The following is a 448264-nucleotide window of genomic DNA, read 5'->3' as shown; positions in this document are numbered from 1 at the left end:
GCCCGGCTCTCGTCGAAATAATCGGCTGAACCCACGCGGGCGAGCACGTCCCCGCTCTCATTGTCGACCATGATGATGCCGACGGAGATGTTCGGCCCGAGCGCAAGGGCGCGGTCGCGCGCCAGAGGCTCCAGCACTTTCTGCAAGTTCGCGTCCAGCGTCAGCTTGATGACCGGCGTGTCCTTGACCGTCGAGAGCGCGGTGTCGGAAGCGTGCGGCGCCAGGATCGGCATCGGTTTGCGCAGTTTTGGCACGGGCACGGTCTTGGCCTGCCTTGCGTCGTCGTCGCTGACCACTTGCTCCTCGACCATGCGGTCGAGCACGCGGTCGCGCGCCTTGCGCGCGGCTTCGGGATGGCGGTCGAGCCGGCGCGTTTCCGGCGATTGCGGCAGCGCGACCAGCAGTGCGGCCTCGGCCAGTGACAGGCGCTTCGGCTCCTTGCCGAGATAGCCGATCGAGGCGGCGCGGATGCCTTCGAGATTGCCGCCATAAGGCGCCAGCGCGAGATAGAGATCGAGAATCTGCTCCTTGTTCATGCTGCGCTCGATTTCGAGCGCGCGCACCATCTGCCGCAGTTTTGCATAGAGCGAGCGCTGCCGCCGCGGCTCCATCAGGCGGGCAAGCTGCATGCTGATCGTCGAGCCGCCCGAGACGATGTGGCCGCGCGTCGCAAGCTGCAAGGCGGCACGCCCCAGCGCCAGCGGGTCGATGCCGTCATGGGCGTAGAAGCGCTGGTCTTCGTAGGCCAGCAGCAGTTTCAGATAGGTCGGGTCGACGTTGGAACTGGCATCGACCGGCAGGCGCCAGCGGCCATCCGCCATCGCATAGGCACGCAGCAGCTTGCCGTTGCGATCGACGATGGTGGTCGAGACTTTCCGGGCCTCGTCAAGCGGCAGCGGACCGAGCGAGTAGACCCAGCCGACGAGGCCGAGGATGGTGAGGATGAAGGTGAGTGCAAGGGCTGAGAGAAGGGGATGGCCCCGGCCCCGCGCTCGACTGCCGTCGTTCCGGGATGGTCCGGAGGACCAGACCCGGAACCTCGAGATTCTCAGGCGCGCAATTGCGCGCCGTAGTTCGGCTCTTCGAGCCGCCCCGGAATGACGAGAGCTGTTATCACCGTGGCTCATCTCACTCACTTCGCCGCCCGCACCTCGACGTTGCCGGTGCCGGTGCGGCCGTAGCGCGAGGGATTGTACATGTCCTCGACATAGGCCTGCGGCAGCACGTATTTGCCCGGCGAGACGGCGCGCACGATATAGGCGACCGTGAAGACCGACTTGGAGTCCGAGGCACGGTCGACTGCCGCGGTGAAGCGGTCGTCGCGGAACTCGGCGTCTTCAGGCTCCTCGCCGTCCTCGATCCAGTCCAGCGTGCCGCTGTCGCCTGACGACACCAGCTTCGGGTTGTCGATCTCGAGGCCCGCGGGCAGATAGTCGGACACCATGATGTGGCCGTACTCGGGCTTGGCCTCGGTGATCTTCAGCACCACCGCGAAGCGCTGGTTCTGCTTGACCTTGCTGATGTCTGCCGGCTTGCCGTCGAGCGTGAAGTAATTGCGCTCGATCTTGAAGCCGTTCGACGCCGCCGGCTCCGGCGTCACCGGCGAGCCCGACACCGAGACCACGGCCTGCACCGGCGCATCGCCGGTGTTGGTGATCTTCAGCGGCTTGCCCTCCAGCGTCACAGCCTTGTAACTGCGATAGAGCGCGGTCTTGACCGGCTGGCCGTCCACTTCCATGGACAGGTTCTCCTTGGCGAGCGCACGTGCGGCGAGCACCAGCCACGCATTCTCCTGCGTGGAGGTGTAGGGCGTCAGCCCGCGCGCGGTCTCGACCCGCGACACCGCCTGCGTCAGCGTCGCCTTCGGCGCGTTGCCTTCGCTGGCAAGCGACACCAAAGCTGCGGCATCGCGGAGCTGCGAGCCGTAGTCGGTGCGTCCGAACTCCAGCACGGGCTTCGGCGCGAGGCTGTCGAGGGCGGCGCCATAGACCCGTTCGGCGCGGTTGCGGTCGCCGACCAGCGCCAGCGCCGCCGCGAGCTGCGACTTCGCGATCGGCGTTGCCAGGTTGGCAAGCTTGGTATCGGCGAGATAGCGGAGATCACCGATGGGCGCCGCGCCGTTGCGCGCGAGCACGTAGAGGCCGTAGGCGAGATCGCGGCCACCGTCCTTCTCCGGCTCGTTGCCGTTGACGACGGAGTTGCGGATGCGGTCGAGCGCGTTCTTGAACAGCACGTCCGGCACCACAAATCCCTTCTCGCGGGCGCGGGTCAGGAAGTCCGTGACATAGGCGTCCAGCCAGGCATCGTCGCCGCCCGCCGACCACAGGCCGAACGAGCCATTGGAGCCCTGACGAGCCAGAAGCCGCTCGATCGCGTCGCGGATGCGCTGGTCGACCTCGGTGTCCATCGCCAGATGCGCGCCGGCCGCGAGGTCGTTGACATAAAGCAACGGCATCGCGCGGCTCGTGATCTGCTCCGAGCAGCCATAGGGATAGCGGTCGAGCGCCTTGAGGATCGTCGCCGCGTCGAGCGCGGTCGACAGGCTCGCCGAGACCGAGACGCTGCCGGTGCCCGGCACGAGATCGGAGAACATGTCCGAGGTCAGCGTCAGGCTCTCACCCTTGGCCAGGGTGCGGATCGAGCGACGCGCCAGCACCTGCGTCGCGGCCTTGACTTCGAACGCATAGTGGCGCGCCAGCGTCGGGCCGTTCGGCCCCTTGATGTCGACGTCGAGCGTCGCCTGCCCCGCGGCGGTTGCGTCGACCGCGAGCGAGAACGAGTTGCGCTGCTTGGCGGCGAGCTTGACCGTGGTCGCGGGATTGCCGGTCATCTTCACCGGACCGCCCGTCTTCACGTTGATGACGTAGTCGCCGGCCTGGCCCTCCACATTGTCGATCTCGAGATTGACCGTGCCGTGGTCGCCATTGAGCAGGAAGCGCGGCAGGGTCGTGGTCAGCACCACGGGGTCGCGGATCACGACATCGGTGTTGGCGCGGCCGAGCTTGGTCGCAGTCCACGCCACCGCCATCACGCGCGCGGTGCCGGCGAACTCCGGAATGTCGAAGCTCACTTCGGCGGTGCCGTCAGCGGCGACGGTGACAATGCCCGAATACAGGGCCAGCGGCTTTTGCGCGGGCGGCGAGCCCTGGAGTTCGCCAGCGCCGGCGTCGCCGCCGGACTTGATCTGGCCGCGCGTGCCGGACATGCCGTCGATCAGCTGTCCATAGAGATCGCGGATCTCGGCACTCAGGCGGCGCTGGCCGAGATAGTAATCGTCCGGAGCCGGCGGCTTGTAATTGGTGAGGTTGAGGATGCCGACGTCGACCGCGGCGATGACGATCTTGGCGTCCTCGCCGGGATTGAGCCCGTCGAGCTTGACCGGGATCTTCAACGTCGCGTTCGGCCGGATCAACGCTGGCGGCGACAGCTTCACCTGCAGCGTGCGGGTCTGCTTGTCGATGCCGAACCATTTCAGCCCGATCGCCCGGCCCGGCATGCGCTGGGCAGCGGCATCGAGCGGACGGCGCAGCGTCGCCACGACGTAGGCACCGGTGCCCCAATCCTTGCCGATCGGGAGCTTAACCTGGGCGGTGCCTTCCTTGACGTCGATGGTCTGCGTCGTCAGCAGGCGATCGCCGAGCACGTTGATGGTCAGCTTGCCGGCGCTGCGGACATTGACCGACACCGTCATGGTGTCGCCTGAGGAATATTGCGGCTTGTCGATCGAGGTCTCCAGCAGGTCCGGCGTGTCGGCGCTGCCGTCGGAGTACCAGCCGACGTCGAACTGCACTGAGGTCACCGGGCCATCGGCCTCGTTCGACTTCACATCGAGCCGGTAGCGGCCGGGCTGGGGCGCGAGCGAAAGCCGCGTCGGCTTGTCGGCCGCAACAGTCACGTCACCGTCGGCGACGCGCGAGGTCGACTTGACCGGCTCGTACTCCCAGTAATTGTTCTGGCGATACCATTGATAGCGCGACTCCATCTCCAGGAGCTCGTAACGCAGGCCGTCGCGGCGCAGCCTCTCACCCTCGGGCGAGACGAACACGACATCGAACTCGGCCTTGTCGCCCTGGGCCACGTTCTTGTCGCCGAACAGCGGCTTGACGCCGATCTGCGCCGCGGTGGGCGCGACCGGCAGCACGATCTTGCGCTCGACGGCGCGGCCGCCGGTCTCGACCATGCGGACGAAGATCTGCGCCTCCTGCGGACGGGTCGAGGCCGGCTGCTTGTCCAGCGTCACCGGGAAAGTCGCAACGCCATTGGCGTCGGCTTCCGGCAGATTCTCCAGCGGCGTGCGCTCGTTCGAGGTGGTCTCCTCGTCGGCGACGCCGAACTGGTAGCCGGCAAAGCCCGGGCGCTCGCTCGCGGGCGCGACCAGCATGTCGCCTTCGAGCGCAAGACCCGAGGCCGGCGCGCCATAAAGGAAATGGCCGTCCGCCTTAAGCTCTACTGGAGCGTTAGCCTTGATCAGCTTGTCCTTGGCGGACAAGTCGAATTCGATCCTGTCGGGGACGTAATCCTCGACCATGAAGGTGGTCTCGCCGACCGAGGAGCCCTTCGGATCGGTGAAGGCACGCACCCGCCAGGTCCCGGTCGGCACAGCCGAATTGAGCGTCACGGCCAGTGTGCGGCCGCCGGCGCCCTGATCGGACAGCACGGCCCGGCGGAATTCGACGCCATCGGGGCGCTCGATCACCAGCGTCAGCGGCCCGCCGGAGACGGCGTTGCCCTGCCCGTCGCGCAAGAGCGCGGTGAGATAGACGGTCTCGCTGGAACGGTAGACGCCGCGCTCGGCATAAACGAAGGCGTCGGCGCCGGCAGGCACCGCGCGGCCGGAGACGCCGCGGTCGGACAGGTCGAAGGCGGAGGACTTCAGGCTGAGGAAGGCATAATCGGCCTTCTCGCCGGTCACGGTGAGCATCGCCGGCGACAGGCCGCCCTCGCCCCGGGCAAGGCCGGCTTCGAACAGCACGTGGCCGCTCTCGTCGGTCTTGCGGGTGGCCAGGATCTCGTTGTTGCGGGCAACCAGGCGCACCTCGGCCTTGCCGACCGGATCGGTCGAGGCCAGCGAGTTGACGAACACGTGGATACCGTCATTGCCGGAATAGGCCGACACGCCGAGATCGGAGACGATGAACCATTGCGTTGCGAGCTGGTACTCGTCGTCCGAGCCCGGCCCCTTGGCGGCGGCCGTCATCACATAGACGCCCGGCTGGAGCTCGCCGAGGGCCTGATCGACCGGGAATGCCGTGGTGACGTCCTGGTTCAGCGTCATCGCGGTCGCGAGCTCGCCGGTCCAAACCTTGACGCCGCGCTCGTCGCCGAGATCGCTGAGCTGATATTTCGACAGCGTCTTCTGGAAGTCGCTGTCGACCACCGTGTTGATCAGGTTGCGGTCACCGATCCGGAACACGTTGATGTTGACCGCGGGCGTGTTGACGCTAACAACGGGAATGCCGCGCTGGCCGGTCCTCGGGAGCACATAGGCCCGGCTGGTGAAGCGCACGAAGGGTTTGCGGTCGCGCACATAGACGTTGAACTCGGCCGATTTCGGCAGGCCTTCCTTCACGGTGGACGGCAGGCCGGCGCGCAAATTGATGTTGTAGCGCTCGCCGTGCTTCAGCCCGTCGACGCAGAGCTGCTTGCCTTCGGCCGACAGCGCCGGCTTGTCCTGGCCCGCCAGCGCCAGGAACGGCGCGAAGTCGGTGCGTTTTGCCAGCTCCTCCGAGAACTGGAAGCAGGCGCGCGGGCTCGCCGAATCCGAGTCCACGGTGTAGTCGAGCAGCCGGAAGCCGTGCTCATCGCGCATTTTCTCATACTGGCCGCGGACGTCGGCGACCTCGCGCATGTCGAGCGACAGCCGCAGCGCGTCCAGCGCCGGCCGCCACAATTTCCGTTCCGCCAGCGACTTGCCGAGCACGGCAAGCGCGTCGGCCTCCTCGCCCGGGTTGCCGGCCCGCTGGTAGGCAATGTAGGCCGCGGTCGAGGCGCGCTCCAGCAGGAAGGTCTGCTCGCTCGAGCTTTTCGGCGAGATCTGGAAGATCACCTTGGCGAGCCGCAGCCAATTGCCGGTATCCTCCGGCGTGGTGGCCGCGATCTGGCCGAGCACCGAGAGCCCCGTGCGGTAATCATTACGCCGGAAAGCGGCGTCGGCATCCGTCTTCAGCGTCGCATTGGTCTTGGCGACCGGCCCCGCTTCGCTCTTGATCTGCGCCTCCAGCTTGATCGCGGAATCGGCGAGATCGTCGCGCTTGAACGCTTTGTCAGCGGCTTGTGCCGCGCTAAGGCCGAGCGCCAGCGCGGCGCAGAGTGTGACGGCGCGAACAAGACCGATCATGAGGGACTCCCGGAAATCGCGGACAGCCGCCCGCAGGCGGCATGAAATGCGCGGAATGGTGACAGACTCAAGGCGATGGAACCAAAGGTGCAAATCGTCGCATTCGCCATGACAAGGCAAGCCCAGAGGAGACCGATCAAGATATTGTCGCGCACGCCGTCCTGATGGCGCAGCAATACCAGATCCGTCGACCGGCGGCCGTATCCCGGAAGCTCTTCAGCGTTACCGGCGATGTGATCCATCTCCAGTCCGCTGCCGCTCAACCCGGCACCCTGACACGCCACCGTTCCGCTTTGTCGCGGCATTGAGGAAAAGGGTTCGGTTCAGGCTTGGCGAAAGACGATATTTTTCATAATGGCATGGTAGATGAACAGCCAGCCCCCAACCGGGGCGGCTCCAGACGGTCCCGTAGCTCAACTGGATAGAGTAGCGGATTTCTACTCCGCGGGTTGCAGGTTCGAGTCCTGCCGGGATCGCCAATCTCATTTACCACTCAACCGCCCTTCACGAACGCGTGGGTCCGCTCGCCGCGGCCTTTGAACCACACAGATCAGCCCTATCTAAGCGCCGGGCGCAGTGCGCCCGATAAGGATTTTAATGCCGCCTTCCGAGTGGACAAGAATGGCTATCGCATCTGCGGTGGCGATCGTCGCGATGTCGTATTTGGCAATCGACGCAGGCGTGGTGAACACCAGCGTGGTCACGAAGCCGATCGAGGTGGCTCAAGCATCTATCATTGGCGGCGCGATGGGCCAGCATCACCTCGCCTTCGCCGTTCAGGAATGGGCGCGTCCCAGCCGCGACAACAACGAAAAGCCGCACCTGGAGCATTGCCTGGCGGTCGATTGATTGAGTCGCCCTCCTCGCCCTATCGCCAAATACTCAAGCTTCACCGCCCGCGCACTGATGGGCGTGCCACCACCGCGCAATCGCCGCGGTGAGATCGTCCCACATGTCCGTCGGCAAATCCGGGACCGTCACCCGGACGCTGTACAGATCCGTGGTCGCGTCGTGAAACCACTCGGTCGCGGCGAAGTCGAAACCGAAGCTGCCGGCGTGGCGGATCGGGAAGCCTTCTGCGCGCAGCTCGTTGCTCATGTCCTCGGCCGCCTGCCGCGCGCTCCCCTCGTCGAGGGGACGCTTGCCCCGGAGGGTGACGTAGAGACCGTGGGTGAAATGGAGTTCGGCCGATAGTGCCGGGAGCTGCGCAGCAAAATATCGAGCCATGCTTCGGCTGTTGCGCAAGATCGCCGCTACGCGCCGCTTCGTGAGGGCCAAGTAGGCCGCGCTGCCCACGAAGGGCGGGAAATGCGCCGGCAACGCCGCTCCGCCGAGAAGGCGCACCGCGTTGCGGGTCTCGGACGCGAGACGTGTGCATTCAGGGCGTCCTGCCCGCTGGGGCTCATCGTGCACGAAGACGGCCGAGCCGAGCCGGCCATATTCCGCCCCGAGCGAATCGAGCTTGTTGTGGCTTCGCACCAGCACCAGCGGAATTCCGTATCGCTGGGCCCATTTCAGGACCCGCCTGATCCGGCCCGAACGGCCGGCGAAGCAGGTCGTATCGAAAACCAGGAGATCGAGACCCGAGCCGTCACTTCGCAGCGCGGCCTCGAAAGCGCCCGCGAGGGAGCAGGAATCCAACAGAAGAATTCGCGGCGAATTCCCCGAAGTAAACGCACCGCCCAGCGGCAGGCCTAAAACCACGGGCCGCAAATGAGGAACAAAGCCCCGGATCAACTCCAGCGTCTCACCATAGGAGCCTGGAAGCACCAGGATATCAGCCTTCTCGACGATGTGCGCGGACGCCAGCAGCACGGCGGAGATTGCGGCCATGCCTGAGGCAGTATAGATCGCCGTGCTCGCGCAGCCGCAGTCGAACTCATAGAATGAAGGCCCGCGCACCGTAAGGTCGGCTCGCTGATAGTCGTAACTGAACTCGAAGGGCCCGTTGACGCGATCGGCCGTATGCGACCAGGCTGTCTCGGTCGCCTTCCAGTCGTGCAGCTCCTGCTCCGCCCTCAGCGCCGCGGTGATCTGGAATTTGGACCTGACGATATCGTCGACGGAACGCGGACGCGCCAAATCGAGCCGATGTCTCAGGCAGTCGTTCAACAGCCTGAGCTCCTCATGCTTCCGTTCCAGATAGGCCTGAATGCTCTCCATGCGCGTCTTGGCAGATCCGATCGGAGGTCAACGTGCGGAAAGCGCCTTGGGTCCAACGCCCGTCTGCTGCAACGAACAGCGGTGTCGGCAGTTGAGACCTATGCAAGGAGGACAACATGGCTGACATCAGAGAGCACATGAAAATCATCGGCAAGGACGGCGCACACGTCGGCACCGTCGATCGCGTCGAGGGCAACCGGATCAAGTTGACGCGCAAGGACAGCCCGGAAGGTCACAAGGACCATCATCACTACATCGACACCAAATATGTCGGTGCCGTCGAAGGCGATGTCGTCAAGCTTTCAGTGAATGCCGACGCCGTCCCGAAGACGGAAGCCGCCTAGACACTGAGCCCCTTCGGGGGCTTTTTGTTTGTTCACGATCCGACTCTGCTTCGTTCGCAAGGCACGAATCGCGATCACAAAATCAGGTGCGGAGCGTTCGTTAACGACTGGTTGCGTCCAGGTCGATCATGCGCTCACGAGCACGGGCCGCAGCCGATAGGCATCGATCGCAGCGTTCGACAGCAGCAGTCTGCGCCGCTCTCCTCGCAGCATCATGCGGTCGATTCTGTTCAGGATGAAGCGCGCTGCTTCCCTGTGCTCACCTGTGAGCAGGCCGGATCGATCGAGATATTTCCAGGCAATCTGGAAAGACTGTGCGCGTAATTCGGGGTCGGTCATAGCCGGCCAACGTCCGCAAGGAACGAGTGTTCCTATTTTAAGCGCAAGCGAACCGCGGCCCAATAAAATGCGAAGGCGGCGTGGAACGAGATCACGACCGGTACGTTGGAATGCACGAAATCAAGTGGTGCCGACCTCCCAGCCCCGGTCGGCTTTGAAGGGCCCCGTGCTTGTCCCCCGAGCACGGGGCCTTCTCATGCAGATCAACGGGCCGACCGACCTCGGCCTGTGATCGTCAAATTTCCCCGAGAAATGCCCTCAGTCCGCCCGCTCGTCGCGCCGATCTCGGGCGAGCTCGTGCCAGGCCAAGGCCAGCTGGATCAAGCGTTGCCGATCGACGCCTTCCGATGCCGCAGCCCGCTTCATCGCGGCCTCGGCTTCAAGCTGTGGGTCGTACTTGGTACACATGAGGTCGACTCTAGCCGGCCATCTGGACAAGCGCGTGGCAATTTCGTCCGTATGATTGCGGGGTAACGTCACGGTTTCCCGGCTGGGCGAGCGCCCGGGCACCCTCACCTCACCGTGTGCATGCGCTGATTGCGAAGCCATGAAGATGGGCTTCATTCGGACGATCTGTGAATGGCGTCACAGTCTCGGCCCTGCACCTCGGCTAAACATGGTCTCGACGCTTTCAGGAGCGCGAGGACATCGATGGTGGTTTCCGTCATGACACAAGACGCAGCAGCCTCAGCCAACGTCCCGACGCGACGACACAGGAGCGACCTGGTCGGCGTCGCCTATCTCGGCACCATCGGCATCGTGATGCTGGCCTGGATCGCCGGCCTGGTCTGGGGCGCGATTGCGTTCTTCAACTGGCTCGTGTCTTGACGCGAGGGTGATCCATCCCCCTGCAAGGCTCGCCGCCGGAATCGTGCGCTAGAACAGGCAGTGCAGCACCTGCCCAAGCTTGATCCCGCCGCAAACGATCATGGCCCAAAGCGCCAAGCTGATCTGGATTGCATCCAGCATGTCCGACGTCCCCGCGAATCATCCCGACATTTTTGTTTTGAGACTTGCGTGAGGCGGCAACGAGCGCCAGCGCCAATTTGATGCAATTACCGGCGCGCAAGAAAAAGGCGGGCCGGGGCCCGCCTCTGGTTCAATCGGCTTGGGAAACTCAGTAGCAGGCGCGGGGATCGGCCTGCACATACTGGCCGCTCGGATAGCGGTAGTAGCAAGTGCCCTGCGCCCAGTAGTAACCGGGCTGGGATGCGGCGGTGGCGCCCGCGATGGCTCCGGTTGCGCCGCCGAGAACCGCGCCGGCGGCAGCTCCTGTTGCATTGCCCGAGATCAGTCCGCCGAGCACGCCGCCGACGATGGCGCCGCCAAGCGCGCTCGCGCCAGGATCAGCCGGCGGCGGAGGCGGAGGTGGCGGCGCATAGGCCACCGGCGGCGGCGCTGGAGCGTAGGCCACCGGCACGTCGTCGTAATACTCCTCCGAGATGTAGGCGGGCGGACCCGCCATTCGCTGCGGATAATAATACCAGACACCGCCAACGTCCCACCACCAACCGGAGCGGCCGTTGTGGACTTCGTGGCGCCAGCGCCCGCCATCCCAGGCGCGACTGCCACGATAGGTGTGTCCGCCCCAGTCGCGCGTCGGCGCGGGACCGCGGGCGACATACCGTCCGGGCGGCGGGCCGCCAGCGCCGTGCGGACCAGGACCCGCATGGGGCTGGCCACCGGGCGGCGGCGCGGGCCGGGCCGCCTGCTGCGGCGGGGGGCCCTTGCGCATGTTCTGATTGTTCGGGGGCGGTGCCCCTGCGGCCGGGCCGGCCGCAGGCTGGCCGGCGTCCCTTGGGGGCCTCGCGTCCTGGGCCTGCGCCGACAGCGCGAGCAGCGACATGGCCGAAACCAAGGGAGTAATGATCTTTATGCGGCTGGACGCACTCATGCGTGCTTAACCCCCTGCTCTCTCGATTGCCGTGGTGCCTAGCGCGATAGACGATTCGCCTCGCGTCGGGCTTGATGCCGGCTGACATAGCTGACCTGCTTTGGTCGGCGAAGTCCCGTTACAAATGGTTAAGATCAGGGCATTTTTTCGGCCCAAGCGGCCCGCTGGACCGCTTCTAGCGGGCCGGCTCGATCACGTTGCAGTTGCTGCGCCCGGACATCAGGCAGTCCTGCATCTTGCTGGCCGCGGTGAGGTCCCGGGCGAGCCACCAGCCGATACCGAGGATCATGATCGCGATGATCAAGCCGGCGATCGCGCCGCGGCGGTTGTCACCGGAAGGAGGTTTCTGCTGGGATTTCGGCTTCTCGCCCGATTCGGGCTGGGATGTGGGCATGGCTACCTGGTCGCGCGGGCAAGCCGGCTTATCACCTCTGCGACGTCCCGTCACATCCCAGGTCAGCCACCTCAGCCTCGTGTCGCCCGGATCGCATCCTTGCGGGAGGTTTCGACGGCCGGGATCGCCGGGACACGCGGGGCGCAGGTCGTGAGAACGAAGGCGGTCTGGGTGCATTCCCAGCCGGCTCCCAGGACGGCACTCTCGATCGGCTGCGGACGACTGAGCAGCAGCATGGCACCGGCAACGGCTACCAGGACGAAGGCAACTACGAGCGCCTTCAGGCTTAGTCTTGAGATCGGCATACCCGTGCTCCGTATCGGGCGGACGCTAGGCCCCGCCCTCGTGGTCCCTATATGAGGGACATCACAATTCGGCAGTTTTTCCGGGCTACGAGAGATCGTCGTTGGGGGCGATTTTTCGTTGACCTGATCGGCTGCGATTATGGGTGGCTTCGCGACGCGCACCGATGTACACGCTTCTGCGTCGCGTGGCGCCCGCTATGCCCAGCCGACGTACCAACACGCAGTGATGTAGGGCTGAAAGTGAGGAAGACAAGGTTCGTTCGATGAGTGGATTCAGGGAACCAGGCTTCTCCGACCGACAAAAGGCGGCGCAGGAAGCACGCAAAAATCTTTTGAACAAGTTCAAGTCGCAGCCGGGTCACGACGATCCGGCGGTCGCCGCACGACGCGCCGAGCGCGAGGCACTCGCGGCCAAGCGCGCCGAGACAAAGGCAGCGCGCGAAGCCGAAAAGGCCGAGCAGAAGCGCGTCGCGGAGGAAGCGGCAGCCGCGGAGGCTGCGCGGATCGCCCGCGAGGCGGAAGAAGCGGTCGCCAAGCTGGCTGAAGTCGAGGCCGAGCAGAAGGCCAAGCGCGACGCCCGCTACGCCGCCCGCAAGGCCAAGCGCAAGTAACGATCACACCTCACGTTCAATTGAATTGAACTGATACCTTGCTTCCGGGGCGGTCCACACGACCGCCCCAGGAAGTTCGAGACCGCGCGTCTGCGTGTCGCAAACGCTGCAGCGCCGGTCGAAGATCAGTTCTTCTTCATCATTCCGTCGTCTTTCTTCATCCCGTCCTTCGACATGTGGTCCTTCTTCATGCCGTCGTCCTTGGACATGGTGTCCTTCTTCATCATGCCGTCCTTGGACATCGTATCCTTCTTCATCATCCCGTCATCCTTGCCCATCTTGTCCTGAGCAAAGGCTGCCGGCGCAAACGCGAGGCCAAGCGAGAGAGCGGCAGCCGAGACGCCGAGCACGATACGGGTGCGAATGGTCATGGATCATCTTCCCTTCGAGGTGGTGTTTGTCAGCGACGGACGCCGCTATTCAATTTCGACGGATGGACGACCCGCCTTGTTACGCCGCCGGCGATAAATTTTGGCGATCCGCTGCGATCCGTCGTTCGGACGAGCGGGGGCCTGCAGCGGGGAGCGGAAGTGTGCAGCGCAGCACGTCCGGCACTTGCCGCGGCATTCGGTCTCGAACTATCAGATGAGAGATCATCGGGTGAAAGACCGGCTAGGATGGACCTACGCGCCGGTCTCGGAAACCCAGACCAATCACGCCAAACAAGAACCGTTAAGAACCGCCCAAGGGATCAGATCATGTTCACGCGCCGCCATCTGCTCGCGACCGCTGTCGCCACACCCGCCATTCTCCGCTTCGGCACCGGCACCGCACAGGCCGCCACCACGCTGAAGATCTCGCACCAGTTTCCGGGGGGCACCATCGACAAGGGTGATTTCCGCGATCGGCTCTGCCGCATGTTCGCCGCCGAAGTTGCCAAGCGCAGCAATGGCGACATCGCCGCCGAAATCTATCCGAACTCCTCGCTGATCAAGACCAACGCGCAGTTCTCCGCGATGCGCAAGGGCGCGCTCGACATCTCGCTCTATCCGATGCCCTATGCCGGCGGCGAGCTGCCCGAGACCAATATCGGCCTGATGCCCGGCCTTGTGACCACCTACGACCAGGGCCTGCGCTGGAAGAAGGAGCCGGTCGGCAAGGCGCTGACCGATTTCCTCGCCGATAAGGGCATCATCCTGCTCACCTGGGTCTGGCAGGCCGGCGGCGTCGCCAGCCGCTCCAAGCCGATCGTGGCGCCAGAAGATGCCAAGGGCCTGAAGGTGCGCGGCGGCTCGCGCGAGATGGACATGGTGCTGCAGACCGCCGGCGCCTCGGTGCTGTCGGTGCCGTCGAACGAAATCTACGCGGCGATGCAGACCGGCGCCTGCGATGCCGGCATCACCTCTTCGACCAGCCTGATCTCGTTCCGTCTGGAAGAGGTCGCCAAATCCCTGACCTCGGGTGCGGGCGCCTCGTACTGGTTCATGCTCGAGCCGCTGATGATGTCCAAGGCGATCTTCGACAAGCTGCCGAAGAACCAGCAGGACATCCTGCTCACGGTGGGCACCGAGCTCGAAGCCTTCGGCCGCAAGGGCGCTCAGGACGACGACGTCGAGGTCGCCAAGGTCTACGAGAAGGCAGGCGCGAAGGTCTCGGCGCTCGACGCTGCGACCGTCGGCAAGTGGCGTGACATCGCGCGCGACACGGCGTGGAAGGATTACAGCGCCAAGACCGCGACCGCGGCAAACCTGCTCAAGCTCGCCACCGACGTTGCGGCATGAGCCACGGTCCGCTTCCGGATCGTGATGGCCCGGCAAACGCTGTCGCGGGCACAGGCCCTGCGGCAGCGATTGATCGCGGCCTTGCCGTCCTCAACACCATCATCGTGGTGTTCGCAGCGGTCGCTCTGGTCGCCGCTTGCATGATCCTGAGCTACAGCGTGCTCAGCCGCGCGCTGTTCAAGGCCGCCAATTACTGGCAGGACGAGGCCGCCGTGTTCCTGCTGGTCGGAGCGACCTTCATGACGGCGGCCTATGTGCAGCAGAACCGCGGCCATATCGGCATCGAGGCCTTCGTCGGCCTGCTGTCGCCGCTGGCGAACAAGATCCGGCTTTGGCTGGTCGACGCCGCCACGTTCCTGTTCTGCGCCTTCTTCACCTGGAAATCCTGGACACTGGCCCATGAAGCCTATGTCGACGGCCAGGTCTCCAACTCGATGTGGTCGCCGCCGCTCGCGATCCCCTATTCGCTGATGGCACTTGGCATGAGCCTGCTCTGCATCCAGATCCTCGTGCAGCTTGCGCTGCCCTTCACCGGAGCCAAGCGTCCATGAGCGTGTTCGGTATCGGCGTTGCCTACGGCGTTGCGACGTTGATGATAATGTTCTCGGGCATGCCGATCGCGTTCGCGCTCGGCGCGGTCGCGGTCGTGTTCATGGCCATCTACATGCCCTCGGCCTCTCTCGATACGGTGACGCAGAACGTCTACGAGGAAATGGCCTCGATCACGCTGCTGTCGATCCCGCTCTTCATCCTGAAGGGCGCCGCGATCGGCAAGTCGCGCGCGGGCCAGGATCTCTATTCGGCGCTGCATGCCTGGCTGCATCGCGTGCCCGGCGGCCTCGGCGTTGCCAACGTGTTCGCCTGCGCGCTGTTCGCGGCAATGGCAGGGTCCTCGCCCGCGACCTGCTCGGCGATCGGTTCGGCCGGCATCCCCGAGATGCGCAAGCGCGGCTATTCCGGCGGCTTCGCCGCAGGGATCATCGCCGCCGGCGGCACGCTCGGCATCCTGCTGCCGCCCTCGATCACCATGATCCTGTTCGCGGTCGCTGCGGAAAAGTCGCTCGGGCGGCTGTTCCTCGCCGGCATCGGCCCCGGCCTGCTGCTGGTCTCGCTGTTCGGCGCCTACGCCGTGATCCGCTTCCGCCAGGAATATGCGGCGGCCGAAGCGATCTACAAGAACGGCGGACCGGAAGCCGCGATCCTCGCCCGCGACGAGTACACGCTGGCCGAACGCTTCAGCGTGCTGCCGCGCGTCATCCCCTTCGTGCTGCTGCTGACCGGCGTCATGATCGCGCTCTATGGCGGCTACGCCACGCCGTCGGAAACCGCCGGCCTCGGCGGTCTTCTCGCTCTGGCGCTGATCGCGGCGATCTACAGCGTCTGGCGGCCGAGCGATCTCGCCCCGATCATGAAATCGACGATCCGGGAATCGACCATGCTGATGATGATCATCGGCATGTCGCTGCTCTATTCCTACGTGATGAGCTATCTGCACATCTCGCAATCGGTCGCCGAATCCATCGTCGCGATGCACCTGCCGCGCTGGGAGCTCTTGTTCGCGATCCTCGTCATGGTGGTCGTGCTCGGCTTCTTCCTGCCGCCGGTTTCGATCATCCTGATGACCGCCCCGATCATCCTGCCGCCGCTCCGCGCCGCGAACTTCGACATCATCTGGTTCGGCGTGGTCATGACCATCGTGATGGAGATGGGGCTGATCCATCCGCCGGTCGGCCTCAACATCTTCGTCATCCGCAACGTCGCGCCCGACATCCCCTTGCGCGAGGTGATCTGGGGTACCCTGCCCTTCGTGCTGCTGATGATGCTCGCGGTGCTGCTGCTGTGTTTCTTTCCGGCGATTTCGACCGGGCTGCCGGACCTGGTGATGGGGCCGGACGGAAGCAGGTAGAGGCAATCGCAACTGCCGTAGGGTGGGTTAGACCTGCGGTCGCGCAAAGCGCGGTCCGCAGGGCGTAACCCACCTCTTTTTCCGCGGAGGCACACAGTGGTGGATTACGCCTTCGGCTAACCCACCCTACGAGCTGAAATCGTAAGGCGGGCAAAGCTTCCGTAGGGTGGGCAAAGGCGCGCAGCGCCGTGCCCACCATCTTTTTATGATCAGCGAAAGGTGGTGGGCACGCTCCGCTTTGCCCACCCTACGAGAGCGGCGATTATGGCACGCTCTTCCGCCGCCCCTTCGGCGCGTTCGCCACCACCTGCAACAGATCCTTGCGCACGGCTTCGATGTGCCGCTCCAGGAAGCGGCAGGCCTCGTCAACCTTCTGCGCGCGGCAGAGCGCGATCAGATGGGCGTGCTCCTTTTCCGCCGTCCCCATCGCCTTGGTGTTGGAGAGCTGGAGGCGGGTGTAGCGGTCGCTGGTCTGGAGCAGCGACAGCACGATTGCGCGGGTGCGCGGCTGCGGGGCGTGCACGTAGAGCGCCATGTGGAAGTCGGCGTTGAGCTGCCCCCATTCACTGACATTGCGCGCCTTGATCGCCTTCTCGAAGCTTTTGTGAATCTCGTCGAGCCCCTCGAAATCCTCTGTCGTGAAACGCGGCGCCGACTGCGCCAGCAATCGCGGCTCCAGGATACGGCGGAGGTCGAAGACATCGTTGATTTCGTCCAGCGACAGCTCCGAGACGATGGCGCCCCTCTGCGGAACGATGCGCACGAGGCCTTCCGCCTCCAACTGAAACAGCGCTTCGCGAACGGGGATCCGGCTGACGCCATAGGCCTCACCGAGCGCATCCTGGCGCAGTTGCGATCCGGCCGGATAGCTACCGTCTAGGATCGCCTGGCGGAGCTGATCGACAATCGCCGCCGACAAGGTGCGATGCTTCAGAGGCTGTTTCATCTGACCTTCTGTTGTCCTTCCCGACTCGTTCGGCCGACGCGGTCCCTGTCTTGCATGTCGAGGTGCCCGGCAAAAGCCGAGCCGCCGCAAAAGAAGTGCCCGGCAAAAGCGGCGCCCTGCCGCCGAATTGATCGCAATCTCTGTTTGACTCCCAAAATGTATAAATTATACATTTGGCAATCGCACGACAAATCTTCGGGGTTGGGGCCTCTTCATGATCGAGCAGACGATGCCGACCACGCGCGCGCTCAGCGTCCGACGTACGATCGTCCGGATGTCGAGCGCCCTGCTCGCCTTCGAGCGCCTGGCGCTGATGGGTCTGATGTATCTGCTCACCGGTCTGATCCTGGTGAACGTCGTCACCCGCTACTCGCGTTTCCCGATCTACTGGATCGATGAATCCGCGGTGTATTGCGTGGTCTGGCTGACCTTCATCGGTGCTTCCGCGATGACGCGGCTGCGGCTCGACTTCGCTGTGACTATGTTGACGGAGCGTCTTTCGCCGCAGCACCAGAAGATCGCCAAGATGATCTCGACCGGCCTCGTCGTCGTGTTCGGCGTCGCCCTGATCGTGACCTGCGTGCTCTGGATGGACCCGGTTGGGCTGGCACGCGTCGGCTTCGACGGGCGCAAGCTCGCGGCTGAGACCTTCAACTTCCTCTACACCGAGCATACCCAGACGCTGAACTGGCCGACCTGGGTGATGTACCTGACGCTGCCGATCTTCGCGGTGTCGATGACCATTCATGGTCTCGCCAATCTCTTGGAAGATATCGGGCTGGTCCCGCGCACGCCACTGACGGGCTTTCAGCTCTCCGAGCTGGACGGGGTGAACTGATGATCACATCAGCGGCCTTCATGGCGTTCATGCTGGTCGGCGTGCCGATCGGGCTTTGCCTGTGCCTCGCCGGCCTCGTCTACATCGCCGCATCCGGCAATCCCGTGCTGTTCCAGTCCTATCCGCTCCAGCTCTTCGGCGGCGTCGACAGCTACGGCCTGATCGCCATCCCGCTCTTCATCCTGATCGGCGAGATCATGAATGGCGGCGGCATCACCCGGCGCATCGTCGACATGGCGATGGCCTTCGTCGGCTCGCTCAAGGGAGGGCTCGCCTACGTCAACATCCTCGCCAACATGTTCATCTCCTCGATCCTGGGATCAGCGACCGCGCAGGTGGCGATCATGGCCCAGATCATGGTCCCGGAGATGGAGAAGAAGGGCTACGACAAGACCTTTGCGGCCGGCCTCACCGCCTATGGCGGCATGCTCGGCCCGATCATCCCGCCCTCGGTGATGTTCGTGGTTTACAGCGTCCTGGCGCAGGTCTCGGTCAGCGACATGCTGATCGCCGGGATCGTGCCGGGCGTGATCCTCACGGTCATGTTCTGCCTCGTCATCGCGCTGATGGGATACATCTACAACTATCCGCGCGCGGACTATCAGACGCCGCGCCAGCGCGTCATGGCCATCCTGCGGACGTCTCCGACGCTGCTGATCCCGATCGTCATCGTCGGCACCATTCTCGGCGGCCTCGCCAACGCGACCGAATCCGCAGCCGTCGGTGCCGTCGCAGCCGCACTGGTCGGAAAGTTCTGGACCAAGGAGTTCGAGTTCTCCCAGCTGCCGCAGATGATGCTGCGTAGCGCCATCTATTCGGCGATCGTGCTGTTCCTGGTCGCGGCCGCGGCGGTGTTCTCCTGGGTCCTGATCTTCGGCAAGGTGCCGCAGGAGACGGCCGCCTGGATCCAGACCGCCGCCAAGGACCCCGTCAGCTTCATGCTGATCTGCAACGTGATCCTGCTGGTGATCGGCACTGTCATCGACGGCATTCCCGGCCTGATCATGACGGTGCCGATCCTGCTGCCGGTCGCCACCGAGGTCTATCACATCGATCCCAGGCATTTTGGCGTGGTGGTGGTGATCAATCTGGTGCTTGGCCTGCTGTCGCCGCCGGTCGGGCTCTGCTTCTTCGTCGCGGCCGCCGTCACCGGCGCCAAGCCCGGCAAGATGTTCATGGTGACGCTGCCGTTCTTCGTCATCTCCTGCGTCCTCCTCGTGCTGCTCTCGCTCTATCCGTCGCTCTCGCTGATCCTCGTCAAATAGGCCCACCTAGAAGGAAGCCCGACCATGCCGCTCTCACGCCGCCGCTTTCTCGCCGCCAGTGCCGCCGCATCGGTGTTCGCGCCGTCGCTGGCGCTCGCCCAGGCCAAGGAATTCCGCCTCGGCCTGATCACGCCGAACGGCCATTCCTGGAACAAGGCCGCGCTCAAATTCGGCGACGATCTCAAGGCGGCATCCAATGGTCGCCTGACATTGACCGTGTTCCACTCCGGCCAGCTCGGCAATGAGACCGCGATGATGCAGCAATTGCAGTCCGGCGCGCTCGACATGGGCTTCATCCAGGCCGCCGAGCTCGGCTCGCGCGTGCCGCACATCGCCGCGATCAACGCGCCCTACATCGTCCGTTCGACGCCGTCGGTCGCGAAATTCGTGCGGCATCCGGCGGCGGTGAAACTGTTCGACGTGCTGCCGCAGGAGACCGGCACGATCGGGCTCGGCTGGGGCATCACCGGCATGCGCGCGGTGTTCTCCTCAAAGGACCTGAACACGCTGGCCGACATCAAGGGCATGAAGCTGCGCATCAACCCGACGCCGGTCTATCGCGATTTCTATTCCTCGCTGGGTGCTGCGCCTACCCCGATCCCGACGCCGCAGGTGTTCGACGCGATGGCCAACGGCCAGGTCGACGGCCTCGAGGCCGATCTCGAATTCTCCTGGAACCAGCGCTTCGACAAGGTGTCGAAGGTGATCCTCCAGATGAATGCCGTCTTCATGCCGATGGCGGCCGTCGTCTCCGGCCGGGTCTGGCAGTCACTGCCGCCCGCCGACCGCGAGCTGATCACCAAGCTGGTGAAGTCGACGCTGGACGCACAGATCGACGAGCTTGCCGGCAACGAGCCGGCGTTGATCGAGAATTTCAAGAAGGCACCGATCCCGATCCGCCAGGTCGACGCCAAGGATACCGAGGCCGTCATTGCCGAATTCGACAAGATCTGGCTGCCCAAGGCCCCCGTCCTCGCCGAGCTGCGCAAGGTCGGCGCGACGCTCTAATTCCATTCGCCATCGTCTTAACAACAACCAGCGGCCCCAGCCCCCGCCGGCAATACACTTGGAGTGAACTCATGACCCGCCACGTTTCCTGGGAAGGCGTCTTCCCTGCCGTTACCACGCAATTCAATGACGACCTGTCGCTCAATATCGACGCAACTGCCAAGGTGATGGACGGGTTGATCCGCGATGGCGTCTCCGGCCTGATCGTCTGCGGCTCCGTCGGCGAGAACACGTCGCTTGAGCGCAAGGAGAAGGTCGCGATCATGGAAACCGCGAAGTCGGTCGCGGCCGGCCGCGTGCCCGTGCTGTGCGGCATCGCGGAATTCACCACCGCCTTCGCAGTCGAGACGGCCAGGGAAGCCGCGCGTGTCGGCATCGACGGCGTGATGGTGATGCCAGCCCTGGTCTATTCGTCCAAGCCGCACGAGACCGCCGCGCATTTCCGCGCCGTCGCCACCGCGACCGACCTGCCGGTGATGCTCTACAACAATCCGCCGATCTACAAGAACGACGTCACCCCCGACATCCTGGCCTCGCTGGCGGACGTCGAGACGGTCGTCTGCTTCAAGGATTCCTCCGGCGACACGCGGCGCTTCATCGACACCCGCAACATGGTCGGCGACCGCTTCGTGCTGTTCGCGGGGCTCGACGACGTCATCGTCGAGAGCGTCGCGATGGGCGCCGTGGGTTGGGTCTCGGGTATGTCGAACGCCTTCCCGCGCGAGGGCGAGACGCTGTTCCGTCTGGCCAAGGCGGGGCGCTTCGCCGAGGCGATGCCGCTCTACGAATGGTTCATGCCGCTGTTGCATCTCGACGCGCGGCCGGACCTCGTCCAGTGCATCAAGCTGTGCGAGCACATTATGGGCCGCGGCACCGCGCTGACCCGCCCGCCGCGCCTGGCGCTGCTACCGCAGGAGAAGGCTGAGGTCGAGGCCATGATGGCCAAGGCGCTCAAGAACCGGCCGCGTCTGCCGGACGTGGGGCTGAAGGCGGCTTAAGCAGGTCTCGTAGGGTGGGCAAAGCGAAAGCGTGCCCACCACCTGTCTCGATCATCGAAAGATGGTGGGCACGGCGCTACGCGCCTTTGCCCACCCTACGAAGCTGAAGTCGCGGCCCGCTTCTTCTTCGCGTTCAGCGCGGACGCCACCCGGCTCACGGGCGGCTTGCCGAGCAGGCCGCTCATCTCGTTCGTGGCCGCCAGCAGCTTCTCCATGTCGATGCCGGTCCTGACGCCCATGCCTTCGAGCATGTAGACGACGTCCTCGGTCGCGACATTGCCGGTCGCGCCCGGTGCATAGGGGCAGCCGCCGAGGCCGCCCGCGGCGGCATCGATGACGTGGACGCCCTCCTCCATCCCAGCATAGAGATTGGCGAGCGCCTGGCCGTAGGTGTCGTGGAAATGCATTGCCAGCTTGCCGGTTGGGATATTGGCGGCAACCGCGCGCAGCATCTCCTTGGCCTTGGCAGGCGTGCCGACGCCGATGGTATCGCCGAGCGAGATCTCGTAGCAGCCGAGTTCGAACAGCGTGTTCGCGAGATCGGCGACCGCCTTTGGCTTGATCTCGCCGTCGAACGGGCAGCCCAGCACGCAGGAGATATAGCCGCGCACCTTGACGCCATCGGCCTTGGCGCGCGCCAGCACCGGCTTGAACCGCTCGATGGACTCCGCGACCGTGCAATTGATATTGGCGCGGGAAAAGCCTTCGGAGGCCGCAGCGAACACCGAGACCACTTTCGCGCCGGCGGCGCGCGCGGCGTCATAGCCCTTCTCGTTCGGCACCAGCACGTGGAATTCGGCGCCCGTCACATGGGCAACGCCGCGCAGCACGGCATCCGAGCTCGCCATTTGCGGGATCGCCTTGGGCGAGACGAAGGCGCCGACCTCGACCGTATCGAGACCGGCCGCGACCAGCGCCTCGACAAAGGCGATGCGGGCCTCGACGCCGACCGGAACCTTCTCGTTCTGGAGCCCGTCGCGCGGCCCCATTTCGACGATGCGGACCTGGTCGCTCATGTCACTCTCCCGCAGGCTCGACCACGGCGAGCTCGACGCCCTCCTGCACGATGTCGCCGACCTTGCACTTGATGGATTTCAGCACGCCGGCATAGGGCGCGCGCAGCGTCTGCTCCATCTTCATCACTTCGAGCGTCAGGATCGGCGCGCCCTTCTCGAGCGTCGCGCCCTCCTCGGCCAATACCGCGACGACCGTTCCCGGCAGCGGCGCAGCGATCTTGTCCTCTCCGGCATGCTCCTCGGTCTCGCCGCCGAACGGATCGACCAAATGCAGATCGAAGCGCCCGTTGCGCGTGCGCAAGTAGAGCTCATGGCCGTCGATCACGGCTGCGACCTGCGATTTGACGCCGTCCAGCGTCAGATCGAAGCCGCCGTCCTTCGGCGCAATCGCAAACGCCAGCTCGCGGTCGCCGATCACCAGCGTCGACGGCCCGCTGCCGTAGTTCAGCGCGATCTTCTGCTCGGCTCCGTGGCCGACGCGGAAGGCAAAGCTGCGCTGGCGGCGGCCGACCGGCTGCCAGCCAAACGTCTGCCAGGGTGAATTCGCCTCCCCTTGCGCGACTTGCCGCTCATCGTTGACGATCGCTGCCACTGCCGCGCACAGCTCGAGCTCTCCGGGCGCCGGCGCGGCCTGTGTCAGAACCGCCAGCTCGCGCTCGATGAAGCCGGTGTCGATCGCATTGGTCCGCACTTTTGGATGCGTCATCAGCGCCGACAGGAAGGGGATGTTGGTGACGATGCCGCGAACGTCGGACTCTTCCAGCCCGCGATTGAGCCGCTCGATCGCGACATCCCGCGTCGGCGCCCAGGCGATCATCTTTGCGAGCATCGCGTCGTAATAGGGCGATACGCTATCACCTTCGCGATAGCCGGCATCGATACGCAAGCCACCAGTCTCCTCCGGCAACCGCCAGGTCGAGATCCTGCCGACCGACGGCATGAAGTTCTTGGTTGGGTTTTCCGCGTAGACGCGCGCCTCGACGGCGTGGCCGTTGAGCTTGATCTCGTCCTGCTTCAACGGCAGCGCCTCGCCGAAGGCGACGCGCAACTGCCATTCGACGAGGTCGATTCCGGTGATCAACTCGGTCACGGGATGCTCGACCTGGAGACGGGTGTTCATCTCGATGAAGAACACGTCCTTGCCGTCCGAGACGAATTCGATCGTGCCGGCGCCGACATAATTCACTGCGCCCGCAGCCTTTCGCGCGGCAGCGCAGACCGCCTCGCGCTGGGCAGGATTGAGCGTCGGCGACGGCGCCTCCTCGATCACTTTCTGGTGCCGGCGCTGCAACGTGCATTCGCGCTCGAACAGCGAGAGCAGATTGCCGTGGCTGTCGCCGATGATCTGCACTTCGATGTGGCGGGGATTGTCGACATATTTTTCGATCAGCATACGGTCATCGCCGAACGCGGCTTTTGCTTCCCGCTTGGCGCTGACGATCGCGGGCCCAAGTTCGTCCGCCGAGCGCACGATCCGCATACCGCGGCCGCCGCCGCCCGCGGACGCCTTCACCAGGATCGGGAAACCGACCTTCTCGGCGGCCTTCGCCAGCGTTGCATCGTTCTGCGCGTCGCCGTGATAGCCGGGCACCAGCGGCACGCCGGCCTCCTCCATCAGCGCCTTGGAGCCGGACTTCGAGCCCATCGCCGTCATCATCCCGGCGGTCGGGCCGACGAAGACGAGGCCGGCCTCAAGGCAGGCGTGCGCGAACTCCGCATTCTCCGACAGGAAGCCGTAGCCGGGGTGCACGGCTTCCGCGCCGGTCTTGCGCGCAGCCTCGATCAGCCGCTCGACATTGAGATAGCTGTCGCGGGCGCGCGCGGGCCCGAGCAGCACGGCCTCATCCGCGAGCGCGACATGCATCGCGTCGCGGTCGGCCTCGGAATAGACCGCGACCGTGCGCAGGCCCATGGCGCGGGCGGTGCGGATGACGCGGCAGGCGATCTCGCCGCGGTTGGCGATCAGGAGCGTGCGAAAACGCCGGTAGAGCTTTGAGCGGTCCATCGCATCACATCCTGAACAGGCCGAATTTCGTCGGTTCGATCGGCGCATTCGACGCCGCCGAGAGCCCAAGGCCGAGCACCAGCCGCGTGTCGGCGGGATCGATCACGCCGTCGTCCCACAGCCGGGCGGTCGCGTAATAGGGATGCCCCTGGCTTTCATATTGCGCACGGATGGGTTCGCGGAATTTATCTTCCTCTTGCTTCGACCAGCTGTCGCCCTTGGCCTCGATATTGTCGCGCCGAACTTGGCTCAGCACCATCGAGGCCTGCTCGCCGCCCATCACCGAGATGCGTGCGTTCGGCCACATCCAGAGGAAGCGCGGCGAGTAGGCGCGGCCGCACATGCCGTAATTGCCGGCGCCATAGGAGCCGCCGATCACGACGGTGAATTTCGGCACCGAGGCGGTCGCGACCGCCGTCACCAGCTTGGCGCCGTCGCGCGCGATGCCGCCGGCCTCGTATTTCTTGCCGACCATGAAGCCGGTGATGTTCTGCAGGAACACCAGGGGGATGCCGCGCTGGCAGCACAGCTCGATGAAGTGCGCGCCCTTCAGCGAGCTCTCGCTGAACAGGATGCCGTTGTTGGCGATGATGCCGACCGGGTAGCCCCAGATATGGGCAAACCCGCACACCAGCGTCGTGCCGTAGAGTTTTTTGAACTCGTCGAACTCCGAGCCATCCACCACACGCGCGATAATATCGCGCACGTCGAACGGCTTGCGACCGTCGACGGGCACCACGCCGTAGATCTCTTCCGCGGCGAACAGCGGATCACGCGGAGGATGCATGTTGAGGTTCGGCCGCGCCGAGGGCTTCAGCGTGCCGACGATGCGCCGCGCAATGCCGATCGCATGGGCATCGTTCTGGGCGTAATGGTCGGTCACGCCCGACTGCCTTGAATGCACGTCGGCGCCGCCGAGCTCCTCCGCGCTCACCACCTCGCCGGTCGCGGCCTTCACCAGCGGCGGGCCGCCGAGGAAGATGGTGCCCTGGTTACGCACGATGATGCTCTCGTCCGACATCGCGGGCACATAGGCGCCGCCGGCGGTGCAGGAACCCATCACGATCGCGATCTGCGGAATGCCATGGGAGGACATCTGCGCCTGGTTGTAGAAGATGCGGCCGAAATGGCGCTCGTCCGGAAAGATCTCGTCCTGCAGCGGCAGGAAGGCGCCGCCGGAATCGACCATGTAGACACAGGGCAGATTGTTCTGCCGCGCGACGTCCTGCGCGCGCAGATGCTTCTTCACCGTCATCGGATAATAGGTGCCGCCCTTGATGGTGGCGTCATTGGCAACGATCACACATTCGCGGCCCGCGATGCGCCCCACCCCGGTGACGACGCTCGCCGAATGCACGTCGCCGCCATAGAGGCCATAGGCCGCGAGCGGCGACAGCTCCAGGAACGAGGTGCCGGGATCGACCAGCAGGTCGACGCGTTGCCGTGCCAGCATCTTGCCGCGCGCGGTGTGGCGGCTGCGCGAGACCTCGCCGCCGCCACCGGCGACCTGACTGAGCTTTTCGCGCAAGTCCGCGACGAGGGCGCGCATGGCCTCGGAATTGCGCGCAAAGTCTGATGAAGACGGATCGATGCTGGAATGGAGCGGCATGATGATTCCAATGAGGTGAAAGTTTTAAGCCGTCTCGGCCATCAGCTCGCGGCCGATCAGCATGCGGCGGACCTCCGAGGTGCCGGCCCCGATCTCGTAGAGTTTTGCGTCGCGCCAGAGACGCCCCACAGGGAATTCACTGGTGTAGCCGACGCCGCCGAGCGCCTGGATCGCCTCGCCGGCCATCCACGTTGCCTTCTCCGCGGAATAAAGGATCGCAGCAGCCGCATCCTTGCGCAAGCTGCGCGCATGGTCGGCGCGGTCGCAAGCGCGGCCGACCGCATAGACATAGGCGCGCGTCGCCTGCCAGGTCGAATACATGTCGGCGAGCTTGCCTTGCATCAGCTGAAATTCGCCGATCGGCTGACCGAACTGCTTGCGCTCGTGCATGTAGGGCACCACCGCGTCCATGCAGGCCGCCATGATGCCGAGCGGGCCGCCAGAGAGCACCGCGCGCTCATAGTCGAGGCCGGACATCAGCACCTTGACGCCCTCGCCGACCTTGCCCATCACGTTCTCCTCCGGCACCTCGCATTCGTCGAAGAACAAGGGATAGGTGTTGGAGCCGCGCATGCCGAGCTTGTCGAGATGCTGGCCGTGGGTAAACCCCTTGAAGCCCTTCTCGACGAGGAAAGCCGTCATGCCGCGCGGGCCTGCCTCCGGATCGGTCTTGGCGTAGACGACCAGCACGTCGGCGTCGCCGCCATTGGTGATCCACATCTTCGAGCCGTTGAGCACGTAGCGGTCGCCGCGCTTGTCGGCGCGCAGTTTCATCGAGACGACGTCAGAACCCGCGCCGGGCTCGGACATCGCGAGCGCGCCGACATATTCGCCGGAAATCAGCTTCGGCAAATAGCGTTGGCGTTGCGCGTCGTTGCCGTTGCGACGGATCTGGTTGACGCAGAGGTTGGAATGGGCGCCATAGGACAGCCCGACCGCGGCCGAGCCGCGCGAAATCTCCTCCATGGCGACGATATGGGCGAGATAGCCCATGCTCGAGCCGCCATATTGCTCCGGCGCGGTCATGCCGAGCAGGCCGAGGTCGCCAAAGCGCTTCCAAAGGTCGGCCGGGAACAGATTAGCCTTCTCGATGTCGGCCGCGCGCGGGGTGATCTCCGCCTCCACGAAGGCGCGAAGCGTGTCGCGCAGCATGCCGACGTCTTCGCCCAGATCGAAATCGATGCTCGGGATGTTCAAGGCGATTCCTCCGTATTTTGGCCTCCGAACCTAGCGGTATCGAGGGCCGCTTGCGGTCTAAAAGGTTGCATTTTCCGCCAAACTTGGCGAGGATTTTCCTTGGGAGTTCCGATGCCTTTTCAAGCCGCAACCGCGGTTCCGCGCCGCGCCGTCACCCCCGCCGCCTTTGTCCGCGGCGTGGTTGCCGCCTACGCAAGATACGGCCGAGATCCGGCCGAGGCGCTCAGCCGGGGTCAGGTAGCGCCAGACCTTGTCAATTCTCCGGATGGGCGGGTCACGGCCGCCCAGTTCGAGGCTTTGGCAGGCCACGCCATGCGTGAGCTCGACGACGAGGCGCTGGGCTGGTTCTCACGGCGCCTGCCCTTCGGCACCTACGGCATGCTGTGCCGCGCCTCGATCACGGCGCCGACGCTCGAGATCGCGCTCAAGCGCTGGTGCCGGCATCACCGCCTGCTCACCGAGGACGTGCTGCTCAATCTCGCGGTTGGCGAAGAGACCGCTGTGGTGTCCATCGGGGCGCTGCGCGATCTCGGGCCGTTGCGCGAATTCTGCCTCGTCACCCTGCTCCGCTACGTGCTCGGCTTCTCCTGTTGGGCGGTGGATTCCGCGATTGCGCTGCGCGCGGCAGAATTCCCGTACTCCGAGCCCAGCCATGTCTCGGTCTATCCGACCATCTTTTGCCGGAACATCCGCTTTGATGCGGACTGTGCCCGCATCGTCTTCGACAAGCATTATCTGTCGCTGCCGCTCACGCGCAGCGCAGCCGATCTCGACAACATGCTCAAGGGCGCGCTCAGGCTGACCGTGCTGCCCTATCGGCGCGACCGGCTGCTGGTCGAGCGTGTCCGCCGCGTGCTCCGCAATGCGCGCGGACGTAGCCTCGGGGCCGAGGACGTCGCGAGCGAGCTTGCGCTCTCCACCCGCACCATGCATCGGCGGCTGCGCGAGGAAGCAACCTCGCTGCGCGATCTCAAGGAAGAGGCAAAGTTCGAACTGGCAAAACAGGAGCTGATGCGTGGCCGCACCCCGATCAAACGCATCGCCGAGATCGCCGGATTCCGCAACGAGAAGAGCTTTTCGCGCGCTTTCCGCAGCTGGACCGGCGCAAGCCCGCGCGAATTTCGCGGCCGCTATCGGTGAGGCGCGCAGGCCTCACGCCACCGTCTCGACGTCCGAACCGGTCAGCGCCTTGATGGCGTCTTCGAGCGCCTTGGCGTTGTCGGTCAATTGCTGCTCGGATAGCTTCATCATCTGTGCGACGCGCGCGCAGCTTCGCGACAGGAATTCGATGTTGAGCAGCCGCATGGCCTTGATGATCGTGCGATAACGTTGGACATCCGAACCGACAAGGCCGGGCCGAATGACGGTTTTTCCATCGGTCGACAGCCCCAGCGATTTGTACATCTCGCGTTCCAGGATCGGCCAATCGTCCAGCAGACGCGACATCTTCTCGCTTTCGACGTCGTCGAATGCCGCCAGAAAGTCTTCCGTACTGATATTGCCGCGTGTCCGCGATTCAACCGTCAGATCCTCGATCACGCGTGGGATCTGCTGGATCCGGCGCTCGCGCTCGTCGGACGATAGCGCGTCGGCGGAGAATTTCTGGATGATCTCGGACCTGAACCGGTATCCCATGCGGATGGCGGTCAATAGCGAGAGCAGCTTGCTCGACAATCCGGTCAGCGGCCCGCCGACCTCCTCGATCGCCAGGAATTCGCAGCGATAATCGCCATCACCCTGGACACGAGCTCGGTGCAGCAAGGTCCGGTAGCGCCGGCCGCCGCGCCCGATCAGCACGGCCTGCGGCGCAATGAACTCGTTCTCGCGCGCCGCAAGCAGTATCTGCGCGGTTTCCTCGAGCCATTTGTAGACGAAGTTCTGCCTTCCAGTTTCCGTATTTGCCAGCTTCTGGACCTTGCACCAGGGCACGGACTGCGCCTGGATGGTGAAGAGATCGCCGAGCACATTGTCGTCGCCGGTGAACTGGGCTGCAGGTGGAATCTGCCCATGGGCGAGTTCGGCGTCGGTCGCCACGAAATGCACGCGCGGATAGCCGTCGAATTCGCGAATCTCGCCGAACAGACCGCTATCCAGCTTGCCGACCAGCCCGCGCAACTCGTTGGCATCGACGTCGATGGCGTTCCTCTCGAAAATGCCGATCAACTCCCTGATGAGTTGATCCTTGCTCGTCAGCATCTGCAAGTGGCTGAGCGGACCCGGCGGGTTCACGTTCGGGCGGATCAGGCAGAAGATCCGGCGGTCGGTGGCTGCCGGTTTTGCGGCGGCAAAATATCCGGCTTCATAAAAGCACCAGGACCAGTCCTCATAGGGCGCGCCGTAGAGCAGAAACAGGCTTTGCGCTGTGCGAAGATGATGCTCGATAGAAGACCGCCATTCATTGCCGCGCGGGATGTCCTCCGAAATGAAGACATCGATTTGTCCATGCGAAGCGGTTTCAATGACCTTCTTCATCGCACGGGCTGTCCGGCCGTATTCAGACCGGTGACTGATGAAAATCGGGTTGGGAGCCATGACGCGCTTCCCCTGGGTACAATCCGGCCCATCTACAATTCGGGCGATCTCTGGGAAGCATGGACCCGTGCAGATTGCTGCTCTGTGAAGGAGTTCACACGGCCGCATCTAATTTTGCGGCCGACGTACTTACCCTTCGGCCGTGCCAGGGGCTGAGGCTTGCGCTGAGACGTGCACGCGATCTCGCGCGCCTCTCATGAATTTACGGCCCCCGAGATAAAAACCTCGGAGGCCGCAAACCCTCAAAACCGGTTTCGAATTCGGGCGTCAGTTGGAGTTGGTCTGCGCGCCGGGTCGAAGCTTGGGGCGCGACTGCGAGTGCTTCGGCTGATAAGCGAGAGAATCGTTGGTGCTCTTCGCGCCGCTCTGCGAACACACGCCGCCGATACCACCGGCCGCAGCGCGGCAGGTTTCCATCGTCGGATAGCCGCAACGATGAGCGGCCTGGGCGCCGTTGGTGATGCAGTATTCTTCCGCCTGCGCGGCCGGCGCGGTCATCATGAGAAACGCGGAGGCGAACAGCGTCGCAGCGGATGCGACGAACGTCTTCGAGGTCGAGGTCATCTTGTCTTTTCCTGCTTCAGGGTCCCACAAAAGAGTCCTCGGCATGCGACGCAGGCTGAGGGTCCACACCTTGCATCTAGGCGGCGCACTGATCCCGGCAATCACGGTCCAGCGCATTGCAGGACTTCGCAAATCACATGTCACAGTTATGTGAGTTACTAAGCTTTTATGACGGTCTACTACTTTTATGAGCCGGCACGCCGGGAGCGTGTGTCCCCTAACCCGCCGACGCGGCTGCCGCGACGTCCTGCAACGGCAGCGGGATATCCTTGGCAACCCCCAACACAGGGAAACTGCGAACGTTCTTCACATCAGGCATTGCCGCGAAATGCAGCAGCTGCCGGTGCATGCTCTCGACGCTCGGCGCCACGCATTTGAGGAGATAGTCGGTGTCGCCTGAAATCCGCCAGCACTGCTGGATGCGCGGGATCGCGGCGATCGAGCTCTCGAACGCCTCCAGCACCGGCTGGGCCTGGCTGCCGAGCTGGATCGAGACGAACGACACCACCTCATAGCCGAGCCGCCGCTCGTCGATGACCGCGCGCACCGCCCGGATCACGCCGCGGCTGAACAGCGATTTCAGCCGACGCAGGCAGTTGGGCGCGGACACGCCGACCCGCAGCGCCAGTTCGTTGTTGCGCACCCGTCCGTCCTGCTGCAGCTCGGATAATATCTTCAGATCGACGCTGTCGAGCTGGTCCCGCCCCGCCATACCCCACCTCGTTTTGGTCGTGTCACGCGGGGCAGCGAAGCATGGGGCGGAATGGGTGCCAAGGGCTTACGCGAGCAGCGGCTCCATCGTCATGGCCGGGCCCGGGCGTGACGGTTCACCAAGTCCTCGGCAGGTGGCCTAGCCGCCTGTCCCCCTCAATGCGTCCAGGGCTCGCCGCGGCGGAACGAGAAATTATCGGCATAGGCGACCGGGCGGCGGATCGAATCCTGCGGCTCGATCACCTGGTAGGCGATGCCCTTGCGCTCGCAATAGGCGATCGCCTCCTCCTTGGAGTGGAAGCGCAGCGTGATCTGCTGCTTCATGTCACCTGACGAAGTCCAGCCCATCAGCGGCTCGACCGAGCGCGGCTGCTCCGGCTCGTAGTCGAGCTGCCATTCCCTGGTCTTGGAGCGTCCGGATTGCATCGCGTTCTTGGCAGGTTTGAAAATCCGTGCGGTCATTGGCGGTCCGGCCTCTTCGTCTTTATCGTTCGATTTCGATGCGTCACGGTAGCAGTTGGTGGAAACCTCAGGGATAGTATAGAGACACCGATTGGGAACTGATCGGTGATTCCGGGGCCCCGGCCTCCTCGCCAACGGTATAGTCATTATGCTGCACCGTGACAATTGCGTACCCGCCTTCCGCGCTGGGGTCCCGCCCAGCCGCGCTGCCTCGCCGACATCAGTGTAACCGTCCCCTCCGAGAGCTCCCGTCGCATGTCCTTCCTGAACATCAATGCCACGCTCCCTGACAAAGGCCGTGACCTCAGGCTCGACCTGTTTCGCGGGGTCGCGAATTGGGCGATCTTCCTCGACCACATTCCCGACAACGTCGTGAACTGGATCACGACGCGCAATTACGGCTTTTCCGACGCCGCGGACCTGTTCGTCTTCATCTCCGGCTACACCGCCTCCTTCGTCTATGCGCGGATGATGCTGGACCGCGGCTTCCTCGTGGGCGCCACCAGGCTCACCAAGCGCGTCTGGCAGCTCTATGTCGCCCATATCATCCTGTTCGTGATCTATATCGCCTCGATCAGCTATCTGGCGCTGCGCTTCGGCGATTCCGAGATGATCAACGAGTTCAACGTCGCCGGCCTCGTCGACAACGCCACCGAGACGCTTCGCCAGGGCCTGTTCCTCCGCTTCAAGCCGCTCAATCTCGACGTGCTGCCGCTCTACATCGTGCTGATGGGGCTGTTCCCGCCGGTACTGTGGTTCATGCTGCGCAAGCCCGACCTCACGATGGTGCTGTCGATCGTGCTATGGCTGGTCGCGCGTCACTTCGGCTGGAATCTGAACGCCTATCCGGCCGGCCAGTGGTACTTCAACCCCTATTGCTGGCAGGTGCTGTTCGTGTTCGGCGCCTGGTGCGCGATGGGCGGCGCGCGCCGCTCGATGACGCTGATCAACGCGCCGGTCACGCTCTACCTCTGCCTCGGCTATCTCCTGTTCGCGCTGGTCATGACCATGGCCGGCCGCTTCCCCGCTTTCGGCGGCATGTTCCCGGAGTGGCTGTTCTCGGCCTTCAACCCGAACGACAAGACCAACCTCGCGCCCTATCGCTTCATCCACTTCGTCGTGATCGTGATCCTCGTGATCCGCTTCGTGCCGAAGGAATGGCCGGGGCTCGAATGGAAGGTGTTCGATCCCTTGATCGTCTGCGGCCAGCAGTCGCTCGCCGTGTTCTGCGTCGGCGTGTTCCTGTCGTTCGTCGGGCATTTCGAGCTCTCGATGAGCTCGGGCTCGCTGCTCGCGCAGATCTTCGTCAGCGTCGCCGGCATCGCGATCATGACGACGGTGGCCTATTACATCTCGTGGTCGAAGAAGCAGGACAAGCCGCTGAAGCCGCCGCCGCCCAAGCCGGCAGCAACCGCGGCGAAGGCGGCCTGAGCCGGCAACGCTGCCGTTCTACGCTGAAGCGCGATGTTGGCTCATTCCAGGCCCATCGCGCGTCAGGCCGCCTCCTCGCCGTCGAACTCGGTGAATTTCCTGTAGATCCAATCGCGGCCGTCATGACGCCGCCAGACCTTGCCGACCACGAGCTGCCCGTTGATCGAGCGGCGGGGCACGATCACGGTCCAGAGGTGCCAGATCTCGCTCCAGCTCGATTGCGGATCGGCGGTTTTGAAGTTGCGATCGAAAGACATGGCGCAGAACTCACAGGATACGCGCGCTGCGACGAACCGTGACCTTGTGTGAGCTCGAATTGCAGGCAGCCCATCGCAGGCCAATACCGATTTGATAACGATCGCCAAAGCGGCCGCAACAACCGCTTGTCCTTAACCTAACCGGTCAACCTTACCTCTCGTGGCTTCGGACCGGAATCGGTTGAAAGAGAGCGTCGATTTTTTTAGAGTGTTTCGTGATTTGAGATGGTCGCGCCGGGCGCGTGGCAATTTGATTGAGCGGACGTCAGATTTTGTAATTGAATTTCGAGACGATTCGTCGGGACGACCAAAATGAATTTGCACTATGCACGTCTGCGCCTGGCGCTGCGAATGGCAGCGGTCGCAAAGTCGCCGGCGCAAGAGCCGCCGCAAGCCGCCAACGACAACCAGATGATCTGGCCCTTCGTCCCGTTTCCGCCAGGCTGGCACGCCTCGGGTTGATCGGCCGGATCTGACGAAAATGGCGTCCGAAAAGCGCAACGCCGCGCAAGCGGAATATCATCGCTTGGCGGCGTCCGTTTAGACATTGGGCGCTGAAATCCCCAACACACATATGTCTATGGCGACAGCCAAAGGTTCGATGCGGCGTCGGCAATTCTGCCCCGGTCCGAGGCGCGCCGCGATCGGATCAGGGGCCGGCGCTTGCGCTTGACGCAGCCTGGGCATCGGACTTGGAGCGTGCGTTGCGCGCTCGTCGAGGTCTGGACGCTCGGTCATGCCGATGCGGGCAGAATTCTATTCTCGCGCCCTTCGCCGGACAGCAACCAATCACTGCGCGCCGCGTTGCAGCTTTTTCCCGTCTATCAGGGCATCCGAGGTGTCCGCGATCCGCGCGCGCCCGCCTGCCCTCATGTCCATGTGAGCTGGAGCGTGGCCGGTGAATTTTCGCGAACGAGCCGAAACCAATGAACAGCAGGCGGCAGGGCAAGCGTGCCACGTCGATACGCCTGAGAAACTCGCCGAGACGCCGGAGCCCGGAAGCTCTCTGCTCGCATTCTGTGGGCTCGGCCTTGCGGGGATAGCGATGCTGGCCTGGATCGGCGCCCTCGCCTGGTTCGCCTGGCGCCTGGTCAATTGGCTCTTATTCTGAACGCAGCGGCGGGAAGCTAGAAGCTCAAGCTGGCGGGCATCTGGCTCGAGAATCCCCCGGAGGGAGGTCGGGACTGGTCGGGGCAGCTGGATTCGAACCAACGACCTGCAGTACCCAAAACTGCCGCGCTACCAGGCTGCGCTATACCCCGAATGTCCGGCGAGCCCCGTCGATACACGCTTCCAAAGGCGCCAGCAAGCTTACAAACTCGCGCCAGCAAGGCTGGCAACGCCCTCGCCTGCCTGCCCTATTTGCTGCCGAACAGCGGGTGGCCGACGCGGTCGCCGGGGCGGATGCCGTATTTCTGCGCCGTTCCCGCCACCACCTCCAGCACGGCCCGGGCGGGTCCCCGGGACGAGATGATTTTCGTCGACATCGGCTCGGTGTTCTCGGCGATGCGCAGGATGCGGCCGTTGGCGCCGATGAAGATCATGTCGAGCGAGACATAGGTGTTCTTCATCCACATCGAGATTTCCTGCTCGGGATTGAAGTCGAACAGCATGCCTTTGCCGTCGGCCAATTCCTTGCGGTACATCAGGCCGGTCTGCTTCTCCTCCTCGGTCGTCGCCATTTCCACCGAGAACACCTGCACGCCGTTCTTGGTGACGATCTCCAGCGGCTGGAAGCTGGCGGCGCCCGCGGGCACGCTGGCGACTGCACAGCCGGCGATGACGAGGATGGCGGCAAGCCAGCCCTTCAGAGCGGACCAGACAGCGTTCCGATCAAGATTCATGGGGGACACTCGAGGCGTGGGACGGGAACCAGTCCTTACGCGGCGATCGCCTGAAAAGCCAGAGGCGCGCCGGCCTGCCGGCGCGCCCCTGCTCACGATTGCGGGACTCGTAATAGCGCCCTAGTCGCCGTTAGTGCGACTGCAATCCCGGCGATCCGGTCTCGGGATGGATCTCGGCCGCCATCATGCCCTTGGAGCCGGGCCCGAAGCGGACCAGGACATACTGGCCGGGCCTGAGCTCGGTCATGCCGAAGCGGCGCAGCGTCTCCATGTGCACAAAGATGTCGGGCGTACCCTCGCCGCACGTCAGGAAGCCGAAGCCGCGCAGCCGGTTGAACCATTTGACCTGGGCCCGTTCCAGTCCGCTGGTCGCGGTGACCGTGACATGGGTGCGCGGCGGAAGCATCTGCGCCGGATGGATCGCGGTCGACTCGTCCATCGAGACCACGCGGAACGCCTGGTAACCCTTCGCGCGCTGAATGCACTCGACGACGATGCGGGCGCCCTCATAGGCGGTCTGGAAGCCGTCGCGCCTAAGCACGGTAACGTGCAGGAGCACGTCCGGCCAGCCGTTGTCGGGAACGATGAAGCCGTAGCCTTTGGAGGCGTCGAACCATTTGATGACGCCATGGACTTCGACGAGATTGGCGCTGGCCTCACCCAACCCGCTGAAGGGACTGAGCGCGCTGTCGCGACCGGCGCTGCCGTGTTCGCCCGGCGCGATCCGCCCGGACGATACTCCCTGCCCGGGAACTCCGAGCTTCTTGGACTCAAATCCGTCCGACGACCCCATAACCCCGGACCCCACACTGTCATGCGACCCGCCTCAGCAGCGGTGTCGAATCACGCGTCTTTCGAGAACCTTCTCAACTGGACGCGACGCGAATCTTTCGACTCAAAAGATAACACTCCCGGTTGCGAGGCATAGACAAAAAAGAGATTCGCCGGAACCTATGAACAGCTTGCACCGCCGCGAATCAAACTGATGCCTCAATTGCCGGCAAAGGGCCCGAGCGTTTCGCCGATGTCGTGGTGGATGACGAGATCGGCGATGTCGTCCTGTTCGGTCGGCTCGCGATTGATGATCACCAGACGTGCGCCGGCGTTCTTCGCCATCATCGGAAAGCCCGCCGCCGGCCACACCACGAGCGAGGAACCGATCGCGATGAAGAGGTCGCAGGCGCGCGACAACGCGGTCGCGCGCTGCATTTCCTCGTCCGGCATCATCTGGCCGAAGGAGATCGTGGCGGTCTTCACCGGCTCGTAGCAGGCGGTGCAGTTGGGCGCGGCGCCGTCGTCGTCGAAGCGGCGCTTCACCCAGTCGAGCGGATAGGCCTGTCCGCATCCGATGCAACGCGCATAAGTAGTGTTGCCGTGAAGTTCAACCACGTGCTCGCCGGCGAAGCCGGAGGCCTGGTGCAGATTGTCGATGTTCTGGGTGATGACGGCGGGAACCTTGCCCGCGCGGTAGAGCGAGGCCAGCGCGCGATGGCCGCGGCCGGGCTTCGCCGCCACAAAGACCTCCTCCATCGCAAAACGGCGACGCCAGGATTCGTCTCGCGCCTCCTGGTTCGCGACGAATTCGTCGAACGGGATCGGACGGTTGCGCGTCCAAATTCCGCCGGGCGAACGGAAGTCGGGAATGCCGCACTCAGTCGAGATGCCGGCGCCGGTGAAGGGCACGATGGTCCTGGCCTCGGCGATCATGTCGCCGAGCCGTTCAACGCCGCTCTGAAGATCCGATGCAATCAATCGCGGCCTCCCGATTCGTTTTTGCCCTGGCAGCAACATGCGCAAGCGGCAAGATTGTTGACGCTCTTATCAAGCGCTAACGCGATGCGCTCGGCAATTTTTTCCGGCCTTCGCATATCACAATCCTGCAATGCCTCGTCCCCATTGACGCCCCATTCAGGAGGATCAATGGGTGTGTGAATGCGACTCAACACGATGCGGCGGCAGTGCTTGAGCTCAGTAGTAAAAACCGAGGGGATGGCTATGACCGAAGACGAAGAACGCAAAGCCCGTGAGCGCGACGAGATCGCCGCCCGTGTTGCCGCCTTCCGTGCCACGCAGGAAAAATTCAAGCGTGAGCGCGAGGAGTATTTCGTGTCGACGCTAGAGAACGCCCGCAAGGTCGAACGGCCCTCGCTTTGGCCGTAAGATACGTCTGATCGATGCGCATGAAAAAAGCCCGGAGCATGGCTCCGGGCTTTTCGCTTGCCACTTACCAATGGCGCCAATGGTGATGGTGCCGGTAGTAGGGTCCGCCGCCGTAATAGGCGTAGGGGCCAGACCCGTAATAGTAGCTGGGGCTGTCATAATAGCCGTAGCGGGGACCGTAATAGCCGTATGGGTGCGACGCTGCGACCGCGCCCGCGGTGATCGCGCCGGCGGCGAGGCCGAATGCGAGGCCCGGGCCGATACCGCCGCGCCCGCGCGCCTCGGCAGGCGCCGGGGCTGCAACCGCGCTCACGCCGACGGCTGCGACGGTGGCCAGAACTGCGAGTGTCTTCTTCATGCTCTCCTCCTTCGCGTCTTGCGGAGATAACGAGAAGCGCCTGCGATGGTTGCGCGCAGGATGCGGAACCGGTCGCCGCAAAATAAAGTCGATGGAGTCCGGAACGAAATCGCAGGTCGCGCATTGTCGCTTCAAGTGCGGGAGCCTCCGCCATCCGGGTAGAGGCAACAGCACGAAGCCCCGTCAGCATCTCCGCGATGCTGGCGGGGTTTTCAGTTTCACGGAGAGCAGATGGCAGCACAAGACGATTGCTGCCAGCGGGGCGAACGATGGAGGAAGGTTTGCCCTTATCTGCTTTGCTGGCCCGTATCCGCAAGATGGTTCCCAGATCCGACGATCAGCACTACGACGAGATCGTCCGCAGCTTCGGGGTCGGCGCGCTGCGCTCGCCGCCGACGCCGATGAGTGACCGCGAGCTGGCGCGGGCCATCGCCGAGTTCCTGAAAGAGCAGCCGTCGAGCGAATCCGTTGCCACCCTCGGGCGCCGGCTCGACCCCTCCTCTCCGGTCTAGTTTCTTCGCGAGGAGCAGGGAACCAGGATTGCGCGCGGACGTTGAGTCCTTTCTCACGCAGAGCGGAGAGGCCGACATGCCCGCGTGGCTCGAAGTCTTGCTCAACCTGTCCGGCTATGCCGGCTTCGTGGCGCTTGCCTCGCGCGGCACCGCGGGCCCGCAGGCGCCAGCCGACGATCGCGTCTACAGCGACGAGCGCTAATCGACGTGCGCCGCTCTAGCTGGCGTGCCCCGCATTAATTGGCGTGCGCCGCATTAGTGGGCGTGCGCCGCTTGGCCCGCCGTGCGCACCAGCCGGTCGGCCTTGACCGCAACGCGCGTGTCATCGACCTGCGGCCGCAGCGAGAAGCTGACCACCACGAAAGCGAGACAGAACAGCGTGCCGACGATGGCGACACGCCGGTAGGTGTGCCGGTCGCCTTGGTAAAAGGACGGCTCTGAAAAGGGCGTCATGATAAAATTGCTCTTGGCAAAGTCGTTTCTTGCTTCTCTTTGCCAGACACCTATCCCAAGCAGCGGCAAGCGCAACGCGATTGGGCTTTTAACCTAACCGAATAGGGTTATCGCTTTCGCGCAAAATGATCGTTAGGAGTTTGCGGAACGCGTCCAGTCACGGGCGAGCTGCTTTCCGTATCGCGCAAGGCCCAAGGATGCGATGGGCCCGCGGCTTGCCGACCGGCTTTGTTCCAGCTTCGACACCGTTTCGTTCTCAAGGAACGAATCGGAATCGAAGAAATCGGCGCGGAGCAGTTCTTAACAAACGTGCGGATGACGCGCGCGGCGATCCGATCAGGACTTATCAGGAGACGACGCATCAGGAGACGTCGATCCCGGCGGCACCTGCGGCACCGAGGGCTTGCCTTTGCGCAAACGCGGGTGCCGATCGCACCAGAACACTTTGGCGATCTCGGCGAGAAACCAGCAGGCATCCATGTCGCTCTCCATCGCCGCCCCACTCATGACGGAAGAGACATGGGGGACTGTGCGTCGCCTCACGCTGTATCGTTCTGACACGCGCGGCCGCATTGCCGCCGGCAGGTGCAACACGTTCTGCATCCGACTCCATTTCGTTCTCGAAGAACGAATCGGAGTCGGAAAAATCGGCGCGGAGTGATTCCTAACGATGGATGAAGGCGCGCGACGCAACGTCTTCAGCGGTCGTCGGCACGATCTTCGGCGACAGGAATTTCGAGACGACCGCGAACACGATGACGATCTCGCGGCAAGGTTCGCATCGAAAGCTCTTGGCGCAGATCGCAATCATCGGCTTGGCGCATCGCGGGCATGTCATGCAGGCCGAACGCTGATGGCACATGTTCGTTCCCAAGACATCAGCGGCGAATGTTTGCGGGCGATCCGGGAAACTGCCGAAGCAAGCTTCAGGTGGGTCGTGTCGTCCCCGCCCCTCGCTGCGTAAGCCGCGATCAGGCCGCGCGCTTCGTTTTGCCCTGCTGCGAGAAGCATTCCAGGATCTGGATGCGGAGCTCTTCCGCGGCCGGCCCCTCGAGCTTCCTGAGCTCGTTCCAGAGCCTGATCACTTCACGCTGCTTTTCGACGGTCATGAGTCACCTCCAAGCGATTGACCTAAGGCGGCTCACTAGAACAAAATGAGAACAAAAAGTCCAGCCCTCGCTGGGGGTTTTCCCTGGGCATTCGCGGTGAACCTTTTCGGCGCCGTGCGGACCCATGGGAGCTGGGGATTTCAGCGCCCAGTCATATGGCAGCGCCGCGGTGCACGAACATATTCGTCATCGCGGCGCTGTTGCTTTTTGGATTTTCAACTTTAAGTTAGACGTACGGCTGGCGGCCAGGCGCTGAAATCCCAACGCCGTCAGCCAGAAGAGCCCCGTGCGAAAGCGCGGGGTTTTTCTTTTGAGGCCGTCGCTGACTGCCAGAGGCGCCGATGATCTGCGAGTTCTGTGAGAACGAGATCCCGATCGGACTTTCGGCCTGCCCGGCTTGCGGGAGACCGCAGAGCGCGCCCGGTCAGGCCGACAGGCGCTCTCTGTAATTTGTCCTGATCGTCGTGGTGATGTTCGACATCGCCGTCGCCGAGCATCACCTTGTCTTTAGCCGTTGATCGTTGCGCCGGTTCATGAAAAAGCCCGTCGCAACGACCTCGGCAGCGCCCTAGACGGAATCCTTGGCCACCTTCAGCGGCGAGGCCTTGACCGACTTGCTCGCTGGCTTGGCCGCAAACTGCATCGGCTCCTTGGTGAAGGGATTGACGCCCATGCGGGCTTCGGTCGCCGGCTTGTTCACGACCGACATCTTGACGAAACCGGGAATGACGAACTCGCCGGACTCGTTGAGCTCCTTGTAGCCGACGGTGGCCATGTACTCGATTACCGACTTCACGTCGTTCTTCGACAGCTGCGTGCCCTCGGCAATTGCATCAATCAATTGAGTCTTCGTCATCTTCGCCATGTCTGAATTCCTTTTGTGCGCGCGAGCAACTCTGCTGTGGACGCGGCTTGAAGCGCGGGGACGCGCTGCTGATTTCATGCCAGAGGTCATGAAGTGACGGGGCTTAGAACCCATCGAGGCCGAAAACGCAAGCAGGGCTTCTCCGGGGTTCCCTGCTTCCTGTGCAAGATGCCGCAGGGTTATCTCTGTCCTGTTTGAACCATTCGGCGGCTGGCGCGTCTTATCATTGAAGTCCCCAAGCTTCACCCCACCAGAAGGCCCCGCTTCCCCCAGGCGGGGTTTTCGCTTTTGGGGGCATGGCAGAATGCCCCGGCTGATATAAGGGTCTGAAGTTGTCTCGTGGGGTGCTCATGAAGGTCGCTATCGTCGTCGCAGGCTTGATCGTCATTGTCGTGGCAGCCCTCGTCGCGATCCAGCCGAGCTTCCTGAAGCCTGCGTCCCTCGCCCTCGTGAAAAAGTCCGACATCTTCGGCTTCTCGCCCGGGATGACGTTCGACGAGACCAGCAAGCTCGTCAGTCAACGCCACTATCTTTGCCGCCAGAGCCGCAGCTCACATACCCTCGAATGCGACATCAACGGCGCCAAGGTCACAGTCGACAGCGACGAGGCCGACGCCAGGCACCCGATCCGGCGCGTCAATGCGACGCTGAACAATCCGGGGTCGCAGGACACTGCCGTCAAATCGATCTCCGACCAGTTCAACGCGCAAGCCATCAAGGACCGGGAGGGATGGACATGGATCGTCGGCCGCGGGCTCAAGCTGAGCTATGACGGCCTCGCCTTGAACCTGGTGGACGAGGCTGCGGGGGCCCGGCTGCGCAACGAGGACGCAAAGCGCTAGAGCATGGTCCGGACCCGGAGGGCCGCGTTAGCGCAAAGTGCGCGGTGGTTTTCCGAAAAGATCATGCTTAAACAACAACCTAAAGCGCGATGGCGATTCATCCTAATCGCATCGCGCTTTAGAGCGTGAAGGTCACCTCGGCGTGAAACTTGTGGCTCGGCTTGCCTTGTTGACACTTCAGTAACCCAACGCCGCCAAGCTCACTTCAGTATCGTTGCGTTGGAGTATCCTGACAGTGCTGGATTTTAACGAGCTGCGTGAACTTGCGGCTGATGTTCGTGTGTTTGTCGACGTCGCCGAGGACAAGGCCGAAGCGCTCAGAGCCGTCATCGCGGCCTATGATGTGGTCCTGGCGATCTTCCCCACTGACGAGGGCATGGGCCTTCACGTCATCAAGGGCAGCCAGATCCTGGACACGATTGCAAAATCACGGAGCCATGCGATTTACAGCCACACGGCCATCGCGGTCCCCGACCTGCAACACGCCCAAGCGCTCAAGCTGCTGACAGCCCCGGTCGAACAACGAATTGCGGCCTAGCTGCAAGCAGCGAAGGTGTCGGCCTCGGCTGTCGTCCCCTGGGGCTGCCGAGGTCTATCAGCGCAACCGGTTCAAGACCTGGAGCGGGATCCATGATCCCAGCACCATGAGAAGCGCAACGGCCGCGACCACGACATACTTCAGGGGATGCTGCGACGAGGCGAGCGAGCCTTCGAGGCGAAGGTACGGGAGCAGGATGTCCATCGCCATTCCGACCAGGGCAATCGCAACCAGAGCGCCAAAAGCGCTGGCAAAAACATTGACGACCCATCCGATCGCCCCGCGCCTGTTCGACCAGGCCTCGTAAATCGCGACCGCCAACATCACGACAACAAAGACCAGCATGAAGGTCATTGAGCCGCCGACGCTCGACGTCGGGCCGAAGGCCTCCAGCAGCAGCATCGCCGCCACGGCAAGCAATGTGATCGTCTTCACGACGCTCCCTCGTCAATGCTCCAGCAAAAAGACCGCAGAGCCGATCAGGATACAGCCGAGGCCGACGACAGCCGTCGCGATTTCGACGGCGTTTTCCAGGCCGAAGAACCTGACGACGGCGCTCGATGCGGCAGGCAGGCGGACATCCACGATGGCGCTGAGCAGGGCTTGAAGCATAACGATTGGTCGCGCCGTCGTCGGCAGGGTTCAACCGCCACGACCCGCGCGTTAAGTAGCTCCCGCTAGGGAATGTCTCCCACTTTCCGGCTGTCACCGATCGAGACCGGCTTGTTCAGGAAATACTCACGGTTGCCGGTCGCGGCTTCCGCGTACTGGTCGATGGCCACGATGATGGCCTGGACGTGGGCGTAGCACCACCCTTCCCGCGTTGCCTTGCGGCGAACGTCCTCGAGTGCGGCGAGGAAGGGCGATAGCTCTCTTTCGTCGTCGAACCATCGCCTGCTCACCATGTCCTCCCACCGAGCACCCTGCCCTTGGCCGCGCGCGGCTGCGCCACCTTCAGCGCGTCGCGCTGTGCGCATAGATCTTCGACCTTCGCCTCCATCCGCGACAGCAGCGCTTCGGCCGAGGCCGTCCCGAGACCCGCCCGCTGCAGCTGCAGGATGTCCTTCCTCTGCCTGCCCATCTGGATGCGCATCCGTTCGATCTCCCGCCTGACAGTGTCCAGGTCCGGCATGTTCCGCCTCGCGATTTGAATATGGCACCAAGAGAACAAAAACGGAACGAAGAGTCGAGTCCGACGTTGGACGGAAAAGGAAAAGGAGACATGCTATGGCGGACAACACCCAGAAGGACCCAAAAGACTGGGTTTCCGGCGATGATCCGATGACGGGAGCCCAGGAATCCTATCTCAAGACCCTCGCCGAGCAGGCGCACGAGAGCCCGCCGGGGGACGAGCTGACGAAGGCCGAGGCCTCCGAGCTGATCGACAAGATGCGGCAAAAGGCCGGGCTGGAGGAGTGAGCCGTAGAATTGCGGAAACCTGGTGCCGTGTGTATGCAAACGAAATTGGGAATCGAAAATGCCTTATTTCGTTTGCGCCCGCGATGGAGCGGGGCAGATCATTTTGAAGAGAGACACCAGGGAAGCGGCCGAGAAGAAGGCCGCCGAGCTCCGCGACATGGGCTATTTCGAAGTCGAGATCATCGCAAAGGGTGTCGAGAAGGCGGCGTAAGGAACGGCGCGCTGTCGGCCGAGTTGGCCCATGCATGACCAAGGAATCGCTGCAGCACCAGGCCGACCGTGCCGAAGCCCTCGCCGCCCAGACGGCGGACGGCGAAATCAGAGAAGCGCTGTTGAAAGCTGCGCAGGAATATCGGGCTCAGCTCGAGAACGGCGACGAGGACGCCGACCCGGAGTGAGGCCAGGCTTCTTGCATCAGAGCGCCGTTCGGACTCGGCGCAGCGCCCTTAGGAACAAGTCCAGCCGATCGGAATTTCACCGATTAAGCAGTGCCGGCATTCTCCCCCTTGCGTGCCGGCACTGACAGCCCCGTGGCGCCGCCGCTTGCGGGGCTGTCCTTTAGGAGGCCGTCATGAGTGACCGCACAGGCAACGAACCCGCACCGCTCGTGCTTTTCGGCGTGGCCATTCTCCCGGTCGTCGCGGTGCTGGCGTGGTTCGCGTTCTGATTTAGCCGACGATATTCCGAAGCGTACTTCGGCTCGGGAGGTAAGGGGCTGGCTCTGCGGCCTCGACGATCCACATTGGCGTACAGCGTGAATTGATGCACCGTCACCGTAATTCAACACGAGCAAGACGGGCCATGGCTTCATCATGGCCAAGAAGCCGTGCGACATGAATTTAGTGCACTGTCACCGTAATTCCGAGGAACGCCGCGCGGCTTGTTTGGCAGCATCGGCTTGATGGCAGCCCATTCGTCATCGGCGAGTTCGTAGCGCATGATTCGAATTTCCAAGTATGGGAGTTTGAATCATGGGCGTCCGGCCAAACGCAACGCTCTTGGCTGACCAAGCTCGGGCGCTTTCGGGAAGAAGCGGACGTCAACCAGCCAACATCCTCCGCTCAATCCGTCGGAAATGACCCAAAGCGGACTTGGAATCTTGCAGATCGACACTGCTTTGGGGGCACAGTGTGACTAATGTCACAGTACCGACGCTTGCGTTTCGGCAGCCTCCGCATACCCTGCGCACATATTCTCCGGGGCTACCATGGGCGCTTTTCGCTGGTCTTTATTGTCTCTTTTCATTTGGTTGACCTGTGGATCGGCTCATGCCGAGCGTCGCGTCGCTCTCGTCATTGGCAACTCTGCCTATAAGAGCGTGCCCCGTCTTTCCAACCCCATGAACGATGCGGCACTGGTCGGCGGCATGTTCAAGAAGGCAGGCTTCGACAGCGTCGAAATCAAGCTAGATGTGAGCGCCGCCGAAATGCGCAGATCGTTGCGCGACTTCGCCAACAGGACGCGCGATGCCGAGGTCGCGGTGGTGTATTACGCCGGGCATGGCATCGAGTTGGATGGCAATAATTATTTGATCCCCACAGATGCGACACTCGAAACGGACGGCGATGTCCTTGACGAAACTGTTGCGCTGGACCGTGCGCTATTCGCAGTCGAGCCCGCCAAGCAACTTCGCCTTATCATTCTCGACGCCTGCCGAGACAACCCCTTCGCTAAGACGATGAAGCGAACCGTCGCCGCGCGCGCCATCGGACGCGGCCTTGCTAAGGTGGAGCCGACCAGCCCTAACACGATGATCGCGTTCGCCGCGAAGGCAGGCTCTACTGCCTCGGACGGCGATTCTAAGAATAGCCCGTTTGCCGCCGCCCTCGTCGAGCGGCTGCCCACACCCGGCCTCGACCTGCGCAAGGCGTTTGGCTTCGTGCGCGACGACGTCTTGAAGAGCACTGGCTACAAGCAGGAGCCGTATGTTTACGGCTCGCTTGGTGGCGATGATGTCCCGCTCATCCCGACCAAGCCGGTTGCGGTTGGACCGCAGCCGAACCCGCAGGATTCGGTTCGACGCGACTATGAGCTGGCGTTGCAGATAGCCACGCGAGAGGTCTGGACGGCTTTCCTCGCGCAATACCCCGATGGTTTTTACGCCAGTCTCGCCAAGGGGCAGTTGAGCAGGATCACGGCAGAGGAAGCTCGCTCAGCAGCCGCAGAAAAAGCCCGACAGGCTGAGGATGAGAAGGCCCGTCTTGTGGCCGAGCGAGCCAAGAAGGCGGAACAGGACAAGGCCGCAGCCGCTGCCAAGGCAGCCGAGGATGCGCGGCTCGCTGCCGAGAAGGCGAAGCAGATCGAGGAAGCAAAAGCAGCGGCAGCCGAACAGCGGCGCAAGGATGCCGAAGCTGCCGTGGCAAAAGCTATGGCCGACAAGCAGGTCGCCGAGAAGGCTCAGGCAGATAGGATCGCCAAGGACAAGATGGCCGCCGAACTCAACGCCCAACAGGCGGCGGAAAAGAAGGGGCAAGCGGAGGGGGAACAGAAGGTCGCCGCGGTCACTCCGGCTGCTGCACAACCCAGCGCGTCTCCGCGGGAGACGGCAAAACTGCTTCAGTCAGAACTACGCCGGGTGGGATGTCTGGCAACGGCCGCCGACGGTGATTGGAACGCGTCTTCTCAGCGCTCGCTGACATTGTTCAACAAGTACGCCGGGACCAAGTTCGACGCCAAGCTTGCCAGCTTCGATGCGATCGACGCGATCAAGGCGAAGCCGGGCCGCGTCTGTCCGCTGGTTTGCGACCGCGGCTTCAAGGCCGACGGCGACGGCTGCGTGAAGATCACCTGTCGCGCCGGCTACCGCGTCAATGACGACAATGAATGCGAGAAGGTGCAGGAGAAAAAGCCCGTCTCGACGCGGGATGAATCGAAGGGGCGTGACGAACAGCGTAAGCAGGGCGAGTCAACACCGACACGGCCGCAAGCCAATGGCCAGATGTTCTGCAACGGAGCTGGGTGCAGGCCGGTGCGACCCGGCTGCAAGCTGGTTCCCGGTGGCGGGGGTCTACCTTCCGGCGATGGCAGATCCAAAGCGATGATGGAGGTCTGCGGGTGACGCTTTTTTGCGAACACTCAAGCCCGTCTTGAAACCGCAGGTCGCCTTCTGGCCCGTAGCTGACCGTGGCTCAGCGCGCAGCGAGGTCTGCTTCCTGAAGGTAACCCGAACAGGGCCGGCAAGCTGCTTAGAGCCGCCTTTGACCCGAAGGCGACAACCATCTCCGCTTCCGATGTGCTAGATTGAGCCCCGGTCAAATGCTCCTGGGACGACCCCATGAAGCGGCGCGAGTTCATCACGCTGATTGCTGGCGCTGCGGCATCGCCGCTCGGAGCCCACGCGCAGCGGGCCGGCCGGCGGCACCGCGTTGCGGTATTAGGACCTTTACCGCCCAGCTTCTTCGATGGGCTGGCTAGAGCCGGCTATGTCAGAGGCAGCAACCTTGAGATCGAGAGTCGTGGCGAAAGCGCGGCTGCCGTATCTTATGCCAGTGTGGCCGTTGAATTGACCCAGACAAGCCCGAGCGTGCTAGTGGCGGTCGGGGCCGAAGCAGGGCGCGCAGCACAGAAGGCAACGCAGCGCATTCCAATTGTGGTGATCGCGGACGACTTGCTTGGCAGCAAGCTTGTTGCCTCAATGCCGCATCCTGAAGGCAACACGACTGGCGTTGCCATCTTTGCTTTCCAGCTCGACGCGAAGCGATTGGAGTTACTGCATGAAGCACTGCCGGGTTCCCGTCGAATAGCTGCTCTCGCCGACCGCCTCCCGATACCAAACATGAGCGATCTCGAAAGCGCCGCCAAGAGGCTCGGCGTCGAAATCATTCCGTTCGCCGCACGATCCGAGGAAGATCTAATCCGTGTGATTGACGCCATGAAGGTCGAAGAGGTCGAGGCGATCAACGTGCTGGCCTCGCCGATATTGGCATCGAAGTTCCAGTACCTGATCCGCGATCGGCTGGCCTTCCATCGCCTGCCCGCCATTCTGCAATGGCCGGAGCAGGCGGAAGATGGCGGACTAATGGGATACGGTCCTCGGCTCAGCGCGGTCTTCGATCAATGCGCGCGGCAGGTCGCAAGACTATTACGAGGCGCAAAGGTGGCCGAGTTGCCTGTTGAGCAGCCAACAAAGTTCGAACTGGTCATCAATCTCAAGACAGCCAAAATGCTCGGCGTCGAAATGCCGCCCGTGTTACTCTCTCGTGCCGACAGGACGATCGAGTGAGTTTTCGATTTCTGCTCCTGGCCCTTCGCGTCATTTGCTGCGGTCGCATAAAGTGGTCGGGGTTGGCGCGAAGCGGACATCACCGACGATTTATGAGTACGCGTGCTAGTTCGCATCGCCGCCCGCCAACGCCGATCGGTATTGGGCCTCCTCACCCACGCATGCTCCGCCCTCTGCCCCTGCTCCCCAATTCCTGCTATCTCTCCCTCCGCCGGCCCCGCCGACCCAAACCCCGTCCATCCAGGGAGCAACAACCATGCGATACCTCCACACCATGCTGCGCGTGCGCAATCTCGATGTCGCGCTGAAGTTTTACCAGGATGCGCTGGGCTTGAAGGAGGTGCGGCGGATCGAGAACGACAAGGGGCGGTTCACGCTCGTCTTCCTCTGCTCGGCGGACGATCTCGACGCACTGAAGAAGCAGCCCTCGAGCCGCGGTGCGCCGCTGGTCGAGCTCACCTGGAATTGGGACGAGGAGAAATACGGCGAGGATCGCTTCTTCGGCCATCTCGCCTATGAGGTCGACGACATCTACGCCACTTGCGAGAAGCTGCAGAAGGCCGGCGTCACCATCAACCGTCCGCCGCGCGACGGCAACATGGCCTTCGTTCGCTCGCCGGATTTGCACTCGGTCGAGCTCTTGCAGAAGGGCGATCCGAAGCCGCCGCAGGAGCCCTGGACGTCGATGCCGAATACCGGCCACTGGTAGGCTTGCGCCGCTGGAACAAGCCCTCGCTGCCCGCGTTCACTCCACGACAATGCAATTGGAGGAGGACGCGATGGGACGAGGACTGTTGCTGTGGATGCTTGGCGTGCCGATCCCCGTGATCATTCTGTTGTGGCTGTTCTTCGGCCGCTGAGCGACGGGATCAATTTGCCGAGTTGTTTGCAATGAAAGCTCCGCCGCGTGCGGAGCTTTTTGCATGAGAGGCGCGCCGCAATCGCGCATCGCGCGTTTCAGGAAATTCCGCTATCACCCGCGCCGGTGGATTGTAGCCCGGATGAAGCGCAGCGTAATCCGGGACTGCCGCAGTCGAAGCACCCCGGATTGCGCTGCGCTCCATCCGGGCTACGGCACCGAAGAACGCCGCGGGAGACGCCTGATGCCTGACACCAAGCTGACGATCTGGGGCCGCGCCAATTCGGTCAACGTGCAGAAGGTGCTGTGGTGCCTGACCGAGCTCGCTTTACCCTATGAGCGCATCGACGCCGGCATGAGTTACGGCCGGACGCGCGAGGCCGACTATCTCGCGATGAACCCGAATGCGCGGATCCCGACGCTGGTCGAGGGCGACTTCGTGCTGTGGGAATCCAATTCGATCCTGCGCTATCTCTGCCGCGCGCATGGTCGCGGCACGCCGATCTATCCGGAGGCACCGAAGAGCCGCAGTTCGGTCGATCGCTGGCTCGACTGGACGCTGTCGACGGTGCAGCCGGTCGACCGTCCGGTGTTCTGGGGCATCGTGCGCACGGCGCCCGCCGAGCGCGACATGATCCAGGTGCAGCGCGATGCCGATGCCGCCGCCGAGGTCTGGGCCGTCGCCGACCGCCTGCTCTCCTCGCGCCGCTTCGTCGAGGGCGATGCGTTCACCCTCGCCGACATCGCGCTCGGCTGCTATGCGCGGCGCTGGCTCGGTGTCGAGGGCATCTCCCGGCCAGCGCAGCCGCATTTGACGCGCTGGCTCGCCGAGCTCGGCAAGCGGCCTGGATTTGCGCAGTTCGTCGCGCCGCCGATGTCGTGAGCAATCCGCGCGATCAATCGGCCACATCGTTCGACGATGACATGATGCCCCTGTTTTGCCCGACGCACCAACTTTATTTCTCTAAATCCTAAGTGCGGGAATGCTGAGGGTTTGCCGTGGCTTGGCTACTGTGCATGGGGTTGTTTTCGCGTTTTCGTTTTGGGCTTAGCGCCAGCCGCGCTCGACCAGCAGCACGCAGACGATCAGCACCAGCGTCACCACCGCGGTCGCCAGCCGCGCCGTCCAGCTCAGGCCGCGGCCGACCCACCACAGCAGCGCGCAATACATCAAGACGGGAACGATGAGGTCGAGGCGCAGCAGATCCGCCGGCATGGCCTTTAGCGCCTCACGGTGGTGTCGATGCTGATCGAGCCGCCGATCTTCACGCAGGTCCCGGTGCCCTCGACCATGACGAAGCGCGGACCGTAAGTCGCGCAGGAGCCGGCGCGTGCCTTGCCGGCCGCGCCCTTCAGCGGAACGGTCGCGCCCGCCTGAGGCCGCTCGGCAGGCGGCAGACGCAGGGTCTCCGCGGCGGCGGCGGATGTGGTCAGCAGCGGGATCAGGATGAGGAGCGGCCTGCGCATGTCGGCGTTCTAGCCCGGACCGGCGCTGCGCGCCATCGGGGTGGCCGCGGCCGCGATCAGATGAACTTGATGCCGGCCGATTTGCCGCGGCGCCAGACCACCTGACAGCTCCGCCCCGTACGCGCATCGCGCGCGAAGGCGAGCCGGATCACGCCCGGGAGCTGGCTGGCGTCTTCGTCCAGCGTGATCTTGGCACCCGAATCGGAGATGTCCTGGACCAGGCAGTGCCGCGCGGCGAAGCCGCCGTCGAGCGTGATCCAGGCGTGCTGCGACAGCAGCTTGCGGGCTGCGCGCTTTTTCGGCGGAGGCATTGGTGAAAGATCTCCCACTCCAGCGCTAATCAGGGAACCCTAAGAAACCGTTGAAATCGCCTCCGAATGTTCTCGGGGCCGGCGCTATCCACCGGAGCCAAAAGACCGGTCCGAACGGCTTGCCGGGAGCCAGAAAGGCCACTATACGTTCGCCGCTGCAAGCCGCCGGGCCCTGTTCGGCCGGCCAGCGGTCATGCCGGGAAACGGCCGGGCCCTGTGTTTGCTCCCTTCGTCTATCGGTTAGGACGCCACCCTTTCACGGTGGAGAGAGCGGTTCGATTCCGCTAGGGAGCGCCAGTGCGCACGCGACACCTGTCGCCTTTCCTCCCCAATTGCCACGATTTCCGCCGCAGCGGCATGAACCTTCCCGCCGCTCGCCACCGACCAATGTCAGTTGGAACCGGTCGAGCCCCATGGCGCAGCGTCACCCCGAGATTGAAGGTTCGTCCGGTGCGTCCGCAATGACACCCGACCTTCCGGCTTGGCTGGGCCATCCCCGCCAGCATTCACCGGACCGACGCGCCAAAATGATGGAGCACCTGGCACGCGCCCGATCGCTGCCGCAGCGTCAGGTCGATTCTGCGCAGGGCAAAAGCACCCAAGATATTCTCGGCGATGTCGTCGGCTACGCCATCGTGTTCGGTATTCTCGCCCTGCTCTTCCAGTCGCGCATTCCGCTCTATCTCGGCGCGTTCGTGGTCCTGACCGACGGCGAGCGCATTGAAGGCGCGTTGGCAAGGATCGGTATCCGCTTCGAGCCCGAAACGGTCGGCCCTGACATCGTCACGCGCTCCGCATTCTGGTTCGGATGGTTCGCGTTGCTCGCCGTCCTGAAAGGCGCCGTCCCCGTCTGGCTCGCATCGTCGATGCCTCCGACGGAGTCTTGGTCCTTCCTCGCCGGCATCGCCCTTCTGCTCGCCATGGTCGAAGCACTCTCGGTGCTCGCGATGCGGCGCGCCTTGCCGGCCCTGGGATTGGCGATCACCCCGAACGGCCTGATATGGACGACGGTCCAGCTCGCCATGGCCGTTGGCGCGCTGGCTTTGCTGGTGCTGTCAGGATTTCTTAGCCGCCGTGCGGAGCGGTACTAACGCACTCTCCTGACGATCTTGTGAGAACGCCCGCAGCATAACGGGTCCTTATGCCGCGCTTTCCGCAGCGCTGCGCTGATGCGCATTTACCGGAAATTTACCCCTGCTCGTGAGCGACGGTATCATTTGCTTAGAATTTGATTGCTACCGTGGAATTACGGAAACGATCCCAAACCACGATTGGCGCGCATGTCCGTCACAGAGTTCCTCCGGCAACGAGCAGTGGAAGTCACCGTGGCCGGCAGCTACTCGCTGCCGCGTTGGTACGATTGCGAGGGCAAGCTGCGCACCTTCGCCTGCCGGACCAAGCGCGTCTCGCCGTTCCGCATGATCGTGGACGTGCCCGTTGTCGGCAAGGTCGGCGAGCGCGTGACCTCCTACTTCCAGGATTTCGGCGAATTCCAGTGCACCATCAGCGCGACGCTGAAGGCGGGCTTCCTGATGGAGCTCGACATGACGCGGGCGCGGCGCGCCTGGATGTCGGAAAAGCTGACCTGGCTGGAGAAGAAGCAGAGGGACGACAGCGTCCAGGAGCTGCGGCGTGACGCGCGTTTCGTTCCGCAGGTCTCCCATACCTTCCTGACGCTCGCCGACGGCAGCATCCATCCCTGCTTCATCATCGACGTCTCCACGGCCGGCGTCGCGATATCCTGCGAGTACGACCCGCCGGTGGGAACTCCGCTTGCGGTCGGTGCCTGCGTCGGGCGGGTCATCCGCAAATTCGACAACGGCTTCGCGGTCAAATTCGCCGAAAAGCAGTCGCGGGATGACCTGGTCCGCCTCGTCGTGCGCTCGCCCCTGCAGCAGTCGGCCTGAGCCGGACCGGTCAATTTTAACTCTTCTTTAACTAAATACTGGAGGTGGAGTCCCTCGCGCGATAGGGTGTGATCCAGCACGTCCGCAATCATTGCGGGCCCCCCATATCGGAAGTCCTGGAATGTCCATCGCTGACGCCGAGCTCGTCCCGGCTGATCCCCCGCAGAACGCGTCCACCGCCACCAAGCCGCAGCTTCCACCCGGCGTCGTCACCGAGGGACCGCTCGTGCAAGCCAAGCTGCGCGAGAGCTATCTCCTGCTCGGCATCCTCTATGTCGGCGCGGTCGCCGGCATCATCTGGGCTGTCACGCAAGGTCTCGGCAAGGTCGAACTGTTCACGTTCGTCTGGATGTTCGCGCTGACCACGTTCGGCATCGGCGCAGGCATGCACCGCCTGTTCGTCCATCGCAGCTTCCGCACCGGCCCGATCATGCGGGTCTTCTTCTGCGCCATCGCCCAGATGGCGATCCAGGGCTCGATCGCCAAATGGGTCGCCAACCACCGCCGCCACCATCTTTACGCCGATGACGTCGGCGATCCCCACAGCCCGCAATTCGACGGCTTCGGCAATCGCTATGTCAGCGCGCTCAAGGGCTTCTTGCACGCCCAAGGCAGCTGGGTGTTCGACCAGGCGACCACCGACAACGAATACTACGCCAAGGACATCCTCGCCGATCCCATCGCGATGTTCTTCGTGCGCACGCGCTGGGTCTGGTACGGGATGTCGGCGGTCTTCATCCCCGGTGTGATCGGCTACACTTTCGGCGGCGTGCACACCATGATCGGCTGCGTGCTGTTCTCCGGCCTGCTCCGCGCTTATCTGCTGATCCTCACCAGCCAGCTCACCGGCTCGGTCTGCCACGCCTATGGCTATCGCCGCTTCGAGGTCGACGATGCCTCGACCAACGAGTTCGTGACCACGATCCTCACCTTCGGCGAGGGTCTGCACAACAACCATCACCGCTTCCCGCGGGACGCCTACATCTCGCACGCCTGGTGGGAGATCGATCTCAACGGCCTGATCATCCTGAGCCTGGAGAAGATCGGCCTCGTTCACGACGTCTTCCACGCCTCGCACCGTCAGCTGGAGCGGGCAGCCGAAGCAGAGGCGGCCTCGACGGCGCGCTGAACCGGCAGGCGGCGGCCAGCCTCCGGCCGTCCCGCCTCCGCATCGCCGCCCTATCGCGGCCCCATTGCGGGATCAGCCTTTGACAGTCCGTGCCTCACGCCGGACGTCGGACTTGCGATCGGGGGACCGGATGGCAGTCAACAAGATCACTTGGGACAGGGTCGGCCGGGTCACCGAGCCAGGACGCTACATGTACACGTTCGGCTGGCTCACCATCACCGCCGGCGACCTGGAAATCTGGAAGCTGTACCCCCAGGCCGCGTTCACGCTGCTGGCGCAACCGGGCGGGTTGGACGCGTCCCTTGGCGAAGAATTCCATCTCGGCGCCTTCGACGTCGCCCCGGGCGCGCCGCCGCCGTTCACCACCCATTGAGTCCCGGCTCCGAACTCGTCTGCCGGAATAGGTGCGCAGTGAATCGAAGAAACCTGCGCATTTCCTTGATCTGGCTTGCCAATCGCGCCCGGCATCAATCCCGCAGGCGTTGCCATGGATGACGAACAAGTTCTGTCATGCAATTGATTGCGCTTGTATTCTACATCTCCACGGACGATGGCAGATGAACGAAAGCTGTCGCGCTCGTTAAGCGAGCGGACAGCGAGCGCATGACACATGGTCGCATCGGCAATTGTAGATTAGCGGACCAAGGGAACCTATTTTCGGCGCCGATGTATCTGATTGAAGCGTTGCCCACCGTCATCGGAACTGCAGCCATCGCCCCGGCGCTGCTGATGCTGTGGCTTGTCATCGCCGCTGAAGAGCGCCCAGGCCCGCCCGCTCAGGTCTGGACCGCGTTCCTGCTCGGTGCCGCCAGCATCTCGCTGCTCGGCCTCGCCCGCGCTCCCTTCGCCAAGATGGTCGCAGCCCCCGACGACCCCTGGGCGGCGCTCGCCATGCATTCGATCTTCGGCGTCGCGTTGCCTGAGGAAGCCGTCAAGGTGATCGCCATCGTGATGGTCTCCTCGACCAAGCGACGAACTTTTGCCAACCCCATGGACACCGTGGTCTATGGCGCCGCGGTCGGCCTCGGCTTCGCCGCTTACGAGAACCTGGCCTATCTGGTTCAGCACGCCGAGATGTGGCGTTCGCTGGCCGCGCTGCGCAGCGTGCTGACGGTGCCGTTCCACGGCGCGCTCGGCATCATCGCGGGCGCTTATCTGACCATCGCGCGCGCCGGCACGGCGCTGGGCGCGAACCGCCACCATCGCGACTGGGCCCGGCTCTCCAGCCGCCTCTTGATCTTCGCAGGCCCGCTCGCGCTGCATTCGGCGTTCGATTTCCCCCTGCTCACCCTCCAGCGCATGCCGGACCTCGACCCCAGCTTGCGGATGTGGCTGGGGGCTGCGAGCCTCTTGATCGGCTTCAGCTCGATCGCCTTCGCCATCCGCCTGGTCCGGCGTGTCGCCCGCCACCACGCACCCCGGACCGACGTTGCGCGGGAGCGGCTCAGCCAGCTTCGCCGGATGTGGGCGCTGCTGCTTGCCGGCGGCGGCGTCGGCTTTCTCGGGCTCGCCTTCGTGCTGACCTCGATCCATCACTGGCTCATCAACCCCGAACGCAATCTGACGCTGGCCCTGATTCCGATCGGCTTCGTCTCGATCCTGCTCGGCCTTGCGCTTCTGATTGTCACAACGGCAATCTACATTCTCGGCCGCAACCGCATCCGCACCAGCGCGGAAGGTTTTTCCTCGGCGCCCGGCAGCGGTTGATCCACCGCATGGCAAGCGCGCCATGAGCGGACTAGATAGGACGCACTCCTCTCGTTTCAGGAGCTAGACGATGACATCGCCCGAGGATTTTTCACGGCTGCAATCCGTCATGAGTCAGGCGGTCAAGGCGCATTGGAAGGCTTTCCTGTTCGAAGGCATCCTGCTCGCCGTTCTCGGCGTCGCGGCGCTGATCCTGCCGCCGCTCGCAAGCCTTGCGATCGCGATCTTTCTCGGCTGGATGTTCCTGATCGGCGGTATTGGCGGGCTGATCGTCACCTATTGGGCGCGCAGCACGCCAGGCTTCTGGTGGTCGCTGGTCTCGGCCGCGCTCGCCGTGCTCGCCGGCCTGCTGCTGCTGGCCCGGCCGATGCAGGCCGTGCTGACGCTGACCATCGTGCTTGGCGCCTACTTCCTCGCGGAGGGCGTCGCCACCATCATGTACGCGCTGGAGCACCGCCGCGAGTTGAGCAGCCGCTGGTCCTGGCTCCTGATCTCGGGCCTCGTCGATATCGCGATCTCGTTCATGGTGATCACGGGGCTGCCGAGCTCGGCCGAATGGGCCATCGGCGTTCTCGTCGGTATCAACCTGCTGTTCGGCGGCGCCAGCCTGATCGGCATGGCGCTGGCGGCGCGCAACAGCAACACCTGAGGCGCCTCGTTGCCTGCCGCGCCGATTGGGGGGTGACAAGGCGCCATTGGCGCGCTATATGGCCAGCCATGATCACCGTCGCCACCAGCTATTTTTGGTACTTTAGCTACGACAGCTCGCTGGCGGCAGAAGGATCGCGCTCAATCTGAAACATTGCAGCAAACGTCCGAACAAGCCGCCAGACCTGGCGGCTTTTTTATTGGCCGGCAGGTTCTCAAAACGACAGGAGCCCGCCGTGCTGAGCACGACCGACGATCTTCGCATCCGTGAACTGAAAGAACTGAACACCCCGGAAGAGGTGATGCGGGAGGTTCCGCGCACGCTCACCGCCACCCGTGTGGTGATGGCCGCGCGCAACGCCGTCCATGCCATCCTCGCCGGCCAGGACGACCGCCTGCTAGTCGTGGTCGGCCCCTGTTCGGTGCATGACCCCAGGGCCGCGCTCGAATATGCCGAGCGCCTCGCGAGCTTGCGCGAAGACCTCGCCGATCAGCTCGAGATCGTGATGCGGGTCTATTTCGAGAAGCCCCGCACCACGGTCGGCTGGAAGGGCCTGATCAACGATCCCGATCTCGACGGCAGCTTCGACATCAACAAGGGCCTGCGGCTGGCGCGCAACGTTCTGTCGGCGGTGAACAATCTCGGTCTGCCCGCCGGCACGGAATTCCTCGACATGACGACGCCGCAATACATCGCCGACCTCGTGTCCTGGGCCGCGATCGGCGCGCGCACGACCGAGAGCCAGATCCATCGCGAGCTGGCTTCCGGGCTGTCGTGTCCGGTCGGCTTCAAGAACGGCACCGACGGCAATGTGCGGATCGCAGCGGACGCCGTGAAGTCGGCCTCGCATCCGCATCATTTCATGGCGGTGACGAAACTGGGCCGCTCGGCGATCGCCTCGACTGCCGGCAACGAGGATTGCCACATCATCCTGCGTGGCGGCAGCAAGCCGAACTATGACGCGGCAAGCATTGCGGCGGCCTGCAACGATTTGGCGAAATCCGGCGTCGCGCCGCTGGTGATGGTGGATGCGAGCCACGCCAATTCGAGCAAGAAGCCAGAGAACCAGCCGCTGGTGATGGCCGACATCGCCGGTCAGATCTCCCGCGGCGAAAACCGCATCATGGGCGTGATGATCGAGAGCAATCTCGTCGCCGGCCGCCAGGACGTGGTGCCGGGCAAGCCGCTCGCCTACGGCCAGAGCATCACCGACGGCTGTATCGACTGGCCGGCAACGGCGACCGTGCTCGAGCAGCTGGCCGACGCGGTCGAGGTCCGCCGCAACACAAGCCGCGCCGGACTGCACGAGCGCTCCGCCTAAAGCGTGGCGAGCGAAGCTTCGGATGCTTGCGCGTTTTCACCTCTCCCCAGCGGGGAGAGGTGAAAAGCCTCAGCAGCCGCGACAAATGCTCTTGATCTTGCGATCGAGCTCCGCGTCTTCCTTGTTCACGGGGCTATTCGGATTGCTCAGATTCTTCTCGCTGGGCACGTCGGCCGCGCGGGGCTGGCGGTGACCCACCGGTGCCGGCAACACCGAGCCAGAGGACGCTCCGCCGGATGTCGACCCCTTGGAGCCGCCGGTCTGTGCCACCGCCGCGCCGCCGAGCAAGACCACGAGCGATGCTGCCACCATGATCTTCTTCATGTCCGCTTCTCCATTCTCAAGCCAGCGCGCGCCCCCCAATCACCGCTCAGGTCTCGGGCGGATAGAGATGAACGTCGCCGCAATAGTCCACGATACGATAGCGCGTTTCGGCTCCCACTTCACCCGCATCGGGTGCGGTATTTTGCGGCGCCAGTACGTAGCTCGGCCCCACCGGCGACTTGCCGGCGCCGCCGGGAATGTCGATGACATAGTCCGGCTGACACAGTCCTGACACCCGCCCGCGCAACTGCCGCATCAAGTCCTGCCCCTCCGCCAGCGTCGTCCGCAGGTGCGCTGTGCCCGGCGCGAGATCGCCGTGATGCAGATAGTAGGGCTTGATCCGGCATTCGACGAAAGCTCGCATCAAATCCGACAGAGCGGCGATGTTGTCATTGACCCCGCGCAAAAGCACGGACTGGCTCACCAGCGGAATTCCGGAATCGACAAGCCGCGCGCAGGCGGCGCGCGCCGGCCCCGTCAGCTCGCGCGCGTGGTTGGCATGCACGGCCACCCAGGTGCTCGCCCCCTCGACCTTGAGCGCCGCAACCATCTCGTCGCTGATGCGCGCGGGATCGGCTACGGGCACGCGGGTGTGAAGGCGGATGATCTTGACGTGATCGATGGCCGCCAGATCGGCCATGATCTCGCTCATCCGGCGCGGCGACAGCATCAGCGGATCGCCGCCGGTCAGGATCACTTCCCAGATTTCGCGATGCGAACGGATGTAATCAATCGCCGCACGATAGGCGCTATCCGACAGCGCGTTATCCTTGCCGGGCCCTACCATCTCGCGGCGGAAGCAGAATCGGCAATAGACCGCGCAGACTTGAACGAGCTTGAACAGGACGCGGTCGGGATAGCGGTGCACGATCCCGGGAACCGGCGAATGCGGGTGATCGCCGATCGGATCGGCATTTTCGCCCGGCTGCATCTCCAATTCGTTTGCACTCGGAACGAATTGCCGCGCGATGGGATCATCCGGATCGGACGTATCGATCAGCTCGACCAGCGCCGGCGTGATGGCCACCGCATAGCGCGCGGCAACGCGTTCGAGCGTCGACAGCGCTGCTGCGGGCGCCAAACCTTCGGCGACGAGCTCGGCCGGCTCGCGCAGCGTGCGTGCAAGGTTCGTCTTCGTCATGTCTCACTTGACGTTTCATTTGCAGGCGGCGTCCACACCACCTGATCAATTCGCAATGCGCCGCTCGCCAGCATCACCAGCCGGTCGAAGCCGAGTGCAACACCGCTCGCCTCCGGCATTGCGGCCACCGCGGCCAGAAAGTCCTCATCCAGCGGATAGGCTTCGCCGTAGCGACGCTGCTTCTCCGCCATCGATGCCGTGAAGCGGTTGCGCTGCTCCTCGGCATCGGTCAGTTCCCCAAAGCCGTTGGCGAGCTCGACGCCGCACGCGTAGACCTCGAAGCGCTCGGCAACCCTGGGATCGTCAGCCTTCACCCGTGCCAGTGCCGCCTCTGGAGATGGGTATTCGAACAAAATGGTCAAACGCCCCTGCCCCAGATGCGGCTCGACATGCTCGACCAGAACCTTGCTGAAGATGTCCGACCAGGTGTCGTCCTCGGCCACACGGATCTTGCTGGCCGCCGCTTGGGCGAGCGCGGCACGGTTACCCTCGTTGCCCGAGATTGTCGACAGCAGGTCGATGCCGGCGAACCGCTCGAAGGCGCCCGCGACCGTCAGCAGTTCCGGCTCAGCGAAGGGATCGGCGGTCCGGCCACGGAAGGAGAAGGTCCCGATCCCGGTCGCTTTTGCCGCACGGGCGATCACGACAACGCAATCGGCTATGATGGCGTCATAGGGGGCGCCTGCCCGATACCATTCCAGCATGGTGAATTCGGGCAGATGCAGGTCGCCGCGCTCGCGGTCTCGGAACACCCGGGCGAGCTCGAAAATCCGCGTCTCGCCCGCAGCCAGCAGCTTCTTGCAGGCGAATTCCGGGGAGGTCCGGAGGTAACGGCTGGCACGGTTGCCGTCCGGCCGCATGATCTCGGTCCTGGGGGCATGCAGATGGGTCTCATTGCCCGGGGAGACCTGAAGGACGGAGGTTTCGACCTCCACGAACCCCTGCTCGGCGAAAAAGCCCCGTAGAGCCCCGGTAATGGCTCCCCTGGCCTGGAGGAACGGCCGACGGTCGAGGTGCCGCCCGGGCAACCAGAACGGAGAGATGGGCTTGTCCCCAACCATCAACCGGCCGCTCCCGCCCTGAGCAAAATGCTGGCATCCAACGGCAAAATCAGTATGTTGCGGCCCGAAACGGGCGCCGAGGTCCGATTTGAGGCCCCAACTCCCCCATCGATTTGACCACGTCCTGGCCCAAGCCGGGCCAAGCAAGCAGGAAATATAGCTTTGAGAGTCATCGCCAGTTCTATTCGCAAGGGCAACGTGATCGAGCAAGACGGCAAGCTTTACGTCGTCGTGAGTGCCGAGAACATCCATCCCGGCAAGGGCACCCCGGTCAGCCAGATCGAAATGCGCCGAATCTCGGACGGGGTAAAGATCTCCGAACGGTACAAGACCACCGACCAGGTCGAAAAGGCCACCATCGAAGAGCGCAACTACACCTTCCTGTATGAAGATGGCGACGGCTTCCACTTCATGAACCCCGAGACCTACGACCAGGTCCAGGTCTCCAAGGACGTCGTCGGCGACGCGGCCTCCTATCTTCAACCGGACATGACCGTCAAGCTGTCGACGCATGACGTCAACGTGGTGTCGCTGGCGCTGCCGCAGCGCGTGACGCTGGAAGTGGTCGAGACTGAGCCCGTGACCAAGGGTCAGACCGCCTCCTCGTCCTACAAGCCGGCGGTGCTCTCGAACGGCATCCGCACCACCGTGCCGCCGCACATCGCCGTCGGTACCCGCATCGTCGTGATGACCGAAGACGGCTCCTACTCCGAGCGCGCCAAGGACTAACCGAAGGGATCAGAGCAGCAGGTGCCGCCGGGGGGCGAGACAGTGGTTGGGAAGGGTTTCCGCTTCGTCTCGCTGCTTCTGGCGTCGCTTTCGTTCCTCATTGCCGCACCGCTCGCCGCGGACGAATTCCGCAGCCCCTCGCTCACGGCCCTGCGCGTCGACTGGCGCGCAGCGCTCGACCAGCTCCGCGCCGAGATCAACAGCCGCCCCCGGGTCGCCGACGATTTCATCTTCGCACCTCGCCGTTCGGTGCCACGCTACGATCCGCGCGCGACGCCCGCACTGGTGCAGCTCAACGCGGTCTCGTCGCGATTCTTCACCGGCATCACCCGCAGTCCCGTGCCGGTGCTGCTGCCGTTCGACGCCGTCGCTTACCTCGAGGCACAGCGCAACGGCGCGCCGGCGACGCTCGCGCTGTCGCGCTACCAGGCGGATTTCAATCCCGTCGACATGTTCGATGCCGGCCCCGCCGGCTATAGCGCGACCTTCTCGTTCGAGCCCGGCGCTGGTGACGGCATGCCGGGCCGCGTGTTCACGAGGCCGGTCGAAGTCCAGATCACGGGATCGGCGCTGGTCTATGACATCGCCGATCCCGCCGGCGGCAAGGGCGAGCCAGTCAAGCCGCTCGCGACGACCTATCCGGATCTGCGCAGATTCATCCGGGAAGGCTATGTACGCTACGCATTCAGCCGTTTCGGCGCCGCCTATGTCGTGTCGATCCAGTGCCTCGACAGCGTCGCAAAGCCGCGGCGGCTCGCCTGCAAGGAAGCCTATCCCGTCGCCGAGCGCTTCCTGAAGGCCCTGCGTGTCGCCGGCGGCCAGCGCATGCGGCCATTGACGGACATTGCCTCCAACATCCTCGATCGTCCGGCGGAGCGTTCACCGGACTTCAGCTATCGGCCGAGCGGCGACATCATCCCGAACACCGGCTACCGCAAGCAGGGCGGCCATCCTGACGTGATGGCGTATGCGCAGATCCGATTCCCGCTCGAGAAGGCGCCTGCGTTCGTGCGCTCGCAGTCCTACGGCAAGCGCGACAAGAGCGAAGGTCCAACCGCATATCCCTGGCGCGACAATTTCTGCGAGTCGCGCAGTTTCGAGGTCTGGCAATGCGGCGGAGGCTTTGGACATCAGGGCGAGGACATCCGCGCCGCTGACTGCCCCGCGCCCGGCGAAGGCCGCGAGCCCTGCGATCCCAAGCAACGCGGCGTCGTCGCCGTGCGTGACGCGATCGTGATCCGCGGAGCCAAGGACCAGGCCGCGACGCTTCAAGTCAACAGCCGCACCGAGCACATCCGCTTCCGCTACATGCACATGAATCCGCAGGCGCTGAACGCCGACGGCGTGGTCAATGGCCGCATTGTCACCGAGGGCGAGAAGATCGGTGTGATCTCGAACTATCTCGACCATCCGGCCGGGACATCAATGCACCTGCATTTCGACGTGCAGGTGTTCACACGCGACGGCTGGATCTGGGTCAGCCCCTACGTCACCCTGGTCTCCGCCTATGAACGCCTGATCCGCGCTCGCGGGCGCGAGGTCGGCCCGGAGATCGCTGTCACGGCGCAGCCCGTGGCACACGCGCTGCCGGAAGACGTTATCAAGCCGGACCTGCGCGAGGGATCGAGCGGCGAGGACAATTGACGGCCTGCCCGCTCCAAGGTTGGTCGATGCAAGAGCTGATGTCGCGCACACTGCAGGCTCGAACAAGCAAGGGACACGGTTGATGAGCCTCGGACTGATCGGTCTTCTCGACGATATCGCGGCGATTGCAAAGGTGGCGGCAGCCTCGCTCGACGATGTGGCGAGCCAGGCTGCCAAAGCAGGCACAAAGGCGGCTGGCGTGGTCATCGATGATGCGGCCGTCACGCCGAACTACGTCATCGGTTTTGCCTCGAAACGCGAACTGCCGATCGTCGGTAAGATTGCGATCGGATCGCTGCGCAATAAATTGCTGATCCTGCTCCCCATTGCCCTGCTGCTTGGATATTTCCTTCCCGCCGCGGTCACGCCGCTGCTCATGCTGGGCGGAGCCTTTCTTTGCTACGAGGGTGCCGAGAAGGTGCTCGAAGCCGTGATGCCGCATCATGCGCACCACCACGAAGCTCAGCTCCATCCGATCGCGTTGAATGCCCGGTCGGTCGAAGACGAGAAGGTCGCGAGCGCCATCAAGACCGATTTCATCCTGTCGGCGGAGATCATGGCGATCACGCTGGCGGCTCTCCCGGCGGGCAGCATCTGGACTCAGGCACTGGTGCTGGCGCTGGTTGGCATCTTTATCACTGTCGGAGTCTACGGCGTGGTGGCCCTGATCGTGAAAGCGGACGATGTTGGCATGGCCCTCGCGCGCTATGACAACGCCTCGATCATTGGCGGCGCGATCCGCTTGCTCGGACGCGCGCTCGTCCGCGGTATGCCCGTCTTCCTGGCGGTGCTGAGCACCATCGGAACCGCCGCCATGATCTGGGTCGGCGGCGGCATCATCCTGCATGGCATCGAAAAATACGGCCCACCCGTGGTCGGCCGCACGGTCCATGCCGCAACCGAGGCCGCTGCACATGCCCTTCCATCCATTGCCGGCATCATCGAATGGTCGGTCGAGGCGGCCATCTCAGGCGTGCTTGGGCTGCTTATCGGTGCACTTGCGATTCCGCTCGTGCAATACGGTCTCTCTCCGGCATGGAAACGGTTGAGGCGATCGTAGCTGGCCTGAAGGCAACCGGCCGTGTAGCCCGGATGGAGCGAAGCGCAATCCGGGTATTCTCGCACGGAGGCAGCGCTCCCGGATTTCGCTTCGCTCCATCCGGGCTACCGATTATTCAAGCAGGGTCGTGAGCTGCGCGCCCTCATCCGCCACGAACACCGCGATCAACTCTGCCGGCTCGGTCGCGCTGGCATTGGCGGAGACCAGATGCGTCGAGCCCGGCGGCTCGAAGAAGGACTGGCCGACGCCAAACGTCTCGACCGGACCGCCGCCGAGCTGCGACCGGATCTCGCCCTTGGTGATGTAGGCGGTGACGGATCCTGAGTGACGATGCGGACGCGAAAATCCGCCCGGGCCGTAGAACACACGCACGATGGTGACGCGCTTGCCCGGCACGTTTGGCAATGCGTAGGAGCCGATCGGCTCGACCTTGTCGAGCGGCGAACTCTCGGCCGCCGTGGCGCACAGCGGCGCCAGTGCACCTGACACACTGTCGATCGTCACCGGCAGCACCTTGCCGATCGCAAGCGCGCAGGCGAGCCCTGCGACGACCGCGAATGCCGTCGAACGTGACACCGGACGCTGCACGGCAGAATAACTTATTGCTGTCATCGTGACCCCCTCTTGTGCCGATCAGGATGCGGCAGCGTTCGCGGCCACCGGCCGCGCCGCCGGCGTCCAGCGAAACGCAGCACCAAAACGGTTCCAGACGTTGATCGAGGCGACCGCTGAGGTCAAGTACATCAACTCGGTCTCTGAAAACTCGCGGTCAGCTTCGGCGTAGTCCTCGTCGCTGACGCCGTCGGGCAGCAAGGTCAGCGCCTCCGCCCAGGCCAGCGCCGCGCGCTCGCGCGCGGAAAAGACCGGCGCCTCGCGCCAGACCGCGACCAGATGGAGCTTGTCGGCGGGAACGCCGATCCGTTCCGACAGCAGGACGTGATGCTGCACGCAGAAGGCGCAGCCGTTGATCTGCGAGGCGCGCAGCTTGACGAGCTCGATGAGCTGCTTGTCGAGGCCGGCCTTGGTTGCAAGCTGACCGAGCGCCAGAACCAAATCATAGACGTCGGGCGCGATCTTCTTGAAATCCTCGTATTCGCTGCGGGCGTGTGACATTGCGATTCACCTCGTCTTATTGTATGAATGCTTACATCTTATAAGAGCTCTTATATGTCACGCAAGTCCACAGCCGCCACAAGACCCAATAGCGCGTACAAGGCGCCCGCACCTGCCGACGAACTCGCCGTGCGGGTTCCCGCGCCGGGAGAAGGCAAGCGCGGCGAGCAAGGCTATCTCGGCTATCTCCTGCGCCAGGCCCATGCGGCGGTCCGCCTGACGATGGAACGAACGCTCGCCGATCTCGGCGTGACGTCGCCGCAATTTGCGGTGCTGACCATGCTCAATGCCTATCCGGGCCTGTCCGGCGCCGACGTCGCCCGCCTCACCTTCCTGACGCCCCAGACCGTCGGCGTCATCATCCGCAATCTCGAACGTGACGGCGCGATTCTGATGAGGCCGCATCCCGTCCACGGCCGCATCCAGCAATGGACGCTGACGCCGCGCGGTGCGACGCTGCTGAAGGCCTGCAGGGAGCGTGTGGTCGCGCTGGAGAAGCGGCTGGCGAAAGGCTTGGACAGCAAGAACGAAACGGCCATCCGGCGGTGGCTAGCTGGCATCGCAGCTGATCTGCAGGAGGACTAAGCGGGCTTCGACGCAGGCAAAGCCTAGTCGCCGCCTCCTCCGTCCCCGCCGCCGTCGCAAATGCCGAAATCGGGGAGGTCGCCACCGTCGCCGCCCTGAATGCCGCGTCCAAAGTTCTCGGCGAGGATCATCAGGATCACGACGAGCAGTCCGGCGATGAACGGCCAGGGGTTGGTATGGATGATGTCGAACAGCTCCCGCATGCGCGCATTCTGCGCAGACGAAAGCGAACCGACCGTAAAGTGACACGCTTTAAAATCGGGATATCGGCCGAACGGCGACCTAGCCGCCCTTCAAAACTTTCTTAACCTCGCCGTCGGGCCAGCTCTCGCCCGCCGCGATCACCCGCACGCGGCTGAGGTCCGTGTCATTCACCAGCACATGCGAACTCACCCGGTCGCCGCTCGGCTCCAGGTGCAGATCGGTTTCGGGCTTCCAGCTCAATGTGGTCGCAAGATCGCCTGGAAATATCTGCCATTGCGATCCGTCGTCCAGCTCGACGACATGGCTTTCCGCATGTGCGTATATCTTCATTCCACCCCGAATCTCGATGAGCAGCAGAATGGGCCCCGGCGCTCCGGCCGGGGCCGTGCTGCATCAGTCGTTGTCGTGATGAATCACGGTCTTTTCGCGATTGCCGAATTCATCTTCCTTCTTGATCACCGTGGTGCGGTCGGCGGGCTCGCGCTCCTTAATGACGGTGGTACGGTCGCGATCGCGGTCTCGCTCGCGATATTCATGGGACTGACCAACCGTCACGCCCGCCCCGACCGGGCCGACGTGAACGCCGACCTCGTCCGCGAACGCAGGCGCTGCGATGGCCGTGACCATGGCGGCGGCAAACAGATATTTCCTCATCTTGTCCTCCTCAGTATCGTGCGGAGGGAATGCAAGACTGCGACCTTTTGTTCCGGGGAAAGGCCTGTTCCGAGCGTTCCAGGAACCGGCTCACACAGGCCATGTTTCGGGCTAGAATGTGTCTATGAAACACGCTGATTCCTCGCTCCATCCGACCCGCCGCGCCCTGCTTCAATCCACACTCGGTGCGGCGGCTGTGCTCGCACTTCCGACACGCGTCCTCGCCGCACCTCCAGGCTTTGACGAATGGCGCGAGGGTTTTCGCGCGCGCGCGATGGCGAAGGGCATTTCTGCGGCGACCTGGCAGCGCGCGATGGCGCGTGTCGAGCCGGACATGAGCGTGTTCAAGCAGATGCGCAGCCAGCCGGAATTCCACGAACAGGTCTGGCAATACATCAACCGCCGCGTGTCCGACTGGCGCATCATCAACGGCAAGATCGCCCTGAAGAACAACGAGGCGCTGCTCGCGCGCATCGAGCGCGATTTCGGCGTCGAGCGCGGCACGCTGCTGGCGCTGTGGGGCGTCGAGTCCGCCTATGGCGATCCCCTGGTGCAGCAGAACCACATGACGCCGGTGTTTCCCTCGCTCGCCGCGCTCGCCTGGAATGAGCCGCGCCGCAAGGCCTATTGGGAGACCGAGCTGATCAACGCGCTGCGCATCGTCGACAAGGGCTGGAGCACGCCGGAGCAGATGCAGGGCTCCTGGGCCGGGGCCATGGGGCACTCGCAATGGATGCCGGAAGTCTGGCTCAATGTCGGCATCGACTATGACGGCGACGGCAAGGTCTCGCCGTTCGGCAAGCCCGACGACGCGCTGGGCTCGACCGCAAAATATCTCGTCAATCGCGGCAAATGGCATCGCGGCGAGCATTGGGGCTATGAGGTGCGCGCGGCCGGCAATATGAGCGGCAGCCGAACCTATGCGGCATGGCAGGCGGCCGGCGTCACCCGCGCCGACGGCCAACCGTTCCCGCAACCGAATGCATCCGCGCAGATGTGGACGCCGGTCGCGGGCGGACCGACCTTCTTGTTGGGACCGAACTTCTACTCGGTGAAGAGCTACAATCCCTCGATGAACTATGCGCTGGCGATCTGCCATCTCGGCGACCGCTGCCTCGGGGCGCCGCCTTTCATTCAACCCTTCCCCGGCTCGGAGCGCGCACTGACGCTCGCCGAGGTGCAGGAGATGCAGACGCGGCTGACCAAGGCCGGCTTCGACACCGGCGGCACCGATGGCCGCGTCGGCAACGACACCATGAAGGCGATCAAGGATTTCCAGCAGCGCGCCGGCATCACGCCGGCGGACGGCTATGGCGGGCTCAAGGTGCTGGCCAAGCTGCGGCAGGGGTCGTAGCGCGACGTCCTCTCCGCCGTCATTCCGGGGCGCGCCACTTGGCGCGAACCCGGAATCCATTTCACCGCGTCGGTTGCTGCACCATGGATTCCGGGCTCGCGCTCCGCGCGCCCCGGAATGACACGTCAATGCCGGTACTGCGGCTCCTCCGCATCGAGCTGCCGCCGGATCGCTGCGAGATGCAACCGCGCGGATTCGGAATCGCCCTCGCGCATCTGCCTGTAGGTCTCAGCCGCAATCGCGGGATCGACAGGCAGCACCTTTCGTCCCGTCGACATCGCCAGCACCTGCACCTCGGCGGCGCGTTCGAGGTAATAGAGATCGTCCCAGGCCTCCGCGATGGTCGGTGCCAGCACCATCACGCCGTGATGCTTCATGAAGACGATGTCGGCATTCCCGACGGCGGCCGCGATGCGCGCGCCTTCCTGGTTGTCGAGCGCAAGGCCGTTGTAGTCGCGATCGACCGCGGTGCGGCCATAGAACTTCAGCGCGGTCTGGCCGGCCCAGATCAAGGGATCGCCTTCGGTCATCGACAGCGCCGTGGCATAGGGCATGTGGGTGTGGAAGGCGACTTTCGCGCGCGGCAGGCGCTTGTGCATCTCGGCGTGGATGTAGAACGCGGTCGCCTCGGGCACGCCCTCGCCGTCGAGCACGTTGCCGTGGAAGTCGCAGATCAACAGCTTGGACGCGGTCAGCTCGCGAAAGGCGTAGCCGTAGGGGTTGACGAGGAACAGGTCGTCATGGCCCGGCACGACGGCCGAGAAGTGGTTGCAGATGCCTTCCTCGAAGCCATTGCGCGCCGCCATGCGGAAACAGGCCGCCAAATCCTCGCGCGCCGTGCGGATCGCATCGGTCGCCAGGTCCGGCCGGTTCGAGCGGAACGGCGCTGATGCGGGTGAGGAAGCGTGAAGGCTGTGCGCCATGCGAAGGACACCTCTGTCGGTCGAGAGCTGCCCGCGTTGTACAGGGGCTGCGCCTGCGCGTCAGCCCCTGCGCGTGCCGCCCTGCCCTGCGCGGCTCACGCCCGCCGCGGCACGCCGCCCGAGTTCATGCCACCGTCGATGACGAGCTCGCTGCCGGTGACGTAGCGCGAGGCATCGGAGGCCAGATACAGCACGCCGGAGGCGATCTCCGCGGCCTGGCCGGCGCGGCCGAGCGGCGTGACGATCTTCGCCCGCTCCTCCGGATCGATCGGCGCGTTCTGGCCGGCGCCAGTCGCGCCGGTCGGGATCTTGCCCCAGATCGGCGTATCGATGATGCCGGGATGAACCGAGTTGACGCGGATGCCGTCGCTCGCCGCCGCACATTCCATCGCGATCGACTTGGCGAACAGCCGCACGCCGCCCTTGGTCGCCGAATAGGCCGACAGCCCGGGCGAACCGCGCAGGCCCGCCAGCGACGACATCATGACGATCGAGCCCCCGCCATGCTTGCGCATCAAGGGCAGGCAATGCTTGACCGAGAGAAAGACGCCGTCCAGGTTGATCGCGTTCTGCTTGCGCCAATCAGAGAGTGTCATGTCGACGATCGAAGGCACGGCAATGCCGATTCCGGCGTTGGAGACCATGATGTCGAGCCGGTCGTAGCGCCTGGCCACTTCGGTGACGATCTCGATCCAGCGCTCCTCGCTGGTGACGTCCTGCTCCAGGAAGATCGCCTTGCCGCCGGCCTTCGTGATGCGCTTGGCGAGCTCAGGGCCGCGCAGCTCGTCGATGTCGGTGATGACGACGGTGGCGCCCTCGCGCGCGAACAGCTCGACGATGGCTTCACCGATACCCGAGGCCCCGCCCGTCACCAGCGCGACCTTGCCCTCAACCTGCCCTGCCATGTTCACTCCCTTTTTTGTTGTTTGAAGCAGTGGCTATCTAATCACGGATGGCCCCTGGTCCGGTAGCGCGACGTCGATGACGCGGAATTGCACGCGTTCGGTGCCTTGGTAGCGATCGACCGAGAGCGAGCCGGCGACATGCAGTTGCTGGCCGCGATTGGCGAGCAGCGCGTTCCCGAGCTTCTGGCCGACCGAGCGGAACGCGATGCCGTTGACGATGGCGCCGTCGCCTGACTTGAAACGCAGACGCAGATGCGCCTGGCCAACCTCGTCGGCAAAGACGAGCTGATGCGCCGGCAGCGCCAGCACGGCTTCCGGATTGCCGCTGCCGAACGGACCGGCACGGTTGAGCGTTGCCGCAAGATCGGTCGTCACCGCGCGCGCGGAGACCGCGCCATCGATATAGAGCTCGTTGACGTGGCGCGCCTCGGCGACGTCCTGCGCCAGTGCGTTTTCGAGATAGGCGCGGAATTCGGCGAGCTTCTCTTTCCGTAGCGTCACACCCGCGGCCATCGCGTGGCCGCCGCCCTTGAGCAAAATGCCGTCGGCCACCGCCTGCCGCACCGCCTTGCCGAGATCGACCCCGGCAATCGAACGGCCCGAGCCGGTGCCGATGCCGCCGGGCTCCAGAGCTATGGCGAAAGCCGGCCGCGAGAACTTCTCCTTCAGGCGGGAGGCAACGAGGCCGACGACGCCGGGGTGCCAGCCTTCGGACGCCGTCACGATGACGCCGAGCTTGTCTTCCAGCCCGATCGAGGCGAGCGCCTCGGCTTCGGCTTGCGCTTCCGCGGCCTGCTCGATGACGCGTCGCTCGCTGTTGAGGCGGTCGAGTTCGGCGGCAATCCGTGCGGCCTCGACGCCGTCGCCTTCCAGCAGCAGCCGCACGCCGAGATCGGCGCGGCCGATGCGGCCGCCGGCATTGATGCGAGGACCCAGCATGAAGCCGAGATGCCACGCCTCGGGCGGGCCGTTGAGCCGCGCCACATCCATCAGCGCGGTATGACCGACATGATCGCGGCGCCGCATCGCGATCAGCCCCTTGGCGACAAAGGCGCGGTTGAGGCCGATCAGCGGCGCCACATCCGCAACCGTGCCGAGCGCGACGTGATGCAGCATACCGAGTAGATCCGGCTCGGGCATCTCCGCGTTCCAGAAACCGCGCTGGCGCAGCTCGCGGTTGACCGCGACCAGTGTCACCAGCACGAGGCCGACGGCGGCGAGATGGCCAAGGCCGGAGAGATCGTCGAGCCGGTTCGGATTGACCAGCGCGTCGACCTCCGGCAGCTCCGTGCCGGCCTGGTGATGATCGATCACGACCACGGACATGCCGAGCCGCCTCGCTTCAGCCAGCGGCTCCATGCTGGTGGTGCCGCAATCGACCGTGACGAGCAGCGTGGCGCCCTTGGCCGCGAGCCCGCGAACCGCTTCGACGTTCGGGCCATAACCCTCAAAGATGCGATCGGGAATGTGGATCAGCGGATCGAGCCCGCAATGGCGCAGATGCCAGGCCAGCAGCGCCGCCGAGGTGGCGCCGTCGACGTCGTAGTCGCCAAAGATCGCGACCTTCTCTCCCTTCACGGCGGCATCCGCGATCCGCTTGGCGGCGGCCTCCATCTCCGTCACCGTGAACGGGTCCGGCAGAAGCTTGCGGATGGTCGGATCGAGGAAGTCCTCGACAGCGTCGATATCGACCCCGCGCCCCGCCAGCACCCGCGCCAGCAACTCCGGGAGCTGGTGGCGCTGCACGATGGCAAGCGCCTTGGCCGCCCCGCGCGCGTCGAGCCGGTCGCGCCAGAGCTTGTCGGTGAGCGAGCGCGCGACGCCCAGGAACGCCTGGGGCGCTTCGACGGGCAAGGCGGTGACAGGCGGCGTCATGATTCGAGAGCGATCTTTGGGAACTCGGAACCCCGGACGAACACGCAGAGCGTCCGGTCACTGGCGGATTGGCCGGGAATCCGCCGAACTTTGCAACGGCAGCGGCCCACAAAGCGGTGGATGGCTGCCCAACAGAGCGGAGTGACTATCATTTGGGCACCCGGCGGAACAGCAAATTAAGCAGGCGTTAGGCGGAATCTTCGAAAAAGACTTGTATTCGATCTGTAATTTGATGTTCCGGGTTCGTTGCAGATCAGACCTCATTGCCAAGGGAAATCCCCGATGTCTGCTGCGCTGGGTCTGAAAGCCAAGCCGATCGCCACCGAACCCGCTGACGATGATTCCGACATCTCCGCGCTGATCAACCGCCTGACCGCGGAGGTCAACCAGATCGCAGTCGACAAGACCAAGTCGATCCAGCAGATCACCAACCAGATGAAGATGCTGGCGCTGAACGCACTGATCGAGAGCTCGCGCGCCGGCGCGCAAGGCGCGGGCTTTGCAGTGGTCGCCCAGGAGGTGCGCGGCGTCGGCCAGCAGGTCGAAACCATCGCACGCGAGCTCGAGACACAGTTGACGAAGCGCACCGGCGATCTTGTCGCCTCGATCGAGCGCATGAGCCAGCGCTCGCGCGGCGAGCGCATGATGGATCTGTCGCTGAACGCGATCGAGCTGATCGACCGCAACCTCTACGAACGCACCTGCGACGTGCGCTGGTGGGCGACCGATTCCGCCGTGGTCGATTGCGCGGCCTCCCCCAACGCAGCGGCCGTCTCGCATGCCTCGCAGCGCCTGGGCGTGATCCTCGGGGCCTACACGGTCTATCTCGACCTCTGGCTTTGCGACCTCGACGGCAACGTCATCGCCAACGGCCGCGCCGACCGCTTCCGCGCCGTCGGCCAGAACGTTGCCCACACCAAATGGTTTCGCGAGGCGCGCAGCCTGCGCTCCGGTGACGATTATGTCGCCGGCGATGTCGAGAACCAGCCGCTGCTCGGCAACGCGCAGGTCGCGACCTATTGCGCCAGCGTCCGTGCCGGCGGCCAGGCGAGCGGCGCCCCGATCGGCGTGCTCGCCATCCATTTCGACTGGGAGCCGCAGGCCCGCGCCATCGTCCAGGGCGTGCGCATCGGCGACAGCGACCGGGCCCGCGTGCTGCTGGTCGATTCGAATTTGCGCGTCCTCGCGGCGTCCGACGGCCAGGGCATCCTCAGCGAGCGCATCTCGATCTCGCTGAACGGCCAGCGCTCAGGCTTCTATCACGACCGCAACGGTTCGCTGGTCGCCTTCCATGCGACGCCGGGTTACGAGACCTATCGGGGCCTGGGCTGGTACGGCGTGATCATCTGCGGGGCGTGAGGCCAGAAGCGGCCGACCCGCAAAAAAATCGGACGGGGGTAGCCTGCCCAATCAAAAAACTGAAAAACAACCCCATGCACAGTAGCCTGAGTGTTGTTTTGCTTGATGTTTTTTGCGCCCACCAAATCGCTTTGACTCGTCGGGCGCGGGGCTTCTGTCCCGCGTCTTTGCGTTTAGGACCACGGCGGCTCTTCGCTCGCCACGGTTGCCTCGTGGTGGATCGTTACGACACCCACCGAACGCAACCCGGTCAGCAATACAGATCTTACAGAGGCAGGATCAAATCCAATATCCTTGGCGTTTGGTGGATGTGCCTCGCTGTCCTTCAATCGGAGCGCCAAGTGCAATTTTGCTACCCAACTAGGTAGCACAGCAGGGCGGCCCCCTTCGGGACCGGGGCGCAGGCAGAGCTAGCAGGATCGCGGTCGACTCACGATCGTTGCGACCGTTGATTCAAGGGGCGGCGAGCCAGCGGTGGTTGAACGTTCCGCGTGACGCACCAACAGTCGTGAACTACGATACAGCAGGGGCTTGCTTGATCTGTTGGAGAGCAACCATGGCCTACGCGATCATTCATCACTTCCCCGGCGGCACGAAAGATCAGTACGAGAAGTCGATTGCCGCCGTGCATCCGAGTTCGGGCGCCCTTCCGGCGGGCCAGATCTTCCACACGGCCGGGCCCTCGCCCGGTGGTTGGACCGTGATCGCGGTGCACGACACGAAGGAAAGCTGGGAACGGTTCCGCGAACAGATCCTCATGCCGCGCTTGACGCAAGGCATCGAGGGGGGATTGGCCGGGCCGCCGCAGGAAACCGCATTCGAGACGCACACATTCAGCAGGTAGCGTGCATCGTCGCCAATCGGGCGGACAATCCGCACCAAGCGGCCTCTAGCCTTTGCGCGGCAGACCGAGCCGTGGCCTCATCCACTGACGGCTTGCGATTACCTTTCGCGCGGCAGGCTCGACGGGAGCAGGGTCGGTCTTGGCCCCGAGCTGAACAACGCAGCAACCGCCGCAATGTCGGCTGCCTGCGACTGACCGGACATCGTACGATGATTGCGATGACCGCCGCTTTTGACCCGTTGCGAACTATACGGTCGCGAGCCTTTCAAAGAGTTCCAGTTGCACTGTCCGTTTGACCCGCAAATACATGGTGATAGTGTTTGTCATTCGCCTCTGTCCGGAAGGACACAATGGGATGGTTTGACCGACTGTTCGGAAGGACGTCGGCGCCTGCTACCCGACTTTTTGCGAGATTTAGGCGGAAATCGCGGGCACCGACTGATCCTGATCTTCTGAAGATTGCCAAAGACCGAAGAGGGCATGTCTCGCGGAGAGCCGTGAGAGATGAATATAATCGGCTGCTGTTGGAGAAGTACGCGCACGATAAGTCTTGATGTCTAATCCGATCCAGTTGTGCCACGACGGGCAATGCTGGCGCTCGGTTAGTGTGGACAAAATTACGCGCTGACCGGGCGCGAGGACGGACACCCAGGCGGACCGGCGTTCCCGAAGTGCCCTGCGCGAGCGTCGTCATCACGCGGTACCCGTCTCGCGCGACCGTAGGCAACGTCCCCGAACGGTCCCTCTCATGAATGTCGCCTCGAAATCTCCGGAGCATTTTTTGGCAAGTCAGGCTCGTTACAGGCAAGAGTCCGCCCCATTGCTCGGTTAGGATGCGCGTCGCATCACGTTAATCGACCAGGAGCGCGAGCGGGAATGGTCCTGACCATCCCACGCTCGCACAATGCCCAGGAGACATGCCATGAAGATCGTCGTGATCGGCGGAACAGGGTTGATCGGGTCCAAGCTCGTGGCGAGGCTCAAACAGCAAGGCCACGAGGCTGTGGCAGCCTCACCGAAATCAGGCGTGAATGCCATAACCGGGGAAGGCCTCGCTGCGGCATTGGCGGGCGCGGATGTTGTCGTCGATGTCGCCAACGCGCCGTCCTGGGAGCCCGCCGCCGTGCTCGAATTCTTCGAGCGTTCGAGCAGGAATCTGGTGGCAACAGAGGCTGCTGCCGCCGTGAAGCATCACGTGGCCCTGTCAATTGTCGGGACCGACCGATCGCCCGACAACGCCTATTTTCGTGCCAAGCTCGCCCAGGAGACGATCATCAAGTCCTCCTCGGTCCCCTACTCGATCGTGCGCGCTACCCAGTTCTTCGAATTCCTCGGCGCTATTGCCGAAATGGGTGCGATCGACGGCAAGATCGTCGTTCCCTCGGCATTGTTTCAACCGATCGCTGCCGCCGACGTCGCTGCCCGCCTCGCGGAGGTCGCAACGGGCAAGCCGCTCGACGGCACGATCGACATCGCCGGTCCCGAGAAGGCTCCGTTCAACGAATTCATCGCACGCCGCCTGAAGGCATCCGGCGACACCCGTCCGGTGGTCGGAGACCCGAAGGCGCCGTATTACGGCGGTCCCATTGACGACACATCGCTGAACCCGCTCGGCGAGGCGCGGCTCGGGACGACGCCGCTCGCAACATGGCTCGCGAGCCTCTGAGACCTGCAATCACGAAAACCAACGCAGTAAAGGAGCTCCCATGCGCAGATTGCTGATCGCCACAGCGGTTTATGCCGCCTCATTGCTGACGGCCCATGCAGCCGAACCGGCGGCGTCATTGGCGAAAGTCACTGTCGTGTTCGACCAGGCACTGCCCAACGTTCCCGGCAAGAGCATGAAGGGCGTGCTGGTCGAGTATGGGCCCGGAGGCTCCTCACCCGCCCACATCCACGCCCCCTCCGCCTTCATCTATGCGACGGTCCTGGAAGGCGCGATCCGCAGCCAGGTCAATGATGGCCCCGCCAAGGTCTTTCACAAGGGAGAGAACTTCTCCGAACGGCCGGGTGATCGCCATGCCGTCAGCGCCAATGCCAGTGACACCGAGCCGGCGAAGCTGCTGGCCGTCTTCGTGGTGGACACGACCGACAAGGAGCTGACGACGCCGATCGCGAAGTAGCGTTCACCCAGGGCGCTTTCCGGTCGCCGCCATCTCTGCCGCCAGCAGCAGCGCGGCGCGGCTGGCGCCGATCGATGCGACGCCCCGTCCTGCGATGTCGTAGGCGGTGCCGTGCGCGGGCGTGCAGATCGGGAATGGAAAGCCGCCGAGCAAGGTCACGCCGCGATCGAAGCCCATCAGCTTCATCGCGATCTGGCCCTGGTCGTGATACATCGTCAGCACCGCATCGAAGGCGCCGCCCTTGGCGCGCAGAAACACAGTATCGGCGGGAAACGGCCCCTCCGCGGCGATGCCTTCGCGCTGCGCGGCCGCGACCACGGGCGCGATGATATCGATCTCCTCGCGGCCGAAATTGCCGCCGTCGCCGGCATGCGGATTGAGACCAGCAACCGCAATGCGTGGCCGCGCGAAGCCGGCCTTGCGCATGCAGGAATCGGTCAGCTCGAGCGCGCGATGGATGCGTTCGCTGGACAGTTTTGCGGCGACGTCCTTCAGCGGGATGTGGGACGTCACGCGTGCGTTCCAGAGCCGATCCAGCACATTGAATTCGCTGGCCGGAGTTTTGAGGCCGACCACCTCCGCGGAGAACGCGATCTCGTCGTCGTATTCGGCGCGGGCAAGGCGCATCGCCTGCTTGTTGAAGGGGGTGAAGCAGACGGCGTCGACACGTCCGTCGCGGCCCAGCTCAAGTGCGTGCTTGTAATTGGCCAGGGCGAACTTCCCGCCGGCAAGGGTCGCAGATTTCGGTTCGACCTGTTTGGGATCGAGATGGCCGAGATCGAGAAACAGCGCATCGCCTCGCGCCCCGCGAAGATCAACCCCCTGCTCCACTGTCGTCAGCTCCGGCCTGACGCCGGCAACGCGCGCGCCGTCGTCGAAGATGCGGCGGTCACCGATGACAACGAGCCGACTTTGGGCGCGGATGTCGTCCTGCACCGCGAGCTTCGCCGTCAGCTCCGGGCTGATGCCGGCGGGATCTCCCATTGCCAATGCAATCAGCGGCTTTGCGGTCATATGATCACCTTCTCCTGGGCGGTCGTTTCGGTTGCGGGGGATGTGGGCTTGCGCCGGATCCGCGCGAGCTGCAACACGAGCGGAAGCAGCAGAAGCGCAATGCCGGCGACGATCAGGCACGTCACCAGCTTGTTTGCAAAGAAGATACCGAGTGATCCCCTGGACATCAGCATCGACTGCCGGAACGCATCCTCGGCCTTGTCGCCGATCACGATCGCGAGCACGAGCGGCGCAAGTGGATAGAACAGCTTCTTGAAGAGATAGCCGACGATGCCGAAGCCCAGCATCATCACGACGTCAAGATAGGAGTTCGACACCGAATAGGCGCCGACGACGCAGATGATCACGATCAGCGGCGCGATCACCACGAAAGGTATCCGCATCAAGGCGGCGAAGACCGGAACGGTCAGCAGCACCAGCGCGACGGCAACGATATTGCCGACATACATCGAGGCGATCAGGCCCCAGACGAAGTCCTTCTGGTCGACGAACAGCATGGGCCCGGGATTGAGACCCCAGATCATCAGCCCGCCCATCATGACGGCCGCGGTCGCCGAGCCGGGAATACCGAGCGAGAGCATCGGCAGCAGCGCGCTGGTGCCAGCGGCATGATCGGCGGTCTCCGGCGAGATGATGCCTTCGACCTCCCCTGTGCCGAAATACCGACCGCGACGCGAGAAGCGGCGGGCGATGCCGTAACTCATGAAGGAGGCCGCGGTCGGGCCACCCGGCGTGATCCCCATCCAGCATCCGATCGCAGCGCTCCGCAGCAGCGCAATGCCATGCCGCGGCAGGCGGCCGACCGCGCGGAACACCTCGGACCAGTCGATCTTCGAGGAAACCGCGCGAGCATGAAACTCCTCTTCGACGGCAACCAGCAGCTCGCCGATACCGAACAGGCCCATCACCGCAACGACGAAGTTCACGCCCTTGACCAGTTCGTCGACCCCCATCGTGAGCCGGACGCTGCCGGACACCGTGTCGATGCCGATCGCTGCGATCGCAAAGCCGATCGCCAGCGCTACGATTGTCTTGATCGGGGCCGCGCCGCCCATGCCGACGAAGCTCGCAAAGGCCAGGAAATAGACCGCGAAATATTCAGCCGGCCCGAAGGCGAGCGCGACCTGCGCCACCCACGATGCGAGGAAGGTGATCAGGATGACGCCGATCAGCGCACCGAACGCGGCCGAGCCGAAGGCAGTGGCGAGCGCCGTGGTCGGCCGGCCGTCGCGCGCCATCGGATAGCCGTCGAAGGTGGTGGCGACCGAGGACGGCTCGCCCGGGATGTTGAACAGGATCGAGGTGACCGAGCCGCCGAACAGTGCGCCCCAATACATGCTGGAGAGCAGGATGATGGCAGACACCGGCTGCATGCCGAAGGTCAGCGGCAGCAGCAGCGAGACGCCGTTCGGCGCGCCAAGCCCCGGCAGCACGCCGACCAGAATGCCGAGCAGCACGCCAACCACCATGAGGACGAGGTGCGGCATGGTGACCGCGATGGTGAAGCCGTGCCAGAGCTCCGAGAGATTCTCCATCGGCCTCTCCGTCAGAACCCGAGCGCCGCAGCAAGCGCGCCGTGCGGCAGGCTCACCTGGAACATGCGCTCGAATACGACATAGAGCGCGAGCGCGGTCGCTGCCGCCATGGCCAGCGCGCGCGGCACGGATTGGTGCCGGGGAATCGCCAGCACCGCGAAGACATAGAGAGTCGAAGCGACGTACATGCCGGCCAGCGGGATAGCGGCGACGAAGATCGCAGCCGGCACGAACAGGCCGGCAAGCCGGCGCAACTCGATGGACGTGATGGCGATGGGGACGTTTGCCAGAGCCGCCACCGGCAGCGCGCCCCGCACCAGGTTGTAGAGACTTCCGAGCACGATGATGATGCCGGTCAGGAACGGAAACGTGCCGGCTTCCACGCCCGCGCTGGACCAGCCGATGCCGTTGTCGAGGCTCTGGACCACCACGACGACACCGAAGCTTCCGGTGAGGACAGCGGTCGCAAGTTCAAGGGCGCGGCGTGAGATCATCGGGGGCTCCGGTCGGGCTGCAAACAACGGCCAGCTATTGAGCACGTGTCCCTTCCAAGCATTCGGTGTCGTCCCGGCGAAGGCCGGGACCCATAACCCCAGGGAGGAATTTGACGAAGACTGGACGTTGAGCTCACTCCGGTACGACGATTGTGATCAATAGAGAAATCACGCGGTATGGGTCCCGGCCTTCGCCGGGACGACAGCGGAGTTTGTGGCCCGGTCCAGCCCAACGGGCCACCGCAGCTACATCGCAACCTCACTTCACCAGCCAGCCCTGCTCGCCCGCGACCTGCTTGACGTGCTCGAGGTCCTGCTTGATGAACTTGTCGAACTCGGCGCCGGTCAGGAACGTGTCGACCTGGGAGGTCTTCTCGATGTAGTCCTTCCATTCCGGCGTCGCCTGCACCTTCTTCATGAGGTCGACATAGAACGCGGCCTGGTCCGGCGTGACCTTGCCGGGCAGCCACACCGTACGCGGCTGCTCATATTGCTTGATGTCGAGCCCTTGCTCGACGCAGGTCGGGACGTCGCTCCAGCCTTCGCTTGCGGTGACCTTGGGCCCTTGCGGCAACCGTTTCGGACTGAAGACACAGAGCGGGCGCTGCGTGCCGCCGCGCCATTGCCCGAGGCTTTCGCTGGGGTTGTTGACGTGGGAATCGAGATGTCCGCCGGCGAGCTGCACGGCGGTCTCCGCGCCGCTCTTGAACGGGATATAGGTCAGCTTGACCTTGCCGGCTTTCTCGATCATCCGCGTCAGCACCTCGTCGGTGTCCTTTGACTGGGCGCCGCCCATCTTGAACTCGCCCGATGCGGCCGCCTTGAGATAATCGCCCGCCGACTTGAAGGGAGCGTCTTGCTTGACCCAGAGCAGGAACTCGTCCTGCGCCATCGCGGCGATCGGGGTGAGATCGGTGTAGTTGAAGGCGACCTTGGAGACGAGCGGCTGCTGCCAGGCGTTCGACGTCCCAAAGATCACCTTGTAGGGATCGCCGGCCGAGGCCTTGCCGTAGACGTAGCCTTCCGCACCACTGCCGCCACCCTTGTTGACAACGACGATCGGCTGCTCCGTCAGCTTGTGCTTGGTGATGATGTTCTGCACCGCGCGGGCGAGATTGTCGGTGCCGCCGCCTGGTCCGGCGGTCGCCACGAACTCGATCGGCTTTTGTGGTTGCCAGGCGGCGAGCGCCGGCATCGTGCCGGTGAGCACGGTCACGGCTGCGGAGAGCAGAAATGTTGACGTCCGACCCATGATTTCCTCCAGCTGATTTTTTGTCTTTTGTTATTTGTCTTTGGTTTTGTCGTATCCACGTCCGGTCAGGCGACGCGTTCCTCGCGTCTTCCCGAGGCCAGGACGATTGCGCCTTCTTTTGCGAGCGCTTCGATTTGCTTCTGGTCGAACCCGTGCTCGGCCAGCACCTCTCTTGTGTGCTCACCATAGACCGGTGCGCCCGACAGCACTTTGCCTGGGGTCTCCGAAAACTTCACGGGAAGCCCGATCGTCTTGACGGGACCAAGCGTGGAATGCTCGACCTCGACGACCATCTCACGCGCCAGCGTCTGCGGATCGTTCAGGGCTTCCAGCATGTCATGCACGGGGCCGCACGGCACGCCCTTCTCGTCCAATGCGGCGAGCCAATGTGCCCGCGATTTGGTGCGGAAGCGTTCGCTCAAAACCGCTTCGAGCTCCTTCAGGTTGGCCATGCGGTCGGCGCCGTTCACAAAGCGCGGATCGGCGGCGAGCTCGCTGGCGCCGAGCGCCTCCAGCATCAACAGCCAGTGCTTTTTGTTGGCGCCGCCGACCACGAGCCAGCCGTCCGAGGCCTCAAAGGCCTGATACGGCGCGTTGAGCGGATGCGCCGAGCCCATCGCGCGTGGCGCGGTGCCGGCAGCGAGCGCGATGGTCGATTGCCAATAGGTCTGCACCAGGGCGGCCTCATAAAGCGAGGTCTCGACCCATTGCCCTTCGCCGGTCTTGAGACGATGCGTAAAGGCGGCAAGGATGCCCATGCTCGCGAGCAGACCGGCGGTGATGTCCGACAGCGGCGGGCCGCATTTGACGGGCGGACCGTCGGGACGCTCGCCGGTAAAGCTCATGATGCCGCTCATGGCCTGCGCGACGAGGTCAAAACCGCGACGATGCTTGTAGGGGCCGGTGCGGCCAAACCCCGACAGCGAGCAGTAGATCAGCGCCGGGAATTCGGCGTGCAGCGCCTCATAGCCGAAGCCGAGGCGCTCCATGGCGCCGGGCGCGAAATTCTCGACCAGCACGTCGGCACCCGCGATCAGGCGACGCAGCACCTCTTTGCCGCCTTCGGTCTTCAGGTCCAGCACGATGCCGCGCTTGTTGCGGTTCATCATCAGGAAGGACGCCGCCTCGTCGCCGATCTTCGGGGGGACCGAATGGCGGGTGTCGTCGCCGTTCGGCGACTTCTCGATCTTGATGACGTCGGCGCCCATGTCGGCGAGCATCAAGGTGCAGGTCGGCCCGGCCATGACATGGGTGAGATCGATGACCTTGAGGCCGGCGAGCGGCCCGGAACGGCGGGAGGTGGATTGCGATCGATCGCTTTGCATCGGGGCGTCCTATTGGCCGCGCCATTGCGGCGCGCGCTTGTTGAGGAAAGCATCGAGCCCTTCGCGAAAATCCTGACTCGTGTAGCACATCAGAATGAGGTCCTCGCCCTCGTCCCGCGTCAGCCGCCTTTGCAGGCGGCCCACGGCCTGCTTGGTCGCATTCAGCGTCAGCGGCGCATGGCTGGCAACGAGGCGGGCCACCTCCTCAGTGCGCCAGTCGAGGGCCTGGAGATCCTCGACGACCTCGCCGAGCAGCCCCACGCTTACGGCCTCCGCGGCATCGACGAGGCGCGCGGTGAAGATGAGATCCTTGACGCGGGCAGCGCCGATGAGCGCGGTGAGACGGCTGACATTGGACATCGACAGGCAGTTGCCGAGCGTGCGGGCGATGGGAAACCCGATTTTCGCGCTTTTCGTGCCGATGCGCAGGTCGCAGGAAGCGGCAATGCCCGCCCCGCCTCCGGTGCAGAATCCGTTGATCGCCGCGATCGTCGGCACCCGGCACTGTTCGAGCGTGGTCAGCACGCGATCGATCCGGTTCTCGTAATCGATCGCGTCCTGCGGCGTCCTGAATTCGCGGAACTGGTTGATGTCGGTGCCCGAGGCGAACGCCTTGTCGCCGGCCCCGCGCAGCACCAACACCTTGATGGCGTGGTCGCGGTTGGCTTCCTCGCAGATCGCCGCGAGCCGCTCGTACATGGCGAAGGTGAAGGCGTTACGGGCCTGCGGGCGGTTGAAGGTGATCCGCCCGATGCCGTCCTTGCATTCAAAAAGGAGGTCTTCTGCCTCGACTTGCAGGTCCATTTCCTCGGCATCCTCCTGTTTTTTACATTTTTGAATGCAAAATATGAGATTTTCAAGCTGGAACTTGAAAATATCCGCTTATAAGTTCATTTTTGAATGCAAACTGAGTTCAGACCCATGCTTCATGAAGACGTCGTCGGACGCATCCGCGCCATCCTGCTTGACGGCGAAATCCCGCCGGGCGCCCGAATTCCCGAGCGTGAGCTGTGCGAGCGGCTCGAGATTTCGCGCACGCCGCTGCGCGAAGCGCTCAAGGTGCTGGCTGCGGAAGGTCTCGTGCAGCTGCTGCCGCATCGCGGCTCACGCGCGGCAAAACTGACTGACAAGGACATGCGCGACCTGTTCGAGGTCTGCCAGGGCCTGGAGGCCCTCGCCGGCGAGCTCGCTTGCGAGCGCATCACGGACGCCGCGATCGACGCGATCGCGGCCGCGCATGCGGAGATGGTGCAACATTATAGCGAGGGCGACCTGATCCAGTATTATCGCGGCAACCGCGCCATTCACGAAGCCATCGTCAACGCAGCCGGAAATCCCGTGCTCGCGGGGTTGTACACTTCCGTGACCGCACGCATCCGGCGGGCGCGCTACGTGACGCCGATGACGCCGCAGCGCTGGGCGCTCGCCGTCATGGAGCATGAGGCAATCTTGAACGCGCTTCAGCGGCGCGACGGCGCCGGCCTCTCGCATATCCTGCGCGCGCATCTCCGGCACAAGCGCGAAGAGGTGCTGCAGGCGGGCTTTGCCGAGACGGAAGGGAACGACCTCACGCTGAGAATTGCGTAAGGCGCAATTTGTGTCGCCTTGGCTGGCGGAGAGCGTGTCCACGCGTGGCTTTCCCGCACCCCAGCTCGTTCCCGCTCCGCGTGAATCTGCGCACTAATTCCACTTGCTAGCTTGTCGCGGCCGGCGCAGCATACTTTTCTGCCGACCTGCGGCCGCGTGGCCGATCGGGCCGGTCCCAACGCGCGAACAATTGCGCAAGAGAAAAGACAAAGCGGAGGAAACGCATGACAATTGATGTCTCTCGTCGGTCCCTGCTCGCACTTGGGGCGGGCCTTGGTGCTAGCCTTGGCGCCAGTGCCATGCTCGGCAGCAGCGCGTTGGCGCGGGCTCCCAAGCTCGGCACCCAGACGCCCTACTGGCACCGCTTCGTTCTCGGCGATGCCGAGGTGACCGTCGTATCCGACGGACCGTTGCCGCTCGGCGATCCCTCCGGGACCTTCACCGGCGTTCCCAAGGAAGAGGTCAAGAAGATGCTGGCCGAGAATTTCCTGTCGCCGGACAATGTCGTGCTCGAGCAGAATTCGCCGATCGTCAATACCGGCGACAAGCTCATCCTGTTCGATACCGGCATGGGCTCATCGAAGATGTTTGGCGCCACCACCGGGCGACAACAGAAGAGCATGACCGAGGCCGGCATCAAGCCGGGGGACATCGACGCCGTGGTCTGCTCGCATGCCCATATCGACCATATCGGGGGCATCGTGGATGAAGGCGGCAAGCCGCTGTTTCCCAACGCGCAGATCTACATCTCCCAGACCGACTTTGACTTTTGGACCGACGAAGGCAAGCTCGGCAGCCCGGTCAAGGACTTCGTCGTCCACGCTCGCAAGAACCTGCTCCCGGTCCGCGACCGCATCGTGTTCTTCAAGGACGGCCAGGAATTTCTTCCGGGCGTGCAGGCGTTGGCGGCGCCCGGCCACACCGTCGGCCACACCATCTTCACGGTTTCGTCGGCGGGCAAATCCTTCGCCTTCCTCGGCGACCTCTCGCACCATTCGGTGCTGTTGCTGGAGCGGCCGCGGATGGAGTTCTCCTACGACACGGATCCGAAGCAGGCGGCCGAGTCGCGCGTCAAGCTCCTGACGATGCTCGCGGCAAACAAGATCCCGGTGATGTCCTATCACTTCGCCTGGCCGGGCTACGGCCACGTCGCCAAGGCGGGCGACGGCTTCCGCTACTATCCCGAACCGATGCAGATGACATTGTAGCTCGCAAGGTGGCCGACCAAGGCAGGTCGGCCCAATCGCTCGCCTCACACCAGGTCCGGACAGCGCGGCTGTCCGGACCTTTTGCTTGCAACCGGCTCCGCGTAGCTTCGCGCCGATATATCGGTAATATCGATAATAACGGCCGATATTATTCGTTTGTCAAAACCATTCTCCTGCGTAGCTTGAGGACGCGATCACCCGCAGCCGGATGGCTGCGCCCAGAAGGGCGACGCGCCAGGAGGATTTTCGATGACGACCACGCTCGATGCATCGGGGCTGCCCTCACGCTCCCTGCTGTCGTTCCTCGATCGCGAGCACACGGTTGCAAGGCCCGGTTACAGCAGGTGGATGGTGCCGCCCGCGGCGCTCTGCGTGCATCTGTGTATCGGGCAGGCGTACGCTTTCAGCGTCTTCAACCTGCCGATGACCAAGCTGATCGGCATCACTCAATCAGCCCCGGGTGACTGGAAGCTCACGGAACTCGGCTGGATCTTCTCCATCGCGATGGTCTTCCTGGGATTGTCGGCTGCAGTGTTCGGACGCTGGGTCGAGGAAGGCGGTCCGCGGCGGGCGATGTTCACCGCCGGCGTCGCCTGGGCGAGCGCCTTCCTGATCTCGGCGCTCGGCGTCCATCTCCACAGTCTCTGGATCATCTATTTTGGCTACGGCGTGATCGGAGGCTGCGCGCTCGGCATCGGCTACATTTCGCCGGTCTCGACGCTGATGAAATGGTTTCCCGATCGGCCGGGCATGGCGACCGGCATGGCGATCATGGGCTTCGGCGGCGGCGCCCTGATCGCCTCCCCCTTCTCCGTCTGGCTGATGAGTAAGTTCGCCAGCACGACCGACGTCGGCGTCTTCGGCGCCTTCATCACGCTAGGCTGCGTCTACTTCGTCTTCATGATGGTCGGCTCCGCTATCGTCCGCGTGCCGGCGCCGGGCTGGAAGCCGGAAGGCTACGTGCCGCCGGCAACCGCCACCAAGCTGATGACGAAGAACGACGTGTTCGTCTATCAGGCGATCAAGACGCCGCAGTTCTGGCTGATCTGGCTCGTGTTGTTCTGCAACACCACCGCAGGCATCGGCGTACTCGGCCAGGCTTCGGCGATGAGCCAGGAGATGTTCCCGGGACACATCACCGCGGTCGCGGCCGCCGGTCTCGTCGGGCTGATGAGTCTTTTCAACATGGGCGGACGCTTCAGCTGGGCTTCATTGTCCGACTTCGTCGGACGCAAGAACACCTATTTCGTCTACATGGTGCTCGGCTTCGCGCTTTACGTGACCGTGCCTTACGCCGGCGCAAGCGGCAATGTCGTGCTGTTCGTGCTGTGCTTCCTGATCATCGTCAGCATGTATGGCGGCGGCTTTTCCACGGTGCCGGCCTATCTGCGCGACATGTTCGGCACGCGTTATGTCGGGGCCATCCACGGCATCCTGCTCACGGCATGGTCGATGGCCGGCATCGCCGGGCCGGTGCTCATCAACTACATCCGCGAATACAACGTCACCCATGGCGTGCCGAAGGCTCAGGCCTACAACACCACCATGTACATCATGGCCGGACTGCTCGTGGTCGGCTTTCTCGCCAATCTCTGCGTCCGCGCCGTCGACAAGCGCCATCACATGACAGACGACGACAAGGTTCTCGAACCGGCGCGCGCTTGAGGCGCGGCGAGCAAAAAGGAGCAACCATGACGACGACATCGCGAAGCGAGGCATCGTTCTCCCAGCTGCTGCCGAACTGGGTCGCCTCTCGGCTGTCCCAGACCATGGCGGCGATCAAGCCGGCATATCGCGCCAGCGAGATCGCGGCGGCGGTCGCGGCCAACAACAATCCCTCGGGGGCATGATACTATGCAGAACGCTCAGACGGCGAGGACCACACCGCTGCAATTGGCGCTGGCCTGGAGCTTTGCGGGCGTCCCCCTGCTCGCAGGCGTCATCCAGACCCTGCTCAACGCCATGAAGCTGTTTCAATAGGCAAGATCCGATGCGCCCCACGGACAGGCACCCAACGCTGCTCGGCAACGCGCGGCGGTTGAGCAGCGACAGACGCGGGTAGCTTCGAACAGGCCGTCAGCGACGCTTGCGTGTGGCATGCGCCGGCGTTTCCATCATGCGGCGGGTCTGCTCGGCGGCGAGGTCGCGCATGATCGCGATCGCGCTCTGCACGTGATCATCGGGCTGGTCGACTGAGCGGACGACATAGGCCGGCATCGAGAATTTCGGCGCCCCCGCCACCAGATGCAGGCGCCGAGCCTTGAGCAGCGGCTCGACGATACGGTACGCGAAGTAGCCGGAGCCGCCATTGGCGAGCACGTGCTCAAGGCCGAGCCAGCCGATGTTTGCCGTCAGCGCGGACCCCGCGAAATTGGGAAAGACGGCGCTGTGGCGAGCATAGAATTCCGGCCCCCAGTCGACATAGACGTAACCATCCTGCGGCTCCGGATCGCTTTTGGGGTTGGTCGAGACCAGCACAAGCTGCTCCTCGATCAGCAGCTCGACCTTGAGGCCCGGGCGGCTTTGCGGCGTGTACATCACGCCGATGTCGATGCGGCCTTCGACCAGCCCCTGCATCAACTCCGGCTCCAGCGCGCTTTCCGCGCGGATGGAGATATGCGGATTGACCTCCTGCATGCGCGGCACCCAGAGCAGCAGAAATTCCTCCCACAAACCGATACGGCCGCCGACGACGAGCGCGCCGCTAAATCCCCTGGGGATTCCAACGTCGTGTCGGGCCTGCTCGACGGTGCGAACAAGTGTCGAAGCGTGACGCTGAAACTGACGGCCCGCCGCCGTCAGCGCCGCGCCGGCCTTGTTGCGAACGAACAGCGTGCAGCCGAGCAGCTCTTCGAGCGAGTGAATCCGCGTGCTGACTGTGGACTGGCTGACGTGAAGGCGCGCGGCGGCCGTGATGAAATTGCCCGTCGCGACCACGGTCAGGAATGTACGCGCGAGCTCGGTGTCCACCGCAGTCCCCACAAATCGAAATTATCGATATGAAAGGCGGTCTCTTCAGGGATGTCAAATTGGAAAGGGCGCCAGACCGGCTCGATCCCGGATCTGAGCCGTCAAACGCGCGAGCGGCCCTCGAGGTCGTGCAACAGCCTCTTGGCATCCGCACGATCGCCGCGCTCTGGTTGACCCGCGAAGAGCTGCAATTCCTGCTGCAGCAGCGTACGTGCGCGGTCCGTCTGGCCTCTGGCGGCGAGCAGGCTCGCCAGCCCTTCGGCGGCACGCAAGCCAAACCCTCGCTGGCCACGCCGGTGGGCGAGCGCCAGGGCCAGCTCGAAATTCTGCTCCGCGAGCATGGTGTCGTTGATTTGCGCATGCGAAGCAAACCGCCCTTCGATACGTAGGCACTCGACCTCGTACCAGTAATTGCCGCCCCGCCCAAAGACGTTGCGCGCCTGATCGAGGCAACGTCGGGCGTCCGCCAGCCTGTCGACGCGGAGATAGGCCTCTGCCAGCCAGCAAAGGTAGGTGGGCAGCCAATAGACGAGGTGCGCCGTCTGCAGGAAATCACGCTGCTTCTCGAGCACATCGATGCCTTCCGCGAGGCGGCCGCTTTCGAGGTCGGCCCAACCGAGAAATGTCCGGGCCACCGAGACCCAGAGCGGCAGTTCCCGTCTGATCGCTCCATCGAGCGTGCGTTGCGCGAGCGCCCGGACGGTCTGCACGTCCCGCTCCAGCGTGTGGAGCATGCATGCATGCGCGTAGGCATAACCGAGGGTATGGGCATGCGCCAATTGCTGCGCATGGCCGAGTGCCTCCTGGCCGTGCGCGACAGCCTCGCTCACTCGGCCGACCAGCCAGCAGCAAATGCACAGGTTGGACAGGCTCGTGATCTGCACGTCGGTGCCGTAGATAACGGCCGTCGCGCGGTCGGCGGCAGCATCGTAGAGCTTGGCCGCTCGATCGAGATGGACGCACGCCTGCTCGGTCTCCCCGTCGAGCAACGACGTGCCGAGCAACCGATGGCCGACCATCCGGTCGGCCCTCGTTCCCTTTTGCTCGGCGAGCGTCAGGAAGTCGCGCGCCAGCGTGCCCGCCTCCCGGACGTTGCTTGCCACGCGCAGGTAAGACCATCTGGCGTACAGCGCCGGAAAGATGCGCGGATCGTTATCGAGGGCGCGGCAGAGCTCGATCGCACGGCTGCTCACATCGGCGACCGCGTCGGCGCCAAATCCCTGGACCGCGATCGTCGGTCCGATCAGCGCGATCTGGGCGTTCAGCTCCAGATTGTCCCGTTCAAGCCCTGCTGGAAGCCTCCTGATCTCCTCCAGCGCCATGTTGAGTTCGGCAATCGCCTCCAGATTTGCCGAACGTTCTGCTGCCTGCTGGGCCGCTTTAAGCCACATCTGTGCCGCTCGGGAGGTGCGTCCGGCCTCGGACAGATGCTGCGCGAGATAGCCGGGTTCGGTGGTGGCAACCTCCGGCAGATGGAGCTCGATCTCCTCAGCCACGCGGTCGTGAAGCTCCCGCCTTTGGCGTTTGAGAAGCGAATAATAGGCGACGTCCCGGACCAGGGCATGCTTGAAGGAGTAGACCTTTTCATCGTCATCGCGCTCAAGCCCGATCAGTCCAGACGCTCGCAGTCGCTCGAGGGCGGGATCGAGGGCGTCGTGAAGCTCGCCGGCAACGGCGGCAAGAAGCCGATGCGAAAAGCTTCGGCCAATCACTGAGGCGAGCTGCGCGACCGCCTTTGCATTGCCGAGCCGTTCCAGACGCAGCATGAGGGAATCGTAGAGCGCCGACGGCACCTCTGAAGGTCCGCTCGCGCCAGCCCTTCTGACGCCGGGATCGACCTGTCCGGTCTCGAGAGCAGCCGCCGCCAGCTCTTCCACGAACAGCGGCACACCGTCCGATCGCGCGACAATCTGCTGGAGCAACTGGCTTGGCAGTTGCTTGTCGCGTACGACCGATCCTGCGAGATCGCGGCAGTGCTCGTCGTCGAGACGTTGAAGCACGATGCGCAGGATCATCGGCGACACGTTACCGATGACTGACGCCCGGCTGGTGACCACCAGCAGGTTCCGCGTGCCACCGATCTGGCCGGCAATGCGCTCGACAATCTCGATCGTCGACGGATCGGTCCAGTGAAAATCCTCGACCAGGATCAGGCTGGCCTCGCCGCGCGTCAGCGAGATCAACAGCCGCACCGCCGCATCGCGCGTCTTCCGACGCTGCTCATGCGCGTCGGGAATTGTTGTCGGACCTGACGCCGCCGGCACCGGTAAACCGAGCATCTGACCGATCAGTGTCAACTGCTCCTCGTCGCCGCCGGACGTCGCGGCCATGAAATCACGCAGACGCGCCAAGTTCACCTCGGCGTCGTCATCCCTGCCAATGCCGATGCGCTGCTCAAGCGCTCTGATGATCGGGTATAGCGGCGTGTTCTGATGCGGGCCGGAGGCCTGGATCGCCAGGATCAGGTCGTCCGGCAAAGCCGCCCTTTCGATCAGCTCCAGTGCCAGGCGCGATTTGCCGATGCCGGGCTCCCCGGTGATCTCCACCGTACGCCCCTGCCCGGTCTTCGCCAGCTCCCAGGCCTGCAGCAACTGGCCCAATTCGGTGACCCTGTCGACGAGGCGCGAGGCATTGCGATGGCGGGCGCGGTGGCCGACGCCGTCTTCCGACGTCTCGCCTGCGACGAGAAAGACCTCGACCTTCCGCGACAGGCCCTTGAGCGAACGCATGCCTAGGGGTTGCAAGGCGAATTTGCCTCGCAGCAGGCGCTTTGTCTCACCACTGATCACGAGCGAGTCGGGCTCGCCCATTTCCAGCAGCCGGAATGCGATGTTGGGTGTATCGCCGACGATCTCGGTCGCATCGTGCACGTGACCCGGCCCCGCCCTGCCGATCACCGCTACTCCCGTATGCACGCCGATCCGAACGCGAAGCGGTTCCCGGATCGCCGCGATCGCGCGCTCGCTCAACTCCCGAATTGCCCGCAACAACAGCAGACCGCAGCGTACCGCGCTCTCGGCCTCGTTTTCCGATGCGAGGGGATAACCGAACTCGGCGCGAATGCCGTCGCCGATGTAATTGACGACACTGCCGCCGGCGTTCGCGATGCACTGCGAGCTGATCGCCTGAAATTCCAACAATATCTCGCGCAAGTCCTCGGTGTCGCAGCGCTCGGAGAGGCCCGTTGAATCAACGACGTCACAGAACAAGACCGTCAGCTGACGGCGTTCGGTTGCTCTGTCGTGAGGATCGTCCATCACCCACTCCGGAATTACGACATTTCGGCGCTTTCGAGCTGTCGCCCTACCTTTTCCCGGGGGCGACAAGAGTGCGCCATTCTTCCCAAACAAGTCCACAACGCTTCCGGCGACCATCCGTCAGCCGCACTGTCTCGATCCCGCCGGGCGCAGCTTCAGCCCAGACCGGGCTTGTCGGCACGTCCACTCCCGTCCTCGGCTTCGCGCCGATCCTCACGGGCTGAGCAAATCCGCAAAGAACGGATTCAGCATGCGCCCGTGCGGATCCTGGCGTCTGACTTGCTCAGAGAACTCCGTCCATCTCGCCCCATACGCCGCCGTGACATGGTGCTTTGTGATGAACGGACTCTGGTTCAGCAGAGGAATGCCATTCCTCTTGGACGCAAACTCGTTGAACTCCTTCAAAAACCCGTCCCACGCCGGCCTGTCCGTATAGGCGTGAATGGGATCGACTGAAAAAACATCACCGTCATGCGAGTAGGACAGCAACGAATGCTCGTCCTTCCGGATGAAATAAGAACCAAGCGCCATGTTGCAGCGGAAGTCGTGCTCTTTAAAATACTTCTCGCTGAAGTCCACATAATCGCGCAGCACGTTCAGCCACTCACCGCGCGGAAATGTCCAGAATGTGAATGCATAACGCGCCGATGGCGCCGTCTCGCTGTAGTCGATCGTCTTGTCGGGATTGTACAAGGTCGCGCCGCCGACCAGGTGCAGGAACGACATCAACAGCTTGCTGCCAACGAACCAGGCGTCGAGCGACACATCCCTGAGAGGCTTGGTCGGGATGTTGCTGTCGATGAACCTGCCGACGCGGGCTTCCGTATAATTCCAGAGGGTGCGGCGGCTGGCGGCGAACAGCGATCCCAACGGTCCAACCCGGTCGGCGGGATGTCGTGTCTGAAAGTGCGCCTTTCGACCGACCGTCCAGCAGATCAGACCTCGCGACGCATCGATGATCCCATCTACTTCCTTCTCGGTCAGCTCTGCGATCGGGCGCGGCAAATAGCTGAAGTGGATCGCCTCCAGCCGCGTGATCCGAAACGTCACTTCGTAGATGACGCCGGACAAGCCGTAACTCGAGCGCATGAAGTACATCAGTTGCGGGTCTTTGTCCTGCGACGCTTCCGCCATCTCGCCGCTGGGCGTCACCCATTTGATCGCCGTGATGTACGAGCCGACCTGCCCAAACTCGCCACCATCCAGTCCGTCCTTGGTGTGGCAACAGGCGGCCGCCCCCAGCGTCATGTTCCCGATCTCGATATTGGTCAGAAACTGGAGGTTCATCGCCCGCAACGCCCGAGATGCGACAATGAACTGGAGGCCCGCTTCGGCCGTGAACGTCATGCCATGTGGGTCGATCTTGAGGATGCGGCTCATCGCGGACATGTCGATGATCGTGCCGTCCGAGGACGCGCAAGGCGTCAAGGAATGATAGCTGCCCATGGCCCGGACAGGGCTTGGGTAGCGCTCGGTATCCCTGAGGATCGATTGTATCTCCTCGACGGATCGCGGCGACACCAGTTGCGCGGGAGAGCTTGTGATCCCGCCATCATAATTGCGAACCATACTGCCCATCTGCGTCACCCCCTCGGCGGCGAAACACGCAACTTAAGATGGCTCTTCTGTCCTGCCGACGCCGGTGTCGGCCAGGTCTTCACGAGGTTGAAGCGCCTTGCCGCGCAGCTTCGCCCCGCTCGCAAATTCAGCCGGGCCGCCTGACGCAGCCTGGGCTGCATGGCATCCTATCCGAGCAAACATTCAACCGACAGGGGAAATTGTACGACGGGGCGACCGCAGCTTCCAGCACGTCGCGTTGGCAAGCGGGGCATTTTGGTGCTATTGAACAGCATTTATAGTTGCAATCCCAATTGATTTCACGCGGTTGTTTGGGAGCGTCAATGTCCCGCGAAAACGATGGTTTTGTCTTCCATCGTGGCCTGCTCCAGGCGGTCCTGGATGTCGTCTTTCGGGTCATCAACTTCTTCGTCAGATGGGACCATCTGCCGACCCTGCTCGGATCCGCCAATCTTTCGGTCTTCCGCGAAAGGTTGCGGGAGCACAACCTCCACCATACTGGTTACGGCGCGAGGCCGCCTGGCTGGAGCACCGGTAATGAGCGGTGGCGCTCCGCCGATGGCTCGTTCAACAGCCTCGACCATCCGCGCATGGGCATGGCGGGCGCCCGGTTCGGACGCAATTTCCCGCTGCCGGAATGCGCGCCGGACAGCGTAGACAACCTGCTCGAACCCAGCCCGCGCATGATTTCGATGGAATTGCTGGCGCGCGACACCTTCATTCCCGCGACCAGCCTCAATCTGTTGGCCGCCGCCTGGATCCAGTTCGAAACGCATAATTGGTTCAGTCATGGGGTTCCCGAGCCGGAAAACGAGTTCAAGATCCCGCTGAAGCCGGGCGATACCTGGCCCGAAGACGAACGGGTCGACGGCTGCATGAAGATTCGCCGGACTGTCCCCGACCGAACGCCGCGTGAACCATGGCTCGGCGCGACCCCGACATTCCGCAATCTCAACTCGCACTGGTGGGACGCCGGACAGATCTACGGCAGCGATCGCGACAGACAGATGCAGATCCGTTCCAAGGCCGACGGAAAGATCGAGGTCGGCAGCGATGGAATGCTTCCCGCCGATCCAGCTCATCCGGGCGCCGATCTCACCGGATTCAACGACAATTGGTGGGTCGGGCTCAGTCTGCTCCACAATCTCTTCGCACGTGAGCACAATGTCATCTGCGATGGCCTGAAGACACGGTATCCGACCTGGAAGGACGAGGAACTATTCCAGCGCGCACGCCTGATCAACGCGGCCCTGATCGCCAAGATCCACACCATCGAATGGACGCCGGGCATCCTCGGCCATCCTGCGCTGGACTTCAGCATGCGCGCCAACTGGTCGGGGATACCGTGCCGGGTGCTGCAAGCAGTGCTCGGCAAGAACAGCGAAGCCGCCTATGGCATCATCCGCTCCCCGACGGATCAGCATAGCGCGCCCTACGCGATGACCGAGGAATTCACTGCGGTCTATCGCCTGCACCCGCTGATCCCTGATGACATGGATGTGCGACGGATCGGCGCCGCGGGGGTTGAACACTGCAAGCTGGTCGATATGCAGGGACGCGCCTCCCGCAAGTTCATGGAGACGCACGGCTTTGTCGACCTGCTGTACTCGTTCGGCACGGCACATCCCGGCGCCATTCGCCTGCACAATTACCCCAACTTCCTCCGCCAGTTCGAAAAGGACGGCCAACCGCTGCTCGACATGGCCGCCATCGATATCATGCGCGACCGCGAGCGCGGCGTGCCGCGCTACAACCGGTTCCGCGAGCTGGTTGGCAAGAAGCGGGTCAAGACATTCGAGGAGATCACCAGCATTCCCGGCGCGGCAAAGAAGATGCGCGCGATCTACAAGGGCGACGTCGACCGCGTCGATCTGATGGTCGGGCTGTTGGCCGAGGATCTGCCGGACGGTTTTGGCTTCAGCGATACCGCCTTCCGCATCTTCATCCTGATGGCATCGCGGCGCCTCAAGAGCGACCGCTTCTTCACAGACGACTACCGGGCGGAAATCTACACCGATTTCGGTCTGGACTGGATCCAGAACAACGGAATGAAATCAGTGCTGCTGCGGCATGTGCCGCAACTCGGCCCGGCGCTCGAGGGCGTCGACAACGCCTTTGCCCCCTGGAACGTGCTGCGAGGCTCGGCGTGGCCCTCATCATGACCATTCCGGGCCTTGTCCGCCTCGCCCTCGTCCGCAAGCCGGACGAACTCCTCCGCGTCAACGATGCGGCTACGGTCACTCGCTCGCTGTCCGGCCGCGGAGGCCTGTTCAATCGCTCGGTCGCGGCAAAGCTCGCGGTTTTCCGCGGCCCCGATGGCGACATCTGGCCGGCATTTCGCGACCGGCACGATCCGCTGCGCGCTGCGCATCAGGCCTCGCTCGAATCCGCTCTTTCGAAGATCGATGCGCTGTTGCAACAGATCGCGCCGGAGATCGCCGAGCTCGGCGATTACGTCGGCGGCCGGCGCGCGCATCGCAGCAAGGGCGTCGTTGTACAGCAGGCCGTAGGCCGGCTATTCTTCCCTGACTATGTCGCGAGCGAGGAGTCCTACGCCGCCGCGCGCACGTTGCAGGCTTGGTTGTCGGCCTGGCCGCTGCGTGCAGCATGGCTCAGGCACAGCGGGGCGCTGAAGGCCGCGCTCGATCGAATCCAGGCTGCCTCGCGCGGCGACATTGCTTGCGCGCACGCGACTGCGCTCGCAATGGACAACATCGTGAAATCGATCGAGCTGATGCGCGAGCTGGCGCTCCACGGCGACAATCTGGCGAAGATCGAGCCGAAGGACGCGTCGCTTCGCACCCTGCGCGCGCCGGCGCGCGTGGTCCGCGAGGCGCGCGACGGAGACTTCATCGGTCTGATCCGGCTGCGGTCGCGGACGCTGGTCCTGCTGGCGGTCGAAAATGCCCGGCAGCAACGCGCCTCCGACCCGGGCTTCGCATTCTTTGCCGGTGCCTGGAATCAGTGTCCGGCGCACAGCCTTGTCCCGGCCTTGCTCAGCAATGTCTGGCAGGCGGCCAGGACGCGCGCGACAGCAGGCGCTTGAAGAACGCCGCGCAACGTCGTCGGCAATCGCCTCAAAGCGGAATGGAATTAGCAGGCGAGCTTATCCGCGATCCCGCCAAAGTCCTTCGCGACGATATCCCAGTTGCCGGTCGCCTCGAAATCGACCTTCTGGAGCGGTCCGTACTCTGTCGGCCGCGCCACGAAGGCGGTCTTCAGCCCGTTCTTCTGCGCAGCCGCGAGATCGCCGTTGTGGGCGGCGACCATCATCACCTCTTCCGGCTCGAGGCAGAGCAGCCGCGCGGCGCCGAGATAGGTCTCGGGATCGGGCTTGTAATGCTCGAACAGCTCGGCCGACAGGATCAGATCCCACGGCAGCCCGGCGAACTTCGCCATGTTGGTGAGCAGCGCGACGTTGCCGTTCGAGAGCGGCGAGATCACGAACTTCGCCTTCAGCCGCGTGAGGCCGGCGACGCTGTCGGGCCAGGCGTGCAGGCGGTGCCAGCCTTTGGTGAGATAATCGAGATCGGTTTCGGTGAGACCCTTGATCGAGAATTGATCGACCAGCTCTTCCAGCGAGCGGCGGTGCAGATCGTCGAGCATGACATAGCCGCGCTCGGGATGTTTGCGCACGTCGTCCATCGAGGCCATGTACATGCCGCGCCAGCCGTCGACCAAAGCGGTCCAGTCGGCGCTGATGCCGCGCTGTTTGCCCCACCACATGAAGTCTGTGATCAGGCTGGTGCGCCAGTCCACGACCGTGCCGAACACGTCGAAGACCAGGGCTTTGACGGGGGAGAGATCGGACATGCGCGCTTCCTCTGTTATTCTTGTTGTCATTCCGGGGCACGCAAAGCGCGAGCCCGGAATCCAGAGTTTGTTGCGCGAGATTCCGGGTTCGCCGGGCCGCGCCTTGCGCGGTCCCGTCGCCCCGGAATGACGGCGAGCGTCAGTCCAAATGGAACTTGGCCAGCTCGCGGTGCTCGGCCTTGATGTAGCGCACGGTGCCGGTGACGGAGCGCATCACCACCGTCTCGGTCTCGATCACGCCGTCCTTGCGGAATTTGACGCCCGAGAGCAGCGAGCCTGTGGTGACGCCGGTGGCGGCGAACAGGCAGTCGCCGCGCGCCATGTCCTCGATGCCGTAGATCATCTTGGGATCGTTGACGCCCATCTTGGCGGCGCGCTCGCGCTTCTCGTCGGAATCGAGGATGAGGCGGCACTGCATCTGGCCGCCGATGCAGCGCAGCGCCACAGCCGCGAGCACGCCCTCCGGCGCGCCGCCGGTGCCGAGATACATGTCGACGCCGGTATTATCAGGGTCGGCGCAATGGATCACGCCGGCAACGTCGCCGTCGGTGATCAGGCGCACGGCGGCGCCGGTCGAGCGCACGCTCTCGATGATGCTGGCATGGCGCGGACGATCGAGCACGAGAACCGTGATGCCGTCGGGCTGGACGCCCTTGGCCTTGGCGAGGCGGCGGACGTTGTCGGCCGGCGTCGCATCGAGATCGACGACGCCCTTGTCGTAACCCGGGCCGATCGCGAGCTTCTGCATGTAGACGTCGGGCGCGTGCAGCAGCGTGCCGCCGTCGGCCATCGCCATCGTGGCAATCGAGCCCGGCATGTTCTTGGCGCACAGCGTGGTGCCTTCGAGCGGATCGACCGCAATGTCGACCTGCGGGCCGGCATTCAGGCCAACCTTCTCGCCGATGAAGAGCATCGGCGCCTCGTCGCGCTCGCCCTCGCCGATCACGATGGTGCCCTCGATCGGGAGCTTGTTGAGCTCGCGGCGCATCGCATCCACCGCAGCCTGGTCGGCCGCCTTCTCGTTGCCGTGCCCGCGCAGCCGCGCCGACGACACCGCCGCCCGCTCCGTCACGCGCACGATCTCCAGCGTGAGAATGCGCTCGAGCAAGGCGTGCGGGGGGACTTCAATATGGGTCGACATCGGCTAACTCCTTCGAAACAGTTTTGGACAGGATTCCTTGCCCGCATTAACTCGTAACGCCCACGGTTCGTTCGACGAGCCGCCTCAGTTCTTCTCGATCCGGATCACCTGCGGCCGTCCGCTGATCACCTTGTCCTTCTGCACGGCAGCGAGCGCGCGGCGCACCGCATCCTCATGCGTCGCGTAGGTGATCAGGATGACGGGCACGGGGACCGCCTTTCCGTTGTCAGGCGCGGCGCCGCCATTGGGATGACGCTGCACGATCGACTCGATCGAAATCTTCTGCTCTGCAAGCCGCGTCGCGATCGCAGCCGCGGTGCCGGGGAAATCACGCGCCAGAAGGCGGATGTAATAGCCGCCCTCGTGCCGCTCCATCGGCGCCTTCTTGGTGTCGCGCAGTTGCGAAATGGGCCGGCCGAACGGATTGGCGCGGATACCGCGCGCGACATCGGCGATATCGGCGACGACGGCAGATGCGGTCGCAGCGCCGCCGGCACCGGGGCCGACCAGCGTGATCGGGGGGATGCCCTCTCCGTCGATCGTGACTGCATTGGTGACACCCATCACCTGCGCGATCGAGGAGGATTTTGGAACCATGGTCGGATGCACGCGCTGCTCGATACCCTTGGCGGTGCGCACCGCAACGCCGAGCAGCTTGACGCGGTAACCGAGATCGGCGGCCGCGCGCAGATCTTCCGGCGCGATGGACGAGATACCTTCGACATACACCGCGCTTTGGGCAACTTTCGTGCCGAAAGCGAGGCTGGCGAGAATGGCGAGTTTTTGCGCGGTATCGTGGCCGTCGACGTCGAAGGATGGATCGGCCTCGGCGTAGCCAAGGCGCTGCGCATCCTTCAGGCATTCGGCGAAGGACAGGCCCTCCTGCTCCATCCGGGTCAGGATGTAATTGCAGGTGCCATTGAGGATGCCGTAGACCCGGTTGATGCCAGTTCCGGCAAGACCCTCGCGTAACGTTTTGATGACAGGGATGGCGGCACCGACCGCTGCCTCGAAATTCAGCGCGCTGCCGTGCTTTTCAGCGGCTTTTGCCAGCTTGAGACCGTGCTTAGCGAGCAAAGCCTTGTTGGCGGTGACGACGGACTTGCCGGCGCTAAGCGCGGCATCGACCGCCGACAGCGCGGGATCGCCTGAGCCGCCCATCAGCTCGACGAAGCAGTCGACTTCGGGATGGGTGGCGAGGGCAAGCGGATCCTTCACCCATTCGACGCCGCGCAGATCGACGCCACGCTTCTTGGCCTTCGAGCGCGCGGTGACGGCAACGACACGGATGCCGCGGCCGCTGCGGCCCGCGAGCACGCGGGCCTGCGTTTCAATCAAACGGACCACTTCGGCGCCCACGGTGCCGAGCCCCGCTATGCCCACTTTCAGGGGTGCAACCATGATGTCTTAGAAAACCTGCCGAAGAGAACTTAACGCCGATTGGCGAGCGGAACGACGTTGTGCAACGTTTCGATGCCGCTTTCAAGGAAGCGTCGCACGCCGCGCGCGGCCTGCCTGATCCGTTGCTCGTTTTCCACCATGGCGATGCGGACATATCCTTCACCATGCTCGCCGAAGCCGACGCCGGGCGACACCGCGACGCCGGATTTCTCGACCATCAGGGTCGCGAACTGCATGCTGCCGACGCTGCGGAAGGCTTCCGGCAGCGGCACCCAGGCGAACATCGAGGCCTCCGGCGGCGGAATCTCCCAGCCGGCGCGGCCGAACGATTCAACCAGCGCATCGCGGCGCTTGCGGTAGGTGTCGCGCATCTCCTTGACGCAATCATCGGGGCCGTTCAGCGCTGCGGTCGCCGCGACCTGAACCGGCGTGAAGGCGCCGTAATCGAGGTAGGATTTGACGCGGGCGAGCGCCGCGATCACCCGCTCGTTGCCGACCGCGAAGCCCATGCGCCAGCCGGCCATCGAATAGGTCTTCGACATCGAGGTGAACTCGACGGTGACATCGATCGCACCGGGCACCTGAAGTACCGAGGGCGGCGGGTTGTTCTCGTCGAAATAGACCTCGGCATAAGCGAGATCGGACAGGATCAGGATCTCGTGCTTCTTCGCGAACGCGACGAGGTCCTTGTAGAAATCGAGGCTCGCGACATAGGCGGTGGGGTTCGACGGATAGCAGACCACGAGCGCGAGCGGCTTCGGGATCGAATGCACGATCGCCCGCTCCACCGCCTCGAAGAACTGCGGCGTCGGCTCGGAGGGCACCGAGCGGATGACGCCGCCCGCCATCAAAAAGCCGAAGGCGTGAATCGGGTAGCTCGGGTTCGGACAGAGGATGACGTCGCCGGGAGCCGTGATCGCCTGCGCCACATTGGCAAAGCCCTCTTTCGAGCCGAGCGTCGCCACGATCTGGGTGTCGGGGTTGAGCTTCACGCCGAAGCGGCGGGCGTAGTAGCCGGCTTGAGCCTTGCGCAGGCCGTTGATCCCGCGGGACGCCGAGTAGCGGTCGGTGCGCGGCTTGCCCAGCGTCTCCTTCAGCTTCTCCAGCACATGCGCCGGGGCCGGCAGGTCCGGATTGCCCATGCCGAGGTCGATGATGTCGGCGCCAGCATTCCGCGCGGCCGCCTTAGCCCGGTTGACCTGCTCGAACACGTAAGGCGGAAGGCGGCGGATGCGGTAAAATTCTTCCATGGCTCTCTGGGCTCCGGGCAACCGGTCAGGACAGAATCGGCAGGACGGACGACGATTCGGAAAGGCGCTCAGGATCGTCGTGAAAACTGCTCAAAATCAAATGCTTAGAGCAACCATCGACAACGAAGACTGAAGTCGTTCGCCCTGACTCTCGGCTGAACCGGGATCTTTTAGCACGGCAAGGCGGGGGCGCCAGCGATTACCTTGCTGCGCCTCATTTCGCGTCCTTGCCGGCAGCGGCCTGGCGATCGCGCGCGGCGGCGAGCTCGGCCTCGATCTTGGCGCGCTGCTCCAGCGGGATGGTCGCCTGATCGCGATCCGGCGGCAGGTCGTGCACCGGCAGGTAGGTGCCGGGCTCCCTGGGATGAGCCTGCGCGTCCGCAGGCGTCATGTCCGCGAGCTGGCTCGAGCAGCCGCCCATGGCGAGCGCCGCAATCAGCAGCGCGCTGCGGATCGGCAGCGTCTTTTGCAGGTCCCATAACGCCAACACTTGGGAAATCCCCTACTCGTCCCAAAGCACGGCCCCGGGCAACCTTACCCAAGACCGCGCCCAAGCTCAAACCATTGCTGCCCGAATGGCGAGAGCGAGAAAACAGCCGTTGCCCACCAAGCCGAGCGGTGCGGCCCGAATGTGACAGAACCAAGAAGATTTGTCGCAGTGCAACACATCTTCGAGAGTGTTTAACGCCAAACATGCGAGCTTCGCGGTGACGAATACGGAATGAGTCGTTACTGTTCTGCTCATGAGCATGGCCACGACCGATACGCCCAAACCCGAGACGAAGTTCGATGCGGAAGCCTTCGCGATGAATGTCGCGCGGGCGATGGAGAGCGGCGGCAAGGCGCTGGCCGCTTACCTCAAGCCGCGCGAGAGCGGCGAGGTGCAGGATCGCCCGCCAGCCGAGCTTGCGGAGGTCGTCAAGACCTTCACGTCGGTCGCCGAATACTGGCTGTCGGATACGTCCCGCTCGTCCGATCTGCAGACCAAGCTCGCCAAGGATTATCTCGACCTCTGGGGTTCGGCGGTGCGCCGTATGGCCGGCCAGGACGCCCCGCCCGCGATCGCGCCCCACCCGCGCGACAAGCGCTTTGCCGACCCGGAATGGAAATCGAATCAGTTCTTCGATTTCGTCATGCAGCTCTATCTGCTCACGACCAAATGGGCGCAGGAGCTGGTGCGCGATGCCGAAGGGCTCGATCCGCAGACGCGCCGCAAGGCCGAGTTCTACGTCCAGCAGGTCACCAATGCGCTGTCGCCGTCGAACTTCGTGCTGACGAATCCGGAGGTGCTGCGCGAGACGGTGGCGAGCAGCGGCGAAAACCTCGCGCGCGGCCTGACGATGCTTGCCGAGGACATTGCGGCCGGCAAGGGCATGCTGAAGATCCGCCAGTCCAATCCGGACAACCTCGTCGTCGGCGTCAACATGGCGACGACGCCGGGCAAGGTGATCTACCAGAACGAGACGATGCAGCTGATCCAGTATTCGCCGACCACGGAGACGGTGCTGCGCACCCCGCTCCTGATCGTGCCACCCTGGATCAACAAGTTCTACATCCTCGATCTTAAGCCGGAGAAGTCCTACATCAAGTGGTGCGTCGACCAGGGCATCACCGTGTTCGTGATCTCATGGGTCAATCCCGATAAGCGGCTCGGCAACAAGAGCTGGGAAGACTACATGAAGGAAGGCCTGCTCGCGGCGATGGACGTGATCGAGAAGGTCACCGGCGAGATGAAGGTGCACGCCGCCGGCTATTGCGTCGGCGGCACGATGCTGGCGACCACGCTGGCCTGGCTCGCCGAGAAGCGCCGCCAGCGCGTGGCGTCCGCGACGTTCTTTGCCGCCCAGGTCGACTTCACCCATGCCGGCGATCTCCTCGTGTTCGTCGACGAGGAGCAGATCGCAGCCCTCGAACAGGACATGAAGACGGCCGGCGTTCTTGAAGGCTCGAAGATGGCGATGGCCTTCAACATGTTGCGCTCAAACGATCTGATCTGGTCCTACGTCGTCAGCAACTATCTGAAGGGCCAGCAGCCGAGCGCGTTCGACTTGTTGCACTGGAATTCCGATGCAACGCGCATGACCGCGTCGAACCATTCCTATTATTTGCGCAACTGCTATCTGGAGAACCGGCTCTCCACCGGCACGATGGTGCTCGACAACACGCTGCTCGATCTCTCCAAGGTCAAGGTGCCGGTCTACAACCTCGCCACCCGCGAGGACCACATCGCGCCGGCGGAATCAGTGCTGTACGGCTCGCAGTTCTTCGGCGGCCCGGTGAAATATGTGCTGTCGGGCTCGGGCCACATCGCCGGCGTGGTCAATCCGCCGGCCTCGAACAAGTATCAGTACTGGACCAACGACAACATCAAGGACGTCAACGTCGCACAGTGGATGAAGGGCGCCGTGGAGCACAAGGGCTCGTGGTGGCCGGACTGGCGCGAATGGTTGCGCGGGATCGATCCGGAGGAAGTCCCGGCGCGCAGCGTCGGCAGCGACGCCCTGCCCCCGATCGAGGACGCGCCCGGCAGCTATGTCAGGGTCCGCGCATAGCGGAATCTTCCGCGCTTTTGTATAGACTCGCGCTCAACGCAGCGACGACAGAGGGGATCGAACCATGACGCGCGAATTGTTCTGGCTGACACTGACGGTGATCCTGACCGGGATCCTCTGGATTCCCTATATGGTCAACCGCTGTCAGGTTCGCGGCCTCGGCAGCGTAATGGCCAACCCCACTCGAAACGACAAGGCACAGGCTGAGTGGGCGACGCGGCTGATGTTCGCGCACGACAACGCGGTCGAGAACCTCGTGATCTTCGCGCCGCTGGTGTTGATCCTCAACGCGATCGATTATTCCACCAAATGGACCGTGCTCGCCTGCGCCGTCTATTTCTGGTCGCGCGTCGCGCATCTGATCGTCTACGCGCTGGGAATCCCGGTGTTCCGCACCCTCGCCTTCACCGCCGGCTTCCTCGCCCAGGCCGTGCTGGCACTGGCGATCTTCAAGGTGCTTTGATTTCGTGTCCCGGACGCGCGAAGCGCGAGCCGGGACCCAGAAGGCTGCAATTAAAACAAGCAAGAACGGGCCCCGGCTCTGCAGCGCATCACTGAAGAAGTGCCGCGCTGCGTCCGGGGCACGAGGCTGCCTTACTCCTCCGGCAATCCAAGCATCAGCCGCATGTTCTGCACGGCTGCGCCCGAGGCGCCCTTGCCGAGATTGTCGAGCCGCGCGACCAGCACGGCCTGCTGATATTTGTCGCTGGCGAAGACGTAGAGCTCGAGCATGTTGGTCTCGTTGAGGGCCTCCGGCTCGATCCGGCCGCCCTTTGACGCCTCGTTCTGGAGCGGCAACACCGAGACGTACTTTGAGCCGGCGTAGCGCTTGGCGAGCGCGGCCTGAAGGTCCGCTCCGCTCGGCTTGCCCGGCAGCGTGTCGAGCTGGAGCGGCACCGAGACCAGCATGCCCTGCCGATAGTTGCCGACCGAGGGAATGAAGATCGGCCGCCGCGTCAGGTTCGAATAGAGCTGCATCTCCGGCAGATGCTTGTGCTCGAAGCCGAGGCCGTAGAGCTCGAAGGACGGCGCGCTGCCGTCCTCGAAGCTCGCGATCATCGACTTGCCGCCGCCTGAATAGCCGCTCACCGCGTTGACGGTGACGGGATAATCGGGCGGCAACAGGCCGGCATCGACGATCGGCCGGAGCAGCGCGATCGCGCCGGTCGGATAGCAGCCGGGATTGGAGACCTTGCTGGCGGCCTTGATCTTGCTGGCCTGGTCCGGCGTCAGTTCGGGAAAGCCATAGGCCCAATCGGGCGCGACCCGATAGGCGGTGGAGGCATCCAGCACTTTCGGGCCTGAGGCGCCCATGCTGTCGACGAGCGCGACCGTCTCCTTGGCGGCATCGTCCGGCAGGCAGAGGATCACGAGATCCACCTCCTCCATCAGCGCCTTCTTGGCGGCGGGATCCTTGCGTTTGTCATCGGCGATCGTCTTCACAACGACGTCGTTCTGGAGCTTCAGCCGCTCGTTGATGCCGAGCCCGGTGGTGCCGGAGCCGCCATCGACAAAGACGGTTGCCGGTTTTTTCGCCGCGCCGGTGATCGGGGCTTTCGTGGTCTCAGCGAGGCTCATGACGCGCTCCTTTCGAGCTTGTTCGTGTCGTGTTCAAAAACTTGCGGCCTTGCCTGCCGCATCAATTGTGAGATCTGCCTGGCGTCGGCATCGCCGCCGCTGAGCGCGTTCGAGATCGCCGCATAGTCGGCGTCGGACTTGTGCTGGTTGAGCTTGAAGCTGCCTTCGACCTCTTCAACATTCATCACCAGACCCACGATCGCCTTCTTCATCGCTTCGAGCCGGCCCGCTGTCATCTTGCCCGACGTCCACGGCTTCTTCGGCAGCAGCCAGTGCTCGAACTTGTCGCTGAGCGTGTCGATCTGCACCGACAGCTCGTCATCCGACAACAGCCGCACCGGCCCGCTCAGATGCACCGACTGGTAGAGCCAAGTCGGCACCTGGTCCGGCGAGACGTACCAGTCCGGCGATACATAGGCATCGGGGCCGTTGACCGCGAGCAGCCAAGACGCATCGCCGCCCGCAAGCTTTAGCAGCGGATTGTGACGGGCGACATGAAACGCGGCCTGCGGCGTCCCATCGGCGGCGTAGGTCAGATAGAACGGCAGCGGGGAAGCGACCGGCTTCTTTCCGTCGAAAGCGCACATGGTGCCGAAGCCGCGTTCTTCGGCGAACTTCAGGCTTGCGGCGCGGTCCTGCTTGAAAAAGGGTGGCGTGTACATCGTGGTCTCCTGCTGGGCCTCCTTGGGGGCCGCCGGATCAGATCGCGCTGACAGGAGAGAGAATGCCGCGGATCGGATCCAGCGGCAAAGACGATGATCTCAAACGCGATCGACCGCCCAAACCGCAAGACTGCGGCGGCGGCGACGGGCGAACAGGATGGTCGCGGCGTTGATCATGGTGCGCGGCTATAGGGCCAGATGCGGTTCCCGTCAAGGTTTGGAGTCAGATCACCCGCCAGATCCATTCCATGATCTTGGCGAGCACATCGCCGAACAGCAGCAGCACGGCCGACCAGACCAGGGCCGAGATGAAATTGGCGGCCTGGAAACTCCAATAAGGCATCTCGAAGATGCCGGCCGCGAGCGGCACCGAGGCGCGCAGGGGACCGAAGAACCGGCCGATGAAGATGCTGGGCACGCCCCAGCTCCGCACAAAGGCCTCGCCTCTGGGCAGGAGCTCCGGATAGCGCGAGAGCGGCCACATCTGGGCGACTTTCTCCTTGTAGCGGAAGCCGAACCAGTAAGAGACCCAATCGCCCAGCGCCGCACCGAGGCCGCCGGCGATCCAGACCGGAAAGAAGCTGATGCCACTCGCTCCGATCAGCGCACCGATTCCCACCAGCGCGCCCCAGGCCGGGATCAGCAGCGAGATGAAGGCGAGCGATTCTCCGAAGGCGAGCAGGAACACGATCGGAGCCGCCCAGGCCTGGTGAACGCGCACAAAGTCGGCCAGGGCGTGCGCATACTGCTCCATCAAAAATAGCCTTCCCGCCCCGTCTCAAGGTGCTGCTGGATGAAAAAGACTGGTAAGCCAAGGACTTGTGTGACATCAAGTCACAAAACCCGGCTCCGCGCAGACCGGCAGGTCAAATTGCCGGGAATTGGAGGGGCTGCGGCGTAAAATCGCCGGGATTGGCCCTCAATCACACCGCCCGGCCCGCCCTGCGATAACCTTTCCAAGTCAGAAGTGGCATAGTCGGCCCAATCGATTCGCCGCTTATGCGGCCCTCAAAACGCATCAAGATATATGTCCAAGCAGTTGAAACCCAAAGCAAAAGACGACTTTTTCGGCGGTGACGAGCCGAAACCCCGCGCCGCCAAGGCGGCCCCGCGCGCGACCGGCGGAGAAGCCGACTACACCGCGGCCGACATCGAGGTGCTCGAAGGCCTGGAACCGGTGCGACGCCGGCCCGGCATGTATATCGGCGGCACCGATGAGAAGGCGTTGCATCATCTGTTCGCCGAAGTCATCGACAACTCGATGGACGAGGCGCTGGCCGGACACGCGACTTTCATCGGAGTCGAGCTCAGCGCAGACGGGTTCCTCACCGTCACCGACAACGGCCGCGGCATCCCGATCGATCCGCATCCGAAGTTCCCGAAGAAGTCGGCGCTCGAAGTCATCATGTGCACGCTGCATTCGGGCGGCAAGTTCGACTCCAAGGTTTACGAGACGTCAGGCGGTCTGCATGGCGTCGGCATCTCCGTGGTGAACGCGCTGTCCTCGCGTCTCGAGGTCGAGGTCGCGCGCGGCCAGAAGCTGCACCGCATGATTTTCGAGCGCGGCCATCCCAAGGGGAAGCTCGAGGACCTCGGCAAGGTCAACAACCGCCGCGGCACGCGCGTGCGCTTCAAGCCCGACACCGACATCTTCGGCGCCAAGGCTGCGTTCAAGCCGCAGCGCCTGTTCAAGATGACGCGCTCGAAGGCGTATCTGTTCGGCGGCGTCGAGATCCGCTGGAACTGCGCGCCCGACCTGCTCAAGGGCATCGAGGATGTACCGGCCGAAGCGACGTTCCACTTCCCCGGCGGCCTCAAGGACTATCTGGCGGCTGCGATCCACGCCGACACGCTGGTGCATCCCGACATCTTCTCCGGCAAGTCGGGTCGCAACGGCGCGCATGGCGCCTGCGAATGGGCGGTGGCCTGGACCGCGGATGCGGACGGCTTCCTCTCCTCCTATACCAACACCGTGCCGACGCCGGATGGCGGCACGCACGAATCCGGCTTGCGCAGCGCGCTGCTGCGCGGGTTGAAGGATCACGCCGAGCGCGTCGGCCAGGGCAAGCGCGCAGCCTCCATCACCTCCGAAGATGTGATGGTGGGCGCAGCCGTGATGCTCTCGGTGTTCGTGCGCGAGCCCGAATTCCAGGGCCAGACCAAGGATCGTCTCGCCACCGCCGAAGCGCAGCGCATCGTCGAGCAGGCGATGAAAGACCCGTTCGACCATTGGCTGTCGGGCAATCCGAACATGGCCAACAGGCTGCTCGACTTCGTGATCGACCGTGCCGAGGAGCGGCTGCGCCGCCGCCAGGAAAAGGAAACCGCGCGCAAGACCGCGGGCAAGAAGCTGCGCCTGCCCGGCAAGCTCGCCGACTGCACCGACGCGGGCACCGAAGGCTCAGAGCTGTTCATCGTCGAGGGCGACTCGGCCGGCGGCAGCGCCAAGCAGGCGCGCGACCGCAAGACGCAAGCGGTGCTGCCGCTGCGCGGAAAAATCCTCAACGTCGCTTCCGCCGGCAAGGACAAGCTGACGGCCAACGCCCAACTCTCCGACCTCGTGCAGGCGATCGGCTGCGGCCAGCTCTTGCACTACCGCGAAGAGGATCTGCGCTATCAGCGCATCATCATCATGACCGACGCCGACGTCGACGGCGCCCACATCGCTTCGCTCCTGATCACCTTCTTCTACCGGCAGATGCCGCGGCTGATCGACGAGGGCCACCTCTTCCTCGCGGTGCCGCCGCTCTACAAGCTGACCCACGGCTCGAAGTCGGTCTACGCGCGCGACGACAAGCACAAGGAGGCGCTGCTCAAGAGCGAGTTCAACGCCAATGCCAAGGTCGAGGTGAACCGCTTCAAAGGCCTCGGCGAGATGATGCCGGCGCAGCTCAAGGAGACCACCATGGATCCGAGCAAGCGCACGCTGCTCAAGGTGGTGCTGCTCGCCGACGATCGCGACACCACCGCCGATTCGGTGGAGCGCCTGATGGGAACCAAGGCCGAGGCGCGCTTCGCCTTCATCTCGGACAAGGCCGAGTTTGCCAGCGAAGAGTTGCTGGACGTCTGAGCCTTCCGGGCCGTCCACTGCGCTCAAGAGCCTCGGCGAGAAGCCGGGGCTCTTTTGTTTTGTGGGGGTCCCTTGTCGATGACGTCTGCACCCGCGGTCCGCACGGCTTTGAGCGATTCCCGGCGCCGTCACCGCGACTCGGCCAGCGACTCACGGCGCCGAGGCTGAGGCGGGATTGCATCCATTTCGGACAAAGCCGAATTTCCTAACGAAATCTTACTCGAATTCGAAATTTCAAAATCTGAACAAGCCACTGATTTTACGTAGTTATTTCCAATTTCGGGGACTGCGGCCCAAATGCCCGCTCAGCGGCGTTTTCCGGCGACTGTGCCTAGCCGGCAACAGCATTTCGGCGGGAAACGTCTATAGTCCGGGTCATCAGATGAAACGAACTTCAGCGCGCTCGCGCCTACTACGACAGACCAAGGTTGGGGATTTTGACATGAAAAAGACTTTGCTCGCTCTGACCGCTGTTGCGGCGATGACCGGTTCGGCCTCGGCCGCTGACCTTGGTGCCCGTCCCTACGTGAAGGCTCCGATGCCGGCGCCCGTCGCCAACTGGACGGGCTTCTATGTCTTCGGCGGTGGCGGCGGCGGCCTCTCCAATGCCGACCAGCATGTCCAGACCACTGTCGGCGCGGTTCCGCTGACCATCGACCAGCGTCAGGGCGGCTCCGGTTGGTTCGGCACCGTCGGCGCCGGTTACGACTGGCAGTTCAGCGGCACCTGGGTCGCCGGCGTGTTCGCTGACGGCCAGTTCGGCAGCATCCGCGCCACCATCCAGGATCCGACCATCGGCATCACCGGCAACCAGAAGCTGGAAACCTCCTGGGCCGCGGGCGTGCGCCTCGGCTGGCTGGTCGCCCCGAACGTTCTCTCCTACGTCAACGGCGGTTACTCGGGCGCCCACTTCGGCCAGACCAACTTCACGACGCTGGGCGGCACTCCCGCTGGCATCCATCTCAACAGCTACAACCGCAACGGCTGGTTCGTCGGTGGCGGTGTCGAGAACAGCCTGAACATCTTCGGCATCTCTTCGCCCGGCTGGTTCATGAAGACCGAGTATCGTTCGGCCTTCTACAACGCCAAGACTCAGGACGAACTGTTCGACGTCGGTAACGTTGCGGTTGGCAACAGCATCCGCGCCAACAGCTGGAACCAGACGATCTCGACCTCGCTGGTCTACCGCTTCAACTGGACCGGTCCGGTCGTCGCGAAGTACTGATCTGATCTCACGATCAAACGTCAAAGCCCCGGCATCGTCCGGGGCTTTTTCGTTGTGAGCGCGCCGGCAGCCAGTGCTCGCCTCCAACGACGGCACGCTGCGGTGAGCTGAGCTTCGATCACCCCACCGCATCGGTGATAGCCCTGCCCTGCGCATCGCGACGTGTGCCGGGCGTCGCCGCTGCCGGCGCCGCCATTGTAACCGAAGCAAAGCTGCGGTTACTGTGCGCCCCAAGCTTTCGAGACCGCAGCATCGTTGATGCCGCGAGTCGCGACGGAAGCGGACCGATAGGGGAATGCATGCGCAGATTTCTGCTTGTGGCAGGCCTGTTCGCCCTCGCCGTCGGGCTGCTCTGGATCGGACAGGGCACGGGCACCGTCCCCTGGCCGCGATCGAGCTTCATGGTCAACCAGCTGCAATGGGCCGGCTATGGCGCCGCCATGGCCGGCTTCGGGCTGGTGCTGATCTGGCAGAGCAACCAATAAAAGAAACCAGGGAATACAAGCATGACATCCAGCCGGTTCGATCTCCGCGGCAAGGTCGCGGTCGTAACAGGAGGCAATGGCGGCATCGGGCTCGGCATGGCGCGCGGCCTTGCCGACGCCGGCGCCGACATCGCCGTGGTCGGACGCAACGAGGCGAAGTCCAACGCAGCCACCGAAGATCTCAGGCAGCGCGGCATCAAGGCGATCGCGGTTGCGACCGACGTCACCGACAAGGCCGCAATCGAAGCCATGATCGCGCGCGTGGTCAAGGATCTCGGCCGCATCGACATCCTCGTCAACAATGCCGGCATGAGCATCCGCAAGCCGCCGCACGAGCTCGAGCTCGACGAGTGGAACAAGGTGATCGACACCAACCTCACCAGCGCCTTCCTGTGCTCGAAGCTCGCCTATCCTGCCTTGAAGGCGTCAGGCAACGGCAAGGTGATCAACATCGGCTCGATGATGTCGATCTTCGGTGCGAGCTTCGCCACCGCCTATGCGGCGAGCAAGGGCGGAATCGTGCAGTACACGCGTGCCTGCGCCAACGCCTGGGCGCCTGACAACATCCAGGTCAACGCGATCCTGCCGGGCTGGATCGATACCGACCTCACCCGGGGCGCGCGGCAGCAGGTCTCGGGATTGCACGAGCGGGTGCTGGCGCGCACGCCTGCGGGGCGCTGGGGCGACGTCGATGACTTCGCCGGCATCGCGGTGTTCCTCGCATCGTCCGCGTCGAACTTCGTCACGGGCACCGCAATCCCCATCGATGGCGGCTTCTCGGTGATGGCCTGAGGCCGGACGGCACCACGCAAAAAGAAGCCCCGGTCGAAGCCGGGGCTTTTGAATTTTGGCAGTGCTTTTCTTGATCGTTGGTCGCGTTGCGGTCGACGTGCTCAGTAGCGGGCGATGGTCGGCGCGTCGAACTTGTAGCTCGCGCGCACAACGGCCCACTGGATATCGCGCGGCTTGGCGTCGAAGGTGTAGTTGGTCGTGGTGCCGCCGAGCTGATAGGTCTGGCTGCCGAAAGCAGCGTAGTTGTACTCGAGGCCGACGATCCAGTTGCGGGTGACGCCGTATTCCCAGCCGGCGCCGACGGTCCAGCCGTTGGCCCAGTGGGTCTGACCGCCCGAACCTGCCGTGCCGACGGTGTCGCTGACCGAGAGACGGTTGTTCACGCCGGCATAGCCGCCCTTGATGTAGAAGAGGTTGTTCTGCACGGCAAAGCCGGCGCGGCCGACGACCGTTGCCAGAACGTTGGCACGCCAGGAGAACACGTCATCACCGGCGCCAAACACGGTGTTCGTGAACGAGCCCTTGTTGTTGAGGCCGGAGATCGTGCCTTCCATGCCGAACACGTAATTGTTGGCCTGCCAGTTGTAGCCGATCTGGGCACCGCCCATGATGCCCGAGTTGCGCTGACGGAAACCTTCTCCCGGAGAGAGATCGCCGAAGCCGCCGCTGTTGCCGTTGTTGATGAACTGCTCGTTGGTCCATGCGCCGCCGATGTGGCCGCCGACGTAGAAGCCGGTCCAGTTGAACAGCGGCTCGGCGTAAGCTGGCGCCTTCGTGTAGCGCGCGCCGAGATCGGCGGCGGTGGCCGCGCCCGTCGAAACAAGAGCGGTCGTGCAGGCGAAGGCGGCAATCAATTTGTTACGCATGGTACACCCCGTGTCCTTTGATGGGCGCACGGTCACAGACGGGTGTTACTAAAATTCGAATCAACAAAGTTAACGCAGCGCAGGGGCGCGCGCCGGTCCGCAAATCCGTGGGTGCTGTTGCACGCTCGCAACGTCGCACGCGCGATTTAACGCGGCGTTATCCCTACCGACTCCCAGCGCTACGATGGCGCCGCGGCTTTCGACTGCACATGCTCGGGCCGCACGCCGAGCGCAAGCAGGCGCGCCGGAATGCCCTGGAGCCACGGCAGCGCGGTGATGAGGCGCACGATCAGCGGCACTTTGAGCGGCCGATCGCCGCCTTTCAAGGCGCCACTGATGATCTTGTTCTGCACGATCACCTGCATCCGCTGCGTCATCTTCACCGGGAACTCGCGGCGACGCCTGACAGCATCGAGATCCATCTCGGACGGACAGCCGTGCTGCATCTTGTCGGCCAGCAGATTGGCGGTCGCGACCGCATCCTGCACGGCGAGATTGACGCCGACGCCGCCGACCGGCGACATCGCATGCGCGGCGTCGCCGATGCACAGCAAGCCCGGCTGCGTCCAGCGCGCCAAGCGGTTGATCGCGACGGTGAGCAGCCTGACGTCGTCGAAGCTCTTCACGTCGGCGATGCCGGACCTGAGGATCGGTGCCATGCGCACGACGTCGTCGAGCAGCGCCTGCAATCCCCTCGCCCTCACCGCGTCGTATTGTCCCTTGGCAATGAGATAGGCGCATTGCCAATAGTCGCCGCGGTCGAAGGTGACCATCATCTTGCCGGGCTCGACGCGCGCGAACACGTGTTCGGTTTCGTCGGGTTTGCGGCCGGCGCGGAACCAGAGCACGTCCATCGGCGCGCCGATCTCCTCGACGGCGAGGCCCGCGCGCTCGCGCACCGTCGAATGCCGGCCGTCGCAAGCGATGGTGAGATCGGCCTCGATGTCGAGGATGCCGTCAGGTGTTTTCGCCCGCACGCCGGCGATCGTCTCGCCGCGGCGGATCAGATCGACCGCCTCCGTGCTCATCATCACCTCGAGCGAGGCAAAGCGCCGGCCGGCCTCGCGCAGGAAATTCAGGAAGTCCCATTGCGGCATGAAGGCGATGAAAGGATATTTGGTGTGGAGCCGGCTGAGATCGGCAATGCGCACCGGCGTGCCGCCGAACAGGCCGTCCATCTTCTGCAAGCGCTGATGCGGCAGCTTCAGGAATCCGTCGATCAGGCCGAGTTCGTCCATCACCTGAAGCGTCGAGGGATGCACGGTATCGCCGCGGAAATCGCGGAAGAAATCAGCATGCTTCTCCAGCACCACGACCTCGATGCCGGCCCGTCCCAAGAGATACCCGAGCATCATGCCGGCCGGTCCGCCGCCGACAATGCAGCAGCGGACTTTCTTGGTTTTGTTCGATTGCTGGTCGGATGTCATTGCAGCCGCGATCCGAGTATCGATCAAGACGTGGCGGGCAATGTAACGCCGATTCCGGGTGATCGGCGTCTGAATTTGGATGCGGGATGTCGAACGCTGCCCGGCAGCTCAGATCACGCCGGCCCGTCTGCGACGAGAGACGCGCCCGCGTGGGCGTCCGCGTCAGGACCGCCGGTTGCCACATGCGAGGCAGCAGATAGGCCCGCACGGCGCGGGCCTATCTGGACGGGAACTGGACTATTTCTGATCCTCATTGCTGGTCCCGCTGCCCGGGCTGCCGATCGGCAACCCGTTGGGCGCATGGCCGGCACCAGCGTTCCGCGCAGCTTGCGCCGCTGTTGGCGACGTGCCGTTCGCAGTCGGCGGCTGAACGTTCGGATTGCTCTGGCTCCTGTTGGCGTTGGCCCCGGTGGTGGTGCCATGCGTCCCCATCCCTGAAGGAGCCGACGGCCCCGAATTGGCGCTGCTGGGTGATGTGCCCATTCCGGCACCTGAGCTGGCCGCAGATCCCGCACCGCCGGTACCCGTCCCTGCAGCGGCGCCGGCACTGGCACCGCCACCCGCGCCACCGCCGCCTCCGCCGCCAGCACCGCCGCCTCCCTGAGCATAAGCGAACGTCGAAAGCGCAGCGCAGGCGAAGGCTACAAGGATGGACTTGCGGATCATGGATCGTCTCCCTGGTTTGGTGGACAATCCAGGGACCCGAGGAGTTGTTCCTTTGTGCGGGCTTGCCGAACTTCTTTCGCTTCAGTCGCAGGATGCCGAAGCCGTCAGCTTTCGTCGCTCTGCCAAAAGCTCAGTGATGGTTGGACGACGAGCGCAAATCCTGCAAGGGCTTGGCTCCAAGGTGAATTTAACATGCCTCTTGAAGAACAGTTCCGTCAGTCCACTCCCACGGGGGCGCGACGCAACCGACAAGGAGCCATCATCAATTATTGCTGCGGTTCGCGCTGCGGAAACTCTTGATCTCCGAGACGCTGCCGTCGCGATAAGTCAGCTCCACCGAGACGGATTGCGTAGCGGGAGCGAGCTTCATGTAGAGCGGCATGCCGGCGGTGATCGCGCTGGGGTCGCGCATGTCGCACGGCGGCATCTTCAGCACCTGGTTGGGCACGGCGGTATCGATGCCGATCCGCACCTCGCGGATGGCGCAGCGATAGGACACGAGGTGCGTGTAGTAGACGAGCAGCCCGTTGAACTCGCGGAACGACAGCCAGCTCGTCGCAGTCATGTCGAGGATCTTGCGCTGGTCGCGGATCAGCGCGGCCTCGGGGTCGAACCTGATTGGGAACGGCCCCTGCATGTCGCCGGACTGATCGACATAGCGGACCTCGATGGTGCCCGCCTGTGCATCCGACGGCAACTCGATCGACGGGTTCGGCATGCGCTTGCGCGTGCGCGGATCGAGCGTGTCGATGAACCCGGTCTCGCGGAAATCGCCCTTGCCGGCCATGCGCCAGGAAATGCCGAGCGCCGGGTCAGCGAAGGAGAACACCACGCTCCAGCCGCCATTGTGCCGCGAGAAGCTCGCGATCGGCGCGTTGGTGGCCTCCTCCTTCGGCAGCTGCGGCACCGACACCGGCGGCAGCGCTGCGAGCTTCTGCGGCGGCGGGTCGTCCGAACGCGCGACGGCATCCTTGGCAAGGCCGCTGAGGAACACGTCGTCGACCATCTGGTCGAAATAGACAGGCACCTGCCTGTGCCTCACGGTATCGGCCATCTCGCTGACGGCCCGGCGCGTGCGCTGCGCGACCTGCACGAGATTCTCGCCGGGCTTGAGCAGCTCCTTGGCGAAGGTGCGCGTGAACACCGAATTGGGATTGGCGTCGTCGTTGGACAGACGATCGAGCGCGGTCTGGCGGGGACCTGCCGAAAACACCGAGAACACGCCTTCAGGCAATTGCGTCATCGGCGCAAGTCCGCCGGCGCCAGCGACCGCACGGGTGCCCTTGCGCTCGAACGGGTTGTTGCGGCAGGCGTCGAACACCAGGATCGACGTTCGCGCCTTCTTGTTCTGAAGGCGCTCGACGATGCGGTCGGCCAGGATGGAGGCGTCGCGCACCAGCTCTTCCTGCCCTTCGGTCGCCGACGGCACGTCGGTGGGCAGCAAATAGTTCTGACCCGCGATCTCGAAACCGTGGCCGGCGTAGAAGAAGAACGCGGTATCGCCGGGCTCGATCGCCTTGTCGAAGGCGAGCAAGGTCTCGGAGAATTGCTGCCGGCTCTGGTTCTCTGCGACCATCACGGAGAAACCGAGCTGCTTCAGCGTATCTCCCATGGTGCGGGCGTCGTTGACCGCCTTGAGCAGCTTCGGGACATTCCTGTAGTCGTTGTTGCCGACGACGAGCGCGACGCGCTTCTCGGCATAGGCGGGAAGAGCGAAGCCGCTCAGGCCCGCCACCAGGCCAAGGGCCGCCAGAATTCTGAAAAGCCGACGCGTCATCGCAAATTTCCCGTTGCAGAACGGCCGCAGGCCGCTTCCTTCGAACAGCAGTTCATTGGACCCCCTGCCGCTGTGTGATAGTCGGCCCAGGCGTAACGGCGGTTCAAGGGACCTGGGCTTTGGTTCCACGATCTGGCTATGGCAGATTCCCGCGGAATCTGCTCTTTCTAGGGCAATTGCGCTGCAAGCGGGGGCTGCCGTGTATTGGTGTACCGACGAGGTCGAGCCGAATGACCGCTTCGACTATTGGCGCGAGGTGCGCTCCAAGGGATTGTTCGGCGTCACCGCCGAGCTCGAGCGCGAACAGCGCGCGGACTTCTTCGGCGAATTCTCGCTGCGCCAGCTGGGCGGCGCCGGCCTTGTCGAGCTGAAGGCCTCACCCTACACGGTGGAGCGCAGCACGACCGACATAGCCTACGCGCCGGGCGACGCCATCTGCGTCTATCAGCAGCTCGGCAGCGGCGGCTGGTTCGGCGGTATGCGCGGAAGCGACTTCGCGATCGCCAACGGCAGTTTCGCCACCAGCCATACCGACCTGCCCTATCGCACCGCGCCGCTGGGCGCCGGGGGCTTCCACCTTCGCATCCTGAAGATCCCGCTCAGCAGCATCCCGGCGCAGGACAAGCGCATGCGCGAGCTTTCGCCTCGGACGTTCGGCGATCCGACCCTGGCGCCGCTGCTCGGGGCCTGCTTTGCCGAGCTCGGTGAAGCCTCCGCGGATCAGGGTGCCTCCGGTACGACCTCCCTCGTCCAGGCTTTGGCCCATCTGGCGCTGATCGAGCGCGGCATCGTCAGGCCCGGCAGCCGGCGCGGGCAGGCGGCGCTGCGGACCGCGCGCCTCGCGCAGGCCCGGCGCCTGATCGCGGGACACCTGCAAAATCCGGATCTGGCGCCGACGATGGTGGCTGATGAGCTCGGCGTGTCCGTGCGCCACCTGCACATGCTGTTCGAGACCGCGGAGAAGAGCTTCTCGCAGACCGTGACGGACGAACGCCTGAAACAGAGCCGCCGCCTGATGCGCGAGGCCCCCGAGCGGCTGATCGCCGACGTCGCGGCCGCCTGCGGCTTCGAGAGCCTGGCGACCTACTACCGGGTCTTCAACGCCGCCTACGGCATGGCCCCCGGTGACTTCCGGGCCCAGGGCTCGGATGGGCGTTAGCCGCCATATTGGTGGCTCCGGCCGGAGCGCGGAGCCGGGTGAAAAACCCCAGTCGCGCCCGCTATTTGGTAAAAACCTCAGGCTTTTTAGGGCCTTCCCGTGCCCGCTCCATTGACTTTGGCCGATTCCCGCCTATGTTCCGGGGCGACGCGGCTCAGATCGAAGAGCGATTCCTGAGCCTTGCGCTTTGTCCGCGTGAGTCAGCACCCCCAGCTTCTTTGAGAGCGCGCCGTTTCGGGGTGGAACGCGACAGCCTTATCACCCTCGATTCCGAACGGCGGTTTCGACCAGAGGCTCAATGTCCTTTTCAAATCTCGGACTGTCCGAAAAAGTCCTCGCCGCAGTGGCGGCCACCGGTTACACCACCCCCACCCCCATTCAGGAACAGGCGATCCCCCACGTCCTCGCACGCAAGGACGTGCTCGGCATCGCCCAGACCGGCACCGGCAAGACCGCGGCCTTCGTGCTGCCGATGCTCACCATCCTCGAAAAAGGGCGCGCCCGAGCCCGTATGCCGCGCACGCTGATCCTCGAGCCGACCCGCGAGCTCGCGGCCCAGGTCAAGGAGAACTTCGACCGTTACGGCGCCGGCCAGAAACTCAACGTCGCGCTCCTGATCGGCGGCGTCTCCTTCGGAGACCAGGATGCCAAGCTGACGCGCGGCGTCGACGTGCTGATCGCCACCCCCGGCCGCCTGCTCGACCACACCGAGCGCGGCGGTTTGCTCCTCACCGGCGTCGAGCTGCTCGTCATCGACGAAGCCGATCGCATGCTGGACATGGGTTTCATTCCGGACATCGAGCGTGTCTGCAAGCTCGTCCCGTTCACGCGACAGACCCTGTTCTTCACCGCGACCATGCCGCCGGAGATCCGGCGCATCACCGAAGCCTTCCTGCACAATCCGCAGAAGGTCGAGGTGTCCAAGCCCGCGACCACCGCCGTGACCGTCACGCAGGTCCAGGTGCCCGCCGGGCGCGAGGCGCACGAGAAGCGCGACCTGCTACGCCGCCTGCTGCGCGAAGCCAAGGATCTCAAGAACGCGATCATCTTCTGTAATCGCAAGCGTGAAGTGGCGATCGTTCACAAATCGCTTCAGAAGCACGGGTTCAGCGTCGGCGCCCTGCACGGCGACATGGACCAGTCGGCCCGCACGGCCGCACTCGAGCAATTCCGCAAGGGTGAGCTGCCGTTGCTCGTGGCCTCCGACGTCGCCGCCCGCGGCCTCGACATTCCCGAGGTCAGCCACGTCTTCAATTTCGACGTTCCCCATCACGCCGACGATTACGTTCACCGCATCGGCCGCACCGGCCGCGCCGGGCGCACCGGCACTGCGATCTCGATCGTGACGCCGCTCGACCAGAAGTCGATGGTGGCAATCGAGAAGCTGATCGGCCAGAGCATTCCGCGCGCCGAGGGCGATTTTGAAATCCACACCGAAGCCTCCGATTCGACCGAGCGTCCGCGCGAGTCGCGTGGCCGCGAACGCTCACGCGGCGGGCGCGGCAAGCCGCAGCGCGGCCGCGACCGTGAGCGCAGCCACGAGCCGCGTGGCGAGGCAAGACATACTTCCGAGGCAAGACAAGCTTCCGAGGCCGGACATGCGTCCGAAGCCAAGAGTCCTTCGGACGCAAGACAGCCCGCTGAAGCAAGGCATCGTTCCAGCGACAAGCGCAGAGCGGAGCCGCGTCACGACGCGCGCCAGCCGGCCAATACGGCGCATGTGCCGTCGATCGGCCGTCCCGAGCCCCGCCGCCAACGCGAGGCCGACACCGAGCCGGGCGATCACTCGCATCTGCCGGCGTTTCTACTGCGGCCGGTTCGCTCCCCCGCCGGGGCCTGAAGCGCGGCGCGCTCCAGGTTTCGGTTGAGCAAACCCGCCGCACAATTTTTTAGATGCATGCGTGAACGTATATTTACGGGGTGTTCACGATCGTCCGTTAGCCTACGAACATAATTTAAGCATTGCTGCGGTCGACGGCGCATCGACCGCTGTGGGGTATGTTCCGTGGTCAAGGTTCTCGACGAACACGAACGCACAATGGCGTTCGCCGAGGTAGCGCTCGGTCAGATCCGATCGCTGCGACAGACGGCAATTCCCCGCAATTACGAGATCTGGTACGTCTACGCCACCGGCTACAATGCGCCGCTCAATAAGATCGTCAACGAGACGCTGGCGCGCAGCGGCAAGCTGACTGAAGCCGATCTCGAGCAGATCTACGAGACCTATCTCTCCCACATCAAGACCACCGACCGCATCGACAAGGTCGGCGCGCGCGTCATCGGCGAGATCGACGACGTGATGAAGGTCTTGAGCGATGCGCTCGGCATGACCGGCTCCTACGATGCAAGCTTGTCGGGCGCCACCGAAAAACTCTCGTCGGCCAAGAGCCGCGATCAGATCAAGTCGATCGTCGAAACGCTGCTGCGTTCGACCAGCGAGATGCGTGAGACCAACAAGGCGCTGGAAGACCGGCTGACGCTGTCGAAGAACGAGATCAGCAATCTCCAGCAGAGCCTGGAGGCGATCCGCGCGGAGAGCCTGACCGACCCGCTCACCGGACTTGGCAACCGCAAATATTTCGATCGCATGATCGATATGGCCGTGCAGAGCGCACTCGCTTCGGGCGAGCCGCTGTCGCTGCTGCTGTTCGACATCGATCACTTCAAATCTTTCAACGATTCCTACGGCCATCTGACCGGCGACCAGGTGCTGCGGCTCGTCGGCCTTTCGCTGAAGCAGACCATCAAGGGCCAGGATATCACCGCACGCTATGGCGGCGAGGAATTCGCGGTCGTGCTGCCCAACACCGCGCTGCGTCAGGCCCTCACGGTGGCCGACCACATCCGCCGCGCGGTGATGGCGAAGGAATTGAAGAAGAAGTCCACCGGCGAGATCCTCGGCCGCGTCACCATCTCCGTCGGCGTCTCCATGCTCAAGCAGGGCGACGACACCGATGCGCTGATCGAGCGTGCGGATGCCTGCCTCTATGCCGCCAAGCGTAACGGCCGCAACCGCGTGATCTGCGAAGCCGATCCGGAATACGCGGTCGAGACCCACAGCCGGGTGGCGTAGGCTTCCGCGAGCTGCCGTAGGGTGGGCAAAGCGAAGCGTGCCCACTACCTGTCTCGATCATGGAAAGACCGTGGGCACGGCGCTACGCGCCTTTGCCCACCCTACGGCACCGCCCGCTTGACATTCTTCGGCGGCAAGCAACATCCTCCTCGCCGCCTGAGCATTGAGGACTTGTCGTCTTGCCGAACCCCCACGATTTCCATACGCCGCAACCGTCCTACACCAGGGACGAACTGCTGAGATCGAGCGAAGGCGGCTATTTCGGTCCGGGCAATGCGCAATTGCCGGCACCGCCGATGCTGATGATGGATCGCATCACGGAAATCAGCGTGGACGGCGGCACGTTCGGCAAGGGCCATATCGTCGGCGAGCTCGACATCGCACCCAGCCACTGGTTCTTCGATTGCCACTATCGCGGCGACGCGATGATGCCGCCAACGCTGGGGCTCGACGCCATGTGGCAGATGATCGGCTATTGGCTCGGCTGGTCGGGCTCGCCCGGCAAGGGCCGCGCCATCGGCGTCGGCGAAGTCGAGTGCACCGGCGAGATCACACCAAACGCCCGGCGCGTTCGCTACGAGGTCGCCATGCGCATGGTCCGCCGCGGCAAGCTGGTGCTCGGCATCGCCGACGGCCGCGTGCTTGCCGACGGCGTCTGTGTCTTCTCGGCCAAGGACATGAGAGTGGGCCTGACCAAGGCTGCGGATTGAGGTCCCGTAGGGTGGGCAAAGGCGCGCAGCGACGTGCCCACGATCTCTTTCCACAACATCCTAACCGTGGGCACGCTTCGCTTTGCCCACCCTACGCACCGTCTTCTTGACCGCCTTCTTCGCCGCCTTCTTGGCAGCAGGCTTCTTTGGCGTGGTTTTCTTCTTCGCCACTTGCTTCCGCTTCCGCGGCGTCTTCACCTTGGCACGCTGCGCGGCGGCGAGCGCCGCCCTCGCCCATTGCACCAATTCCTCGGAATCGTCGAACAGGCGCGCCGGCAGCTCCCAGTAGGAGTTGACCGTCACGGTCTTGGCACGGGTCGAATACTGGAACGGCTTTGAGCCTTCGGCTTCAAAGTCCGGGATGGTCACCACGTCGGCGCGGAAGAACAGGCCGGCGCGCAAGGCCAGCGCGAAGTTGATGCCATCGGCGGAGATGCCGTAGCCGGAGAACATCTTGCGGATGGTGACGGGGCCGAAATCGGCGAACAGGTCAGTCAGGAATTCGCGGTCCATGCGGGCGTCCCTAAGCGAGAAGGCCACCCTAGCACGCCGTCATTGCGAGCGAAGCGAAGCAATCCAGACTGCCTCAGCAGAGACAGTCTGGATTGCTTCGTCGCAAGGGCTCCTCGCAATGACCGGGAAACTACCCGTCGATCTTCGCCGGGCGCAGCTCGACCGACTCGCCGCAGCCGCAGGCGGAGATCTGGTTCGGGTTGTTGAAGACGAACTGAGCCTGCATCTTGTCGGCCTTGTAGTCCATCTCGGTGCCGAGCAGGAACAGAACGGCCTTGGGGTCGACCAGGATCTTGACGCCCTTATCCTCGACGACCTCGTCGGTCGGGCGAACGTCATGAGCGTATTCGACCGTGTAGGACTGGCCGGCGCAGCCGCCGTTCTTCACGCCGACGCGCAGGCCGACGATCTCGGAGTCCGCACGCTGGGTCAGCTCGGTGATGCGCTGGGCAGCAGCGTCCGTCAGCCGCATCACCTGCGGGCGGGGCCGCCGGGGCTTTGGTGTCGAAGCTGGTGTTGCCTGGGTCATCTTGTTTATCTGGTCCGTTGCGGAGCAAATTCAATGCTGAGTTTACGTCACCACATGTTGAGGACGAGGCGCGCCTCGTCGCTCATGCGCTCGGGCGACCACGGCGGCTCCCAGACGACCTTGACGTCGACCACGCCGACGCCGGGGACGCTGGCGACCGCGTTCTCGACCATGGTCGGCAGCTCGCCGGCGGCTGGGCAGTTCGGCGTCGTCAGCGTCATCTGAACGTCGACGGAGCGGTCGTCCTTGATCTCGACCTTGTAGATCAGGCCGAGTTCGTAGATGTCGGCCGGAATTTCCGGGTCGAACACGGTCTTGAGGCCCGCGATGATCTCGGTGGTCAGCCGCTCGGTCTCCTCCGGCGGCAGCGCCGAATGGGTTTCCATCGGACTAGCTTTGATTTCGGCCGTGTCACTCATGCGAACAAATCCCGCGCCTTCAAAAGCGCCTGTGCCAGATGATCGACTTCTTCCCGCGTATTATACATGCCGAACGAGGCCCGGCAGGTGGCCGTGACGTTGAACCACTCTAAAAGCGGCATCACGCAATGGGTGCCGGCGCGCACCGCGATGCCCTGGCGGTCGATCACGGTAGCGACATCGTGGGCGTGCGCGCCCTTGAGCTCAAAGGAGATCACCGGGCCCTTGCCCCGCGCCGTTCCGATCAACCGCAGCGAATTGATCTCGCGCAGCCGTTCCTGGGCATAGGTGGTGAGATCGTGCTCGTGGGCGGCGATGCGCTCCTTGCCGATCGAATTGACGTAGTCGATGGCGGCACCAAGGCCCACCGCCTCGACGATCGCGGGCGTGCCCGCCTCGAATTTGTGCGGGGGATCGCCATAGGTGACGATGTCGCGCGAGACCTCGCGGATCATCTCGCCGCCGCCGTTGAAGGGGCGCATCGCGACAAGATGGTCATACTTGGCCCAGAGCACGCCGATGCCGGTCGGGCCATAAACCTTGTGACCGGTGAAGACGTAGAAGTCGCAGCCGAGGTCCTGGACGTCGACCGGCAGATGCACCGCGCCCTGGCTGCCGTCGACCAGCACGGGAATGCCGCGTGCATGGGCGATCTTCACGACGTCCTTCACCGGCACGATGGTGCCGAGCGCGTTCGACATCTGCGTAATCGCGACCAGCTTGGTCTTGGCTGTCAACAGCTTCTCGAACTCGTCGATGAGGAAATTGCCCTCGTCGTCGACCGGCGCCCATTTGATCACAGCCCCCTGGCGCTCCCTCAGGAAATGCCAGGGCACGATGTTGGAGTGGTGCTCCATGATCGAAATGACGATCTCGTCGCCTTCTCCGATATTCGGGCCACCCCACGAAGACGCGACCAGATTGATCGCCTCCGTCGCGTTGCGGGTGAAGATCACCTCTTCCGTCCGGGGCGCATTGATGAACTGCGCCACCTTGGCGCGGCCGCCCTCATAGGCTTCAGTCGCAGCGTTAGCGAGGTAGTGCAGGCCGCGATGCACGTTGGCGTATTCGCTACTGTAGGCCTGCGTCATGCGATCGAGCACGGCACTCGGCTTCTGCGCAGAGGCGGCGTTGTCGAGATAGACCAGATTCTTGCCGTAGACCTGCATGGCGAGCGCCGGGAAATCCTGGCGCACGCGCGCGACATCGTAGGCGCCGTTCTTGACAGCGGGATGCGTGCTCATTGGCGCCGCTCCAGCCAACGCTCAGCAATGCCGATCACGTGCTCGCGCAAGCCGTCATCGGCAATCTGTTCGATCGCCTCGCCGACGAAGGCCTGGATCAGCAGCGCCTGGGCCTGCTTCTCCGGCAGGCCGCGCGCCTTCAGATAGAACAGTAGGCTGTCGTCGAGCGCGCCGGCGGTGGCGCCGTGGCCGCAGGAGACGTCGTCGGCGAAGATCTCGAGCTCCGGCTTGTTGTCGGCCTCGGCTTCGTCCGAGAGCAGCAGCGCACGGGTCATCATCTTGCCGTCGGTCTTCTGCGCGTCGGGACGGACGATGATGCGGCCCTGGAACACCGAATGGGCGCGGTCGTCGATCACGGCGCGGAAGACTTCGCGGCTGACGCAGTTCGGTACGGCGTGGTCGACCACCAGCGTGGTGTCGCCATGCTCGGTCTTCTGCAACAGGTTCACGCCGTTGGCGGAGAGCTCGCTACCCTCACCCGCCAGCGTGATGAAGCCCTGGAGGCGGCTGACCGCAGCGCCGGTGGTCATGTTGAAGAAGTTGAATTTTACGTTCGCGCCGATGGTGACGAAGTGCGACGACACGTTCACCGCGTCGGGCGCGTCATCCATCAGGCGGATATGAGCAACGTCGGCGTCGTCGCCGACCGAGACAAGGATGGCGTCATTGACCTGGTAGGCCTTGGCATCCGCCGAGACGAAAGTCTCAACGATGGTGACGCGAGCGCCGTTCCCGATCGTGACCTGCGAGCGGGTGAAGGACGACGCCGATGCGGCGGTCGCGATGTGAATGATCTGGATCGGCGCGGACAGCTTGGCGCCGTCGGCGATCGACAACACGACGCCGTCGGTCGCCATCGCCGCGTTCAGCGCGATCACGGCATCGGTGGACGCAGTCCTCAGCAGACCGGCATCCTTCTCCAGCGTCTCGCGCAGCGTCTTGAAGCCCGCCTCGGCGACAAGCGCCTTCACGTCGGACAGATCCGCTGCGAGCACGCCATCGACCAGCACCAGCTTGTGGGCACCGTCGATCGCATGCGCCTTCACCGCATCCGCAGCGCGTTTCAGCGCGGCCGCATCGGGCGCGGCTGCCAGCGGCAGCACCTCGCCGACCAATGCGCGCAGGTCAGTGTATTTCCATTCCTCGATCCGGCGGTGCGGCAGGCCGAGACGCTCATAGGTCTCGAACGCCTCGCGGCGCACTGCCGTGACCGCGGACGAACCCGGCAGCCGGCCCTCGGCGCTGGTGAAGAGATCGCTCACCGCGCGGCCCTTTCCGGTCTTTGCCACAGCAACGTTCATCGCAAAATTCCTTACGCGGCATCCTCGAACTGGGCGTAGCCGGACGCTTCCAGCTCCAGCGCCAGTTCCTTGCCGCCGCTCTTCACGACACGGCCCTTCGACATCACGTGCACGACGTCGGGCACGATGTAGTTCAGGAGCCGCTGATAATGGGTGATCACGACCATCGCGCGCTTGGGCGAGTGCAGCGCGTTGACGCCGTCGGCCGCAATGCGCAGCGCGTCGATGTCGAGGCCGGAATCCATCTCGTCCAGGATGCACAGGCTCGGCTCGAACAGCGCCATCTGCAGCACCTCGTTGCGCTTCTTCTCACCGCCGGAGAAGCCGACATTGACGCCGCGCTTGAGCATGTCCTGCGGAATGTTCAGCGACTTCGAGACCTCGCGAACCTTCCTGAGGAAGTCCGGGGTGGAGAACTCATCCTCGCCGCGCGCCTTGCGCTGGGCGTTCAGTGCCGTGCGCAGAAAATTCATGGTGGCGACGCCGGGAATCTCGACCGGGTACTGGAACGCCAGGAAAACGCCCTTGGCGGCGCGCATATCGGGCGACATCTCCAGGAGGTCCTCGCCCCGAAACAGGATTTGGCCGTCGGTGACCTCATAGCCGGGCTTGCCGGCGATGACGTGGGAGAGCGTCGACTTGCCGGAGCCGTTCGGCCCCATGATGGCGTGGATCTCGCCTTCGTTCACGGTCAGCGTCAGCCCGTGGAGGATCTCACGCTCCTCGACACGAACCTTCAGGTCTTTCACTTCAAGCAAAGCCATGATGTTTTTCCATCTATCCCCTCACCCTGAGGAGCGCCGGAGGCGCGTCTCGAAGGGCGAGGCCAACAATCTTTCCGGTAGCCATCCTTCGAGACGGCCGCTTGTGCGGCCTCCTCAGGATGAGGCCGAAGCTAGCCAACCGACCCTTCAAGCGAGATCGAGATCAGCTTCTGCGCTTCCACGGCGAACTCCATCGGGAGCTGCTGAAGCACGTCCTTGACGAAGCCGTTGACGACGAGGCCGACGGCCTCTTCCTGCGAAAGCCCGCGCTGGACGCAGTAAAACAGCACGTCCTCGGAGATTTTCGAGGTCGTGGCCTCGTGCTCGAACGTCGCCGACGAGTTCTTGGCTTCGATATACGGCACGGTGTGCGCGCCGCATTTGTCGCCGATCAGCAGGGAGTCGCAGGCGGTGAAGTTGCGCGCGCCGGTCGCCTTGCGATGCGCCGTCACGAGCCCGCGATAGGTGTTCTGCGATTTGCCGGCGGCAATGCCCTTGGAGATGATGCGGCTCGACGTGTTCTTGCCGAGATGGATCATCTTGGTGCCCGAATCGACCTGCTGGAAGCCGTTCGAGATCGCAATCGAGTAGAACTCGCCACGCGAATTATCACCGCGCAGGATGCAGCTCGGGTACTTCCAGGTGATCGCCGAACCGGTTTCGACCTGCGTCCAGGAGATCTTGGAGTTGTTGCCGCGGCAGTCGCCACGCTTGGTGACGAAATTGTAGATGCCGCCCTTGCCTTCCGAATTGCCGGGATACCAGTTCTGCACCGTCGAATATTTGATCTCGGCGTCGTCATGCGCGACGAGTTCGACCACGGCGGCATGCAGCTGGTTCTCGTCACGCTGCGGCGCGGTGCAGCCCTCGAGATAGGAGACGTAGGAGCCCTTGTCCGCGATGATCAGCGTGCGCTCGAACTGGCCGGTGTTGCGCTCGTTGATGCGGAAATAGGTCGACAGCTCCATCGGGCAGCGCACGCCGGGCGGCACATAGACGAACGAGCCGTCGGAGAACACCGCCGAGTTCAGCGTCGCATAGAAATTGTCCGAGGTCGGAACCACCGATCCCAGATATTTCTGCACCAGCTCGGGATGCTCGCGGATCGCCTCCGAGATCGGCATGAAGATCACGCCGGCCTTCTTCAGCTCCGCCTTGAACGTGGTTGCCACCGAGACCGAATCGAACACCGCGTCGACCGCGATCTTGCGCCGGGCCGGGTCTTCCTCGCCGGGCTTTGGCTCGACGCCCTCGAGCATGGCGACTTCCCGCAGGGGGATGCCGAGCTTTTCGTAGGTCTTCAGGATCTCCGGATCGATCTCGTCGAGCGAGGTGACCGTCTTCTTCGGCTTCGGCGCCGCGTAATAATAGAGGTCCTGGAAGTCGATCTTGGGATAGTCGACGCGCGCCCAGGTCGGCTCAACCATGGTCAGCCAACGCCGATAGGCCTCAAGCCGCCACTGGAGCATCCAGGCGGGTTCGTTCTTCTTCTGCGAGATGAACTTTACGATCTCTTCCGACAACCCCTTGGGGGCCTTCTCGGAGTCGATCAGGGTCTCAAACCCATAACGATACTGGTCGACGTCGATGCGCTTCACGCGCTCGACCGTCTCTTGTACGGCTGGCATTCCATCCTCCGCTCGCGGTTTCAAGGACCGCGGTGGATCAAACTCGAACGAGTATTACGATGTTTCTGTGCGGAAAGCACGGGCTTAGAACCGTTCAAGCCGTGTTTCATCGCTTAGTGCTTAAGTAGGCTATTACCGAGCTTTCGCCAAGCCTCTAACGCCCTGTTGATGTCATCTGGTTCCGTGGACCAGCCCAGACTGAGACGCACCGCTCCCTGGGACACCACCGGGTCAAAGCCCATGGCGGAAAGAACGTGGGACGGCTGGACCTTGCCCGAAGAACAGGCCGAACCAGAGGAAACTGCGACGCCTTCGAGGTCGAAGCCAATCACGGCGGTCTCGGCCTTGAGGGCGGGCGCGGTGAACAGGACGGTATTTGGCAACCGCTCAACCTCCTCCGAAAAGATCGTTGCGTCTGCAATTTCTCGGATGCCATTTTCCAAACGATTTCTGAGGGTTGCCATGTGCTCCGCATCCTCCCGCAGAGTCTGAAGCGCGGCCTTCACTGCCGCACCAAAGCCGGCAATGCCGGCCACATTCTCGGTTCCGGCGCGACGGTTGAGCTCCTGTCCTCCGCCCCGCAGTACCGGCTCCAGTCCAACGATTCCCTCTGCCACCACCAGGGCGCCGATCCCCTTGGGGCCGCCGATCTTGTGCGCAGAAAAAGTAGCAAGATCGGTGCCTACGTCCCTGATGTCGAACGGGATTTTGCCAAGTGCCTGGATCGCATCGACGTGTAGCAGGCCGCCAGCCTCGTGGACGATTCCTGCGACATCGGCGACCGGTTGGAGCGCGCCCGTCTCGTTGTTGGCGGCCATGACCGAAACCAGCGCCGGCGGGCCGTTATTGAGCTGGGCCTTCAGATGCTCGAGGTCCACCACGCCGGAGCGCGTGACCTGGACCAGACCGATCGTGGCACCCGGGAACCGGCCACCTGCCAGCACCGAGGCGTGCTCAACCGCCGAGACCAGCAGCCGCTCAACTGGGCCGCCGGACGGTCCACGCAGCCCCGGTGACAGGGCCAGCGCATTGGCCTCGGTTCCGGTCGAGGTGAAGACCACGTTCCGCGGCACCGCGCCGACTGCCATGGCAAGTTCGGCGCGGGCCTCCTCGACCAATCGCCGCGCCTCGCGCCCCTCGGCATGCACCGACGACGGATTGCCGACCAGATCAAAGGCCGCAGCCATCGCCGCCCGCGCCTCGGGGCGCAGCGGCGTGGTCGCGTTCCAGTCGAGATAGACACGGGTCGGCATCTCGCCCTCTTAGCACCTTTTGTCATCCGGCCAATCGGACGGCCGCGCGCATCAGGCCGGCTGGTGCTGCTCCATCCTGGCGACCGGCCGCGGCACCGCCCGCAATCCGAACAGCGGCCGCAGCCAGGCGATGCGCCGGACGAGTTCATAGGTAGCGACACATGTGAGTGCCGTTCCAATGATGACAATGGCGGCTTCGATCCCAGCCGGGAGCCCGCTGTCATGCAATTGATGCGCGATCACGATGATCGCGGTCTGATGCATGATGTAGTACGGGAAGATCGCGTCAGTCAGATAGCGGCGCACGGGGCTGTCGGCTGTGAAGTAGCGTCGCGCAAAGCCCAGCACGGCGGCGATCGCGAGCCATTGATAGCAACCATAGGCCAGGGACGCGAACCACTTCAGCCCGGGCGACGGCACGAACAGACCGGCGCGAACCAGGATGAAGGCAGAGAAGCAGGCGGCTGCAGCCACCAGTGCCGCCCAGCGATGGCGCTCGACATCGCGCCAGATCCCCTCCTGCTTCGCCAGCAGGAAGCCGAACAAGAAGGCCGTCGCGTGGTCGGCGTGGTTGTACCAGTCGCCGAACAGCGCATGCGTCGACGGGAAAGCCGGGAACAGCACCAGACGCCAGGCCGCAAACAGCAGGCAGGGCACGATCAGGAGCCATGGTCCGGCGAGCACCAGCTTCCGACCAGCCCAGTCGGCGCCAGCCGGCCATAGCGCGAGCACGCCGATCAAGGCCATTGTGTAGACCCACAGATAGACCACGAACCAGAGATGGTTCCAGGTCGGCAGCACGATGCATGGGTTCGGACAGAATTGCGCACCGAAGGCAAAGTAGTGCCTGGCGTAGAAATCGAAAAAGCCCGCGGGATAGCCGAGGCTTTCCACGATCTGGAGATAGGATTGCGGCGGCACGATCACGAGCATGCCGAAGATCAGCGGAATCAGCAGCCGCGCCGACCGTGCGCCGGCAAGCGAGGCCAGACTGGACTTGCCGAGCATGAAGCGGGTGGCAATCCCCGACACCAGGAACAGCAGCGACAGCCGCCAGGGGTTGAGGAAAAGCATCACGGGTTCAAGCCAGGTCAGCCGGTGCACGCTCTTGATGTGAAATCCCCAGGACACGTAGAGCATGCCGACGTGGTAGAAGATCAGCAGCCCGAAGGCTAAAATCCGCACCCAGTCCAGATCGATACGTCTTTCCGGGTTTTGGAATTGCTGTGGTGTTGTCATGGTTTTCTGCTCCTCGACGGGACGACAAATGCGGTTTTCGGGCCATGGCTGACACCGAAAATGCCCCGCCCACGGAGCGCGTCGAGCCGGTTTGGGATCAGAATCGGAGCCGAGGGGATGAGCCGCCGGCGGTTGGGACGAGTCGCGGGTCCCTGGGGATCAGCGGCGGCGACCGGACGATGTTCGTTGCGATTTCGGCCGTCGCGCTCGCGATCGGAATCGTCAATGCGTTTTCGGGCGCTCAGGACGCCGCCTGGCGCGGCGACAGCTACGACGTCGGCCGGCGGCTGTTCTGGGAGATGTCGAGCATCGCCGTCATCCTGCTGCTGCTGCCGATCCTGGTGCTGGCGGTCCGCCGCATGCGCCGAACACCCGGCCTCGCCGCGCGGGCAGGAATCGGGGCGATCGCCCTGCTCGGCTTCTCCGCCCTCCACATCACCGGCATGGTCTGGGTGCGGAAGCTCGTGTTCTGGCTGGCTGGAAGCGCCTACGACTTCCATTTCTCGCTCGCGACGGTCCTGTACGAATTTCGCAAGGACGCAGTGGCCGTTGTCCTGATCGCCGGCACGCTCTGGCTGTTCGAAAGCCGGCGTGAGCTGAGGAGGGCCGCGGTCGCTGCCTCGGCACCGCCCGCCCCGCAACGGTCGTCATCCCCCGAATTGATCTGGCTGCGCGACGGTACGAGCCGCATTCGCGTGGTGTCGCGCGACATAATCTGGGTCGCTTCCGCCGGCAACTACATCGAATACAGCCTCGCCGATGGCACCCAGCACCTGATTCGGGGCACGCTGGCAGCGGCAGAAAGGGAGCTGGCGCGCTTTTCCATCGTTCGCGTTCATCGGACCAAGCTTGCCAATCTCGACCGGGTGCGCGGCGTGGACTTGAAAGCTTCAGGAGATTTCGAGCTCGCCTTCGACAACGGGCAGACGCTCGGAGGCAGCCGGCGTTACCGGCCGGCGGTCGCCTCGCTCGGAGGCCGAACCGCCCCGGTGGGAATCGCCCCAGCCGATCGGCCGGAGATCCATAAACAGTCGTGATTCCAATCGGTTGATCGGTACGCTACGGCGGAGAGCCGGCCCTGCCATCTCCCGATTGAACCCAGGCAACATCCCCATAACCCGCGGCAGGTCGGGCATGACGCTGCGATGACTGGCTAAGCTCTTGAGCCCATTGAGAGATGTCGAAGAAGCTTGCTTTTTGACCCTTGCCTCGTGTTAGAAGGCGCGCGTCAGTTCACCCGCGCGCCACTCGCGCATCATCCGAGGGCGCGCCTCTCCAACCTCCATTCGTGCTTTTGTCGGCGGCAACGCTGATGGAGCCACGGTCGGGTTGATTGCGCAGGGATCACCTCCAAGGGACTCAATCAGAGACATCCATGCCTGAAGTTATTTTCACTGGCCCTGCCGGCCGCCTCGAAGGCCGCTATCACCCGGCCAAGCAGAAGAACGCGCCGATCGCGATGATCCTGCATCCGCATCCGCAGTTCCACGGCACGATGAACCATCAGATCGTGTACCAGTGCTACTACGCGTTTGCGCATCGCGGCTTCTCGGTGCTGCGCTTCAACTTCCGCGGCGTCGGTCGCAGCCAGGGCTCGTTCGACCATGGCACCGGCGAATTGTCGGATGCGGCGGCCGCGCTTGACTGGGCGCAGACCATCAATCCCGAAGCGCGCGCCTGCTGGGTCGCCGGCTTCTCCTTCGGCGCCTGGATCGGCATGCAGCTCTTGATGCGCCGTCCCGAGGTCGAAGGCTTCATCTCGATCGCACCGCCGGCCAATCTCTACGACTTCTCCTTCCTCGCGCCCTGCCCGTCGTCAGGCCTGATCGTGCACGGCGAGAAGGATGCGGTGGTGCCGCCCAAGGACGTCAACACGCTGGTCGAAAAGCTGAAGACGCAAAAGGGCATCGTGATCGACCAGCAGGTCATCCCCGGCGCCAACCATTTCTTCGACGCCAAACTCGAGCCGCTGATGGAAACCATCACGGCCTATCTCGACATGCGCCTCGCCAACGTGCGCTGAGAGACTTGTAGCGCTGGGATCTTGTAGCCCGGATGGAGCGCAGCGAAATCCGGGAAGCCTGTTGCTGCAGAAGCACCGCCCCGGATTGCGCTGCGCTCCATCCGGGCTACGCGTATCGCTCAAGCCAGTTTCAGCGCGACGATCCCCATCAAGACGAGCGCGATGCCCGCAAGCTTCATCGCGCTCAAGGTCTCGCCGAACAGTAGGACGCCCATGACGAATGTGCCGGCCGCGCCGATGCCGGTCCACACCGAATAGGCGACGCCGACCTCGAGCACCTTCAGCGCCCGCCCCAGCAGGAAGACGAAGGCAGCGAGCAGCACCAGCGAGACGATGCTCCAGCCCACACGCGTGTAACCTTCCGCGTATTTCATCGAGATCGCCCAGCCGACGTCGAGCGCGCCGGCGATCACGAGCATCAGCCAGGCCACCGACGGCGACATCGGAATGCGCTCAGGCCGCGAGCTTGAGCAGATGCGCGTCGTGACGAACAAGGAAGGCGCGCAACAGTTGCGGATAGTCCGCGCCGACCGCGCTGCGCACGCTCGGGCGCTTCGCAAGCTCGGCGCGCCACGCCCGCACCTTCGGCACATCGCGGAAAATGCCGTGCTCGGTCAGTTCGTCGAACAGGTCGAAATAGCGGAAGACGGGCGCGAAGACCGCATCAACCAGGCTGAACGCATCGCCGGCGAAGAACGAACCTGTGCCGAGCGCAGCTTCGACACGCGCGAACTTTGCGACGAGTGCCTGGCGCTTGCTTTCGAAGATCGCGGCATCCGTAGTCGTCTCCAGGCCCCAGAGATCGCCGAGGATCGCCGAGCCGAACTCCATCCAGGCGCGGTGCTCGGCACGCTTCAGCGAGTCAGCCGGATGCAGCTTCGCGCCACCTTGCGTCTCCTCGATGTATTCGCAGATCACGTTGCTCTCGAACAGCGCGACCTCGCCCTTGTCGGTCGTCACCACCAGCACCGGCACCTTGCCGAGCGGCGAGAGCTTCAAGAACCAGTCGGGCTTGGCAGCGAGATCGATATCGATCCGCTCGAACGGGACGCCCTTTTCCTTGAGCGCGATCACGGCGCGCTGCACGTAGGGACAAAGCTTGTGGCTGATCAGTTTGAGGGTGGCGGTCATGGCGGCGATCCCGGCGTTAAATGCAATTGCATCCATATAGATGCATTTGCATGAACACGTCAAGATCGATACATCTGCATTGACCGCCTCTGATTTTCACGGCCTTGCGATTACCCCGCCCGTCATCGGCATCGGCACGCCGGTGGTCGCCGGATAGGACAGCGGCAGACCCTTCAGCCCGCGCGCCGCAAGGAAGCCGAAGGCCTGGGCCTCAATAGCGTCGGAGGCCCAGCCGAGCGTCTCGGCGGCCTCGACTGTGGCCGATCCCACCCGCTCCCGCAGCATCCGCAGCATGGTGAGGTTGCGGGCGCCGCCGCCGCAAACGATCCAGCTCCGCGGCCGCCGTGGCAACAATGGGATGATGCGCGCGATCGCCGCCGCGGTGAAGGCGGTCAGGGTCGCAGCGCCATCGGCCGGCGCGACGTCGCCGAGCTTGAGCGCAGCGAAGTCGTTGCGGTCGAGCGATTTCGGCGGGGGCGCGGCGAAGAACGGCAGCTCCAGCGCCCGCGCGATCCAGGCCTCATCGACCTTCCCGAGCGCTGCGAACTTTCCTTCCGCATCGAACGCCTGGTTCATGGTGCGGTACATGAAATCGTCGAGCAGCGCGTTGCCGGGGCCGGTGTCGCAGGCGATCAGCGTATCGTTGCCGTCGATATAGGTGATGTTGGAAACGCCGCCGATATTGACCACGACGATCGGCCCTTCGCGGTCCAGCGAATGGGCGAGCGCGCGGTGGTAGACCGGCACGAGGGGCGCGCCCTGCCCGCCCGCCTCGACGTCGGCGGCGCGGAAATCATGCATCACCGGGATATGGATCGCCCTGGCCAGCGCCGGCGCGTCGCCGATCTGCACCGTCAGCCGCTTCTCGGGGCGGTGCAGCACGGTCTGGCCGTGGAAGCCGACGATGTCGACATCCTCCGGCTTCATCCGGTTCTGGGCGAGGAAGGCGGCTACTGCCTCGGCATGCGCCTGTGTCACGGCGCGCTCGGCCTCGGCCAGCACTCCAGGCCGGGCATCGCGTTGTGGCAGTTGCACAGCCTCGGCGAGCGCCTGGCGCAGCAGATTGCGCTCAGCGGAGCTATAGGGCCGATAACCGGTTGGCCCGAACGCCTTCACCTGCTTCCCGTCGGTCTCGATCAGCGCGACATCCACCCCGTCCAGCGAGGTGCCGCTCATCAAACCGAGTGCCGTCAACATCATGGATCAGCGTCCTCAACAGACCCCCTCCGGCATGCCGATCTTGTGCCAGAGGGACACATCTTATAATGCCACAGCGCCAAGTGGCGGGCAGCAAGCGAGTTCCCTCAGAAGACCTTTAAATTGCTCCCAAAACAGTAAACCAAGAATTGTCAGGCGCGCCGACAGATGACTGCATTTAAATCGGATTTCCTCAACACCCTGCAGGAACGTGGTTTCATCCACCAGTGCTCCGATTTCGAGGGGCTGGACGCACTCGCCGCCAAGGGCGAGGCGACCGCCTATGTCGGCTACGATTGCACCGCCCGCTCGCTGCACATCGGCAATTACCTGACCATGATGATGCTGCACTGGCTCCAGGAGTCCGGCAACAAGCCGATCACGCTGATGGGCGGCGGCACTACCATGGTGGGTGATCCCTCCGGCAAGGACGAGACGCGCGCGATGCGCACCGTCACCGAGATCGAGGCCAACAAGGAATCGATCCGCGGCGTGTTCGCAAAGGTGCTGCGCTACGGCGAAGGCAAGAGCGACGCGGTCATGCTCGACAATGCGGAGTGGCTGACCAAGCTGAACTGGATCGAGATGCTGCGCGACGTCGGCCGCCATTTCTCGGTCAATCGCATGCTGACCATGGACTCCGTGCGGCTGCGCCTCGAGCGCGAGCAGGAGATGAGCTTCATCGAGTTCAACTACATGGTCTGCCAGGCCTACGACTTCGTCGAGCTCGCCAAGCGCACCGGCTGCAAATTGCAGATGGGCGGCTCGGACCAATGGGGCAACATCATCATGGGCGTCGATCTCGGCCGTCGCATGGGCACCCACCAGCTGTTCGCGCTGACGACGCCGCTGCTGACGACCGCATCGGGTGCCAAGATGGGCAAGACCGCGCAAGGCGCGGTGTGGCTCAATGCCGACCAGTTCTCGCCGTATGATTTCTGGCAGTATTGGCGCAACACCGAGGACGCCGACGTCGGCAAATTCCTGAAGCTGTTCACGACGCTGCCGATCGCTGAGATCAAGAAGCTCGAGGGGCTCGGCGGCTCGGAGATCAACGAGGCCAAGAAGGTGCTCGCCACCGAAGCGACGGCGCTGCTGCATGGCCGCGATGCCGCCAACGAAGCAGCCGAGACCGCGCGTCGCACCTTCGAGGAAGGCGCGCTCGCCGAGAGCCTGCCTACGGTGGAAATTCCGCGCGGCGAACTCGATGCCGGCCTCGGCGTGCTCAACGCTTTCGTCAAGGCCGGCCTCGTCGCCTCGAACGGCGAAGCACGCCGCCAGATCAAGGGCGGTGGCCTGCGCGTCAACGACCAACCCGTCACTGACGAGAAGCTGGCGCTGTCAGCGGCCAACCTGACGCCGGAGGGCGTGATCAAGCTCTCCTTCGGCAAGAAGAAGCACGTCCTGATCAGACCTGCATAGGCGTATGAGCTTTTCGCTGCTTGTCAGGGTGCGCCGAAGCGCGCTCCCTGACCAGCAATGGATCAGAACACGCCCGATAGGGAAACGAGCAAGGACGGCGTCACGACGACGCCGCAAGGTGCCGTGCGCGTCGCGCTCACCGTGCTTGCGCTCTGCTTCACGCTGGCCGTGCTCGGCCGCGGGCTCGGCGACAGTTTTACGGTGTTCCTGAAGCCGATCTCGGAGAGCTTCGGCTGGGACCGCGCGCAGATCGTCTCGGTCTATTCCCTCACTTGGCTCGCGAGCGGTCTCACCGCGCCCTTCGTCGGTCGTCTGTTCGACCATTCCGGACCGCGCATCGTCTATGCGCTCGGGCTGCTACTGCTCGGCGCGGCTTTCCTGATCGCGGCCCACGCCCAGCATCTCTGGCAGTTCCAACTCTCGATCGGCCTCTGCGTCGGCATCGGCGTCGCCTTCATCGGCATCGTGCCGAACTCGATCCTGCTCGGCCGCTGGTTCGGGCGCCGTCTGCCGACCGCAATGTCAGTGGTGTATTCGGCAATGGGCGGCGGCGTGCTGGCGTTGCTGCCGGCATCGCAGCTCTTGATCGACCACATCGGCTGGCGCGACACCTATCAGCTGTTCGGCTTCGCCGCGCTGGGACTGCTGGTGCCGCTGCTGCTCCTGCCTTGGCGGATGTTTTCGGCGGGCTCGCCGCACGTGACCAAGAAGACCGATCCCGACTTCGTCGACAATGGCTGGACGCTGGTGAGCGCCATGCGCCACCACGCCTTCTGGGCGCTGTTCTCGACCTTCTTCTTCACCGCCGTCGGCATGTATGCGATCGCTGCCCAGATCGTGGCCTATCTGATCGACGCCGGCTTCCCGCCGCTCCAGGCGGCGACCGCCTGGGGTTTTTCCGGCGTCGTGCTGGTGTTCGGCATGCTCGGGGTCTCCGCGCTCGACGGACTGATCGGGCGGCGGCCATCGGTGCTGCTCAGCTACGCGATCTCGATCGTCGGCATCGTCCTGCTCTGGCTGCTTCAGTATTATCCGAACGTCTTCCTGCTCGCCGGTTTCGTCGTCTGCTTCGGCAGCATGATGGGCTCGCGCGGTCCACTGATTACCGCCACCGCAATGAAGATATTCCGCGGGAAACGCGTCGGTACGATCTTCGGCACCATCTCGATCGGGAGCGGGTTGGGGTCGGCCTTCGGCTCATGGAGCGGCGGCCTTATCCACGACTTCACCCACGGTTACGATCTGCTGCTCATCTTCGCACTTGCGAGCGTGATCCTCGGAATGATTCCATTCCTGATCGTCCCCGCCTTGCGGGAGTAAGTCTCCCCGACGTAACCTGCATCCCTCGATGTCACCGGGGAATTACGGACGGCATGCGGGGAGCGGCGCGCGAAAAATTCCAAGGCAACCGGCGTGAACGGACGAACTGCGGTGTTTTGTCCGTCATGACAAAATTGTCAGCGCAAATTGACGCGGAGCCGCTTGCGGGGTCGAACTGAATACGGTCCAAGTCGCGCATTGGATGGAGGGCACAAACCAATGGACTTTAACTATCTCACTCGCTTTCAACCGGTTCTCTTGAGCCTGTTTCGTTTCATCACGGGGTTGCTGCTGTTTCAGTACGGCGTCGCCAAGATCTTCAAGTTTCCGGTGCTTCCTTACTTCGCCAACATCCCGCCGCTGATCTGGACGGCCGGCGCGCTCGAACTCGTACTCGGTGCGCTGCTGATGCTCGGCCTGTTCACCCGTCTCAGCGCTTTCATCCTCGCGGGTGAAATGGCCTTCGCCTACTTCATGGGCCACATGTTCAAGGGCGAAACGCCGGTGTTCCTGCCGCTCCTCAATGGCGGCACCGCGGCGATCCTGTTCTGCTTCGCCTGCCTCTATCTGTCGGCAGCCGGCGGCGGCTCGGTCAGTGCCGATGCGGCGATGGGTAAGAAATAGGCGCGTACGCGCCGCGCTGATGCGCCCCTGATTGACCCGCCAAGCGGGACGGCACCGGCAGACCCGGTGCCGTCTCAGCGCGCCCCCAGCACGTTCCAGATCAGGACGAGGGCCGCGACGAGCAGCACGGACATGATGATGCGGTGAGCGAATCGGTTCACTGCCACTCCGGCCGCGCTCGATCACCACCAACTTCCGACATCATTTTTCTCCGCGACCTGACCCGCCACGCGCGGCGAGGCGCGTCGGCCTGCATGTTGCGCACGCAGGTGCAGACGCCGCGCGTGGCAGCACGTCGCACGCGTCCATTCATGATTGGTAAGAACTTCATGCTACCGACGCGAGCAATAACAACCATTTCCCATCGAGGCTGCGATGAAGCTGCTGAGTCACCTCAAGATCCGCACCAAGCTTGCCAGCATGGTGTGTCTCGCCGCGCTCACGGTTGCGGCCATCATCGGGGTATCGGCCGCGCTCAGCAAGAGCCGCATGATGGAGGATCGGGTCCAGCAGATGCGGACCGCCGTCGAGCTGCTCTACAACTACGCGCAATCGCTTCAGGATGAGGTTGCCGCCGGCAAGCTGACGCTGGCCGATGCCAAGGCCCAGTTCCATCGGCGCGGCCGCCGCATGAACTTCAATGGCAACCAGGGCTACCCGGTGGTTTACAATCAGGACGGCTCCCTGGTCGTGAACGGCGCCAATCAGCAGCTCGAAGGCAAGATCACGGGGGCCAAGGACTCCAACGGCGTGCTGATCGCGGACGCCATAATCAAGGCCGGCAGCGAGACCGCGCAGGGCGGCGTGGCCTCCTATCTCTATCCCCGTCCCGGCCAGACCGAACCTGTCCGCAAGACCATATTCGCGCGCAAATTCGCGCCCTGGAACGCGACTATCAGCTACGGCCTCTACGTCGACGACATCGACGCCGACGTCCGCGCACTGACGCTTGAGCTCGGCGCGATCGGCATCGGCCTGATGCTGCTGATGGCGGCGCTATCCTGGCTGATCGCACGCGACGTGCTCGGCGCGCTCGAGCGTCAGAAGAACCGCATGCAGGAGATTTCCGAAGGCGCCATCGACAAGCCGGTCGAGGAAACCGGCCGCGGCGACGAGATCGGCCGCATGGCCGAGACTCTCGAAGTGCTGCGTCAGACGGCTTTGACGGCGCGCTCGCTGGAGGCCGAACAGGTCGCCACCAAGTCGCGGACCGAGCAGGAGAAGCGCGACGCCCTGATCTCCCTCGCCGACCGCTTCGACGCCTCCGTCGGCCAGCTCGTCGGCCTGATGGCCTCCGGCTCCGGCGAGCTCGAGACCACCGCCAAGTCCATGTCCTCGACCGCCGAAGGTACCAACCGCCGTGCCGCATTGGTCGGCTCGGCCGCCACCGAAGCCAGCCAGCGCGTCCAGACCGTCGCGGCCGCCGCCGAGGAGCTCTCCTCCTCCATCACCGAGATCAGCCGCCAGGTCGCCCAGTCAGCCGAAGTCACCGGACGCGCGGTCGACAGCGCGCGCCGCACCGACACCATCGTGCGGGCGCTCTCGGACGGCGCCCAGCAGATCGAACACGTCGCCGAGCTGATTTCCAACATCGCCGCCCAGACCAATCTGCTCGCGCTCAATGCCACCATCGAGGCCGCGCGTGCCGGCGAAGCCGGCCGCGGCTTTGCGGTCGTCGCTTCCGAGGTGAAGTCGCTCGCGAGCCAGACCGCGGAAGCCACCCGCGAGATCGGCGACAAGATCGCCCAGATCCAGGGCGCGACCAAGGAGGCAGTGGACGCGATCGGCGGCATCACCGCCACCATCGAGGAGGTCAGCCGCATCGCGACCTCGATCGGTGCGGCCATCGAAGAACAAGGCGCCGCCACCGCCGAGATCGCCCGCAGCGTCTCGCAGACCGCGGAGGCGACCAGGGAAGTCACCACCAATATCGGCGGCGTCTCCACCGCCGCCAACGAGACCGGCAACGCTGCCGGCATGGTGCTCGCGGCGGCCTCGAATCTGTCCAAGCAGGCCGAGCAGCTCTCGGGCGAAGTCGGGACGTTCCTCGCAGGCGTGCGCGCGGCGTAGGCTGCTCGTTCACCTCTCCCGCTTGCGGGCGAGGTCGGCGCAAAGCGCCGGGTGAGGGTTCTCTCCCCGTTGGGCGTCTCTCTGCGGAAACACCCTCTCCCCGACCCTCTCCCGCAAGGGGGCGAGGGAGCGCACCTTCTTCGTGGACACAATCAGATCTGATTGCCTGCAGGCTTTAACGAAGCCGTCCCGCGCTTACCGCCGCGCGAGACTACAACCGCTGGACAGCTGGCGCGTCGAGCCGGTCGAGCCGTCATTGGACTGCGAGGGGAATTCCTCGAACGGCGAGTTCTGCTTGCCGGTGTTGAACTCGAAGATCTTGCGGAACAGGCCGGGCGCCATCGCCGAGATCGGATTGACGCGCATCACGGGCGCCGCTGGCGTGCCGACCACCTCATAGGTCACGCCAATCAACCCTTCATTGTTGCCGCCGCCGAGGAAGATGCCGAACAGCGGAATCTGGCCGAAGATGTTGTTGACGCCATACATCGGCACGAAGGTGCCGCTCATGCAGACCTGATTGCCGGGATAGTCGATTGATCCCTCGATGGTGGCGCCGATCATCGGGCCCTTGACCACGCCATCGCGGATCGTGAGCGCGCCGTTCTGCCGGGTGAACTCGGCGCGGAGCGCGCTGAAGGAGACGCCGTTTCCGGTACCGTTGGGCGCGCCGGCGGCGACGCGTTCGAGCTGAGCCTCGCCCTTCACCGTGAAGTCACGGACATTGATGAGGCCCTCGCGCGACGTGTTCGGCTCCGACGTCGGCGGCTCCATCGCCACCACCATCTGGCCGCCGACCGCCTTGGTGTAGGTGTCGGTGAAGCGCAGCAGCGCGCCGGCATCGTTGGTCTGGAGGTAGATCACCTCGCGGCTGCCCTGCGCACGCCCGCCGCGCAGATCGGCCGCCACTGGCGTATCGCGGCCGATCTTGCCGCTCAGGGTAAAGGCCTTGATGGCGCCGCTGCGCTTCGACATCTTGGCATCGACGCTGCGCATCGCCTCACCATTGAAACCGGCGACGGCACCTAGCTTCACGTCGATGTCGAAGTCGACGTTCTTCATCTTGTTCTTGGAATCGTCCTTGGAATTGCCCGAAATCGCCGACTTCAGGAAGCCGCGGCCATCGAACACGTCGCCGCGCATGGTGCCCCTGATGACGCCGTCCTGACCACGCTCGGCCTTCAATGAGGTCTTGTCGCCGTCGGACGGCGAATAGGTCGGGAAGTTCACGTTCATCAGCTCGCCATTCGCGTCGACCTCGAGCGAGCCCTTGATCGAGGCGCCGCCACCTTCGATGACGATGTCCTCAAGCCGCGTCGATTGCGCCGTCGGCACGACCTTGAAGCTGGCCTTGCCTGATTTGCCCGGCAGCTTGAGCCAGCCCGGCAGGATATTGTCGAGCTTGACCGACGTCAGGTCGGCCTCGACGCCGAGCTTCGTCGTCTGGTCGGGACCGCCGGCGATCTTGCCCGACAGCTTGATCGGCAACGATCCGCTGACGGCGGGGCCGAGATCGAACCCCAATCGCGCCCGGCTTGCGTCGTCCAGCGTCGCCTGCAGTCTGACGTCAGCATCGCCTTCCGTCGGCTTGCGGTAGTCCAGCGAGGCCGCCTGGCCGTTGATCTTGACGTCGCCCTTGACCTGATAGCCTTGGTTGTTCGCGACGATCTTGAGATTGTTGGCCTCCAGCTTCTGGTTCATCACCAGCTTGTCGGCTGAGAAGCCGTTGAGGTCGGCCGTCACGGCATAGGTGGTGTCAGACTTGGTCAGCTCGCCCTTGACCGGCAGGCCGAGCTGGATGTTCGCCGTGAAGGTCCCCTTGCTGGTGTTGGGGTCGACGACGGTCGACGACAGATCGCTCAGGCGATCATTGGAGAGCATTTCGGCCGCTGCTGGCACCGGTCCCTCGACGCGAAACTTCGTTCGCGATGGCGAGGGCTTCGGGGCCATGTCCGGGACCTCGAAGGTGAAGTCGGAAATCGTGACCTTGCGGCCGGCGGGCGTATCGGCAATGCCCTGGCTGATATTCACGGTCGCGGTGCGGCCGGTCACGCGCGCCTTCAAATCGGCATCGTGCACGACAGGCATGCCGTCCACGGGACGGACCGCGACGCCGCTCGCCACGATGTTGACCGAAAGGCCGTCGTCGGGAATGGGCGGGCCCTTGCGCGGAAGGTTCTTCGTCGGCGAGTTGACGCCGATCTCGATGCGCTGAAGCGTACCGCGCTCGATCCGCTCGATCACCCATTCGCGCAACTCGGGAACGACCAGCGTCGGCCACATCCGCTTCAGCGCAGAGGCCGACATCGGCGTTCCCGCAAAGCCCAGCGTCAGCCGCGGCTCGCCGGAATAATCGATGGCACCGGTGCCTGCGACGCCGATCTCGCCATTGCTGATGTCGGCTTGCGTGAGCAGGAAGCGCTTGTGGTCGGTGTCGAAACGGAAGCCGATTGCGATGCGGTTGAAGACGAGCGGCGGCTCGTTGTCGATGCCGCCGAGCAGGATCGAACCGCCGCTGAAGCCGAGCTGCCAGTCATTGACGGTGCCGTTGGGCGGCTCGAGATGGGCCAGCAGCGTCAGGCGGTTCGCGCCCGACAATATCTTGAACGGTGCGACCAGCACCCGGCGATTGGCGTCCCACTCGACGTTGATCTCGGCCTGGTCGATCGCCATCGGATAATCTGGCGTGTCGGTGTCGATGATATGGCCCGCGCCGACCGCGATCTTGCCGCGGAAGAATGTCGGCACACCATCGCGGCCGAGCTCGCCCTTGAGCTCGCCCGTCAGCGGCAGGTCGGCCGTATAGGTGAGGTCCTTGACCCGCAGTGCCAGCAGAATGTTGGAGGTCGAGACCTTGTCGGCCTTGATGTCGACCGAGCGCACGCCGTTCTCGGCCGGCCCGATCGTGGCGCGCAGCATCCACGGGCGCGCGCCCTCCTCGCCCAGGCTCAGCGTGACGCCACCGCGGCTCGGGCGGCGCAGGCTGAGCGTGATGTTCTCAAACGACCATTTGCTGCCGCGCTGCTGATCGTCGACGATCAGATTGCCGTTCTTCAAACCGATCTCGTTGAGGTTCTGGCCGTCGAGACCGGTCATGCTCAGACTGTCGAGCCAGTCGAGGCCCTGAAGGATGCCGCTCTGTGCGGTCGCCTGAGGCGCGGCCTGAGATGGATCCTGGGTGGCGGGCTGTGTGGCGAATGGCGGCGGCGGGACGCCGTTGCGCGGGAAGGTCGGCGGCAGGCCCGCGTCCTTCTTCGAGGCGACGCCGGTTGCCAGCGGCTTTGCGGTGTCGCCAGCGGATACGGTGACAGTGCCGTCGGGCGCGATGCGGATCGCGAGCTCGGCATCGACGAGATTGAGGCTTTCCGCACGCAGATGCCCCATCAGCAGGCCCGCACCCGACAGCTTCACCTCGGCCTTCGGCGCGCTGGCGACGACGGCGTGATCGCGGTCGCGGACGATGATGTCCCGGATACGGACGGCGATGCGGATCCGGCCGGCCCGCTCGATCTGGGTGCCTCCGATCTCAACCGTGTTGCCGTGACCGATATTGTCCTCGATCGCTGCCGCCAGCCACGGCGTTGCGATGTCGAGATTGATGGGACCGGCCCCGAGCCGCCACCACAGCGCACCGAAACAGCCGACGAAGATGACGGCGAGAGTCCCGACGACAAGGACGAAACGCTTCAGCCAGCGATCGGCGGCCAGCCAGCGGCGCAACGCCCCAAACCCGTCACCGAAGCGGTGAAGGCCCGAATTGGAACGCGACAGCAGCCGGCGCGCGCGATGGCCCGCGGCCGCCTCCTGATCCGGATCCCAATCGGCGTCGTCCCATTCCTGCGGCTGTTGCTCACCGCCGCGCCGATCGAAGTCCCGATTGTAATCCTGGGGCGACTTATTCCTTGCCATTGCCTCTCGATACAGGCGCCCGTCATTGAATTGAGCGCCGCCGGGACCGCAGCCGTCCACGGGACGCGAAGCCCCCCGCGCCGGCACTGCAGCCATACCTCGAATATTCCTGCTGTTCGTCATTTCGCCCCGGGAGCGCGTTCAACGAGCAGTGGGGTAGTGCGTGGAATTCCTTGTAACCATACTCCGGCGTCATCAGACTTGCCCAGCCGAGGGCGCGATTCCGGTACGCCGGACGAGAGCTGCAATACCGCTTCGGTTGACCCGCCGAAAGCGTCGAAAGGAAGGCGTATGTCTAAGAAATCCCAAACGAAATCGTCCAAAAGGCCCTCCGGCAGTCCGACGGCTAAAAAGAAGACCCTGAAAACGCGGGCATCGAGTCAAACAAGGTCCGCGAAAACGCAGCGGACACCGGCAAGCAAATCAACCGCGAGCTTAGCAAAAGCAGGATCACACAAGACCGCGTCGAAACAGTTAAATTCCTCCAAATCAGCGCCCGCGAGCTCGAAGTCCGGCCTGGCCGAGGGCCACAAGGCCCCCGCCTTCCGGCTGCTCCGCGACGGCGGCGACGTCGTCACATTGGCCGACTATGCCGGCCAAAAGCTGGTCCTGTTCTTCTACCCCCGCGCCGACACGCCCGGCTGCACCCGGGAGGCGATCGACTTCACCCGCCTGGCCAGCGCCTTCGCGGCAGCCGGCACCGCCGTACTCGGGATCTCAGCCGATCCGTTAAAGGCCCAGGAGAAGTTTCGCGACAAGCACAGTCTCGGTGTTGCGCTCCTTTCGGACGAGCAACATGAGATGCTGGAAGCCTATGGCGCCTGGGGCGAAAAGTCTATGTATGGCAAGACCTTCCTAGGAATTCTTCGCACCACAATACTGGTCGGGGCCGATGGCAAAGTGGCCAAGATCTGGCGCAATGTGCGGGTTGACGGTCATGCCGACGCGGTGCTGGAAGCGGCAAGAAGTCTTTAACCAGTCCTTTAAATTCGCGCGTTCCCATTTCCGGAAAATTAACCATGACCGGCCCAGATTGCTGCGGCAATTAGGCCGTACGGACTCATCCGACCGGCGCGGGAGTGCCGATGTCGAAAAGTTCTGCCCAATTCTCGCAATACCCCCAACATCATCCTCACGACCACGGACGGGCCTTTCAACGCCGGCCGGCCGTCGCGGCAGCCGCAGCGATCCCCCTTCCCGCAGCCGACGACGCCTACACCATCGTCCACGCCGGCAAGCAGGTCCGCTTCGGGCCCGTGGTGTTCTGGATCGTGGTCGGAACGGTGGTGCTCCTCGGTCTATGGTCGGCGGCGACCGCCACTTATTTTGCTTTCCGTGACGACGTCCTGACCCGGCTGATCGCCCGCCAAGCCGAGATGCAGTACGCCTATGAGGACCGCATCGCCGAGCTTCGCGCCAAGGTCGACCGCACCACCAGCCGCCAGCTGCTCGACCAGGAACAGTTCGACCAGAAGCTCGACCAGATCATGAAGCGGCAGACGGCGCTGGAGTCCCGGGCCACGGCGCTCGGGGCCATGCCCGACGTGACCGGCTCTATTCCCCGCGCGACCCCGCAACGTGGCGATTCGAGCCAGATCGCGCCGAAGCCTTCGCCGATCAGCGACACCGTGATCTTCGTCGCGCCGCCGGACCGTGAGGCGCGCCTCGAATCGCGCGCGCCGGCCGTCGCGGCAGCGCCGACCAACCAGTTCGCCAAGAACCAGGGCTTCGACAATGTCCTGGTCCGGCTCACGACCTCGCTCGACCAGGTCGAGCGTCGCCAGATGGCGACGCTCAGCGCCGTCGAGGAAGGCATGGATTCACGCATGCGCCGGATGCGCGGCGTGGTTAGTGATCTCGGCCTGAATCTCGCCAATCTCGAAGCCGCCGTGCCACGCACCGCAATGGGCGGGCCGTTCGTGCCTGTCAAACTGACGGCCAATGCCGGACCGTTCGAGAAACAGCTCAACCGCATCAACATCACGCGTGCGGAGATGGATCGTCTCAACCGCACGCTGGCGCTGGTTCCCTATCGCAAGCCCGTGATCGGTGAGGTCGAGTTCACCTCCGGCTTTGGCGTCCGCAGCGATCCATTTCTCGGACGGCCCGCGATGCATACCGGGCTCGACTTCCGCGCTGCCAGCGGCGATCCGGTTCGCGTCACCGCCTATGGCAAGGTCGTTTCCGCCGGCTGGTCCGGCGGCTACGGCCGCATGGTCGAGGTCGACCACGGCAATGGGCTTTCGACCCGCTATGGCCATCTCTCCGAGATCAACGTCAAGGTCGGCGAGATCGTGAAGATCGGCCAAGTCGTCGGTCTGGTGGGGTCGACCGGTCGCTCCACCGGTCCGCATCTGCACTACGAGACCCGCATCGAGGGCGAAGCGGTCGATCCGCAGAAGTTCTTGCGCGCCGGCGTGCGCCTCAGCGCGGGCTAGCGCTGGCTCACAGCTGGCGAGTTACTGGCTGCGCTCGTGGCCGACCTCCCCGGTGATGACGTCGCCGAACAGCTCCCAGGCTTGCCCGTTGAAACGCATCAGCTGCATCTGCTCGATCGGGAAATAATCGTCCGGCGAGGTGTTGACCATGATGCCGGGTAGCATCAGGTCAGTGTGAAAATCCTTCAGGTTTGCCGCTTGCTTCATGACGTTCTCACGGGTGAGATTGTCGCCGCACTGTTTCAACACCTGTGCCATCGCCTCGGCCTGCACGTAGCCATAGACGTTGTTGGAATTGGCCTTGTCGCCATCAGGGTAATACTTGTCCATGAACGCGCGCCAGCTCACCACGGCCGGATCCTTGTCCCAGGTCGGATCGGTCGGGTCTTTCAGATAAACCGTCGAGATGATGTCTTTGGAATAGTCGAGCCCCGCGGGCTTGAGCACCGAGGCGACCGAGGTCGCGGTGTTGGCCAGGAAGAATTTCGGCTTCCAGCCGAGCTCGCCGACCTTCCGGATCGCCTGCGCCGATCCCTTCGGCGCGGCCCATGAAAAGAAGATGTCGGCGCCGGAATCGTGAAGTGCAACGATCTGCGAGTCGATCGAGGGATCGCTGACCTCGTAGGATTTGTCGGCGATGATCATGTTCGCCTTGTCGCCGAGCCCGTCCTTCAGACCCTTGAACTGGTCCTTGCCGGCGTCGTCGTTCTGCCAGAACACCGCGATCTTGCTGTTGGGGAAATGAGCGCGGATGTACTTTGCGTAGATTCTCCCCTCGCTCTGGTAGTTGGGCTGGAAGCCCATGGTCCACGGGAAATTCTTGGGGTCACCGAACTTGGTGCCGCCGGACGCGACGAAGAGCTGCGGCACCTTCTTGGCGTTCATGTATTTCATGATCGCGGAGTTCGAGGGCGTGCCGAGCGGCTGGAAGATCAGCAGCACCTCGTCGCTCTCGATCAGCTTGCGCGCCTGCTCGATCGCCTTCGGCGGCGAATAGGCGTCGTCATAGCTGATGAAATTGATCTTGCGGCCGTTGATGCCGCCCTGATCATTGATCATTCTGAAATAGGCGGCCTCGGTCTTGCCGATTACACCATAGGACGACGCCGGCCCGCTATAGGGCATGATGTTGCCGATCTTGATTTCGGTGTCGCTGGCGCCGGGGTCGTATTTCTTTTGCGCCAAAGCGTGTGTCGTGACGAGCACGCCGGCAGCAAGCATGGCAAGGGCAGCAAGGTTTTTGCGACGACTTGGCATCGTTCTCTCCCCAATGTTTTTCTAGTCTTGTTTTGCAGAGAGTGTCGCAAGGCGGCTTGCCGCTGGCAAGCGGTTCGATTTTCCGCGAAGTGAAACGCGCAGGTCCTGGGAACCTAGGTGCCGCGTCGCTGCAGGCTCATTGCGCGCCCGTCAATCACGAGCAACGCGCTGCCGATGACGATGGCGCCCGCGATCTCCCGCATCGAGATCGGCTCGCCCAGCAGCAACCATCCCAACAGAATGGCGGTGATGGGAATGAGCAGCGTGACCAGCACGACGTTGCTCGCACCTGAGCGCCGCAGGATCTGAAAGAAGACGATGTAGGCGAGCGCCGTCGAGAGGCCGGCGAGGCCAAGCACCGCAAGCCAGGTTGTGAGGCTCGGCATCGGCAGACCCCAAGGCTGCTCCACAGCACTGGCAACGAGCGCCATCATCACTGTGGACGCCATCAGCTGAAACGTTGCCGTGCCGCGCGGGGCCGAGTCCTTCAGCAATCGCCGGGCCGCCAGTGCCGCAACGCCATAGCTCAATGCGCCGCCCAGGCAGAGCAGGATTCCGAGCCCTTGCCCGGTCCTGGTCTCGATGCCCCATCCGCGCAGAATGATCACGCCGAGGAGCCCAAGCGCCACACCGGCCACGCGGCGTACCTGCAAAGCCTCCTCGCCCGCCGCCGCCATCACGAGAACCGTGAACAGCGGCGTGGTCGCGTTCAGGATCGAGGCCAGCCCGCTCGGAATGAACGTCTGGCCGATCACGATCAGCGAGAACGGGATGACATTGTTGAGCAGCCCAATCACAACGAATGGCGTCCAACCTGAGATGCTCTTGGGGAGGCCGAGCCCCTGCACGCGCAGGAGCGGCACCAGAATGGCCGCGCCAAGTGCGACGCGCAGAAACACCAGCGTCAGCGGCGGCAATTCCCGCAAAGCGGCGCCATTGAAGAAGAACGAGCCGCCCCAGAGGATCGAGAGCACCGCGAGCAGCGACCAGTCGCGCGCGTCGATCCTGTTGTCGCTTGGGGGCATGGGTCTCTCACATCGGCGGCCGAGCCCCCTCGCCTAGGACAACGCGGCGAACATTGCCACCCGATTTCCGATGAAACACCGGTTTACGAAACCGATGCCGGCAATGAACGGTGCGATCGATTTGTCCCACGCGATGCTGGCCGGCTAAGGCGTGTAACTCATAAACCCGATCAGCCCGCGCGGAGGCGGCGCCTTGTCGGTTCAGTTTTCAATAGCGGACATGGGAGGTCGCCCCGGCTGGTCGGCTAAGGGCCAAAAGGCGACATCACGGGAGCAAGTCTTCGTTGGGTTCATTCAGGCAGACCCGCCTCAATGAATGCCTCTACCATTTTCTTTCTAAGTTCAGCTTGCCGTACTCCATTCCATTCCCATTCATTGATCGTTGAACGCCGCCACTGGGAAGAAAGACGCACGCACTCCGCGACGAGCTTTCGAGCATCTTCCACTCTTCCGGCGGACACGTAACAGAAAACCGCGACGAGCCATCCTGACAAATAGTCGGGAGGAAATGCTCGTATAGATTTGTCCGCCCACGCCGCTGCTTTTTCGTATCGACCAGCGTTGCAATACCCGAAAGCAAGCCCAATCATTGTATTGAAGGTGAATGGATCGCGCGGACTAAGGCGCATGGCTTGTTCAAAGTCAGCAATAGCCGCGTCACCTTGGCCATCCCACACTCGCAAGAACCCTCTCGAACTGTACGCTCCAGCTAAATTGGGATTGGATTGGATGGCTCGATCAACCATTTCAATGCCAGCGTCATAGTCCGCGCAGCAAAAGAAAAGAGCGAAGCCGATGACATATAGAGCGAAAGCATCATCCGTGCCCAGTTCCTTTACACGTTGAGCAAGTTGCAGGAGTTGAGCATTGTCTTGGGCGTCGTCTCTGGGCCACTTGAATGCGCGTCGCCATGCTATACAAGCAGCCGCGCCTCCGAAGGCGGGCGCAAATGTCGGGTCAAGTGTCATCGAGTTGTTGAAATGACCAATAGCGGCGTCATTTTTTTCATGGCTGATTGGGAAATGTACTCGAGGTAACCCACGATAGTATTCAGTTATGGCATCAAGGTTTCCAGTGGATTTCCGACTTGCGCGCTCCATCTCAGAGCGGTCGAGTTCCGGGGCGATGGCTCCAACCACCTGCAAGGTAATTTTGTCCTGCAGATCGAAAATGTCGTCCAGTGCCCCGTCAAACCGATCTGCCCAAACGTGTGCTCCATTGGCCACATCGATTAATTGCCCAGTAATCCTCAACCGCGCTCCCGCTTTGCGGACGCTGCCTTCGAGGACATAACGCGCTCCCAGCTCTCGTCCGACCTGTTTGATGTCGACAGCCCCTCCTTTGTAAGTGAAGGACGAATTCCGGGCGATGACGAAGAGCGAGCCGAAGCGCGATAAGGCGGTGATAATGTCTTCGACCAGTCCGTCTGCGAAGTATTCCTGTTCAGCATCCCCGCTCATGTTCTGGAAGGGCAATACTGCGATGGAAGGTTTGTCAGGCAGTGAAAGAGCCTGGTCCGCCTCGACCAAAGGTTTTGTCGATGGAAGCACATCTGCTTTCTTATCGATCCTCAATCGCCAAGCCCGCATTGGCTCAGCAATGTTCTTGAGGGTTTGCGGCCCGAGGTCGTCGCAGGAAACCTCGACCTTGCCCCGGACCTGCCTATAGGCGTCGTCGGATATACAAACCCCGCCCGGCTCGGCGATGCTTTCGAGACGCGCAGCGATATTGACGCCGTCGCCAAAGATGTCGTTTTCATCAATGATGATGTCCCCGACGTGAATGCCGATCCGGACCTCAATTCTTTGTCCCTGCGGGAAAGGGGCGCTGTGGGCGGCCATGCTGCGCTGGACTTCGATGGCACCGCGCACCGCATCAACGGCGCTTGCAAACTCAACCAACATGCCGTCGCCCGTCGTCTTGACGATGCGGCCCCGGTGGGCGGCAATGGTGGGGTCAACAACGGCCTTTCTCACCGCCTTGAGCCGGGCCAGCGTGCCTTCCTCGTCGGCACCCATGAGGCGGCTATACCCTGCGACATCCGCCGCCAGCACCGCTGCCAACCGCCGTTCCACCCGTTCGGTCAAATGATGCCCCTTAGGTCGGCCATTTCATCCGAAGGATCAAAGCACGCGGTCTGTTTCCGGGCTAGGGCGGACTTCCGCAATGGGTCACAAGCCGCCGAACACCTTCAAGGTCGGAGACTTCCGCTTTGCGTTGCTAAGCTGAAGTTATGAGCACACGCCCTAGGACGGCTTCTTCGGCCGCGACACCAGCTCGATCATCCTGCCTTCATCATCGTCCGGCATCGCAGCCTTCGCCTGCGCGTAAGACTCGACCGCGGCACGCGAGACCAGCGGCTTGTCCGCCAGCAGGCTCTCCGCGAGCTTCACCGCATAGGCGGCATCCTTGTGCCGCAGCGCCGCCGTGAAGGTCGCGCCGGAAAATTCGCGGGCAACCATGCGCTTGGAGTGACGCTGCACCTGGGGGCTGGCGGCGACGCCCGCCTGGATCGATTCCAGCACAAGATTCATGTCGAGCCCGGCCTGCTCGGCGATGGCGAGGCCTTCGGCAAGCCCAGCGATCTGGATCGCGCCCATGAGATTGTTGATGAGCTTGTAGACCGTGCCGGAGCCGACCGCGCCGAAATGGCGGATGGTCGAGCCGATTGGTTCGAGATAGGGCCGCGCGCGCTCGAGATCGGCCGCGTCGGCGCCGGCCAAGAGCGTCAACTTCCCGGCTGCGGCCGCGTCTGGCAATCCGGTTACGGGACAGTCGATGTAGATCAGCCCGCGCGCGTTGAGCTCGCGGCCCATCTCGCGAGCGTGGTCGTAAGAGACGGTCGAGCATTCGATCGCGATGGTGCCTGATTTCGCGGTCTTGGCTGCGCCCTTCGGCCCGAGCCAGACTGCGCGGGAGGCTTCGTCATCGGCCACCATGGTCACGACGGCGTCGGCATCGATCGCGGCATCCTCAGGCGAGGTCGCCCAGTGCGCGCCGCGCGCGATCAGGTCGTCAGCCTTGGCCTTGCTGCGATTCCACAGCGTCACCGTGAAGCCGGCATCGAGATAGCGGCCGGCCATACCGTGGCCCATCCGTCCAAGCCCGATGAAGGCGATGCGGGACATGATCAGTCCACGTCCTCGATGTCGGCACCCGGGGTACCGAAGGCGCGTTGCGCCAAGGTCGCGGCCATGAAGTCGTCGAGCTCGCCGTTGAGAACGCCCGACGTGTCGGAGGTCTGCACGCCCGTGCGTAGATCTTTCACCATCTGGTAGGGCTGCAGCACGTAGGAGCGGATCTGGTGGCCCCAGCCGATATCGGTCTTGGCGGCCTGGTCGGCGGCGGCCTTCTCCTCGCGCTTCTTCAGCTCGATTTCGTAGAGGCGTGCGCGCAGCATGTCCCAGGCCTGGGCCCGGTTCTTGTGCTGGGAGCGGCCGGCCTGGCAGACCACGGCAACGCCGGTCGGGATGTGCGTCAGGCGCACCGCGGATTCGGTCTTGTTGACGTGCTGGCCGCCGGCACCGCCCGAGCGCATGGTATCGACGCGGACGTCGGATTCCTTGATGTCGATCTTGATGCTGTCGTCGATGACGGGAAAAACCTGCACGCTCGAAAACGAGGTGTGCCGCCGTGCGTTGGAATCGAACGGCGAGATGCGGACGAGGCGGTGCACGCCAGCTTCGGTCTTCAGCCAGCCATAGGCGTTGTGGCCCGAGACCTGGATGGTCGCGGACTTGATGCCGGCCTCTTCGCCCTCGGACTCTTCCAGGAACTCGACCTTGAAGCCGTGCGTCTCGGCCCAGCGCGTGTACATGCGCAGCAGCATCTGCGCCCAGTCCTGGCTCTCGGTGCCGCCGGCGCCGGCATGGACTTCGAGATAGGAATCGAAACGGTCGGCCTCGCCCGACAGCAGCGCTTCGAGCTCGCGCCGCGCGACTTCCTTCTTGAGGTTCTTCAGTGCAGCTTCAGCTTCCTTGACGACGCCCTCATCGCCCTCGGCTTCGCCGAGCTCGATCATGCCGATATCGTCTTCGAGCTCCTGCTCGACCTTGCCGATGCCGCCAAGCGAATCCTCCAGCGAGGTCCGCTCCTGCATCAGCTTCTGGGCCTTCTGGGGATCGTTCCAGAGGTTGGGATCTTCTGCGAGCTTGTTCAGCTCAGCGAGGCGCGCCGTCGATTTCTCGACGTCAAAGATGCCTCCTCAGCAGCCCGACTGACTGCTTGATCTCTTCTACCAACCGTTCGATTTCGGCGCGCATGTCGTTCTCGTGTCTCGCGGAATCCCGCGTGCAATTCGAGATGGGGATGTAGCGGCGGCGGCTGCAAAGCGCAACCGCCGGAACCGCGATCGTCTGTGTTATCCGGCCCTAGTACAGCCCGCCGGTGCCGGGCCGCATGAAGAAGCCGGAATCCGGCTGCTGCTGCTGCGAGGCCGGCATCCGCCCGTCGGCGTCGGCAACGCCGATGACCGAATAATTGTCCGGCGGCGCCGTGCCCGGCTTGAAGGCTTCAAGGATGGTCCCGCCGGTTTCGCCGGGACCTGCGCGCATGCCGGTCTTGGAGACGACGCGCACGAGCTTGATGCCGGCAGGCACCTTGAACGGAACCGCGGGCTTGTCGGCGAGCGCGAGCTTGAGGAAATCGCGCGCGATGGGAGCCGCCAGATGGCCGCCGGTTGCGGCATTGCCCTTACCCAGCGGCCGCGGCTTGTCGTAGCCCATATAGATGGCGACGGCGACGTCAGGCGAGAAGCCGACGAACCAGGCGTCCTTGGCCTCGTTGGTGGTACCGGTCTTGCCGGCGACGGGCTTGCCGACTTCCTTGATGACCGTGGCCGTACCGGCCTGCACCACGCCTTCCATCAGCTCGGTGATCTGATAGGCGGTCATGGAATCCAGCACCTGCTCGCGGCGGTCGATGAGCTGCGGCTCAGGCTGGCTCTTCCAGCCGCCCGGCGCGTCGCAGCCGCGGCATTCGCGCTGGTCGTGCTTGAAGATGGTGTGGCCGTAACGGTCCTGGATACGGTCGATCAGCGTCGGCTTCACCCGGCGGCCGCCATTGGCGAGCATCGAGTACGCCGTGACCATGCGCATCGCCGTCGTCTCGCCGGCGCCCAGCGCGTAGGAGAGATAGTTCGGCAGCTCGTCATAGACGCCAAAGCGGCGGGCATATTCGCCGATCAAGGGCATGCCGATATCCTGCGCGAGGCGCACCGTCACCGTGTTGAGGGACTGCCGCAGCGCGTTGCGCAGCGTCACCGGTCCCTGGAACTTACCCGAGGAGAAGTTCTCCGGCCGCCACACGCCTGCGCCCTGCCCCTGGTCGATTTCGATGGGTGCGTCGAGCACGACGGTCGAGGGCGTATAGCCGTTGTCGAGTGCGGCCGAATAGACGATCGGCTTGAACGACGACCCCGGCTGCCGGTAGGCCTGCGTGGCGCGGTTGAACTGGCTCTGGTCGAACGAGAAGCCGCCGACCATCGCGAGCACGCGACCGGTCCACGGATCCATCGCCACCATGGCGCCGGACACTTCGGGGATCTGGCGCAGCCGGTACTGGCCTTCGACCGGCTGACCGTCCTTGTAGAGCGGATCGGCATAAATGACGTCGCCGGGCTGGAGCACCTGCGACACCGCCGTCGGCGTCTTGCCTTTGGTTCCTCCCTGCACGGCCCGCGCCCAGCGCACGCCATCGACCGTGATGATGCCGGTCTCGCGCTGCTTGCTCACGGCGCCGCCAAGCTCGCGGCTCGGTTGGAAGCCGATGCGCGCCGACTGGTCACTGGTCTCCAACACCACCGCCATGCGCCATGGCGAGATGTCGGACAGCGATTTGATCTCGGCGAGCTTCACGCCCCAATCACCCGAAATATCGAGCTTGCTCATGGCGCCGCGATAGCCCTGCTGCTCGTCATAGTTCACGAGGCCCGAGACCATGGCCTTGCGCGCCATGACCTGGATCTTCGGATCGAGCGTGGTGCGGACGGAGAGACCGCCCTCGTACAGCTTCTTCTCACCATAGCGCTCGAAGATGTCGCGACGGACTTCCTCGGCAAAATATTCGCCCGCGAAGGTATGGGCTCCGTTGGAACGGCTGGTGACGGCGAGCGGCTCCTTGCGCGCCTTGTCGGCGTCGGCCTGCTTGATCCAGCCGTTCTCGACCAGACGGTCGATCACGTAATTGCGGCGCTCGACGGCGCGGTCGCGGTTGCGAACCGGATGCAGCGTCGCCGGCATCTTCGGCAGCGCGGCCAGGTAAGACGCTTCCGCAACCGTCAGCTCGTTCACCGACTTGTCGAAATAGACCAGCGAAGCGGCTGCGATGCCGTAGGCGCCGAGACCGAGGTAGATTTCGTTCAGATACAGCTCGAGGATCTTGTCCTTCGAGTAGGTCTTCTCGATCCGCATCGCCAGCAAGGCTTCCTTGATCTTGCGGGCGAAGGAGACCTCGTTGGTCAGCAGGAAGTTCTTCGCGACCTGCTGGGTGATCGTGGAAGCGCCCTGCGGGCGGCGGTTGGAGCCGTAGTTCTGGATGTAGACAACGCCGGCGCGCGCCATGCCGGTGTAGTCGATGCCGCCATGCTCGTAGAAATTCTTGTCTTCGGCCGCCAGGAACGCGTTGATCACGAGCTTGGGCACGGCCTGGATCGGCAAATACAGCCGCCGCTCCTTGGCGTATTCGCCGAGCAGCGAACCGTCGACCGCGTGCACGCGGGTCATCACCGGCGGCTCGTAATCCTGAAGCTGAGAGTAGTCCGGCAAGTCCTTGGAGAAATGCCAGATCAGGCCTGCCACGGCCCCGACACCGACAAGGAACACCACCGTTCCCGCGGCGAACAGGAAGCCCATGAACCGCACCAGCAAGCGCATTATGTGTTTATCCGTTCAAACTCTGGATCAGCCCAGTATCAGCCCCTTGGCGCCCCAAACAGGCGCCAAATTCACGTCGCGAATTCACCGGCTTACGCAATACCATCAATGCCGGACTTAAGACGCTTGCCGAACGGGGTTCTCGCCGATTCCGGAACCCCCTGCGGCATTTTTATAAAGCGCCCGCTGTGGCCAAACTAGGGCTTTTGCGACGGGACGGAAAAACCCTTTCAGTTTGAAGACCCCCAGGGTCGCCCAATTGGGCGATCCCCGGGTCGTCAATTTGACGATCCCGAGGTCGTCAATTTGACGATCCCCGGGTCGTCAATTTGACGATCCCGCCGTGGCCAACCGCTTGGTCAAAAACCCGTCGATGGCCTGCGCCATCGAGCCCACAGCGCGGGACCGCCAGCCCTCGGAGACCAGATGCTCGAGGTCGCCCTTGTTGGAGACATAACCGATCTCGACCAGCACCGAGGGCACGTCGGGCGCCTTCAGGACCCGGAAGCCGGCCGACTTAAGCGGATGCTTGTGCATCCGCACCGTCGATTTCATTTCACCCATCAAAAGGCGAGCGAAACGGTTTGAAAAGGTGCGGGTTTCTCGCTGCGTGAGGTCGATCAGGATGTCGGCGACGTCGGTCGGCTCCTCCGCCAGGTTGAAGCCGGCGATCGCATCTGCCCGGTTTTCCGCATCCGCCAGCCGCTGGGCCTCGGCGTCGGACGCTTTGTCGGACAGCGTATAGATGGTCGCGCCCTGCGCATCGCCCTCGGCACGAGGCAGCGCATCGGCATGAATCGAGACGAACAAGGCGGCTTTGAGATTGCGAGCGATCTTGGTCCGGTCATTGAGGGGAATGAAGGTGTCGTCGTCCCGCGTCAGGACCACACGGTATTTACCGGCCTTCTCCAGCTTGTCGCGCAGCGCCAGCCCAAAGGCCAGTACCAGGTTCTTCTCGCTCTCGCCGCTCGACTGCGTGCCATTGTCGATGCCGCCATGGCCGGGATCGATCACGACCACCGGGCGGCCGTCGGCCTTCTGCTGCGCCGTTTCCGGGGCTGTCGTCGCGGGAGCCGGCGCAGGCTTCGCCTCGGCGATGGTGGACCGTAGCTCGGGACGATTTTCGGACGCGAGCGACTGCGCGAAGGCGGCCCGGTCAACCTCTTCCAGCTCCAGCACAAGCCGGGCCGGCTGGCCGTTGGCCGCCTCCACCACGTAGGACTTGGCGATCCTGGCCGGTCCCGTCAGGTCGAACACGATTCGCGAGCCGCCGGGCATGACGAGCCCGTAGCGGAACGCCTTGACCAGTCCACGCCCCCCGGCCCCTGTGCCCGCCGGCAGCTGAAAATTGACCTGCGGCACGTCAACGACGACCCGGTACGGGTCGGCCAGCGTGACGGCACGGAAGGTTATGGCCTGATCGATGTCGAGAATGAAGCGAGTCTGCTTGCCGTCGCCGGCCAGCCGGGCGGCCGAGGCAACCGGGAAATTCGCTACCGCAACAGCGGGTTGCGGCTGGCTTTCCGCCGCCCTTAGGCGCGAGGAATCAGCACATGGCAATGCTGCAGCGCACAGCAGCGCGCATCCCAGCAGAATCCGTCGATTTGTGCGGCTCGCCACCGATTCCGTGCCTCCGAGCAGCCCTTTTAACGCAATAGAACCACAGGGTTAATCCACCCTTAATGACAGAAACGCGAAACTCGCTGACTGTGACCGCCATGCGACGCTCCCTTGCACGTATGGCTCATTCCTCGTATGTACGGAATGCTGACGGCCGATATTTCCGGTTGTGTCGCATTCAGCCTCCCGGTGCATCGCCGGAACTCTCAAGGTTTGAGAATTCCAGCGTTTTCCGTTTCCCTCTAAGACCAGCGCGGTGCGCGGCAGCGAGGTGGAACGGGTCAAGCGCCGGCGGCGGACGGTCCTAGGTTACCACTCGCGTGACCGGGACAGTTCTGACAGCGACGTAACCCATTACCCGGTCCCTTGATCCCCAAGGGAGCGGTTCGTGATCCCCAAGGCGAGCGCGCTCGCGCCATGCCTGGCCAGCAGCAACTGATTGAAGGGCGGCCTCACCGCCCAATGTTTCATACGGGCCGACGCTTGATGCGCCAGACTGTGCCGACGAATTCTGAAGGACCATTCGCGACGCTGCGGAGTGAAAATCCCGCACGCCGCCTTGGTCCTGAAGCTTCCGGTCCGGCAAGGCGCGAGAGACGGCGTTTCGGCCTTCCCCTCACCCCCGAATCAGGTGGACCGTCGCGTCACCCGGCAGCGCTGATCGCGCCCACGGTGAATCGCGCCCGCCGCCGCCAAGAGTTAAGACATGCCCAACAAGATGTTGATCGATGCCACCCACCCGGAGGAGACCCGGGTCGTCGTGGTCCGCGGCAATCGCGTCGAAGAGTTTGATTTCGAGACCGCGCAACGCAAGCAACTGCGCGGGAATATCTACCTCGCCAAGGTCACAAGGGTCGAACCCTCGCTCCAGGCCGCCTTCGTCGAATATGGCGGCAACCGCCACGGCTTCCTCGCCTTCAGCGAAATCCATCCCGATTACTACCAGATTCCGGTCGCGGATCGGCAGGCGCTGATCGAGGCCGAGGAACAGGCCCATCGCGAGGCCGAGGAGGAGAGCGAGAACCGCTCCCACGGCCGCCGCCGTTCGCGCCACCGCAATTCGCGCCGCCGTGGTCATGGCGAACGCGTCCGCAGCGACATCGTCGAAGGCGCCGATCCCGCGGCCCAGCCGGTCCAGGGCGAGGCCCTGCCCGAAGGCGCTTTGCACGAGGGTGAGCACCTGCACGCCGGCGCGGAGCATCACGGCGAGCACGAAGGCCACGATCATCACGATCATGACCACGAAGGACATGATCACCAAGGACATGATCACCAAGGACATGGGCACGACGACCATCATCATGCCCAAGGTGACGATCATCACGCCCACGATCATGACGACCATGGTCATCACGGCGAGCACGATCATCACGACCACGATCATGCCGACGAGACGCCCGCGCCTGTCGCAGCAATCGGCGCCGAGCCCGTGGTCGCCACCGGGGTTGTTGCCGAGCCGGAAGAGGTTGCCTCCGAAGCACACGCAGAGGATCTCGCCGAGGCCGTGACATCAGCCGCTGAACCGGCCGACGCCGTGTACGCCGCCGGCGAGAGCGCCGAGGCTTCCCATCACGAAGCCGAAGCGGCTGCCGGAGACGACGACGCCGAGGAAGACGAAGACGACGAGGAAGCCGAAGAGGAAGTCGTCGAATCCGTCGGCGGCGACGACGTGCTGGAGGAAGTGCCGGAGCGCACCTTCCGGCCGCGCCGCCAGTACAAGATCCAGGAAGTCATCAAGCGCCGCCAGGTGATGCTGGTGCAGGTCGTCAAGGAAGAGCGCGGCAACAAGGGCGCGGCGCTGACGACCTACCTGTCGCTCGCCGGCCGCTACGCCGTGTTGATGCCGAATACCGCACGCGGCGGCGGCATCAGCCGCAAGATCACCAGCGCCCAGGACCGCTCCCGCCTGAAGGAAGTGGTGCAGGATCTCGACGTGCCCGAGGGCATGGGCATCATCCTGCGTACCGCCGGCGCCGCCCGCACCAAGCCCGAGATCAAGCGCGACTTCGAATATCTGATCCGGATGTGGGAGACGGTGCGCGACCTCACGCTGAACTCGCAAGCCCCGACCCTCGTCTACGAGGAAGGCTCGCTGATCAAGCGCTCGCTGCGCGACCTCTACAACAAGGAGATCGACGAGATCTCGGTGGCGGGTGAATCCGGCTACCGTGAAGCGCGCGACTTCATGAAGATGCTGATGCCCGCCAATGTCAGCGCCGTGAAGCAGTATCGCGACGGCCAGCCGCTGTTCTCGCGCATGGGCGTCGAGAGTCAGCTGGACGCGATGTTCTCGCCGACCGTGCAACTGCGCTCCGGCGGCTACATCGTGATCAACCAGACCGAGGCGCTGGTCTCGATCGACGTCAACTCCGGACGATCGACGCGCGAGCACCATATCGAGGACACCGCGCTCAAGACCAATCTGGAGGCGGCCGAAGAGGTCGCCCGCCAGCTTCGCTTGCGCGACCTCGCCGGCCTGATCGTCATCGACTTCATCGACATGGACGAGAAGCGCAACAACCGCGCGGTCGAACGCAAGCTGTCCGATTGCCTCAGGCAGGATCGCGCGCGCATCCAGGTCGGCCGCATCTCCCATTTCGGCCTGCTCGAGATGTCGCGCCAGCGCATCCGCGCCAGCGTGCTCGAGAGCTCGACCGATCCGTGCCCGCATTGCGGCGGCACCGGCCATGTCCGCTCGGTGTCCTCGGTGGCGCTCCAGTTGCTGCGCGGCCTCGAAGAGATCCTGATGAAGGGCGCGACCCACAATCTCGTGGTCCGCACCCGCACCGACGTCGCGCTCTATGTGCTCAACCACAAGCGCGGCCATCTGCGTGATCTCGAGAACGGCTTCAAGGTCACCCTCTCGGTGATCGCAGATCCCAGCGTCAGCGGGCCGCAGGCCTATCTCATCGATCGCGGCGAGCAGGTGCATACGCTGGAGGCCGCCAAGGCGCTGCTCGTGGCGCAGGCCGCCGCGAGCCCGCCGCCCCTGGCCGAAGAAGCTTACGACGACGAGGAGTTCGATCCGGAAACCGAATCCGAGGTCGAGACCGAGGAGACCGAAGGCCTCGCCGAGGAGCAGGCCGCAGGTGACGCCGCCTCCGAGCAGGACGGCCAGCGCCGCAAGCGCCGCCGTCGCCGCCGCGGCCGCGGTGGCCCGCGCGACGGCGAATTGCGCGAGGATGGCCCTGCCACCCTTCCCGAGGCGGCTGTTGCGGCCGGCGAAGGCGAGGACGATGCCGAGGCCGAGCAGGACGGCGAGGAAGGCGAGGAACAAGCAGCCCGTGGTGAGCAGCAGGGCAGCGGCGACCGCCGGCGCCGGCGTGGTCGCCGCGGCGGACGCCGCCGTCGCGGTGGCGCCGAAGAAGGTCTCGCCGGCTCCATCGGCGACGAGCTCGGCACCAATCAGCCATCGGAAGCTGCCGACGCGGTTGCCGATTTCGACGGCTTCGGCAGCGAGCCCGCGCCCTCGATCGTGCAAGCCGAGCACAGCGCTGAGCCGCAAGTCTCGCAGCCTGAGCCACGCGCCGAGGTGCAGACCGAGGCGCCGGCCCAGCCTGAGCCCTTTGCCGCGGAGGAAGAGCCTGCCGACGACAAGGCCGCACGGCGCCGCTCCACGGTCCGCGAAAAGGTGAGCTTCCTGTCGAGCAGCCCGAGCGAGCCGGCAACGCCGGTTGCGCAAGCGGCCGAGCCGGTCGCCGCGCCGACGCCGGCAGCTGAACCGGCGCCGGAAGCGGCAAGCGAAACGCCGGCCGCGCCGCGTCGCGCCGGCTGGTGGTCCCGCCGCTTCGGCGGCGGCGAATAAGAGGATCATCCAGATGAAACCGCCCGGCCAAACCGGGCGGTTTTGATTTGGCGAGGTAGGTTCCAATGCAGAGCGCAATCGTTCTCGGCGGTGGCATGATCGGCGTGAGTGCGGCGCTGCACCTGCAGCAGCGCGGCTGGACCGTCACGCTCGTTGATCGCAGGGAGCCGGGCCGCGAGACCAGCTATGGCAACGCCGGAATGATCCAGGCCGAAGCGGTCCGCCCCTATCCGATGCCGCGCGACCTTGCGACACTGCTGAAGATCGCGACCGGCCGCACCAACGATGTGCGCTACAGCCTGTCGTCGCTTCACCGCCATGTCGAGCCCCTGCTCCGCTACTGGTGGCACTCGGCGCCGAAGCGGCATCGCGAGGCGATCGAGGCCTGGGCACGGCTGATCGCCTACGCGACCGCAGAGCACGACATCCTCATTCGTGAAGCCCATGCCGACAATCTGATCCGCCGCGCCGGCTATCGCATGCTGCATCGCGATGCCGCTTCATTCGACCTCGCGATCAAGACGGCGGAGGAAGATCAACGCGAATTCGGCGTGAATTTTCGCGTGCTCTCCGGCAGCGAGCTTGCCAAGGCCGAGCCGATCCTGCGCGACGATCTTCCCGGCGCGATCCATTGGCTCGACACCTGGACGGTGTCCGATCCAGGGGCGCTCGTCACGGCGTATGCCGAGCTGTTCGAGCGCCTCGGCGGCACCATCGTTCTCGGGAACGCGCAGAGCCTGCGCCAGACCGCGACCGGCTGGTCCGTCGATACGGACCAGGGACGCCTCGACGCTCCCCACGCCGTCGTGACGCTCGGGCCGTGGTCGCCCGATCTGCTGCACAAGTTCGGCTATCGCATTCCGCTGGTCCGCAAGCGCGGCTACCACATGCACTACAGCGGCGGCGCCTCGCTCGACCTGCCTCTCGTCGACAAGGGCGGCGGCTACGCCATGGGGCCGATGGCCAAGGGCATCCGCATCACCACAGGAGCCGAGCTGACGAGCCCGAACGCGCTCGCAACGCCCGTGCAGCTCGCCAGCGCGGAAGGCTCCGCACGCGAGCTGATCGACCTCGGCAAGCGCGTCGAGCCCGATCCGTGGTTCGGCACCCGTCCCTGCACGCCCGACATGCTGCCGGTGCTCGGGCAAGCGCCGCGTCATCCCGGCCTCTGGATGAATTTCGGCCACGGCCACCAGGGCTTTACCCTGGGACCGGCGACCGGACGTCTGCTCGCCGAGATCATGAGCGGCGAGACGCCGGCGATTGATCCCGCGCCGTATCGGCCGGAGCGGTTCTAGTCCCAAAAGAAAAGGGCTGATCGAGGATTTCGACCAGCCCTTTTCGCTCCAAGCCCGAGGGCGCGATCAGTCCGTCGTGATCGCCGTCTCCATGTCGGTCGGATCGATCTGCTTGGAAAGGTTGGCGTTGAGCTTGTCGCGGTCGAGTTCACCCTCCCACCAGGCAACGACCACGCAGGCGACGCCGTTGCCGCACAGATTGGTCAGCGCGCGGCACTCGCTCATGAACTTGTCGATGCCGAGCACGATCGCCATGCCAGGCACGAGGCGCGGATCGACCACGGCCAGCGTCGCCGCCAGCGTGATGAAGCCCGCGCCGGTGATGCCGGAAGCGCCTTTCGACGTCAGCATCGCCACGACCAGGATCGTGGCCTGCTGGCTGAAGGAGAGATCGTAGCCGAGCGCCTGCGCGATAAAGAGCGTCGCCAGCGTCATGTAGATGTTGGTGCCGTCGAGATTGAACGAGTAACCCGTGGGCACCACGAGGCCGACCACCGACTTGGAGCAGCCGAGCCGCTCCAGCTTTTCCATCAGGGACGGCAACGCGCTTTCCGAGGACGAGGTGCCGAGCACGATCAGCAATTCGTCCTTGATGTAGGCCAGGAACTTGAAGATCGAGAACCCTGCCAGACGTGCGATGATGCCGAGCACGACGAAAACGAACAACGCCGCGGTGACATAGAACGTGGCGATCAGCCCGACCAAATTGAGGATCGCGCCGGTGCCGAACTTGCCGATCGTATAGGCCATCGCACCAAACGCGCCGATCGGCGCTGCACGCATCACGATGGAGATGACGCCGAACACGGCATGAGCGGCGTCGTCGATGAAGCTGCGGATGGTGTGGCCGCGCTCGCCGAGGCTCATGACCGCGAAGCCGAACAGCACCGAGAACAGCAGCACCTGCAGGATCTCGCCTTGTGCGAACGCGCCGACGACGGTGTCCGGAATGATGTGCAGCACGAAGTCGACGGACTTCTGACCGGCGGCCTGCTTGGCGTAGTTTGCAACGGCCGCCTCGTTGGCCGCGCCACTGCCGAAGCCCGCGCCCGGCTTCACCAGATTGCCGATGACGAGACCGATCACCAGCGCGAAGGTCGAGACGACCTCGAAATAGACCAGCGCCTTGACGCCGATGCGGCCGACTTTTTTGGCATCCTGGATATGGGCGATGCCGGAAACGACGGTGCAGAAGATGATCGGGGCGATCACCATCTTGATCAGCTTGATGAAGCCGTCGCCCATCGCCTTGATCCATTCGTTGGTGGCGAGCGAGGGCCAGAGCCAGCCGACGATGGCGCCGAGCACGATGGCGATCAGCACCTGAACGTAGAGAACCTTGTACCACGGCTTGGCGACGGGCGGCGCGACCGGCGCCCCCGCCATCGTTGTCGTCGTCATCGTTTCACTCCCCCTCAAAACGCTGGGCCAGCCAAGATCAACTTGGCCGGCCCTGTCAATCGGAACCGTTCGCTTTTGCCGGTTTACCTTCGGCGCTCGATCAGCCTGCGCGCGGCTGGCATCAACGTCGCGCCAAGCGCGTTCTTGACCAGCGAAGCCGCAACGAACGGCACGATGCCGACCTGCCAGGATTTCGCAACACCCAACCCGAGGCCGAACGCCAGCCAGCCGAAGCCGGCGGCCAGAATGACGATATGGCCTACAGCCATTGCTGCAAACAAAAGCGGCATGCTGCGATCCCAGCCGCGCTCGGCGAGCCAGCCGGTCACGAATGCGGCCGCAATGAAACCGAAAAGATATCCCGCGGTCGGGCCGAGCAGCGGTGCAATGCCACCCACCGGCCCGGCAAATACCGGCGCGCCAAGCGCGCCTTCGGCGAGGTAGGCGATCATGGTTGCGCTGCCAAGACGCCAGCCGTAGGCCGCGCCGATCATCAGCACCACCAGCGTCTGCAACGTCATGGGGACATAGGGCAGCGGCAGGCTGACCTTCGCTGATAGCGCCATCAATGCGGTGCCGAGCGCGATCAGCACGACCGCGCGCACTGCGCCAACGGTTTCGCCCGGCCGGGTCGGCCACATCAATGCGGCGAGAGAAAAATGCGGCGCAGCAACGGTCGGGGCAGATCGGTCAGACAAGATGAACTCCGGAGGTGGTCGAAAACTGGCGGCTATTTAAGCCAGTGAGCGATCCGGTCAACTGCCTCGCGCATCTCCCCGGGCGAGCGCGCATAGGAAAGACGAATGAACGAGCGGCCGTGAACGGGATCGAAATCAAGGCCGGGCGTGGCCGCGACGCGTGCCTGCTCCAGCATCTGCTTGGCGAACTCGAAACTGTCGGAGGTGAAGTCCGAGACGTCGGCATAGAGATAAAATGCACCATCGGCCGGCAGGAACTTGCTGAGGCCAGCTTTCGGCAATCCCTCGATCAAAATCCGCCGGTTCTCCTGATAGCCGTGCTTGATCGCCTCCATCTCGGCCGCACCGTCGAAGGCGGCTTCAGCGGCAATCTGCGAGAGCGACGGCACCGAGATCGACAGATTCTGCTGCAGCCGCTCGATCGGCCGCACCAGGATTTCAGGCACGACCATCCAGCCGACGCGCCAGCCCGTCATGCAAAAATACTTCGAGAACGAGTTGATCACGAGTGCGTGCTCGGAGAGTGCTGCGGCGGTGACGGCCGGAAACGCATAGTCGAGCCCGTGATAGATCTCGTCCGAGATGAAGCGGATGCCCGCGTCTTCGGCGGCCGCAATCAGACCAGCGAGCGCTTCGCGGGACATCATTGTCCCCGTCGGATTGGCGGGGCTGCCGACCAGCACGCCCTTCAACGGCGCCTTGCGATGGGCCGCAAGCAATGCCTCGCCCGTGAGCGCATGGCGCGTCTCGTTGGTGGTCTCGATCAGCACCGGCTCGCAACCGAGCGCGGTGAGGATATGACGATAAGGCGGATAACCCGGCACCGTCACGGCAACGCGGTCGCCCGGCTCGAACATCGACAGGAAAGCCAAAATGAACCCACCGGAGGATCCGGTGGTCACCACGATCCGCTCGGGGCTGACGTTACAGCCATAGGCATCGCGATAATGCCGTGCGATGCGCTCGCGCAGACTGGGGATGCCGAGCGCGGAGGTATAATCGATCCGCCCGGCCTCGAGCGCCGCATGGGCGGCCGCAATCGCGGTTTTGGGGGCGCCGGCCGCGGGCTGGCCGACCTCCATGTGGATGACATGGCCGCCAGCAGCCTCGATTCGGGCCGCCGCGGCCATGACGTCCATCACCATGAACGGGGGAACATCGCTCCGGCGGGAGGGCGCGAGCCACTGCCCCAACCGGTTCCTCAAGGTCGTATCGTGCATCGATTTCTGCTATTCGCTGGCGAACCGGTCCGTCCGGTCCGGGAAACGGGGCGCTTGCGCCCCAGACTGGCCGCATTGTACGGGTCATAAGGGGAACGGCCCGCAAGGGCATATCGCGTATCCGGTCCGCCGCCAATCGCCAAAACCAATCACGAAACTGCTTGATCAAGACCGTTTGACCCAGACCGCCTGATGTTGCTCCAAATCGCATTGCGCAAGAAGGCCTCCGCCCTCACCGCCCTCGTCATGGCTGCGGCGATCGCGCTGACGCCGTTCTCGGCCGCGCACGCGCAAGCCAAGGGGCCGCCGGTCCTGCGCGACACCGAGACCGAGCAGCTGCTGCGCGAATACACGCGCCCGATCCTGCGCGCCGCGGGCCTGGAGAAACAGAACATCCAGATGGTGATCCTGAACGACAACTCGTTCAACGCGTTCGTCGCCGACGGCCGCCGCATCTTCGTCAATTACGGCGCGATCCTTCAATCGGAAACGCCGAACCAGATCATCGGCGTGCTCGCGCACGAGACCGGGCATCTGGCCGGCGGGCACCTGTCCAAGCTGCGCGAGCAGCTCGCCGCCGCCCAGACCCAGATGATCATCGCGATGCTGCTCGGCGCCGGCGCGATCGCCGCGGGCAGCACCCAGCGCAGCAGCGCCGGCAACAACGGGCTCGCCAATGCCGGCGCCGCCGCGATCTCCGCTCCGCAGGAGGTGATCCGCCGCACGCTGCTGTCCTATCAGCGCCAGCAGGAGGAGAACGCCGACCGCGCCGGCGTGAAATTCCTGACCGCGACCCAGCAATCGCCGAAGGGCATGTACGAGACCTTCAAGCGCTTCACAGGCGAGAGCTTGTTCGCCGCGCGCGGCGCTGATCCCTATCTCCAGTCGCATCCGATGCCGGCCGAGCGCGTCGCAGCGCTCCAGGAGTTCGCAAGCTCGAGCCCCTTCTGGAACAAGAAGGACGATCCTGCGCTCCAGCTCCGCCACGACATGGTGCGCGCCAAGATCTCCGCTTTCATGGAGCGGCCGGAAACCGTGTACCGCCGCTATCCCCAAACCAACGACAGCATGCCGGCGCGCTATGCCCGCGCCATCAGCACCTATCTGCACGGGGACCTCCGAAGCGCGCTCACCCAGATCGACGCGCTGATCCAGGTCCAGCCGAACAACCCGTACTTCTACGAGGTGCGCGGCCAGGCCCTGCTTGAAAGCGGCAAGCCAGCCGAGGCGATCCCGGCCCTGCGCAAGGCGGCGCAGCTCTCGAACAATTCGCCCCTCATCGAGATGTTACTTGGGCAGGCTCTGGTTGGAACCGATAATAAGGCCTACACCGACGACGCTGTTCGGATTCTCCGCGCCGCGGTAGCGCGAGAGCCCGAGGCGGCGCTCGGCTATACCCAGCTCGCGATGGCCTATGGCCGGAAGGGCGAATATGCCGAGGCAGATCTCGCCTCGGCGCAGGCCGCTTATCTGCGCGGCGACAACAAGACCGCCCGCGAGCTAGCCACGCGCGCGAAAACCCGTTTCGCCGTCGGCACGCCCGGATGGGTCAAGGCCGACGACATCGTGGCGGCGAAGCCGCCGCGCAATTGAACATCGTGGCGGCCAAGCCGCCACGTGATGAAATGCCTAAAACGACGCCCGACACCGCGACGTCACGACGCCGAGCTTGAGTCCGCCGGGACGTTTCTCGAAACTGCTTTGGATAAGAGGATTTGCCTATGCCTTCGCTGCGCCTGCTTGCTTCTGCGTTGTTTGCGCTCGCCCTGTTCGGCGCAGCCGCGCCCGCGTCGGCCGACAGTTTCTCCGGTAGCCAGCGCACCGACATCGAGGCCATCATCAAGAACTATCTCGTGAGCCACCCCGAGGTGCTCGAGGAGGCCATGGCCGAGCTGAGCAAGCGTCAGGCCGCGGCCGAGACGCAGAAGCATGAGGCCAGCATCGCGCAAAATGCGGACGCGATCTTCAATTCGCCGCGCCAGGTCGTGCTCGGCAACAAGGACGGCGACGTCACCTTCGTCGAGTTTTTCGACTACAATTGCGGCTACTGCAAGCGCGCGATGGACGACATGCTTACGCTCATGAAGAGCGATCCAAAGCTGAAGGTCGTGCTGAAGGAGTTTCCGGTGCTGAGCCAGGGCTCGGTGGAAGCGGCCCAGGTCGCGGTCGCCGTGCGCATGCAGGATCCCTCCGGCAAGAAATATCTCGACTTCCACCAGAAGCTGCTCACCGGCCGCGGTGCCGCCGACAAGGCACGCGCACTTCAAGCAGCCAAGGAAGCCGGCCTCGACACCGCGAAGATCGAGAAGGACATCGCCAGCCCCGAGGTGCGCGCCACCATCGAGGAGAACTTCAAGCTCGCCGAAGCGATGGGCATGAACGGCACGCCGAGCTACGTCATCGGCAAGCAGATCGTGATCGGCGCCGTCGGCGTCGAAGGCCTGAAGGAAAAGATCGGCATCGCCCGCTGCGGCAAGGCAACTTGCTGAACACGTTTTACGATACTGAAAATACGAAAAGGCCGGCTGAAAAGCCGGCCTTTTTTCTTACACGGAACATTGGCGTCTTCGTGCAAAGTCATTCATCTGGCATTCAACAAACAAATGCCGCGGAACAGGCGAAGTTCCGGAACAACTGAAATCTCCTTTCGTTGTCGGCGCGGGCAATGACGCAAGAACCACGTGAGGAGAATTTCGATGTTGAACCGCTTTATGATCTCGGTTGCCGCAATCGCGCTCGTCGCGGGCACGGGACTGGCAAACGCACAGAACAGCATGGGCCGCGACAGCGGCGGTGGCGCCGGCGGCGCGCAGATGCAGCACTCGCAGCCTTCGGGTGGTGCCGCCGAACGCGGTGGATCGACGGGCCGCGACTCCGTGAGCCACGACAAGGGTACCGTCGGCCAGGCCGGCGGCTCCAGCACGATGAAGTCCGATCGCGCTTCCGAAGACAAGTCAGGCGCGATGAAGGATGAGCGTTCCTCTGGTGGCGCGATGAACAAGAACGCGGCCGAGGACAAGGCTGGTGCGACCAAGGGCCAGCGCACCGACGAACGCGCGCAGGGTCAGATGGACAAGTCCCACCAGGACAAGTCCAAGAGCATGAGCCAGGACACCAGCAAGTCCGGCTCAAAGGACCAGAAGGACATGAAGGCTGAGGGCAGCAAGAGCGGCACCTCGACCAACAACGCCGAGAACCAGAAGGGCACCGGCACGAGCACCAACCAGAACGCTCAGGGCCAGACTGGTACCAGCACCAACCAGAACGCGCAGGGCCAGAGCTCCACGTCGACCACGGTTGGCCAGGCCGGCGCAGGTGCGAAGCTCTCGACCGAGCAGCGGACCCAGATTACGTCCGTGATCCGCGAGGAGCGCGTGGCCCCGGTGACCAACGTGAACTTCTCGATCTCGGTTGGCACCCGCGTGCCGCGTGAGGGCATTACCCTTCACGCCCTGCCGTCCCGAGTCGTGACGATCTATCCGGAGTGGCGGGCGTACAAGTACGTCCTGGTCAAGGAAGAGATCGTGATCATCAATCCGGACACCTACGAGATCGTAGCCGTCCTGAACGTCTAAGGCTGCGATACCGGCAAGCTCTGGGGCGGGCAGCAATGCCCGCCCCTTTGCGGTTGGCCGGCAGCCATGGCTCAGACTGGTTAACAAGCAATTTCCGTAGCTTGCGCACAGGTTTTTGCACCTGGGATGAGGCACCTTAAGTCCCCTTGAAGGTCCTTCAAGGCTTCCCCTAGGACGCTTTGTTACCTATAACCCCGCCACGCCGAAGCACCTCTTTGCGGGATTGGAATGGCCGAACCAGCAATCGACACGATCCTCGTCCTGAACGGGCCGAACCTCAACATGTTGGGGACGCGCGAGCCGGAAAAGTATGGCCACGCCACGCTGGCCGACGTCGAGGCGCTGTGCCGGGAGACGGCGGCGACGTTCGGTCTCAAGGCCGATTGCCGGCAGTCCAACCGCGAGGGCGAGCTGATCGATTTCATCCACGAGGCGCATGCGCGCAAGATGAAGGGCATCATCGTCAATGCCGGCGGCTATTCGCACACCTCGATCGCGTTGCACGACGCGCTGCTCGCGGTGCAGATCCCGACCGTCGAAGTGCATGTGACCAACATCCATGCCCGCGAGAGCTTTCGTCACCACTCCTACACCGCGCGCGCGGCCTTCGCCTCGCTTTGCGGTTTCGGCATCGAGGGCTACCGCCTCGCCATCCAGGGCCTTGCCGCCAAGCTTGCCATCAAGCCCAAAGCCTGAAGCTCCCTCATCAAACAGAACATTCGGATCAAAGAACATGGCGCGCCAGCCAGACGACAAAGCAGCCGCAAAGTTTTCCAGCGAGGATTCCGCGCTCGTCCGCGAGCTCGCATTGCTGCTCGATGAGACCAGTCTCACCGAGATCGAGATCGAACGTGCCGGCCTGCGCCTGCGCGTCGCCCGCAACATCAGCGTTGCTGCGACCATGCCTGTGCCGATGGCAGCTGCTGCCGCCGCCCTGCCGGTAGCCTCCGCCGCGCCTGCCGCCGCCGGGCCCGATTTGTCGAAGCATCCCGGCGCGGTCAGCTCGCCGATGGTCGGCACCGCCTATTGGGCGCCTGAGCCGGGCGCCAAGCCGTTCATCGAGGTCGGCAGCAAGGTCTCGGTCGGACAGACGTTGCTGATCATCGAAGCGATGAAGACCATGAACCAGATCCCCTCGCCGCGCGCCGGCACGGTGACGCAGATCCTGGTCGAGGACGGCCAGCCGGTCGAGTACGGCGAGCCGCTGGTCATCATCGAGTGAGGGAGTGGCGAATAGCGAGTAGCGAATAGTTACTCCTGCCTGTTTCGCCATTCGCTATTGCCCATTCGCCCCCTGAGGCACCATGTTCGACAAGATCCTCATAGCCAATCGCGGCGAGATCGCCCTTCGCATCCTCAGGGCCTGCAAGGAGCTCGGGATCGCGACCGTCGCCGTGCACTCCACCGCCGACGCCGACGCCATGCATGTGCGCCTGTCGGACGAGAGCGTCTGCATCGGGCCGCCGGCATCCAAGGACAGCTATCTCAACGTTCCCGCGCTACTCGCGGCCTGCGAGATCACCGGCGCCGATGCCGTGCATCCCGGTTACGGATTCCTGTCTGAAAATGCCCGCTTCGCGGAAATCCTGTCCGAGCACAATCTCCATTTCATCGGTCCCAAGGCCGAGCACATCCGCCTGATGGGCGACAAGATCGAGGCGAAGAAGACCGCCAAGCGCCTGGGCATCCCCGTGGTGCCGGGCTCCGACGGCGCGGTCGGCCCCGACGACGACGCGATGTCAATCGCGAGACAGATCGGCTTTCCCGTGCTGGTGAAGGCTGCGGCCGGTGGCGGCGGCCGCGGCATGAAGGTCGCGCACAGCGAGGCCGACCTCCAGGTGGCGCTGTCGACGGCGGCCAACGAGGCCAAATCCGCCTTTGGCGATGCCTCCGTCTACCTCGAAAAATACCTCCAGAAGCCGCGCCATATCGAGATCCAGATCCTCGGCGACGGCCGCGGCGGCGCGATCCATCTCGGCGAACGCGACTGCTCGCTGCAACGCCGCCACCAGAAGGTCTGGGAAGAAGGCCCCTCGCCCGTCCTTGCCGCCGCCGCGCGCGCCAAGATTGGCGAAACATGCGCCAAAGCCATGCGCGAGATGAAATATCTCGGCGTCGGAACCATCGAGTTCCTGTTCGAGGACGGCGAGTTCTACTTCATCGAGATGAACACCCGCATCCAGGTCGAGCATCCCGTCACCGAGAGCATTACCGACATCGACCTCGTGCTGGAGCAGATCCGCATCGCCGCCGGCGGCGACCTGCCGGCCCGGCAGGAAGAGGTCCAGGTCATCGGCCATGCGATCGAGTGCCGCATCAACGCCGAGCATCCCCAGACCTTTCGTCCCTCGCCCGGCCGCATCCTGCAATACCATCCGCCCGGCGGGCTGGGCGTCCGGATCGATTCCGCCGTCTACCAGGGCTACACGATCCCGCCCTATTACGATTCCCTGGTCGGCAAGCTGATCGTGCATGGCAAGACCCGCGCCGAATGCCTGATGCGGCTGCGCCGGGCGCTCGACGAGATGGTGGTCGAAGGCATCGAGACCACGCTGCCGCTGTTCCGCGCGCTGGTGCGCGAAGACGACATCATCAACGGCGACTATCACATCCACTGGCTGGAACAGTACCTGGCCGGCAAGGCGGAACCCGCGCCGAGATAATCTGCCTCCCTTGGTGGAACCCTTTGGCCTCAATCGCGTTCTGGACGCTGGGGCCAGTTCCAAGGGGGCGTTTTGAACTCCACTGAATGTAGACCGGTGAACCGTCGTGAGGGCTGATGCCCAACGACGGCGCGCGCTCTGGCAGATCCTGCTATTCTCAGCGGGCCTTTTGGTGCTGACCGTGATCAGCGCCGGCTCCGTCTACCTCGTCAACAAGGCTCGGGAAGACAGCAAATGGGTGATTCATACCATCGAGGTCGAGAACCAGATCAACGCCCTGCTGCTCGAGATCCGGCGCGCAGAAAGCGGCGCCCGTGGCTTCTTGCTGACGCAGGGGGCAAATTTCCGCGACGACCATGAAAAGGCCGTGGCCGCCATCATCCCCGCCCTCGACAAGCTCACGCGCCTGAGCGGCGACAATCCAGGGCAACGCGAGAAGATCGAAAAGCTGAGCGCCGCCCTCGAAACCCGCCTCGGCCAATTCGCGCAGGAGATGACCTTCATCCAGCAGGGCGAACCAGACAAGGCCGTGGCGCTGGTCCGCGAGGCTGCGGCACAGGACACCACGACAAAGATCACCGCCGCAGCGAACGCGATGATCCAGGAGGAGGAGCGCCTGTTCCGCCTCCGAACCGCCAACTCCGACCGCAGCCAGACCCTCGCCGCCTCGATGACGGGCATCGGCTCCGGCCTCGTCGTGGTTCTGGCGCTGATCTCGATCTGGCTGGTGCGGCGCTCGGCAGTCGCCCGCGACGAGGCCGAGAACCGTCTGCGCGAGGCCTACGCCAACCTTGAGTCCGTCGTCGACGAGCGCACCGCGGACCTGCGCGAAGCCAACGACGAGATCCAGCGCTTTGCCTATATCGTCAGCCACGACCTGCGCTCGCCGCTCGTCAACATCATGGGCTTCACCAGCGAGCTCGATGAACTCGGCAACGACATCTTTCGCCGCATCGGCGGCCTCGCCCACGTCCCTGCGGACGGACCTCCATTGGCGCCCGCAGGGCCCGGCGAGATCGCGCTCGAGGGCGCCGACAAGCAACTCTCGGAGGATTTTTCCGAAGCGCTCGGCTTCATCAAGTCGTCGATCGCCAAGATGGACCGGCTGATCTCGGCGATCCTCAACCTCACCCGCGAGGGCCGGCGCGAATTCCAGCCCGTGAAGATCGACACAAGCGAGCTGATCGAGGCCATCGTGTCGACGCTGGCGCATCAGGCGGCTGAAGCGCAGGCCGAGATCCACCTCGAGCCCCTACCAAATGTCGTGAGCGACCGGCTCGCGCTCGAGCAGATCTTCTCCAACCTGATCGACAATGCGATCAAATATCTGAAGCGCGGAGTGCCCGGAGAGATCAGAATTCGCGGGCGGACCAAGCTCGGTTACGCTATCTTCGAGATCAGCGACAATGGTCGCGGCATCGACGCTAGGGATCATCAGCGGATCTTCGACCTGTTCCGCCGCGCGGGAACCCAGGACAAGCCCGGGCAGGGCATCGGACTTGCGCATGTGCGTGCACTTGTGCGTCGCCTCGGCGGCACCATGTCGGTATCATCGGAACTGAATGCGGGCAGCACCTTCACCATCACGCTGCCGATCGCCTGGAACGTAAGCAACCGGAACGCAGATCGATGACCCAGCCTGTCACCATCATCATGATCGAGGACGACGAGGGCCATGCCCGCCTGATCGAGCGCAACATCCGCCGCTCCGGCGTCAACAACGAGATCGTCTCTTTCAAGAACGGCACGGACGCGATGACGCACCTGTTCGGCGCCGACGGCTCCGGGCTCGTGCAGAAGGGCAATGCGCTGCTGATCCTGCTCGACCTCAACCTGCCCGACATGACCGGGATCGACATCCTGAGGCAGATCAAGGAAAACAAATATCTGAAGGCTTCGCCCGTGGTGGTGCTGACCACCACCGACGATTCCCAGGAAATCAAGCGCTGCTACGAGCTCGGCTGCAACGTCTACATCACCAAGCCCGTCAACTACGAGAATTTCGCCAATGCCATCCGGCAGCTCGGCCTGTTCTTCTCGGTCATCCAGGTTCCGCCCGCCGCTCCATGAATCAGCGCACACCAACACTGCTCTACATCGATGACGACGGTGCGCTGGCGCGCCTGGTCGATCGCGGCCTGACGCGGCGCGGCTACAGGGTCGTCCATGCCGCGAGCGGCGAGGAAGGCCTGGAGCGCATCCGCCGCGCGAGCGCCGAAGGCGGCATCGACGTGGTCGCGCTCGACCAGTATATGCCCGGCCTCGACGGGCTGGAGACGCTGGAGCAGATCATGGCGATCCCGGGGGCGCCACCGGTGGTGTTCGTCACGGCCTCGCAGGATTCCAACATCGCGGTCACCGCGCTGAAGGCTGGCGCGGCCGACTATCTCGTCAAGGACATCACGGGCGATTTCATCCCCCTGCTCCACGTCGCAACCGAGGGCGCGCTGCGCCAGGCCGAATTGCAGAAGGCGCGCGAGGAGGCCGAAGCCGAGATCCATGCCTCGCGTGACCGCTACGCAGCCCTTGCTGCCGAACGCGAGCTGCTGCTGCGCGAGGTCAATCACCGCGTCGGCAACTCGCTGCAGATCATCGCTTCGCTTCTGCACCTTCAGGCAAGCTCCGCCGCGCAGGACGAGGTCAAGGCGGCACTGACCAATGCGATGGGCCGCGTCGCCGCGGTCGCGCAGGTGCACCGGCGTCTCTACACCTCGCAGGATCTGAAGAGCGTGGTCCTGAACCAATATCTGGACTCGCTGCTCGAGGATCTGCGCCGCTCGGCCGAAGGCAACCGGATGTCGCGCCTGACGCTGAAGGCCGAGCCGATCGAAATCGATCCCGACCGCGCGGTCGCCGTCGGCATCATTGTCAACGAGCTGGTGATGAACGCGGTGAAATATGCCTATCCCGACGGCGCCGGCCCGATCCATGTCGAGCTGAACTCGAAAGGCGACGATCTCCTGCTGTCGATCACCGACGACGGCGTAGGCGACAACGTCAAGGCCGATCCGCGCTCCACCGGCATGGGCCAGCGCATCGTCGCGGCCATGGCCTCCAAGCTCGACGCCTCGGTCGAGCGCGATCCCGCGCATTCCGGAACCCGGATCATTCTGAAGTTCGGTCGCGCGCCCGCAAGCCCCCGCAAGACCAGCACCGCCGCCGCGAGTTGAGCTCGCGCCCTGCTGCGCACCCCATCGCAACCGCATCGCGATCCTGCTATGATTGCGAACCATGACTTCGCGCGACTCCGCTCCGTCTGAAATCACACCGGCCGTGCTGCTGCGCGCCTATGCCTGCGGCATCTTCCCGATGGCGGAAAGCGCTGACGATCCGACCCTGTTCTGGGTCGAGCCGGAGTTGCGCGGCGTCATCCCCCTCGATGGATTTCGCGTCGCCTCGCGGCTCGCGCGCACCGTGCGTTCGGATGTATTTCGCGTGACCGTCAACACCGCGTTCAAGGCGACCATCGCCGGCTGTGCCGCGCCGCAGGCCGGACGCGAGGACACCTGGATCAACAAGCGCATCCGTGACCTCTATGGCGGCCTGTACGAACTCGGGCATTGCCACAGCGTCGAGGCCTGGCAGGGCGAGGATCTCGTCGGCGGCCTGTACGGCGTAAGCCTGGGACGAGCCTTCTTCGGCGAGAGCATGTTCCACACCGCGCGCGATGCCTCGAAGGTCGCGCTGGTGCACCTCGTCGCGCGGCTCATCCATGGCGGCTTCGAGCTGCTCGATACCCAATATGTCACGGAACACCTGAAGAGCTTCGGCGCGGCCGAGATCTCGAGGCGGCGCTACACCGCACTGCTCGACAAGGCGCTCGCCGGCGAGCCCGGCGATTTCCTCAGGGTCTCGCCCGGTGAGGCAATCCCGGGCGCACGCGCGCTCGAGATCGTCGCCTCGCGGCAATAATGGACAGCTGGGTTAGCGGCCGAACGAGGGGGATTTGGCCTAGCGGCCAAACCCGGGGATGCCGAACAGACCTGGCCGCTGCTCCGGCGGCGGGGGCGGCGGCGGTGCCGGTTGCTGCTGCTGGATCGGCGGCAAGGGCTGCGGCGGACGCTGCTGGACCTGCTTCGGCGCGGCCTTCCTCTGCGCGGGCGGCGGTGGCGCAGGCTTGGTCGCGGGGTCTGGCGCGGCGGTCGCAATGGTCTGCTGCGGCTCTTTGCAGTCGGTGAGCCAGATGTCGTAGATCGGATGCTCGACGCCGTGCAGGCCGGGGCTTGCCGCGTACATCCAGCCCGAAAAGATGCGCTTCACCTCGCCCTGCAAGGTAATCTCGTCGACCTCGACAAAGGCGTCGGTGTTGGTGGCCTCCGTCGCCGGCCGCGTGTAGCAGGCGTCGGTCTTGACGCGCAGCGCGCCGAACTGGACCGTCTCGCCGATCTCCTCGTCGAAATTGATGATGCGCCCGGTGATCTTGTCGAGACCGGAGAAGGTCGCCTTCTTGTTCACGATCTTCTGGGCCGGCGGTTCGGTGACGACCTCGTCGCCCGGCTGCAGGCTCGCCGGGGTCTGCGGCACGGCGCCCGGAGCGCCCTTCTGCTGCGGCTGGCGCTGACCCGGGGCTCCCGGCGGACCGGGCGGCGCAATCGCCGCGGAGGGCGGCTGGTTCGGCGGCGCGACGGCGGAGCCCGGTGGCGGCGCCAGCGGCTGGGTCTCGACCGGCCCGGGCATCACATTCCCCTGCCGGCCCGGCGGCGGCGGCATCGGGCGCGACGGCAGCACACGGCCCTGCGGCGGCAGCTCCGGCACCTCTTCGTCGTCGTCGGGGATCTGCTGCGGTTGCGGCTGGCCACGCGGAATGTTGCCGGGCGGCCGCAGCGGCGGCGGATCGGAAAAGATCGTGCCGATCTGCGCCTGAGCCGGCGTCGCAACCGTCAGTGCGGTGGCGGCCAAAAGCGCCGCAAGACCTGTCAGGGTAATGGTTCGAAACATCTCGCGCGGCTTCAACAGCGAATCGGGCTTGTTGGACATTCTACAGGGGATACCGCCGCTCGCAGGCCCTCCGGTTAACACGGCGAATACGGCGGGGGAAGGGCGGCAACCCTGCCCTTCCCGGCCCCGTCTGGCCAGACCGGCTCGCGAATGGGATAGTCGATCACCCCTCCCCAGGGGGTGCGAGGCGGGCAGCGCCTTCCGAAAACGACATCCAACCCTGACCGGAACCCCCGAGACCGCCCGCCATGCCCGTTGTGCTCGATCCCGATGCCGCCGCCGTCTACAGGGCCTTCCAGAACGCCGGCCGCCCCGCCTACGAGACCCTGACCGCAGCGGAGGCGCGCGCCTATTATGCGCAGGCGCGCTTTGCCACCAACCCCGAGCCGCCGGCGCTCGCCCGCGTCGCAGAGCTTGCGATTCCGGCGCCGCACGGCGCCATCCCCGCCCGCCTCTACGTTCCCCAGGAGCCGCGCCGATATGATGGCCTGTCGCCGGCACTGGTGTTCTTCCATGGCGGCGGCTGGGTGATCGGCGATCTCGACTCGCACGACGTCGTCTGCCGTCAGCTCGCAGTCGAAGGCGCGCTGATCGTGATCTCGGTCGATTACCGCCTCGCACCCGAGCACAAATTTCCCGCCGCCATTGAGGACGCCATCGCCGCGACCACATGGGTCGCAGCCAACGCGCGCGAGCTCGGCATCGACGCCTCGCGCCTGTCGATCGGCGGCGACAGCGCCGGCGGCAATCTCGCCGCGGTCGTGGCGCTGGCCGCGCGCGACGGCAATGGCCCTGCGCTTGCGGGCCAGGTGCTGATCTATCCAGCCACCGATTTCGCCATGACCCATGGCTCCCACAGCGAGCCCGAGACCAGCGTGTTGCTGACGCATTCGGTGATCCGCTGGTTCCGCGACCACTACCTCAATGGCGCCGCCGACATCCATGACTGGCGCGCTTCGCCGGCGCGTGCGCAAAACCTTGCCGGACTGCCGCCTGCCTATGTGTTGACCGCCGGCGCCGATCCCCTGCGCGACGAAGGCGACGAATATGCCGAGCGGCTCAGCCAAGCCGGCGTGCCCGTGACCACCAAGCACTATCCCGGCCAGTTCCACGGCTTCTTCACGATGGGAAAATTGTTGCGAGAGGCCAATGTCGCCGTGCGCGAGATCGGCGCGTGGCTGAAGGGATTGGGCTGAAGCGCCTTTCCGCATGGCTTCTCCGCTCCAATCCATCGTCGCCCTCCCGCTGCGCGCACTGAGCTGGCTCGGCAGCCAAGGCACACGCGGAGTAGCCGCTGTCGTGTTCATCGCGGCCGCGGTGCCACCGCTCGGCGCATTGCTGCGTCCCTATCTCACCGAGGCAATCCTCTGCCTGCTCTGCATCTCGTTCATGCGGGTCGATCTGGCCGCCCTCTACGGCCATCTGCGCCGACCGGCGCTGGTTGCAACTGCCACGGCCTGGACCACGATCGGCGTGCCGCTGATCGTCGGTCTGATCGCACACGCAACCGGGCTCACGGCTCGCGCGCCCGGGCTTTCGCTCGCACTGATGCTGCAGAGCATGGCCTCACCGATGATGGCCTCCCCGGCCCTCGCCGCGCTGATGGGTCTCGATGCCACGCTCGTGCTGATCACGCTGGTGACCTCGACCGCGCTGGTGCCCTTCACGGCATCGATGTTCGCGGGCATCTTCCTCGGCGACATGCTGAGCATCACACCGCTGACGCTGGGCCTGAAACTGCTTGGCATCCTTGCAGCATCGCTGCTGGCTGCCACAGTCATCCGATGGATGTTCGGCGCCGAGGGGATCCAGCGTCACAAGACGCCGATCGACGGTCTCAACATCGTCATCCTCTTCATCTTCGCGGCCGCGATCATGGGCGACGTCGTGAGCGACCTCCTTGCACAGCCGATATTCACCATCGCCCTCGCAGCTCTGTCCTTCGCGATCTACTTCACGCTGCTCGCGATCACCACATTGCTGTTCCGCCGCATCGGCACCGAGCGTGCGCTGGCGCTCGGGCTGATGGTGTCACAGCGCAATCTCGGCCTGATGCTGGCGGCAACGGCCGGCGCATTGCCGCCCACCACCTGGCTGTATTTCGCGATGACGCAATTTCCAATTCATCTTGCGCCCTACTTGCTGATGCCGATCGCGCGGCACTTGACGCTGCGCGGAGGTGTCGAGCGGGGCGACGGCAATAGCACTAGCTAGGCGTGCATGAAGCCCAAGTCCTGCCGCCGTTGATCTACATCAAGGTCAAACCTCAACTGGCACTCAGGTTGGCTCAGCCGAGGCTTGGGCGATACCAGTCACGTTCGCAAGTGCAATGAGGAGGATCACCATGCATCAGCGAAAGGGTCTTTCGATCAGATCAGCGACAGTTCCCGGGATTGCAGCCAGCATTCTGTTGGGGCTTGCCGGAGCCACTCTCGCTCCGGCACCCGCCGAGGCGGTTATCTACTGCACTTATGTTGGCTATCCGACAGGTTGCGTCGCAAGGGCCGGCGTCGTACTTAGGCCTCGTCCGGTGGCGCGTGCTGCTGTCCGTCACAACGCCGGAGGCAATTTAAATGGGGGCGTCAATCGCGTTGGAGTGCGGCGGTAAAGGACTTGATTTACGGCCTACGAGCCTCGGCGCGGAGGCCACTTTCGTGACCTAAGTCGCTCCGGCGGATGTCGCCTCCTGGGCTCAAGCCGGACATTGGCTTGTGCTTCATCCGCATCCGCTCTTGCGCGGACCTCGCGATGCGGCGCCCTACCCCGCCCGGGCCGCGCGCCGCAGCGCCTGCGGTGGCTGGCCGAAGGCGCGGATGAAGGCGCGCCGCATGCGCTCGGGATCACGGAAGCCCGTGGCTTCCGCGACCAGCTCGATCCCCTCGCGCGAGGACTGCACGCGCTCGCGAGCGACTTCGAGCCGGAGCCGCTCGATCGCCTTGGAGGGCGTCGTGCCGGTCTCGGCGGCGAAGGCGCGGGCAAAATGCCGCGCGCTCATGCCGGCGCGATCGGCGAGGTCCTCCACCGTCAGCGGCGCGTCGAGATTTTCGCGTGCCCAAGACAACAGCGCGCCGAAGCGGCCGTTCGGCGTCTTAAACTCCAGCAGCGAGGAAAACTGCGACTGGCCGCCGCTGCGGCGATGATACAGCACGAGGTGGCGCGCGGCCTGTTGCGCGATCTCCTCGCCCTGATCCTCGTTGACCATCGCCAGCGCCAGATCGATGCCCGCGGTGATGCCGGCCGAGGTCCAGACATTGCCGTCGCGGGTGAAAATCTGGTCCGGTTCGAACTTCACCTTCGGATAGCGCGCGACGAAATCGCGCGTCCGCCCCCAATGCGTGGTGGCGCGGCGGCCGTCGAGCAGACCCGCCTCGGCGAGCACATAGGCGCCCGAGCAGACGCTCGCGACGCGTACGCCGCGCCGCGCCAGCCGCTGCACGAAGGCGCGCGTGACTTCGCAGCGCGCGGCATCCGCAACGCCCGCGCCGCCCGCGACCACGAGCGTCGTGATCGCATTCGCCGACTTGAAATCACGCGCCATCATCTCGACGCCCGATGAGCTGCGCACCGGCCCGGCATTCAGCGCCAGCACGCGGAGCGCAAGCGGCTTGCCGGCGCAGCGTGCCGCGACCTCGAACACCGAGATCGGGCCGGCCGCGTCGAGCAGCTGGAAATCCGGGAAGATCAGGATGCCGATCATAGGCCATGTCCGAAATAGAGGGAATTATGCCATTTCAGACACAAAGGCATCATGCAAATCTTCGCGCGTCAAGCTCATCTTTGGAGGACCTGCCGATGTCGTCACCGCTCCAGATCGGAATCCTGGTGTTTCCGCGCGTCACCCAGCTCGACTTCACGGGTCCCTTGCAGGTGTTTTCCATGGTGCCCGGCGCAAAGCTGCACTTGATCTGGAAGCGGATCGAGCCCGTGCCGAGCGATTCCGTGCTCATGCTGACGCCGACCACGACGTTCGTGGATTGCCCGCAGCTCGACGTGATCTGCGTGCCCGGCGGCGGCGGCACCAACGACCTGCTTAACGATGAGGAGGTGCTCGCCTTTCTGCGCAAGCAGGCCGAGGGCGCAAAATACGTGACCTCCGTCTGCACGGGATCGCTGGCGCTCGGCGCCGCCGGCCTGCTCAAGGGCTACCGCGCCGCGACCCATTGGAGCGCGATGGAGATGCTCGGCCAGTTCGGCGCCACGCCGACCAGGACGCGCGTCTGCGTCGACCGCAACCGCATCACCGGCGGCGGTGTCACCGCGGGAATCGATTTCGCGCTGACGCTGGTGTCGATCATGATCGATCGCACCATGGCGGAAGCAATCCAGCTCCAGATGGAATACAATCCCGCCCCGCCGTTCAATTCGGGCTCGCCCGACACTGCGCCGGCGGAAGTGCTGGCTCTGCTCAGGGAGCGCGGTGCGCAGAACCAGGCGCGGCGGCTTGAAGCGGTCAAGCGTGCGGCCGAGCGGGTAATGTAGCGCGCGCCGAATGATCTCGTGTCCCGGACGCGGTGCGGCGCGCAGTGACGCTCCGCAGAGCCGGAACCCAGGAAGCTACACGGTCCCTGCAAGTTGGGGCCCCGGCTCTGCAGGCACCGTCGAAGAGACGCTGCGCTGCGTCCGGGGCACGAACCGAGTCTGGTCGCACAACTGCATCAGCATCGTCATTTCGAGCGCAGCGAAGCAATCCAGAGTCTTTCCGCGGCAAAAGGTCTGGATTGCTTCGCTGCGCTCGCAATGACGGAGTATGAGGCAGCGGCATGCGTTTCTCTCGTGTCCCGGACGCGCTGCAGCGTGCAACGCTGCTGCGCAGAGCCGGGACCCAGAAAGCCACACGGTCCGTTGCGGCATGGGCCCCGGCTCTGCAGCGCACCGTCGAACAGACGCTGCGCTGCGTCCGGGGCACGAGACCTTCGTGCTGATCCCTCAAAGAAAAAGGCCGCTCGGTTTCCCAAGCGGCCTTTCCTGTCTTACGACGGCTGCACATTTCATCGGGCGATTTCGGAGCTTCCAGATCGGGGGCCTATCTCCCGATCGAGTCCTGGTCGGCGGCCGCTGCATTTCGGGACAGTCGCGAACTGTTGCCCGAACCGAACGCGATGGTCTCCCATCTCCGTAAGATGGGATTATTGAGCCGCATCGCCCGCGTTGGCGCAACGACCGTGCAACCGCCGTCCCCGCTGTTCCCATTGTCCACAGCAAGGTGCGGCGGATGCGCATGCATCCAATTTGACGATGAAGATCGCGGAGGCCGAAAGACTAGCCAGGCGTCCAGGGCTGATAGTCGCCGGTCGCCTTCGGCCGCTTGCCGCTGGCAAGGGTCGAGCCGGATGGACGATAGGCCTTTGCCGTGCCGGTGAGATTGGGCAGGTGCGGCTTTTCCCACTCGCGTGGCTGGTAGTTGGCCTCGGTCGGCGGCACATCGACGACATGATGGATCCAACCGTGCCAGGACGGCGGGATCCGGCTCGCTTCGGCATAGCCGTTGTAGACCACCCAGCGCCGCTCGAAGCCGAGGGTCGGATCGACCGCCCCGCCGCGGGTGCGATAGTAGAGATTGCCCTGCTCATCCTGGCCGACCAGCTCCCCGTACCGCTTGGTCCAGAGTTGGGTGCCAAAAGTCTGGCCATTCCACCAGGTGAAGAACTTGAGGAAGAATTGTTTCATGCGGCAAGGGCCCTGCTTCGTCGGGCCCTGATGCCATCCGGGCGGCGAAATGTCCAGTTCGGCGGGGGCCGCGGTACTCGTCCCCAAATGCGCGGCCGCAACACAAAGGCTGCCGCAAATCGGACGCGATCCGTTCATGCCGGGTACAGGGATCGCGAGCGAGGCTTCTGGTCACACGCAAACCGGCGTGATCCCAGGAACCCCAGCCCTTTCATAGGGTTTGCTTCCGGGAAAGGAGTTTGACCATGAACAGTCTGAAAGTTTTGAGCGCCGCCGCAGCGCTGGCGCTCGTTTTACCCATGACCTCCCCGAGCTTCGCACAGGGGCCCGGCGGCGGCGGCCGTGGGGGCGGTGGTGGTGCCCACATCGGCGGCGGTGGTGGCGGCGCTCACATCGGCGGTGGCGGCGGCGGCGCTCATTTCGGTGGTGGCGGTGGCGCGCGCATGGGCGGCGGCGGCTTCAGTGGCGGCGGAGCACGGATGGGCGGCGGCCCCGCGTTCCACGGAGGTGGCGGCAACTTCGCGGCCGGCCCAGCGGTACGTCCGAGCGGCGGCACGTCCTTCACCGGTGGCGTCAGCCGCAACTTTGCAGGCGGCACCTGGCAAGGCCGCAGCGGCAACTGGAACGGCGGTGGCTGGCATCACCATCATCGTCGCGGCGGATTCTGGCCCGGCTTCGCGGCGGGGGCAGCGATCGGCGGCCTCGGCTCGTACGCCTATTACGGCGGCAGCTATTACGATGATCCCTACTACTATGGCAGCTACTATGATGAGCCGACAGTGGCGGTGGTCCCCGATGGCGGCGGCGATGCAGCCTATTGCGCGCAGCGCTACAGATCCTATGACCCCGCTTCGGGCACCTATCTCGGTTATGACGGCCAGCGGCATCCCTGCCCGTAAGGCGGCCTGAACGATCGATGCGACACCTCGCAAGGGCGGCGCCGGTGATGGCCGGCGCCGCCCTTCGAGCGCGATGGTGACGCGCGGACTTATCCAAGAGCTTGGAAAAAGCAGCGACGATGTCTTGAACGGCCTCTTGCCGTTCGGATTCGTCGTGCCTTGCCCCTTCGAGTTTGATTCAACCTCATCGAATCTGCTCGCAACTCGCGTGTCGCGCGCTGTCGCCCGTGCGCAGACGGCCTGAGCGGGCTCAGCCCCGTGGAACCCGCTTCATCCTATGCACCGCACCGTGCATATCTACCCTGATCCAATCCAAAATTGACCCGGTGCGCGATTCACCTGTATCACCGTCGTGGGGACTTCGATTGCTGGGAAGTGTCATGCCGCGTGTTCTCGTGGTTGATGACGATCCGATGGTCGGCGCGACCATCGAGGTCCTCCTCCAACGTCAGGGCTTCGACGTCACGCTGGCCGACGGTGGCGAAACAGGACTGGCTGCGCTGGAAGCGCAGGCCTTTGAGGTGATGCTGGTTGACATCTTCATGCCGCATATGCGCGGCTTCGAGTCCATCCGCATCTTCCATGAGCGCGCGCCGGCTACTCCGCTGATCGCGATGTCCGGCTACGCCTTCGCCTCATCCGCCTCGCCCTCTCCCGATTTCCTCCGCATGGCGCTGGAGCTCGGCGCAACGCGCTGCCTGCGCAAGCCGTTCACGCCCGAAGCGTTGCTGACCACGATCCGGGAATGCCTCACGGGCGAGAGCGCGCAGCCGAAGGACAAGAAAGAAGTCCCTTGATTCCAACGCAGCGCGTCATTCTCGGTGCTGGACTTGCCATCCTCCTGATCATCACCGCAGCCTCGATCGCCCTCGACGTCAAGTCGCGGTCCGACGCGGCGTGGATCAATCATACCGTCCAGGTGCAGAAGAAGATCTCCGATCTGCGCGTGCTGCTGCGCCGCTCCGAGAGTGCCGCGCGCGGCTTTGAACTGTACCGCAGTTCGGCCTTCAGCAGCGAATTCGAATCCGTCCACGCCCAGATCGCGCCGGCCCTCGCCGACCTCAAGCGCGGCGTGCGCGACAACCCCGATCAGGTCGCGCTCCTCGAGGGCACCGAGCCGCTGGCGCTGCGCCGGGTCGAGATCGCCGCGACCGCGATGCGCCTGCGCGCCGCGAACGACGAGGCCGGCATTGCCGCGCTCAACGGCAAGGCCGAGGGCCGCGGCCTTATGGACACGGTGATGGGCAATCTCGACCATCTGAGCGCGGAGGAAGAACGCCTGCTCGCAGCGCGCTCCCAGGATTCGCGTCGCACCGGCGTCGTGCTGCTCGGCATCGACGTCGCCGGCGCCGTGCTGATCCTGTTGCTGGTCGCGCTGGTGATGCGCGAGAGCCAGCGCGCGACGGTGCAGCTCCAGAGCACGCTGACCGAGACCACGGCCGCCAAGGAGGCACTTGCCGCGGCGGTGGCCGAACGCACGGAGCACCTGGTCACCGCGCATGACGAGCTGCGCCTGTCGGTCAACGTGCTGCAAAGTACGTTTCACAGCATGGCGGAGGCGGTGCTGGTCATCGACGCCGACGGCAATGTCCTGCTGTCCAATCCGGCCGCGGAGCGCATGCTGTTGCATCGCACCGGCATGAACCTGCGCAATCTGCGCGCGCTGTCGGACGTGTTTCAGGGCGACGGCGTCACGCCGATGAAGGCCGACGAGCTGCCCTCGGTGCGCGTGCTGCGCGGCGAGAAGTTTGAGAATCTGGAGATGATCGTCCGCCCGCACAGCGGCAATCCTCCCCGCCACCTCATGATCAGCGGCCGGCCGATGCTGGACGGACAAGGCAACATCTCCGGCGCGGTGCTGGTCTATCACGACGCGACCATGTCGCGCGAGACTGAGCGACAGCTGTACCAGTCGCAGAAGCTGGATGCGATCGGCAAGCTGACCGGCGGCGTCGCGCACGACTTCAACAACATGCTGACCGTGATCTCCGGCAACACCGAGACGCTGGTAGCGAGCCTGAAACAGCAGCCCGAGCTCCAGCGCGCGGCGCGGCTGATCGACGATGCCGCCGAGCGTTGCGCCGAGCTGATCCAGCATCTGCTCGCCTTTGCGCGCCGGCAGCCGCTGCAGCCGCGCAACGTCGAGATCAACGCTGCGATCGCGGACATCGCAAAACTCCTGCGCCCCACCCTCGGCGAGCAGATCCAGATCGAGACCGTGCTGGAACCGGGGCCGATGACCGCCCACATCGATCCGTCCCGGCTCACCAATGCCGTGCTCAACATGGCGATCAACGCGCGCGACGCCATGCCGAACGGCGGCAAGCTGCTGCTGGAGACTCACCGCGCCGTGCTGGACGAGGCCTATGCGCAGGCCAATGCCGACGTTGTGGCCGGTCCCTACGTCATGCTCGCCGTCAGCGACACCGGCACCGGCATGTCCGTGGAGACTCAGCAAAAGGCGTTCGAGCCCTTCTTCACCACCAAGGAGGTCGGCAAGGGAAGCGGCCTCGGCCTCTCCATGGTCTACGGCTTCGTCAAGCAGTCCGGCGGTCACATCAAGATCTACAGCGAAGAAGGCCACGGCACCACGATCAAGCTCTATCTGCCGCCGGGCGAAGGCACGACGGATGTCGCCGCTGCCCTCGCGCCGCAGGCCGAAGGCGGCGCCGAGACCATCTTCGTCGTCGAAGACGACAATCTCGTGCGCAACTTCGTCACCGCACAGCTCCAGAGCCTGGGCTACAGGACGGTGGCCGCGCCCGACGGCAAGGCCGCGCTCGAATTGATCGACGCCGGCGAGCCGTTTGATCTGCTGTTCACCGACGTCGTCATCCCCGGCGGCATGAGCGGGCGCGACCTCGCCGAAGAGGTGGCCAAGCGCCGGCCCGGCGTGAAGGTGCTCTACACCTCCGGCTACACCGACAACGCCATCGTCCACCACGGCAAGCTCGACGATGGCGTGATGTTGCTGACAAAGCCCTACCGCCGCAACCAGCTCGCGGAGATGATCAGGAAGGCGCTGGGCGGGGTGAGCTAACATCGTAGGATGGGTAGAGCGCAGCGAAACCCATCGTCTCGCCGCGCGGCCAGAATTGATGGGTTTCGCTGCGCTCTACCCATCCTACGGACGACACGTTGCCACGCTCACCGCGTCGCCAGCACCACGGCCGCGAGCGTAAAGACCAGCGCCGCGATCTGCCCCGGGCCCAGCGGCTCATGCAGCGCGATCGCGGAGGCGACGACGCCGATCACGGGCACCGCCATGGTGCCGATCGCAGCGACGGAGGCCGGCAGGCGGGCCAATGCTGCGAACCAGCTGACATAGGCGATGCAGAACTGCACCACCGTCGAATAGACCAGCAGCCACCAGCCGAGCGGCGTCACGTTTGACAGATGCGTGGTCTCGACTAAGAGGCCGATGATCGAGATCGGCAGGCAGCCGATCCCGATCTGCCAGGCCGCGGCTGTGATCGGCGGCAGATGGATCGGGTACCGCTTCGAGAATACCGTGCCGATGGCAAAGCCGAGCGCGCCGCACAGCGCCATGATGATTCCGGGCGCTTTCTCGACGCTGGCGGTGACGCCGTTGCCGCCCATGATCGAGGCGAGCCCGACAAAGGCCATCACCAGCCCCAGCGTGCGGAGCAGCGTCGGCCGCTCGCCCAGCACCGGCCAGGCGATGATCGAGGCCCAGACCGGCATCGTGTAGGCGATCAGCGCCGCCTCGCTCGCCGGCAGCCAGAGCAGCGCCAGGCCCATCAGCACCATCCAGCCGGTGACGTTGAGGACGGCAGCGGTGATGAGGCGCGGCCAGATGCCCGGCTCCACCTTGAGGCTCTGCCGGCGCATGACCGCCAGGCCTGCGAGCAGCAGCGCGCCCAGCACCCCGGTGACGCCACGGAGCGTCAGCGGCGGCAGCTCGGAGAGCAGGAATTTCGTCACCGGCCAATTGAAGCCCCAGCCGATCGAGGTGATGGCGAGGAACATCAGGCCGGCCGGGGCGATGCGCGGTCGCGCATCCCGGCGGGTCGAATCAAGCATGAGGGCAGTCCGGCAAAATCGAGCGCCAGCTTGGCGCGGATTCGCGGCCCAAACCACCACCGCGGCGGACATGCCTGCCCTCGGCTTCCGTAGGGCTACGTGAGTCCTGCTGACGCAACCCCATTGCCCAAAAATATACCTGCCCTGTGAACAGCGGGATGAAGCATCCGCATCACCACGGGATGCAAATTTTTTCGGTTGGGAATCCCTGAGGACTCACTGATACTTGGCTCCACAACAGGCGCGGGCTTACCCCCTGTTATCCCCCGCAATCCACCATATTTAGTATTTGATTCAGGAACTCGCACTAGTTCTTGACGGGCGCAACGGAGAGTCCTAGCTTTCGGTCCGTTCGGCGCGAGTGAGTTTGCGTCCCGCCGGCACTCCCCCAAAGGGTCTCGCAAATCGACACTCCGCCCGCCAGCCAAAGGCAGCGGATGAGGGCTTGTCTGCCCTCGGATAGCGGACTTTTCGGGCGCCAGAACGGGCCGGCAACAGGCTCGCATGGCAATTGTTGAAGTGACTGTGGGGCGTTGAACGCATGTCGGGCCCATCCCCTTGGGGGCGGATGTGTCTGGACATGCCGGCGGATGATCGATGCACGCATCGAAGAATCGCGTCGGGAGAACAAGGGCCGGGTCCACCGGCTGAACTGCGATGCCCAAGGCCGAACGGCCAAAAGGACTCGCGAAACGAAATGTCGACCCGGCACGCCTTCAACGAGGGGCGGGACCGGTCAAAGAAAAGGACGGGGCAAGACCATGCGGATTGAGCGGCGCCACACCACCCAGGGACAGTCACCTTACGCGGGAATCGATTTCCGCCTGACCACGTCGGAGATTCGCAATCCCGACGGCTCGGTCGTGTTCAAAATGGACGGCGTCGAGGTCCCGACCGAGTGGTCGCAGGTTGCCTCCGACGTGCTCGCCCAGAAATATTTCCGCAAAGCGGGCGTTGCCGCGCGCCTGAAGAAGGTCGAGGAGGAATCCGTCCCCTCCTTCCTGTGGCGCTCCGTGCCCGACACTGACGCCCTCGCCGCGCTGCCCGAGAAGGAGCGCTATGTCAGCGAACTCAGCGCAAAGCAGGTGTTCGACCGCCTCGCCGGCTGCTGGACCTATTGGGGCTGGAAGGGCGGCTACTTCACCTCGGACGAAGACGCCCAGGCCTTCTACGACGAGCTCCGCTACATGCTCGCCATGCAGATGGTCGCGCCGAACTCGCCGCAATGGTTCAACACCGGCCTGCACTGGGCCTACGGCATCGACGGTCCCGGCCAGGGCCATTATTACGTCGACCCCTTCACCGGCAAGCTGACCAAGTCCAAGTCGGCCTACGAGCATCCGCAGCCGCACGCCTGCTTCATCCAGGGCGTCGGTGACGATCTCGTCAACGAGGGCGGCATCATGGACCTCTGGGTCCGCGAAGCCCGCCTGTTCAAATACGGCTCCGGCACCGGCTCCAACTTCTCGCGCCTGCGCGGCGAAGGCGAAAAGCTTTCCGGCGGCGGCCGCTCGAGCGGCCTGATGAGCTTCCTCAAGATCGGCGACCGCGCCGCCGGCGCGATCAAGTCGGGCGGCACCACGCGCCGCGCCGCCAAGATGGTCGTCGTCGACGTCGATCACCCCGACATCGAGACCTATATCGACTGGAAGGTGAAGGAGGAGCAGAAGGTCGCCGCCCTCGTCACGGGATCCAAGATCAACCAGAAGCACCTCAAGCTGGTGCTGAAGGCCTGCGTCAACTGCGAAGGCTCGGGCGACGATTGCTTCGACCCCGAGAAGAACCCTGCCCTGCGCCGCGAGATCAAGCTCGCGCGCCGCAGCCTCGTGCCCGACAATTACATCAAGCGCGTCATCCAGTTCGCCAAGCAGGGCTACAAGGATATCCAGTTCGAGACCTACGACACCGACTGGGATAGCGAAGCCTACCTCACCGTCTCCGGGCAAAACTCCAACAACTCGGTCTCGCTGAAGGACGACTTCCTGCGCGCCGTGGAAACCGACGGCGACTGGAATCTCAACGCCCGCACCTCCAAGAAGGTGACGAAGACGCTGAAGGCGCGCGATCTCTGGGAAAAGATCGGCTACGCCGCCTGGGCGTCGGCCGACCCGGGCCTGCACTTCAACACCACCATGAACGACTGGCACACCTGCAAGGCGTCCGGTGACATCCGCGCCTCCAATCCGTGCTCGGAATACATGTTCCTGGACGACACGGCGTGCAACCTGGCGTCCGCAAACCTGCTGACGTTCTACAACACCGAGACCAAGCGCTTCGACGTCGAGGGCTACGAGCACCTCTGCCAGCTCTGGACCATCGTGCTCGAAATCTCGGTGATGATGGCGCAGTTCCCGTCGAAGGCGATCGCCGAGCTCTCCTACGAGTTCCGCACGCTCGGCCTCGGCTACGCCAATATCGGCGGCCTCTTGATGACCATGGGCCTGCCCTATGACAGCAAGGAAGGCCGCGCGCTCTGCGGCGCGCTGACCGCCGTGATGACCGGCATCACCTACAAGACCTCGGCGGAGATCGCCGCCGAGCTCGGCACCTTCCCCGGCTACAAGAAGAACGCCCAGCACATGCTGCGCGTGATCCGCAACCACCGCCGCGCCGCCCACGGCGAAGCGTCCGGCTACGAGGCGCTCAGCGTCAACCCGGTGCCGATGGACCTCGTCTCCTGCCCGCAAGCTGACCTCGTCAGCCACGCGCAGGCGGCCTGGGATGCGGCGCTCGAGCTCGGCGAGAAGCACGGCTATCGCAACGCCCAGACCACGGTGATCGCGCCGACCGGCACGATCGGCCTTGTCATGGATTGCGACACCACCGGCATCGAGCCCGACTTCGCGCTGGTGAAGTTCAAGAAGCTCGCCGGCGGCGGCTACTTCAAGATCATCAACCGCGCGGTCCCCGCAGCGCTGCGCGCGCTCGGCTATCGCGAGAGCGAGATCGCGGAGATCGAAGCCTACGCCGTCGGCCACGGCTCGCTCTCCAACGCGCCCGGCATCAACGCCTCGACCCTCAGGGCCAAGGGCTTCACCGATGAAGCCATCGCCAAGGTCGAGAAGGCGCTGCCGACCGCCTTCGACATCAAGTTCGCCTTCAACAAGTGGACCTTTGGCGAAGACTTCATCCGCGATCAGCTCGGCATCGGTGCCGAAGCCATTGCGGCTCCGGGCTTCGACCTGCTCCAGGCCGTCGGCTTCACCAAGCGCGAGATCGAGGCGGCCAACGTCCACATCTGCGGCGCGATGACGGTGGAAGGTGCCCCGCACCTCAAGGCCGAGCACTATCCGGTGTTCGACTGCGCTAACCCTTGCGGCAAGATCGGCAAGCGCTATCTGTCGGTCGAGAGCCACATCCGCATGATGGCGGCGGCGCAGCCCTTCATCTCGGGTGCGATCTCCAAGACCATCAACATGCCGAACGACGCCACGGTGGAGGACTGCAAGTCCGCCTACATGCTGTCGTGGAAGCTCGCATTGAAAGCCAACGCGCTCTATCGCGATGGCTCCAAGCTCTCCCAGCCGCTCAACTCTCAGCTCATCAGCGATGACGAGGACGAGGACGACGCGGTCGAGTCACTCTACGAGAAGCCGATGGCGGCGCGTGCCGCCCAGGTCTCGGAGAAGATCGTCGAGAAGCTGGTCGAGCGCATCATCGTGATGCGCGAGCGCGAGAAGATGCCTGACCGACGCAAGGGCTACACCCAGAAGGCGGTCGTCGGCGGCCACAAGGTGTACTTGCGCACCGGCGAATATGACGACGGCCGTCTCGGCGAGATCTTCATCGACATGCACAAGGAAGGCGCGGCGCTCCGCTCCTTCATCAACAACTTCGCCATCGCGGTGTCGCTGGGCCTGCAATACGGCGTGCCGCTGGACGAATATGTCGACGCCTTCACCTTCACCCGCTTCGAGCCGGCGGGTCCCGTGCAGGGCAACGACAGCATCAAGTACGCGACCTCGATCCTCGACTACGTCTTCCGCGAGCTCGCGGTGAGCTACATGTCGCGCTTCGACCTCGCCCATGTCGATCCGACCGAGTCGAACTTCGACGCGCTCGGCAAGGGCGTCGAGGAAGGCAAGGAGCCGGACGGCGACGCGGGCCACCACGCCTCCAAGCTGGTGTCGCGCGGCCTCACCCGCTCGCGGACCGACAACCTCGTCGTGATGCGCGGCGGCAGCGCCGCGGTCACCCAAGGCAACGACAGCGCGCCCTCCGGCGGCAGCAAGGTCACGGCCCTGGCGCACGGTGCGTCAGCCCGCGTCAGCGATGCCCTCGAAGGCGCCGTTGCCCTGAAGCAGGAAGTCCAGCACGACCTCTCGCCGACGGAAAAGCTGGAGCAGCTCCAGTGGAGCAAGGCCGGCAGCGCCGCAACGGTCGCCGTCCCCAGCAAGGCCGAGCGCCGCGCCGAGGCGAAGGCCAAGGGCTACGAGGGCGAGATGTGCTCGGAGTGCGGCAACTTCACGCTGGTGCGGAATGGGACCTGCATGAAGTGCGATACTTGCGGCAGCACGACGGGGTGTAGCTAAGCCCATTGACCGGACCGAACACTCCAACTGTATCGCCGAGGCCGCTCGTATTTGAGCGGCCTCTTGCGTTGTGCGACGAAAGCAAGGCTGAGCAATTCATTACGGGAGGAATACTATGGCTCCCGCCTAACGCGCGCGAAGAGGCTCGGAACGCGCTATTCCGACTGAAAGATGCTCGCGATGTCCCAACGGATGCAAAGATTCATTGCCGCATCCTGTTTAGCGGCGATGCGCGTCGCCGCTCGCCATTCCTGCATTTTTCGCCGGCAGACGTTCACACCTTCGTGGAAGAATGCGTGAACTTGATGCTTACGTTTGTCTTTTGGATATGGCTGACATTTGTGCCGACGCAACTGCGCAAGCAATTCTCGCCGCTCATGGCAAGCTTAACAAGAAGGCCGCGCGATTTTTGGATCTAGTGAAAGGCATGAATATCCGGACGTCGGAGTTTTGTTATCAGCAAAGAAGCGTCGGCCCATTGGAACGAAGCGGCACCTTATCGTCGGGCGAACAGGAGAAGAAGTCATGAAGTTTAGACTTCTCTATGAAGGTCCAATCGCACCACGACAGCGAGCAAGCCTTTCCGACATTCACGCGATCCGGCTAGCTCTAGCTCCCCAACTTCGCGAGCTTTGGCGGCACTCTCCTTTGCGAACCGAAGCAGAGAAGATGCTGCAGGAAGAATACGACATCCCTACAAGCAAGATCGGCATCCTTGAAACGCGCGGCACAACAGTCTTTGCACCCCTTGTTTCGAACCGCCTGGATCTTCTCTGCGAGCTTGAGATCACGTTCTTGCGACGGCAAGCACCAGGTCAACTGATCGGCGATGGTGGGGACATTGATAACCGCATCAAGACTTTCCTTGACGCCTTAGCAATGCCGCCGCCTTCACAACAGAGGCATTTCGAAAACGCAAGTTCGAGTGATCCCATTCATTGCTTGCTCCGAGACGACTCTCTAGTCACCAAACTATCGGTTGAAACCGATCGCCTTTTGAGACCCGTCGAAGGAGAACACGATTTGGTGGCAATTATCGGCACCAAGGTTACTGCGAGCCGTCTGACGTTCACAAACATGGGTCTCGTCAACTAGCTCGTAGGATGGGTAGAGCCCTTGCGAAACCCATCATTCCGCGACGGCTATTGATGGGTTTCGCTTCGCTCTACCCATCCTACGAGCTCTATCGCCGTAGTCGCAGATTGGCTCCCACTTCGATGCTCGTCGATACCCTGCCGCCAAAATTGCCTTTGTGGCTGCGTCCTTCCCTCCTAAACTCCAGACCTCACCGGCATGGGTTCCGACGGACCCGGTAGAAGCGGAGTCGAGTTATGCCCAAACCGGAAAGCTTCCCGATCGAGAAGATCTTCGTTCCCACGAAGCAGAAGAAAGCCATCAAGCCCGAGAGCGTCGCGGAGATCGCGGAAAGTATTCTGGACATCGGACAACAGGCTCCCATTTCCATTCGGCTGGACGGAGACCGCCTCGTTCTGGTCGAGGGACTGCATCGGCTCGAAGCGTGCAAGGCGCTCGGCGAGACGACCATTCTCGGTGTCCTGGTCCCGGCCGAGCTTGCTCAACACAAGCCGCAGCTCGCCGAGCGACCCGAAGTCGAGGCAGAGCGCATCAAGATGGCGCGATTGAAACAGCTGCGCCTGGAGAAGGAAGCCGCAGAGGCATCGACGGCTGCCTTGAAGGGCGCTGGCGCAACGGAAGCGTCGCGCGCCCGTCCGGCGAAAGGCGTGCGCGACAATGCGAAGGCGTCAGCGGGCCGGACTGTGAAATCGGCGCCGAAAACATTGTCGGACTGGATCACGCAGCAAAAGGGCAGCGGCGGCCGCTATTGATTGCCGGCGCGTTGCCAAAGAAGCAGCTCGTAGGATGGGTAGAGCCCTTGCGAAACCCATCATTCCGCGACGGCTATTGATGGGTTTCGCTTCGCTCTACCCATCCTACGAGCTACTCGGTTGATGCGACTGCTGGAGCTGCCGCGATCGCAAGGATCAAGGCCCGGTAGCCGCAGTGCCCAGACCGCGGCTACCTCTCCTCATCCATCAACCCGCTCGTCTCACGCCGCCTTCGCCTGCTCCGGCGATGCCGTCTCCATCGCGCGCATGTAGAGGTCGAGGAGGCTTTCGCGCTCGTCGCGCTCGTTCTTGTCTTCCTTGCGCAGCTTGATGATCTCCTTGAGGATTTTCACGTCGAAGCCGTCGCCCTTGGCTTCCGCGAAAACTTCCTTCTTCTGTTCGCTCAACTCCTGCATTTCGCTGTCGAGGTTCTCGATCCGCTCGACGAAGGAACGGATCTTGCCGCCGGGAATGGTGATGTCGGACATGGTGCCTCCTCGCTGACTGAGGTCGCGAAAATGACCGCAAAGAAATGACCAATGTGTTAACCTCGCCGCTCGCGCATTGCCCTGTGGAAAACGCCGAGGGAGCCGTTCCATGGCCGAGCTTCGCTTCGATGACGGTGCCGCCTATGAGCAGATGATGGGCGTCTGGAGCCGTTCGGTCGGCGAAGTCTTTCTCGACTGGCTGAAGCCGGCACGGGGGCTGCGCTGGATCGATGTCGGCTGCGGCAGCGGCGCCTTCACCGAGCTCATCGTTGCGCGCTGCGCCCCCAGCGACGTGCTGGGCATCGATCCCTCGGACGGACAGCTCGCCTTTGCCCGCGCGCGTCCCGGTGCGCGCGGCGCTGTGTTTCAGACTGGCGATGCCATGGCACTGCCATTTCCAGCGGCAAGTTTCGATGTCGCGGTGATGGCATTGGTTCTCGTGTTCGTGCCGGATGCAGCGAAAAGTGTCGCGGAATTGGCGCGGGTCGTTCGTCCCTGCGGCCTCGTTGCGACCTACATGTGGGACATGCTGGACGGCGGATTTCCGCTCGATCCGATCCTCAACGAGATGCGCGCGATGGGACTGACGCCGACGCGACCGCCGCATATGGAAGTCTCCACCCTTGCGGCACTCGAGGATTTCTGGAGCGCGGCCGGGCTGCTAGAGATCGAGACCCGCGAGATCACGGTGCAGCGGACGTTTGCCGATTTCGACGAGTTCTGGAACGTGGAGACCAAGGCCCCCTCCACCGCGCCCGTGATCGCGGTCATGCCGGCGGCCGATGTGGCCGCGCTCATGCGGCGCGTGCGGGCGCGTCTTCCCGCTGATGCGGACGGCCGCATCACCTACAGCGCCCGCGCGCACGCGATCAGCGGACGCAAGCCGGGCTGAGGATGTGGCGAAGATCTCGTAGGATGGGTAGAGCCCTTGCGAAACCCATCATTCCGCGACGACTATTGATGGGTTTCGCTTCGCTCTACCCATCCTACGACTGTCACCGTAACTCTACGCGCTGTTGTATCCGTCAGCACCCGAAGCTCAGTACCCTGACTTGCTCGAGCCGGTGGTTGACTTCGTGCTCGCGCCGGTGGTTTGGCCTGGAGCGTAATTCGACGCGCCGGGGCCGGCCTTCTTCGAGGCCTTCGCGTGGTGCATCTTGTGTCCAGGAGCGTAGCCGGAAGCGCCCGGCTGGCCTTTCTTGGAACCTGTTTGCTGCATCTCCTGACCTGGCGCCTTGCTCGATACGCCCTGAGCAAACACGGCCGGTGCTGTCGCCACGACAACAGCAGCAGAGAGCGCGATGATCGTTGTTTTCATGATGTCCTCCTCCCAAAAGCTCCCGCACTTGCAACGAATGGACGCAACGCCCGTTCCTCTGAATGCAAGGGTGAGCCAACGGTCGGCCCGGAGGATGAGGCTAGAGCGGCACGTCCACCGTTGCTCGGCGAGCGAAGGCGAAAGCGATACCCATCGATTGCTGCGGCGAAAGTGAAGGGTTTCGCAAAGGCCCAACCCATCCGGCCTCGCTTGATGGTGCGGAACTTATTCGACCTCCATGGCTTTGAAATGCACTGCCTCCGTTACGGATGGGCAGTGACAAGTTGAGAGGCGAAAATGTTCCTGACGGGACTTGGCGCGCTGCTCATCTTCGGCGGACTCCTGTACATGCTGCGCGCCACGATTTGGCGGGGCCCCCTTAGCGGTCGGGCTTCATCTCGACAGGTTCGCGGCACGCTGGAACCGCCTCGCCGGGGCCTGGGATTCCTTGGGATCGCATCGAACTGGCCGGGAATAGTTCTGATGGCCGCCGGCGTCGTGCTGATGGCGTCGGGCGCGAGCTTTTAAGCCCTGAATTACGCCAGTGCTGTCACCGCAACGAGGGCGACGATTGAACAGCGTAGCCCGGATGGAGCGAAGCGAAATCCGGGGTTTTGCCCCAAGCTGCGCTGGTCCCCAATTGCGCGGAGCCTGTCATCGGGCGGCGCTTCGCGCCGACCCGGTGGCTCCATCCGGGCTACAGGCAGCGCCCTCCGCCCTGCTACCGGTCCGCCATAATTTTACCTCTGCACATGCGTTGTGTCTGATAGCGGCGAGACCTATCCTTCCTGATCGGACTGCCTCCCATTGACGCCCGACCGGATGGAGAGCGCATCGGTGCCTGACACGAACGACCCCAAACCTGATACCAGCAAGCCCGATGCCCCCAAGCCGGAGGAGACGCGCGCCGAGGGCGGGTTGGCGCGGGCCTACGACCGGATCAAGAGCGCGGAGCAAGACCTGGCGCGGTTGGACCGACTGGTTTCCGGAATGGAACGCGATAGCGAGGGACAGCGGGCCTCACGCACAAGCGCCACCCCGACGGCAGCCGCCACTCCGGGAGACGGGCCGCCGAAGCCGGATGCCAAGGTTCCGAGCCCCAACGTTCCCAATACCGGGGTTCGCGATCCAGGCCTGAGGAACGATCCGGCCATGATGCGCGCCTTGGTCATTCTCGTGCTGGCGATCGGCCTGCTCGGTGCCGCTGTCGCTTCGCAATATCGCGATGAGGCCCAATCGATCGGCCAGTCGATCATGGCGCGATGGGCTCCGCCAGCCGCGAGCACGCCCCCGCAGGCGTCCGCGGTGGAAAACCAGGTGCAGCCGCCGGTCGTACTGCTGGCTGCGGCGGATGAGGCGAGCCCGTTGCCCGCGCCGCCAGTGCCCAAGGAAGCGGACAGCGCGCCGAATTCCGGTGCCATGGCGCCTGAGAAGTCGTCATCCGAGTTGGCGCAATCGCTCAAGGCCATCACCAGCGAGCTTGCGAACATCAACGACAAGCTCGAGCAACTGAAGAGCCGCAACGAGCAGACCCTGCGCGAGCAGGCCGACACCATTCGACAGCTCAAGGGGGCGCAGGAGAAGGATGCGGCGGACAATTCGCGCCTTGCCGCCCAGGTCCAGGCGCTGCAAACGCAACTGAGCGCGTCATCGGCGTCATCCGCCTCCGCAGCCGCCAAGCCCGTCGTGCGCAGCGTGGTGAACAACGATGCGGCTACGCGTGCCCGGGCGCACGTACCAGACGCCACGCCCCGGCGGCCCAGGCCGCCCCCGCGAGGCCGCTGGATGCCGCCGCCCTATATGGCGGACCCTTATTACGGCGATCCGGATTGGTGAGTTCGCAAGGCGCGGACTTGTTTCTCGCACGCGCGAGCGGATGACGGCGGTTAGCAAACGAGCGTAGCCGGACGAGCGACGTGTCCGCCGTCGCTCGAAGAGCGAAGGCGGAAGCGACATCCGGGGGGAATGCTTCGGCAGCAAAGCCCCTCAGATATCGCTCCGCTCATCCGGGCTATCAACCCAGCTACGCTCTACGCTCGCTCACCGTATCTCGCTCATCGTCACGTTGGCCGCGATCCCTGTCAGCTCGGGCTCTTGCGGCGCAAGCTCCTCATCGGAAGATGGGCCAACCGAGACTTCAGCCATTCTGCGTTTGACCTGTTCGCAGGTCTTGCGCACATCTTCGGTGAACAGCGCGCATTCTTCGATGCGCTTGAAGATCTTCCGTCCCTCTTCACGATACCCCGCCGCCGTTTCTCGCATGAAGGCGATCGCATCATGAACCTGGGCCGTCAGCGCCTCGCATTTTTGCGCCGCGTCAATCAACTCGGTCCCCATGGCCTCGATCTCTTTTGCAGCGGACTCATAGTCGCGAACGACCGCTTCTGCGCTGAGCGCACCGACGCGCGACACGCCCGCAGTGTGCTCGACATAATCAGGCAGATTAAATGAAGTAATGGAGCTCCCCGACCGGATCGACGTGATGTCCGCTTCAAGTTGGACCAAATTCACTCCGTCCCGTCTGTGCAATTGTTCGACACTTGCCATGACTGATCCTCCGATACGCGCCCAGAACCCCAAACAGCATTGGGTTTATTACGGGGATAAGTGTCGATCTACCTCGATGTATTCTTGACAGTCTCCACTTTGCCATTTTTTCCTAATCGCCAACTCCGCACGCAGAGATAACGAGCCATCGAACTTCAACTTGTCCGCGCACCGGTGGAGGACCTCACCACCAATACGGCCAGCGCCATCCTTCATAGCGCACGTATGACGGCACCAACGGCGGGCCGTAGGGATCGACCCGGTCATCCTCCGGGCGATAACGATAGCGTGGAACGATGTTATAATCCCACGGCGTCGGTCTCAGCACGGGTGCAGTTACGATGAGCCGCTCTTGCGGTGCGCGAACGACTACGGCTTTCCGCGTGCGGGCTTCGGCGCCTGATGTTGCCAGGCTGCACAGCACGAGGGCGGTTCCGAGTGCACAGGCGACGGTCATTTTTGTCATGCTTTGGTCTCCTTCGCGCGAAGAGTGCAAAAGGACGCGAGGCAAGGCAAGCGAATTTCGCGCGACTTTGCGGGGATGACCGCTAACGGCTTTGGTTGCCTCTCCATCGTCATTGCGAGAGCAGCGAAGCAATCCACAAATGTTTTCCGCGGCGGCAGCCTGGATTGCTTCGCTGCGCTCGCAATGACGGAGAGAGCGTAGCCCGGATGGAGCGCAGCGAAATCCGGGACCAGTGTGCCTTGTAACATCCCGGATTGCGCTTCGCTCCATCCGGGCTACGAAGGCTGCGAAACCTAAGCCGCATCGACGTCCTCTGGCACAGGCCCCGCAACGAGCCCGTCGAGACCGACCATCAGCAAATCGGCGATGTGCATCAGCTGGTACAGCGGAATGTCCGCCTCGCCCTTCTCGGCCAGTGCCACGAAGGCCGGCGTGACACCGATGCGCTCGGCGAGCTGGCCTTGCGTGTAGCCGCGGCTCTCGCGCGCGGCTTTGACGCGTGCGCCGATCCCGAGCCGGTGCCGGGCCTGCTCGTCCGCGGTCATCATGGCGGCCTGCTCGTCCACGCTCGCATAGCCGTCCACGAACGCGCTGCCGATCAGCCTCTCCTTGCGCCAGGCGACGCGGCAGCCCTTGCGCAGGCCGCTTGTGAAGATCAGCGTGAACTCTTCGGCAACCCATGCCGAGCTGTTGAGAGCCAGGCGCGCGCCGCTGCCGGAGACATCGCGGATCGTGCAGGGCACGCTGACGATGCTGCCGCTGCCGTTGTCGAACTCGACGATGCCGGTGCGCAGCGTGTGATGCCTGACGGCGGCGCGATGATCGCTCATGACAGCTCCCAAAAGCTTGCGGCGGCGTCGAACCGCGTGGCCGGCGCAGCCGCAATCGAGGCGAGACTATCGCAGAATTTTTTCCGCAACTCCTAAGCTTGCAGCGGTTTGGTCGCGACCGGACGCCATGGTAAAGGAATCCCTCCCGAGCGGCGCGTTGCGCCTTCCTGCTTGCCGATCACTCCCGCGCGCGGCGGAGGGCCTGCTCCAGCTTCATCCGCTGCTTGTCCCAGCGGGCCTGCTCGGCCTCGGCCCGTTCGTCGAGCGCGGCGCGCTCGGCTTCGATCTCCTCCGCCTTGGCGTCGTGCTGCCGCCTTGCCTTGTCCAGCGCCGCCTCGGCGGCGGCGACCGCCTTGTCCCGGCGTGCACGCACCTTGGCGCGGGCGGCCTCCTCCTTGCGGCGCTCGGCTTCGCGCCGCCGCTCCTCCTTCTCGAACGCAGCGGCAGCCTTGCGCGCGGCCTGACCGTCGGTCTTGCGGGATGATGTCTTTGCGGTCTTGGCCGGACGCTGCTTCGGTGTCGGCTTGTTTTTGGGTTTGCGTTTGGGCTTGGCGTCGTCATCGGCAAGATCGGTGGGCAGTTCGGCGCTCTCCGTGAAGGCGCCGTCGGATCCGACGGGCCGCCTGAGCACGATGCCCGGCTTCGCCATGGTTGCCGCGACGATGTCAGGGTCGTCAGTCTCCTTCGCCGCGCCCTGATGAAACAGGTTGGAGCTGGCGCCCCAGGCCTCAAGCGCGGCCTTCATCGAGGGCGCGGCGATCGCCTGGTCGTAGAAGCCCAGCGATGTCTGGTAGGTCTTCAGTTTCTTTGGCATGTCGCGCCGTTAGCGTAGATCGTAGCCCGGATGAGCGAAGCGATATCCGGGACTCATCCCGAAGTATATCCCGGATGTAGCTTCGCTCATCCGGGCTACCAACTACGAATTTTCCACCAGCGCATCATACCCCTGCTCGCTGAACGCCAGCAGACAAAACCCGTGCCCGAATGGATCGGCCAGCATCGCGATCCGGCCATACGGTGCATCGCACGCCGGCACTTCCAGGATCGCGCCGGCGCGCAGCGCACGTTCGACGGCAGCATCGACATCATCGACGACGACGTCGATATGCACGGGCGTCCAGTGCCGCTCGTAGCGGCGGCGATCGCTGCCGGCGCCGACCGTGCCGGCCTGCCTGGTCAGGAGATAGACCGGCGCGGGCCAGCCGAGCAGCTCGACGAAATCGGTGCCGAAGCGGCGGCCGATCGTGAGGCCGAAGGCTTCGGTGTAGAAGCTCGTAGCTTGCGCGACGTCGGGGACGTCGATGTTGAGAAGGAAGGTCATGCCGGCCTCGCGGCGGAGTTGCGCGGCGAACGTAGCCCGGATGGAGCGCAGGCGTAATCCGGGATGATGCCGCACGCTCGGCGAGATCTCGCTGACTCCATGCGGGCTACGCAGGACTCTCCTCCTTATCGGACAAGCGCCAGCATGACATCATGCCGGTGCTTTGCCCGACGGGTCAATCAATATTCGGTGTTACCGAAATGTCGAACGTTATCAAAGATGTGCCTACTGTGCATGGGGTTGTTTTCCAGATTCGATATCCGGCGGGCTGACTTGCCTCTCAGGCCGATTCACCGTGATCCTCGTTCTGTTTCGGTGATATCGCACCGGCAGGCGATGACGGCGCGCGCCGTCGGCAGCTTTCCCTTGCTTTCCTGTTCCCCGTCCTTACGGTCGCGCCGCCAACCAAGCGTCGAGACGAGAAAAGAATTAGACGAGACTTGCCATGACCGACACGATGAAGTGCCCCGCCTGCAACTCCGAGCACGCCTATCAGGATCGCGGTCTCTGGGTCTGCCCGGAATGCGGCCATGAATGGAGCGGTACGGCGGAGGCGGCCGCGGATGCGTCGCAGGACGCCGGCGTGCGCGATGCCAACGGCAACGTGCTCGCTGACGGCGACAGCGTCATCGTGATCAAGGATCTCAAGATCAAGGGCTCCTCCTCGGTCGTGAAAGGCGGCACCAAGGTGCGCAACATCCGCCTCCAGGACGCCAGCGACGGACACAACATCGCCTGCAAGATCGACGGCATTGGCGCGATGAACTTGAAGTCGGAGTTCGTGAAGAAGGCGTAGCTCGCGCTAGCTTTGCCGCTGCGCCAGATAAAACCCGCACAGCACCGTCGCGAGGCCCGCGGTCTGCAAGAGCGTCGGCGGCTCGCCGAGCAGCAGCCAGCCGGTGAGCAGCGTCAGCGCGGGCACGCAAGCCGGAAACACCGCGGCGCGGGCAACGCCAAGGCGCTGGACCGAGACGGCGAACAGATAGAGCGCCGCGGGGCCGGCGAGCACGCCCTGCGCCAGCGCCTGGATGGCGTTCTCGGTGATGCCGATCGCCGCAACATGGGCGAGGCCGACGGTCGCGACGTAGACCGGCAGCAGCAGCAGCGACAGCACGTTGATGACCAGCGCGGCCGAGACGGCGGAGACGCGCCAGTGCCGCAGAGCTGCGCCGAAGCCGGCGAACATCAATCCCGTCAGCACGAAGATCAGATCGCCCAGCACGCCGTCGGCACCGATATGGCCGATCGATTCCGCGCCGATCACGCCGAGACCGCCGACGATGACGATCGCGCCGGCAAGGCGCGAGACGGAGATATGTTCCTTCAACACGACCGCCGCGAGCAGCAGGCCGCCGAGCGTCGCGCAGGAGGGCTGGATCACGCTGCCATGGCCGAGCGGAACGAACAGGAAGCCGGTGTAGGAGATCAGCGACATCACGGGGCCGCCGAGCACCATCAGCACGAGGCCCCTGCTCCAGCCGATGCCGCAGAGATCGCCGATGCCGGCGCGCAGCACCAGCGGCAGGAACGCGATTCCCGACCAGACATAGCGATGCACCAGCAGATCGACGGGCGTGAAGCCGACCTTGAGCCCATGCCGCGTGCCGGCAAAGCCGAGCGCCCAGAACAGCGCCGCGGCAAGGCCGCAGACCACGCCGAGCAGTGCCGGCGCCGAATCGTTGTTCCGAGAAAGAGCGTCAGCGCCGCTCGTCCGCTGATCCATGGGATCAAGCCTTATGTCAGCGCGCCCATCGGCTCAACCCACGCGGCTGCAGAGCTGGCACGCGGCGCGTTCGCGTAGCCGGATGGAGCGCAGCGCAATCCCGGATGTTGCCACGAGGGACACCGCTCCCGGATTGCGCTGCGCTCCACCCGGGCTACAAGAGGGCCTGCTCATCACCCTTCCTCGCCAAACACCATCCGCCATCCCTTGCGCGTATCCATGTATTCCCGCACCTGCCTGATCCGGTCGCCCGCCACCGTGAACACGAAGCAGTAATCGTTCTCGTACGGCTTGCCGCCGGGCAATGTCGCGCGCATCCGCTCCTCCACGATCACGACATCGCCGTCGGCATAGACGCCGCGGAACGCGATATCGACGTTGGAGAACATCTTGTGCATCTCCTGGGCTATGAAGCGCGCGATTTCGTGCGGTCCCGTCATGTGGTCGGTGTGATCGAGCGCGACGGCGGTGGCATTGCCCTTCGGCGCGATCCATTCGGCATCGTCGGTGAACAGTGCGGCGATGCGCATCGCATCGCGCGACGAAAAGGTCTTCCACGCATTCAGGACAATATCTTTCGGACTGGACACGATGCGCTCCCCGGCTTGCATTGAGGGCCGCCTTCTAGGCCGCGATGCGTCTAGCGGGCTCGCCACAATCGGACTCGGTCATCCCGCAGCCCTTCCGGCCCCGCCGTCATGCGCTATGATCCGGCCATGCTTAGCTTCGATGTCTGCAACGCCGCGCGCCTGCGCCGGGATCCCTGCTATGACGGCCGCTTCTTCACGGCCGTGAAGACCACCGGCATCTATTGCCGCCCGGTCTGTCCGGCCAAGCAGCCGCTGACGCGCAACGTCGCCTATTATCCGACGGCGGCGGCGGCCGAGGCCGACGGCTTCCGGCCATGCCTGCGCTGCCGTCCCGAGACTGCGCCGTTCTGCCCGGCCTGGAACGGCACGCGCTCCACGGTGGCGCGGGCCATGAAGCTGATCGATGACGGCGCGCTCGACGAAGGCTCGGTGGTCGACCTCGCGATGCGGCTCGGCATCTCCTCGCGCCATCTGGCACGCCTGTTCGAACGCCACGTCGGCGCCACGCCTCAGCAGCTCGCCAGGACGCTTCGCGTCCAGCGCGCCAAGCGTCTGATCGATGCCGGCGACGACAGCATGACCGAGATCGCATTTCAGGCCGGCTTCGGCAGCCTGCGCAGGTTCAACGCCGCCTTCGCCGAGCTCTACGGCCGCTCGCCGTCAAGCCTGCGCGCGGTGCGCACGCGGAGGGCTTAGAAAAATCCCGGGCTGAGATCGAGGCCGTATGTCTGGCTGAGCACGAACACGAACAGCGCGGCGGCGACGAACAGCGCGGCGTGCTTGAGAATGAACGCACGCGGCGAAGCGGTGGCAACAACGGCTTTCTGCGCAACGGGCATGACGGCCTCCATTATGATTTCAAAAATTGGCCGCGACGATGCGGCCGCCGCATCAAGCAACGCGACGTGCAAAGCAACTGTTAAAAGGATCACGCCCGTTATGAACGGGGATACATAACCGGCACATTCACGCGAACTTGTTTCGCGGCCGGATTCTCAATCAAGGCATCGGTGTCGTGCCGAGACATTGCACGATGCGCGCTGGCGCGAAATGCGCACGAGGCAGTTTCAACAATCCATGCCCGCGCGACATACACAAGCAGCGTCGACGTCGAAGACGTCAGGTGAGGCAGTGGATCCCGCCTCTCCGCGGAACCCACCTGCCGTCACGCGACGTCAGATCAGCGGGCAGAGCCCGTGGTGACGTCGGCGGTCTTCACCTTGCGCGGGCTGAGCACCTTCGCCTGGTGGGCCGAGGCAACCGTGGTCGGCGCAGCAGCCTTCTGCTCGACATGCGCGGCACCGAGGACGCGGACCTGCAAGGGCGAGACCGGAAATCCATTGGCCTCGTAAGTCGGCAGCTCGGCGGCGAAAGCCGCGGTGCTGCCCGCGATCGTCAGGATGGCGGCGGCGATCGACAGAGTCTTCTTGTTCATTGGTAGTGCTCCTGAGTGGAAGTGTCGGAGCATATTTAGGTGCGTTTTGCTGCGTTGCGACATGCTTTGCTGCATTGCAACGGCGCGTGCGGTGCATGGCGATATGTTTAATAGGTACAAGGCGTTGGCCGAATCACGGTCGGCCGCGACATGACGGTTTTATGGACAGTGCTCAGCCACCGAGCACGTTGCCCCAGCCATCGAAAAGATAGGCCTTCCAGGCCACGGCTCCGTCATCGCGCGTGCGGCTGGCCCGCCTGTAATCGTCGGCCTGATCTGCGGTCCAGGTGATGATCGTGTCCGTAAGGCGATCGTGCAGGATGGCCGGTTCGGTGGGATCGAAGGCGTCCATGGGACGGAGTGAGGAATGCGTCATGGGCGACCAAACGCGCCCGCCGCAACAAAGTTGCGCGCAATGCGCGGGCAAATTTTCGCCCGGGAATCGCAATGGAACCTGCGTTGCAGCTCAGCAACACCTTCCCGAAAAGCCGGTTTTCACCGATTTGCGCCATTGCGCCGCCACACCGTCCCCCGAACAATCGACGCGCTGCGTGCCTTTCCGTGCAAGACGTTTTCGTCAGACTGTTTGCATCATCGCTGTCCGGACAAGACGGGTTTCGGGCAGAACCGTTTGGAGGCAGGGATCATGAACGATCGGCGGTCTCTTTTGGTGGCGGTCACGTGCCCCTCGGCGGTGCTCGCCGGCTGGCTGGCGCTTTCCCTCTCCGCCTATGCCCCCGCCCTCATCGAGAACAGCGGCGCCAATGCGGCTGCCGTCTCGCGCGCGAAGGATCTCAGCCGGCTGGACCTCGCCGACGTGCCGCACGCTGCGGCGATCGAGGACGGCATCGCCTTGACCGCCGACATCGCGGCCGCCGTCGCCGCGGCACCGGCCCTGACGATCACTGAAGCGGTGCCCGAGACGCCCGCCCCCGCCGTCAAGCTCGCCGCGGCCGATCCGGCGTTAATACCGCCGACGGAGGCCCCAGCCGCGCCGCAGAGAGCGCCTGAACCAGAGCCCGTCGTCAGCGAGGCTACGCCGGCCGCTGCGCCGGAGCCCGTGAAACTGGCATCTGCCGATCCCACCGAAATCGTAACGACGGACGCTCTGTCCCCCGCGGCGATCGCCGGCGGCCCCGTTACGCCTGCGAGCAAGGCATCACCTCCGGCCGACACCGTCGCCGTGCTCGACGAATGCTTCGTCATGGATGCCTGCATCGATCGCTATCTCTGGACGCTCTATCAGCGCACCGCAAAGGAGGACTCGATCAAGGTCCAGGAGCGCCGCGCCGTCACCGTCAAGCGCAAGGGCAAGACAGTCACGGTGATGCGCAGCTTCACGAAGCTGGTCGATCAGGATTTCGGCTGGAAGGATCCGAAGGCGGCCGAGCACGCCGGCATGCCGATGATGGATTATGTCATCGGCGGCATGGACAAGAGCTTCAAGCGAAAGCTGTTTCGCACGCTGCTCGCCGCGGAAGCCGCCGGCCTCTCGCCCGGAATCACCAGTGCGTTCCGCGACGACTATCGCCAGTCGATCGCGAGCGGCCTGAAGGCCGCCTCCGACCGTTCCTATCATGGCGGCAGCACGCGCGGCGGCTACGGCCATGGCATGGCGGCCGATATCGTCAGCACCCAGGGGAATAACCGCGCGCAGCGCTGGGTCTCGACTGAAATCCTGTGGAAGTGGGTCGACGCCAACGGCAAGGCATACGGCATCGGCCGGCCCTATCTCGGCCGCGATCCGCCGCATGTCGGCCCCGTCGACGGCCAGGAGTACATTTCGCGCCGGGGCACGGGCGACGGAAAGCAAGTCGCCAGCGTGAAGTCCAAGAGGGTGGTGCGCGCGGCGGCCCACGCAAAACCACCAAAGGCCCAGGCCGCACGCGAGCAGAGGGGTACCGCGAAGCCGCAGAAATCGGCGCAATCGACCGGCAAGCGCGCGACCTGAGACTGTTACGTCGCGCGGCCCGGCAGCGGTACCAACCGCATCTCGGCCGTGCCGGCATCCTGCGTGCGCCCCAGCACCGCAAAAATCGTCTCGACCGCAAGCCGCACCGCGGTCTCGATCGCTTGGCCCTTGGCCAGGTGGGCCGCGATCAGACCAGTGAGGAGATCACCGGTGCCGTAGGGGCGGATGGGCAGGCGCGTCGTCGCGAAGCGCGACAACTGACCGTCGGCGCACAGGATCGTCTCCACCTGCCCCGCCGCCGTATCGGTGAGCGTACAACCGGTGGCGACGACGTCGATGCTGCCGGTCGCCGCCAGCGCCGCACACGCGGCCTGCAGGCCCTGCGCATCTGCGATCGTGAGGCCTGAGAGCAACTCAAGCTCGAACTGGTTCGGCGTCGTGAGGTTTGCTGCCGGCAGCAGCCGGTGCCGGACCACGTCCAAAATGCCGTCGGCGACGTAGACGCGGCCGTCATCGCCGATCACGGGATCGCAGAGATAGACGAGCTTCGCATTCCGCGTGAGAGCCCGCTCGACGAAATCGGCGATCACGGCGGCATTGCCCGGCGAGCCGAGATAGCCGGTCACGAGCACGGCCGCCTCGTCGACGAGCCCACGCTCTTCCACACCTTTCAGGAGATCGGCGACGAGCTCGGTCTCCAGCACCCGCCCGCGCAGGCTCGGATAGCGCGGATGGTTGGACAGCAGCGTCGTCGGTACCGCCGCAACGTTCACGCCCTCCGCCTGCATGGCATAGGCGGCTGCGCTGTTGCCGACATGGCCGTGGACCACCTGGCTTTGAATGGAGATGACGAGCATGAAAGAGGTCCGTAGGGGCTATTGTCGAGCGACGCAAGCACGGCAATCGTAGCCCGGATGGCATCCGGCGAAATCTGAAAAATTACCGGCTCCGCAACAGTTGACCAGCAATGTCATCACGCGGCGGCTTCATGCCGTATTCCGCCAACGTCGCAGGCCCGTCACTCACATGTGATACCTGCTGCCCAGCCAAAGCCAAGCGCCGCATGCTAAACATACCGCGCGGTATCTTTCTTCGCCCCGGGCTGACCATGACCTCCGCCTTCAATGCCTACGCAGCGCTCGCCCTCGCCATCATCTTCGAGGTCACGGCATCGGCCTTCCTGCAGCAATCCGCGCAGTTCACCCGCCCGTGGCCGACGCTGGCCATGGTGCTGTTTTATGTCGCCTCGTTCTACGCGCTGTCGGTCGCGATCCGCGTCATCCCCTTGAGCATCGCCTATGCGATCTGGGGCGGGGTCGGCATCATCCTGACCGCCACCGTCTCCTTCGTGCTGTTTCGTCAGATGCTGGACGCCGCGGCCTTCGTCGGAATCGCGCTGATCGTATCAGGGGTCGTGATCATCAACCTGTTCTCGCAGACCACGGCGCATTGATGCCGGAAAACCGCTACACCCGCGCCAAGCAGCCCGAGCAGGTTCGGCGCGCCCTGCTCGACCAGGCCGCTGCAATCGCCATGGACCACGGCGTCGCCGGTGTCACGGTGCAGGCGGTCGCAGCGGCGGCCGGCGTCACCAAGGGCGGGCTGTTTCACCACTTTGGCAGCAAGCAGGCGCTGATCGAGGGCCTGTTTGCCGACCTCCTGGCCCGCGTCGATGCCGAAATCGACGCCGCAGTTGAAGCCGATCCGAAGCCACGCGGCAGCTTCACGCGGGCCTATGTGAATGCGGTGTTCACGGGCAAGGCGTTTGGCTTTGCGACCCCATGGGCGGCATTGAGCATGGTCGTCGTCACCGATCCGCCGCTGCGCCGGCTCTGGAACGACTGGATCAAGGCGCGCCTGAAGCGTCATCGCACGACCGACGGCGCGCCCGATCTGCAAATGGTGCGTCTGGCCGCCGACGGCGCCTGGCTCTCCTATGTCACGACGGGACAGACGCGCATGAGCGCCGAGCTGCGCGCCGTGCACGCACGGCTGCTCACGCAGACCTATCGGCGCGGTTAGCGGAGCAAGCTACTGGCTCTGCACCGGCTTGGACGGACGCGGCGCGGATCGCGCGGGCTTCTTGGCGGACTTGGCCGCGGCGCGCGGCGGCGGCTCGTCGACCGATTCCAGATAGGCGGCAAGCATCTTGGCCGAGTCCGAGCTGGTCGCGTAATGGTCCTTCAGGAACCAGGACAACGTCAGGCTGAAGCGGCCCTTGGCGAGGCCGCGCGGACTGCGATGGCAGCTCGCACAGCCGTCAGCGAAGAGCTTGGCGGGTGACTTGCCGGCATCGAGATTTTGCGCGGCTGCAACCGTCACCGTCAGAACGATGGCGGCGGCTGCAAAAGTCATCACGGGCACGATCCGGTCGCGCCCCGGCCGAAACAGTGATGTCAAATGTCGCCCCCTCGCCCCGTCCTGAGGTCACGCCGCTGACAGCTGATCGAATTCGGGCGGTGCGTAGGCCTTGCCGTCCTGATCGGTGATGACGACCCGCCACCCCTCGCTCGCCCACACCTTCGCCTTCGCCACGATGAGCAGCCGGCTCTCGCGAGCGAAACTGTACTTCTCGTTGTCGCGTTCTGCGACCATTTTGTAGGCCAATTCGCATCCCCTTGCGTCGCCCTGCACCCAGCCTCCTCGTGGCAGCGGGCTTTGGCGGCAATTCGCCGGGAGCGTGGCAATTTGATGCCATCCGCAAAGCATAGCGCTGGCGGCCGGCAACGGCGTGCCCCACGGGAATGCGATTTCCATCCGTCGCAGGCTTGCCCCGCCTGCGACGGCATAGGGCCGACTGGATTCGTGCTGGGTCCGCCGCCGGGACGGCCCGTCACATCGGCAACGGAACCTATCGCCCCATGCCCGAGCTCCGCTAGTGCACGCGGATGATGTGGGGGCGACCGAGATCAATCAGCCCCTGCACGGCCGAGAGGCGATCGTCGAGGGCTGCGATGGTGAGCAGCAGGTTGTTGCGGCGCTCGTCGAGCATACCCATCTCGGCGCCGGTGAGCTTCGTGCTCGTCCGTTCCTTTTGGATCCCTTTGAGGGATTCCCGTAATCCGGCAATCAGGCCGGTCAGTTGTTTGGCCTCTTTCGTCATCGAACGCTTCGCGACATTTTGGCGGCGCGACTCCGCCTGGCTCTGTCTCATGTCATCCTCCCGTGCCCCGCTGCCCCGAGTGGATGCTTACAGCTTTGGGTAGACATGTTACGATCGATGAAATCTGTCCGCGAAAAACCGACTTAAATTGTCGCGACCTCGAGCTTGGCAAAGAAAAGCCCGGCACGAGGGCCGGGCTTTCCTGGCTACGCTAGTGCTTCTGATGGCCGCCGCCGGGGCCGCCGGCCGGTGCACCGCCGCCACGGGGCGCGGCGTTGATGTGGGAAGCGCCGCCGCCGGGGTGCGGCACTGCAGGTGCCGCCGCGCGCGGCGCCGGCATCTGCGCCCGGGCATTCATCGGCGAACCGTGGCTGACATTCGGCCGAGCGACGTGGGGCATCGCAGGTCGAGCCGCAGGCGCGGCCGACACGCGCGGCGCCTCATTCGCACGCGTCATCGGCTGCGCGCGCACGGCGGCGCGGCTCGCAGCATGGTCGTGCATCATGCGCCCTTGGGCCTCGCGCGGGCTACGGGTCTGCACGGCAGTGCGCTCATTCGCGATGCGCTCGCTGCGGCCGGCGCGAGTCCGGTCGGCCGCAATCGCAGCATCGCGCTTGGTGATGGCAGCGTCCGGCCGCGCCGTCCTGAGATCACGTCCGGAGATCGCCGCCCCACCCTTGCCGCGCACGCCACTGCGTTCGAGTGCGATCGCCGCGTCGCGCGTTGCTGCGCGACCGATCCGGGCCGCGCGCGGATCAATCGTCATCCGCGTCGCGACGCTCTGATGCGAGCTCCAGTAATTATTCCAATAGGCGTGGCGTCGATACCAGGAACGTCCGCCATAGTGGTGCGATAGAGATATTCGAGATATTGCGACGACACCCAGCCGCGATCGTCTGAGAAGCTGACGTCGCACCAGGCATTGCCGCGCAGGCAGCCATGGATGTTGACGCGGGCGCCCTCGGGGATGCGATCAACCAGCGGAAAACCCGTACCCGGCCCGGCGCGCAAGCCGGTCGAGACGGTGACGATGCCCGGCGCGGCCAATGCGGCCGTTGGCGCGAGCAGCAATGCGGCAAGTAAAACGGTCTTGAATTTCATGGCGTGTTCCTCCTCTTTCGAGTCGGAACGCGCAATCGGAACAGGCGTTCCGTGTGCGGAGATCTCATCCGCCGAAAGAATGAAACGCACGCTACGCGCGGTTCAATATTCATCCGCCGTTCATCGAGCGGCGCGCAAGCGACGCTCCCGAACCGTCATTTGAGCCGCAACATGAACGCGTCGAAATACGATGCTAGCCCGGCGAAATCATCGAGCGGCACCACGGTCGCAACATACTGATCGGGCCGCACCACGACCATGCAGCCGGCTGTCCGATCGATACCGCGCATTGCGAAAACGTCGTGGCCGCTCTTGAGGTCCGGACAGAACATCTTTTCGTAGTCGCACAAACCAAAGCGCCCCTTGCGCGGGAGCAGCAGTGGCGGCATCGCCTCGATGGCGAGATCGCGATGGCCCTGCTGGAACACCGCGCGCAGATCGATCACGCTGTCGATGTCGGCGCCGTCAGGCGTATATCGCCGGACCGGCGACTCCCTGACCTCGGCGAGGAAATTGCACAGCGCGCGAATGGCCGAGCCTGCGGCGACAGGATCTTCGGCGGGCGAAAACGCATAGATGCGGAAACGGCCGTCGGCCTGCGCGGCATGACCGAGATGGACCGGCTTTGCATCGGCAAGCCGGATCACCGGGGCGGAATGGAAGCGCTTGCCGATGATGAGGCCTTGCGCGAGGTGCTGATGCGACGCCGCACCGGTGAGAAGCGACGGGCTGTAATGCGTGGCCGTGCCGGCGGTGTAGCGGCCGTGCCTGACGAAATAGTCCTGCGTCTTGACGGCATCGGCGCCGCCGGTCTTGGCGGCGGAGGCGAGAATTCCCGCCCATTCGCGATCGAAATCGATCAGCTCCTTGGCGACCGCCTGGCGCTCCGCGGAATAGGAATGCAACAGCTGTGGGACGCATTGCTTGCGCAGCACCGCGGCGAGCTTCCAGCCAAGATTGAATGCGTCCTGCATCGAGACATTCATGCCCTGCCCCGCCTTCGGGCTGTGGGTATGGCAGGCATCGCCGGCGATGAACATGCGCGGCAGGCGGCTGGCGACCTCGCCCTCCGGCACGTCGTCGAACTTGTCGGTTAGGCGCTGGCCGATCTCGTAGACCGACCACCAGGCGATCTCTTTCACCTCGAGCGTATGCGGCTTCAGGATCCGTTGTGCTTTCGCGATCACTTCGTCGGCGGTGATGTTGCGGTTCGCGACGCGTTCGCCGGCCTCGAGCTTGGCGAGCTCGACATAGATGCGAACCATGTAACCGCCTTCCCGAGGAATGATCAGCAGGCTGCCGTCCTTCGCCGACTGAATCAACGACTTGAAGCGAATGTCCGGAAAATCGGTCACGGCCAGCACGTCCATCACGCCCCAGGCGTGGTTGGCGGAATCGCCGTGCAGCTCGCGGCCGATCGACTTGCGCACCGTGCTGCGGGCGCCATCGCAGCCAACGACATAACACGCCCTGATCGTCTCCATCTTTCCTTCGTTCCCGGCATCGACGCGTTCGAGCCGCACCGTCACGGCATGTTGGTCGTCACCCGCGGACTGATCGACCGCGAGGTCGATCAGGCGGCGGCTGTAATGGGGCTCCAGCTTGGCCGGCGCTTTGCGCATGACGTCGAGAAAGCCGTCGTGGATGCGCGCCTGGTTGAGGATGACGTGCGGGAATTCGGACAGCCCGTCCTCGACGTCCTGCACGCGGCCACTCCGGATGATGGTCTCGGGCGAGCGTTCGTCCGGCTTCCAGAACGTCGTCTCGTTGACCCAATAGGCCTCCTTCAGCACGCGCTCGCTGAAGCCATAGGCGTGAAACATCTCCATGGTCCGGCAGGCGATGCCGTCGGCCTGCCCGACCAGTAGCCGATCCGGCTTTTGCTCGACGATGCAGGTCTTGATGTCGGGGAATTGCGCAAGCTGGGCGGCGAGCGTGAGGCCCGCAGGGCCACAGCCGACGATAAGGACATCGACCTCGGCGGGCACGGCGCCCGCTGCGCCAGAGGCCTGAACGCGCTCGGCAGGATCGGCAATCTCGGGATCGCCCGGCTGAAATCCATTCAGATGGAATTGCATGAACCTCTCCCGTCAACGCTCTGTTTTGATATTGCTCAGTATGCTGACGATCAGTATACTTGTCAACGATCCGCACCGCCCTTGTCCAAACGGAGAATTCGGTGAAAGACAACAACGACATGCCCGGGCATCTGGCGCGCCGGTTCCAGCAGATCGCGGTCGCCGTGTTTCTGGCCGAAGTCGAAGATGCCGGCTTCGACCTGACGCCGGTGCAATATGCCGCGCTCGCGACCATCAAGGCCAATCCGGGGCTCGACCAGGTGACGCTCGCAGGATTGATCGCCTATGACCGCACCACCATCACCGGCGTGATTGATCGCCTGGTGCAGAAGAAGCTGGTCGAGCGCCGCGCCTCCAGCCGCGACCGCCGCGCCCGCGAGCTCGAGGTTACCGACGAGGGCCGGCGCACGCTGCGGAAGATCACGCCGGCCGTGGAATCGGCGCAGCGCATCATGCTGCGTGGCCTCAGCGCGAAGGAGAGCGAGGAATTGATGCGGCTGCTGCGCAAGACGATTGCGGCCGGCAACGATCTGAGCCGCGCGCCGCTCCGCGACATGCAGACATGATCCGGTATTTTTGTACGCAATTGTCGCAGCCCTCCGAAACCAGGAACTAACCTTCGGCTGTTAGGGTCGGCAACATTCTGCGCTTAACGCGCGATTAACTTTGCGGTTTGGGGGGTTCGGATGTTGAGGTTCCTCGTTGTGGCCGCGGCCCTCGCGCTCTCGACCGGACATGCGCTCGCAAACGGCCATGGCGGCGGCGATGCCCCTCCTCCGCCCAAGCCCGAGGCAACGACCGCACCGGCGAAGGTGGTCATTACCAAGCAGGGTCCCAAGCTCGTCGATCTCAAGGGCATGACGCTCTATTATTACGAGCGCGATACCACCGGCAAATCGTCGAACTGCAACGGCAAGTGCACCGAGAGCTGGGTGCCATTGCCCGCAACGACCGACGCCAGGGCCATCGGCGACTTCACCGTGATCAGCCGCGACGACGGCAGCAGGATGTGGGCATACCGCTACCGCCCGCTCTACACCTCGGCCGCCGACAAGACGCCGGGCGATGCCAACGGCAACGCGACGACGCTGCAATGGCGAATCGCTCGGCCTGAGAATTAGGACGAGAGGGGCCCGCGCGCGAGGACTAGCGCGCTGGCGTAAACTTGGCTCACCCGCGCCAGCGCGAGCCGGTCTCGGCCTGCGCGTTCTGTCCGGGCGGCAGCACCACGACCATCGAATTGAGCTTCACCCGGTCGTACAGATCGATCACGTCCTCGTTGCGCATGCGGATGCACCCTGACGAGATCGCTTGCCCAATATATTCCGGCTGGTTGGTGCCGTGGATGCGGTAGAGCGTGTCCTTGTTGCCGGCATAGAGATAGATGCCGCGCGCGCCCAACGGATTGGCGGGACCGCCGGGAACGCGCGCCGGATACGGTCCAAGCCGCGCCTGGATATCTGCCGTCGGAACCCAGTCCGGCCATTCCGCCAAGCGGCCGACCCGCGCGACGCCGGAGAACGCCATGGCTTCCTCGCCGACCGCAACGCCGTAGCGGATCGCCTTGCCTTCCGGCAGCACGTAATAGAGGTAGCGCGCGTCGGTATCGACGAGGATGGTGCCCGGCTGCTCCTTGCGGTGGTAGTCGACGACGTGACGGAGATATTGCTCCGGCACGTTCGCCTGCGCGTAAGGCGTATGCGCGAGCAACTGCCGGTCGCGCGGCGTCATGCTCGCGTCGGTCGACGGCGAAAGCGTTGCCTGCATGCAGCCGCCCAGCGGCAGCAAGGCAACAACGAACAAAGCGATTAAAGATCTTGGCACCGCCGGCCCCCGATAGCGGATAGCAGCGCCCCCAGCCTCCCCAGATGCTGCCAAAATCGTGCTGAAAACAAGGCAGCGCGGAACACGTGCGCGTGTTCGACAAAGTGGGTTCCATCACCACAAACGGCGAAGGGAGGGTCGCATCATCTCCATCCCCTCGCCTTGCTTTGGTCAAACCCGGCTGGACTCGTGCGTCATCGGCCGGGCTCGTCAGTTTGGGGGGCTCGCCTCAACAGATCGGCTCGCGCCAATGCGGACGACCAGGACTTAACACCCGGGTTTCAAACATCTGGGCTTCAAAGGAGCTGCGATGCTCGCGACGCTGAACCCTAAGCAAATCGTCGATGAGATCGTGAAGGACACGGTCAAGGACAACGATCCGCACGACGCGATTCAGATTTCGCCCGACATCGTGCTGGCCTCGCGCCCCGTCAGCGTTGCGCCGGCGCTCGCGCCTGACGTCACGACGCGTCCGGAACCGAAATTTGCGCCGGAGCCCAAATTCTCGCTAGAGCGCAAAATCTCTCTGGAGCCCAGGTTCAGTCCTGTCTCGGAGCCGCCGGCGGCGCCCCCACCCTCTGTCGATACGGCCATACGTGTCGCAGCGAGCGATGGCAGTGGCCCGCGGAAGCGATCTGCCGTGGGCAGGTGGCTGCGCGGTGCATTCGTCACGTTCCTGTTTGCGGGAGGAAGCGCAGCCGCCGCCGTGGCCTGGGAGAAGCACGGCGATACCGCCAAACAGATGCTCGCCGAATGGACCCCGGTCGTGGTGTCGCTGCTGCCGTCCACATCCTTGACCGCCACGTCGCAGACCGCGCCGGTCGCCGCCGCGCAGGCCGCAGCGCCCGTGGAGCAAGCTGCCCCGCCTGCGGCACAAGCGGCGGTCGATCCAACGGCCGATCAACCTGTAGCGCCGCCTGCGACCCAGGTTGCAGCCGCCGCGCCTGCGGCAACATCGTCGTCCGATGCAGCACAGGCGGTGCAATCGATGACGCGCGACCTCGCCGCGATGACGCAGCAGATCGAGCAGCTCAAGGCCAACATCGCCGAGTTGAAGGCCGGACAGGAGCAGATGGCGCGCGAGATGGCGAAGCCGCCCGCGCCGAAACCGACAGCTGAGGTCAAGCCTGTCGATCCGCGCGCACGCACTGCTGCGGCCCCGCCACGCGCTCCGTCACCGCCACCGGTTCGCAAACCGAAACCGGTCGTGTCGCACACTTACATGCCGGCTTATTCGCCTGCGCCGCTCGCACCTCCGCCGCCGCCGTCGCAGGCTACCGCGATGCCGCCGCCACAGGCCGCACCTGTCACCACGACTCAAGCCGTTGCCGATGACGACGGACCAATCGTGCGTCCGCCGATGCCGTTGCGCTAGCACCAGACCTCGCAACAACGCGGTGCGCTGCGACGACGTCGCGTACGCTGTCCGAGTCGGTGTCACGCGTTGAGTCCGGGCAATTACGGAAAGCGACGCGCAGGTCATCTTGCGCTCAAGAGAAAAGGCCGTCGGGATCTATGCCGGCGGCCTTCTCTTGCAGCTGCCGGTTCCCGGAGCCCGGTTCTGCTGCAATTCCATGCCCTCATGATCATGCCGACATATTTAATTAAATGTTAATGCTCCCACATGCTGCACATCATTTCTGCGCCATAAGCACAGAGATTGCGCGGCCGTTCATGTGCCAGGTATCGACTCAGTGGTACCATCCGACATGCGCTGAGACTTCCACTGAGGCTCAGCTCCTCACATCGGGGAATTCGGATGCCGTACTACTCTTTCGATCTTGTGGTTGGTGAAGAGTTCAGGAATCAGGGCGGAATCATTCTCGAAGACATCGAGGTCGCCTCGGATCGCGCCGATCAACTGGCGACCGAGCTGTCGCAGGTCAAGCCGGAGCTGCAACAGAAAGGCTGCGCGGTGCGCGTCACCGATCGCGACGACAACGAGCTCTATCGGACACCGCTTGATCCGGTGCCGGCCTGGCGACGCTGACTATTCGTCAAAGGACGGCGGTTCGAACCAGTTCGTCAGCGACAATCCACCGTCGACGACGAAGGTCGCACCGGTGACGTAACCGGACAGCTTGTTCGACAGCACCGTGAGCGCCATCGGTGCGAGGTCGTTGGCCTCGCCGAGACGCCCGAGCGGAATGTGTCGCGCCAGCGCAGGATCCGCAACGAACCCGCCGGCCGCGATCGCGCCGGGCACCAGCGCGTTGACGCGGATGCCATAGCGGCCAAACGATTTGGCCAGCTCCTTCACCAGCATCGCCATCCCCGCCTTCGCCGTCGAATAGTGCGGCAGGTTGCGCGGCGTGCCCGCATGCAGCGAGGTGAGAAACAGGAACGAGCCCGGCCGCTTCGCTGCGATCAGCCGCTTTGCGAGCTCGCGCGCCAGGTGAAAGCCGGCATCGAGATTGACGGCATGCATCTGCTGCCAGATGGTGCGATCGACCGCGAGCACATGATCGGCCTCCCGCCGCGGCGGCGATGCACTGTGGACCAAATGCGTGATCTCGCCCAATGCTGCGTCCGCGGCGGCAAGCAGTGCGTCGCAGGCATCCAGCTCGGCGAGATCGCCGACCCAGGGCACCGCCAGTTCAGGCTTCGCGCTGGCGCTGATCGCGGCGGTCACCCGCTCGGCGTTCACGTCGGCGAACACGGTCCGGACGCCCTCGCCGACCAGGGCCTGCGCGATCGCGCGGCCGATGCCGTTGCCCGCGCCGGTGACGAGTGCCGTGTCACGGGCAGGATCGAACGGCGTGCTGAACAGGCTCATGTCGCTCTCCGCGGCCGGATTTCGGGCGACGATAGCGCACCGCAGTGGGAAGCTACAAATTCGCCTCGGCACCATTGCCGAGCGGCCTGCTGGACGCTAGCCTCTCAAAAAATGGAGGAGACACCTAAGGATGCGCTACGGTTTGCTGATCGCTGGCCTGTTGCTGATCGCCGCTCCGGCCCAGGCCGATGACCACCCACGTTCGACCTACGTCACGCTGGTCTTGCAGGCCTTCGCCGCCAAGGTCGAATGTCCAGGCACGGACGTCGCCTACCAGGACCTGGTGCAGAAGGCGGAGCAGATGCACCTGCCCCAAGGCACCACCGAGAAAGTCCGCAAGGCGATTGCCTGGATGCACACCGGCGGCAAGATGGGCGAGAAGCAGGACGACGATTTGATGGCCGAGGTCGCGGTGGCCACCCAGGCGACCGATCTCAACCAGCGCCGCCTCGGCATGCCCAATTGGTGCGAGGCCCAGAAGACCAACCTCGCCGGCCTGATCCGCGCCAAGGGCGGTTAGCCGGCAGCTTTCGCGGCGTTAAGCACGCCGCGACGGAACCTGCGTTTGGCCAAAAATCGTCACATTCCTCGCCAGCATGCGGGCTTCTTCGCACAGGAGAAGCCCAAATGCGGATGACGCATCTCATTGTCGCCGGCGTGCTCGCGGTGAGCGCAGCGCTGGTCGCCCCGGCACAGGCAAAGAATTCCGACGCCCAAAAGGCCGAAGACAAAACGACCACGTCGTCTTCGTGCAGCGCCTATCAGCAGGCGCCGGACGGATCGTGGGAACAGCTCCCGTGCAAGGAGACAGGCGAGCGCGGTCAGCCGCAAACGCAGCATCGATCCCGGTCACCGGGGCCGGACCGCGAGGAACGCTGAAGGGCTTCCTATCCGGCGGTCAACTCTGGTGAGGCCCACGTATGATCTTCATGGCGTCGGCGATGTGACGCCACTCCCTGGCCTCATCGCCCTCGCCGCGGCCCTCGCAGGCCTGGGCCTGCTCGGCGGCCTTCGCGATCGCAGCAAAACCGTGCCGTTCGAGCATCTGCCGTGCAACGGTATGAATCTGGACCTCGGACATCATGGGCGCTCTCCGTCTGACGAAGCCGCGGGGCCTGGCTCGGCTCTCCGCGGTCTTCGACAACGATTTCGCCGCAAGTACCGTTCCGCCCGTCGTCGATCACGTCGGCAAGCCCGGGAACGTGAGTGTCACGAACGACAAAGGCGGCCCGCTATGCCCAGCGGACCGCCTTCTCACCCACCCCAAATGGGTCGTCGTCAGTCGCGTCCTACGCGACCGCCGCCTTCTTGCGCTCGATATCGTTGGGCACCTCGATATCGACCTCCAGGGTCGACACCTCGTCGCCGCGCTCGAGCCGCACGATGACCTTGGTCGGATCCAGCGTCACATGCTTGGACACGACCGCGAGGATCTCCTCACGCAGCACACCGAGCAGATCGGGCTGGCCGCGCATGCCGCGTTCATGGGCGAGCAGGATCTGCAACCGTTCGCGCGCGACGGGTGCGGAGGCCTTCTTGCCGCGGAGAAGCCGAAGCAGACCCATGCTCATGCAGCCCTCCGTCGCAGCAGACGATCCATGAAGCGCTTGCGCTCGGCCGGCACCTGCATCGGCACGGTGTCGCCGCACAGCCGGCGGGCCGCGTCGATATAGGCCCGCGCCGGTGCGCCGTCCGCGTTCGACAGCGTCACCGGCGTGCCGACATTGGAGGCCTTCAACACGTCCTGGCTCTCGGGGATGATGCCGAGCAGGGGCGTGGCAAGGATCTCGAGGATATCGTCGATGGTCAGCATCTCGCCGCGCGCGGCGCGCGAGGCATCGTAGCGGGTGATGAGGATGTGCTTCTCGACCCGCTCGCCCTTCTCGGCCCGCACCGTCTTGGAATCGAGCATGCCGATGATGCGGTCGGAATCACGCACTGAGGAGACTTCGGGATTGGTGACGATCACCGCCTCGTCGGCGAAGCGCATCGCCATAGAGGCGCCGCGCTCGATGCCGGCCGGGCTGTCGCAGATCACCCAATCGAAGCGGCCGCGCAGATCGTCGATGACCTTGCCGACGCCCTCTTCCGTCAACGCGTCCTTGTCGCGGGTTTGCGAGGCCGGCAGCAGCCAGAGATTCTCCAGCCGCTTGTCGCGGATCAGCGCCTGCGGCAGCTTTGCGACGCCCTGCACCACGTTGATGAGGTCGAACACGACGCGGCGTTCGGCGCCCATGACGAGGTCGAGGTTGCGCAGGCCGACGTCGAAATCGACGACGACGACCTTGTCGCCACGCTGCGCCAGCGCAGCCCCCAGCGCGGCGGTCGTCGTGGTCTTGCCGACCCCGCCCTTGCCTGATGTCACGACCAGTACCTTACTCATCTGAAATGTCTCCTTTGCTGGTCAGTTCAGTGCTGTAATTCGCATGGTATTCCCCTGCAGCCAGGCCTGCGCCGGCTTGCCGCGCAAGGCGGCGTCGATGTCGTCCGCAGTCTGGTAAAAGCCATCGATCGCAAGCAGTTCGGCCTCGATCTTCTGGCAATAGATGCGTGCGCTGGTGTGACCGTTCACGCCCGCCATGGCGCGGCCACGCAGCGCGCCGTAGATGTGGATGGAGCCGCCGGCAACGACCTCCGCACCGGAGCCGACCGAGCCCAGAATGGTGACGTCGCCTTCCGGGAAGATCACGGTCTGACCCGAGCGCACGGGGCTATCGAGCAGCAGCGAGGTCGGTTTTGCCTCGGTCTTCGCCTCGGACTTCTTGGGCGCGCTCGGCTCGACCACGCAGCTCCGCCCGCCCGAGAGCAGCGGCGGCATGGACGGCGTCAGCCGATCCTCCTCCACGCCCTCGATGCCGAGCACGCGGATGTTGCGGTCCTGCAGGCTGGTGAGCAAATGGCCGATGCCGGACTGGCTCAGATCGACCGAGGACAGGTCGATCACCACGGGCCGGCCGGCAAAGAAGCCCGGCGAGCGGGCGATGGTGGCGTCGATCTCGTGCAGCCAGTCCTGGACCGGAACCGTCGGCGTGAACACGAAGGCCACGTATGAGCGCCCGCGCAGGCGCACCATTTGGCGTTGAGATTTGACTGCAGCCTCCATAGCGGCCGACTCGTTCCCTGTTATTGAATGGTTAACGATGCGGCTGATATGGTTAACGGCCGGTTAATTTCTCCATGGGGTTACGTGGGGAGGGATGGGTTGGCTGGGCTGGCAAACAGGCTCTAGCGGCGGGCACCGCCCCCGCCCCGTCATCCTGAGGCGCGAGGCATGGGACGCAAAGCGTCCCATGGGGAGCCTCGAAGGATGCACGGCCCCGATGCAGCCGGGCCGTCGCCCTTCGAGGGCCGCTGAAGAAGCGGCCACCCCGAGCGACAACGGCTTTGCCGTTGCGCGGAGGGTGACGGGAGATAGAGTAGCGCTCGCCACCCCCAAACCGTCATTGCGAAGAGCCCTCGCGACGAAGCAATCCAGACTGCCTCCGTAGAAGCAGTCTGGATTGCTTCGCTACGCTCGCAATGACGGAGTATGCGGAGGCAGATCTGCCCGCGGCCCGTAGCCCGGATGGAGCGCAGCGCAATCCGGGAAACCTATCGCCGCAGATGCACCGTCCCGGATTACGCTTCGCTCCATCCGGGCTACAGATGCCCTACTTCTTCACCTTGCTCGCATCCATCTTGATATCAGGATCCAGCATCTTCGTCGTGAACGCTGTCGAGACGTCAAACGGTTTCTCCATGCCGAGATAGGTCTGCACCAGATCGTAATCCTTCTTCATCCGCTCGCCGTCGATCCAGCCGAGACCCTTGGTGGTGGTGAACTCGTCCGTCATCAGGAACTTGATGCGCTCCCATTGGCGCTCCTGGTTCTCCTTGTCGAGACCGGAGACCTGGTCGAGCAGCGCCTTCAGGCACGGCGTGGCGTCGGCGACGCACGCCGCAAAGGCCTTCTGCGTGACGCGTACGAAGTCTTCGACGACCTTCGGATTCTTCTGCAAGTAAGCGCCGTTGACGATCAGCGAATTGCCGTAAGGATTGAGGCCGATGTCCTTCCAGTTGACGTAGCCGAGGTCGGGCCCGAACTCGATCACCTTCAGATCGTGCTCGTTGTAGAAGTCGCTGATGATGTCGACGGTGTGGCTCTTCAGTGCCGCGATCTTCGCGGTCGGTCCGACATTGACGAAGCCGACGGAGTCGGGCGCAAGCCCCGCGGCCTTGGCGAAGGCCGGCCACATCACGCGCGAGGCATCGCCGGGCGGATTGCCGATCTTGTGGCCGGCAAAATCCTTCACCCCGTTCACGCCGTGGCTCTTCAGCCAGTAGAAGGTCTGGCCGGTATTGGCATAGACGCTCATCACGGCAACCGTGTCGGCGCCCTTGCTCTTGGCCACCAGCATGGTGGCGAGATCGGCAACGCCGAACGGCGAGCCGCCGGAGCCGACCTTGGCGGCGGAGACGCCGGAGCCCTTGCCGGTCTCGATCGTCAGGTCGATGCCGGCCTTCTCGTACCAGCCCTGCGCCTTGGCGTAATAATAGGGCGAGTGATCGGCGGTCGGCGTCCAGTTGAGGATCAGATTCACCGCCTCGCCTGCGCTCGCTGGCGCCGCCGGCACACCGAGCATCAGGGTCAAGACCAGGGCCGAGCCCGCCGCCTGCAAACGCTTCATCGCATCCCTCCTCATGCCAGCGACCCGGCTTGTCGCTCTCCGCTTGTGAGGATACCAATGCAACAAGCCCGCCTTCAACTTGTCAACTGTTTGGTTGGAAATGCCCGCAAAACGATCTGGCGACACCGTGCCACAGCGCCGCGATCCCGTCGCCACCCGCAAGAAGCTGCTGACCGCGGCGCGCCTGGAATTCGCCCGCCACGGCTTTGCCGGCGCCCGCGTCGACGAGATTGCCGAGCGCGCCGGCGTCAACAAGCAGCTCGTCTACCACTATTTCGGCGACAAGGACGCGCTCTACCTCGCCGTGCTCGAATGGGTCTATGAGGACATCCGCGAGCAGGAGCGGAAGCTCAATCTCGAAGGTCTACCGCCGGAGAAGGCGATCCGCAGGCTGATCGAAGCCTCGTTCGACCATCTGGCCGCAAACCCTGATTTCATCGTGCTTTTGAACGACGAGAACCGCGGCGGCGCCCGCCACGTCCGCGGCTCGACCCGGCTGGAGGCGATGCATTCCCCGCTGGTCAAGAGCGTCTCCCACATCCTCAACGAGGGGGTGCGCGCGGGCGCGTTCCGCAAGGGGATCGATCCGGTCCAACTCTATATCTCCATTGCAGGCCTCAGCTATTTCTTCTTCTCCAACACCCCGACGCTGTCGGCGATCTTCGGCAAGGACCTGTCGAGCCGCGCCCAGCGCCGCGCCCGCCGCCGGCACGTCGCCGATCTGGTGCTGCAGTCGCTCCGGCCCTAATCAACCAATTGGTTGAAACTTGCTCCGAGGGCGGTTAGGCTTGCGACTTGCGGCATCGCCGCCGCGCCAACAGGGAGCAATCGGTGGCAGGAGACAGCGCACGCGCTTCGCGTAGCTTTGCGATCATCCTGATCGTGCACCTCGCCGTGCTCGTGCTCTGGCAGATCGCGGTCGATGCCTTCCACGTGCCGAAATTCATCCTGCCCTCCCCGCTGGCGACGATCCAGACGCTGGGCACCGCGAGCTATGCCTGGGGCAGCAACACGCTGGTGACAGCGCTCGAGATCCTCGGCGGCTTCGCGCTCGGCGCCTTCGTCGGCGTCGCGCTCGCTGTAATCTTCAGCTGGGCGCCGCTGCTCAGCCTCGTGCTGCTGCCGCTGTTCGTGACGCTGAACATGATCCCGAAGGTCGCGCTTGGCCCGCTCTTCATCGTCTGGTTCTCCTACGGCATCGTGCCGAATATCCTGATCGCCTTCAGCATCTGCTTCTTTCCGATCCTGCTCACCACCGCGCGGGGCTTGCGCGAGGTCGAACCTGACCTGCTTGATCTCGTCAAATCGCTGCGCGGCTCGCGCTGGACGCTGTTCCGCAAGATCCAGCTGCCGGGATCGCTGCCTTACATCTTCTCCGGCATGAAGGTCGGCGCCATCCTGGCGGTCGCCGGCGCCATCGTCGGCGAGTTCATCGCCTCCGAGCGCGGGCTCGGCTACCTCATGATCCAGGTGCAGTCTTCGCTCGACACGCCCGCGATGGTGATGGCGGTCGTGCTGCTCACGCTGCTGGGCGTCGCTCTCTACGGCCTTGTGCTCGCCCTCGAACGCATGTTCGTGGTCGGCGACGCAAGACAGACCTGACAACGACAGACCTGACAACGGCAGACCCAAGGACCAAATCCATGCTGCTCACCCGCCAGACCCTGCCGAAGACCATCCCCGATATCGCTGCGCTCGACGAGCTCTTGTGCCGGCCGACCCAGGCCCTGATCGACGACCTCGCCAAGGTCGAGGGCGACATCTTGATCCTCGGCGTCGCCGGCAAGATGGGCCCGACGCTGGCAGGGCTAGCGAAGGCCGCCGCGCCGGATCGCCGGATCATCGGCGTGGCCCGCTTCAGCGACGCCGGCGTGAAGGACTGGCTGCACGCGCACGGGGTCGAAACGATCAACTGCGACCTGATGGACGAGCGCGCGATCCAATCGCTGCCGAAAGCGCCGAACCTCGTCTTCATGGCCGGTAGAAAATTCGGCGCCGAGGGCGATCTGTCGCTGACCTGGGCGATGAATGCGCACGTGCCCGCCCTGGTGGCCCAGGCCTTCCCGTCCTCGCGCATCGTGGCGTTCTCGACCGGCTGCATCTATCCCTTTGTCCCTGTCGACGGCAAAGGCTCGACCGAGGACATGGCGCCGAATCCGCCCGGCGAGTACGCGCAATCCTGCGTCGGTCGCGAGCGGATGTTCGAGCATTTCTCGCATAAGTTCGGAACGCCGGGGCGGCTGTTCCGCCTCAATTACGCGATCGATATGCGCTATGGCGTGCTGCACGATATCGCCACAAAAGTGCTCACGGGCACGCCGATCGACGTCAGCCTGGGCCATGTCAATTTCATCTGGCAGGGCGATGCGTCCGCGCAGGCGCTGCGCTGCCTCGCCCATTGCACCACCCCGACCTCGCCGATCAATGTCAGCGGCCACGAGATTTTGGCGGTCCGCGATCTCGCCGAAAAATTCGGCACGAGGTTTGGCCGCGCCCCAGTGCTGACCGGCAAGGAGGAGCCGACGGCGTGGCTGACCGACACGTCAAAGGCGGTCGAGCTGTTCGACCTGCCGGTCGTCGATACCGAGCAGCTGATCGCCTGGACCGCGGATTGGGTCTCGCGCGCGATGCCGAGCCTCGGCAAGCCCACCAAATACGAGGTGCGCGATGGCCGCTACTGACGCCCCGCCCATCCTGAAGCTCGGCATCGACGACGCGCTGGCCGGGCTGGTGCTGTCGACTGAGGCGCAATGGAACCAGACCGAGGACGATTGGCGCGTCTTCCTGCATGAAGGCGTGGTATTCGGCATTCGTGACGGTGCGCGACTGGTCGCGACCGCAGCCCTGCTGCCCTATTCCGGCAACAACGCCTGGATCAGCATGGTGCTGGTATCAGGCAAGCATCGCCGCCGTGGCTTGGCAACGCGTCTCGTCGATGCCTGCCTGCAGACGGCGCGTCAGAACGGCCTGACGAGCTGGCTCGACGCCACGCCTGACGGCGCTGCCGTCTACGGGCCATTGGGATTCACGCCGACGCTGCAATTGCGCCGCCTGAAGCTGGTAAAGCCTGCGCGAGCCGAAGCGCCGCCAACATCATCCGCAACGCTCGATGCGCTTCGTATGCGGGACCGGCGGGCCACAGGTTTCGACCGGACCGCCCTCCTCTCCGCCTTCGCACAGCGCTACGGCTCGCGCATCGTCGCCGCGAACGGCGCCATCGCGCTGGTTCGCGACGGCAGAACCGCCCGCCATATCGGCCCGCTGTTTGCCGACGACGCCGCAGCAGCTCTAGCCTTGGTTGACGCGATCGTGCGCTCCGAGACCAGTCCGCTCCTGCTCGATGCCGTCGCCTCGCAAGGCGCATTCCTGGATGGATTGACCTCAGCGGGCTGGACTGTCGAACGCCCGTTCCAGCGCATGCGGTTCGGGCCCGCCACCGTCACGGGTGAGGAAATGCCATTCGCCGTCGCCGGCCCCGAATTCGGATAGGACATCATGCACCGCAGCCAGATCAACAGCGATATCCGCAAGCTGATCGCCGACGGCACCGTGCTGCCGGCGCATCCGCTGGCGCTCACCGCCGAGCGCCAGCTCGACAAGACGCATCAGCGCGCGCTAACGCGATATTACATCGACGCCGGTTCAGGCGGCCTTGCCGTCGGCGTGCACACCACGCAGTTCGCGATCCGCGATGTCGGTCTCTACCGCCCCGTGCTCGAGCTCGCCGCCGAGACAGCAGCACACTGGACCAAGCGTCCGCTGGCAATGGTCGCAGGACTTGCAGGTCCAACCGGCCAGGCAACCGCAGAAGCCCGTACCGCGCGCGACGTCGGCTATCACGCCGGGCTGCTCAGCCTCGCCGCGATGAAGAGCGCGTCCGAGGACGAGATCATTGCCCACTGCACGGCGGTCGCCGCCGAAATCCCGCTGATCGGCTTCTATCTTCAGCCGGCCGTCGGCGGCGTCGTCCTGTCGAGCCGCTTCTGGCAGCGCTTTGCCTCGATCGACAATGTCATTGCGATCAAGATCGCGCCGTTCAACCGTTATCGGACCCTCGACGTGCTGCGCGGTGTCGCGGCGGCCGGCGCGCTCGACCGCGTCGCGCTCTACACCGGCAATGACGATCACATCCTGCTCGACCTGATGCTGCCCTTCGATCTGCGCGAGAACGGCATCACGACCCGCACCTACTTCAGGGGCGGCCTGCTCGGTCATTGGTCGGTGTGGACCGCGAGTGCGATCAAGCAGTTCGAGCGCTGCAAGGCGGCTCGGCACAAGGACAGCGTGCCGGCGGACCTGCTGGCGCTCGATGCCCGCGTCACCGACTGCAACAGCGCCTTCTTCGACGTCGCCAATAATTTCCATGGCTGCATCGCCGGCTGCCACGAGGTGCTGCGGCGCCAAGGTCTGATGCAGGGCCTGTGGTGCCTCGATCCGAACGAGGGCCTCAGCCCCGGCCAGAAGGAGGAGATCAATCGCGTCACTCGCGAGCACGCCGACCTCAGCGACGATGCCTTTGTCGCCGCGAATTTGAACAAATGGCTGGCATGAATTCCGAGCCCTTCATCAGCCTGCAAGGCGTCCGCAAGGTCTATCGCAGCGGCGGCGCCGAATTCCTGGCGGTGTCCGACGTCACCATGGACGTGCGGGAAGGTGAGTTGGTCTCGCTGGTCGGCCCGTCCGGTTGCGGCAAGACGACGGTGATGAAGATCTTGGCCGGCCTGCATGATGCCGACGGCGGTACTGTGAAGATCGGCAGTGCCAACAGCCCGTTCGACCCGACCCGCGACATCGGCATGGTGTTCCAGCAGGCACTCCTGCTGAAATGGCGCACCATCCTGGACAACGTGCTCTTGCCGGCCGAAATCGTCGGCCTGCCGATGAAGGCCGCGCGCGAGCGGGCGCGCGACCTGCTCAACCTGGTCGGGCTCGCCGGCTACGAGCAGAAATATCCGCAGCAGCTCTCCGGCGGCATGCAGCAGCGCACCGCGATCGCGCGTGCCTTCATCCACGACCCCAAGCTGATCCTGATGGACGAGCCGTTCGGCGCGCTGGACGCGCTGACGCGCGAGCAGATGAATCTGGAGATGCTGCGGATCTGGCGCGAGAGCGGCAAGACCATCATCTTCGTCACCCACTCGATCCAGGAAGCCGTGTTCCTGTCCTCGCATTGCGCCGTGCTGACGGCGGGCCCGGCGAAGATGGCCGATTATTTCCCGATCGACCTGCCCTTCCCGCGCGACCTGCCGCTGAAGACCACGGATGCGTTCGGTGCCTATGCAAGGCGGATCTACGCGAAGCTGGGGTTAGGCGCGGCGTAATTCGCCGCGGGAAAATTCTCGTAGGGTGGGCAAAGCGCAGCGTGCCCACCATTGCCAATGAAGCAAGTCATGGTGGGCACGGCGCAAGTGCGCCTTTGCCCACCCTACGAGTGTTGCATGCTCAGCTCTTGTTGCGCATCTTGCTGAGCAGGTAGTTGTCGTAAAAATTCTCCGCGATCTGCGTATAGAACAGCAACTCCTTCATATACGCGTCGTGGCTGGCCTTGGTCCGCTTGAACAGCTCGCTCTTGGCGGCGAGCTCGTTCAGATGCTCCTGGGTCGCGTTGTAGCAGGCCTCCAGCACCGGCTGCGGGAACGCCCTCAGCTCCGCGCCGTTGGCGAGCAGCCGCTTCAGCGCTGCCGGATTCACGCTGTCGTATTTCTCGAGCATCCAGGCGCCGGCCGCCGCGCCCGCCTGGTTGACGATCGCCTGGTACTGCTTGGGCAGCGAGGCCCATTTCTCGTCGTTGACGATCATGTGCAGCATGGCGCCGCCTTCCCACCAGCCGGGGAAGTAGTAGTACTTGGCGACCTTCTGGAAGCCGAGCTTCTCGTCGTCATAGGGACCAACGAACTCGACCGCATCGATCGTGCCCTTCTCCAGCGCCGGATATATGTCGCCGCCCGCGATCTGCTGCGGGACGACCCCGAGCCTTGCCAGCACATGGCCGCCCATGCCGGCGATGCGGAATTTGAGGCCCTTGAGGTCGTCGACTGTCTTGATCTCCTTGCGGAACCAGCCGCCCATCTGGGTGCCGGAATTGCCGCACAGGATCGCGTGCGCCTTGAACGGTTTGAGCGCCTCATTGGTGAGGTCGGCGCCACCGCCGAAGTGCCACCACGATTCCTGATGGCGATGGTTCATGCCGAAGGGCGCGCCGGTGGCATAGGCCAGCGCAGGCTCCTTGCCGATGTAGAAATAGAGCGGGGTCTGCGCCATCTCCACCGAGGAGGTGCTGACGGCATCGAGCGCCTGCAAGCCCGGAACGATCTCGCCGGCGCCAAAGGTCTGGATCTGGAATTTGTTGTCGGTGGCCTCGGCAATATATTTCGCGAAGGTCTGCGCCGTGCCGTAGATGGTGTCGAGCGACTTCGGGAAGCTCGAGGTCAGGCGCCATTTGATCTCGGGCGCGCTCTGCGCGATCGCAGGTGCAGCAACCAGCGTCGTCGCGCCGGCGACCACGCCGCCCCTCAGGAATGTACGGCGTTTCATGATGGGGGTTCTCCCTTGATGTCAGCTTCGAAACGGACGGCTCTGTAAACCGGCTTGGCCACGGACTTGGCTGACCGTTTGCCTGTTCCTGGTGCGGAGTTCAAGCTGCGAGAACGCATGGCGCCGCAGCCATCGGCCGCCAAAACGGCGCACCGAACCAAGGGCTTGCCGAAAGCGCCTCAGGTCTCCTGGAGAAAGACCGCGAGCGCCCGCTGTAATTCCTTGAACGCGCGCGCTCCGATCTTGCCCGCAAGCATCTTCTCGCTCTCGGCAATCGCCGGGCGCAAGCGGCCCAGCAGCGTCCCCCCGGCCGGCGTCAGATACAGCACATAGTAACGGCGGTTGATCGCGGAGGCCGAACGCTCCACCAGGCCCCGCCGCTCCAGATGATCCACCAGCCGCCCGAGCCCGGCCCGCTCGATCGACAGGGATTGCGCAATGGCGAGCTGATTGACGCCCGGATTGGCCTCGATCACTGACAGCACGGAGAACTGCGCCGGGCTGATGTCGAAGGCGGCGAGCCGCCGGCTGACATCCTTGAAGACCCAGAGCTGGGCCCGCCGGATGCGATAACCGACCGAACGGGACAGATCGTCGGAGGCGAGCAGCTTCGGCCGGGCGGGCTTTGCAGCCGCTGCAGCGCGCGGAGCGGACCGCTGCGGCTTTCCAACAGGCGCCCTGCGCGGCGCGCCCTTGGACGATCGCTTCCTGACGCCCGTCTTCTTCGGCTCCATCGACGATGATCTTTCACGCAGCGGCATCCGTCCCGGCCATCCGGGATTCGCATGTCGAGCCTATCGCAGCCGGGCCCGATCGAGAAGCCGGGCGGAGATCGCGCGCCTCGCGAGTACAGCTTCTACGACAGGTTGCGCAGCGCACTCGCGCGCCGCGTCATGTTGACACGGCAACATCGCCCGCCCTAGGATCGTGAACGCCCGCCGCAATACGAGCGGGGCCAAAGGGGGATGACGTCGTGCTTCCATCACAGATGGGCGCCGAGCTGCGTGCGCTCATGCATCGCGGTGCGGCCGACCGTGCAGCACGCATCAACGCGTTGCGTGTGCCACATCGCACGGCCGCGCCCGGCGACCGCACCGTCATCCCTGCGCCGGCTACGATATTGCCAACGACACCGACTGAACGAACACGCGCTCATGGGGGCACGCTCGTTCGACCATCATTAATGAAACTGGGAGGGACTGACATGAAACGCCTATTTCTCGCATCGACCATCATGGCCGGCTGTGCCGTTTTCGGCACGCAGGCTATTGCGCACGGATTTCCGCCGAGTGGCGTCGCGCCGCGCGCGTCCTGCACAGCGCTCACCGGGGTCACGCTGCCGAACACGCAGATCCTGAGCGCGACGCAAAAATCCGGCTATTGCAACGTGATCGGCATCATCAACAAGCGCGTCTCCGCGCAGGATCCCAACCATTTCACCTACGGCATCGGCTTCGCGCTCAACCTGCCCAACACCTGGCATGGCCGTTTCGAGATGATGGGCGGCGGCGGCACCGACGGCAGCCTCAATGCCGATCCGCAAGGCGCCGCCGGCACCGAGCTCGGCCAGGGCTGGGCTGTCGCGGCCAATGACGGCGGCCACGAAGACAGCGCCAACAATGTTGTGGGCGGACATCAGGATGACGATGTCAATGCCGGCGGCTCAGCGCATTTCGCGATCGACGCGCAAGCACGCAGGGACTACGGCTACAACGGCATCGAGAAGACCGCGACGATCTCCAAGCAGATCATCTCCTATTTCTACGGCCTCGACACCGTCTATTCCTACATCATGGGCTGCTCGAACGGCGGCCGTGACGCCATGATGGCGTCGCAGCGCTTCCCCTGGCTGTTCGACGGCGTCATCTCGCAAAATCCCGGCTTCAACCTGCCGCAGGCGGGCCTTGCGGAGGCCTGGAACGAGCAGGTGCTCGGCACGCTCGCAACCAGCACGGACGTCAACGGGCAGCCGTTCATTCCCGACACGTTTCCTGTGCAGGATCTTCAGGTGGCCTCAGCCGCGATCCTGAGTGCCTGCGACGCCCTCGATGGTCTGGTCGACGGCATCATCGACAATTATCACGCCTGCACCGCGAAGAAGGTGTATCCGGCTCTTGCCTCTTACACCTGCGGCACCGGCTCGCACGGCAGCACCCCGCATGGCGGCACCTGCCTCACCCCCGCGCAAGTGAACGCGCTCAAGAAGATCTATGCCGGGCCGGTCAACTCGAAGGGCCAACGGCTCTATTCGAACTGGTTCTGGGATGCCGGCATCTGGACGCCGCCGACCGCGCCGGGCGCGGGCTGGCAGTTGTGGAACGTCGTCACCGCCCCGGTGCCTGGTGTCAACACCGCGATCAACCTGACGCTCGGCGCAGGCGCAATCCCGATGATCTTCCAGACGCCGCCGGTCGTCACGCCCGTCAACGGGCCGAACGGCCAGGAAGCCTTCGTGTTCAAATTCAACTTCGACACCGACGCGCCGAAGATCTTCACCAAGACGGCGGCCTATCCCGAAAGCAGCATGGACTTCATGGCCGCGACCTCGAGCGATCTACGTCCGTTCAGGGCACGCGGCGGCAAGCTGATCATCTCCTCCTCCGTCAATGACGGCATCTTCTCCGGCGCCGCGATCGCCCGCTGGTATCGCGGCATGGACCGGCGCATGGGAGGACGCGCCGAGGATTTCGCGCGGCTGTTCATGGTGCCGAACATGGCCCATTGCGGGGGCGGCGCGGCCACGGCGAACTTCGCCGGCAACGAGCTCAAGGCCATCACCGACTGGGTCGAGAAAGGCATCGCGCCGGAGCGCATCGTCGCAGCCAATACCAACGCGACCTCGCCCTATCCGGCCGGCGGGCTGTTCGATCCGCGCATTGCCCAGAACTTCCCTGCCAGCGGCACGCGGCCGCTCTGCGTCTATCCGAAGATTGCCGCCTACAAGGGCAGCGGCCTGACAAACGACGCCGGCAACTTCGCCTGCATCGACGCCGGCTTCAGGCCCGGCAGGGATCATGACTATCACGACGACGACGACGACGGGCACGGCAACCACGGGCACTGATCGTCGTAATACCCGCGCTCGTAACCCGGACGCAGCGCATCGCTTCTTCAGCGGTGCGCTGCGGTGCTGGGCTCATGCTTTTCGCAATGTGGAGCCCGCGGGGCTGCGAAGGCAGCGCGTCAGAGCAGCTTCGCGCTGACGAACAGCGCGCGAACGGCGTTGGTCGCCTGCACCGCCAGCATCGCGTTACCGGCGGCGCCTTCAAGGGCCGCGACGGCGTCCTCATGCAGGGAGCGGAATTCCATCCACTCGACCGACTTGAAGTTGGTGAGGAATTGATAGGCCTGGCCGACAGTCGCGATCGCCAGCGTGTCACCGTTCAACTTGATCTTGAACGTCGTACGGAGCGGGGTCTCGGAATTTGTTGGATCACTCATGGGCTGCTTCTGGACGATGACGGCTTAACGAAGGGGAAACGGCAGCCCCGCCGCAGCAGGCGAATATCAGGAGTCGGTGCTCGCGCGCTGCGAGGCGGTCGCCGATCCGCTCAGGCTCGGCACCACGACAAGACGGTTGAACTCGCCATTGTCGTAAGCTTTGAGGAAACGATCATAGTCCTTGATCGAAACGCAGCCGTTGGAATCGCCGCGCGGCCCGAGCATGTAGTTGTGCGTGAGCAGACCGACACGGCCAAGCGCGCTGGTGCCTTCGACCGGGGTCATACGCAGCGCACGGACGCCGTGAAACAGCTTTTCGCGCGGCTTCAGATCATAGGTCGCCGGCGGCGTCGCGCCGACCATCCGCCGATCGACATGGTCGGGATCGTCCATCAGCGCGCCCAGCCCTGAATGGGCCTCCAGCGCCACGCCACTCGGCAGGTAAAGCGCCTTGGCCTTGATGTCATAGACCGCCGTCCGCGAATCGTAGCCGAGGGCGCCGAGATCCGGTGCCCTGCCGAGCAGGCCATCGCCGGGCGTCAGCGAGGCCAGCCTGATCTTGTCGGTGAATCTTTCGAAGAAGCTGCGGTTGTCGACCCTGGGACTGGTGTCGGCATAGGCCTGGCTCGAGGCGACTTGGGAGGCGAAATCGGCCTGGACCGGGCGCGAGCGCGGCATCGGAATGGCGTCGGCGCGCTGTGAGGGTCTCGCCTCCTCGGTCACGGACCGGTCGTCGTCGGTCAGGGTCGAACGCCAGTCGTCGCCCTGCAGCTTCTGGGCGAGCATCGCCTTGGCGTCGCGAAGCTTGAGCTGGACCGCATTCAGGGCGGAACGCTCCAGTGTCCGCAGGCCGAGGTCCCGGGCCGGCGGATTGCCGGACGCCGAAGCGAAACGATCTTCGAAGGACGGCGTATTGCTCGGCGGCAGCGCGGCGGAGACCAGCGGGCTCGAAGCGCCCAGATTCGAATCCCCGATGTCCGCGACCCAGGCGGCGGCGCCCAGCGCCAACGCGACGGCAGCCAGAGACAGCAAAACGCGCTCGGCCCGCCCGATACGGCGGCGCGACAACAGCCTCTCGGCGTGTCCTGCGTCGGAAACCATCAGATCCCCAAATCGACCCCCGGGGGGCCCAACCCCCACCCGGAGACTCTATACCAGCTACCACATTGGGAGCCAAAAGTTAGGCATAATCGCGGCCGGCAAGGGTCCGACTGGGCATCCCGAGGTATCCAATGACCGATCCTTTCGATCTAGACCGGTTTGTCCGGGCCCAGAACCCGGTCTTTCGCGACGTCCAGGGGGAGCTGACCCGAGGGCGGAAGCAGAGCCACTGGATGTGGTTCGTCTTCCCGCAAATCGCAGGCCTCGGCTTCAGCGCCATGTCGCAGCGCTACGCCATCGGCTCCCGCGCGGAGGCCCGGGCCTATCTCGCCCACCCGGTCCTCGGTCCGCGTTTGGTCGAATGCACCCGCCTCGTGCTCGCCGTCGAGGGGCGAACCATCAACGCCATCCTCGGGGCGCCCGATGACACCAAATTCCGCTCGTCGATGACGCTGTTCGGCGCGGTGTCCGATGAGCCCGTTTTCGGCGAGGCGCTCGCCCGCTATTTCGCAGGCGAGCGCGACGCCGCCACGCTGGAGATCCTGTCGAAGCCGGGCTAGTTCAACGCCCCTGGAAGACGGCCGCACGACGCTCGATGAAGGATTGAATGCCCTCCTTCGCGTCCGCGCTGCCGAGCACGCGGGCGCGAATCTCGGGGATGTAGGCGATCGCCGCCGCCTCGCCGCCTTCGACGTACTTGGCCGCCGCCTCCTTGGTGACCTGGATGCCGAGCGGCGCATTGCGCGCGATGATGGCGGCGAGCGCCATCGCACGCGCGACCTGCTCGCCCGCCGGCACGACCTCCTGGACGAGGCCGATCGCATGAGCGCGCTCGGCCGAAACCTCGTCGCACAGGAACAGATGGTACATCGCATCGCCCCAGCCGGCACGCGACAGGAAACGGAAATGCGCGCCGCCAAGCGGCGCAATGCCGCGCCTGGATTCCATCTGGCAGAAGCGTGAATCCGCTGCGGCCACCACGATATCACCGGCAAGCATCAGCTCGATGCCAACGGTGAAAACGATGCCCTGCACGGCGGTGATAACAGGCTTGCGACAGCGCTTGGCAAGGCCGAACGGATCGACATTGCCTTCCCTGATGTTGCGCTTCTCCGCTGAAGGCCCGAAGAATTTCGGCATGTCGAGACCGGCGGTGAAATCCCTGCCCTCGGCGCAGATCACGCCGACGCGGCAGGCCTCGTTGTCGTGCAGTTCGGTCAGCGCATCGGACAATTGCTCCATCATCACCGGCGTGAACGCGTTCTTCTTCGCGGCATTGTCGATGATGATCTTGAGAACGTGGCCGTGCACCTCGGTGCGAATTTGCCCCTCGCTCATGCGCTTCTCCCGTGATCGGTCGTTGGTGTTGGTGGCATGTCAGGCCGGCGGGTGAATCGCCGCGCGGATCGCCTTGATCCGCTCCGGCGTGAACACGCCGGTCTCGAGCAGTTGGAGGATCGAGAGCACGCCGCCCCGCGATCCCCAGCTTCCCTCGTCGATGATCTCGAAATTGACCCACCAGGTCGGCGCCGGCGTCTGCATTCCGCAGGCCTCCGCGAGCCGGGCGAGCACGTTGCGGATCACCTCGGCGCGCACCTCTGCCGGCCAGGCCGCGTTCATCACCGCAATCCTGACGGTGATGATGTCGCGCGGAGTGTCCTGATCGGACAGGAGCTGGCCGCCGATCGCCATGCAGTCGGCCGACAGTTCGCGGAAATGGACCTGAAAGCCCATTCGCGCAGCCGGCACGTGCTGGCCGATCTCGGGCTCGAGCACGGCGTCCGTCAGGGCTTCCGCGAGGCAGCGGCGCTGCGTCAGGCTGAGCCGGCCCGCGGGCGCAGTCACGGTGATGATGGTCAAAGGCCGCTTCCTCCAGAATTATGACATACGTCATATTTCAGTCTCTCTTGCTTATGTCAAGCGTCATAGTCTAGATCGGGGACACCAACCATGGGACCGCCGATGACCTCCAGCACGCGCGACAAGATGATCGCCGGCGCCGCCGATCTGATGAGCCGGCGGGGCGTCAATGCCACCAGCATGCGCGACGTCGTTCGCCACACCGCGACGCCGCGCGGCTCGATCGGTCACCACTTTCCGGACGGCAAGCGGCAATTGATCGCCGAAGCCGTGACCTTCGCCGGCAAGGAGGTGTCCACTCCCCTGGAGAAAGCCATGAACGACCGCGGCGTGATCGGCGGCTTGCGGGCCTTTGTTGCGTCCTGGCGCCGCCGGCTGGAGGCGACCGGCTTCGAGGCTGGATGCCCGGTGCTCGCCGTCGCCGTCGATCGCTATGTCGGCGAGGCCTCCGACAAGGATGATGAGGCGGCGCACCAGCATCTGCTCGACCTAGCTAACGGCGTGTTCGTCGAGTGGAAGCTGATCATGCGCGCGGCCTTGCTGCGTGAAGGGCTGGCTGCGGAACGCGCGGAGCGGCTTGCAACGCTCGTCGTCGCCGCGATCGAGGGCACGGTCGCGATGTGCCGGGCAAACCGCAGCGCGGACGCGCTCGATCTGGTTCAAGAAGAACTGGAGACTGTGCTGTCCGACGCCCTCGCCCACGCAGCCGGATAAATGGGCGCCGGTCGATCGCAGCGGGACCAGCGGCAGAGAGCGTAAACCCCGGATTAACATCGCCTGCCTATCTTCCGTGCAAATTAAGTCTCCTCCCGCGCCAATTGCCGGACAGATCATGAAAATCGGTACGCTCCTGACCTCCGCCATCGTCTCGCTCTCGACCGTGGGCGGCGGCCTCGCCGTCTACGTCGCCGTGACGAAGTACCAGACGATGGAGCGGATCACGGAAGCGGAGGGTCGGCTCGCGATCGTTCGCGCCGCCAGCGACATCCCGCGCCACCTCAATCCGGAGCGCGGCTTTTCCACCAACATCCTCTATGGCCCGGCCACCATCGACCCGGCGCAGCTCGCCGGACAGGACAAGCTGCGGAAACAGACCGACGGCGCCCGCGACAAGATGAACGCACTGCGCAAGCAGTTGCCCGGCTCCCTCGACGACGGCAACACCATCGGCGGCAACATCGACGGCATCAATTCGAAATTCACGGCGTTGCGCGAGGCCATCGACAAGGCGCTCGCAGGGCCCGCCGAGGCGCGCAAGGACGCCGCCAAGAAGATCGTCGCCGACAACGCCGTGCTCAACAGCGGCGTGACCGCACTGCTCAACGAGCAGGTCCGCCGCATGGCGATCCTGAACGGTGACGCCTACCGGCAGGCCAGCCACGCCAACACGGCGATGACGTTGCGCGACGTCGGAGGTTTCAATTCCAGCCTGCACAAGAACCTCGTCGGCGGCAACAAGCCGGCGACCGACGCCGAGAAGGCCGACATCGGCCGCTCGCAGGGCCGCAACGACCAGCTCGTGATGGCGCTGCTGGAATTGCGCGGCAATCCGGCAACTCCGGCGAACGTCGCCACAGCGCTGGAGAAATTCAATTCGATCTATGTCGAGGAGTTCGGCCGCGAGCTCAAGCTCGTCAAGGACGGAGCGATCAGCGGCAAGTACGAACACGACATGGAGACCTATTACGCCGCCACGCAGCGCGGCCTCAGCACCATCATCGAGGTCCGCGACGCCTTCTATGACAACGCCGAACAGATCCTCGCCGGCGCCTCTTCGGCCGCGCGCACCAGCTTCAGCATCGCGCTTGCAGGCCTCGCCGCCGTGTTGATCGCGAGCGTCGGCCTCATCGTGATGGTTCGCCGCCGCGTCTGCGCTCCAATCGTCAACCTGACGACGCGGATGTCGCGGCTCGCCGAGGGCGAGGTTGCGGACAGCATCCCCGGCGCCGAGCGCTCCGACGAGATCGGGGCGATGGCTGCGGCCGTTCAGGTCTTCAAGGACAACATGATTCGGGCCGACCGGCTCGCGGCCGAGAAGCAGGCCGAGAACGACGGCAAGATGCGCCGCGCACAGGCGCTCGACGAGCTCACCCGCGCGTTCGAGGCCAAGGTCACCGAGCTCGTCGGCGGCCTGTCGCGCGCCTCCTCGACCATGGAAAGCACCGCGCAGTCGATGAGCTCGACGGCGGCCCAGACCAACAGCCAGGCCGCGGTCGTCGCCGCCGCCTCCGAGCAGACCTCGACCAATGTGCAGACCGTCGCCAGCGCCACCGAAGAGCTGACCTCCTCGATCTCGGAGATCGGCCGTCAGGTCGCACAAAGCACGGAGATCGCCGCCCGCGCCGTCGACAACGCCCGCCGCACCGGCGACACCGCACGCACGCTCGCCGAGGGCGCGCAGAAGATCGGCGACGTCGTCACGCTGATCCAGAGCATCGCCGAGCAGACCAACCTGCTCGCCCTGAACGCGACCATCGAGGCCGCCCGCGCCGGCGATGCCGGCCGCGGCTTTGCCGTGGTTGCTTCCGAAGTGAAGTCGCTGGCGGGCCAGACCGCCAAGGCCACCACCGAAATCTCCGAGCAGATCACGGCGATCCAGACCGCGAGCGACGAGACCGTGGCCGCGATCCGCAACGTCGCCGACGTCATCGGCGAGATCGACCAGATCGGCACCGCGATTGCCGCGGCGATCGAGGAACAGGGCTCGGCCACCAAGGAGATCGCCCGCAGCGTCCAGGAGGCCGCCCGCGGCACCCAGGAGGTCAACACCAACATCTCCGGCGTGCAGCGTGCCGCCGACGATACGGGAGCCGCCGCCAGGGAAGTGCAGGTCGCCGCCGAGCAGCTCTCGACCCAGTCGCGCGATCTCGCCGGACAGTTCGACCGCTTCCTCGGCGAGGTCAGGGCGGCCTGAACGCAACTTCGTAGCCCGGATGGAGCGCAGCGTAATCCGGGATTTCTGACGTCATCGGCACCGCCCCGGATCGCGCTGCGCTCCATCCGGGCTACGGGACCATCAATACGGCGGCGCCTTGCGCGCCCGCTGCGCCTTGCTGGCCTCAATCCACCATTGCAGATCATCCGCAAAGCGCGGGAACGAGCGTTCCAGTGCCTTGCCGCCCTCGCCGATCGGCTCGCCGTCCTCGGACAGGGTCTGCGCGATCGGGCCGACGCCGATGGTGCTCGACACCACCACCATGCCCATCTCCGACAGCGTGCCGTGCCAGGCGGTCGCGGCGCGCGCGCCCGAGAGCCGGCCGGCCGAATAGCTCACGATCGCGGCCGGCCGCCAGAACCACTCTTCGAGGAAGTGATCGGTGAGATTCTTCAGGCCGGGCTGGATGCCCCAATTGTATTCGCCGGTGACGAAGACAAAGCCGTCGGCGCCGCGGATCTGCTCGGCCAGCTTCTCCAGGGCCTCAGGCGCCGAGCCTTTGGGATATTCCTTGTACATGCGGTCGAGCATCGGCAGGCCGATCGCCTTGGCGTCGACGAACTCAACGTCCTCGCCGCGGCCGCGCAGCCGATTGATGACGAAATTCGCAAGGCGGATGCCCATGCGGTCGGAACGGTAGGAACCGTAGAAGACGAGAATGCGATTGCTCATGGCCGGACGGTAGCAGAAACCGGCGTCCGCCGCCCTCGATTTGTCGAGCTATCGCCCGCGTCTGCGGCCCAGCGTTCGCGACGGCGTCTCGCCGAACTTCTAAATCTCAAAATTGAAACTATCGGATTTAAGGCTCAATTAAAAATTAACGGATTTAAGGCGGAATAATGATCGTTGTATAACCACATTTTTTCAACTCAGGCTCCTGCCATGATGGCAAATTCGCCTGCTGATATTCTGGTCGAGTTGGAAGACGCAGTCGCGACGTGTCCGCTGGACCGCTGCGCTCGCATCCTCTCCGGCATTTTGCAGCTGCTCACCAGCAGCCGCGACCGGCCTCAGGAATTGCTTGCCGGTGTGGTCGATGGCGTCCTGCTGCGGTTGGCAGGACGGGTCGAAGCCGGTGCGTTGATTGAAATCGGCGCGGCGATTGCCGAACTCACGGTCGCTCCGCCGCAGACCTTGCGGCGTCTTGCATCGCACAACGATCCGGGCGTGGCGTGCCCAATCCTACTCAAATCTCAAGCGCTGCAGTCGATCGATCTTGAAACGATCGCGATGTCGAGCGGCGAACCGCAACAACTCGCGATTGCTGCCCGCAAGTGCGTCGAGCCGCCGCTGGCCGAGGCGCTGATCAGGGGCGGCGGCCGCACCGTCCACCTTGCGCTCATCGGCAATCCAGGCGCGCGGTTCTCCGACGCCGCCTACGTTGCCCTTGCTGAGAAGTGCCTGACGGATGACGAGCTCACGAAGGCGCTGGCGCTCCGGCCGGACACGCCCGACACCGTCATGCGAAAGTTGCTGTCGGCCTCGCCGGCTCCAAAATCCGGCATAGTGCGGTTTCAAGCCGCAGCGGCCGCGCCGATTGTCCCCAAGCTGCCCTGCGCGGCCGCCTATGCAAGCGCGCGGCCGGAGATCGTCGCGCTCAACCGCAGCGGCAAGCTCAACGATTCCACGGTGAACCGCTTCGCGATCCGCGGCGAGACCGCCAATCTGGTCACTGCGTTATCGGTGCTTTCGGGCGCTCCCATCGAGATCGTCGAGCACATCATCACCGACGACGATTACGAGGGTCTCGTCATGGCCTGCCGTGCCTCGCGGCTGAATTGGCAGACCACGTTGGCCATCCTGAGCAACCGCTGTGGCACCAGGCTTTCTTTTGCCGAGCGCGAACGCGCGCAGCACATTTTCGAGACACTCCTTCTGTCGACCAGCCAATGGACGGTGCGATGGGGGGAAATTGCCGCAAATACCAAGGAGAGCAGTCGGGGAAATCGCGGCGCAAACACCGGAGGTAGCCGATGAAGTTCGACGGTCGCAAAGCGTCTCGCGTGAAAATGGATCACAGGCAGCCGGTCAATCTGATGGGTTCGGACGGCACTTGGCGACGCAGTTGCGTCCTGCTGGACGTGTCGCAAAGCGGTGCCAAGATCGAAGTGGAGGGCACGCTCGACGTGCTCCAGGCCAAGGAGTTCTTCATGCTACTCTCGTCAACGGGCCTCGCCTACCGGCGCTGCGAACTGGTCTGGATCGACGGCACCATGGCCGGCATCCACTTCATCACTGCTGACTGCAAGAAGAAGGCCGCAAGCGCACCAGCGCCAACGGAGAAAGCCCTTCAGAGCAAGTAGGTTCGAACATTCACTATTTTGGATCCCGACAGTCGTAAGGTCGATGTCAGACCGTGCAGCACGCGCGAACCATATCCGGCCCCGTCAATGGTGTCGGCAGTGACGGCGGCACCCGAGAGACAGGGATGGTTCGCCCCTTCCTGCATGTGCTGGCCGACACGTCCGACAAGCTCGCAGGTATCTGCTCGATCCTCCAGGAGAAATTCACTGTTGCAGGCGAGCGACTCGATGCCGATTCCAAGCTGTCGCAGACGCCCGCCGCCATCGTCATCCGCGCGGAGCTGCGCGACGTCGATAATATCACCGCCATCAAGAAGCGGGCCGACAAGCTGGCGAGGGTCAGGAAGCGCATTTTCTTGCTCGAGCACACCTCCCACGTCTGCATTTCGCAGGCCTACGCGCTCGGGGCGACGCTGGTCCTTCCCAGCACGGTGAGCCGGACCAAGCTGCTGGCGGCACTGACCGATCCGGCCGACGGGACTTCTGCTTCGTCAGGCGACACGCCACAACCGGACAACGCCGTCGAGACCGCCGCGACCGCCATCGCATCGATGTTCACGGCCGTCACACTCGGTCAAAGCCTCGATGTCGAAGGCACCAGGAAAGCCGGTCGCCAGATTGCCGATCGTATCACCCAGCATGGCCTGACGGAGTGGCTGATGACGGTGCGGCGCCACCACGAAGGAACCTATCAGCATTGCCTGCTCGTGACAGGCGTTGCCATCGACTTCGGACTGAGCCTCGGCGTCGGCAGGGCCGACCTGGAGCGTCTCTACTCGGCTGCCATGTTCCACGACATCGGCAAGGCGCAAATTCCGCTCGCCATCCTCGACAAGACGGGCCGCCTTGATGCCGAGGAACGCGCGCTGATCGAAACGCATCCGGCGGCCGGCTACGAATTTCTCAAGGGGCATGACGGGATCTCATCGGAGATACTCGACGCCGTTCGCCATCATCACGAGTACCTCGACGGGAGCGGCTATCCCGATGCGCTCTGCGGCGAGAGCATTGGCGACATCGTGCGGATTCTGACGATCTCGGACATTTTCGCGGCGCTGATCGAGCATCGGCATTACAAGCCGACCATGCCGCGCGCTGAGGCCTACGACGTTCTGTGCGGGATGAAAGGGAAGCTGGAAAAGGCGCTGGTCGACTCATTCAAGCAGGTCGCGCTCACGCGGTGAGCGCGGCAGACCCGTCTCGAACGCGGCCTAATGCGTCGCGCGATAACTCGCGCGGCGCGGGATGGACCGGCAGGCCAGTCCGTCGGCCAACACCTTCATGTCCTCATGCCGGCCGCTGCGAATCAGCCGGCCGAACTCTTCGGGTGTGAAAGGAAGACTTGGATCATCGTCGATCGGGTGCCGCATTCGCGGACCGAAGAACCGCCGTACCAGGCTAGCCAGCCGCCGCATGTCAATTCCCTCGCGCCAGCAACAAACCTCACAGTCTGCATATTGTTCCTCCCGCACCTTTGAGATTGCAAGAGGCCGCCGAGGACTCCGCACCAAAAAAAATTGCTAGAGAATAATCTCCTCTTCGTCGTGCTAATCGGCAAAACCCACGTAACGCACGAACTCTCCATTGTGCTCGCGGTCCGAGCGAACGGCGTTCGCAGCAAAGCCGTCGTCGGGGTAGCCCATCGCGACGCAGGTCATGATGACCTCGTCCTCCGGAATCTTCGCGACTTCACGCACGATGTCGGAGCGCATGATGCCCTGACCGTTGATGACCGAGCCGAGGCGCGATCCCACGCTGCGAGCACGATGCCGTAACAGAGCGCACCGAGATCGAAATGGCAGACCGCGCCGGGATCGAGCACGCGGTCGTGGGTCAAGACCAGCGAGACCGGCGCGTCGAACTGGCGGAAGCCACGCAGCACTCAATCCTGCCGCATCGGCTTGTCGTCGCGCGCGATCCCCATCGCGCCGAACAGTTTTTTGGCGACGTCGACCTGCCGCGTGCGGTGCACGCCCTGGTACTCGCCGTGACTGATGATGTCGCGCTTGACCTTGGCTCCGCCGACCATCTCCTCCATGTTGCGGCGGCGGACCTCTTCGAGCGGCGTGCCGGTCAGCACGTGGACATGCCAGGGCTGGGTGTTCATCGACGATGGCGCGCGTTTTGGCGCTCTCGATGATCGCCTCGATCACCGCGCGCGGCACCGGCTCGTTCTTGAAGCCACGCACGCTGCGGCGCGACTGAACCAGCGTTTCGAATTCCACTCGTGAAACCTCCTGCCCGTTCATCCGGCGTTGCGGCACACTGCCCGTTGCCGATGCGGCGGGCAAAATCTATGCTAACCCGCAAGCAAGACCAAGAACCCTGGAGGAGCCGCCATGGCCGCGCCACTTGACCCTGTCATCGCCCAGATCATTCCGCTCATGCCGATGCGCGATCCCACGGTCATGACGCCACAGAGCGCCCGCGATTCCTTGCGCCAACTGGCTGCCTCGCGCGCCGCCATCCCGCCACCGCCTGTCGATAGCGTCCAGGACATCAAGGTGAAAGGCGGCGCCAGCCCGCTCGACGCACGTGTCTACCGCGTCGGCACCACGCCCGCGCCGACCGTGGTGTTCTTCCATGGCGGCGGCTGGGTCGCGGGCGACCTCGAGACCCACGACCGGCAGGGGCGCAACCTCGCGATCGAGACCGGCGCGGTCGTCGTCTCCGTCGATTATCGCCGCCCGCCTGAAACGCGCTTTCCCGGCGCGTTCGAGGACGCCTTCGCGGCTGTGAGCGACATCTTCACCCGCGTCGCGGAATTTGGCGGCGACGCAAAACGCTTCGGCGTTGCCGGCGATAGCGCCGGCGGCAATCTCGCGGCGACCACCGCAATCGCCTGCCGCGACGCCGGCATCAAGCTCGCCGCGCAACTGCTGGTCTATCCCGTGACCGACGTCCTCGGCGGCTATGCCGATGCGCGCGAGAACGCGCGCTATCCCTCGCGTGACGAGAATGCCGAGGGCTACTTCCTGACGCGTGCGACGATGGAATGGTTTTTCGGCCATTATCTCGCCGATCCGAGCCACGCTGCGGACTGGCGCGTCTCGCCGCTGCGCGCGGGATCTCTCGCAGGTGTCGCACCCGCAATTGTGACCACCGCCTGGTTCGATCCCCTGCGCGATGAAGGCGCGGCCTATGCACGGGCGCTCGAGGCCGCCGGGGTGCGCGTGAAGCACCATGAGGGCCCCGGCCTGATCCACGGCTATTTCGGCATGGGCGATGCCTCAGACGTCGCGCGCGCCGAGGCGCAGCGCGCGCGGGCCGACTTCAAAGCGCTGCTGATGCGTGGCGCATAGGGCTTGCCACGAGGTGGGTCATCCGTAGCCCGGATGGAGCGCAGCGAAATCCGGGATTCCTGCCACGTGGGCGGTCGAGCGATGCGGTGGTCTGGCCCCGGATTACGCGGCGCTCCATCCGGGCTACAGGACTCACTCAACGCTGCGCGCCGGCGTGTCCCCAGGTTTCGTTCCAATCCTGACCGGCGGCGTCGACGACGCGGCCGTCGGCTTCAAAGAACTTGTTCGGCACCTGGAAGATCGCCAGGATCAGGGCCCCGTCCGGACACCAGGCGGCGTGCCGGCTGCCGGCCTCGCGCCAGATGAATTCGCCGGCCTTGCAGGCGATCCCCTTGGCCGGCCCCTCCTTGTCGACGAGCGCGCCTTCGATGACGTAGCTCTGCTCGATGCCGACATGCTCGTGGTCGGGGAGCACCGATCCCGGCGCAAAGCGCATCAAGGCGGTCATCAGACCCGTGCGGCGGTCGAATAGCAGCGTCTTGGCCTCGCATCCCGGAAAGCGCGTTGTCTGCCATTCCATCTCTTGAGGCCGAACCAGGTGAGAGTGCTGGTCGGCGGCTTCCTGGTGTTTCGGGATCACGGCGTCCATCACGATGCTCCGTCCAGCTAAGCTGGCCAAGCCTAGCAGGCTGGCCCACCGCCGTCAGCGAGCACTGCAACAGGCTGCAGGCCGACCGAACTCCCACTGCAAAAATCGCCGGGCGGACCGGACGACAGGCCATCATCCTGCTTGATTGCGCCACGATTCCCGGTTCCAATCCATCCGCCATTTCTGGTTTAGGGAGACACCCATGATGAAGCGGATTTTCCTGGCTGCGATCGTCGCCACCTTTGCGGCGGGCTCGGCCTTCGCGCAAGAAACCTGCGAGAGCAAGGCCGTCGGCAAGGACGGCAAGCCGCTGGCCGGCGCCGCCAAGACCTCGTTCCTGAAGAAGTGCAAGGCCGACGCCTGCACGCCCAAGGCCGTCAGCGCCGACGGTAAGCCGCTCGCCGGCGCCGCCAAGAACAGTTTTATGAAGAAGTGCGAAGTCGGCGCGTAAGGCGCTGCTTCCTTAGCGAACAATCGCTCCACGAACTCGTCATGCCCGGGCTTGTCCCGGGCATCCACGTTCTTCGCACTGCGCGAAAGATCGTGGACCGGGACAGGCCGGCCATGACGGAGGGAGTTAGTCCCTCTTGAACCGATAGTCGAACGCCCCGCCGAGTGGCTTGATCCATCCCACCGTCGGCGCCGGAAAATGCACCGGCAGGATCAGCGTGTCGGTGTGCGCCACGGACGCGAAGAATTTTCGCCGCGAGACCGCCGACTGCTTCGGATCCCAATCGGGCCTCGCCGACCAATCCGGCTCGCGGCACTGGATCTGGTGATGCATGAGATCACCCGCGACCACCGCGCGCTGGCCTTTCGAAAAGATGTTCACGCAGCAATGACAGGGCGAATGCCCAGGCGTCGGCGTCAGCGTGACGGTGTCGTCGAGCGCGTAGTCGTCGTCGACCAGCAGCGCCTGCCCCGCTTCCACGATAGGCAGACAATTGTCGCGAAACACGGTGCCGGGCGGATTGCTCCCCTTGGCGTGCTCGGCCTCCCAGGCCGCGTACTCGCCCTTGTGGAAGACGTATTTTGCGTTCGGAAACGTCGGCACCCAGCGGCCGTCGCGCAAGGTCGTGTTCCAGCCGGTGTGGTCGATATGAAGATGCGTGCAGAACACGTAGTCGATCTGCTCGAACGAGATGCCGAGCGCGAACAATTCGTTGCGCCAGCGCTCCTTGCCGGGGAAATCGAACGGCGGCGGATGGCCCTTGTCCTCGCCGGTGCAAGTGTCGACCAAAATAGTGTAGCGCGGCGTGCGCACCACGAAGGTCTGATAGGTGATCACCATCATGCCGCGCGCGGCGTCGAACACCTCCGGCTCCATCGTCGGCAGATGGCGAGCGAACACGGCCTCGTCATAGGCCGGGAAGAAATCCTGCGGCCGGCGCCACGGCCCCTCCCGCTCGATCACCGCATCGATGGTGATGTCGCCGATCCGCAGTTGTTTCATGGTGATCGCTCCTTTTATGCGAAAGCGTAGCGACCACGTCAGGCGTATTCAAGTGCGGGAACCGATTGCAAATCTCTCGATCTGGTTGTAGGCCCGGATGGAGCGAAGCGTAATCCGGCAACCGACTATTTACTCGCACGATCGCCCGCGCGGCACGAACCCGGATTACGCTGCGCTCCATCCGGGCTACCGCCCACCATTACGACCGCAACCCCGGCGCCTCCTGCCCGGTCCGCGCGACATATTCGGTGTAGCCGCCGCCGAACTGGTGGATGCCCTCCGGCGTCAGCTCCAGCACGCGGTTCGACAGCGTCGCCAAAAAATGCCGGTCATGCGAGACGAACAACATGGTGCCCTCGAAATCCGACAGCGCCGTGATCAGCATTTCCTTGGTGGCGAGATCGAGATGGTTGGTCGGCTCGTCCAGCACCAGGAAGTTCGGCGGGTCGAATAGCATCTTGGCCATCACCAGCCGCGCCTTCTCGCCGCCCGACAGCACCCGGCAGCGCTTCTCGACGTCGTCGCCGGAGAAGCCGAAGCAGCCGGCAAGCGCGCGCAAGGATCCCTGCCCCGCCGTCGGAAACTGATCCTCCAGCGACTGGAACACGGTGCGCTCGCCGTCGAGCAAATCCATGGCGTGCTGGGCGAAATAACCCAACTTGACGCTGCCGCCGACCGCCACCGTGCCCTCATCAGGCTCGCTCGCGCCCGCGACGAGCTTGAGTAGCGTCGACTTGCCGGCGCCGTTGACGCCCATCACGCACCAGCGCTCCCTCCGACGGATCATGAAATCGAGTCCGTCATAGATGCGCTTTGAGCCGTAGCCCTTGTGCACGTTCTTGAGTGCCACAACGTCCTCGCCCGAGCGCGGCGCCGGCGGAAAGTCGAATGCCACGCTCTGGCGCCGGCGCGGCGGCTCGACGCGCTCGATCTTGTCGAGCTTCTTGACCCGGCTCTGCACCTGAGCTGCGTGAGAGGCGCGCGCCTTGAAGCGCTCGATGAACTTGATCTCCTTGGCGAGCATGGCCTGCTGGCGCTCGAACTGGGCCTGCTGCTGCTTCTCGTTCTGCGCGCGCTGCTGCTCGTAGAATTCGTAGTCGCCGGTGTAGGTGGTGAGCGAGCCGGAATCGATCTCGATCACCTTGGAGATCACGCGGTTGATGAACTCGCGGTCATGCGAGGTCATCAGCAGCGTGCCTTCGTAGTCGTGCAGGAATTTTTCCAGCCAGATCAGGCTTTCGAGGTCGAGATGGTTGCTCGGCTCGTCGAGCAGCATGACGTCGGGGCGCATCAGGAGAATGCGGGCCAGTGCCACGCGCATCTTCCAGCCGCCGGAGAGTTTTCCGACGTCGCCGTCCATCATCTCCTGGCTGAAGCCGAGACCGGACAGCGCTTCGCGCGCGCGGCCGTCCAGTGCGTAGCCGTCGAGCTCCTCGAAGCGGTGCTGCACCTCGCCGTAACGGGTGATGATCTCGTCCATCTGGTCGGCCTTGTCAGGATCGGCCATGGCAGCCTCGAGCTCACGCAGCTCGGCCGCGACCTCGCTGACGGGACCTGCGCCGTTCATCACCTCGGCAACGGCGCTGTGGCCGCTCATCTCGCCGACGTCCTGGTTGAAATAGCCGATGGTGATGCCGCGGTCGGTCGAGACCTGGCCCTCGTCGGGCAGTTCCTCTCCGGCGATCATCCGGAACAATGTGGTCTTGCCCGCACCGTTCGGACCGACGAGGCCGATCTTCTCGCCCTTATTTAGGGCGGCGGAAGCTTCGATGAACAGGATCTGGTGGCCGGCTTGCTTGCTGACGTTGTCGAGGCGGATCATGAGGTCTTTTTTGGGGATTTTTGCGTTGCAGCGTCATAGGCCATGCCGCCCCCAAGGGGAAGCCCGGCGGGGTACGGAATTCCGCCATTGTCGTCTGCACGGAGCCGCGTGGCCCGCCGTGGTCGGCGCCGGAGCCATCAGGCACCGAAGGCCGCAAGACCTGCCGAGGCGGCTTGCGCATCCTGGGTCGACTGCATGCCCGAGACTCCGATCGCCCCGACCACCCTGCCGTCGCGCAGAATCGGAAGCCCGCCCTCCAGAGGCATCAGGTTGGTCATGCCAAGCAGCCGCCAGTGAAGGCCGCCATCCGCCAGCGCAGATTCGAATGCCCCGGTCGGCCGCCTGAAGTCGACGGCCGTCTTCGCCTTCTGCTGCGCCACGAGCACACTGCCATGCTGCGCCTGATCGAGGCGATACAACAGGACGAGATGGCCGCCGCTGTCAGTGACGGCGATCACCATGGGCCAGCCGTGACGTTCCGCCTCGGCACGCGCCGCATCGGCCACGCGCGTCGCCTCATCAAGCGTGATCGGATCGCCGTAGAGAGGGGTCAAGGCCGCCAGAGCGGCTTTTGCCGCGCGATTGTCTGGGTTCGTCATGGAATGGTCCTCCTCATTGCGAGCCCATTCACAACACATCTCACTTGTGATGATAATAACCGCAAATGTGGATAGATTATCTCACTTATTGGGAGATCCTCGCTGGCCTCGCTTGCTGATTACGCGGTATTTCTGGCCGTCATTGACGAGGGCAGCCTGACGGCCGCGGCAACGCGCCTTGGCCGATCGCTGCAGTCGGTCAGCCGTTCGCTTGCGCGACTTGAAGGCGATCTTGGCATGGAGCTGGTCTCGCGAACGACGCGGCGCCTGCATCCGACGCAAGCGGGTCTCGAATTTGCCGGCCGCATCCGCTTCGCGCTCACGACCATCGACGCTGCGCGTGAAGACCTGCTTGCCAGCGACCGGCGGCTTGCCGGTACCATCCGCGTGGGCACGTCGAGCCTGTTCGGCCCCGAATACGTGACTCCCATCCTGAGTCAATTCCTCACGCGGAATCCGGAGATCGACCTCGAACTTGTGCTGTCCGATGAGCGTGTCGATCTCGTCGCCGAGAAGCTCGATTTTGCCGTCCGCATCGGCAACCTGCCGGACTCGAATTTGCGGATTCGGCAGCTCGGTGGACTGAGTTGGGCCGTGTTCGCTTCACCGGCCTATCTCACCGCTCATGGACGTCCCGAGAATCCGCGAGACCTTTCCGACCACGAGTGCGTGTTGCGCGCGAGCGACGACGACCGATGGGCCTTCGGTGACAAGAGGCGGCGCGTCGAAGTTCATGGACGGTTTCGGTCGGAAAGTGCAGCAGCGCGCAACGCTGCCGTAGCCTCCGGCCTCGGCATCGGGCTCGCTCCGCTCTGGCAGGTTCGCAGGCTCATCGATCAGGGGATGGTCGAGCAAATCCTTGTCGGCCACGAGCCGCCGCCTATCCCGCTACAGATTGTCTGGCCCAAGCGAGGAGCGGGCGCGATGCCTCGACGGGTACGCGCCGCCATCGAATTCCTCGTCGCACGGCTGTCCGCCCTGCGGATATGACCTCCTGCAGCGACGCCCGCCCCTGCGTCCTCTGGGCTGACCAAGAGTCTTTTCGTCGCTTCGGTCGGAGCGTTCGGCCCGCTCTGCGAAAAACACCTCGGCGTGAGGCCGCGCGCCTCGCAGGACACGACATTACGCACCAAGGCGCGATGATAACATTGCGGCGAAACCGCACAGCGGTGCGCAACGCGAAGTATCGCGCGTGCCGCCATTCGTTGTTCCACTGTGGACGACCCGAACTATAACCATCTCCGGTCAAAACTGCGGCTCACATTCACGTCAAGCCGGCGCGTGGCCCTTCCGATCGAAGCGACAGGATGTCGCCGGCAGCAGAGCGGTTGCCTCGGGAGTGGTTCCAGGCAGGATAGCGGCTTCTCACTCAGCCACCACAACACCGCCAATCTAGCGGTGGAGATATCTATCTGCCTCGGCTAAGCAATCGGGCCAGCGAAACACATCCTCCACTTTGCAGTTTGGGCAGCGAACGCGATGTTCCTCCTTGCCGTTCTCATCCTTCCTTTCGTCGGAAGTTTTATTGCGGCTCTCTTGCGGGTCAATGCGCGCAACGCCGAGGCGTGGCTCGCCGGAGGCGTCGCACTTGCTGCATTTGTCCTCACAGCCACGGCTTATCCTGGCGTGACGAATGGCGGCGTCATCGGATGGCGAACGGAGTGGGTTGCCGAGCTCGGACTCGCGTTTGTGCTGAGACTTGACGGCTTCGCATGGGCCTTCGCCATGCTGGTCACCGGAATCGGCTTTCTGGTGGTGCTGTATGCCCGCTATTACATGTCGCCCAGCGATCCCGTTCCGCGCTTCTTTTCCCTCCTGCTCGCGTTCATGGGGGCCATGCTGGGGATCGTGCTTTCCGGCAACCTGCTGCAGCTGGTGTTCTTCTGGGAGCTGACCAGCTTGTTTTCGTTTTTGCTGATCAGCTACTGGCATCATAATTCGGCTGCAAGGGACGGCGCGCGAATGGCGCTGGTGATCACCTCGACGGGTGGACTTTGCCTGTTCGCCGGCGTGCTGCTCATCGGTCACATCGTCGGCAGTTATGACCTGGACAAGGTGTTGGCTTCCGGAGACGTGATCCGCGCGCATGCGCTTTATGTCCCCGCACTCGTGCTGATCCTGCTCGGAGCTCTGACCAAGAGCGCCCAGTTTCCGTTTCATTTCTGGCTGCCGCACGCGATGGCGGCTCCAACGCCCGTATCCGCATATCTCCATTCGGCAACCATGGTGAAGGCCGGGGTATTCCTTTTGGTCAGGCTCTGGCCGGCTCTCGGTGGAACGAACGAGTGGTTGTGGCTGGTAGGATCGGCGGGCTTGATCACATTTCTCCTGGGCGCGTTTCTCGCCGTGTTCCAACAGGATTTGAAGGGGCTCCTGGCTTACTCGACGATCAGCCATCTCGGCTTGATCACGCTCCTGACCGGGCTCGATACGCCGTTTGGGCAGATCGCGGCCATCTTCCACATCATGAACCATGCCACCTTCAAGGCGTCGCTGTTCATGGCCGCGGGCATCATCGATCACGAAACCGGCACGCGCGACATTCGCCGCTTGAGCGGTCTATGGGCATTCATGCCGATCACGGCGACCTTGGCGATGGTCGCCGCCGGCTCGATGGCGGGCGTGCCGTTGCTGAACGGATTCCTTTCCAAAGAAATGTTTTTCGCCGAAACCATCGAGATCCATGACAACTCGCTCGTCGATCGAGCGCTTCCCTATATCGTCACCGCCGCGAGCACTTTCAGCGTTGCATATTCGTTGCGGTTCATTCGCGACGTGTTCTTCGGCCCCGCTCCGGTCGGCCTTCCACGCACGCCTCACGAGCCCCCGCTCCTGATGCGATTTCCGGCCGAGCTTCTCGTGCTCGCATGTGTCGTCGTCGGTATCGCCCCCTCGTTAACCGTTGCACCCCTTCTCGATACTGCAGCTCAAGCCGTTCTCGGCTCCAAGATGCCGGAATACAGTCTGAGGATATGGCACGGCTTTACCCCCGAGCTGCTGATGAGCATCCTCGCAATGGTCGGTGGGGTGGCCGTCTATGCGATGCTGCGCTCCTACCTGCTCACCCACGAGGGACCACCCTTGCTCAGCCGCTTCAGCGGCAAGCGGGTTTTTGACTGGATGATGGTGGCATTGTCCTGGCGCCTCGCACGATGGCTTGCGAGCAATCTCGGGACGAGACATCTCCAGCCACAGTTGCGGGTCCTGGCTGGCACAGCGTTCCTCGCTGCCCTGCTACCCCTCTATTCACGCGGCATCATGCTGGCGAACCCTCTGGGCCCCGAATTCGACCTCGTCTTTGGATTGCTTTGGGCGGTCGGCGCCGCTTGCGCTATCGGCGCTGCGGTCCAGGCGAAATTCCATCGCGTCGTCGCGCTGATACTACTCGGGACCGCCGGTCTCGTGACCTGCGTCAGCTTCGTGTGGCTGTCCGCTCCCGATGTTGCGCTGACGCAGATCGTCGTCGAGACGGTCACGACGGTCCTCCTCTTGCTCGGCTTGCGATGGTTGCCGAAACGCGTTTCGCCAGCCAACTCCAAGGCATCCGGCAGGATTCGATGGCATCGCGTCCGTGACTTTGTCATCGCGCTCCTCGTCGGGATCGGGCTGGCCACGCTCGCGCTGGCGGCCATGCAGCTCCCGGATACCGACAGCATCTCGCGATACTTCGTCGAAAACGCGTATTCGAAAGGTGGCGGAACCAACGTGGTCAACGTCATCCTGGTGGACTTTCGCGGATTCGATACGTTGGGTGAGATCACGGTGCTTGCGGTCGTTGCACTGACCGTCTACGCGCTCTTGCGCCGCTTCCGTCCGGCGCCCGAGAGCATTCCCATCCCCGAACAGCAGCATGCTCAGGATACCCACGACGAAGCGCATCCAGATCGGCAGAAGGGCGACACCAAGAGAGACACGACGGCCACTGCCGCGCTGATGATGGGGCTGCTGTTTCCGGTGATCGGCGTCGTGGCGATCTTCCTGCTGTTGCGCGGGCATGACCTTCCCGGCGGAGGCTTCGTGGCCGGCGTCGCAATGGCGACCGCGTTCATCCTGCAGTACATGGCTCGCGGGACGACATGGGTGGAAGCCCGGCTCCACGTCCTGCCGGTGCGTTGGATGGGCTTCGGGCTCCTGCTGGCAGGGTCTACGGGAGCCGCCGCCTGCGTTGTCCAATACCCCTTCCTGACCTCCTACTTTGCCTATGCCGAGTTGCCTCTGGTCGGCCGCGTTCCTATGGCCAGCGCCTTCCTCTTCGACGTCGGCGTGTTCTCGCTCGTGGTCGGCGCCACGGTGCTGATGCTCATCGCGATCGCGCATCAATCGTTGCGCCGTTATGGAGCTCCACTCCAGACCGGCCAACGCCTGGCCGGTGAGCGATCTAGGGAGGAACTGGTCTGATGGAGATCGTGCTGGCGGTTGGTATCGGTACACTTGCGGCGTCCGGCGTGTGGCTCATTCTCAGGCCGCGCACGTTTCAGGTCATCATCGGACTGTCGCTGCTCTCTTACGCCGTCAATCTCTTCATCGTGGCCATGGGACGCGTGCGGACCGGAGCTCCGGTGCTCATCGCAAAGGAGATCGGAGATGCCGCCAAGCATGCTGATCCGCTCCCGCAGGCGCTCGTCCTGACTGCGATCGTCATCAGCTTTGCGACCACCGCGCTGTTCCTGGTGGTCCTCCTCGCATCGCGCGGCCTGGCACGGACCGATCATGTGGACGGTCAGGAGCCGGAAGCGTGAGCGGCGCTGCGGGTCTGATCATCGCGCCAATCATCCTGCCGCTGCTGGCAGGTGCCGGCATGCTGCTGCTCAACGGAGATAGGCACCGGGCCATCGTGGCCAGCCTCAACATCGCCGGAACCGTTGCACTCGTTTGCATCGCGGTGATCTTGCTCGGAATGTCCGATGCTGGAACCAGTATCGTCTATCGTTTGGGCAATTGGCCTGCTCCCTTCGGAATAGTCCTCGTTCTCGATCGGCTGTCCGCTCTCATGCTGCTCCTGACCAACGTCCTGGCGTTGGCCTCGGCTGTGTTCTCTCTTGCCCGTTGGCACCGAGCGGGTGCGCATTTCCATTCCTTGTTTCAGTTCCTGCTGATGGGCCTCAACGGCGCCTTTCTCACGGGCGATCTCTTCAACCTGTTCGTGTTCTTCGAACTATTGCTGGCAGCATCGTATGGCCTTCTGCTGCACGGCTCCGGCCTTGCAAGGGTGAAGGCGGGGCTGCATTACATCGTCGTGAACCTGGCGGCCTCGCTGCTGTTTCTGATCGGGGTCAGCCTGATCTACGGCGTCACCGGGACGCTCAACATGGCAGATCTTGCGGCGCGGATGCCGCAGATCGCTGCGGAGAGCCGCGGCCTGCTCGAAGCCGGTGCCGGCGTGCTGGCCGTCGCCTTCCTGCTCAAGGCCGGAATATGGCCCCTGAGCTTCTGGCTGCCGACGGCCTACGCAGCCGCCAGTCCGCCGGTGGCGTCGATCTTCGCGATCATGACGAAGGTCGGCGTGTACATCGTGCTCCGACTATCGCTGTTGCTTTTCGGCGAGGGCACCGGCGCATCGGCCGGCTTCGGCAGCGACTGGTTATTGTGGGGTGGATTGGCGACGATCGTATTCGGAGCGATCGGCACATTGGCGTCGCAGGACACCGCCCGGCTCGGCGGCTTTTCGGTGCTCGTATCCTCCGGAACCTTGCTCGCCGCGACGGGGATGGGACAAGTCGGCGTCACCAGTGGCGCGCTTTTCTACCTCGTCAGCTCGACGCTCGGCATCAGCGCGTTTTTCCTTCTCGTCGAACTCATCGAGCGAGGCCGCGAACCTGGAGCGGACGTGATCGCCGTCACCCGGGAAGCCTATGGAGAAGACGACGAGATTGAGGAAGCGGAAGAGGATGTCGGCATCGCTATCGTGGCAACGATGGGATTGCTCGGCGTCGCTTTCATCGGCTGCGCGCTGGTCATCGCCGGGCTGCCGCCGCTGTCCGGGTTCATCGCCAAATTCGCGCTGCTCGCTGCGGCTCTCAACCCGGCAGACGCGCATCGGAGCGGTGCCGTTCCCGGCAGCGGATGGGCGCTTCTCGTGGTGCTGATCCTGTCCGGTTTCGCGACGTTGATTGCGATGGCACGCGCGGGAATCCGCACCTTCTGGGCCTCGCCCGATCGCACCGTGCCGCGCGTGCGCGTGATCGAGATGGCGCCGGTCATGTTCCTGCTGATCATTTGCGCGGTACAAACGGTCATGGCCGGTCCCGTGATCCGTTTCATGCAGGCCACGGCGCAATCCCTGCACGCGCCGGCCGGCTACGTCGGCGACGTCCTGGAGACCGACGCCCAAGGTAGCCGAAAGGCGGACGGCAAATGACACGCTTCCTACCGTTTCCAATCGTAAGCTTCTGCCTGCTCGCACTATGGCTGCTGCTCAATCAGGCAGTTACGTTCGGACACATTCTCCTCGGCTGTGTCATCGCACTCGTCGGCGGCCGGATTCTCACCGTGCTGGAGTTACCGGACACGCGCCTCAGACGACCCGGCCTCATGCTGCGACTGTTGGGACTGGTGGCGGTCGACATCATCCGGTCAAATCTTGCGGTTGGGCAGATCGTTCTCGGTTTCGGACGGCGAGACCGAAGGTCGGGGTTCGTGAACATTCCTCTCGACATGCGCAATCCGTACGGGCTGGCCTGGTTGGCTTGCATCATTACATCGACCCCCGGCACGCTGTGGGTGAACTTCGATGCTCAAAAAGGTTCGTTGATGATCCATGTTCTGGACCTCGTCGATGAAGGCGAGTGGGTCCGCACCATCAAGGAGCGTTACGAACGCCATCTGCTGGAGATATTCGAATGAGCCAGCTCGTGCTGTTCTACTCGCTCGTTGCCGCGCAGGTTCTCCTGGCACTGGCTATCGGCTGCGGGGCTTTCCGCATCTTTCGCGGACCACGGGCACAGGACCGCGTCCTGGGCTTCGACACATTGTCCGTGAACGCGATGTTGCTGCTTCTGACGTTCGGGATCCGATCCGGCGAAACGCTCTATTTCGAGGCGGCTCTCGCCATGGCAATTTTCGGATTCGTTGGCACGGTCGCGCTGGCCAAGTTCCTGCTCCGCGGCGAGGTGATCGAATGAACGGCATCGAACAATTGCCGCCCTGGGCTGCTGCCCTCACGGCGGTTCTCCTTCTACTCGGCGCCTCCGTCACATTGATCGGTTCGCTCGGTCTTCTGCGGCTCAATACATTCTACGAACGGGTCCATGCGCCAACGCTAGGGACGACGCTCGGCACTGTCTTCATTGCAGTCGCTTCAATGCTCTACTTCTCGGTCCTGCAGAGCAGACCGGTGTTGCATGAAATCCTGATTGTGGGGTTTGGCGTCGTGACCACGCCTATTGCGCTGACGGTGCTGGTGGGTGCAGCCCGTTTTCGCGACACTGCCGAACGGAGTGCGCGGGTCGGCGAACCAGAGAACAATTAGGACGAGGCAGCGGCCTCACTCGCAAGCCACGCGCTGATTCCAGACAGCTCTGCAGATCGGCCAAGGCCGGCTAAATGTCGCATTTGATCTCGAGCCGCGCATGCCTACATCTAGTGCGTTGATGATGCTGGGCTTGCGCGCGAATTCGCCGCAGCTTTCAGCGGTGCGGGATGCGCTGAGGCGATTCCAAACAGAGGCAATGATGACCGAGCTGCTTCAAAACCGAACTTGTGGGAACCGGCTGCTGATCGGCCGGTAACCCGGGCGATTCCACATCGCCCGGGCGCGGCACCTCAAGGGTTCTGAACCAAGCCGGGAGTTCCTCATGTCGGTATTTTTAGCGCTGTTCGTCCTGACCGCCTGGATCATGGTCATCTGGATTTTTGATCCCGACGGATTCCGCGCGGCATTTGCGCGCCGCCCACCACCGATTCCTCGTGATGAAAACAGGTGACGTCGGGAGGTGCTTTGTCATCTTGCATCGCCGCGTCCACCGTTGCTTTCGATCGCCACACGATAGCCCGCGCATATCTCGCGGCGGGTCCGCGCGTTTCATAAGCCGCTCCTAAACCAATCGAGTTGCCACCGTTGGTAGCGCTTTCCCGCCATCGCTGGCCAATATGAGGTCCTGACATGAACATCGTCGCTGCGACGGATTTCTCGACGCGCTCACATCGCGCTCTTCGGCAGGCTGGCCTTCTGGCTCGCGCCCAGCATGCTGAGCTGCACCTTGTCCACGTCGTTGATGATGATCGGCCAGCTGATCTGGTCCACATGGAAGAGCGCGAGGCACATCGGGTGCTGATCGAGCAGATCAGCGCCGTGTCGGAGCTGCGTGATGTCAGCTGTTATCCGACCGTGATCAAGGGCCATCCTGTCGACGGAATATCGCGCGCGGCCGCAGCAGCCGGCGCGCATCTCATCGTGATGGGGGCTCACCGCAAGCAGTTTCTGCGCGATATCGTCAAAGGCACCACCATCGAACGGGTCATTCGCGGAGGAAGATATCCCGTGCTGATGGTGAACAATGAGGCGCAGCGGCGCTATGAACGGGTTCTGGTGCCGGTCGACATGTCCAAAACGTCGGCCGACGCAATTCGCGTCGCTCTATCTTCCGGGCTCCTGGAAGATGACGGAGCAACGCTTCTCCACGCCTTCTCCCCCATGGGCAAGACGCGCTTGATCAGCTCTGGTGCGAGCACCGCCGTCATCAGCGGATATGTCGAGGGCGAGCGTCACAGAGCGATGGAGGAACTGACCAATTTTCTCGTGACCAATGGGTTCGACACGCGACGATGGTCGCTTCGCATCGACGAAGGCGGACCCATGCAGGTCATAACCCGTGCCGTCGAGGAGAAGCGGCCTGACCTGCTCGTGATGGGGACGCACAGCCGATCCGGATTGCTTCGGGCACTGATCGGCAGCGTCACGGAAGAAGTCCTGCGGTCCTTGAATGTGGACGTCCTGGTCGTTCCTCCCGCCGAACTCAGGGGAGCGGAATCGAACGATCGTTCCCGCATAGAAGGTCCGACGCACACCTGAGGCCTGCGCTCACGGGTGGGACCACGAGTCCTCCCGTGTCCATCAGGATCACCGGCGATCGCTTCGGGCCCGTCCCCGCAGATGCCGGCCCGCGCGGTCGCAGGCCGCGCGTGCAGTAGCACGGCCCGCGATCCGCCCGGACTGTCTGGCAGCCTTAGCGCCGTCCCTCGATACTGCGGACGGTCGAACTCCGGGCCGCTTGTTTGGTTGGACCGCGAGTGATTTTCGGTGGATCGCTGGCGGGAAAGGTTTGCTGTAATTGCCGATCCAGTTCCTCGTCGAGCTCTCGCTTTTCACGCTGCTCCGGTGTTTCGTATTGCTTCGGCATTGATCAATCTCCGCGTTTAGCGCTTGGGTGACCGGCCGTCTGCCGCCAGAGAACTCCGGCTCCAAAGGCCTTAGGTGACGCTAGAAAGCGAGCGGAATTGAGGATTTTGCTTCGGGCCGGGCACTTTGCTGACATTGGTCGAGGCGAAGCGTGAGGCCTGCTTCATGTCAGGAGACTCTAGCTCCGCCCTTATTTGTATCCGCCCTACGCCCGCCGCATCAGCTTGAGCGAGGCCGCCAGCCGCAGGCTGCGCTTGCCGGCGAGCGCGATGCCTTCGAGCTCGCCGCTATCCGCGGTGCAGGCTCCGGAGAATCCGATCCCGACCTCGAAGCCGCCGAAGACCGGGTTTTCACCTTTCGCCGGCGTGTGCTCCTGGTTCAGCATCTCGCCCTTCCAGCGGCCGTCTGCCGAGGAATAGGAGCCGAGATAGTAGAAGAACGCATCGCCCCCGAGGATGCGTCCGTCGATCAGCAGCATCACGCCAGAGAGGCCGGCCTCGACACCATCAAGCGCGCGCAGACTCATCCCGTAGAGCCCGTTGGCGATGCCACCCTGCCCGATCGTGCCGCGCGGCGGCAGCGCCCCATCATCGAGCCGCGTGAGATTGGCCCAGAAATTGGCGCCCGGCATCGTGTTCGCACTGCCCTGAAGACGGATCTCGTTCCCGATCAGCCGGCCGCGTGCCCCGATCGAGGCGACGTCCGCCCCCATCAGCGGCTTGTAGTTGGGATCGTGGTTATGCCGTTCGGTAATCACCTCGGCGACGATCTCGCCGCCCTGCTCGGCATAGGTGCCAAGATGCGCGAAGCCCGAATTGCCGCCCAGCATCTTGCCGTCATGCAGGCACATGATGCTGCGCCCGAACGCATCGTTGACGCCGTATTCAACCTTGTAGAGTCCGTCGAGCAACGCCATGAACCCGCAAAATCGGAAAAGAATCGCGGGCTACCTAGCATTGCCGCCGCAGCTCGGCCATCCGGCTTTTCCGCGCAGGGGCCTTGCGGGACCCCCGCTGCCACGATGCCATCATGCCCTTGTTTTGCCCGACGGGTCAACCATCCATTTCGCTTAATCCGCAAGCAGCGATTTCAAGGGCTTGGCTACTGTGCTTGGGGTTGTTTTCGCATTTATTGTTTGCCGCAAGCTCATCAGGCGTCAGTGACGCTTGAAATACTGCACCTCGCGCTCGTGCTTCTCGGCTGCCGCACGGCTCCTGAAGGTCCCGAGGTTGCGACGCTTGCCGGTTTTCGGATTCACCTTGCGTGAGTAAAGGCGGTATTCGCCCGACGCCAGTTTGCGGATCATGTCCGTGCTCCCATGTGTCTGGACGTCAACGGCGTACGCGCGAGCCGGGTTCCGTCAAATCCTGGCTCTGCTCACTGGCTCTGGTCAGAAGCACAGCGTGGTGACGAGCTTGCCCTGCTTGTCCTTGATCGCGTAGGGGCAGCGCAGCCGCTCCAGCGCCTTCTTGGCATCCTCGTCGCCGAGCGCGGCGGCGCGCTCGTAATAGGCTTTCGCGGCGTCCTTGTCCTTCGGCCCGCCGCGGCCTTCCTGCGCGAAGGCTCCCATCCGCTCCAGCGCGCCGGGATGGTTTTGCGCGGCCGCCTTCTCGAACAGCACACGCGCCGCCACGTCGTCCTTCGCACCGCCTGCGCCTTCGGAGAGCATCAGGCCGAGCTGGTACTGCGCTTCCGCGTTGGTCTCGGCAGCCTTGCCGAGCAGCGCGCGTGCCTGCGCGGGATCGGCCGGGGCAGCACCACCTGCGCCGCCGAGCGCAGCGAGGTTGCTGACGCCGCGGGGATTGCCTGATTGCGCCGCCTTCTCGAACAGTTTGCGCGCCTGTGCTTCGTCCTTGGCGATACCGGAGCCGGTGCCATAGGCGACACCGAGCTCGACCATGGCCGCGCTCGATCCCTTGTCGGCCGCCTTGCGCCAGGCAGCGATCGCCTCCGCCGTCTGCCGGTTGGCCGCATAGGCGCGGCCGAGCGCGAACATCGCACGGCGCGAGGACGGCGCGGCCTGTTTGCAGAATTTGATCGCGGTCGCAACGTCGGCGGATGCGATCTCGCTGACGCCCCTCACGTCGGCCGGTTTGTCGGGATCGCTGGGATCGGCCGCCACGCGATCGCACAGAACGAGATCGGCCGATTGCGCATGTGCAGTCAGGGGCGCGGCGAGTGCAACGAGGATGGCAACCAGACAAGTCCGCATGGACATGACGCTGCGTCTCCGTTCCGGCAAATTCAAGGCTCCAGTCCCGATTGACGCAGGACGGGCACGACTTCCGGCGATGCCAGATAGCGCAGCAGGCGGTCGGCTGCGTCGGCATGTTTTGCGTTCGCCATGCGGCCGGCGGAGAACACCGCCGGCGTCTGCAATTCGTGCGGGATCGGTCCCACCAGCTCGATGCCTTCGACCTGCTTCAGCTCGCTGATCTGCTGCACGGCGAGATCGGCCTCGCCGCTGACGAGGCGCTGCGCCGTAAAGCCTTGCTCGACGATCGTGGCCTTGGCGTTGATCTCGGCTGCGATCCCCGTCCGTACGATCAACTGGGCGAAGTAGACGCCGCTCGCGCCAAGCCGCGAATAGGCGACGGACCGCGCCGCAAGCAGCGTCTTGCGCAACGCTGCTTCGCTGCCGATGTCGGGGTGCGCCTGCCCTGCCCGTACGGCAATGCCGACATAGGAGCGTGCCAGATCGGCCGCACCGCCCGCGAGCACGCGGCCCTCTGCGATCACCTCGTCCAGCCCCTCGCGCGTGAGGATCACGAGATCGGCGGCCTCGCCGTCGCGCAAGCGCTTCAGAAGGGCCAGGGTCGGCGCGAAGTCGGCATCGACATGGATGCCTGTTTCAGCCTCGAAGTCGGAGGACAGGCTGCGCATCGCGCCCATCAAGCCGAGCGTCGAAAGCATGCGAATGTTTTCCATGAGCGAATCCCGTCCCGATCAGGCGCGGTGCATCAGCTTGAGTGCGGCGGTCAGGCGCAGGCTGCGCTTGCCGGCGAGTGCGGTCGCCTCCAGCACCGCCTCTTCCGCATCGTAGCTGCCGGAGAAGCCGATGCCGACTTCGTGGCCGCCGAAAATCGGATCGTCCTTGGCGGGCGTGTGCTCCTGGTTGAGGATCTGGCCCTTCCAGCGGCCCTTCGCGGCGGTGTAGCTGCCGAGATAATAGAACGCGGCATCGCCGCCGAGGATGCGGCCATGGTTGAGCAGCATCACGCCGGTGAGACCGCCGTCGAGACCGTCGAGCATCCGCAGATGGATGGAGTAGAGACCATCGGCGATGCCGGCTTCGCCGACGCCACCGGCGATCGGCCCCTCGTCCTCCGTGATCGGCGTCATCACCGACTGGAACGGAATGCCCGGCAGCTCCTTCAGTTCGCCCTTGAAGCGATAGAGGTCGCCATCGGCCCAGCCCTTGGCGAGCAGGGTGGCATCATCGGTGCCCGCCATGGCGCGGTAGTTCGGATCGGGGTTATGGCGGACGGTGCTGATCACGACGTCGACGCCACTGTCAGTCTTCTCGTAGGTGCCGATATGGGCGAAGGCCGAATTGCCGCCGAGCATCCTGCCGTTGCCGGCATGCATCACGCTCCGGCCGACGGCGTCGCCGAGCTGAAATCTCACCTTGTAGAAGCCTTCAAACACCAGCCGTGTCCCCGGCCCCGCGCGCATCCAGTCTCATTCTATCCCGCATTCAGAAGCAATGGACAACTTTCGCGCGCCAGAGCTCGGCGGGCACGAGAACGGCCGTCATCCAAATGCAAAAATCCGCCGGAGCCTTGCAGCTCCGGCGGATTGAGACCAACCCGGGCCAGCCCCCCAGCCCGGGCCGGGAGGATCTTATGCCGCGGCCTTCTTGTCGGCCGGCACGGACGCGATCGTCTTCAGGATCTGCGAAGCGATCTGGTATGGGTCGCCCTGCGAGTTCGGACGGCGGTCTTCCAGATAGCCCTTGTAGCCGTTGTTGACGAAGGAGTGCGGAACGCGGATCGAGGCGCCGCGATCAGCCACGCCGTAGCTGAACTTGTTCCACGGCGCGGTCTCGTGCTTGCCGGTCAGACGCTTGTCGTTGTCCGGGCCGTAGACGGCGATGTGGTCCATCAGGTTCTTGTCGAAGGCGGCCATCAGCGCCTCGAAATACTCCTTGCCGCCGACCGAGCGCATGTACTCGGTGGAGAAGTTGGCGTGCATGCCGGAGCCGTTCCAGTCGGTGTCGCCGAGCGGCTTGCAGTGGAATTCGATGTCGATGCCGTACTTCTCGGTGAGGCGCAGCATCAAATAGCGAGCCATCCACATCTGGTCGGCAGCGGTCTTGGAGCCCTTGCCGAAGATCTGGAATTCCCACTGGCCTTTGGCGACTTCCGCGTTGATGCCTTCATGGTTGATGCCGGCAGCCAGGCAGAGGTCGAGATGCTCTTCGACGATCTTGCGAGCGACGTCGCCGACGTTCGAGTAGCCGACGCCGGTGTAGTACGGACCCTGCGGAGCGGGGTAGCCCGAGGACGGAAAGCCGAGCGGACGGCCGTCCTTGTAGAAGAAGTATTCCTGCTCGAAGCCGAACCAGGCGCCGGCATCGTCGAGAATGGTGGCGCGCTTGTTGGAGGCGTGCGGGGTCTTGCCGTCGGGCATCATGACTTCGCACATCACGAGCACGCCATTGGTGCGCGCGGCGTCCGGGAAGACGGCGACCGGCTTCAGCACGCAATCGGAGCTGTGGCCTTCGGCCTGCTGGGTGGAGGAGCCATCGAAGCCCCAAAGCGGAAGCTGCTCGAGCGTCGGGAACGACGCGAATTCCTTGATCTGAGTTTTGCCGCGCAAATTCGGTGTCGGCGTATATCCGTCGAGCCAGATGTACTCGAGCTTATACTTGGTCATTGAGCCTCTCTGTAGATGATGCGAAAGGTTGGGGGCCCTGGGGCCCCCGAACGTTTTGTACCCGGCCACCATCGGCCGGCCCTTTACAAGCATTTTACGTGCCAAAAGGCCGCAGTGCGGGAGGTTTTCCACCGCGGCCGAGGTCGCCTTGCCGTGAGCAGACCGCCTCCTGCGATATGCGTCATAGCCGCGCACCTTCGCGTGTAGCTGCAGCGCAAAAACCCCGCGGAAATCGCCCGATTCTGAAGCAGACGACGCCGGACTCGAAGCTGCCGATGAAAGGCGCATCAACGTCCAGCAATTTTCGCAAAGACGACCGCCCCTGCCCCGCAACCTTTGCAATGGCCCAGGCATTAGTCACCAACAGCTTGCCTTAGGGGATGCAGACATCCGCCTGCCCACAAATTAGGCGGCAACTGATTTCCTTTTCAGCACTTTCCAATTCTGGGTGCGCGGCCGATATGGGGACTCCGGTAACCACAATCGAACGAGTCGGGCGCACCATGGAGGCTAAGGCGCTTCGACCAAGGAGAATCGCAATGATGAACAATGGTCTGAGTCATGGATCGGCAACGATCTACCAATTTCCGGTCGGGGGCCGCGCAGCTCTCGCCGGACGCCGCAATGGCGAGACTCGCCTTCCTGCCGATCACGCGCCGCTTCCCGCGAACGCCTCGATCTGCAGCGACAGCTGGTACCACCAGGACGCGGTCGACGAAGCCAAGCCGAAATGGGATCGCTGATGCCCGCGCTTGGTTTGAAACCGCCGCGCTCGCGCAAGCGCCCGTCGGCAGTTCAAAAAGGGTCGAAACAACAATGTTTCGGCCCTTTTTGATTCTCGCATGAATGACGCCGTTCAGATCACCGCGCAGGTCGCCGCCGGCCGCTTCAGATGCTTGACCGTGGTGGTCCCGGTCTTGCCGATGGTCAGCGTGATACCCGCCCCCGAATAGCGTATGCCGGAGACCGTCAGCCGCTTGGCGAGCGTGACCGGCTCGCCGTCGATCTGAAGAAAAGCGCGCTTGTCGTAATGATAGAATCCAACGATGAACTGCGTCCCGTCGCTGCAGCGATAGGTCTGGAACGTCTGCGCTGCAGCCTGCCGCGCGCCGGAAATTCCAGCTGCCAGCATGGTGACCCCCAAAAGAATGGCCTTGTGCCGGACCATGATCGCCCCCTGTAATAGACTTCAAGGACGCCGCCTCGTGCGTCCAATGGAACCATAACCGAAGCCGATCCCATGTCAGACTCCCCCGCCCGCCACCTCGCCTTGCAAGGCGCCAGCAATTTCCGCGATCTCGGCGGCTATCCGACGTCCGATGGCCGCACCACGCGCTGGCGGCACATCTTCCGCTCCAACCATCTCGGCCAGCTCACCGCCGCCGATGTCGAGATCGTCCGCGCGCTGGGCGTGCGAAGCGCGTTCGATTTCCGTGGGGTCGAGGAGCGCGCCGCCGGCGTCTGCGTCGTGAACGAGATCACGGTGCATTCGCTGCCGATCGAGCCGAGCGTCGTCGCTGCGTTGCGCGCCGAACTCGCGAGGGGCACGCTGACCGCGCCGGTCGCCCTCGAGCTCATGCGCGAGTCCTATCGCAACTATGTCCGCCACCACACGGACAGCTTTCGCAGCCTGTTCGGCCATCTCCTCGAAGATTGCGCGCCGCTGGTCATTCACTGCACCGCCGGCAAGGACCGCACCGGCTTTGCCAGCGCGCTGATCCTGCATGCGCTCGGCGTGCCCGATGACGTCATCGCCGAGGACTACCTGCTCACCAACCAACACTACAAGCGCGATGCGACGGCCGCCATCGACCTGCCGGACGACGTGCGCAATGCCATCGGCAGCGTCGAGGCTTCCTATCTCGCCGCTGCGTTCGAAGCCGTCGGCGAGGAATACGGTGATCTGGAAGCCTACTTGCGCGATGGGCTCAAGCTCGGCACAGCAGAGCGGACCGCACTGAAGGCGCGCTATCTGCAATCATAGGCCGCCGCGCTGGGAGAACGATGATGCACGACAAGGTCCTGATCGTGACAGGCGCGCGCGGCGCGCTCGGCAAGGTGGTTGCGGACCTCGCACGATCGCGCGGGGCGCGCGTGGCCAGCATCGATCATGCGCCTTCACAGGGCGCCGCGACGCCAGACCGCATCGAGATCGGAGGCGTCGACCTGTCCGATGCAATCCAGGCGAAGACAGCGGTCGATGCGGCGGCCAAGCATTTCGGCCGGCTCGATGCGCTGGTCAACATCGCCGGCGGCTTCGCGTTCGAGACCGTCGGCGACGGCGACATCAAGACCTGGCAGCGCATGTACACGCTCAATGTCCTGACCGCGCTCAACACCTCGCGCGCGGCGCTGCCGCACCTGGCCGCGTCCAAAGCCGGCCGCATCGTCAATATCGGCGCCACGGGCGCGCTCCAGGCCGGCAGCGGCATGGGGCCTTATGCGGCCTCGAAGGCAGGCGTGCATCGTCTCACCGAGGCGCTCGCCAGCGAGTGGAAGGGCAAGGTCACGGTGAACGCGGTGCTGCCGTCGATCATCGACACCAAGGCCAACCGCACCGACATGCCGAAAGCGGACTTCTCCAAATGGGTGACGCCGCAGGAACTCGCCGAGGTCATCCTGTTCCTCGCGAGCGAGGCCGCAAGCGGCGTCACCGGCGCGCTGATCCCGGTCGGCGGGCGGGTTTAGGTCCAGCTTCGCACACCTTTCCAAACCGCCCTGCATTGCTATATTTGAACGATGACAACGGAAGATATTGAGCGAGCGATCGAGCGACTCACGCCTGACGAATTGGCGCGGTTTCGTGCGTGGTTCGAGCAGTTCGACGCTGATCGCTTTGATCAGGCATTGGAGCACGGCGTCAATGCGGGCAAGCTCGATGCCCTTGCCGAGGAGGCGCTGAACGAATATCGCGCCGGCCAAACGCGCGACCTGTGAAGCACACCGCATCGACGAAATTCTGGAAGGCCTATGAGGCGCTCCCCGTCAATGTTCGACGGCTGGCCGATGCCAACTTCAAGCTCTTGAAGAGCGACTCCACGCATCCCTCGCTTCAGTTCAAACGGGTCGGACGATATTGGTCCGCTAGAGTTGGGCTTCGCTATCGTGCTTTGGCGGTTGAATCTGACGGAGCCTATGTCTGGTTCTGGATCGGCTCGCACGCAGATTACGACCGTCTCGTAAGCTGAGATCCGTCAATCCGGCACCAACAGCCGCAGATTGCCTTTGAAACGGATGCTCTGCTTGCCGGCGAGCGCCATGCCTTCGCCATAGGCGGTCTCGTCGGTGTAGGTGCCGCTGAAGCCGATGGTGACGATTTTGCGGCCCCACACCGGGCGCTCGTCGAACGAGGGCGAGTGCTCCTCATTGGTCAGCTCGCCCTTCCACTTGCCGTCAGCTGAGGTGTAGCTGCCGTAGGCGAAGAAGAATGAATCGCCGCCCCGCATGGTGCCGTCGCGCAGCACCATGACGCCCTGATTGCCGCCCTGGACAGCATCCAGCATCTGGATGCGAATGTGATAAAGCCCGTTCCTGATCGTCATCTTCATCGAGCGCCCGACTATCCCGCTCGCAAGATAACCGCACCACAGGTTCCCGATCAAATGGCGCAGAGTACCAAATCCGATCCGGGCTAGACTGCTCGCGACTGATTCTCCGACCGGACGCTCCCTTGGAAACCGCACTCTACCTGCCCGTCAAACGCTTCCTCGAAGAGCTCGGCTTCACCGTGAAGGGCGAGATCGGCGGCTGCGATCTCGTGGGCCTCAGCGCCGGCGATCCGCCGGTGGTGGTGATCGGCGAACTCAAGCTCGCCTTCAATCTCGAGCTGATCCTGCAGGCGGTCGACCGCGCGCCGGCCGGCGACGAGGTCTGGATCGCGGCAAAGATGTCGATCCGCGGCAAGGGACGCGAGAGCGACGCGCGCTATCGCAATCTCTGCCGCCGCCTCGGCTTCGGCATGCTCGGCGTCACCGATCGCGGCCAGGTCGAGGTGCTGGTAAAGCCGCCGACGGCGGCGCCGCGCCGCGAGCCGAAGGTCCGTTCGCGCCTCGTCGCTGAGCATCAGCGCCGCCAGGGCGATCCCGTGCTGGGCGGCAGTACCCGCGCGCCGATCATGACGGCCTATCGGCAACAGGCGCTGGCCTGCGCCTCGGCGCTCGCTGACGGGCCGCGGCGCGTGCGCGAATTGCGCGAACATTGTCCTGATGCCGGCAAGATCTTGCTTAACAATGTGTATGGCTGGTTTGAACGGGCGGACCGGGGAATTTACGGGCTCACCGAGGCCGGACACGCCGCCCTGAAGCGCTGGCCGCAACCACGGATTGCGATCGATGTCGGTGTCGCGTCACTACCCTGACACCCGACCGGTGCATAGCTGAGATGCCACACCAATTTCATATTGCAATGCAACATCTGTGGCACTAGGTATCCCGGCATCAGAACGAGGCCGCTATGAGCGCAGACTGGAATACCAAATATGGCACGCGGCGCGTCCGCCATGATCCGCCCACTCTGGACGAGGCGATCTTCGCCGCCATCGGCATCACCGACGATCATGAGCAGCAGGCCGAGATCGCCGCAGCCCTGATGGGGATGCCGCTCGATGTCGTGCAGGCCGAGGTGAAGAAGCAGGCGCGCACGAACAGCCGCATCACTGCGACGCGCGTGATCGCCGGTGAACAGGGTGCACAGCGCTCCGTCGTGGTCGAACGCCGCGTCGTCCGCCGTTTCGGCAACGACAAGCGCACCGGCACCTGAACCCCCGGTTCTCCACCCAATACAAAAGCGGACCGGTTTTGCCGGTCCGCTTTTTTGATTCCGGTCCTGCTTTTTTAGGTCAGGCGGCGCGATTGCCGTACATGCTGGAGATGATCTTCCAGCAGGTCGAGTTGAAGCTGAGAAGAGCGCGCCCGGCCGTAAAGGGCGAAGCCGCGAGATCGGCGAGCTCGGCCTCAGGTGTCTTGGCGAGATCAATGGTGCCGGTCGATTCGCCGTGACGGAAAGCCAGATGCGCGCCGAACTTCCTTGCGAGCGCCCGCATCGCCTGGTTCTCGGCGCCCGTGGTGATGCGCAGGCGCTTATAGCCTTTCCAGCGCGCCTCCGCGATCAGGCGGCGGAACAGCACGGTGCCGACGCCTTGGCGGCGTGCAGAGGCTTCCACGCTGAAGGCGACTTCAGGGAGAGAATCGTCTTCCTCCGGATGCAGTTCGGCCGCACCGCGGACAACGCCGTCAACGATGTAAGCGACGATCACAGTGCCATCCTCGGCACAGCGCGCGGCGTATCGCTCGATGAAGCTGTCGTCGAGAAAACCGTTGAAGCGATCGTGCCGGCTTTCGGCATCGAGTCTCAGCAGGTGATCGCGTAGAAGCGGCAATTCTTCCAGCTGGCTCAGGGTCCGCACATAGCCCGGAACGGACGGCATGCGGGTAGTGTCTTCAAGTGCCACGTCAAAACTCCTCTTGGTGTCCCTCGAGGAGGCGTTCGAATCCCTAGGTCCCCAATATTGTGCGTCGCAACATACTTTTCAAGCCGGGAACCTGCCCAAGTTTCGGGCATGAGGAACGACGAATCGTTAATGAGATCAAGGCCCCGTATTCATCCGAGGACCAGTTGGGTCTGGGTCACCACCGCGACCAGCTTGCCGTCTTCGGTTTCCAGCCGGGTGGTCCAGACCTGGGTCCGCCGGCCCCGGTGAACCGGGGTCGCAGTGGCAATGACGGTGGTTCCCTCCTTCGCCCCACCGATGAAATTGGTCTTGCTTTCCAGCGTGGTCGTTCCCTTGGCGTCGTCAGGCAGGTTGATCACGGTCGCGGCCGCGCCAACGGAATCGGCCAGCGCCATTACGGCCCCGCCATGGATGGTGTGGTGAAGCGTGCAGAGATCGGACCGGACAGTCATCCGCGCCACCACGCGGTCCTTCTCGGCCTCGACGAACTCGACGCCCTTGAGCTCGGCGAACGGCATCTTCATCGCTTTAAGTTTCTCGAGCGGCGTCATCAGATGTCCTCCCAATCCATTGTTGTGTCAGCGTGAATGGCTTCGCGTAGCAAGGCAATGACGTTCGAGGTAATGGCCGTGCAGACATCGGCTCTCGTATTTGCGCATATGCTTGTCCCATGCGCCATTTCCCGCCCCGCCGCATCGTATGCCTGACCGAAGAGACGGTTGAAACGCTCTATCTGCTCGGCGAGCAGGACCGCATCGTCGGCGTCTCCGGCTACGCCGTCCGCCCGCCGCAGGTGCGCCGGGAGAAGCCGCGGGTGTCGGCGTTCGTCTCCGCGGACATCCCGAAGATCCTGGCGCTGGAACCGGAGCTGGTGCTGGCCTTCTCGGACCTGCAGGCCGGCATCGCCGCCGACCTCGTCCGCGCCGGCATCGACGTCCACGTCTTCAACCAGCGCGACGTCGCCGGGATTCTCGCAATGATCCGGACTCTGGGCGCGCTGGTCGGTGTGTCCGCACGCGCGGAGGAACTCGCGCGAGGTTTCGAAAGGCGCCTTGCCGCGACCGCCGCAATGCCCCGCCCCTCGCCGCCACCAAAGGTCTATTTCGAGGAATGGGACGATCCGTTGATCTCGGGCATCGGCTGGGTCTCCGAGCTGATCGAGATCGCCGGCGGTGCAGATGTGTTTCCGGAGTTGCGCCATCGGCAGGCCGCGAAGGATCGCATCGTCTCGGTTGAGGCGGTGCGCGGGGCTGCGCCCGACGTGATCCTCGCATCATGGTGCGGCAAGAAGGTCGTGCCTGCCCGCATCAAGCAGCGCGATGGCTGGAATGAGATTCCGGCTGTGCGCGACGACCGCATCGTCGAGATCAAGTCACCAATCATACTGCAGCCGGGACCGGCGGCCCTGACGAATGGGCTTGATGCGATCGTGACGGCGTTGTGGGACCAGCGCCCCTGATCTCTCCGCCGTCATTGCGAGCGAAGCGAAGCAAATCAGAATCCCTCGGTGCAGGGATTATGGATTGCTTCGTCGCAAGAGCTCCTCGCAATGACGCCGTTAGAGACTGCCTCCCTCACGTCACCGCGTTTACGACCTGATATTCCGGTCGTCGCCACACCTCGCCTGAAATCACCTCCTCGATGATCTCCGCCGCCCGCACGATCTCGCTCTCGCCGATATACAGCGGCGTGATGCCGAACCGCATGATGTCAGGCGCGCGGAAATCGCCGATGACGCCACGCCCGATCAGGGCTTGCATCGCGGCATAGCCGCCGTCGAAGGCGAAGGAGACTTGCGAGCCACGGCGATCATGCGCGCGCGGGGTGACCAGCTTCAAAGACGGGCAGCGGCGTTCGACTTCGGCGATCAGCAAGTCACCGAGCGCCAGCGAGCGGGCGTGGACCTCCGCGATATCGACGCGGTCCCAGATGTCGAGCGAGGCCTCCAGCGCTGCCATCGCCAGCACCGGCGGCGTGCCGACGCGCATGCGCTCGACGCCGCCCGCGGCCGCATAGGCAAGCTCGAATGCGAAGGGTTTTGCGTGACCCATCCATCCCGACAGCGCAGCGCGCGCGCTGTCGGCGTGGCGCCGTGCGACGTAGAGGAAGGCCGGCGCGCCAGGGCCGGCATTGATGTATTTGTAGGTGCATCCCGCCGCGAAATCGGCGCCGCTTCCGGCGAGATCGACCGGCAACGCGCCGGCGGAATGCGCGAGATCCCAGACAGTGACAATACCGAGCGCATGCGCTTTCGCAGTCAGATGCGCCATGTCATGGCGGCGGCCGGTGCGGTAGTCGACCTCGGTGATGTAGAGCACCGCGACCTCCTCCGACAGCGCGGATTCGATCTCCTCCGGCGCAACCAGACGCAATTGATGGCCGCGCCCGAGCGTGGCGATCAGGCCTTCGGCCATGTAGAGGTCGGTCGGAAAGTTGCCGGTGTCCGACAGGACGATCTTGCGCGACGCATTCATGTCGAGCGCGGCGGCAAGAGCCTGATAGACCTTGAGCGACAGCGTGTCCCCGACCATCACCGAGCCGGCTTCCGCGCCGATCAGTCGCGCGATGCGATCGCCGACATGGCGCGGCTGGGCGTACCAGCCCGCGGTGTTCCAGGCGCGGATCAGCTCAACGCCCCACTCCGTCGTGATGACGCGGTTGACGCGCTCGGCAACGCCGGATGGCAGCGCGCCAAGCGAGTTGCCGTCGAGATAGATCACGCCATCCGGCAAGTCGAACAGAGCTTTTGTGTCGTCATAGACGCGGTATTTGGTCATGGCCACTTCTACAGGATCGTTCGCACGCGCCAGAGTTCGGGGAACAACTCCACCTCCAGCATGCGTTTGAGATAGCTGACACCACCGGTGCCGCCGGTACCGCGCTTGAAGCCGATGACACGCTCGACCGTGGTCACGTGGTTGAAGCGCCAGCGGCGGAAATAATCCTCGAAGTCGACCAGTTTCTCGGCAAGCTCGTAGAGCATCCAATGCGTCTCCGGCGCCTCGTAGACGACGCGCCAGGCCTGCAGCACGCCTTCGTTGAAGCTGTGGGTCTCGCGAACATCGCGAGCCAGCACCGCGGCCGGCATCTTGAGCCCGTTGCGGTCGGCGAGCCGCAGCACCTCGTCATAGAGGCTGGGTGTCGCGAGTTCGGCTTCGAGCAGCTTCGTCGTCTCCACATCGTGCTCGTGCGGCTTGAGCATGGCGTGATTGCGGTTGCCGAGCAGGAATTCGATCAGCCGGTATTGACGCGACTGAAAGCCCGAGGACTGTCCGAGCTGAGAGCGGAAGCGCGTATACTCGCTGGGCGTCATGGTGCGCAGCACGTCCCAGGCGTTGTTGAGCTGTTCGAAGATCCGCGACATCCGCGCCAGCATCTTCATTGCAGGCTGCACCTCGTCGCTGGCGATGGCGCGGCGCGCGGCGCTGAGTTCGTGGATGGCAAGGCGCATCCACAGCTCCGTGGTCTGATGCTGGATGATGAACAGCATCTCGTCATGCGCTTCGGAGAGCGGATGCTGCGCGCCGAGGATCGCATCCAGCGCCAGGTAGTCGCCGTAGGACATCCGCCGGGCGAAATCGGTCTCGGCGCCTTCGTTTGCAGGATCGTAATCGCTGGACGTCATGGGCAGGCCCTTTCGAACGATCTTCCCCTGGCTTTGCTCAGTCGAGGCCGATCAGGCGCGCGGTGATCGGCGACGACGGATCCTTCAGTCCGTCGATCACGGTAAAATGGTTCAGTCCGGGATCGACGACGAGGCGGGTCTGCACGTCAAAGCTGGTCCAGATATTGGCAATCAGATCGGACTGGCGGATGAATTCGGGCCGCTCGCCGCCACCGACCCAGGCTGTCACCGGCGAATGCCCGCGCGGCAGGTGCAGCGCCGCGCTTTCCAGCGTCGCCTCTTCCATCGTCATGCCGAGCGTCTCGTTCATGCGGGTCTTCAGCAGCGGACGCAGATCGTGCAGGCCGCTGATCGAGAGCGTGCCGGCGATACGGTTGAAGACGGCAGGCTCGAGCCGGCTGTCGTCGCACAGCATGCGCGTGACGAGATGGCCACCGGCGGAATGGCCGGCAAGCCGGATCGGACCGGAGACGAGCGAGGCCGCCTCGGCGATCGCACCAGTGATCTCGGCGGTGATGTCGGAGATGCGTGCGGCCGGCGTCAGCGTGTAGCTCGGCAACGCCACCGTCCAGCCATGGTGCCGCGCACCTTCGGCGAGATCGGTCCATGTCGACTTGTCGAACCGCATCCAGTAGCCGCCATGCACGAAGACGACGAGACCCTTGCTGTCGCCGTCGGGCAGGATCAGGTCGAGCTTCTGACGCTCGCCGGCGCCATAGGCGATGTCGGCGCGAAAGTTCCTCAGCCCGGCCCGGTAGGCCGCCGCCCGCTCCGCCCATTGCGCCGGCATCTTGTCAGAGCCGGGGATATGGGCCGAATTGGCATAAGCATCATCCCAATCGCGCATTATCACTCCCGAGGACTCGCGAACCGGCCGCCAGTCTGCCACCGGTCACTGCCGCATCCTAGTCTTTATTTTAAGCTTAAAGGATTTAGGGGACAGATAGCTGAGCGCTCCAGCCAAGGTGCCGTAGGGTGGGCAAAGCGGAGCGTGCCCACGCACTGGCTATGTCGCATAAGACTCGTGGGCACGGCGCAAGGGCGCCTTTGCCCACCCTACGAGATCGGCGACCGCAGCTATGCCTTTTCCACCCCGCACCATTCCGCGATGAACAGCGCCATCGCCTTGGTCGTCTTCTTCAGCGACTCCAGCTCGACAAATTCGTTGAAGCCGTGCATCTCGCCGCCGCTGGCGCCGAAGCACAGGCTCGGGATGCCCTCGTTGAGGCCATAGAAGCGGGTGTCGGTGAGCGCGGTGAAGACGAGGTCCTCGACCGCGCCGCCATAGACCTTGCCGAACGCTTTGCCGAACGCAGCCTCCGGCGCGGCGGCGTCGGTCAGTTCATAGCCTTCCGACAGGAAGCCCGACCATTCGACCTCCGGCGGATTGTTGGCGAGAAAGCGATGGTTGCGCGCGGCGGCCGCGACGCAAGCCAGAATTTCCTTCTGGTGATCGGCAATCGACCAGCCCGGCAACACGGCGATGCGGCAATCGACATCGCACCAGGCCGGCACGCTGGAAGCCCAGTCGCCGCCCTTGATGATGCCGGGGTTGAAGTTGATGGGATGGTTGAGCGTCTTGAAGTGCCTGTCAGCCTTGGCGCGCTCGTTCCATTCGATCTCCAGCTTCTGCAGCGCCTGGATCAAATGATAGGCGGCCATGATGGCGTTTGCGCCGGAGCCGGCGAACGCCACGTGCGTCGGATGCCCCTTCACGCGCAGGCGAAACCAGATCACGCCGACTTGCGAGCGCACCATTTTGCCGCCGGTGGGTTCCGGAATGAAGCAGGCATCCGCACGATAGCCGCGCTGAAGCGTCGAGAGCGCGCCGACGCCTGTGCTCTCCTCCTCGATCACCGACTGGAAGTGGATCCGTGCCGTCGGCCTGAAACCCGCGGCCTTGATCGCATCCAGCGCATAGAGCGCGCCGATGGTGCCGGACTTCATGTCGCAGGCGCCACGGCCGAACATCTTGCCGTCCTTGATGACGGGCGAGAACGGCGGCGTGTCCCACAATTCCAGCGGGCCAGCGGGCACCACGTCGCAGTGGCCCTGCAGGATCAGCGATTTGCCGCTGTTCGTTTGCGGACGGTAGGTGCCCACCACCGAACGTGCCTTGGAGAAATCATGCTCTATCGGGCCGAAGCCGCGCAGATCCTTGAGATCATCGACATCGATGTGCCAGTCGTCGACCTCATAGCCACGCTCGCGCAGGAGGTCGCCGATCATGTCCTGACACGGCCCCTCCGCCCCGCGGGTCGAAGGGATCGCGACGAAATCGCGTGTGGTGGCAAGCTGGGCTTCGAAGCCGGCATCGACGGCGTCGAGAATCCTCTGCTGCGTATCGGCATTCATCAGGCAACTCCAGGCATTCCAATGGTCCCAAGGAGTGCGCAAACTAACCGATTTCAGCCGTTCGGGTACTCCACTAAATAAGCATCCCGCAATGCATCTTCGAGCAGCCGGCCCTCGGAATAGCCCTTCAACGTCGCAGGGCGCGTGACGCCGTCGAGCAGGCGCGGGCAAGGTTCCGGCGCGCCGATCACGGTGCGCACCGGGATGCGTTCGGCATAAATCGGCAACGCATAGTCCTCGTCGTCGTCAGCAACACCCTTGGCGCGTATCTTGGCCGAGGCTTCCTCGATTTCCATCGCGATGAAAGACGTCGCCTTGATCTCCTGCGTGTTGCTGGCCCGAAGGCTCGCGGTGCGATCCGGGAAGAAGCGGTCGACCATCGCGATCACCGCGCGCTCCTTCTCGCTGGGATCGGCAACGAGATAGGCGGTGCCGAATGCCATCACCGCACGGTAGTCGGCGGAATGGTTGAAGCCGCAGCGCGCCAGCACAAGGCTGTCGAGATGGGCGACCGTGAGACACACGCGCTCCCCCTTGGTCTGGCTGCGCAACATCCGGCTTGCGCTCGAGCCGTGCCAGTAGAGCCTGGTGCCCTCGCGCCAGAAGAAGGTCGGCGTGCAATAGGGCTGGCCGTCGATCACGTAGGAGACATGGCAGAGCATCGAGGAATCCAGGATGCGATGAACCGTGTCGTGATCGTAGAAGCCGCGATCGTGCCGGCGCTTCACCTGGCTGCGCGCGGAGGGCGGATAGGAATTGGTGGTCTCGGTCTGGCTCACGGCCGCTCCTGATCGGATTGGAAAGATCCGGAGTAGTTGTAGCGGCGCATTTGGTCTGCGATAGTTCCAATTCCATGCAAAAAATTCCGACCAATTCTCTCCCCTCCCCGGCCAAGACCGAGCTGTCGCTCGATCTCACCGGCCCGCACGTCACGGCCGGCGCTTCAGCCGCGCATCGGCTCTATCAGGCGCTGTGTGAGATGATCGTCTCCGGCCTCGTCAAGCCTGGCGAGCCGCTGCCGCCGTCACGCACGCTGGCGAAGCAAACGGGCTTTCGGCGCAACGCCGTCGTCACCGCCTATGAGCGCCTGATCGCCGACGGCTTTGCCGAAGCCACCGTCGGCTCCGGCACCTTCGTCGCCGCGCGCATCCCTGCGCGCGCGGCCGAACCGAACAAGCCGAAGGTCATCGTCGAAACGCCCGGTCAAGGCGCGTTCGCGCTCGGCTGCACGCATATCGACGAGCGCGCGGTGCAGCGCTTCCGCGCCTTCGTCGGCCGCCGCATGCGCGCCTTCGGCGCCGAGCACCTTCACTATGGCGATCCGCGCGGCAGCCGCGAGCTGCGCGCGGCGATCGCCGAACATCTGTTGTCGGCGCGCGGGCTGCGCTGCGATCCCGATCAGATCATGCTGACGTCGGGCGCTTTGCACGCGCTGCGCATCGTGCTGAGCGCGATCCTCAAAGCGGGCGACCAGGTCTGGTGCGAGGACCCCGGCTACCCTGCCGCGCGCAAGACCTTTGCACATTGCGGCTATCGCGCCGTGCCCGTTCCCGTCGACGAGCACGGCATGCGCATCGCCAAGGGCCGCGCCGCGGCGCCGTCCGCGCGTGCGGCCTATGTCACGCCGTCGCATCAGTTTCCGCTGGGCGTGCAGATGTCGATGCCGCGGCGGCTCGAGCTTCTGGACTGGGCCAGGCAGGCCGGAGCCTTCATCCTGGAGGACGATTACGACAGCGAGTTTCGCTATGATGGCGCGCCTTTGATGTCGCTCGCCGGCATCGACCGTCTCCAGCGCGTGATTTACCTCGGCACGTTTGCCAAGACGCTGTTTCCAGGCCTGCGTATCGGCTATTGCGCCCTGCCCGAGCGCCTGATCGCGGACGTGACGGCTGCGCGCGCGGCGCTCGACCGCTTTCCGGGCACGTTGATGGAAGGCGCGGTGGCCGACATGCTCAACTCGGGCGCGTTCGCCGCAAACCTTAAGCGCGTGCGAAAACTCTATCGCGAGGCGCGCGATGTGCTGGCCGAAACGCTGGAAGCCGCATCCGATGGCGCGCTATCCGTGCCGGTGCCGTCACAAGGCCTGCATCTCGTCGCCCGGTTCGATCCCTCGGTCGACCTGTCGGTGGCCGCGCAAGCCAAGCAGGCGGGCGGCGCGGAGGGCTGGCTATTGGCCGACACCTATTCGCGCACGCGCCCTCTGCCCGGCTTCGTGCTGGGATTTTCCGGCCACGCAGTTCCACAACTCGTAGCCTCTGCCGAACGGCTCGCGCGGGAATCGCGGTCAGCCTTGCGCGCGAAAAGCAAACCGGTTCGGCGGGCATAAGCAAGCTTGGCTATTAGAATCGCTCGCCGCTCCCTACATTGCGTCATCGATTCCGGGAGCCTTCATGATGTCACTCCGCCACGCGACCTGCCTCTCGCTCCTGATCTCCATCGCGCTTGCCGCTGCGGCGCATGCCGCCACGGTCGGACGCGAGCAGGACATCGTGGATCTGAAGCTCGGCCAGCGCGTGCTGGTGGACGACGGAACCTGCCCTGCCGGACAGGTCAAGGAAGTGCGCGGCGCAAAGATGACCGACAAGGGCGTCTCGCGCACGAGCTCCTGCGTGCCGCGGCAGGGGCCGAAAACAAAATGATGGCCTGAGAACCTACTTCGCCGGATCGAACATGCATTGCAGGGTTGGCTTGGCGATCTTGGTAAAGGTCGGGCCGATCTCGCCCTGCTTGGAAGCCGGAACCCAGTCGGTCTCGATGGTGGGCACGCCGGTCTCGCTGATGCCGCGCAACAGCGCTTCGCGCAGGTCGCGATCCTCGACGGCGGCCGCGGCGTGATCGTGCAGGCAGCCGCAGACTGCCTCCGGGTGCTCCCAGCGGCCGATCATGCGCGGCGCGCACTGGCGCACGAACTCGCTGCGGGGATTCGGTAACCTGGTGGGCGCGCGCACCTGCGCCTGAGCGGCATTGATCGTCAGAACAGAGACGAACGCAGCGGCGCAAAATCGAACGATCATGACGGCCTTTATCGGCTGAATTTTCTTGTTGTCGATCAGAAGCGCGCGGCAACCACGATCGGCTGCGACGTGGTGACGGTGACCGGCGAGCCGCTGTACTGGAAGGTGCCGACGCCGGGCAGATTGCCGTCCGGCGAGCCCGCCAACGAGGAGCCGGCAACCACGAAAGCGAAAGCAAGGATGAAGCTGAGCGCGCGCATGGTCTTGTCTCCGAATTCGGTGGCCGGCGGTGCGCCGTTCGTCGTTGTGAAGCTGATAACCATGGGCGGTTTCGCCCGTGATGCGCCAAAAGCCGAAAATGGTTTCATCTCCGTGAGAATTGTTTCGTCCGGTCCGAGACGACGACACAATTCTCTGAAAACGCCAACCATTTCAGTGAGGTCTCGCCAGAGCTCAAGGTGGCCTGCCAAGTTCCCACTCCGGTGTGCGAACACACTCGACGCAGCCGCCGTCATGCTCCCGCCGCACCCGCTTCACACGCATTTTACGTTTTCCTGCGAATGCAGCGGCAAACGAAGGCTGGTCCTGTCGAACCGGGCGCGCGTCGGCTGCGACCCAAGCCATCGAAACCTGGACGCCCGGATCACCGGGCGCGCTCACTTGAGGGATGGCCATTATGGTGGCGCAAGATCGCGCAACGCCGCGCGAGGCGGACCAACCGACGGACGGCGGAGATCAACGACCCAGTCGCGTCGCCTCAGCCGGCGCGATGTCGCTGCAGTCCGGCCGCGGCTTTGAGGCCGCGCCACAAGCCTTCGTGCGGCTGACCGGCTCGCATCTTGTCAAACCGCAGGCCAGTCGCGTCATTGTCCCTGAGTAAACGCAAGCGCATCACTGTGTAAACGCAAGCGGTCAGTGTGTGAAGAACTCGTCGCACTTCTGGACGTTTGCGTCCGCCGGTCCCCAAGGCATGATCGGCACGGTCGAGGTCGAGTTCTTCGGCGAGCCCTCGATTATCCTGTCCGAATAGACCATGTAGACCAGCACGTTGCGCTTGGTGTCGCAGCCGCGCACGATCTGCATCTTCTTGAAGAACAGCGACCGGCGTTGGCGGAACATGTCGTCGCCCTGCTCCATCTTGGTCTTGAACTTGATCGGGCCGACCTGGCGGCAGGCCAGCGAAATGTCCGACACCTCCTCGGCAAGGCCGAGCCAGCCCTTGAAACCGCCCTTTTCCGGCACCGTGAAATGACAGGCGACGCCCTCGACTTCGGGATCGTCGAGGCCATAGGTCGCGAGCTTGTCGTTCGGGCTCATCCATTTGAACACGGTGGAGCGGCGGAAGATCAGATCGGGCTCGTCGGCAGCTTGGACGGACGCCGCCGGCACGGCCAGGGCCAGGAGGAATAAGGCGAGACCTTTCAAGCGGATGCCGGCAAGACCAGGGAAACGAGATGACATGAAGTTCTCCGGTAACAAGTCCCCGCAATGTAGGAACGCGTCAGCCCGACAGGAAGACGACAGGCGGGCAGAGGCGGCCGCCGTTTACCGCTCTGTGAGGCTTTTTTGCTACGTCTTGGACAAAAGTCGCTGATAGCAGAACCGCCCTGGTGGTGAACGCGTATCCCCTTTGCGAGACTAACGTTTGATTGGAATATGGATTCGAGGATGAACAGCGTGAACGGGTCGGGTTTTTCTGCCAAGCCGGCGCGGCTGTGGCGGGTCGCCATTTTGACGGCGGCGGGCGCGATCGGCGCGACCAGCCAGGCAAACGCAGCATTTTATTATTGGACGGATTATTCCGACGGATCCTATTACGCCCGGCAAAACCGGCATCCCGAGATACCGCGCCAGAAGCCGCAGAAGCGCGACGGCAAGAAAGAGGTTGTCGCCGAAAAGCAAGTCGGCGCAAAGCCACAAGGGCCGCTGGTCATCGTCGTCTCGATCGACCGGCAGAAGGTGACGGTCTACGACACCAACGGCGTGTTTGCGGAATCTCCGGTGTCCACGGGCATGAAGGGCCATTCGACGCCGATGGGTGTGTTCAGCGTCATCCAGAAGCACAAATTCCACCATTCCAACATCTACAGCGGCGCGCCGATGCCGTACATGCAGCGGATCACCTGGTCCGGCGTCGCCATGCATGCCGGCGCGTTGCCGGGCTATCCGGCCTCGCATGGCTGCATCCGCATGCCGATGGCGTTCGCGGTGAAGATGTGGAATTGGACCAGGATGGGCGCGCGCGTCATCGTCGCGCCCGGCGAGATGACGCCGCACAGCTTCTCCCATCCCCTGCTCGCCTCGGTGCGCGTGCCGCCACAGCCTGCCGCGAGCCTCGAGCCGCAGAGCAATGTCGGCGACAAGGCCGACAAGGGCGCCGCGCAGACCAAAGCCGCCGAAACCGCGTCGGTCGAGACCAAGCCCACCGAGACCAAGACGGCCAGCGCCGACAGCATGCTCGAGCTGCGCGCCTCCGTCGGCCATACCGTGATGTCGGATGTGACCACGGGCACTGCGCCAGCCCACGAGGAAGCCGCCGCCCCGGCCGACAAGGCCAAGACGGCCGAGGCAATTGACGCGGCCAAGCCGCCGTCGGAAGACAAGCCGGCTAACGAGGACAAGCCTGCCGGCAAGGCCGAGCCGGTCAAGACGGAAGCAGCGGACTCCGCAAAGACGATCGATGCACCGGCACCTGCGCTCGCCGCCTCGCCCGACGCGAAGAAGGACGAAGGCCGCGTTGCTGATCCGGCGCCGGTCGCAAAGCCGGAAGCGCCCAAGCGGACCGGCCAGATCGCCGTCTTCATCAGCCGCAAGGATTCCAAGCTCTACGTGCGGCAGAATTTTGCGCCGCTGTTCGAGGTGCCGGTCACGATCGCCACCAGCGACCGGCCGCTCGGCACCCATATCTTCACCGCCGAACTCGACAAGACCGATACCAATGCACTGCGTTGGTCGGTGGTGTCGCTGCCCGTCTCCGCCCGTTCCGCGGCACGCGAGGACGACGGCCGGCTCACGCGCCGCGAACGCGGCGCTGCCGTGATCCCCGTCGCCGCCAAGCCCGTGACTTCCAAGCCCGTGGTCACGCCGGACAGCCCGGCTGCGGCCCTCGACCGTATCTCGATCCCTGCCGACACCATGGCGAAGATCAACGAGATGCTGACGTCAGGCGGCTCCATCATCATCTCCGACCAGGGCATCAACCAGGGCGAGACCGGCGAAGGCACCGACTTCATCGTCCGCCTGTACTAGTCTGTCGCCGCGCCGGATAACGCGGTGTTGACGAGGCGGATCGCGCGGGCGGAGTAACATGCGCCCGGATCATTTCGGGGGATGCCGTCATGATGAACCGCAGGACCGTTCTCACCATGGCCCTGGCCGGCACGCTGATGCCGGTCACGCGTGCATTCGCCGATGGCGGCATGAGCCGGATCTCGGCCTATGCCTTCTCCTTCCCCGCTTTGTCCGGCGACGAGATCCGCCTGGCCGCTTTCACCGGCAAGCCGCTGCTGGTGGTCAACACCGCCTCGCTCTGTGGCTACACGCCGCAATATGCCGGCCTGCAGGAGATCTGGACCGAGTTTCGCGCCCGCGGGCTCACCGTGATCGGCGTTCCCTCGAATGATTTCGGCGGCCAGGAGCCCGGCGGCAGCAGCGAGATCACGCAGACCGCGCACCACCAATATGGTGTTACCTTCCCGGTCGCGGCCAAGGCCGTCGTGATCGGGGCAAAGGCGCATCCATTCTACAAATGGGCGGCAGAGGCGCGACCGCGGGAAGTTCCGCGCTGGAACTTCCACAAATACCTGATCGGCCGCGATGGCTATATCGCCGATGTCTTTCCGTCCGCGGTCGAACCGGCCGACACGCGAATCAAGACCGCCGTCGCCAGGGTGCTGGCCGACAGTTGACGCAAGTTGCGCCCGATCCGGTTGGGCACAATTCTGGCGGGATGCCAAACAGCCGTTGCAATGGCGATAGCCCACCATCTAGGCTAGGATCGTTTGGGGCAGGATGATTTCTGCCGGAGGCGAAAAGCCGCGGCGGAACAACGGGATCAATCTCGAGGACAACACCATGCGCGTGGCGGCAGGACTGATTTTGGCAAGCGCGATATCCCTGGCCATGACCGGCGCGGCATGGTCGCAGACTCCGGCCGCAAAGCCCGCAGCCGCGACGCAAGCCGTCCCGGCAGCAACGCCGGCTGCGGCAACGCCCGCCCCGGCTCCGGCTGCCGCTCCCGCGGCAGCCGCCGCGCCAGCGGGTTTCGTCAATCCGCCCCCGCCCAAGCAAGCGCCGCAACCGGCCCGCGCGGCCTGCAACACGCCGGGCGCGCTCGGTGTCGCCCGCACCGTCGAGATCGACACCACCGGTGGCCCCGGCTTCGGCTTCGAGCATTTCAAGGACCTCGACTTCCTGCGCGACAAGGAGGTGGTGCTGACCTTCGACGACGGCCCCTGGCCCAAGAACACGCCCGCGGTGCTGAAGGCGCTCGCCGACGAATGCACCACCGGCATCTTCTTCTCGATCGGCAAGCACGCGACCTACGAGCCGGAAATCCTCAAGCAGGTCTATGCGGCCGGCCACACCGTGGGCACCCACACCTGGTCGCACGCCAATCTCAACAACAAGAAACTTACCGAAGCGCAGCGCAAGGAAGAGATCGAGAAGGGCCTGTCCGCGGTGAAGTGGGCGCTCGGCGGCATCTCGCCCTCGCCGTTCTTCCGCTTCCCGGCGCTCCAGCATCCGCCGGAGATGGTCACCTATCTCGGCAACCGCAACACCGCGATCTTCTCCTGCGATATCGACTCCTTCGACTTCAAGGCCTCGAAACCCGAGAAGGTGGTCGAGACCGTGATGAAGAAGCTCGACACCAAGGGCAAGGGCATCATCCTGATGCACGACTTCCAGAAGCACACCGCGGAGGCCCTGCCCGAGCTGCTCAAGCGCCTGAAGGCCGGCGGCTACAAGGTGGTGGCGATGCGCGCCAAATTCCCGGCATCGACGCTGCCCGAGTACGACCAGGAGCTGCTCAAGGACGCCAAGCTGCCGACGGTGAGCCAGCGCCCGGTCAACTCGGTGGTGACGACCGTTTCCGAATAGACGGCCATTGTCTTTCCGGATCGAAGGCTACGTCATCGTCTCAGCGGACGGCATGCTCGCCGACGCGGGTCACGTCATGCCCGACAGCCTGAAGTTCGAGGGCGACAAGCTGTTCTTCGAGCAGGCGCTCGATCGCGCCGCGGTGATCGTGCACGGCCGCAACTCGCATGAACAGCAGCCGAACTCGCCGAAGCGCAAGCGGCTGATCCTGACCCGCAAGATCAAGGCTCTCACCGTCGATCCGGAGATGCCGAACGCGACGCTGTGGAATCCGGAACACGCGAGCTTCGAAGATGCCTGCGACTTTGCGGACGTCGCCTCCGGCATGGTCGCCATCATCGGCGGCCCCTCCGTGTTCGACATATTCATGGGCCGTTACGACACGTTCTGGCTGTCGGAAGCTCCGCACGTGCGCCTGCCCGGCGGCGAAGGCTGTTTCGTCGGCGTGCCCCAGCGGACGCCGCACGAGGTGCTGGCGTCCCACGGGATGCAGCCGGCCGCGCCGTATCTGCTCGACGCGGCGCATGACGTCACGGTCACACCTTGGCGTAGGGCGTAGGCGCTATACGTCCCCGTAGGCGGCCTCGGCCGGGCGCGTGGTGCGGCCGTATCCCATGAGCATGAACAATGCGCCGATGATCGAGAGATTCTTGAGCGCGTCGACCACCATCTTTGCATTCTCGGGCGGCGCCTGGTTCCAGAAGTCGTCGAACAGCACGGTCGCGACCGCGACATAGATGATCAGCAGCATCGCGAAGAACCGCGCGCCGAAATTCAGCGCGATCATCAGCCCCGCGACGATCTCGAGGCCGCCGACGGCGATCGCCAGCAGCTGAGGCGTGGTCATTGCGGTCGCGGTCTCGACCTGCTTGGCGTAAGGCGCAATCACCTCAGGCACCACGACCTTGGTGGCGATGAAGTCGGCCGTCGCCTGGATAGCAAAGAGCTTGGTCGCGCCGGTGTAGATGAACAGCACGGCGAACAGGATCCGCCCGAAAGTCACGAACGCTGGCATGATCGGCCTCTTGGCAAGCTCAGAGCGCGGGGATGCTCGGCAGGATTATGAAGAGTCGTGCGCCGGTTTACAAACGGGGAAATGGAGAACTGAAAGGAATTCAAAACACGTCACACGTGCGGTGCCCCTTCTCCCCTTGTCGGAGAAGGTGGCGCGAAGCGCCGGATGAGGGGTATCTATCCGCCAATCCAATTGTGAGAGGTGCTCGCGGAGAGAAACCCCTCACCCGTCTCGCCGCTTCGCGGCGAGCCACCCTCTCCACAAGGGGAGAGGGCAAGAGCGACGCCCTTACGTGAACAACGTCGGCTGCTGCCGCGAGGCGCGCTCCTGGGCTTCCACCACGGCGACCGCCGTCATGTTGAGGATGCCGCGCGCGGTGACCGACGGCGTCAAGATATGCGCCGGGCGCGCCGGGCCGACCAGGATCGGACCGACGGGAAGCGCGTCCGCCAGCGACTTGATCATCTGATAGGCGACGTTGGCGGTGTCGAGGGTCGGCATGATCAGGATGTTGGCCTCGCCCTCCAGCTGGGAGTGCGGCAGCACCATCTTCCGCGCAGCAGCGGAGAGCGCGGTGTCGCCCTGCATCTCGCCGTCGGCCTCGATCTCCGGATGCTTGTCCTTCAACAATTGCGTCGCCCGCCGCATCTTGCGTGAGGAGTCGGTGTCATAGCTGCCGAAATCCGAGTGCGAGACGAAGGCGATCTTCGGCTTGATGTTGAAGCGCTGGACGTGGACCGCGGCGAGCGATGCGATCTCGGCGAGCTCCTCCGCGCTCGGATTGGGACGAACCTGCGTGTCGGCGATGAAGAAGGCGCCCTTGCTGGTGATCAGCAGCGCCAGCGCCGCGTAGTCGCTAATCCCAGGCGAGAAGCCGACGATCTCGCGCACATGGCGCAGATGGCTCATATAGCGGCCCTCGACGCCGCAAAGCATGGCGTCCGCCTCCCCGCGCGTGACCGCGAGCGCAGCGATCACCGTGTTGTTGGTGCGCACCACGGTGCGCGCCGCATCCGGCGTCACGCCGCGACGCCCGGCGACCTCGACATAGGACTGCACGTAGGAGCGGTAGCGCGGATCGTCCTCGGGATTGACGAGATCGAAATCCTTGCCGATGCGGATCGAGAGACCGAAGCGCTTGATGCGCGCCTCCACGACCGAAGGACGGCCGACCAGGATCGGCCGCGCCAGGTTCTCCTCCAGCACGACCTGCGTCGCCCGCAGCACGCGCTCGTCCTCGCCTTCGGCGTAGATCACGCGCACCGGCTGGGTCTTGGCCTTGGCGAACATCGGCTTCATGACGAGGCCGGAGCGGAAGGCGAAGCGCTCGAGCAGTGCGGTGTATTCGTCGAAATTGGTGATGGGCCGCGTTGCTACGCCCGACTCCATCGCCGCCTTCGCCACCGCCGGCGCGATGCGCAGAATCAACCTGGGATCAAAGGGGCTCGGGATCAGCGAACCCGGGCCGAAGCCTTGCGTCTCGCCGGTGTCGAAGCCTTGTGCAACCGCATCCGACGGCGCCTCGCGCGCGAGCTGGGCGATGGCCTCGACGGCTGCGTGCTTCATCTCCTCGTTGATGGCGCTGGCGCCGACGTCGAGCGCACCGCGGAAGATGAATGGAAAGCACAGGACGTTGTTGACCTGGTTCGGATAGTCGGAGCGCCCGGTGCAGATCATGGCATCGGGGCGCACCTTGCGCGCCTCCTCCGGCATGATCTCCGGGGTCGGGTTCGCGAGCGCCATGATCAAGGGCTTGTCGCCCATCGCCTTGGCCATCTCCGGCTTGAGCACGCCCGGCGCCGAAAGGCCGATGAAGATGTCGGCGCCGCCGATGACGTCGCCGAGTGTACGCTTGTCGGTCTTCTGCGCGTAGACCGCCTTCCAGCGGTCCATCGTGGTGTTGCGCCCCTCATGCACGAGCCCGTCGATGTCGCAGACCCAGATGTTCTTGCGCTGCGCGCCCATCGACACCAGGAGATTGAGAGTCGCGATCGCCGCGGCCCCTGCCCCCGACGCCACGATCTTGACGTCCGACAGCTTCTTACCGTTGAGCCTGAGGCCATTGGTGATGGCGGCGGCGACGATGATGGCGGTGCCATGCTGGTCGTCATGGAAGACCGGGATCTTCATGCGCTCCTTCAGCTGCGCCTCGATCTCGAAGCATTCCGGTCCGCGGATGTCTTCCAGATTGATGCCGCCGAAGGTCGGCTCGAGCGCGGCCACGGTCTCGACCACGCGGTCGATGGTATCGGCGGCGATCTCGATGTCGAACACGTCGATGCCGGCGAATTTCTTGAACAGGACGGCCTTGCCCTCCATCACCGGCTTGGACGCCAGCGGGCCGATATTGCCGAGGCCGAGCACCGCGGTACCGTTCGAGACCACGGCGACCAGATTGGCGCGGGTGGTCAGCGTGGCGGCTTCCGCCGGGTTCTTAGCGATCTCGGTGCAGGCCGCGGCAACACCCGGCGAATAGGCCAGCGCGAGGTCGCGCTGGTTGGCAAGCGGCTTGCTAGCCTGGATCTCGAGCTTCCCTGGGCGCGGCAGACGGTGATAGGCGAGTGCCGCCTGGTGGAGATCATCAGAATAGGACGACATGCGGTGTCTCGCCTCGCGTTACCGGCCTCAAAATGCACGATCCGGAGCGGCTGTCCAAGCCGACCGTATTTCCGGGTCATGGAAACGGGATGAAGCACGCCGGGTGCCCCGGTGGCAACATCCGATTGCGCGCCCATCAACAGGACGCGCGGTCAAACGCTTGAAAACCATAGCTTTCTCTGGACCGCGCGGCGTTTCGCGAATATGGCAGGTTGCGCGGTGCAAAAGAGCAATCGGAGTCATGGCATGAAGCGAATCCTGATCGGCCTGGTCGCACTCCTCGTGCTCGGCGCGGGCGGATGGTTCGGCTTCAACTTCTATGTCCAGCATCGCGCCACCGCCGAGGTCGAGGCCGCGTTCGAACGGATCCGTTCGAGCGGCGGCAAGGCGAGCCATGGCAAGGTCGGGTTCGAGCTCGCGACCCGAACGCTGACGATCGAGGATATCGCGATCGCTCCCGGCGAGCAGCCGCAGGCGCAGATCAAGATCGCCGGCATCAAGGGCACCGGCGTTCGCCTGATCGACGACAACAGTTTCTCGGCCGACAGCATCGACGTCGCGGGTTTCGAAGTCGCGCTGGACCAGGTCGGCGCCGCGAAACTGAAGGCGTCCTACAAGATCCCGCAACTCACCTTGCGTGACTATGCCGGCCCCGTTCACGCCGGCAATGCGCCGACGGGCGGCTCCCTGATCGAGATTTACCGCTATGTGCTCGATCAATACGCCAGCATCACGGCATCGTCCGTCACGGCTCCGACGCTGACGATGACCTTCGATACGAGCCGCAGCGCCGCCGGCAGCGGCGAGGTCGCCTATTCCGGCCTGGCGATCCAGAATCTCAAGCGCGGCAAGATCGATGCAATGAAGGCGGACCGCGCTGTCTTCACCATCAACGTTCCGCAACCGGGCAAGCAGGACAAGCTGACCGGCGACCTCTCCAACATCGTCGTCAACGATTTCGACGCCACCGCGATCGCCGCGGCGCTCGATCCGCAGAAGAGCGACGACGACAGCTACCATCGCGTCTACCGGCAGATCTCGGCGGGCCCCTATGTGCTCAAATCGACCCAGGGCATGCGGATGGACATCGACGGGATCACCTTCGAGGACATCGCGGTACAGCCGTCAAAATTCCGGCCGGCCGAGATCGTTGCGCTCATGCCGACGGACCGGTCGGTGGTCCCGACCGCCGCGCAATCGCGCGAGATGATGGAGAAGCTCGCCGGATTCTATGAAGGCTTTCGCATCGGCAAGATCGAGATCGGCAAGACATCCATGGGCACGCCGCAAGGGACGGCCAGGATCAATGCCGTCAAATACCGGGAGGGCGAGTTCGCGGTCGAAGGCGTCGATACGCCGTCGCCGCAAGGGCAGTTCAAGATGGAGCGTTTCGCGCTGAAATCGTTCAGCGCGGCAAACCTGATGCGCTGGGCGACAGGGCTCAGCAGCCACGGGCAGCCGCCCTCGCCCGATCAGATGCTGGGCCTGTTCCGCGTGCTCGAAGGCGCCGAGGTCAAGGGCGTGGTGGCGCCCTACAAGACCACGCGGCAGTTCGTCACCATCGACACGCTCAGCCTGAACTGGGGTCAGTTGGTCGGATCAATCCCGAGCAAGGCCAATCTGGTCGTGAAGATGGTCACGCCCACCGATCCCGCCAATCCGGCGCAGCGGCCGCTGATCATGGCGGGCGTCGACAAGCTCGCGATCAACCTCGATCTCGGCGCCGCCTGGACGGAATCGTCGGGCGCGTTTGCGCTCGCGCCCGCCACGATCGACCTCGGCAATCTCGCCAGGGCGCAGGCCCGCTTCGCGCTCGCCAACGTTCCGCGCGGCGTGTTCACGACCGATCCGGTGCAGGCCATGAGCGATGCCGGGAAGATCGAGACCGGCGCGATCGAGCTCTCGCTGCGCGACAGCGGCGCCGTCGATCTCGTCGTGGCGCAGTTCTCGCGCATGCAGAGTGTCAGCCGCGATGCCGCGCGCAGCGCCATCGTCGAGATGATCCGGGCGCAGGGCGAGAAGCTCGCGGCATCCAATCTCGATGTCAGGGCTGCGGTCGATGCGCTCGCCGGCTTCGTCGCGACGTCAGGGCAGACGCTGACCATCAAGCTGACCCCGCTCGGCAAGGTGCCGGTAGTTCAGCTCATGGATGTCCTGAACAGCGAGCCGGTCGCCGCACTGGCGCAGTTCAGGATCGAGGCGTCGACGGGATTGTAGATCGGGCTGGTGATCTGGTGTCCCGGACGCGGCGCGGCATGAAATGACGCGACGCAGAGCCGGGACCCAGAAAGCCTGATGTTCACCGAGACGTGGGCCCCGGCTCTGCAGCGCACCGCTTAAGTAGCGCTGCGCTGCGTCCGGAGCACGAGACCGAAACCGCCACACTCACTTCTGCGGCAGGTTGACCCGCACATGCAGCTCGCGGAGCTGCTTCGTGGTGGCGTCCGAGGGCGCGCCCATCAAGAGGTCCATGGCCTGCTGGTTCATCGGGAACAACGAGATCTCGCGCAGATTGTTGGTGCCGCACAAGAGCATCACAATACGGTCGACACCCGCGGCCATGCCGCCATGCGGCGGTGCGCCGTACTGGAAGGCGCGGTACATGCCGCCGAAGCGGTCGACCACTTCCTGCTCGCCGTAACCTGCGATCTCGAACGCCTTCACCATCGCTTCCGGCACGTGGTTGCGGATGCCGCCCGAGGCGATCTCGTAGCCGTTGCAGGTGATGTCGTACTGGAACGCCTTGATGGTCAGCGGATCCTGGCCCTTCAGCGCGTCGAGGCCGCCCTGCGGCATCGAGAACGGGTTGTGCGAGAAATCGACCTTCTTGTCGTCCTCGTTGTACTCGTACATCGGGAAGTCGACGATCCAGGCGAGCTCGAACCGTTCCTTGTCGGTGAGGTTCAACTCCTCGCCGACCTTGTTGCGGGCAAGGCCAGAGAATTTCCAGAACTTGTCGGGATCGCCGGCGACGAAGAAGGCGGCATCGCCCGCCTTCAACCCCAACTGTGCACGGATAGCCTCTGTGCGATCCGGACCAATGTTGTTGGCAAGCGGCCCTGCACCTTGGAGGGTCTTAATGGCCTCAATGACCTTACCTTCCTTGGCCAAGGCAGTAGCCTTGTCGGCGATGGCCCTTTCGTCTGCCTTTGACACGTCCAGAGTGTCTTCGCCCCCGCGCCACATGATGTAGCCGAGGCCGGGCTGGCCCTCTCCTTGCGCCCACGAGTTCATGCGATCGCAGAACGCACGGCTGCCGCCGCCCGCGGCCGGGATCGCCCAGACCTGGTTCTTGGGATCTTCGAGCATGCGCGCGAACACCTTGAAGCCGGAGCCGCGGAAATGCTCGGAGACGTCCTGCATCTCGATGGGGTTGCGCAAGTCGGGCTTGTCGCTGCCGTATTTGCGCAAGGCTTCCGCGAACGGAATCCGCCGCCAGCCCTTCGTCACCGGCTTGCCTTTGGCGAACTCCTCGAACACGCCGGTGATGACAGGCTCCATCGCCGCGAAGACGTCATCCTGCGTGACAAAACTCATCTCGACGTCGAGCTGGTAGAACTCGCCGGGCAGACGGTCGGCACGCGGGTCCTCGTCGCGGAAGCAGGGCGCGATCTGGAAATAGCGGTCGAAGCCCGACATCATCAGCAACTGCTTGTACTGCTGCGGCGCCTGCGGCAACGCGTAGAACTTGCCAGGATGAATGCGCGAGGGCACCAGGAAGTCGCGCGCACCTTCCGGCGAGGACGCGGTCAGGATCGGCGTGTTGAACTCGAAGAAGCCCTGTCCCTCCATGCGCCGACGCATCGACTTGATGATCTCGACGCGCGTCATGATGTTCTGATGCAGCTTTTCGCGGCGCAGATCCAGGAAGCGGTACTTCAGGCGGATGTCTTCAGGATATTCCTGGTCGCCGAACACGGGCAGCGGCAGGTCGCCGGCCGGGCCCAGCACCTCGATCTCGCTGACATAGATCTCGATCTTGCCGGTCGGCAGATCGTCATTGTCGGTGCCTTCGGGGCGGCGGCGGGCCTTACCGTCCATCCGCACCACGAATTCGGAGCGCAGCTTTTCGGCCAGCGAGAACGCCGGCGAATCCGGGTCGACCACGCACTGGGTCAGGCCGTAATGGTCGCGCAGGTCGATGAACAGCACGCCGCCATGGTCGCGGACGCGATGGACCCAGCCTGACAGGCGGACCGTCTCGCCGATGTTGCTCTCGCGGAGCGCGCCGCATGTATGTGACCGGTAGCGATGCATGGTCGTCCCAAAATCAATGTCGGATGAAGCGAATCGAACCGCCTGTCCTGGCCGGTCCGAGATTGCGGCAGGGTTTACCCGACGAGGCCGGGGGCGGCAACCAAGGGAACGGTCTGTTTTGGGCCTGAAGCGCCCATTTTTGGCCTATTGAGCCCCAAGCCTTTGCCATCGGGCGTTCCAGCCCTATCTTGAGGCCATGACGGTACATTTCCCCTTCCAGAACTCCTATTCGGCGCTGCCGGACAGCTTCTTTGCCCGCGTCGCGCCGACCCCGGTCGCGGCCCCCCGGCTGATCAAGTTGAACCGGCCGCTGGCGGCCCAGCTCGGGCTCGATCCCGATGTGCTGGAGACCCCGGAAGGCGCCGCGATCCTGGCCGGCAAGACGGTTCCCGACGGCGCCGACCCCATCGCCATGGCTTATGCCGGCCACCAGTTCGGGCAGTTCGTCCCGCAGCTTGGCGATGGCCGCGCCATCCTGCTCGGCGAGGTCATCGATCGGGACGGCGTCCGCCGCGACATCCAGCTCAAGGGATCTGGCCCCACTCCGTTCTCCCGCCGCGGCGACGGCCGCGCCGCGCTCGGGCCGGTCTTGCGCGAATACATCGTCAGCGAGGCGATGTTCGCGCTGGGCATCCCGACCACGCGCTCGCTCGCCGCCGTCGTCACCGGCGAGCACGTCATCCGCGAGACCGCCCTTCCCGGCGCGGTGCTGACCCGCGTCGCCTCGAGCCATATCCGCGTCGGCACTTTCCAGTTCTTCGCCGTCCGCCGCGATACCGAGGCGCTCCGCCGGCTCGCCGATCATGTCATCGCCCGTCATTATCCTGAGCTGCGTGACGTGGAGCGGCCCTATCACGCGCTGCTTGCCGGCGTCGTCGCGCGCCAGGCCGAGCTCGTCGCACGCTGGCTCCTGGTCGGCTTCATCCACGGCGTGATGAACACCGACAACAGCTCGATCTCGGGCGAGACCATCGATTACGGCCCCTGCGCCTTCATGGACGCCTACAATCCCGCGCAGGTGTTTTCCTCGATCGACGAGATGGGCCGCTACGCCTACGCCAACCAGCCGCGCATCGCTTTGTGGAATCTGACGCGGCTTGCCGAATGTCTGCTGCCGCTGTTCGGAGGCGAGCAGGAGAAGGCGGTCGCCGAAGCCCAGGACATTCTCGGCGCCTTCTCGGACGCGTTCAGCAATGCCTATCAAGCTGGCCTGCGCCAGAAGGTCGGCCTGTTCACGGAGCGTGACGGCGACGAGGCCCTGATCCAGGACCTGCTCGATGCCATGGCCAAGAACCAGGCCGACTTCACCCTCACCTTCCGCAAGCTCGGCGATGCCGCGGGCGATGACGCGGCCGACGTGCGCGCCCAGTTCATGGAGCCCGCGGCGTTCGACGAATGGGCCGGCCGTTGGCGCGCGCGCATCGCGCTGGAGCAGCAAGGCGCCGCCGAACGGCAAGCGGCCATGAACGCCGTCAATCCCATGTACATCCCGCGCAACCACCGCGTCGAAGCTGTGATCCAGGCTGCCGTCAACGACGACAATTACGCGCCGTTCGAGGAACTGGTGAAGGTGCTTGCAAAGCCGTATGTGGACCAGCCGGAGCATGCCGCCTACGCCGATCCGCCGCTGCCGGACCAGCGCGTGCTGCAGACGTTCTGCGGGACGTGAGGCATAAACTCGGTGCGTAGGGTGGATTAGCCGCAGGCGTAATCCACCACTTCTCTCGACACGCAGAAAGTAAAAAGGTGGATTACGCTTCGCTAATCTACCCTACGGACTGCCCGCAATCATCACGCCGGTTCTCCGAACTCGCCAACGACCTTCGTGTCACCGCCCCAATCCTCGGGAAACAATCCCGCGCGCACATCGCGGTGAAACGACGAGTACGGCCAGTCGCATACTCTCGACACGTGCCCGTGCTTGATGGGATCGTAGTAGCAATACTCGACATGGCGCGCGTAGTCGGTCTCATTGCGAATGAGGTGCTCCCAGAACCGGCGCTGCCAGATGCCGCGCTCGTTCCGCGCCGCACGGACAGCGCTCAACCGCTCGTTCGCTGGCAGTGCCTTGGCGAAGCGAGTCTTGATCAGCCGCCAGCGAACCGAGAAATCGGAGTCGCCCGGCGGTAATTGCCAAATCGCGTGCAAATGATCCGGCATAACCACAAACGCATCGATGATGAACGGATGGCTCCGGCGCGTTGCAGCGACCGCCTCCCTCAAGATCCGATCTGATCGGTCAAAAGAGTTTTCCGCCGATCAAGCAGGTTCACCGTGAAGAACCAGCATCCTCCGGTGACGAATGCGCGGCGATAATCGGACATGAACCATCAGTAACACAACTTGAGGTTAGTCACAGTGGTGGATTACGCTTCGCTAATCCACCCTACGAACCCGGCTTTTGTGGACGCGGGAACCGCTGTCATCAAACTGAAACACACGCGCTCTAACCGCGTGTCAGGGTCGTCTTGCCGGAGGCGTCCATCCTCCAACGGTCCCGACACAGCGCGCCATGCCCTTCAAATTCATCCACATCACCGACACGCATCTCGCGAACCCGGGACTGAAGCTGTACGGCCTCGACCCGCGGGCCCGGCTGGATGCTGCGATTGCCGACATCAACCAGCATCAGTCCGATGCCGCCTTCGCGGTGGTGACCGGCGACCTCACCCATTGGGGCGAGCCGGAATCCTACGCCAATTTCGCCGACGCCATGGCGGCGCTGAAGATCCCATACATCGCCATGGTCGGAAATCACGATCGCCGCGTCACCTGCCTCGACGCACTCAAGGCCGCGCCGCGCGATGCTAACGGTTTCGTGCAGGGCACACGCACCACCGAGCACGGCCTGTTCGTCTTCCTGGACACGCTGGACGAAAGCAGCCACGCCGGCGAGATGTGCGCCAAGCGCCTCGGCTGGCTCGCAAGCACGCTCGCGGCCGCGCCGGCCGACATGCCGTTCGTCGTCTTCATGCACCATCCGCCCTTCCCGGTCGGCGTCCACGCGATGGACGAAATCGGGCTGAAGCAGAGCGCTGAATTCGCCGAGGTGATTGCGCCCTATCGTTCCCGCATCAGGCACCTCTTCTTCGGCCATGTGCACCGGCCGATCTTCGGCAGCTACGGCAAGATCCCGTTCTCGACGCTGCGCGGCACCAACCACCAGGTCTGGTTCGAGCTCGACGCCGCCGCCACCGAACATCTCGCCAGCCACGAGCCGCCGGCCTATGGCGTGGTGTTGATCGACGACGAGAACCTCGTCGTGCACAGCCACGACTTCCTCGACCAGAGTCTGCGCTTCCCCTTCGAGCCTCCGGCGGGAATGGACGGCCGCGACTATGCGCTCAAGTTCCCGGCGCGGTGAAATGAGCCTCGCTGAACCCGCGGCTCTCCCGGTCGCGACCTCGGCGGCACCGCGCCTGGATGTCCTGAAGCGCCTTACCACCCGCTTCAAAGCCTCGCTGCCGGCCTATTTGCTGCTGCTGCCCTCGCTGATCTTCCTCGCGCTGTTCACCTATGGCGCGATGGGACGCGTGCTCGTCGACGCGCTCTATCAGCGCGCCACGCCCAAAGCGCCCGTCCGCTTTGTCGGTCTGGACAATGTCAGCGCCGTGCTGGCCGATCCCGCATTCACCGGCGCCGTCGTCAACAACCTCATCTACGCCGTCGGCACCGCCGTCCCGAGCATCGCCCTGGCGCTGTTGTTCGCCCTGGCGCTGTCGCGCACCAACGCCGTCAGCAGCGCGCTGCGCGCAGCGCTGTTCCTGCCAGTGTTGATCCCGATGGTCGCGGCCTCCGCGCTGTTCATGTTCGTGTTCCTGCCCAATGTCGGCCTGCTCGACTACTACATCGGCCGGTTGCTCCCGGTGCTGCCGAACTGGCTGGGCGACCCCGACATCGCGCTTTATGCGATCATGGTCATTACGATCTGGAAGAACGCCGGCTATTACATGCTGTTCTTCCTCGCCGGCCTCCAGGCCGTGCCCGAGGACGTGATGGAGGCCGCCCATCTCGACGGCGCCGGGCCTTACATGCGCCTGCGCCACATCATCCTGCCGGAGCTGAAGCCCACCTTCCTGTTCGTCATCGTGATTGCCACGCTCAACGCGGTGACGCAGGTCGACCACGTCTTCGTCATGACCCAGGGCGGGCCGTCGAATTCGACAAATCTGGTGCTGTTCTACATCTACCAGCAAGCGGTCGAGCATTACGACGTCGGCAAGGCCTCGGCGGCGACGCTGCTGACACTCGCCGCGCTGATGAGCCTCACCGCGCTCTCGTTCCGCACGATGGCGAACCGCGAGGGCGGATCATGATGCTGATCGACAGGCTCTACAAGGACGCCCCGCTCGCCACGAGAGGCGAAATCACGCCCAAGCTCGGCTTTCTGCTGACCTTGCTGCTCGCGATCGTCTGGCTCATCCCCTTTCTGTGGATGGTCGTGGCGACGCTGCGCCCGGCTTCCGACGGCATCAACGCCATGGCCGAACTGATGCCGAGCATGAAGCCGACGCTCGACAACGTCAGGGATGCCTGGGAGATCGGCGATTTCCCGCGCTATACGATCAACACCACGATCATCTGCGCCGGCATTTTGCTGGTGCAATTCGTCACCATCACGCTGGCAGGCTTTGCCTTTGCGCGCCTGAACTTCGCCGGCAAGACGCTGATCTTCTATCTGTTCCTGATGCAGCTGATGCTGGTGCCGGTGCTGCTGATCGTCCCGAACCTGTCGCTGGTGGCGCAGCTCGGCCTCTACGACACGCTTACCGGCGTGATGATGCCGTTCTTCGCCTCGGCCTTCGGCACCTTCCTGATGCGCCAGGCTTTTGAGGCCATTCCGACCGAGCTGGAAGACGCCGCCCTGATCGACGGCGCGAGCCTCATCCAGCGCATCCGCCACATCTACGTGCCGCTGTCGATGCCGAGCTTCTCGGCCTTCGCCATCATCTCCGTCACCAACCACTGGAACGACTTCCTGTGGCCGCTGATGGTGATCAATTCGCCGGACAAGCGGCCGCTCACGGTCGGCCTCTCCGTCTTCACCAAGACCGCCGAAGGCACGCAGGCCTGGGGCACCATCGCCGCCGGCACGTTGATGGTGATCGCGCCGCTGCTCGTCACGTTCCTGATCTTCCAGAAGCGCTTCATCAGCTCTTTCGTCACCTCAGGCATCAAATAGGAGATTTTCCGATGCTGTTTTCCCGCAGGCTCATGCTCGGCTTGCCATGGCAGGCACACTGGCAGGCGCCCTCGCCTTTCCGGCTCTCGCCGGCGAGGGCCCGACCGAGATCGATTTGTTCTTCCCCGTCCCCGTCGATGGCAAGCTCGCCCGCGACATGGGCTCCCTGATCAAGGAGTTCAACGAGACCCACCCGGACGTCAAGGCGACCGCTGTGTACACCGGGTCCTATGACGACACTCTGATCAAGACGCGCGCCGCGATCAAGGCCGGCAAGCCGCCGTCCGCCGTGATCATGTCCGCCAACTTCCTGCTCGACATGCAGATCGAGAACGAGCTCACCAATCTCGACGGGCTGATCAAGGCCGACGGCACCACCAAGGAGCAATTCCTCGGTCAGTTCTTCCCGGCCCTGCAAGGCAACGCGGTGATCAACCGCTCGGTGTACGGCGTGCCGTTCCACAATTCGACACCACTGCTCTACATCAATGCCGACAAGGCCAAGGAAGCCGGCCTCGACCCGAACAAGCCGCCGCAGACCTGGGCCGAGCTCACCGACTGGGCCAAGAAGCTCACCAAGCGCGAGGGCGACAAGGTGACCCAATGGGGCATCGCGATCCCCTGCGCCTATGATTATTGCGGCTGGATGATGGAAACGCTCACCATGAGCAATGGCGGGCGCTACTACAACGAGGAGTTCGGCGGCGAGGTCTATTACGACACGCCTTCGATGTTAGGAGCGCTCACCTGGTGGAACGACCTCGTCTACAAGCACAAGGTCCACGCACCCGGTGCGACGCCCGGTCCGGCCGTGAGCACGTCCTTCATCTCCGGCAATGCCGCGATGATGATGCTGTCCACGGGCTCGCTCACTTACGTGCGCGACAACGCCAAGTTCGCCTACAAGGTCGCCTTCATCCCGCGCAACGTCCGCAACGCCGTGCCGATCGGCGGCGCCTCGCTGATCGTTCCGGCAGGGCTGGAGGCTGACAAGCAAAAGGCCGCCTGGACGCTGATCAAGTGGATGACCTCGCCCGAGAAGAGCGGCTGGTGGAGCCGCGCCACCGGCTATTTCGCACCCAACATGGCCGCGTACAAGACGCCTGACATGGTCGACTTCCTGAACAAGAACCCGGACGCCAAGACCGCCGTCGAACAGCTCGACGTCGCAAAGCCGTGGTTTGCGACCTACAAGACCGTGCCGGTGCGCAAGAACCTCGAGGACGAGGTGATGCTGGTCCTCAACGGCAAGAAGCAACCGAAGGAAGCCCTCGCCGCCGCCCAGAAGGCCGCGGACGAGACGCTGAAGCCGTACAATGCGGAGACCTCGCTGAAGCTGCCGTAGCGAAGTCTTGTAGGGTGGATTAGCTTGCGGCTGCGCAAAGCGCAGTCGCGGGCGTAATCCACCAACTTCCCGACGCGGCGAACGCCCAGTGGCGGATTACGCCTTCGGCTAATCCACCCTACGGCACTGCGGCAATTCCGAGATCTTGTAGGGTGGGCAAAGGCGCAACGCGCCGTGCCCACATCCTTTCGCGATAAGCCGCAAATCGTGGGCACGCTTCGCTTTTCCCACCCTACGAAGTGACGGCACCGAGCCCGGCCCCCGTTAACCCGCCGTCCACCATCCGGCCCGGCCCGGCCGCCGGTAACCATTGGAATTAACAGACCCTCAACGCACCCCCGACAAATCTATCAATGTTTCTGGAGATTTCGCCGTGGATCTGTTGGTTTTCGAGTTCCTGGGATTGGCATTGGTCGCCATGTGCGTGGTCGTGGTGGCGCTGCCCTGCGCCCGCAAATCCTCGCACCGGGTCCGCTACGAATAGGAATTTCGTCGGAAAAAGCGATTCCGGCCCAAATGCAAGGCTCGAATTCGCATCGAGCCCCTTGACATCACAGCACTTTCGGCAGAACGGCTGATATCAAGTGTCATGGGCCGTTCATGGATTTGATTACCACCACCGCTGACCTCGCGGCTGCCTGCAGCCGGCTGGCCAAGCACCCCGTCATTACCGTCGATACCGAGTTCCTGCGCGAGACCACCTACTACCCGCTGCTGTGCGTGGTGCAGATGGCCAGCGCCGAGGAAGCGGTCGTCATCGACACCCTGGCCGAGGGGATCGACCTCAAGCCGTTCTTCGAGCTGATGGCCAACGAGAGCGTGCTGAAGGTCTTTCACGCCGCCCGCCAGGACATCGAGATCATCTGGCACCAGGCCAATATCATCCCGCATCCGGTGTTCGACACCCAGGTTGCCGCGATGGTGCTCGGTTACGGCGACAGCATCGCCTACGACGCGCTGGTCGAGAAGGTCGCCGGCCACCGCCCGGACAAGACCCACCGCTTCACCGACTGGTCGCGCCGGCCGCTGACCAAGGAGCAGATGCACTACGCGGTGTCCGACGTCACCCACCTGCGCGACGTATTCGCCGCGCTCGATGCGGACCTCAAGAAGCGCCGCCGCAGCGAATGGGTGTCCATCGAGATGGAGGTCCTCACCTCCCCCAGGACCTACGACTTCCACCCCGAGCGCGCCTGGGAACGGCTGAAGACGCGGGTGCGCAAGCCGAAGGATCTCGCGGTGCTGATGGAGGTCGCGGCCTGGCGCGAGCAGGAAGCCCAGAGCCGAGACGTGCCGCGCGGCCGGGTGCTGCGCGACGAGGCGATCACCGACATCGCGACCCACGCGCCGACCACGCTGGAAAAGCTCGCCCATCTGCGCTCTGTGCCGAAGGGTTTTGAAAAGTCCAAATGGGGCGCGGACATCGTAGCCGCAGTCGAGCGCGGGCTGGCGCGGGATTTTGCGACGCTGCCGAAGCTGGAGAAGCCGCGCAACAACAACAACGGCGCGGCGATCGTCGAGCTCCTGAAGGTGCTGCTGCGCATGACCGCCGAGCGCCACGCGGTCGCCAGCAAGGTGATCGCCACTGTCGACGATCTCGAGGAGATCGCAGCCGACGACGAGGCGGACGTCCCCGCCCTGCGCGGCTGGCGCCGCGAGCTGTTCGGCGATGCCGCGCTGAAGCTGAAGCGCGGCGAGCTGGCGCTGGCGATCGAGAAAGGCCGCGTGATCGGGGTTCAGCGGGCGTAGGCTCAGCCAACGCGGAGCGCCGGGTCGTCATCCTGAGGTGCGAGGCGCGCGGTGCAGAGCACCGTGCGCGGAGCCTCGAAGGATGAACGCCCCGCTGCGGCAGCCGGGCCGTTGCCCTTCGAGGCTCGCCGAAGAGGCGAGCACCTCCAGCGACAACCGCTTCGCCGTTGCGCGGGGGTGACGGTGATGGATTGGAGCTCGCTGCTCCCACATCGTCATTGCGAGGAGCTCTTGCGACGAAGCAATCCAGAGCCTTTCCGCGGAGGCAGTCTGGATTGCTTCGCCACGCTCGCAATGACGACGAGAGAGCCTCAAGCCGGCGTCAGCTTGGCCACTTCCGCCTTCATATCCTCCAGCACACCGGCGATCGCGGCGACCAGATCGTCGATCTGGGCCTTGGTGACGATCAGCGGCGGGCAGATGGCGATGGCGTCCAGCATGTTGCGCGAGATCACGCCGCGCTCCTGGAGCATGCGGCTGGCGATGCCGCCGACCGCACCGGGCGTCGCGGCTGCGGTCTTGCGGCCCTTGTCGAGCACGAGCTCGATCGCCGCGATCATGCCGACGCCGCGAACCTCGCCGACCAGCGGATGGCTGGTGAGCTCGCGCAAGCGGCCCTGCATGTAGCCGCCGAGCTCGGCGGCATGCGCGACCAGGCCGCGCTCTTCGATGATCTTGAGGTTTTCCAGCGCAATCGCCGAGCCGACCGGATGGCCGCCCGCGGTGAAGCCGTGGCCGAGCACGCCGATCTTGTTGCTCTCGTCAGCGATCGGCTCGAACATGCGGTCGTTCATGATGATCGCCGAGAATGGGAAATAGCTCGAGGTGATCTGCTTGGAGACCACGAGCACGTCGGGCTTGATGCCATAGGTCTCGCAACCGAACATCTTGCCGGTGCGGCCGAAGCCGCAGATCACCTCGTCCGCGACGAAGAGGATGTCGTACTTGTTCAGGACCTTCTGGATCTTGTCCCAATAGGTCGCCGGCGGCACGATGACGCCGCCCGCGCCCATCACCGGCTCGCCGAAGAACGCCGCGATCGTATCGGGCCCTTCCCTCTGGATCAGGGCGTCGAGCTCCTCCGCCCGGCGCGTCGCGAACGCCTCCTCGCTCTCGCCGGGGGCGCCGTCCTTGTAGAAATGCGGCGAGCCCGTGTGCAGGATGTTCGGCAGCGGCAGATCGAACGAGCGATGGTTGTTCGGCAGGCCCGTGAGACTGGCCGAGGCAATGGTGACGCCATGATAGGCGCGCATCCGGCTGATCACCTTCTTGCGCTGTGGCTGGCCGAGCGCGTTGGAGCGATAGGCGATCAGCTTCAACACGGTGTCGTTGGCTTCCGAGCCGGAATTGGTGAAGAACACCTTGCTCATTGGCACAGGCGCGAGCGCCACCAGCTTCTCGGCAAGGTCGATCGAGGGCCCGTGCGATTTGGCGGAGAAGGTGTGATAGAACGGCAGCGCCAGCATCTGCTTGTGCGCGGCCTCGACCAGCCGCTTCTCGTTGAAACCGAGCCCGACGCTCCACAGGCCCGCCATCGCCTCGAAATAGCGCTTGCCCGACGCATCGAAGACATAAGGACCATCACCGCGCTCGATCACCAGCGGACCGGCCTGCTGATGCGTGCGCGCGTTGGTATAGGGATGGAGCTGATAGGCCACATCCCGGGCCTCTTGCGAATTGGGCAGCATGGACATTTGCGAAGATCCTTGAAAGCGTCACGTCGCAGGCAGAGCCGGCGTCATCACTCGATGATCAACTACCTTGGCTATTGCGACAGCGCGAAGCTTGCAACGCCAATTCGTCGGCAGCAAGCGCTCAGCAGCGTTGCACAAAGCCGCATGTCGGGATTTGGGCAGCTCTCACGCCGCGTCGTCGTCATGCCCGTCATCGGCACCGGCAGCGGCTTCCCTCACCTCCACCAACGCTATCGAGAGCAGATAGACCGTCGTTGGCAGACCCAGCCTGCGCGCCGTCTCGGTGGCATGCGACAGATCGCTCGCCAGCTCCTTGAGCTCGTCTCCCCGTGACAATCTCTCACCCCGTCCGCCGGTCACGGCCGCCTACACCGCAACGGCGCCGCTGGTTCTGATCAGTTCGGCGCTGGACTGGATTGTAGCAAAGTTCCCGATGACATTCACTACCGCATGCTTGTAGGCGGCGGCATCGCTCGTACCTGGCTGCCGGCAAGCCACGGCATCAGCGACCACCTGGTAGCGATGGCTGCGGTGAAACCCGTCCACGGCAGTGGCCAGAATGGTCTCGTCCAGGGAAAAACCGATCAGAATGCAGCGTCTGGCGCGGATATTAGACATGTAGTCCACAAACCGCGACGAGCTGTAGGCGGACGGCAGCGGGTGCTCGAACGTCATCTCTCCCGGCCGCGGCTTGGTTTGCGCGATCCAATCGGTCAGCCTGGATGCCGGATTGAACCAGGCGGCCTGCGCGATGCGCTTCAGATGCATCACCGGCCACAGATTGCCGCGCCACAGCGTCAGCAGTTCCAGGCAACGCGCCGTGGTGGCGTCGCCGTCTAGGATGACGTGGCGGCGCCCGGGGGTCAGGTACTCGACCTGAAGATCCGCGCAGACCAGGATCGGCGGATCATCGTGGATAGAAGCCAGCATCGTGTTGCGCAGAGCTGCACCAATTTCAGCGGTCGGCGAGCGCGAGGTCCCGCAGCGGTGAGGACACCGCCCGCCCCGCCGAGGCGTCGAGCACGCCCGGCCGGTCCCAATCGCCCTCGGGACGGATGATCACATAGGGATCGCTGTCGAGCGTGATGGCGTCCGGGCCCGGCTCGATCTCCAGCAGCATTTCCGTGTAGGAAAAATCCGAGAAGGTGATCTTGCGATTGTGACCGAGCGGCTTGGCGCCGAAATGGGCCCAGAAATCAACCAGCCTGTCCTGCGCCTGACCGTAGATCTTGCGAAAGCCCTTGCGCTTCACGTAGTCGACGCTGGCCTGCACCAGCTTGAACGAGACGCGCGAGCGCCGGTATTGGTGACGCACCGCGAGCCGCTCCACCTTGGCGAAATCGCCGAAGAAGCGCACCCGCAGGCAGCCCGCAGGCTCGTTGCCGACGAAGCCGATGAAGTGTGCGGCGACCATGTCGTTGCCGTCGAACTCCTCCTCGAACGGACAATCCTGTTCGGCGAGATAGACCGCGGAGCGGATGGCCGTGACCAGCATGAGATCGCTGGGATCGCGCGCGAGGCGGATGGTGATGTCGCGGGAACAGGGCTTGGCGACAGGAATCCTAGTACCGTGCATCTGCAAAACTCCTTGCTTGGATGATCGCGCCAGGCATGCGCATCGGCTGCCGATGCCAGGGCCGCTCGTAGCACCAGAGATCGGGCTGGAAGCTCGGGACCGGCGCAAAGCCGGTGGCCTTCATGATGTCGCGTCCGGCCACCGTTGACGGCTGCGCATAGCAATCCGCGTTGCGAAACCTTAGCTGTCGCAGATGCGCCGCAGCCTTGCCGAGACCGGCGATACCGCGCCCCGTCGCCGCGATCGCCCAGATGTAGATGGCGGCGACGTCTTCCTTTGCGGAAGCGAGATAGTGCGTCTCGGGCGAGGTGAGACAGATCTCGTCGAGCAGCAGAGCATCGTGCCCGCGGTCATTGAGAAACAGGAAGGCCATGCCGCCGACGAGACGGCCCTTCCGGCTGAACGTCAGGATGCTCTGGGGATCGAACGTGAAGTATCGCGCAAGGTCGGCTGTCCCGATCCGCACGCCCGGCACCAGCCGGTGCGCCATCTGCGCAAGTGCGGCAATTTCGGAAAATTGCGCGCAATGGACATCGACATCCGGGCTCAGCGGCAAGGCATCGAAATCATGCCTTGCGGCAAACGAGCCCCTTTCCATACCCATATCTCGCCTCTATCGTTCAAGGCTTTCGTGCCTCGCTATGCCAATGAGCTTAGCGGCTGGAGATCAGGAGTATGCAGCAGTTATTGCACCGGGGTGCTGCGATGATGCAGCACCGTGAAGAAGCCCTGGGCGCGTCCTGGGACGATTTGAAATTGTTTTTAGCTTGCGCAAAATTTAAAAGTTTTCGCAATGCCGCCGAGGAGCTCGGGCTCACCGCCACCACGCTGATGCGCCGGATCGATCGGCTCGAAGAGAGCATCGGCTGCAAGCTGTTCCTGCGCGATCAGAGCGGGCTCACGCTCAGCGACGAAGGCACCGCGATGATCGCCGACGTCGCGCATATGGAGCGTCACGCCTTCAACGTCTTCCGCCGCGCCTCGCGATCGTCGAACGACACCTCGGGGACCGTGCGCGTCGCGGTGACGGAAGGCCCGGGCAATTTCTGGATCCTGCCGCGACTGATCGACTTCCAGAAGACCTACCGCAGGATCACCGTCGACTTGCGCTGCGCGATGGAGCAAGCTGACGTCGCGCGGCTTGAATCGGACATCGCAATCCAGCTCGAGCCGCCGACCAATCCCGATCTGATCGTCGCCAAGCTCGGCCGCCTGCACATCTATCCCTTCGTCTCCAAGGAGTACGAAAACCTCTACGGTGTGCCGACGACCCTCGCCGAGCTGAACAACCACCGCATCATCAAGCAGAGCGCGCCGCAGGTCGACGACGGCGCCTACGCCCGCGTGCTCGGGCTGAAGTCGCTCGAGGGCATCGTCGGGATCAAGACCAATTCCTCGGTCGGCGTGCTCTATGCCGTCGAGCGCGGTGCCGGCATCGGCTTCCTGCCGACGGTCTCGATCGCGCTCGGCGCGCCTCTCGTTGCCGTCGATCTCGGCGTCAGCCACCATGCCGATCTCTGGCTCACCTATCACAAGGAATTCCGAACCTCCGAGCGCCACAAGATCGTGGTCGACTGGCTGAAGAAGATCTTCGATCCCAAGTCCTATCCCTGCTTCCGCGACGAGTTCATCCATCCGAACGCGCTGGTGCCGATGATGACCGCCGCGCGCGAGGGGTTTGGATTGACGGGATATGTCGCGGCGACGCCGGCGTAAGCTTCAGCTCACCACCGGTACTCGAAGCCGACCGTGCCCTGGTGCGACGTCAGCTCGTTGCGGAACTTGCCGTCGTAATTGACGTAGAGCCGCGCCACACCGGTCAGGCTCAGCGAAGCCGAGGCGCCGGCATCCGCGCCGTAGCGGCTCTCGCCGATGCCGGGAACGACGATGCTCTGAGGTCCCAGGCTGACCTGGATCGAGCCAAGGTCCTGGTGGAAATTGTCGACGAACTTGCCGTAAGCGGACAGATCCAGGATCTTCTGGTCGATGACGAAGTAACGGCCGATCTCGGCCCCGATCATCACGCGCGCGCGTGAGAGCGCGGTCGAGCCGACATTGAGCGGTTCGAGGCCGCCGGCCTCCTGGAACGCCGCGCTGGTGGCCCGCACATATTCCAGCGCACCCTTGGGCACGATGCGCATCTGGTCCTTGGTCCAGTAATAGCTGATCTCGGTCAGCGCGCCGTCGACCGCGGCGCGATAGCTCGCGCTCGCAAGGCCAAGGCCGGTGTCGCGGCTGGAACGGACCTTGCCGAAACCGTGCACCACCGCGAAGGCCCAGGTCCACGGGCCCTTGTCGACCGAGCCGTTGAAGCCGATTTGCGTCAGGTCGAGCGTTGCCGACTGCAGCGCCAGCGGCACGTCGACGTCGGTGTGGCTCTGGTCGACGGAGAAGCCGAGATTGACGCCAGGGGCCACCCGCGCGCCAAAGCCGGCAACGCCGCCAACCGTCTTGCGCCTGTCGCCGACGAAGTCACCTTGCGCGTCGGTGCGGACCGAGATGCCGTAGCCCTCGAACCAGGTGCGGTTACGCGGATCTTCTGTGCTCGCCGACGCCCCGCCGCCGCCGGGATTGGTCCGGAACGCCCGGTTGACGCCGCCGGATGCCTGGTTGCCGAGCCGCTCCAGGAAATTGGAGCCGAGATTGAGCGCGCTGCTGCCGGTCGACTGGTCGTAGTTGGTCGACGTCGGCGACGGGACTGGGGTCGGTGACGGCGTGGGCGTCGGGATCGGCGTGGGCGTCGGGCTTTGCGCGAAGACTGGCGATGCGGCCGACATCGTCGCGACGATCGCAAACGCCATGCCGATCGCTGCCACGGCCCTACAGACGCGGTCGAGCCCGATCGTCTGCCGTGTTTCGGAGGGCTGCGAGGTGCAGCGCATGACGACTAATCCCAAAGCGGAGGGCGCCCCGCAAAAATGCAACACGAGCGGCTCGCGCATGCGGCGATTTGTGCCGAACTGCCACGGAGGGTCAACCGGTTGGCTCGTTGTCACCGAGCCTATTGCCCTCGATTGTGGTTCCGCGGCCACAGGTCGCAAATAGCAGACGATGGTACCCGCCCCCCATCTTGAAATTCGCGCGCTGCTTGCTAACGGGCGATTTTCATGTTGCAATGTTGGCCACAATCGGAATTGGCCGCGCTGTGCGTTTCGCGACGATGAGACTCGAACAGACTACCGGAAGCCCGTTTGTGGCGTGGCACGCGAAAAGCGGCCGCGTCTTTTTTATATCTAGTGGAGGAGACTAGCGATGCCGCAAAAGGGCACCGTCAAATGGTTCAACCCGACCAAGGGCTATGGGTTCATCAAGCCGAACGGCAGCGATAAGGACGTGTTCGTCCACATCTCCGCCGTCGAGCGTGCAGGACTCTCCACCCTCAACGAGAACCAGGTGGTTGAATACGACCTCGTGGAGAACCGCGGCAAAGCATCCGCGGAGAACCTCAAGGTCTCCTGATTTCTCTCAAAGCTGAATCGCGAGAGATCATGACGTTGCCCCCGGCTCTGCCGGGGGATTTTATTTGGGGCAGTGAAACGAGGGCTCGCCTGTTGCGCGGAGGGTCGTTGGACGGCGCGCGTCGGCGACATATTCCGTCATTGCGAGCGAAGCGAGCAATCCAGAATCTCTCCGCGGAACGATTCTGGATTGCTTCGTCGCAAGAGCTCCTCGCAATGACGGGGAGGCTTCAGCCCACCAGCGGCGCGACCAGAAAATTCTCCGACGCAGAGCTGCCCGCCGTCTTGCAGACGTCACCCTCGATCCGGACCTTGCCCGTCGCGAGCAGCCGCAGCGCTTCGGGATAGATGCGATGCTCGACCTCGAGGATGCGCTCGGACAGCGTATCGCCCGTGTCGTGATCGCTGACGGGAACCGCGCCCTGCATCACGATTGGACCGGCGTCAGTCTCGGGGATCACGAAGTGTACCGTCGCGCCGGACAGTTTGACGCCGGCGCGCAGGGCTTGGCCGTGCGGGTCGAGGCCGGGGAAGGACGGCAGCAGCGAGGGATGGATGTTGAGCATCCGCCCGTACCAGGCTTTTGTGAACTCGGCCGTGAACAGGCGCATGAAGCCGCCCAGACAAATCAGCTCGATACCGTGCTGGTCGAGCGCCGCCTGCAGCACCTTTTCGAAGCCGGCGCGGTCCTTGCCGAACGGCTTGCTCTCGATCACCAGCGTGTTGACGCCGCTCGCTTTGGCCCGCTCCAGGCCGAGCGCATCGGCCTTGTTCGAGATGACGAGCGAGATCTCGGCCGGGAAATCGGCTGCGGTTGCGGCCTTGATCAGCGCGGCCATGTTGGAGCCGCGGCCGGAGATCAGGATGGCGACGCGGCGCTTCATCATAGCGCCAGTCATTACAGTGCCATGTCGAGGTGACCGTTATAGACGACGCGGTGCTCGCCCTCGGCCGGAATCACGGTACCGAGCTGCGCCACCGTCTCACCGGCGTCGGTGAAGACCTCGATCACCTTGTCGACCTTGTCGGGCTCGACGATCGCGATCATGCCGATGCCGCAATTGAACGTGCGCAGCATTTCCAGCTCGGCGATGCCGGCCTGAGCGGCGAGCCATTTGAACACCGGCAGCACCGGCAGGCGCGCAAGGTCGATGCCGACGCCGAGAGTCTTCGGCAGCACGCGCGGAATGTTGTCGGTGAAGCCGCCGCCGGTGATGTGGGCGAGCCCCTTCACCGCGCCTGTCTCGCGGATCGCGCGCAGGCAGGATTTGACGTAGAGCTTCGTCGGCGTCAGCAGCGCGCCGCCGAGCGTCATCACGGGCGCGAACGGCGCCTGTGCCTCGAAGCCGAGCCCGGATTGCTCCACGATCTTGCGCACCAGCGAGAAGCCGTTGGAATGCACGCCCGACGAGGCGAGACCAATCACGGCATCGCCTGCGGCGATATCCTTGCGCGGCAGCAGCGTACCCCGCTCCGCCGCACCGACGGCAAAGCCGCCGAGGTCGTAATCGCCGTCCTTGTAGAGTCCCGGCATCTCGGCGGTCTCGCCGCCGATCAGGGCGCAGCCGGATTCGCGGCAGCCCTCCGCGACGCCCGCGACGATCGCGGCCGTGGCCTCGGGGTCGAGCTTGCCGCAGGCGAAATAGTCCAGGAAGAACAGCGGCTCGGCGCCCTGCACCACGAGGTCGTTGACGCTCATGGCGACGAGGTCGATGCCGATCCCGCCGTGCAGCCCGGTCTCGATCGCGATCTTGACCTTGGTGCCGACGCCGTCGGTGGCGGCCACCAGGACGGGGTCCTTGAATCCGGCCGCCTTGAGGTCGAACAGGCCGCCGAATCCGCCGATCTCGGCGTCGGCGCCGGGCCGTGCGGTGGCGCGCACCATCGGCTTGATCAGGTCGACCAGGCGGTTGCCCGCATCGATATCGACGCCTGAATCGGCGTAAGTGAGGCCGTTTTTGCGGTCGGTCATGCCCGATTTCCAGTGGGTTTGCGGCTGGTTACGTCGAATTCCGGGGACGCGCAATGGCTCGCATGGCGCCCCTCCGTATACTATGTAGAGATATCAACCGGTTCAGCCTCCAAAGGGCCGAATTCGAGGTCAGGCCGGGTGCCGGGAAGCGCTTTCGTGAGTATTCCGAACATCATTACCTTGGGCCGCATCATGCTGGTCCCGATCATCGTCTGGGCCATCGTGTCGAGCCAAATGGAGGTGGCGTTCGCCGTCTTCCTGATCGCCGGTATCAGCGATGCCGTGGACGGCTTCCTGGCCAAGCGCTTCAACATGACGAGCGAGCTCGGCGCCCTGCTCGATCCGCTCGCGGACAAGGCGCTGCTGGTCTCGATCTACATGGCGCTGGGCATCTGGGGCGCGATTCCGCGCTGGATCGTGATCCTGGTGGTGTCGCGCGACATCATGATCGTCGCCGCCGTGATCGTATCCTGGCTGTTCGACCGGCCGGTCGAGATGAAGCCCTCGAAGGTGTCCAAGCTCAACACCGTTGCACAGGTGTCGTTCGCCGCCTTGGTGCTGGCGGCGCTTGCCTTCGGCTTCAAGCCGGCTCCTTATGATATCATCCTGATGGGTCTCGTGACGGTCTTCACGCTCTCCTCGGTGTCACTCTATCTGGTCGAGTGGCTGCGGCACATGAGCACGATCGAGGCCAAATGAGAGCGGATGCGGCCCGCAAAAGGCCAACTCCCGCTCGATTAAGTCGAATCCTTATCCAGCAAGCCGGCACGCCGGCATGGAGCAAAGCAAGCGTGGCAGGCCGCGTCCATCCCCGACAATTGGCGTTTTCGCTTCCGCATGCGGAGAGCCTCAGCCGGGACAACTTTCTTGAAGGCCCTGCCAACGCGGCCGGTCTCGGCCTGATCGACAGCTGGCCGGAATGGCCGAACCGGATCATGTGGCTCGCCGGTCCGGAGGGAAGCGGCAAGAGCCATCTCGCCGCGATCTGGGCCGAGGTATCAGGTGCCCGCTCAACCTCGGCCAATGCACTGACTGCCACAGCCGTTCCGGGCGCGCTCGCCACCGGCGCGCTGGTCGTCGAGGATCTCAAGGTGGGGGAATTCGACGAACGCGCCCTCTTCCACCTGATGAATCTCGCCCGCGAGGACGGCGCCTACGTCCTCTTCACCGGACGTGAGGTGCCGGTCTCGCTGGAGATCGAGCTCCGCGACCTGCGCTCGCGTTTGCGCGCCGTGCCCGTGGTCGCGTTGTTGCCGCCCGACGACCAGCTCTTCCGCGGCCTGATCGTCAAATTCTGCGCCGACCGCCAGCTCGCCGTGGACGAGAGCGTGGTCGGCTACCTCGCCACCCGCCTGGAGCGGTCCTCGGCCGCCGCCCGCCAGGCCGTCGAACTGCTCGACAGCGAGGCCCTCCGGCTCGGCCGCCCTGTCACAAGGGCGCTGGCCGCCGAGCTCTTGCGGGACGCCTGATCGGCCTGCGCGGCCGCCCCCACGCCAGACCCGCTTGACGCGGCGGAGCGGCGGAACATCAATGTCATCGAAACGTCATCGCTCTAACACATGCTCCCGCCGGTTTTGCGCGTAAGTCGCAAATTGGGGCGAACTGGATGGACCGACTTCTGATGGATTCTGCGCAAGCTGTTGAAGTTAAAGAGAAAGCCCCCGAGGCCGAAGGCCTGCCGGCGATCGCATCGAGCCCCGAACGATTCATCAACCGCGAGCTTTCCTGGCTGCATTTCAACCGCCGCGTCCTGGAGGAATCGGTCAATCCGAGCCACCCCATGCTCGAACGCGTGCGATTCCTGTCGATTTCAGCGAATAACCTCGACGAATTCTTCATGGTCCGCGTCGCCGGCATCAAGGCCCAGGTGCGCGAGGGGATTGCCGAGCGCAGCCCCGACGGCCTGACGCCGTCCGAGCAGCTCGCGCTGATCAACCGCACCGTCTCGCAGCTTGCCTCCGACCAGCAGGCGATCTGGCGCGATCTGCGCGGCACGCTGGCCGACGTCGGCATCGTCCTGGTCGACGGCAAGGACGTCACCAAGGCGGAACGAACTTGGATCGAGGATTACTTCCTCAACAACGTGTTCCCGCTGCTGACGCCGCTCGCGATCGACCCGGCTCACCCCTTCCCGTTCATTCCGAGCCTCGGCTTCACGATCGCGCTCCAGCTCACGCGCGCCGCCGACGGCAAGCAGATGAACGCGCTGATCCGCATGCCCGGCAAGATCGACCGCTTCATCCGCCTGCCGACCGAGGGCAAGGCCGTCCGGCTGATCTCGCTGGAGCAGGCGACCGGCCTGTTCATCAATCGCCTGTTCCCCGGCTACAATCTCCACGGCCAGGGCGCCTTCCGCATCATCCGCGACTCCGAGCTCGAAATCGAGGAAGAGGCCGAAGACCTCGTCCGCCTGTTCGAGACTGCGCTGAAGCGCCGCCGCCGCGGGTCGGTGATCCGGCTCGAGATCGACGGAAAGATGCCGGAAGAGCTGCGCAACTTCGTGCAGCATGCGCTCTCGGCCGCCGACGACGAGGTGTTCCTGGTCGACGGTGTGCTCGCCATGAACGAGCTCTCGCAGCTCACCCGCCTCGACCGGCCCGATCTCGAATTCACCCCTTACGTGCCGCGCCATCCCGAGCGCGTGCGCGAGCATGGCGGCGACATCTTTGCCGCGATCCGGCAGAAGGACCTCGTCGTCCATCACCCCTACGAATCCTTCGACGTGGTGGTGCAGTTCCTGCAGCAGGCGACGCGCGACCCCGATGTCGTCGCCATCAAGCAGACGCTCTACCGCACCTCCAGCAACTCGCCGATCGTGCGCGCGCTCGTGGAAGCCGCCGAAGCCGGCAAATCCGTCACGGCGTTGATTGAGCTGAAGGCGCGCTTCGACGAGGAAGCCAACATCCGCTGGGCGCGCGACCTCGAACGCGCCGGCGTGCAGGTCGTCTACGGCTTCCTCGAACTGAAGACGCACGCAAAACTCTCGATGGTGGTGCGCCGCGAGGGCGGCAGCCTCACCACCTACGTCCACACCGGCACCGGCAATTATCACCCGGTCACCGCGCGCATCTACACCGACCTCTCCTACTTCACCTCCGATCCGACCATCGGCCGCGATGCCGCGCGCGTGTTCAATTTCATCACCGGCTATGCCGCGCCGAGCGATCTGGAAAAGATGGCGGTGTCGCCGCTGACCTTGCGCAAGCGCATCATCGAGCACATCCAGGGCGAGACCGCGCATGCACGGCACGGCCGGCCCGGTGCGGTCTGGATGAAGATGAACGCGCTGGTCGACCCCGACATCATCGACGCGCTCTACGAGGCCTCACAGGCCGGCGTGCAGGTCGAGCTCGTGGTGCGCGGCATCTGTTGCCTGCGTCCCGGCATTCCCGGCCTGTCCGAGAACATCCGCGTCAAGTCGATCATCGGACGCTTCCTGGAACACGGCCGAATCTACTGCTTCGGCATGGGTCAGGGCCTGCCGAGCGCCAAAGCGGCTGTGTATATCTCCTCGGCCGACATGATGCCGCGCAACCTCGACCGCCGCGTCGAGGTGCTGTGTCCGCTGCAAAATCCGACGGTGCATCAGCAGGTTCTCGAACAGATCATGGTCGCCAACCTGAAGGACAATGAGCAGAGCTGGCAATTGTTGCCGGACGGGTCCTCAACGCGTATGAAGACCGCGAAGGGCGAGGAGCCTTTCAATGTCCACAACTACTTCATGACAAATCCGAGTCTGTCTGGCCGTGGAAAGTCGCTCAAGGAATCCTCGCCGCGTCGTCTCACGCGCCGGAACGAACGCCATCAATCCTGATCAGGGATTTCCGACGTGAAGCGGCCGCGCAAGCGCGGCTCGAGCGTCGCAGTCATTGACATCGGTTCCAACTCGGTCCGTCTCGTCGTCTACGAGGGGCTGACGCGGAGCCTCATTCCGATCTTCAACGAGAAGACGCTGTGCGGCCTCGGGCGCGAGGTGCAGAGCACCGGCCTGCTCGCGCCCGACGCCGTCGACAAGGCGCTGACCTCGCTGAAGCGATTCCGCGCCTTGTGCCGCGTGATGCAGGTCGGACGCGTGTTCGCGATCGCGACCGCCGCCTGCCGCGACGCCTCCAACGGCCCCGATTTCATCGCCAAGGCCGAGCGCATCTGCGCCGTCAAGATCGAGATCCTGTCGGGTCCGCGCGAGGCGCGGCTGTCGGCACTTGGTGTGATCTCGGGCATCCATCACCCCGACGGCATCGTCGGCGATCTCGGCGGCGGCTCGCTCGAATTGATCGACGTGCGCAAGAACAGCGTGCGCAGCGGCGTGACGCTGCCGCTCGGCGGACTCGCGCTCCAGGATCTCGCACACAAATCGCTCAAGCGCGCCGATCGCATCGTGCGCGAGGCGCTCGACGAGGTGCCGCAGCTCACCGCGGGCCGCGGCCGCACTTTCTACGCGGTCGGCGGCACCTGGCGCGCGCTCGCGCGCATTCACATCATCCAGAGCGGCTATCCGCTCCAGGTGATGCACGGCTATTCGATTTCCGCGGCTGAGGCGCTCGATTTCTCGCGCCGTCTCCGGCGCCTTGCGGCCGCAGACATGCTCGCCGATATCGAGAGCGTTGCGGACGCGCGCCGCCCGCTCCTCACCTATGCGGCGCTGGTGCTCGAGCACATCATCCTCGTGGCGAAGCCGAAGACCATCGTGTTCTCGACCTTCGGCGTGCGCGAGGGCCTGCTGCACGAGAAGCTGCCGGAGGCGGAACGCAACAAGGACGGCCTGATCTGCGCTGCCGAAGAGCTGAATCAGTTGCTGTCACGCTCGGCCAAGCACGCCCGCGAGCTGATCGCCTGGACCGACCGCCTCGCGCGCGTCGTGAAGCTGCGTGAGACCGATGAGGACCGCCGGCTGCGCCACACCGCGTGCCTGCTGTCCGACATCGGCTGGCGCGTGCATCCCGATCATCGCGGCGAGCAAACACTGAGCCTCGTCGTCAACGGCAATTTCGGCGCGATCACCCACACCGAGCGCGCCTTCGTCGGGCTGTCGGTGTTCTATCGCTATGCGGGCCTGAGCGAGGAAAACCAGCCGCCGGTCACCATGCAGGAACTGCTGACGCCGGCGCAGCTCGAACGCGCGCGCCTCCTGGGCGCTGCGTTCCGCGTCGCGCATCTGATCTCAGCGGCGCGGCCGGGCGTCCTGCCAGCCACGCATTTCCGCAGCCTGGGACGCAAACTGATGCTGGTGTTCGAGCACCGCCTCGGCGATCTCGTCGCCGACCGCGTCGGCAGCCGTTTTCGCGCGCTCGCCCGGCTGGTCAGCCGCGCCGGCTCGATCGTGAGGCGGTAGCATCGGCTGAAGAAGCGCTCACCTCTCCAGCGAGGAGAGGTGACGTGTGCATCCCTCGGAAACGCCTACTCCGCCGACGCCCTGGCGTGCCGCTCGGACGATTCCAGTGCGGCGGCGCTCAGGCTGCGCCGGCGCCAGATGGTGCCGACGACCAGCACGACGACCACGCCGAGGATCGCGCAGAGATATTCGCCGCCGGCGCCGCCATGGCCGAATTGCGGCGGGATGCGCAAGGCACCGAGCATCGAGTCGAGCGAAGCACCGAACGGGCCCTCGAAGAGCGTGTGCAGCCTCGGCGCGACGCCTGGGTCGGTCGCGATCACCTCGCCCGCGATCCAGCCGAGCAGCGCAGCACCAGCCCAGACCAGGACCGGCAGCTTTTCGAGCAGCGCCATGATCAGCGCCGCACCGGCGACGATCAGCGGCACGCTGATGGCAAGGCCGAGGATCAAGAGCGGCACGCTGCCATTGGCCGCGGCGGCAACCGCGATGACGTTGTCGAGACTCATGACGATGTCGGCGACCACGACGATCTGGATGGCCTGCCATAGATGCGAGGCGGACTCGACGTCGTCCTCGTTTTCGTTTTCCGGCACCAGGAGCTTGGCCGCAATCACGATCAGCGCGAGACCGCCGACGAGCTTGAGATACGGCAGCTCCATCAGGGTCGCGACGATGCCGGTGAAGATGATCCGCAGCATCACCGCTGCGCCGGCACCGAAGATCATGCCCCACAGCCGGTGCCGCGGCGACAGGCCGCGGCAGGCGAGCGCGATCACCAGCGCGTTGTCGCCGGAGAGCAGGATGTTGATCCAGATGATCTTGCCGACCGCGATCCAGAAGGTCGGTTCGGCCATCTCGTTGCGAAACTGGGTGAAGAACGCCCCGATCGTAGCGGGATCGAAGATCTGCCAGAGCCAGTTCACAATACGTCCTTTCGCCCGTGTCGGCCTAAACTATCAGCTGATGGATCAGCCGACGATCTCGTTGCCCGAGAAGAACTGCGCGATCTCGATCGCGGCGGTCTCCGGCGCATCCGAGCCGTGCGCGGAATTCTCACCGATCGACTTGGCGTAGAGCTTGCGGATGGTGCCGTCGGCGGCCTTGGACGGATCGGTCGCGCCCATCGCATCGCGGTACTTGGCGATGGCGTTCTCGCCTTCCAGCACCTGGACCACGACCGGGCCCGAGGTCATGAACTCGACGAGCTCGCCGAAGAACGGCCGCGCCTTGTGAACGGCATAGAAGGTCTCGGCCTGTTCCTTGGTCATGCGGATGCGCTTCTGCGCGACGATGCGCAGGCCGGCCTTTTCGATCACGGCGTTGACGGCGCCGGTCAGGTTACGCGCGGTCGCGTCGGGCTTGATGATCGAGAAAGTGCGTTCGATGGCCATAATCTTGTCCTTGGGAAGAAAGCGGTGGTTGTCGAGTTGCGGGGCTTATATCGGCGCCTTTGCGATCCGGCAAGCGACCGCCGGGATGACGTCACAGGCGCTTCGCCGCAGGACCAGGGCCGGCGATTGCAGCGTGGATTACGACAATTTCACCCAGATGAACCCATTCTGAAGCCCCCATTCAGGCTTTGGTTCAGTCCGCAGGCTTAAGCTCCTTCCATCGAAACCAAAGCCTGGCCATCAGGCGGACCGTTTCGGCGGCCTTCCCATCGACGCGGATTGCCCCCGCGCCGGCAGTTCTCAGGAGATCACCATGTTGAGGAAACTTTCGCTTGCCGCTGTCGCTGCGGTTGCGCTGGGCGCCGCGCTGGCGCCGACCTCGGCTTCCGCCCATTGGCACGGTGGCGGCTGGCACGGCGGCGGCGGTGGCTGGCACCACGGCCGCGGCTGGGGCGGACCGCGCTTCTATGCCGGCGGCCCCGTCTCCTACGGTTATGGCGGCTGCTATGTGCGCCGGCTGGTCCCGACCCCCTGGGGACCCCGCTGGCGGATGATCAACCGCTGCTACTGAGCCCGACAGCACCTTACCAAAAGACCAAAAGGTATCTGCCCCCCACAGGTACCTTCCAAGAGGAGCCCCGGCGATCCCCCCGCCGGGGCTCCGCATTTTGAGCGGATATGGCGGCATTCATACAATTTTGACGAGAATGCCGATGATCCCCCGGAAAGGGCGAAACCATTTTGGGGGGCAATGACTTGGTACCGTGACTTTACTTTAAACACACGGAACCGCGCGATGGCTGGGCCTTTTGCCGATGACAGCGAACAGATCGACCGGCGCACCAGCCGCTCGATTTGCGATGCCGTGGGCGAACGGCTCCAGCAGAGCCTGCGGCCCGAGCCCCGGCTCCCCACACATCTCGAGCAGCTCCTCAATGAGCTGCAGCGGCGCGACCGCGACCCGCACTGAGCAGAAAAACGGGTTGCGTTTGACCCCGCCTGCGGTGACAAGGCCGCATGCTGTCCATTACCGACGTCTCCATCCGCCTCGCCGGACGCCTTCTGATTGACCAGAGTTCCGTGCAGATCACGCCCGGATCGCGCGTCGGCATGGTCGGGCGCAACGGCACCGGCAAGTCGACCCTGTTCAAGGTGATCCGCGGCGAGCTCGCGGCCGAGCACGGCTCGGTGACCCTGCCGCCGCGCTGGCGCGTCGGCAGCCTGGCGCAGGAAGCCCCGAACGGACCCGAAAGCCTGATCTCGGTCGTGCTCAAGGCGGACCTCGAACGCGACGCGCTGCTCACCGAAGCCGAGAGCGCGACCGATCCGCACCGGATCGCCGAGATCCAGACCCGCCTCGTCGACATCGACGCGCATTCGGCGCCGAGCCGTGCCGCCGCGATCCTCTCCGGCCTCGGCTTCTCCGCTGCCGACCAGCTCCGCCCCTGCGCCGAATTCTCCGGCGGCTGGCGCATGCGCGTCGCGCTCGCCGCGACGCTGTTCGCGGCCCCCGACTTGCTGCTGCTCGACGAGCCCACCAACTATCTCGACCTCGAGGGCACGCTGTGGCTGGAGGATCACCTCGCGCATTATCCGCGCACGGTGATCGTGATCAGCCACGACCGCGACCTGCTGGAGAGCTCGGTCGACCAGATCCTGCATCTGGAGCGCGGCAAGCTCACGCTCTACAAGGGCACCTATTCCTCGTTCGAGGAGCAGCGCGCCGCCCGCGAGCTGCTCGACGCCAAGCAGGTCAAGCGCCAGGAAGCCGAACGCGCCCGCCTGCAAGCCTTCGTCGACCGCTTCAAGGCCAAGGCCTCGAAAGCGCGGCAGGCTCAGTCTCGCGTCAAGATGCTGGAGCGGCTGAAGCCGATCACGGCGCTGGTCACCGAGGATGTGCGCGAGATCAGCTTCCCGGCGCCGGAGAAGATCCTGTCGCCGCCGATCATCGCGGTCGACAACGCCGCGGTCGGCTACGATCCGGCCAGCCCCGTGCTCAATCGCGTCACCCTGCGCATCGACAATGACGACCGCATTGCGCTGCTCGGCGCCAACGGCAACGGCAAGTCGACCCTCGTCAAACTGCTCGCTGGACGGCTTGCGCCTTTCTCGGGAAGAGTGACCCGCGCGGACAAGCTGTCGATCGCCTATTTCGCGCAGCACCAGCTCGACGAGCTCAACGAGGACGCCTCCGCCTACGACCATGTCCGCAAGCTGATGGGCGAGGCGCCCGAGGCAAAAGTGCGGGCGCGCGCCGGCGCGATCGGCTTCTCCGGCAAGGCGGCCGACACCAAGGTCGGCAAATTGTCGGGCGGCGAGAAGGCGCGGCTGCTGCTGGGCTTGGCCACGTTCTTCGGCCCCAACATGATCATCCTGGACGAGCCGACCAACCATCTCGACATCGACAGCCGCGCCGCGCTCGCGGAGGCCATCAACGAATTTCCCGGCGCCGTCATCATGGTCTCGCACGACCGCTATCTGATCGAGGCCTGCGCGGACCGGCTCTGGATCGTCGCCGACCGCACCGTCACCAATTACGACGGCGACCTCGACGAATACCGCCGCCTGGTGCTGTCCGCGCGCAACGGCGAGCCCGCCCCGCGCGAGCGCAGCGCGGCCAGCGAGAAGCCGCAGCGCGCAAGGTCGGACAATCGCGGCTCGCTGAAGAAGCGCATCGCCGATGCCGAAGCCGAGATCGCCCGCCTCAGCGAGATCATCACCAAGATCGACACCGCCCTCGCCTTGCCCGACATTTTTACGCGCGATCCCAAGCAGGCCGCGCAGCTGTCAAAGGCGCGCGCGAATGCAGCGGACGCATTGGCGCGCGCGGAGGAGCATTGGCTCGAGGCGAGCGCGCAGTTTGATGAGGCGGCGGGGTAGCGCCGCGCCATCAAAACCTCCAAAGCAACCCAACGCACAGCCGATGCCCAGTCTGCGGCCGGCGTCAGGCCGCGAGGAGCGCATGATGCTGGCGCAGGTGTTTCCGGAAGCGCTCGGCATAGTCTTTGACCACCGCGTCCCTGACGCTGGGACGCACCGCCAGCGCCGCCCGCCAGGCCGAGACGCGTGGAAGGTCGGCAAAGATCGCCCGCGACACCGCGGGATCGATGATGGCGAAATAGCGGAAGAGCGGGGCATAGACCGCATCGACCATGCCGAAGGTGGAGCCGGCGAAATACGGTCCCGTGCCAAGTTCCATCTCAAGTCGCTGGAGTCGCTCGCGGAACGCTGCCCCCTTGGCGTCCGCGATCGACGGGTCGGTGGCGTTGAGGAACTGCCAGGCATCGGCGAGGGTCGGAGTGGCGAACTCGATCCACCCGCGCTGCCGGGCGCGCAGCAGCGCATCGTCGGGATACATCGATGCGCCGCCCTGCGTTTCCTCGATATACTCGCAGATCACCATGCTTTCGAAGAGGATCGCGTCCTCCCCGTCGGCCTGACGCACCTTGAGCACCGGGACCTTGCCGGTCGGGGACAGCGCCAGGAACCAGCCGGGCTTGGCCGAGAGGTCGACGTTGATCCGCTCGAACGGAACGCCCTTTTCCAGCAGGACGATCGCGGCGCGTTGGACGAACGGGCAGAGCGGATGGCTGATGAGCGTCAGGCTGGGGTCGGGCATGATGGCCTCTCGATTCCAGATGAAGGAGCGACCCGAGGATCAGATCGCCTGACCACCCGAGATGTCGAAGGTGGTGCCGTTCGCCCAACCCATGTCGTCGGACAGGATGGCCGCGACCGCGCCGCCGATGTCGTCGGGCTGGCCGACACGGCCGAGCGCGATTGTCTGCGCGACAAAGGTGTTCACGTTCGCATCGTCGCGGACCACGCCGCCCAAGAAGTCGGTCGCGATGGCCCCCGGCGCGATCGCATTCACGCGGATCTGCCGCGCGCCGAGCTCGACCGCCATGAACTTGGTCAGCACCTGGATCGCCGCCTTCGCCGCCGCGTAGAGGCCATATCCCGCCATCGTGACGCGCACGAAGCCCGACGAGACATTGAGGATGCGCCCGCCGTCCGCGATCAGCGGCAGCAACTTCTGCGTCAGGAAGACCGGCCCGCGCAGGTGCGTGCCGATCAGCGAGTCGAACTGTTCCTCGGTTGCGTCGGCGAAGAGCGCGTACAGACCGTGGCCGGCGTTGTTGACAAGGAAGTCGAACCGCTCGCGGCCGAACTCTGTCTTCAGCATGTCGGCGACCGTCGCGGCAAACGCCGGGAAGCTCGCGGTATCGCTGACGTCAAGCGCGATCATCGCCGCCTTGCCCCCCAGTGCCTCGATCTCCTGGCGCAGCGTATCGGCCTCTGCCGCGCCGCTGCGATAGGTGCCGATGATGGCGACGCCGCGCCGGGCGAGGTGAAGCGCCATGTTGCGGCCGAGGCCGCGGCTGGCGCCGGTGACGAGTGCGATCTGCTTGGGCATGGTCTGTCCTTCGTGGAATGGTTTTGCCGGAAGGCGACACCGCTGCGGCGACGTTCCGATGCCAACCAGATAGGCCGCGCGGGCCGCGCGCCGCCCCGCCCAATGCTCTCAATCTATTGCCCGATTGTCTCAAGGTCTTTGCTCGTTCGAAAAACGATGCCATAGAAGGCTCATGACCGAGCATCTCCAGCCGCATCTCGACATCGCCCTGCGCCACGCGCGATCGGGGGTGACCGTTACGCCGATCCCGCGACTGGAGATCGGCGTAGGGCAAACGACCACCGGCACGTCGCCGTGCCTGTACCGCTCGATGATCTGCTTCATCCTGCAGGGGTCGAAGGATGTGGCGATCCACGACAATCTGCTGCGCTACGACTCCGCACAATATCTCGTCAGCGCGCTGGATTTGCCGCTGAGCGGCCAGATTCATGATACCGATGACGGCCGGCCCTATGTCGCGGTGTCGCTCGTCCTCGACCCCGCATTGCTGGCCGAGGTCGCGTCCACCATGCCGCCGGTGCGCGATGCCGATGCGCCCGGCAGCGGGATAGCAATCAACCCGATGACGCCACCGCTGCGCGACACGCTGCTGCGCCTGCTGGCGTTGCTCAACACGCCGGGCGACATTCCGGTTCTGGCCCCGATGGCGGAACGGGAATTGCTCTATCGTCTCCTGCAAGGACCGCAGGGGCGCCTGCTGCGCCATATCGCCCGGCCCGAGGGGGCGCTCGGCCGAATCCGGCGTGCGGTCGAATGGATTCGCGACCACCCCAACACGCGGCTGCGGATCGAGGCCCTGTGCAAGGCAAGTGGCATGAGCCGCGCCAGTCTGCACCGCCATTTCGTGGCACTGACCGGGCTAAGCCCGATCCAGTATCAGAAGCAGCTTCGATTGCAGGAGGCGCGACAACTGCTGCTCTCCGGTGACCGAACCGCGTCAGATGTAGCCTTCGCAGTAGGTTACGAAAGCGCCTCGCAATTCAGTCGCGAATATCTTCGGCAGTTCGGCGCGCCGCCGGTCCGAGACGTTCGTCAAATCAGGCGCGCAATTGGCAGCTTGTCAGTGAATTGATCGAGCATTTCCTCAATCCCGCTTCGCTCAGCAATGTCGCGCCCGAAAGACGGGTCAGACCGGACGCCTCTGGCTTCAGTCCGCGTATTGCCCGGCTGCCTTGATGATCGGCGCCCAGCGATCGATTTCACTCGTCAGCATCGCGCCCAGCGCCTCGGGCGTCGCCTTGTCCTGCGGGACCGGCTCGGTGTTGATGTCGTTGAAGCGGGCGATCAGCGTCGGATCCTTCAGCGCCGTCTGGAGCGCCGCGGTCAGCTTCTGAACGACGGCCGGCGGCGTGCCCTTCGGCGCATAGATGCCGTGCCAGACTCCCAGTTCGAACCCCTTGAGGCCCGCTTCGTCGGCCGTCGGCAGATCGGGAAGACTCTTGAGCCGTTCTTTTGTGGTGATCGCATAGGCCTTGACCTGCTTGGCCGTGATCGGGCCGGTGGTGTTCGTCGCCTGGTCGCAGGTAAGATCGATCTGCTTGCCGAGCAGATCGTTCATGATCGGGCCGTTGCCCTTGTAAGGCACCGTCGTGAGCTGCTTCTGGATCGCGGTCATGAACAGCATGCCGCAGAGATGCGATGCCGCACCTAGCCCGGCATTGGCGTAGGTCAGCTTGTCGCCTTGCTGCTGGGCGTAGGCGACCAGGTCCTTGAGCGTGTCGGCCGGAAAATCCGGACGCGCGATGATGGTCATCGGCGCGTTGGTGACGAGCCCGATCGGCGCAAAGGCCGTCTTCGTGTCATAGCTGAGATTGCGGTACAGCGTCGCGGCGGTCGAGATGCCGACATGATGGATCAGCAGCGTGTAGCCATCGCCCTGGGCGCGCGCGGCGCGGGTCGTGCCGATGGTGCCGCCGGCGCCGGTCGCGTTCTCGACGATGACCTGCTGCCCCAGGGATTTCGCCATGCCGGCCGCGGTCAGCCGCGCGATGGTGTCGGTCGGCCCGCCCGCGGCGAACGGCACCAGCATGGTGATGGTTCTCGTCGGATAGTCCTGGGCGAGCGCCGCGCCAAGCGGCAGAAGCAGAGCCGAGACGAGGGCAATGACGAACCGCATAGTTTCCTCCGGATTGTTGTTGGTGCCATCAAAGCGCATTCCGGAGCGTGGGACCATCATGAAATGCTCCGGGCCATGGAAGAGTTTGAACGAGGCCCCCCGGGCATTGAGCTTCGTCCAGCCGGGCTCAAGGCGGACTTGTTGATCAGGAATCAACAGGCAGCTCTGTTGTAGACTTGGTCAAAGCCAGAACTATCTCGCTGGTATAGGCGCGGACACCGGGAGCGACCTTCAACATACGTCGCGCAAATTCTTGGTAGTGCGCGACGTCACGACTGCGGACGAGCAGGATGTAGTCGATATCGCCCGCGATCAGCATGCATTGGATCACGCGCGGAGAAGCCATCATTCGCGCTTCGAACGTGTGCATCATCGCCTCGGTTGGCCCGTCAAGCTTGAGGCGAACGACGGTTAGCAATGGATATCCCAATGCTTCAGCAGACAGCAGTGAGATTGTGCGTTCGATAATCCCCGCGCTGCGCAGGCGGCGCACGCGCTTCAGGCACGCCGGAGGCGACAGTCCGACGTCATCTGCCAATACTTGGTTTGCAATCAAACCATCTTGCTGCAAAGACCGCAGAATTCGCCGATCGATCTCATCGAGCGCAAGGTCCTGGCCCGCGCCTGACTTTGCTTTCTGAAAGCCTTTCGGCATTTTTGCAGCTTTAGATTTCTTCATATGGACTGATTTAGGCTCGATAGCCTCCAAAATCACGCAAAAAAAGAAATCTCGGACATCAAGCAGTACGCTAATTTCGCCTCATGAATTCGCAGGCAATCAGATTGGCAAGATCGACGCCGCTCGGCCTTTCTGTGCAAGGTATCGCCTGGATGCTGTTGCTCGCTGTAATGTGGGGCCTTTCGATTCCCATTACGAAGTACGGTCTACAATCCGTTCCTCCGCTGACGCTCACCGCCATGCGGTTCGCCATTGCGGTGCTGCTGCTCTTCCTCTGCACGATCGGTAAGCCGGGGCTCGCCTTGAAGGCGCTTCCTCGCGCGGCTGCCCTCGGCGTCTTGGGAATCGGCGTCGGCCAGGTCGCCCAGGCATTTGGTATCCAGGGCACGACCGCCTCCGTCGGCACCATCATTTCAGCCACGATTCCGATCTTCGTCGTCGTGTTTGCTGCCCTCGGGCTCGGGCAGCGTGTCACAAGCCGCCAACAACTTGGCCTATTGGCCGCTTTTGCCGGCATTGGTCTGGTTGCGCTTGGACGTGGTCAGGCAACCGGTGCGGTGGCTGCATCCGGCCTGGTAGGCGCCTTTTGGATGCTGCTCTCGGCCGTCGCAATTGCTTTCTACTACGTCTGGAGCGTCGAACTTACCCGCGAGTACGAGACCGCCGCTGTAGCGGCTTGGAGCACGCTGTTCGGGTTCCTTGCGTTGATTCCATGGTGTGCCTGGGAGCTATCGCATAGCGAGCTACATCTTACAGCGGGGGTCTTTGCCGCGGCCGCTTATCTCGGAGTGGCAGTGAGCGTCGCGGGGCTATTCCTTTGGTTGTACATTCTTAGAACGGTTTCTGCCCCTGTCGCGGCCAGCGTTCAGTATCTTCAGCCCGTGTTCGGCATCGCCGCAGCGGCCGTAATGTTCGGTGACACGCTGGGACTCGTTTTCGGCGCCGGCGTCGTCTTGATACTTGTCGGTCTCGCTCTCGCAGTGGCCACCGGGCGCAAAGCCGAGGAAGCAGTGCCGAACGAATGAGCTTGATCCTACTGAAAGTGGTGTTGCCGCCCCTTCTCATTCTATCCGCCTCGTTAGCCGGACGCCGGTGGGGCGATGCAGTTGGCGGCTGGTTGGTCGGTCTGCCGCTGACCTCCGGCCCGGTGTCTGCTTTCCTTGCGGTTCAGTACGGCGCGGAATTCGCTGCAAGCGCCACTGATGGATCGCTGGTTGGCACCGCCGCGCAAGGTTGTTTCAGCCTTGGTTATGTTCTGCTGGCCCGACAAGGCTGGACAATAGCGTTGCTGGGTGGAACGATGGCCTATGCAACAGCCGGTTTTCTATTCCAACTGCTGCCACTATCGCATTGGGGAGTCTTCGTCCTTGCCCTGCTGACGCTCAGCGCGTCAGCACATCTTCTTCCCCACCGTACGCTCGTGCGCAGCATCATGGCCGCTCCATGGTGGGACCTGCCGGGGCGCATGCTGATAGCGACAGTCATCGTCGTGACCCTGACCGCAGCCGCCACATTGGTCGGCGCAAAAACAGCCGGTATCCTGGCCAGCTTTCCCGTGTTCGGCGCCGTACTGGCGGTCTTTGCGCACCGCATGAGCGGGGCCTCAGCCGCGACGCAAGTGCTGCGCGGAATGGTACTGGCCCTTTACGGCTTCGCAACGTTCTTTTTCGTTCTCGGACTTTGCCTGACAAGCCTCGGCGTCATTACCGCCTTCTTTGCAGCGATTGCCAGTACGCTCCTGGTACAGTTGGGTGCGCTCCGCTTCATTCAGCGCGGCCAGATGCTGAAGACTGCATGACCATCATTGGGTCTGATCAGGGCGTCGCCTTAGCCCTGTTGCCGGCTAGAAATCGCTTGCCCGCGCTTCTTCGATGAGATCGAGAAGATCTGGCCGGGAACACTACGTTCCGGGCCGAGGGGTCAGCTCGTCCGAAGATGCAATGACGGCACGGCCTGAGCCGTCCCGCGCTCGCGACCTACGCCTGCTTCTTCTTCGCCTTCGGCTTCGCCGCCTTCGGCACCGGCTGCGGATCGGGGTTGCCCTCGATCGAGGACAGGCGGCCGGAGGTGAAGCTGTAGATGCCCGCGCGCGGGCCGGTGGTCCAGGTCACCACGGCGACGCGCCGGCCGGCAGCATCGTTGGAGAGATTGACATTCGAGGGCGCGCCGATGCCGCGCACCACGTCGCATTCGGTGTGGCCGAGCGCGACCGTGCCGCCCATCGGCGCCGGTGCGGTCGACGATGCATTGGCATCGGCCGGCCCGGGAGGCGGCGCCATGCCGGGACAGGCGCCGTCGGCGCTGACGAGATCCTCAGCTCCCACCGGCTTGTCGGGGGTCAGCGGCGGCGACTCGATCGAGATGTTCTTGATGAAGAGACGGCCGGGCTTCTGGAACCATTCGGCGTCCTTCGACAACAGATCGGTCCCGCCCGAACAGCCCGCGATCAGCGGTGCTACGGCAGCCAACGCAACTATGAGCGACCTGGGAAGCTTTTGATGTCGCACGATAAACCAAATTCCCCGCGTGAAGGACCAGCCCTAAGCGATTGTCCCAACATCACTTTGCGGCACGAAGGTGACAAAAGCCAGCATCGCCCGAAAAGTGCAAATTATCATTAATTGCGATCGACGCTAATTCCGACGCTGCCACCGGCCCCGCTCGTCGGCCTGCCAATAGGTGACATCAAATCCGCGCGCCTTGCAATCCGTCCAGGTGCTGCGGGCGAGCGCGAGCGCATCCGGATCGTCGCCGTTGAACAGCAGCACCATGCGCGCATAGCCCTGCGCGTCCTGTGGCAACGCGGCGTTGTCGACCAGGAAGCGGACATGGGCGCCGTTGGGATTGCCCTCCTCGATCGCCAGCACGATCGGCTGATCGGCGGCATCGTTCACGCGCCATGTCGCGTGCGGCAGGAAGGAATCGTCGCGATAGGTCCATAAGTGCGCGTCGAGCGCATCGGCCCGCTCTTCCGAGGTCGACTGCACCACGACGCGCCAGCCCCGCTCGAGCGATTTCTCGAGAAGCGGCGGCAACACGTTCTCTACCGTCATGTTTTGCAGATGATAGAACAGGACTTCAGTCATCTCGGGTCATTTGCGCTCGTAATGGTCGGCGACCAGACGGTCGAGCAGACGGACACCATAGCCGCTGCCCCAGCTCTGGTTGATGTCGGTCTTCGGCGCGCCCATGGCGGTGCCGGCGATGTCGAGATGGGCCCAGGGCGTGCCGTCGACGAAACGCTGCAGGAACTGCGCCGCGGTGATCGAGCCGCCATGACGGCCGCCGGTGTTCTTCATGTCGGCGAACTGGGAATCGATGAGCTTGTCGTATTCGGGACCGAGCGGCATGCGCCAGACCTTGTCCCCACTCTCCATGCCGGCCGCCAGCAGGCGTTCGGCAAGCTCGTCATTGTTGGAGAACATGCCGGCATGCTCGGTGCCAAGCGCGACCACGATCGCGCCGGTCAGCGTCGCCAGATCCACCATGAATTTCGGCTTCACCTTCTTGGCGACGTACCAGAGCACGTCGGCCAGCACGAGGCGGCCTTCGGCGTCGGTGTTGATGATCTCGATGGTCTGGCCCGACATCGAGGTGACGATATCGCCCGGCCGCTGCGCATTGCCGTCGGGCATGTTCTCGACGAGGCCGATGGCGCCGACCACATTGGCCTTGGCCTTGCGCGCCGCCAGCGCGTGCATCAGCCCGACGACGCAGGCCGCTCCCCCCATGTCGCCCTTCATGTCCTCCATGCTGCCGGCCGGCTTGATCGAAATGCCGCCGGTGTCGAAGCAGACGCCCTTGCCGACGAAGCTGACAGGCGCCTCGCCTTTCCTGCCGCCGTCCCAGCGCATGATCACGGTACGGCTCGGCCGCGCCGAGCCCTGGCCGACGCCGAGCAGCGCGCCCATGCCGAGCTTCTGCATCGCCTTGACGTCGAGCACCTCGACCTTGACGCCGAGCTTGCGGAGCTGACTGGCGCGGCGCGCGAATTCTTCCGGGAAGAGCACGTTCGGCGGCTCGTTGACGAGGTCGCGCGCGATGACCACGCCGTCGACGACGTGGCCGGCCGCGGTAAACGCCTTCTTCGCAACACTGGCATCGCCGACCGCAAGCGAGATTTCGGCGCGCGAGCCGCCCTCCTCGCCATCCTTCTTCTTGGTCTTGTAACGGTCGAACTTGTAGGCGCGTAAGCGAAGGCCCGAGGCGATCGCAACCGCCTGCTCGCTCGTCATGGCGCCATCGGGCAGCTCCGCCATAATTGTCATGGTGGTCGTCCCGGCGGCCAGCTTGCTCGCCGCCACACCGCCGAATTTGAGGAAATCGTTCGCCTTCAGGCCGGCTGCCTTGCCGGCGCCGATCACGAGCAGACGGGTGGCTTTCACCCCTTCCGGCGCCAGGATGTCCAGCGCGGCCCCGCTTTTACCTTTAAAGGCGGCGGCGGTGGCCGCGCGCTTCACGAGTTCGACAGCGCCGCCCAGCGCCTTGGCCGTCGCCGGACCGACCTTCAGGCTGTCGTCGCAGAACACGACCAGGATGCCACGGGCGGCAGCAGACAATGGGACGAAGCCGACCTTGATGGCATCGGACATAGGTAACTCCTTCAAAAATCTTGGTCTTTTTGCCGTTCACGACCCCGACCGTGGCCCGACCTGAACGACGATTCACTGTGCCTTCCGCACTATGGGCCAGCGGCCCGGCAGATGCCAAGCACCCCCGTGGCCTCAAGGCCACAACGAGCGAAATATTAACCATATATTGAGGGTGCCACGGGGCAGCCATTTTGTTGACGGATCAAAGGGATGGTAGTGAGAGAGTGAGCTGGCGGAAGAGGCGCTGGCCAACCTTGGGGATCCCCTGATCGGGGATTGGTTGGACAGCGGAATTTCGGCCGACATGGGGCCTTGGTGGGATTCGTGCGGTAGCGCATGGGGTCGATCGATAAGTATATCTTCCGCACGACGCTGGCGTCGTTTGCGCTGGTCCTGGTCAGCCTCACCGGCGTGATCTGGATTACGCAGGCGTTGCGCGGCATCGACCTGATGACGAGCCAGGGTCAGACCATCCTCACCTTCCTCGGCATCACCAGCCTGGTCGTGCCGGCCCTGGTCCTGATCATCTCGCCGATCGCGCTGATGATCGCGATCTCGCACACGCTGAACAAGCTCGCGACCGATTCCGAGATCATCGTGATGAATGCCGCCGGCTTCTCGCCGTTCCGGCTGTTCTTTCCGTTCTTCTACGCCACCTGTGTGGTGGCGCTGCTGGTTGCCTTCATCGCCGCCTATCTCGCCCCCGACGGCATGCGCCGGATCAAGCAGTGGGATGCCGAGATCACCGCGGACGTGCTCACCAACATCCTGCAGCCCGGCCGCTTCGCCCGGCTCGACGAGAACCTCACGATCCGGATTCGCGAACGCCAGCCCGGCGGCATCCTTGCCGGCATCTTCATCGACGACCGCCGCGACCCGAACGAGCGCGTCTCGATCGTCGCCGAACGCGGCGAGGTCGTGAAGAACGAGACCGGCTCGTTCCTGGTGCTGGAAACAGGCAATCTCCAGCGCTTCGAGGCAGGCAAGCGCGATCCGGCGCTGGTGGCTTTCGGCCGCTACGGCTTCGACATGTCGAAATTCTCCAAGGGCCGCGACGTCACCCTCGGCATTCGCGAGCTCTATCTCTGGGAGCTGCTCTCGCCGTCCGAGAACGATCCCGTCTACAAGCAGATCCCCGGGCAGTTCCGCTCGGCCCTGCATGACAGCCTGCTCGCGCCGATCTATCCCTTCGCCTTTGCGGTGCTGACTTTCGCGTTCCTCGGAGCGCCGCGCACCACCCGCCAGAGCCGTAACTTCTCGATCGGCTCATCGATCATCGCGGTGTTCGGCCTGCGCATGGCGGGCTTTGCCTGCTCGGTGATGGCGGTGAAGTCGCCGGGCCCGGTGCTGCTGCAATACGCGATGGTTTTCGGCGCCATCGGCGTCGGGCTGTGGATGATCATCGGCGGCGTCGTCGTCGAGCCGCCCCCTGGCCTGATGGACGCCATCAACAGGTCGAACGCGCGCATCGCGCGGCTGTTCGGACGCCCGGCCACCGCATGAGCATGCTCACCAACACACTCGGGCGCTATTTCGCCGGCCGCTTCGTGGTTGCCGCGCTCGGCGTGTTCGCGAGCATTTTCCTGCTGCTGGTGCTGGTCGACTACATCGAGATGGTGCGCAAGACCTCAGGGCTGGCATCGGCCTCGGCGCTCATGGTGGCCCAGACCTCGCTGTTCCGGGTGCCGCAGCTTTTGGAGAAGCTGACGCCGTTCTGCATGCTGGTCGGCGCCATGACCTGCTATCTCGCCCTCTCCCGCCGGCTCGAGCTCGTGGTGGCGCGCGCCGCCGGCATCTCCGCATGGCAGTTCATCTCGCCGGCGCTCGGCAGCGCGCTCCTGATCGGGGTGATCGCCACCGTCGCCTACAATCCGATGTCAGCCAATTTGCGCGAAGCTTCCAAGCGCATGGAGGCCGAGCTGTTCGGCTCGGCGCCCGGCGGCGGCATCCAGGACGCCTCCGGCTTCTGGCTCAATCAGGTGACCAGCGACGGCCAGACCATCATCAATGCGGCGCGCAGCGAGCAGCAGGGCGTCCGGCTCACGGGGCTCACGCTGTTCCGGTTCGACCCGGAGCAGCACTTCAAGGAGCGGGTCGAGGCGCGCGAGGCAACGCTCGAGGCCGGCCGCTGGCTGTTCAAGGGCGTCCGCCGTTTCTCACTGGACTCCCCGCCGATCGACCAGGCCAGCCTGGAGATTCCGACGACCCTGACCGAGGCACAGGTCCGCAACAGCTTTTCCACCCCCGAGACTGTGTCCTTTTGGCAACTACCGAGCTACATCCGCTCTTCCGAGAGCTCAGGCTTCGCGACAGCGGGATACCGACTCCAGTATCAGAAGCTTCTGGCGCAGCCATTTTTGCTGGCTGCCATGGTGATGCTCGCGGCCTCCGTGTCGTTGCGCTTCTTCCGGATGGGCGGCGTGCAAAAGATGGTTTTGAGTGGCGTGGGCGCAGGCTTTCTGCTCTACGTTCTGTCGAAAGTGACTGAAGACTTGAGCAAGGCTGAGTTGATGCATCCGATCGCTGCGGCGTGGTTGCCTGCGGTGGTAGGCGGCCTCACCGGCTTTTTGGCCTTGTTGTATCAGGAGGACGGTTAGTGACTGCCGTCCATGGAGGGCTCGTGTCTCGTTTGACGCGTCGCACCGTAGTGCGCGCGAACGGGAGCGGCTTGTCCATCCGCAGGCTGCTGCTCGCCGTCGTCACTGCTGCCTCGCTCGGCGGGCTGATCAATGTCGCCGCCGTGGCCCCCGCCTCCGCCCAGAGCTTCACCTACAATCCGCTGCCGCCGCGTCCGAAGCCGCCCAAGGCTCCCAACGACAACCAGATGCTGGTGCAGGCGACCGAGGTCGATTACGACTACAACAATTCGCGCGTCTCGGCGGTCGGTAACGTCCAGCTGTTCTACAACGGCACCAGCGTCGAAGCCGACAGGGTCATCTACGACCAGAAGACCAAGCGGCTGCATGCCGAAGGCAACATCCGCATGACGGATGCCGACGGCAAGATCACCTATGCCGAGATCATGGATCTCTCCGACGATTACCGCGACGGTTTCGTCGATTCGCTGCGCGTGGATACCGCCGACCAGACCCGCATGGCGGCGAGCCGCGCCGACCGCTCCAGCGGCAACTACACCGTGTTCGAGAACGGCGTCTACACGGCCTGCGCGCCGTGTAAGGACGACCCGAAGAAGCCGCCGCTGTGGCAGGTCAAGGGTGCGCGCATCATCCACGACCAGCAGGAGAAGATGCTGTATTTCGAGACGGCACAGATCGAGTTCTTCGGCGTGCCGCTCGCCTACATGCCCTATTTCTCGACGCCCGACCCGACCGTGAAGCGCAAGAGCGGCTTCCTGATGCCGGGCTACTTTCCGGGCACGACGAACACCGGCTTCGGCGCCGAAGTTCCCTATTATTGGGCGATCGCGCCCGACATGGACGCAACCTTCACCCCCCGCTTCATGTCGCGGCAGGGCGTGATGCTGCAGGGTGAATTCCGGCAGCGCCTGATCGACGGCGCCTACCAGATCCGCGCCTACGGCATCGACCAGCTCGATCCCGGCGCCTTTGCGGGGCAGCCCGGCGACCGCCAGTTCCGCGGCGCCGTCGACACCAAGGGTCAGTTCGCGCTGAACGACAAATGGGTCTGGGGTTGGGACGGCGTCCTGATGTCCGACTACTATTTCTTCTCGGACTACCGGCTTTACCAGTACCGCGATCCGCTCGGCTCGTTCCTGCTGCTGCCGACGGAGGCGCTGTCGCAGCTCTATCTGACCGGCGTCGGCAACCGCAGCTTCTTCGACGCGCGCACGATGTACTGGCTGAGCTATTCGGGTAACCAGAGCCAGGTGCCGATCGTCTATCCGGTGATCGACTATTCCAACGTGCTCAACTATCCGGTCTTCGGCGGCGAGTTCAGCTACAAGACCAATTTCGTGAACATGTCGCGTGACCAGGCGGTGTTCGATCCGATCACCACGGTCGCCAACACCAGCAGCCTGTGCACGACGGCGTCGGCCGATCCGCTGGCCCGCACGCCGTCGCAGTGCCTGCTGCGCGGCTTCCCCGGCTCCTATACCCGCCTGACGGCTGAAGCGCAGTGGCGCAAATCGTTCACCGATCCGCTCGGCCAGATCTGGACGCCGTTCGCCAGCCTGCGCGCCGACGCGATCAACTCCTCGGTCTCCAACCAGCCGGGCGTGTCGAACTATCTTCCCGTCGGCGACACCCAGGCGTTCCGCCTGATGCCGACCGTGGGCCTGGAATACCGCTATCCCTTCATCAACGTTCAGCCCTGGGGATCGACCACCGTCGAGCCGATCGCGCAGATCATCATCCGGCCGAACGAGACCTATGCCGGCAAGCTCCCGAACGAGGACGCCCAGAGCATGGTGTTCGACGCCTCGAATCTGTTCAGCGTCGACAAGTTCTCCGGCTACGACCGCGTCGAGGGCGGCGGCCGCGCCAATGTCGGCGTGCAGTCCACCACGCAGTTCGACAAGGGCGGCGCGGTCAAGGTGCTGTTCGGCCAGTCCTACCAGCTGTTCGGCATGAACTCCTTCGCGGTCCAGGACACGATCAATACTGGCCTCGATTCCGGCCTGGACAAGCCGCGTTCCGATTATGTCGCGAGCGCCAGCTACTCGCCGAACAGCACCTACACGTTCAGCGTCCGCTCCCGCATGGATGAGCAGACCTGGAACGTGCAGCGCTTCGAGGCGGAGGGCCGCGCCAATTTCAATCGCTGGGCGGTCGCCGTGCTGTACGGCAATTACGCGGCCCAGCCGGAACTCGGCTATCTGACCCGCCGCGAGGGCATCCTGACCTCGGGCTCGATCAAGATCGCCACCAACTGGGTGGTGTCGGGTTCGGCGCGGTGGGACCTCGAGGCCAACAAGATCAACCAGTATGTGCTCGGTGCCGGCTATGTCGACGATTGCTTCGTGCTGGCGGCGAACTACGTAACTTCGTATAGCTATTCTGCGGGCACCGCGCCGCCCGTACTGAGCCATGCGTTCATGTTCCAGATCGGCCTGCGCACGCTGGCGACCTCGTCGACGACCAGCAGTTCCGCCGGCCTCCAGTGAACGGTTTGAAGTGCCGGCCGCGCTTGCTCCCATCACAGGCTCGACGCGGTTGACATGCGAGCGACAATCATGACGACCCCATTGCCCGTCTTCCGCCTCCTGCTCGCCATCAGTGCCGGGCTGATCCTGACCGGACTGCCCTCGCCGTCGCGCGCGCAGAACATCGTCGTCATGGTCAACGGCGATCCGATCACCGATTTCGACATCGATCAGCGCGCCAAGCTCGACCAGCTGACGTCGCAGAAGACCCCGCCCCGGCAGGAGGTCATCAACGAGCTGATCGACGACAAGGTGAAGCTCAAGGAAGGCAAGAAATTCGGGGTCGATCCCGGCGTCTCCGACGTCAACCAGTCCTACGAGGGCATGGCGCAGCGCATGCGCATCTCGCCGGAGCAGCTCACCAAGTCGCTCGAATCCAAAGGCGTCCGCCCCGAAACGCTGAAGGGCCGCATGAAGGCCGAGATGGTCTGGACCAGCCTGGTGCGCGGCCGCTTCAAGGAGAAGCTGCTCGTCGGCGAGCGCGACGTCGCGCAGGCCGTGCAGGCCCAGACCGGCGACAAGCTTCAGATCGAAGGCACCGAATACAAGATGCAGCCGATCGTGCTGATCGTGCCGCGCGGCTCGTCCGCGGCGTTCCTGGAAACACGCAAGAAGGAAGCCGAGACCTATCGCTCGCGCGTCGGAAGCTGCGAGGAAGCCAATTCGCTGTTCCGCTCGACGCCGAACGCCACCATCCGCGACACCGTCACCAAGACCACCGCTGAGCTGCCTGAGCCGCTGCGCAAGGTGCTCGACGATACGCCGATCGGCCATTTGACCGCGCCCGAGATGACCAAGAACGGCATCGAGATGGTGGTGCTGTGCGCGCGCAAGCCGACCATGATCGACACGCCGAAGAAGCGCGAGGTCCGCGAGAAGATGTATCAGGAGAAGTACGAGAAGACCCAGAAGGCCTATCTCGACGACCTCCGCAAGGCGGCGATGATCGAATATCGCAACCGCTGATGGCCCATCGCGCAGCAAAGCCGCTTCCCCTTGCCCTGACCCTGGGAGAGCCCGCCGGCATCGGTCCCGACATCACGATCGCAGCCTGGCTGAGGCGCCGCGAGCTGAACCTGCCCGCCTTCTACCTGCGCGGCGACGAGGCGCTGATCGCGCAGCGCGCCAAAGCGCTCGGCGCCGATATCAGCATCGCCGCGGTAAGCCCCGGTGAGGCCGAGGCCGCCTTCACTGACGCCCTCCCCGTGGTCGCCACCGGCGAGCGCGCGACCGCCGAGCCCGGCAAGCCCGACGCATCGAGCGCATCGGCCGCGCTCGCCTCGATCCGCCAGGCGGTTGCGGATGTCCGCGAGCGCCGCGCCGGCGCCGTCGTCACCAATCCGATCGCCAAGAGCGTGCTCTACCGCGCAGGCTTCCGTCATCCCGGCCACACCGAATACCTGGCCGAACTCGCAGCAGAGGACGGCCGGGTGCCGCAGCCGGTGATGATGCTGTGGTCGCCGCAGCTCGCCGTGGTGCCCGTGACCATCCACGTCTCGATGCGCGAGGCGCTGGCCCAGCTCACCAGTGAGCTGATCGTCTCGACCGTTCGCATTGTCGCGACCGAACTGAAATCCCGCTTCGGCATCGCGCGGCCGCGCATCGCGGTTTCCGGCCTCAATCCGCATGCCGGCGAGGACGGCTCGCTCGGGCATGAGGAGCAGACCATCATCGCGCCGGCGCTGAAAACGCTGCGTGGCGACGGCATCGCGGCAAGAGGCCCGCTACCCGCCGACACCATGTTCCACGAGGCCGCGCGCAGCACCTATGATTGCGCCGTCTGCATGTATCACGACCAGGCGCTGATCCCGATCAAGACCGTCGCCTTCGACGACGCGGTCAACGTCACGCTTGGCCTGCCCTTGATCCGCACCTCGCCCGATCACGGCACCGCCTTCGACATCGCCGGCACCGGCAAGGCCAATCCGGCCAGCCTGATCGCAGCCTTGAGGCTCGCAAGCCGCATGGCGGCTACGACCACCTGATGAGCGCGATCGACGACCTCCCGCCGCTGCGCGAGGTCATTCGCCAGCACGCGCTGTCGGCGCGCAAATCGCTCGGCCAGAACTTTCTGCTCGACCTCAATCTCACCGCCCGCATCGCCCGTGCGGCCGCTCCGCTGGAAGACTCCACCATCGTCGAGATCGGCCCCGGCCCGGGCGGGCTGACGCGGGCGCTGCTCGCGCTCGGCGCAAAGCGCGTCATCGCCATCGAGCACGACGAGCGCGCGATTCCGGCGCTTCAGGATATCTCCGCGCGCTACCCTGACAGGCTCGAGATCGTGCATGGCGATGCCATGACCTTCGATCCGCGTCCGCTGCTCGATGGCGAACAAGCGAAGATCGTCGCCAACCTGCCCTACAACATCGCGACCCAGCTTCTGATCAACTGGCTGACGACCGAGCCCTGGCCGCCCTGGTACGATCTGATGGTCCTGATGTTTCAGCGCGAGGTCGGCGAGCGCATCGTCGCGCGCGAGGACGAGGAGGCCTATGGCCGGCTCGGCGTGCTCGCCAACTGGCGCTGCGAGACCAAGATCCTGTTCGACATCGCGCCGTCCGCCTTCGTGCCGCCGCCGAAGGTCACCTCCTCCGTCGTGCGCCTCAAGCCGCGCGCAGAACCGCTGCCTTGCGATCGCAAAATGCTGGAGCAGGTCGCCGCCGCCGCCTTCGGCCAGCGCCGCAAGATGCTGCGCCAAAGCCTGAAATCGCTCGGCGTCGATCCGGCGCGGCTTGCACAAGCCGCCGGCGTCGAGGCGACGCGGCGCGCAGAGACCATTCCCATATCAGGCTTTGTTGCCATGGCCTGTGAATTGGCCAATATACGGACCGAAACAGAGCGATAATTTCGGAGGAAGAAATATGGCGCTGATGCGCAGGCAGTCCCTGGTCAAGTTCGATGCGCCCTTGTGCGAGACCATCGTCGATACGCCGAAGCCGCAAGGACGCGAGGTGCTGGTGCGCATCGAGCGCTGCGGCCTTTGCCATTCCGACCTCCACATCCAGGACGGCTATGCCGATCTCGGCGGCGGCAAGAAGCTCGACACCACGCGCGGCATGACGCTGCCCTTCACGCTCGGCCACGAGATCGCCGGCGTGGTCGACGAAGTCGGCCCGGACGTCGCCGCCGGCCTGGTCGGCACGAAGAAGGCCGTCTTTCCCTGGATCGGCTGCGGCCAGTGCCGCGATTGCGCCAATGGCGACGAGAATCTGTGCGTGAAGCAGCGCTTCCTCGGCGTTTCCATCGACGGCGGATTCGCCACCCACGTGCTGGTGCCCGACGCAAAATACCTGCTCGACTACGATCCCCTGCCCGTCAACCAGGCCGCGACGCTGATGTGCTCCGGCGTCACCGCCTATGGCGCGCTCAAGCGCCTGGTCGACCGTCCGCGCCAGCGCAACATCTTGCTGATCGGCCTCGGCGGCGTCGGCATGATGGGCCTGTCGTTCGCGCAGGCGATGTTCAAGCAGCCGATCACGGTCGCCGACCTTTCGCCGGCCGCGCGCGACACCGCGCTGAAGAACGGTGCCACAGTCGCCTATGACCCGTCCGAGCCCGACGTGATCAAGCGCATCCTGAAGGAGACCGAGGGCGGCTTCGACGAGATCGTCGATTTCGCCGGCAATGAGAAGTCGATGGCGTTTGCGGTCGCCGTCGCCGCGCGCGGCGGCAAGATCGTGGTCTCCGGCCTGATGGGCGGCCAGTTCACGCTGCCGATGGTGCAATGGGTCTACAAGCGCATGACCATCGAGGGTTTCATGGTCGGCACGCTGGCAGAGGCCCAGGAGCTGATGGCGCTGGCCCGCGCCGGCAAGATCAAGCTGACGCCGATGCGCGAGGAGCCGATGGGCGATGTCCAGAAATGGATCGACGAGCTTCGCGCCGGCAAGGTCGTCGGCCGCATCGTGCTGAAGAACTGACCCTTCGCGTGCTGCGGGCTCGGCGCAAGTCGCGCCCGCTGCACGGAACGCCTTCGGCCCCGCTGCGTTGGCAGCGCATGTCCATTCGTTGCACCGTCGAAAGCGCATTCTTCATCGCCTGGAGCTGCCTGGAGCAGAGCGGCGAGCTCGGCTCGCCGGACGAGAGCGCCAACGTCATTCTCGACGCGATCGAAGCCCAGCTCAGGACCGGCGAACGCCGGCAGCTGATGCTCGCCAACAGGGCGATCGACGCCTACCGCGCGCATGCGGCGCAACACCGATCCTCGGGGGACCGCGAAGCCCGCTTCGGGTGATGATCATCGCCGCTCTTTCGACCCGCCAGGCCGGCGGTCTCACGTAGGCGGCGGCGACTGCCGTTTCTGGTGCAGATAGGCCGGGTTGAAATCGCCGAGCCGCTGCAAGTCGCGCCATTTCAGCACGATCAGCTCGCCCTCACGCAAATCCATGGCTCCGCTGCGCCTGAGCTCGCCCAGTGTCCGGTTCACCGTCGCGATCGCCATGCCCAGCGTCTCGCCGAGCTGCGCCAGACTGATCGGTATGCGGCAACGATTGCCGCGGACGAGCTGCGCCGCGCGAGCACGGTAGAACAGCTCGCAGAACAGGTGTGCCATGCGCGCCTGCATCGGCCGGGCGCTGTTGTTTGTGATCGCCTCGCGAAAGATCGCGGCATCGAGCAGCGTCTCGCGCCAGACCGCCAGCCCAAAGCTTGGCCGCCGCCGGAACGCAATGAACAATTCGCGATGCGGGATAAAGGCGACGGAGGCCGCCCCTAGCGCGCTCAATCCGTGGTCCATCTGGTCGATGAACAGGCCCTGCGCATCCGGCAGGTCGCCGGTGAGATGGAACGCCAGATATTGCCGCCCACCGCCGCCCAGCAGATGGTAACGCGCGACCATGCCGGTGACGACCAGCACCGAATGTTCGGGTTCGTCGCCCTGACGGATGAAATCCTGGTTGGGCTCCAAATCGCGCAGCGTGAAGGTGAGCGCCCGGATTTCCGCAAGATCCTCCTCTGCGAGCGCTGTGTGCTCGCAAAGGTTCCGGATCAGCACGTCGTGGGCTTTTTCCATGGGGCCGCCAAAAATGGCGCCGGTTCTATCAAATGATCCGTCCGGCTTGGGTTCAGCGGACTAGAACGCTGGTCGGAAGCACAGGTTGCTAACCGGTTTGCGACCGTGCCGAGGCGCATCCACCCCCGTCACCCCCCGACTGCGAACGAGCCGCCCCTTTATGAGCCCTACGACGATCCTGGAGCGCATCCGCAGCCTGTTCAGGTCGGATACGAGCGAGCACCTCGACAGCATCAGCGATGCCTTGGTCGCGGGCACGCTGAAGGAGCCGGTCCGGCCGATGTCCGATCAGGAACTCGCCCGCGCCATCCGCGAGTTCCGCTCGGCGCCGGTTTCCGACGGGTCGCTTGCAAAGCTCTCGCGGCGCTTCGTCGAGGCGTCAGTGCCGCACGACGGCTGAAGCAGCAAGCGAGGCTCATGCCGCATCCGAAGTTCATCGCGCGTCTGCAGGCCATCGAAAGCCTGTCCGAGGACGAACGCCGGCAGGTCGCCGCCCTGCCCTCCACGCTGCGCCAGGTCGCCGACGGCGAGATCGTGCTGCGCCAGGGCGAGGCCGCCTCGCGCTGCGTCTTCGTCGTGAGCGGCTTCCTCTACCAGGCCCGCATCGTCGGCGACCGCAGCCAGATCCTCGCGTTCCACGTTCCCGGCGACATGCCCTGCCTGCACACGCTGCTGGTCTCGCCGATGGATGCGGACCTCGTCGGCCTCGGACCGACCATCGTCGGCACTGTCGCGCACAGCCCGCTCCGGCAGCTTCTCGACGGCTCCCACCACCTGACACGCGCGTTCTGGCGTGAGACGCTGATCGATGCGGCCATCTCGCGGCAATGGATCGCCCGCCTCGGCGCGCAGGCGGCCTTGCCCAAGGTCGCGCACCTCATCTGCGAGCTCGCCGCAAGGCTGGACGTCGTCGGCCTCCTCAACGACGGCTGCTTCCAGATGCCGATGACGCAGCGGCACGTTGCCGATGCCTGCGGACTGTCGATCGTCCACGTCAACCGCACCATCCAGGAACTGAGGCATCGTGGATTGATCGCCTGGGAGGGCAGCGAGATCGAGCTGCTGCGACCCGAGGAGCTGCGCGAGCTTGCCGATTTCAGGCCCGACTATCTGACGTGAGCGCGAATGCAAGGTCGCGGCGCTCGATCGGCTACTTCTTCTTGTCGCCTGTCCTGCGTTGTCCGGACACGCCTTTGGTTTCAGGCTGGTTTGCCCGATTGGCATTCGTCCCTGTGGTGTCCATCGTCCCTCGCTCCGTGGCACCGTTGGTGTTTTCCGGCCTGTCCATGCCCGTCTGCGGAGCCGGGCCCGTATTCTGGGCAATGACCGGGCCGGACATGGCTGCAAATGCGACCGCGGCAATGAGCGCTTTCATGGGCATCTCCCTCGTCCAATGAAAGACGTTGCCGCAGGCGAGTTGTTCCCGGTGTTCCGCCCTCGCGCGCGACTGCGGCGAACATAGCCTCACGATCGCGGTCGCACCGTCCGCCATGATCTGAGCAGCGGGCCGCTCGGTCCGGCGACCGGATCCGTCTTCGGCTTGCGGACCTTGGCGATACGCTTGACGGCGTCGGGACGCTCTCGCGTGTCGGTGCACTCGTCGTAGGTCCCGTCCTGCGGGTACGCGCCGACGACGAGAAACTCCCGGCTGGACTCGATGAGGCGGTGTCCCGTGCCTGCGGGAAGGACCAGAACATCGCCGGCCTTCACACTCAGGATCCGTCCCTTGATCCCGCCGCACTCGATTCTGGCCGTGCCGCGTGCCACGCCCATCACTTCGTGAATTTGCGAATGATAATGAACGAAGTCGTACACGGTGTCGCGCCACGACCGACCCCAGCCATTCGCATCGAACAGCGTGTCGATGATGACATCAGGGGGAAAACGCCGGTTCTTCAGGTTCACCGCGGCGCGATAGAGCAGCACTGGAAATTTCGGATTGTTCGGAATGATACCGTCGTCGCGAAAATGCAATTCTGCCGGTTTACGGGCCCGCACAAGCGCACGCAAAGTCGCCGCATCTGGATGGTGCTCCACCAGCTTCTTGGCGAAATTCTTGACCTGATCCTTGATCGGCATGGCGTCTCCTCAGCCGCAATTTCAACGACGGCGGAGGCGAGAAGTTTCCAGGGCGGAACGGGGATGAAAGCGACCGGTCTGAAACGCTCCCCTCCTCGTCGTTCATCCACAGTGCCCGCGAACGGTCCTTGGCGCCGCTCTGCGACCCGTGGCAAAACCGCAAGATCGGTCGAGCACGTCATGCCCGCGTGCGCTTTAGCTGGTGCTGCCACGGAGAACGGAACGATGACGGCGGCGCTTCAAAATTACCATGCCCGGATGCTGCGGGTGCTGGATCACATCGACCGGCATCTCGACGAGGATCTGGACCTGGACACGCTGAGCGGCGTCGCGGCCTATTCGAAATATCATTTCCACCGGCAGTTCACGGCGACCTTCGGGTTGTCCGTGCATCGCTATATCCAGCTCGCCCGCATGAAGCGCGCTTCGTACCGGTTGGCCTATAGCGAGGCCGAAAGCGTCACCGATATCGCGATGGATGCCGGTTACGACGCACCGGACGCCTTCGCCCGCGCCTTTCGGCAACGGCTCGGGCAATCGCCGTCGTCGTTCCGGAAGTCTCCCGACTGGGAGCCGTGGCTTGCGGCCTTCGGGCCTCTCGACAATGCCAGGAGCAAGCTCATGCAGAAGACCTTTACCAGCGACGACGTGACGATCCGCGATGTGCCGACGACGGCGATGGCGATCATGGAGCATCGGGGCGACCCGGCGACGCTTCCCGCCACCATCCAGCGCTTCATCGCCTGGCGCAAAGCCGCCGGCCTGCACCCCAGCATAAGTCCGACCTTCAATGTCTGGCGGTCCGAGCGGCGGCCAGCCTCGCCTGCCGATTATAGCGTGGACCTCTGTGTCGGAACCAACCAGCCGATCGAGCCGAACGGCGATGCGATCAAAGCCGGCGAGATTCCCGGCGGACGATGTGCGGTGCTGCGCGTCGTCGGCAACACCGACAATCTGGAGCCCGCCGCGCTCTACCTCTATCGCGACTGGCTTCCCGCCAGCGGCGAGGAAGCACGCGACTTCCCGATCTATTGCCAGCGACTGAGCTTCGTCCCTGAAGTCGGTGAGCACGAGGCGACCGCGGATTTGTTCCTGCCGCTGAAATAGCGGCCTTGGGCGGCGGGCTTGCGAGGCCACATCGATGTCATCCGCGAAGTGGCGGCTCGCCGTATCACGCGGCTGCCTCCACTCTGTCATTGCGAGGAGCCCTTGCGACGAAGCAATCCAGACTGCCGCTTCGGAGAGATTCTGGATTGCTTCGCTGCGCTCGCAATGACGATGTGGCGAGAGAGCATTCCAAAAATGACCCCGAGAGGTCGAGGCAACCGCCCGCGAGGCGTCGGGCAACACAGCGAAACACCTCGTCAACCCCTGCCAGCAAAAATATTCCACTTTCCCGAATTTCGGATTTATGGCATATACCCGCCATCCCGGCCCTTGCCAAAGGGGCGCTTCGCGATCGTCACGAGATGCGGGCCGGGCTTGCGGTGGACGCGGTAGCGCCGGCGCGACATGCTTGATGACAGGGCGGGCAACCGTGAGGCATCAGGCGGCGCGATACGACCCGGCGCGGTCACAGCGGTTTCGTTGATGCCGGGGGCGAGCACACGCAAGCCTCCAGGCATTTCGGCGGGAGCGTCCGCGGACGGAGAAGTCGTGTGGTCCTGACGCCCGGGGTCTGTGCGTCAAGTCTCAGCGGTGATGTGGCGGCCCGACCGGGCACGCGCATCGATCATCCGCAAGGCGACGGGGGCAATAGTGCATCGCTCCCCGAGGAGAGCACGAAGGACACCGTTAAAACCATCCGTGCAGGGAAGGCCGGGCGACCGGCATCACCTGTGATCCACACCGTGTGCATCTTCGTCGCGCACGGATCTCGGGTGCCGCCGGCGCCCGGCCTTCCCTGCGCCCTTTGGCCTTCATCGGGCGCCGAACGACAGCAAGCCTCGGGCGAAACGCGCCGCGAGATTGCGAAGGCGTGTCTGCAGCTACACACTCGGTGTCATCGCCCGCGAAAGCGGGTGATCCAGTATTCCAGAGGCCGCGGTGATTGAATCGGGAGGCCGCGGCGTACTGGATTCCCCGCTTTCGCGGGGAATGACTGCATCACTTGGAGAAACAAGATGCCCCCCTTGCTCCGTCATTGCGAGCGCAGCGAAGCAATCCAGAATCGTTCCGCGGAGGGATTCTGGATTGCTTCGTTCGCAAGGGCTCCTCGCAATGACAACGTCGAAAGAGGGAGCGCCACACTCGCGCTCTCGTGCCCCGGACGCAGCGCAGCGCTTCTTTAGCGGTGCGCTGCAGAGCCGGGGCCCATGCCGCAACGGAGTCCACAGCGCTGGGTCCCGGCACTGCGCAGCAGCATCAGAACGCCGCAGCGCGTCCGGGATATGAGGGTGAGTTACGCCCCGCCTCCCCCTCTCACCGCTTTTCGCCCGGCTGCGGGGCTGTTAGACTGGCGCCATTGTTTCGAGGAATTTTGATGCGCGCGAGGATTTTCAATCGCGTTTTGGGGCTGGCAGCGCTGGCGCTGCTCGTCGTCATTGCGGAGCCGGCGTCGGCAGAGAAACGCATCGCGCTCGTGGTCGGCAACTCCGCCTACAAGAACATCACGCCGCTCGACAACCCCTCCAAGGATGCGCGCCTGATGGCGGAGACGCTCAGTGCGCTCGGCTTCACGCTGGTCGGCGGACGCGCCCAACTCGATCTCGACAAGGGCGCGATGGACATCGCCGTGCAGAGCTTCGGCCAGCAGGTCCAGGGCGCCGACGTCGCGCTGTTCTACTATGCCGGCCACGGCGTCCAGGTCGCCGGCTCCAACTACCTCGTGCCTGTTAGCGCCAATCCGACGCGCGAGGCCGACGTCGATTTCCAGATGACCGACATCAATCTCGTGCTGCGCCAGATGCAGGGCTCCGGCACCCGCCTCAATCTCGTCATCCTGGATGCCTGCCGCAACAACCCGTTCGGCTCACGCGGCTTGCGATCATCGGATGGCGGCCTTGCGCAGATGCGCGCGCCGGAGGGCACGCTGATCTCCTATGCGACCCAGCCCGGCAATGTCGCGCAGGACGGCAGCGACGGTCATAGTCCGTATACGAAGGCGCTGGCGACGACGATCCGGGTCGCGGGCCTCGATGTGTTCCAGACCTTCAATCAGGTCGGCCTCGCGGTGAAGCGCGCCACCGCGGGCGCGCAGCAGCCATGGGTGTCGTCCTCGCCGATCGACGGTACCTTTTACTTCGTGCCGCCGACGCAAACTGCGCCGCCGCCGGTCGTGGCGATGCAGTCCGATCCCCTGCCAGGGGAGCGTCTGCGCGCCGATCCCGACCGCGTGCCCTTGCGCGATGCCGCGCTGCTCAGTGAGCTCAGCGAACGGCTCTACGAGCTCAATTTCGATCCTGATACCCCCGACGGCCTCACTCGCGCGATCACAAAACTCCAGCAGCGGATTTCGATGGCGCCGAATGGGGAGCCGACCGAGGGCTTGCTGCTGCGCATGCGCAAGATGGAGGATCTCAAGCCCTGGGGCTCGATCGTCTATGGGCCCGACAACAGCAAATGGGGCATCTCGTGGAATCACGCCTCGCGGCGCGCGGCGGTGGCGGATGCGCGCGGCAATTGTGCCGGCACCAAATGCCCGATCGAGCTCTCCTTCTACGGCAGAAGCTGCGGCGCCTTCGCGATCTCAGACAAATCCTGGTCGCTGGTCCAGCGCGAGGGCGTGCAGCGCGCCAGGGATGCCGCGCTTGACGAATGCGGCAAGGCTGGCAAAGCTTGCCGCATTATCGGATCCGTCTGTGCGGACGGATCCGGCCGCTGATGCCTTTTTCATTTTGGATTGTGACCATGCCCAACGCCGCCGTGCGCGCGACTGGCCTCGCCTTCGTCCTGAGCCTCGCCTTCTCCCTCCCTTCCGCCTTGGCCCAGTCCGGCAGCTCCGGCGGCTCGATCGGAAATGACGAGAAATCGCTGTCCGGCTCGCGTTCGGATCGGTCGGCCGAGCCGGCCCCGTCCGCCCGCCGGAGCAAGTCGGCCGATGAGCCGCGCTCGTCGTCGCGAAGAAGCGGCGGAGGTGGTGGTGGTGGTGGCGGCGGAGGGTTTGACGGCGCCTGGATCGTCACCAGCGTCGGCTGCGGCGGCTCGACGAGCGGCGCTGTTGTGGTCACCTCGGGCAGAGTCATCGGCGAGGGCGTGAGCGGAACCGTCAGCCCGAGCGGCTCGGTCAGCACGCGGGGCCAGGGCCAGGGCGTGGCCTTCACCGGCGCGGGCCGCCTCGCCGGCCGCAGCGGCTCCGGAACATGGCGGCGCTCCGACGGCTGCGGCGGAACCTGGACTTCAGCCAAGCAATAACGCCGGCAAAACGCCCAGCTTCGCCGCGGAACCAACGCCGCGCAGGCCCGATTCAAGCCACATCCTCTCCGGATTTGCGGCTCATTGCCACCCAAGTCTTTGATGACAAAGGGGTGGTTAAGAGTTGCGTCATGCGTAACCGGGAGACCAGGATGGGCAACCGCACCGCAAAATTCGTATCCGCGCTGGTCGGCAGCGTCATTGCCGGCCTGCCACTGGCCGCCGTGTCGCAGAACGCGCCGAACACACCGAGCACGGCCAACGCGGCCGCCGACTGCCTCGCATCGCCGAAGGGCGCCGCGCCGCAGGGGCAGCATTGGTACTATCGCCTCGAACGCACGACCAAGCGGCAGTGCTGGTATCTGCGCGCCGCCGGCGACAAAGCCTCCCAGACCGCGCAGGCGACGCCCGACGCGCAAGATACCGATTCAACCGCACCGCAATCCGCGCAGAACGCGCGTGCCGAATACGTTGCGTCGCAGACCGGAGCCGTGCCCGCCACGCCGAACACGGCCGCGCCCGCGCCGGCCGCAGCGGGTGCCCCGCGCGTCGCGCCACAGCAACAGCCGACGGCTCCCGTCGCCGACACCGCGCAGCAGCCTGCCGTCACCACGCGCTGGCCCGACGCCGCCACGCCGGCCGTCTCTCCCGCACCTCAGCCGCAGCCTGCGCCCGCCGCAGCCGCCGCGCCGCCCAGCGCGAAGCCGGCAAAGCCTCCCGCTCCGACGGCTCCGGCCGCGGTGGACGGCAGCGCCGACAAGCCGACCGGCTCGCTGCAGATGCTGCTGCTCGTGATCGGCGGCGCACTGGCGCTCGCCGGCATCCTCGCCAGCCTCATCTACCGCTTCGCCGGCGGACGCGTCCGCGCCCAGTCCGCCGACCGCCGCGGGCATTGGGACGATTGGGCGCCGCAGGACCATGACCCAAGCCGTGCGCCCTGGCTCGGTGCGACGCCGGCCGTCACGCCGCGCGCGCAGCCGGGCCCGGTCGACTTCGACGAAGCACGACCGCCGCAGACCGCGCAGCTCGCTGCATTCACCAGGGAGATCGGCAGGATCGCGGCCCAATCCGCCTCCATTCGCAACGCCGCCTCGGAGCTCGACAAGGCCGACATCTTCAACGCAGAGTTCGAGATCGAGGCATCGCCCCCGCAGTTCGCGGCCAAGGACGTCGCCAAGGACGTCGCCAAGCACGCCGATGACGAAAAGCCTGCTGCTCAAGGCGAAGCCAATCGCGATCAAGACGTGCAGGTCGAGGAAGCCGTCGACGTCGACGTGATCACCGCGATGCTGGAACGGCTGGCGAAGCAAGGGCCGCGGCTGCCGCAGCCTAGCCCTGAAGCTGACCTTGCAGACCTCGTACGAAGCCAACGAGCCCAGTCCGCCGCTCGCGCTTGAGGCGCTCGGCCTTCAGGATCGACTGCACCTCGGCGAAGGCCTCGTCGACGTCGTGGTTGATCACGATGTAGTCGTACTCGGCCCAGTGGCTCATCTCGTGGCTAGCGCGGCTCATGCGCTTGCGGATGACCTCGTCGGAATCCTGCGCGCGTGAGTGCAGGCGCTTTTCGAGATCGGCGACCGAGGGCGGCAGGATGAAGACGCTGACGACGTCGGCGCGCGCCTTTTCACGCAATTGCTGCGTGCCCTGCCAGTCGATGTCGAACAGCACGTCCTGTCCGGACGACAGCGCGGCTTCGACCGGCGCACGCGGCGTGCCGTAGCTGTTGTCGAACACGGTGGCCCATTCCAGCAGCTCGTCGGCCTTCACCATCGCGTCGAACTTGGCCTTGTCGAGGAACAAATAGTCCTTGCCGTTGACCTCGCCCGGCCGCATCGACCGCGTGGTCGCGGAGACCGACATTTTCAGGCCGGGCATGCGGTCGATCAGGAGGCGCGACAGCGTCGTCTTGCCCGCGCCCGAGGGCGAGGACAGCACGAACATCAATCCGCGCCGCTCGACACCGTCAGTTCCGTGACCGCCACTCGTCATCGATCACTCCAGATTCTGGACCTGCTCGCGGAACTGCTCGACCACGTTCTTCATGGCGAGCCCGGTATTGGTCAGCTCGATGTCGTTCGACTTCGAGCAGCAGGTGTTGACCTCGCGGTGAAATTCCTGCGCCAGGAAGTCGAGCTTGCGGCCGATCGGGCCGCCCTTGCCGATCAGCTCGCGCGCCTGCGCGATGTGCGAGGCGATGCGGTCGAGCTCCTCGCGGATGTCGGCCCTGGTGGCGATCAGGATCGCCTCCTGCATCAGGCGGTCGGAATCGAAACGGTCCGAGCTGTCGAGCAGGCTCGCGATCTGCTCGGCGAGCCTGGCCTTGATCGCCTCCGGCTTGCGGCCGGGCGAAGCTTCCGCCTTTTTCGCCAGCTGTTCGACCTCGTCCACCCGCTGGATCAGGATCTGTCCCAGCGAAGTGCCCTCGCGCTTGCGCATCGCGACGAGCTCGTCGAGGGCCTTGTCGAAGGCCTCGGCGGCAGCGGCACGGGCCGCCTTGTCCTCCTCCTCGTCGCCCTCGGGCTCGGCGACCTCGACGACGCCCTTGATGGCGAGCAGGCCGTCGATGCTCGGGGCCACCGCATCGACCTTGCCGGCGATCACCGAGGCTGCTTTCAGGACGGCGTTGAGCACGTCCTCGTTGACGCGAACCGTGGCGGCGGCATTGGCGCGCTTGACGGTGAGATTGGCGTAGACGGTGCCGCGCGACAAAAGCTCAGCGGCGCGCTTTTTGGCGTGGGCCTCGAGCTCGTCGAACCCCTGTGGCAGCCGCACCCGGAGGTCAAAGCCCTTGGCGTTGACCGACTTCAATTCCCATTCGAACGTGTACGGCCCGCTAGCGCCGTGGCTTCGGGCAAAGCCGGTCATGGACGACAGCGCCATCAGGTCAAATTCTCCAGGAACACAGGATTCGCGAGGCATCAAGCCACGCGAATCTTAAGACTATTTTGCAGGAAAGTGGAATCCGCAAAGTCCCGCAAGCAGGTCTGCAACGCGCCTAGCGCTGGACCACTGGCGGCGAAGGTTGCACCGCGCCCTGCCGCGCCGGCGCGGGATTGGCTGGGTTGGCAGGCCGTGACGGTTGCTTTTTCTGCTGGTTGGGCCGGGCCGGCGTCGTCGCTGTCGGCGTATCGGCAGGCCCGGGCGCGGCGGCAGCGGGCGGCGGCGCATCCTCGGCCGGCTCCACCGTGTCATTCTGGATCTGCTTTTCCATCGCGCGCAGCTTGGCGACGTTCTTCTGATGCGCGTCGTAAGTCTCGGTGAAGGCATGCCCGCCGGTGCCGTCGGCGACGAAATAGAGGTCGCGGGTGCGGGCTGGATTGGCGGCGGCCTCCAGCGAAGCGCGACCCGGATTGGAGATCGGGCCCGGCGGCAGGCCCTCGATCACATAGGTATTGTACGGCGAAGGCTGCGTGATCTCGCTGCGCTTGATCGGCCGGCCCAGCGTGCCCTTGCCGCCGACGAGACCATAGATGATGGTGGGATCGGACTGCAGCTTGATGCGCTGCTTCAGGCGGTTGACGAACACCGCGGCAACGCGGCTGCGCTCGTCGGGCTTGCCGGTCTCTTTTTCGACGATCGAGGCGAGCGTCACCAGCTGCTCCGGCGTCTTGACCGGAATGTCCTGATTGCGGCGCTCCCAGATCTCGGCGAGCACGCGCTTGTGCGCCTGCTGCATGCGCTGGACCACCTGATCGCGCGGGGTGCCGCGCGGGAACTTGTAGGTCTCCGGGAGCAGCGTGCCCTCGCGCGGCAACTCGCGGACGCTGCCGGTGAAGATGTCGTTGTCGGACAGGCGCGCCACGATCTGCTCGGAGGTCAGGCCCTCCGGAATCGTGACCGCATGCTGCACCACCTTGCCCTCGACGATGGTGGCGATGACGTCGCGCAAGGATGCGTTCTTCTGGAACGAATACTCACCCGGCTTGAGGTCCGAGCTCGCCTTCAAGGCGGCGACGCTGGCGATGAACACCCAGGGATTGATGTCGGTGACGCCTTCCCGGTTCAGCGTCTCGGCGATGTCACGCTTGCCTGCGCGCTGCGGGATGTTGACGATCTTGTCGTCCTTCAGCGGTCCGGGCGCCTCGAGCACCTGCCGGCCGTAATAATACACGCCGCCGGCGCCGAGCATGGCAATCAGCAGAAGGGTGATGATGGCGTTGCCGACGACCACGAAAGGATTGCGCGCACGCTCCGATCGCCTCGGCGGCGGCGGGAGTTGGTCGGGCTCGAGCGCTGCCCGCGGACTCCGGGGCGAAATGGGCGGCCTTTCACTCATCGAAACAACCTGAATCCTGCCGGTTCAATCGCGACCTGACAATCGCTTGCCCTGCCAAACGCACGCGCCCACTTCTATGACTATCGCCGAATACGGCAAAACGGTGGATTTGTCTCAAACGCAAACTAACTGGTCAAACGCCGGACGATCACCGACGCATTGGTACCGCCAAAACCAAACGAGTTCGACAGGGCGACATTGACCTCACGCTTCTTCGCCGTATGCGGCACGAGATCAATCGCAGTCTCCACCGACGGATTGTCGAGGTTGATCGTCGGCGGCACGACATTATCGCGAATCGCGAGAATGGCGAAGATCGCTTCGATCGCACCGGCGGCGCCGAGGAGATGCCCTGTCGACGACTTGGTCGAGGACATCGCAACCCTGGAGGCGGCATTGCCGAGCAGACGCTCGACCGCACCGAGCTCGATCTCGTCGCCGAGTGGCGTCGAGGTGCCGTGCGCGTTGATGTAGTCGAGATCGGACGCCGTGAGGCCTGCGCGCTTGAGCGCCGCCGACATGCTGCGGAAGCCGCCATCGCCATCGGGCGACGGCGAGGTGATGTGGTAGGCATCGCCCGACAGGCCGTAGCCGATCACCTCGGCATAGATCTTCGCGCCACGGCGCCTGGCATGCTCGAGCTCTTCCAGCACCAGGACGCCGGCGCCCTCGCCCATCACGAAGCCATCACGGTCCTTGTCGTAGGGCCGAGAGGCCTTTTCCGGGGTCTCGTTGAAACCGGTCGAGAGCGCGCGCGCGGCGTTGAAGCCGGCAATGCCGATCCGGCTGATCGGCGACTCGGCGCCGCCTGCGACCATGACGTCGGCATCGCCCAGCGCGATCAGGCGCGCGGCATCGCCGACGGCGTGTGCGCCGGTCGAGCAGGCCGTGACCACCGAATGGTTCGGCCCCTTCAGCCCATGCGCGATCGAGACGTAGCCGGAGGCGAGATTGATCAGGCGGCCCGGAATGAAGAACGGCGACACCCGGCGCGGTCCGCGCTCCTTCAAGAGGATCGCGGTGTCAGCGATGCCGCTGAGGCCGCCGATGCCGGATCCGATCATGGTTCCGGTCGCGCACTTGTCCTCTTCGGTTTCGGGGTGCCAGTTGGCGTCGTCGAGCGCCTGGCCGGCCGCGGCCATGCCGAAGATGATGAAGTCGTCGACCTTGCGCTGGTCCTTCGGCTCCATCCACTTGTCGGGATTGAAGGTGTCGTTGGTGCCGTCGCCGCGCACGACGGTGCAGGCGTATTTTGTCTGAAGATCGGAGACATCGAAGCTCTCGATCCGGCGCGCGCCGCTTTCGCCGTTGAGGATGCGTTTCCAGGTCGGTTCGACGCCGCAGCCGAGCGGCGACACCATGCCGAGACCAGTGACGACAACCCGCCTCATATCCGAAAACTCCGCATCGAAAGACTCACGGCCAATAACAAGAAACCGGCTGACCGCTGGGAAGCGGCCCGTCCGGTTTCAATGTTGTCCCCGCGAAAATGAAGAGCCTTAGCTCTTCGCGTTCTTCTCGAGAAACTTCGTGGCGTCGCCGACGGTAAGAATCGTTTCCGCAGCGTCGTCCGGAATCTCGCAACCGAATTCCTCTTCGAACGCCATCACCAGTTCGACGGTGTCCAGACTGTCGGCGCCGAGGTCGTCGATGAAGCTCGCGGCGTCGACAACCTTCTCGGGCTCAACACCAAGGTGTTCGACCACGATCTTCTTAACCCGTTCGCCAATGTCACTCATTGCTTAACCTCGTGTTGTTCCCTGTAGACCCGACCCCCCGGGACGATACGAGCCGTCGTGGTCGTGTTACTTGCCTTCGCTTACGAACTTTAGATTGGCCCCATCCTAACCGATACAGGGCCCGGCGAACGACGGCCAAGGCTCCGCATCGCCAATATACAGGGTTTCAAAAACCTGCAATGGCGTTCTTTGCCCATCCGTTGAGCGTCCGGTTATCATACTTCAATTGCCTTGACTACAAGCCTCATTTCGCTCCGGAAACGGCCGTTTGCCGCATCCCGCACCGCCGCTGTGGGCAGTGCGGGACGAAGCATCAGATCATGGCCATGCCGCCATTGACATGGATGGTTTGCCCGGTGACGTACGCCGCTTCGTTCGAACTCAGGTAGACGGCGGCCGCTGCGATGTCCTCGGGCGTGCCCAGGCGGTTGGCCGGAACCTTGGTGAGAATCGTTTCGCGCTGCTTGTCGTTGAGCGCGTCGGTCATTGGCGTCTTGATGAAGCCGGGTGCGATGCAGTTCGCAGTGACGCCGCGCTTGGCGTATTCGGCACCCAGCGTCTTGATCATGCCGATCAGGCCGGCTTTCGACGCCGTGTAGTTGCCTTGCCCGGGATTGCCGGTGACGCCGACCACCGAGGTGATGGCGATGATGCGGCCGAAGCGCTTGCGCATCATCAATTTGGTGGCGGCGCGTGCCAGGCGGAAGGTCGCGGTCAGATTGACGTTGATGACCTCCTCCCAATCCTCGTCACGCAGCTGCACGAAGAGATTGTCGCGGGTGATGCCGGCGTTGGCGACGAGGATGTCGACCTGGCCCATCGCCGCTTCCGCAGCCGGCACCAGCGCCTCGACCTCGTCGGCCTTGGAGAGATTGCAGGGCAACACGTGAGCGCGCTCGCCGAGCTTGCCGGCAAGCTCATCCAGCACCTCCTTGCGCGTTCCTGAAATCGCGACGGTGGCGCCCTGGGCGTGCAGCGCCTGCGCAATCGCGCCGCCGATGCCGCCGGTCGCGCCGGTGACGAGCGCCTTTTTGCCAGTCAGATCGAACATCGGTAACAAACTCCTCTAGGCCTGCTTCGCAGCGGCCAATGCATCCTTGGCGGCGGCAATATCGTTGGGACCGCCGACCGCGACGCCGACGGCACCGTCCGCAATGCGCTTGACGAGACCCGTCAGGACCTTGCCGGCGCCGATCTCGAAGAAACGGGTAACGCCCTGCCCTGCCATATAGGCAACCGACTCGCGCCAGCGCACGGTGCCGGTGACCTGCTCGACCAGGCGACGGCGGATCTCGTCGGGATCGGTGATGGCGCTCGCCAGCACGTTCGACACCAGCGGCGCGGCCGGCGCCTTGATCGTGACCTTCGACAGCGCCTCCGCCATGGCATCCGCGGCCGGCTGCATCAGTCTGCAATGGAACGGGGCGGACACGGGCAGCAGCATCGCGCGCTTGGCGCCCTTGGTCTTAGCGATCTCGACGGCGCGATCGACCGCGGCCTTGTCGCCTGAGACGACCACCTGTCCGCCGCCATTGTCGTTGGCGGCTTGGCAGACCTGCCCCTGGGCCGCTTCATTGGCGACCTCCATGGCGGCCTCATAGTCGAGACCAAGCAGCGCGGCCATCGCGCCCGCGCCCACCGGGACCGCCTTTTGCATTGCGAGACCGCGGATGCGAAGCAGACGGGCGGTATCCGAAATCGTCAGGCTGCCGGCCGCAGCCAGCGCCGAATATTCGCCGAGCGAGTGGCCGGCGACGAAGGCCGCGTCTCGTCCCACGGAAAATCCAGCCTCAGCCTCCAGAACGCGCAGGGTGGCGACAGACACCGCCATCAGGGCCGGCTGGGCGTTTTCGGTGAGCTGGAGGGTTTCGGCCGGACCATCCCAGATGGTCGTCGTCAGCTTCTCCCCAAGCGCGGCATCGACCTCGTCGAACACGGCGCGCGCCGCCGGAAAGGCCTCGGCCAGGGCCTTGCCCATGCCGACCGCCTGGGAACCCTGCCCCGGAAATGTGAATGCTGCCGTCATCGGCGCTCCCCTGGATCGCTCGAGCAGTTGTCTTCGAGAACCCGGCAGCCAACTACGTCCGGCCCGAGCCTTGGTTCCCGATCATGCTCCAAAGGGGGCCGTAGACACTGTCCGGGGCCGGAATGTCAAGCCAAGATGGCAGCTTCGGCAAGCATTCAACCGGAGATGCCGCTTGCTAGAATCCGCCGGCCGTCTGGTTGGCGTCGACCTCCGCCCCTGCCTGCGCGCGGCGCGCGCTATTGACCAGTTGCCCCGGACGGTCATCGCGGTTCGGCTTCGCAGTCGCAAGCCGCAGCACCGCGGCGTAGCCCGGCTGCACCTCCATGCGGCCCGCGTGCCGGCTCGCGCTCAGCAGGCGATGGACCTTCGGCAGATTGTAGCAGGGCACGTAGAACAAGAGATGATGCTCGAGGTGGTAGTTCACGTAGTAAGGCGCGATGAACAGCCGCTCCAGAAAATTGGCGCGGGTGGTGCGGGTGTTGCGCAAGGGATCGCTGCTGTCGGGCACCACGGCGTGCTCGGCGATGTTGCGGATCCGGGTGATGACCATCATCCAGGTCAGCAGCGGCACCAGCCATAGCAGCGGATAGGCCCACCACACGCCGGCGGCCGCAAGCGCGGCGAACATCACGGCATTGACGATGCATTGCGGACCCAGCTTGTCCCGGAAATGCGCCAGGCGCTGGCGCCACGGCCAGTCCTTCGAGCCGAGCGCGTTGAGCAGCTGCGCCTTGCGCTGCTGGTAGCCGGTCTGTCCGGTGATGTCGCGAATGAACTTGCGGCGGTAGCTCAGCTTCGTAATCGGAAACGGCGCCGACAGCACGAGATCGGGATCGTCCTCCTGCTGCGTGCGCGCATGGTGCTGAAGGTGGTAACGCCGGTAGCTGCGCGTCTCCGCGAACAGCGGATAAGCACAAAACCACTGGCTCAGCGTCAGATTGGTTTTTTCATCGGCGGACAGGCAGCCATGGGCACCGTCATGCATCAGGATCGAAAGGCCCAGCTGGCGCGAGCCGATGATGGCAACGGCCAGGATATAGGTGATCGGATTGGGCCACCACGCGACCAAGGCGATCGCGCCAATGATTAGCGCCCAGGCATGGGCGATCAACGCGACGCCCTTCCACGTCACGCGCTCGCGCACGTCGGCGAGTTGATCGTCGGTCAGGAAATCGCGGGCACGCATGCGTAGCGCGGTCATGGCCTAACCCTCCTCATTCGAATTGTTTGATGCCTCGCCGTCCTCGACGAGACGCAGGCGCGCGGCATCGCCCGTGGATTTCGCCTGCTCGCCGAGCACGCGAAGCATCTCGGCGCAGAGCGCCTCGGGCGAGCGGCCCATCGCATAGCCTTCGAGAATGACGCCGATGGCGACGGCCCAGAACCGCCGCGAGCTTTCGTCGGGCGCGCGCAGCGAGCGCCAGCCGTGCCGCGCCACCTGGCTCGCATAGGCGCGCGCGCCTTCGCCGTGCAGACGCTCGATCGTGCGCTCGACGAGCGGTGCAAGATCCTGGCGACGCCGCGTCAATGTCAGCGCTTCGGCGAAGAAGGCGACTGAATCGCTCGCCGTCACCGTCTGTGCCAGCGCCTGCGTGTAGTCCCACGGCGTGCGCGCCTTCAAGGCCGCCCGCTCGGTGGCACGCGCCAGATACAGCAGCTCGCGGCAGGCGCATTCGACGAACAGCGCCTCCTTGGTGCGGAAGTAATAGGTGATCTGGCTCGGGAACGCGTCCGCGGCGGCGGCGATGTCGGTGATCGCCGTGCCAGACAGCCCCCGCTCCCGAAATAGCGGGCTCGCAGCATCCAGCAGCAGCGAGCGCATCTTGCGACCGGCCGATCGTGTGGCTCGCGCGGCGTGCTTGGGGTCGCCTGCCGACGCCTCAAACGGAGCCTGGACCGATCACCCGTCATCAGCACCTCCCGACCAGTTATTTGTATGACATACAAACAAATAGGTCAAGCTGGTACGGGAGGACGGGCTCGGCCGCCCCATACCGGCATCGTCGGGCCGAAAACGGGGCGCTCCAACCTTGCCAAGTCAGCCAAAATCCGTATAAGGCGCGCATCCGCAGACCCCGGCCGGGAGCTGAACGGACGGTCTCAGCAAATCATTCGTGATTTTGGTGTGGCAGGGCCAGTCGGCCCGTCGTCCCGTGTTTCCGCCTTCTGAGCTTAATCCCAGAGTCCTTTCCGAAGGCCTCTTAAGGGCTTGACGCCGGGCGATGCGCCAACATGAGGAAAGGACCACCATGGCTCTTTATGAGCATGTTTTTCTCGCGCGTCAGGACGCGAGCACGCAGCAGGTCGAAGAGCTGACTGCGCAGATGACCGGCATCGTCGAGGGTCTCGGCGGCAAGGTCACCAAGACCGAGAATTGGGGCGTGCGCTCCCTCACCTACCGCATGAACAAGAACCGCAAGGCGCACTTCGTGCTGCTCAACATCGACGCGCCGTCCGCGGCGATCGCCGAGATCGAGCGCCAGGAGCGCATCAGCGAAGACGTGATCCGCTATCTCAGCGTCCGCGTCGAGGAGCTCGAGGAAGGCCCGTCCGCGATGATGCGCAAGGCCGACCGTGATCGCGAGCGTGACGATCGTGGCGGCGGCTTCCGCGGCGAGCGTGAAGGTGGCTTCCGTGGCGACCGCGAGGGCGGTTTCCGTGGTGGCGATCGCGACGGTGGTGGCTTCCGCGGCGACCGCGGCCCGCGCCGTCCGCGCGAAGAAGCTGAAACCACGACGACGGATGGGGAGTAAGAACAATGGCTGAAGCTGGTGCACGCCGCCCGTTTTTCCGTCGTCGCAAGAGCTGCCCGTTCACGGGCGCCAATGCTCCGAAGATCGACTACAAGGACTCCAAGCTGCTGATGCGTTACGTCTCCGAGCGCGGCAAGATCGTGCCGAGCCGCATCACGGCGGTGTCCGCGAAGAAGCAGCGTGAGCTCGCCCGCGCCATCAAGCGCGCGCGGTTCCTGGGCCTGTTGCCCTACGTCATTCGCTAACACGACCAATTCGACCGGCGGCCCTTGAGCCGCCGGTCGCGACTTTTTCGAACTCATAAGGCTTCCGGGTCGTCCGGTTGCCGATGGTTGGGGCGAGATGCCTCTAACCGCTCGAAGGGAGCGGGACAGCTGATGATGGCCTTTGTGCTGATAGCCCTGATCGCCGGCGCTGCGTCGGCCCTGATGTTCGCCTCGATCATTTCGGGCGCGCTGATCTCGCTCGTCCTGTTCTATCTTGCACCGCTGCCGCTGATGGTCGCCGCGATCGGCTGGGGACCGCTATGCGCGAGCCTCGGCGGCATCGCTGCTGCGATCGGCCTCGGCGCCCTGTTCGGCCTGCCCTATTGCATCGCCTTCGCCGTCACCGTCGCGCTGCCGGCGTGGTGGCTCGGCCATCTCGTCCTGCTCAGCCGGCCGACGGAACATGACGCGCCAGGCCCCGCCACCGAACCGCCCGCCGAGGCTCCGCTGGAATGGTATCCGGTCGGCCGCATCCTGTTGTGGCTCGCCGGCTTCGCCACGCTGACCACGATCGCAGCCCTGCTCACGCTCGGGACCGACGCCGAGACCATCCTCGGCACGCTGCGGCGCGGCCTGATGCGCCTCCTCCGGGCCACCGACCCGCAAAGCTCCGGCGAAGCCGGTCAGCTCGTCGACGCGCTGGTGCGCATCGCACCGGCCGGGGCCACCATCATCGCGATGATGACGCTGACCCTCAACCTCTGGCTCAGCGCCAAGATCACCGCGACGTCGGGCCGGCTGCGGCGTCCGTGGCCGGACATGATGACGGCGGAGCTGCCGCCGATGACGCTGGTCGCGCTCTGCATCGCGCTCGCCTTCTGCTTCACCGGCGGGCTGCTCGCGATCGTCGCGCAGATCACCGCGGCCGCGCTGATGATGGGTTATGCGCTGACCGGCTTTGCCGTGCTGCATACGCTCACCCTGGCGCTGAAGAGCCGCACGTTCTGGCTCGGCTCCACCTACGCCGTCGTGGTCGTGTTCGGATGGCCTGTGATCGCGATGGTGATCCTCGGCCTTGCGGATGCCGTGTTCGGCTTCCGCGAGCGTTTCCTGCGCAGCCGGCAGCCGCCGCCACTGCCGACCCCTTAAGTCAACCACCGGAACTGAAACCTACAAACCACTTCAAAAGGAGAACGAATATGGAAGTCATTTTGCTGGAACGCGTCAACAAGCTCGGCCAGATGGGCGAAGTCGTGAAGGTTCGCGACGGCTATGCCCGCAATTTCCTGCTCAAGCGCGGCAAGGCATTGCGCGCCACCGCCGACAACCGTTCCAAGTATGACGGCATGAAGGCCGAGCTCGAGGCCCGCAACCTCCAGGCCAAGGGCGAGGCGTCCAAGGTCGCCGAGAAGATCGAAGGCAAGAACATCATCGTGATCCGCCAGGCCTCCGAAGCCGGCCAGCTGTTCGGCTCGGTCACGGTGCGCGACATCGTCATGGCGTTCGAGGCCGACGGCGTCCACCTCGACCGTCCGCAGGTGCAGCTCGACGCGCCGATCAAGACCATCGGCAAGCACACGGTCACGGTTGCCGTTCACCCCGAGGTCGAAGTCGAGATCACCGTCACGGTCGCGCGCAGCCAGGACGAGGCCGAGCGCATCAACCGCGGCGAGGACATCTCGACCCGCAACGAGGACCGCGACGCGGCCGCCGAGGCGATCGCCGCTGCCGGCGAGTTCTTCGATCCGGAAGCCGAGCACGACGAAGCCGAGCCGGCGCCGGCCGCGGAAGAGAAGTAAGCCTCGCATTCGCGCGAGACAGCGAAGCCCGGCTGCCTCAGGCGGCCGGGCTTTTCGTTTTCACGGCGACGTCCTCGCTCAACATCGCGATCGAGGCCAGCGCCGTTGCCGTGTGCTTCTCGACACCGTCGCTGACGCAGAACACGTCGGCCGCAACCACCGATACCTGACGGCCCGGCTTGATCACCCTGGCACGGCAGATCAGTTTCTCGCCGACCGCAGGCGACAACAGATTGAGCTTGTATTCCGCCGTCAGCGCCGGCTGGCCGCGCGAGGTGGCGGCTGCGATCGTGGTGGCGTTGTCGACCAGGAAGGCGGTCACGCCGCCGTGGAAGAAGCCGTGCTGCTGCAGCAACTCCGGCCGGCGATCCACGGCAATCGTGCAGGTGCCGCGCGACAATTCCGAGAGCTCGGCGCCGACCAGGTTCATGAAGCCCTGCCGACCGACATTGGCTTGGATGTGCTCGGCAAGGGCTGCGAATTCGGGATCTGCTTCGGCGCGCATGCAGTCTCTCCTTATTGCTTGTTGATGCGATCGGGTGGCCGTAGCGCACGGATGGCGCAGGCGATCAGCGTGTCGGCCTCGCTGCGCGGATCGGTGCGGTCGCGTCCCGACAGGAAGGCGCGGCAGAAAATCTGAGCCGGGCCGATCAGCTGGCTGACGAACATCACCGGTTTCATCCGCAAGAGTTCGCCGCTTGCAACCAGTGGCGCACGCCAGCGCTCGATACCCTCGGCAAGGCGCGCATTCTGCGCGCGCTGGGCGTCGCGCAAATCCTCGCCCCACTCGCTCCGGGAAATCTCGAAGAGATAGCGCGCCTCGCGCCGGCTGGTCACGACCCAGTCGAGATGCGCCCAGATCAGGCGATCGATGCCCTGCTCTGCATCGGGCACCGGATCGAGCGCCGCGAGCACCGCGGCGTGATAGTGCTGCAAGACCTCCAGGAACAGCGCACCGGCGAGCTCTTTCTTCGAGCCGAAGGCATGAAAGAAACTGCCATTGGAGGCGCGCGCCCGGGTGCGGATCGCGGCGACTGTCGCAGCCTCGAAGCCGACGCGGTCGAACACGATCAGCCCGGCTGCCAACAGGTCGTCTCGCACGCTCGCCGTCATCGACACCTCCTAGAGCACAACTCTAGAGTAATACTCTAATCGTGGTCGCACAAGGCGGGGGCCGCGATGAACGCGGCCCCCGCTGATCGATCAAAAAATAGCTGGCTTAGCGCGAGATCGGCGGTGCCGGCGGACCGGACGACCCAGCTGGCGCTGCGGGCGGGGCCGCAGCGGTCGCGGGCGGCGCCGGCTCCTGTGGTTTGGCCGCCGGTTCGGAGCTGGCCGCAGGCGCAGCCGGCTTCGGAGCAGCCTCCTCCGCCGGCGTGGGAGCGGCCGGCTCGGCAGACTTCGCGGCGGCTGGGGCCGCCGGTGTCACCGGCGGGACCGGATCGGACCGCAGTGCCGGAGCTTCGCTGCCGCGGGGCTCGACCTTGGCGCTGTCCGGCTTGGCCTCAACCGGCTTCTCGGGCGCCTTGCCGCTGTCGGGCTTGGCCTCATCGCGGCCGGACTCGACCTTGGCCGCGTCGGGCTTTGGCTCGCTCTTCTTCTCTTCAGTGGCTGGCGCGGCGGCGTCGACCTTCGGCGCCTCCTCGGTCCCGGGCTTGCCGCGGCGCTTGCCTTTGCGACCCTCGGGCGATGCCTGTCCCTCGGGCTTGGCGCCGTCCTTCGCTCCGTCCTCGGCCGGCCGCGCTGCACGCTTCTGGCGCGCGCCCTCGGCCGCGGGAGCAGCCTCGCCGTCCGGCCTGGCGGCGTCCTGGGCGCGCGGGCGGCGGCCCTGATGCTCGCCCGCCTGTCCCGGAGCGGTGTTCGCTTCCTTCTCCCTGGCGCCGTCCTTCTTGTCCTTGCCGTCCTTGGCCTGGTAGCGCGTGTCGGTGGCCCCGTTGGAGACGAGATAGGAGGCGAGGATCCCAGCCATGTCCGAGCTCGTGGTGTAGTGCTGGCGCAGGAAGCCCGGCAGCGAACCCGGCGCAACGGACTTCAGAAGTCCGCGCGGGCTCTTGTGGCAGACATTGCAGGTCTGCGTGAAAAGCTGAGACGGGGACTTGCCGGCCTCGAGGTTGGTCGCCTGCGCAAAAACGGTATCGGCCGCGCCGAAGCCGATCAGAAGCAATACCGTCGCGAGGCTGAGCGCTCGGCTCGACATTCCCATCATCTCCATGAATTCCGAGGGGTGCAGCCGGCCTCCGGCGCGGCGGCGGGTCACCTTTTATCCGATTGAGCCGCGAATGGAAGCAGCCACCACGCGCAAGGATGTGATTAAGCGCTTTTCGAATATCGGCTGTGAACTCAGCGCAATAGCGCAACAGCCCCACCCTCCCCAGATTGAATGCAAACGCATAGGAACCGCTGCGGCGCCTGGGCGTCAGATATGAAGGCCAGGTTGTCGCATCTTTCGGGTTCGCTCGAGAGGAAATGTCGATGGACCGTTTATTGCGCAGATTCCTGTCTCAATTCATCCGCCGCGGGTCGATGACGGTGACCGGCGCAAGCGGGGTGAAATTCGCCGTCGGCGACGGGTCTGGCGTTCCGGTCGCGGTGCGCTTCGTTACCGCGGACGCCGAGCGGAAGATCCTCGTCAATCCCGAGCTCGGGCTTGGCGAGGCCTATATGGACGGCGAGTTCGTGGTCGAGCGCGGCACCATGGCTGATGCCCTCGCGATCCTGCTCGATCAACCCGACCTGTTGCCGCAATGGGCAAAACCCTGGTGGCATCTGCGCTATCTGACGCGGCATCTCAAGCAGTTCAATCCGCGCTCGCGCTCCCGCGACAACGTCGCGCATCACTACGATCTCGACGCCCGGCTCTATTCGCTCTTCCTGGACGCCGACAAGCAGTACAGCTGCGCCTATTTCGAGACGCCCAAGAGCACGCTCGACGACGCCCAGCTCGCGAAGAAACGGCACATTGCCGCCAAGCTGCTCATCAAGCCCGGCCAGCGCGTGCTCGACATCGGCTCGGGCTGGGGCGGGCTCGGGCTCTATCTCGCCGAGATGGCCCGCGCCGACGTCACCGGCATCACGCTCTCGACCGAACAATTGCAGATCGCCAATGCACGCGCCTCCGAAAAGGGCTTGACCGGCTCGGCCAGATTTCTGCTGCAAGACTATCGCGACATCGCCGGCCCGTTCGACCGCATCGTCTCGGTCGGCATGTTCGAGCATGTCGGTGCCCGCTTCTACGACACCTACTTCCAGCGCTGCGCGGAGCTCCTGAGCGAGGACGGCGTCATGCTGCTGCATTCGATCGGCCGTTCGCAGGGCCCGGACTCGACCAATCCCTGGATCGCCAAATACATCTTCCCCGGCGGCTACATCCCCGCTTTGTCGGAGGTGCTGCCGGCGATCGAGCGCGCGGGCCTGCTGGTCTGCGACATCGAGATCCTGCGCCTGCACTATGCCGCGACGCTGAAAGCCTGGCGGGAACGTTTCATGGCGCGACGCGAGGAGGCCGTGGAGCTCTACGACGAGCGTTTCGCCTTGATGTGGGAATTTTATCTCGCGGCCTGCGAGATGACGTTCCGCAAGCAGAACATGATGAACTTCCAGATCCAGCTCACCCGCCGCCAGGGCGTGGTGCCGGCGACCCGCGACTACATGCCGCGTGAGGAAGCCCGGCTGCGGGCTCGCGAAGGCACGATCAGGCCGAGACTGAAAATGGCTGGTGAATAGGTCCTAGTGACGCAGGGTCGAAATCTGGGAGGACCGGAAAAGCGCCGTTAACGCCAATTGCGCCCGCAGTTCGACCAGGATTTCGGGGGCGACAGGCTCGCGACGCACTTCGGGCCGCTCGGCGTGCTCCATGGCCGCGATCAACCCCGACAGCCAAAGCCGGCTAGCTACCTCGCTTCGCCCAATCTGGTGCTGCCGTTCTGGCCGCATCGCTTGCCTCGTTCCCTATTGGTGGACCGCGGGAGACAATTCCCTGCCCGTCCACCTGTTCCGGTCATACCCCCGAAAGAATCCGGGAAGATGTGATCCACTTCACATAAGTCTGGTCGGCCCTGGCTTAGACCGTCGCCATGAGCAAAGAGACCCAAACCTCATTCGACGTGCAGGACGACCTCCGCACCCATTACGCCCTGATCGTTACCGGCGTCGGGGCAGCTCTGGTTGCGCTGGTCTACCTTCTGCTGGTTTGAACCCGAGCCGAAAGCTCCCAGTGTGCGTCAATTCGCGCGCTCTCGGGTACGTCTGCGCGCCAATCCATTAGGTTCATTGTTTCAGGATTTTTCCATGGCACGGTCGCGGCTGCTTCCGGGCCGACCGGTTCCGCGAAAATCCGTCAAGCGCGGCGCGTGCTGCGACTGCTAATCATCCACCACTTTAACTGAGCGGTTGATAGCGGTCAGCTTTAGCTTTCGCTTTGCACCGAGGCGGCGCTTTATCCCGGCCCCGCGTCCGCCCAAGAAAATTGCTAAGCACGTCTGACCATGGTCCTGACTGATTCGAACGTTCTCAAACTCGCGCCCGACGCAGGAACTCCCGCGTATCGGAGCGCTCCGCACAATATCGAAGCGGAACAGAGCCTTCTGGGCGCGATCCTGGTCAACAACGACGCCTTCTACCGCGTCTCCGACTTCCTGGAGGCGAAGCATTTCTTCGAGCCGCTGCACCAGACGATCTTCGAGACCGCCGGCAGCCTGATCCGGATGGGCAAGATCGCGACGCCCGTCACGCTGAAGACGTTCCTACCCGCCGATACCGATGTCGGCGGCATGACCATCGGGCAATATCTTGCACGGCTCGCCGCCGAGGCGACCACCATCATCAACGCCCAGGACTACGGCCGCACGGTCTACGACCTGTCGCTGAGGCGCGACCTGATCGGCATCGGCGAGGACATGGTCAATGTCGCCTATGACGCACCGGTCGATTTCCAGCCGCGGGCGCAGATCGAGGACGCCGAGCGCAAGCTTTACGAGCTCGCCGAATCCGGCCGCTATGACGGTGGCTTCCAGAAATTCTCGCAGGCACTGGCGGTCGCGGTCGATCTCGCGGCAAAAGCGTTCCAGCGCGACGGCAAGCTGTCCGGCATCTCGACGGGCATGCGCGACCTCGACACCAAGATGGGTGGCCTGCAGCACTCCGACCTCATCATCGTCGCGGGCCGTCCCGGCATGGGCAAGACCTCGCTGGCGACCAACATCGCCTACAATGTCGCCCAGGCCTATGTGCCGGAGCTCCAGGCCGACGGCACCACGAAGGCCGCCAATGGCGGCGTGATCGGCTTCTTCTCCTGCGAAATGTCGGCCGACCAGCTCGCCACGCGTATCGTGGCCGAGCGCACCGGTGTTCCCTCCTCCCACATCCGCCGCGGCGGCATCTCGGAGGCCGATTTCGAGAAGATCCGGGAGGTCTCGATCGAGCTGCAGTCGCTGCCCTTCTACGTGGACGCCACCGGCGGCCTGTCGATCGCGCAGCTGATGGCGCGGGCGCGCCGGCTGAAGCGCCAGAAGGGCCTCGACCTGCTCGTGATCGACTACATCCAGCTGCTCTCGGGCTCGGGCAAGCGCAGCGATAATCGTGTGCAGGAAATCACCGAGATCACGACCAGCCTGAAGGCGCTGGCCAAGGAGCTCAACGTTCCCGTCATCGCGCTGTCGCAGCTCTCGCGTCAGGTCGAATCGCGTGACGACAAGCGGCCGCAGCTCTCGGATCTGCGTGAATCCGGATCGATCGAGCAGGACGCCGACGTCGTGCTGTTCGTCTACCGCGAGGAATATTACCTCGCCATGAAGGAGCCGCGCCCCGGCACGCCCGAGCACGAGAAGTGGCAGCTCGACATGAGTCTTGCGCACGGAAAAGCCGAGGTCATCATCGGCAAGCAGCGCCACGGACCGACCGGCACCGTCGATTTGGCGTTCGAGGCCTCGGTCACGCGGTTCGGCGACCTCGCGCCTGACAGTCAGGTTCCGGCTCGCAGCGGGAACGACTACTGAGTTCCTTGAACCAGAACGGCCTCTTGCGTAAAACGGCGCCATGACAATGGCGTCCGACCCGAAAACCATCTCGCAATCCGGCCTTCTCTCCGCGGAGGCCAACCAGGCTGCCGCGCTCGCAGCCTTCGGCGGCGTGCTGACAGTCGATCTCGACGCCATCATCGCCAATTGGCGCAAGCTCGAGAAGACGGCGGTGCCGGCCGAATGCTCGGCGGTGATCAAGGCCGACGCCTATGGCTGCGGCGCCGCCGAGGTCGCGCGTGCGCTGAGCAAGGCCGGCTGCAAGACCTTTTTCGTCGCCACCATCGAGGAGGCGCGCAAGGTGCGCGCGGCCGTCCCGGAGCCAACGATCTATGTGCTCGGCGGCTATTTCCAGAACACCGGCGAGCACTACGCCAAGATCAATTGCCGTCCGGTGATCGGCGACCTCAACGAGCTCGCCGAGTGGGACGTGTTCTGCCGTCGCACCGGCTGGAACGGCGGCGCGGCGGTTCACATCGACACCGGCATGAACCGGCTCGGCCTCACGCTCTCCGAAGCGCAGGCCATCATCCCCCGCATCAACGCCGGCGATCACGGCATCACGCTGGTCATGAGCCATCTGGTCTCGGCCGAGCAGCTCAACAGCCCGGTGAACGCCAAGCAGCTCGCTTCCTTCCGCGCTATCGCCAGCGAATTCTCCGGCGTGCCGGCGGCGCTCGCCAATTCCTCCGGCATCTTCCTCGGCGCGCCGTTCCAGTTCGACCTGGTACGGCCGGGGGCTGCGCTCTACGGCGTCAACCCGACGCCGGAGGCCGACAATCCGATGCAGCCGGTGGTCGATCTCAAGGCGCGCATCGTGCAGATCCGCACCATCGAGCGCGGCGAGAGCGTCGGCTATGGCGGCACCTGGACCGCGCGGCGGCCGACGAAACTGGCGATCATCGCAGCCGGCTATGCCGACGGCTATTTCCGCGCCGCCAGCTCCAATGACGGCACCCGCGGCGCCGAGGTCATCGTCGCCGGCAGGCGCTGCCCGGTCGCGGGCCGCGTCTCGATGGATCTCATCGCGATCGACATCACCGATCTACCGCCGAATGCGGCCCGGCGCGGCCATATGGTGACGCTGCTCGGCGAAGGCATCACCGTCGACGAGCTCGCGCATCATTTCGGCACCATCGGCTACGAGGTGCTGACCAGCCTCGGCCACCGCTATGCCCGGCTCTACAAGGGCGGCAATGTGGAGGAGCCGTTGGTCAAGCCGGCAGCCGCGACCGGAGCCGAGCAGCCTCCCTCACCGCCGCCGGTCGAGCAGCCGGCGGCCCCGCCGCCGCTGCCGGGCTAGTCCCGACTCTCTTGCCCCGGACGCAGCGCAATGCGCCGCGCTTCGCGGCGTAGGGCGCTGCGGCTTGTCCGGGACACGAGGCTGGGCGGCTTATTTCTTCTTCCTGCTGTCCAGCGCCGTCTTGCAGGTCGCGCTGAGCTGGTCGCGCTTGTCGTTGAGGCAGGCAATGATCTTGCCGCCGCCCGGCGCGATGCCGGCGCAGAATTTGTCGTAGTCTGCCTTGCACGCACCGCGCGGGTCGGACGATTGTGCCGACGCGAGCCCGGAGAACGCGACAGCGACGACGATAGCGGCAAAGTTCAACTTGGACATTGTATCTCCGGGTACGGAAGGCAGGAGCCGGTAGCTCTACATGAAGATCGCGACATTCAACATCAACAACATCAACCGCCGCCTGCCCAATCTCTTGGCATGGCTGCGCGCGGCGAAGCCCGATGTCGTCGCGCTTCAGGAATTGAAGGCAAGTGATGGCGAATTTCCGGCAGCCGCGATCGAAAAGGCCGGCTATGGCGCGGTGTGGTGTGGACAGAAGACCTGGAACGGGGTCGCCATCCTCGCCCGCAAGGCCGAGCCCGTTCTCACCCGCGACCGCTTGCCTGGACGGGCCGGCGATCACGAAGCCCGCTACATCGAGGCCGCCGTGCGCGGCGTCATCGTGACCAGCATCTATCTGCCCAACGGCAATCCGCAGCCGGGACCGAAATTCGACTACAAGCTCGATTGGTTCGCGCGGCTCAGGCGCCACGCGAAGAGCTTCATCAAGCAGGATCTGCCAGTGGTGCTCGCCGGTGACTACAACGTCGCGCCGACGCCGATCGACATCTATCCGACGCGCTCATGGGACAAGGATGCGCTGATCCAGCCGAAGAGCCGCGCGGCCTTTGCCTCACTGGTCGAACAAGGCTGGTGCGATGCGATCCGCGAGCTGCATCCGGCGCAGCGCATCTACACCTTCTGGGACTACAAGCGAAACCGCTGGCCGCGCGATGCGGGCCTGCGGCTCGATCATCTCCTGCTCAGCCCTGCCCTTGCCCCGCGCCTCGTCAAGGCCGGTGTCGACAGACACGCTCGCGGCGAAGAAGGTGCCAGCGATCACGCGCCGGCGTGGGTGGTGTTGAAATAAACGTGGTGCCGTAGGGTGGATTAGCCGAACGCGTAATCCTCCACTTCTCTTTCCGCGATGACCAAAGTTGGTGGATTACGCTGCGCTAATCCACCCTACGAGATCGCGCCGGATCACCGCCCGTAATACTCCTGCACCGTATCCCACGCCGCATTCTGCAGCAGCTGCGTCGTCCCTGCGTCCAACCCGATGATGGCGTAGGCATTGTCGACCGGCGAACGGCCCGTCAGCGCGGCGAACGTCACGCATGCCGCGAGATACGTGCCCGCCGGACTCGGATGTCGCTTGTCCGGCGCGTAGAGATTGAGCTCCGGCTGGAGCTTGCGCACGCGCGCGAAGGCAAGGCCCGCTGGAATGACCAGCGCATCATTGGCGTTGCCGGCGACCGTATAAGCTTCGGCCAGTTGCTCCGTCATCTCTGGCTTGTCGGCATAGGCCCAGGACATAAAAAACACCGGCCGCATGCCGTGGGCGCCGACGATCTCGCTGTCTTTTTTGGCGAAGGTCGTGAACGCGTCCTTCAATTGCGGATGGATCGGACATTGGCTGCAATCCATCATCACGACGGCGTCGTACTGCCGGCCAGGCTTGTTGAAGATGACGTTGTTCTGCTCGTCGAAGGAATAGGCGCCGAGGCCGCCCGGCCGCAGCAGATTGTCCATGTCGTGCCAATCGAGGCCGGAGCCACCGATGGTCACCATGGTGTTGCGATACACCGCCTTGTTGGCGGGATCGGCAGCCCGCTCCATGAAGGTGAGATGCCCGGGCATGCCGTTGTTGAAGTAAAAGAAGCTGTTGCCGACGAACAGCGCGGCCTTGGGGAAATCCGGTCCGAGCGAAGTCACCTTCGGCTTCGTCTGCGCCTGGACATTGAAGCACGCCGCAACGGCCAGACACATTGCAAGCATCACTCGCGCAAAGAGACGCATCATGGCATCCTCCCCCTTTTCCAGGGCAGGAACCAAATCAGCTTTTCAAAATAGCCTCAAGAGCGCGAACGTGCAGCAGACATGCGCCTGGCTCACCACAGATTCCTGCCGTCGATGACGGTGACCGGAACGGCCTCCAGATCGAAATCGTCGAACAGGCGCGCATTCACGGCGACCTTGGGATTGTCGAAGTCGGGCTTGCCGGTCGACCAGTCCGGCGATTCCGAATAGGTGCCGCAGCCGCAATTCGCGCAGAAATGATGTTTGACGGTGCGGCTGCCCCAGAGATAGGTCGCGACGTTGTCCGCGGGCGACAGCAGGCGGAACTGCGCCGGCGTGTAATAGGCCCACAGCGCGCCGCGCTTGCCGCAGAGCGTACAGGTGCAGCGCGTCACGCTGGAAGGCGCCTCCGTCACCTCGAACACCGTCTCACCGCAATGACAGCTTGCCTCGATCGGCATGACCTACTCCCCGTTTGTCAGGGGATGGTCGTAGCCGGCCCCTGCTGCCAACATGCTGTCAGTAGCGGTGAGCATCGACAAGAATCGTGAAAACAACCCCATGCACAGTAGGCGCCCCCTGTTCGATCAATGACTTACAGGTCCCCCGAACTTCCGATCCTCATGGAAGAGGTTCGCCGCCCTCGGGAGCAGCGAGAGCCTTCAGGTCGCCCCTTCATCGGGAATGTTGAGAACGGTGCCACAGGCCTTGCAATGCACGGCGTCGGCATCGTGCCTCTGGAGCCCGCATGTGGGACACGGAAATCGCACCTTGTTGGGGCTGAGGAGTGCGCGGGCGAGATTGAAGAACAATGTGACGCCGAAAATCATGATCACGACGGTGATGAGACGACCAAGCGTGCCCGGCAAGGTGATGTCACCAAACCCGGTCGTCGTCAGTGCCGTAACGGTGAAATACAGGGCGTCGGCGTAGTTATGGATCTGATCGTTGCGAAACTTCTGGGTCTCGTAAACGATCCCGGTCATGACGAATATGAAAACGGCGAGGTTCGTGACGGCGAAGATGACCTCTTCGTTGCGACGAAAGAACGGAGAATCGATGCGGAGCCTCACCAGCATCTGATAGTCGCGAAGCAGCCCCAACGTTCGCAGGATCCGGAGAAAGCCGCCCGCCTCGCCGGCTAGCGGTGCCAGGAAGGACACGATCGCAACCATGTCGGCCCACGTTGCGGGTTGAGTAAATTTTCGAAACGGATGCCGATCGACGAGGAGCCGTGCCGAGAAATCAGCAAGCAACGTTACGCCGAACAAGACATCGAGCGTCTCAACGATCTCGCTGGGCTGCAGGAAGGATGTGGCGATGATGAACAGCACCGTCACGATATCGAAGGCGAGCAGAGCGTAGCGGAAGCGGACGCCGCTCGGCGTTGCGCCCTCGTAAAGGCGGCGGACGTTGCTTCTGAGAGACGTGAGGGTCACTGAATCATGATCGCGGTTTGCATGGATGATTGCAACTCGGACAGCGCGCAAGATCGGACCAAGTCCTGTCACCCTCTGGCTGAAATGGGAACGCAGAACACGACGCGGCGTTCAGCTATCTTTTGAGGGCTAAATGCTCAAAAGCTGGCCGCGCAATATCGCGCGCACCAAACATGGAAGATCGGCGTCGTGTCGAGAATGAACGTCTTCGGCGAATAAATGCTGCCGAGATCGATTTGGAGATTCGAGCTCGCCAACCAGTTTGCCGCGAGCGCCTCGATGCCGCCGCCGACAACTCAGTCGCGATCATGCCGATAGCTCCTCGCAGAGCTGAGCGGAGGTGCGGACTGGTGATGTCGGTCGATGCGGCCATAGTGCACCGCCACCGGTGGTCCAGGGCGGGACCTGCGGCGTAGCCAACCCACGCCTTGAGAACCAAGCAACCGCAATTTTCCGACCGGGTTGACAGCGTAGCCTCTTGACCTGTGTAGCTTGGTAAGCATACTGGTCTGACCAAGATCAGACCAAAGAGACAGGGATGGAACTCAGGCGGTCCACCGACGGCGAAAAAGGGTTCGAGAAGGTGTTCGCCTTCCTGCGCGAGCGCCTGCTTGCAGGCTCGCTGAAGCCCGGCGACCGCCTGATCTCGGAACGCGAGCTCGCTACCCTGCTCGGCGTCAGCCGGCCGATCGTGCGCGAGGCATTGCGCGCCCTCACCGTGCTCGGGATCGTCGAGATCCGCGACCGCATCGGCACCGTGGTGACGCGGCCCGACGTCTCGGTGCTGAACGACTTCTTCACCTTCGCGCTGGCCCAGCAGGCGGACATGCTCGACGACGTCATGCAGGCGCGCGTCGCGATCGAATGCCAGGCGATCCGGCTCGCCTGCGAGCGCGCCAACATTGCCGATTTCGAACGGCTGCAGCGCGCGCTGGCGAAGATCGGGGAGACGATCGACGAGGCAGATGCGGGCGGCATGGCCGACTTCGACTTCCATCGCGCCATCGTGGTCGCCTCGCATTCGGAGACGCTGACGGTCCTGCACGGTTCGTTGGCGGGCCTGTTGACTCATTCGCACCGCAGCCGCCGCGAGCTGGTGCAGGCCTTCCCGTCGATGAAGACCTATCTGATCGACGATCACCGGCGCATCTTCGAAGCGGTCGTTGCGCGCGATCCGGAGCGCGCGGATGCGACGCTACGCAAGCATTTTGCCATCGGCGACGAATACCGCAGACGCGCCGTCGTCGGCGACATCGACAAGTCCAGCGCCTCGGGCTGATCGCAGACCGCCAATCGATCAAGAAGCCGATCAAACAAGAAACGGACTGATGACATGGGACGGAACGACAAGGGCAATGTCGGCTTCATCGGCATCGGCACGATGGGCCGGGAGATGGTGCGCAATCTGCTGGTGGCCGGCCACGCGGTCCGCGTCTTCGATCTAGACGAAGCCGCCCTGGCCGACAGCATCAAGGAAGGCGCGACGCGCGCCGAGAGTCCCGCCGATGCCGCGCAAAGCGCCGATATCGTCATCACCATGCTGCCCGACACGCCCCATGTCGAGGCGACCATTTACGGTGAGCACGGCCTGCTGAAATCCCCGCCTCCCGGCAAGCTCATCGTCGACATGAGCACGATCTCGCCGGTTGCCGTTCGCCGCATCCATGCCGATCTGCAAAAAGCCGGTGTCGGCTTCATCGACGCGCCGGTCTCCGGCGGCCCCGTCGGCGCCAAGAACGCTGCGCTCTCGATCATGGCCGGCGGCGATGCCGACGCCTTTGCCCAGGCCGAGCCGTTCTTCCGTGCGATGGGCACGACCATCACGCATGTCGGCGCGTCCGGCGCCGGCCAGACCGTCAAGCTCTGCAATCAGCTGATCTGCCGCATCAACATCCAGGCGATCTGCGAAGCGCTCGCGCTCGGCCGTGCCTCGGGCCTCGATCTCGATCTGCTGCGCCGCGTGCTGCTCGGTGGCTCCGCCGCCTCCTGGATGCTCGACAAGCTCGGTCCCGCGATGATCGCGGGCGACGTCTCGGCCGGCTTCCGCATCGATCTGCAGCTCAAGGACCTCCGCCTCGTGCAGGAGCACGCGCAGGCGCTGAGCGTGCCGCTCCCCGGCACCGCGCTTGTCACCAGCCAATATGTCGATGCGCGCGCACATGGCGAAGGCAGCAACGGCAACCAGGCCCTGTTCCGCGTGTACGACCGCATGACTAACCAGGTAACCGGCTGAGCCGACGGCAATGAGCCTCCAACTTGACTTTCCCGCGGTGCTGGAGCGCTGGCCGAATTTCCTGGCCGGCGCCGTCCTCACGCTGGAGCTTGCGGCCTTCGCGACGGTGCTCGGCGCCCTGCTCGGCACGCTCGCGGCGGTCGGGCGCGGCACACACAATTCGCTGATCGCGGGCGCCTGCAAGGTCTATGTCGAGACCATCCGCAACACGCCGCTGCTGGTGCAGATCTTCCTGGTCTATTTCGGTCTCGCCAGCCTCGGCTTGAAATTCTCCGCCTTCGCCGTGGCGGTGGCCGCGCTGACGATCAATGTCGGCGCCTACACCGCCGAGATCATGCGCGCGGGTTTCGAGGCGATCCCGCGCGGGCAGATCGAGGCGGCCGAAGGGCTGGCGCTGTCACGCCTGCAGATCTACTGGCACATCATCCTGCTGCCCGCGATCGAGATGGTCTATCCGGCGCTGACCAGCCAGTTCGTGCTGCTGATGCTGGCCTCCTCGGTCTGCTCGCAGATTTCGGCCGAGGAGCTCACCGCGGTTGCCAACTACATCCAGTCGGACACTTATCGGGCGTTCGAGACCTACATCATCGTCGCGGTGCTCTACGTCATCCTGTCGCTGGTGATGCGCGCCGGATTCTGGGGCCTCGGCCTCGTGCTGTTCCCGCGCCGGCGCCGGCTCGGCACGCCGTTGTGAGATGAGCATGGGCGGACATCTCAACATCAACCATCTGATGTTTTTGGGCCAGGGCGCGCTGTGGACGATCGGGCTGTCGATGATTGCGCTGATCGGCGGCGGCATCGTCGGCTTCGTGATCGCACTGGCGCGGATCTCGCCGCTCAAATCCGTGCGGATCGCCAGCGCCGTCTATGTCCAGCTCATCCAGGGCACGCCGCTGCTCGTCATCCTGTTTCTCGGCTATTTCGGCCTTGCCGCGATCGGGCTCAAGGTCTCGCCGCTCGCTGCCGCCGGCGCCTCACTGACGCTCTATGTCGCCGCCTATCTCGGCGAGATCTGGCGCGGCTGCATCCAGTCGGTGCCGAAGCCGCAATGGGAGGCCGCCGAAGGCCTCGCGCTGAGCCGGACGCAGCGCATGACGAAGGTGATCCTGCCGCAGGCGATCCGCATCGCGACGCCGCCGACCGTCGGCTTCATGGTGCAGATCATCAAGAACACCTCGCTGGCCTCCGTCGTCGGCTTCGTCGAGCTGATGCGCTCCGGCCAGATCGTCAACAACTCGCTGTTCGAGCCATTCGCCATCTACGCCATCATCGCCGTGACCTATTTCGCCATGTGCTATCCGCTGTCGCTGTTCAGTCAAAGACTGGAACGGCGGATGGGGCGTGGCAGATCCAACCTGGCGCCAGCCTGACATGCAGCAAAACCCCTCCTCCTCCGAACCGATCGTGTTGCTCCGCGACGTGCAGAAGAGCTTCGGCGCGCTCCGTGTGCTCGACGGCGTCTCGTTTGCCGTCGAACGCGGCGAGGTACTGGCGCTGATCGGCCGCTCCGGTTCCGGCAAGAGCACGGCACTGCGCTGCATCGACCGCTTCGAGAAGGTCGACGGCGGCGAGATCGTCGTCTGCGGGCACCGCGTCGACCGGCCCGATGTCGACCTGCGCGCGCTGCGCCAGGATGTCGGCATCGTGTTCCAGAGCTACAATCTGTTTCCGCACCTCACGATCGAGCAGAACATCACGCTGGCCCCCTGCGCCGTGAAGGGCATCTCCGGCTCGCAGGCCAGGGATCTCGCGCGAAAAGTGCTGGCGCAGGTCGGGCTCGAGGAGAAGCTGCATGCCTATCCCGAACAGCTCTCCGGCGGCCAGCAGCAGCGCGCCGCGATCGCCCGCTCGCTGGCGATGCAGCCGAAAGTGATGCTGTTCGACGAGGTCACGTCCGCGCTCGATCCCGAACTCACCGGCGAAGTGCTGAAGGTGATCGAGCAATTGGCGGCCGATGGAATGACCATGGTGATGGTCACCCACGAGATGGGCTTTGCCAGGGGCATCGCCGACCGGATCGTCTTCATGCACCGCGGCAAGGTCCACGAGACCGGGCCTGCTTCGATCCTGACGTCGCCGACGACGCCAGAGCTCACCCAATTCGTGGGTACTGGAAACTTAAAATCATAACAGGAGAGGAGAACTAGGGATGACCAACAAGACATTGCTGAGGACAGCGGCCGCACTGTGCTGCTTCCTCATGACGGCCGCCACGCCGGCATCGGCCGACCTGCTCGACGACATCATGAAAGCGAAGAAGATCCGCATTTCGACCGACCTCGCCATCCCGCCCTCCGGCATGATGGACAGCACCATGAAAGCCACCGGGTCCGACGTCGAAGTGGCGCAGCTGCTCGCCAAGGACTGGGGGCTCGAGCTGGAATTCATCCAGACCACCGGCGCGACTCGCATCCCGAACGTCCTCACCGGCAAGGCCGACATCATCATTTCGACCCTTTCGGTGACGCCGGACCGCGCCAAGGTGATCGACTTCACCAAGCGCTACGCAACACTGCAATCCGATGTCGGCTGCCTGAAATCATCGACCGTCAAGGACTGGCCCGACTTGAAGGACAAGTCGATCGGCGTCTCTCGCGGCACCACGCAGGACACCACCCTCTCCAACATGAAGGACAAGGACCTCAAGATCGCTCGTTACGACGACGATGCCACGATGGTGACCGCGGCCGTGTCCGGTCAGGTCGACTGTGTCGCCTCGTCCGCGACGATCATCAACCAGATCGGCGTGAAGAACCCCTCGCGCGTGTTCGAATCCAGGATTCCGCTGGCGACGTTCGACCTCGCCATTGGTCTCAAGAAAGGCGAGCAGCGCCTGATGGATAAGCTCAACGCCTGGATCACCGAGAACGTCAAAAACGGCAAGCTCAACGCAATCTACAAGAAATTCCACGGGGTCGAGCTGCCGCCCGACATGCGTAGCTGAACCAAAGAGCCGTGACAGCCGCACGGGCTGTCACGGTCAATGCAAGATCAAGAAGGACACCACATGCGTCTCGTCATCGGATCCGACCACGCCGGCTGGCCGCTCAAGCAGACCGTCATCGATCACATCCGCAAGCTCGGCCACGACATCATCGACGTAGGCTCCTATGACGACAGGCCGGTGGATTTCCCCGACATCGCGCGGGCCGTCGCGCAGAAGGTCACCTCGGGCGAAGCCGCACGCGGCATCATGGTGTGCGGCACCGGCGTCGGCGCCTCGATCGCCGCCAACAAGATGAAGGGCATCCGCGCCGCGGTCTGCCACGACGTCCATTCCGCCCATCAGAGCGTCGAGCATGACGACGTCAACGTCATGTGCATCGGCGCGCAGATCGTCGGCGCCTGGCTCGCGGTGGATCTGGTCTCGTCCTACCTCTCCGCCGAATTTTCCACGGACGAGGATTTCCGCCGCCGCGTCGAGAAGCTGCGCGTCATGGACGAACAAGGCTGACGGGCTCTCCATGATCCTGGTGTTCGGGTCGCTCAACCTCGATCTGGTCGCAGAGGTCCCGATCATTCCGGGTCCTGGCCGGACGGTGCTCGCGCCGTCCTACCAGACGCATTTCGGCGGCAAGGGCGCCAATCAGGCCGTCGCCGCCGCGCGGATCGCGGGACCTAAACGCGTGCGCATGGTGGGCCGCGTCGGCCGGGACGGATTTGGCGACAGCGCGATCGAGAACCTCCGAGCCAATGGCGTCGACGCCGATCTCGTCATCAGGACCGACGAGCCGACCGGCTGTGCGTTCATTACGGTCGATCAAGCCGGAGAGAACGCAATCACGGTGGCGAGCGGAGCCAACATGACTGCGAGCGCCGGAGATCTTGCTGCCGAGCTGCTCCATTCCGGCATCGTGCTGGTGCTTCAGATGGAAGTGCCCTTTGCGCAGGCGCTGGAAGCTGCGCGCAGAGCCGCATCGGCCTCCGGCACCGTGATCTGGAATCTCGCGCCCGTGCCGGACAAGATGACCCGGGAGATGGTGACGGCGCTTCTCGCCGTCACCGATTATCTCCTGGTCAACGAGCACGAGGCGCTCGACGCGGCCGCCGCCATCGGCCTCGCTTTCGCCGACTACGAAGCTGCAGCCGCCGGGCTTGCCAGAGCCGGCAACCTCACCTGCATTGTCACTGCCGGTGCGCAAGGCGCGCTGGCCGTGACGGCCGACGGGACCCGCCAGCGCGCCCCCGCTCCGCGCATCACGCCGGTGGATACGACCGGCGCCGGCGATACCTTTGTCGGCGCGTTTGCGGCCATGCTCGGCGAAGGCATGTCGCTGCAACGCGCGCTCGAGGTGAGCTGCGAAGCCGCCGCCTTGAAATGCCTCAAAGCCGGCGCCCAGACCGGCATGCCGATGCGCAGTGCGATAGGTTCCCTCGCCTAGCACGGATCGCCCGCAACGCTGGCCACGGCTAAACTCTCCCGATTCGTGGAGACTGCCTTGGCCTTCCTCTTCGTCCTCACCGTCGGCCTCATCGCCGGCACCATCTCAGGCATCGTCGGCACGGGATCGTCGATCATGCTGATGCCGGTGCTGGTCTATGCCTATGGGCCGAAGGAGGCCGTGCCGATCATGGCGGTGGCCTCCGTCATGGCGAATTTTTCACGGATCCTGGCCTGGTGGCGCGAGGTCGACTGGCGGGCCTGCGCCGCCTATTCGGTAACCGGCATTCCAGCCGCAGCGCTCGGCGCGCGCACGCTGCTGGCGCTGCCCTCGCGCGCCGTCGATCTCGCCATCGGCCTTTTCCTGATCGCGATGGTGCCGGTGCGGCACTTCCTGGCGCGGCACGACCTCAAGGCCAATCTCTGGCACCTCGCCATCGGCGGCGCCATCATCGGCTATCTCACCGGCATCGTGGTCTCGACCGGCCCGCTCAGCGTGCCGCTGTTCCTGTTCTATGGGCTCAGCAAGGGCGCCTTCCTCGCCACCGAAGCGGCCTCGTCGTTGGGGCTTTATCTCAGCAAGTCGGTGACGTTCGAACGCTTCGGGGCGCTGACCGCCGATGTCGCCCTGAAGGGATTGATCGCGGGTTCATCGCTGATGGTTGGCGCCTTCGTCGCCAAGCGCTTCGTGCTGCACCTGAAGCCGGAGATGTTCCGCCTGTTGATGGACGGCATCATGCTGGCGGCCGGCGTGACGATGCTGTTGAACGCATTCTGACTGCCGCCTCCGAGACATACCGCCGAGCAAAGGACCTGCATGCGCAACGTTCCCATGATCGCCGCCGCCGGAATCGTCCTCTTCGCAACATCGCCAGCGTTGGCCGCGGAGCCGTTCGACGGCTTGTGGGCCTCGACGAAAAAGGATTGCCGCGACAACGACGGCCCGGACAGCAAGACGATGATCGACCTGGACAACGTGATCAAGGGCAAGCCAGCCCCGCTGGTCGATCGCTACGAAAACCACTGCCGCATCGACCGCAAGACGCCGGCCGGTAACGGCCTCGTGCTGTCCGCCACCTGCTTCGAGTTCTGGGACGATTACACCAAGGGTGTGAACGGCAGTAAGGTCACGATCAAGCTGGCGCCGGGCGCGAACGGCACGATCAAGATCGACGGGAAATCCTACCTGCTTTGCAAGCGCAAGGACGAGTTGCCGAGAGCGCGGTAGCGAGGAACGCTTCGCACCCCCATCTCGGATCGTGCTAAGCACCTACACAGGGCAACGACTCAACACATCCATGGCCAAGAACACCCTCTCCTTCGTCTGCCAGAATTGCGGCGCGGCCTATAACCGCTGGCAGGGCAAGTGCGAGTCCTGCGGCGAGTGGAATACGCTTGCCGAGGAGGACACCAGCGGCAGCGTGCCGGTGTCGATCCGTTCCAGGCGCAAGGGGCGAACGTTCGCGCTGGAGAGCCTGGCCGGAAAGAGCCCGGACGCGCCGCGCCTGTCCTCGGGAATGAGCGAGCTCGACCGCGTCACCGGCGGCGGCTTCGTCCGCGGCTCGGTGCTGCTGGTCGGCGGCGATCCCGGCATCGGCAAATCGACGCTGCTGACGCAGGCGACCAGCCTGCTGGCGCGCGCCGGCCACCGCGTCGTCTACATCTCCGGCGAAGAGGCGGTCGCGCAGGTGCGCCTGCGCGCCGAACGTCTCGGGCTGTCGGACGCACCGGTGCAGCTCGCGGCCGAGACCTCTGTCGAGGACATCGTCTCGACGCTGTCGGAGGGCGCGGTGCCCCGGCTGATCGTGATCGATTCGATCCAGACCATGTGGACCGACACGGTGGAATCGGCGCCCGGCACGGTGACGCAGGTGCGCGCCTCGGCGCAGGCACTGATCCGTTTCGCCAAGAAGACGGGCGCGGCCATCATCCTGGTCGGCCACGTCACCAAGGACGGCCAGATCGCCGGTCCCCGCGTCGTCGAGCACATGGTCGACGCGGTGATGTCGTTCGAGGGCGAAGGTTCGCAGCAATTCCGCATCCTGCGCGCCGTGAAGAACCGGTTCGGCCCGACCGACGAGATCGGCGTGTTCGAGATGACGGGCCTGGGCCTGCGCGAAGTCACCAACCCCTCGGAACTGTTCCTGTCCGAGCGCGATCTCGGCACGCCAGGCACCGCAGTCTTTGCGGGTATCGAGGGCACCCGGCCCGTTCTGGTCGAATTGCAGGCGCTGGTGGCCCCGACCTCGCTCGGCACGCCGCGGCGAGCGGTGGTCGGCTGGGATCCAAGCCGGCTGTCGATGGTGCTGGCGGTGCTGGAGGCCCATTGCGGGGTCAAGCTGTCCGGCCACGACGTCTATCTGAACGTCGCCGGCGGCCTGCGCATCCACGAGCCGGCGGCGGATCTGGCCGCCGCGGCGGCGCTGGTGTCCTCTCTGGTTAACGCGCAGTTGCCCACGGATGCGGTCTATTTCGGCGAGATCTCGCTGTCCGGCGTGGTGCGGCCGGTGGCACAGACCCCGGCCCGGCTGAAGGAAGCCGCGAAACTCGGCTTTCAGCGTGCTGTGCTGCCCGAATCGGCCCGCGGTGAGACCGGCGGCGATGCCGGATTGACGCTGAACGCGGTCAACAGCCTGACGACATTGGTGGCCGAGATCGCCGCCCGTGGCTCCCGCCGGGGCGAATCGAACGCGCCGGCAGAGAAAAATGCCACACCGGCAAGATTCCGCCGTGGAGAGGGTTAGGTGGAGGTGACGCCGGAGGCCCCCGCCGCTATACAGCCGTCACAAAAGCAGCGTGGGATTGCGTGGTTGCGGCCTTGCCGGGAACGCCGTCTGCCCCTCTTTTAGGGCAGCGGCCAAACACCGATTCGCTAGAGCACCTTTGAAGTACGAGCGGACCAGACCAGCCGATGCCAGTTACCATCCTCGACCTGATCCTGCTCGGTGTGATGCTAATTTCGGGCCTGCTTGCCTTGGTCCGCGGCTTCATGCGCGAAATCCTGTCGATCGCAGCCTGGGGCGCCGCGGCGATCGTGACGCTGTACTCGTTCTCGAAGCTGCTGCCGACCGCAAAGACCTACTTCAATAACGACACCGTCGCGACCGTGGTCGTGATCGCCGGCGTATTTGTCGGCACCCTGGTCGTGGTCTCCGTGATTACGGTCCGGATCTCCGACATGATCCTGGATTCGCGCATCGGCGCGCTGGATCGAACCCTGGGTTTCCTGTTTGGCCTCGCTCGCGGCCTTTTGATCGTCGTGGTAGCTTACCAGTTCTTCATCTGGCTGGTTCCCGACAAGCAGCAGCCGGATTGGGTCCGCGGCGCAAAGTCCCGAACTGTGCTTGATTCGACGGGAGATTGGCTGAAGTCGCTCTTGCCGGATGACCCCGAGAACACCATCTTGAAGAGATTCAAGAAAAACAAACCAGATGATGATCAAGCTGATTCCGAGCAGCAGCCCTCGGGCAGTGGCGACGGATACAGTAAACCTGCTCGTGACAGTTTGAAGAAACTGATCGAGAAACCTGCGGCGCGTTGATTGCCCCTAAAAGAGAGGCGTGGACGAGATGCGACACCCTGACCAGGACGCCCAACTTGATCTCGATCCAAACGCCGGTCCAGGCCCGGCCGCGCTAGAGGTTCAGGACGATCTGGAAGGGGATACGCTGCGCGAGGAATGCGGCGTCTTCGGCATCTACGGTCACCCCGACGCCGCCGCCATCACCGCGCTCGGCCTGCACGCCCTTCAGCACCGCGGCCAGGAAGCCGCGGGCATCGTCTCCTACGACGGCAGCCGTTTTCACTCAGAACGCCGGCTCGGCCTCGTCGGCGACACCTTCTCCCGCCGCGAGGTGATCGACCGCCTGCCCGGCAACATGGCCGTCGGCCATGTCCGCTACTCCACCACGGGCGCCACCATCCTGCGCAACGTGCAGCCGCTGTTCGCCGAGCTCAATGCCGGCGGCCTTGCGGTCGCCCATAACGGCAACCTCACCAACGGCCTGACGCTGCGCCGCGAGCTCGTGCGCCACGGCGCGATGATGCAGTCGACCACCGACACCGAAGTGATCCTGCACCTGGTTGCGCGTTCCCGGCGCGGCCGCTTCATCGAACGCTATGTCGACGCGCTGCGCGAGATCGAAGGCGCCTATGCGCTGGTCTCGCTGACCAACAAGAAGCTGGTCGGCGCGCGCGATCCGCGCGGCATCCGTCCGCTGGTGCTCGGCGAGCTCGACGGCTGCCCGATCCTGACGTCCGAGACCTGCGCGCTCGACATCATCGGCGCGCGCTTCGTCCGTGACATCGAGCCGGGTGAAGTCATCGTGTTCGACGAGAACGGCCAGGACATCCACAAGCCGTTTCCGCCGATGGCGCCGCGTCCCTGCATCTTCGAATACATCTATTTCGCCCGTCCGGATTCCGTCGTGCACGGCCGCTCGGTCTACGAGGTCCGCAAGGCCTTCGGTGCGCAGCTCGCGCGCGAGAGCCACGTGCCGATCGACGTCGTGGTGCCGGTGCCGGATTCGGGCGTGCCCGCCGCGGTCGGCTACAGCCAGCATTCCGGCGTGCCGTTCGAGCTCGGCATCATCCGCAACCACTATGTCGGCCGCACCTTCATCCAGCCGACGCAGGCGATCCGCGAATCCGGCGTGCGCATGAAGCATTCGGCCAACCGCGCCGCGATCGAAGGCAAGCGCATCATCCTGATCGACGACTCGCTGGTGCGCGGCACCACCTCGAAGAAGATCGTGCGCATGATGCGCGATGCCGGCGCCAAGGAAGTGCACTTCCGCCTCGCCTCGCCGCCGATCCTCTATCCCGACTATTACGGCATCGACCTGCCCGACCGCGGCGGCCTCCTGGCCGCGACGCATTCGCTGGAGGAAATGCGCGAGATCATCGGCGCCGACTCGCTCGCCTTCCTGTCGATCGACGGCATGTACCGCGCCATGGGCGAGCCCGGCCGCGACCCCGCCAACCCAAAGTTCTCGGATCATTGTTTTACCGGTGCATATCCGACCCACCTCACCGACCAGACCCAGACCGAGCAGCAGCCGCGGCAATTGTCGCTGCTGGCCGAGGCGAGCTGACGGCGCGAGCGTGGTCGTTGTCGCCAATCTCAGGCAGCTGACATGCAGCGACACGCCATCGCTGGAAGGATTTCAGCGTGACGGGCCGTTCGGAATCTACATTTCTGCAAGGGTCGGCCCGGCTGGCGGGCCGGGCGAGGAATCTTTCGGATTCACTTTGTGCACACCGGAGTGGTTCGCGGAGAACATGAAAGACACTCATGTCCCGGGAAGACACTTCCTGTTCGTCAAGGAATACGACTACCCTGCGCTTGAGCGATACGTGCGTGGCTATTGCCAACGATGCATGGGCAACAGCTGGAAAGAGGTGGCCGAAAAGGTTGGCCTCCTCGGCTCTTGGGAATTAGAGAACTACCAGCCCTGACCCCGGTATGCGGTCGGATTTTGTCTCGACCGGGCTTGTCCCGGCCATCCACGCCTGTAAAACCCCGCCATGACAAAGCCCCTCGCTGACCGCATCGCTCTCGTCACCGGCGCCTCGCGCGGCATCGGCTATGCCACCGCACTCGCTTTGGCGAAGGCCGGGGCGCATATCGTGGCGGTGGCGCGCACGCAGGGCGGGCTGGAAGAGCTCGACGACGAGATCCGCAAACTTGGCGGCAGCGCCACGCTGGTGCCGCTCAATCTTACCGATTCCGACGGCATCGCGCGTCTCGGTGCCGGCCTGCACGAGCGCTACGGCAAGCTCGACATCCTCGTCGGCAATGCCGGCGTGCTCGGCCCCTCCTCGCCGATCGGTCATATCGAGCTGAAGAGCTTCAACGACGTGATGGCGATCAACGTGTCCGCGAACTTCCAGCTGATCCGCTGCATGGAGCCGCTGCTGAAGCAGTCCGACGCCGGCCGTGCCGTGTTCATCACCTCGGGCGCCGCCAACAAGGCCACCGCCTATGTCAGCCCCTACGCGGCGTCCAAGGCCGCGCTGGAGACGCTGGCGCGCGCCTGGGCGCAGGAGACCGCGAACACGAAGCTGCGCGTCAATCTGTTCAACCCCGGCCCGGTCCGCACCCGCATGCGCGCCACGCTGATGCCGGGCGAAGACCCGGCGACGCTCGATACGCCCGAGCAGGTCGCCGAATTGATCGTGCCGATGTGCGCGCCCGATTGGACCGAGACCGGCAAGTTCTACGATTACAAGACGCGCAACCTGATGAGCTTCCGTTCGCCGGCCTGATTGACTTGACTGCCTCCCCGCGATTGACTGCCCGCGCTTAGGCGGCAGCAAGCCGTGAAGCCAAAAAAGGGAGGTTGCCATGGCTTCATGGCATCGCGCAGATCTTGCACGTGCGCTCGCAAATGTCTCTCACGCCGTCTCCATTCTGATCGCAGCCATCGCGTTTGTGCTTCCTGGCACCGCGACCGCGGGTGACGTGCCGACCTTCGCGGTCGATCCCGCCTGGCCAAAGCCGCTGCCCAACAACTGGATCCTCGGCCAGGTCGGCGGCATCACCGTCGACTGGCAGGGCCACATCTGGGTGATCCATCGCCCGCGCTCGCTCACCGACGACGAGAAAGGCGCAAGCCTCACCCCGCCACGCTCGAAATGCTGCGTGTCGGCGCCGCCCGTGCTCGAATTCGACGTCGACGGCAATCTCCTGCGGTCCTGGGGCGGTCCAGGCCAGGGCTACGAATGGGTCGGCCGCGAGCACGGCATCGAGGTCGACGAGCGCGGCTTCGTCTGGGTCGGCGGCAATGCCGACAACGACAACGCGATCCTGAAATTCACGCTCGACGGCAAGTTCGTCGCCCAGATCGGCAAGATTGCGCCGAGCCTCGGCAGCAACGACACGACGCAGCTCGGCAAGCCCGCCGAAACCGCGATCGACAAGGGGGCGAATGAAATCTACGTCGCCGACGGCTATGGCAACCGCCGCGTCATCGTGTTCGATGCGACCACGCTCGCCTACAAGCGGCACTGGGGCGCCTACGGCAACAAGCCCGACGACGCCAAGCAGGCGCCTTACGACCCCAAGGCGCAGGTCGCACAGCAATTCGGCAATCCCGTCCACTGCGTCAAGCTCGCCAATGACGGTCTCGTCTATGTCTGCGACCGCATCAACAACCGCATCCAGGTATTCAGGAAGGACGGCAGCTTCGTGAAGGAGTTCTTCTTCGAGAAGAACACGCTCGGCAACGGCGCGGTGTGGGACATCGCGATCTGGCCCGATCCGAAGCAGACCTATCTGCTCAGCGCCGACGGCGAGAACAACGAGATCAGGGTCATCAAGCGCGAGGACGGCAGCGTGGTCGGCAGCTTCGGGCACAGCGGCCGCAACGCTGGTCAGTTCCACTGGGTGCACGCCATGGCGATTGACGCCAAGGGTAATGTCTATACCGCCGAGGTCGACACCGGAAAGCGCATCCAGAAATTCAAGCTGACATCGGACGCGCTCAAATAGCGTCTTGACGCATTTTGTCCAAAAATTAACCGAGCGATGACGCTACGACGCAGCGTCATCCGGCTTTAGGCGCATTGCCGCCGGCCGTGGGACAGGCTAGAGCCATCAGCCGGAACAAGGCTCCGCAAGAAAGCCGTCCGCATATTTGACAATGGAGGAAACCTTTCATGACGACGACGTTCGCACGCCGCTCCGCGGCCCTTCTGGCCTGTGCCGCTTTCGGTTTTGCCACATCCGCCTTTGCCCAGGACAAGACCGTCAAGATCGGCGTGCTCAACGACATGTCGAGCCTCTATGCCGACATCGGCGGCCCGAACTCCGTGGTCGCAATCAAGATGGCGGTCGAGGATTCCGGCCTGCTCAAGAAGGGCTGGAAGATCGACGTGCTCAGCGGCGATCACCAGAACAAGCCCGACGTCGGCGTCAACATCGCCCGGCAGTGGATCGACAACGATAAGGTCGATGCGATCGCGGACACGCCGAGCTCCGGCGTCGCGCTGGCAGTCAGCAACCTCGTCAAGGAAAAGAATGCGGTGCTGCTCAATTCGGGCGCGGCCACCGCGGACCTCACCGGCAAGGCCTGCACGCCGAACACGGTCTCCTATACCTACGACACCTACATGCTCGCCAACGGCACCGGCAAGGCGCTGACCAAGGCGGGCGGCGACAGCTGGTTCTTCCTCACCGCCGACTATGCGTTCGGTCACGCGCTGGAACGCGATACCAGCGCCGTCGTCACCGCCAATGGCGGCAAGGTGCTCGGCGGCGTCAAGCACCCGCTCAACACGGCGGACTTCTCGTCCTTCCTGCTCCAGGCGCAATCGTCGAAGTCCAAGATCATCGGCCTCGCCAATGCGGGCGGCGACACCACCAACGCCATCAAGCAGGCGGCCGAGTTCGGCATCGTCCAGGGCGGCCAGAAGCTCGCCGCGCTGCTGCTGTTCATCAACGATGTGCATTCGCTGGGCTTGAAGACCGCGCAGGGCCTGACCTTCACCGAATCCTTCTACTGGGACCTGAACGACAAGACCCGCGAATGGTCCAAGCGCTTCTCGGCGCTGGCCAGCAAGAACGCGATGCCGTCGATGACCCAGGCCGGCAATTACGCGATGGTGCTGCACTATCTGAAGGCGATGGAAGCGCTCGGCGGCAATCCCCATGACGGCGCCAAGGTCGTCGCCAAGATGAAGGAGCTGCCGACCGACGATCCGCTGTTCGGCAACGGCCCGCTGCGCCAGGACGGCCGCCGTCTCATCCCGGCTTACCTGTTCGAGGTGAAGAAGCCCGAGGAGTCGAAGGGACCGTGGGACTATTACAAGCAGATCGCCACGATCTCAGCGGAAGACGCCGCTAAGCCGCTCAAGGACAGCGATTGCCCGCTGGTGAAGAAGTGACCGCATAGAAACGTAGGGTGGGTTAGCCCTGCGGCCGCGCGACGCGCAGTCCGCAGGGCGTAACCCACCACTTCTCTCGCGTCACGCAAGATGGCGGATTACGCTTTCGCTAATCCGCCCTACGGTTCTGAAGGCTTGGCTCAGCCGTAGGGTGGGCAAAGCGAAGCGTGCCCACGATCCCTTTGAATGCGGAACGAGATGGTGGGCACGGCACAATGGCGCCTTTGCCCACCTTACGAAACTACGAGACCGTTCTTGTCCCGCCCAGCGTCCGCACCGCGATCGCCACGCAGACCACCATCAACGCCGCCGCGAGCAGGAACGGCGCGCCGGGCAGATGCAGCGGCGCGCTGGCGCCGATGAAATAGGAAAAGGTCAGCGTGAACAGGAACGGGCCGACGAGCTGCGAGACGCTCTGCACGCTCGCGGTCGCGCCCTGCAGCTGACCCTGCTGATCGGGCGCAACCAGCCGCGTCATCAGCGCTTGCGACGCCGCACCCGAGATGCCCCACAGCGCCAAAATGGGAATTCCGATCCAGGATAGCGGTCCGGTCGGCGCCGCGCCGAGGACCACGAAGCCGAGCGCGCCACAGCACAGGCCCAGCAGCAGCGCGTTCCGCTCGCCGAGCACGCGCACGATCGGGCCGATGGCGAGCCCCTGCACCACCATGGCGCAGATGCCGACCATGGCGAGCGTCAACCCCACCGTCTTGGAATCCCAGCCGTAGCGATAGGTCGCATAGAGCACGAAGGTCGAGGGCAGCACGACATGCGCAACCTGTGCGATGAAGTTGACGACCGACAAGGCGGAGAGCACCGCATTGGATCGCAACAGACGCAGCGCCCCGATCGGACTGGCGCTTCGCCAGCGGAACGGCGCGCGCTTGTCGGGCGCGAGCGATTCGGGCAGGACGAAGAGCCCGTAAAGCGCATTGGCGAAGCTGAGGGCTGCCGAGGCCCAGAACGGCAAGCGCGGATCGATGTCGCCGAGCAGGCCGCCGAGCGCCGGCCCCAGGATGAAGCCCGCACCGAAAGCCGCGCCAATCCTGCCGAAGACCGCCGCGCGCCGCTCCGGCGGTGTGATATCCGAGATGTAGGCGAAGGCGGTCGAGATGCTCGCCGAGGTGATGCCCGAGATCACCCGGCCGATGAACAGCCAGACCAGCGACGGCGCCAGCGCCATCAGCACGTAGTCGGCCGCGAGCCCAAAATTCGACAATAGCACCACCGGCCGCCGCCCGAAGCGGTCCGACAACGCGCCGAGCAGCGGCGAGAACACGAACTGCATCAGCGCCCAGGCGGTGCCGAACAAGCCGAAGATGCGGGCCGCATGCGCGGTGTCGTTGTCGACGAAGCTCTCGATCAGCTTAGGCAGGATCGGCATGATCACGCCGAGCGCGAGCATGTCCAGCAGGATGGTGACGAAGATGAAGGCCACCGCGCCGCGCCGGACCGGCGGCGCGCCTTGCGCTGTCGCCTGGCCGGCCTCGTTGCTCACGACGGCCGCTTGCGCTTGTGTGCGAAGGGATTGGCCTTCTCGCGCAAGGTGATGCGCACCGGCGTGCCCGGCAACTCGAACGTCTCGCGCATGGAATTGATCAGGTAGCGCAAATAGGACTGCGGCACCGCGTCCGCGCGCGAGCAGAACAGAACGAAGCTCGGCGGGCGCGCCTTGGTCTGCGTGATGTAGTTCAGCTTCAGTCGGCGGCCGGACACGGCGGGCGGCGGATTGGCCTGCACCGCCTGCTCAAACCAGCGGTTCAGCGCCGAGGTCGATACACGCCTGTTCCAGAGCGCATAGGCATCCTGGATCGCCTGCATCAGGCGATCGATGCCCTCGCCCATCAGGCCGGAGACCGCCACGATCGGCACGCCCTTGACCTGCGGCAGCAAGTGATCGGCATCGCGGCGCAGGCCCGAGATCGCGCCGCCACCCTTGCTCTCCATCAGGTCCCATTTGTTGACGGCGAGCACGACAGCTCGCCCCTCGCGCTCGATCAAATCGGCGATGCGAAGATCCTGCTCCTCGAAGCGGTTCTGCGCATCCATCATCATCACGACGACTTCGGCAAAACGCACCGCGCGCAGTGCGTCCGCGACCGAGAGCTTTTCCAGCTTCTCCTCGATGCGCGAGCGCCGTCGCAGGCCTGCGGTGTCGAACACGCGAAAATCGCGGCCCTTCCAGTTGATCTCGACCGCGATGGAATCGCGCGTGGTGCCGGCCTCCGGGCTCGTCAGCAGGCGCTCCTCGCCGAGCAGATGGTTGATCAGCGTCGACTTGCCGGCATTGGGCCGGCCGACGATGGCGACCCGGATCGGACGCGTCGCGGCCTCTTCCTCCGAGAGCGGCGCGTCGTCCTCGCTCTCGTCTTCGTCGACGGGCTCCGGCATCAGCTTGGCGAGTTCATCGTAGAGCTCGCCCATGCCCTCGCCGTGTTCGGCCGAGATCTGAATGGGATCGCCGAGGCCGAGCGCAAACGCCTCCATCGCGCCGGCATCGCCGTGCTTGCCCTCGCTCTTGTTGGCGACCAGCAGCACCGGCTTGTTGGCCTTGCGGGCAAAATCGGCGAAGGCGCGATCGGTCGGCGTGAGGCCGACGCGGGCATCGATGACGAAGAACAGCGCGTCCGCCTGCGCGATCGCGGCCTCGGTCTGCTCCTGCATGCGCGCGGTCAGCGAGCCCTTAGCGCCCTCGTCGAGGCCGGCGGTGTCGATGATGGTGAATTCGAGATCGCCGAGCCTGGCCTCGCCCTCGCGGCGATCGCGGGTGACGCCCGGCAGGTCATCGACGAGCGCGAGCTTCTGTCCGACCAGGCGGTTGAACAGCGTCGATTTGCCGACATTGGGCCGGCCGATGATGGCGATCGTGAAGGACATCGGTCATTCGTGCGCTGCCGGGGCGGCGCCTGTCAATGTAATGGAAAAATTAGCGCGAGAAGCTGCCGCTCGGCAGCGGCGCCGGGAAACCACCCTGCGACTGCTGCTGAGTGGTCTGTGTCGGTTGCGCCTGCTGGACCGGCTGATCCGGTGGCGGCGCAGTGGTGCGCTTGCGGACGATCTTGTGCTTGGGCGGCGGAGCGGCCGTGGCCGGCGCCGCCTCCGGCTGGGCCTCGCCGTCAACTTCACCCGCAGGCGCCTCAGCCGGCGCAACAGCTGCGGCGGCCGGCTGCCTCGTGTGCTTCGCCTTGGCTCCCTTCGCCGGCTTGGCCGGCTCGGTCGGCGGCTCCGCGGGCAAAGCCGCGACCGCAGGCGCATTCGGATCGGGCTGCTGATGCGCCCCCTTGTACAGATCCTTCGGGACGCCCTGCTCGAGCCCCGGCACGCCTTCCGGGAACACCGGCTTGCGGTCGCCCGGCAGCTTCTTCTTGGTGTCGAGGAAGTCGAGCATGTCGCTTGGATCAAAGCTGGAGCAGCCGCCCAGGACGCCGGTGAAGGCGATCAGGACGGCGGCTGCGATCAAGCGTGGCGTGCGGCGCATCTTGTGTCTCGTTACGTCAGAGGGCCGTCGTCAGCTCTTGGCGACGGGCGGCAGCAGGGCCTGGAGAGCCTCGGCGCGCGAGCGCAGGCCGGGCGGCGTTTCGCCGTCTTCACCAATCGCGTCGAGCCATTTGCGGGCCGCGGTCATGTCGTTGTTGCGCCAGGCGGACAGCGCCAGCATCTCGCGGGCGCTGTGGCGGAACGTCGACTTGGGCGCGGCGGATGACTCCAGCCGCTGCTGCAGGTCGGCATAGCTGGCGCTGTCGAGCAGCAGGCCGGCGGCGCGGATCTTCGCCAGATCCTGCCACTCACCGCCCACGCCGCGGTCGGCAGCAAGTTCGTCATACATCTTGGCGGCGGCCTTGGGATCGCGGTTAGCGGCCTCGGCGGCGGCGCGCAGCCGCGCCAGGGTGCGATAGCCCGACGGCGCCTTGGCGGCGAGCTCGGTGAAGGCAGCCTCCGCCTCCGCATGCTTATCCTGCTCGGACAGCTCGGCGGCCTTCTCGAAGGCGGCACCGGCTTCGGCGGCCTTCCTGGCCTCCAAATACTTATAACCCTGCCAGCCAGCGGCGGCGGCCACGACCAGCACCATCAGGGCGATGAAGACAATCGAATATTTGTCCCACAGCTTCTTGAACTGTTCGCGACGTACTTCCTCGTCGACTTCGTCAAATAATTCAGACACTTATGCTAATCCCATGCCCATCCGGGTGCGCGCGCCGAAGCGCCCGCGTCAGGAATCCCGTCCCCGCGTGGCGGCGAGGTACCCTAACGATATGGCGCTGGCAAGGCAAAGCGAGCCCGATCAAGGCGTTAACTACCCGGGAGAGCCCGGGATGGCCTGCCCGGTTCAGGCTTCCAGGAGCTCCCGCAGTTGCCGTTTCAGCACCTTGCCGTTGGCATTGCGCGGAAGTGGGTCCGCCGTGATCGCCATGGTCTCGGGAACCTTGTAGTCGGACAGGCGCTCCGCGCACCAGGCACGCAGTGCCTCGCCGGCGACGGGCGCGCGCGTCACCACCACGGCGTGAACGCGCTCGCCGAGCACCGGGCAGGCCTTGGCGATGATCGCGCTCTCGACCACGGCGGGGTGGCCGGCCAACACGGATTCGACCTCGGCCGAATAGATTTTCAGGCCGCCGCGGTTGATCATGTCCTTCTGCCGGTCGAACACACGGACGAACCCTTCCGCATCGACCGAACCGAGATCGCCGGAGTGCCAGAAGCCGGCGGTAAAGCTCTCGGCGGTCGCCTTCGGATTATTCCAATAGCCCCTGATGACGGAGGCGCTCTGGATCCAGAGTTCGCCGATCTCGCCGCGAGGCAGTTCGCGCCCGTCCGGATCCACCGCCACGATGCGCGCGCCAGGGCACGGCAGGCCGACGCTGTCGATATGGCTCTCGGTCACCTCACCCGGCATGATCGTCGAGGGTGACGTCGTCTCGGTCGCGCCGTAGCAGTTCATCAGCTTCAGGCCGGGAATCTTCGCCTTGAGCTTCTCGATGGTCGCAACCGGCATCGGCGCGCCGCCAAAACCGCCGACGCGCCAGCTCGACAGATCGTAGCTGTCGAAGTCAGGCTGAAGCAGACAGAGATTGTACATCGCCGGCACCATCACCGTGTAGGTGACGCGCTCGCGCGCGGCGAGCTTGAGGTAATCGGCCGCCTTGAACTCGGGCATGATGATCAGCGCGCCACAGCTGCGGATCATGGTCGTGATGTTGGCGACGACACCGGTGACATGGCCGAGCGGCACGGCCGCGATCGAGCGGTCCGCTGCCGTCAATTGCAGGCAGGACACGAACACCATCGAGGAATGGACGATGTTGCAATGGGCGAGCATCGCGCCCTTCGGCTTGCCTGTTGTCCCCGAGGTGTAGAGGATCATCGCGGTGTCCTCTTCGCTCACCTCGACCGGCGCCAAGGCTGGCGGGTTGTCGGCGAGCACGGCGAAGCGCGAGCGAGCCGGATCGTCGTCGATGGCGATGCGGTGGATCAGATCGGGCACGTCCTGCGCACCGGGCAGCCGCTCGGCAAGCGCAGCTTCGTGGATCAGGATCTTGGCGCCGCAATCGGCGAGGACATAGGCAATCTCCGGCTTCTGCTGGCGCGTGCTGAGCAGCACGGTCACCAGCCCCTCATGCGCGGCGGCAAACAGGAGCAGCGGAAATTCGATGCGGTTGCCGAGCAGGATGGCGACACGATCCCCCCGCTGTAATCCCAGCTTGCGAAACCCCGCCGCGATCCGCGTCGCCTGCTCCACCACCTGCCGCCAGCTCAGCCGGACATCGCCTGCGATCAGCGCCTCGCCATCGCCGTTGCGGGCGCAGGCGTCCGCAATCATCGCCCACAGGTTCGCCGGCCGGTCGCAAAAGGCCGGCACCATCCGATCGCCAAAGCGCGCCTCGAGCCGCAGCGGCGGAATCTGAGATTGCGACCAGTCCATCGGAACGTCCTCGGCTTGTCGTTTTGTCACCTTCCGCGCACGGATAGCCGGATCACGTCTTGTGCTGACCGGCTAACCGCCGATGACGGGAACGCCGATCACGACCGGATGGAACGCGAAGGCCAGCGCGAGATAGGCGACGACGCCGACCGCGACCGCGATCAGATCGTTGCTGACGCCGCCGACTGGAATCGGCGGGCCGCCGGCGTCGGTGCGATGCTTCAGCGAGATGCGATCATACACCGCCCAGCCCAGGAACGAGCCGAACAGGATGATGGAGCCGAGATCGCCGTTGGCCAAAAGATGCGCCGCCGCCCACAGCTTGACGCCGGCCAGCATCGGATGTTTCAGCGTCGCATAGATGCGGCCGCGCAAATAAGAGGCGACCACCAGGATCACCGCGGGCAGCATCAGCGCGACCGTGATGTGCTTCATCGCTTTCGGCGGATACCAGACATCGATCCAGCCGGAGCTGCGGTAATGGGCGAAGCCCCAAATGATCAGCGCGAGCCCCGCGAACGAGACCAGGGTGTAGAGGATCTTGTAGGTTCCCTCGCCCAGCCTCGCGATGGCCTGCGCGCGCGCCTTACGCTTCGTCGTGAAAATATGGGCCGCGAAGAACAGCACCAGCCCCAGGATCATCACCACCAGACCCATGACATCCCCTTGCGTCAGACCGTACTCCATCAGCTATCATCTTCACCCCGCGAAACGCAATGCATCAGTCCTTCTCGGCCAGCTTTCCGCTTCGCGCTTCGATCCAGTCTCGTCCCATCGAGATGCTCAACTTCACCAGAGGCGCGGCAATTGTGGAGAAGAGCAGCTTGATCAGATACTGGCCAATGATTGTCGGCATGACGACGCCGGTACCGTAGAATGCGATCGACACAAATATGACGGTGTCCAGCAGCTGAGCCAACATCAGGCTGAGCCATGCCGACAGCACCACGGACCTCTTGCCGAATGCCGTCCGGCGCAACCGGAGAAAGAACGACAGGTCGAAGTGCTGGCTCACCATGTAGGCGATCCAGCCTCCGATCCAGATTCGAACGGACGAGCTGACGACCGTTTCGAAATCCTGCTGGTGGTGCCAGCCTGGAGCTGGCGGGAGATAGGCGGCAAACTCGAAATAGACGGCAGACAAGGCCATGCTGAGCAAGCCCAGATTGATCACCCGCCTGGAATACTCCCTGCCGAACAGCTCAGCGATCGTGTCGACAATGATGAATGTCAGCAGATAGCTGAAGACCGTCGCACTGGCGTCCAGGCCAAAAGGCAGCGCGAACAGTTTCGAGCCGGCGACCGTGCTGGTGATCAGCAGCGACGAATGGAGTGTGAGCAGAAAGAGGAAATAGCTGGTCCTGGCGTCCATCGAATAACGGCCCCGGGGCAATCTGGCGTTGATAGGTCAAAGCTACGGGCCAGGACCCCGAAAGACAACTTCTTGTTGAATTCGGCGACCGGCGGAATATGATCTCGACATTGCAGATAGATCGGACAGTTCATTATGGCCGACAAAATCAGTTTTGATCCGAGAATACTGGATTTTCTTCGAGCCTCCCATGGCCGTTCGCAGGAGGCGATCATCGTCGAATTCCTGCAAACCGCAATCGCGATCAGCCCGGCTGCCGATGCGGGATCGGTCCTGATCGACCACCCCAAAATGGAGAGGCTGGTCCTCTTCAACGAGGACGACTTCCTGTTCGACAAGGAATTGCTGGATCCTCAAGCGCGGGCCCGCTTCCCACCGACGTTGGGCTACCGCGGCACCATCGCCGGCAATTGCTTCCGCACGGGCACGCCGACCGTCTTTTCACGCGCGCAAGGCGGCGAGTTCTACGGCGACAGCCCTATCCAGAACATGGTCTGCTTTCCGATCAAACTAGGAAAAGGCCGCGAACCGTTTGGTGTCGCTTGCTTCCATAACAATATCCAGGAAAAGGTGTTCTCCTCGGAGGATATGCGCGTTCTGGAAGCCTATACCGACATTCTTGCGCTGGCCCTGCATACGCCGCACCCGGAGCTTCAGCTCGATCGTAACGTCTTCATCGTGCATGGACGGGACGAAAGGAGCCGGCAGAAACTGGAATCGATCTTGCGCGACAACAGGGTCAATCCGAAGGTGCTGCTGCGAGAAGACAAGAATGCAGCGACGATCCTGTCGGCGCTGGAGGAACTGATCCGAACGTGCAAGGCAGGCTTCATCCTTGCCACGCCCGACGACGTGGGACGCTTGGGAAAAGCCAACGATGAACTCACGGCGCGCGCGCGCGAGAATGTCATCTTCGAGATGGGGCTACTCTTCGCCAAATTCCGCGCGTTCGACCGAGTGGCCATCCTGCTGAAGAAACCACTGAAGCTGCCATCGGATCTCCACGGGGTCACCTATGAGGAGTTCGATCAGATCGAAGACATCGAAGCCACGATCGTACGCAAGCTAAGCAACTGGAAATTGCTGAATTGAGAAGACACCTCTCACGGTGATCGAACCGCTCGGGCTGAACGCGATAGCGGGTCAGTTCGGGGATTGCCTGTTGTCGACATAGCGGATCGCAATGGGCCGGCCCGCCAGCGCGCCGGCAAGGCCGCTGGTGAACTTCAGCGGCAGACATGCGTTCAACGATGCATTGATGGCGTCGAGATAGGTCGTGCGGGTCTCGGAGGGCACGCCCGCGGTCGCGTATGTGAGGCGCGGCGGGCCGATCAGGCCGCCCGCCTTGTTGAAGCTGAAGCGCACCGACATCTGCATGCCCGCGCGAGCCTTGTCAGATGGCGGCGACCAGCAGCTGCGCAGCTCGGCGAAGAGATCGCCGATCGTGTCGAGATCGTGACCTGGCTTGCGGTATTTGGCGCGGTCGGCATCGGACGGCACGCTCTCGATCGTAAGCTGGAGGTTTTGGCCGTAGGGATAGTCGATCTCGGGAATGCAGGGGCCGGGCTCGAGCGGGCTGCAATAAGACGGCGTACAGGGCCGGCCGTCGAGCACGCTGCACGGCTCGTGCGAGAATGGGATCGGATTGATCTGGCGGGGTCGCGTGTCGGCGGTAGCGATTGATACCGCCAGCAGGAGAAGGATGAGAATGCCGCGCCACATGATGCGAGCTCGCAAGGTCATCAGTTGATGTTGGCGTTGCCTCCAACGACATCAAGCCTACCGCGGTTCACGGGCTCGCGCTTGGGGCACACTGTCGTCGTCCGGCTTGACCGGGCGACCCAGTATTCCAGAGACGACAGTGGTTGAGCCGAGAGGCCGCGGCGTACTGGATGCCCCGGTCAAGCGGGGCATGACGGCGTTGGTGTGGCTGCGAGCGAGGAAAACGTATCCGCTAGCCGAGGACGCCCATCCTACCCCTTCTTCTTGACGTCCTTGACGTTGGTGAACTCGATGCCCTCGGCGCGCTCCTTGGTGTAGCCGAGATAGAACTCGTTCCTCGCCAGGTACACGGGATCGCCGTCGACGTCGTCGGCGATGCTGGACGTGTTGGCTGCGAGGAAGGTATCGAGCTTCTTGCGGTCCTCCGAGGAGACCCAGCGCGCCAGCTGGAATTCGCTGACCTCGAACTCGACCGGCAGCGAATATTCCGCCTCGAGCCGCGCCTTCAGCACGTCGAGCTGCAGCGCGCCGACCACACCGACCAGCGCCGGCGCACCGTCGCGCGGACGGAACACCTGCACGACGCCCTCTTCCGACATCTGCTGCAGCGCTTCCTTCAGCTTCTTCGCCTTCATCGCGTCGGTGAGGCGCACGCGGCGGACGATTTCCGGCGCGAAGCTTGGCACGCCGACGAAGTTGAAATCCTCGCCCTCGGTCAGCGTGTCGCCGATGCGCAGCGTGCCGTGATTGGGAATGCCGACGACGTCGCCGGCAAAGGCCTCGTCCGCGACCGAGCGGTCCTGCGCGAAGAAGAATTGCGGACTCGACAGCGGCATGCTCTTGCCGGTGCGCACGAGCTTGGCCTTCATGCCGCGGCTGAGCTTGCCCGAGCAGAGGCGCGCGAACGCGATGCGGTCGCGATGGTTCGGATCCATGTTGGCCTGGATCTTGAACACGAAGGCGCTCATGCGCGGATCGGTGGCCTCGACCTTGCGCTGGTCGCTGTCCTGCGCGCGCGGCTCGGGCGCGAACTTGCCGAGACCTTCAAGGAGGTCGCCGACGCCGAAATTGCGCAGCGCGCTGCCGAAATAGACCGGCGTCAGATGGCCTTCGCGGAACGCGTCGAGCTCGAACGGTTTTGACGCTTCGGTGACGAGCTCGAGCTCGTCCTTGACCGCGGATGCGTCGAGATTGGCGTTGAGCTTGGCAAGCTCGGCGATCTCGATCTGCTGCGCCGCGCCGGTCTTGGCGCCGCCGCCTTCGAGCAGACGCACGCCGCCATTGATGACGTCATAGGTGCCGAGAAAGTCGCGACCGCGGCCGACCGGCCAGGTCATCGGCGTGGTGTCGAGCGCCAGCGTCTTCTCGATCTCGTCGAGCAGCTCGAACACATCGCGGCTCTCGCGGTCCATCTTGTTGATGAAGGTGATGATCGGAATATCCCGAAGGCGACACACCTCGAACAGCTTTCGGGTGCGCGCCTCGATGCCCTTGGCGGCGTCGATCACCATCACGGCGGAATCGACCGCCGTGAGCGTACGATAGGTGTCTTCCGAAAAGTCCTCGTGGCCCGGCGTGTCCAGGAGGTTGAACACGAGCCCTTCGAACTCGAAGGTCATCACCGAGGTCACGACCGAGATGCCGCGCTCGCGCTCGATCTTCATCCAGTCCGACCGCGTGTTGCGCCGCTCGCCCTTGGCCTTGACCTGGCCGGCGAGATTGATGGCGCCGCCGAACAGCAGCAGCTTCTCGGTCAGCGTGGTCTTGCCGGCGTCCGGATGCGAGATGATCGCAAAGGTGCGCCGCCGCGCCACTTCAGCGGCAAGCGGGGAACGGGCCGGCGATTCGGCGGTGGTGGTGGCGATGTCGGACATGGCGGGAGCGTGTGGCAGGGAAACTGGGCCTGATCAAGCCTCATTTGGTGATTGCGGATCCCCCCGGCCAGCCCCATATCGCCCATGGGAGGGACGGCCCTCCCGCTCATCGCCTATAGCCGCGGGGACGACCCTGCCTTGAATGGAGGGTCGTCATGGCCTGGAGCATCCTGTTCGTCGCCGGTCTTCTCGAGATTATCTGGGCGATCGGCCTGAAATATACCGAAGGCTTTACCAGGCTTGTTCCGTCCGTCGTCACGCTCGCGGCCATGGCCGGCAGCATCATCCTGCTCGGACTTGCTCTCAAGTCGCTCCCTGTCGGAACCGCTTATGCAGTCTGGACCGGCATTGGCGCCGTCGGCACCGCGACGCTGGGCATCGTCCTGCTCGGCGAGCCGGCCACGGCCCTCCGCCTTGCCAGCATCGCCCTGATCGTCGCCGGGATTGTCGGGCTGAAGCTCGTTACTTGACGAAGATCTTGACCGCCCACCAGGTCAGCGCCGCGACGATCGCCGAGGCCGGGATCGTGATCACCCAGGCGTAGACGATCGAGCTTGCGACGTTCCAGCGGACCGCCGAGACGCGGCGCGCGGCGCCGACGCCGACGATGGCACCGGTGATGGTGTGGGTGGTCGAGACGGGAACCCCGAGATAGGTCGCCATGAACAGGGTCGCGGCGCCTCCGGTCTCGGCGCAAAAGCCCTGCATCGGCGTCAATTTCGTGATGCGCAGGCCCATGGTGCGGACGATGCGCCAGCCACCCATCAGCGTGCCCAGCGCCATCGCCGCCTGGCAGGACAGCACCACCCAGAACGGCACCGAGAACTCGCTGCCGAGATGGCCCTGCGAGTACAGCAGCACCGCGATGATGCCCATGGTCTTCTGCGCGTCGTTGCCGCCATGGCCGAGCGAATAGAGCGAGGCGGAGGCAAATTGCAGAATACGGAAGGCGCGGTCGACCGCGAATGGCGTCGAGCGCACCGAGGCCCAGGACACGATCGCCACCAGAACCATCGCGAGCAAAAAGCCGACCAGCGGCGACAACACGATCGCCAGCACCGTCTTGGTCAATCCGCTCCATACCGCGGCCGAGATCCCCGCCTTGGCCATGCCGCCGCCGAGGAGGCCGCCGATTAGTGCGTGCGACGACGAGGACGGGATGCCGAGCGCCCACGTCACGAGGTTCCAGACGATGGCGCCGACGAGCGCCGCGAAAATCACCTGGGCATCGACGATCGCGGGATCGATGATGCCGGTGCCGATGGTCTGGGCGACGTGCAGCCCGAACACCATGAAGGCGACGAAATTGAAGAACGCGGCCCAGAATACCGCGAATTGCGGCCGCAGCACGCGGGTCGAGACGATGGTCGCGATCGAATTGGCGGCGTCATGCAGGCCGTTCAGGAAGTCGAACAGCAGCGCGACGGCGATCAAGCCGACCAAGACGGGAAGACCCAACGCGGCATCCACGGCGCGGCCCCTGCCCTAAACCTGCTCGATGACGATGCTGTTGATCTCGTTCGCGACGTCGTCGAAGCGATCGGCCACCTTCTCGAGATGGTCGTAGATCTCCGCGCCGACGATGAAGTCCATCGCGTTGCCGTCGCGGTGCTTGAGGAACAGCTCCTTCAGCCCGATGTCGTGGAGATCGTCGACCCGGCCTTCGAGCTTGCCCAGTTCCTCCGTGATGGCGGTCAGCATGGCCACATTCGGGCCGATCGATTGCATCAGCGGCAGCGCACGGCCGACCAGATTGGCGCAGTCGATCAGAAGCCCGCCGATCTCGCGCATCGGCGGCTCGAAGCTGCGGACCTCGAACAGCATCACGGCCTTGGCCGTCTGCTGCATCTGGTCGATGGCGTCGTCCAGCGACGTGATCAGGTTCTTGATGTCGCCGCGGTCGAACGGGGTGATGAAGGTGCGGCGCACCGCCGTCAGCACCTCACGGGTGATATTGTCGGCGTCGTTCTCGAATTGGTTGACGCGCTGGCAATAGACCGGCGTCTCCTCGCCCCCGTTCAGCATGCCCTGAAGCGCGATCGAACCCTGGATCACGGTCTGGGCATGCCGGTCGAACAGGTCGAAGAACCGTTCTTCCTTGGGCAGGAAAGCGCGAAACCATCGCATCATGGGGATAGGCTACCGGTTGGAAATGGCCCGGCCCGAGGGGCCGTCATGAAACTGTCATAGACCATTTTCGATCCGCGCGCGTGTCATCTCACGCCCGCGGAGCCGGATCATCCACCGGATTGTCGCACCAATGGAATTGGTGCGATATCAATCATTTAGAGGGATCGGCGGAAGTAATGGGCGATTTCGCCGATGACGCCGCGGCGGAAGGTGAGCACGCAGACCACGAAGATCGAGCCCTGGATCACCGTCACCCACTGGCCGAAGCCGGCGAGATATTGCTGCATGGCGATGATCACGAAGGCGCCGACCACGGGGCCGGAGACGGTGCCGAGGCCACCGACCAGCGTCATCAGCACGACTTCGCCTGACATCGACCAATGGACGTCGGTGAGCGAGGCGTTCTGCGCCACGAACACCTTCAGCGCACCGGCAAAACCGGCCAGCGTTCCCGACAGCACGAAGGCAAGGAACTTGTACTGGTCGGTCCGGTAGCCAAGCGAGATGGCCCGCGGCTCGTTCTCGCGGATCGCCTTCAGCACCTCGCCGAAAGGCGAGTTGATGATGCGGAAGATCAGCAGGAAGCCGGCGAGGAACCCGACCAGCACGACGTAATAGAGCACCGTCGGCTTGGACAGATCTAAGATGCCGAACATATGTCCCTGCGGGATGCCCTGGATGCCGTCCTCACCATGGGTAAACGGGGCCTGGAGGTAGATGAAGTACAGCAGCTGTGACAGCGCCAGCGTGATCATCGAGAAATAGATGCCCTGGCGACGGATCGAGATAAAGCCGGTGATGATCGAGAGCACGAAAGCCGCGGCGATGCCGACGAGGATGCCGAGTTCGGGCGGCAACGCCCACACTTTCAGCGCATGCGCGCTGCAATAGCCGGCGGTCCCCAGGAACATCGCATGGCCGAATGACAACAGGCCGCCATAGCCGACCAGCAGATTGAAGGCGCAGGCGAGCAGCGCGAAGCACAGCGCCTGCATCACGAAGAACGGGTAGACTCCCGTGAATGGCACCGACGCCAGCAGCAGCGCCATCAGTGTGAACGCGATCAGCTCGTCGCGCATGGCGCGAGGCGTCACCCGCAGCGTGTCGTCCGTCAGGGTTGTCATATCAGGCCGCCCTTCCCGTCAATCCCGTTGGCTTCACCAAGAGTACTAACACCATCAACACGAACACGACGGTGTTGGAGGCCTCGGGGTAGAAATACTTGGTCAGACCCTCGATCACACCGAGCGCGAAGCCGGTGATGATGGAGCCCATGATCGATCCCATGCCGCCGATCACGACCACCGCGAACACGACGATGATGAGATCCGCGCCCATCAGCGGCCGTACCTGGTTGATCGGCGCCGAGAGCACGCCCGCGAGCGCCGCAAGGCCGACGCCGAGGCCGTAAGTGAGCGTGATCATGCGCGGCACGTTGATGCCGAAGGCGCGCACCAGCGTCGGATTTTCGGTGGCGGCGCGCAGGTAAGCGCCGAGCTGCGTCTTCTCGATCAGGAACCAGGTGGCGAGACAAACCACCAGCGAGAACACGACCACCCAGCCGCGATAGACGGGTAAGAACATGAAGCCGAGATTCATGCCGCCCTTGAGCTGGTCCGGAATGGCGTAAGGCAGGCCGGACGAGCCGAAATAGTTCTGAAACACGCCCTGCACGATCAGCGCGATGCCGAAGGTCAGGAGCAGGCCGTAGAGGTGATCGAGCCCGGTCAGCCATTGCAGCATGGTCCGTTCCAGGATCATGCCGAAGATGCCGACGATGATGGGCGCCAGCAACAGCGCCCACCAATAGTTGATGCCACCGAGGTTGAGGAGGAAATAGGCGACGAAGGCGCCCATCATGTAGACCGCGCCATGGGCGAAATTGATGATGTTGAGCATGCCGAAGATCACGGCAAGCCCGAGACTGAGCAGCGCGTAGAACGAGCCGTTGATCAGTCCCACCAGTAACTGTGCGTAGAGAGCCTGCATCGGGATTAGCTTCCGCCACCAAAATGAAAGCCCGCCGGCGGCACGACCGCGCGGCGGGCCACGAGAGTTACTTCTTCACCAGCGGACAGACGCTCTCGGAGAGCGGCCGGAACGCCTGGTCCGCGGGGACGGTGCCCACCAGCTTGTAGTAGTCCCACGGCCCCTTCGACTCCGAGGGCTTCTTGACCTCGAACAGGTAGGCCGGGTGAATCTTGCGGCCATCGACCCGGATGCTGCCCTGACCGAACAGCTGATCGTCGGTCGGCATCGACTTCATCTTCTCGACCGCCTTGGCGCCGTCATGCGGATTGCCGCCCATCGCCTCCAGCGCCTTGAAGTAATGGATCAGCCCCGAATAGACACCGGCCTGCACCATCGAAGGCATCGCCTTGTTTTTCATGCGCTCGGAAAAGCGCTTGGCAAAGGCGCGCGTTCCGTCGTTGAGATCCCAGTAGAAGGTCTCGGTGAAATTGAGCCCTTGCGCCACGTTGAGGCCGAGCGAATGAACGTCGGTAATGAACAAGAGCAGTCCGGCAAGCTTCTGCCCGCCGGCAACGATGCCGAACTCGGCGGCCTGCTTGATCGAATTGGTGGTATCGCCGCCGGCATTCGCAAGTCCGACGATCTTCGCCTTCGATGCCTGCGCCTGCAAAAGGAACGAGGAGAAGTCCGACGAATTGAGCGGGTGCTTGACGCTGCCGAGCACCTTGCCGCCCGCCTTTTGCACCACCGCCGTGGTATCGCGCTCCAGCGCCGCGCCGAACGCATAGTCGGCCGTGAGGAAGTACCAGGTATCGCCGCCGGCCTTCACCAGCGCCTGACCGGTGCTGTTGGCCAGCATGTAGGTGTCATAGACCCAATGGATGGTATTCGGCGAACATTGGGCGTTCGTCAGATCCGAGGTCGCCGCACCCGTGTCGATCAGGATCGAATTCTTCTCCTTGACGACATTGTTGACCGCGAGTGCGACACCTGAGTTCAGCACGTCCATGAAGATGTCGACCTTGTCGACGTCGATCCATTGGCGCGCGATGGTGGTGGCGATATCGGGCTTGTTCTGATGGTCGGCCGAGATCAAGTCTATCTTCCAGCCCTTGGCGGCAAGCCCGGAATCCTCGATCGCCATCTGAGCGGCCAAGGTGGAGCCCACACCACCGAGGTCGGAATAAAGACCGGAATTATCAGTCAGCACGCCGATCTTGACGGTCTTGTCCTGTGCCGACGCGCCGCTCGCGACGAATCCCAACGCCATGCTGAGAAGAAGTGCAGAAAAACCCTGTTTCATAATTCCCTCCGGGAAATCCACTATTGAATGCGTCGAGGCGTCAGACGCCGAGATAGGTATGCAGCTTGTCCATGTTCGCGGACAGTTCCGAATTTGCAAAACCGTCGATCACCTTGCCGTGCTCGACGATGTAATAGCGGTCGGCCACGGTCGATGCGAACCGGAAGTTCTGCTCGACCAGGAGGATGGTGAAACCCTCCTTCTTGAGCCGCGCGATGGTGTGGCCGATCTGCTGAATGATGACGGGCGCAAGGCCCTCGGTCGGCTCGTCCAGCATCAGGAAACTGGCGCCCGTCCGCAGGATGCGCGCGATCGCCAGCATCTGCTGCTCACCGCCGGACAGCTTGGTGCCCTGGCTGTTGAGCCGCTCTTTCAGGTTCGGGAACAGGTCGAAGATCTGATCGAGCGGCAGTCCACCTTCACGGACCACCGGGGGCAGCATCAGATTCTCCCGCACGTCGAGACTGGAGAATATCCCCCGTTCTTCCGGGCAGAACGCAATGCCCATGCGCGCGATCTTGTCGGAAGTCGCTCGGATGATGTCCTGGTTGTTGAACTTCACCGAGCCGGTACGCTTGCCGATGATTCCCATGATCGACTTCAGCGTGGTCGTCTTGCCGGCGCCGTTGCGCCCGAGCAGGGTGACGACCTCGCCCGCGTTCACGTCGAAATTGATCCCGTGCAGGATGTGGGACTCGCCGTACCAGGCTTCGAGGTTGCGGACCTGAAGGATGTTTCCGCCGGTCGCAGCCTTGGCCGGAGCCTCCGCAATCGCAGTGTCAGGCATGACCGGCTCCCAGATAGGCTTCCTTGACGCGCTCGTCCTTGGTGAGCTCGCTGTAATGGCCTTGCGCGAGCACCTGCCCGCGCGTCAGCACGGTGATGATGTCGGAGAGGTTGGCCACGACGCTCAGATTATGCTCGACCATCAGGATGGTATATTTCGCGGAGATCCGCTTGATCAGCGCCGCGATCTTGTCGATGTCCTCGTGGCCCATGCCGGCCATCGGCTCGTCCAGCAACATCATCTCCGGGTCGAGCGCGAGCGTGGTTGCGATCTCCAGTGCACGCTTGCGCCCATAGGGCATCTCGACCGCAGGCGTGTTGGCAAACTCGTTGAGGCCGACATCGTTCAACAATTCGCGCGCGCGATCGTTGAAGCGGTTGAGCACCGACTTGGAGCGCCAGAAGTCGAACGAAGAGCCGTGCTGGCGCTGAAGCGCGACGCGGACGTTCTCCAGCGCAGTGAGATGCGGAAACACCGCCGAAATCTGGAACGAACGAACCAGCCCCAGGCGCGCCACGTCGGCGGGCGCCATCGCGGTGATGTCCTGGCCCTTGTACAGGATCTTCCCGGCCGACGGTTTCAGGAACTTGGTCAGAAGATTGAAGCAGGTCGTCTTGCCGGCCCCGTTCGGGCCGATCAACGCATGAATGCTGCCACGGCGAACCTTGAGCGCAACGTCGCGGACGGCGAAGAAGCCCGCGAACTCCTTGGTCAAGCCTTCCGTTTCGAGAATAAACTCATCGGCCAAACAGATTTCCCCCTGCCCGCGCTAGCTGCGTGGCTATCCTTGTTGCTTCGGCTTTCCGGAGGCCTTGGAGCCTATCCGGAACACCGCCTCCGAGCGCGGAATATGCCGGAGGTGACGGGGGTTAGGCAAGGCGGAAAGCTGAGCAGATCAGGCCTCCGGCTGGGATACAAATGCTCCCTTAGTCGGAGACGTTTTGACGTTGTGCCTGCCCGGCCTCCCGGTTCGCGAAAGCACCGGTCATCAAGCCGTCGTTAACGGTCTTTCGTCTGGCGCGCCAGTCTTCATAGAAAATTTTCCCGCAAGCTGGATCATGCGCGGGTTTTGACGTTCCGGGAATATTGTCTTGGATTTCGCAAGCGCCGCTCCTTCCGTCGTCAAGTCGATCAGACAACGTGATCTCCTGAACACGTGGCTGCGACTTTACGCGCGTCAGCAGATCGCGCCGGCGGTCTGGGAGTATCAGCCTGCGCGGCTCGAGGAAGAGCTGTCCGATCTCATCTATTACACGGTGGACGCTGCGACGCCGGCGCCGCGCCTCACCATCCAGAGCGAAAACACGCGCATCTCGCGCGCCTATGGACATACCGGCAAAGGCGTTCTGCTCGACGATTATCTCGGGCCGCGACTCGCGCCGTTCGTGGTGCCGATCTATCATGAATGCGTGGCGCGCGGGCTGCCCGTCTACAGCATTGCCGATGTCGAGGACATCTACGGGCGCGACGTCGCTTATGAACGGCTGCTGCTGCCTTTCCAGACTGACGGCACGGTCTGTCACGTCATCGCCTCGGTCAAGACCTTCTGCGAGGACGGCGGCTTCGAGATCAAGAACCTGATGCGCGGAAATGACGCGCCGCCGCGTCCGAAGCTGCGCGCGGTGATCGACCGCGAGCTGTTTCATCGGGCGCCTGGTCGCATCGCGACGGCCGAATTGGTCGAGTTCGCGGACCAGCCCGGTATCCCCACCGAGATCATCGAGCTGAACTAGCAGTCAGCCCTTCTTGCCGCCGACTTCCTTGGCATAGATGTCCGGCTTGAAGCCGACCAACAGCTTGCCGCCGATTTCCAGCACCGGCCGCTTGATCATCGATGGCTGCGCCAGCATCAGCGCCAGCGCCTTCTTCTCGCTCAAGCCGTCCTTGTCGGAATCGGGGAGCTTCTTGAACGTCGTCCCGGCGCGATTGAGCAGCGTCTCCCAACCGACCTTGTCGCTCCACTGCTTGAGCTTGTCCTTTTCCACGCCCGCCACCTTGTAGTCGTGAAACGCGTAAGGCACGCCATTTGTGTCGAGCCAGGCACGCGCCTTCTTCATGGTGTCGCAGTTCTTGATGCCGTAGATGATGTTGGGCAAGACGTTCCTCGCGCATGGCATATCGTGATGTCCGTGGCGTTGTACGAAACTCCGGTTCGCGCGACAATATTGCGAACGACGCCAACTCGCCCGAACGGACATCCCATGCACGTCACCCACGATCCCGCAGCCGCCGCCACGCCGACCATCGACTTCAACAGCTTCCTCGCGGTCGATATTCGCGTCGGGACCATCGTCGATGCCAAGCCATTCCCCGAGGCGCGCAAGCCGGCCTTTCGGCTCTGGATCGACTTCGGACCCGCAATCGGTGTGCGCAAGAGCTCGGCCCAGATCACGGAAAATCATCCGCTCGAGAAATTGGTGGGGCAACAGGTCGCGGCCGTCGTCAATTTCCCCCCGCGCCAGATCGGACCTGTTATCTCGGAGGTGCTGACACTCGGTTTCCCCGATGCCGACGGCAAGGTCGTGCTGGTGCAGCCGAGCAAGCCGGTGCCGAACGGCGGACGGCTGTTCTAGCCGCGCGATCGAGGCCCGGAGCGTCGCCTCGGCCGGGCATTCGCGAGGCCTCATCCTCCTCTTTCCCAGTCCCGGCCGGCCCGCACTTGACCAAACTCGCCCGCGGCAATAAAAATGACTGACTGATCGTTTTTTATTCTACGCGCCTTGTATAGGGCTCAGTCGTCACCAACAGAAAAATGATCATCCTGTCAGTTATTTAGGGACCGCCAAATGCCCAAGATCAGCGACAAGCAACGCGAAGGCCGGCGGCAGCAGATCCTCGAAGCGGCCCTCGCCTGCTTCTCCGAAGACGGTTTTCACCAGACCGGCATGGCCGACATCGTGAAGCGGTCCGGACTGAGCCATGGCGCGGTCTATCTCTACTTCCAAAGCAAGGACGACCTGATCGAGGCGCTCGCCGACGACCGGCATCGCCGCGAAGCCGTGCTCAATTCGGTCGCGCAAGGATCCGGCGATCCGATCGAAGGACTTCACGCCCTGATCCGCGTCTACGCGCAATGGCTGACCGACCCCGCCGGCGAAGCCCGCCGCCGTGTCGGCATCCATGGTTGGGCCGAAGCCCTGCGCAACCGCCGCGTCCGCACCAGCGTCGTCGAAGGCATCGACATGCCGCGCGCTCTGATCGTCGCGCTGGTCGAGCGCGCCCAGCACGAGGGCCTCATCCGGCGCGACCTGGGTGCGGACGCGATCGCACGCGTGCTGATCGCGATCTTCCAGGGTTTTGTGCTGCAAAAATGCTGGGGCGACGAATTCGACGTCGAGGCCTGCATGACGGCTGTCGCCGGTGTGATCGACGGCTTCCGCACGACCAGACCTGACATCAAGCGGCGAACCAGGACGTAGGCGATGTCCGGCATGCACGACCTCCTTGCTGGCGCCGGCGTCGGCCTGGTCAGCGGGTTGACATCGGGCTTCATGGGAACGAGCCCGGGTGGCGGACTCGTGATCTTCAGCGTGCTTCTGCTTGGCGCGGAGCAGCACGTCGCGCAGGGAACGTCGCTGATCACACAAATCCCACCGACGGGCCTCGCGGGCGCGCGCCGCTACTGGCAGAACGGCAATCGCAGCCCCTTGCCGTGGATCGTCTGGATCGGCATCGGCTTTCTTGTCGGCGGTGCCGGCGGCGGTTACGCCGCGGCAGCGGTTTCCGACCAGGTTCTGCAATGGACTTATGTCGCCTATCTCGTCGGGCTGATCGCCCTGCTGATCCTGCGCCGCGATCGCAAGGACGGCAGCCACGCAGCCGGCGACCAGGACCAACTGCCCTGGCTACCCCTGCTCCTCATCGGCCTGCTTGCCGGATTTTCCTCCGGCTTCATGGGCATCGGCGGAGGCCTGGCGATCACGGTCGGCCTTGCTGCGGGCCTGCGCGTGCCGCAGCATCAGGCACAGCTCGTCAGCCTCGTCTTCTCGATCATTCCAACCAACCTTCCGGCAGCCTGGATCTACTGGAGCAAGAGCCTGATGGTCGGCTGGCCGGCGATCATCGGCATTCTTGCCGGTCTTTGGATTGGCACTGATCTCGGCGCACGCATGGCCAATGGCATCAGCAAATCGGTGCTGCGCCGGGTCATGCTCGCCTTCATCTCGCTGATGGCGCTCTACATGACCCACAAGGCGCTGACCTGACCTTACGGCCGCTGCGGAATGTTCAGCCCGCGCTGCACCGCCGGACGCGCAAGCCCGCGTTCGAGCCAGGCACCGACCGATTTGAACTGGGTGAATTCGACGAGATCACTCGCGCCGTAGAAACCGATGAGATTCCGCACCCAGCCGAGCATGGAGATGTCGGCAATGGTGTAGTCGTCATCCATGAACCATTGCCGTCCCGCCAGATGCGTTTCCATCACGCCAAGCAGACGCTTGGCTTCGGCGATGTAGCGGTCACGGGGCCGCTTGTCATCAAAATCCTTGCCGGCGAATTTGTGGAAGAAGCCGACCTGGCCAAACATCGGCCCGACGCCGCCCATCTGGAAGTGCAGCCACTGAAGCGTCCGGTAACGGCGCGCGGCGTCCTCAGGCAGGAGCTTACCGGTCTTCTCGGCGAGGTATTGCAGGACCGCGCCGGACTCGAACAGCGGCATCGGCCTGCCACCAGGGCCGTTGGGATCGAGGATCGCCGGGATCTTGCCGTTCGGATTGAGCGAGAGGAACTCCGGCGTCTTCTGGTCGTCCTTGCCGAAATCGACGAGATGGACCTCGTAGGGCAGTCCGATCTCCTCCAGCATGATCGAGACCTTGACGCCGTTCGGCGTCGGCAGCGAATAGAGCTGCAGCAACTCTGGATGCTTGGCCGGCCAGCGCTTGGTGATGGGAAAGGCGGAGAGATCGGACATCGGGACCTTTGGTGCGTGAGCTGAGGCGCACCTAATCTAGGCGACGCGCGAAATGGCGCAAGTCACGATCCGCCCTCATGATCCGTCGGCAATGCCGCGCCTACGGAGGAAGTGTCGCCATCACCGTAATCGGGGTCATGGCCTCATGTTGCAGCCGATACTCGATGAACCGTTGGCCCGAGATCAGTAGTAGGGCCGTAAAGGCGACCGCGAGCATCGCGGTCGCCCATTGGCAGACGTCGTACATCGTGTTTGTCCCTCAGCATCCATTGCGTAAACGTCAGCTCGAGCGCCATGTTCCCAGCGGCTAGAAATATTGCTACTTTTTCCCGGATTATACGACGAAGCCATCCCACTGTTCCGTCCGCGCGCGCAGGGACCATCGGGCTTTCCGAGCGTTGTCGCTGGATGAACATTGAGAAGCGCGCCCTGCTCGACCACGCTGAACGCTGTCGCCGCGTCGCTGAAGATCTCGCGCATGGTGAAGCCGCGCAGCGGCTGCACTTGATGGCCGAGGCGTACGAGGAGAGAGCGGCAAGACTGGACGACGATGGCGTCTGCCTGACGCAGAGTCATCGCGGCCATACGGGAGACGGAAGCGATTGCGAGGAATGACAGGCTTCAGTAGTTGATCTCCATTCTCAGCCCTCGGGGATCAATCTCGTCGCCGCCGACGCGCTGCGTGCTGTCGCGCGCGGCGACTGCGCAGGCGCAGGCATCGATGAGATCGTCGCGGCCGATGCCGGTGCCGTGACGAAGCGTCAGCCATTTCTCGACCTTGGTGAAGCCTCGGTCTCTCAGCAGCGCAATGCGCTGGGTTCGACCGCACGGCGACGACTTCGGTTCAAGCCGCCTCTGGCCGGCGAGATTCCAGAAGATCAATTCCGGATGCGCTTCGCCGATCGTCGCTTGCCGCGTCGGCGTCATGGCATCGTCGACCTCCCTGAGCTTGTCTCTGATGTTCCAGAGCTGCGCCGACACGCCCCTGCCCTTGCCTTCGTGCTTCCAATAGTGGCGATTGGCGGCCGCCATGTCGGCAAACGTCCAGAGATCACGGCGCGCGCCGAGAAACACGGCGGGGCCGATCAATTCGCGCGCACGCAGATCGCAAAGGCGATACCCGCTCGGGTTCAATCCGATCGGCATGTCGATCGTCGCGCGCGCATGCGGCATCGCGAGCAGGCGCGTCAGGCCCGGTGAATAATCGAAGCCGTGATCGCCGCGCTCGTCGATCCAGGCTGCAACCCAGCCGAAGCGAAATCCGTCGAGGCCGAGATAGTTTGGCACGTCATGCGCCGTCATTTTCAGTTTTCGCGCGCCTCTGATTCTCTCCATTCGTGATCGCTCACGCCTCATCTCGTCAGATATTCGCGCATCAAGGCGCGGGCGCGAAGCCGGTCAGCGCGAAGCCGGCGCCGCCCAGCGCGACCAGCCACGCCATCCCGCCCGCCAGATAAACCAATGCCGCGACCGCCACCGCGACGCCCAAGGCGACCCGCACCGTCTGCTGCAGGCCGCCGATGTTCTTCCTGTAAAATGCCATCGCATCCTCGGAGATGAGGCGAGGCCAATTGCCTCGACCATCAAGAGGGCGCGGCGACCGAAAAGCATCGCGGCCGCCGACAAATTTTCGCGGATCAGCCCCCGACGGCCTGATAGGCCAGGCGCTTGAACTCGAAGAAGAACGGATTCCAAAAGCCCATGTAGCGCTGGGCCATCAGCACGCCGGCGGTATTGGCCTCAGGCAGATCCACCAATGGGTGCCGGCAAGGCCGCCCCACTGGAATTCACCGGTCGAATTCGGGGGATCGAACGGCGTCGGCGCGAAGGTGACGGCCCCGCCGAGACCAAAGCCCTTGCCGGGGATCGGACCGAGATTGGCGAAGCGGATGGTTTGGCCCGCAGGCAGCTGGTTCGTCATCATCTGCCGCAGCGTCTACGGCTTGAGCAGCGCATCCGGCCCCGGCAACAATGCCCGCACCAGCGCGAGCATGTCCGGCAGGGTCGAGACCAGACCGCCGCCGCCCGAAAGCCGCGGGAACGGCCGCCGATAGGCTTGCGGAAAAGGAAGATTGTCCGCGCGCGTGAGGCCCGGCTTCATCGGATCGAGCACATCAGCGCCATTGTAGAGCGCAACCAGCCTGCCCTGCTGCACGTCCGGAACATGGAATCCGGTGTCCGTCATACCGAGCGGATCGAAGATGCGCGCTTTCAGGAAGGCCTCGAGGGACTTGCCCGAGACGACCTCCACGACGCGGCCGAGCACGTCGGTTGCCACCGAATATTCCCAGGCCGTGCCGGGATGATACGACAGCGGCAGATCGGCGAGCTTGTCGATCATATCAGTGAGCGGCGTCAGCGGATTGAGCACGCGCGCTTCGTTATAGCCTTTGAACAGCACGGTGCCGGGATCGAAAATGCCGTAGCTGAGACCGGAAGTGTGGGTCAGAAGCTGGCGGATCGTGATCGGGCTTTTCGTCGGCTCGACGTCGGCAAGGCTCGAAGCGCCCTGCTTCAGCACCTTGCGATTGCCGAGTTGCGGCAGGAATGTCTCGACCGGGTCATCGAGCCTATACGTCCTCCCTCGACGAGGAGCATGATGGCGCAGGTGACGAAGATCTTGGTGTTGGAGAACGCGCGGAAGATATGGTCGGGCCGCAGCGCAGTGTTCGCCTCGCGGTCGGCAAAGCCGACGCATTGCTGGTCGACCACCTCGCGCCCGCGCAGCACGGCTCAGGATGCGCCCGGAATGATCTCCTGATCGACGTAGCGCTGCATCGCCGTCCGTACGGCGGAAAAATCGCTGACCCTGGCGTCCATGTGTCTCCCCGAATTTGTGGTTGGGCGGATATAGCGCGCTTTCGCAGGAAATGAACGCGCCTATTGCTGCTTCATGAACGCGGTAACGTGCAGGCATCGGCGGATGCGCATGCCCTGTCGCTGGTACAGCGCAATCGCCGACGCGTTGCTGGAAAACACGTGCAGGAACGGAATTTCCCCGCGCGCCTCGATCCCGCGCGCGACGGCCGCAAGCAACGCCTGCGCATAGCCGCGACCACGATAGTCGGGATGCACGCACACGGCCGTCATCTCGGTGAACTTGCCCGGCTTCATCCGCTCGCCAGTCATCGCGACCAATTCGTCCCCGGCGCGAATGCCGAGGAACGTGCCGAGCTCGTGGGTGCGCAGCGCAAATGGACCGGGCTTGGTCAGCTCCACCAGCGCCGTCATGGCAGGCACATCGGCCGGCCCCAGCGTGACGATCTCGGCGTCGCGCAGCGGACTGTCGGCGGGCGAGCCGATCATCTGCTCGCAGGGCCCGGCGACCACGACCTTGAAACCGGCGGGAACGTCGACTGCTTCCAGTGTGAACAGCGCAGCGACCTGCGAGCCCGACAGGAGATCACCGAGCGCGGCAAAGCTCGCCGCGGACATGTCGGCCATGTCCGCGAACGGCGTCATGTCGACGGGATAGCGCAGTGCTCGCGGGCCGCCTTCGGCCAGATGCCTGTGGCTGGTCGTCAGCGCGCTCCAGATCGGGCGATCCAGCAGCGCCTCATCGTTGTCGGACACCGGCCTAGTCCTTGTCGAAGCTGACGATGACGGCGGCGTTGGCGATGAGGATGGGGTCGTTTGCCACCTCCGTGGCCGAGGGAATCTCCAGCCCACCCTTGACCGCCGTCACGGTCACCGTGCCGTAAGGCAGCTCCTTGGCGACGGCTTCCTTGTCCACCGCTTCGGGATTAGGCACCGCGATCGTGACATCGACGAACATGTCGTTGGCGGTCTTGCCGATCATCCGGAAGAATCCGAGGCTCGAATGCCGGATGGCGTCCGACACGGCCCGCTTCGCTGCCTTGGTGGCGTCCCTGCCGTGGACGTCGACGCCCATGCCCATCTCGGTGATACAGCGAACGCGAGTCATTTCATATTCCTGTGGTTGGTTCGGTGATTGGGAGTGTCGGTGATTGAGCCGCTCGGCACAAGATCTCTCGTGTCCCGGACGCGCTGCAACGCTTTAGCGTTGCTGCGCAGAGCCGGGACCCAGGAGGCCGCAGAGTTCGCCGATGCGTGGGCCCCGGCTCTGCAGCGCACCGCCAAGAGGCGCTGCGCTGCGTCCGGGGCACGACCTCCATCGATCACGCCTTCGCCTTCTCATGCGCCCGCAGCTCGTCGACCAGTACGCGCACGTTCTCCGAATAGTCGATCGGAATCGAAACCAGATGCACGCCGCCCTCCTTGAAAGCGGCGTCGAGCGTCGTACCAAAGCTGTCGATGCTCTCGATCCGGTGGCCCTTCGCTCCATAGGCCTTCGCGTACTGGACAAAGTCCGGGTTGCCAAAAGTCATGCCGTAATCGGCAAAATGATCGACGGCCTGCTTCCAGCGGATCATGCCGTAGGCGTTGTCCTCGAGCACCAGGACGACGAGGTTGAGCTTGAGGCGGACGGCGGTCTCCATCTCCTGGCTGTTCATCATGAAGCCGCCGTCGCCGGCGACCGCAAGCACGCGGCGATCGGGATAAAGCATCGCGGCCATCATCGCCGACGGCAGGCCGGCGCCCATGGTCGCCAGCGCATTGTCGAGCAGCAGCGTGTTGGCGACGCGGGTGCGGTAGTTGCGCGCGAACCAGATCTTGTACATGCCGTTGTCGAGCGCAACGATGCCGTTCTCGGGGATCACCTGCCTGATGTCGTGCACGATGCGCTGCGGCGTCGGCGGCCAGCGCGCCTCGGTGGCGCGGTCGGCGATATGCCCTAGGATTTCTTCGCGTAACGGCAGCAGCGCCGCAGCCTGCGGCAGCTTGCCTTCGAGCCGATCGGCGAGCAGCTCCAGGCTCGGGCCGACATCGCCGACAACCTCGGCGTCCGGAAAATAGACCTGCTCGACGCTGGCCGAGGTGTAGCTGACGTGAATCACCTTCGGCCCTGATGGCCCCATGATGAAGGGCGGCTTCTCGATCGGGTCATGACCGATCGCGACGATCAGGTCGGCGGCGTCGATGGCGTCGTGGACATAGTCGCGCTCGGACAGCGCGGCGGTGCCCATGTAGAGATTGGTGCCGCCGGGCACGGTGCCCTTGCCCATTTGCGTCGTGAAGAAGGGGATGCCGGTGCGCCGCACGAAGCTTGCGATGCCGTGGGTCGAGCGCGGCCGGCTGGTTGCCGCGCCCATCATCACCAGTGGGCGCTTTGCGGCCAAAATCATCTCGGCCGCACGGTCGAGCGCGGCGCGATGGGCGACCGGGATCTCGATCGGATGGATCGGGATCACGGGAACGGCGGGCACCTCGTCGGCGGCGATGTCCTCGGGCAGCTCGAGATGCACCGGCCCCGGCCGCTCTTCCATCGCGACACGAAAGGCGTCGCGCACCACGGTCGGAATGCTGGAGGCGTTGATGATCTGCCGCGACAGTTTCGTCAGCGGCTTCATGGTCGCGACCACGTCCACGATCTGGAAGCGCGCCTGCCGGCTGCTCATGATCGGCTTTTGGCCGGTGATCAGGATCATCGGCATCGCGCCGAGATGCGCATAGGCCGCGCCCGTCGACAGGTTGAGGGCACCGGGGCCAAGCGTCGACAGGCAAACGCCGGGCTTGCCGGTCAGCCGCCCATGCGTTGCGGCCATGAAGGCGGCGGCCTGCTCGTGGCGGGTCAGGACCAACTCGATCCTGGAGGTGCGCAGCGATTCCACCACATCGAGATTCTCCTCGCCGGGAACGCCGAAGATGCGATCGACACCTTCATTCTCCAGCGCGGCGACAAACAGGTCCGATCCTTTTACCTTGCGTTCCTGCCCGCTCATGTCGTCTCCGCTTGCGGTGCTGTTTCTCGAGTTCCAGGGAGCCGGCGCATGGTAGCGGTCCGCGGCTGCGGCACAACTCACAAAGAGCGGCACACGGCATCAAGTTTGCCATTGCCGTGCGAGCCAAGCGAAACAATTGAGCGTCTTTTCGCGAGGCCGCCAGCACAGACGTTGCATGCCGCACACGGTGTGCTATCGCTCCGGCCATGCTACCCAAGACCTTCGAAACCCGCTGTCTGCGCCTGCCCGCCGTCACCAAGGTGGTGCAGTGGGAGGGCACGTCCGTGTTCAAGGTCGGCGGCAAGATGTTCGCGCTTGGCGGCGGCTTTGCTGCACGCTCCGGCGGCTACATGTTCAAGGTCTCCAACATGGCCTATGCCATGCTGATCGAGCACGGACTGGCGCGACCGGCGCCATATCTGGCACGCGCCAAATGGGTGCAGCTCGTCAGCAACAGCGCCCTGTCGGACGCCGAGCTCACCATCTATCTTGCGCACGCCCATGCGCTGATCGTGGCCAAGCTGACGCGGAAGACCCGCAAGGAACTTGGGCTCGTGTCGCTGGAGGCCGGCGCATAGCCATCCCCACGTGCAGCGCATGGATCGCTCGCGGCGACATTGAGCTTTCATCCTTCCCCGATATACTGCCGGCCCTGGATTCGATTTGGGATGTCGGCGTGGCGATTGATCTGAAAGCGGTCGAGCAACTCGCGACCGATCAATCCTCGCTCAAGGCGGCGGCCGGCCTTGCCAAGCTCGCCAAATGGTCCGGCGTCGGCGCAAGCCAGGACGGCGCACTGATCTGGGGCGAATGCGCGGGCTCCGGCGCCAATCCCTATCGCGTGATGGCCGATTTGCGCGACCTCGGCAACAAATGCACCTGCCCCTCGCGCAAATTCCCCTGCAAGCATGTGCTCGGCCTGTTGTGGCTGAATGCGGAAGCGGTCGTGCCGTTCGTGCCAGCAGACACGCCGGCCTGGGTCAGCGATTGGCTGGGGCGCCGGCGGGGCACGTCGGCCGCAAAGCCTGCAAGCAGCGCGCCGTCCACGGGCGAGAAGGATTTACGTGCCGCACGCGCCGGCGAGCTTGAGGTCGCCGAGGATCCGAAGGATGTGGCGCGGCGCGAGGCCCAGGCGGCCAAGCGCAGCGAGGACACCGAACGCGCCATTCTCGACGCACTCGATGCGCTCGAGCAATGGATCGGCGATCAGCTGCGCATGGGGCTGGCGGGCTTCATCGACGATGCAACGGCGCGGTGCCGGCGGATCGCGGCGCGGCTGGTCGACGGCAAGGCCGCGGTGCTAGCCGGCCGGATCGACGAACTGCCGTCCCGCCTGCTCGCGCTGGCCGCGGGCGATCGGCCGCGCGGCGCCGTCGTCGAGCTCGGCAAGCTGGTCCTGCTCGCGCGCGCCTTCCGCGCCACGCCGCGCGACGCCGAGATCAGGCGCGCCGTCGCCGCATCGGAAACGCGTGAAGTTGTGCTCGCGGACCCGCAGGCGCTGCGGGTCGATGCGCGCTGGGAGGTGCTGGCCGAGCAGGTCCAAACACGCCGCGACGGACTGGTGTCGCAGACGACCTGGCTGCTCAATCTCGCCGCGACCGGTCCACGCTTTGCGATGCTGCTCGACTTCTTCCCGGCAAGCGCCGGGCGGCGCGGCTCGGTCTTCACGCCCGGCGAGAGATTCCAAGCCGACCTCATTTTCTATCCATCGCAGCAGCCGCTGCGGGCCTTGCTGGTGCGGCGCGATGCGAGCGGGGAGACCCCTGCCCTGGAATGGCCAGCTCCAGACACCGCACTCAGCGACGCACTGACGCGCCCCCTGCTCGCGGAGCCCTGGGCGATCGAGACCCCGCTGCTGCTGCCGCAGGGGCGGATCGCGCGCGACGATGCCGGGCAGACGTGGTGGCGATCAGACGATGGCAAGGCGACGCTGCCGGTCGCCTCCGAAGTTGACGGTCTGCTGTGCGGCACTGAGCTCACGCGCGCAGCCGCCATCTGGTCGGGCAACCGGCTCACGATCCTGGCCGCACAATCCCCTTGGGGGCGGATCGGCAGCCATGAGTGACGTGATCAAGGCCGAAACGATCTACGACGCAATGGGTGCGGTGCTCACCCGCTGGACCATGGGCTCGGCGGCCGCGCCCGCAGCCGCGTTCTGGCGCGCCGAGCTTGGCGACGATCCCGCCGAAGCCGAGTTGCGGCTGCTTGCACTTGCGGGCCAGTTTCTCGGCACTGCGGTGACAACGGAGCCGGCCGCGGCGCTTCGAGTCCTCCCCGACATTCCCGCGCTCGCGCTGCCGACGGTGCCCGCGACCCTGCGCCCGCTCGTGCGGCGCATCCTTTCCGCCAAGAAGCAGGTCAAGGTCAAGACCGATCTCGTCCACTTCCTCGCAGCACGTGGCTGGACGACGCATCCCGCCGATTGGATGCCCGAAGCCGCTGACGATGATGCGCCCGACGTCTACGCGAAGTGGCGCGACTGGGCGGCGATCGCAGGGTCCAACAGCGCGTCACGGCGGCAGACGGACGACCGCCTCACCGCTGAGAATTGGGACGATTACTGGCCGGCGGCGCGCAAAGCGGCGTTGATCGAGCTCAGGCGCCGCGATCCGTCCGTGGCGCGCGGGGTGCTGGAGGCAAGACTTGCGGGCGAGAACGCCGACATACGATGGCGCCTGTTGTCGCTGCTGTCGGAACGTCTCTCCGACGACGATCTCACCTTCCTCGAAACCATCGCGGCGAACGATCGCGCTCCCAGGGTCAAGGCGCTTGCGACCTCGCTGCTCGCTCGTCTCGGCCGTGGTTCTGCCCCCGGCGAAGACACAACAGAGCTCGCGGGATTTTTCGCGGTGAAGACCAAGGGGTTATTGCGCCGCTCGCGGGTCGTCCAGGCCGAACCACTCAAGACACCGGCGCAATCGCTGCGCCGAAAGGCGCTGTTCGATGGCGCCGACCTCGGCTCATTTGCCGGCGCGCTCGGCCTTGCGCCGCAGGAGCTGATTGCCGCGTGGGACTGGAACGCAGACCGGGCCGCCGATGCGGCGCTGGTCGATTTGATCGTGGCGACCGGAACCGATGCGCAGGTCACCCAAGCGGCAGACGCCGTCAACGAACGCGATGCGCCCGGTCTCATCATATCGTTGGCTGAACGGCTGGCGCCTGCCGAGCGTGCAAGGCACGCCGAGGCGGCCTTGAACGCACGCGACATCCGTTTCGAGCTGGCGCAGCTGATCGCGGGAACGGCGGCGCGACTTCGGGATCCGCTGTCCGCGCCGCCAGGCAAGGCGCTGCTTGCCGCACTCCAGCGCGACGATGCAAAGCCCTCCGACAATGCAGAAGACCTTCATGCGCTGGGCCTGATCGTCTCGCGCGAGGGAGCGCGCGGCGCGCTCGAACGTCTGGCCGGCGCGGGGCTGCTGCAAGGCGACCCGCGCCTCGACATGCTGCGGCTCAACGCCGCGTTGGACGACAAGGGAGCGAAACCATGAGCGAAAAACTGCGTCTGCCCGCCGAGGAGAGTTATGCGGCGGAGTTGAAAGCGCTGGCGGCGGGCGATCAGCCTCGCCCGCCGGGCTGGGCGCTCGCGCCGCGGCAGGTCGTGACTTATCTCTTGGGCGGCAAGGCGACCGACGGCACGGTGATCACACCGAAATATGTCGGCGACCGACGGCTGATCGAGACCGCGGTTGCGACGCTTGCGACCGATCGCGCATTGTTGCTGCTCGGCGTGCCCGGCACAGCCAAATCCTGGGTCTCCGAGCATCTTGCCGCCGGCATCACCGGCGACTCCACGCTTGTGATCCAATGCACCGCGGGGACTGACGAGAACCAGGTCCGCTACGGCTGGAACTATGCCCAATTGCTCGCGCACGGACCGCGCCGCGAAGCCCTGGTTCCTACGCCGCTGATGCGCGCGATGGAGGGTGGCAAGCTCTGCCGCTTCGAGGAGCTGACGCGGATGGGCAGCGACGTGCAGGACACGCTGATCACCGTGCTGTCCGAAAAGATGATGCCGATCCCCGAGCTCAACACCGCCGTCTACGCCCAGCGCGGCTTCAACATCATCGCGACCGCCAACAACCGCGACAAGGGCGTCAACGAACTGTCCTCCGCGCTCAAGCGCCGCTTCAACGTCGTCGTGCTGCCCCTGCCCGACAGCGCCGAGGAGGAAGTGGCAATCATCGTCAAGCGCGTGGGCGAGATGGCGCAGAACCTCGACCTGCCGGCGCCGAAGAACGTCGCCGACGAGGTGGCGCGGGTGGTCTCGATCTTCCGCGAGTTGCGCTCGGGCTCGACCGAGGACGGCAAGGTCGCGTTGAAGTCGCCCTCGGGCGGGCTGTCGACGGCCGAAGCGATCGCGGTGATGATCGGCGGCATCAGCCAGGCGACCTTCTTCAACGACGGCAAGCTGACGCCGGAAACGCTCGCCAGCAACATGATCGGCGCGGTCGTGAAGGATCCGGTGCAGGACACGGCCGTGCTCGGCGAATATCTCGAGACCGTGCTGAAGAAGCGGCGCGGCTTCGAGGGCTATTATGCTTCGCTGACCGACTTGATCTGACAGACGGGCCCCGATGGCAGGCCAGGTCTCCCTCTTCGGCATCCGGCATCACGGCCCCGGCTCCGCCCGGCGGCTGGTGGAGGCGCTCGACGCGCTGAAGCCGGTCGCGGTGTTGATCGAGGGCCCGGCGGACGCATCCGAGCTGCTGCCGATGCTCGCCGACCCAGATATGGTGACGCCGGTGGCGCTGCTCACCTATGCCGAGGACGATCCGGCAAACGCCAGCTTCTTTCCCTTTGCCGACTATTCGCCGGAATACCAGGCCGCACGCTGGGCGGCGCGCCACGGCGCGATGTTGCGCTTCATCGACCTGCCGGCATCCGACCGGCTGGGCACCTCCGCCGCCGACATCGCGGAGGAAATTGCAGCGAGGGCCGACGCCGATCCGGTCAGCCACGATCCGATCGGCGCGCTCGCCACTGCCGCCGGCTATGACGATGGCGAATCCTGGTGGTCCGACGTCATCGAGGAGAATCCCGCAACGGGCCCGATCTTCGCGGCCGTCGCCGATGCGATGACGGCGCTGCGCGCGGACGAAAAATCGCTATCGGCCCGCGAGGCGGCGCGCGAAGCGCATATGCGGATCGAGATCGCGAAGGCGGCAAAGGAATGCGATGGCCCTGTCGCGGTCGTCTGCGGCGCCTGGCACGTGCCGGCGCTCACCGAGCGCCGCAGCCTTGCCGCCGATCGCGAATTGCTCAAGGGCCGGCCGAAGACGAAGATCAAGGCGACCTGGGCGCCGTGGACGGCGCCGCGCCTGTCGCGCGCCAGCGGCTATGGCGCAGGCGTGGTGGCTCCGGGATGGTGTGCACATGTCTGGGACACGCGCGAGCGTGATCGCGCCGCCGAGTGGCTCGCCAAGGTAACACGCGTGCTGCGCGATCGCGGCCACTTCGTATCGACCGCATCGGTGATCGAGGCCCAGCGCCTGGGCACGGCACTCGCGGCGTTGCGCGGCCGCCCCGCGCCGGGTTTCGCAGAGCTGCGCGAGGCGGCGATCGCCTGTCTGTGCAACGGCGAGCGCGCGATGTGGGACGACATTTCGGCCGAGCTCCTGATCGGCGCGGGTGTCGGCGCAATCCCGGCGTCGACACCGCTCGCGCCGCTGCTCGAAGATCTCCAGCGGCAGCAGAAAGCGACGCGGCTCAAGCCGGAGGCACTCGAGCGGCCGCTGACACTCGATCTGCGCAGCGAAAGCGGCTTGATGCGCTCGACGCTGCTGCATCGGCTGAACGCGCTCGATGTGCCCTGGGGACGGCTGATGGATGCCGGCCGCAGCCGCGGGACGTTTCGCGAGAATTGGCAGCTGCGCTGGGAGCCGGAATTCGCGGTCAGGCTCGTGGAAAATCTCCTGTACGGATCGACCATCTCGGAAGCCGCCGGCGGGCGCCTGATCGAAGCGATGGGCAAGGAAGCCGAGCTTGGTCCACTCGCGAGCCTGGTGCGCAACGCCATGATCGCCGACCTGTCTCGCGCCACCGAGTTCGGTATTGATGCGCTGGAAACCAAGGCGGCGCTGACGAGCGACGGTCCATCACTCCTGGCCGCACTGCCGCCGATGGCCGACATCCTGCGCTATGGCGAGGCCCGCACCGGCACGGTCGAGCATCTGGCGGCGCTGATGCCGCGCATCGTGGTGCAGGCGGCCCTCGCCCTGCCCTATGCTGCGCGCAATCTGGACGGGCCCGCGGCGGCCAAGCTGCGCAGTGCGCTCCTCGCAGCCGACGCCGCGATTCAGCTCGCTCAGATCGAGACCGATATCGTGGCGAGTTGGCGCAATGCGCTGAGCGCGCTGATGGACGACGTTCAGGCGACCCGGCTGATCGCCGGCACCGCGGCGCGGCTGCTCTACGAGGCCGAGCTTTTGACCGCCGATCATGCGGCGGACCTGCTGACACGGATGCTCTCGCCCGGCACGCCGGTCGCAGAAGCGGCCGGCTTCTTCGAAGGCTTTTTCGAGGGCGCCGGCCAGCGCCTGATCCACGATGCGACGCTGCGCGGCGCGGTCGACGCCTGGTTGATGACGCTGGACGGGGACGCCTTCACTGCCAGCCTGCCACTGTTCCGTCGCGTCTTCACGGCGCTGGACCGCACCGAGCGCCGGCGATTGATGGACGCGCTGTTCGCGCGGGGCAGCGATGGCGCGAAGGGCTACCGTCTGATTGCAGGCGCAGGAGAGATCTGGCCGGAGCATCAGGCCCGCGTGCTCGAGCTCCTCAAATCGGGAGCGGCGCGATGAGCGAGGCCGACGAACGCAGCCGCCGCTGGACGCTCGCCCTCGGCGTCGACGCCGAAGGCGCCGAAAGCAGCCCTGGCCTGTCCGCCAGCGACCGCCGCATGTCCGAGGCGCTGACGGCGCTCTATGGCGACGGCGACGACGCACCGAAGAAGGGCCGCGGCGGGCTCGGCGGCTCGGCGCCGCGCGTTGCAAAATGGCTGGGTGATATCAGGGAGTTCTTCCCCGCGCCGGTGGTGCAGGTGATCCAGAAGGACGCCTTCGAGCGCAAGGGCTTGCGCCAGATGCTGATCGAGCCCGAATTCCTTGCTACGGTCGAGGCGGATGTGAGCCTGATCGCCGACCTGGTCGCGCTCCGCGGCGTGATGCCGGAGAAGACCAAGGACACCGCGCGCATCGTGATCGTCAAGGTGGTGGCCGAGCTGATGGAGCGGCTCGAGCGGCGCACGGCGGATGCGGTCCGCGGCGCCCTGAACCGCTCGCTGCGCACCAACCGTCCGCGCTTTGCCGACATCGACTGGCCGCGCACCATCAAGGCCAATCTGCGCCATTACCAGCCGGAGCATCGCACCGTGGTGCCCGAACGGCTGATCGGATTCCTGCGCCAGCAGCGGCGCATTGTCGATCTCGACGAGGTGATCCTGTGCGTCGACCAGTCGGGGTCGATGGCGACCTCCGTCGTCTATGCCTCGATCTTCGCGGCGGTGATGGCCTCGCTGCCGGTGGTCGCGACCAAGCTCGTCTGTTTCGACACCGCGATCGTAGACCTGACCGAGGAGCTCGCCGATCCCGTTGAGGTGCTGTTCGGCGTCCAGCTTGGCGGCGGCACCGACATCAATCGCGCCGTCGCTTATTGCGAGGAGCGCATCGAACGGCCGGCGAGAGCGCATCTGATCCTGATCACCGACCTCTATGAGGGCGGCAATGCGGATGAGCTGGTCGACCGGCTGGCGCGGCTCGCAACGCGCGGGATCAACGTGATCGTGCTGCTGGCGCTGACAGACACCGGCCACCCCTCCTACAATCCCGCGCTGTCCGCCAAGGTCGCAAATCTGGGTATCCCCGTCTTCGCCTGCACGCCGGATCAATTCCCGGACCTGATGGCGACCGCGCTGAAGCGAGAAGACGTCGCCGGTTGGGCCGCCGACCAGGACATCAAGCTGATCCGGCCGGAGACGTAGGCATTCTGCTCGATCGGCTCTCGCGCGATTGACAGACGAGGATATCTGACTAAAGTCAGACATCATGCTCGATCCCGTCTCCCGCGTCCGCCGCTTCAATCGCGCCGTCACCTCTGCAGTCGGTGCACTCGATACCTCGTTCCTTGGACGCGGGCGGCCGCTGGGCGCGGCGCGGGTGCTCAATGCGATCGGACATGGGCGCTCGGACGTAGCGGAGATCCGCGATTACCTCGGACTCGATTCCGGGCTGATGAGCCGGCTGCTCCGCAGCCTCGAGGACGAAGGGCTGATCGAGACCGCCGCGCATGAGGACGATGCCCGCCGCCGGGTCGCAACGTTGACGCGTGCGGGGCGGCGCGAGTTCGCGGCCTATGAGGCGCTGTCCAATGCGCAGGCCGACGGCTTCCTCGCGCAACATTCACAACGCGAGGCGCTGCTGGCGGCGATGGACCTGATCGCCTCCACCCTTACGCGCGAGCGAATTGCGCTCGACGAGATGGATCCGCGATGCGAGGAAGCGCGTCACTGCCTCGGCGAGTACTATGCCGAGCTCGGCCGCCGCTTCAAGCAGGGCTTCGACGTCTCGCTGTCGCGCGACCCCGACGCCAAGGACATGCGCCGGCCGCGCGGCACCTTCATCGTTGCGATGTCGGACACGCTGCCGATCGGCTGCGTCGGCTTGAAGGGCACCGATCACGGCTACGCCGAGATCAAGCGTCTCTGGGTCGCACCCGCCGCGCGCGGATTGCGGCTCGGCCGGCGCCTGATGGACGCAACCGAGGATGCTGCGCGCAAGCTCGGCATCACGCTGCTGCGGCTCGATACCAACAGCGCCCTGCCCGAAGCCGGCCAACTCTACCGCACCACGGGTTGGCGCGAGATTTCGCGCTACAACGACGACCCCTACCCGGACCTGTTCTTTGAAAAGCGGCTGTGAGGTGGACCGGTTCGCGATGTCAGTGCGTTAGGATCGAAGCCGCAGGGAGCTTCGATATGTCCACAGACGGTCTCGCCGACACCTACCGCAGCTACATCGCCTGCCTGAACCGGCAGGACTGGGCGGCACTCGGACAATACGTGCATAACGAGGTTGCTCACAACGCCCGGCCGCTCGGCCTGTCAGGCTATCGCGCGATGCTGGAGCAGGATTTTCGCGACATTCCGGACCTGCGCTTTGACATCGAGCTGATGATGTCGGATCCGCCGGGGATCGCTGCGCGACTGAAGTTCGATTGCACGCCGGTCGGGTCGTTCCTGGGACTTGCCGTCAACGGGAAGCGCGTGTCCTTCGCCGAGCACGTGTTCTACGCGTTCCAGGATGGAAAGGTCCGGCAGGTCTGGTCAGTGATCGACAAGGCGACGATCGAGGCGCAACTCTGACGCTGCGCCTCGATCTCGACTTCACGCCGCGACGGGTGCCGCTTGCCCTTGCGGCTTCGCGAAGGGGCGGAATGTCATCGCCATCAGGAACGCGCCCAGGCCCATCGCCCACGAGGCAATGTAGAGCCAGGCGTAGCTGGAGAACGCATCGTAGATCAGTCCGCCGGCAAGCGGGCCGGTGGCCATGCCGAGGCTGCCGGCCATCGCGGTGCCGCCGATCACCGTGCCCATCATGCGCAGCGGAAAGTTTTCGCGAATGAGAACGGCGTAGAGCGGCATTGTGCCGGCATAGATGAAGCCGAAGACGGCCCCGACGGCGTAGAATGTTGCGAGCTGATGCGCGAAGACATAAGCGAGCGCACCGAACGCCTGGAGCAGCAGGCCCGAGACCAGTACGCGCTTGGCGCCGAACCGGTCACCCATCAGGCCGAAGGCGATGCGTCCGCCGAGGCCGGCAAACCCCTCGATGCTGTAGATCGTCACCGCCGCGACCAGCGGAATGCCGCAGCTGATCGCATAGCTGACGGTGTGGATGATCGGACCGGAATGGGTGGCGCAGCAGAAGAAATTGGTCGCGAGCAGGATCAGGAATTGCGGCGAGCGTAGCGCCTCGCCTCTCGACATCTCGCTCTGCCCGGCCCCCGCGCCCATCGGCGCGGCCGCAGCCTGCACCAGCGCCGGCGGACGGCGCACCAGGAACGAGATCGGGATCATGATGGCGCCGACCACCAGCGCCATGATCTGCATCGAGGTGCGCCAGTCGTGGCCGGAGACGAGCCAGGCCGCGAGCGGCGCCATCGTCATCGGCGCCATGCCCATGCCGGCCGACACCAGCGACACGGCGAGACTGCGCTGAGTCTCGAACCAGCCGGTGACGGCTGCCATCATCGGCGCGAAGATCGCCGCGCAGGACGCGCCGGTCAGAAGGCCGAACACGACCTGGAACGCTAGAAGCGAGGTCGCATGGCTCGCGGCGAACAGGCTGAGCGACAGCACGGCCGATCCCGTCAGCACCACCGGCAGCGGCCCGAACCGGTCCGACAGTGTGCCCCAGACCATGCTCGTGAACGCCATCGCCAGAAAGCCGATCGTCATCGCGCTGGAAATGCCCGTCACCGACCAGCCGGTGTCCTTGGCGATCGGCTGCAGGAACACCGGCAGGGAAAACATGCCGCCGATGGCGACGCAGCCGAGCAGGCCTCCGGCGGCGACGATCACCCAGCGATAGGGGGATTGAGTCATTTTGGTCTCCCGAGATGATCTTGTCTGACTGGAAGACGAATGGGAACTGCGGTGGCCGACAAGGCCAGGCAAGTTTTTGCAGACCCGGCCAACGCAAATCGCGAAAACAACCCCATGCACAGTAGCCGGCCTCTGCGCGATCAAGGACTTAACGGGCGGACGAGATGAGCCTCCGGCGGCCCGCGATAACAACCACGATTTGACTCGTCGGGCAAAACGCGAGCGTCGCGGCGTCATCCCGCCAATCCAGTTCACTGTTGCGTGACGTCCGCGATCAAGGCTCGCCGGCTGCGCTGCGGCGCCACGTGCTGACCGTGAGCCAGACCGCCGAGACCAGGAAATAGAGCGCGCCGACCGCAGCATAGCCCGCGACGTTCGCGATCGACGGAGCCGCAGGCATGGTGGCCTGGAAGATGAAGAAGCCACCTGCCAGTGCCGACTGGCCGCCGCTGAGCACCATGGCCCATTGTGCACCGAAAAGCTTCCAGCGCCGCACCGCCGTGCCGAGCTGGAGCAACCCGGACAGGATTGCCCACGCCCCGAAGATTCCGAGCACCCAGTTCATGCTCACCTGCAAGGCCAGCACGACCGCGATGGTGGTCGCAAGGCTGACCAGCACGTTCAGGCCCTGCGTGCGATTCTGGTTCAATCCGCCGCTGCAGAGCGCGTCGTGATAATTGGCCGCGGCGTCCCATGCCGGATACGCGACCAGCAGTGTTGCAGCGACGACCGCCGACGGCGCGATCCCAAAGGCCGCAATGACCCAGGCGACGGAAAACGCGGCCCGCAGGAAATAATACTGCTTCAGCCATTGCGCATGATCGGCGATGTCCGAAGTGATCTCACGATTTCTCATTGTCTTCTCCTTACCTACTAGTTGGTAGATCGTAATGCAAAAGTCGACGCAGGCGTCCTCGCGCCCTGGGTCGCGCCTTGTCCTTCAGTGTCTGGTGGAGAGCCGATCGAGCAGCGGCCGGGTGATGGTCCCGAACGTCCTGGGATCGCCATAGGCGCGCGCCGACAGCATCGCGCCGTGAACGGTCGCCATGAATCCTTCGGCCTCGACCTTAGCAGTGCTGGAAAGATGCAGCCGTCCCTTCCGCTTGCCGCGCTCCAGCACCGATGTCAGCCACGACGCCAGGAAACGGAAATGCGCGCGGACCTCCAGCGCCACCTCTTCGGGGAGGATCGGAAGCTCGCTGGCAAGCAGCGCGCAGACGCAGAAGGGTGCGGTCGCGTCCGTGATGCATGCCTCCCAATAGGCGACATAGTTTTCGAGCTGGTCGCGCGGATCCGGGATGTTGCGCTCGAGTGCCGCCAGTCCCGCCTGCGCCTCCTCGCGATAGCGCGACACCAGGGTGCGGACCAGGTCGACCTTGCTGGCGAAATGATGGTGGATGCTCGGCTTGCGAATGCCGACCACGTCGGCGATGTCGGCATAACTAAACCCGTTATAGCCGCCGGCAATGATCAGCGAGCGTGCGCAGGCCAGGATGTCGTCGGCGGTCGAGGAAACGTTGCTCATGCACGCTAGCTACCTTCCAGTTGGTAGGTTCGTCAAGAAGGGATGCTTCAATGATCCGTGAATGCTAGGAGCCTGCATGACCATTCGCCCCATCGTCCGATACCCCGACCGCCGGCTCGCGTTGCCGGCCCGCCCCGTCACCGCGTTCGACGACGACTTGCGCGAGCTTGCGGTGGACCTGCTGGAGACGATGCGCGCCGCGCCCGGGATCGGCATCACCGCGCCGCATATCGGCGTCCCCTTGCGCGTCGTCGTGCTCGAGCTCGACGCCAAGGAGGGCCCCCTCACCTACGTCAACCCGGTCATTGAATGGGCCTCACCCGAGATGATCATGCACCGCGAAGGCAGCGTCTCGATGCCCGGGGTCAACGACGAGGTGCAGCGCCACGCGCGCGTGCGCATCAGCTATCACGATCTAGACGGCAACACGCGCACCGAGGAGTCGGACGCCTTGCGCGCCGTGTGTCACCAGCACGAGATCGACCAGCTCGACGGCATGTTCTGGATCCAGCGGCTGTCACGGCTCAAGCGCGAGCGGCTGGTGAAGAAGTACGAGAAGATGTCGCGACCTTAAGGGAATCAGCGAAGCGCATCCGCCATCCGCCCGCGCCGGAGCAAGACGGATGGGCTACGCCAGCGGCCTGCGCTTTCGCGCGGCCGCTGGCAACCCATGTGTTTTCTTTGGGAGGGTGTGACGAGCTTTCCAAATGCAACTGCTCTTTCAGAGCGAGGCGATCGGACCCTTCACACGCTCAGATCATCGGGCCTTGCCGGGGACAGGCGTGTTGAGCAGCTGCTGCTCCCACAGATACGCGATGCCGCTCCCGCCGGCATGCTGGGTGATCACCTCCGTCAGCGCGGCAGCTTGATCGGTCCGAGCCCAGTCGCGCTGCCATTCGGCCGCCAGCGCCAGCCAGGTCATCATATTCGCGCCCGCCGCGATCATGCGCTGAATCGCGACCTCGTGGGCCTCCACCGAAACGGCGCCAGAGGCGTCGGTGATCACAGTTACATCCCAGCCTTCGCCGAGAGCCTGAATCGCCGGCATCGCAACGCAAATTTCGGTCCACAGGCCAGCAATGACGAGCTGCTTGCGGCCCGTTGCCTTGACTGCGTTCACCACCTTTCGATCCTCCCAGGTGTTGATGAACGTCCGGTCAAACACTTCCTGGCCGGGGAAAACGTCCGTGATCTGAGGGAAAAGGAGACCACCCCGCTCAGCGACCACGGTGGTCAGGATCGTGGGGACGCCGAAGGCCTTGGCGGCCTTGGCCAGACCGGTTGTATTGTTGATCACCATCTGAGGTTCGTGGCTGTTCACGTTCGCGAGCTGGTACGGCTGGTGGTCGATCAGAACGAGCGCCGAGTCTTCGGGACGAAGAAGCGAAGCAAGGCCGTTACGAAAAGTCATCGTTGCATCCTTTACTGCCGTTGTGAGCGGCACTGGTTTTTCCGAGACGTACGCCAGCAGCGACGTAGCCCGGCACCGAGATTGGTGTTCGCGAATGCGATACGGTAGTGTCGTGCCGCGGCACGCTGTGTCGCGGAATGAGGAACGCCGAGTTGGATATCGAAGACATCAGGACGTTCGTCGAAATCGCCGACGCCGGGGGAATTTCGGCCGCCGCGCTCCGGCTGGGCGTCGCCAAATCGATCGTCAGTCGTCGGCTTCTCCGGCTTGAAGCGGAACTTGGCGTCCAACTTCTTGCGAGAACGACCCGCGGGGCTGCGCTCACGGAGGCCGGCGTCACGTTTCGAGACCATGCAGCCAGAGTCTGCGCCGAGATCGATGCCGCGAGGGAGGCAGTTCTACCCGCCGGAGAGTTGCGCGGACGCTTGCGAGTTGCGGTGCCATTTACTTTCGGCCCGACCCACTTCGCTCCCATCCTTGCGGAAATGGCGCGGCGTCATCCCCATCTTCAGATCCACACCTGTTACAGCGATCGCTTCGTTGATCTGATCGCTGAAGGATATGATTGCGCGATACGGCTTGGCTATCTTCCGGACTCCAATCTGATCGCAAGACGCGTTGGACCCATACATGGGAAGCTTGTCGCGAGCCCGGACTACATCAAGGCCCATGGGTCGCCCGAATCGCCGGAGGAACTCGTTTCCCATGAGGCCCTCATGCAGGGCACCGAAGTGTGGCAACTCATGGATGGCGACAAGCTCCTCACGGTGCGCCCGCAGGGTCGCTTCAAGGCCGACAACGGCACAGCCCTCGTTTTCGCTGCAACGGCAGGACTCGGGATCGCCTATCTTCCCGACAGCCTCACCCATGAATACGTAGCCTCCGGCGCGCTGGTGCCGGTCATGACACGATATCCCCCGTCTCCGGCGGGTGCCTATGTGGTCCGCCCGCCGGGCCAGCATCCCGCACGGAAGATACGGGTCCTCACCGAATTGCTGATTGAGTATTGCGAGCCGGCTCTGCATCCCGCGTAACCTCGCTCCCTCACGGCCAAGTTCGCAATTTCATCAAGCCCTCTTCCCGCTCCGCTTGGTGATGGGGGCGTTGCGACGCTCGCGCTTGCCGCGCGCGATCTCGGTTGCCAGCGCGTCCAGCTTGGGCTCCCAGAAATTCCGGAACTGCCCGATCCACGAATCCACCGCGCGAAGCCCGGCAACGTCGACCGAATAAAGGCGCCTTTGCGCCTCCGCCCGAACGTTGGCAAAGCCGCTCTCTCGCAACACCTTGAGGTGCTGCGAGACCGCCGCCTGGGTGATCCCGAACTCGGCCCCGATCACCTCGACCACCTCGCCGGACGCCATTTCGTTTTGGCCGAGCAGTTCGAGGATGCGGCGGCGCACGGGATCGGCGAGGACCTCGAAGACGTGCATCAGCTTCCTGTGCCGGGATGAGCGATGTCGGGCGGCATCTCGCCGCGATAGAATGCGATGGTGCGGTCCGAGCGCTGCTTGGCCGCATCAGGATCGACCCCGCTCGCGACGTGCGCCGCCCGCCAAGACTCGCCGCTGGTCGTCATGAAGTCCTTGCCCTCCGGCGAGCCCATCCAAGCCTCGGCCGTCTCGTGGTCGACCGATGCTCCCGTCGCAACATATCGCTCCAGTCCCGCAAGAGCGAGGTCCCAACCGATCCCCACCGCACCCGGGCCGAACTGATTCCAATGATCCTCGATGATCGCGGTGTGCTCAAGCGTCAAACGCGCCTGGCTGCGTTCTGCTGCCAGCCCGACGTCGATCCAGCTGATCGCGCCGCCGAATTCCCATGTTGCCGCAAAATGCGTCGGCGGCGTGCACGCCGTGATGGTGCCGCCCGCATTGCCCTTGAGCTGGTACCTCCCGCCAAGCTGGAGGTCTCCCTCGACCGGCAAGAACCAGCGCGGAATGCGCTCGCTGCTGGTCACGGCGTCCCAGAGATCCTCGACGCTGGTGTCGTAGAGCCGCGTCAATGTCACTGCGCTCGCAGGTTTCCCGTCTTTCTCGAAGTTCTTCACCGAGCGCGTCACAAGCCCCAGGACCCTGGCGACATCGATCTGCATTGCGTTCCTCATTATCGTTGGCGCAAGGATGAATATCGGCTAACACTAATATAAGTCAATTCTAATATTCAGACGCGTTGCTGCGTCAAACCGCCTCGCGGCGTGAACAAAACACCCGCTCAGGCGTCTATCCGTCCCCACCCCGCCTGGCCAGACGGAGGGCTTTCATGGAAGTTCGCAAAATCGCCATCGCCGACGCATCGTTCGAACGCTCGCCGGGACAGGATGGCGAGATCTTCGCCGCCAATGTCATCGACCAGCGCCACGGCGGCCCGGTCACGATCGGCTTCGGCCGCTACGCGCCGAACCAGAGCCTGGACGAAAAGCTCACCGTCGACGACGTCATGCTGGTCCTGGAAGGAAAGCTCTCGGTCACGAGTAGCGGCAACACCGTCACCGCAGGTCCCGGCGAGATCGTCTACATGCCGAAGGGCGAAACGGTCACCATCCGCTCGCACGAGCAAGGCGCGGTCACCGCTTACGTCACCTATCCGCATTGGAAGGAGGCGCGTGAGTGAAGCGCGAGCGCACGAGATGGGCGTCGCTGGCGGGGCTCGACCGATCTTGCGGTTTGGGCACACTGTCGTCGTCCGGCTCGACCGGGCGACCCAGTACGCCGCGGCCCCTCGGCTCATCACGATCGCCTCTGGAATACTGGATCGCCCGATCAAGTCGGGCGATGACAGCGAGGGTAAGGCGCGAGGTCGCGTTTCGAAACCCTACCCGCCCCCCATCAGCGCCTTCGCCAGCGCCATGTAGGCCGGCAGCGTCACGGGATCGTTGGCGGCGTTGCCCGCCATGGGATGCGAGGCGTAGCGCGCGATCACCATCTCGCACCTGGGATCGATGTAGATGCCCTGGCCGTGAACGCCGCGCGCCATATAGGCGCCGTGGGCGTTGTGGCTGACCCACCATTGTCTTCAGGCACGAGAGACACTGAGGCCGGGTGCGGGAAAACCGCCCGCCCGGATCTGTGAGGGCAAAGCAGAATGGCCGAGCTACTCGACCACGATCGGTTGGCGCCACGGTTTTGCTGCCTGCCCGTCCGTTCCAGTATCGCTCTTTCCCGCTTGATGCTGAGTTATAAAAACGAATTGAGCCGGACGGGTCGTACCGGTCCTCCCCTGGTCATATCGGCAGGTTGCGTAGGTGCGACTTCATGTCGCGCAACCAATCATCGTGCGGGTCTCATCGCAATGCGTTCGACGAGCGTGGCCAATCATATGGCCGCGTGGTAGAGCCGCAGTCGCGACGTTGGAAAATCCAAAGCATTCACAACAATCATGAGTGACACAAACCGGATCGCCGCTTGAATTCACCAGGTGTATTCAGCAAGCGGCATCTTTCGTCAGGACTGCTGTCGCACAGCAATTTGGGGCACATCCCGCTCACTTTACACATTGCGCAGAACGGAGCTAACTTGTTCGGTTAAAGAATTGATAGTGCGGGAGAGCGTTATGGCGGCAGGCGTCGTTTCTCTCAGCGGTACATCAACTCAGAATCAAGCTTTGGCAGCAAACGTCACGGATGTCGATGGCGTCGCGGTGGGCGCACTCATCGCTTACCAGTGGCAGCAGTCCGCCGACAATGGCGCGACTTGGACCGACATTGCGGGGGCAACCACAAGCTCCCTGATTTTGCAGCAGGCATATGTCGGCAGGCTCGTCCGGGCTGGCGTGAGCTACACGGATGCGGCGGGAAACGCCGAGCAAGACTTCAGCCCTGCCACCGCGTCCGTCGGCAACGTCAATGATGTGGGCGTAGCGAGCATCGTTGGCACGGCGGTTCAGGGGCAAACGCTGGCAGCGAGCGTCACCGATCTGGACGGATTGGCGAACGTGGCGATCAGTTATCGTTGGCAGCAGCTGATCAACGGAAACTGGAGCAACATTTCGCAAGCGACAGGGGCGACCTATACGCTGCAAGCCGCGCAAGCCGGCCGGCAGGTGCGGGTTCGCGTAACCTACACGGACCAACTGGGCGGGTCTGAGTCCAATCGGACGAGTTCCGCCACTCCCCTGATCGTCGCGACCAATCCTGCCGGCAACGATATCGGCATCGTGTCTTTGAGTGGCACTCCGACCCAGAACCAGGTCCTCGCTGCAAACGTGACCGATGTCGACGGTCTCCCGTCGGGGACTCTCATTGGCTACCAGTGGCAGCAGAGCTCGGATGGCGGCGCCACATGGAGCAATATCGCCGGTGCAACTGCTAAGGCGCTGACGCTTAGACAAACGCAGGTTTCGAAACAGGTCCGCGCCGTCGTCAGCTACAATGACGTTGCAGGCAACGTTGAGCAGGTCGCCAGCACGGCGACGACGGCGGTCACAAACGTCAACGATGTCGGCGTCGTGGCGATAACGGGGACGCCGGTCCCAGGCCAGACCTTACAGGCTAACATCACCGATCCCGACGGATATGCGAACGCTTCCATAACGTACCGCTGGCAGCAACTTATCAATGGCACTTGGAGCAACATCGCGAATGCCACCGGCGTCACATTGGTGCTGCAGTCCGCCCAGGTCGGTCGGCAAGTGCGGGTGATCGCCAGCTATACCGACCAGCTCGGCGGAGTGGAAACCGGCCGCACGAGCGCAGCCACGCCGCTGGTCGTGACCGCCAACAATCACCCGGGCGCAGTGAGCGTCAGCGGGACGCCCACGCAGAACCAGACGTTGACGGCGGCGGTGAGCGATACGGACGGCGTGCCGGCCATCATCGCCTATCAGTGGCAGCAGAGTACGAACGGCAGCAGCTGGACCAACATCAGCGGCGCGACGGCGGGCACGCTGGTCCTTGGGCAGCTCCAGGTCGGCAACTTCGTGCGTGTCACCGCCACGTATACGGACCTCCAGGGCAGCAGCGAGACTCCGTCGAGCCCCGCGACCGCCACGGCGGTGACCAACGTCAACGACGTCGGCAACGTCGCGATCAACGGCACGGCGACCCAGAACCAGGTTCTGACGGCCAGCGTCACCGATCCCGACGGCGCGCCGGCGACAATCAGCTGTACTTGGCAGAGCAGTCCTGACGGCAACATCTGGACCAATCTCGCCGTCACCGGATCGAGCCTCACGCTCGACAGCAGCCTCGTCGGCAAGCGGATAAGGGTCACTGCCGCCTACGTCGACCCGTTAGGCGGGAACGAGAACGTGACGAGCGCGGCAACGGCACCGGTTGCGGCGCTGAATTCCGGCCCCACGAGTCTCTTCACCACCCAGACGCCTTCTCAACCGAACTTCACCGATGGGCCGGGGGTGGATTGGGAGCTCGGGGTGCGCTTCACCAGCAGCAATCCCGGACAGATCCAGGCGATCCGCTACTACAAGTCCCCTAGCGAGACCGGCACGCATACCGGGTACATCTGGTCGGCCACCGGCCAGCAACTGGCGACGGTGACGTTCACGAACGAAGGCGGATCGGGCTGGCAGCAGCAGGCGCTCGCCGCGCCGCTGACCATCACCGCCGGCACGACCTATGTGGTCTCCGTCAACACCAACAGCTACTACGCCCTGACGTCGCAGGGCTTCGCATCACCCATCACCAATGGCGGGCTGAGCGCACCGGTCGGCGCCGGCGTCTACAACGAGACCAAGGGCGCCTTCCCGACCCTCGTCTATCAAAACGAGAACTATTTCCGGGACGTCGTGTTCGTGCCAGGGTCGTCAACCCCCAACAATCACCCGGGCGCAGTGAGCGTCAGCGGGACGCCCACGCAGAACCAGACGTTGACGGCGGCGGTGAGCGATGCGGACGGCGTGCCGGCCATCATCGCCTATCAGTGGCAGCAGAGTACGAACGGCAGCAGCTGGACCAACATCAGCGGCGCGACGGCGGGCACGCTGGTCCTTGGGCAGCTCCAGGTCGGCAACTTCGTGCGTGTCACCGCCACGTATACGGACCTCCAGGGCAGCAGCGAGACTCCGTCGAGCCCCGCGACCGCCACGGCGGTGACCAACGTCAACGACGTCGGCAACGTCGCGATCAACGGCACGGCGACCCAGAACCAGGTTCTGACGGCCAGCGTCACCGATCCCGACGGCGCGCCGGCGACAATCAGCTATACTTGGCAGAGCAGTCCTGACGGCAACATCTGGACCAATCTCGCCGTCACCGGATCGAGCCTCACGCTCGACAGCAGCCTCGTCGGCAAGCGGATAAGGGTCACTGCCGCCTACGTCGACCCGTTAGGCGGGAACGAGAACGTGACGAGCGCGGCAACGGCACCGGTTGCGGCGCTGAATTCCGGCCCCACGAGTCTCTTCACCACCCAGACGCCTTCTCAACCGAACTTCACCGATGGGCCGGGGGTGGATTGGGAGCTCGGGGTGCGCTTCACCAGCAGCAATCCCGGACAGATCCAGGCGATCCGCTACTACAAGTCCCCTAGCGAGACCGGCACGCATACCGGGTACATCTGGTCGGCCACCGGCCAGCAACTGGCGACGGTGACGTTCACGAACGAAGGCGGATCGGGCTGGCAGCAGCAGGCGCTCGCCGCGCCGCTGACCATCACCGCCGGCACGACCTATGTGGTCTCCGTCAACACCAACAGCTACTACGCCCTGACGTCGCAGGGCTTCGCATCACCCATCACCAACGGCGGGCTGAGCGCACCGGTCGGCGCCGGCGTCTACAACGAGACCAAGGGCGCCTTCCCGACCCTCGTCTATCAAAACGAGAACTATTTCCGGGACGTCGTGTTCGTGCCAGGCTCCATCACCTCGTTGGCCAACAATGCAACGATCTACGTCAGCGAAGCGGCCGGCACGGCAATCATCACCGTCGTACGCTCCGGCGATCTGCAATCTCAAGCGACTGTAGAGTATACGACGAATGAGATCGGCGGTAATGGGTCGGCGCAGGCTGGATTGGACTTCATCCAACCCGCGTTCAACGGTCGAGTGAACACGGGCCAGGTCGTCTTCGGACCTGGCGAAAGCAGCAAGAGCTTCACGATCCCGATCGTGAACGATGATCTCGTCGAGGGCAGCGAAACATTCGCCGTCGGCCTTCAGAATCCTGGTTCCGGCTCCCTCGGAGTCCCTCGTACGGTGCTCGTGACCATTGTCGATAACGATTCGCCCTCCACCATCTCCATGGCGGACGCGGCCTTGAGCGTTAGTGAAAACACAGCGTCAGCGATCCTCACGCTGCTGCGCAGCGGCAGTATCGATCAACCCGCCACGATCGTCTTCGCGACCAGCAACGGCAGCGCGCTCTCGGGAGCCGACTACGCGGCTTCATCAGGCACCATCACCTTCGCCGCTGGTCAGGTCACCCAGACCATCTCGGTCCCGATCATCAACGATACCTTCCCGGAAACCGACGAGAACTTCACCGTCACCCTGAGCAATCCAACGGGTGCGGCTCTTGGCGCCCAGGCGACCACCACCGTGAGCATCCTCGATAATGACAATCTCAATCTCGGCAGTTTGGTGCGCCAGACTGCAGTGACGGGGTTGAGCGAGCCAACGGCGATCGATTGGACTCCCGACGGCCGCTATATGCTGGTTGCGCAGAAGGGCGGTGTGGTGCGCGTGGTGGATAACGGCACACTGCGGCCGACGCCGCTCATCGACCTTTCCACCAGGATAAATACGGCCGGTGATCGCGGACTGCTGGGAATCGCGATCAACCCGAATTTCGCAGCCAGCCCCTACGTTTACCTGCTCTACACTTACGATCCGCCCGAGACGGCGGGCAAGACGGGTGCGGCGGCACCCGATCAGGACGGCAACCGCCCTTCTCGACTGGTGAGGGTGACGGTCAATCCTTCCACCATGATCGCCGATCCCGCGAGCGAGGTCGTGCTGTTGGGCAAGAACAGCATCTGGACCTATACGAGCCGTCCCGACGTAAACAGCAACGGCGATCCCACCATCCCGCCTTCCGGCATCGTCAATGGCACTACGATCACGGCTCCCGCCAGCCAGATCGAGGCTGGATTACAGGACAACGATCCGGACCGGGCAGGGATACAGAATCAGAACATTCGCGATTATCTCGCGACGGATGGCGATTCGCATTCCATCGGCGCCGTTCATTTTGGCCCCGATGGCTACCTCTACGTCACCGTGGGCGACGGCTCGTCATATAACTTCGCCGATCCTCGCGCTGTACGAGTTCAGGACATCCACAATCTCTCGGGCAAGCTGTTGCGCATCGATCCGACCACGGGCGAGGGAGTGCCCGGCAACCCCTACTACCAGGCCACCGATCCAAACAGCAACCAGTCGAAAGTGTTCGATTACGGTGTCCGCAATGCTTACCGCTTCAGCTTCGACCCAATCACCAACCTGCCCGTGCTCGGAGATGTGGGTTGGAGTACCTGGGAAGAGATCAATACCGGCCCGGCAGGGTCAAATTTCGGGTGGCCTTACCTGGAAGGCCCGGGCCCGACCGCCAGCTACCAAAACCTTTCGCAGGCGATCACCTTCTACAACAATGGGAACCGCAACAATGCGTCGGACCCACCTGCCGTATTTCCCATCTTGTCGCGCAGCCACGGCGCTCCGGACAATGCCGCCGCGATCACCGCGGGAGATTTCTACAATCAGAACACCATGATCTTCGACGATGTCCTCAATGGAAATATCTACGCTGCCACATTGAACGCGAGCCGACAGGTCACCAATGTCGCGTTGATCGATTCGGGCCTGTCAGGCATCGTCGACATCCAGAAGGGGCCCGACGGTTCGCTCTACGGTGCCGATGTGTACGATGGCACGATCCGGCGATGGGTGGACTCCTCGGCCGTCTCTGCGAGCGCGCTGGGTCTCGCGGCGCCGTCGTTCTGATCGGACAGCGACTAATTCAGCCTGCGGCCTACGCCGGATGCATACTGATGAATCCTCTCTTTCCTTTCAGAGGAAGTAATGAATGTTTGCGCGCGAAGGAAGCGTGAGACCGTGGTTTCCAACCGTAGCTTTCGTCGAGGCGCACAAAAACACGAGATATTGTAACGAGGTTGGGCGGAGCGGTGATCTGCAAACAATCTGTCTGCTTTGCCTTACCTGCAGGTGCTCGGAGCTGGAGCTTTGGACGCCCAACCCTTCCATACGATCAAGCACGCCACAGTACTCTGTCGGCCTAAACGCGGTGGATTCCTGACCTCGACGGCGATTAAGTCAGGCTCACGACTTCAGCAGAGCTCTAACGCCAAAGGGACAACACGACCAAGACTACGCTAGACTGCGCTATAGCAGGCGCCGCGCTACTCCCACTCAATCGTCCCCGGCGGCTTGCTCGTCACGTCGTACACCACCCGGTTCACGCCCTTCACCTCGTTGATGATGCGCGTGGCGGTCTCGCCCAGGAACTTCATGTCGAACTGGTAGAAGTCCGCGGTCATGCCGTCGGTGGAGGTGACGGCGCGCAGGCCGACCACATAATCATAGGTGCGGCCGTCGCCCATGACGCCGACGGTCTTCACCGGAAGCAGCACGGCGAAGGCCTGCCAGATGTCGTCGTAGAGGCCGTGCTTGCGGATCTGGTCGATGTAGACGGCGTCGGCCTTGCGCAGGATGTCGAGCTTGTCGCGGGTGATGTCGCCGGGGCAGCGGATGGCGAGGCCCGGGCCCGGGAACGGGTGGCGGCCGACGAAGATTTCGGGCAGGCCGAGCTCGTAGCCGAGCTTGCGCACCTCGTCCTTGAACAGCTCGCGCAGCGGCTCGACGAGCTTCATGTTCATGCGCTCAGGCAGACCGCCGACATTGTGGTGCGACTTGATGGTGACGGAAGGTCCGCCGGTGAAGGAGACGCTCTCGATCACATCAGGATAGAGCGTGCCCTGCGCGAGGAAGTCGGCGCCGCCGATCTTCTTCGCCTCCTGCTCGAACACTTCGATGAAGAGGCGGCCGATGGTCTTGCGCTTGGTTTCGGGATCGGTGACGCCTTCGAGCTCGCCGAGAAATTGCTTCGAGGCATCCACGTGCACGAGCGGGATGTTGTAGTGGTGGCGGAACAGGTCGACCACCGTCTTGGCTTCGTCGAGGCGCAAGAGGCCGTGATCGACGAAGACGCAGGTGAGCTGGTCGCCGATGGCCTCGTGAATCAAGACGGCCGCGACCGCTGAATCGACGCCGCCGGACAGGCCGCAGATCACCTTGCCCTTGCCGACCTGGGCGCGGATCTTGGCGATCTCCTCCTCGCGGAAGGCGCGCATGGTCCAGTCGCCGGACAGGCCTGCGATCTTGCGCACGAAGTTGCGGATCAGTTTGGCGCCATCGGGCGTGTGCACCACTTCGGGGTGGAACATCAGGCCGTAATATTTGCGCTTCTCGTCCTGGATGATCGCGAACGGCGCGTTCGGCGAGGTGCCGGCGACGGAGAAGCCCGGCGGCATCTTCGTGATGCGGTCGCCGTGGCTCATCCAGACCTGGTTCTTGCCGCCCGGCGACCAGACGTCCTCGAACAGCTTACTCGGCGCCTTGACCTCGACATCGGCGCGGCCGAATTCGCGGTGATGGCCGCCCTCGACCTCGCCGCCGAGTTGGGCCGCCATGGTCATCTGGCCGTAGCAGATGCCCATCACGGGCACGCCGGAATCGAAGATCGCCTGGGGAGCGCGGGGCGAGCCGGCCTCATGCACCGATTCAGGGCCGCCGGAGAGGATCACCGCCTTGGGCTTCATCTCGTCGAAGGCGGCTTCGGCCTTGTTGAACGGGACGATCTCGCAATAGACGCCGTCCTCGCGCACCCGACGCGCGATCAGCTGCGTCACCTGGCTGCCGAAGTCGACGATGAGAATCTTGTCGTGCGCCGAGGCCACCGAGGGCGTCGACGCGGAGCGGTCGTTCTGTGCTGCTGTCATGGCCAGCAAATACGCTGGCAGCGCGCGAGCCGCAACCGCGGTGGCGGCGCGCCCACATGCTTCTTTGGGCATGGACAAAGGGATATGGGTAAGTATTATTGACCTAATATGCCCCGCTACTCAAACAGGGGCCGATCAGGGAGAACGTCATGCCACAGCACCACCAGCCATCAACGCTCACCGCGCTCGGCCGGACCTGGGTCGAGGCCTGGAACGCGCGCGACCTCGAGCGCGTGCTCGCGCTCTATGATGAGGCCGCCGTGATGACCTCGGACCGCATCCCAATGCTGGGGTTCGATGCCAGCGGCACCGTGCGCGGCAAGGACGCGCTTCGGGCTTATTGGGGCAAGGCGCTTGGGCTGTTGCCGGAGCTGCACTTCTCACTGATCGATCTGTTCGTCAGCCCCGACAGCGTCGTGGTGTTTTACGCCAACGAGCGGGGGAAGAAGATCTGCGAATATCTGCGGGTGAACGATGCGGGGCTGATCGTGCAGGGATCGGCCAATCATCTGGCGGAGTGAACGGTGCAGCCGCACTCACCGCTGTCGTTCCCCGCGAAAGCGGGGAATCCAGTACGCCGCGGCGTCTGGAATACTGGATCGCCCGGTCAAGCCGGGCGACGACAGCGAGAGTGAGGCGAGAGCACGCTGCCTCTACGCCGTCATTGCAAGGAGCCCTTGCGACGAAGCAATCCAGACTGCTTCCGCGGATGCATCACTGGATTGCTTCCGCCTTCGCCAAGGCTTCGGCGGACAAGTCGCTGCGCTCGCAATGACGGAGACTGGGGCGGCAGCGTGCGCTAAACCGACACTGCCACACTGATCCAGGACTCCCCCATGAAACTCCCCACCTCCCCCTTCACCGTCACCGACTGGAGCAAGGTCGAGGCGACCACGCATCCCGGTGAGAGCGGGCAGGCGTTTTGGCGCACGCTCAATATCGGCGATCTCCGGGTGCGGATGGTGGAGTATTCGCCGGGCTACCGGGCCGACCATTGGTGCGATCGCGGCCACGTGCTCTACGTGCTGAAGGGCGAGCTCGACAGCGAGCTGCGTGACGGGCGCAAATTCAAGCTCACGGCGGGCATGAGCTACCAGGTCTCGGATTTCGGCGACCCCGCGCACCGGTCCTCGACCGCGACCGGCGCCACGCTCTTCATCGTGGACTGACATGCATCCGGGCGCTCACTTTGCACCGCAAAATAGAAAAGTCGCGTGAGGTCCCGGGCCACGGGTGGTGCCTTGAACTGGCCCCAAATTCTCGCTATATTGTGATCATCGATACTTGGCCGAACGACTGGGCCGCTTCGCTTCGTTGCTGACGGGCGCGCACGCTTCAGATGACTTCTCCAAACATCGACTGAACAGGGCTATGGGCGCAATGCTGCGTACCGGTCCACGTGCGTACTCTCTCTAACTAACTGAAGGAAATTCCCATGGCTATGGGCACCGTGAAGTGGTTCAACACCCAAAAGGGTTATGGTTTCATCCAGCCGGACGACGGCCAGAAGGACGTGTTCGTGCACATCAGCGCCGTCGAGCGCGCTGGCCTCTCCTCCCTCAACGAGGGTCAGAAGGTCTCGTTCGACATCGTCGCCGATCGTCGCAGCGGCAAGTCGTCGGCTGACAATCTCCGCGTCGGCTAACGCCCGCGCAGCGTTCTGACCACGGACGTACCGGCAGAACGTTAGAAAAAGAAAGCCCCGCGAGCTTCGGTTCGCGGGGCTTTTGTTTTGGGGGCGTCAAACGCGGTCCGTAGGGCGGATTAGCGCAGCGTAATCCGCCACGCCTGCCGCGCCGGAGAGAGAAACGGCGGATTACGCCAGCTGCTGCGCTTCACGCAGCCGCCGGCTAATCCGCCCTACAGACTTACGCCTTCCGCAGCACCGAGACGAAGAACCCGTCGGTTCCCGTGCGCCGCGGCGTCAACAGCCAGCCCTCGTCCGACTGCAGCGCGGCCTGCCCAAAATCCTCCGCCTTGTCCCAGAGAACGCTCGCGGTCTGCTCGGGCGGCACCACCGAAAACTCGGGGTGGCGGCCGACGAAGGCCCTCACCTGCTCGCCGTTCTCTTCTGATAGCACCGAGCAGGTGATGTAGGCGATGCGGCCGCCTTGCTTCACCAGCGGCACCGCCCGCTCCAGCACCTCGGCCTGGTCGCGCAGGCGGATCTCCAGCGCGCCCGGCCGCATGCGCCATTTGGCGTCGGGATTGCGGCGCCAGGTTCCGGTTCCCGTACAGGGCGCATCGATCACGACGAGGTCCGCGGTGCCGCGGATGTCGGCCAGCGAATCGGCCTCGCCCTTGGGCGTGCGGACATCGGCATTGTGGACGCCGGCGCGCGACAGCCGTTCGTGGATCGGCGCGAGCTGGCGCTTGTCGCGGTCGGTCGCGATCAGCCGGCCCTTGCCCTGCATCAAGGCGGCGAGCGCCAACGTCTTGCCGCCCGCGCCCGCGCAGAGGTCGATCACCTGCTCGCCGGGTTTTGCCGCGGTGAATTGGGCCGCAAGCTGCGATCCCTCATCCTGCACTTCAATTCCGCCCTTGATGAAATCCTCCTCGGCCTGGATGCCGGGGTTGCGCGCATCGGCCGAAAGCTCGATGCGCAGGCCCGTTGCGGACCAAGGCGTCGGTTTCGCATGAAGATGAGCAAGCGACTGCATTGCCTTGTCGCGATTGGATTTTAGCGTGTTGACCCGCAGGTCGAGCGGCGCCCGGCTCGCCATCGCGACCGCTTCCGCCGCGCGGGTATCGCCGAACACCTTTGCAAGGTGCGGATCCAGCCATTCGGGATAGTCGCCTGCGATCGCGGCAGGCGCATCCGCGAGGGAGCGATGACTGAGCGCGCCCTCCTCGGCCTCCGTCAGCGGCGCCGGCGCAAAGCGACTGCCGTCGAACAACGCGCCCATCGTCGCCACGTCCATGTTGCGCTCGAGCCGGAGCATGCCGATCAGCCTGGCACGCGCGGTGTCGGAATCCATCAGGAACGCGCTCGAGGCGTAGCGGCGCAGCACGTCCCAGACGAGGCCGGCGATGGCGGCGCGGTCACCGGAACCGGCAAAGCGGTGCGCGGTGCCCCACTCCTTCAGCGCCTTGGCCGCGGGCACGCGGTCTTTCTCGATGGTGTCGATGAGCTCGATGGCTGCGGACAGCCGGGCAGCGGGGGTCATTCTCAATCTTTCAGATCAGCATTGGCGGGCAGGCGCCTAGATCAGCAATAAGAGCTTCAGGGCGAAGTAGATCCACATCGCCAGCATCACGAGCACGCCGGCGAGCCAGACCGTGGAGCGCCGGCCGAGATCGTTCGAGGAGACGAAGACCCCGGCATGGGCAAAGCGCGTCACCACGAACACCCAGGACATCAGCACGATGAAGAGATCGGCGCGGCGCAGCGGCAAGGCCAGCGCGATCAGGACGTAGAACAGCACCGGCAGCTCGAACTGGTTGCGGTAGCAATTGGCGATTTGTGTGGCGCCCTTGGGCCAGTTCGGCTCGCCGAGCGCAATGTCGCGGATGTTCGTCTCGCCCGCGACCAGCGTCTTGCGGCGCGCGAAGACCATGCCGATCAGAAGCGCGAAGGTGAGCCCGATCTGGACGAAGACCGGCAGCAAGACCATTTGAACGGACATCTGAGGTTTCCCATCCGGCGGGGGCCGCCGGACCGTCCATTAGCCGCCGCTCCTCGTCCTGACAATCAACCAGTTGAACCGGCCTTCCCGGTCTTGCGACCAACCACCGATCATTAAAGCGATTTCGGCCCCCTTCGGGGTCCCCAGGCGAGATGGCGCCATGACCACCCTGACCAGCCTCTGGACCGAATCCGCCGACGGCCGGCTCGGCATCCTGATGTCGGCGCTGTCAGGTATCGCGATGGCGCTCGCGGTCGCGCTGGCGATGACGGTGTACTTCCGCCTGAGCTACCGGACCTGGCGAGACGTTGCGAGGCATGGGGTTGCGACGCTCGCCGCGGTCGCCCTGTTCGCCTTCGCGGCCTACGACATGCGTCACGCCGCCCTCGCCTATCTCGGCCTCAACCCGTCCAAGCCGGCGGTCGAGTTCGAGATCCGCATGCCCCGGGAGATGCTGACGGCGGCGACCGACACCCAGATCGAGTTGCACACCGACCGAAACCAGACGCTGGCGCTGGTCGACGGCGTGCGCGACCTCTCCGACGGCCGTACGATGCTGCGCGGCGCGGTCGCGCTCAACCACCGCACCGCGGACCGCGTGCTGGTCGTGAACCTGCCCGGCAAGGGCATTTTCGAGTTCCGTCTCCGTCTGCCTGCCGAGCCGCATCGCTCCGAGCAGTTCGGTCCCTGGCACCTCGCCGACCGCATCGCCTCGCCGCTCGCCGGACCCGTGGCGCCGCAGGACGCCTACACGATCCGCTACCGCGTGCTTTAAACTTTGTTCGTTGCGATCCATGCCGGCGCCGTCATCGTTCCGACGCGCGACAATTGATACGATGATCGCATGTCCGAATTTCGTCTGACGCAGATTTCCGACACCCACCTCGGCCGGCGCTTCCCCGGCCTGGTCGCCAACTTCCATCGCGTTTGCGAGCACATCGACGCTGACAGGCCCGACCTCGTCATCAATAGCGGCGACGTCTCCTTCGACGGGCCGACCGGCCGCGATGACGTCGTCTTTGCAAAAGGCCTGCACGACGCTCTGCCCGTCGCGTGCCGTTACCTTCCCGGCAACCACGATATCGGCGATAATCCGACCGCGATCGGGCCGGCACCAAAGCCGCCGGTCAGCGAAGCGCACCGCCGGCAATTCTGCGACATCATCGGCGAAGACCATTGGGCGTTCGAGGCCGCAGGCTGGCGCTTCATCGGACTCAATTCCCTGGTGATGAATTCGGGGCTCGCCTTCGAGGCCGAGCAGTTCGACTGGCTGGCGTCCGAGATCGCGCATACGAACGGCAGGCCGGTCGCGCTGTTCCTGCACAAACCTGTGTTTCTCAACCTGCCCGACGATCCTGAAACGCCGGAGACCTCGATCCGCTACGTGCCGCAGCCGGCACGGGCCCGGCTGATCGAGATGTTCGAGCGCGTCGATCTGCGCCTCATCGCCAGCGGCCACGTGCACCAGCGGCGCGATTTCAGCTATCGCCGCACCCGCCATGTCTGGGCGCCATCGGCCGGCTTCGTCATCAACGATCAGCGCCAGGAGCGGATCGCGATCAAGGAAGTCGGCCTGGTCGAGTATAGCTTCCGACCCGACAGCTTCGAGGTCCGCCACGTCAGGGCCGCGGGCCAGGTCGATGTCGACGTCGAGGAACTCCTCGCCCAGATGGGCGGCGAGCACTAACGCGCTTGGCCGCTCAAGCGACGCTCTTGAGGTCCTGCTGGATTGCGGCGAGCAAGGATTGCAGCGCCTCGCTGTTCACCGGCTTGGCCGCCAGATCATTGGCAATGGCCCGCTTGGCAGGCTGCGCGGCCTTGACCGGACGCTTCGGGAACGGCGGCGGCGGCGCCGGCATCGCGGGTCGCGCAAAATCGCCGTCCTCCTCGGAGCGGACGAACTTGCCGTGAATGACGTCGTCGTGGCGGCCCATGACGAACATCGCCACCCAATAGCCGGCAGCAAGCAGGATAACGCAGAAAACACTGATCTCTAACATCGCAACACCCAAAATATGCGCGATGATTCAACGTCTTCGCCTTGCGGTCAATGAACCGACGGTCACACCTGCGGCTTTTGCGGAACAGGTGTGGCCGATCGGTCACTCTTTGTTATCCATACCGTCCCCTCCCTTGGAGGCGGACGCGGCGGGGTCAGGCCTTATCCGGCCCGACCCGGACCAGCTGCTTGCCGAAATTGGCGCCCTTCAGCAGCCCCATGAAGGCGCCGGGGGCGCTCTCCAGGCCCTCGGTGACGAACTCCTTGTACTTGACCTTGCCGTCGCGAACCCAGGTGGACATGTCGCGCAGGAAGTCGCCATGGCGCGCGGCGAAGTCGGAGACGATGAAGCCGCGGAAGGTCAGCCGCTTGGTCAGCGTCGCGCGCATCATGCTGGCGGCCCATTTCGGCGGCTTGGCCTCAGTGTCGTTGTAGTGCGCGATCAGGCCGCAGACCGGCACGCGGGCAAACGGGTTGAGCAGCGGGAACACCGCCTCGAACACGGCGCCGCCGACATTCTCGAAATAGACGTCGATCCCCTTGGGGCAGGCATCCTTCAGCTTGGCGGCGAGATCCGGATCGCGGTGATCGATGCAGGCATCGAAGCCGAGCTCCCTCACCACGTAGTCGCACTTGTCCTTGCCGCCGGCGATTCCAACTGCACGTGCGCCCTTGATCTTGGCGATCTGGCCGACGGCCGAGCCGACCGCGCCGGAGGCGCCGGCAACGACGACGGTCTCGCCTGCTTGCGGCTTGCCGATGTCGAGCAGGCCCGTGTACGCGGTCATGCCGGGCATGCCGAGCACGCCGACCGAAGTTGAGATCGGACCGAGCTTCGGATCGACCTTGATCAGGCCATTGCCATTGGAGATCGCGTGCGTCTGCCAGCCGGAACGGATGCGCACGATGTCGCCTTTGGCGAAGCTGGGATTGTTGGACGCCGCGACCTCGCTGACCGCCTCGCCCTCCATCACCCCGCCGATCGGCACCGGAGCTGCATAGGACGGACCATCGCTCATGCGCCCGCGCATATAGGGATCGAGCGACAGCCAGATCGTGCGCAGCAGGACTTCACCCGCCGCAGGCGTCGGGACAGCGAATTCCTCGATGCGGAAATCAGATGGCTTGGGTTCGCCGACGGGACGCGCGGCGAGAACGATGCGTTTTGCTTGGGACATGGCTTCCTCCACTTTTCTGTCATTGCGAGCGAAGCGAAGCAATCCAGCCGCGTCAATACAAAAGGACTGGATTGCTTCGTCGCAAGAGCTCCTCGCAATGACGAGCTTGTGGCACGAAGCAACCACAAACTCGCTGTCATCGCCCGACTTGATCGGGCGATCCAGTATTCCGGAGACAGTCGTGATTGAGCCGAGAGGCTGCGGCGTATTGGATGGCCCCGGTCAAGCCGGGGCATGACACCGTCGTTGAGGCAAGCGCGCCAAAATCCACGCGCTCGCGCGAGCCAAAGGGAGCGCCTAGCCCCCGCCCGGATAGTTCGGGGCTTCGCGCGTGATGGTGACGTCGTGGACGTGGCTTTCACGCAGGCCCGCGCCGGTGATGCGGACGAATTGCGCCTTGTCGTGCAGCTCCTTCATGTCACGCGCGCCGACATAACCCATCGCGGCGCGCAGGCCGCCGGCGAGCTGATGCATGACGTTGCCGACCGGGCCTTTATACGGCACCTGGCCCTCGATGCCTTCAGGCACGAGCTTCAGCGTGTCCTTGATGTCCTGCTGGAAGTAGCGGTCGGCAGATCCGCGCGCCATCGCACCGACCGAGCCCATGCCGCGATAGGCCTTGTAGGAGCGGCCCTGCCACAAGAACACTTCGCCGGGCGTCTCGTCGGTGCCGGCGAGCAGCGAGCCGACCATGGCGATGTCGGCGCCGGCGGCGAGCGCCTTGGCGAGGTCGCCGGAGAACTTGATGCCGCCGTCGGCGATGACGGGGATGTCGGCCTTCTTCGCCGCTTCCACGGCATCCATGATCGCGGTGAGCTGGGGAACGCCGACGCCGGCGACGATGCGCGTGGTGCAGATCGAGCCTGGACCGATGCCGACCTTGATGCAGTCTGCGCCCGCGTCGATCAGCGCCTGCGTGCCCTCGGTGGTGGCGACGTTGCCGGCCACGACCTGCACCGAATTGGACAGACGCTTGATGCGGTTCACCGCATGCAGCACATGACGGGAATGGCCGTGCGCGGTGTCGACGACGACGAGGTCGACGCCCGCGTCGATCAGCCGCTCGGTGCGCTCGAAGCCGGTGTCGCCGACGGTGGTGGCGGCGGCAACACGCAGGCGCCCTTGCGCGTCCTTGCAGGCAAGCGGATGGGCGACCGCCTTTTCCATGTCCTTCACGGTGATGAGGCCGACGCAGCGATATTGCTCATCGACCACGAGCAGCTTCTCGATGCGATGCTGGTGCAGCATCCGCCGCGCCTCGTCCTGGCTGACATTCTCGCGCACCGTGACGAGGCCTTCATGCGTCATCAGCTCGGAGACTTTTTGCCGGCGGTCGGTGGCAAAGCGCACGTCGCGGTTGGTGAGGATGCCGACCAGCTTGCCCGGCGTGGACTTGCCCGCGCCGGTGACGACGGGAATGCCGGAGATGCCGTGATCGCTCATCAGCTTGAGCGCGTCGTCGAGCGAGGCCTCGGGGCTGATGGTGAGCGGGTTCACCACCATGCCCGACTCGTAGCGCTTGACCTGCCGCACCTGGGCGGCCTGCCCTTCGGGATCGAAATTGCGGTGGATGACGCCGAGGCCGCCGGCCTGCGCCATGGCGATGGCCATGCGGGCTTCGGTGACGGTGTCCATGGCCGAGGCCATGATCGGGATGTTGAGCGGAATGGCGCGGGTGACGCGGGAGCGGATGTCGACCTCGCCCGGCATGACGTCCGACAGGCCCGGCTTCAGCAGCACGTCGTCGAACGTAAAGGCTTCGCGGATGCCCTGAAGTTGCACCGTGGCCATTTGCCAACTCCTTCCTGCGGCCCTGCCGCAAATGCTAATGGATGAGCGCCGCCCTCGGCGTACCTTGCGGCAACGCCGGAGAATCGGAGCCCATCGGTGGGGTTGACGCGGGTCGATAGCACGGCCGCGTGACGAATCAAAGCAATTCGGAGCGCCGGCCAGCCATGCACAGGCTTTTTACGCAAATTCGGCGGGGATAGCCCTGCGCGGCCAACCCGCCGTCATTCCGGGTTCGCGCCAAGGGGCCCGCCCCGGAATGACGGAAGAGAGGGCACCCCTGTTACGCAGGATTTAGGTGCTATGCGTCGATCCGCAATGGTCGCAGGCAGCCGGCGGTGATAAGCCGCAAACAGCCCTTCCTTCCGATTTTCATTACCAATCCGTCATGGTCGACAAGCAACGCGTCATTCCGCTGATCGTGGCCACTGCTCTCTTCATGGAGAACATGGACTCGACGGTGATCGCCACCTCGCTGCCGGCGATCGCGGCTGACATCGGCACAAGTCCGCTGACGCTCAAGCTCGCGATCACCTCCTACCTGCTGTCGCTCGCGGTGTTCATCCCGGCGAGCGGCTGGACCGCCGACCGGTTCGGCGCGCGGATGGTGTTCGCGATCGCGGTGGGCGTGTTCATGGTCGGCTCGGTCGGCTGCGCGCTATCGTCCTCGGTCACCGATTTCGTGTTCGCGCGCATCCTGCAGGGCATGGGCGGAGCGATGATGACGCCGGTCGGCCGCCTCGTGCTGCTGCGCTCGGTCGACAAGAGCGCGCTCGTCAACGCCATGGCGTGGGTGACGGTCCCGGCCCTGATCGGCCCGGTGATCGGCCCGCCGCTCGGCGGCTTCATCACCACTTACGCCTCCTGGCACTGGATCTTCCTGATCAACATCCCGATCGGGCTGCTCGGCATCTTCATGGCGCTGCGCTTCATCGATCCCATCAAGAGCGAGACGCAGGAGCCGTTCGATCTCTACGGCATGGTGCTCGCGGGTATCGGGCTTGCCGGCATCGCGTTCGGGCTCTCTGTTGCCGGACTGAACCTGCTGCCGTGGAGCACCGTCGCCGCCCTGGTCGTGGGTGGCGCGATCTCGATGACACTATATGTCCTGCACGCCCGGCGCACGGGCTCGCCGGTGCTCGACTTCTCGCTCCTGAAGCTGCCGACACTGCGCGCGGCCGTGTTCGGCGGCTTCATGTTCCGGCTCGGCATCGGCGCGCTGCCGTTCCTGCTTCCCCTGTTGATGCAGATCGGCTTCGGGCTGTCGCCGTTCCATTCCGGCCTCGTCACCTTCTCCTCCTCGCTCGGCGCCATGGGCATGAAGACGCTGGCGGCACGCCTCATCCGCACCTTCGGCTTCCGCAATCTGATGACGGTGAACGCGATCGTCAGCGCGTTCTTCCTCGCCGTCTGCGCGCTGTTCACGGTGACGACGCCGCTGCTCATCATCATGGTCATCCTGGTGGTCGGTGGCTTCTTCCGCTCGCTGGAATTCACCGCGATCAACACGGTCGCCTATGCCGACGTCGAAACCGCGCAGATGAGCCGTGCCACGACGCTCGTCAGCGTTAACCAGCAATTGGCGGTCTCGGCCGGCGTCGCGGTCGGCGCGGCCTGCGTGGAAACGACGATGTGGTTCAACCATGTCGGCGAGATCGACGCCACCGTGTTCGCGCCGGCCTTTGTCGTGATCGCGCTGACCTCGGCGGCGTCGAGCTGGTTCTTCTGGCAGATGCCCGCTGACGCCGGCCACGAGATCTCCGGCCGCAAGGCCGTGGAGATCGCGAGCCGCAAGGGCGCCGGCAAGGGTGCTGAGAAGGCGGCGGTCAAGGCGGCGAGCGAGGATACGCAGGACGTGCGGGATCAGCGGCTGGGGTAGACTCTCCTCGTCATTGCGAGCGCAGCGAAGCAATCTTTCCGCGGAGGGATTCTGGATTGCTTCGTCGCTTCGCTCCTCGCAATGACGGAGGCTACTCCTGCGCCCCGCCCCGAAACCCAGTCGCGAGCACATAGCGCTCCGAGGAATCCTGCCGGCTCGCCGCCGGTTTGACGTGGCGCACGGTGGCGAAGTCGCGCTTGAGCTGGGCGAGCAGATCGGCGTCGGCGCCGCTCTGGAAGGTCTTTGCCAGGAACGTGCCGCCGGGCTTGAGCACGTCGCAGGCAAAGGCGGCCGCGGTTTCGACGAGGCCGACGATGCGGAGCTGGTCGGTCTTGCGGTGGCCGGTGGTGTTGGCGGCCATGTCGGACATCACGATGTCGGCGCCGCCGCCCAGCATCGCGGTCAGCTTGTCGGGCGCGTCATTGTCCATGAAATCGAGCTGCGCGAACTCGACGCCGGGAATCTCCGGCATTTCCAACAGATCGATCGCGACGACCTTGCCCTTGCCTTCGGTGGAGCCGACGCGCTTGGCAGCGATCTGGCTCCAGCCGCCGGGTGCCGCGCCGAGGTCGACCACGGCCATGCCGGGCTTCAGAAACCGAAACTTGTCGTCGATCTCGAGCAGCTTGAACGCCGCGCGCGAGCGATATCCCGCCGCCTTGGCTTTGACCACATAGGGATCGTTGAGCTGCCGCTCCAGCCAAAGCTTCGACGACAATTTGCGCTTGCCGCCGGTCTTGACCTGGACGTGCAAGCGGCCGGTGGTGTCCTTGGCCATCTCACCAGCTCCTGAGCGCGCCGTCCTCGCGCATCATCTCGACCAGCATGCCTTCGCGCAGGCCCCGGTCGGCGACGCGCAGGCGCGGCAGCGGAAAGGCGCGCCTGATGGCATCGAGGATGGCGCAGCCGGCGAGCACGAGATCGGCGCGCTCGACGCTGATGCAGTTGTTGCCGGCGCGCTCCTCGTAGCTCATGCCGAGCAGCTTGTTGATCGTTGCGCTGATGTCGGAATCGTTCATCCAGATGCTGTCGATGCGGCGGCGGTCATAGCGCGCGAGGTTGAGATGGATACCGGCGAGCGTCGTCACCGTGCCTGATGTGCCCAGCAGGTGCATGCCGGCGAGATCGCCGCCATGCTCTTCCGCGAACGGCGCGACGTGGTTCGCGACCACCTCCTCCATCGCAGCATAAATCCCCGGCGTCACGTCGCGGCCGCCAAACTGCTCGGCGAGCGTCACCACACCATAGGGAATCGACATCCAGGCCTTGATGCGCGGCTCCGGATTTTCCGGGTCGCGCTCGATCCGCACCAGCTCGGTCGAGCCGCCGCCGATGTCGAACAGGATCGCGCCGCGTCCCCTGGGGTCGACCAGCGGCGAGCAGCCGAGCACGGCGAGCGCGGCCTCGGTCTCGCGGTCGATCACCTCGAGCTCGATGCCGGTCTCGGCCGCAACGCGGCTGCGAAAACCCTCCGCATTCGAGGCCGCGCGGCAGGCCTCGGTTGCAATCAGCCGCAACCGGCGCGCTTTCCGCAAATTGATCTTGTCGCGACAAATGCTGAGCGCGGCGATGGCGCGCTCGATCGCGGCATCGCTGATGCAGCCGGTCGCCGAGACACCCTCCCCGAGCCGGATGATGCGCGAGAAGGAATCGACGACGCGAAAGCCATCCTGGGTCGGACAGGCGATCAGCAGCCTGCAATTGTTGGTGCCGAGGTCCAGCGCCGCGTAGACGCCGGTTCCCGACGCCTGCGCGCCGACGGCCGGTTCGGTGGCCAACGCCACCGCCGCCATCGACCCCAGCTCACCGTGCGGCGCATGGCCGTCGCGGAGCCGCGTGTGGTCATTCATACAAACTGTCTTTCCGCGGCCGGTCGGGCCGGTCTGGAATTGCTTTTTCGCCTGAAACATTAGCAGCGCGGCGGGTATGCGCAACAACGCATCACATGGGACCATGCCCATTCGTGCGTTGTCGTGAACAGGGTGGTGGGTTATCTCAGTGGAGTCCGGTCCCCCGCTGCCGCGAAAATGCGCAAATGCCGGCTTTTCAGGTCAATTCCATGCAAGAACACACCAAATCGGCCACGCTCGAAAACGCTATTGCACTGCAAAAATATGGCGTCGGGCAGCCCGTCCGCCGCAAGGAGGACGACACGCTGGTGCGCGGCAAGGGCCGCTATACCGACGATTTCAACCTGCCCGGCCAGGCCCATGCCGTGGTCGTCCGTTCCACCCACGCCCATGGCATCATCCGCGGCATCGGCATCGATGCCGCCAAGGCAATGCCGGGCGTGCTGGGAGTGTGGACCGGCAAGGATCTCGATGCCGCAGGCTACGGCCCCTTCACCTGCGGCCTGCCGCTGAAGAGCCGCGACGGCTCGCCCCTGCTTCAGACCAACCGCCAGCCGCTCGCGACCGACAAGGTCCGCTTCGTCGGCGATCCCGTCGCTTTCGTGGTGGCCGAGACGCTGGCGCAGGCGCGCGATGCGGCCGAGGCGGTCGAGCTCGACGTCGAGCCACTGCCGGCCGTGACCGACCCCGAAGAAGCTTCCAGGCCCGGCGCGCCGCAGCTCTATGAGCACATCCCTGATAACGTCGCGCTCGACTACCATTATGGCGACATGGAGAAGGTCAACGCGGCTTTCGCCAGCGCCGCCCATGTCACCAGGATCGACATCGAGAACACCCGTGTCGCCGTGGTCTCGATGGAGCCGCGCGTCGGCCTTGCCTCCTATGAGAAGAAGACCGAGCGCTACACGCTGCAAGTGCCGACGCAGGGCGTTGCCGGCAACCGCGCCAACCTCGCCAAGAACTTGAAAGTGCCGAACGAGAAGGTGCGCATCCTCACCGCCAATGTCGGCGGCTCCTTCGGCATGAAGAACATCAACTATCCCGAATACATGTGCATCCTGTACGCGGCCAAGGCACTGGGCCGCCCGGTGAAATGGCTCGACGAACGCTCGACCGCCTTCCTCTCTGACAGCCACGGCCGTGCGCAGAAGATCCACGCCGAGCTGGCACTCGATGCCGAAGGGCATTTCCTCGCGGCCAAATTGTCCGGCTACGGCAATCTCGGCGCCTACATCACCGGCGTCGCGCCGGGGCCGCTCTCGCTCAACACCGGCAAGAATTTTTCCAGCGTCTACCGCACGCCCTTGATGGCGGTGGACATCAAGGTGGTGCTGACCAACACCACGCTGATGGGCGCCTATCGCGGCGCCGGCCGACCCGAGGCGAACTATTACATGGAGCGGCTGATCGACCGCGCCGCCGACGAGATGGGCATCAACCGGCTGACCTTGCGCAAGCGCAACTTCATCAAGCCGAACCAGATGCCGTTCCCGGCCTCCTCCGGCGTCACCTATGACAGCGGCGACTTCCAGGCCGTGTTCAACAAGGCGCTCGAAATCTCCGACCACGAGAATTTCGCCAAGCGCAAGAAGGAGAGCAGGAAGGCCGGCAAACTGCGCGGCATTGCCGTCGGCTCCTATCTCGAAGTCACGGCGCCGCCGAGCCCCGAGCTCGGCAAGATCGTGTTCGATGCCGACGGCAGCGTGCAGCTCATCACCGGCACGCTCGATTACGGCCAGGGCCATGCGACGCCGTTTGCGCAGGTGTTGTCCGAGCAGCTCGGCGTCCCCTTCGAGAGCGTGAAGCTGGTGCAGGGCGACAGCGACATCGTTCACGCCGGCAACGGCACCGGCGGCTCGCGCTCGATCACCGCCACCGGCATGGCGATCGTGGGCGCCGCCAAGCTCGTCATCGAGAAGGGCAAGCGCGCCGCGGCGCACATGCTGGAGGCCTCCGAGGCCGACATCGAGTTCGAAGGCGGTAGCTTCACCATCGCCGGCACCGACCGCAGCATCGACATCATGGAGCTGGCCAAGAAGCTGCATGACGGCAAGACGCCGGACGGCGTGCCCGACAGCCTCGACGTCGACCACACCAGCGAGCCGGTGCCCTCGGCGTTCCCGAACGGCTGCCACGTTGCGGAAGTCGAGATCGATCCGGAGACCGGCGTGGTGCAGATCGTGCGCTACAGCGCGGTCAACGATTTCGGCACGGTGATCAACCCGCTGCTGGTCGCAGGCCAGCTCCATGGCGGCGTCGTCCAGGGCATCGGACAAGCGCTGATGGAGCACATCCGCTACGACGAGAGCGGCCAGCCGATCACGGGCTCGCTGATGGACTACGCCCTGCCCCGCGCCGAGGATGTGCCGAACATGACGGTCGGCGATCACCCGGTGCCGGCCACGACCAATCCGCTCGGCAGCAAGGGCTGCGGCGAAGCCGGCTGCGCCGGCAGCCTGTCAACCGTTGTGAACGCCGTGCTCGATGCGCTCTCTGACTACGGCATCAAGCAGATCGACATGCCGCTGACCCCGGAGCGCGTGTGGCGCGCGATCCTGGAGGCGAAGGCCACGGCGGCGTAAGGGGGCGCCGTAGCCGGTCGCTCGCCATTTCCTCACACACAACTGTCATCGCCCGGCTTGACCGGGCGATCCAGTATTCCAGAGGCCTTCGTCGGAGAGCTCGCTCTGACAATAACCGCCGCAGCGTACTGGATGCCCCGGTCAAGCCGGGGCATGACATCGTTCTTGGAGTGATAAATTTTCCCCTTCCCGCGACTTACGCCACCGCCTGCTCGCGCGGCTGATAGATCGCCGTGTGCTGGCAATGCGCAAGCGGCGTCCTGCCGTTGGCGACGACGAGCGCGTCGAGCTCGACGAAGCGGTGACCCTTCTTCTCGTAGTTTGCGGTGACTTTCGCCCGCGCGGTGATCTCGTCACCGGCATGCGCCGCCGACAACAGCTGCATGCGGCTGCCGACATGGATCCACGGGCCCAAGATCGTGTTGTCCACCAACACACGGTTCATCACGCGCTGGATCAGGCCGGGATGGCCGAGCCCTTCGCGCGCGAAGATCGGGTCGGTCTCCCTGATGTCGGCGAGATAATCGGCCGCGTCCTGCCCGGCCCAGCGGCGCGGTGCCGTGCCCAGCCATTTGCCTGTCTCGAACGTCGTGGGGCTGACGGGCTTGCGCTCGGTGATCGCGGGGACCTCGACATAGTCGCGCAATGAAATCGCCGGCGCAGCCGCCGGCAGCGAGGCCGTGCCGGTGGCGCACAGCTCGGTGCGGCTGAACACCTCGATCGTCAGCAACTCATTGTGCTCGGTTGCATCGACATCGGCGGCCTCGCCATCATAGACCGGCTTGATGAAGCGCGCCTCGACCAGCCCGCGACTAAGGAAGTCGCGGCCCCAGCGGGCAATCGGCACGTGCATCATGTAGGCGAAGACATCGACGCCCGGGACCAACCCGCCGGAAAAGCCGAAGCGGCGCGCCACATTGTCGTCGTGCATCTTGTTTTCGGATTGCTTGGCGGTGTTGTAGGCCTCGACGCGCCAGGTTTCGAGCCGGTTCGGCATGATGGGCGTTCCCTGTAGTCTTGTTGTTTCGGGCCAATCGTAGGCCCCGGGGAACACGGGTCAATCCCCTCGCCTTTGCGGCCCGAATGGGGTACCACGCGGCCAATGACCGACACCCCCACCCGCATCTATGTCGACGCCGACGCCTGTCCGGTGAAGGACGAGATCTACCGCGTCGCGCTCCGGCACGGCGTGCCCGTGAGCGTCGTCGCAGGCAATTTCATCCGCGTGCCGCAGGACCCGCTGATCGAGCGCATCGCCGCGGGCGCCGGCATGGACGCCGCCGACGATTGGATCGCCGAGCGCGCCAAGCCCGGCGACGTCGTCGTGACATCGGACATTCCGCTGGCGAGCCGCTGCGTCAAGGCCGGCGCCGACGTGATCGCGCCGAACGGAAAACCGTTCACGGAGGAGTCGATCGGGATGACGCTGGCGGTGCGCAACCTCATGACGGATTTGCGTTCGGCCGGCGAAGTCACCGGCGGCCCCAGATCGTTCTCACCGCGCGACCGCTCCACCTTTCTCTCAGCGCTCGACCAGACCCTGCGCCGCATCCAGCGCCGCCGCGCTGACCAGACCGCCACCAGTCAGGGCTGATCATGGCGCCGCCGCTGATCCAGTTGAAAGACATCAGGCTGACCTTTGGCGGCACGCCGCTGCTGTCAGGCGTCGAGCTCAATGTCGCGCCATCCGAGCGCGTCTGCCTGATCGGCCGCAACGGCTCCGGCAAGTCGACGCTGCTGAAGATCGCGGCCGGCCTTGTCGAGCCCGACGGCGGCACGCGCTTCGTGCAGCCCGGCGCCACGGTTCGCTATCTGCCGCAGGAGCCCGACTTCGGCGAGCACAAGACCATCCTTGCCTATGTCGAGTCCGGTCTCGCGCCCGGCGACGACCAGCATCAGGCGCGCTATCTCTTGGAGCAGCTCGGGCTTACGGGCGATGAGAACCCGCATGATGTCTCCGGCGGCGAAGCCCGTCGCGCGGCGCTGGCCTATGTGCTGGCGCCCTCGCCCGACATTTTGCTGCTGGACGAGCCGACCAACCATCTCGATCTCGCCACCATCGAATGGCTGGAACAGGAGCTGGACAGCCGCCGCAGCGCGCTGGTGATCATCAGCCACGACCGCCGCTTCCTGACCAACCTGTCGCGTTCCACGGCGTGGCTCGACCGCGGCAAGATCAAGCAGATCGACCGCGGCTTTGCCTCGTTCGAGACTTGGCGCGACGAGGTGCTGGCGGAGGAAGAGCGCGACCAGCACAAGCTCGACCGCAAGATCGTCGACGAAGAGCACTGGCTGCGCCACGGCGTCTCCGGCCGGCGCAAGCGCAACGTCAAGCGCCTCGCCAATCTGCACACGCTGCGCGATCAGCGCCGCAACTATCGCGGCACGGCCGGCACCGCCAGTCTCGCAGCTAGCGAAGCGGAGCAGTCCGGCAAGCTGGTGATCGAGGCGAAGGGCATCACCAAGGCCTATGGCGAGCGCAAGATCGTCGAGAGTTTCTCCACCCGCATCCAGCGCGGCGACCGCCTCGGCATCATCGGGCCGAACGGCGCCGGCAAGACCACGCTGGTCAATCTGCTCACCGGCGGCATGCAGCCGGATTCCGGCACGATACGTCTCGGCGCCAATCTGGAGACGGCCACGCTCGACCAGCACCGCGAAAGCCTCGATCCCAAATCGACGCTGGCGGAGGCCCTGACCGGCGGGCGCGGCGATCAAATCATGGTCGGCGGCAAGCCGAAGCACGTCGTCGGCTACATGAAGGACTTCCTGTTCGGGCAGGAGCAGCGCGGCACTCCGGTGGAGGTACTCTCCGGCGGCGAGCGCGGCCGGCTGATGCTGGCGCGCGCGCTGGCAAAGCCCTCGAATCTCCTGGTGCTGGACGAGCCGACCAATGATCTCGACTTGGAGACCCTCGACGTGCTCGAGGAGATGCTCGGCGACTACGAGGGCACCGTGATCCTGATCAGCCACGACCGCGACTTCCTCGACCGCGTCGTGACCTCGGTGATCGCGCCGGAAGGCAACGGCAAGTGGATCGAGTATGCCGGCGGCTACAGCGACATGCTGACCCAGCGCGGCGCTGACCTGAAGCGCGAAACGGCGAAGGCGCAAGCGCCGGCCGAGAAGAAAGAGGAGCGGCCGGCCGCTCCCGCCTCCTCGTCCAAGCGCAAGCTCAGCTTCAACGAGAAGCACGCGCTGGAGACGTTGCCGAAGAGGATGGAGACTCTGCAGGCCGACATCGCAAAGCTGCAGCGCGTGCTGGACGATCCCAACCTCTACGCTAGGGATCGCAGAAAATTCGACGACACCTCCGCTGCGATTGCCAAGGCGCATGAAGAATTGTCCGTCGCCGAGGAGCGGTGGCTCGAACTTGAAATGCTGCGTGAAGAAATAGAGCAGGCTTAGCGCGTATTCCGCAAAAGTGGGCACCGGTTTTGCGATCAGAATACGCGCCAACTAGAGGACTTCCATGACCACTCCCCTCGCCGCCAAGATCGCCCGCGAATACGGCACGCCCTGCGCCGTCATCGACATGGACAGGGTCGAGCGCAACATTGCGCGGATCCAGAAGGCCTGCGA

Annotated in this window: 457 protein-coding genes, 3 tRNA genes and 5 pseudogenes (2 of these 465 only partly in view); 232 read left to right on the top strand and 233 right to left on the bottom strand. The window is 64.4% G+C overall.

Going from position 1 to position 448264, the window contains the following annotated elements; genetic code table 11:
* The 3 genes in view from pbpC to IVB26_RS20550 are tightly spaced (at most 5 nt apart) and all read right to left on the bottom strand, a layout consistent with a single transcriptional unit that may run on beyond the window.
* Positions 1–1127 carry the 5' portion of a penicillin-binding protein 1C gene (gene pbpC, locus IVB26_RS20560; protein WP_247967158.1) on the bottom strand. 1084 nt of this gene lie to the left of the window's left edge, so the window shows 1127 of its 2211 coding nt (coding positions 1–1127); its start codon is at positions 1125–1127; the stop codon falls past the left edge of the window.
* A gap of 5 nt (positions 1128–1132) precedes the next feature.
* Entirely contained in the window at positions 1133–6337 is a 5205-nt protein-coding gene (locus IVB26_RS20555; protein ID WP_247967157.1) for an alpha-2-macroglobulin family protein, read from the bottom strand.
* Positions 6334–6579 carry a hypothetical protein gene (locus IVB26_RS20550; RefSeq protein WP_247967156.1) on the bottom strand — a complete coding sequence of 82 codons (246 nt, stop codon included), beginning with the start codon at positions 6577–6579 and terminating at the stop codon, positions 6334–6336. The genes IVB26_RS20555 and IVB26_RS20550 overlap by 4 nt, the downstream gene beginning before the upstream one ends.
* Before the next feature lie 160 nt (positions 6580–6739).
* Here IVB26_RS20550 and IVB26_RS20545 point away from each other — a divergent pair.
* Both IVB26_RS20545 and IVB26_RS20540 read left to right on the top strand, forming a co-directional pair.
* Positions 6740–6816: transfer RNA gene (locus tag IVB26_RS20545), tRNA-Arg, on the top strand.
* Between the two features lie 118 nt (positions 6817–6934).
* Positions 6935–7186: a hypothetical protein gene (locus IVB26_RS20540; protein ID WP_247967155.1), complete on the top strand. Its 252-nt coding sequence runs from the start codon at positions 6935–6937 to the stop codon at positions 7184–7186.
* A gap of 33 nt (positions 7187–7219) precedes the next feature.
* Here the strand turns inward: IVB26_RS20540 and IVB26_RS20535 are convergent, their stop codons facing one another.
* The gene (locus IVB26_RS20535) at positions 7220–8500 is read right to left on the bottom strand and encodes a hypothetical protein (RefSeq protein ID WP_247967154.1); all 1281 of its coding nucleotides are present in this window, start codon (positions 8498–8500) and stop codon (positions 7220–7222) included.
* A gap of 116 nt (positions 8501–8616) precedes the next feature.
* Between IVB26_RS20535 and IVB26_RS20530 the strand changes: the two genes are divergently transcribed.
* On the top strand, positions 8617–8844 hold the full coding sequence (locus tag IVB26_RS20530; protein WP_027574503.1) for a DUF2171 domain-containing protein: 228 nt from the start codon (positions 8617–8619) through the stop codon (positions 8842–8844).
* 126 nt (positions 8845–8970) lie between these two features.
* Here the strand turns inward: IVB26_RS20530 and IVB26_RS20525 are convergent, their stop codons facing one another.
* Both IVB26_RS20525 and IVB26_RS20520 read right to left on the bottom strand, forming a co-directional pair.
* Positions 8971–9183 (bottom strand): hypothetical protein, encoded by a 213-nt coding sequence (locus IVB26_RS20525; RefSeq protein WP_247967153.1) that lies wholly within the window; start codon positions 9181–9183, stop codon positions 8971–8973.
* A 258-nt stretch (positions 9184–9441) separates the two neighbouring features.
* Positions 9442–9591 (bottom strand): hypothetical protein, encoded by a 150-nt coding sequence (locus tag IVB26_RS20520; RefSeq protein WP_247967152.1) that lies wholly within the window; start codon positions 9589–9591, stop codon positions 9442–9444.
* Positions 9592–9834: 243 nt separating this feature from the next.
* Here IVB26_RS20520 and IVB26_RS20515 point away from each other — a divergent pair, with 243 nt between their 5' ends.
* Entirely contained in the window at positions 9835–10011 is a 177-nt protein-coding gene (locus tag IVB26_RS20515) for a hypothetical protein (protein ID WP_247973399.1), read from the top strand.
* Positions 10012–10300: 289 nt separating this feature from the next.
* On the opposite strand, the gene IVB26_RS20510 is transcribed toward IVB26_RS20515, so the two are convergent.
* The 3 genes from IVB26_RS20510 to IVB26_RS20500 form a co-directional block, all read right to left on the bottom strand.
* Entirely contained in the window at positions 10301–11077 is a 777-nt protein-coding gene (locus IVB26_RS20510; RefSeq protein ID WP_247967151.1) for a hypothetical protein, read from the bottom strand.
* 175 nt (positions 11078–11252) lie between these two features.
* Positions 11253–11471 (bottom strand): DUF2273 domain-containing protein, encoded by a 219-nt coding sequence (locus IVB26_RS20505; protein WP_247967150.1) that lies wholly within the window; start codon positions 11469–11471, stop codon positions 11253–11255.
* 71 nt (positions 11472–11542) lie between these two features.
* Entirely contained in the window at positions 11543–11776 is a 234-nt protein-coding gene (locus IVB26_RS20500; RefSeq protein ID WP_247967149.1) for a hypothetical protein, read from the bottom strand.
* Between the two features lie 263 nt (positions 11777–12039).
* On the opposite strand from IVB26_RS20500, the gene IVB26_RS20495 reads away from it, so the two are divergent.
* A complete protein-coding gene (locus tag IVB26_RS20495; RefSeq protein WP_247967148.1) occupies positions 12040–12387 on the top strand; it encodes a DUF6481 family protein in 348 nt (115 codons plus the stop codon).
* A 125-nt stretch (positions 12388–12512) separates the two neighbouring features.
* Here IVB26_RS20495 and IVB26_RS20490 read toward each other — a convergent pair whose 3' ends face one another.
* Complete coding sequence (locus IVB26_RS20490; RefSeq protein WP_036027965.1) at positions 12513–12758, bottom strand: pentapeptide MXKDX repeat protein; 246 nt, start codon at positions 12756–12758, stop codon at positions 12513–12515.
* Positions 12759–13085: 327 nt separating this feature from the next.
* Between IVB26_RS20490 and IVB26_RS20485 the strand changes: the two genes are divergently transcribed.
* From IVB26_RS20485 to IVB26_RS20475, 3 genes are read left to right on the top strand one after another with little or no spacing between them, the layout of a single operon-like run.
* On the top strand, positions 13086–14108 hold the full coding sequence (locus tag IVB26_RS20485; protein ID WP_247967147.1) for a TRAP transporter substrate-binding protein: 1023 nt from the start codon (positions 13086–13088) through the stop codon (positions 14106–14108).
* Positions 14105–14659 carry a TRAP transporter small permease gene (locus tag IVB26_RS20480; protein WP_247967146.1) on the top strand — a complete coding sequence of 185 codons (555 nt, stop codon included), beginning with the start codon at positions 14105–14107 and terminating at the stop codon, positions 14657–14659. The genes IVB26_RS20485 and IVB26_RS20480 overlap by 4 nt, the downstream gene beginning before the upstream one ends.
* The gene (locus tag IVB26_RS20475; protein ID WP_247967145.1) at positions 14656–16014 is read left to right on the top strand and encodes a TRAP transporter large permease; all 1359 of its coding nucleotides are present in this window, start codon (positions 14656–14658) and stop codon (positions 16012–16014) included. The genes IVB26_RS20480 and IVB26_RS20475 overlap by 4 nt, the downstream gene beginning before the upstream one ends.
* 262 nt (positions 16015–16276) lie before the next feature.
* On the opposite strand, the gene IVB26_RS20470 is transcribed toward IVB26_RS20475, so the two are convergent.
* Positions 16277–16960, bottom strand: a complete 684-nt coding sequence (locus IVB26_RS20470; protein WP_247967144.1) for a GntR family transcriptional regulator — start codon at positions 16958–16960, stop codon at positions 16277–16279.
* Between the two features lie 214 nt (positions 16961–17174).
* Here IVB26_RS20470 and IVB26_RS20465 point away from each other — a divergent pair, with 214 nt between their 5' ends.
* The 4 genes from IVB26_RS20465 (at position 17175) to IVB26_RS20450 (ending at position 21069) form a co-directional block, all read left to right on the top strand.
* Positions 17175–17798, top strand: a complete 624-nt coding sequence (locus IVB26_RS20465) for a TRAP transporter small permease (RefSeq protein WP_458309279.1) — start codon at positions 17175–17177, stop codon at positions 17796–17798.
* Positions 17798–19063: a TRAP transporter large permease gene (locus tag IVB26_RS20460; RefSeq protein ID WP_247967143.1), complete on the top strand. Its 1266-nt coding sequence runs from the start codon at positions 17798–17800 to the stop codon at positions 19061–19063. The genes IVB26_RS20465 and IVB26_RS20460 overlap by 1 nt, the downstream gene beginning before the upstream one ends.
* A 24-nt stretch (positions 19064–19087) precedes the next feature.
* Positions 19088–20071: a TRAP transporter substrate-binding protein gene (locus IVB26_RS20455; RefSeq protein WP_247967142.1), complete on the top strand. Its 984-nt coding sequence runs from the start codon at positions 19088–19090 to the stop codon at positions 20069–20071.
* A 71-nt stretch (positions 20072–20142) separates the two neighbouring features.
* Positions 20143–21069: a dihydrodipicolinate synthase family protein gene (locus IVB26_RS20450; RefSeq protein ID WP_247967141.1), complete on the top strand. Its 927-nt coding sequence runs from the start codon at positions 20143–20145 to the stop codon at positions 21067–21069.
* 95 nt (positions 21070–21164) lie between these two features.
* Here IVB26_RS20450 and IVB26_RS20445 read toward each other — a convergent pair whose 3' ends face one another.
* The 4 genes from IVB26_RS20445 to IVB26_RS20430 are packed head-to-tail and all read right to left on the bottom strand — an operon-like array spanning position 21165 to position 26851.
* Positions 21165–22085, bottom strand: coding sequence for a hydroxymethylglutaryl-CoA lyase (locus IVB26_RS20445; protein WP_247967140.1), 921 nt, complete (start codon positions 22083–22085; stop codon positions 21165–21167).
* Between the two features lies 1 nt (position 22086).
* Positions 22087–24090: an acetyl/propionyl/methylcrotonyl-CoA carboxylase subunit alpha gene (locus IVB26_RS20440; RefSeq protein ID WP_247967139.1), complete on the bottom strand. Its 2004-nt coding sequence runs from the start codon at positions 24088–24090 to the stop codon at positions 22087–22089.
* Positions 24091–24094: 4 nt separating this feature from the next.
* Positions 24095–25699 (bottom strand): carboxyl transferase domain-containing protein, encoded by a 1605-nt coding sequence (locus IVB26_RS20435; RefSeq protein WP_247967138.1) that lies wholly within the window; start codon positions 25697–25699, stop codon positions 24095–24097.
* 24 nt (positions 25700–25723) lie between these two features.
* Complete coding sequence (locus tag IVB26_RS20430; protein ID WP_276578735.1) at positions 25724–26851, bottom strand: isovaleryl-CoA dehydrogenase; 1128 nt, start codon at positions 26849–26851, stop codon at positions 25724–25726.
* A 156-nt stretch (positions 26852–27007) separates the two neighbouring features.
* Here IVB26_RS20430 and IVB26_RS20425 point away from each other — a divergent pair, with 156 nt between their 5' ends.
* Positions 27008–28036, top strand: coding sequence for an AraC family transcriptional regulator (locus IVB26_RS20425; RefSeq protein ID WP_247967136.1), 1029 nt, complete (start codon positions 27008–27010; stop codon positions 28034–28036).
* Between the two features lie 12 nt (positions 28037–28048).
* Here IVB26_RS20425 and IVB26_RS20420 read toward each other — a convergent pair whose 3' ends face one another.
* The 4 genes from IVB26_RS20420 to IVB26_RS20405 form a co-directional block, all read right to left on the bottom strand.
* On the bottom strand, positions 28049–29368 hold the full coding sequence (locus IVB26_RS20420) for a toll/interleukin-1 receptor domain-containing protein (protein ID WP_247967135.1): 1320 nt from the start codon (positions 29366–29368) through the stop codon (positions 28049–28051).
* Between the two features lie 327 nt (positions 29369–29695).
* Positions 29696–30109 carry a DUF3551 domain-containing protein gene (locus tag IVB26_RS20415; RefSeq protein ID WP_247967134.1) on the bottom strand — a complete coding sequence of 138 codons (414 nt, stop codon included), beginning with the start codon at positions 30107–30109 and terminating at the stop codon, positions 29696–29698.
* A gap of 100 nt (positions 30110–30209) precedes the next feature.
* On the bottom strand, positions 30210–30704 hold the full coding sequence (locus IVB26_RS20410; protein ID WP_247967133.1) for an Lrp/AsnC family transcriptional regulator: 495 nt from the start codon (positions 30702–30704) through the stop codon (positions 30210–30212).
* 155 nt (positions 30705–30859) lie between these two features.
* Complete coding sequence (locus tag IVB26_RS20405; protein WP_212085072.1) at positions 30860–31165, bottom strand: ETC complex I subunit; 306 nt, start codon at positions 31163–31165, stop codon at positions 30860–30862.
* A gap of 255 nt (positions 31166–31420) precedes the next feature.
* On the opposite strand from IVB26_RS20405, the gene IVB26_RS20400 reads away from it, so the two are divergent.
* Entirely contained in the window at positions 31421–32596 is a 1176-nt protein-coding gene (locus tag IVB26_RS20400; RefSeq protein WP_247967132.1) for an OpgC domain-containing protein, read from the top strand.
* 62 nt (positions 32597–32658) lie between these two features.
* On the opposite strand, the gene IVB26_RS20395 is transcribed toward IVB26_RS20400, so the two are convergent.
* Positions 32659–32853, bottom strand: a complete 195-nt coding sequence (locus IVB26_RS20395) for a hypothetical protein (protein ID WP_246922536.1) — start codon at positions 32851–32853, stop codon at positions 32659–32661.
* Positions 32854–33165: 312 nt separating this feature from the next.
* Between IVB26_RS20395 and IVB26_RS20390 the strand changes: the two genes are divergently transcribed.
* Positions 33166–33315, top strand: coding sequence for a hypothetical protein (locus tag IVB26_RS20390; protein ID WP_247967131.1), 150 nt, complete (start codon positions 33166–33168; stop codon positions 33313–33315).
* Between the two features lie 436 nt (positions 33316–33751).
* Positions 33752–33964: an RNA-binding protein gene (locus IVB26_RS20385; RefSeq protein WP_247967130.1), complete on the top strand. Its 213-nt coding sequence runs from the start codon at positions 33752–33754 to the stop codon at positions 33962–33964.
* 74 nt (positions 33965–34038) lie between these two features.
* On the opposite strand, the gene IVB26_RS20380 is transcribed toward IVB26_RS20385, so the two are convergent.
* From IVB26_RS20380 to IVB26_RS20365, 4 genes are all read right to left on the bottom strand, one after another.
* A tRNA-Pro gene (locus IVB26_RS20380) sits at positions 34039–34115 on the bottom strand.
* A 96-nt stretch (positions 34116–34211) separates the two neighbouring features.
* Positions 34212–34697, bottom strand: a complete 486-nt coding sequence (locus tag IVB26_RS20375) for a DUF192 domain-containing protein (RefSeq protein ID WP_247967129.1) — start codon at positions 34695–34697, stop codon at positions 34212–34214.
* Positions 34698–34827: 130 nt separating this feature from the next.
* On the bottom strand, positions 34828–35490 hold the full coding sequence (locus tag IVB26_RS20370; protein WP_246922528.1) for a cold-shock protein: 663 nt from the start codon (positions 35488–35490) through the stop codon (positions 34828–34830).
* Between the two features lie 197 nt (positions 35491–35687).
* Positions 35688–36449 (bottom strand): SIR2 family NAD-dependent protein deacylase, encoded by a 762-nt coding sequence (locus IVB26_RS20365; RefSeq protein WP_247967128.1) that lies wholly within the window; start codon positions 36447–36449, stop codon positions 35688–35690.
* A gap of 243 nt (positions 36450–36692) precedes the next feature.
* Between IVB26_RS20365 and IVB26_RS20360 the strand changes: the two genes are divergently transcribed.
* The gene (locus tag IVB26_RS20360; protein WP_162832225.1) at positions 36693–36857 is read left to right on the top strand and encodes a hypothetical protein; all 165 of its coding nucleotides are present in this window, start codon (positions 36693–36695) and stop codon (positions 36855–36857) included.
* A 64-nt stretch (positions 36858–36921) separates the two neighbouring features.
* On the opposite strand, the gene IVB26_RS20355 is transcribed toward IVB26_RS20360, so the two are convergent.
* Entirely contained in the window at positions 36922–37215 is a 294-nt protein-coding gene (locus tag IVB26_RS20355) for a hypothetical protein (RefSeq protein ID WP_247967127.1), read from the bottom strand.
* A gap of 269 nt (positions 37216–37484) precedes the next feature.
* On the opposite strand from IVB26_RS20355, the gene IVB26_RS20350 reads away from it, so the two are divergent.
* Together IVB26_RS20350 and IVB26_RS43010 are read left to right on the top strand one after the other, a co-directional pair.
* Positions 37485–37727, top strand: coding sequence for a hypothetical protein (locus tag IVB26_RS20350; protein WP_247967126.1), 243 nt, complete (start codon positions 37485–37487; stop codon positions 37725–37727).
* A 76-nt stretch (positions 37728–37803) separates the two neighbouring features.
* On the top strand, positions 37804–37929 hold the full coding sequence (locus IVB26_RS43010; RefSeq protein WP_256468843.1) for a hypothetical protein: 126 nt from the start codon (positions 37804–37806) through the stop codon (positions 37927–37929).
* Positions 37930–37982: 53 nt separating this feature from the next.
* Here IVB26_RS43010 and IVB26_RS20345 read toward each other — a convergent pair whose 3' ends face one another.
* The 5 genes from IVB26_RS20345 to IVB26_RS20325 all read right to left on the bottom strand — a co-directional run bounded on the left by IVB26_RS20345 (position 37983) and on the right by IVB26_RS20325 (position 40154).
* On the bottom strand, positions 37983–38180 hold the full coding sequence (locus IVB26_RS20345; RefSeq protein ID WP_247967125.1) for a hypothetical protein: 198 nt from the start codon (positions 38178–38180) through the stop codon (positions 37983–37985).
* Positions 38181–38516: 336 nt separating this feature from the next.
* Positions 38517–38783, bottom strand: coding sequence for a hypothetical protein (locus IVB26_RS20340; RefSeq protein ID WP_247967124.1), 267 nt, complete (start codon positions 38781–38783; stop codon positions 38517–38519).
* A 61-nt stretch (positions 38784–38844) separates the two neighbouring features.
* Positions 38845–39042: a hypothetical protein gene (locus IVB26_RS20335; RefSeq protein ID WP_247967123.1), complete on the bottom strand. Its 198-nt coding sequence runs from the start codon at positions 39040–39042 to the stop codon at positions 38845–38847.
* 109 nt (positions 39043–39151) lie between these two features.
* A complete protein-coding gene (locus tag IVB26_RS20330) occupies positions 39152–39289 on the bottom strand; it encodes a hypothetical protein (protein ID WP_246922747.1) in 138 nt (45 codons plus the stop codon).
* 568 nt (positions 39290–39857) lie between these two features.
* On the bottom strand, positions 39858–40154 hold the full coding sequence (locus IVB26_RS20325) for an HU family DNA-binding protein (RefSeq protein ID WP_007591377.1): 297 nt from the start codon (positions 40152–40154) through the stop codon (positions 39858–39860).
* Positions 40155–40504: 350 nt separating this feature from the next.
* Here IVB26_RS20325 and IVB26_RS20320 point away from each other — a divergent pair, with 350 nt between their 5' ends.
* The gene (locus IVB26_RS20320) at positions 40505–40996 is read left to right on the top strand and encodes a hypothetical protein (protein WP_247967122.1); all 492 of its coding nucleotides are present in this window, start codon (positions 40505–40507) and stop codon (positions 40994–40996) included.
* A gap of 235 nt (positions 40997–41231) precedes the next feature.
* The gene (locus IVB26_RS20315) at positions 41232–41534 is read left to right on the top strand and encodes a hypothetical protein (protein ID WP_247967121.1); all 303 of its coding nucleotides are present in this window, start codon (positions 41232–41234) and stop codon (positions 41532–41534) included.
* 57 nt (positions 41535–41591) lie between these two features.
* Here IVB26_RS20315 and IVB26_RS20310 read toward each other — a convergent pair whose 3' ends face one another.
* From IVB26_RS20310 to IVB26_RS20295, 4 genes are all read right to left on the bottom strand, one after another.
* The gene (locus IVB26_RS20310; RefSeq protein ID WP_247967120.1) at positions 41592–41969 is read right to left on the bottom strand and encodes a hypothetical protein; all 378 of its coding nucleotides are present in this window, start codon (positions 41967–41969) and stop codon (positions 41592–41594) included.
* A 12-nt stretch (positions 41970–41981) separates the two neighbouring features.
* On the bottom strand, positions 41982–42146 hold the full coding sequence (locus IVB26_RS20305) for a hypothetical protein (protein WP_247967119.1): 165 nt from the start codon (positions 42144–42146) through the stop codon (positions 41982–41984).
* 65 nt (positions 42147–42211) lie between these two features.
* The gene (locus IVB26_RS20300) at positions 42212–42439 is read right to left on the bottom strand and encodes a hypothetical protein (protein ID WP_247967118.1); all 228 of its coding nucleotides are present in this window, start codon (positions 42437–42439) and stop codon (positions 42212–42214) included.
* Positions 42433–42666 (bottom strand): hypothetical protein, encoded by a 234-nt coding sequence (locus IVB26_RS20295; RefSeq protein ID WP_247967117.1) that lies wholly within the window; start codon positions 42664–42666, stop codon positions 42433–42435. The genes IVB26_RS20300 and IVB26_RS20295 overlap by 7 nt, the downstream gene beginning before the upstream one ends.
* Positions 42667–42761: 95 nt before the next feature.
* Between IVB26_RS20295 and IVB26_RS20290 the strand changes: the two genes are divergently transcribed.
* From IVB26_RS20290 to IVB26_RS20260, 7 genes are all read left to right on the top strand, one after another.
* Positions 42762–42953, top strand: a complete 192-nt coding sequence (locus IVB26_RS20290) for a DUF3072 domain-containing protein (RefSeq protein WP_247967116.1) — start codon at positions 42762–42764, stop codon at positions 42951–42953.
* 58 nt (positions 42954–43011) lie between these two features.
* Entirely contained in the window at positions 43012–43164 is a 153-nt protein-coding gene (locus IVB26_RS20285; protein WP_155253518.1) for a hypothetical protein, read from the top strand.
* 34 nt (positions 43165–43198) lie between these two features.
* Entirely contained in the window at positions 43199–43351 is a 153-nt protein-coding gene (locus tag IVB26_RS20280; protein WP_247967115.1) for a hypothetical protein, read from the top strand.
* Between the two features lie 809 nt (positions 43352–44160).
* Positions 44161–46011, top strand: coding sequence for a caspase family protein (locus IVB26_RS20275; RefSeq protein WP_247967114.1), 1851 nt, complete (start codon positions 44161–44163; stop codon positions 46009–46011).
* Positions 46012–46227: 216 nt separating this feature from the next.
* A complete protein-coding gene (locus IVB26_RS20270; RefSeq protein ID WP_247967113.1) occupies positions 46228–47175 on the top strand; it encodes an ABC transporter substrate-binding protein in 948 nt (315 codons plus the stop codon).
* A 256-nt stretch (positions 47176–47431) separates the two neighbouring features.
* Entirely contained in the window at positions 47432–47884 is a 453-nt protein-coding gene (locus IVB26_RS20265) for a VOC family protein (protein ID WP_247967112.1), read from the top strand.
* Between the two features lie 394 nt (positions 47885–48278).
* Entirely contained in the window at positions 48279–48917 is a 639-nt protein-coding gene (locus tag IVB26_RS20260) for a glutathione S-transferase family protein (protein ID WP_247967111.1), read from the top strand.
* 165 nt (positions 48918–49082) lie between these two features.
* On the opposite strand, the gene IVB26_RS20255 is transcribed toward IVB26_RS20260, so the two are convergent.
* The 3 genes from IVB26_RS20255 to IVB26_RS20245 are packed head-to-tail and all read right to left on the bottom strand — an operon-like array spanning position 49083 to position 49812.
* Complete coding sequence (locus IVB26_RS20255; RefSeq protein ID WP_247967110.1) at positions 49083–49250, bottom strand: hypothetical protein; 168 nt, start codon at positions 49248–49250, stop codon at positions 49083–49085.
* 5 nt (positions 49251–49255) lie between these two features.
* On the bottom strand, positions 49256–49501 hold the full coding sequence (locus IVB26_RS20250; protein ID WP_247967109.1) for a hypothetical protein: 246 nt from the start codon (positions 49499–49501) through the stop codon (positions 49256–49258).
* Between the two features lie 56 nt (positions 49502–49557).
* The gene (locus IVB26_RS20245) at positions 49558–49812 is read right to left on the bottom strand and encodes a PilZ domain-containing protein (protein ID WP_018323099.1); all 255 of its coding nucleotides are present in this window, start codon (positions 49810–49812) and stop codon (positions 49558–49560) included.
* Between the two features lie 222 nt (positions 49813–50034).
* Here IVB26_RS20245 and IVB26_RS20240 point away from each other — a divergent pair.
* The 8 genes from IVB26_RS20240 (at position 50035) to IVB26_RS20205 (ending at position 56525) form a co-directional block, all read left to right on the top strand.
* A tRNA-Glu gene (locus IVB26_RS20240) sits at positions 50035–50109 on the top strand.
* A 116-nt stretch (positions 50110–50225) separates the two neighbouring features.
* A complete protein-coding gene (locus IVB26_RS20235; protein ID WP_247967108.1) occupies positions 50226–50903 on the top strand; it encodes a hypothetical protein in 678 nt (225 codons plus the stop codon).
* A gap of 189 nt (positions 50904–51092) precedes the next feature.
* Positions 51093–51719: a PilZ domain-containing protein gene (locus IVB26_RS20230; RefSeq protein ID WP_246929658.1), complete on the top strand. Its 627-nt coding sequence runs from the start codon at positions 51093–51095 to the stop codon at positions 51717–51719.
* Positions 51720–51840: 121 nt separating this feature from the next.
* Positions 51841–52848, top strand: a complete 1008-nt coding sequence (locus IVB26_RS20225) for an acyl-CoA desaturase (protein ID WP_247967107.1) — start codon at positions 51841–51843, stop codon at positions 52846–52848.
* A gap of 130 nt (positions 52849–52978) precedes the next feature.
* Entirely contained in the window at positions 52979–53221 is a 243-nt protein-coding gene (locus tag IVB26_RS20220) for a hypothetical protein (RefSeq protein WP_247967106.1), read from the top strand.
* A gap of 293 nt (positions 53222–53514) precedes the next feature.
* Positions 53515–54555: a PrsW family glutamic-type intramembrane protease gene (locus tag IVB26_RS20215; RefSeq protein WP_247973224.1), complete on the top strand. Its 1041-nt coding sequence runs from the start codon at positions 53515–53517 to the stop codon at positions 54553–54555.
* A 70-nt stretch (positions 54556–54625) separates the two neighbouring features.
* On the top strand, positions 54626–55204 hold the full coding sequence (locus tag IVB26_RS20210; RefSeq protein WP_247967105.1) for an HdeD family acid-resistance protein: 579 nt from the start codon (positions 54626–54628) through the stop codon (positions 55202–55204).
* A 235-nt stretch (positions 55205–55439) separates the two neighbouring features.
* Positions 55440–56525 (top strand): 3-deoxy-7-phosphoheptulonate synthase, encoded by a 1086-nt coding sequence (locus tag IVB26_RS20205; RefSeq protein ID WP_276578694.1) that lies wholly within the window; start codon positions 55440–55442, stop codon positions 56523–56525.
* A gap of 69 nt (positions 56526–56594) precedes the next feature.
* Here IVB26_RS20205 and IVB26_RS20200 read toward each other — a convergent pair whose 3' ends face one another.
* The 3 genes from IVB26_RS20200 to epmA are packed head-to-tail and all read right to left on the bottom strand — an operon-like array spanning position 56595 to position 59051.
* The gene (locus tag IVB26_RS20200) at positions 56595–56849 is read right to left on the bottom strand and encodes a hypothetical protein (protein WP_247967104.1); all 255 of its coding nucleotides are present in this window, start codon (positions 56847–56849) and stop codon (positions 56595–56597) included.
* Positions 56850–56895: 46 nt separating this feature from the next.
* Positions 56896–57990 (bottom strand): lysine-2,3-aminomutase-like protein, encoded by a 1095-nt coding sequence (locus IVB26_RS20195; RefSeq protein WP_247967103.1) that lies wholly within the window; start codon positions 57988–57990, stop codon positions 56896–56898.
* Positions 57987–59051 carry an EF-P lysine aminoacylase EpmA gene (epmA, locus tag IVB26_RS20190; RefSeq protein ID WP_247967102.1) on the bottom strand — a complete coding sequence of 355 codons (1065 nt, stop codon included), beginning with the start codon at positions 59049–59051 and terminating at the stop codon, positions 57987–57989. Before epmA ends, IVB26_RS20195 begins: the two co-directional genes overlap by 4 nt.
* 162 nt (positions 59052–59213) lie before the next feature.
* On the opposite strand from epmA, the gene efp reads away from it, so the two are divergent.
* The 3 genes from efp to IVB26_RS20175 all read left to right on the top strand — a co-directional run bounded on the left by efp (position 59214) and on the right by IVB26_RS20175 (position 62484).
* The gene (gene efp / locus IVB26_RS20185; RefSeq protein ID WP_247324694.1) at positions 59214–59780 is read left to right on the top strand and encodes an elongation factor P; all 567 of its coding nucleotides are present in this window, start codon (positions 59214–59216) and stop codon (positions 59778–59780) included.
* Positions 59781–59801: 21 nt separating this feature from the next.
* Entirely contained in the window at positions 59802–61424 is a 1623-nt protein-coding gene (locus IVB26_RS20180) for a M23 family peptidase (protein ID WP_247967101.1), read from the top strand.
* Between the two features lie 82 nt (positions 61425–61506).
* The gene (locus IVB26_RS20175; protein ID WP_247967100.1) at positions 61507–62484 is read left to right on the top strand and encodes a DUF808 domain-containing protein; all 978 of its coding nucleotides are present in this window, start codon (positions 61507–61509) and stop codon (positions 62482–62484) included.
* Between the two features lie 111 nt (positions 62485–62595).
* Here IVB26_RS20175 and IVB26_RS20170 read toward each other — a convergent pair whose 3' ends face one another.
* Positions 62596–63096 (bottom strand): cupin domain-containing protein, encoded by a 501-nt coding sequence (locus IVB26_RS20170; protein WP_247967099.1) that lies wholly within the window; start codon positions 63094–63096, stop codon positions 62596–62598.
* 21 nt (positions 63097–63117) lie between these two features.
* Positions 63118–63597, bottom strand: a complete 480-nt coding sequence (locus IVB26_RS20165; RefSeq protein ID WP_247967098.1) for a carboxymuconolactone decarboxylase family protein — start codon at positions 63595–63597, stop codon at positions 63118–63120.
* Positions 63598–63651: 54 nt separating this feature from the next.
* Here IVB26_RS20165 and IVB26_RS20160 point away from each other — a divergent pair, with 54 nt between their 5' ends.
* Complete coding sequence (locus IVB26_RS20160) at positions 63652–64182, top strand: MarR family winged helix-turn-helix transcriptional regulator (RefSeq protein ID WP_247967097.1); 531 nt, start codon at positions 63652–63654, stop codon at positions 64180–64182.
* Between the two features lie 23 nt (positions 64183–64205).
* Here IVB26_RS20160 and IVB26_RS20155 read toward each other — a convergent pair whose 3' ends face one another.
* From IVB26_RS20155 to IVB26_RS20145, 3 genes are all read right to left on the bottom strand, one after another.
* Positions 64206–64385, bottom strand: coding sequence for a hypothetical protein (locus tag IVB26_RS20155; protein ID WP_247967096.1), 180 nt, complete (start codon positions 64383–64385; stop codon positions 64206–64208).
* A 79-nt stretch (positions 64386–64464) separates the two neighbouring features.
* Positions 64465–64716: a hypothetical protein gene (locus IVB26_RS20150; protein WP_247967095.1), complete on the bottom strand. Its 252-nt coding sequence runs from the start codon at positions 64714–64716 to the stop codon at positions 64465–64467.
* 63 nt (positions 64717–64779) lie between these two features.
* Positions 64780–65040 carry a hypothetical protein gene (locus tag IVB26_RS20145; RefSeq protein ID WP_247324711.1) on the bottom strand — a complete coding sequence of 87 codons (261 nt, stop codon included), beginning with the start codon at positions 65038–65040 and terminating at the stop codon, positions 64780–64782.
* A 124-nt stretch (positions 65041–65164) separates the two neighbouring features.
* Here IVB26_RS20145 and IVB26_RS20140 point away from each other — a divergent pair, with 124 nt between their 5' ends.
* On the top strand, positions 65165–66394 hold the full coding sequence (locus tag IVB26_RS20140; RefSeq protein ID WP_247967094.1) for a lytic murein transglycosylase: 1230 nt from the start codon (positions 65165–65167) through the stop codon (positions 66392–66394).
* Between the two features lie 125 nt (positions 66395–66519).
* On the opposite strand, the gene IVB26_RS20135 is transcribed toward IVB26_RS20140, so the two are convergent.
* The 3 genes from IVB26_RS20135 to recJ all read right to left on the bottom strand — a co-directional run bounded on the left by IVB26_RS20135 (position 66520) and on the right by recJ (position 70097).
* Positions 66520–67317: an aldolase gene (locus tag IVB26_RS20135; protein WP_247967093.1), complete on the bottom strand. Its 798-nt coding sequence runs from the start codon at positions 67315–67317 to the stop codon at positions 66520–66522.
* A 95-nt stretch (positions 67318–67412) separates the two neighbouring features.
* Complete coding sequence (locus IVB26_RS20130; RefSeq protein WP_247967092.1) at positions 67413–68222, bottom strand: SDR family NAD(P)-dependent oxidoreductase; 810 nt, start codon at positions 68220–68222, stop codon at positions 67413–67415.
* Between the two features lie 33 nt (positions 68223–68255).
* Complete coding sequence (gene recJ, locus IVB26_RS20125; RefSeq protein WP_247967091.1) at positions 68256–70097, bottom strand: single-stranded-DNA-specific exonuclease RecJ; 1842 nt, start codon at positions 70095–70097, stop codon at positions 68256–68258.
* Positions 70098–70379: 282 nt separating this feature from the next.
* Between recJ and IVB26_RS20120 the strand changes: the two genes are divergently transcribed.
* The 4 genes from IVB26_RS20120 to IVB26_RS20105 all read left to right on the top strand — a co-directional run bounded on the left by IVB26_RS20120 (position 70380) and on the right by IVB26_RS20105 (position 74423).
* Positions 70380–71456, top strand: coding sequence for a methyl-accepting chemotaxis protein (locus IVB26_RS20120; RefSeq protein ID WP_247967090.1), 1077 nt, complete (start codon positions 70380–70382; stop codon positions 71454–71456).
* Positions 71457–72012: 556 nt separating this feature from the next.
* Positions 72013–72300 (top strand): hypothetical protein, encoded by a 288-nt coding sequence (locus IVB26_RS20115; protein WP_247967089.1) that lies wholly within the window; start codon positions 72013–72015, stop codon positions 72298–72300.
* A 922-nt stretch (positions 72301–73222) separates the two neighbouring features.
* A complete protein-coding gene (locus tag IVB26_RS20110; RefSeq protein ID WP_247967088.1) occupies positions 73223–73966 on the top strand; it encodes an SDR family oxidoreductase in 744 nt (247 codons plus the stop codon).
* 40 nt (positions 73967–74006) lie between these two features.
* Complete coding sequence (locus IVB26_RS20105) at positions 74007–74423, top strand: cupin domain-containing protein (RefSeq protein WP_247967087.1); 417 nt, start codon at positions 74007–74009, stop codon at positions 74421–74423.
* A 3-nt stretch (positions 74424–74426) separates the two neighbouring features.
* Here the strand turns inward: IVB26_RS20105 and IVB26_RS20100 are convergent, their stop codons facing one another.
* From IVB26_RS20100 to IVB26_RS20075, 6 genes are all read right to left on the bottom strand, one after another.
* Complete coding sequence (locus tag IVB26_RS20100) at positions 74427–75437, bottom strand: 4-hydroxythreonine-4-phosphate dehydrogenase PdxA (RefSeq protein ID WP_247967086.1); 1011 nt, start codon at positions 75435–75437, stop codon at positions 74427–74429.
* Positions 75434–76972 carry a tripartite tricarboxylate transporter permease gene (locus IVB26_RS20095; protein WP_247967085.1) on the bottom strand — a complete coding sequence of 513 codons (1539 nt, stop codon included), beginning with the start codon at positions 76970–76972 and terminating at the stop codon, positions 75434–75436. Before IVB26_RS20095 ends, IVB26_RS20100 begins: the two co-directional genes overlap by 4 nt.
* A gap of 11 nt (positions 76973–76983) precedes the next feature.
* A complete protein-coding gene (locus IVB26_RS20090; RefSeq protein WP_247967084.1) occupies positions 76984–77466 on the bottom strand; it encodes a tripartite tricarboxylate transporter TctB family protein in 483 nt (160 codons plus the stop codon).
* Positions 77467–77725: 259 nt separating this feature from the next.
* Positions 77726–78718 (bottom strand): Bug family tripartite tricarboxylate transporter substrate binding protein, encoded by a 993-nt coding sequence (locus tag IVB26_RS20085; RefSeq protein ID WP_247967083.1) that lies wholly within the window; start codon positions 78716–78718, stop codon positions 77726–77728.
* A 65-nt stretch (positions 78719–78783) separates the two neighbouring features.
* Positions 78784–80043, bottom strand: a complete 1260-nt coding sequence (locus IVB26_RS20080; protein WP_247967082.1) for a CaiB/BaiF CoA transferase family protein — start codon at positions 80041–80043, stop codon at positions 78784–78786.
* A 9-nt stretch (positions 80044–80052) separates the two neighbouring features.
* Entirely contained in the window at positions 80053–80847 is a 795-nt protein-coding gene (locus tag IVB26_RS20075) for an enoyl-CoA hydratase/isomerase family protein (RefSeq protein WP_247967081.1), read from the bottom strand.
* Positions 80848–80964: 117 nt separating this feature from the next.
* On the opposite strand from IVB26_RS20075, the gene IVB26_RS20070 reads away from it, so the two are divergent.
* The 5 genes from IVB26_RS20070 (at position 80965) to IVB26_RS43005 (ending at position 84818) form a co-directional block, all read left to right on the top strand.
* Positions 80965–81630: a GntR family transcriptional regulator gene (locus tag IVB26_RS20070; protein ID WP_247967080.1), complete on the top strand. Its 666-nt coding sequence runs from the start codon at positions 80965–80967 to the stop codon at positions 81628–81630.
* A 224-nt stretch (positions 81631–81854) separates the two neighbouring features.
* A complete protein-coding gene (locus IVB26_RS20065; RefSeq protein ID WP_247967079.1) occupies positions 81855–82838 on the top strand; it encodes an MBL fold metallo-hydrolase in 984 nt (327 codons plus the stop codon).
* Positions 82839–83087: 249 nt separating this feature from the next.
* Positions 83088–84503, top strand: a complete 1416-nt coding sequence (locus tag IVB26_RS20060) for an L-lactate MFS transporter (protein ID WP_247967078.1) — start codon at positions 83088–83090, stop codon at positions 84501–84503.
* Positions 84504–84529: 26 nt separating this feature from the next.
* Complete coding sequence (locus IVB26_RS20055; RefSeq protein ID WP_247967077.1) at positions 84530–84688, top strand: hypothetical protein; 159 nt, start codon at positions 84530–84532, stop codon at positions 84686–84688.
* Positions 84689–84692: 4 nt separating this feature from the next.
* Complete coding sequence (locus tag IVB26_RS43005) at positions 84693–84818, top strand: MFS transporter small subunit (RefSeq protein ID WP_256468842.1); 126 nt, start codon at positions 84693–84695, stop codon at positions 84816–84818.
* Between the two features lie 96 nt (positions 84819–84914).
* Here the strand turns inward: IVB26_RS43005 and IVB26_RS20050 are convergent, their stop codons facing one another.
* The 3 genes from IVB26_RS20050 to IVB26_RS20040 form a co-directional block, all read right to left on the bottom strand.
* Positions 84915–85808 (bottom strand): LysR family transcriptional regulator, encoded by an 894-nt coding sequence (locus IVB26_RS20050; protein ID WP_247967076.1) that lies wholly within the window; start codon positions 85806–85808, stop codon positions 84915–84917.
* A gap of 101 nt (positions 85809–85909) precedes the next feature.
* On the bottom strand, positions 85910–89065 hold the full coding sequence (locus tag IVB26_RS20045; RefSeq protein WP_247967075.1) for an ATP-binding protein: 3156 nt from the start codon (positions 89063–89065) through the stop codon (positions 85910–85912).
* A gap of 213 nt (positions 89066–89278) precedes the next feature.
* Positions 89279–90643 carry an FAD-binding protein gene (locus tag IVB26_RS20040; RefSeq protein ID WP_247967074.1) on the bottom strand — a complete coding sequence of 455 codons (1365 nt, stop codon included), beginning with the start codon at positions 90641–90643 and terminating at the stop codon, positions 89279–89281.
* A gap of 323 nt (positions 90644–90966) precedes the next feature.
* Between IVB26_RS20040 and IVB26_RS20035 the strand changes: the two genes are divergently transcribed.
* Positions 90967–92805 carry a peroxidase family protein gene (locus IVB26_RS20035; protein ID WP_247967073.1) on the top strand — a complete coding sequence of 613 codons (1839 nt, stop codon included), beginning with the start codon at positions 90967–90969 and terminating at the stop codon, positions 92803–92805.
* A complete protein-coding gene (locus tag IVB26_RS20030) occupies positions 92790–93689 on the top strand; it encodes a hypothetical protein (RefSeq protein ID WP_247967072.1) in 900 nt (299 codons plus the stop codon). Before IVB26_RS20035 ends, IVB26_RS20030 begins: the two co-directional genes overlap by 16 nt.
* Positions 93690–93736: 47 nt before the next feature.
* Here the strand turns inward: IVB26_RS20030 and IVB26_RS20025 are convergent, their stop codons facing one another.
* The 5 genes from IVB26_RS20025 to IVB26_RS20005 form a co-directional block, all read right to left on the bottom strand.
* Positions 93737–94456, bottom strand: coding sequence for a haloacid dehalogenase type II (locus tag IVB26_RS20025; RefSeq protein ID WP_247967071.1), 720 nt, complete (start codon positions 94454–94456; stop codon positions 93737–93739).
* Positions 94457–94595: 139 nt separating this feature from the next.
* Positions 94596–95597, bottom strand: coding sequence for a class II fructose-bisphosphatase (glpX, locus tag IVB26_RS20020; RefSeq protein ID WP_247967070.1), 1002 nt, complete (start codon positions 95595–95597; stop codon positions 94596–94598).
* 84 nt (positions 95598–95681) lie between these two features.
* Entirely contained in the window at positions 95682–96998 is a 1317-nt protein-coding gene (locus tag IVB26_RS20015) for a homoserine dehydrogenase (RefSeq protein WP_247967069.1), read from the bottom strand.
* Between the two features lie 29 nt (positions 96999–97027).
* Positions 97028–98248 carry an LL-diaminopimelate aminotransferase gene (locus tag IVB26_RS20010; RefSeq protein WP_247967068.1) on the bottom strand — a complete coding sequence of 407 codons (1221 nt, stop codon included), beginning with the start codon at positions 98246–98248 and terminating at the stop codon, positions 97028–97030.
* 214 nt (positions 98249–98462) lie between these two features.
* Positions 98463–98738 carry a hypothetical protein gene (locus IVB26_RS20005; protein ID WP_247967067.1) on the bottom strand — a complete coding sequence of 92 codons (276 nt, stop codon included), beginning with the start codon at positions 98736–98738 and terminating at the stop codon, positions 98463–98465.
* A 253-nt stretch (positions 98739–98991) separates the two neighbouring features.
* Here IVB26_RS20005 and IVB26_RS20000 point away from each other — a divergent pair, with 253 nt between their 5' ends.
* Complete coding sequence (locus IVB26_RS20000; protein WP_247967066.1) at positions 98992–100800, top strand: PHA/PHB synthase family protein; 1809 nt, start codon at positions 98992–98994, stop codon at positions 100798–100800.
* 64 nt (positions 100801–100864) lie between these two features.
* The gene (locus IVB26_RS19995; RefSeq protein WP_247967065.1) at positions 100865–101263 is read left to right on the top strand and encodes an MAPEG family protein; all 399 of its coding nucleotides are present in this window, start codon (positions 100865–100867) and stop codon (positions 101261–101263) included.
* Between the two features lie 131 nt (positions 101264–101394).
* Here the strand turns inward: IVB26_RS19995 and argC are convergent, their stop codons facing one another.
* From argC to IVB26_RS19980, 3 genes are all read right to left on the bottom strand, one after another.
* Positions 101395–102378 carry an N-acetyl-gamma-glutamyl-phosphate reductase gene (gene argC / locus IVB26_RS19990; RefSeq protein WP_247967064.1) on the bottom strand — a complete coding sequence of 328 codons (984 nt, stop codon included), beginning with the start codon at positions 102376–102378 and terminating at the stop codon, positions 101395–101397.
* Entirely contained in the window at positions 102375–103040 is a 666-nt protein-coding gene (locus IVB26_RS19985) for an FMN-binding negative transcriptional regulator (RefSeq protein ID WP_247967063.1), read from the bottom strand. Before IVB26_RS19985 ends, argC begins: the two co-directional genes overlap by 4 nt.
* A 223-nt stretch (positions 103041–103263) precedes the next feature.
* The gene (locus IVB26_RS19980) at positions 103264–103794 is read right to left on the bottom strand and encodes a DedA family protein (RefSeq protein WP_247967062.1); all 531 of its coding nucleotides are present in this window, start codon (positions 103792–103794) and stop codon (positions 103264–103266) included.
* Between the two features lie 273 nt (positions 103795–104067).
* On the opposite strand from IVB26_RS19980, the gene parE reads away from it, so the two are divergent.
* The 4 genes from parE to IVB26_RS19960 all read left to right on the top strand — a co-directional run bounded on the left by parE (position 104068) and on the right by IVB26_RS19960 (position 108612).
* Entirely contained in the window at positions 104068–106110 is a 2043-nt protein-coding gene (gene parE, locus IVB26_RS19975; protein WP_247967061.1) for a DNA topoisomerase IV subunit B, read from the top strand.
* A 442-nt stretch (positions 106111–106552) separates the two neighbouring features.
* Positions 106553–107335, top strand: coding sequence for an outer membrane protein (locus IVB26_RS19970; RefSeq protein ID WP_247967060.1), 783 nt, complete (start codon positions 106553–106555; stop codon positions 107333–107335).
* A gap of 299 nt (positions 107336–107634) precedes the next feature.
* On the top strand, positions 107635–107820 hold the full coding sequence (locus IVB26_RS19965) for a hypothetical protein (protein WP_027557870.1): 186 nt from the start codon (positions 107635–107637) through the stop codon (positions 107818–107820).
* A gap of 21 nt (positions 107821–107841) precedes the next feature.
* Entirely contained in the window at positions 107842–108612 is a 771-nt protein-coding gene (locus tag IVB26_RS19960; protein ID WP_247967059.1) for an SDR family NAD(P)-dependent oxidoreductase, read from the top strand.
* A 101-nt stretch (positions 108613–108713) separates the two neighbouring features.
* Here IVB26_RS19960 and IVB26_RS19955 read toward each other — a convergent pair whose 3' ends face one another.
* The 3 genes from IVB26_RS19955 to IVB26_RS19945 form a co-directional block, all read right to left on the bottom strand.
* Complete coding sequence (locus tag IVB26_RS19955; protein WP_247967058.1) at positions 108714–109478, bottom strand: outer membrane protein; 765 nt, start codon at positions 109476–109478, stop codon at positions 108714–108716.
* Positions 109479–109657: 179 nt separating this feature from the next.
* Positions 109658–110905 carry an FAD-dependent oxidoreductase gene (locus IVB26_RS19950; RefSeq protein WP_247967057.1) on the bottom strand — a complete coding sequence of 416 codons (1248 nt, stop codon included), beginning with the start codon at positions 110903–110905 and terminating at the stop codon, positions 109658–109660.
* 928 nt (positions 110906–111833) lie between these two features.
* Positions 111834–113348 carry a caspase family protein gene (locus IVB26_RS19945; protein WP_247967056.1) on the bottom strand — a complete coding sequence of 505 codons (1515 nt, stop codon included), beginning with the start codon at positions 113346–113348 and terminating at the stop codon, positions 111834–111836.
* A 199-nt stretch (positions 113349–113547) separates the two neighbouring features.
* Here IVB26_RS19945 and IVB26_RS19940 point away from each other — a divergent pair, with 199 nt between their 5' ends.
* From IVB26_RS19940 to fabA, 4 genes are all read left to right on the top strand, one after another.
* The gene (locus tag IVB26_RS19940) at positions 113548–114507 is read left to right on the top strand and encodes an AraC family transcriptional regulator (RefSeq protein ID WP_247967055.1); all 960 of its coding nucleotides are present in this window, start codon (positions 113548–113550) and stop codon (positions 114505–114507) included.
* A 298-nt stretch (positions 114508–114805) separates the two neighbouring features.
* Positions 114806–116347 carry a DEAD/DEAH box helicase gene (locus IVB26_RS19935; RefSeq protein ID WP_247967054.1) on the top strand — a complete coding sequence of 514 codons (1542 nt, stop codon included), beginning with the start codon at positions 114806–114808 and terminating at the stop codon, positions 116345–116347.
* Between the two features lie 165 nt (positions 116348–116512).
* Positions 116513–117580 (top strand): GGDEF domain-containing protein, encoded by a 1068-nt coding sequence (locus IVB26_RS19930; RefSeq protein ID WP_247967053.1) that lies wholly within the window; start codon positions 116513–116515, stop codon positions 117578–117580.
* A 179-nt stretch (positions 117581–117759) separates the two neighbouring features.
* Positions 117760–118290 carry a bifunctional 3-hydroxydecanoyl-ACP dehydratase/trans-2-decenoyl-ACP isomerase gene (gene fabA, locus IVB26_RS19925; RefSeq protein WP_247967052.1) on the top strand — a complete coding sequence of 177 codons (531 nt, stop codon included), beginning with the start codon at positions 117760–117762 and terminating at the stop codon, positions 118288–118290.
* A 60-nt stretch (positions 118291–118350) separates the two neighbouring features.
* Here the strand turns inward: fabA and IVB26_RS19920 are convergent, their stop codons facing one another.
* The 9 genes from IVB26_RS19920 to IVB26_RS19880 all read right to left on the bottom strand — a co-directional run bounded on the left by IVB26_RS19920 (position 118351) and on the right by IVB26_RS19880 (position 127180).
* Positions 118351–118803, bottom strand: a complete 453-nt coding sequence (locus IVB26_RS19920; RefSeq protein ID WP_247967051.1) for a TfoX/Sxy family protein — start codon at positions 118801–118803, stop codon at positions 118351–118353.
* A 130-nt stretch (positions 118804–118933) separates the two neighbouring features.
* The gene (locus IVB26_RS19915; RefSeq protein ID WP_018323036.1) at positions 118934–119332 is read right to left on the bottom strand and encodes a HesB/IscA family protein; all 399 of its coding nucleotides are present in this window, start codon (positions 119330–119332) and stop codon (positions 118934–118936) included.
* A gap of 47 nt (positions 119333–119379) precedes the next feature.
* Entirely contained in the window at positions 119380–119751 is a 372-nt protein-coding gene (locus IVB26_RS19910) for an SUF system Fe-S cluster assembly protein (protein ID WP_018323035.1), read from the bottom strand.
* Positions 119748–120995: a cysteine desulfurase gene (locus IVB26_RS19905; RefSeq protein ID WP_247967050.1), complete on the bottom strand. Its 1248-nt coding sequence runs from the start codon at positions 120993–120995 to the stop codon at positions 119748–119750. The genes IVB26_RS19910 and IVB26_RS19905 overlap by 4 nt, the downstream gene beginning before the upstream one ends.
* Positions 120992–122296, bottom strand: coding sequence for a Fe-S cluster assembly protein SufD (gene sufD / locus IVB26_RS19900; RefSeq protein ID WP_247967049.1), 1305 nt, complete (start codon positions 122294–122296; stop codon positions 120992–120994). Before sufD ends, IVB26_RS19905 begins: the two co-directional genes overlap by 4 nt.
* A gap of 11 nt (positions 122297–122307) precedes the next feature.
* On the bottom strand, positions 122308–123060 hold the full coding sequence (gene sufC / locus IVB26_RS19895; protein WP_247006158.1) for a Fe-S cluster assembly ATPase SufC: 753 nt from the start codon (positions 123058–123060) through the stop codon (positions 122308–122310).
* A 131-nt stretch (positions 123061–123191) separates the two neighbouring features.
* Entirely contained in the window at positions 123192–124688 is a 1497-nt protein-coding gene (sufB, locus tag IVB26_RS19890; protein ID WP_247967048.1) for a Fe-S cluster assembly protein SufB, read from the bottom strand.
* 113 nt (positions 124689–124801) lie between these two features.
* On the bottom strand, positions 124802–125941 hold the full coding sequence (locus tag IVB26_RS19885; protein ID WP_247967047.1) for a cysteine desulfurase family protein: 1140 nt from the start codon (positions 125939–125941) through the stop codon (positions 124802–124804).
* A gap of 51 nt (positions 125942–125992) precedes the next feature.
* Positions 125993–127180, bottom strand: coding sequence for an acyltransferase family protein (locus tag IVB26_RS19880; RefSeq protein WP_247967046.1), 1188 nt, complete (start codon positions 127178–127180; stop codon positions 125993–125995).
* Between IVB26_RS19880 and IVB26_RS19875 the strand changes: the two genes are divergently transcribed.
* Positions 127168–128217, top strand: a complete 1050-nt coding sequence (locus IVB26_RS19875; protein ID WP_247967045.1) for a LytTR family DNA-binding domain-containing protein — start codon at positions 127168–127170, stop codon at positions 128215–128217. The genes IVB26_RS19880 and IVB26_RS19875 overlap by 13 nt on opposite strands.
* A gap of 338 nt (positions 128218–128555) precedes the next feature.
* On the top strand, positions 128556–129203 hold the full coding sequence (locus tag IVB26_RS19870) for an alpha/beta hydrolase (protein ID WP_014495555.1): 648 nt from the start codon (positions 128556–128558) through the stop codon (positions 129201–129203).
* A 119-nt stretch (positions 129204–129322) separates the two neighbouring features.
* On the opposite strand, the gene IVB26_RS19865 is transcribed toward IVB26_RS19870, so the two are convergent.
* The 3 genes from IVB26_RS19865 to IVB26_RS19855 all read right to left on the bottom strand — a co-directional run bounded on the left by IVB26_RS19865 (position 129323) and on the right by IVB26_RS19855 (position 131534).
* Positions 129323–129646 (bottom strand): DMT family transporter, encoded by a 324-nt coding sequence (locus IVB26_RS19865; RefSeq protein WP_247967044.1) that lies wholly within the window; start codon positions 129644–129646, stop codon positions 129323–129325.
* 10 nt (positions 129647–129656) lie between these two features.
* Positions 129657–130334, bottom strand: coding sequence for a glutathione S-transferase family protein (locus tag IVB26_RS19860; RefSeq protein ID WP_247967043.1), 678 nt, complete (start codon positions 130332–130334; stop codon positions 129657–129659).
* 96 nt (positions 130335–130430) lie between these two features.
* A complete protein-coding gene (locus tag IVB26_RS19855) occupies positions 130431–131534 on the bottom strand; it encodes an anhydro-N-acetylmuramic acid kinase (protein ID WP_247967042.1) in 1104 nt (367 codons plus the stop codon).
* Between the two features lie 165 nt (positions 131535–131699).
* Between IVB26_RS19855 and tyrS the strand changes: the two genes are divergently transcribed.
* The 4 genes from tyrS to IVB26_RS19835 all read left to right on the top strand — a co-directional run bounded on the left by tyrS (position 131700) and on the right by IVB26_RS19835 (position 136967).
* Positions 131700–132953, top strand: coding sequence for a tyrosine--tRNA ligase (gene tyrS / locus IVB26_RS19850; RefSeq protein ID WP_247967041.1), 1254 nt, complete (start codon positions 131700–131702; stop codon positions 132951–132953).
* A gap of 57 nt (positions 132954–133010) precedes the next feature.
* Positions 133011–134273 (top strand): MFS transporter, encoded by a 1263-nt coding sequence (locus tag IVB26_RS19845; RefSeq protein WP_247967040.1) that lies wholly within the window; start codon positions 133011–133013, stop codon positions 134271–134273.
* A gap of 219 nt (positions 134274–134492) precedes the next feature.
* Positions 134493–134897 (top strand): DoxX family protein, encoded by a 405-nt coding sequence (locus IVB26_RS19840; RefSeq protein WP_247967039.1) that lies wholly within the window; start codon positions 134493–134495, stop codon positions 134895–134897.
* A gap of 375 nt (positions 134898–135272) precedes the next feature.
* The gene (locus IVB26_RS19835) at positions 135273–136967 is read left to right on the top strand and encodes a methyl-accepting chemotaxis protein (RefSeq protein WP_247967038.1); all 1695 of its coding nucleotides are present in this window, start codon (positions 135273–135275) and stop codon (positions 136965–136967) included.
* A 195-nt stretch (positions 136968–137162) separates the two neighbouring features.
* On the opposite strand, the gene IVB26_RS19830 is transcribed toward IVB26_RS19835, so the two are convergent.
* Positions 137163–140972 (bottom strand): AsmA-like C-terminal region-containing protein, encoded by a 3810-nt coding sequence (locus tag IVB26_RS19830; protein ID WP_247967037.1) that lies wholly within the window; start codon positions 140970–140972, stop codon positions 137163–137165.
* Between the two features lie 195 nt (positions 140973–141167).
* Between IVB26_RS19830 and IVB26_RS19825 the strand changes: the two genes are divergently transcribed.
* Together IVB26_RS19825 and IVB26_RS19820 are read left to right on the top strand one after the other, a co-directional pair.
* The gene (locus IVB26_RS19825; protein WP_247967036.1) at positions 141168–141851 is read left to right on the top strand and encodes a peroxiredoxin; all 684 of its coding nucleotides are present in this window, start codon (positions 141168–141170) and stop codon (positions 141849–141851) included.
* 110 nt (positions 141852–141961) lie between these two features.
* The gene (locus tag IVB26_RS19820; protein WP_247967035.1) at positions 141962–143314 is read left to right on the top strand and encodes a M23 family metallopeptidase; all 1353 of its coding nucleotides are present in this window, start codon (positions 141962–141964) and stop codon (positions 143312–143314) included.
* Between the two features lie 21 nt (positions 143315–143335).
* Here the strand turns inward: IVB26_RS19820 and IVB26_RS19815 are convergent, their stop codons facing one another.
* The 8 genes from IVB26_RS19815 to IVB26_RS43105 form a co-directional block, all read right to left on the bottom strand.
* Positions 143336–144571, bottom strand: a complete 1236-nt coding sequence (locus IVB26_RS19815) for an ABC transporter substrate-binding protein (protein WP_247967034.1) — start codon at positions 144569–144571, stop codon at positions 143336–143338.
* Positions 144572–144684: 113 nt separating this feature from the next.
* Positions 144685–145596, bottom strand: coding sequence for a DMT family transporter (locus IVB26_RS19810; protein WP_247967033.1), 912 nt, complete (start codon positions 145594–145596; stop codon positions 144685–144687).
* Positions 145597–145886: 290 nt separating this feature from the next.
* Positions 145887–147683, bottom strand: a complete 1797-nt coding sequence (locus tag IVB26_RS19805) for an adenylate/guanylate cyclase domain-containing protein (protein ID WP_247967032.1) — start codon at positions 147681–147683, stop codon at positions 145887–145889.
* Positions 147684–147842: 159 nt separating this feature from the next.
* Positions 147843–148724: an NAD(P)-dependent oxidoreductase gene (locus tag IVB26_RS19800; RefSeq protein ID WP_247967031.1), complete on the bottom strand. Its 882-nt coding sequence runs from the start codon at positions 148722–148724 to the stop codon at positions 147843–147845.
* A 2-nt stretch (positions 148725–148726) separates the two neighbouring features.
* Positions 148727–149858, bottom strand: a protein-coding gene (prfB, locus tag IVB26_RS19795; protein WP_247967030.1) for a peptide chain release factor 2 whose coding sequence is annotated in 2 segments (ribosomal slippage) — positions 148727–149788 and positions 149790–149858 — 1131 coding nt in all. Because the reading frame shifts where the segments join, the coding sequence is not laid out codon by codon here.
* 108 nt (positions 149859–149966) lie between these two features.
* Positions 149967–152468 carry a penicillin-binding protein 1A gene (locus IVB26_RS19790; protein WP_247967029.1) on the bottom strand — a complete coding sequence of 834 codons (2502 nt, stop codon included), beginning with the start codon at positions 152466–152468 and terminating at the stop codon, positions 149967–149969.
* 324 nt (positions 152469–152792) lie between these two features.
* A complete protein-coding gene (locus IVB26_RS19785; RefSeq protein ID WP_247967028.1) occupies positions 152793–154088 on the bottom strand; it encodes an N-acetylmuramoyl-L-alanine amidase in 1296 nt (431 codons plus the stop codon).
* A gap of 616 nt (positions 154089–154704) precedes the next feature.
* Entirely contained in the window at positions 154705–155571 is an 867-nt protein-coding gene (locus tag IVB26_RS43105) for a hypothetical protein (RefSeq protein WP_276578693.1), read from the bottom strand.
* A gap of 21 nt (positions 155572–155592) precedes the next feature.
* Between IVB26_RS43105 and IVB26_RS19780 the strand changes: the two genes are divergently transcribed.
* Positions 155593–157893 carry a ribonuclease E/G gene (locus IVB26_RS19780; RefSeq protein ID WP_276578692.1) on the top strand — a complete coding sequence of 767 codons (2301 nt, stop codon included), beginning with the start codon at positions 155593–155595 and terminating at the stop codon, positions 157891–157893.
* A 65-nt stretch (positions 157894–157958) separates the two neighbouring features.
* The gene (locus IVB26_RS19775) at positions 157959–159191 is read left to right on the top strand and encodes an NAD(P)/FAD-dependent oxidoreductase (protein WP_247967026.1); all 1233 of its coding nucleotides are present in this window, start codon (positions 157959–157961) and stop codon (positions 159189–159191) included.
* A gap of 66 nt (positions 159192–159257) precedes the next feature.
* On the opposite strand, the gene IVB26_RS19770 is transcribed toward IVB26_RS19775, so the two are convergent.
* From IVB26_RS19770 to IVB26_RS19760, 3 genes are all read right to left on the bottom strand, one after another.
* Positions 159258–160592, bottom strand: coding sequence for a dicarboxylate/amino acid:cation symporter (locus IVB26_RS19770; protein WP_247967025.1), 1335 nt, complete (start codon positions 160590–160592; stop codon positions 159258–159260).
* An 83-nt stretch (positions 160593–160675) separates the two neighbouring features.
* Positions 160676–161233 carry a biotin transporter BioY gene (locus tag IVB26_RS19765; RefSeq protein ID WP_247973222.1) on the bottom strand — a complete coding sequence of 186 codons (558 nt, stop codon included), beginning with the start codon at positions 161231–161233 and terminating at the stop codon, positions 160676–160678.
* Between the two features lie 89 nt (positions 161234–161322).
* Positions 161323–162510 (bottom strand): pyridoxal phosphate-dependent aminotransferase, encoded by a 1188-nt coding sequence (locus tag IVB26_RS19760; protein ID WP_247967024.1) that lies wholly within the window; start codon positions 162508–162510, stop codon positions 161323–161325.
* 192 nt (positions 162511–162702) lie between these two features.
* Here IVB26_RS19760 and IVB26_RS19755 point away from each other — a divergent pair, with 192 nt between their 5' ends.
* The 10 genes from IVB26_RS19755 to aat all read left to right on the top strand — a co-directional run bounded on the left by IVB26_RS19755 (position 162703) and on the right by aat (position 172660).
* Positions 162703–164103: a M48 family metalloprotease gene (locus IVB26_RS19755; RefSeq protein ID WP_247967023.1), complete on the top strand. Its 1401-nt coding sequence runs from the start codon at positions 162703–162705 to the stop codon at positions 164101–164103.
* Positions 164104–164231: 128 nt separating this feature from the next.
* The gene (locus tag IVB26_RS19750) at positions 164232–164999 is read left to right on the top strand and encodes a DsbA family protein (protein ID WP_247967022.1); all 768 of its coding nucleotides are present in this window, start codon (positions 164232–164234) and stop codon (positions 164997–164999) included.
* 207 nt (positions 165000–165206) lie between these two features.
* A complete protein-coding gene (locus tag IVB26_RS19745; RefSeq protein ID WP_247967021.1) occupies positions 165207–166085 on the top strand; it encodes a DUF1236 domain-containing protein in 879 nt (292 codons plus the stop codon).
* A 228-nt stretch (positions 166086–166313) separates the two neighbouring features.
* Positions 166314–166781: a type II 3-dehydroquinate dehydratase gene (aroQ, locus tag IVB26_RS19740; protein WP_247967020.1), complete on the top strand. Its 468-nt coding sequence runs from the start codon at positions 166314–166316 to the stop codon at positions 166779–166781.
* 37 nt (positions 166782–166818) lie between these two features.
* Positions 166819–167307, top strand: coding sequence for an acetyl-CoA carboxylase biotin carboxyl carrier protein (accB, locus tag IVB26_RS19735; RefSeq protein WP_247967019.1), 489 nt, complete (start codon positions 166819–166821; stop codon positions 167305–167307).
* An 82-nt stretch (positions 167308–167389) separates the two neighbouring features.
* A complete protein-coding gene (gene accC / locus IVB26_RS19730) occupies positions 167390–168748 on the top strand; it encodes an acetyl-CoA carboxylase biotin carboxylase subunit (protein WP_247967018.1) in 1359 nt (452 codons plus the stop codon).
* 106 nt (positions 168749–168854) lie between these two features.
* Positions 168855–170381, top strand: coding sequence for a sensor histidine kinase (locus IVB26_RS19725; protein WP_247967017.1), 1527 nt, complete (start codon positions 168855–168857; stop codon positions 170379–170381).
* Positions 170378–170818, top strand: a complete 441-nt coding sequence (locus IVB26_RS19720; RefSeq protein WP_246929263.1) for a response regulator — start codon at positions 170378–170380, stop codon at positions 170816–170818. Before IVB26_RS19725 ends, IVB26_RS19720 begins: the two co-directional genes overlap by 4 nt.
* The gene (locus IVB26_RS19715) at positions 170815–171918 is read left to right on the top strand and encodes a sensor histidine kinase (RefSeq protein WP_247967016.1); all 1104 of its coding nucleotides are present in this window, start codon (positions 170815–170817) and stop codon (positions 171916–171918) included. The genes IVB26_RS19720 and IVB26_RS19715 overlap by 4 nt, the downstream gene beginning before the upstream one ends.
* Before the next feature lie 61 nt (positions 171919–171979).
* The gene (gene aat, locus IVB26_RS19710) at positions 171980–172660 is read left to right on the top strand and encodes a leucyl/phenylalanyl-tRNA--protein transferase (protein ID WP_247967015.1); all 681 of its coding nucleotides are present in this window, start codon (positions 171980–171982) and stop codon (positions 172658–172660) included.
* 39 nt (positions 172661–172699) lie between these two features.
* On the opposite strand, the gene IVB26_RS19705 is transcribed toward aat, so the two are convergent.
* On the bottom strand, positions 172700–173725 hold the full coding sequence (locus IVB26_RS19705) for a DUF2155 domain-containing protein (RefSeq protein WP_247967014.1): 1026 nt from the start codon (positions 173723–173725) through the stop codon (positions 172700–172702).
* Positions 173726–173934: 209 nt separating this feature from the next.
* Between IVB26_RS19705 and IVB26_RS19700 the strand changes: the two genes are divergently transcribed.
* The 3 genes from IVB26_RS19700 (at position 173935) to IVB26_RS19690 (ending at position 176294) form a co-directional block, all read left to right on the top strand.
* The gene (locus IVB26_RS19700) at positions 173935–174882 is read left to right on the top strand and encodes an alpha/beta hydrolase (protein ID WP_247967013.1); all 948 of its coding nucleotides are present in this window, start codon (positions 173935–173937) and stop codon (positions 174880–174882) included.
* 13 nt (positions 174883–174895) lie between these two features.
* On the top strand, positions 174896–175900 hold the full coding sequence (locus IVB26_RS19695; protein WP_247967012.1) for a Na+-dependent transporter: 1005 nt from the start codon (positions 174896–174898) through the stop codon (positions 175898–175900).
* Positions 175901–176030: 130 nt separating this feature from the next.
* Complete coding sequence (locus IVB26_RS19690) at positions 176031–176294, top strand: hypothetical protein (protein ID WP_247967011.1); 264 nt, start codon at positions 176031–176033, stop codon at positions 176292–176294.
* Between the two features lie 150 nt (positions 176295–176444).
* On the opposite strand, the gene IVB26_RS19685 is transcribed toward IVB26_RS19690, so the two are convergent.
* Positions 176445–177383 carry a GlxA family transcriptional regulator gene (locus IVB26_RS19685; RefSeq protein ID WP_247967010.1) on the bottom strand — a complete coding sequence of 313 codons (939 nt, stop codon included), beginning with the start codon at positions 177381–177383 and terminating at the stop codon, positions 176445–176447.
* A gap of 95 nt (positions 177384–177478) precedes the next feature.
* Between IVB26_RS19685 and IVB26_RS19680 the strand changes: the two genes are divergently transcribed.
* The gene (locus IVB26_RS19680; protein WP_247967009.1) at positions 177479–178165 is read left to right on the top strand and encodes a DJ-1/PfpI family protein; all 687 of its coding nucleotides are present in this window, start codon (positions 177479–177481) and stop codon (positions 178163–178165) included.
* Positions 178166–178945: 780 nt separating this feature from the next.
* Here IVB26_RS19680 and IVB26_RS19675 read toward each other — a convergent pair.
* Positions 178946–179353, bottom strand: coding sequence for an NADH:ubiquinone oxidoreductase subunit NDUFA12 (locus IVB26_RS19675; protein ID WP_246932161.1), 408 nt, complete (start codon positions 179351–179353; stop codon positions 178946–178948).
* A 245-nt stretch (positions 179354–179598) separates the two neighbouring features.
* On the opposite strand from IVB26_RS19675, the gene IVB26_RS19670 reads away from it, so the two are divergent.
* The 3 genes from IVB26_RS19670 to IVB26_RS19660 all read left to right on the top strand — a co-directional run bounded on the left by IVB26_RS19670 (position 179599) and on the right by IVB26_RS19660 (position 183292).
* On the top strand, positions 179599–180252 hold the full coding sequence (locus tag IVB26_RS19670; RefSeq protein ID WP_247967008.1) for a BA14K family protein: 654 nt from the start codon (positions 179599–179601) through the stop codon (positions 180250–180252).
* 380 nt (positions 180253–180632) lie between these two features.
* Positions 180633–181049: a response regulator gene (locus IVB26_RS19665; RefSeq protein WP_246932572.1), complete on the top strand. Its 417-nt coding sequence runs from the start codon at positions 180633–180635 to the stop codon at positions 181047–181049.
* Positions 181046–183292, top strand: a complete 2247-nt coding sequence (locus IVB26_RS19660) for a CHASE3 domain-containing protein (protein WP_247967007.1) — start codon at positions 181046–181048, stop codon at positions 183290–183292. Before IVB26_RS19665 ends, IVB26_RS19660 begins: the two co-directional genes overlap by 4 nt.
* 107 nt (positions 183293–183399) lie before the next feature.
* Here IVB26_RS19660 and IVB26_RS19655 read toward each other — a convergent pair whose 3' ends face one another.
* Positions 183400–184296 carry a DMT family transporter gene (locus IVB26_RS19655; RefSeq protein WP_247967006.1) on the bottom strand — a complete coding sequence of 299 codons (897 nt, stop codon included), beginning with the start codon at positions 184294–184296 and terminating at the stop codon, positions 183400–183402.
* 761 nt (positions 184297–185057) lie between these two features.
* Here IVB26_RS19655 and IVB26_RS19650 point away from each other — a divergent pair.
* The 4 genes from IVB26_RS19650 to IVB26_RS19635 all read left to right on the top strand — a co-directional run bounded on the left by IVB26_RS19650 (position 185058) and on the right by IVB26_RS19635 (position 190675).
* Positions 185058–188828 (top strand): vitamin B12-dependent ribonucleotide reductase, encoded by a 3771-nt coding sequence (locus tag IVB26_RS19650; RefSeq protein ID WP_247967005.1) that lies wholly within the window; start codon positions 185058–185060, stop codon positions 188826–188828.
* Between the two features lie 292 nt (positions 188829–189120).
* Positions 189121–189357: a hypothetical protein gene (locus IVB26_RS19645; RefSeq protein ID WP_247967004.1), complete on the top strand. Its 237-nt coding sequence runs from the start codon at positions 189121–189123 to the stop codon at positions 189355–189357.
* A complete protein-coding gene (locus IVB26_RS19640; RefSeq protein ID WP_247967003.1) occupies positions 189354–189923 on the top strand; it encodes a hypothetical protein in 570 nt (189 codons plus the stop codon). The genes IVB26_RS19645 and IVB26_RS19640 overlap by 4 nt, the downstream gene beginning before the upstream one ends.
* Before the next feature lie 236 nt (positions 189924–190159).
* Positions 190160–190675, top strand: coding sequence for a ParB N-terminal domain-containing protein (locus IVB26_RS19635; protein ID WP_247967002.1), 516 nt, complete (start codon positions 190160–190162; stop codon positions 190673–190675).
* Between the two features lie 221 nt (positions 190676–190896).
* On the opposite strand, the gene IVB26_RS19630 is transcribed toward IVB26_RS19635, so the two are convergent.
* Positions 190897–191163, bottom strand: coding sequence for a DUF2312 domain-containing protein (locus IVB26_RS19630; protein WP_246927820.1), 267 nt, complete (start codon positions 191161–191163; stop codon positions 190897–190899).
* A 109-nt stretch (positions 191164–191272) separates the two neighbouring features.
* On the opposite strand from IVB26_RS19630, the gene IVB26_RS19625 reads away from it, so the two are divergent.
* Positions 191273–192055, top strand: coding sequence for a class I SAM-dependent methyltransferase (locus tag IVB26_RS19625; RefSeq protein WP_247967001.1), 783 nt, complete (start codon positions 191273–191275; stop codon positions 192053–192055).
* A 147-nt stretch (positions 192056–192202) separates the two neighbouring features.
* On the opposite strand, the gene IVB26_RS19620 is transcribed toward IVB26_RS19625, so the two are convergent.
* The gene (locus IVB26_RS19620; protein ID WP_247967000.1) at positions 192203–192481 is read right to left on the bottom strand and encodes a hypothetical protein; all 279 of its coding nucleotides are present in this window, start codon (positions 192479–192481) and stop codon (positions 192203–192205) included.
* A 297-nt stretch (positions 192482–192778) separates the two neighbouring features.
* Between IVB26_RS19620 and IVB26_RS19615 the strand changes: the two genes are divergently transcribed.
* Positions 192779–193009: a hypothetical protein gene (locus IVB26_RS19615; RefSeq protein ID WP_247966999.1), complete on the top strand. Its 231-nt coding sequence runs from the start codon at positions 192779–192781 to the stop codon at positions 193007–193009.
* A gap of 294 nt (positions 193010–193303) precedes the next feature.
* Positions 193304–194317: a hypothetical protein gene (locus IVB26_RS19610; protein ID WP_247973221.1), complete on the top strand. Its 1014-nt coding sequence runs from the start codon at positions 193304–193306 to the stop codon at positions 194315–194317.
* 204 nt (positions 194318–194521) lie between these two features.
* Here IVB26_RS19610 and IVB26_RS19605 read toward each other — a convergent pair whose 3' ends face one another.
* From IVB26_RS19605 to IVB26_RS19585, 5 genes are all read right to left on the bottom strand, one after another.
* The gene (locus IVB26_RS19605) at positions 194522–195028 is read right to left on the bottom strand and encodes a hypothetical protein (RefSeq protein ID WP_247966998.1); all 507 of its coding nucleotides are present in this window, start codon (positions 195026–195028) and stop codon (positions 194522–194524) included.
* Between the two features lie 184 nt (positions 195029–195212).
* Entirely contained in the window at positions 195213–195494 is a 282-nt protein-coding gene (locus tag IVB26_RS19600) for a hypothetical protein (RefSeq protein WP_246927806.1), read from the bottom strand.
* 293 nt (positions 195495–195787) lie between these two features.
* Positions 195788–196324, bottom strand: coding sequence for a helix-turn-helix domain-containing protein (locus IVB26_RS19595; protein ID WP_247966997.1), 537 nt, complete (start codon positions 196322–196324; stop codon positions 195788–195790).
* 178 nt (positions 196325–196502) lie between these two features.
* On the bottom strand, positions 196503–197138 hold the full coding sequence (locus tag IVB26_RS19590) for a cell envelope biogenesis protein TolA (protein WP_247966996.1): 636 nt from the start codon (positions 197136–197138) through the stop codon (positions 196503–196505).
* Between the two features lie 102 nt (positions 197139–197240).
* Complete coding sequence (locus tag IVB26_RS19585; protein ID WP_247966995.1) at positions 197241–197645, bottom strand: VOC family protein; 405 nt, start codon at positions 197643–197645, stop codon at positions 197241–197243.
* 445 nt (positions 197646–198090) lie between these two features.
* Between IVB26_RS19585 and IVB26_RS19580 the strand changes: the two genes are divergently transcribed.
* Positions 198091–198441, top strand: a complete 351-nt coding sequence (locus IVB26_RS19580; RefSeq protein WP_247966994.1) for a zinc ribbon domain-containing protein YjdM — start codon at positions 198091–198093, stop codon at positions 198439–198441.
* A 6-nt stretch (positions 198442–198447) separates the two neighbouring features.
* On the opposite strand, the gene IVB26_RS19575 is transcribed toward IVB26_RS19580, so the two are convergent.
* Positions 198448–199368, bottom strand: coding sequence for a DMT family transporter (locus IVB26_RS19575; protein WP_247966993.1), 921 nt, complete (start codon positions 199366–199368; stop codon positions 198448–198450).
* A 173-nt stretch (positions 199369–199541) separates the two neighbouring features.
* Positions 199542–199958, bottom strand: coding sequence for a nuclear transport factor 2 family protein (locus IVB26_RS19570; RefSeq protein ID WP_247966992.1), 417 nt, complete (start codon positions 199956–199958; stop codon positions 199542–199544).
* Between the two features lie 126 nt (positions 199959–200084).
* On the opposite strand from IVB26_RS19570, the gene IVB26_RS19565 reads away from it, so the two are divergent.
* A complete protein-coding gene (locus IVB26_RS19565; protein ID WP_247966991.1) occupies positions 200085–200654 on the top strand; it encodes a bifunctional transcriptional activator/DNA repair enzyme AdaA in 570 nt (189 codons plus the stop codon).
* On the opposite strand, the gene IVB26_RS19560 is transcribed toward IVB26_RS19565, so the two are convergent.
* The 3 genes from IVB26_RS19560 to IVB26_RS19550 form a co-directional block, all read right to left on the bottom strand.
* The gene (locus IVB26_RS19560) at positions 200651–200890 is read right to left on the bottom strand and encodes a hypothetical protein (protein WP_247973398.1); all 240 of its coding nucleotides are present in this window, start codon (positions 200888–200890) and stop codon (positions 200651–200653) included. The genes IVB26_RS19565 and IVB26_RS19560 overlap by 4 nt on opposite strands.
* A gap of 248 nt (positions 200891–201138) precedes the next feature.
* Positions 201139–201393 (bottom strand): hypothetical protein, encoded by a 255-nt coding sequence (locus IVB26_RS19555; RefSeq protein ID WP_247966990.1) that lies wholly within the window; start codon positions 201391–201393, stop codon positions 201139–201141.
* 172 nt (positions 201394–201565) lie between these two features.
* Positions 201566–201769 carry a hypothetical protein gene (locus IVB26_RS19550; protein WP_247966989.1) on the bottom strand — a complete coding sequence of 68 codons (204 nt, stop codon included), beginning with the start codon at positions 201767–201769 and terminating at the stop codon, positions 201566–201568.
* Between the two features lie 270 nt (positions 201770–202039).
* Here IVB26_RS19550 and IVB26_RS19545 point away from each other — a divergent pair, with 270 nt between their 5' ends.
* Positions 202040–203344 carry a hypothetical protein gene (locus IVB26_RS19545; RefSeq protein WP_247966988.1) on the top strand — a complete coding sequence of 435 codons (1305 nt, stop codon included), beginning with the start codon at positions 202040–202042 and terminating at the stop codon, positions 203342–203344.
* A 5-nt stretch (positions 203345–203349) separates the two neighbouring features.
* Here IVB26_RS19545 and pdxY read toward each other — a convergent pair whose 3' ends face one another.
* A complete protein-coding gene (gene pdxY / locus IVB26_RS19540; RefSeq protein WP_247966987.1) occupies positions 203350–204162 on the bottom strand; it encodes a pyridoxal kinase in 813 nt (270 codons plus the stop codon).
* Between the two features lie 251 nt (positions 204163–204413).
* Between pdxY and IVB26_RS19535 the strand changes: the two genes are divergently transcribed.
* A complete protein-coding gene (locus IVB26_RS19535) occupies positions 204414–204758 on the top strand; it encodes a DMT family transporter (protein WP_246930986.1) in 345 nt (114 codons plus the stop codon).
* Positions 204758–205327 (top strand): TetR family transcriptional regulator, encoded by a 570-nt coding sequence (locus IVB26_RS19530; protein ID WP_247966986.1) that lies wholly within the window; start codon positions 204758–204760, stop codon positions 205325–205327. The genes IVB26_RS19535 and IVB26_RS19530 overlap by 1 nt, the downstream gene beginning before the upstream one ends.
* A gap of 9 nt (positions 205328–205336) precedes the next feature.
* Here the strand turns inward: IVB26_RS19530 and IVB26_RS19525 are convergent, their stop codons facing one another.
* The 5 genes and pseudogenes from IVB26_RS19525 to IVB26_RS19505 all read right to left on the bottom strand — a co-directional run bounded on the left by IVB26_RS19525 (position 205337) and on the right by IVB26_RS19505 (position 209587).
* Entirely contained in the window at positions 205337–205660 is a 324-nt protein-coding gene (locus tag IVB26_RS19525) for a hypothetical protein (RefSeq protein WP_247973220.1), read from the bottom strand.
* A gap of 72 nt (positions 205661–205732) precedes the next feature.
* Positions 205733–205939, bottom strand: coding sequence for a hypothetical protein (locus tag IVB26_RS19520; protein WP_018322958.1), 207 nt, complete (start codon positions 205937–205939; stop codon positions 205733–205735).
* 241 nt (positions 205940–206180) lie between these two features.
* Positions 206181–206459, bottom strand: coding sequence for a hypothetical protein (locus IVB26_RS19515; protein ID WP_247966985.1), 279 nt, complete (start codon positions 206457–206459; stop codon positions 206181–206183).
* A 160-nt stretch (positions 206460–206619) separates the two neighbouring features.
* A pseudogene (locus IVB26_RS19510) lies at positions 206620–207509 on the bottom strand (SH3 domain-containing protein).
* Positions 207510–207664: 155 nt separating this feature from the next.
* Positions 207665–209587 (bottom strand): FAD-binding monooxygenase, encoded by a 1923-nt coding sequence (locus IVB26_RS19505; RefSeq protein ID WP_247966984.1) that lies wholly within the window; start codon positions 209585–209587, stop codon positions 207665–207667.
* Between the two features lie 101 nt (positions 209588–209688).
* On the opposite strand from IVB26_RS19505, the gene IVB26_RS19500 reads away from it, so the two are divergent.
* Both IVB26_RS19500 and IVB26_RS19495 read left to right on the top strand, forming a co-directional pair.
* Positions 209689–210153 (top strand): MarR family winged helix-turn-helix transcriptional regulator, encoded by a 465-nt coding sequence (locus IVB26_RS19500; RefSeq protein ID WP_246929860.1) that lies wholly within the window; start codon positions 209689–209691, stop codon positions 210151–210153.
* Positions 210154–210273: 120 nt separating this feature from the next.
* Entirely contained in the window at positions 210274–210708 is a 435-nt protein-coding gene (locus tag IVB26_RS19495; RefSeq protein WP_247966983.1) for a COG4315 family predicted lipoprotein, read from the top strand.
* 49 nt (positions 210709–210757) lie between these two features.
* Here the strand turns inward: IVB26_RS19495 and IVB26_RS19490 are convergent, their stop codons facing one another.
* The gene (locus IVB26_RS19490) at positions 210758–211354 is read right to left on the bottom strand and encodes a L,D-transpeptidase (RefSeq protein ID WP_247966982.1); all 597 of its coding nucleotides are present in this window, start codon (positions 211352–211354) and stop codon (positions 210758–210760) included.
* 367 nt (positions 211355–211721) lie between these two features.
* Here IVB26_RS19490 and IVB26_RS19485 point away from each other — a divergent pair, with 367 nt between their 5' ends.
* Both IVB26_RS19485 and IVB26_RS19480 read left to right on the top strand, forming a co-directional pair.
* Complete coding sequence (locus tag IVB26_RS19485; protein WP_247966981.1) at positions 211722–212786, top strand: hypothetical protein; 1065 nt, start codon at positions 211722–211724, stop codon at positions 212784–212786.
* A 384-nt stretch (positions 212787–213170) separates the two neighbouring features.
* Entirely contained in the window at positions 213171–213401 is a 231-nt protein-coding gene (locus IVB26_RS19480; RefSeq protein ID WP_063194238.1) for a DUF6894 family protein, read from the top strand.
* Here IVB26_RS19480 and IVB26_RS19475 read toward each other — a convergent pair whose 3' ends face one another.
* Positions 213402–214187 carry an SDR family NAD(P)-dependent oxidoreductase gene (locus IVB26_RS19475; protein ID WP_247966980.1) on the bottom strand — a complete coding sequence of 262 codons (786 nt, stop codon included), beginning with the start codon at positions 214185–214187 and terminating at the stop codon, positions 213402–213404.
* A 130-nt stretch (positions 214188–214317) separates the two neighbouring features.
* On the opposite strand from IVB26_RS19475, the gene IVB26_RS19470 reads away from it, so the two are divergent.
* On the top strand, positions 214318–214707 hold the full coding sequence (locus IVB26_RS19470) for a hypothetical protein (protein WP_247966979.1): 390 nt from the start codon (positions 214318–214320) through the stop codon (positions 214705–214707).
* Between the two features lie 107 nt (positions 214708–214814).
* On the top strand, positions 214815–215066 hold the full coding sequence (locus tag IVB26_RS19465) for a hypothetical protein (protein ID WP_247966978.1): 252 nt from the start codon (positions 214815–214817) through the stop codon (positions 215064–215066).
* Between the two features lie 19 nt (positions 215067–215085).
* Here the strand turns inward: IVB26_RS19465 and IVB26_RS19460 are convergent, their stop codons facing one another.
* The 5 genes from IVB26_RS19460 to IVB26_RS19440 form a co-directional block, all read right to left on the bottom strand.
* Entirely contained in the window at positions 215086–215271 is a 186-nt protein-coding gene (locus IVB26_RS19460; protein WP_247966977.1) for a hypothetical protein, read from the bottom strand.
* Positions 215272–215476: 205 nt separating this feature from the next.
* Positions 215477–215758, bottom strand: a complete 282-nt coding sequence (gene minE, locus IVB26_RS19455) for a cell division topological specificity factor MinE (protein ID WP_247317024.1) — start codon at positions 215756–215758, stop codon at positions 215477–215479.
* Entirely contained in the window at positions 215755–216570 is an 816-nt protein-coding gene (gene minD / locus IVB26_RS19450; RefSeq protein ID WP_247966976.1) for a septum site-determining protein MinD, read from the bottom strand. Before minD ends, minE begins: the two co-directional genes overlap by 4 nt.
* A 21-nt stretch (positions 216571–216591) precedes the next feature.
* Positions 216592–217290: a septum site-determining protein MinC gene (gene minC, locus IVB26_RS19445; RefSeq protein WP_247966975.1), complete on the bottom strand. Its 699-nt coding sequence runs from the start codon at positions 217288–217290 to the stop codon at positions 216592–216594.
* Between the two features lie 547 nt (positions 217291–217837).
* Positions 217838–218854: an ABC transporter substrate-binding protein gene (locus tag IVB26_RS19440; RefSeq protein WP_247966974.1), complete on the bottom strand. Its 1017-nt coding sequence runs from the start codon at positions 218852–218854 to the stop codon at positions 217838–217840.
* Between the two features lie 100 nt (positions 218855–218954).
* On the opposite strand from IVB26_RS19440, the gene IVB26_RS19435 reads away from it, so the two are divergent.
* The 6 genes from IVB26_RS19435 (at position 218955) to IVB26_RS19410 (ending at position 224175) form a co-directional block, all read left to right on the top strand.
* A complete protein-coding gene (locus tag IVB26_RS19435; RefSeq protein ID WP_346732827.1) occupies positions 218955–219602 on the top strand; it encodes a TetR/AcrR family transcriptional regulator in 648 nt (215 codons plus the stop codon).
* A gap of 83 nt (positions 219603–219685) precedes the next feature.
* Positions 219686–220456, top strand: a complete 771-nt coding sequence (locus IVB26_RS19430; RefSeq protein ID WP_247966972.1) for an ABC transporter permease — start codon at positions 219686–219688, stop codon at positions 220454–220456.
* A gap of 41 nt (positions 220457–220497) precedes the next feature.
* Positions 220498–221535, top strand: a complete 1038-nt coding sequence (locus IVB26_RS19425) for an NAD-dependent epimerase/dehydratase family protein (protein WP_247966971.1) — start codon at positions 220498–220500, stop codon at positions 221533–221535.
* Positions 221522–222343, top strand: coding sequence for a GNAT family N-acetyltransferase (locus tag IVB26_RS19420; protein ID WP_247966970.1), 822 nt, complete (start codon positions 221522–221524; stop codon positions 222341–222343). The genes IVB26_RS19425 and IVB26_RS19420 overlap by 14 nt, the downstream gene beginning before the upstream one ends.
* A gap of 6 nt (positions 222344–222349) precedes the next feature.
* Positions 222350–223405 (top strand): dihydrodipicolinate synthase family protein, encoded by a 1056-nt coding sequence (locus IVB26_RS19415; protein WP_247966969.1) that lies wholly within the window; start codon positions 222350–222352, stop codon positions 223403–223405.
* The gene (locus tag IVB26_RS19410) at positions 223393–224175 is read left to right on the top strand and encodes an ABC transporter ATP-binding protein (RefSeq protein WP_247966968.1); all 783 of its coding nucleotides are present in this window, start codon (positions 223393–223395) and stop codon (positions 224173–224175) included. Before IVB26_RS19415 ends, IVB26_RS19410 begins: the two co-directional genes overlap by 13 nt.
* Before the next feature lie 121 nt (positions 224176–224296).
* On the opposite strand, the gene IVB26_RS19405 is transcribed toward IVB26_RS19410, so the two are convergent.
* Together IVB26_RS19405 and IVB26_RS19400 are read right to left on the bottom strand one after the other, a co-directional pair.
* A complete protein-coding gene (locus tag IVB26_RS19405) occupies positions 224297–225388 on the bottom strand; it encodes a TRAP transporter substrate-binding protein (protein WP_247966967.1) in 1092 nt (363 codons plus the stop codon).
* A gap of 179 nt (positions 225389–225567) precedes the next feature.
* Positions 225568–226122: a MarR family winged helix-turn-helix transcriptional regulator gene (locus tag IVB26_RS19400; protein WP_247966966.1), complete on the bottom strand. Its 555-nt coding sequence runs from the start codon at positions 226120–226122 to the stop codon at positions 225568–225570.
* A gap of 470 nt (positions 226123–226592) precedes the next feature.
* Between IVB26_RS19400 and IVB26_RS19395 the strand changes: the two genes are divergently transcribed.
* Positions 226593–228452 (top strand): tannase/feruloyl esterase family alpha/beta hydrolase, encoded by a 1860-nt coding sequence (locus IVB26_RS19395; RefSeq protein ID WP_247966965.1) that lies wholly within the window; start codon positions 226593–226595, stop codon positions 228450–228452.
* A 119-nt stretch (positions 228453–228571) separates the two neighbouring features.
* Here the strand turns inward: IVB26_RS19395 and IVB26_RS19390 are convergent, their stop codons facing one another.
* Positions 228572–228829 carry a hypothetical protein gene (locus tag IVB26_RS19390; RefSeq protein ID WP_212085905.1) on the bottom strand — a complete coding sequence of 86 codons (258 nt, stop codon included), beginning with the start codon at positions 228827–228829 and terminating at the stop codon, positions 228572–228574.
* Positions 228830–228895: 66 nt separating this feature from the next.
* Positions 228896–229861, bottom strand: a complete 966-nt coding sequence (locus IVB26_RS19385; RefSeq protein WP_247973219.1) for a DUF2778 domain-containing protein — start codon at positions 229859–229861, stop codon at positions 228896–228898.
* Between the two features lie 200 nt (positions 229862–230061).
* Here IVB26_RS19385 and IVB26_RS19380 point away from each other — a divergent pair, with 200 nt between their 5' ends.
* Positions 230062–230490: a DUF1810 domain-containing protein gene (locus tag IVB26_RS19380; protein ID WP_247966964.1), complete on the top strand. Its 429-nt coding sequence runs from the start codon at positions 230062–230064 to the stop codon at positions 230488–230490.
* Position 230491: 1 nt separating this feature from the next.
* Here the strand turns inward: IVB26_RS19380 and IVB26_RS19375 are convergent, their stop codons facing one another.
* Positions 230492–231268, bottom strand: coding sequence for a crotonase/enoyl-CoA hydratase family protein (locus IVB26_RS19375; RefSeq protein WP_247966963.1), 777 nt, complete (start codon positions 231266–231268; stop codon positions 230492–230494).
* A 39-nt stretch (positions 231269–231307) separates the two neighbouring features.
* Positions 231308–231790, bottom strand: a complete 483-nt coding sequence (locus tag IVB26_RS19370) for a tautomerase family protein (protein WP_247966962.1) — start codon at positions 231788–231790, stop codon at positions 231308–231310.
* Between the two features lie 90 nt (positions 231791–231880).
* Here IVB26_RS19370 and IVB26_RS19365 point away from each other — a divergent pair, with 90 nt between their 5' ends.
* On the top strand, positions 231881–232504 hold the full coding sequence (locus IVB26_RS19365; RefSeq protein ID WP_247966961.1) for a TetR/AcrR family transcriptional regulator: 624 nt from the start codon (positions 231881–231883) through the stop codon (positions 232502–232504).
* 118 nt (positions 232505–232622) lie between these two features.
* Positions 232623–234704 carry a methyl-accepting chemotaxis protein gene (locus IVB26_RS19360; RefSeq protein WP_247966960.1) on the top strand — a complete coding sequence of 694 codons (2082 nt, stop codon included), beginning with the start codon at positions 232623–232625 and terminating at the stop codon, positions 234702–234704.
* Between the two features lie 102 nt (positions 234705–234806).
* Here the strand turns inward: IVB26_RS19360 and IVB26_RS19355 are convergent, their stop codons facing one another.
* Positions 234807–235397 (bottom strand): NADPH-dependent FMN reductase, encoded by a 591-nt coding sequence (locus IVB26_RS19355; RefSeq protein WP_247966959.1) that lies wholly within the window; start codon positions 235395–235397, stop codon positions 234807–234809.
* 210 nt (positions 235398–235607) lie between these two features.
* On the opposite strand from IVB26_RS19355, the gene IVB26_RS19350 reads away from it, so the two are divergent.
* Genes IVB26_RS19350 through IVB26_RS19340 form a run of 3 tightly spaced genes read left to right on the top strand, consistent with a single transcriptional unit; the run spans position 235608 to position 238212 of the window.
* Positions 235608–236702: a DUF2336 domain-containing protein gene (locus tag IVB26_RS19350; RefSeq protein WP_247966958.1), complete on the top strand. Its 1095-nt coding sequence runs from the start codon at positions 235608–235610 to the stop codon at positions 236700–236702.
* A complete protein-coding gene (locus tag IVB26_RS19345) occupies positions 236699–237028 on the top strand; it encodes a PilZ domain-containing protein (protein ID WP_247966957.1) in 330 nt (109 codons plus the stop codon). The genes IVB26_RS19350 and IVB26_RS19345 overlap by 4 nt, the downstream gene beginning before the upstream one ends.
* A gap of 53 nt (positions 237029–237081) precedes the next feature.
* Positions 237082–238212: an HD-GYP domain-containing protein gene (locus IVB26_RS19340; RefSeq protein WP_247966956.1), complete on the top strand. Its 1131-nt coding sequence runs from the start codon at positions 237082–237084 to the stop codon at positions 238210–238212.
* Positions 238213–238575: 363 nt separating this feature from the next.
* Here IVB26_RS19340 and IVB26_RS19335 read toward each other — a convergent pair.
* A pseudogene (locus IVB26_RS19335) lies at positions 238576–239253 on the bottom strand (nitroreductase).
* A gap of 114 nt (positions 239254–239367) precedes the next feature.
* Between IVB26_RS19335 and IVB26_RS19330 the strand changes: the two are divergent.
* Positions 239368–240330: an alpha/beta hydrolase gene (locus IVB26_RS19330; protein ID WP_247966955.1), complete on the top strand. Its 963-nt coding sequence runs from the start codon at positions 239368–239370 to the stop codon at positions 240328–240330.
* Between the two features lie 136 nt (positions 240331–240466).
* Here the strand turns inward: IVB26_RS19330 and IVB26_RS19325 are convergent, their stop codons facing one another.
* Entirely contained in the window at positions 240467–240919 is a 453-nt protein-coding gene (locus tag IVB26_RS19325) for a cupin domain-containing protein (protein WP_247966954.1), read from the bottom strand.
* A gap of 202 nt (positions 240920–241121) precedes the next feature.
* On the opposite strand from IVB26_RS19325, the gene IVB26_RS19320 reads away from it, so the two are divergent.
* A complete protein-coding gene (locus IVB26_RS19320; protein WP_038970146.1) occupies positions 241122–241370 on the top strand; it encodes a hypothetical protein in 249 nt (82 codons plus the stop codon).
* Between the two features lie 126 nt (positions 241371–241496).
* Here the strand turns inward: IVB26_RS19320 and IVB26_RS19315 are convergent, their stop codons facing one another.
* The 3 genes from IVB26_RS19315 to IVB26_RS19305 all read right to left on the bottom strand — a co-directional run bounded on the left by IVB26_RS19315 (position 241497) and on the right by IVB26_RS19305 (position 244793).
* Positions 241497–242372: an MBL fold metallo-hydrolase gene (locus tag IVB26_RS19315; RefSeq protein ID WP_247966953.1), complete on the bottom strand. Its 876-nt coding sequence runs from the start codon at positions 242370–242372 to the stop codon at positions 241497–241499.
* Between the two features lie 199 nt (positions 242373–242571).
* Positions 242572–244194 (bottom strand): ABC-F family ATP-binding cassette domain-containing protein, encoded by a 1623-nt coding sequence (locus tag IVB26_RS19310; RefSeq protein WP_247966952.1) that lies wholly within the window; start codon positions 244192–244194, stop codon positions 242572–242574.
* A 137-nt stretch (positions 244195–244331) separates the two neighbouring features.
* Positions 244332–244793 (bottom strand): GlcG/HbpS family heme-binding protein, encoded by a 462-nt coding sequence (locus IVB26_RS19305; protein WP_247966951.1) that lies wholly within the window; start codon positions 244791–244793, stop codon positions 244332–244334.
* Between the two features lie 75 nt (positions 244794–244868).
* Here IVB26_RS19305 and IVB26_RS19300 point away from each other — a divergent pair, with 75 nt between their 5' ends.
* The 9 genes from IVB26_RS19300 to IVB26_RS19265 all read left to right on the top strand — a co-directional run bounded on the left by IVB26_RS19300 (position 244869) and on the right by IVB26_RS19265 (position 253803).
* Entirely contained in the window at positions 244869–245783 is a 915-nt protein-coding gene (locus IVB26_RS19300; protein ID WP_346732889.1) for a LysR family transcriptional regulator, read from the top strand.
* A gap of 489 nt (positions 245784–246272) precedes the next feature.
* Positions 246273–249191 carry a monovalent cation/H+ antiporter subunit A gene (locus IVB26_RS19295; RefSeq protein WP_247966950.1) on the top strand — a complete coding sequence of 973 codons (2919 nt, stop codon included), beginning with the start codon at positions 246273–246275 and terminating at the stop codon, positions 249189–249191.
* Positions 249191–249532 (top strand): Na+/H+ antiporter subunit C, encoded by a 342-nt coding sequence (locus IVB26_RS19290; protein ID WP_247966949.1) that lies wholly within the window; start codon positions 249191–249193, stop codon positions 249530–249532. The genes IVB26_RS19295 and IVB26_RS19290 overlap by 1 nt, the downstream gene beginning before the upstream one ends.
* Before the next feature lie 59 nt (positions 249533–249591).
* Positions 249592–251151 carry a monovalent cation/H+ antiporter subunit D gene (locus IVB26_RS19285; RefSeq protein WP_247973217.1) on the top strand — a complete coding sequence of 520 codons (1560 nt, stop codon included), beginning with the start codon at positions 249592–249594 and terminating at the stop codon, positions 251149–251151.
* Entirely contained in the window at positions 251148–251636 is a 489-nt protein-coding gene (locus IVB26_RS19280) for a Na+/H+ antiporter subunit E (RefSeq protein WP_247966948.1), read from the top strand. Before IVB26_RS19285 ends, IVB26_RS19280 begins: the two co-directional genes overlap by 4 nt.
* Positions 251633–251914 carry a K+/H+ antiporter subunit F gene (locus IVB26_RS19275; RefSeq protein ID WP_247966947.1) on the top strand — a complete coding sequence of 94 codons (282 nt, stop codon included), beginning with the start codon at positions 251633–251635 and terminating at the stop codon, positions 251912–251914. Before IVB26_RS19280 ends, IVB26_RS19275 begins: the two co-directional genes overlap by 4 nt.
* Positions 251911–252261, top strand: a complete 351-nt coding sequence (gene mnhG / locus IVB26_RS19270) for a monovalent cation/H(+) antiporter subunit G (protein ID WP_247966946.1) — start codon at positions 251911–251913, stop codon at positions 252259–252261. The genes IVB26_RS19275 and mnhG overlap by 4 nt, the downstream gene beginning before the upstream one ends.
* A 325-nt stretch (positions 252262–252586) precedes the next feature.
* Positions 252587–252715 (top strand): hypothetical protein, encoded by a 129-nt coding sequence (locus IVB26_RS43000; RefSeq protein ID WP_256468841.1) that lies wholly within the window; start codon positions 252587–252589, stop codon positions 252713–252715.
* A 179-nt stretch (positions 252716–252894) separates the two neighbouring features.
* The gene (locus IVB26_RS19265; RefSeq protein WP_247966945.1) at positions 252895–253803 is read left to right on the top strand and encodes a universal stress protein; all 909 of its coding nucleotides are present in this window, start codon (positions 252895–252897) and stop codon (positions 253801–253803) included.
* 154 nt (positions 253804–253957) lie between these two features.
* Here IVB26_RS19265 and IVB26_RS19260 read toward each other — a convergent pair whose 3' ends face one another.
* The 7 genes from IVB26_RS19260 to IVB26_RS19230 all read right to left on the bottom strand — a co-directional run bounded on the left by IVB26_RS19260 (position 253958) and on the right by IVB26_RS19230 (position 259008).
* Positions 253958–254131, bottom strand: coding sequence for a hypothetical protein (locus tag IVB26_RS19260; RefSeq protein ID WP_247966944.1), 174 nt, complete (start codon positions 254129–254131; stop codon positions 253958–253960).
* Positions 254132–254335: 204 nt separating this feature from the next.
* Positions 254336–255040 (bottom strand): hypothetical protein, encoded by a 705-nt coding sequence (locus tag IVB26_RS19255; protein ID WP_247973216.1) that lies wholly within the window; start codon positions 255038–255040, stop codon positions 254336–254338.
* Between the two features lie 246 nt (positions 255041–255286).
* On the bottom strand, positions 255287–255436 hold the full coding sequence (locus IVB26_RS19250; RefSeq protein ID WP_007591825.1) for a hypothetical protein: 150 nt from the start codon (positions 255434–255436) through the stop codon (positions 255287–255289).
* Positions 255437–255520: 84 nt separating this feature from the next.
* Positions 255521–256342: a tetratricopeptide repeat protein gene (locus IVB26_RS19245; protein WP_247973215.1), complete on the bottom strand. Its 822-nt coding sequence runs from the start codon at positions 256340–256342 to the stop codon at positions 255521–255523.
* Between the two features lie 32 nt (positions 256343–256374).
* Positions 256375–257058: a substrate-binding domain-containing protein gene (locus IVB26_RS19240; RefSeq protein ID WP_247966943.1), complete on the bottom strand. Its 684-nt coding sequence runs from the start codon at positions 257056–257058 to the stop codon at positions 256375–256377.
* 18 nt (positions 257059–257076) lie between these two features.
* Positions 257077–257778, bottom strand: coding sequence for a GrlR family regulatory protein (locus tag IVB26_RS19235; RefSeq protein ID WP_247973214.1), 702 nt, complete (start codon positions 257776–257778; stop codon positions 257077–257079).
* Between the two features lie 195 nt (positions 257779–257973).
* Positions 257974–259008, bottom strand: a complete 1035-nt coding sequence (locus IVB26_RS19230) for a glutamine synthetase beta-grasp domain-containing protein (protein ID WP_246929930.1) — start codon at positions 259006–259008, stop codon at positions 257974–257976.
* Positions 259009–259547: 539 nt separating this feature from the next.
* On the opposite strand from IVB26_RS19230, the gene IVB26_RS19225 reads away from it, so the two are divergent.
* Positions 259548–259751, top strand: coding sequence for a DUF2735 domain-containing protein (locus IVB26_RS19225; RefSeq protein WP_247966942.1), 204 nt, complete (start codon positions 259548–259550; stop codon positions 259749–259751).
* A 113-nt stretch (positions 259752–259864) separates the two neighbouring features.
* Here the strand turns inward: IVB26_RS19225 and IVB26_RS19220 are convergent, their stop codons facing one another.
* The gene (locus IVB26_RS19220; protein WP_247966941.1) at positions 259865–260176 is read right to left on the bottom strand and encodes an MliC family protein; all 312 of its coding nucleotides are present in this window, start codon (positions 260174–260176) and stop codon (positions 259865–259867) included.
* Positions 260177–260248: 72 nt separating this feature from the next.
* Between IVB26_RS19220 and IVB26_RS19215 the strand changes: the two genes are divergently transcribed.
* The 4 genes from IVB26_RS19215 to IVB26_RS19200 are packed head-to-tail and all read left to right on the top strand — an operon-like array spanning position 260249 to position 262196.
* Complete coding sequence (locus IVB26_RS19215; protein ID WP_247966940.1) at positions 260249–260992, top strand: tyrosine-protein phosphatase; 744 nt, start codon at positions 260249–260251, stop codon at positions 260990–260992.
* A 23-nt stretch (positions 260993–261015) separates the two neighbouring features.
* The gene (locus tag IVB26_RS19210; RefSeq protein WP_247966939.1) at positions 261016–261696 is read left to right on the top strand and encodes an SDR family oxidoreductase; all 681 of its coding nucleotides are present in this window, start codon (positions 261016–261018) and stop codon (positions 261694–261696) included.
* A 51-nt stretch (positions 261697–261747) separates the two neighbouring features.
* Entirely contained in the window at positions 261748–261945 is a 198-nt protein-coding gene (locus tag IVB26_RS19205; RefSeq protein ID WP_247966938.1) for a hypothetical protein, read from the top strand.
* Positions 261942–262196, top strand: coding sequence for a ParE family toxin-like protein (locus tag IVB26_RS19200; RefSeq protein ID WP_247966937.1), 255 nt, complete (start codon positions 261942–261944; stop codon positions 262194–262196). The genes IVB26_RS19205 and IVB26_RS19200 overlap by 4 nt, the downstream gene beginning before the upstream one ends.
* Positions 262197–262202: 6 nt before the next feature.
* Here the strand turns inward: IVB26_RS19200 and IVB26_RS19195 are convergent, their stop codons facing one another.
* Positions 262203–262556 carry a GrlR family regulatory protein gene (locus IVB26_RS19195; RefSeq protein ID WP_247966936.1) on the bottom strand — a complete coding sequence of 118 codons (354 nt, stop codon included), beginning with the start codon at positions 262554–262556 and terminating at the stop codon, positions 262203–262205.
* A 122-nt stretch (positions 262557–262678) separates the two neighbouring features.
* On the opposite strand from IVB26_RS19195, the gene IVB26_RS19190 reads away from it, so the two are divergent.
* Both IVB26_RS19190 and IVB26_RS19185 read left to right on the top strand, forming a co-directional pair.
* Positions 262679–263365 (top strand): DUF2161 domain-containing phosphodiesterase, encoded by a 687-nt coding sequence (locus IVB26_RS19190; RefSeq protein WP_247966935.1) that lies wholly within the window; start codon positions 262679–262681, stop codon positions 263363–263365.
* A 95-nt stretch (positions 263366–263460) separates the two neighbouring features.
* Positions 263461–263766 carry a hypothetical protein gene (locus IVB26_RS19185; RefSeq protein ID WP_018317488.1) on the top strand — a complete coding sequence of 102 codons (306 nt, stop codon included), beginning with the start codon at positions 263461–263463 and terminating at the stop codon, positions 263764–263766.
* Positions 263767–263845: 79 nt separating this feature from the next.
* On the opposite strand, the gene IVB26_RS19180 is transcribed toward IVB26_RS19185, so the two are convergent.
* Both IVB26_RS19180 and IVB26_RS19175 read right to left on the bottom strand, forming a co-directional pair.
* Positions 263846–264457, bottom strand: coding sequence for a GNAT family N-acetyltransferase (locus IVB26_RS19180; protein ID WP_247966934.1), 612 nt, complete (start codon positions 264455–264457; stop codon positions 263846–263848).
* A gap of 149 nt (positions 264458–264606) precedes the next feature.
* Positions 264607–265008, bottom strand: coding sequence for a PaaI family thioesterase (locus tag IVB26_RS19175; protein ID WP_247966933.1), 402 nt, complete (start codon positions 265006–265008; stop codon positions 264607–264609).
* 119 nt (positions 265009–265127) lie between these two features.
* Between IVB26_RS19175 and IVB26_RS19170 the strand changes: the two genes are divergently transcribed.
* The gene (locus IVB26_RS19170) at positions 265128–265916 is read left to right on the top strand and encodes a cobalamin-binding protein (protein WP_247966932.1); all 789 of its coding nucleotides are present in this window, start codon (positions 265128–265130) and stop codon (positions 265914–265916) included.
* A 115-nt stretch (positions 265917–266031) separates the two neighbouring features.
* On the opposite strand, the gene kynU is transcribed toward IVB26_RS19170, so the two are convergent.
* The 5 genes from kynU to IVB26_RS19145 form a co-directional block, all read right to left on the bottom strand.
* Complete coding sequence (kynU, locus tag IVB26_RS19165; RefSeq protein ID WP_247966931.1) at positions 266032–267234, bottom strand: kynureninase; 1203 nt, start codon at positions 267232–267234, stop codon at positions 266032–266034.
* An 8-nt stretch (positions 267235–267242) separates the two neighbouring features.
* Positions 267243–268082, bottom strand: coding sequence for a tryptophan 2,3-dioxygenase (gene kynA / locus IVB26_RS19160; protein WP_247966930.1), 840 nt, complete (start codon positions 268080–268082; stop codon positions 267243–267245).
* A 37-nt stretch (positions 268083–268119) separates the two neighbouring features.
* On the bottom strand, positions 268120–268929 hold the full coding sequence (locus IVB26_RS19155; protein WP_247966929.1) for an alpha/beta hydrolase: 810 nt from the start codon (positions 268927–268929) through the stop codon (positions 268120–268122).
* A 230-nt stretch (positions 268930–269159) separates the two neighbouring features.
* Positions 269160–270437, bottom strand: coding sequence for an ArgE/DapE family deacylase (locus tag IVB26_RS19150; RefSeq protein WP_247966928.1), 1278 nt, complete (start codon positions 270435–270437; stop codon positions 269160–269162).
* A gap of 53 nt (positions 270438–270490) precedes the next feature.
* Positions 270491–271216 carry a pyridoxamine 5'-phosphate oxidase family protein gene (locus IVB26_RS19145; protein ID WP_247966927.1) on the bottom strand — a complete coding sequence of 242 codons (726 nt, stop codon included), beginning with the start codon at positions 271214–271216 and terminating at the stop codon, positions 270491–270493.
* 74 nt (positions 271217–271290) lie between these two features.
* Between IVB26_RS19145 and pdxR the strand changes: the two genes are divergently transcribed.
* Both pdxR and IVB26_RS19135 read left to right on the top strand, forming a co-directional pair.
* Complete coding sequence (gene pdxR / locus IVB26_RS19140; protein ID WP_247966926.1) at positions 271291–272763, top strand: MocR-like pyridoxine biosynthesis transcription factor PdxR; 1473 nt, start codon at positions 271291–271293, stop codon at positions 272761–272763.
* Between the two features lie 67 nt (positions 272764–272830).
* The gene (locus IVB26_RS19135; RefSeq protein ID WP_247973213.1) at positions 272831–273076 is read left to right on the top strand and encodes a DUF6719 family protein; all 246 of its coding nucleotides are present in this window, start codon (positions 272831–272833) and stop codon (positions 273074–273076) included.
* Between the two features lie 12 nt (positions 273077–273088).
* On the opposite strand, the gene IVB26_RS19130 is transcribed toward IVB26_RS19135, so the two are convergent.
* The 3 genes from IVB26_RS19130 to IVB26_RS19120 all read right to left on the bottom strand — a co-directional run bounded on the left by IVB26_RS19130 (position 273089) and on the right by IVB26_RS19120 (position 274852).
* Positions 273089–273451: a hypothetical protein gene (locus IVB26_RS19130; RefSeq protein ID WP_247966925.1), complete on the bottom strand. Its 363-nt coding sequence runs from the start codon at positions 273449–273451 to the stop codon at positions 273089–273091.
* A gap of 35 nt (positions 273452–273486) precedes the next feature.
* Positions 273487–273714, bottom strand: coding sequence for a hypothetical protein (locus IVB26_RS19125; RefSeq protein ID WP_247966924.1), 228 nt, complete (start codon positions 273712–273714; stop codon positions 273487–273489).
* Positions 273715–274303: 589 nt separating this feature from the next.
* Positions 274304–274852: a CreA family protein gene (locus IVB26_RS19120; RefSeq protein WP_247966923.1), complete on the bottom strand. Its 549-nt coding sequence runs from the start codon at positions 274850–274852 to the stop codon at positions 274304–274306.
* 207 nt (positions 274853–275059) lie between these two features.
* On the opposite strand from IVB26_RS19120, the gene IVB26_RS19115 reads away from it, so the two are divergent.
* The 4 genes from IVB26_RS19115 (at position 275060) to IVB26_RS19100 (ending at position 279050) form a co-directional block, all read left to right on the top strand.
* The gene (locus IVB26_RS19115) at positions 275060–276640 is read left to right on the top strand and encodes a L,D-transpeptidase (RefSeq protein ID WP_247966922.1); all 1581 of its coding nucleotides are present in this window, start codon (positions 275060–275062) and stop codon (positions 276638–276640) included.
* An 89-nt stretch (positions 276641–276729) separates the two neighbouring features.
* Entirely contained in the window at positions 276730–277299 is a 570-nt protein-coding gene (locus tag IVB26_RS19110) for a glutathione peroxidase (protein ID WP_247966921.1), read from the top strand.
* A gap of 166 nt (positions 277300–277465) precedes the next feature.
* Positions 277466–278491 carry a polysaccharide deacetylase family protein gene (locus tag IVB26_RS19105; RefSeq protein WP_247973212.1) on the top strand — a complete coding sequence of 342 codons (1026 nt, stop codon included), beginning with the start codon at positions 277466–277468 and terminating at the stop codon, positions 278489–278491.
* Between the two features lie 7 nt (positions 278492–278498).
* Positions 278499–279050 (top strand): dihydrofolate reductase, encoded by a 552-nt coding sequence (locus IVB26_RS19100; protein WP_247966920.1) that lies wholly within the window; start codon positions 278499–278501, stop codon positions 279048–279050.
* Positions 279051–279053: 3 nt separating this feature from the next.
* Here IVB26_RS19100 and IVB26_RS19095 read toward each other — a convergent pair whose 3' ends face one another.
* Together IVB26_RS19095 and IVB26_RS19090 are read right to left on the bottom strand one after the other, a co-directional pair.
* On the bottom strand, positions 279054–279506 hold the full coding sequence (locus IVB26_RS19095) for a DoxX family protein (protein ID WP_247966919.1): 453 nt from the start codon (positions 279504–279506) through the stop codon (positions 279054–279056).
* Positions 279507–279794: 288 nt separating this feature from the next.
* Positions 279795–282104 (bottom strand): NADP-dependent malic enzyme, encoded by a 2310-nt coding sequence (locus IVB26_RS19090; protein WP_247966918.1) that lies wholly within the window; start codon positions 282102–282104, stop codon positions 279795–279797.
* 246 nt (positions 282105–282350) lie between these two features.
* On the opposite strand from IVB26_RS19090, the gene IVB26_RS19085 reads away from it, so the two are divergent.
* On the top strand, positions 282351–284321 hold the full coding sequence (locus tag IVB26_RS19085) for a hypothetical protein (RefSeq protein WP_247966917.1): 1971 nt from the start codon (positions 282351–282353) through the stop codon (positions 284319–284321).
* Between the two features lie 168 nt (positions 284322–284489).
* Here the strand turns inward: IVB26_RS19085 and aspS are convergent, their stop codons facing one another.
* On the bottom strand, positions 284490–286361 hold the full coding sequence (gene aspS / locus IVB26_RS19080) for an aspartate--tRNA ligase (RefSeq protein ID WP_247966916.1): 1872 nt from the start codon (positions 286359–286361) through the stop codon (positions 284490–284492).
* A 196-nt stretch (positions 286362–286557) separates the two neighbouring features.
* On the opposite strand from aspS, the gene IVB26_RS19075 reads away from it, so the two are divergent.
* Positions 286558–288030 carry a protein adenylyltransferase SelO gene (locus IVB26_RS19075; protein WP_247973045.1) on the top strand — a complete coding sequence of 491 codons (1473 nt, stop codon included), beginning with the start codon at positions 286558–286560 and terminating at the stop codon, positions 288028–288030.
* Between the two features lie 122 nt (positions 288031–288152).
* Here the strand turns inward: IVB26_RS19075 and IVB26_RS19070 are convergent.
* Positions 288153–288685, bottom strand: a pseudogene (locus IVB26_RS19070) (REP-associated tyrosine transposase).
* 188 nt (positions 288686–288873) lie between these two features.
* On the opposite strand from IVB26_RS19070, the gene IVB26_RS19065 reads away from it, so the two are divergent.
* From IVB26_RS19065 to rnd, 5 genes are all read left to right on the top strand, one after another.
* Positions 288874–289725 carry a phosphodiesterase gene (locus IVB26_RS19065; protein WP_247973044.1) on the top strand — a complete coding sequence of 284 codons (852 nt, stop codon included), beginning with the start codon at positions 288874–288876 and terminating at the stop codon, positions 289723–289725.
* A 1-nt stretch (position 289726) separates the two neighbouring features.
* Positions 289727–290677: a carbohydrate ABC transporter permease gene (locus tag IVB26_RS19060; protein WP_247973043.1), complete on the top strand. Its 951-nt coding sequence runs from the start codon at positions 289727–289729 to the stop codon at positions 290675–290677.
* Entirely contained in the window at positions 290674–291543 is an 870-nt protein-coding gene (locus tag IVB26_RS19055; RefSeq protein ID WP_247973042.1) for a carbohydrate ABC transporter permease, read from the top strand. Before IVB26_RS19060 ends, IVB26_RS19055 begins: the two co-directional genes overlap by 4 nt.
* 46 nt (positions 291544–291589) lie before the next feature.
* Positions 291590–292888: an ABC transporter substrate-binding protein gene (locus tag IVB26_RS19050; RefSeq protein WP_247973041.1), complete on the top strand. Its 1299-nt coding sequence runs from the start codon at positions 291590–291592 to the stop codon at positions 292886–292888.
* A 600-nt stretch (positions 292889–293488) separates the two neighbouring features.
* Positions 293489–294637, top strand: coding sequence for a ribonuclease D (gene rnd, locus IVB26_RS19045; protein WP_247973040.1), 1149 nt, complete (start codon positions 293489–293491; stop codon positions 294635–294637).
* Between the two features lie 311 nt (positions 294638–294948).
* Here the strand turns inward: rnd and IVB26_RS19040 are convergent, their stop codons facing one another.
* From IVB26_RS19040 to IVB26_RS19020, 5 genes are all read right to left on the bottom strand, one after another.
* Complete coding sequence (locus IVB26_RS19040) at positions 294949–296331, bottom strand: aspartate aminotransferase family protein (RefSeq protein ID WP_247973039.1); 1383 nt, start codon at positions 296329–296331, stop codon at positions 294949–294951.
* A 165-nt stretch (positions 296332–296496) separates the two neighbouring features.
* Positions 296497–296667, bottom strand: coding sequence for a hypothetical protein (locus tag IVB26_RS19035; RefSeq protein ID WP_247973038.1), 171 nt, complete (start codon positions 296665–296667; stop codon positions 296497–296499).
* A gap of 30 nt (positions 296668–296697) precedes the next feature.
* The gene (locus tag IVB26_RS19030; protein WP_247973037.1) at positions 296698–297261 is read right to left on the bottom strand and encodes an isochorismatase family protein; all 564 of its coding nucleotides are present in this window, start codon (positions 297259–297261) and stop codon (positions 296698–296700) included.
* 25 nt (positions 297262–297286) lie between these two features.
* On the bottom strand, positions 297287–297907 hold the full coding sequence (locus tag IVB26_RS19025; protein ID WP_247973036.1) for a GNAT family N-acetyltransferase: 621 nt from the start codon (positions 297905–297907) through the stop codon (positions 297287–297289).
* Positions 297894–298511 (bottom strand): hypothetical protein, encoded by a 618-nt coding sequence (locus IVB26_RS19020; protein WP_247973035.1) that lies wholly within the window; start codon positions 298509–298511, stop codon positions 297894–297896. Before IVB26_RS19020 ends, IVB26_RS19025 begins: the two co-directional genes overlap by 14 nt.
* 71 nt (positions 298512–298582) lie before the next feature.
* Here IVB26_RS19020 and IVB26_RS19015 point away from each other — a divergent pair, with 71 nt between their 5' ends.
* Positions 298583–299623: a LysR family transcriptional regulator gene (locus IVB26_RS19015; RefSeq protein WP_247973034.1), complete on the top strand. Its 1041-nt coding sequence runs from the start codon at positions 298583–298585 to the stop codon at positions 299621–299623.
* A gap of 8 nt (positions 299624–299631) precedes the next feature.
* On the opposite strand, the gene IVB26_RS19010 is transcribed toward IVB26_RS19015, so the two are convergent.
* Positions 299632–300789: an autotransporter outer membrane beta-barrel domain-containing protein gene (locus IVB26_RS19010; protein ID WP_247973033.1), complete on the bottom strand. Its 1158-nt coding sequence runs from the start codon at positions 300787–300789 to the stop codon at positions 299632–299634.
* A 370-nt stretch (positions 300790–301159) separates the two neighbouring features.
* On the opposite strand from IVB26_RS19010, the gene IVB26_RS19005 reads away from it, so the two are divergent.
* Positions 301160–301366, top strand: a complete 207-nt coding sequence (locus IVB26_RS19005) for a cold-shock protein (RefSeq protein ID WP_007591938.1) — start codon at positions 301160–301162, stop codon at positions 301364–301366.
* Between the two features lie 229 nt (positions 301367–301595).
* Here IVB26_RS19005 and purN read toward each other — a convergent pair whose 3' ends face one another.
* On the bottom strand, positions 301596–302249 hold the full coding sequence (gene purN, locus IVB26_RS19000) for a phosphoribosylglycinamide formyltransferase (RefSeq protein ID WP_247973211.1): 654 nt from the start codon (positions 302247–302249) through the stop codon (positions 301596–301598).
* Between the two features lie 14 nt (positions 302250–302263).
* Positions 302264–303337, bottom strand: a complete 1074-nt coding sequence (purM, locus tag IVB26_RS18995; RefSeq protein WP_247973032.1) for a phosphoribosylformylglycinamidine cyclo-ligase — start codon at positions 303335–303337, stop codon at positions 302264–302266.
* 156 nt (positions 303338–303493) lie between these two features.
* On the opposite strand from purM, the gene IVB26_RS18990 reads away from it, so the two are divergent.
* From IVB26_RS18990 to ppx, 4 genes are all read left to right on the top strand, one after another.
* Positions 303494–304036 (top strand): CDP-alcohol phosphatidyltransferase family protein, encoded by a 543-nt coding sequence (locus IVB26_RS18990; protein WP_246926695.1) that lies wholly within the window; start codon positions 303494–303496, stop codon positions 304034–304036.
* A 92-nt stretch (positions 304037–304128) separates the two neighbouring features.
* The gene (locus IVB26_RS18985) at positions 304129–304806 is read left to right on the top strand and encodes a P-loop NTPase family protein (protein ID WP_247973031.1); all 678 of its coding nucleotides are present in this window, start codon (positions 304129–304131) and stop codon (positions 304804–304806) included.
* Between the two features lie 152 nt (positions 304807–304958).
* Complete coding sequence (locus IVB26_RS18980; RefSeq protein WP_247973210.1) at positions 304959–307151, top strand: RNA degradosome polyphosphate kinase; 2193 nt, start codon at positions 304959–304961, stop codon at positions 307149–307151.
* A 15-nt stretch (positions 307152–307166) separates the two neighbouring features.
* On the top strand, positions 307167–308669 hold the full coding sequence (gene ppx, locus IVB26_RS18975) for an exopolyphosphatase (protein ID WP_247973030.1): 1503 nt from the start codon (positions 307167–307169) through the stop codon (positions 308667–308669).
* A 65-nt stretch (positions 308670–308734) separates the two neighbouring features.
* Here the strand turns inward: ppx and IVB26_RS18970 are convergent, their stop codons facing one another.
* Positions 308735–309595 carry a TerC family protein gene (locus IVB26_RS18970; RefSeq protein WP_247973029.1) on the bottom strand — a complete coding sequence of 287 codons (861 nt, stop codon included), beginning with the start codon at positions 309593–309595 and terminating at the stop codon, positions 308735–308737.
* Positions 309596–309640: 45 nt separating this feature from the next.
* Positions 309641–310063 carry a nucleoside-diphosphate kinase gene (gene ndk, locus IVB26_RS18965; protein ID WP_140979454.1) on the bottom strand — a complete coding sequence of 141 codons (423 nt, stop codon included), beginning with the start codon at positions 310061–310063 and terminating at the stop codon, positions 309641–309643.
* A gap of 313 nt (positions 310064–310376) precedes the next feature.
* Here ndk and IVB26_RS18960 point away from each other — a divergent pair, with 313 nt between their 5' ends.
* The 3 genes from IVB26_RS18960 to IVB26_RS18950 all read left to right on the top strand — a co-directional run bounded on the left by IVB26_RS18960 (position 310377) and on the right by IVB26_RS18950 (position 312943).
* A complete protein-coding gene (locus IVB26_RS18960; protein WP_247973028.1) occupies positions 310377–310634 on the top strand; it encodes a sulfur globule protein precursor in 258 nt (85 codons plus the stop codon).
* A gap of 225 nt (positions 310635–310859) precedes the next feature.
* On the top strand, positions 310860–311033 hold the full coding sequence (locus tag IVB26_RS18955; protein WP_247973027.1) for a hypothetical protein: 174 nt from the start codon (positions 310860–310862) through the stop codon (positions 311031–311033).
* A gap of 47 nt (positions 311034–311080) precedes the next feature.
* Positions 311081–312943, top strand: a complete 1863-nt coding sequence (locus IVB26_RS18950; protein ID WP_247973026.1) for an ABC-F family ATP-binding cassette domain-containing protein — start codon at positions 311081–311083, stop codon at positions 312941–312943.
* Between the two features lie 64 nt (positions 312944–313007).
* On the opposite strand, the gene IVB26_RS18945 is transcribed toward IVB26_RS18950, so the two are convergent.
* Positions 313008–313682 carry a glutathione S-transferase family protein gene (locus tag IVB26_RS18945; protein ID WP_247973025.1) on the bottom strand — a complete coding sequence of 225 codons (675 nt, stop codon included), beginning with the start codon at positions 313680–313682 and terminating at the stop codon, positions 313008–313010.
* 39 nt (positions 313683–313721) lie between these two features.
* Entirely contained in the window at positions 313722–314480 is a 759-nt protein-coding gene (locus IVB26_RS18940; RefSeq protein ID WP_247973024.1) for an SDR family NAD(P)-dependent oxidoreductase, read from the bottom strand.
* 172 nt (positions 314481–314652) lie between these two features.
* Between IVB26_RS18940 and IVB26_RS18935 the strand changes: the two genes are divergently transcribed.
* Positions 314653–315552: an AraC family transcriptional regulator gene (locus tag IVB26_RS18935; protein ID WP_247973023.1), complete on the top strand. Its 900-nt coding sequence runs from the start codon at positions 314653–314655 to the stop codon at positions 315550–315552.
* Positions 315553–315627: 75 nt separating this feature from the next.
* Here IVB26_RS18935 and IVB26_RS18930 read toward each other — a convergent pair whose 3' ends face one another.
* On the bottom strand, positions 315628–316596 hold the full coding sequence (locus IVB26_RS18930) for a tripartite tricarboxylate transporter substrate-binding protein (protein WP_247973209.1): 969 nt from the start codon (positions 316594–316596) through the stop codon (positions 315628–315630).
* A gap of 145 nt (positions 316597–316741) precedes the next feature.
* Entirely contained in the window at positions 316742–317275 is a 534-nt protein-coding gene (locus tag IVB26_RS18925) for an Lrp/AsnC family transcriptional regulator (RefSeq protein ID WP_247973022.1), read from the bottom strand.
* 152 nt (positions 317276–317427) lie between these two features.
* Here IVB26_RS18925 and IVB26_RS18920 point away from each other — a divergent pair, with 152 nt between their 5' ends.
* Together IVB26_RS18920 and IVB26_RS18915 are read left to right on the top strand one after the other, a co-directional pair.
* Positions 317428–318300, top strand: coding sequence for a DMT family transporter (locus IVB26_RS18920; RefSeq protein ID WP_247973208.1), 873 nt, complete (start codon positions 317428–317430; stop codon positions 318298–318300).
* 2 nt (positions 318301–318302) lie between these two features.
* Complete coding sequence (locus IVB26_RS18915) at positions 318303–319073, top strand: hypothetical protein (RefSeq protein ID WP_247973021.1); 771 nt, start codon at positions 318303–318305, stop codon at positions 319071–319073.
* Between the two features lie 178 nt (positions 319074–319251).
* Here the strand turns inward: IVB26_RS18915 and IVB26_RS18910 are convergent, their stop codons facing one another.
* From IVB26_RS18910 to IVB26_RS18900, 3 genes are all read right to left on the bottom strand, one after another.
* A complete protein-coding gene (locus IVB26_RS18910; RefSeq protein WP_247973020.1) occupies positions 319252–319743 on the bottom strand; it encodes a hypothetical protein in 492 nt (163 codons plus the stop codon).
* A gap of 165 nt (positions 319744–319908) precedes the next feature.
* Positions 319909–320361, bottom strand: a complete 453-nt coding sequence (locus IVB26_RS18905) for a DNA polymerase III subunit chi (protein WP_246927846.1) — start codon at positions 320359–320361, stop codon at positions 319909–319911.
* A gap of 6 nt (positions 320362–320367) precedes the next feature.
* On the bottom strand, positions 320368–321867 hold the full coding sequence (locus tag IVB26_RS18900; protein WP_247973019.1) for a leucyl aminopeptidase: 1500 nt from the start codon (positions 321865–321867) through the stop codon (positions 320368–320370).
* Positions 321868–322203: 336 nt separating this feature from the next.
* Between IVB26_RS18900 and lptF the strand changes: the two genes are divergently transcribed.
* The 8 genes from lptF to IVB26_RS18860 all read left to right on the top strand — a co-directional run bounded on the left by lptF (position 322204) and on the right by IVB26_RS18860 (position 331226).
* Positions 322204–323370, top strand: a complete 1167-nt coding sequence (lptF, locus tag IVB26_RS18895) for an LPS export ABC transporter permease LptF (RefSeq protein ID WP_246927857.1) — start codon at positions 322204–322206, stop codon at positions 323368–323370.
* Positions 323367–324464: an LPS export ABC transporter permease LptG gene (gene lptG / locus IVB26_RS18890; RefSeq protein ID WP_247973018.1), complete on the top strand. Its 1098-nt coding sequence runs from the start codon at positions 323367–323369 to the stop codon at positions 324462–324464. Before lptF ends, lptG begins: the two co-directional genes overlap by 4 nt.
* Positions 324464–326953, top strand: a complete 2490-nt coding sequence (locus IVB26_RS18885; RefSeq protein ID WP_247973017.1) for an LPS-assembly protein LptD — start codon at positions 324464–324466, stop codon at positions 326951–326953. The genes lptG and IVB26_RS18885 overlap by 1 nt, the downstream gene beginning before the upstream one ends.
* A 69-nt stretch (positions 326954–327022) precedes the next feature.
* The gene (locus IVB26_RS18880; RefSeq protein ID WP_247973016.1) at positions 327023–327958 is read left to right on the top strand and encodes a peptidylprolyl isomerase; all 936 of its coding nucleotides are present in this window, start codon (positions 327023–327025) and stop codon (positions 327956–327958) included.
* Positions 327958–328977 (top strand): 4-hydroxythreonine-4-phosphate dehydrogenase PdxA, encoded by a 1020-nt coding sequence (gene pdxA / locus IVB26_RS18875; protein ID WP_247973015.1) that lies wholly within the window; start codon positions 327958–327960, stop codon positions 328975–328977. The genes IVB26_RS18880 and pdxA overlap by 1 nt, the downstream gene beginning before the upstream one ends.
* Complete coding sequence (gene rsmA / locus IVB26_RS18870) at positions 328977–329837, top strand: 16S rRNA (adenine(1518)-N(6)/adenine(1519)-N(6))-dimethyltransferase RsmA (RefSeq protein ID WP_247973014.1); 861 nt, start codon at positions 328977–328979, stop codon at positions 329835–329837. Before pdxA ends, rsmA begins: the two co-directional genes overlap by 1 nt.
* Positions 329838–329853: 16 nt before the next feature.
* A complete protein-coding gene (locus IVB26_RS18865; protein ID WP_247973013.1) occupies positions 329854–330912 on the top strand; it encodes an alcohol dehydrogenase in 1059 nt (352 codons plus the stop codon).
* A 77-nt stretch (positions 330913–330989) separates the two neighbouring features.
* The gene (locus IVB26_RS18860) at positions 330990–331226 is read left to right on the top strand and encodes a hypothetical protein (RefSeq protein WP_247973012.1); all 237 of its coding nucleotides are present in this window, start codon (positions 330990–330992) and stop codon (positions 331224–331226) included.
* Between the two features lie 39 nt (positions 331227–331265).
* On the opposite strand, the gene IVB26_RS18855 is transcribed toward IVB26_RS18860, so the two are convergent.
* Positions 331266–332003 (bottom strand): Crp/Fnr family transcriptional regulator, encoded by a 738-nt coding sequence (locus IVB26_RS18855; RefSeq protein ID WP_247973011.1) that lies wholly within the window; start codon positions 332001–332003, stop codon positions 331266–331268.
* A gap of 160 nt (positions 332004–332163) precedes the next feature.
* On the opposite strand from IVB26_RS18855, the gene IVB26_RS18850 reads away from it, so the two are divergent.
* Positions 332164–332403 carry a hypothetical protein gene (locus IVB26_RS18850; RefSeq protein WP_247973010.1) on the top strand — a complete coding sequence of 80 codons (240 nt, stop codon included), beginning with the start codon at positions 332164–332166 and terminating at the stop codon, positions 332401–332403.
* 17 nt (positions 332404–332420) lie between these two features.
* Positions 332421–333122 (top strand): Crp/Fnr family transcriptional regulator, encoded by a 702-nt coding sequence (locus IVB26_RS18845; RefSeq protein ID WP_247973009.1) that lies wholly within the window; start codon positions 332421–332423, stop codon positions 333120–333122.
* Positions 333123–333153: 31 nt separating this feature from the next.
* Here IVB26_RS18845 and IVB26_RS18840 read toward each other — a convergent pair whose 3' ends face one another.
* Together IVB26_RS18840 and IVB26_RS18835 are read right to left on the bottom strand one after the other, a co-directional pair.
* Complete coding sequence (locus tag IVB26_RS18840; protein ID WP_247973008.1) at positions 333154–333378, bottom strand: hypothetical protein; 225 nt, start codon at positions 333376–333378, stop codon at positions 333154–333156.
* Between the two features lie 89 nt (positions 333379–333467).
* Positions 333468–334082 (bottom strand): cupin, encoded by a 615-nt coding sequence (locus IVB26_RS18835; protein ID WP_247973007.1) that lies wholly within the window; start codon positions 334080–334082, stop codon positions 333468–333470.
* A 225-nt stretch (positions 334083–334307) separates the two neighbouring features.
* On the opposite strand from IVB26_RS18835, the gene IVB26_RS18830 reads away from it, so the two are divergent.
* The 4 genes from IVB26_RS18830 (at position 334308) to IVB26_RS18815 (ending at position 339832) form a co-directional block, all read left to right on the top strand.
* On the top strand, positions 334308–335189 hold the full coding sequence (locus tag IVB26_RS18830) for an AraC family transcriptional regulator (protein WP_247973006.1): 882 nt from the start codon (positions 334308–334310) through the stop codon (positions 335187–335189).
* A 1375-nt stretch (positions 335190–336564) separates the two neighbouring features.
* Positions 336565–337905 (top strand): caspase family protein, encoded by a 1341-nt coding sequence (locus IVB26_RS18825; RefSeq protein WP_247973005.1) that lies wholly within the window; start codon positions 336565–336567, stop codon positions 337903–337905.
* A 26-nt stretch (positions 337906–337931) separates the two neighbouring features.
* Positions 337932–338435 carry a hypothetical protein gene (locus tag IVB26_RS18820; RefSeq protein ID WP_247973004.1) on the top strand — a complete coding sequence of 168 codons (504 nt, stop codon included), beginning with the start codon at positions 337932–337934 and terminating at the stop codon, positions 338433–338435.
* A gap of 131 nt (positions 338436–338566) precedes the next feature.
* The gene (locus tag IVB26_RS18815; protein ID WP_247973003.1) at positions 338567–339832 is read left to right on the top strand and encodes a hypothetical protein; all 1266 of its coding nucleotides are present in this window, start codon (positions 338567–338569) and stop codon (positions 339830–339832) included.
* Here the strand turns inward: IVB26_RS18815 and gmk are convergent.
* The 9 genes from gmk to IVB26_RS18770 all read right to left on the bottom strand — a co-directional run bounded on the left by gmk (position 339765) and on the right by IVB26_RS18770 (position 348298).
* Complete coding sequence (gene gmk / locus IVB26_RS18810) at positions 339765–340424, bottom strand: guanylate kinase (protein WP_247973002.1); 660 nt, start codon at positions 340422–340424, stop codon at positions 339765–339767. The two genes, IVB26_RS18815 and gmk, sit on opposite strands and share 68 nt — an antisense overlap.
* 3 nt (positions 340425–340427) lie before the next feature.
* Positions 340428–341315 (bottom strand): YicC/YloC family endoribonuclease, encoded by an 888-nt coding sequence (locus IVB26_RS18805; RefSeq protein WP_247973001.1) that lies wholly within the window; start codon positions 341313–341315, stop codon positions 340428–340430.
* A gap of 115 nt (positions 341316–341430) precedes the next feature.
* A complete protein-coding gene (mltG, locus tag IVB26_RS18800) occupies positions 341431–342711 on the bottom strand; it encodes an endolytic transglycosylase MltG (RefSeq protein ID WP_247973000.1) in 1281 nt (426 codons plus the stop codon).
* A 125-nt stretch (positions 342712–342836) separates the two neighbouring features.
* Positions 342837–344102: a beta-ketoacyl-ACP synthase II gene (fabF, locus tag IVB26_RS18795; RefSeq protein ID WP_247972999.1), complete on the bottom strand. Its 1266-nt coding sequence runs from the start codon at positions 344100–344102 to the stop codon at positions 342837–342839.
* A gap of 108 nt (positions 344103–344210) precedes the next feature.
* The gene (locus IVB26_RS18790) at positions 344211–344450 is read right to left on the bottom strand and encodes an acyl carrier protein (protein ID WP_008130699.1); all 240 of its coding nucleotides are present in this window, start codon (positions 344448–344450) and stop codon (positions 344211–344213) included.
* Positions 344451–344763: 313 nt separating this feature from the next.
* Positions 344764–345501: a 3-oxoacyl-[acyl-carrier-protein] reductase gene (fabG, locus tag IVB26_RS18785; RefSeq protein WP_247972998.1), complete on the bottom strand. Its 738-nt coding sequence runs from the start codon at positions 345499–345501 to the stop codon at positions 344764–344766.
* Positions 345502–345516: 15 nt separating this feature from the next.
* Positions 345517–346476, bottom strand: a complete 960-nt coding sequence (gene fabD / locus IVB26_RS18780; protein ID WP_247972997.1) for an ACP S-malonyltransferase — start codon at positions 346474–346476, stop codon at positions 345517–345519.
* Positions 346477–346651: 175 nt separating this feature from the next.
* A complete protein-coding gene (locus IVB26_RS18775; RefSeq protein ID WP_247972996.1) occupies positions 346652–347677 on the bottom strand; it encodes a fatty acid desaturase family protein in 1026 nt (341 codons plus the stop codon).
* A 3-nt stretch (positions 347678–347680) separates the two neighbouring features.
* Positions 347681–348298, bottom strand: coding sequence for a TetR/AcrR family transcriptional regulator C-terminal domain-containing protein (locus tag IVB26_RS18770; RefSeq protein WP_247972995.1), 618 nt, complete (start codon positions 348296–348298; stop codon positions 347681–347683).
* 427 nt (positions 348299–348725) lie between these two features.
* Here IVB26_RS18770 and rpsF point away from each other — a divergent pair, with 427 nt between their 5' ends.
* The 4 genes from rpsF to rplI all read left to right on the top strand — a co-directional run bounded on the left by rpsF (position 348726) and on the right by rplI (position 351234).
* A complete protein-coding gene (gene rpsF, locus IVB26_RS18765) occupies positions 348726–349229 on the top strand; it encodes a 30S ribosomal protein S6 (protein WP_212086282.1) in 504 nt (167 codons plus the stop codon).
* A 5-nt stretch (positions 349230–349234) separates the two neighbouring features.
* Entirely contained in the window at positions 349235–349474 is a 240-nt protein-coding gene (rpsR, locus tag IVB26_RS18760) for a 30S ribosomal protein S18 (RefSeq protein WP_007592020.1), read from the top strand.
* Between the two features lie 132 nt (positions 349475–349606).
* Complete coding sequence (locus tag IVB26_RS18755; protein ID WP_247972994.1) at positions 349607–350584, top strand: YybS family protein; 978 nt, start codon at positions 349607–349609, stop codon at positions 350582–350584.
* Positions 350585–350634: 50 nt separating this feature from the next.
* Positions 350635–351234: a 50S ribosomal protein L9 gene (gene rplI / locus IVB26_RS18750; RefSeq protein ID WP_247972993.1), complete on the top strand. Its 600-nt coding sequence runs from the start codon at positions 350635–350637 to the stop codon at positions 351232–351234.
* A gap of 37 nt (positions 351235–351271) precedes the next feature.
* On the opposite strand, the gene IVB26_RS18745 is transcribed toward rplI, so the two are convergent.
* The 3 genes from IVB26_RS18745 to IVB26_RS18735 form a co-directional block, all read right to left on the bottom strand.
* The gene (locus IVB26_RS18745; protein ID WP_247972992.1) at positions 351272–351739 is read right to left on the bottom strand and encodes a PaaI family thioesterase; all 468 of its coding nucleotides are present in this window, start codon (positions 351737–351739) and stop codon (positions 351272–351274) included.
* Positions 351740–351750: 11 nt separating this feature from the next.
* Positions 351751–352347, bottom strand: coding sequence for a TetR/AcrR family transcriptional regulator (locus tag IVB26_RS18740; RefSeq protein WP_247972991.1), 597 nt, complete (start codon positions 352345–352347; stop codon positions 351751–351753).
* A 106-nt stretch (positions 352348–352453) separates the two neighbouring features.
* A complete protein-coding gene (locus IVB26_RS18735) occupies positions 352454–353431 on the bottom strand; it encodes a hypothetical protein (protein ID WP_247972990.1) in 978 nt (325 codons plus the stop codon).
* 275 nt (positions 353432–353706) lie between these two features.
* Between IVB26_RS18735 and IVB26_RS18730 the strand changes: the two genes are divergently transcribed.
* The 3 genes from IVB26_RS18730 to alr all read left to right on the top strand — a co-directional run bounded on the left by IVB26_RS18730 (position 353707) and on the right by alr (position 358551).
* The gene (locus tag IVB26_RS18730; RefSeq protein WP_247972989.1) at positions 353707–354957 is read left to right on the top strand and encodes an SAM-dependent methyltransferase; all 1251 of its coding nucleotides are present in this window, start codon (positions 353707–353709) and stop codon (positions 354955–354957) included.
* Positions 354958–355718: 761 nt separating this feature from the next.
* Complete coding sequence (locus tag IVB26_RS18725) at positions 355719–357227, top strand: replicative DNA helicase (protein ID WP_246930409.1); 1509 nt, start codon at positions 355719–355721, stop codon at positions 357225–357227.
* A gap of 46 nt (positions 357228–357273) precedes the next feature.
* Positions 357274–358551 (top strand): alanine racemase, encoded by a 1278-nt coding sequence (alr, locus tag IVB26_RS18720; protein ID WP_247973207.1) that lies wholly within the window; start codon positions 357274–357276, stop codon positions 358549–358551.
* 90 nt (positions 358552–358641) lie between these two features.
* On the opposite strand, the gene IVB26_RS18715 is transcribed toward alr, so the two are convergent.
* Entirely contained in the window at positions 358642–358863 is a 222-nt protein-coding gene (locus IVB26_RS18715; protein ID WP_247972988.1) for a cysteine rich repeat-containing protein, read from the bottom strand.
* 40 nt (positions 358864–358903) lie between these two features.
* Here IVB26_RS18715 and IVB26_RS18710 point away from each other — a divergent pair, with 40 nt between their 5' ends.
* Positions 358904–359674, top strand: coding sequence for an exodeoxyribonuclease III (locus IVB26_RS18710; protein WP_247972987.1), 771 nt, complete (start codon positions 358904–358906; stop codon positions 359672–359674).
* Between the two features lie 113 nt (positions 359675–359787).
* Here IVB26_RS18710 and IVB26_RS18705 read toward each other — a convergent pair whose 3' ends face one another.
* From IVB26_RS18705 to IVB26_RS18695, 3 genes are all read right to left on the bottom strand, one after another.
* A complete protein-coding gene (locus IVB26_RS18705; RefSeq protein WP_247972986.1) occupies positions 359788–360606 on the bottom strand; it encodes a DUF4886 domain-containing protein in 819 nt (272 codons plus the stop codon).
* A gap of 89 nt (positions 360607–360695) precedes the next feature.
* The gene (locus IVB26_RS18700) at positions 360696–361064 is read right to left on the bottom strand and encodes a GFA family protein (protein WP_247972985.1); all 369 of its coding nucleotides are present in this window, start codon (positions 361062–361064) and stop codon (positions 360696–360698) included.
* A 201-nt stretch (positions 361065–361265) separates the two neighbouring features.
* Positions 361266–362042 carry a potassium channel family protein gene (locus tag IVB26_RS18695; RefSeq protein ID WP_247972984.1) on the bottom strand — a complete coding sequence of 259 codons (777 nt, stop codon included), beginning with the start codon at positions 362040–362042 and terminating at the stop codon, positions 361266–361268.
* A 538-nt stretch (positions 362043–362580) separates the two neighbouring features.
* Between IVB26_RS18695 and IVB26_RS18690 the strand changes: the two genes are divergently transcribed.
* The 17 genes from IVB26_RS18690 (at position 362581) to IVB26_RS18610 (ending at position 377542) form a co-directional block, all read left to right on the top strand.
* Entirely contained in the window at positions 362581–363321 is a 741-nt protein-coding gene (locus IVB26_RS18690; protein WP_246924704.1) for a FadR/GntR family transcriptional regulator, read from the top strand.
* 54 nt (positions 363322–363375) lie between these two features.
* Positions 363376–364275, top strand: coding sequence for an NAD(P)-dependent oxidoreductase (locus tag IVB26_RS18685; protein ID WP_247972983.1), 900 nt, complete (start codon positions 363376–363378; stop codon positions 364273–364275).
* 10 nt (positions 364276–364285) lie between these two features.
* A complete protein-coding gene (locus IVB26_RS18680; RefSeq protein WP_247972982.1) occupies positions 364286–364969 on the top strand; it encodes an amino acid ABC transporter permease in 684 nt (227 codons plus the stop codon).
* A gap of 7 nt (positions 364970–364976) precedes the next feature.
* Positions 364977–365645 carry an amino acid ABC transporter permease gene (locus IVB26_RS18675; protein ID WP_246924699.1) on the top strand — a complete coding sequence of 223 codons (669 nt, stop codon included), beginning with the start codon at positions 364977–364979 and terminating at the stop codon, positions 365643–365645.
* 1 nt (position 365646) lies between these two features.
* Positions 365647–366405, top strand: a complete 759-nt coding sequence (locus tag IVB26_RS18670) for an amino acid ABC transporter ATP-binding protein (protein WP_247973206.1) — start codon at positions 365647–365649, stop codon at positions 366403–366405.
* A 19-nt stretch (positions 366406–366424) separates the two neighbouring features.
* Entirely contained in the window at positions 366425–367219 is a 795-nt protein-coding gene (locus tag IVB26_RS18665) for a transporter substrate-binding domain-containing protein (RefSeq protein WP_247972981.1), read from the top strand.
* Between the two features lie 63 nt (positions 367220–367282).
* Positions 367283–367729: a ribose 5-phosphate isomerase B gene (rpiB, locus tag IVB26_RS18660; protein ID WP_246924695.1), complete on the top strand. Its 447-nt coding sequence runs from the start codon at positions 367283–367285 to the stop codon at positions 367727–367729.
* 10 nt (positions 367730–367739) lie between these two features.
* Positions 367740–368657, top strand: coding sequence for a ribokinase (locus IVB26_RS18655; RefSeq protein ID WP_247972980.1), 918 nt, complete (start codon positions 367740–367742; stop codon positions 368655–368657).
* Positions 368658–368714: 57 nt separating this feature from the next.
* Entirely contained in the window at positions 368715–369434 is a 720-nt protein-coding gene (locus IVB26_RS18650; protein ID WP_247972979.1) for a sulfite exporter TauE/SafE family protein, read from the top strand.
* 54 nt (positions 369435–369488) lie between these two features.
* Entirely contained in the window at positions 369489–369884 is a 396-nt protein-coding gene (locus IVB26_RS18645; protein WP_247972978.1) for a hypothetical protein, read from the top strand.
* Between the two features lie 70 nt (positions 369885–369954).
* Positions 369955–371400 (top strand): DNA repair protein RadA, encoded by a 1446-nt coding sequence (radA, locus tag IVB26_RS18640; protein ID WP_247972977.1) that lies wholly within the window; start codon positions 369955–369957, stop codon positions 371398–371400.
* Between the two features lie 167 nt (positions 371401–371567).
* The gene (locus IVB26_RS18635) at positions 371568–372197 is read left to right on the top strand and encodes a CvpA family protein (RefSeq protein ID WP_246926558.1); all 630 of its coding nucleotides are present in this window, start codon (positions 371568–371570) and stop codon (positions 372195–372197) included.
* Between the two features lie 28 nt (positions 372198–372225).
* Positions 372226–373749 (top strand): amidophosphoribosyltransferase, encoded by a 1524-nt coding sequence (gene purF, locus IVB26_RS18630; protein ID WP_247972976.1) that lies wholly within the window; start codon positions 372226–372228, stop codon positions 373747–373749.
* A 10-nt stretch (positions 373750–373759) separates the two neighbouring features.
* Positions 373760–374113, top strand: coding sequence for an immunity 8 family protein (locus IVB26_RS18625; RefSeq protein WP_247972975.1), 354 nt, complete (start codon positions 373760–373762; stop codon positions 374111–374113).
* Positions 374114–374182: 69 nt separating this feature from the next.
* Complete coding sequence (locus IVB26_RS18620) at positions 374183–374923, top strand: SDR family NAD(P)-dependent oxidoreductase (protein WP_247972974.1); 741 nt, start codon at positions 374183–374185, stop codon at positions 374921–374923.
* A 79-nt stretch (positions 374924–375002) separates the two neighbouring features.
* The gene (locus tag IVB26_RS18615; protein WP_247972973.1) at positions 375003–376148 is read left to right on the top strand and encodes an NHL repeat-containing protein; all 1146 of its coding nucleotides are present in this window, start codon (positions 375003–375005) and stop codon (positions 376146–376148) included.
* A 167-nt stretch (positions 376149–376315) separates the two neighbouring features.
* Positions 376316–377542 carry an ABC transporter substrate-binding protein gene (locus IVB26_RS18610; RefSeq protein ID WP_246926547.1) on the top strand — a complete coding sequence of 409 codons (1227 nt, stop codon included), beginning with the start codon at positions 376316–376318 and terminating at the stop codon, positions 377540–377542.
* Between the two features lie 241 nt (positions 377543–377783).
* On the opposite strand, the gene IVB26_RS18605 is transcribed toward IVB26_RS18610, so the two are convergent.
* The 7 genes from IVB26_RS18605 to IVB26_RS18575 all read right to left on the bottom strand — a co-directional run bounded on the left by IVB26_RS18605 (position 377784) and on the right by IVB26_RS18575 (position 384834).
* Positions 377784–379040 (bottom strand): TCR/Tet family MFS transporter, encoded by a 1257-nt coding sequence (locus tag IVB26_RS18605; protein WP_247972972.1) that lies wholly within the window; start codon positions 379038–379040, stop codon positions 377784–377786.
* Complete coding sequence (der, locus tag IVB26_RS18600) at positions 379037–380419, bottom strand: ribosome biogenesis GTPase Der (RefSeq protein ID WP_247972971.1); 1383 nt, start codon at positions 380417–380419, stop codon at positions 379037–379039. Before der ends, IVB26_RS18605 begins: the two co-directional genes overlap by 4 nt.
* Positions 380420–380468: 49 nt before the next feature.
* Positions 380469–381020, bottom strand: a complete 552-nt coding sequence (locus tag IVB26_RS18595) for a hypothetical protein (protein ID WP_247972970.1) — start codon at positions 381018–381020, stop codon at positions 380469–380471.
* Between the two features lie 30 nt (positions 381021–381050).
* Positions 381051–381704, bottom strand: a complete 654-nt coding sequence (locus IVB26_RS18590) for a tetratricopeptide repeat protein (RefSeq protein WP_247972969.1) — start codon at positions 381702–381704, stop codon at positions 381051–381053.
* A 165-nt stretch (positions 381705–381869) separates the two neighbouring features.
* Positions 381870–383462 carry a class I adenylate-forming enzyme family protein gene (locus IVB26_RS18585; RefSeq protein ID WP_247973205.1) on the bottom strand — a complete coding sequence of 531 codons (1593 nt, stop codon included), beginning with the start codon at positions 383460–383462 and terminating at the stop codon, positions 381870–381872.
* A 72-nt stretch (positions 383463–383534) separates the two neighbouring features.
* On the bottom strand, positions 383535–384119 hold the full coding sequence (locus IVB26_RS18580; RefSeq protein WP_247973204.1) for an NnrU family protein: 585 nt from the start codon (positions 384117–384119) through the stop codon (positions 383535–383537).
* Positions 384120–384183: 64 nt separating this feature from the next.
* A complete protein-coding gene (locus IVB26_RS18575; RefSeq protein ID WP_247972968.1) occupies positions 384184–384834 on the bottom strand; it encodes a queuosine precursor transporter in 651 nt (216 codons plus the stop codon).
* Between the two features lie 135 nt (positions 384835–384969).
* Here IVB26_RS18575 and IVB26_RS18570 point away from each other — a divergent pair, with 135 nt between their 5' ends.
* Positions 384970–385926, top strand: coding sequence for a TIR domain-containing protein (locus IVB26_RS18570; RefSeq protein WP_246920010.1), 957 nt, complete (start codon positions 384970–384972; stop codon positions 385924–385926).
* 51 nt (positions 385927–385977) lie between these two features.
* Here the strand turns inward: IVB26_RS18570 and IVB26_RS18565 are convergent, their stop codons facing one another.
* Both IVB26_RS18565 and IVB26_RS18560 read right to left on the bottom strand, forming a co-directional pair.
* A complete protein-coding gene (locus IVB26_RS18565; RefSeq protein WP_247973203.1) occupies positions 385978–386556 on the bottom strand; it encodes a hypothetical protein in 579 nt (192 codons plus the stop codon).
* A gap of 251 nt (positions 386557–386807) precedes the next feature.
* On the bottom strand, positions 386808–388430 hold the full coding sequence (locus IVB26_RS18560; RefSeq protein WP_246920008.1) for a peptide chain release factor 3: 1623 nt from the start codon (positions 388428–388430) through the stop codon (positions 386808–386810).
* 155 nt (positions 388431–388585) lie between these two features.
* On the opposite strand from IVB26_RS18560, the gene sugE reads away from it, so the two are divergent.
* Positions 388586–388900, top strand: coding sequence for a quaternary ammonium compound efflux SMR transporter SugE (sugE, locus tag IVB26_RS18555; RefSeq protein WP_247972967.1), 315 nt, complete (start codon positions 388586–388588; stop codon positions 388898–388900).
* On the opposite strand, the gene IVB26_RS18550 is transcribed toward sugE, so the two are convergent.
* From IVB26_RS18550 to IVB26_RS18520, 7 genes are all read right to left on the bottom strand, one after another.
* The gene (locus IVB26_RS18550) at positions 388893–389900 is read right to left on the bottom strand and encodes an inorganic phosphate transporter (protein WP_247972966.1); all 1008 of its coding nucleotides are present in this window, start codon (positions 389898–389900) and stop codon (positions 388893–388895) included. The two genes, sugE and IVB26_RS18550, sit on opposite strands and share 8 nt — an antisense overlap.
* A gap of 15 nt (positions 389901–389915) precedes the next feature.
* A complete protein-coding gene (locus IVB26_RS18545; protein WP_247972965.1) occupies positions 389916–390560 on the bottom strand; it encodes a DUF47 domain-containing protein in 645 nt (214 codons plus the stop codon).
* A gap of 155 nt (positions 390561–390715) precedes the next feature.
* Entirely contained in the window at positions 390716–391684 is a 969-nt protein-coding gene (locus tag IVB26_RS18540; protein ID WP_247972964.1) for a branched-chain amino acid ABC transporter permease, read from the bottom strand.
* 1 nt (position 391685) lies between these two features.
* Positions 391686–392549 (bottom strand): branched-chain amino acid ABC transporter permease, encoded by an 864-nt coding sequence (locus IVB26_RS18535; RefSeq protein WP_246920001.1) that lies wholly within the window; start codon positions 392547–392549, stop codon positions 391686–391688.
* Between the two features lie 67 nt (positions 392550–392616).
* Positions 392617–393834 carry an ABC transporter substrate-binding protein gene (locus tag IVB26_RS18530; protein ID WP_247972963.1) on the bottom strand — a complete coding sequence of 406 codons (1218 nt, stop codon included), beginning with the start codon at positions 393832–393834 and terminating at the stop codon, positions 392617–392619.
* A 40-nt stretch (positions 393835–393874) separates the two neighbouring features.
* On the bottom strand, positions 393875–394621 hold the full coding sequence (locus IVB26_RS18525; protein ID WP_247972962.1) for an ABC transporter ATP-binding protein: 747 nt from the start codon (positions 394619–394621) through the stop codon (positions 393875–393877).
* Positions 394614–395369 carry an ABC transporter ATP-binding protein gene (locus IVB26_RS18520; protein WP_036034135.1) on the bottom strand — a complete coding sequence of 252 codons (756 nt, stop codon included), beginning with the start codon at positions 395367–395369 and terminating at the stop codon, positions 394614–394616. The genes IVB26_RS18525 and IVB26_RS18520 overlap by 8 nt, the downstream gene beginning before the upstream one ends.
* A 343-nt stretch (positions 395370–395712) precedes the next feature.
* On the opposite strand from IVB26_RS18520, the gene IVB26_RS18515 reads away from it, so the two are divergent.
* Positions 395713–396354 (top strand): PAS domain-containing protein, encoded by a 642-nt coding sequence (locus tag IVB26_RS18515; protein WP_247972961.1) that lies wholly within the window; start codon positions 395713–395715, stop codon positions 396352–396354.
* A 3-nt stretch (positions 396355–396357) separates the two neighbouring features.
* On the opposite strand, the gene IVB26_RS18510 is transcribed toward IVB26_RS18515, so the two are convergent.
* A complete protein-coding gene (locus IVB26_RS18510) occupies positions 396358–396717 on the bottom strand; it encodes an ArsC family reductase (protein WP_247972960.1) in 360 nt (119 codons plus the stop codon).
* A 105-nt stretch (positions 396718–396822) separates the two neighbouring features.
* Here IVB26_RS18510 and IVB26_RS18505 point away from each other — a divergent pair, with 105 nt between their 5' ends.
* The 3 genes from IVB26_RS18505 (at position 396823) to IVB26_RS18495 (ending at position 398826) form a co-directional block, all read left to right on the top strand.
* On the top strand, positions 396823–397194 hold the full coding sequence (locus IVB26_RS18505) for a tRNA-binding protein (RefSeq protein WP_247972959.1): 372 nt from the start codon (positions 396823–396825) through the stop codon (positions 397192–397194).
* A 213-nt stretch (positions 397195–397407) separates the two neighbouring features.
* Positions 397408–398040 (top strand): TetR/AcrR family transcriptional regulator, encoded by a 633-nt coding sequence (locus IVB26_RS18500; RefSeq protein WP_247972958.1) that lies wholly within the window; start codon positions 397408–397410, stop codon positions 398038–398040.
* Between the two features lie 3 nt (positions 398041–398043).
* Entirely contained in the window at positions 398044–398826 is a 783-nt protein-coding gene (locus IVB26_RS18495; protein ID WP_247972957.1) for a sulfite exporter TauE/SafE family protein, read from the top strand.
* Between the two features lie 2 nt (positions 398827–398828).
* On the opposite strand, the gene IVB26_RS18490 is transcribed toward IVB26_RS18495, so the two are convergent.
* Together IVB26_RS18490 and IVB26_RS18485 are read right to left on the bottom strand one after the other, a co-directional pair.
* Complete coding sequence (locus tag IVB26_RS18490) at positions 398829–399533, bottom strand: glutathione S-transferase family protein (RefSeq protein WP_247972956.1); 705 nt, start codon at positions 399531–399533, stop codon at positions 398829–398831.
* 100 nt (positions 399534–399633) lie between these two features.
* Positions 399634–399780 carry a hypothetical protein gene (locus IVB26_RS18485; protein ID WP_247972955.1) on the bottom strand — a complete coding sequence of 49 codons (147 nt, stop codon included), beginning with the start codon at positions 399778–399780 and terminating at the stop codon, positions 399634–399636.
* Positions 399781–399941: 161 nt separating this feature from the next.
* Between IVB26_RS18485 and IVB26_RS18480 the strand changes: the two genes are divergently transcribed.
* The gene (locus tag IVB26_RS18480; RefSeq protein ID WP_247972954.1) at positions 399942–400148 is read left to right on the top strand and encodes a hypothetical protein; all 207 of its coding nucleotides are present in this window, start codon (positions 399942–399944) and stop codon (positions 400146–400148) included.
* A 6-nt stretch (positions 400149–400154) separates the two neighbouring features.
* On the opposite strand, the gene IVB26_RS18475 is transcribed toward IVB26_RS18480, so the two are convergent.
* The 6 genes and pseudogenes from IVB26_RS18475 to IVB26_RS18445 all read right to left on the bottom strand — a co-directional run bounded on the left by IVB26_RS18475 (position 400155) and on the right by IVB26_RS18445 (position 405337).
* A complete protein-coding gene (locus IVB26_RS18475) occupies positions 400155–400820 on the bottom strand; it encodes a DUF429 domain-containing protein (RefSeq protein WP_247973202.1) in 666 nt (221 codons plus the stop codon).
* 88 nt (positions 400821–400908) lie between these two features.
* Positions 400909–401076, bottom strand: coding sequence for a YgaP-like transmembrane domain (locus tag IVB26_RS18470; protein WP_247972953.1), 168 nt, complete (start codon positions 401074–401076; stop codon positions 400909–400911).
* A gap of 94 nt (positions 401077–401170) precedes the next feature.
* Positions 401171–402263 (bottom strand): annotated as a pseudogene (locus IVB26_RS18460) (serine hydrolase domain-containing protein).
* Positions 402264–402413: 150 nt separating this feature from the next.
* Positions 402414–403106, bottom strand: a complete 693-nt coding sequence (locus IVB26_RS18455) for a GNAT family N-acetyltransferase (RefSeq protein ID WP_247972951.1) — start codon at positions 403104–403106, stop codon at positions 402414–402416.
* Between the two features lie 4 nt (positions 403107–403110).
* A complete protein-coding gene (locus tag IVB26_RS18450; protein WP_014495864.1) occupies positions 403111–403458 on the bottom strand; it encodes a Lin0512 family protein in 348 nt (115 codons plus the stop codon).
* A gap of 214 nt (positions 403459–403672) precedes the next feature.
* The gene (locus IVB26_RS18445; protein WP_247972950.1) at positions 403673–405337 is read right to left on the bottom strand and encodes an acetolactate synthase large subunit; all 1665 of its coding nucleotides are present in this window, start codon (positions 405335–405337) and stop codon (positions 403673–403675) included.
* Positions 405338–405543: 206 nt separating this feature from the next.
* On the opposite strand from IVB26_RS18445, the gene IVB26_RS18440 reads away from it, so the two are divergent.
* The 8 genes from IVB26_RS18440 to IVB26_RS18405 all read left to right on the top strand — a co-directional run bounded on the left by IVB26_RS18440 (position 405544) and on the right by IVB26_RS18405 (position 414695).
* Entirely contained in the window at positions 405544–405915 is a 372-nt protein-coding gene (locus tag IVB26_RS18440) for an MmcQ/YjbR family DNA-binding protein (RefSeq protein ID WP_247972949.1), read from the top strand.
* Positions 405916–406013: 98 nt separating this feature from the next.
* Entirely contained in the window at positions 406014–407402 is a 1389-nt protein-coding gene (locus IVB26_RS18435) for an SWIM zinc finger family protein (RefSeq protein ID WP_247972948.1), read from the top strand.
* Positions 407395–408825, top strand: a complete 1431-nt coding sequence (locus IVB26_RS18430) for a DUF5691 domain-containing protein (protein ID WP_247972947.1) — start codon at positions 407395–407397, stop codon at positions 408823–408825. Before IVB26_RS18435 ends, IVB26_RS18430 begins: the two co-directional genes overlap by 8 nt.
* Positions 408822–409898, top strand: a complete 1077-nt coding sequence (locus IVB26_RS18425; protein ID WP_247972946.1) for an ATP-binding protein — start codon at positions 408822–408824, stop codon at positions 409896–409898. The genes IVB26_RS18430 and IVB26_RS18425 overlap by 4 nt, the downstream gene beginning before the upstream one ends.
* A gap of 13 nt (positions 409899–409911) precedes the next feature.
* Entirely contained in the window at positions 409912–412137 is a 2226-nt protein-coding gene (locus tag IVB26_RS18420; protein WP_247972945.1) for a DUF5682 family protein, read from the top strand.
* Positions 412134–413315 (top strand): VWA domain-containing protein, encoded by a 1182-nt coding sequence (locus IVB26_RS18415; protein ID WP_247972944.1) that lies wholly within the window; start codon positions 412134–412136, stop codon positions 413313–413315. The genes IVB26_RS18420 and IVB26_RS18415 overlap by 4 nt, the downstream gene beginning before the upstream one ends.
* Positions 413316–413379: 64 nt before the next feature.
* The gene (locus tag IVB26_RS18410) at positions 413380–414252 is read left to right on the top strand and encodes a bifunctional helix-turn-helix transcriptional regulator/GNAT family N-acetyltransferase (RefSeq protein WP_247972943.1); all 873 of its coding nucleotides are present in this window, start codon (positions 413380–413382) and stop codon (positions 414250–414252) included.
* Positions 414253–414308: 56 nt separating this feature from the next.
* Positions 414309–414695 (top strand): ester cyclase, encoded by a 387-nt coding sequence (locus IVB26_RS18405; protein ID WP_247972942.1) that lies wholly within the window; start codon positions 414309–414311, stop codon positions 414693–414695.
* Between the two features lie 21 nt (positions 414696–414716).
* Here the strand turns inward: IVB26_RS18405 and IVB26_RS18400 are convergent, their stop codons facing one another.
* The 3 genes from IVB26_RS18400 to IVB26_RS18390 all read right to left on the bottom strand — a co-directional run bounded on the left by IVB26_RS18400 (position 414717) and on the right by IVB26_RS18390 (position 417462).
* The gene (locus IVB26_RS18400; protein WP_247972941.1) at positions 414717–415937 is read right to left on the bottom strand and encodes an MFS transporter; all 1221 of its coding nucleotides are present in this window, start codon (positions 415935–415937) and stop codon (positions 414717–414719) included.
* Between the two features lie 274 nt (positions 415938–416211).
* On the bottom strand, positions 416212–416793 hold the full coding sequence (locus tag IVB26_RS18395; RefSeq protein ID WP_247972940.1) for a DUF308 domain-containing protein: 582 nt from the start codon (positions 416791–416793) through the stop codon (positions 416212–416214).
* Positions 416794–416877: 84 nt separating this feature from the next.
* Positions 416878–417462: a TetR/AcrR family transcriptional regulator gene (locus tag IVB26_RS18390; RefSeq protein WP_247972939.1), complete on the bottom strand. Its 585-nt coding sequence runs from the start codon at positions 417460–417462 to the stop codon at positions 416878–416880.
* Between the two features lie 76 nt (positions 417463–417538).
* On the opposite strand from IVB26_RS18390, the gene IVB26_RS18385 reads away from it, so the two are divergent.
* Positions 417539–418036, top strand: a complete 498-nt coding sequence (locus IVB26_RS18385; protein ID WP_247972938.1) for a peptide deformylase — start codon at positions 417539–417541, stop codon at positions 418034–418036.
* Positions 418037–418219: 183 nt separating this feature from the next.
* Here IVB26_RS18385 and IVB26_RS18380 read toward each other — a convergent pair whose 3' ends face one another.
* Entirely contained in the window at positions 418220–418873 is a 654-nt protein-coding gene (locus tag IVB26_RS18380; RefSeq protein ID WP_247972937.1) for a hydrolase, read from the bottom strand.
* Positions 418874–419025: 152 nt separating this feature from the next.
* On the opposite strand from IVB26_RS18380, the gene IVB26_RS18375 reads away from it, so the two are divergent.
* A complete protein-coding gene (locus IVB26_RS18375) occupies positions 419026–419907 on the top strand; it encodes a LysR family transcriptional regulator (RefSeq protein ID WP_247972936.1) in 882 nt (293 codons plus the stop codon).
* A gap of 33 nt (positions 419908–419940) precedes the next feature.
* Here the strand turns inward: IVB26_RS18375 and IVB26_RS18370 are convergent, their stop codons facing one another.
* Positions 419941–420303 carry an ArsR/SmtB family transcription factor gene (locus IVB26_RS18370; RefSeq protein WP_247972935.1) on the bottom strand — a complete coding sequence of 121 codons (363 nt, stop codon included), beginning with the start codon at positions 420301–420303 and terminating at the stop codon, positions 419941–419943.
* Positions 420303–420965 carry an SRPBCC family protein gene (locus IVB26_RS18365; protein WP_247972934.1) on the bottom strand — a complete coding sequence of 221 codons (663 nt, stop codon included), beginning with the start codon at positions 420963–420965 and terminating at the stop codon, positions 420303–420305. The genes IVB26_RS18370 and IVB26_RS18365 overlap by 1 nt, the downstream gene beginning before the upstream one ends.
* A gap of 167 nt (positions 420966–421132) precedes the next feature.
* Here IVB26_RS18365 and IVB26_RS18360 point away from each other — a divergent pair, with 167 nt between their 5' ends.
* Positions 421133–421483 (top strand): cupin domain-containing protein, encoded by a 351-nt coding sequence (locus tag IVB26_RS18360; RefSeq protein WP_247972933.1) that lies wholly within the window; start codon positions 421133–421135, stop codon positions 421481–421483.
* Between the two features lie 201 nt (positions 421484–421684).
* Here IVB26_RS18360 and IVB26_RS18355 read toward each other — a convergent pair.
* Positions 421685–421882, bottom strand: a pseudogene (locus tag IVB26_RS18355) (6-aminohexanoate hydrolase); the annotation flags it as partial.
* Between the two features lie 540 nt (positions 421883–422422).
* Between IVB26_RS18355 and IVB26_RS18350 the strand changes: the two are divergent.
* A complete protein-coding gene (locus tag IVB26_RS18350) occupies positions 422423–427765 on the top strand; it encodes a DUF4082 domain-containing protein (RefSeq protein WP_247972932.1) in 5343 nt (1780 codons plus the stop codon).
* Between the two features lie 416 nt (positions 427766–428181).
* On the opposite strand, the gene guaA is transcribed toward IVB26_RS18350, so the two are convergent.
* The gene (gene guaA / locus IVB26_RS18345) at positions 428182–429780 is read right to left on the bottom strand and encodes a glutamine-hydrolyzing GMP synthase (protein ID WP_247972931.1); all 1599 of its coding nucleotides are present in this window, start codon (positions 429778–429780) and stop codon (positions 428182–428184) included.
* Positions 429781–429929: 149 nt separating this feature from the next.
* On the opposite strand from guaA, the gene IVB26_RS18340 reads away from it, so the two are divergent.
* The 3 genes from IVB26_RS18340 to IVB26_RS18330 all read left to right on the top strand — a co-directional run bounded on the left by IVB26_RS18340 (position 429930) and on the right by IVB26_RS18330 (position 431425).
* On the top strand, positions 429930–430301 hold the full coding sequence (locus IVB26_RS18340; protein ID WP_247972930.1) for a nuclear transport factor 2 family protein: 372 nt from the start codon (positions 429930–429932) through the stop codon (positions 430299–430301).
* A 315-nt stretch (positions 430302–430616) separates the two neighbouring features.
* Entirely contained in the window at positions 430617–430949 is a 333-nt protein-coding gene (locus IVB26_RS18335) for a DHCW motif cupin fold protein (RefSeq protein WP_247972929.1), read from the top strand.
* Between the two features lie 266 nt (positions 430950–431215).
* On the top strand, positions 431216–431425 hold the full coding sequence (locus IVB26_RS18330; RefSeq protein WP_008141931.1) for a cold-shock protein: 210 nt from the start codon (positions 431216–431218) through the stop codon (positions 431423–431425).
* Between the two features lie 223 nt (positions 431426–431648).
* Here the strand turns inward: IVB26_RS18330 and IVB26_RS18325 are convergent, their stop codons facing one another.
* Positions 431649–432947 carry an RsmB/NOP family class I SAM-dependent RNA methyltransferase gene (locus tag IVB26_RS18325; RefSeq protein WP_247972928.1) on the bottom strand — a complete coding sequence of 433 codons (1299 nt, stop codon included), beginning with the start codon at positions 432945–432947 and terminating at the stop codon, positions 431649–431651.
* A 36-nt stretch (positions 432948–432983) separates the two neighbouring features.
* Positions 432984–433406, bottom strand: a complete 423-nt coding sequence (locus IVB26_RS18320) for an MAPEG family protein (RefSeq protein ID WP_247972927.1) — start codon at positions 433404–433406, stop codon at positions 432984–432986.
* A 160-nt stretch (positions 433407–433566) separates the two neighbouring features.
* Between IVB26_RS18320 and IVB26_RS18315 the strand changes: the two genes are divergently transcribed.
* Both IVB26_RS18315 and IVB26_RS18310 read left to right on the top strand, forming a co-directional pair.
* Positions 433567–434181 carry an acriflavin resistance protein gene (locus IVB26_RS18315; protein ID WP_246927357.1) on the top strand — a complete coding sequence of 205 codons (615 nt, stop codon included), beginning with the start codon at positions 433567–433569 and terminating at the stop codon, positions 434179–434181.
* 69 nt (positions 434182–434250) lie between these two features.
* Positions 434251–435093, top strand: a complete 843-nt coding sequence (locus IVB26_RS18310) for a metallophosphoesterase family protein (protein WP_247972926.1) — start codon at positions 434251–434253, stop codon at positions 435091–435093.
* Positions 435094–435106: 13 nt separating this feature from the next.
* Here IVB26_RS18310 and IVB26_RS18305 read toward each other — a convergent pair whose 3' ends face one another.
* From IVB26_RS18305 to guaB, 3 genes are all read right to left on the bottom strand, one after another.
* Positions 435107–435406, bottom strand: a complete 300-nt coding sequence (locus IVB26_RS18305) for a hypothetical protein (protein WP_247972925.1) — start codon at positions 435404–435406, stop codon at positions 435107–435109.
* A gap of 154 nt (positions 435407–435560) precedes the next feature.
* A complete protein-coding gene (locus IVB26_RS18300; protein ID WP_247972924.1) occupies positions 435561–436583 on the bottom strand; it encodes an NADP-dependent oxidoreductase in 1023 nt (340 codons plus the stop codon).
* A 297-nt stretch (positions 436584–436880) separates the two neighbouring features.
* On the bottom strand, positions 436881–438374 hold the full coding sequence (guaB, locus tag IVB26_RS18295) for an IMP dehydrogenase (RefSeq protein ID WP_247972923.1): 1494 nt from the start codon (positions 438372–438374) through the stop codon (positions 436881–436883).
* 385 nt (positions 438375–438759) lie between these two features.
* Between guaB and IVB26_RS18290 the strand changes: the two genes are divergently transcribed.
* A complete protein-coding gene (locus IVB26_RS18290; RefSeq protein WP_247972922.1) occupies positions 438760–440250 on the top strand; it encodes an MFS transporter in 1491 nt (496 codons plus the stop codon).
* A 91-nt stretch (positions 440251–440341) separates the two neighbouring features.
* Here IVB26_RS18290 and IVB26_RS18285 read toward each other — a convergent pair whose 3' ends face one another.
* Both IVB26_RS18285 and IVB26_RS18280 read right to left on the bottom strand, forming a co-directional pair.
* On the bottom strand, positions 440342–441028 hold the full coding sequence (locus tag IVB26_RS18285; RefSeq protein WP_247972921.1) for an RlmE family RNA methyltransferase: 687 nt from the start codon (positions 441026–441028) through the stop codon (positions 440342–440344).
* A gap of 1 nt (position 441029) precedes the next feature.
* Positions 441030–442100 (bottom strand): Ppx/GppA phosphatase family protein, encoded by a 1071-nt coding sequence (locus IVB26_RS18280; RefSeq protein ID WP_247972920.1) that lies wholly within the window; start codon positions 442098–442100, stop codon positions 441030–441032.
* Positions 442101–442309: 209 nt separating this feature from the next.
* Here IVB26_RS18280 and IVB26_RS18275 point away from each other — a divergent pair, with 209 nt between their 5' ends.
* Entirely contained in the window at positions 442310–444682 is a 2373-nt protein-coding gene (locus tag IVB26_RS18275) for a xanthine dehydrogenase family protein molybdopterin-binding subunit (protein WP_247972919.1), read from the top strand.
* Between the two features lie 196 nt (positions 444683–444878).
* On the opposite strand, the gene IVB26_RS18270 is transcribed toward IVB26_RS18275, so the two are convergent.
* Entirely contained in the window at positions 444879–445679 is an 801-nt protein-coding gene (locus IVB26_RS18270; protein ID WP_247972918.1) for a hypothetical protein, read from the bottom strand.
* A 105-nt stretch (positions 445680–445784) separates the two neighbouring features.
* On the opposite strand from IVB26_RS18270, the gene IVB26_RS18265 reads away from it, so the two are divergent.
* The 3 genes from IVB26_RS18265 to IVB26_RS18255 form a co-directional block, all read left to right on the top strand.
* Entirely contained in the window at positions 445785–446276 is a 492-nt protein-coding gene (locus IVB26_RS18265; RefSeq protein WP_247972917.1) for a YaiI/YqxD family protein, read from the top strand.
* Positions 446277–446278: 2 nt separating this feature from the next.
* On the top strand, positions 446279–448090 hold the full coding sequence (locus tag IVB26_RS18260) for an ABC-F family ATP-binding cassette domain-containing protein (protein ID WP_247972916.1): 1812 nt from the start codon (positions 446279–446281) through the stop codon (positions 448088–448090).
* A gap of 64 nt (positions 448091–448154) precedes the next feature.
* Positions 448155–448264 carry the beginning of a D-TA family PLP-dependent enzyme gene (locus tag IVB26_RS18255; RefSeq protein WP_247972915.1) on the top strand. It continues 970 nt past the right edge of the window, so 110 of the gene's 1080 nt are visible here — the first part of the coding sequence; its start codon is at positions 448155–448157; its stop codon lies beyond the right edge, outside the window.

The organism is Bradyrhizobium sp. 195 (genome assembly GCF_023101665.1).
GTDB lineage: Bacteria > Pseudomonadota > Alphaproteobacteria > Rhizobiales > Xanthobacteraceae > Bradyrhizobium.
This window is presented reverse-complemented; position numbering and strand designations above follow the sequence as displayed.

Bases quoted from the DNA above. Each gene is read 5' to 3' on its own strand.
- IVB26_RS20115 (WP_247967089.1), top strand. From the start codon at position 72,013: ATGGCCTACGCGATCATTCATCACTTCCCCGGCGGCACGAAAGATCAG.
- IVB26_RS19620 (WP_247967000.1), bottom strand. From the start codon at position 192,481: ATGAAAACAACGATCATCGCGCTCTCTGCTGCTGTTGTCGTGGCGACA.
- IVB26_RS20525 (WP_247967153.1), bottom strand. From the start codon at position 9,183: ATGACCGACCCCGAATTACGCGCACAGTCTTTCCAGATTGCCTGGAAA.
- IVB26_RS20505 (WP_247967150.1), bottom strand. From the start codon at position 11,471: ATGCCCACATCCCAGCCCGAATCGGGCGAGAAGCCGAAATCCCAGCAG.
- IVB26_RS19615 (WP_247966999.1), top strand. From the start codon at position 192,779: ATGTTCCTGACGGGACTTGGCGCGCTGCTCATCTTCGGCGGACTCCTG.
- pdxA (WP_247973015.1), top strand. From the start codon at position 327,958: ATGGCCCATCGCGCAGCAAAGCCGCTTCCCCTTGCCCTGACCCTGGGA.
- IVB26_RS18430 (WP_247972947.1), top strand. From the start codon at position 407,395: ATGAGTGACGTGATCAAGGCCGAAACGATCTACGACGCAATGGGTGCG.
- IVB26_RS18485 (WP_247972955.1), bottom strand. From the start codon at position 399,780: ATGTACGACGTCTGCCAATGGGCGACCGCGATGCTCGCGGTCGCCTTT.
- IVB26_RS20360 (WP_162832225.1), top strand. From the start codon at position 36,693: ATGACCGAAGACGAAGAACGCAAAGCCCGTGAGCGCGACGAGATCGCC.
- IVB26_RS20275 (WP_247967114.1), top strand. From the start codon at position 44,161: ATGGGCGCTTTTCGCTGGTCTTTATTGTCTCTTTTCATTTGGTTGACC.
- tyrS (WP_247967041.1), top strand. From the start codon at position 131,700: ATGACTGCATTTAAATCGGATTTCCTCAACACCCTGCAGGAACGTGGT.
- IVB26_RS18280 (WP_247972920.1), bottom strand. From the start codon at position 442,100: ATGAATGACCACACGCGGCTCCGCGACGGCCATGCGCCGCACGGTGAG.
- IVB26_RS19640 (WP_247967003.1), top strand. From the start codon at position 189,354: ATGAAGTTTAGACTTCTCTATGAAGGTCCAATCGCACCACGACAGCGA.
- IVB26_RS18830 (WP_247973006.1), top strand. From the start codon at position 334,308: ATGACGGCGGCGCTTCAAAATTACCATGCCCGGATGCTGCGGGTGCTG.
- IVB26_RS18565 (WP_247973203.1), bottom strand. From the start codon at position 386,556: ATGTGGCGCGGCATTCTCATCCTTCTCCTGCTGGCGGTATCAATCGCT.
- IVB26_RS19380 (WP_247966964.1), top strand. From the start codon at position 230,062: ATGACCGATCCTTTCGATCTAGACCGGTTTGTCCGGGCCCAGAACCCG.
- mltG (WP_247973000.1), bottom strand. From the start codon at position 342,711: ATGAGTGAAAGGCCGCCCATTTCGCCCCGGAGTCCGCGGGCAGCGCTC.
- kynU (WP_247966931.1), bottom strand. From the start codon at position 267,234: ATGACCAAATACCGCGTCTATGACGACACAAAAGCTCTGTTCGACTTG.
- IVB26_RS20420 (WP_247967135.1), bottom strand. From the start codon at position 29,368: ATGAAGAAGGTCATTGAAACCGCTTCGCATGGACAAATCGATGTCTTC.
- IVB26_RS18740 (WP_247972991.1), bottom strand. From the start codon at position 352,347: ATGACGGCGAGCGTGCGAGACGACCTGTTGGCAGCCGGGCTGATCGTG.
- IVB26_RS19490 (WP_247966982.1), bottom strand. From the start codon at position 211,354: ATGCAGGCAACGCTTTCGCCGTCGACCGACGCGAGCATGACGCCGCGC.
- IVB26_RS20555 (WP_247967157.1), bottom strand. From the start codon at position 6,337: ATGATCGGTCTTGTTCGCGCCGTCACACTCTGCGCCGCGCTGGCGCTC.
- mnhG (WP_247966946.1), top strand. From the start codon at position 251,911: ATGAACGGCATCGAACAATTGCCGCCCTGGGCTGCTGCCCTCACGGCG.
- IVB26_RS19305 (WP_247966951.1), bottom strand. From the start codon at position 244,793: ATGACGAACCCAGACAATCGCGCGGCAAAAGCCGCTCTGGCGGCCTTG.
- IVB26_RS19715 (WP_247967016.1), top strand. From the start codon at position 170,815: ATGAATCAGCGCACACCAACACTGCTCTACATCGATGACGACGGTGCG.
- IVB26_RS19170 (WP_247966932.1), top strand. From the start codon at position 265,128: ATGCGCCATTTCCCGCCCCGCCGCATCGTATGCCTGACCGAAGAGACG.
- IVB26_RS20330 (WP_246922747.1), bottom strand. From the start codon at position 39,289: ATGACCGTCGAAAAGCAGCGTGAAGTGATCAGGCTCTGGAACGAGCTC.
- IVB26_RS20045 (WP_247967075.1), bottom strand. From the start codon at position 89,065: ATGGACGATCCTCACGACAGAGCAACCGAACGCCGTCAGCTGACGGTC.
- IVB26_RS18405 (WP_247972942.1), top strand. From the start codon at position 414,309: ATGTCCACAGACGGTCTCGCCGACACCTACCGCAGCTACATCGCCTGC.
- IVB26_RS19215 (WP_247966940.1), top strand. From the start codon at position 260,249: ATGTCAGACTCCCCCGCCCGCCACCTCGCCTTGCAAGGCGCCAGCAAT.
- IVB26_RS18440 (WP_247972949.1), top strand. From the start codon at position 405,544: ATGCTACCCAAGACCTTCGAAACCCGCTGTCTGCGCCTGCCCGCCGTC.
- IVB26_RS20305 (WP_247967119.1), bottom strand. From the start codon at position 42,146: ATGCTTCAAGCCCTGCTCAGCGCCATCGTGGATGTCCGCCTGCCTGCC.
- IVB26_RS18805 (WP_247973001.1), bottom strand. From the start codon at position 341,315: ATGGCGCTGTCGTCCATGACCGGCTTTGCCCGAAGCCACGGCGCTAGC.
- IVB26_RS20345 (WP_247967125.1), bottom strand. From the start codon at position 38,180: ATGACGCCCTTTTCAGAGCCGTCCTTTTACCAAGGCGACCGGCACACC.
- IVB26_RS18370 (WP_247972935.1), bottom strand. From the start codon at position 420,303: ATGCACGTCTTCGAGGTCCTCGCCGATCCCGTGCGCCGCCGCATCCTC.
- IVB26_RS20015 (WP_247967069.1), bottom strand. From the start codon at position 96,998: ATGGTTGCACCCCTGAAAGTGGGCATAGCGGGGCTCGGCACCGTGGGC.
- IVB26_RS18775 (WP_247972996.1), bottom strand. From the start codon at position 347,677: ATGACCGCGCTACGCATGCGTGCCCGCGATTTCCTGACCGACGATCAA.
- IVB26_RS19760 (WP_247967024.1), bottom strand. From the start codon at position 162,510: ATGCACGATACGACCTTGAGGAACCGGTTGGGGCAGTGGCTCGCGCCC.
- IVB26_RS18585 (WP_247973205.1), bottom strand. From the start codon at position 383,462: ATGGACTGGTCGCAATCTCAGATTCCGCCGCTGCGGCTCGAGGCGCGC.
- IVB26_RS18825 (WP_247973005.1), top strand. From the start codon at position 336,565: ATGCGCGCGAGGATTTTCAATCGCGTTTTGGGGCTGGCAGCGCTGGCG.
- IVB26_RS19705 (WP_247967014.1), bottom strand. From the start codon at position 173,725: ATGTCCAACAAGCCCGATTCGCTGTTGAAGCCGCGCGAGATGTTTCGA.
- IVB26_RS18620 (WP_247972974.1), top strand. From the start codon at position 374,183: ATGACAAAGCCCCTCGCTGACCGCATCGCTCTCGTCACCGGCGCCTCG.
- IVB26_RS19015 (WP_247973034.1), top strand. From the start codon at position 298,583: ATGCAGCAGTTATTGCACCGGGGTGCTGCGATGATGCAGCACCGTGAA.
- IVB26_RS19420 (WP_247966970.1), top strand. From the start codon at position 221,522: ATGGCCGCTACTGACGCCCCGCCCATCCTGAAGCTCGGCATCGACGAC.
- IVB26_RS19460 (WP_247966977.1), bottom strand. From the start codon at position 215,271: ATGATGTCCGAGGTCCAGATTCATACCGTTGCACGGCAGATGCTCGAA.
- IVB26_RS18270 (WP_247972918.1), bottom strand. From the start codon at position 445,679: ATGCCGAACCGGCTCGAAACCTGGCGCGTCGAGGCCTACAACACCGCC.
- IVB26_RS19985 (WP_247967063.1), bottom strand. From the start codon at position 103,040: ATGTACACGCCACCCTTTTTCAAGCAGGACCGCGCCGCAAGCCTGAAG.
- IVB26_RS19225 (WP_247966942.1), top strand. From the start codon at position 259,548: ATGATGAACAATGGTCTGAGTCATGGATCGGCAACGATCTACCAATTT.
- IVB26_RS20470 (WP_247967144.1), bottom strand. From the start codon at position 16,960: ATGAAACAGCCTCTGAAGCATCGCACCTTGTCGGCGGCGATTGTCGAT.
- der (WP_247972971.1), bottom strand. From the start codon at position 380,419: ATGTCCTTCACGATCGCCATCATCGGCCGGCCCAATGTCGGCAAATCG.
- IVB26_RS20150 (WP_247967095.1), bottom strand. From the start codon at position 64,716: ATGAAGATATACGCACATGCGGAAAGCCATGTCGTCGAGCTGGACGAC.
- IVB26_RS18615 (WP_247972973.1), top strand. From the start codon at position 375,003: ATGGCTTCATGGCATCGCGCAGATCTTGCACGTGCGCTCGCAAATGTC.
- IVB26_RS19330 (WP_247966955.1), top strand. From the start codon at position 239,368: ATGGCCGCGCCACTTGACCCTGTCATCGCCCAGATCATTCCGCTCATG.
- IVB26_RS18840 (WP_247973008.1), bottom strand. From the start codon at position 333,378: ATGAAAGCGCTCATTGCCGCGGTCGCATTTGCAGCCATGTCCGGCCCG.
- IVB26_RS19750 (WP_247967022.1), top strand. From the start codon at position 164,232: ATGCCTTCGCTGCGCCTGCTTGCTTCTGCGTTGTTTGCGCTCGCCCTG.
- IVB26_RS20255 (WP_247967110.1), bottom strand. From the start codon at position 49,250: ATGCCGGCGGATCTGCTGCGCCTCGACCTCATCGTTCCCGTCTTGATG.
- IVB26_RS20340 (WP_247967124.1), bottom strand. From the start codon at position 38,783: ATGCAGAACGTGTTGCACCTGCCGGCGGCAATGCGGCCGCGCGTGTCA.
- IVB26_RS19840 (WP_247967039.1), top strand. From the start codon at position 134,493: ATGGACTTTAACTATCTCACTCGCTTTCAACCGGTTCTCTTGAGCCTG.
- IVB26_RS20090 (WP_247967084.1), bottom strand. From the start codon at position 77,466: ATGATCTCACGCCGCGCCCTTGAACTTGCGACCGCTGTCCTCACCGGA.
- IVB26_RS19680 (WP_247967009.1), top strand. From the start codon at position 177,479: ATGTCGTCACCGCTCCAGATCGGAATCCTGGTGTTTCCGCGCGTCACC.
- recJ (WP_247967091.1), bottom strand. From the start codon at position 70,097: ATGACGCCGCCTGTCACCGCCTTGCCCGTCGAAGCGCCCCAGGCGTTC.
- IVB26_RS20390 (WP_247967131.1), top strand. From the start codon at position 33,166: ATGAATTTGCACTATGCACGTCTGCGCCTGGCGCTGCGAATGGCAGCG.
- IVB26_RS18535 (WP_246920001.1), bottom strand. From the start codon at position 392,549: ATGCAGGCTCTCTACGCACAGTTACTGGTGGGACTGATCAACGGCTCG.
- rsmA (WP_247973014.1), top strand. From the start codon at position 328,977: ATGAGCGCGATCGACGACCTCCCGCCGCTGCGCGAGGTCATTCGCCAG.
- IVB26_RS19690 (WP_247967011.1), top strand. From the start codon at position 176,031: ATGCATCAGCGAAAGGGTCTTTCGATCAGATCAGCGACAGTTCCCGGG.
- purM (WP_247973032.1), bottom strand. From the start codon at position 303,337: ATGACCGACCGCAAAAACGGCCTCACTTACGCCGATTCAGGCGTCGAT.
- IVB26_RS19485 (WP_247966981.1), top strand. From the start codon at position 211,722: ATGCTCGCGACGCTGAACCCTAAGCAAATCGTCGATGAGATCGTGAAG.
- IVB26_RS43010 (WP_256468843.1), top strand. From the start codon at position 37,804: ATGCCCGCGTGGCTCGAAGTCTTGCTCAACCTGTCCGGCTATGCCGGC.
- IVB26_RS18290 (WP_247972922.1), top strand. From the start codon at position 438,760: ATGGTCGACAAGCAACGCGTCATTCCGCTGATCGTGGCCACTGCTCTC.
- IVB26_RS18665 (WP_247972981.1), top strand. From the start codon at position 366,425: ATGACCAACAAGACATTGCTGAGGACAGCGGCCGCACTGTGCTGCTTC.
- IVB26_RS19025 (WP_247973036.1), bottom strand. From the start codon at position 297,907: ATGCACGGTACTAGGATTCCTGTCGCCAAGCCCTGTTCCCGCGACATC.
- pdxR (WP_247966926.1), top strand. From the start codon at position 271,291: ATGCAAAAAATTCCGACCAATTCTCTCCCCTCCCCGGCCAAGACCGAG.
- IVB26_RS20215 (WP_247973224.1), top strand. From the start codon at position 53,515: ATGTATCTGATTGAAGCGTTGCCCACCGTCATCGGAACTGCAGCCATC.
- IVB26_RS19825 (WP_247967036.1), top strand. From the start codon at position 141,168: ATGTCTAAGAAATCCCAAACGAAATCGTCCAAAAGGCCCTCCGGCAGT.
- rpiB (WP_246924695.1), top strand. From the start codon at position 367,283: ATGCGTCTCGTCATCGGATCCGACCACGCCGGCTGGCCGCTCAAGCAG.
- IVB26_RS18735 (WP_247972990.1), bottom strand. From the start codon at position 353,431: ATGTCGAGCCGAGCGCTCAGCCTCGCGACGGTATTGCTTCTGATCGGC.
- IVB26_RS18305 (WP_247972925.1), bottom strand. From the start codon at position 435,406: ATGTTAGAGATCAGTGTTTTCTGCGTTATCCTGCTTGCTGCCGGCTAT.
- IVB26_RS19315 (WP_247966953.1), bottom strand. From the start codon at position 242,372: ATGAAACAACTGCGGATCGGCGACATCACCATCGATGCGGTGATCGAG.
- IVB26_RS19960 (WP_247967059.1), top strand. From the start codon at position 107,842: ATGACATCCAGCCGGTTCGATCTCCGCGGCAAGGTCGCGGTCGTAACA.
- IVB26_RS20395 (WP_246922536.1), bottom strand. From the start codon at position 32,853: ATGTCTTTCGATCGCAACTTCAAAACCGCCGATCCGCAATCGAGCTGG.
- IVB26_RS18560 (WP_246920008.1), bottom strand. From the start codon at position 388,430: ATGTCCGACATCGCCACCACCACCGCCGAATCGCCGGCCCGTTCCCCG.
- IVB26_RS20160 (WP_247967097.1), top strand. From the start codon at position 63,652: ATGTCACGCAAGTCCACAGCCGCCACAAGACCCAATAGCGCGTACAAG.
- IVB26_RS19950 (WP_247967057.1), bottom strand. From the start codon at position 110,905: ATGACATCCGACCAGCAATCGAACAAAACCAAGAAAGTCCGCTGCTGC.
- IVB26_RS20110 (WP_247967088.1), top strand. From the start codon at position 73,223: ATGAAGATCGTCGTGATCGGCGGAACAGGGTTGATCGGGTCCAAGCTC.
- guaB (WP_247972923.1), bottom strand. From the start codon at position 438,374: ATGGCCACGGTGCAACTTCAGGGCATCCGCGAAGCCTTTACGTTCGAC.
- IVB26_RS43000 (WP_256468841.1), top strand. From the start codon at position 252,587: ATGTCGGTATTTTTAGCGCTGTTCGTCCTGACCGCCTGGATCATGGTC.
- IVB26_RS20100 (WP_247967086.1), bottom strand. From the start codon at position 75,437: ATGACCGCAAAGCCGCTGATTGCATTGGCAATGGGAGATCCCGCCGGC.
- IVB26_RS20485 (WP_247967147.1), top strand. From the start codon at position 13,086: ATGTTCACGCGCCGCCATCTGCTCGCGACCGCTGTCGCCACACCCGCC.
- IVB26_RS19670 (WP_247967008.1), top strand. From the start codon at position 179,599: ATGAACAGTCTGAAAGTTTTGAGCGCCGCCGCAGCGCTGGCGCTCGTT.
- IVB26_RS20440 (WP_247967139.1), bottom strand. From the start codon at position 24,090: ATGGACCGCTCAAAGCTCTACCGGCGTTTTCGCACGCTCCTGATCGCC.
- IVB26_RS18710 (WP_247972987.1), top strand. From the start codon at position 358,904: ATGAAGATCGCGACATTCAACATCAACAACATCAACCGCCGCCTGCCC.
- IVB26_RS19195 (WP_247966936.1), bottom strand. From the start codon at position 262,556: ATGAAGATGACGATCAGGAACGGGCTTTATCACATTCGCATCCAGATG.
- IVB26_RS19150 (WP_247966928.1), bottom strand. From the start codon at position 270,437: ATGAATGCCGATACGCAGCAGAGGATTCTCGACGCCGTCGATGCCGGC.
- aspS (WP_247966916.1), bottom strand. From the start codon at position 286,361: ATGCATCGCTACCGGTCACATACATGCGGCGCGCTCCGCGAGAGCAAC.
- fabD (WP_247972997.1), bottom strand. From the start codon at position 346,476: ATGACGGCAGCATTCACATTTCCGGGGCAGGGTTCCCAGGCGGTCGGC.
- IVB26_RS19575 (WP_247966993.1), bottom strand. From the start codon at position 199,368: ATGGATCAGCGGACGAGCGGCGCTGACGCTCTTTCTCGGAACAACGAT.
- IVB26_RS20195 (WP_247967103.1), bottom strand. From the start codon at position 57,990: ATGACGAAGACGAACCTTGCACGCACGCTGCGCGAGCCGGCCGAGCTC.
- IVB26_RS19105 (WP_247973212.1), top strand. From the start codon at position 277,466: ATGCGCGTGGCGGCAGGACTGATTTTGGCAAGCGCGATATCCCTGGCC.
- sugE (WP_247972967.1), top strand. From the start codon at position 388,586: ATGGCCTGGAGCATCCTGTTCGTCGCCGGTCTTCTCGAGATTATCTGG.
- IVB26_RS19775 (WP_247967026.1), top strand. From the start codon at position 157,959: ATGCAGAGCGCAATCGTTCTCGGCGGTGGCATGATCGGCGTGAGTGCG.
- IVB26_RS18610 (WP_246926547.1), top strand. From the start codon at position 376,316: ATGACGACGACGTTCGCACGCCGCTCCGCGGCCCTTCTGGCCTGTGCC.
- IVB26_RS18745 (WP_247972992.1), bottom strand. From the start codon at position 351,739: ATGCGCGCCGAAGCAGATCCCGAATTCGCAGCCCTTGCCGAGCACATC.
- IVB26_RS20245 (WP_018323099.1), bottom strand. From the start codon at position 49,812: ATGCCTCCGCCGAAAAAGCGCGCAGCCCGCAAGCTGCTGTCGCAGCAC.
- IVB26_RS20230 (WP_246929658.1), top strand. From the start codon at position 51,093: ATGTCCGTCACAGAGTTCCTCCGGCAACGAGCAGTGGAAGTCACCGTG.
- IVB26_RS19935 (WP_247967054.1), top strand. From the start codon at position 114,806: ATGTCCTTTTCAAATCTCGGACTGTCCGAAAAAGTCCTCGCCGCAGTG.
- IVB26_RS19110 (WP_247966921.1), top strand. From the start codon at position 276,730: ATGATGAACCGCAGGACCGTTCTCACCATGGCCCTGGCCGGCACGCTG.
- epmA (WP_247967102.1), bottom strand. From the start codon at position 59,051: ATGGTTGGGGACAAGCCCATCTCTCCGTTCTGGTTGCCCGGGCGGCAC.
- IVB26_RS18575 (WP_247972968.1), bottom strand. From the start codon at position 384,834: ATGGACGCCAGGACCAGCTATTTCCTCTTTCTGCTCACACTCCATTCG.
- IVB26_RS18265 (WP_247972917.1), top strand. From the start codon at position 445,785: ATGACCGACACCCCCACCCGCATCTATGTCGACGCCGACGCCTGTCCG.
- IVB26_RS19830 (WP_247967037.1), bottom strand. From the start codon at position 140,972: ATGGCTGCAGTGCCGGCGCGGGGGGCTTCGCGTCCCGTGGACGGCTGC.
- IVB26_RS19265 (WP_247966945.1), top strand. From the start codon at position 252,895: ATGAACATCGTCGCTGCGACGGATTTCTCGACGCGCTCACATCGCGCT.
- IVB26_RS18450 (WP_014495864.1), bottom strand. From the start codon at position 403,458: ATGACTCGCGTTCGCTGTATCACCGAGATGGGCATGGGCGTCGACGTC.
- IVB26_RS19350 (WP_247966958.1), top strand. From the start codon at position 235,608: ATGATGGCAAATTCGCCTGCTGATATTCTGGTCGAGTTGGAAGACGCA.
- IVB26_RS20170 (WP_247967099.1), bottom strand. From the start codon at position 63,096: ATGACAGCAATAAGTTATTCTGCCGTGCAGCGTCCGGTGTCACGTTCG.
- IVB26_RS19095 (WP_247966919.1), bottom strand. From the start codon at position 279,506: ATGCCAGCGTTCGTGACTTTCGGGCGGATCCTGTTCGCCGTGCTGTTC.
- IVB26_RS18635 (WP_246926558.1), top strand. From the start codon at position 371,568: ATGCCAGTTACCATCCTCGACCTGATCCTGCTCGGTGTGATGCTAATT.
- IVB26_RS20415 (WP_247967134.1), bottom strand. From the start codon at position 30,109: ATGCGCTGGACCGTGATTGCCGGGATCAGTGCGCCGCCTAGATGCAAG.
- IVB26_RS18945 (WP_247973025.1), bottom strand. From the start codon at position 313,682: ATGCCCGACCCCAGCCTGACGCTCATCAGCCATCCGCTCTGCCCGTTC.
- IVB26_RS19395 (WP_247966965.1), top strand. From the start codon at position 226,593: ATGAAACGCCTATTTCTCGCATCGACCATCATGGCCGGCTGTGCCGTT.
- fabF (WP_247972999.1), bottom strand. From the start codon at position 344,102: ATGAGGCGGGTTGTCGTCACTGGTCTCGGCATGGTGTCGCCGCTCGGC.
- IVB26_RS19605 (WP_247966998.1), bottom strand. From the start codon at position 195,028: ATGGCAAGTGTCGAACAATTGCACAGACGGGACGGAGTGAATTTGGTC.
- IVB26_RS20320 (WP_247967122.1), top strand. From the start codon at position 40,505: ATGAAGGTCGCTATCGTCGTCGCAGGCTTGATCGTCATTGTCGTGGCA.
- IVB26_RS20535 (WP_247967154.1), bottom strand. From the start codon at position 8,500: ATGGAGAGCATTCAGGCCTATCTGGAACGGAAGCATGAGGAGCTCAGG.
- IVB26_RS19535 (WP_246930986.1), top strand. From the start codon at position 204,414: ATGACCTCCGCCTTCAATGCCTACGCAGCGCTCGCCCTCGCCATCATC.
- IVB26_RS19955 (WP_247967058.1), bottom strand. From the start codon at position 109,478: ATGCGTAACAAATTGATTGCCGCCTTCGCCTGCACGACCGCTCTTGTT.
- IVB26_RS18920 (WP_247973208.1), top strand. From the start codon at position 317,428: ATGCTGTTGCTCGCTGTAATGTGGGGCCTTTCGATTCCCATTACGAAG.
- IVB26_RS18505 (WP_247972959.1), top strand. From the start codon at position 396,823: ATGCACGTCACCCACGATCCCGCAGCCGCCGCCACGCCGACCATCGAC.
- IVB26_RS20120 (WP_247967090.1), top strand. From the start codon at position 70,380: ATGTCTGCTGCGCTGGGTCTGAAAGCCAAGCCGATCGCCACCGAACCC.
- IVB26_RS20375 (WP_247967129.1), bottom strand. From the start codon at position 34,697: ATGAATCTTGATCGGAACGCTGTCTGGTCCGCTCTGAAGGGCTGGCTT.
- IVB26_RS19745 (WP_247967021.1), top strand. From the start codon at position 165,207: ATGTTGAACCGCTTTATGATCTCGGTTGCCGCAATCGCGCTCGTCGCG.
- IVB26_RS20540 (WP_247967155.1), top strand. From the start codon at position 6,935: ATGCCGCCTTCCGAGTGGACAAGAATGGCTATCGCATCTGCGGTGGCG.
- IVB26_RS19050 (WP_247973041.1), top strand. From the start codon at position 291,590: ATGGCAGGCACACTGGCAGGCGCCCTCGCCTTTCCGGCTCTCGCCGGC.
- IVB26_RS20010 (WP_247967068.1), bottom strand. From the start codon at position 98,248: ATGGAAGAATTTTACCGCATCCGCCGCCTTCCGCCTTACGTGTTCGAG.
- IVB26_RS19355 (WP_247966959.1), bottom strand. From the start codon at position 235,397: ATGAGCAATCGCATTCTCGTCTTCTACGGTTCCTACCGTTCCGACCGC.
- IVB26_RS20445 (WP_247967140.1), bottom strand. From the start codon at position 22,085: ATGAGCGACCAGGTCCGCATCGTCGAAATGGGGCCGCGCGACGGGCTC.
- IVB26_RS20075 (WP_247967081.1), bottom strand. From the start codon at position 80,847: ATGGACCTGCAAGTCGAGGCAGAAGACCTCCTTTTTGAATGCAAGGAC.
- IVB26_RS18900 (WP_247973019.1), bottom strand. From the start codon at position 321,867: ATGTCCGATGCCATCAAGGTCGGCTTCGTCCCATTGTCTGCTGCCGCC.
- IVB26_RS19470 (WP_247966979.1), top strand. From the start codon at position 214,318: ATGCGCTACGGTTTGCTGATCGCTGGCCTGTTGCTGATCGCCGCTCCG.
- IVB26_RS19425 (WP_247966971.1), top strand. From the start codon at position 220,498: ATGCTGCTCACCCGCCAGACCCTGCCGAAGACCATCCCCGATATCGCT.
- IVB26_RS18595 (WP_247972970.1), bottom strand. From the start codon at position 381,020: ATGCGCCGCACGCCACGCTTGATCGCAGCCGCCGTCCTGATCGCCTTC.
- IVB26_RS19275 (WP_247966947.1), top strand. From the start codon at position 251,633: ATGAGCCAGCTCGTGCTGTTCTACTCGCTCGTTGCCGCGCAGGTTCTC.
- IVB26_RS18300 (WP_247972924.1), bottom strand. From the start codon at position 436,583: ATGTCCCAAGCAAAACGCATCGTTCTCGCCGCGCGTCCCGTCGGCGAA.
- IVB26_RS19755 (WP_247967023.1), top strand. From the start codon at position 162,703: ATGTTGCTCCAAATCGCATTGCGCAAGAAGGCCTCCGCCCTCACCGCC.
- IVB26_RS19565 (WP_247966991.1), top strand. From the start codon at position 200,085: ATGCTTAGCTTCGATGTCTGCAACGCCGCGCGCCTGCGCCGGGATCCC.
- accC (WP_247967018.1), top strand. From the start codon at position 167,390: ATGTTCGACAAGATCCTCATAGCCAATCGCGGCGAGATCGCCCTTCGC.
- IVB26_RS20295 (WP_247967117.1), bottom strand. From the start codon at position 42,666: ATGCCGGACCTGGACACTGTCAGGCGGGAGATCGAACGGATGCGCATC.
- IVB26_RS18380 (WP_247972937.1), bottom strand. From the start codon at position 418,873: ATGACTTTTCGTAACGGCCTTGCTTCGCTTCTTCGTCCCGAAGACTCG.
- IVB26_RS19675 (WP_246932161.1), bottom strand. From the start codon at position 179,353: ATGAAACAATTCTTCCTCAAGTTCTTCACCTGGTGGAATGGCCAGACT.
- IVB26_RS18770 (WP_247972995.1), bottom strand. From the start codon at position 348,298: ATGCGCTCGCTGCTGCTGGATGCTGCGAGCCCGCTATTTCGGGAGCGG.
- rplI (WP_247972993.1), top strand. From the start codon at position 350,635: ATGGAAGTCATTTTGCTGGAACGCGTCAACAAGCTCGGCCAGATGGGC.
- IVB26_RS19295 (WP_247966950.1), top strand. From the start codon at position 246,273: ATGTTCCTCCTTGCCGTTCTCATCCTTCCTTTCGTCGGAAGTTTTATT.
- IVB26_RS19635 (WP_247967002.1), top strand. From the start codon at position 190,160: ATGCCCAAACCGGAAAGCTTCCCGATCGAGAAGATCTTCGTTCCCACG.
- IVB26_RS19920 (WP_247967051.1), bottom strand. From the start codon at position 118,803: ATGGACCGCGAATTCCTGACTGACCTGTTCGCCGATTTCGGCCCCGTC.
- IVB26_RS20290 (WP_247967116.1), top strand. From the start codon at position 42,762: ATGGCGGACAACACCCAGAAGGACCCAAAAGACTGGGTTTCCGGCGAT.
- IVB26_RS19970 (WP_247967060.1), top strand. From the start codon at position 106,553: ATGAAAAAGACTTTGCTCGCTCTGACCGCTGTTGCGGCGATGACCGGT.
- IVB26_RS19720 (WP_246929263.1), top strand. From the start codon at position 170,378: ATGACCCAGCCTGTCACCATCATCATGATCGAGGACGACGAGGGCCAT.
- IVB26_RS20410 (WP_247967133.1), bottom strand. From the start codon at position 30,704: ATGGCGGGGCGGGACCAGCTCGACAGCGTCGATCTGAAGATATTATCC.
- IVB26_RS19665 (WP_246932572.1), top strand. From the start codon at position 180,633: ATGCCGCGTGTTCTCGTGGTTGATGACGATCCGATGGTCGGCGCGACC.
- IVB26_RS18285 (WP_247972921.1), bottom strand. From the start codon at position 441,028: ATGGCCAAGGACACCACCGGCCGCTTGCACGTCCAGGTCAAGACCGGC.
- IVB26_RS19865 (WP_247967044.1), bottom strand. From the start codon at position 129,646: ATGTCGCCGTCGGTGGCCTGGCTGATGCTCGTGATCGCCGGCGCGCTC.
- IVB26_RS19870 (WP_014495555.1), top strand. From the start codon at position 128,556: ATGCCTGAAGTTATTTTCACTGGCCCTGCCGGCCGCCTCGAAGGCCGC.
- IVB26_RS18340 (WP_247972930.1), top strand. From the start codon at position 429,930: ATGCCACAGCACCACCAGCCATCAACGCTCACCGCGCTCGGCCGGACC.
- IVB26_RS18400 (WP_247972941.1), bottom strand. From the start codon at position 415,937: ATGACTCAATCCCCCTATCGCTGGGTGATCGTCGCCGCCGGAGGCCTG.
- IVB26_RS20405 (WP_212085072.1), bottom strand. From the start codon at position 31,165: ATGACCGCACGGATTTTCAAACCTGCCAAGAACGCGATGCAATCCGGA.
- IVB26_RS18390 (WP_247972939.1), bottom strand. From the start codon at position 417,462: ATGAGCAACGTTTCCTCGACCGCCGACGACATCCTGGCCTGCGCACGC.
- IVB26_RS18385 (WP_247972938.1), top strand. From the start codon at position 417,539: ATGACCATTCGCCCCATCGTCCGATACCCCGACCGCCGGCTCGCGTTG.
- IVB26_RS19260 (WP_247966944.1), bottom strand. From the start codon at position 254,131: ATGCCGAAGCAATACGAAACACCGGAGCAGCGTGAAAAGCGAGAGCTC.
- IVB26_RS19695 (WP_247967012.1), top strand. From the start codon at position 174,896: ATGGCTTCTCCGCTCCAATCCATCGTCGCCCTCCCGCTGCGCGCACTG.
- sufD (WP_247967049.1), bottom strand. From the start codon at position 122,296: ATGAACGTTGCTGTGGCAAAGACCGGAAAGGGCCGCGCGGTGAGCGAT.
- IVB26_RS19085 (WP_247966917.1), top strand. From the start codon at position 282,351: ATGAAGCGAATCCTGATCGGCCTGGTCGCACTCCTCGTGCTCGGCGCG.
- pdxY (WP_247966987.1), bottom strand. From the start codon at position 204,162: ATGCTCGTCATCTCCATTCAAAGCCAGGTGGTCCACGGCCATGTCGGC.
- IVB26_RS18680 (WP_247972982.1), top strand. From the start codon at position 364,286: ATGAGCCTCCAACTTGACTTTCCCGCGGTGCTGGAGCGCTGGCCGAAT.
- IVB26_RS18525 (WP_247972962.1), bottom strand. From the start codon at position 394,621: ATGCCTGACACTGCGATTGCGGAGGCTCCGGCCAAGGCTGCGACCGGC.
- IVB26_RS20155 (WP_247967096.1), bottom strand. From the start codon at position 64,385: ATGCGGGAGCTGTTCGACATCATCCATACCAACCCCTGGCCGTTCATC.
- IVB26_RS20285 (WP_155253518.1), top strand. From the start codon at position 43,012: ATGCCTTATTTCGTTTGCGCCCGCGATGGAGCGGGGCAGATCATTTTG.
- IVB26_RS19815 (WP_247967034.1), bottom strand. From the start codon at position 144,571: ATGCCAAGTCGTCGCAAAAACCTTGCTGCCCTTGCCATGCTTGCTGCC.
- IVB26_RS19440 (WP_247966974.1), bottom strand. From the start codon at position 218,854: ATGAAGCGTTTGCAGGCGGCGGGCTCGGCCCTGGTCTTGACCCTGATG.
- IVB26_RS18415 (WP_247972944.1), top strand. From the start codon at position 412,134: ATGAGCGAGGCCGACGAACGCAGCCGCCGCTGGACGCTCGCCCTCGGC.
- IVB26_RS19515 (WP_247966985.1), bottom strand. From the start codon at position 206,459: ATGAGACAGAGCCAGGCGGAGTCGCGCCGCCAAAATGTCGCGAAGCGT.
- glpX (WP_247967070.1), bottom strand. From the start codon at position 95,597: ATGTCGACCCATATTGAAGTCCCCCCGCACGCCTTGCTCGAGCGCATT.
- IVB26_RS19630 (WP_246927820.1), bottom strand. From the start codon at position 191,163: ATGTCCGACATCACCATTCCCGGCGGCAAGATCCGTTCCTTCGTCGAG.
- IVB26_RS20105 (WP_247967087.1), top strand. From the start codon at position 74,007: ATGCGCAGATTGCTGATCGCCACAGCGGTTTATGCCGCCTCATTGCTG.
- IVB26_RS18330 (WP_008141931.1), top strand. From the start codon at position 431,216: ATGGCTATGGGCACCGTGAAGTGGTTCAACACCCAAAAGGGTTATGGT.
- IVB26_RS20465 (WP_458309279.1), top strand. From the start codon at position 17,175: ATGATCGAGCAGACGATGCCGACCACGCGCGCGCTCAGCGTCCGACGT.
- IVB26_RS18690 (WP_246924704.1), top strand. From the start codon at position 362,581: ATGGAACTCAGGCGGTCCACCGACGGCGAAAAAGGGTTCGAGAAGGTG.
- IVB26_RS19220 (WP_247966941.1), bottom strand. From the start codon at position 260,176: ATGGTCCGGCACAAGGCCATTCTTTTGGGGGTCACCATGCTGGCAGCT.
- IVB26_RS19210 (WP_247966939.1), top strand. From the start codon at position 261,016: ATGCACGACAAGGTCCTGATCGTGACAGGCGCGCGCGGCGCGCTCGGC.
- IVB26_RS19175 (WP_247966933.1), bottom strand. From the start codon at position 265,008: ATGACGCCGCTCGAGAAACTTAAAGCGATGAAGATGCCGTTCGCCGAG.
- IVB26_RS19400 (WP_247966966.1), bottom strand. From the start codon at position 226,122: ATGGAGCCGAAGAAGACGGGCGTCAGGAAGCGATCGTCCAAGGGCGCG.
- IVB26_RS18755 (WP_247972994.1), top strand. From the start codon at position 349,607: ATGATGGCCTTTGTGCTGATAGCCCTGATCGCCGGCGCTGCGTCGGCC.
- IVB26_RS19250 (WP_007591825.1), bottom strand. From the start codon at position 255,436: ATGATCCGCAAACTGGCGTCGGGCGAATACCGCCTTTACTCACGCAAG.
- IVB26_RS20425 (WP_247967136.1), top strand. From the start codon at position 27,008: ATGCCTTTTCAAGCCGCAACCGCGGTTCCGCGCCGCGCCGTCACCCCC.
- IVB26_RS19310 (WP_247966952.1), bottom strand. From the start codon at position 244,194: ATGATCCGCCTCGACAACGTCAGCAAGCAAGCCGGCCACCAGATCCTG.
- rnd (WP_247973040.1), top strand. From the start codon at position 293,489: ATGGATTTGATTACCACCACCGCTGACCTCGCGGCTGCCTGCAGCCGG.
- IVB26_RS19010 (WP_247973033.1), bottom strand. From the start codon at position 300,789: ATGCGCTGCACCTCGCAGCCCTCCGAAACACGGCAGACGATCGGGCTC.
- IVB26_RS20250 (WP_247967109.1), bottom strand. From the start codon at position 49,501: ATGCGCAGGCCGCTCCTCATCCTGATCCCGCTGCTGACCACATCCGCC.
- IVB26_RS19525 (WP_247973220.1), bottom strand. From the start codon at position 205,660: ATGACTTTTGCAGCCGCCGCCATCGTTCTGACGGTGACGGTTGCAGCC.
- IVB26_RS19135 (WP_247973213.1), top strand. From the start codon at position 272,831: ATGTCACTCCGCCACGCGACCTGCCTCTCGCTCCTGATCTCCATCGCG.
- IVB26_RS19365 (WP_247966961.1), top strand. From the start codon at position 231,881: ATGGGACCGCCGATGACCTCCAGCACGCGCGACAAGATGATCGCCGGC.
- IVB26_RS18570 (WP_246920010.1), top strand. From the start codon at position 384,970: ATGGCCGACAAAATCAGTTTTGATCCGAGAATACTGGATTTTCTTCGA.
- IVB26_RS18670 (WP_247973206.1), top strand. From the start codon at position 365,647: ATGCAGCAAAACCCCTCCTCCTCCGAACCGATCGTGTTGCTCCGCGAC.
- IVB26_RS18845 (WP_247973009.1), top strand. From the start codon at position 332,421: ATGCCGCATCCGAAGTTCATCGCGCGTCTGCAGGCCATCGAAAGCCTG.
- IVB26_RS19700 (WP_247967013.1), top strand. From the start codon at position 173,935: ATGCCCGTTGTGCTCGATCCCGATGCCGCCGCCGTCTACAGGGCCTTC.
- IVB26_RS19655 (WP_247967006.1), bottom strand. From the start codon at position 184,296: ATGCTTGATTCGACCCGCCGGGATGCGCGACCGCGCATCGCCCCGGCC.
- IVB26_RS19770 (WP_247967025.1), bottom strand. From the start codon at position 160,592: ATGACGACGACAACGATGGCGGGGGCGCCGGTCGCGCCGCCCGTCGCC.
- IVB26_RS18655 (WP_247972980.1), top strand. From the start codon at position 367,740: ATGATCCTGGTGTTCGGGTCGCTCAACCTCGATCTGGTCGCAGAGGTC.
- IVB26_RS19685 (WP_247967010.1), bottom strand. From the start codon at position 177,383: ATGATCGGCATCCTGATCTTCCCGGATTTCCAGCTGCTCGACGCGGCC.
- IVB26_RS20475 (WP_247967145.1), top strand. From the start codon at position 14,656: ATGAGCGTGTTCGGTATCGGCGTTGCCTACGGCGTTGCGACGTTGATG.
- IVB26_RS19765 (WP_247973222.1), bottom strand. From the start codon at position 161,233: ATGTGGCCGACCCGGCCGGGCGAAACCGTTGGCGCAGTGCGCGCGGTC.
- IVB26_RS18275 (WP_247972919.1), top strand. From the start codon at position 442,310: ATGCAAGAACACACCAAATCGGCCACGCTCGAAAACGCTATTGCACTG.
- IVB26_RS19800 (WP_247967031.1), bottom strand. From the start codon at position 148,724: ATGTCCCGCATCGCCTTCATCGGGCTTGGACGGATGGGCCACGGTATG.
- IVB26_RS18580 (WP_247973204.1), bottom strand. From the start codon at position 384,119: ATGGGTCTGGTGGTGATGATCCTGGGGCTGGTGCTGTTCTTCGCGGCC.
- IVB26_RS20225 (WP_247967107.1), top strand. From the start codon at position 51,841: ATGTCCATCGCTGACGCCGAGCTCGTCCCGGCTGATCCCCCGCAGAAC.
- IVB26_RS19405 (WP_247966967.1), bottom strand. From the start codon at position 225,388: ATGAAACGCCGTACATTCCTGAGGGGCGGCGTGGTCGCCGGCGCGACG.
- IVB26_RS18645 (WP_247972978.1), top strand. From the start codon at position 369,489: ATGATCGCCGCCGCCGGAATCGTCCTCTTCGCAACATCGCCAGCGTTG.
- IVB26_RS20335 (WP_247967123.1), bottom strand. From the start codon at position 39,042: ATGTGCCATCAGCGTTCGGCCTGCATGACATGCCCGCGATGCGCCAAG.
- IVB26_RS19645 (WP_247967004.1), top strand. From the start codon at position 189,121: ATGCGTGAACTTGATGCTTACGTTTGTCTTTTGGATATGGCTGACATT.
- IVB26_RS18790 (WP_008130699.1), bottom strand. From the start codon at position 344,450: ATGAGTGACATTGGCGAACGGGTTAAGAAGATCGTGGTCGAACACCTT.
- kynA (WP_247966930.1), bottom strand. From the start codon at position 268,082: ATGACGTCCAGCGATTACGATCCTGCAAACGAAGGCGCCGAGACCGAT.
- IVB26_RS19860 (WP_247967043.1), bottom strand. From the start codon at position 130,334: ATGACCGCCACCCTCAAACTGATCAGCCACAAGCTTTGTCCCTACGTG.
- IVB26_RS19845 (WP_247967040.1), top strand. From the start codon at position 133,011: ATGGATCAGAACACGCCCGATAGGGAAACGAGCAAGGACGGCGTCACG.
- IVB26_RS20280 (WP_247967115.1), top strand. From the start codon at position 43,199: ATGACCAAGGAATCGCTGCAGCACCAGGCCGACCGTGCCGAAGCCCTC.
- argC (WP_247967064.1), bottom strand. From the start codon at position 102,378: ATGAGCCTCGCTGAGACCACGAAAGCCCCGATCACCGGCGCGGCGAAA.
- IVB26_RS20550 (WP_247967156.1), bottom strand. From the start codon at position 6,579: ATGGATCACATCGCCGGTAACGCTGAAGAGCTTCCGGGATACGGCCGC.
- IVB26_RS18705 (WP_247972986.1), bottom strand. From the start codon at position 360,606: ATGATGCGTCTCTTTGCGCGAGTGATGCTTGCAATGTGTCTGGCCGTT.
- IVB26_RS19810 (WP_247967033.1), bottom strand. From the start codon at position 145,596: ATGCCCCCAAGCGACAACAGGATCGACGCGCGCGACTGGTCGCTGCTC.
- IVB26_RS18470 (WP_247972953.1), bottom strand. From the start codon at position 401,076: ATGGCATTTTACAGGAAGAACATCGGCGGCCTGCAGCAGACGGTGCGG.
- IVB26_RS20130 (WP_247967092.1), bottom strand. From the start codon at position 68,222: ATGGCAGGGCAGGTTGAGGGCAAGGTCGCGCTGGTGACGGGCGGGGCC.
- IVB26_RS19060 (WP_247973043.1), top strand. From the start codon at position 289,727: ATGAGCCTCGCTGAACCCGCGGCTCTCCCGGTCGCGACCTCGGCGGCA.
- IVB26_RS18530 (WP_247972963.1), bottom strand. From the start codon at position 393,834: ATGAAACAGGGTTTTTCTGCACTTCTTCTCAGCATGGCGTTGGGATTC.
- IVB26_RS20265 (WP_247967112.1), top strand. From the start codon at position 47,432: ATGCGATACCTCCACACCATGCTGCGCGTGCGCAATCTCGATGTCGCG.
- IVB26_RS18315 (WP_246927357.1), top strand. From the start codon at position 433,567: ATGACCACCCTGACCAGCCTCTGGACCGAATCCGCCGACGGCCGGCTC.
- IVB26_RS19375 (WP_247966963.1), bottom strand. From the start codon at position 231,268: ATGAGCGAGGGGCAAATTCGCACCGAGGTGCACGGCCACGTTCTCAAG.
- IVB26_RS19205 (WP_247966938.1), top strand. From the start codon at position 261,748: ATGACAACGGAAGATATTGAGCGAGCGATCGAGCGACTCACGCCTGAC.
- IVB26_RS18865 (WP_247973013.1), top strand. From the start codon at position 329,854: ATGGCGCTGATGCGCAGGCAGTCCCTGGTCAAGTTCGATGCGCCCTTG.
- IVB26_RS20430 (WP_276578735.1), bottom strand. From the start codon at position 26,851: ATGCTGCGCGACACGCTTCGCGCCTTCGTGGAGGCGGAGATCACCCCG.
- minE (WP_247317024.1), bottom strand. From the start codon at position 215,758: ATGAGCATGGGTCTGCTTCGGCTTCTCCGCGGCAAGAAGGCCTCCGCA.
- IVB26_RS18685 (WP_247972983.1), top strand. From the start codon at position 363,376: ATGGGACGGAACGACAAGGGCAATGTCGGCTTCATCGGCATCGGCACG.
- minD (WP_247966976.1), bottom strand. From the start codon at position 216,570: ATGAGTAAGGTACTGGTCGTGACATCAGGCAAGGGCGGGGTCGGCAAG.
- IVB26_RS18960 (WP_247973028.1), top strand. From the start codon at position 310,377: ATGTTGAGGAAACTTTCGCTTGCCGCTGTCGCTGCGGTTGCGCTGGGC.
- lptF (WP_246927857.1), top strand. From the start codon at position 322,204: ATGGGGTCGATCGATAAGTATATCTTCCGCACGACGCTGGCGTCGTTT.
- IVB26_RS18395 (WP_247972940.1), bottom strand. From the start codon at position 416,793: ATGAGAAATCGTGAGATCACTTCGGACATCGCCGATCATGCGCAATGG.
- IVB26_RS19880 (WP_247967046.1), bottom strand. From the start codon at position 127,180: ATGACAACACCACAGCAATTCCAAAACCCGGAAAGACGTATCGATCTG.
- IVB26_RS19240 (WP_247966943.1), bottom strand. From the start codon at position 257,058: ATGGAAAACATTCGCATGCTTTCGACGCTCGGCTTGATGGGCGCGATG.
- IVB26_RS19075 (WP_247973045.1), top strand. From the start codon at position 286,558: ATGACGGTACATTTCCCCTTCCAGAACTCCTATTCGGCGCTGCCGGAC.
- IVB26_RS20060 (WP_247967078.1), top strand. From the start codon at position 83,088: ATGACGACCACGCTCGATGCATCGGGGCTGCCCTCACGCTCCCTGCTG.
- IVB26_RS20460 (WP_247967143.1), top strand. From the start codon at position 17,798: ATGATCACATCAGCGGCCTTCATGGCGTTCATGCTGGTCGGCGTGCCG.
- IVB26_RS18925 (WP_247973022.1), bottom strand. From the start codon at position 317,275: ATGAAGAAATCTAAAGCTGCAAAAATGCCGAAAGGCTTTCAGAAAGCA.
- IVB26_RS19360 (WP_247966960.1), top strand. From the start codon at position 232,623: ATGAAAATCGGTACGCTCCTGACCTCCGCCATCGTCTCGCTCTCGACC.
- IVB26_RS19320 (WP_038970146.1), top strand. From the start codon at position 241,122: ATGATGAAGCGGATTTTCCTGGCTGCGATCGTCGCCACCTTTGCGGCG.
- aat (WP_247967015.1), top strand. From the start codon at position 171,980: ATGACTTCGCGCGACTCCGCTCCGTCTGAAATCACACCGGCCGTGCTG.
- IVB26_RS19185 (WP_018317488.1), top strand. From the start codon at position 263,461: ATGAGCGCAGACTGGAATACCAAATATGGCACGCGGCGCGTCCGCCAT.
- IVB26_RS19595 (WP_247966997.1), bottom strand. From the start codon at position 196,324: ATGAGCGATCATCGCGCCGCCGTCAGGCATCACACGCTGCGCACCGGC.
- IVB26_RS18820 (WP_247973004.1), top strand. From the start codon at position 337,932: ATGCCCAACGCCGCCGTGCGCGCGACTGGCCTCGCCTTCGTCCTGAGC.
- IVB26_RS18425 (WP_247972946.1), top strand. From the start codon at position 408,822: ATGAGCGAAAAACTGCGTCTGCCCGCCGAGGAGAGTTATGCGGCGGAG.
- IVB26_RS20235 (WP_247967108.1), top strand. From the start codon at position 50,226: ATGGCGCAGCGTCACCCCGAGATTGAAGGTTCGTCCGGTGCGTCCGCA.
- IVB26_RS18715 (WP_247972988.1), bottom strand. From the start codon at position 358,863: ATGTCCAAGTTGAACTTTGCCGCTATCGTCGTCGCTGTCGCGTTCTCC.
- IVB26_RS20165 (WP_247967098.1), bottom strand. From the start codon at position 63,597: ATGTCACACGCCCGCAGCGAATACGAGGATTTCAAGAAGATCGCGCCC.
- IVB26_RS19005 (WP_007591938.1), top strand. From the start codon at position 301,160: ATGCCGCAAAAGGGCACCGTCAAATGGTTCAACCCGACCAAGGGCTAT.
- IVB26_RS19530 (WP_247966986.1), top strand. From the start codon at position 204,758: ATGCCGGAAAACCGCTACACCCGCGCCAAGCAGCCCGAGCAGGTTCGG.
- IVB26_RS19120 (WP_247966923.1), bottom strand. From the start codon at position 274,852: ATGTCATCTCGTTTCCCTGGTCTTGCCGGCATCCGCTTGAAAGGTCTC.
- IVB26_RS19410 (WP_247966968.1), top strand. From the start codon at position 223,393: ATGGCTGGCATGAATTCCGAGCCCTTCATCAGCCTGCAAGGCGTCCGC.
- IVB26_RS18730 (WP_247972989.1), top strand. From the start codon at position 353,707: ATGGACCGTTTATTGCGCAGATTCCTGTCTCAATTCATCCGCCGCGGG.
- IVB26_RS20435 (WP_247967138.1), bottom strand. From the start codon at position 25,699: ATGCCGCTCCATTCCAGCATCGATCCGTCTTCATCAGACTTTGCGCGC.
- IVB26_RS18930 (WP_247973209.1), bottom strand. From the start codon at position 316,596: ATGCGGTTCGTCATTGCCCTCGTCTCGGCTCTGCTTCTGCCGCTTGGC.
- IVB26_RS20085 (WP_247967083.1), bottom strand. From the start codon at position 78,718: ATGGGTCGGACGTCAACATTTCTGCTCTCCGCAGCCGTGACCGTGCTC.
- IVB26_RS20400 (WP_247967132.1), top strand. From the start codon at position 31,421: ATGTCCTTCCTGAACATCAATGCCACGCTCCCTGACAAAGGCCGTGAC.
- IVB26_RS19820 (WP_247967035.1), top strand. From the start codon at position 141,962: ATGTCGAAAAGTTCTGCCCAATTCTCGCAATACCCCCAACATCATCCT.
- IVB26_RS18325 (WP_247972928.1), bottom strand. From the start codon at position 432,947: ATGACCCCCGCTGCCCGGCTGTCCGCAGCCATCGAGCTCATCGACACC.
- IVB26_RS20455 (WP_247967142.1), top strand. From the start codon at position 19,088: ATGCCGCTCTCACGCCGCCGCTTTCTCGCCGCCAGTGCCGCCGCATCG.
- accB (WP_247967019.1), top strand. From the start codon at position 166,819: ATGGCGCGCCAGCCAGACGACAAAGCAGCCGCAAAGTTTTCCAGCGAG.
- IVB26_RS20370 (WP_246922528.1), bottom strand. From the start codon at position 35,490: ATGGGGTCGTCGGACGGATTTGAGTCCAAGAAGCTCGGAGTTCCCGGG.
- IVB26_RS19130 (WP_247966925.1), bottom strand. From the start codon at position 273,451: ATGATCGTTCGATTTTGCGCCGCTGCGTTCGTCTCTGTTCTGACGATC.
- alr (WP_247973207.1), top strand. From the start codon at position 357,274: ATGGCGTCCGACCCGAAAACCATCTCGCAATCCGGCCTTCTCTCCGCG.
- aroQ (WP_247967020.1), top strand. From the start codon at position 166,314: ATGGCCGAACCAGCAATCGACACGATCCTCGTCCTGAACGGGCCGAAC.
- purF (WP_247972976.1), top strand. From the start codon at position 372,226: ATGCGACACCCTGACCAGGACGCCCAACTTGATCTCGATCCAAACGCC.
- IVB26_RS19650 (WP_247967005.1), top strand. From the start codon at position 185,058: ATGCGGATTGAGCGGCGCCACACCACCCAGGGACAGTCACCTTACGCG.
- IVB26_RS18940 (WP_247973024.1), bottom strand. From the start codon at position 314,480: ATGCCCAAGCAGATCGCACTCGTCACCGGCGCCAGCCGCGGCCTCGGC.
- IVB26_RS20260 (WP_247967111.1), top strand. From the start codon at position 48,279: ATGCCTGACACCAAGCTGACGATCTGGGGCCGCGCCAATTCGGTCAAC.
- IVB26_RS19020 (WP_247973035.1), bottom strand. From the start codon at position 298,511: ATGGGTATGGAAAGGGGCTCGTTTGCCGCAAGGCATGATTTCGATGCC.
- IVB26_RS19435 (WP_346732827.1), top strand. From the start codon at position 218,955: ATGCCCGCAAAACGATCTGGCGACACCGTGCCACAGCGCCGCGATCCC.
- IVB26_RS20515 (WP_247973399.1), top strand. From the start codon at position 9,835: ATGGTGGTTTCCGTCATGACACAAGACGCAGCAGCCTCAGCCAACGTC.
- IVB26_RS20080 (WP_247967082.1), bottom strand. From the start codon at position 80,043: ATGCAAAGCGATCGATCGCAATCCACCTCCCGCCGTTCCGGGCCGCTC.
- IVB26_RS19590 (WP_247966996.1), bottom strand. From the start codon at position 197,138: ATGCCAAAGAAACTGAAGACCTACCAGACATCGCTGGGCTTCTACGAC.
- IVB26_RS19855 (WP_247967042.1), bottom strand. From the start codon at position 131,534: ATGATGTTGACGGCACTCGGTTTGATGAGCGGCACCTCGCTGGACGGG.
- IVB26_RS19610 (WP_247973221.1), top strand. From the start codon at position 193,304: ATGGAGAGCGCATCGGTGCCTGACACGAACGACCCCAAACCTGATACC.
- IVB26_RS19090 (WP_247966918.1), bottom strand. From the start codon at position 282,104: ATGTCGTCCTATTCTGATGATCTCCACCAGGCGGCACTCGCCTATCAC.
- IVB26_RS18880 (WP_247973016.1), top strand. From the start codon at position 327,023: ATGACGACCCCATTGCCCGTCTTCCGCCTCCTGCTCGCCATCAGTGCC.
- IVB26_RS18480 (WP_247972954.1), top strand. From the start codon at position 399,942: ATGAACATTGAGAAGCGCGCCCTGCTCGACCACGCTGAACGCTGTCGC.
- IVB26_RS20055 (WP_247967077.1), top strand. From the start codon at position 84,530: ATGACGACGACATCGCGAAGCGAGGCATCGTTCTCCCAGCTGCTGCCG.
- IVB26_RS20040 (WP_247967074.1), bottom strand. From the start codon at position 90,643: ATGGGCAGTATGGTTCGCAATTATGATGGCGGGATCACAAGCTCTCCC.
- IVB26_RS19965 (WP_027557870.1), top strand. From the start codon at position 107,635: ATGCGCAGATTTCTGCTTGTGGCAGGCCTGTTCGCCCTCGCCGTCGGG.
- IVB26_RS20510 (WP_247967151.1), bottom strand. From the start codon at position 11,077: ATGAGTGCGTCCAGCCGCATAAAGATCATTACTCCCTTGGTTTCGGCC.
- guaA (WP_247972931.1), bottom strand. From the start codon at position 429,780: ATGACAGCAGCACAGAACGACCGCTCCGCGTCGACGCCCTCGGTGGCC.
- IVB26_RS19495 (WP_247966983.1), top strand. From the start codon at position 210,274: ATGTTGAGGTTCCTCGTTGTGGCCGCGGCCCTCGCGCTCTCGACCGGA.
- IVB26_RS20220 (WP_247967106.1), top strand. From the start codon at position 52,979: ATGGCAGTCAACAAGATCACTTGGGACAGGGTCGGCCGGGTCACCGAG.
- IVB26_RS18365 (WP_247972934.1), bottom strand. From the start codon at position 420,965: ATGCAGATCGATGTCGCCAGGGTCCTGGGGCTTGTGACGCGCTCGGTG.
- lptG (WP_247973018.1), top strand. From the start codon at position 323,367: ATGAGCATGCTCACCAACACACTCGGGCGCTATTTCGCCGGCCGCTTC.
- IVB26_RS20145 (WP_247324711.1), bottom strand. From the start codon at position 65,040: ATGAGGAAATATCTGTTTGCCGCCGCCATGGTCACGGCCATCGCAGCG.
- IVB26_RS18835 (WP_247973007.1), bottom strand. From the start codon at position 334,082: ATGCCGATCAAGGATCAGGTCAAGAATTTCGCCAAGAAGCTGGTGGAG.
- IVB26_RS20350 (WP_247967126.1), top strand. From the start codon at position 37,485: ATGGAGGAAGGTTTGCCCTTATCTGCTTTGCTGGCCCGTATCCGCAAG.
- IVB26_RS18320 (WP_247972927.1), bottom strand. From the start codon at position 433,406: ATGTCCGTTCAAATGGTCTTGCTGCCGGTCTTCGTCCAGATCGGGCTC.
- IVB26_RS18420 (WP_247972945.1), top strand. From the start codon at position 409,912: ATGGCAGGCCAGGTCTCCCTCTTCGGCATCCGGCATCACGGCCCCGGC.
- IVB26_RS20490 (WP_036027965.1), bottom strand. From the start codon at position 12,758: ATGACCATTCGCACCCGTATCGTGCTCGGCGTCTCGGCTGCCGCTCTC.
- IVB26_RS20355 (WP_247967127.1), bottom strand. From the start codon at position 37,215: ATGAAGAAGACACTCGCAGTTCTGGCCACCGTCGCAGCCGTCGGCGTG.
- IVB26_RS19910 (WP_018323035.1), bottom strand. From the start codon at position 119,751: ATGAGTGACACGGCCGAAATCAAAGCTAGTCCGATGGAAACCCATTCG.
- IVB26_RS20065 (WP_247967079.1), top strand. From the start codon at position 81,855: ATGACAATTGATGTCTCTCGTCGGTCCCTGCTCGCACTTGGGGCGGGC.
- IVB26_RS18935 (WP_247973023.1), top strand. From the start codon at position 314,653: ATGACCGAGCATCTCCAGCCGCATCTCGACATCGCCCTGCGCCACGCG.
- IVB26_RS19280 (WP_247966948.1), top strand. From the start codon at position 251,148: ATGACACGCTTCCTACCGTTTCCAATCGTAAGCTTCTGCCTGCTCGCA.
- IVB26_RS18725 (WP_246930409.1), top strand. From the start codon at position 355,719: ATGGTCCTGACTGATTCGAACGTTCTCAAACTCGCGCCCGACGCAGGA.
- IVB26_RS19555 (WP_247966990.1), bottom strand. From the start codon at position 201,393: ATGAACAAGAAGACTCTGTCGATCGCCGCCGCCATCCTGACGATCGCG.
- IVB26_RS20175 (WP_247967100.1), top strand. From the start codon at position 61,507: ATGAGCCTCGGACTGATCGGTCTTCTCGACGATATCGCGGCGATTGCA.
- rpsR (WP_007592020.1), top strand. From the start codon at position 349,235: ATGGCTGAAGCTGGTGCACGCCGCCCGTTTTTCCGTCGTCGCAAGAGC.
- rpsF (WP_212086282.1), top strand. From the start codon at position 348,726: ATGGCTCTTTATGAGCATGTTTTTCTCGCGCGTCAGGACGCGAGCACG.
- IVB26_RS18310 (WP_247972926.1), top strand. From the start codon at position 434,251: ATGTCCGAATTTCGTCTGACGCAGATTTCCGACACCCACCTCGGCCGG.
- IVB26_RS20070 (WP_247967080.1), top strand. From the start codon at position 80,965: ATGCTTCATGAAGACGTCGTCGGACGCATCCGCGCCATCCTGCTTGAC.
- IVB26_RS18815 (WP_247973003.1), top strand. From the start codon at position 338,567: ATGCGTAACCGGGAGACCAGGATGGGCAACCGCACCGCAAAATTCGTA.
- IVB26_RS18540 (WP_247972964.1), bottom strand. From the start codon at position 391,684: ATGACAACCCTGACGGACGACACGCTGCGGGTGACGCCTCGCGCCATG.
- IVB26_RS19585 (WP_247966995.1), bottom strand. From the start codon at position 197,645: ATGACCTTCCTTCTCAACATCGACGTCCCCGACGTCGCGCAAGCTACG.
- IVB26_RS20450 (WP_247967141.1), top strand. From the start codon at position 20,143: ATGACCCGCCACGTTTCCTGGGAAGGCGTCTTCCCTGCCGTTACCACG.
- IVB26_RS19995 (WP_247967065.1), top strand. From the start codon at position 100,865: ATGACGCGCGAATTGTTCTGGCTGACACTGACGGTGATCCTGACCGGG.
- IVB26_RS20210 (WP_247967105.1), top strand. From the start codon at position 54,626: ATGACATCGCCCGAGGATTTTTCACGGCTGCAATCCGTCATGAGTCAG.
- IVB26_RS20135 (WP_247967093.1), bottom strand. From the start codon at position 67,317: ATGGCGCACAGCCTTCACGCTTCCTCACCCGCATCAGCGCCGTTCCGC.
- IVB26_RS18950 (WP_247973026.1), top strand. From the start codon at position 311,081: ATGCTGTCCATTACCGACGTCTCCATCCGCCTCGCCGGACGCCTTCTG.
- IVB26_RS19475 (WP_247966980.1), bottom strand. From the start codon at position 214,187: ATGAGCCTGTTCAGCACGCCGTTCGATCCTGCCCGTGACACGGCACTC.
- IVB26_RS19325 (WP_247966954.1), bottom strand. From the start codon at position 240,919: ATGGACGCCGTGATCCCGAAACACCAGGAAGCCGCCGACCAGCACTCT.
- IVB26_RS20140 (WP_247967094.1), top strand. From the start codon at position 65,165: ATGAAACACGCTGATTCCTCGCTCCATCCGACCCGCCGCGCCCTGCTT.
- IVB26_RS18855 (WP_247973011.1), bottom strand. From the start codon at position 332,003: ATGGAAAAAGCCCACGACGTGCTGATCCGGAACCTTTGCGAGCACACA.
- IVB26_RS20500 (WP_247967149.1), bottom strand. From the start codon at position 11,776: ATGCCGATCTCAAGACTAAGCCTGAAGGCGCTCGTAGTTGCCTTCGTC.
- IVB26_RS19835 (WP_247967038.1), top strand. From the start codon at position 135,273: ATGAAGCTGCTGAGTCACCTCAAGATCCGCACCAAGCTTGCCAGCATG.
- IVB26_RS19030 (WP_247973037.1), bottom strand. From the start codon at position 297,261: ATGCTGGCTTCTATCCACGATGATCCGCCGATCCTGGTCTGCGCGGAT.
- IVB26_RS20200 (WP_247967104.1), bottom strand. From the start codon at position 56,849: ATGAAGAAGATCATGGTGGCAGCATCGCTCGTGGTCTTGCTCGGCGGC.
- IVB26_RS20000 (WP_247967066.1), top strand. From the start codon at position 98,992: ATGAGCATGGCCACGACCGATACGCCCAAACCCGAGACGAAGTTCGAT.
- IVB26_RS20520 (WP_247967152.1), bottom strand. From the start codon at position 9,591: ATGTGTACCAAGTACGACCCACAGCTTGAAGCCGAGGCCGCGATGAAG.
- IVB26_RS19580 (WP_247966994.1), top strand. From the start codon at position 198,091: ATGACCGACACGATGAAGTGCCCCGCCTGCAACTCCGAGCACGCCTAT.
- IVB26_RS18905 (WP_246927846.1), bottom strand. From the start codon at position 320,361: ATGACTGAAGTCCTGTTCTATCATCTGCAAAACATGACGGTAGAGAAC.
- gmk (WP_247973002.1), bottom strand. From the start codon at position 340,424: ATGACGAGTGGCGGTCACGGAACTGACGGTGTCGAGCGGCGCGGATTG.
- IVB26_RS18545 (WP_247972965.1), bottom strand. From the start codon at position 390,560: ATGATGCGATGGTTTCGCGCTTTCCTGCCCAAGGAAGAACGGTTCTTC.
- IVB26_RS20495 (WP_247967148.1), top strand. From the start codon at position 12,040: ATGAGTGGATTCAGGGAACCAGGCTTCTCCGACCGACAAAAGGCGGCG.
- IVB26_RS19465 (WP_247966978.1), top strand. From the start codon at position 214,815: ATGCGGATGACGCATCTCATTGTCGCCGGCGTGCTCGCGGTGAGCGCA.
- IVB26_RS19600 (WP_246927806.1), bottom strand. From the start codon at position 195,494: ATGACAAAAATGACCGTCGCCTGTGCACTCGGAACCGCCCTCGTGCTG.
- sufB (WP_247967048.1), bottom strand. From the start codon at position 124,688: ATGCCAGCCGTACAAGAGACGGTCGAGCGCGTGAAGCGCATCGACGTC.
- IVB26_RS18495 (WP_247972957.1), top strand. From the start codon at position 398,044: ATGTCCGGCATGCACGACCTCCTTGCTGGCGCCGGCGTCGGCCTGGTC.
- IVB26_RS19915 (WP_018323036.1), bottom strand. From the start codon at position 119,332: ATGACCCAGGCAACACCAGCTTCGACACCAAAGCCCCGGCGGCCCCGC.
- IVB26_RS19790 (WP_247967029.1), bottom strand. From the start codon at position 152,468: ATGCGCTTGCTGGTGCGGTTCATGGGCTTCCTGTTCGCCGCGGGAACG.
- IVB26_RS19345 (WP_247966957.1), top strand. From the start codon at position 236,699: ATGAAGTTCGACGGTCGCAAAGCGTCTCGCGTGAAAATGGATCACAGG.
- IVB26_RS18350 (WP_247972932.1), top strand. From the start codon at position 422,423: ATGGCGGCAGGCGTCGTTTCTCTCAGCGGTACATCAACTCAGAATCAA.
- IVB26_RS19945 (WP_247967056.1), bottom strand. From the start codon at position 113,348: ATGACGCGTCGGCTTTTCAGAATTCTGGCGGCCCTTGGCCTGGTGGCG.
- IVB26_RS18445 (WP_247972950.1), bottom strand. From the start codon at position 405,337: ATGAGCGGGCAGGAACGCAAGGTAAAAGGATCGGACCTGTTTGTCGCC.
- IVB26_RS20095 (WP_247967085.1), bottom strand. From the start codon at position 76,972: ATGGAGAATCTCTCGGAGCTCTGGCACGGCTTCACCATCGCGGTCACC.
- IVB26_RS19040 (WP_247973039.1), bottom strand. From the start codon at position 296,331: ATGTCCATGCTGCCCAATTCGCAAGAGGCCCGGGATGTGGCCTATCAG.
- IVB26_RS18955 (WP_247973027.1), top strand. From the start codon at position 310,860: ATGGCTGGGCCTTTTGCCGATGACAGCGAACAGATCGACCGGCGCACC.
- IVB26_RS19285 (WP_247973217.1), top strand. From the start codon at position 249,592: ATGCTGCTGCTCAACGGAGATAGGCACCGGGCCATCGTGGCCAGCCTC.
- IVB26_RS18980 (WP_247973210.1), top strand. From the start codon at position 304,959: ATGGATTCTGCGCAAGCTGTTGAAGTTAAAGAGAAAGCCCCCGAGGCC.
- IVB26_RS18410 (WP_247972943.1), top strand. From the start codon at position 413,380: ATGCTCGATCCCGTCTCCCGCGTCCGCCGCTTCAATCGCGCCGTCACC.
- IVB26_RS19480 (WP_063194238.1), top strand. From the start codon at position 213,171: ATGCCGTACTACTCTTTCGATCTTGTGGTTGGTGAAGAGTTCAGGAAT.
- IVB26_RS18675 (WP_246924699.1), top strand. From the start codon at position 364,977: ATGGGCGGACATCTCAACATCAACCATCTGATGTTTTTGGGCCAGGGC.
- IVB26_RS18850 (WP_247973010.1), top strand. From the start codon at position 332,164: ATGAGCCCTACGACGATCCTGGAGCGCATCCGCAGCCTGTTCAGGTCG.
- IVB26_RS18500 (WP_247972958.1), top strand. From the start codon at position 397,408: ATGCCCAAGATCAGCGACAAGCAACGCGAAGGCCGGCGGCAGCAGATC.
- IVB26_RS19290 (WP_247966949.1), top strand. From the start codon at position 249,191: ATGGAGATCGTGCTGGCGGTTGGTATCGGTACACTTGCGGCGTCCGGC.
- IVB26_RS19505 (WP_247966984.1), bottom strand. From the start codon at position 209,587: ATGCAATTCCATCTGAATGGATTTCAGCCGGGCGATCCCGAGATTGCC.
- IVB26_RS20300 (WP_247967118.1), bottom strand. From the start codon at position 42,439: ATGGTGAGCAGGCGATGGTTCGACGACGAAAGAGAGCTATCGCCCTTC.
- IVB26_RS19980 (WP_247967062.1), bottom strand. From the start codon at position 103,794: ATGGAGCAGTATGCGCACGCCCTGGCCGACTTTGTGCGCGTTCACCAG.
- IVB26_RS19885 (WP_247967047.1), bottom strand. From the start codon at position 125,941: ATGCCGACCCGTGTCTATCTCGACTGGAACGCGACCACGCCGCTGCGC.
- IVB26_RS20025 (WP_247967071.1), bottom strand. From the start codon at position 94,456: ATGTCCGATCTCTCCCCCGTCAAAGCCCTGGTCTTCGACGTGTTCGGC.
- IVB26_RS19065 (WP_247973044.1), top strand. From the start codon at position 288,874: ATGCCCTTCAAATTCATCCACATCACCGACACGCATCTCGCGAACCCG.
- IVB26_RS19550 (WP_247966989.1), bottom strand. From the start codon at position 201,769: ATGACGCATTCCTCACTCCGTCCCATGGACGCCTTCGATCCCACCGAA.
- IVB26_RS18260 (WP_247972916.1), top strand. From the start codon at position 446,279: ATGGCGCCGCCGCTGATCCAGTTGAAAGACATCAGGCTGACCTTTGGC.
- IVB26_RS19155 (WP_247966929.1), bottom strand. From the start codon at position 268,929: ATGCGCGATTGGGATGATGCTTATGCCAATTCGGCCCATATCCCCGGC.
- IVB26_RS19115 (WP_247966922.1), top strand. From the start codon at position 275,060: ATGAACAGCGTGAACGGGTCGGGTTTTTCTGCCAAGCCGGCGCGGCTG.
- IVB26_RS19625 (WP_247967001.1), top strand. From the start codon at position 191,273: ATGGCCGAGCTTCGCTTCGATGACGGTGCCGCCTATGAGCAGATGATG.
- IVB26_RS20325 (WP_007591377.1), bottom strand. From the start codon at position 40,154: ATGGCGAAGATGACGAAGACTCAATTGATTGATGCAATTGCCGAGGGC.
- sufC (WP_247006158.1), bottom strand. From the start codon at position 123,060: ATGGCTTTGCTTGAAGTGAAAGACCTGAAGGTTCGTGTCGAGGAGCGT.
- radA (WP_247972977.1), top strand. From the start codon at position 369,955: ATGGCCAAGAACACCCTCTCCTTCGTCTGCCAGAATTGCGGCGCGGCC.
- IVB26_RS18860 (WP_247973012.1), top strand. From the start codon at position 330,990: ATGTCCATTCGTTGCACCGTCGAAAGCGCATTCTTCATCGCCTGGAGC.
- fabG (WP_247972998.1), bottom strand. From the start codon at position 345,501: ATGTTCGATCTGACTGGCAAAAAGGCGCTCGTCACCGGCGCGACCGGC.
- minC (WP_247966975.1), bottom strand. From the start codon at position 217,290: ATGGAGGCTGCAGTCAAATCTCAACGCCAAATGGTGCGCCTGCGCGGG.
- IVB26_RS20530 (WP_027574503.1), top strand. From the start codon at position 8,617: ATGGCTGACATCAGAGAGCACATGAAAATCATCGGCAAGGACGGCGCA.
- IVB26_RS18335 (WP_247972929.1), top strand. From the start codon at position 430,617: ATGAAACTCCCCACCTCCCCCTTCACCGTCACCGACTGGAGCAAGGTC.
- IVB26_RS19415 (WP_247966969.1), top strand. From the start codon at position 222,350: ATGCACCGCAGCCAGATCAACAGCGATATCCGCAAGCTGATCGCCGAC.
- IVB26_RS18360 (WP_247972933.1), top strand. From the start codon at position 421,133: ATGGAAGTTCGCAAAATCGCCATCGCCGACGCATCGTTCGAACGCTCG.
- IVB26_RS19245 (WP_247973215.1), bottom strand. From the start codon at position 256,342: ATGCGGACTTGTCTGGTTGCCATCCTCGTTGCACTCGCCGCGCCCCTG.
- IVB26_RS20035 (WP_247967073.1), top strand. From the start codon at position 90,967: ATGTCCCGCGAAAACGATGGTTTTGTCTTCCATCGTGGCCTGCTCCAG.
- ndk (WP_140979454.1), bottom strand. From the start codon at position 310,063: ATGGCCATCGAACGCACTTTCTCGATCATCAAGCCCGACGCGACCGCG.
- IVB26_RS18490 (WP_247972956.1), bottom strand. From the start codon at position 399,533: ATGTCCGATCTCTCCGCCTTTCCCATCACCAAGCGCTGGCCGGCCAAG.
- IVB26_RS20480 (WP_247967146.1), top strand. From the start codon at position 14,105: ATGAGCCACGGTCCGCTTCCGGATCGTGATGGCCCGGCAAACGCTGTC.
- IVB26_RS43005 (WP_256468842.1), top strand. From the start codon at position 84,693: ATGCAGAACGCTCAGACGGCGAGGACCACACCGCTGCAATTGGCGCTG.
- IVB26_RS18700 (WP_247972985.1), bottom strand. From the start codon at position 361,064: ATGCCGATCGAGGCAAGCTGTCATTGCGGTGAGACGGTGTTCGAGGTG.
- IVB26_RS19055 (WP_247973042.1), top strand. From the start codon at position 290,674: ATGATGCTGATCGACAGGCTCTACAAGGACGCCCCGCTCGCCACGAGA.
- IVB26_RS19905 (WP_247967050.1), bottom strand. From the start codon at position 120,995: ATGAGCACGCATCCCGCTGTCAAGAACGGCGCCTACGATGTCGCGCGC.
- parE (WP_247967061.1), top strand. From the start codon at position 104,068: ATGTCCAAGCAGTTGAAACCCAAAGCAAAAGACGACTTTTTCGGCGGT.
- IVB26_RS19125 (WP_247966924.1), bottom strand. From the start codon at position 273,714: ATGGTTATCAGCTTCACAACGACGAACGGCGCACCGCCGGCCACCGAA.
- purN (WP_247973211.1), bottom strand. From the start codon at position 302,249: ATGAAGCGCCGCGTCGCCATCCTGATCTCCGGCCGCGGCTCCAACATG.
- IVB26_RS19390 (WP_212085905.1), bottom strand. From the start codon at position 228,829: ATGAGTGATCCAACAAATTCCGAGACCCCGCTCCGTACGACGTTCAAG.
- IVB26_RS20270 (WP_247967113.1), top strand. From the start codon at position 46,228: ATGAAGCGGCGCGAGTTCATCACGCTGATTGCTGGCGCTGCGGCATCG.
- IVB26_RS19545 (WP_247966988.1), top strand. From the start codon at position 202,040: ATGAACGATCGGCGGTCTCTTTTGGTGGCGGTCACGTGCCCCTCGGCG.
- IVB26_RS19230 (WP_246929930.1), bottom strand. From the start codon at position 259,008: ATGACCAAGTATAAGCTCGAGTACATCTGGCTCGACGGATATACGCCG.